General features: G+C 61.2%; 369 protein-coding genes, 2 tRNA genes, 2 pseudogenes and 3 riboswitches (1 of these 376 cut by a window edge). Of the genes and pseudogenes, 165 read left to right on the top strand and 208 right to left on the bottom strand.

Features of this window, described 5'->3' with window-relative positions; all coding sequences use genetic code 11:
- Positions 1 to 1,631, bottom strand: the 5' portion of a protein-coding gene (locus HPQ64_RS18255) for a lysine--tRNA ligase (protein ID WP_172890062.1). It extends 31 nt beyond the left edge of the window; only the first 1,631 of its 1,662 coding nucleotides appear in the window; the start codon lies at positions 1,629 to 1,631; its stop codon lies beyond the left edge, outside the window.
- A gap of 315 nt (positions 1,632 to 1,946) precedes the next feature.
- Here HPQ64_RS18255 and HPQ64_RS18260 point away from each other — a divergent pair, with 315 nt between their 5' ends.
- Positions 1,947 to 2,360 (top strand): tellurite resistance TerB family protein, encoded by a 414-nt coding sequence (locus HPQ64_RS18260; protein WP_172890063.1) that lies wholly within the window; start codon positions 1,947 to 1,949, stop codon positions 2,358 to 2,360.
- A 12-nt stretch (positions 2,361 to 2,372) separates the two neighbouring features.
- Here the strand turns inward: HPQ64_RS18260 and HPQ64_RS18265 are convergent, their stop codons facing one another.
- Positions 2,373 to 4,529 carry an EAL domain-containing protein gene (locus HPQ64_RS18265; RefSeq protein WP_172890064.1) on the bottom strand — a complete coding sequence of 719 codons (2,157 nt, stop codon included), beginning with the start codon at positions 4,527 to 4,529 and terminating at the stop codon, positions 2,373 to 2,375.
- Positions 4,530 to 4,779: 250 nt separating this feature from the next.
- Positions 4,780 to 5,172 carry a Co2+/Mg2+ efflux protein ApaG gene (gene apaG / locus HPQ64_RS18270; protein WP_172890065.1) on the bottom strand — a complete coding sequence of 131 codons (393 nt, stop codon included), beginning with the start codon at positions 5,170 to 5,172 and terminating at the stop codon, positions 4,780 to 4,782.
- A gap of 398 nt (positions 5,173 to 5,570) precedes the next feature.
- On the opposite strand from apaG, the gene HPQ64_RS18275 reads away from it, so the two are divergent.
- The gene (locus HPQ64_RS18275) at positions 5,571 to 6,179 is read left to right on the top strand and encodes a CDP-alcohol phosphatidyltransferase family protein (protein ID WP_172890066.1); all 609 of its coding nucleotides are present in this window, start codon (positions 5,571 to 5,573) and stop codon (positions 6,177 to 6,179) included.
- A 12-nt stretch (positions 6,180 to 6,191) separates the two neighbouring features.
- Here HPQ64_RS18275 and HPQ64_RS18280 read toward each other — a convergent pair whose 3' ends face one another.
- The 3 genes from HPQ64_RS18280 to HPQ64_RS18290 all read right to left on the bottom strand — a co-directional run bounded on the left by HPQ64_RS18280 (position 6,192) and on the right by HPQ64_RS18290 (position 10,907).
- Positions 6,192 to 7,406: an O-succinylhomoserine sulfhydrylase gene (locus HPQ64_RS18280; RefSeq protein ID WP_172890067.1), complete on the bottom strand. Its 1,215-nt coding sequence runs from the start codon at positions 7,404 to 7,406 to the stop codon at positions 6,192 to 6,194.
- 34 nt (positions 7,407 to 7,440) lie between these two features.
- A riboswitch (SAM riboswitch) is annotated at positions 7,441 to 7,520 on the bottom strand.
- Between the two features lie 98 nt (positions 7,521 to 7,618).
- Entirely contained in the window at positions 7,619 to 9,844 is a 2,226-nt protein-coding gene (locus HPQ64_RS18285) for a CHASE2 domain-containing protein (protein WP_172890068.1), read from the bottom strand.
- Positions 9,845 to 9,863: 19 nt separating this feature from the next.
- Positions 9,864 to 10,907 carry a FecR domain-containing protein gene (locus HPQ64_RS18290; RefSeq protein ID WP_172890069.1) on the bottom strand — a complete coding sequence of 348 codons (1,044 nt, stop codon included), beginning with the start codon at positions 10,905 to 10,907 and terminating at the stop codon, positions 9,864 to 9,866.
- Between the two features lie 333 nt (positions 10,908 to 11,240).
- Between HPQ64_RS18290 and HPQ64_RS18295 the strand changes: the two genes are divergently transcribed.
- Both HPQ64_RS18295 and HPQ64_RS18300 read left to right on the top strand, forming a co-directional pair.
- Positions 11,241 to 12,338 carry a 2'-deoxycytidine 5'-triphosphate deaminase gene (locus HPQ64_RS18295; protein WP_172890070.1) on the top strand — a complete coding sequence of 366 codons (1,098 nt, stop codon included), beginning with the start codon at positions 11,241 to 11,243 and terminating at the stop codon, positions 12,336 to 12,338.
- A 54-nt stretch (positions 12,339 to 12,392) separates the two neighbouring features.
- Positions 12,393 to 12,947, top strand: a complete 555-nt coding sequence (locus HPQ64_RS18300; protein ID WP_172890071.1) for a YigZ family protein — start codon at positions 12,393 to 12,395, stop codon at positions 12,945 to 12,947.
- Here the strand turns inward: HPQ64_RS18300 and HPQ64_RS18305 are convergent.
- Positions 12,944 to 13,741: an ion transporter gene (locus HPQ64_RS18305; protein WP_172890072.1), complete on the bottom strand. Its 798-nt coding sequence runs from the start codon at positions 13,739 to 13,741 to the stop codon at positions 12,944 to 12,946. The genes HPQ64_RS18300 and HPQ64_RS18305 overlap by 4 nt on opposite strands.
- 155 nt (positions 13,742 to 13,896) lie before the next feature.
- Between HPQ64_RS18305 and HPQ64_RS18310 the strand changes: the two genes are divergently transcribed.
- A tRNA-Gly gene (locus HPQ64_RS18310) sits at positions 13,897 to 13,970 on the top strand.
- Here the strand turns inward: HPQ64_RS18310 and HPQ64_RS18315 are convergent.
- Positions 13,959 to 15,458 (bottom strand): glycosyltransferase family 2 protein, encoded by a 1,500-nt coding sequence (locus HPQ64_RS18315; protein WP_172890073.1) that lies wholly within the window; start codon positions 15,456 to 15,458, stop codon positions 13,959 to 13,961. The genes HPQ64_RS18310 and HPQ64_RS18315 overlap by 12 nt on opposite strands.
- Positions 15,459 to 16,030: 572 nt before the next feature.
- On the opposite strand from HPQ64_RS18315, the gene HPQ64_RS18320 reads away from it, so the two are divergent.
- Together HPQ64_RS18320 and HPQ64_RS18325 are read left to right on the top strand one after the other, a co-directional pair.
- Entirely contained in the window at positions 16,031 to 16,939 is a 909-nt protein-coding gene (locus HPQ64_RS18320) for a transporter substrate-binding domain-containing protein (RefSeq protein ID WP_210260364.1), read from the top strand.
- Between the two features lie 22 nt (positions 16,940 to 16,961).
- Positions 16,962 to 17,612 carry an alpha/beta family hydrolase gene (locus HPQ64_RS18325; RefSeq protein ID WP_172890074.1) on the top strand — a complete coding sequence of 217 codons (651 nt, stop codon included), beginning with the start codon at positions 16,962 to 16,964 and terminating at the stop codon, positions 17,610 to 17,612.
- A gap of 114 nt (positions 17,613 to 17,726) precedes the next feature.
- Here the strand turns inward: HPQ64_RS18325 and HPQ64_RS18330 are convergent, their stop codons facing one another.
- From HPQ64_RS18330 to HPQ64_RS18350, 5 genes are all read right to left on the bottom strand, one after another.
- A complete protein-coding gene (locus HPQ64_RS18330) occupies positions 17,727 to 21,125 on the bottom strand; it encodes an efflux RND transporter permease subunit (protein ID WP_172890075.1) in 3,399 nt (1,132 codons plus the stop codon).
- Complete coding sequence (locus HPQ64_RS18335) at positions 21,125 to 22,555, bottom strand: efflux RND transporter periplasmic adaptor subunit (protein ID WP_172890076.1); 1,431 nt, start codon at positions 22,553 to 22,555, stop codon at positions 21,125 to 21,127. The genes HPQ64_RS18330 and HPQ64_RS18335 overlap by 1 nt, the downstream gene beginning before the upstream one ends.
- A 305-nt stretch (positions 22,556 to 22,860) precedes the next feature.
- On the bottom strand, positions 22,861 to 23,868 hold the full coding sequence (locus tag HPQ64_RS18340) for an Hsp33 family molecular chaperone (RefSeq protein ID WP_172890077.1): 1,008 nt from the start codon (positions 23,866 to 23,868) through the stop codon (positions 22,861 to 22,863).
- The gene (gene argF, locus HPQ64_RS18345) at positions 23,865 to 24,806 is read right to left on the bottom strand and encodes an ornithine carbamoyltransferase (protein WP_172890078.1); all 942 of its coding nucleotides are present in this window, start codon (positions 24,804 to 24,806) and stop codon (positions 23,865 to 23,867) included. The genes HPQ64_RS18340 and argF overlap by 4 nt, the downstream gene beginning before the upstream one ends.
- A complete protein-coding gene (locus HPQ64_RS18350; protein ID WP_172890079.1) occupies positions 24,803 to 26,002 on the bottom strand; it encodes an aspartate aminotransferase family protein in 1,200 nt (399 codons plus the stop codon). Before HPQ64_RS18350 ends, argF begins: the two co-directional genes overlap by 4 nt.
- 527 nt (positions 26,003 to 26,529) lie before the next feature.
- Here HPQ64_RS18350 and HPQ64_RS18355 point away from each other — a divergent pair.
- Positions 26,530 to 27,060, top strand: coding sequence for a GcrA family cell cycle regulator (locus HPQ64_RS18355; RefSeq protein ID WP_172890080.1), 531 nt, complete (start codon positions 26,530 to 26,532; stop codon positions 27,058 to 27,060).
- A gap of 55 nt (positions 27,061 to 27,115) precedes the next feature.
- On the top strand, positions 27,116 to 27,436 hold the full coding sequence (locus HPQ64_RS18360; RefSeq protein WP_246270787.1) for a VOC family protein: 321 nt from the start codon (positions 27,116 to 27,118) through the stop codon (positions 27,434 to 27,436).
- Positions 27,437 to 27,549: 113 nt separating this feature from the next.
- Here HPQ64_RS18360 and phoB read toward each other — a convergent pair whose 3' ends face one another.
- The 16 genes and pseudogenes from phoB to HPQ64_RS18435 all read right to left on the bottom strand — a co-directional run bounded on the left by phoB (position 27,550) and on the right by HPQ64_RS18435 (position 43,586).
- The gene (gene phoB, locus HPQ64_RS18365) at positions 27,550 to 28,248 is read right to left on the bottom strand and encodes a phosphate regulon transcriptional regulator PhoB (protein WP_172890081.1); all 699 of its coding nucleotides are present in this window, start codon (positions 28,246 to 28,248) and stop codon (positions 27,550 to 27,552) included.
- A gap of 69 nt (positions 28,249 to 28,317) precedes the next feature.
- Positions 28,318 to 29,028, bottom strand: a complete 711-nt coding sequence (gene phoU, locus HPQ64_RS18370) for a phosphate signaling complex protein PhoU (protein ID WP_172890082.1) — start codon at positions 29,026 to 29,028, stop codon at positions 28,318 to 28,320.
- An 81-nt stretch (positions 29,029 to 29,109) separates the two neighbouring features.
- Positions 29,110 to 29,898 (bottom strand): phosphate ABC transporter ATP-binding protein PstB, encoded by a 789-nt coding sequence (pstB, locus tag HPQ64_RS18375; RefSeq protein ID WP_246270822.1) that lies wholly within the window; start codon positions 29,896 to 29,898, stop codon positions 29,110 to 29,112.
- 75 nt (positions 29,899 to 29,973) lie between these two features.
- Positions 29,974 to 30,873, bottom strand: a pseudogene (pstA, locus tag HPQ64_RS20750) (phosphate ABC transporter permease PstA); the annotation flags it as partial.
- A 441-nt stretch (positions 30,874 to 31,314) separates the two neighbouring features.
- Positions 31,315 to 31,794: pseudogene (locus HPQ64_RS20755) on the bottom strand (DUF3333 domain-containing protein); the annotation flags it as partial.
- Complete coding sequence (gene pstC, locus HPQ64_RS18385; RefSeq protein WP_172890084.1) at positions 31,787 to 33,175, bottom strand: phosphate ABC transporter permease subunit PstC; 1,389 nt, start codon at positions 33,173 to 33,175, stop codon at positions 31,787 to 31,789. The gene pstC and the pseudogene HPQ64_RS20755, both read right to left, overlap by 8 nt.
- A 109-nt stretch (positions 33,176 to 33,284) precedes the next feature.
- On the bottom strand, positions 33,285 to 34,304 hold the full coding sequence (locus HPQ64_RS18390; protein WP_172890085.1) for a substrate-binding domain-containing protein: 1,020 nt from the start codon (positions 34,302 to 34,304) through the stop codon (positions 33,285 to 33,287).
- A gap of 135 nt (positions 34,305 to 34,439) precedes the next feature.
- Positions 34,440 to 35,822 (bottom strand): ATP-binding protein, encoded by a 1,383-nt coding sequence (locus HPQ64_RS18395; protein ID WP_172890086.1) that lies wholly within the window; start codon positions 35,820 to 35,822, stop codon positions 34,440 to 34,442.
- Positions 35,823 to 36,072: 250 nt separating this feature from the next.
- Positions 36,073 to 36,549, bottom strand: a complete 477-nt coding sequence (locus HPQ64_RS18400; RefSeq protein WP_172890087.1) for an SRPBCC family protein — start codon at positions 36,547 to 36,549, stop codon at positions 36,073 to 36,075.
- Positions 36,550 to 36,730: 181 nt separating this feature from the next.
- Positions 36,731 to 38,227, bottom strand: coding sequence for a 3-hydroxyacyl-CoA dehydrogenase (locus HPQ64_RS18405; protein ID WP_172890088.1), 1,497 nt, complete (start codon positions 38,225 to 38,227; stop codon positions 36,731 to 36,733).
- 38 nt (positions 38,228 to 38,265) lie between these two features.
- Complete coding sequence (locus tag HPQ64_RS18410) at positions 38,266 to 39,039, bottom strand: enoyl-CoA hydratase-related protein (protein WP_172890089.1); 774 nt, start codon at positions 39,037 to 39,039, stop codon at positions 38,266 to 38,268.
- A gap of 148 nt (positions 39,040 to 39,187) precedes the next feature.
- Positions 39,188 to 39,556, bottom strand: a complete 369-nt coding sequence (locus tag HPQ64_RS18415; RefSeq protein ID WP_172890090.1) for a hypothetical protein — start codon at positions 39,554 to 39,556, stop codon at positions 39,188 to 39,190.
- An 87-nt stretch (positions 39,557 to 39,643) separates the two neighbouring features.
- Entirely contained in the window at positions 39,644 to 40,579 is a 936-nt protein-coding gene (locus HPQ64_RS18420; RefSeq protein ID WP_172890091.1) for a metal ABC transporter permease, read from the bottom strand.
- Positions 40,576 to 41,811: a metal ABC transporter permease gene (locus HPQ64_RS18425; protein WP_172890092.1), complete on the bottom strand. Its 1,236-nt coding sequence runs from the start codon at positions 41,809 to 41,811 to the stop codon at positions 40,576 to 40,578. Before HPQ64_RS18425 ends, HPQ64_RS18420 begins: the two co-directional genes overlap by 4 nt.
- Positions 41,812 to 41,820: 9 nt before the next feature.
- Entirely contained in the window at positions 41,821 to 42,648 is an 828-nt protein-coding gene (locus tag HPQ64_RS18430; RefSeq protein ID WP_172890093.1) for a metal ABC transporter ATP-binding protein, read from the bottom strand.
- Positions 42,648 to 43,586, bottom strand: coding sequence for a metal ABC transporter solute-binding protein, Zn/Mn family (locus HPQ64_RS18435; RefSeq protein WP_246270823.1), 939 nt, complete (start codon positions 43,584 to 43,586; stop codon positions 42,648 to 42,650). The genes HPQ64_RS18430 and HPQ64_RS18435 overlap by 1 nt, the downstream gene beginning before the upstream one ends.
- Before the next feature lie 263 nt (positions 43,587 to 43,849).
- Here HPQ64_RS18435 and HPQ64_RS18440 point away from each other — a divergent pair, with 263 nt between their 5' ends.
- The 7 genes from HPQ64_RS18440 to HPQ64_RS18470 all read left to right on the top strand — a co-directional run bounded on the left by HPQ64_RS18440 (position 43,850) and on the right by HPQ64_RS18470 (position 51,547).
- Positions 43,850 to 44,758, top strand: coding sequence for an MBL fold metallo-hydrolase (locus tag HPQ64_RS18440; protein ID WP_172890095.1), 909 nt, complete (start codon positions 43,850 to 43,852; stop codon positions 44,756 to 44,758).
- Between the two features lie 89 nt (positions 44,759 to 44,847).
- Complete coding sequence (locus HPQ64_RS18445) at positions 44,848 to 45,555, top strand: HAD family hydrolase (protein WP_172890096.1); 708 nt, start codon at positions 44,848 to 44,850, stop codon at positions 45,553 to 45,555.
- Positions 45,556 to 45,668: 113 nt separating this feature from the next.
- A complete protein-coding gene (locus HPQ64_RS18450) occupies positions 45,669 to 47,291 on the top strand; it encodes a long-chain-fatty-acid--CoA ligase (protein ID WP_172890409.1) in 1,623 nt (540 codons plus the stop codon).
- 115 nt (positions 47,292 to 47,406) lie between these two features.
- Positions 47,407 to 48,375 (top strand): DUF1499 domain-containing protein, encoded by a 969-nt coding sequence (locus tag HPQ64_RS18455; RefSeq protein ID WP_172890097.1) that lies wholly within the window; start codon positions 47,407 to 47,409, stop codon positions 48,373 to 48,375.
- Positions 48,376 to 48,401: 26 nt separating this feature from the next.
- On the top strand, positions 48,402 to 49,784 hold the full coding sequence (locus HPQ64_RS18460; RefSeq protein ID WP_172890098.1) for an aspartate aminotransferase family protein: 1,383 nt from the start codon (positions 48,402 to 48,404) through the stop codon (positions 49,782 to 49,784).
- Positions 49,785 to 50,107: 323 nt separating this feature from the next.
- Positions 50,108 to 50,257: a hypothetical protein gene (locus tag HPQ64_RS18465; RefSeq protein WP_172890099.1), complete on the top strand. Its 150-nt coding sequence runs from the start codon at positions 50,108 to 50,110 to the stop codon at positions 50,255 to 50,257.
- A 315-nt stretch (positions 50,258 to 50,572) separates the two neighbouring features.
- Positions 50,573 to 51,547: a magnesium transporter CorA family protein gene (locus HPQ64_RS18470; RefSeq protein ID WP_172890100.1), complete on the top strand. Its 975-nt coding sequence runs from the start codon at positions 50,573 to 50,575 to the stop codon at positions 51,545 to 51,547.
- A 7-nt stretch (positions 51,548 to 51,554) separates the two neighbouring features.
- On the opposite strand, the gene pdxH is transcribed toward HPQ64_RS18470, so the two are convergent.
- Complete coding sequence (pdxH, locus tag HPQ64_RS18475; RefSeq protein ID WP_172890101.1) at positions 51,555 to 52,193, bottom strand: pyridoxamine 5'-phosphate oxidase; 639 nt, start codon at positions 52,191 to 52,193, stop codon at positions 51,555 to 51,557.
- 76 nt (positions 52,194 to 52,269) lie between these two features.
- Between pdxH and HPQ64_RS18480 the strand changes: the two genes are divergently transcribed.
- Positions 52,270 to 52,803, top strand: a complete 534-nt coding sequence (locus HPQ64_RS18480) for an RT0821/Lpp0805 family surface protein (protein ID WP_172890102.1) — start codon at positions 52,270 to 52,272, stop codon at positions 52,801 to 52,803.
- Between the two features lie 165 nt (positions 52,804 to 52,968).
- Complete coding sequence (locus tag HPQ64_RS18485; RefSeq protein ID WP_172890410.1) at positions 52,969 to 53,943, top strand: DnaJ C-terminal domain-containing protein; 975 nt, start codon at positions 52,969 to 52,971, stop codon at positions 53,941 to 53,943.
- Positions 53,944 to 53,966: 23 nt separating this feature from the next.
- Here HPQ64_RS18485 and HPQ64_RS18490 read toward each other — a convergent pair whose 3' ends face one another.
- Complete coding sequence (locus HPQ64_RS18490; RefSeq protein WP_172890103.1) at positions 53,967 to 54,860, bottom strand: LysR substrate-binding domain-containing protein; 894 nt, start codon at positions 54,858 to 54,860, stop codon at positions 53,967 to 53,969.
- Here HPQ64_RS18490 and HPQ64_RS18495 point away from each other — a divergent pair.
- Positions 54,859 to 55,968 carry a glutathione S-transferase C-terminal domain-containing protein gene (locus tag HPQ64_RS18495; RefSeq protein ID WP_172890104.1) on the top strand — a complete coding sequence of 370 codons (1,110 nt, stop codon included), beginning with the start codon at positions 54,859 to 54,861 and terminating at the stop codon, positions 55,966 to 55,968. The two genes, HPQ64_RS18490 and HPQ64_RS18495, sit on opposite strands and share 2 nt — an antisense overlap.
- Before the next feature lie 2 nt (positions 55,969 to 55,970).
- On the top strand, positions 55,971 to 56,573 hold the full coding sequence (locus HPQ64_RS18500) for a LysE family translocator (protein ID WP_172890105.1): 603 nt from the start codon (positions 55,971 to 55,973) through the stop codon (positions 56,571 to 56,573).
- A 96-nt stretch (positions 56,574 to 56,669) separates the two neighbouring features.
- On the opposite strand, the gene HPQ64_RS18505 is transcribed toward HPQ64_RS18500, so the two are convergent.
- From HPQ64_RS18505 to HPQ64_RS18515, 3 genes are read right to left on the bottom strand one after another with little or no spacing between them, the layout of a single operon-like run.
- The gene (locus HPQ64_RS18505; RefSeq protein WP_172890106.1) at positions 56,670 to 57,134 is read right to left on the bottom strand and encodes a CoA-binding protein; all 465 of its coding nucleotides are present in this window, start codon (positions 57,132 to 57,134) and stop codon (positions 56,670 to 56,672) included.
- A gap of 1 nt (position 57,135) precedes the next feature.
- Positions 57,136 to 57,504: a 2Fe-2S iron-sulfur cluster-binding protein gene (locus HPQ64_RS18510; RefSeq protein ID WP_172890107.1), complete on the bottom strand. Its 369-nt coding sequence runs from the start codon at positions 57,502 to 57,504 to the stop codon at positions 57,136 to 57,138.
- Complete coding sequence (locus HPQ64_RS18515) at positions 57,501 to 58,868, bottom strand: selenium-binding family protein (RefSeq protein ID WP_246270788.1); 1,368 nt, start codon at positions 58,866 to 58,868, stop codon at positions 57,501 to 57,503. Before HPQ64_RS18515 ends, HPQ64_RS18510 begins: the two co-directional genes overlap by 4 nt.
- A gap of 257 nt (positions 58,869 to 59,125) precedes the next feature.
- Between HPQ64_RS18515 and HPQ64_RS18520 the strand changes: the two genes are divergently transcribed.
- The gene (locus tag HPQ64_RS18520; RefSeq protein ID WP_172890108.1) at positions 59,126 to 60,286 is read left to right on the top strand and encodes a glycine cleavage T C-terminal barrel domain-containing protein; all 1,161 of its coding nucleotides are present in this window, start codon (positions 59,126 to 59,128) and stop codon (positions 60,284 to 60,286) included.
- A 95-nt stretch (positions 60,287 to 60,381) separates the two neighbouring features.
- Here the strand turns inward: HPQ64_RS18520 and HPQ64_RS18525 are convergent, their stop codons facing one another.
- The 4 genes from HPQ64_RS18525 to HPQ64_RS18540 all read right to left on the bottom strand — a co-directional run bounded on the left by HPQ64_RS18525 (position 60,382) and on the right by HPQ64_RS18540 (position 64,884).
- Entirely contained in the window at positions 60,382 to 61,338 is a 957-nt protein-coding gene (locus tag HPQ64_RS18525; RefSeq protein ID WP_172890109.1) for a bifunctional helix-turn-helix transcriptional regulator/GNAT family N-acetyltransferase, read from the bottom strand.
- 109 nt (positions 61,339 to 61,447) lie between these two features.
- Positions 61,448 to 62,308: an SDR family oxidoreductase gene (locus HPQ64_RS18530; RefSeq protein ID WP_172890110.1), complete on the bottom strand. Its 861-nt coding sequence runs from the start codon at positions 62,306 to 62,308 to the stop codon at positions 61,448 to 61,450.
- A gap of 23 nt (positions 62,309 to 62,331) precedes the next feature.
- Complete coding sequence (locus HPQ64_RS18535; protein WP_172890111.1) at positions 62,332 to 63,078, bottom strand: crotonase/enoyl-CoA hydratase family protein; 747 nt, start codon at positions 63,076 to 63,078, stop codon at positions 62,332 to 62,334.
- Positions 63,079 to 63,105: 27 nt separating this feature from the next.
- A complete protein-coding gene (locus HPQ64_RS18540; RefSeq protein WP_172890112.1) occupies positions 63,106 to 64,884 on the bottom strand; it encodes an acyl-CoA dehydrogenase in 1,779 nt (592 codons plus the stop codon).
- 184 nt (positions 64,885 to 65,068) lie between these two features.
- On the opposite strand from HPQ64_RS18540, the gene HPQ64_RS18545 reads away from it, so the two are divergent.
- The 10 genes from HPQ64_RS18545 to HPQ64_RS18590 all read left to right on the top strand — a co-directional run bounded on the left by HPQ64_RS18545 (position 65,069) and on the right by HPQ64_RS18590 (position 74,817).
- Complete coding sequence (locus tag HPQ64_RS18545; RefSeq protein ID WP_172890113.1) at positions 65,069 to 66,058, top strand: L-threonylcarbamoyladenylate synthase; 990 nt, start codon at positions 65,069 to 65,071, stop codon at positions 66,056 to 66,058.
- Between the two features lie 541 nt (positions 66,059 to 66,599).
- On the top strand, positions 66,600 to 67,529 hold the full coding sequence (locus HPQ64_RS18550) for a histone deacetylase family protein (RefSeq protein ID WP_172890114.1): 930 nt from the start codon (positions 66,600 to 66,602) through the stop codon (positions 67,527 to 67,529).
- A 115-nt stretch (positions 67,530 to 67,644) separates the two neighbouring features.
- Positions 67,645 to 67,899: an exodeoxyribonuclease VII small subunit gene (locus HPQ64_RS18555; RefSeq protein ID WP_172890115.1), complete on the top strand. Its 255-nt coding sequence runs from the start codon at positions 67,645 to 67,647 to the stop codon at positions 67,897 to 67,899.
- Positions 67,900 to 68,571: 672 nt separating this feature from the next.
- On the top strand, positions 68,572 to 70,488 hold the full coding sequence (dxs, locus tag HPQ64_RS18560) for a 1-deoxy-D-xylulose-5-phosphate synthase (RefSeq protein WP_343036063.1): 1,917 nt from the start codon (positions 68,572 to 68,574) through the stop codon (positions 70,486 to 70,488).
- A gap of 253 nt (positions 70,489 to 70,741) precedes the next feature.
- Positions 70,742 to 72,094 (top strand): MFS transporter, encoded by a 1,353-nt coding sequence (locus HPQ64_RS18565; RefSeq protein WP_172890117.1) that lies wholly within the window; start codon positions 70,742 to 70,744, stop codon positions 72,092 to 72,094.
- Between the two features lie 60 nt (positions 72,095 to 72,154).
- Positions 72,155 to 72,553 carry a hypothetical protein gene (locus tag HPQ64_RS18570; RefSeq protein WP_172890118.1) on the top strand — a complete coding sequence of 133 codons (399 nt, stop codon included), beginning with the start codon at positions 72,155 to 72,157 and terminating at the stop codon, positions 72,551 to 72,553.
- 75 nt (positions 72,554 to 72,628) lie between these two features.
- Positions 72,629 to 73,111, top strand: a complete 483-nt coding sequence (locus HPQ64_RS18575) for a copper chaperone PCu(A)C (protein ID WP_172890119.1) — start codon at positions 72,629 to 72,631, stop codon at positions 73,109 to 73,111.
- Between the two features lie 51 nt (positions 73,112 to 73,162).
- A complete protein-coding gene (locus HPQ64_RS18580; protein ID WP_172890120.1) occupies positions 73,163 to 73,711 on the top strand; it encodes a copper chaperone PCu(A)C in 549 nt (182 codons plus the stop codon).
- A gap of 8 nt (positions 73,712 to 73,719) precedes the next feature.
- The gene (locus tag HPQ64_RS18585; RefSeq protein ID WP_172890121.1) at positions 73,720 to 74,340 is read left to right on the top strand and encodes an SCO family protein; all 621 of its coding nucleotides are present in this window, start codon (positions 73,720 to 73,722) and stop codon (positions 74,338 to 74,340) included.
- Positions 74,341 to 74,379: 39 nt separating this feature from the next.
- The gene (locus HPQ64_RS18590; RefSeq protein WP_172890122.1) at positions 74,380 to 74,817 is read left to right on the top strand and encodes an EamA family transporter; all 438 of its coding nucleotides are present in this window, start codon (positions 74,380 to 74,382) and stop codon (positions 74,815 to 74,817) included.
- Positions 74,818 to 74,890: 73 nt separating this feature from the next.
- Here HPQ64_RS18590 and HPQ64_RS18595 read toward each other — a convergent pair whose 3' ends face one another.
- Positions 74,891 to 75,166: a DUF1344 domain-containing protein gene (locus HPQ64_RS18595; protein ID WP_210260365.1), complete on the bottom strand. Its 276-nt coding sequence runs from the start codon at positions 75,164 to 75,166 to the stop codon at positions 74,891 to 74,893.
- A 282-nt stretch (positions 75,167 to 75,448) separates the two neighbouring features.
- Here HPQ64_RS18595 and HPQ64_RS18600 point away from each other — a divergent pair, with 282 nt between their 5' ends.
- The 6 genes from HPQ64_RS18600 (at position 75,449) to HPQ64_RS18625 (ending at position 80,708) form a co-directional block, all read left to right on the top strand.
- On the top strand, positions 75,449 to 76,663 hold the full coding sequence (locus HPQ64_RS18600; protein ID WP_210260366.1) for a DUF3095 domain-containing protein: 1,215 nt from the start codon (positions 75,449 to 75,451) through the stop codon (positions 76,661 to 76,663).
- An 81-nt stretch (positions 76,664 to 76,744) separates the two neighbouring features.
- Positions 76,745 to 77,833, top strand: coding sequence for a chorismate synthase (gene aroC, locus HPQ64_RS18605; RefSeq protein ID WP_172890123.1), 1,089 nt, complete (start codon positions 76,745 to 76,747; stop codon positions 77,831 to 77,833).
- Positions 77,834 to 77,930: 97 nt separating this feature from the next.
- Positions 77,931 to 78,206, top strand: coding sequence for a ribbon-helix-helix protein, CopG family (locus HPQ64_RS18610; RefSeq protein ID WP_172890124.1), 276 nt, complete (start codon positions 77,931 to 77,933; stop codon positions 78,204 to 78,206).
- Positions 78,203 to 78,553 (top strand): type II toxin-antitoxin system RelE/ParE family toxin, encoded by a 351-nt coding sequence (locus HPQ64_RS18615; RefSeq protein WP_210260367.1) that lies wholly within the window; start codon positions 78,203 to 78,205, stop codon positions 78,551 to 78,553. Before HPQ64_RS18610 ends, HPQ64_RS18615 begins: the two co-directional genes overlap by 4 nt.
- A gap of 71 nt (positions 78,554 to 78,624) precedes the next feature.
- On the top strand, positions 78,625 to 79,962 hold the full coding sequence (gene ribB / locus HPQ64_RS18620) for a 3,4-dihydroxy-2-butanone-4-phosphate synthase (RefSeq protein ID WP_172890125.1): 1,338 nt from the start codon (positions 78,625 to 78,627) through the stop codon (positions 79,960 to 79,962).
- 158 nt (positions 79,963 to 80,120) lie between these two features.
- Positions 80,121 to 80,708: a hypothetical protein gene (locus HPQ64_RS18625; RefSeq protein WP_172890126.1), complete on the top strand. Its 588-nt coding sequence runs from the start codon at positions 80,121 to 80,123 to the stop codon at positions 80,706 to 80,708.
- A 10-nt stretch (positions 80,709 to 80,718) separates the two neighbouring features.
- Here HPQ64_RS18625 and HPQ64_RS18630 read toward each other — a convergent pair whose 3' ends face one another.
- The 8 genes from HPQ64_RS18630 to fabI all read right to left on the bottom strand — a co-directional run bounded on the left by HPQ64_RS18630 (position 80,719) and on the right by fabI (position 86,384).
- Positions 80,719 to 81,798, bottom strand: a complete 1,080-nt coding sequence (locus HPQ64_RS18630) for a class I SAM-dependent methyltransferase (RefSeq protein WP_172890127.1) — start codon at positions 81,796 to 81,798, stop codon at positions 80,719 to 80,721.
- 12 nt (positions 81,799 to 81,810) lie between these two features.
- Positions 81,811 to 83,055, bottom strand: coding sequence for a class I SAM-dependent RNA methyltransferase (locus HPQ64_RS18635; protein WP_172890128.1), 1,245 nt, complete (start codon positions 83,053 to 83,055; stop codon positions 81,811 to 81,813).
- 50 nt (positions 83,056 to 83,105) lie between these two features.
- On the bottom strand, positions 83,106 to 83,849 hold the full coding sequence (locus tag HPQ64_RS18640) for a TlyA family RNA methyltransferase (RefSeq protein ID WP_172890129.1): 744 nt from the start codon (positions 83,847 to 83,849) through the stop codon (positions 83,106 to 83,108).
- 9 nt (positions 83,850 to 83,858) lie between these two features.
- On the bottom strand, positions 83,859 to 84,053 hold the full coding sequence (locus tag HPQ64_RS18645) for a hypothetical protein (protein WP_172890130.1): 195 nt from the start codon (positions 84,051 to 84,053) through the stop codon (positions 83,859 to 83,861).
- Positions 84,054 to 84,085: 32 nt separating this feature from the next.
- Positions 84,086 to 84,415 carry a HigA family addiction module antitoxin gene (locus HPQ64_RS18650; protein ID WP_343036065.1) on the bottom strand — a complete coding sequence of 110 codons (330 nt, stop codon included), beginning with the start codon at positions 84,413 to 84,415 and terminating at the stop codon, positions 84,086 to 84,088.
- Entirely contained in the window at positions 84,399 to 84,683 is a 285-nt protein-coding gene (locus tag HPQ64_RS18655; RefSeq protein ID WP_172890132.1) for a type II toxin-antitoxin system RelE/ParE family toxin, read from the bottom strand. The genes HPQ64_RS18650 and HPQ64_RS18655 overlap by 17 nt, the downstream gene beginning before the upstream one ends.
- 120 nt (positions 84,684 to 84,803) lie before the next feature.
- A complete protein-coding gene (locus HPQ64_RS18660; protein WP_210260368.1) occupies positions 84,804 to 85,418 on the bottom strand; it encodes a histidine phosphatase family protein in 615 nt (204 codons plus the stop codon).
- Between the two features lie 147 nt (positions 85,419 to 85,565).
- The gene (gene fabI / locus HPQ64_RS18665) at positions 85,566 to 86,384 is read right to left on the bottom strand and encodes an enoyl-ACP reductase FabI (RefSeq protein ID WP_172890134.1); all 819 of its coding nucleotides are present in this window, start codon (positions 86,382 to 86,384) and stop codon (positions 85,566 to 85,568) included.
- 266 nt (positions 86,385 to 86,650) lie between these two features.
- On the opposite strand from fabI, the gene HPQ64_RS18670 reads away from it, so the two are divergent.
- Positions 86,651 to 88,063 (top strand): FAD-binding oxidoreductase, encoded by a 1,413-nt coding sequence (locus HPQ64_RS18670; RefSeq protein ID WP_172890135.1) that lies wholly within the window; start codon positions 86,651 to 86,653, stop codon positions 88,061 to 88,063.
- 314 nt (positions 88,064 to 88,377) lie between these two features.
- Here HPQ64_RS18670 and HPQ64_RS18675 read toward each other — a convergent pair whose 3' ends face one another.
- Positions 88,378 to 89,136 (bottom strand): SOS response-associated peptidase, encoded by a 759-nt coding sequence (locus HPQ64_RS18675; RefSeq protein ID WP_172890136.1) that lies wholly within the window; start codon positions 89,134 to 89,136, stop codon positions 88,378 to 88,380.
- A gap of 85 nt (positions 89,137 to 89,221) precedes the next feature.
- Here HPQ64_RS18675 and HPQ64_RS18680 point away from each other — a divergent pair, with 85 nt between their 5' ends.
- The 4 genes from HPQ64_RS18680 (at position 89,222) to HPQ64_RS18695 (ending at position 91,187) form a co-directional block, all read left to right on the top strand.
- Positions 89,222 to 89,728, top strand: a complete 507-nt coding sequence (locus HPQ64_RS18680; protein ID WP_172890137.1) for a hypothetical protein — start codon at positions 89,222 to 89,224, stop codon at positions 89,726 to 89,728.
- A 61-nt stretch (positions 89,729 to 89,789) separates the two neighbouring features.
- Positions 89,790 to 90,221: an NUDIX hydrolase gene (locus tag HPQ64_RS18685; protein WP_172890138.1), complete on the top strand. Its 432-nt coding sequence runs from the start codon at positions 89,790 to 89,792 to the stop codon at positions 90,219 to 90,221.
- 47 nt (positions 90,222 to 90,268) lie between these two features.
- Entirely contained in the window at positions 90,269 to 90,697 is a 429-nt protein-coding gene (locus HPQ64_RS18690) for a TIGR02301 family protein (protein ID WP_246270789.1), read from the top strand.
- Between the two features lie 214 nt (positions 90,698 to 90,911).
- The gene (locus tag HPQ64_RS18695) at positions 90,912 to 91,187 is read left to right on the top strand and encodes a hypothetical protein (RefSeq protein ID WP_172890139.1); all 276 of its coding nucleotides are present in this window, start codon (positions 90,912 to 90,914) and stop codon (positions 91,185 to 91,187) included.
- A gap of 34 nt (positions 91,188 to 91,221) precedes the next feature.
- On the opposite strand, the gene HPQ64_RS18700 is transcribed toward HPQ64_RS18695, so the two are convergent.
- Positions 91,222 to 91,869, bottom strand: a complete 648-nt coding sequence (locus HPQ64_RS18700) for a LysE family translocator (protein ID WP_246270790.1) — start codon at positions 91,867 to 91,869, stop codon at positions 91,222 to 91,224.
- 283 nt (positions 91,870 to 92,152) lie between these two features.
- On the opposite strand from HPQ64_RS18700, the gene HPQ64_RS18705 reads away from it, so the two are divergent.
- Both HPQ64_RS18705 and HPQ64_RS18710 read left to right on the top strand, forming a co-directional pair.
- Positions 92,153 to 92,848, top strand: coding sequence for a hypothetical protein (locus tag HPQ64_RS18705; protein WP_210260369.1), 696 nt, complete (start codon positions 92,153 to 92,155; stop codon positions 92,846 to 92,848).
- 25 nt (positions 92,849 to 92,873) lie between these two features.
- Entirely contained in the window at positions 92,874 to 93,257 is a 384-nt protein-coding gene (locus tag HPQ64_RS18710) for a DUF427 domain-containing protein (protein ID WP_172890141.1), read from the top strand.
- 110 nt (positions 93,258 to 93,367) lie between these two features.
- Here the strand turns inward: HPQ64_RS18710 and HPQ64_RS18715 are convergent, their stop codons facing one another.
- Complete coding sequence (locus HPQ64_RS18715) at positions 93,368 to 94,633, bottom strand: L,D-transpeptidase family protein (RefSeq protein WP_172890142.1); 1,266 nt, start codon at positions 94,631 to 94,633, stop codon at positions 93,368 to 93,370.
- Between the two features lie 547 nt (positions 94,634 to 95,180).
- Here HPQ64_RS18715 and HPQ64_RS18720 point away from each other — a divergent pair.
- The gene (locus HPQ64_RS18720; protein ID WP_172890143.1) at positions 95,181 to 95,756 is read left to right on the top strand and encodes a hypothetical protein; all 576 of its coding nucleotides are present in this window, start codon (positions 95,181 to 95,183) and stop codon (positions 95,754 to 95,756) included.
- A gap of 120 nt (positions 95,757 to 95,876) precedes the next feature.
- Here HPQ64_RS18720 and HPQ64_RS18725 read toward each other — a convergent pair whose 3' ends face one another.
- Entirely contained in the window at positions 95,877 to 97,214 is a 1,338-nt protein-coding gene (locus tag HPQ64_RS18725) for a dihydroorotase (RefSeq protein ID WP_172890417.1), read from the bottom strand.
- A gap of 218 nt (positions 97,215 to 97,432) precedes the next feature.
- On the opposite strand from HPQ64_RS18725, the gene ygfZ reads away from it, so the two are divergent.
- The 4 genes from ygfZ to HPQ64_RS18745 all read left to right on the top strand — a co-directional run bounded on the left by ygfZ (position 97,433) and on the right by HPQ64_RS18745 (position 100,574).
- Positions 97,433 to 98,317, top strand: a complete 885-nt coding sequence (gene ygfZ / locus HPQ64_RS18730; RefSeq protein WP_172890144.1) for a CAF17-like 4Fe-4S cluster assembly/insertion protein YgfZ — start codon at positions 97,433 to 97,435, stop codon at positions 98,315 to 98,317.
- A complete protein-coding gene (locus HPQ64_RS18735; protein ID WP_210260411.1) occupies positions 98,314 to 98,970 on the top strand; it encodes an HD domain-containing protein in 657 nt (218 codons plus the stop codon). Before ygfZ ends, HPQ64_RS18735 begins: the two co-directional genes overlap by 4 nt.
- 101 nt (positions 98,971 to 99,071) lie before the next feature.
- Complete coding sequence (locus tag HPQ64_RS18740) at positions 99,072 to 99,578, top strand: tyrosine phosphatase family protein (protein WP_172890146.1); 507 nt, start codon at positions 99,072 to 99,074, stop codon at positions 99,576 to 99,578.
- A gap of 21 nt (positions 99,579 to 99,599) precedes the next feature.
- Positions 99,600 to 100,574, top strand: coding sequence for an NUDIX hydrolase (locus HPQ64_RS18745; RefSeq protein WP_172890147.1), 975 nt, complete (start codon positions 99,600 to 99,602; stop codon positions 100,572 to 100,574).
- A gap of 76 nt (positions 100,575 to 100,650) precedes the next feature.
- Here the strand turns inward: HPQ64_RS18745 and HPQ64_RS18750 are convergent, their stop codons facing one another.
- Positions 100,651 to 101,073: a MarR family winged helix-turn-helix transcriptional regulator gene (locus HPQ64_RS18750; protein WP_172890148.1), complete on the bottom strand. Its 423-nt coding sequence runs from the start codon at positions 101,071 to 101,073 to the stop codon at positions 100,651 to 100,653.
- Between the two features lie 150 nt (positions 101,074 to 101,223).
- On the opposite strand from HPQ64_RS18750, the gene HPQ64_RS18755 reads away from it, so the two are divergent.
- Both HPQ64_RS18755 and HPQ64_RS18760 read left to right on the top strand, forming a co-directional pair.
- Positions 101,224 to 101,718, top strand: a complete 495-nt coding sequence (locus tag HPQ64_RS18755) for a PaaI family thioesterase (protein WP_172890149.1) — start codon at positions 101,224 to 101,226, stop codon at positions 101,716 to 101,718.
- Positions 101,719 to 101,939: 221 nt separating this feature from the next.
- Positions 101,940 to 103,127 (top strand): cell wall hydrolase, encoded by a 1,188-nt coding sequence (locus HPQ64_RS18760; protein WP_172890150.1) that lies wholly within the window; start codon positions 101,940 to 101,942, stop codon positions 103,125 to 103,127.
- Positions 103,128 to 103,146: 19 nt separating this feature from the next.
- Here the strand turns inward: HPQ64_RS18760 and acuI are convergent, their stop codons facing one another.
- The 3 genes from acuI to HPQ64_RS18775 form a co-directional block, all read right to left on the bottom strand.
- Entirely contained in the window at positions 103,147 to 104,142 is a 996-nt protein-coding gene (gene acuI / locus HPQ64_RS18765) for an acrylyl-CoA reductase (NADPH) (RefSeq protein ID WP_172890151.1), read from the bottom strand.
- A 123-nt stretch (positions 104,143 to 104,265) separates the two neighbouring features.
- Positions 104,266 to 105,510, bottom strand: a complete 1,245-nt coding sequence (locus HPQ64_RS18770) for an MFS transporter (protein ID WP_172890152.1) — start codon at positions 105,508 to 105,510, stop codon at positions 104,266 to 104,268.
- A 169-nt stretch (positions 105,511 to 105,679) separates the two neighbouring features.
- Complete coding sequence (locus HPQ64_RS18775; RefSeq protein WP_172890153.1) at positions 105,680 to 106,120, bottom strand: glyoxalase superfamily protein; 441 nt, start codon at positions 106,118 to 106,120, stop codon at positions 105,680 to 105,682.
- 453 nt (positions 106,121 to 106,573) lie between these two features.
- Between HPQ64_RS18775 and nadA the strand changes: the two genes are divergently transcribed.
- From nadA to nadC, 3 genes are all read left to right on the top strand, one after another.
- Positions 106,574 to 107,656, top strand: coding sequence for a quinolinate synthase NadA (nadA, locus tag HPQ64_RS18780; RefSeq protein WP_172890154.1), 1,083 nt, complete (start codon positions 106,574 to 106,576; stop codon positions 107,654 to 107,656).
- A gap of 90 nt (positions 107,657 to 107,746) precedes the next feature.
- Positions 107,747 to 109,372 (top strand): L-aspartate oxidase, encoded by a 1,626-nt coding sequence (locus HPQ64_RS18785; protein ID WP_172890155.1) that lies wholly within the window; start codon positions 107,747 to 107,749, stop codon positions 109,370 to 109,372.
- The gene (gene nadC / locus HPQ64_RS18790; RefSeq protein ID WP_172890156.1) at positions 109,369 to 110,235 is read left to right on the top strand and encodes a carboxylating nicotinate-nucleotide diphosphorylase; all 867 of its coding nucleotides are present in this window, start codon (positions 109,369 to 109,371) and stop codon (positions 110,233 to 110,235) included. The genes HPQ64_RS18785 and nadC overlap by 4 nt, the downstream gene beginning before the upstream one ends.
- A 151-nt stretch (positions 110,236 to 110,386) precedes the next feature.
- Here nadC and glyS read toward each other — a convergent pair whose 3' ends face one another.
- On the bottom strand, positions 110,387 to 112,681 hold the full coding sequence (glyS, locus tag HPQ64_RS18795; protein WP_172890157.1) for a glycine--tRNA ligase subunit beta: 2,295 nt from the start codon (positions 112,679 to 112,681) through the stop codon (positions 110,387 to 110,389).
- 229 nt (positions 112,682 to 112,910) lie between these two features.
- On the opposite strand from glyS, the gene HPQ64_RS18800 reads away from it, so the two are divergent.
- Both HPQ64_RS18800 and HPQ64_RS18805 read left to right on the top strand, forming a co-directional pair.
- Entirely contained in the window at positions 112,911 to 114,038 is a 1,128-nt protein-coding gene (locus HPQ64_RS18800; protein WP_343036066.1) for an efflux RND transporter periplasmic adaptor subunit, read from the top strand.
- The gene (locus HPQ64_RS18805; protein ID WP_172890158.1) at positions 114,035 to 117,157 is read left to right on the top strand and encodes an efflux RND transporter permease subunit; all 3,123 of its coding nucleotides are present in this window, start codon (positions 114,035 to 114,037) and stop codon (positions 117,155 to 117,157) included. The genes HPQ64_RS18800 and HPQ64_RS18805 overlap by 4 nt, the downstream gene beginning before the upstream one ends.
- An 18-nt stretch (positions 117,158 to 117,175) precedes the next feature.
- On the opposite strand, the gene HPQ64_RS18810 is transcribed toward HPQ64_RS18805, so the two are convergent.
- The 5 genes from HPQ64_RS18810 to HPQ64_RS18830 all read right to left on the bottom strand — a co-directional run bounded on the left by HPQ64_RS18810 (position 117,176) and on the right by HPQ64_RS18830 (position 120,738).
- Positions 117,176 to 117,415 carry a CDGSH iron-sulfur domain-containing protein gene (locus HPQ64_RS18810; RefSeq protein WP_172890159.1) on the bottom strand — a complete coding sequence of 80 codons (240 nt, stop codon included), beginning with the start codon at positions 117,413 to 117,415 and terminating at the stop codon, positions 117,176 to 117,178.
- Positions 117,416 to 117,531: 116 nt separating this feature from the next.
- Positions 117,532 to 118,464 (bottom strand): glycine--tRNA ligase subunit alpha, encoded by a 933-nt coding sequence (locus HPQ64_RS18815; protein ID WP_425483846.1) that lies wholly within the window; start codon positions 118,462 to 118,464, stop codon positions 117,532 to 117,534.
- A gap of 180 nt (positions 118,465 to 118,644) precedes the next feature.
- Entirely contained in the window at positions 118,645 to 118,833 is a 189-nt protein-coding gene (locus HPQ64_RS18820; protein ID WP_172890161.1) for a hypothetical protein, read from the bottom strand.
- 35 nt (positions 118,834 to 118,868) lie between these two features.
- Positions 118,869 to 119,726: a S49 family peptidase gene (locus HPQ64_RS18825; RefSeq protein ID WP_343036084.1), complete on the bottom strand. Its 858-nt coding sequence runs from the start codon at positions 119,724 to 119,726 to the stop codon at positions 118,869 to 118,871.
- A 73-nt stretch (positions 119,727 to 119,799) separates the two neighbouring features.
- Entirely contained in the window at positions 119,800 to 120,738 is a 939-nt protein-coding gene (locus HPQ64_RS18830) for a uracil-DNA glycosylase (protein ID WP_425483840.1), read from the bottom strand.
- 326 nt (positions 120,739 to 121,064) lie between these two features.
- On the opposite strand from HPQ64_RS18830, the gene HPQ64_RS18835 reads away from it, so the two are divergent.
- Positions 121,065 to 122,741 carry an electron transfer flavoprotein-ubiquinone oxidoreductase gene (locus tag HPQ64_RS18835; protein WP_172890163.1) on the top strand — a complete coding sequence of 559 codons (1,677 nt, stop codon included), beginning with the start codon at positions 121,065 to 121,067 and terminating at the stop codon, positions 122,739 to 122,741.
- A 51-nt stretch (positions 122,742 to 122,792) separates the two neighbouring features.
- Here HPQ64_RS18835 and HPQ64_RS18840 read toward each other — a convergent pair whose 3' ends face one another.
- From HPQ64_RS18840 to HPQ64_RS18850, 3 genes are all read right to left on the bottom strand, one after another.
- Complete coding sequence (locus tag HPQ64_RS18840; protein ID WP_172890164.1) at positions 122,793 to 123,353, bottom strand: flavodoxin domain-containing protein; 561 nt, start codon at positions 123,351 to 123,353, stop codon at positions 122,793 to 122,795.
- 133 nt (positions 123,354 to 123,486) lie between these two features.
- The gene (locus HPQ64_RS18845) at positions 123,487 to 125,787 is read right to left on the bottom strand and encodes an NADP-dependent malic enzyme (protein ID WP_172890165.1); all 2,301 of its coding nucleotides are present in this window, start codon (positions 125,785 to 125,787) and stop codon (positions 123,487 to 123,489) included.
- A 722-nt stretch (positions 125,788 to 126,509) separates the two neighbouring features.
- Positions 126,510 to 127,157 carry a ceramidase domain-containing protein gene (locus HPQ64_RS18850; RefSeq protein WP_172890166.1) on the bottom strand — a complete coding sequence of 216 codons (648 nt, stop codon included), beginning with the start codon at positions 127,155 to 127,157 and terminating at the stop codon, positions 126,510 to 126,512.
- A gap of 125 nt (positions 127,158 to 127,282) precedes the next feature.
- Between HPQ64_RS18850 and moaB the strand changes: the two genes are divergently transcribed.
- Together moaB and HPQ64_RS18860 are read left to right on the top strand one after the other, a co-directional pair.
- Positions 127,283 to 127,840, top strand: coding sequence for a molybdenum cofactor biosynthesis protein B (gene moaB / locus HPQ64_RS18855; RefSeq protein WP_172890167.1), 558 nt, complete (start codon positions 127,283 to 127,285; stop codon positions 127,838 to 127,840).
- A gap of 146 nt (positions 127,841 to 127,986) precedes the next feature.
- Positions 127,987 to 128,955 (top strand): MBL fold metallo-hydrolase, encoded by a 969-nt coding sequence (locus HPQ64_RS18860; protein WP_172890168.1) that lies wholly within the window; start codon positions 127,987 to 127,989, stop codon positions 128,953 to 128,955.
- Positions 128,956 to 129,034: 79 nt separating this feature from the next.
- Here HPQ64_RS18860 and HPQ64_RS18865 read toward each other — a convergent pair whose 3' ends face one another.
- The gene (locus HPQ64_RS18865) at positions 129,035 to 129,649 is read right to left on the bottom strand and encodes a glycosyltransferase (protein WP_172890169.1); all 615 of its coding nucleotides are present in this window, start codon (positions 129,647 to 129,649) and stop codon (positions 129,035 to 129,037) included.
- A gap of 154 nt (positions 129,650 to 129,803) precedes the next feature.
- Between HPQ64_RS18865 and HPQ64_RS18870 the strand changes: the two genes are divergently transcribed.
- Positions 129,804 to 130,976: a PA0069 family radical SAM protein gene (locus HPQ64_RS18870; RefSeq protein ID WP_172890170.1), complete on the top strand. Its 1,173-nt coding sequence runs from the start codon at positions 129,804 to 129,806 to the stop codon at positions 130,974 to 130,976.
- Positions 130,977 to 131,044: 68 nt separating this feature from the next.
- On the top strand, positions 131,045 to 131,707 hold the full coding sequence (locus HPQ64_RS18875) for a ribonuclease HII (protein ID WP_172890171.1): 663 nt from the start codon (positions 131,045 to 131,047) through the stop codon (positions 131,705 to 131,707).
- 63 nt (positions 131,708 to 131,770) lie between these two features.
- Here HPQ64_RS18875 and HPQ64_RS18880 read toward each other — a convergent pair whose 3' ends face one another.
- The 7 genes from HPQ64_RS18880 to HPQ64_RS18910 all read right to left on the bottom strand — a co-directional run bounded on the left by HPQ64_RS18880 (position 131,771) and on the right by HPQ64_RS18910 (position 138,903).
- A complete protein-coding gene (locus HPQ64_RS18880; protein WP_172890172.1) occupies positions 131,771 to 132,250 on the bottom strand; it encodes a F0F1 ATP synthase subunit B in 480 nt (159 codons plus the stop codon).
- Between the two features lie 9 nt (positions 132,251 to 132,259).
- Entirely contained in the window at positions 132,260 to 132,829 is a 570-nt protein-coding gene (locus HPQ64_RS18885) for a F0F1 ATP synthase subunit B (RefSeq protein WP_172890173.1), read from the bottom strand.
- 173 nt (positions 132,830 to 133,002) lie between these two features.
- Positions 133,003 to 133,230 (bottom strand): F0F1 ATP synthase subunit C, encoded by a 228-nt coding sequence (locus HPQ64_RS18890; RefSeq protein WP_160776302.1) that lies wholly within the window; start codon positions 133,228 to 133,230, stop codon positions 133,003 to 133,005.
- A 71-nt stretch (positions 133,231 to 133,301) separates the two neighbouring features.
- Positions 133,302 to 134,060 (bottom strand): F0F1 ATP synthase subunit A, encoded by a 759-nt coding sequence (locus HPQ64_RS18895; RefSeq protein WP_172890174.1) that lies wholly within the window; start codon positions 134,058 to 134,060, stop codon positions 133,302 to 133,304.
- Positions 134,061 to 134,146: 86 nt separating this feature from the next.
- Positions 134,147 to 134,509, bottom strand: a complete 363-nt coding sequence (locus HPQ64_RS18900) for an AtpZ/AtpI family protein (protein WP_172890175.1) — start codon at positions 134,507 to 134,509, stop codon at positions 134,147 to 134,149.
- A gap of 209 nt (positions 134,510 to 134,718) precedes the next feature.
- Entirely contained in the window at positions 134,719 to 138,177 is a 3,459-nt protein-coding gene (locus HPQ64_RS18905; RefSeq protein WP_172890176.1) for a chromosome segregation SMC family protein, read from the bottom strand.
- A gap of 87 nt (positions 138,178 to 138,264) precedes the next feature.
- The gene (locus HPQ64_RS18910; RefSeq protein WP_343036068.1) at positions 138,265 to 138,903 is read right to left on the bottom strand and encodes a DsbA family protein; all 639 of its coding nucleotides are present in this window, start codon (positions 138,901 to 138,903) and stop codon (positions 138,265 to 138,267) included.
- Between the two features lie 295 nt (positions 138,904 to 139,198).
- Here HPQ64_RS18910 and HPQ64_RS18915 point away from each other — a divergent pair, with 295 nt between their 5' ends.
- Positions 139,199 to 139,732, top strand: coding sequence for a hypothetical protein (locus HPQ64_RS18915; protein WP_172890177.1), 534 nt, complete (start codon positions 139,199 to 139,201; stop codon positions 139,730 to 139,732).
- 3 nt (positions 139,733 to 139,735) lie between these two features.
- On the opposite strand, the gene HPQ64_RS18920 is transcribed toward HPQ64_RS18915, so the two are convergent.
- The gene (locus tag HPQ64_RS18920; RefSeq protein ID WP_210260370.1) at positions 139,736 to 140,269 is read right to left on the bottom strand and encodes a DUF721 domain-containing protein; all 534 of its coding nucleotides are present in this window, start codon (positions 140,267 to 140,269) and stop codon (positions 139,736 to 139,738) included.
- 164 nt (positions 140,270 to 140,433) lie between these two features.
- Here HPQ64_RS18920 and mutY point away from each other — a divergent pair, with 164 nt between their 5' ends.
- Positions 140,434 to 141,501, top strand: coding sequence for an A/G-specific adenine glycosylase (gene mutY, locus HPQ64_RS18925; RefSeq protein ID WP_172890422.1), 1,068 nt, complete (start codon positions 140,434 to 140,436; stop codon positions 141,499 to 141,501).
- Positions 141,502 to 141,515: 14 nt separating this feature from the next.
- Here mutY and HPQ64_RS18930 read toward each other — a convergent pair whose 3' ends face one another.
- Positions 141,516 to 143,057: an AMP nucleosidase gene (locus tag HPQ64_RS18930; protein WP_172890178.1), complete on the bottom strand. Its 1,542-nt coding sequence runs from the start codon at positions 143,055 to 143,057 to the stop codon at positions 141,516 to 141,518.
- Between the two features lie 404 nt (positions 143,058 to 143,461).
- Between HPQ64_RS18930 and HPQ64_RS18935 the strand changes: the two genes are divergently transcribed.
- A complete protein-coding gene (locus HPQ64_RS18935; RefSeq protein WP_172890179.1) occupies positions 143,462 to 144,598 on the top strand; it encodes a site-specific DNA-methyltransferase in 1,137 nt (378 codons plus the stop codon).
- Positions 144,599 to 144,713: 115 nt separating this feature from the next.
- Here HPQ64_RS18935 and HPQ64_RS18940 read toward each other — a convergent pair whose 3' ends face one another.
- A complete protein-coding gene (locus HPQ64_RS18940) occupies positions 144,714 to 145,319 on the bottom strand; it encodes a TetR/AcrR family transcriptional regulator (protein ID WP_172890180.1) in 606 nt (201 codons plus the stop codon).
- A gap of 139 nt (positions 145,320 to 145,458) precedes the next feature.
- The gene (locus HPQ64_RS18945) at positions 145,459 to 145,830 is read right to left on the bottom strand and encodes a MarR family winged helix-turn-helix transcriptional regulator (RefSeq protein ID WP_246270791.1); all 372 of its coding nucleotides are present in this window, start codon (positions 145,828 to 145,830) and stop codon (positions 145,459 to 145,461) included.
- Between the two features lie 194 nt (positions 145,831 to 146,024).
- On the opposite strand from HPQ64_RS18945, the gene HPQ64_RS18950 reads away from it, so the two are divergent.
- Entirely contained in the window at positions 146,025 to 146,687 is a 663-nt protein-coding gene (locus HPQ64_RS18950) for a glutathione S-transferase family protein (protein WP_172890182.1), read from the top strand.
- Positions 146,688 to 146,876: 189 nt separating this feature from the next.
- Here the strand turns inward: HPQ64_RS18950 and gcvPB are convergent, their stop codons facing one another.
- From gcvPB to HPQ64_RS18980, 6 genes are all read right to left on the bottom strand, one after another.
- Positions 146,877 to 148,466, bottom strand: coding sequence for an aminomethyl-transferring glycine dehydrogenase subunit GcvPB (gene gcvPB / locus HPQ64_RS18955; RefSeq protein WP_172890183.1), 1,590 nt, complete (start codon positions 148,464 to 148,466; stop codon positions 146,877 to 146,879).
- Positions 148,463 to 149,809, bottom strand: coding sequence for an aminomethyl-transferring glycine dehydrogenase subunit GcvPA (gene gcvPA / locus HPQ64_RS18960; protein WP_172890184.1), 1,347 nt, complete (start codon positions 149,807 to 149,809; stop codon positions 148,463 to 148,465). Before gcvPA ends, gcvPB begins: the two co-directional genes overlap by 4 nt.
- Entirely contained in the window at positions 149,809 to 150,309 is a 501-nt protein-coding gene (locus HPQ64_RS18965; RefSeq protein ID WP_172890185.1) for an OsmC family protein, read from the bottom strand. The genes gcvPA and HPQ64_RS18965 overlap by 1 nt, the downstream gene beginning before the upstream one ends.
- Before the next feature lie 4 nt (positions 150,310 to 150,313).
- Positions 150,314 to 150,685, bottom strand: coding sequence for a glycine cleavage system protein GcvH (gcvH, locus tag HPQ64_RS18970; RefSeq protein ID WP_172890186.1), 372 nt, complete (start codon positions 150,683 to 150,685; stop codon positions 150,314 to 150,316).
- Between the two features lie 66 nt (positions 150,686 to 150,751).
- Complete coding sequence (gene gcvT, locus HPQ64_RS18975; RefSeq protein ID WP_172890187.1) at positions 150,752 to 151,900, bottom strand: glycine cleavage system aminomethyltransferase GcvT; 1,149 nt, start codon at positions 151,898 to 151,900, stop codon at positions 150,752 to 150,754.
- A 174-nt stretch (positions 151,901 to 152,074) separates the two neighbouring features.
- Positions 152,075 to 152,162: riboswitch (glycine riboswitch) on the bottom strand.
- Positions 152,163 to 152,274: 112 nt separating this feature from the next.
- A complete protein-coding gene (locus tag HPQ64_RS18980) occupies positions 152,275 to 152,853 on the bottom strand; it encodes a hypothetical protein (protein WP_172890188.1) in 579 nt (192 codons plus the stop codon).
- A 205-nt stretch (positions 152,854 to 153,058) separates the two neighbouring features.
- Here HPQ64_RS18980 and ispH point away from each other — a divergent pair, with 205 nt between their 5' ends.
- The 5 genes from ispH to HPQ64_RS19005 all read left to right on the top strand — a co-directional run bounded on the left by ispH (position 153,059) and on the right by HPQ64_RS19005 (position 157,908).
- Positions 153,059 to 154,066, top strand: coding sequence for a 4-hydroxy-3-methylbut-2-enyl diphosphate reductase (gene ispH, locus HPQ64_RS18985; protein ID WP_172890189.1), 1,008 nt, complete (start codon positions 153,059 to 153,061; stop codon positions 154,064 to 154,066).
- 5 nt (positions 154,067 to 154,071) lie between these two features.
- Positions 154,072 to 155,037 (top strand): homoserine kinase, encoded by a 966-nt coding sequence (locus HPQ64_RS18990; protein WP_172890190.1) that lies wholly within the window; start codon positions 154,072 to 154,074, stop codon positions 155,035 to 155,037.
- Positions 155,021 to 155,503 carry a ribonuclease HI gene (rnhA, locus tag HPQ64_RS18995; protein ID WP_172890191.1) on the top strand — a complete coding sequence of 161 codons (483 nt, stop codon included), beginning with the start codon at positions 155,021 to 155,023 and terminating at the stop codon, positions 155,501 to 155,503. The genes HPQ64_RS18990 and rnhA overlap by 17 nt, the downstream gene beginning before the upstream one ends.
- Positions 155,500 to 156,462, top strand: coding sequence for a diacylglycerol/lipid kinase family protein (locus tag HPQ64_RS19000; RefSeq protein ID WP_210260371.1), 963 nt, complete (start codon positions 155,500 to 155,502; stop codon positions 156,460 to 156,462). Before rnhA ends, HPQ64_RS19000 begins: the two co-directional genes overlap by 4 nt.
- Before the next feature lie 327 nt (positions 156,463 to 156,789).
- Complete coding sequence (locus tag HPQ64_RS19005) at positions 156,790 to 157,908, top strand: GGDEF domain-containing protein (RefSeq protein ID WP_172890192.1); 1,119 nt, start codon at positions 156,790 to 156,792, stop codon at positions 157,906 to 157,908.
- 214 nt (positions 157,909 to 158,122) lie between these two features.
- On the opposite strand, the gene HPQ64_RS19010 is transcribed toward HPQ64_RS19005, so the two are convergent.
- From HPQ64_RS19010 to HPQ64_RS19030, 5 genes are all read right to left on the bottom strand, one after another.
- Positions 158,123 to 161,053 carry an EAL domain-containing protein gene (locus HPQ64_RS19010; protein WP_172890193.1) on the bottom strand — a complete coding sequence of 977 codons (2,931 nt, stop codon included), beginning with the start codon at positions 161,051 to 161,053 and terminating at the stop codon, positions 158,123 to 158,125.
- 1 nt (position 161,054) lies between these two features.
- Positions 161,055 to 161,711 (bottom strand): GNAT family N-acetyltransferase, encoded by a 657-nt coding sequence (locus HPQ64_RS19015; protein WP_172890194.1) that lies wholly within the window; start codon positions 161,709 to 161,711, stop codon positions 161,055 to 161,057.
- A gap of 19 nt (positions 161,712 to 161,730) precedes the next feature.
- Complete coding sequence (locus tag HPQ64_RS19020) at positions 161,731 to 163,017, bottom strand: M16 family metallopeptidase (RefSeq protein WP_172890195.1); 1,287 nt, start codon at positions 163,015 to 163,017, stop codon at positions 161,731 to 161,733.
- Between the two features lie 2 nt (positions 163,018 to 163,019).
- On the bottom strand, positions 163,020 to 164,426 hold the full coding sequence (gene thrC, locus HPQ64_RS19025) for a threonine synthase (RefSeq protein WP_172890196.1): 1,407 nt from the start codon (positions 164,424 to 164,426) through the stop codon (positions 163,020 to 163,022).
- A 165-nt stretch (positions 164,427 to 164,591) separates the two neighbouring features.
- Positions 164,592 to 165,188, bottom strand: coding sequence for a YqgE/AlgH family protein (locus tag HPQ64_RS19030; RefSeq protein WP_172890197.1), 597 nt, complete (start codon positions 165,186 to 165,188; stop codon positions 164,592 to 164,594).
- Between the two features lie 265 nt (positions 165,189 to 165,453).
- On the opposite strand from HPQ64_RS19030, the gene HPQ64_RS19035 reads away from it, so the two are divergent.
- Together HPQ64_RS19035 and HPQ64_RS19040 are read left to right on the top strand one after the other, a co-directional pair.
- Positions 165,454 to 166,293, top strand: a complete 840-nt coding sequence (locus tag HPQ64_RS19035) for a protein-disulfide reductase DsbD domain-containing protein (RefSeq protein WP_172890198.1) — start codon at positions 165,454 to 165,456, stop codon at positions 166,291 to 166,293.
- A 129-nt stretch (positions 166,294 to 166,422) separates the two neighbouring features.
- Complete coding sequence (locus HPQ64_RS19040) at positions 166,423 to 166,908, top strand: peroxiredoxin (protein ID WP_172890199.1); 486 nt, start codon at positions 166,423 to 166,425, stop codon at positions 166,906 to 166,908.
- 56 nt (positions 166,909 to 166,964) lie between these two features.
- On the opposite strand, the gene HPQ64_RS19045 is transcribed toward HPQ64_RS19040, so the two are convergent.
- The 8 genes from HPQ64_RS19045 to coxB all read right to left on the bottom strand — a co-directional run bounded on the left by HPQ64_RS19045 (position 166,965) and on the right by coxB (position 173,678).
- Positions 166,965 to 167,756 carry an SURF1 family protein gene (locus HPQ64_RS19045; protein WP_172890200.1) on the bottom strand — a complete coding sequence of 264 codons (792 nt, stop codon included), beginning with the start codon at positions 167,754 to 167,756 and terminating at the stop codon, positions 166,965 to 166,967.
- Positions 167,746 to 168,138, bottom strand: coding sequence for a DUF983 domain-containing protein (locus HPQ64_RS19050; protein ID WP_172890201.1), 393 nt, complete (start codon positions 168,136 to 168,138; stop codon positions 167,746 to 167,748). Before HPQ64_RS19050 ends, HPQ64_RS19045 begins: the two co-directional genes overlap by 11 nt.
- A 150-nt stretch (positions 168,139 to 168,288) precedes the next feature.
- Entirely contained in the window at positions 168,289 to 169,161 is an 873-nt protein-coding gene (locus tag HPQ64_RS19055) for a cytochrome c oxidase subunit 3 (protein ID WP_172890202.1), read from the bottom strand.
- A gap of 50 nt (positions 169,162 to 169,211) precedes the next feature.
- Entirely contained in the window at positions 169,212 to 169,823 is a 612-nt protein-coding gene (locus tag HPQ64_RS19060) for a cytochrome c oxidase assembly protein (RefSeq protein WP_172890424.1), read from the bottom strand.
- A 31-nt stretch (positions 169,824 to 169,854) separates the two neighbouring features.
- Complete coding sequence (locus HPQ64_RS19065; protein ID WP_172890203.1) at positions 169,855 to 170,010, bottom strand: hypothetical protein; 156 nt, start codon at positions 170,008 to 170,010, stop codon at positions 169,855 to 169,857.
- Positions 170,007 to 170,930: a heme o synthase gene (locus tag HPQ64_RS19070; protein ID WP_246270832.1), complete on the bottom strand. Its 924-nt coding sequence runs from the start codon at positions 170,928 to 170,930 to the stop codon at positions 170,007 to 170,009. Before HPQ64_RS19070 ends, HPQ64_RS19065 begins: the two co-directional genes overlap by 4 nt.
- 136 nt (positions 170,931 to 171,066) lie before the next feature.
- Positions 171,067 to 172,665: a cytochrome c oxidase subunit I gene (ctaD, locus tag HPQ64_RS19075; RefSeq protein ID WP_172890205.1), complete on the bottom strand. Its 1,599-nt coding sequence runs from the start codon at positions 172,663 to 172,665 to the stop codon at positions 171,067 to 171,069.
- Between the two features lie 71 nt (positions 172,666 to 172,736).
- Positions 172,737 to 173,678 (bottom strand): cytochrome c oxidase subunit II, encoded by a 942-nt coding sequence (coxB, locus tag HPQ64_RS19080; RefSeq protein ID WP_172890206.1) that lies wholly within the window; start codon positions 173,676 to 173,678, stop codon positions 172,737 to 172,739.
- Between the two features lie 600 nt (positions 173,679 to 174,278).
- Here coxB and HPQ64_RS19085 point away from each other — a divergent pair.
- The 5 genes from HPQ64_RS19085 (at position 174,279) to HPQ64_RS19105 (ending at position 179,787) form a co-directional block, all read left to right on the top strand.
- Entirely contained in the window at positions 174,279 to 174,773 is a 495-nt protein-coding gene (locus HPQ64_RS19085) for an invasion associated locus B family protein (protein WP_343036085.1), read from the top strand.
- Between the two features lie 193 nt (positions 174,774 to 174,966).
- On the top strand, positions 174,967 to 176,391 hold the full coding sequence (tldD, locus tag HPQ64_RS19090) for a metalloprotease TldD (protein WP_172890208.1): 1,425 nt from the start codon (positions 174,967 to 174,969) through the stop codon (positions 176,389 to 176,391).
- Between the two features lie 12 nt (positions 176,392 to 176,403).
- Positions 176,404 to 177,021, top strand: a complete 618-nt coding sequence (locus HPQ64_RS19095; RefSeq protein WP_172890209.1) for an HAD family hydrolase — start codon at positions 176,404 to 176,406, stop codon at positions 177,019 to 177,021.
- Positions 177,022 to 177,130: 109 nt separating this feature from the next.
- Entirely contained in the window at positions 177,131 to 177,847 is a 717-nt protein-coding gene (locus HPQ64_RS19100) for an aldolase (protein WP_172890210.1), read from the top strand.
- 146 nt (positions 177,848 to 177,993) lie between these two features.
- Positions 177,994 to 179,787 (top strand): monovalent cation:proton antiporter-2 (CPA2) family protein, encoded by a 1,794-nt coding sequence (locus tag HPQ64_RS19105; RefSeq protein WP_172890211.1) that lies wholly within the window; start codon positions 177,994 to 177,996, stop codon positions 179,785 to 179,787.
- 9 nt (positions 179,788 to 179,796) lie between these two features.
- On the opposite strand, the gene HPQ64_RS19110 is transcribed toward HPQ64_RS19105, so the two are convergent.
- Positions 179,797 to 180,462 carry a cation efflux transmembrane domain-containing protein gene (locus tag HPQ64_RS19110; RefSeq protein WP_172890212.1) on the bottom strand — a complete coding sequence of 222 codons (666 nt, stop codon included), beginning with the start codon at positions 180,460 to 180,462 and terminating at the stop codon, positions 179,797 to 179,799.
- An 83-nt stretch (positions 180,463 to 180,545) separates the two neighbouring features.
- On the opposite strand from HPQ64_RS19110, the gene HPQ64_RS19115 reads away from it, so the two are divergent.
- Together HPQ64_RS19115 and HPQ64_RS19120 are read left to right on the top strand one after the other, a co-directional pair.
- A complete protein-coding gene (locus tag HPQ64_RS19115) occupies positions 180,546 to 181,031 on the top strand; it encodes a MerR family transcriptional regulator (RefSeq protein WP_343036070.1) in 486 nt (161 codons plus the stop codon).
- A 26-nt stretch (positions 181,032 to 181,057) separates the two neighbouring features.
- Positions 181,058 to 181,279, top strand: a complete 222-nt coding sequence (locus tag HPQ64_RS19120) for a DUF2093 domain-containing protein (RefSeq protein WP_172890213.1) — start codon at positions 181,058 to 181,060, stop codon at positions 181,277 to 181,279.
- On the opposite strand, the gene lpxK is transcribed toward HPQ64_RS19120, so the two are convergent.
- From lpxK to HPQ64_RS19150, 6 genes are all read right to left on the bottom strand, one after another.
- Entirely contained in the window at positions 181,245 to 182,321 is a 1,077-nt protein-coding gene (gene lpxK / locus HPQ64_RS19125; RefSeq protein ID WP_172890214.1) for a tetraacyldisaccharide 4'-kinase, read from the bottom strand. The two genes, HPQ64_RS19120 and lpxK, sit on opposite strands and share 35 nt — an antisense overlap.
- Positions 182,318 to 183,628 carry a 3-deoxy-D-manno-octulosonic acid transferase gene (locus HPQ64_RS19130; protein ID WP_172890215.1) on the bottom strand — a complete coding sequence of 437 codons (1,311 nt, stop codon included), beginning with the start codon at positions 183,626 to 183,628 and terminating at the stop codon, positions 182,318 to 182,320. The genes lpxK and HPQ64_RS19130 overlap by 4 nt, the downstream gene beginning before the upstream one ends.
- A 17-nt stretch (positions 183,629 to 183,645) precedes the next feature.
- Positions 183,646 to 184,335 (bottom strand): lysophospholipid acyltransferase family protein, encoded by a 690-nt coding sequence (locus HPQ64_RS19135; protein ID WP_172890216.1) that lies wholly within the window; start codon positions 184,333 to 184,335, stop codon positions 183,646 to 183,648.
- Positions 184,336 to 184,400: 65 nt separating this feature from the next.
- Positions 184,401 to 184,643 (bottom strand): DUF4170 domain-containing protein, encoded by a 243-nt coding sequence (locus HPQ64_RS19140; RefSeq protein WP_172890217.1) that lies wholly within the window; start codon positions 184,641 to 184,643, stop codon positions 184,401 to 184,403.
- Between the two features lie 30 nt (positions 184,644 to 184,673).
- Positions 184,674 to 185,468, bottom strand: coding sequence for a 3'(2'),5'-bisphosphate nucleotidase CysQ (locus HPQ64_RS19145; protein ID WP_246270793.1), 795 nt, complete (start codon positions 185,466 to 185,468; stop codon positions 184,674 to 184,676).
- Positions 185,455 to 186,798, bottom strand: coding sequence for a TldD/PmbA family protein (locus HPQ64_RS19150; protein WP_172890218.1), 1,344 nt, complete (start codon positions 186,796 to 186,798; stop codon positions 185,455 to 185,457). The genes HPQ64_RS19145 and HPQ64_RS19150 overlap by 14 nt, the downstream gene beginning before the upstream one ends.
- A 275-nt stretch (positions 186,799 to 187,073) precedes the next feature.
- On the opposite strand from HPQ64_RS19150, the gene HPQ64_RS19155 reads away from it, so the two are divergent.
- Entirely contained in the window at positions 187,074 to 187,670 is a 597-nt protein-coding gene (locus HPQ64_RS19155; RefSeq protein ID WP_210260373.1) for a DUF6101 family protein, read from the top strand.
- A gap of 9 nt (positions 187,671 to 187,679) precedes the next feature.
- On the opposite strand, the gene HPQ64_RS19160 is transcribed toward HPQ64_RS19155, so the two are convergent.
- From HPQ64_RS19160 to purD, 3 genes are all read right to left on the bottom strand, one after another.
- The gene (locus HPQ64_RS19160) at positions 187,680 to 188,771 is read right to left on the bottom strand and encodes a phosphotransferase (protein WP_172890219.1); all 1,092 of its coding nucleotides are present in this window, start codon (positions 188,769 to 188,771) and stop codon (positions 187,680 to 187,682) included.
- Positions 188,768 to 189,685, bottom strand: coding sequence for an alpha/beta fold hydrolase (locus HPQ64_RS19165; RefSeq protein WP_172890220.1), 918 nt, complete (start codon positions 189,683 to 189,685; stop codon positions 188,768 to 188,770). The genes HPQ64_RS19160 and HPQ64_RS19165 overlap by 4 nt, the downstream gene beginning before the upstream one ends.
- Positions 189,686 to 189,803: 118 nt before the next feature.
- Positions 189,804 to 191,084: a phosphoribosylamine--glycine ligase gene (purD, locus tag HPQ64_RS19170; protein WP_172890221.1), complete on the bottom strand. Its 1,281-nt coding sequence runs from the start codon at positions 191,082 to 191,084 to the stop codon at positions 189,804 to 189,806.
- 192 nt (positions 191,085 to 191,276) lie between these two features.
- Here purD and HPQ64_RS19175 point away from each other — a divergent pair, with 192 nt between their 5' ends.
- The 5 genes from HPQ64_RS19175 (at position 191,277) to HPQ64_RS19195 (ending at position 196,593) form a co-directional block, all read left to right on the top strand.
- Positions 191,277 to 192,572, top strand: coding sequence for a GGDEF domain-containing protein (locus tag HPQ64_RS19175; RefSeq protein ID WP_172890222.1), 1,296 nt, complete (start codon positions 191,277 to 191,279; stop codon positions 192,570 to 192,572).
- Positions 192,573 to 192,646: 74 nt separating this feature from the next.
- A complete protein-coding gene (ubiA, locus tag HPQ64_RS19180; RefSeq protein ID WP_172890223.1) occupies positions 192,647 to 193,570 on the top strand; it encodes a 4-hydroxybenzoate octaprenyltransferase in 924 nt (307 codons plus the stop codon).
- A gap of 124 nt (positions 193,571 to 193,694) precedes the next feature.
- A complete protein-coding gene (locus tag HPQ64_RS19185; protein WP_172890224.1) occupies positions 193,695 to 194,825 on the top strand; it encodes a fatty acid desaturase in 1,131 nt (376 codons plus the stop codon).
- Positions 194,826 to 194,841: 16 nt separating this feature from the next.
- Positions 194,842 to 195,708 carry a patatin-like phospholipase family protein gene (locus tag HPQ64_RS19190; protein WP_172890225.1) on the top strand — a complete coding sequence of 289 codons (867 nt, stop codon included), beginning with the start codon at positions 194,842 to 194,844 and terminating at the stop codon, positions 195,706 to 195,708.
- An 81-nt stretch (positions 195,709 to 195,789) separates the two neighbouring features.
- A complete protein-coding gene (locus tag HPQ64_RS19195; protein ID WP_172890226.1) occupies positions 195,790 to 196,593 on the top strand; it encodes an MBL fold metallo-hydrolase in 804 nt (267 codons plus the stop codon).
- A gap of 12 nt (positions 196,594 to 196,605) precedes the next feature.
- Here HPQ64_RS19195 and HPQ64_RS19200 read toward each other — a convergent pair whose 3' ends face one another.
- The gene (locus HPQ64_RS19200; RefSeq protein ID WP_172890227.1) at positions 196,606 to 196,950 is read right to left on the bottom strand and encodes an antibiotic biosynthesis monooxygenase family protein; all 345 of its coding nucleotides are present in this window, start codon (positions 196,948 to 196,950) and stop codon (positions 196,606 to 196,608) included.
- A 153-nt stretch (positions 196,951 to 197,103) separates the two neighbouring features.
- On the opposite strand from HPQ64_RS19200, the gene HPQ64_RS19205 reads away from it, so the two are divergent.
- Both HPQ64_RS19205 and HPQ64_RS19210 read left to right on the top strand, forming a co-directional pair.
- Complete coding sequence (locus tag HPQ64_RS19205; RefSeq protein WP_172890228.1) at positions 197,104 to 197,418, top strand: ArsR/SmtB family transcription factor; 315 nt, start codon at positions 197,104 to 197,106, stop codon at positions 197,416 to 197,418.
- Positions 197,419 to 197,574: 156 nt separating this feature from the next.
- Positions 197,575 to 198,621, top strand: a complete 1,047-nt coding sequence (locus HPQ64_RS19210) for a permease (protein WP_172890229.1) — start codon at positions 197,575 to 197,577, stop codon at positions 198,619 to 198,621.
- Positions 198,622 to 198,639: 18 nt separating this feature from the next.
- On the opposite strand, the gene HPQ64_RS19215 is transcribed toward HPQ64_RS19210, so the two are convergent.
- Complete coding sequence (locus HPQ64_RS19215; RefSeq protein WP_210260374.1) at positions 198,640 to 199,122, bottom strand: nucleoside deaminase; 483 nt, start codon at positions 199,120 to 199,122, stop codon at positions 198,640 to 198,642.
- Between the two features lie 146 nt (positions 199,123 to 199,268).
- Here HPQ64_RS19215 and HPQ64_RS19220 point away from each other — a divergent pair, with 146 nt between their 5' ends.
- Together HPQ64_RS19220 and rsmD are read left to right on the top strand one after the other, a co-directional pair.
- Entirely contained in the window at positions 199,269 to 200,882 is a 1,614-nt protein-coding gene (locus tag HPQ64_RS19220) for a pseudouridine synthase (protein WP_172890230.1), read from the top strand.
- Positions 200,879 to 201,442, top strand: coding sequence for a 16S rRNA (guanine(966)-N(2))-methyltransferase RsmD (rsmD, locus tag HPQ64_RS19225; protein ID WP_172890231.1), 564 nt, complete (start codon positions 200,879 to 200,881; stop codon positions 201,440 to 201,442). Before HPQ64_RS19220 ends, rsmD begins: the two co-directional genes overlap by 4 nt.
- Positions 201,443 to 201,445: 3 nt before the next feature.
- Here rsmD and mutL read toward each other — a convergent pair whose 3' ends face one another.
- Positions 201,446 to 203,296, bottom strand: a complete 1,851-nt coding sequence (mutL, locus tag HPQ64_RS19230; RefSeq protein WP_172890232.1) for a DNA mismatch repair endonuclease MutL — start codon at positions 203,294 to 203,296, stop codon at positions 201,446 to 201,448.
- 152 nt (positions 203,297 to 203,448) lie between these two features.
- Between mutL and HPQ64_RS19235 the strand changes: the two genes are divergently transcribed.
- Complete coding sequence (locus HPQ64_RS19235; protein WP_172890233.1) at positions 203,449 to 204,321, top strand: TIGR01459 family HAD-type hydrolase; 873 nt, start codon at positions 203,449 to 203,451, stop codon at positions 204,319 to 204,321.
- 16 nt (positions 204,322 to 204,337) lie between these two features.
- On the opposite strand, the gene HPQ64_RS19240 is transcribed toward HPQ64_RS19235, so the two are convergent.
- Together HPQ64_RS19240 and HPQ64_RS19245 are read right to left on the bottom strand one after the other, a co-directional pair.
- Positions 204,338 to 205,114, bottom strand: coding sequence for a protein phosphatase CheZ (locus HPQ64_RS19240; RefSeq protein WP_210260375.1), 777 nt, complete (start codon positions 205,112 to 205,114; stop codon positions 204,338 to 204,340).
- A gap of 113 nt (positions 205,115 to 205,227) precedes the next feature.
- Positions 205,228 to 205,611 carry a response regulator gene (locus tag HPQ64_RS19245; protein ID WP_172890234.1) on the bottom strand — a complete coding sequence of 128 codons (384 nt, stop codon included), beginning with the start codon at positions 205,609 to 205,611 and terminating at the stop codon, positions 205,228 to 205,230.
- 284 nt (positions 205,612 to 205,895) lie between these two features.
- Here HPQ64_RS19245 and HPQ64_RS19250 point away from each other — a divergent pair, with 284 nt between their 5' ends.
- The 9 genes from HPQ64_RS19250 to HPQ64_RS19290 all read left to right on the top strand — a co-directional run bounded on the left by HPQ64_RS19250 (position 205,896) and on the right by HPQ64_RS19290 (position 216,701).
- A complete protein-coding gene (locus HPQ64_RS19250; RefSeq protein WP_172890235.1) occupies positions 205,896 to 206,351 on the top strand; it encodes a MaoC family dehydratase in 456 nt (151 codons plus the stop codon).
- 130 nt (positions 206,352 to 206,481) lie between these two features.
- Positions 206,482 to 207,495: a bifunctional riboflavin kinase/FAD synthetase gene (locus tag HPQ64_RS19255; RefSeq protein WP_172890236.1), complete on the top strand. Its 1,014-nt coding sequence runs from the start codon at positions 206,482 to 206,484 to the stop codon at positions 207,493 to 207,495.
- Complete coding sequence (locus tag HPQ64_RS19260; RefSeq protein ID WP_172890237.1) at positions 207,495 to 208,478, top strand: DMT family transporter; 984 nt, start codon at positions 207,495 to 207,497, stop codon at positions 208,476 to 208,478. Before HPQ64_RS19255 ends, HPQ64_RS19260 begins: the two co-directional genes overlap by 1 nt.
- 81 nt (positions 208,479 to 208,559) lie before the next feature.
- Complete coding sequence (locus tag HPQ64_RS19265) at positions 208,560 to 209,003, top strand: MaoC family dehydratase (RefSeq protein ID WP_172890238.1); 444 nt, start codon at positions 208,560 to 208,562, stop codon at positions 209,001 to 209,003.
- 332 nt (positions 209,004 to 209,335) lie between these two features.
- Entirely contained in the window at positions 209,336 to 212,323 is a 2,988-nt protein-coding gene (gene ileS, locus HPQ64_RS19270) for an isoleucine--tRNA ligase (RefSeq protein WP_172890239.1), read from the top strand.
- 1 nt (position 212,324) lies between these two features.
- Entirely contained in the window at positions 212,325 to 212,975 is a 651-nt protein-coding gene (gene lspA / locus HPQ64_RS19275; RefSeq protein ID WP_172890240.1) for a signal peptidase II, read from the top strand.
- Positions 212,959 to 213,690: a hypothetical protein gene (locus tag HPQ64_RS19280; RefSeq protein ID WP_172890241.1), complete on the top strand. Its 732-nt coding sequence runs from the start codon at positions 212,959 to 212,961 to the stop codon at positions 213,688 to 213,690. The genes lspA and HPQ64_RS19280 overlap by 17 nt, the downstream gene beginning before the upstream one ends.
- Positions 213,691 to 213,854: 164 nt before the next feature.
- Entirely contained in the window at positions 213,855 to 215,306 is a 1,452-nt protein-coding gene (locus HPQ64_RS19285) for a M16 family metallopeptidase (protein ID WP_343036071.1), read from the top strand.
- Positions 215,307 to 215,336: 30 nt separating this feature from the next.
- Positions 215,337 to 216,701, top strand: coding sequence for a M16 family metallopeptidase (locus tag HPQ64_RS19290; protein ID WP_172890242.1), 1,365 nt, complete (start codon positions 215,337 to 215,339; stop codon positions 216,699 to 216,701).
- Positions 216,702 to 216,844: 143 nt separating this feature from the next.
- Here HPQ64_RS19290 and HPQ64_RS19295 read toward each other — a convergent pair whose 3' ends face one another.
- A complete protein-coding gene (locus tag HPQ64_RS19295; protein WP_172890243.1) occupies positions 216,845 to 218,299 on the bottom strand; it encodes an EAL domain-containing protein in 1,455 nt (484 codons plus the stop codon).
- A 232-nt stretch (positions 218,300 to 218,531) separates the two neighbouring features.
- On the opposite strand from HPQ64_RS19295, the gene HPQ64_RS19300 reads away from it, so the two are divergent.
- Positions 218,532 to 218,738: a heavy-metal-associated domain-containing protein gene (locus HPQ64_RS19300; RefSeq protein WP_172890244.1), complete on the top strand. Its 207-nt coding sequence runs from the start codon at positions 218,532 to 218,534 to the stop codon at positions 218,736 to 218,738.
- 68 nt (positions 218,739 to 218,806) lie between these two features.
- Positions 218,807 to 220,339, top strand: coding sequence for a sigma-54 interaction domain-containing protein (locus tag HPQ64_RS19305; protein ID WP_210260376.1), 1,533 nt, complete (start codon positions 218,807 to 218,809; stop codon positions 220,337 to 220,339).
- Between the two features lie 37 nt (positions 220,340 to 220,376).
- Here HPQ64_RS19305 and HPQ64_RS19310 read toward each other — a convergent pair whose 3' ends face one another.
- Positions 220,377 to 221,096 (bottom strand): dimethylsulfonioproprionate lyase family protein, encoded by a 720-nt coding sequence (locus tag HPQ64_RS19310; RefSeq protein WP_343036072.1) that lies wholly within the window; start codon positions 221,094 to 221,096, stop codon positions 220,377 to 220,379.
- A gap of 237 nt (positions 221,097 to 221,333) precedes the next feature.
- Here HPQ64_RS19310 and HPQ64_RS19315 point away from each other — a divergent pair, with 237 nt between their 5' ends.
- Complete coding sequence (locus tag HPQ64_RS19315; protein WP_172890245.1) at positions 221,334 to 221,912, top strand: hypothetical protein; 579 nt, start codon at positions 221,334 to 221,336, stop codon at positions 221,910 to 221,912.
- A 24-nt stretch (positions 221,913 to 221,936) separates the two neighbouring features.
- Here HPQ64_RS19315 and HPQ64_RS19320 read toward each other — a convergent pair whose 3' ends face one another.
- Positions 221,937 to 223,538, bottom strand: a complete 1,602-nt coding sequence (locus HPQ64_RS19320) for a TadE/TadG family type IV pilus assembly protein (protein WP_246270835.1) — start codon at positions 223,536 to 223,538, stop codon at positions 221,937 to 221,939.
- Positions 223,539 to 224,033: 495 nt separating this feature from the next.
- On the opposite strand from HPQ64_RS19320, the gene groES reads away from it, so the two are divergent.
- The 5 genes from groES (at position 224,034) to HPQ64_RS19345 (ending at position 228,466) form a co-directional block, all read left to right on the top strand.
- Positions 224,034 to 224,321, top strand: a complete 288-nt coding sequence (gene groES / locus HPQ64_RS19325) for a co-chaperone GroES (protein WP_172890247.1) — start codon at positions 224,034 to 224,036, stop codon at positions 224,319 to 224,321.
- A 169-nt stretch (positions 224,322 to 224,490) separates the two neighbouring features.
- On the top strand, positions 224,491 to 226,128 hold the full coding sequence (gene groL / locus HPQ64_RS19330) for a chaperonin GroEL (protein WP_172890248.1): 1,638 nt from the start codon (positions 224,491 to 224,493) through the stop codon (positions 226,126 to 226,128).
- Between the two features lie 162 nt (positions 226,129 to 226,290).
- A complete protein-coding gene (locus tag HPQ64_RS19335; protein WP_172890249.1) occupies positions 226,291 to 226,503 on the top strand; it encodes a SlyX family protein in 213 nt (70 codons plus the stop codon).
- Between the two features lie 155 nt (positions 226,504 to 226,658).
- Positions 226,659 to 227,960 carry an MFS transporter gene (locus HPQ64_RS19340; protein ID WP_172890250.1) on the top strand — a complete coding sequence of 434 codons (1,302 nt, stop codon included), beginning with the start codon at positions 226,659 to 226,661 and terminating at the stop codon, positions 227,958 to 227,960.
- Between the two features lie 14 nt (positions 227,961 to 227,974).
- Positions 227,975 to 228,081: riboswitch (SAM-I-IV-variant riboswitch) on the top strand.
- Between the two features lie 58 nt (positions 228,082 to 228,139).
- Positions 228,140 to 228,466 (top strand): hypothetical protein, encoded by a 327-nt coding sequence (locus HPQ64_RS19345; RefSeq protein WP_172890251.1) that lies wholly within the window; start codon positions 228,140 to 228,142, stop codon positions 228,464 to 228,466.
- 38 nt (positions 228,467 to 228,504) lie between these two features.
- Here HPQ64_RS19345 and HPQ64_RS19350 read toward each other — a convergent pair whose 3' ends face one another.
- From HPQ64_RS19350 to HPQ64_RS19360, 3 genes are all read right to left on the bottom strand, one after another.
- Positions 228,505 to 228,852, bottom strand: coding sequence for an acyl-CoA thioesterase (locus tag HPQ64_RS19350; RefSeq protein ID WP_172890433.1), 348 nt, complete (start codon positions 228,850 to 228,852; stop codon positions 228,505 to 228,507).
- A 289-nt stretch (positions 228,853 to 229,141) separates the two neighbouring features.
- A complete protein-coding gene (locus HPQ64_RS19355) occupies positions 229,142 to 229,360 on the bottom strand; it encodes a hypothetical protein (protein ID WP_172890252.1) in 219 nt (72 codons plus the stop codon).
- Between the two features lie 13 nt (positions 229,361 to 229,373).
- A complete protein-coding gene (locus HPQ64_RS19360; RefSeq protein WP_172890253.1) occupies positions 229,374 to 229,814 on the bottom strand; it encodes a group III truncated hemoglobin in 441 nt (146 codons plus the stop codon).
- 98 nt (positions 229,815 to 229,912) lie between these two features.
- Here HPQ64_RS19360 and HPQ64_RS19365 point away from each other — a divergent pair, with 98 nt between their 5' ends.
- A complete protein-coding gene (locus HPQ64_RS19365; protein ID WP_172890254.1) occupies positions 229,913 to 230,353 on the top strand; it encodes an Rrf2 family transcriptional regulator in 441 nt (146 codons plus the stop codon).
- An 80-nt stretch (positions 230,354 to 230,433) separates the two neighbouring features.
- Positions 230,434 to 230,775: a hypothetical protein gene (locus tag HPQ64_RS19370; protein WP_172890255.1), complete on the top strand. Its 342-nt coding sequence runs from the start codon at positions 230,434 to 230,436 to the stop codon at positions 230,773 to 230,775.
- A 66-nt stretch (positions 230,776 to 230,841) separates the two neighbouring features.
- Here HPQ64_RS19370 and HPQ64_RS19375 read toward each other — a convergent pair whose 3' ends face one another.
- From HPQ64_RS19375 to HPQ64_RS19390, 4 genes are all read right to left on the bottom strand, one after another.
- Entirely contained in the window at positions 230,842 to 231,531 is a 690-nt protein-coding gene (locus HPQ64_RS19375) for a Crp/Fnr family transcriptional regulator (RefSeq protein WP_172890256.1), read from the bottom strand.
- A 240-nt stretch (positions 231,532 to 231,771) separates the two neighbouring features.
- Positions 231,772 to 232,545 carry a ChbG/HpnK family deacetylase gene (locus HPQ64_RS19380; RefSeq protein WP_172890257.1) on the bottom strand — a complete coding sequence of 258 codons (774 nt, stop codon included), beginning with the start codon at positions 232,543 to 232,545 and terminating at the stop codon, positions 231,772 to 231,774.
- A gap of 88 nt (positions 232,546 to 232,633) precedes the next feature.
- Positions 232,634 to 234,151, bottom strand: coding sequence for a glycosyltransferase family 39 protein (locus HPQ64_RS19385; RefSeq protein WP_172890258.1), 1,518 nt, complete (start codon positions 234,149 to 234,151; stop codon positions 232,634 to 232,636).
- Between the two features lie 4 nt (positions 234,152 to 234,155).
- Positions 234,156 to 235,310, bottom strand: a complete 1,155-nt coding sequence (locus HPQ64_RS19390) for a glycosyltransferase (protein ID WP_425483842.1) — start codon at positions 235,308 to 235,310, stop codon at positions 234,156 to 234,158.
- A 211-nt stretch (positions 235,311 to 235,521) separates the two neighbouring features.
- On the opposite strand from HPQ64_RS19390, the gene hisS reads away from it, so the two are divergent.
- The 4 genes from hisS to HPQ64_RS19410 are packed head-to-tail and all read left to right on the top strand — an operon-like array spanning position 235,522 to position 240,612.
- On the top strand, positions 235,522 to 237,057 hold the full coding sequence (gene hisS, locus HPQ64_RS19395) for a histidine--tRNA ligase (RefSeq protein WP_172890260.1): 1,536 nt from the start codon (positions 235,522 to 235,524) through the stop codon (positions 237,055 to 237,057).
- A gap of 1 nt (position 237,058) precedes the next feature.
- Complete coding sequence (locus tag HPQ64_RS19400; RefSeq protein WP_172890261.1) at positions 237,059 to 238,174, top strand: ATP phosphoribosyltransferase regulatory subunit; 1,116 nt, start codon at positions 237,059 to 237,061, stop codon at positions 238,172 to 238,174.
- Positions 238,175 to 238,181: 7 nt separating this feature from the next.
- On the top strand, positions 238,182 to 239,144 hold the full coding sequence (gene hisG, locus HPQ64_RS19405; RefSeq protein ID WP_172890262.1) for an ATP phosphoribosyltransferase: 963 nt from the start codon (positions 238,182 to 238,184) through the stop codon (positions 239,142 to 239,144).
- A 37-nt stretch (positions 239,145 to 239,181) separates the two neighbouring features.
- Positions 239,182 to 240,612, top strand: coding sequence for an amidase (locus HPQ64_RS19410; protein WP_172890263.1), 1,431 nt, complete (start codon positions 239,182 to 239,184; stop codon positions 240,610 to 240,612).
- Positions 240,613 to 240,868: 256 nt separating this feature from the next.
- On the opposite strand, the gene HPQ64_RS19415 is transcribed toward HPQ64_RS19410, so the two are convergent.
- From HPQ64_RS19415 to HPQ64_RS19440, 6 genes are all read right to left on the bottom strand, one after another.
- Positions 240,869 to 241,738 (bottom strand): isocitrate lyase/PEP mutase family protein, encoded by an 870-nt coding sequence (locus HPQ64_RS19415; RefSeq protein ID WP_172890264.1) that lies wholly within the window; start codon positions 241,736 to 241,738, stop codon positions 240,869 to 240,871.
- A 19-nt stretch (positions 241,739 to 241,757) separates the two neighbouring features.
- Positions 241,758 to 243,032: a TRAP transporter large permease gene (locus HPQ64_RS19420; RefSeq protein ID WP_172890265.1), complete on the bottom strand. Its 1,275-nt coding sequence runs from the start codon at positions 243,030 to 243,032 to the stop codon at positions 241,758 to 241,760.
- 15 nt (positions 243,033 to 243,047) lie between these two features.
- Complete coding sequence (locus HPQ64_RS19425; RefSeq protein ID WP_172890266.1) at positions 243,048 to 243,554, bottom strand: TRAP transporter small permease; 507 nt, start codon at positions 243,552 to 243,554, stop codon at positions 243,048 to 243,050.
- A 56-nt stretch (positions 243,555 to 243,610) separates the two neighbouring features.
- The gene (locus HPQ64_RS19430) at positions 243,611 to 244,609 is read right to left on the bottom strand and encodes a TRAP transporter substrate-binding protein (RefSeq protein ID WP_172890267.1); all 999 of its coding nucleotides are present in this window, start codon (positions 244,607 to 244,609) and stop codon (positions 243,611 to 243,613) included.
- Positions 244,610 to 244,718: 109 nt separating this feature from the next.
- A complete protein-coding gene (locus HPQ64_RS19435) occupies positions 244,719 to 245,414 on the bottom strand; it encodes a DNA-3-methyladenine glycosylase I (protein WP_172890268.1) in 696 nt (231 codons plus the stop codon).
- Between the two features lie 161 nt (positions 245,415 to 245,575).
- A complete protein-coding gene (locus HPQ64_RS19440; RefSeq protein WP_172890269.1) occupies positions 245,576 to 246,298 on the bottom strand; it encodes a protein phosphatase CheZ in 723 nt (240 codons plus the stop codon).
- A gap of 294 nt (positions 246,299 to 246,592) precedes the next feature.
- Here HPQ64_RS19440 and HPQ64_RS19445 point away from each other — a divergent pair, with 294 nt between their 5' ends.
- The 3 genes from HPQ64_RS19445 to HPQ64_RS19455 all read left to right on the top strand — a co-directional run bounded on the left by HPQ64_RS19445 (position 246,593) and on the right by HPQ64_RS19455 (position 249,394).
- Positions 246,593 to 247,357 carry a DUF2927 domain-containing protein gene (locus HPQ64_RS19445; RefSeq protein WP_210260377.1) on the top strand — a complete coding sequence of 255 codons (765 nt, stop codon included), beginning with the start codon at positions 246,593 to 246,595 and terminating at the stop codon, positions 247,355 to 247,357.
- Between the two features lie 208 nt (positions 247,358 to 247,565).
- On the top strand, positions 247,566 to 248,273 hold the full coding sequence (locus HPQ64_RS19450) for a L,D-transpeptidase (protein ID WP_172890270.1): 708 nt from the start codon (positions 247,566 to 247,568) through the stop codon (positions 248,271 to 248,273).
- A 299-nt stretch (positions 248,274 to 248,572) separates the two neighbouring features.
- Positions 248,573 to 249,394 carry a hypothetical protein gene (locus tag HPQ64_RS19455; protein ID WP_172890271.1) on the top strand — a complete coding sequence of 274 codons (822 nt, stop codon included), beginning with the start codon at positions 248,573 to 248,575 and terminating at the stop codon, positions 249,392 to 249,394.
- Positions 249,395 to 249,616: 222 nt separating this feature from the next.
- On the opposite strand, the gene glcF is transcribed toward HPQ64_RS19455, so the two are convergent.
- The 4 genes from glcF to HPQ64_RS19475 all read right to left on the bottom strand — a co-directional run bounded on the left by glcF (position 249,617) and on the right by HPQ64_RS19475 (position 254,098).
- Positions 249,617 to 250,939 (bottom strand): glycolate oxidase subunit GlcF, encoded by a 1,323-nt coding sequence (gene glcF, locus HPQ64_RS19460; protein WP_172890272.1) that lies wholly within the window; start codon positions 250,937 to 250,939, stop codon positions 249,617 to 249,619.
- Positions 250,940 to 250,955: 16 nt separating this feature from the next.
- Entirely contained in the window at positions 250,956 to 251,321 is a 366-nt protein-coding gene (locus HPQ64_RS19465; protein ID WP_172890273.1) for a magnetosome magnetite crystal formation protein family, read from the bottom strand.
- Positions 251,322 to 251,384: 63 nt separating this feature from the next.
- Complete coding sequence (glcE, locus tag HPQ64_RS19470; protein ID WP_172890274.1) at positions 251,385 to 252,602, bottom strand: glycolate oxidase subunit GlcE; 1,218 nt, start codon at positions 252,600 to 252,602, stop codon at positions 251,385 to 251,387.
- Positions 252,602 to 254,098 carry an FAD-linked oxidase C-terminal domain-containing protein gene (locus HPQ64_RS19475; protein ID WP_172890275.1) on the bottom strand — a complete coding sequence of 499 codons (1,497 nt, stop codon included), beginning with the start codon at positions 254,096 to 254,098 and terminating at the stop codon, positions 252,602 to 252,604. The genes glcE and HPQ64_RS19475 overlap by 1 nt, the downstream gene beginning before the upstream one ends.
- A 213-nt stretch (positions 254,099 to 254,311) precedes the next feature.
- Between HPQ64_RS19475 and HPQ64_RS19480 the strand changes: the two genes are divergently transcribed.
- Both HPQ64_RS19480 and HPQ64_RS19485 read left to right on the top strand, forming a co-directional pair.
- Positions 254,312 to 255,250: a LysR family transcriptional regulator gene (locus HPQ64_RS19480; RefSeq protein WP_172890276.1), complete on the top strand. Its 939-nt coding sequence runs from the start codon at positions 254,312 to 254,314 to the stop codon at positions 255,248 to 255,250.
- A gap of 171 nt (positions 255,251 to 255,421) precedes the next feature.
- A complete protein-coding gene (locus HPQ64_RS19485; protein WP_172890277.1) occupies positions 255,422 to 255,823 on the top strand; it encodes a c-type cytochrome in 402 nt (133 codons plus the stop codon).
- Positions 255,824 to 255,921: 98 nt separating this feature from the next.
- Here HPQ64_RS19485 and HPQ64_RS19490 read toward each other — a convergent pair whose 3' ends face one another.
- The 4 genes from HPQ64_RS19490 to HPQ64_RS19505 form a co-directional block, all read right to left on the bottom strand.
- Positions 255,922 to 257,253 (bottom strand): DUF3422 family protein, encoded by a 1,332-nt coding sequence (locus tag HPQ64_RS19490; RefSeq protein WP_172890278.1) that lies wholly within the window; start codon positions 257,251 to 257,253, stop codon positions 255,922 to 255,924.
- Positions 257,254 to 257,302: 49 nt separating this feature from the next.
- Positions 257,303 to 258,679: a TRAP transporter large permease gene (locus HPQ64_RS19495; RefSeq protein WP_172890279.1), complete on the bottom strand. Its 1,377-nt coding sequence runs from the start codon at positions 258,677 to 258,679 to the stop codon at positions 257,303 to 257,305.
- A 12-nt stretch (positions 258,680 to 258,691) separates the two neighbouring features.
- Entirely contained in the window at positions 258,692 to 259,657 is a 966-nt protein-coding gene (locus HPQ64_RS19500) for a TRAP transporter small permease subunit (RefSeq protein ID WP_210260378.1), read from the bottom strand.
- A gap of 155 nt (positions 259,658 to 259,812) precedes the next feature.
- The gene (locus HPQ64_RS19505) at positions 259,813 to 260,856 is read right to left on the bottom strand and encodes a TRAP transporter substrate-binding protein (RefSeq protein ID WP_210260379.1); all 1,044 of its coding nucleotides are present in this window, start codon (positions 260,854 to 260,856) and stop codon (positions 259,813 to 259,815) included.
- A gap of 407 nt (positions 260,857 to 261,263) precedes the next feature.
- On the opposite strand from HPQ64_RS19505, the gene HPQ64_RS19510 reads away from it, so the two are divergent.
- From HPQ64_RS19510 to queF, 7 genes are all read left to right on the top strand, one after another.
- A complete protein-coding gene (locus HPQ64_RS19510) occupies positions 261,264 to 262,094 on the top strand; it encodes an FCD domain-containing protein (protein ID WP_172890280.1) in 831 nt (276 codons plus the stop codon).
- Positions 262,091 to 262,870, top strand: a complete 780-nt coding sequence (locus HPQ64_RS19515) for a (Fe-S)-binding protein (RefSeq protein ID WP_172890281.1) — start codon at positions 262,091 to 262,093, stop codon at positions 262,868 to 262,870. The genes HPQ64_RS19510 and HPQ64_RS19515 overlap by 4 nt, the downstream gene beginning before the upstream one ends.
- 4 nt (positions 262,871 to 262,874) lie before the next feature.
- Positions 262,875 to 263,393: an arsinothricin resistance N-acetyltransferase ArsN1 family A gene (locus HPQ64_RS19520; protein WP_172890282.1), complete on the top strand. Its 519-nt coding sequence runs from the start codon at positions 262,875 to 262,877 to the stop codon at positions 263,391 to 263,393.
- A gap of 17 nt (positions 263,394 to 263,410) precedes the next feature.
- Entirely contained in the window at positions 263,411 to 264,847 is a 1,437-nt protein-coding gene (locus HPQ64_RS19525) for a LutB/LldF family L-lactate oxidation iron-sulfur protein (RefSeq protein WP_172890283.1), read from the top strand.
- Positions 264,844 to 265,527: a LutC/YkgG family protein gene (locus HPQ64_RS19530; protein ID WP_172890284.1), complete on the top strand. Its 684-nt coding sequence runs from the start codon at positions 264,844 to 264,846 to the stop codon at positions 265,525 to 265,527. The genes HPQ64_RS19525 and HPQ64_RS19530 overlap by 4 nt, the downstream gene beginning before the upstream one ends.
- A gap of 85 nt (positions 265,528 to 265,612) precedes the next feature.
- Positions 265,613 to 266,167: a hypothetical protein gene (locus HPQ64_RS19535; protein ID WP_246270794.1), complete on the top strand. Its 555-nt coding sequence runs from the start codon at positions 265,613 to 265,615 to the stop codon at positions 266,165 to 266,167.
- Between the two features lie 120 nt (positions 266,168 to 266,287).
- A complete protein-coding gene (gene queF / locus HPQ64_RS19540) occupies positions 266,288 to 266,740 on the top strand; it encodes a preQ(1) synthase (RefSeq protein WP_160776455.1) in 453 nt (150 codons plus the stop codon).
- 2 nt (positions 266,741 to 266,742) lie between these two features.
- Here queF and HPQ64_RS19545 read toward each other — a convergent pair whose 3' ends face one another.
- Positions 266,743 to 268,014, bottom strand: a complete 1,272-nt coding sequence (locus HPQ64_RS19545; protein ID WP_172890285.1) for an adenylate/guanylate cyclase domain-containing protein — start codon at positions 268,012 to 268,014, stop codon at positions 266,743 to 266,745.
- 189 nt (positions 268,015 to 268,203) lie between these two features.
- Between HPQ64_RS19545 and HPQ64_RS19550 the strand changes: the two genes are divergently transcribed.
- Entirely contained in the window at positions 268,204 to 269,145 is a 942-nt protein-coding gene (locus HPQ64_RS19550; RefSeq protein WP_246270795.1) for a DMT family transporter, read from the top strand.
- Between the two features lie 7 nt (positions 269,146 to 269,152).
- Here HPQ64_RS19550 and HPQ64_RS19555 read toward each other — a convergent pair whose 3' ends face one another.
- Entirely contained in the window at positions 269,153 to 270,034 is an 882-nt protein-coding gene (locus tag HPQ64_RS19555; RefSeq protein WP_172890286.1) for a LysR substrate-binding domain-containing protein, read from the bottom strand.
- A 210-nt stretch (positions 270,035 to 270,244) separates the two neighbouring features.
- On the opposite strand from HPQ64_RS19555, the gene HPQ64_RS19560 reads away from it, so the two are divergent.
- Positions 270,245 to 270,553 (top strand): DUF1127 domain-containing protein, encoded by a 309-nt coding sequence (locus HPQ64_RS19560; protein ID WP_172890287.1) that lies wholly within the window; start codon positions 270,245 to 270,247, stop codon positions 270,551 to 270,553.
- A 74-nt stretch (positions 270,554 to 270,627) separates the two neighbouring features.
- Here HPQ64_RS19560 and HPQ64_RS19565 read toward each other — a convergent pair whose 3' ends face one another.
- From HPQ64_RS19565 to HPQ64_RS19575, 3 genes are all read right to left on the bottom strand, one after another.
- Positions 270,628 to 271,377 carry a DUF937 domain-containing protein gene (locus HPQ64_RS19565; RefSeq protein ID WP_172890288.1) on the bottom strand — a complete coding sequence of 250 codons (750 nt, stop codon included), beginning with the start codon at positions 271,375 to 271,377 and terminating at the stop codon, positions 270,628 to 270,630.
- A 109-nt stretch (positions 271,378 to 271,486) separates the two neighbouring features.
- Positions 271,487 to 272,860, bottom strand: coding sequence for a glutamate--cysteine ligase (locus tag HPQ64_RS19570; protein ID WP_172890289.1), 1,374 nt, complete (start codon positions 272,858 to 272,860; stop codon positions 271,487 to 271,489).
- A 97-nt stretch (positions 272,861 to 272,957) separates the two neighbouring features.
- Positions 272,958 to 273,686 carry a 16S rRNA (uracil(1498)-N(3))-methyltransferase gene (locus HPQ64_RS19575; protein ID WP_246270796.1) on the bottom strand — a complete coding sequence of 243 codons (729 nt, stop codon included), beginning with the start codon at positions 273,684 to 273,686 and terminating at the stop codon, positions 272,958 to 272,960.
- 155 nt (positions 273,687 to 273,841) lie between these two features.
- Here HPQ64_RS19575 and xseA point away from each other — a divergent pair, with 155 nt between their 5' ends.
- Together xseA and HPQ64_RS19585 are read left to right on the top strand one after the other, a co-directional pair.
- Complete coding sequence (gene xseA, locus HPQ64_RS19580) at positions 273,842 to 275,407, top strand: exodeoxyribonuclease VII large subunit (RefSeq protein WP_172890291.1); 1,566 nt, start codon at positions 273,842 to 273,844, stop codon at positions 275,405 to 275,407.
- A 129-nt stretch (positions 275,408 to 275,536) separates the two neighbouring features.
- Positions 275,537 to 275,986: a DsrE family protein gene (locus tag HPQ64_RS19585; RefSeq protein WP_172890292.1), complete on the top strand. Its 450-nt coding sequence runs from the start codon at positions 275,537 to 275,539 to the stop codon at positions 275,984 to 275,986.
- Positions 275,987 to 276,056: 70 nt separating this feature from the next.
- Here HPQ64_RS19585 and HPQ64_RS19590 read toward each other — a convergent pair whose 3' ends face one another.
- The 3 genes from HPQ64_RS19590 to HPQ64_RS19600 all read right to left on the bottom strand — a co-directional run bounded on the left by HPQ64_RS19590 (position 276,057) and on the right by HPQ64_RS19600 (position 279,205).
- On the bottom strand, positions 276,057 to 277,424 hold the full coding sequence (locus tag HPQ64_RS19590) for a TRAP transporter large permease (protein WP_172890293.1): 1,368 nt from the start codon (positions 277,422 to 277,424) through the stop codon (positions 276,057 to 276,059).
- Positions 277,424 to 278,065: a TRAP transporter small permease subunit gene (locus HPQ64_RS19595; protein ID WP_172890294.1), complete on the bottom strand. Its 642-nt coding sequence runs from the start codon at positions 278,063 to 278,065 to the stop codon at positions 277,424 to 277,426. The genes HPQ64_RS19590 and HPQ64_RS19595 overlap by 1 nt, the downstream gene beginning before the upstream one ends.
- 123 nt (positions 278,066 to 278,188) lie before the next feature.
- Positions 278,189 to 279,205, bottom strand: coding sequence for a C4-dicarboxylate TRAP transporter substrate-binding protein (locus HPQ64_RS19600; RefSeq protein WP_172890295.1), 1,017 nt, complete (start codon positions 279,203 to 279,205; stop codon positions 278,189 to 278,191).
- 281 nt (positions 279,206 to 279,486) lie between these two features.
- Between HPQ64_RS19600 and HPQ64_RS19605 the strand changes: the two genes are divergently transcribed.
- The 3 genes from HPQ64_RS19605 to HPQ64_RS19615 all read left to right on the top strand — a co-directional run bounded on the left by HPQ64_RS19605 (position 279,487) and on the right by HPQ64_RS19615 (position 284,484).
- Positions 279,487 to 280,641 (top strand): acyl-CoA dehydrogenase family protein, encoded by a 1,155-nt coding sequence (locus tag HPQ64_RS19605; RefSeq protein ID WP_172890296.1) that lies wholly within the window; start codon positions 279,487 to 279,489, stop codon positions 280,639 to 280,641.
- Between the two features lie 152 nt (positions 280,642 to 280,793).
- On the top strand, positions 280,794 to 281,621 hold the full coding sequence (locus HPQ64_RS19610; protein WP_172890297.1) for a universal stress protein: 828 nt from the start codon (positions 280,794 to 280,796) through the stop codon (positions 281,619 to 281,621).
- A gap of 130 nt (positions 281,622 to 281,751) precedes the next feature.
- Positions 281,752 to 284,484 carry a GNAT family N-acetyltransferase gene (locus HPQ64_RS19615; protein WP_172890298.1) on the top strand — a complete coding sequence of 911 codons (2,733 nt, stop codon included), beginning with the start codon at positions 281,752 to 281,754 and terminating at the stop codon, positions 284,482 to 284,484.
- 5 nt (positions 284,485 to 284,489) lie between these two features.
- Here the strand turns inward: HPQ64_RS19615 and HPQ64_RS19620 are convergent, their stop codons facing one another.
- The 3 genes from HPQ64_RS19620 to HPQ64_RS19630 all read right to left on the bottom strand — a co-directional run bounded on the left by HPQ64_RS19620 (position 284,490) and on the right by HPQ64_RS19630 (position 287,291).
- Complete coding sequence (locus tag HPQ64_RS19620; protein ID WP_246270797.1) at positions 284,490 to 286,163, bottom strand: thiamine pyrophosphate-binding protein; 1,674 nt, start codon at positions 286,161 to 286,163, stop codon at positions 284,490 to 284,492.
- A gap of 130 nt (positions 286,164 to 286,293) precedes the next feature.
- Entirely contained in the window at positions 286,294 to 286,758 is a 465-nt protein-coding gene (locus HPQ64_RS19625; protein ID WP_172890299.1) for an Hsp20/alpha crystallin family protein, read from the bottom strand.
- A 152-nt stretch (positions 286,759 to 286,910) separates the two neighbouring features.
- Positions 286,911 to 287,291 carry a hypothetical protein gene (locus HPQ64_RS19630; protein WP_172890300.1) on the bottom strand — a complete coding sequence of 127 codons (381 nt, stop codon included), beginning with the start codon at positions 287,289 to 287,291 and terminating at the stop codon, positions 286,911 to 286,913.
- Positions 287,292 to 287,521: 230 nt separating this feature from the next.
- Here HPQ64_RS19630 and HPQ64_RS19635 point away from each other — a divergent pair, with 230 nt between their 5' ends.
- Complete coding sequence (locus tag HPQ64_RS19635) at positions 287,522 to 289,078, top strand: AAA family ATPase (protein WP_172890301.1); 1,557 nt, start codon at positions 287,522 to 287,524, stop codon at positions 289,076 to 289,078.
- A 139-nt stretch (positions 289,079 to 289,217) separates the two neighbouring features.
- On the opposite strand, the gene HPQ64_RS19640 is transcribed toward HPQ64_RS19635, so the two are convergent.
- From HPQ64_RS19640 to HPQ64_RS19665, 6 genes are all read right to left on the bottom strand, one after another.
- Complete coding sequence (locus HPQ64_RS19640) at positions 289,218 to 289,772, bottom strand: GcrA family cell cycle regulator (RefSeq protein WP_172890302.1); 555 nt, start codon at positions 289,770 to 289,772, stop codon at positions 289,218 to 289,220.
- Between the two features lie 380 nt (positions 289,773 to 290,152).
- The gene (locus HPQ64_RS19645) at positions 290,153 to 290,572 is read right to left on the bottom strand and encodes a hypothetical protein (RefSeq protein WP_172890303.1); all 420 of its coding nucleotides are present in this window, start codon (positions 290,570 to 290,572) and stop codon (positions 290,153 to 290,155) included.
- A 165-nt stretch (positions 290,573 to 290,737) separates the two neighbouring features.
- Complete coding sequence (locus HPQ64_RS19650; protein WP_172890304.1) at positions 290,738 to 291,142, bottom strand: helix-turn-helix domain-containing protein; 405 nt, start codon at positions 291,140 to 291,142, stop codon at positions 290,738 to 290,740.
- Between the two features lie 380 nt (positions 291,143 to 291,522).
- Positions 291,523 to 291,599 (bottom strand) — tRNA-His (locus HPQ64_RS19655).
- Positions 291,600 to 291,786: 187 nt separating this feature from the next.
- On the bottom strand, positions 291,787 to 292,296 hold the full coding sequence (locus HPQ64_RS19660) for a phasin (RefSeq protein ID WP_172890305.1): 510 nt from the start codon (positions 292,294 to 292,296) through the stop codon (positions 291,787 to 291,789).
- Between the two features lie 233 nt (positions 292,297 to 292,529).
- Positions 292,530 to 292,913 (bottom strand): phasin, encoded by a 384-nt coding sequence (locus HPQ64_RS19665; protein WP_172890306.1) that lies wholly within the window; start codon positions 292,911 to 292,913, stop codon positions 292,530 to 292,532.
- 363 nt (positions 292,914 to 293,276) lie between these two features.
- Here HPQ64_RS19665 and HPQ64_RS19670 point away from each other — a divergent pair, with 363 nt between their 5' ends.
- From HPQ64_RS19670 to HPQ64_RS19685, 4 genes are all read left to right on the top strand, one after another.
- Positions 293,277 to 297,122, top strand: coding sequence for an ATP-binding protein (locus tag HPQ64_RS19670; protein ID WP_172890307.1), 3,846 nt, complete (start codon positions 293,277 to 293,279; stop codon positions 297,120 to 297,122).
- 121 nt (positions 297,123 to 297,243) lie between these two features.
- Positions 297,244 to 298,206 (top strand): threonine dehydratase, encoded by a 963-nt coding sequence (locus HPQ64_RS19675; RefSeq protein WP_172890308.1) that lies wholly within the window; start codon positions 297,244 to 297,246, stop codon positions 298,204 to 298,206.
- A gap of 227 nt (positions 298,207 to 298,433) precedes the next feature.
- Complete coding sequence (locus tag HPQ64_RS19680) at positions 298,434 to 299,303, top strand: c-type cytochrome (RefSeq protein ID WP_246270798.1); 870 nt, start codon at positions 298,434 to 298,436, stop codon at positions 299,301 to 299,303.
- Positions 299,304 to 299,411: 108 nt separating this feature from the next.
- Entirely contained in the window at positions 299,412 to 300,017 is a 606-nt protein-coding gene (locus HPQ64_RS19685; RefSeq protein WP_172890309.1) for a class I SAM-dependent methyltransferase, read from the top strand.
- A 300-nt stretch (positions 300,018 to 300,317) separates the two neighbouring features.
- Here the strand turns inward: HPQ64_RS19685 and HPQ64_RS20665 are convergent, their stop codons facing one another.
- Both HPQ64_RS20665 and HPQ64_RS19695 read right to left on the bottom strand, forming a co-directional pair.
- Positions 300,318 to 301,478, bottom strand: coding sequence for a methyl-accepting chemotaxis protein (locus tag HPQ64_RS20665; RefSeq protein WP_172890310.1), 1,161 nt, complete (start codon positions 301,476 to 301,478; stop codon positions 300,318 to 300,320).
- 10 nt (positions 301,479 to 301,488) lie between these two features.
- A complete protein-coding gene (locus HPQ64_RS19695) occupies positions 301,489 to 302,061 on the bottom strand; it encodes a PAS domain-containing protein (RefSeq protein WP_172890311.1) in 573 nt (190 codons plus the stop codon).
- A gap of 599 nt (positions 302,062 to 302,660) precedes the next feature.
- On the opposite strand from HPQ64_RS19695, the gene HPQ64_RS19700 reads away from it, so the two are divergent.
- The 3 genes from HPQ64_RS19700 to ftsH all read left to right on the top strand — a co-directional run bounded on the left by HPQ64_RS19700 (position 302,661) and on the right by ftsH (position 307,450).
- Positions 302,661 to 303,707, top strand: coding sequence for a Fe(3+) ABC transporter substrate-binding protein (locus HPQ64_RS19700; protein ID WP_425483847.1), 1,047 nt, complete (start codon positions 302,661 to 302,663; stop codon positions 303,705 to 303,707).
- Between the two features lie 93 nt (positions 303,708 to 303,800).
- A complete protein-coding gene (locus tag HPQ64_RS19705) occupies positions 303,801 to 305,546 on the top strand; it encodes an ABC transporter permease (RefSeq protein ID WP_246270799.1) in 1,746 nt (581 codons plus the stop codon).
- A gap of 77 nt (positions 305,547 to 305,623) precedes the next feature.
- Positions 305,624 to 307,450: an ATP-dependent zinc metalloprotease FtsH gene (gene ftsH / locus HPQ64_RS19710; protein ID WP_172890313.1), complete on the top strand. Its 1,827-nt coding sequence runs from the start codon at positions 305,624 to 305,626 to the stop codon at positions 307,448 to 307,450.
- Between the two features lie 53 nt (positions 307,451 to 307,503).
- Here ftsH and HPQ64_RS19715 read toward each other — a convergent pair whose 3' ends face one another.
- On the bottom strand, positions 307,504 to 308,139 hold the full coding sequence (locus tag HPQ64_RS19715) for a CoA transferase subunit B (protein WP_172890314.1): 636 nt from the start codon (positions 308,137 to 308,139) through the stop codon (positions 307,504 to 307,506).
- A gap of 19 nt (positions 308,140 to 308,158) precedes the next feature.
- The gene (locus HPQ64_RS19720) at positions 308,159 to 308,857 is read right to left on the bottom strand and encodes a CoA transferase subunit A (protein WP_172890315.1); all 699 of its coding nucleotides are present in this window, start codon (positions 308,855 to 308,857) and stop codon (positions 308,159 to 308,161) included.
- A gap of 435 nt (positions 308,858 to 309,292) precedes the next feature.
- Here HPQ64_RS19720 and HPQ64_RS19725 point away from each other — a divergent pair, with 435 nt between their 5' ends.
- A complete protein-coding gene (locus HPQ64_RS19725; RefSeq protein ID WP_172890316.1) occupies positions 309,293 to 311,095 on the top strand; it encodes an AsmA family protein in 1,803 nt (600 codons plus the stop codon).
- A 53-nt stretch (positions 311,096 to 311,148) separates the two neighbouring features.
- Here HPQ64_RS19725 and HPQ64_RS19730 read toward each other — a convergent pair whose 3' ends face one another.
- The 5 genes from HPQ64_RS19730 to HPQ64_RS19750 all read right to left on the bottom strand — a co-directional run bounded on the left by HPQ64_RS19730 (position 311,149) and on the right by HPQ64_RS19750 (position 316,974).
- Positions 311,149 to 311,970, bottom strand: coding sequence for an ABC transporter permease (locus tag HPQ64_RS19730; protein WP_172890317.1), 822 nt, complete (start codon positions 311,968 to 311,970; stop codon positions 311,149 to 311,151).
- Between the two features lie 36 nt (positions 311,971 to 312,006).
- Positions 312,007 to 312,963 (bottom strand): ABC transporter permease subunit, encoded by a 957-nt coding sequence (locus HPQ64_RS19735; RefSeq protein WP_172890318.1) that lies wholly within the window; start codon positions 312,961 to 312,963, stop codon positions 312,007 to 312,009.
- 20 nt (positions 312,964 to 312,983) lie between these two features.
- Positions 312,984 to 314,135 (bottom strand): ABC transporter ATP-binding protein, encoded by a 1,152-nt coding sequence (locus tag HPQ64_RS19740; protein ID WP_172890319.1) that lies wholly within the window; start codon positions 314,133 to 314,135, stop codon positions 312,984 to 312,986.
- A 51-nt stretch (positions 314,136 to 314,186) separates the two neighbouring features.
- Positions 314,187 to 315,281 carry a polyamine ABC transporter substrate-binding protein gene (locus HPQ64_RS19745; RefSeq protein ID WP_172890320.1) on the bottom strand — a complete coding sequence of 365 codons (1,095 nt, stop codon included), beginning with the start codon at positions 315,279 to 315,281 and terminating at the stop codon, positions 314,187 to 314,189.
- Between the two features lie 253 nt (positions 315,282 to 315,534).
- Positions 315,535 to 316,974 carry a glutamine synthetase family protein gene (locus HPQ64_RS19750; protein ID WP_246270800.1) on the bottom strand — a complete coding sequence of 480 codons (1,440 nt, stop codon included), beginning with the start codon at positions 316,972 to 316,974 and terminating at the stop codon, positions 315,535 to 315,537.
- A 73-nt stretch (positions 316,975 to 317,047) separates the two neighbouring features.
- Here HPQ64_RS19750 and HPQ64_RS19755 point away from each other — a divergent pair, with 73 nt between their 5' ends.
- The 4 genes from HPQ64_RS19755 to HPQ64_RS19770 all read left to right on the top strand — a co-directional run bounded on the left by HPQ64_RS19755 (position 317,048) and on the right by HPQ64_RS19770 (position 322,055).
- A complete protein-coding gene (locus HPQ64_RS19755; RefSeq protein WP_172890321.1) occupies positions 317,048 to 317,770 on the top strand; it encodes a GntR family transcriptional regulator in 723 nt (240 codons plus the stop codon).
- 108 nt (positions 317,771 to 317,878) lie between these two features.
- Positions 317,879 to 319,279, top strand: coding sequence for a glutamine synthetase family protein (locus HPQ64_RS19760; protein ID WP_172890322.1), 1,401 nt, complete (start codon positions 317,879 to 317,881; stop codon positions 319,277 to 319,279).
- Between the two features lie 79 nt (positions 319,280 to 319,358).
- Positions 319,359 to 320,756, top strand: a complete 1,398-nt coding sequence (locus HPQ64_RS19765; protein WP_172890323.1) for an aspartate aminotransferase family protein — start codon at positions 319,359 to 319,361, stop codon at positions 320,754 to 320,756.
- A 9-nt stretch (positions 320,757 to 320,765) separates the two neighbouring features.
- Entirely contained in the window at positions 320,766 to 322,055 is a 1,290-nt protein-coding gene (locus HPQ64_RS19770; RefSeq protein WP_172890324.1) for an NAD(P)/FAD-dependent oxidoreductase, read from the top strand.
- A 4-nt stretch (positions 322,056 to 322,059) separates the two neighbouring features.
- Here HPQ64_RS19770 and HPQ64_RS19775 read toward each other — a convergent pair whose 3' ends face one another.
- A complete protein-coding gene (locus HPQ64_RS19775) occupies positions 322,060 to 322,812 on the bottom strand; it encodes a glucose 1-dehydrogenase (RefSeq protein ID WP_172890325.1) in 753 nt (250 codons plus the stop codon).
- A gap of 36 nt (positions 322,813 to 322,848) precedes the next feature.
- The gene (locus HPQ64_RS19780) at positions 322,849 to 324,321 is read right to left on the bottom strand and encodes an aldehyde dehydrogenase family protein (RefSeq protein WP_172890326.1); all 1,473 of its coding nucleotides are present in this window, start codon (positions 324,319 to 324,321) and stop codon (positions 322,849 to 322,851) included.
- 228 nt (positions 324,322 to 324,549) lie between these two features.
- Here HPQ64_RS19780 and HPQ64_RS19785 point away from each other — a divergent pair, with 228 nt between their 5' ends.
- Positions 324,550 to 324,777 (top strand): hypothetical protein, encoded by a 228-nt coding sequence (locus tag HPQ64_RS19785; RefSeq protein WP_172890327.1) that lies wholly within the window; start codon positions 324,550 to 324,552, stop codon positions 324,775 to 324,777.
- A 9-nt stretch (positions 324,778 to 324,786) separates the two neighbouring features.
- Here HPQ64_RS19785 and HPQ64_RS19790 read toward each other — a convergent pair whose 3' ends face one another.
- The 8 genes from HPQ64_RS19790 to cysG all read right to left on the bottom strand — a co-directional run bounded on the left by HPQ64_RS19790 (position 324,787) and on the right by cysG (position 332,507).
- Positions 324,787 to 325,992, bottom strand: a complete 1,206-nt coding sequence (locus tag HPQ64_RS19790; RefSeq protein WP_172890328.1) for a lytic murein transglycosylase — start codon at positions 325,990 to 325,992, stop codon at positions 324,787 to 324,789.
- 81 nt (positions 325,993 to 326,073) lie between these two features.
- Complete coding sequence (locus tag HPQ64_RS19795) at positions 326,074 to 326,685, bottom strand: NUDIX domain-containing protein (protein ID WP_172890329.1); 612 nt, start codon at positions 326,683 to 326,685, stop codon at positions 326,074 to 326,076.
- A gap of 90 nt (positions 326,686 to 326,775) precedes the next feature.
- Positions 326,776 to 327,588, bottom strand: coding sequence for a ferredoxin--NADP reductase (locus HPQ64_RS19800; protein WP_172890330.1), 813 nt, complete (start codon positions 327,586 to 327,588; stop codon positions 326,776 to 326,778).
- 222 nt (positions 327,589 to 327,810) lie between these two features.
- On the bottom strand, positions 327,811 to 328,323 hold the full coding sequence (locus HPQ64_RS19805; RefSeq protein WP_210260380.1) for a DUF934 domain-containing protein: 513 nt from the start codon (positions 328,321 to 328,323) through the stop codon (positions 327,811 to 327,813).
- A gap of 2 nt (positions 328,324 to 328,325) precedes the next feature.
- Positions 328,326 to 329,084, bottom strand: a complete 759-nt coding sequence (locus HPQ64_RS19810) for a phosphoadenylyl-sulfate reductase (RefSeq protein WP_172890332.1) — start codon at positions 329,082 to 329,084, stop codon at positions 328,326 to 328,328.
- On the bottom strand, positions 329,071 to 330,726 hold the full coding sequence (locus tag HPQ64_RS19815; RefSeq protein WP_172890333.1) for a nitrite/sulfite reductase: 1,656 nt from the start codon (positions 330,724 to 330,726) through the stop codon (positions 329,071 to 329,073). The genes HPQ64_RS19810 and HPQ64_RS19815 overlap by 14 nt, the downstream gene beginning before the upstream one ends.
- Before the next feature lie 21 nt (positions 330,727 to 330,747).
- On the bottom strand, positions 330,748 to 331,056 hold the full coding sequence (locus tag HPQ64_RS19820) for a DUF2849 domain-containing protein (RefSeq protein ID WP_343036075.1): 309 nt from the start codon (positions 331,054 to 331,056) through the stop codon (positions 330,748 to 330,750).
- Between the two features lie 8 nt (positions 331,057 to 331,064).
- Positions 331,065 to 332,507 (bottom strand): siroheme synthase CysG, encoded by a 1,443-nt coding sequence (gene cysG, locus HPQ64_RS19825; protein WP_172890334.1) that lies wholly within the window; start codon positions 332,505 to 332,507, stop codon positions 331,065 to 331,067.
- Positions 332,508 to 332,919: 412 nt separating this feature from the next.
- Here cysG and HPQ64_RS19830 point away from each other — a divergent pair, with 412 nt between their 5' ends.
- A complete protein-coding gene (locus tag HPQ64_RS19830) occupies positions 332,920 to 333,348 on the top strand; it encodes an FKBP-type peptidyl-prolyl cis-trans isomerase (protein ID WP_172890335.1) in 429 nt (142 codons plus the stop codon).
- Between the two features lie 82 nt (positions 333,349 to 333,430).
- Here HPQ64_RS19830 and HPQ64_RS19835 read toward each other — a convergent pair whose 3' ends face one another.
- Both HPQ64_RS19835 and HPQ64_RS19840 read right to left on the bottom strand, forming a co-directional pair.
- Positions 333,431 to 334,597: an acetyl-CoA acetyltransferase gene (locus tag HPQ64_RS19835; protein WP_172890336.1), complete on the bottom strand. Its 1,167-nt coding sequence runs from the start codon at positions 334,595 to 334,597 to the stop codon at positions 333,431 to 333,433.
- Between the two features lie 134 nt (positions 334,598 to 334,731).
- Positions 334,732 to 335,544 (bottom strand): TIM barrel protein, encoded by an 813-nt coding sequence (locus tag HPQ64_RS19840; protein WP_172890337.1) that lies wholly within the window; start codon positions 335,542 to 335,544, stop codon positions 334,732 to 334,734.
- Between the two features lie 109 nt (positions 335,545 to 335,653).
- On the opposite strand from HPQ64_RS19840, the gene HPQ64_RS19845 reads away from it, so the two are divergent.
- Positions 335,654 to 336,433 (top strand): glycosyltransferase family 2 protein, encoded by a 780-nt coding sequence (locus HPQ64_RS19845; RefSeq protein ID WP_172890338.1) that lies wholly within the window; start codon positions 335,654 to 335,656, stop codon positions 336,431 to 336,433.
- On the opposite strand, the gene HPQ64_RS20760 is transcribed toward HPQ64_RS19845, so the two are convergent.
- Both HPQ64_RS20760 and HPQ64_RS19855 read right to left on the bottom strand, forming a co-directional pair.
- Complete coding sequence (locus HPQ64_RS20760) at positions 336,403 to 337,797, bottom strand: ATP-binding protein (protein ID WP_172890339.1); 1,395 nt, start codon at positions 337,795 to 337,797, stop codon at positions 336,403 to 336,405. The genes HPQ64_RS19845 and HPQ64_RS20760 overlap by 31 nt on opposite strands.
- A gap of 462 nt (positions 337,798 to 338,259) precedes the next feature.
- Positions 338,260 to 339,246 carry a DNA-binding response regulator gene (locus HPQ64_RS19855; protein WP_172890340.1) on the bottom strand — a complete coding sequence of 329 codons (987 nt, stop codon included), beginning with the start codon at positions 339,244 to 339,246 and terminating at the stop codon, positions 338,260 to 338,262.
- 230 nt (positions 339,247 to 339,476) lie between these two features.
- Between HPQ64_RS19855 and HPQ64_RS19860 the strand changes: the two genes are divergently transcribed.
- A complete protein-coding gene (locus HPQ64_RS19860) occupies positions 339,477 to 340,694 on the top strand; it encodes a BaiN/RdsA family NAD(P)/FAD-dependent oxidoreductase (RefSeq protein WP_172890341.1) in 1,218 nt (405 codons plus the stop codon).
- Positions 340,695 to 340,749: 55 nt separating this feature from the next.
- Here the strand turns inward: HPQ64_RS19860 and HPQ64_RS19865 are convergent, their stop codons facing one another.
- Positions 340,750 to 341,214 carry a BA14K family protein gene (locus HPQ64_RS19865; protein ID WP_425483843.1) on the bottom strand — a complete coding sequence of 155 codons (465 nt, stop codon included), beginning with the start codon at positions 341,212 to 341,214 and terminating at the stop codon, positions 340,750 to 340,752.
- Between the two features lie 292 nt (positions 341,215 to 341,506).
- On the opposite strand from HPQ64_RS19865, the gene HPQ64_RS19870 reads away from it, so the two are divergent.
- The 3 genes from HPQ64_RS19870 to HPQ64_RS19880 all read left to right on the top strand — a co-directional run bounded on the left by HPQ64_RS19870 (position 341,507) and on the right by HPQ64_RS19880 (position 343,555).
- Complete coding sequence (locus tag HPQ64_RS19870; RefSeq protein WP_160776517.1) at positions 341,507 to 341,719, top strand: cold-shock protein; 213 nt, start codon at positions 341,507 to 341,509, stop codon at positions 341,717 to 341,719.
- Positions 341,720 to 341,968: 249 nt separating this feature from the next.
- Positions 341,969 to 343,012 (top strand): LacI family DNA-binding transcriptional regulator, encoded by a 1,044-nt coding sequence (locus HPQ64_RS19875; protein WP_172890342.1) that lies wholly within the window; start codon positions 341,969 to 341,971, stop codon positions 343,010 to 343,012.
- 87 nt (positions 343,013 to 343,099) lie between these two features.
- Positions 343,100 to 343,555 carry an Rrf2 family transcriptional regulator gene (locus HPQ64_RS19880; RefSeq protein WP_172890343.1) on the top strand — a complete coding sequence of 152 codons (456 nt, stop codon included), beginning with the start codon at positions 343,100 to 343,102 and terminating at the stop codon, positions 343,553 to 343,555.
- Positions 343,556 to 343,654: 99 nt separating this feature from the next.
- Here the strand turns inward: HPQ64_RS19880 and HPQ64_RS19885 are convergent, their stop codons facing one another.
- The 8 genes from HPQ64_RS19885 to kynU form a co-directional block, all read right to left on the bottom strand.
- Positions 343,655 to 344,854, bottom strand: coding sequence for an ABC transporter substrate-binding protein (locus HPQ64_RS19885; protein ID WP_172890344.1), 1,200 nt, complete (start codon positions 344,852 to 344,854; stop codon positions 343,655 to 343,657).
- A 168-nt stretch (positions 344,855 to 345,022) separates the two neighbouring features.
- Complete coding sequence (locus HPQ64_RS19890; protein WP_172890345.1) at positions 345,023 to 345,973, bottom strand: branched-chain amino acid ABC transporter permease; 951 nt, start codon at positions 345,971 to 345,973, stop codon at positions 345,023 to 345,025.
- A 12-nt stretch (positions 345,974 to 345,985) separates the two neighbouring features.
- Positions 345,986 to 346,858: a branched-chain amino acid ABC transporter permease gene (locus tag HPQ64_RS19895; protein ID WP_172890346.1), complete on the bottom strand. Its 873-nt coding sequence runs from the start codon at positions 346,856 to 346,858 to the stop codon at positions 345,986 to 345,988.
- Between the two features lie 11 nt (positions 346,859 to 346,869).
- Positions 346,870 to 347,577, bottom strand: coding sequence for an ABC transporter ATP-binding protein (locus HPQ64_RS19900; protein ID WP_172890347.1), 708 nt, complete (start codon positions 347,575 to 347,577; stop codon positions 346,870 to 346,872).
- On the bottom strand, positions 347,574 to 348,344 hold the full coding sequence (locus HPQ64_RS19905; RefSeq protein ID WP_172890348.1) for an ABC transporter ATP-binding protein: 771 nt from the start codon (positions 348,342 to 348,344) through the stop codon (positions 347,574 to 347,576). Before HPQ64_RS19905 ends, HPQ64_RS19900 begins: the two co-directional genes overlap by 4 nt.
- Before the next feature lie 75 nt (positions 348,345 to 348,419).
- Positions 348,420 to 349,049, bottom strand: coding sequence for an arylformamidase (gene kynB / locus HPQ64_RS19910; protein WP_172890349.1), 630 nt, complete (start codon positions 349,047 to 349,049; stop codon positions 348,420 to 348,422).
- Positions 349,050 to 349,063: 14 nt separating this feature from the next.
- Positions 349,064 to 349,909, bottom strand: a complete 846-nt coding sequence (kynA, locus tag HPQ64_RS19915; protein WP_172890350.1) for a tryptophan 2,3-dioxygenase — start codon at positions 349,907 to 349,909, stop codon at positions 349,064 to 349,066.
- Positions 349,906 to 351,123, bottom strand: coding sequence for a kynureninase (kynU, locus tag HPQ64_RS19920; RefSeq protein WP_210260424.1), 1,218 nt, complete (start codon positions 351,121 to 351,123; stop codon positions 349,906 to 349,908). The genes kynA and kynU overlap by 4 nt, the downstream gene beginning before the upstream one ends.
- Before the next feature lie 337 nt (positions 351,124 to 351,460).
- Here kynU and HPQ64_RS19925 point away from each other — a divergent pair, with 337 nt between their 5' ends.
- Complete coding sequence (locus HPQ64_RS19925) at positions 351,461 to 352,843, top strand: L-serine ammonia-lyase (protein ID WP_172890352.1); 1,383 nt, start codon at positions 351,461 to 351,463, stop codon at positions 352,841 to 352,843.
- Between the two features lie 9 nt (positions 352,844 to 352,852).
- Here the strand turns inward: HPQ64_RS19925 and HPQ64_RS19930 are convergent, their stop codons facing one another.
- The 5 genes from HPQ64_RS19930 to HPQ64_RS19950 form a co-directional block, all read right to left on the bottom strand.
- Positions 352,853 to 354,037 (bottom strand): cation:proton antiporter, encoded by a 1,185-nt coding sequence (locus HPQ64_RS19930; RefSeq protein ID WP_172890353.1) that lies wholly within the window; start codon positions 354,035 to 354,037, stop codon positions 352,853 to 352,855.
- A gap of 45 nt (positions 354,038 to 354,082) precedes the next feature.
- Positions 354,083 to 355,423 carry an SAF domain-containing protein gene (locus HPQ64_RS19935; RefSeq protein WP_172890354.1) on the bottom strand — a complete coding sequence of 447 codons (1,341 nt, stop codon included), beginning with the start codon at positions 355,421 to 355,423 and terminating at the stop codon, positions 354,083 to 354,085.
- Positions 355,424 to 355,459: 36 nt separating this feature from the next.
- Complete coding sequence (locus tag HPQ64_RS19940) at positions 355,460 to 355,885, bottom strand: universal stress protein (RefSeq protein WP_172890355.1); 426 nt, start codon at positions 355,883 to 355,885, stop codon at positions 355,460 to 355,462.
- Positions 355,886 to 355,896: 11 nt separating this feature from the next.
- Positions 355,897 to 358,674 carry a TRAP transporter permease gene (locus HPQ64_RS19945; RefSeq protein WP_172890356.1) on the bottom strand — a complete coding sequence of 926 codons (2,778 nt, stop codon included), beginning with the start codon at positions 358,672 to 358,674 and terminating at the stop codon, positions 355,897 to 355,899.
- 120 nt (positions 358,675 to 358,794) lie between these two features.
- Entirely contained in the window at positions 358,795 to 359,754 is a 960-nt protein-coding gene (locus HPQ64_RS19950) for a TAXI family TRAP transporter solute-binding subunit (RefSeq protein ID WP_172890357.1), read from the bottom strand.
- Between the two features lie 436 nt (positions 359,755 to 360,190).
- Here HPQ64_RS19950 and HPQ64_RS19955 point away from each other — a divergent pair, with 436 nt between their 5' ends.
- Positions 360,191 to 361,525: an MmgE/PrpD family protein gene (locus HPQ64_RS19955; RefSeq protein ID WP_172890358.1), complete on the top strand. Its 1,335-nt coding sequence runs from the start codon at positions 360,191 to 360,193 to the stop codon at positions 361,523 to 361,525.
- 6 nt (positions 361,526 to 361,531) lie between these two features.
- On the opposite strand, the gene tsaA is transcribed toward HPQ64_RS19955, so the two are convergent.
- From tsaA to HPQ64_RS19980, 5 genes are all read right to left on the bottom strand, one after another.
- Positions 361,532 to 362,026 (bottom strand): tRNA (N6-threonylcarbamoyladenosine(37)-N6)-methyltransferase TrmO, encoded by a 495-nt coding sequence (gene tsaA, locus HPQ64_RS19960; RefSeq protein WP_172890359.1) that lies wholly within the window; start codon positions 362,024 to 362,026, stop codon positions 361,532 to 361,534.
- Between the two features lie 217 nt (positions 362,027 to 362,243).
- Entirely contained in the window at positions 362,244 to 363,146 is a 903-nt protein-coding gene (locus HPQ64_RS19965; protein ID WP_172890360.1) for a GGDEF domain-containing response regulator, read from the bottom strand.
- A gap of 141 nt (positions 363,147 to 363,287) precedes the next feature.
- Positions 363,288 to 364,802 carry a SpoVR family protein gene (locus HPQ64_RS19970; RefSeq protein ID WP_172890361.1) on the bottom strand — a complete coding sequence of 505 codons (1,515 nt, stop codon included), beginning with the start codon at positions 364,800 to 364,802 and terminating at the stop codon, positions 363,288 to 363,290.
- A complete protein-coding gene (locus HPQ64_RS19975) occupies positions 364,795 to 366,114 on the bottom strand; it encodes a YeaH/YhbH family protein (protein WP_172890362.1) in 1,320 nt (439 codons plus the stop codon). Before HPQ64_RS19975 ends, HPQ64_RS19970 begins: the two co-directional genes overlap by 8 nt.
- Before the next feature lie 22 nt (positions 366,115 to 366,136).
- Positions 366,137 to 368,071: a PrkA family serine protein kinase gene (locus HPQ64_RS19980; RefSeq protein WP_172890363.1), complete on the bottom strand. Its 1,935-nt coding sequence runs from the start codon at positions 368,069 to 368,071 to the stop codon at positions 366,137 to 366,139.
- Between the two features lie 698 nt (positions 368,072 to 368,769).
- Here HPQ64_RS19980 and HPQ64_RS19985 point away from each other — a divergent pair.
- Positions 368,770 to 370,269 carry a protein adenylyltransferase SelO gene (locus tag HPQ64_RS19985; protein ID WP_172890364.1) on the top strand — a complete coding sequence of 500 codons (1,500 nt, stop codon included), beginning with the start codon at positions 368,770 to 368,772 and terminating at the stop codon, positions 370,267 to 370,269.
- A gap of 14 nt (positions 370,270 to 370,283) precedes the next feature.
- Here HPQ64_RS19985 and HPQ64_RS19990 read toward each other — a convergent pair whose 3' ends face one another.
- From HPQ64_RS19990 to HPQ64_RS20000, 3 genes are all read right to left on the bottom strand, one after another.
- Positions 370,284 to 372,065, bottom strand: coding sequence for a SulP family inorganic anion transporter (locus HPQ64_RS19990; RefSeq protein WP_172890365.1), 1,782 nt, complete (start codon positions 372,063 to 372,065; stop codon positions 370,284 to 370,286).
- Between the two features lie 79 nt (positions 372,066 to 372,144).
- The gene (locus HPQ64_RS19995) at positions 372,145 to 373,833 is read right to left on the bottom strand and encodes a bifunctional protein tyrosine phosphatase family protein/NAD(P)/FAD-dependent oxidoreductase (protein ID WP_172890445.1); all 1,689 of its coding nucleotides are present in this window, start codon (positions 373,831 to 373,833) and stop codon (positions 372,145 to 372,147) included.
- Positions 373,834 to 373,895: 62 nt separating this feature from the next.
- The gene (locus HPQ64_RS20000; protein ID WP_172890366.1) at positions 373,896 to 374,783 is read right to left on the bottom strand and encodes an MBL fold metallo-hydrolase; all 888 of its coding nucleotides are present in this window, start codon (positions 374,781 to 374,783) and stop codon (positions 373,896 to 373,898) included.
- 295 nt (positions 374,784 to 375,078) lie between these two features.
- Here HPQ64_RS20000 and HPQ64_RS20005 point away from each other — a divergent pair, with 295 nt between their 5' ends.
- Positions 375,079 to 375,612, top strand: coding sequence for a universal stress protein (locus HPQ64_RS20005; RefSeq protein WP_172890367.1), 534 nt, complete (start codon positions 375,079 to 375,081; stop codon positions 375,610 to 375,612).
- A gap of 6 nt (positions 375,613 to 375,618) precedes the next feature.
- Here HPQ64_RS20005 and HPQ64_RS20010 read toward each other — a convergent pair whose 3' ends face one another.
- From HPQ64_RS20010 to HPQ64_RS20055, 10 genes are all read right to left on the bottom strand, one after another.
- Entirely contained in the window at positions 375,619 to 376,437 is an 819-nt protein-coding gene (locus tag HPQ64_RS20010; RefSeq protein WP_246270801.1) for a 2-keto-4-pentenoate hydratase, read from the bottom strand.
- A 1-nt stretch (position 376,438) separates the two neighbouring features.
- Positions 376,439 to 377,350, bottom strand: a complete 912-nt coding sequence (locus HPQ64_RS20015; protein WP_172890368.1) for a trypsin-like serine peptidase — start codon at positions 377,348 to 377,350, stop codon at positions 376,439 to 376,441.
- Between the two features lie 224 nt (positions 377,351 to 377,574).
- On the bottom strand, positions 377,575 to 378,285 hold the full coding sequence (locus HPQ64_RS20020) for a hypothetical protein (protein WP_343036078.1): 711 nt from the start codon (positions 378,283 to 378,285) through the stop codon (positions 377,575 to 377,577).
- Between the two features lie 229 nt (positions 378,286 to 378,514).
- Positions 378,515 to 379,687: an ATP-binding protein gene (locus HPQ64_RS20025; protein WP_172890369.1), complete on the bottom strand. Its 1,173-nt coding sequence runs from the start codon at positions 379,685 to 379,687 to the stop codon at positions 378,515 to 378,517.
- A 494-nt stretch (positions 379,688 to 380,181) separates the two neighbouring features.
- Positions 380,182 to 380,877, bottom strand: a complete 696-nt coding sequence (gene urtE, locus HPQ64_RS20030; RefSeq protein WP_172890370.1) for an urea ABC transporter ATP-binding subunit UrtE — start codon at positions 380,875 to 380,877, stop codon at positions 380,182 to 380,184.
- Between the two features lie 3 nt (positions 380,878 to 380,880).
- Positions 380,881 to 381,630 carry an urea ABC transporter ATP-binding protein UrtD gene (gene urtD, locus HPQ64_RS20035; protein ID WP_172890371.1) on the bottom strand — a complete coding sequence of 250 codons (750 nt, stop codon included), beginning with the start codon at positions 381,628 to 381,630 and terminating at the stop codon, positions 380,881 to 380,883.
- Between the two features lie 4 nt (positions 381,631 to 381,634).
- Positions 381,635 to 382,807 (bottom strand): urea ABC transporter permease subunit UrtC, encoded by a 1,173-nt coding sequence (gene urtC / locus HPQ64_RS20040; RefSeq protein ID WP_172890372.1) that lies wholly within the window; start codon positions 382,805 to 382,807, stop codon positions 381,635 to 381,637.
- The gene (gene urtB, locus HPQ64_RS20045) at positions 382,804 to 384,420 is read right to left on the bottom strand and encodes an urea ABC transporter permease subunit UrtB (protein ID WP_172890448.1); all 1,617 of its coding nucleotides are present in this window, start codon (positions 384,418 to 384,420) and stop codon (positions 382,804 to 382,806) included. The genes urtC and urtB overlap by 4 nt, the downstream gene beginning before the upstream one ends.
- An 87-nt stretch (positions 384,421 to 384,507) precedes the next feature.
- A complete protein-coding gene (gene urtA, locus HPQ64_RS20050) occupies positions 384,508 to 385,806 on the bottom strand; it encodes an urea ABC transporter substrate-binding protein (protein ID WP_425483845.1) in 1,299 nt (432 codons plus the stop codon).
- A 354-nt stretch (positions 385,807 to 386,160) separates the two neighbouring features.
- Positions 386,161 to 386,448 carry a hypothetical protein gene (locus HPQ64_RS20055; RefSeq protein WP_246270802.1) on the bottom strand — a complete coding sequence of 96 codons (288 nt, stop codon included), beginning with the start codon at positions 386,446 to 386,448 and terminating at the stop codon, positions 386,161 to 386,163.
- Positions 386,449 to 386,958: 510 nt separating this feature from the next.
- On the opposite strand from HPQ64_RS20055, the gene HPQ64_RS20060 reads away from it, so the two are divergent.
- The 9 genes from HPQ64_RS20060 to HPQ64_RS20095 all read left to right on the top strand — a co-directional run bounded on the left by HPQ64_RS20060 (position 386,959) and on the right by HPQ64_RS20095 (position 399,085).
- A complete protein-coding gene (locus tag HPQ64_RS20060) occupies positions 386,959 to 389,424 on the top strand; it encodes an arylsulfatase (protein WP_172890451.1) in 2,466 nt (821 codons plus the stop codon).
- A 247-nt stretch (positions 389,425 to 389,671) separates the two neighbouring features.
- Entirely contained in the window at positions 389,672 to 390,505 is an 834-nt protein-coding gene (locus HPQ64_RS20065) for a shikimate dehydrogenase family protein (protein WP_172890452.1), read from the top strand.
- Between the two features lie 113 nt (positions 390,506 to 390,618).
- Complete coding sequence (locus HPQ64_RS20070; protein ID WP_172890373.1) at positions 390,619 to 392,622, top strand: CocE/NonD family hydrolase; 2,004 nt, start codon at positions 390,619 to 390,621, stop codon at positions 392,620 to 392,622.
- A 42-nt stretch (positions 392,623 to 392,664) separates the two neighbouring features.
- A complete protein-coding gene (locus HPQ64_RS20075; protein ID WP_172890374.1) occupies positions 392,665 to 393,492 on the top strand; it encodes a helix-turn-helix domain-containing protein in 828 nt (275 codons plus the stop codon).
- A gap of 175 nt (positions 393,493 to 393,667) precedes the next feature.
- Positions 393,668 to 395,242: an ABC transporter substrate-binding protein gene (locus tag HPQ64_RS20080; RefSeq protein ID WP_172890375.1), complete on the top strand. Its 1,575-nt coding sequence runs from the start codon at positions 393,668 to 393,670 to the stop codon at positions 395,240 to 395,242.
- A gap of 66 nt (positions 395,243 to 395,308) precedes the next feature.
- Positions 395,309 to 396,259, top strand: a complete 951-nt coding sequence (locus HPQ64_RS20085; RefSeq protein ID WP_172890376.1) for an ABC transporter permease — start codon at positions 395,309 to 395,311, stop codon at positions 396,257 to 396,259.
- On the top strand, positions 396,256 to 397,119 hold the full coding sequence (locus HPQ64_RS20260; protein ID WP_210260382.1) for an ABC transporter permease: 864 nt from the start codon (positions 396,256 to 396,258) through the stop codon (positions 397,117 to 397,119). The genes HPQ64_RS20085 and HPQ64_RS20260 overlap by 4 nt, the downstream gene beginning before the upstream one ends.
- Positions 397,116 to 398,087 carry an ABC transporter ATP-binding protein gene (locus tag HPQ64_RS20265; protein WP_343036079.1) on the top strand — a complete coding sequence of 324 codons (972 nt, stop codon included), beginning with the start codon at positions 397,116 to 397,118 and terminating at the stop codon, positions 398,085 to 398,087. The genes HPQ64_RS20260 and HPQ64_RS20265 overlap by 4 nt, the downstream gene beginning before the upstream one ends.
- Positions 398,084 to 399,085 (top strand): oligopeptide/dipeptide ABC transporter ATP-binding protein, encoded by a 1,002-nt coding sequence (locus tag HPQ64_RS20095; RefSeq protein WP_172890377.1) that lies wholly within the window; start codon positions 398,084 to 398,086, stop codon positions 399,083 to 399,085. The genes HPQ64_RS20265 and HPQ64_RS20095 overlap by 4 nt, the downstream gene beginning before the upstream one ends.
- Positions 399,086 to 399,207: 122 nt before the next feature.
- Here HPQ64_RS20095 and HPQ64_RS20100 read toward each other — a convergent pair whose 3' ends face one another.
- Positions 399,208 to 400,221 (bottom strand): YeiH family protein, encoded by a 1,014-nt coding sequence (locus HPQ64_RS20100; protein WP_172890378.1) that lies wholly within the window; start codon positions 400,219 to 400,221, stop codon positions 399,208 to 399,210.
- 68 nt (positions 400,222 to 400,289) lie between these two features.
- Positions 400,290 to 400,406, bottom strand: a 117-nt coding sequence (locus tag HPQ64_RS20105) for a UxaA family hydrolase (RefSeq protein WP_172888617.1), incomplete at its 5' end; no start/stop codon positions are given.

Consider the following 400,406-nt stretch of genomic DNA (forward strand, 5'->3'; position numbering starts at 1 on the left):
CGGATCAGCTCGCGCGTCTCGCCGATGCCGTAAAGCGCCACGAAGGAGCCAAAGCGCGGCCCCCTCTCCTGCCCGAGCAGGATCTGGTAAAGCGCGCCGAACCAGGCAACTGACACACCAGGACCGCCATCCGGGTTCTTCTTTTTGTGATCCTGATAACGCTCGATCGCGCGCGCAACATCGAGAACGGCGTTCTGGATCGTCTCGCCATCCGCATCCACCGGCAGGCTTGCAAGTTTCCGGTCAAGCTCCTCGAGTGCGGCACGTTCGACATCATCCGGCGCGCGGAACGTCTTCGTCGGTTTCACGAAATCGTCGAAATAGCGGATCGCATAACCGACGAGTTCATCGAGCTTGGGATGGCTTTGCGGCGTCACGCCCGGCGCATAGCGCGAGATGAAGGCCCAGAGCACGGCTTTGTTCTCCGCATTCGATGCCGAGACGAGATTGAGAAGCATGGCGAAGGAAACAGGCACATCCACCTTCGGCGGATTGCCGGAATGAATATGCCAGACGGGATTGGACAGCTTCTGCTCCGGCGCCATCGCGTCGACCTTCGACAGGAAGGTGAAATACTCATCCACCGCCTTCGGGATGACGTCGAAGTAAAGCTTCTTCGCCGCTTTAGGTTTGTTGTACATGTAAAGCGACAGGCTTTCCGGCGAGGCATAGGTCAGCCATTCGTCGATCGTCAGCCCATTTCCCTTGGACTTGGAGATCTTGCGGCCCTGGTCGTCGAGAAAAAGCTCGTAATTGAAGCCGTCCGGCGGCGTTCCGCCCAGAGCCTTGCAGATCTTCGAGGAAAGCGTCACGCTGTCTATCAGGTCCTTGCCTGCCATCTCATAGTCGACGCCAAGCGCGAACCAGCGCATCGCCCAGTCGGCCTTCCACTGGCATTTGACCGCACCGCCCGTAACCTTCGTCTCGACCCTCTCGCCGGTTTCCGGGTCGATATAGACGATCGTGCCCTTTTTCACGTCACGCTCGACCATCGGCACCTGAAGGACGATGCCGGTGCGTGGGCATATCGGAAGGAAGGGGGAGTAAGTCGCCCGCCTCTCTTCGCCCAATGTCGGCAGGATGATGTCCATCACCTTGTCGTAGACCGCAAGCATCCGCAGAAGCGCCTCGTCGAAACGGCCGGAGGTGTAATAGTCGGTCGCGCTTGCGAAGTCGTATTCGAAGCCGAAGCGGTCGAGAAAGGCACGAAGACGCGCATTGTTCGCCGCACCGAATGAACGATGCTCGGACCCGAAAGGATCGGGGACCCGCGTCAGTGGCTTGCCGAGATGGGCCTCCATCATCTCGCGGTTCGGGACATTTTCCGGCACCTTGCGCAGACCATCCATATCGTCCGAAAAACAAAGCAGCTTCGTCGGCACCTGATCCCCGGTCAGAAGGCGAAAAGCGGTGCGCACCATCGTCGTGCGCGCAACCTCGCCGAAGGTGCCTATATGCGGCAGGCCGGAAGGGCCGTAGCCCGTTTCAAACAGGATCGGCCGGTCGGACGAGCGCTTTTCCACCCGTTTGACCAGTTTGCGCGCCTCTTCGAACGGCCAGGCTTTGGAAGCCTGCGCCGCCTCGACAAAAGAGGGCGACAGGTCGAGTTCGGGCAGGGATTGAACGCTCATATCCGGTTGGTTCCGCTAAAGGGGGTGTGTTGCATTTTTTCGTGGAAACACGACACGGAAGATGGCTTGACACTTTCCGGTCGCGCGGAAACTAGAAAAGCCGGAACCTTCCGTCAATCTCGACCGCACCTCATTTCGTATATTGCCCGACGAGGCTTTGTTCGCCAGCATCGGGGCGAGGCCGAAATTCGAAGCTTGCGGACACCCGCCCTCCCGCTTACTTGTCGTAAGCTAGCCGGCTTCTACGGAAAATCCGGAAGTGGAGTGTCTAATGGAACCAGCTTCTCATATGCCAGGAAAGGCACGGATAACCTGATGACTTCGACCATTTCGCTGCATGACGCGCTCATTTACGTGATGGTGATCACCTCGGCAGCAGACAGCGCGATGACCGACCGGGAGCTTTCCTCCATGGGCCAGGTCGTGCGCACGCTGCCCGTCTTCAACGGTTTCGACGAAAACCGCATTATCCCGGTTGCCCAGGAATGCGGGGATCGGCTGCAGGCGGCAAACGGCATGAATGACGTGCTCGACCTCATCGTCGCAAGCCTGCCGGAGCGCATGCGCGATACCGCTTACGCGGTTGCAGTGGAAATCGCGGCGGCCGATCTCAACGTCCAGCAGGAGGAATTGCGCCTCCTCCAGATCCTGCGGGACAGGCTCGGCCTCGACAAGCTTACCGTCGCCGCGATTGAGCGTAGCGCACAGGCAAGATTTCGCACGGCCTGAGGTTTTTCAGCATCACGTTATCCCCGGGACGATCCATTCGACCGGTTTTCCGACGAAATAGCCCTGCGCGAAGGTCACGTCCAGTTCGCGCAGGATGTCCATCGTCTCCCGATCTTCCACGAACTCCGCCGTAACCTCGATACCGAGCTTGTTGGCCACGGCTACGATGCCCGCGACTATCGTACGCTGGACCTCGTCGCTCGCGACGTCACCAATGATCGAGCCGTCGATCTTCAGGCAGTCGATCTCGAACTGGCGAAGATAGGCGAATGAGGAAAGCCCCGCGCCGAAATCGTCAAGAATGACGCCGCAGCCGCGGTTTCGAAGCGCCCGGATGAGCGCCTGCGCGGTTGCCATGCTGCGCACCGTTGCCGTTTCCGTAATTTCGAAGGACAGGCGCGAGGCAAGGTTCGGATATTGGCCAAGCTTTTCGAGCAAGAGATCCTTGAATGCCGGATCGCCAACCGACTGCCCAGACAGGTTGACCGAAAGGCGCAAGTCCTCAGGCGCTGCGCGAAGCCGCTGCAGGACGTTGCAAATGACCCAGCGATCGATCTTCGGCATCAGGCCATGACGCTCCGCCGCCACGATCAGCGGGGCCGGCGGCAACATCTGCCCGTCCTGACCTGCCACCCTCAGTAGAACCTCATGATAGACGCGTGCGCTGCCGTCGATGGCCTCGATCGGCATCGTAAAAAGGCAGAACGCGTTTTCATCCAGCGCCTGCTGAAGAACTTTCAGATTGCCGACATGCGCCTGGCGTGCAGCCATTTCCCGGTTGCCCGGCTCGAAAACAAGCGTCCGCCCCCCACCTGTTTCCTTGGCAAGCAGGCAGGCCTGATCGGCCCATTTCATGAGATCGCCCGGGGCAACGGGATTTGCTCCGATATTCTTGCCGTCAAGAAAAGCGATCCCGACACTTGCATCGACCGTGAAGACGCTTCCGCCCCAATCAAAACGCATCGTCTGAATGTTGGAGACGATCTGACGCCCTATTTCCTTTGCACCGCATTCACCGAGGCAGGACACCACAAGCGCAAACTCATCCCCGCCAAGGCGCGCCACCATTGCGCCGTGGCTGACCTTGAAAGCCTTCAGCATCTCGCCGATCTGACATAGCAGCGCATCGCCCGCCGCATGGCCCGCAAGGTCGTTCACAACCTTGAAATTGTCGAGATCGATCGTCAGCAGCGCCGCACATTCGCCCTTTTGCGAAGCATTGGCGAGAAGCTCTTCAAGCCGCTCTTGCAGCGCGTATCGGTTGTAAACGCCGGTAAGCGCGTCCTCCCGCGCCCTGCGGCGCATCTCCTTGGCCATCAGGGCGCTGCCGGTAATATCGCGGATGGTCACCACCGCTCCGGTGATCTCGTCCTCGCCTTCCCGGTAGGGATACATGCGAACATTTACGATCTCAGGTGCCTGGCCCTCCTTCGTCAGATCCAGATCGAACTCGAGCGACTCTCCGGCGAAGCACCTGTCGTATTTTTCCTGGCCGTGCTTTTCGAACAAATCCCAGCCGATCATGTCGCCAAGGTGACAGCCAATGATGTCTTCGGGCCGGCGCTGATGATAGGCGGCATTTGCATCATTGCAGAAGCGATAGCGATAATCCGTGCCAATCACCCCCACCCTGTCCGTCGTCTGGCGCAGAACCTCACGGTACATCGACAGGCGTTGCTTGAGTTCCTGCTGCTCGCTCGCCTTGATCGCGGAAATGATCGTGCCGACAATCTCACCATTACGATCACGCAACGGAACATGAGAGATGTCGAGAATAAACCGTGCACCCGAACGATCCGTCTGCCATTCCAGCAAACGCGTGGATTCACCTGACAAGGCCTGATCGATCGACGGTTTTCGTCGTTCGAAAATCTTCTTCCCGATCGCCGCTGCGATCGGGTGTCCGATAACGTCATCTTTCGTCAGGCAGAAATCGTCCAGAAACTTCGCATTCGCTTCCCAGACGATGTAATCGCGGTCGCAAAGCAGCGTCGACGCAGGTGAGGCGTCAATGATCGCATCGCGCCTTGTGTTCGCATCTAACGGTGGAACGAGCGGGTCGGCGACGGAGGCGGCATTGGTATGAGCGCTCTCCTCGAAAGCTGCACAGCCATCGTGATCGGACTTCGCCTCCGATTCATCCTGCTTCAACCCCGAAGCATTCGACAAGGAGTGCAGATCCGCTACCGCGCCCATCACTTTACGCTGCGAAAGTATTTCGCGCTTATGTTTGTTCCCGGCACGAGCCATCGCAACAATTGACGCCTTCGATTTTTATCGTTGAAGGCGATTGAACATGAAACAAATGAATACTTTATTTCCTGGACACCCTTACCGGCAAAAAATCGGCTAATCAGAATAGCCTCTTCAACCCCAGTATACAGAAGGTTTCTACCCTTGGTTTATAACATGCGCCAGTTCAATTTATGACACGCCGCGCATCCGGCTTGTCGAGAGAAAAGGCGGGAACGGTAACATTGAAGAACTCGCCCGAATCCGATTGCATCTGGTAGGAGCCAGACATGATGCCGGAGGCCGTCGTCAAAGGACAGCCGGAGGTATATTCGTAGCGTTCACCCGGACGGATGATCGGCTGTTCCCCCACAACACCAGCCCCACTAACCTCGTTGACCTGCCCGTTCGCGTCCGTAATCTTCCAATAACGCCTCCTGAGTTGGACAGTCTCCTCACCCAGATTCACGATCTCGACGGAATAGGCCCAGAAAAAATGCTTGTCGTCCGGATCGGACTCTTCCGCGATATAATACGGCTCGACAGTCACCTGAATATTGCGTGTAACAGACTTATACATCGATCGATTCTGCCCACTTGACTACTATTCCATTCAGAAATGCCGTTATATGTACCGCACGACCCTCTTGCTGTTAATGCAAATTTTCGCGGAAAATGAGAATTGTGAACGCAAAAAATAAGTTACAAATTCACCTAGATTGTATTCTTCCCCAAAGTTGCATGTATATAAATCACACCAAATACAAACGTCATTTTCTTCGACAAAGTAACGTCTTTAAATGGCATATTTTAAGTATGCAATTTTTAGAGGAACTGCTCAACCCTCGTAAAAACAGCGAATACTCAGTACGTTCTCACCCAATCTCGCCGCACTTGACGGGGAACTCGATAGCCGGTGAGTTGCGCCCGGCGACGGAATAGGCCAAGAGCATGCAGCCAGACGATGAAAGGCCATGAATGTTCGACGCCAGGCTTCGCCGCATCATCGACCCGCCACTGAATGCTGTGGGCATTCGCCTTGCCAGATCGGGCGTCGGCGCGAACTCTGTCACGATTGCGGGCTTTGTCAGTGGGCTTGCGGCGGCGGTTTCAATTGCAACCGGATATTGGTTCGCCGCACTCCCGCTGATCGGACTGAACAGGCTCGCAGACGGGCTGGACGGCGCAGTCGCCCGGGCAACCCAAAAGACCGACCTCGGCGGCTATCTGGATATCGTGCTGGATTTTTTCTTTTACGGCGCGGTGCCCTTCGCCTTCGCGGTTCATAACCCACTCACGAACGCCTATGCGGCGGCGGCCTTGCTGCTCGCCTTTTACATGAACGGCGCAACGTTCCTCGGTTTCGCGATCATGGCCGAAAAGCGCGGCATGAGCACGGACATCCAGGGCGCTAAATCGCTCTATTATTTTGGTGGGCTTGCCGAAGGCGCGGAGACGATCGCCGTCTTCACCGCAATGTGCCTGTTTCCGGATTGGTTCCCGGTAATCGCATGGGGATTTGCCGGGATATGCGTCATCTCCGCCCTATCCCGGCTGATACTCGTATCGCAAATGCTGCGAGGTTGAAAGAAGCCGCTTTCAGCCCGCGCGGTCGAGCGCCCGCGTCAGATCCTCCAGCAGGTCTCCGGCATCCTCCAAGCCTACGGACAAACGCAACAGGCCATCCGAAATATCGAGCTCCGCACGCGCATCTTCGCCGATCGACTGATGCGTGGTCGTCGCCGGATGGGTGATCAGGCTCTTGGCATCGCCCAGGTTGTTGGACAGCTTCACAAGCCGCAGGGCGTTCAGCATGGAAAACGCCCCTTCCTTGCCGCCCTTGACCTCGAAGGCGATCATGGTGGAGCCGGCCTTCATCTGACGCTTCACTACCTCGGCCTGCGGATGATCCTCGCGCCCGGGATAGATCATGCGCGTGACCGCGGAATGGCCGGCCAGCTCATCGGCCAGATATTTCGCCGTAGCCGTCTGGCGTTCCACGCGCAGCGGCAGCGTTTCAAGCCCCTTAAGCATGACCCAGGCGTTGAACGGGCTCATATGCGGTCCGGAATGTTTAACGAAGGGCATCACCTCGTCGGCGATCCATTCCTCGTCGGACAGGACGACACCGCCAAGGCATCGCCCCTGCCCGTCAATATGTTTTGTCGCGGAATAGACGACGACATCGGCGCCGAACTTGAGAGGCGATTGCCAAAGCGGCGTTGCGAATACATTGTCCACGATCAGCCTTGCGCCAGCCGAGTGGGCAATATCGGCGACCGCCTGAATGTCGATCACCTCAAGGGTCGGATTGGTCGGGCTTTCGAGGAAAAAAGCGGCGGTGTTGGGCCGGACCGCCTGCTTCCACTGTTCGATGTCGGTTCCGTCGACAAGGGTCGATTCCACGCCGAATCGCGGCAAAAGAGTTTCCACAATGAACCGGCAGGAGCCGAAAAGCGCCTTGGACGCAACGACATGATCGCCCGCCCTGCAGCAGGCCATGAGCGCCAAGTTGACGGCGGCCATGCCGCTTGCCGTACCGCGCGCGGCTTCCGCGCCCTCAAGCGCTGCGATGCGCTTTTCGAACATGGCGACCGTAGGGTTCGCGTATCGCGAATAGACGAAGCCGGGCTCCTCGCCATTGAAGCGGCCTTCCGCAAGCTCGGCGGTCTCGTAGACGAAGCCTTGCGTCAGAAACATGGCCTCCGACGTTTCCCCGAACATCGAACGTGTCGTCCCGCCGTGTACCAGCATTGTGGCCGGTTTCCAGTCTTGGGCGTCGGTCGGGTCGAGATCCTGTGTCATAAGCTTCATCTCCAGAAATGCAAAAACCCCGGCCGTGAGCCGGGGTTGTGCACACCCGGCCTTTTTAGCGACTTGTTTAACGTGGCTGCAAGCCGGCCGGCTCAAATCACCACGGGACGGAAAGCGTCATACGCCAAGCCCGCTTCCCCGTCAACGCTCCGCCTGCGGCGATCGCGAGAGTGTGTAGCCTTGCGGACGGATTTTACTTGATATCGAGACGATTAACCCGAAACGCGATCCGCGCGTTCAACCATTGTCGTCGGCGTTACCGGCTGAACGAAATCCTGCCGCCGGCCGGGGATACGTTCATAGAAGGCTTCGAGTGGAACGGGGATTTCCGCGGCAGCGTCCTTGCAAATGCGCAGTTGCTCGCGCATATCGGCCGCACCCGTCCGAAGAGCGTCCATCAGCGCTGAGTGCGCTTGCGCCAGCTGACGGAAACACGCCGATTCCGCCAGTTGTTCATCGCCTAGAAGGATATGGGTCGAAACAAGGTCGTGCCGCCCCTTGACCGCGATACGACCGGCCTCAAGAAACGCCAAACCCTTTGCACCCGCCGCGGTAGAAGCAGCAAGAACGATGTCAAAGCCGATGAGCTTCGAAGCGGTCTCGACGCGAGAGGCGACATTCACCGTATCCCCCACGACCGAATAATCGAACCGCGACTGCGATCCCATGTTACCGACGCAAGCCAGGCCGGTCGCCATACCGATGCCGATGCGGACATCGGGCAGCCCCTTGCGCCAGCGCTGTGGCTGCTCTTGCCCGTCAGTTCTGTTGAAGCGGACCAGCGCACTGCGCATTTTCAGCGCTGCCCGGCAGGCATGAAGCTCATGCTCGGGATCGGCGACTGGGGCATTCCAGAACGCCATGACGGAATCGCCAAGATACTTGTCTATCGTTCCGCGCTCAGACGTGATTTCCCCGCTTAGAGCTCCCAGAAGGGTATTCAGGAACTGGATGATATCGTCCGGCGCGAGCATTTCTCCAAGGGTCGTGAAATCCCGAATATCAGCGAACATCACCGTTACTTCACGTGTTTCTCCACCGAGCACCAATGTTTCCGGCTGTCTTTCGATCTGATCGAGGATGGCAGGCGCGACATACTGCGAGAATGCGCGCCTGATCTGCCTCTTCTGCCGGTCGGCCACGAGAAAACGGAATGACGTCGCGGCCAGAAAGATAATGAACCCCCCGGTCATCGGAAATGTGGGGTCCAGCAGCACGCCGTAATTCTGAAAGGCGATCCAGGAAGCAATGGCAATCGCGCCCGCGGCCAAGCCACCGGACAGGAAGGCGACCACGGGGCCTGCGGCCATCGTCATGACCAGCACGAAAAACGCCACTAAAACGAAGCCGGCAAGCTCGACGCCGCCGACCCAGTCCGAGCGGATCAGATAGTCGCTTGCCATGACCTGTTCGAGGAATTGCGCGTGCACGGAAACGCCCGGTACGTTTTCGCCTATGGGCGTTGCGCGAATATCGTAAAGTCCGATCGCCGAAGTACCCACCAGGACGATATTGCCCGCAATCCTGTCGACAATCGCCTGGTCCACCTCATCGGCCAGAACGTCGGCAGCCGATACATACCGACCCGGGTCGTCGATGCCAAAGCGCACCCATACGGTTCCGTCCGGTGCCGTCGGGATCTCGAAATCCCCGATCCGCAAGGACTGGACGATCGTTCCTTCGCTCTCCACCGCATTGACAAGAAGGGTGGAAACCCCACTTGCGACGCGCAAAGCCTCAACGGCAAGGCTGGGGAAGAGATCCGTTCCATCCGTCCAAAGAAGAGGAACTTTGCGCACGACGGAGACGGATTCCGTTGGCGACAGGCTGATGCTGCCGATACCGGCCGCCGCCTGATCCAATATCCAAAGGTTGGTGGCCACGGACGGCAGTTTCGGCAAGGCGGGCGCCGGGTCCACGCCGGTATATGCAAACCCCGTCTTGACTGGCGGTTTGCCTCCTTCCTCGGCATCGACACGCGCAAAGCCGAGGACCGAAGGCGTCATCGAAAGCATTTCTGAAAAAGCGCGATCGTTATCATCGATCTCGCTCATGAGACGCTGGATTTCGCGTGGCGGCATCAGCCTTGTGAAAGCGGGATCGCGAAGCATTGTCGCGGGCGAAAGGCGGTCGGGCTCGGCGAACAGCATGTCGAAGGCGATCGCCGCCGCCCCCATCTGCCCCAACCGCTCCGTCAGCTCCGCCAGACGCGAGCGTGGCCAGGGCCATTGGCCGTATGCACGAAGCGAGGCCTCATCGATGTCAACCACGCGCACCGGGGCGTCGCCGGTTGGCCGCGGCGAGAGGCGCTGGAACTGATCGAACGCCGTCTCCCGGACCGCCCTCACGAAGAAGGGATCGGCGATGCGAACGAGCGCCAGCACCGCGATGCAGATCAGTCCGAAGAAAAGTGCCAGAATTGTAAACCGCTGCAGCATTCGTCCGGCTCATCGCCGTTCAGTTGCCGGACGCGGAACCGGCTGCACCATCTGCGTCGCCTGTTCCCCCCGAAGCGGTGCTTTCTCCTGTGTTGCCCGCGCCTGCGCTATCGCCCCCGGAAACTCCTCCCCCTCCTTGCGAGGATTCCCGCGCGTTGCCCGTAGAGTCCCCGGCTTCGGCGTTTGTGCCGCCTCCCCCGCCGGGATCGCGCGTTTCTGAGGAAATAGGATCCAGTACCGGGGCAGGACCCGGGTCAAGCACTGGGGCGGGGCCAGGGTCAAGCACCGGAGCGGGGCCCGGGTCAAGCACCGGGGCGGGGCGATCGAGCACTTCGGCAGGCACTTCGACAAAGCCGGGTTCAGGCACCTCGGCCGGAGGAACGACGATGACGCGGTCGTTGATCTGACGCAGACGTGGCGCCGGGTCGTGTTTTTCCGGAGCGGTTCTTTGATCCGGGCAGCCGCGCAGGGAAACACGAAAACCGCGCTGCAGGGGCCGCTGCGAAACGATAAAGGGAAAATCACGCCTGACCCGGGCGACCTTCGTCCGCTCATCTTCCAGCAGGCGCACGTTCCGTCGCGGCGACGCTTCCGCCATTGCACATGGCCGGTTCAGCACCTCGCAGCGGCCGTTATTGCCGCACACTGTAGCCGCACCGTCGAAGAGCACGACCCGCGTTGCACCATTTCGTTGGACGGAAAGGTCGAAAGTCGTCCCACGCACGCCAATTGTGGCAGTCGGCGTTTTGATTTTATAGGCTTTTTTGCTGCTCTTTCCCGTAAACATACGGAACGAGCCGCCGAGTGCGCGAATAGTGAAATTGTTCGCCCGGCTTTTGGAGCGCAGAAGATAGGATTCAATCAAGAGCGATGAACGCGGCCCGACGACCAGCTTCGTCTCGTCGCTGAATACGAGATGCACAAGCCCGGCCGCATCCGTCGTTATTCGGTCCCCTGTCGTAACGGCCGTTCCGGTGACGATGACCACCGAAACTTCCGAATTGATCTTGCGGGCCGCCGGTTTGCTGTCGACGGCCTTGCCGGCTACAGGTTGCGCTGACACCGCGCCGCCTGTCCATGCAACAAGCAGCAGGGCGCACAATATGCCGCCGACTTTTTGGAAGATACTACCGGGCAGATACACGCCCTTACCCTTCCCTGTGAAGATGGGACCAGAATTTTTCTTGATTGAGATATTATTTTTTCAAATTTTACATAATGCATCTCAAATTAAAAGTAATATTTTCTTAGCGATATCATTTGCGATTGTTGAGCGGCGGAATGACGACCTGCAACCTGCGAAAATACGAATGTCCGAACCGCTTCCCCTTCCGCCCGGCATGCGCTAATGACGGAGCTGAAACCTGTAGACGCACGACGGGCGGGCAAATAGAAAATGATTGCCGCGAAGAACGGAATACTACCGGCACAAAGCCTTAGAGAGCTTTTCGCGGATGGCGCGGTCGCGGCAGGGCGGGAGCCGGATTCCGATCAGATACAGCCCGCCAGCCTCGACCTGAGGCTCGGCCCGCTCGCCTATAGGGTGCGCGCGTCTTTCCTGCCGGGCCGAACGTCGGTGGAAGAAAAGCTCGACGCCCTCAAACTGCATGAATTCGACCTGTCGCATGGCGCCGTACTCGAAACCGGCTGTGTCTACATCGTGCCGCTGCAGGAGAGCCTCGCGCTGCCGCAGGATATCTCCGCCACGACCAATCCGAAAAGCTCGACCGGCCGGCTCGATGTTTTCACACGCGTGATCACGGATGAGGGCCGTGCGTTCGATACAATACCCGCCGGCTACAAGGGCAGGCTTTACGCCGAAATCAGCCCGAGAACCTTTCCGGTTCTGGTGCGCGAAGGCTCCCGGCTGTCGCAGATCCGCTTTCGCCGCGGCGACCCGATGGTAAGCGATGCGGAGCTTGCGACGGTCCACGACGAACACACGCTCGTCACCGGCGGCGACGAGCTGATCGGCGGCGGCGTGCAACTGACGATCGACCTGAAGGGGGAAGCGACAGGCAGCCTCATCGGCTACCGGGCGAAACGGCACACCAGCGTCATCAACATCGATGCCAAGGCCGCGCAGCACCCGCTCGATTTTTGGGAACCGATCGTAAACCGCGACAAGCCCTGGCTCGTGCTCGATCCAAATGAGTTTTACATCCTGGTATCGAGGGAGGCGGTTCACGTTCCGCCGATGTTTGCAGCCGAGATGGTGCCGTTTGACCCGTTGGTCGGCGAATTCCGCGTGCATTACGCCGGCTTCTTCGACCCCGGATTCGGGCACACGGGTGCAGGCGGTACAGGATCCCGCGCGGTGCTGGAGGTAAGGTCGCGCGAGGTGCCCTTTATCGTCGAACACGGCCAGACGGTCGGCCGTCTCGTTTACGAACGTATGACCGAGCGTCCGGAAACGCTTTATGGCGAGGGTATCGGCTCGAACTACCAGGGTCAGGCGCTGAAACTTTCCAAGCACTTCAAGGCCAACGTCTGAACATCGAAGAATGTCACACATTAGCGGGCCACCGCTTCCGGGGAGAAAAGCTCCATGAAGCTGTTGGTGCCTGAAGGCGAAAGTACCGGCGAGTTGGAAGACCGGCGCTCGCGCTTCATCGCCCACTTCGTTCCGATCGGCATATTCGAAGCACGCCTTGCTGACCTGCGGGCGGAACACCGTAAGGCAAACCATTTCGTTACCGCCTTTCGCCATTTCGACGAGTCCGGGCACATCGCGGAAAGTGCGAAGGACGACGGCGAACCGGCGGGCACCTCCGGCATGCCGTGCCTGAAGGTTCTGACCGGAGCGAACATCATAGAGGCGGGCGTAATTGTCGTGCGGTATTTCGGCGGTACGAAACTTGGTGGCGGCGGCCTTTCGAGAGCCTATTCAGGCGCTACCACGCTGGCGATTGACGCAGCTAACCTCAGGCCCTTCGTCAGGCAGGCGAAAAAGGTCGTGCACGCCACCTTCGAGGAGATGGGCGAACTTGAAAAGCGACTTGCCGTGGCAGGGGTTGCCATCGAAGACCGCCGTTTCACCGAAACAGGTGTAAGCCTGGCTGTGTCAGGCGAGGAAGGCGTTCTGGAAAGTCTCGGCGATTAGTATCTCGCCTGCTGCTCCTTGCGAAGCTCTTCGAGTTCACGGCGCAGAGCCCTTACTTCCTCAAGCACGATCCCTGTTTCGTCGTGAATTGCCTGGCGGTCGGCCTCGGCCAGTTCGTCATGCTCCTTTTGCATCGCGGACACGATAACACCGATGAACAGGTTCAGGACGGTGAACGCGGTGGAAAGGATGAAGGGCACGAAGAAGGCCCAGGCCATCGGATGCTTTTCCATCACTGGCCGCACAATGCCCATCGACCAGCTCTCAAGCGTCATGATTTGGAAGAGCGTGTAGACCGATCCGCCGAGAGTACCGAACCATTCCGGGAAACTGGCACCGTAAAGCTTCGTCGCCATGACGCCGAAAACATAGAAGACAAGGGTCAGCAGCAGGATGATAGACCCCATGCCCGGCAGGGCGGCGACAAGGCCTCCGATGACGCGTCGCAGTGACGGCACAACCGATATCAGACGCAGGACACGCAATATCCTGAGTGCCCGCAACACGGTTAGCGGACCTGAGGCCGGCAGCAGCGCAAGTCCGACGATCACGAAGTCGAAAATATTCCACGCGCCGCGAAAGAACGACAGGCGGAAGGCATAAATCCGCAAGGCAATTTCAACCACGAATACGGCAAGTGCCAGCCTGTCTATGAACACGAGAATGCCGCCCGCGTAACGCATGGCCGTCTCACTGGTCTCAAGCCCGAGCGTGATGGCGTTTATGACGATCACCGTGACGATCGTCATCTCCCATTTTTTCGACCGAATGAGTTCCTGGAGCCTACCGCGCATGATCCGCCTTTCCTTTCGCGTGAGCGAGACGCGTGAAAGGTGGCATCGGGGGGCACAAATTCAAGCGAAGTTTATGTTCTTCCGATCTGCTTTAGGTCGACGGTGCGATCCGGCTTGACAGAAGCTGCGAAGCACCGCGATATAAGCACTGCTTCGCGGGTGTAGCTCAATGGTAGAGCAGAAGCTTCCCAAGCTTACGACGAGGGTTCGATTCCCTTCACCCGCTCCAAACCCCTCTCCATATTTTTCTCGGCATCCAATGCTTCGCTTGCCGTCTTGTTCGTGCGGTCATTGCTTCACTGAGAGGCGGTTCTCCGTTTTTCACACCGTTCATTCCCGGCCGTTTGGCAAGGCCATGCGGCGTTTTCTGCCAATGGTGAGGGCGACGGATGAATTCGAACACCGCGTGATAGAAAGCGAAGCTCTGCAAAAGCCAATAGACGGGGATTCCCATCACATCGCGAGGCCGAAGCCTGATGCCACGCCTGGCGCCCCCCGAAATCATCCCCAGAAGAGAACCTGCATAACTCATCGAAAGCCCGCCGGCGGCAAGAGCTACGATGCAATCTCCCGCCAGACTTCCCCGTAGCGGATAGGCGGCGAGGCCGGACAGGTGCAACCCGACGATCAATACGAAGATCGGATGAAGCGCCAGCGTCATGATGATCGAGGCGAAATAGACCAGTATGACGATCAGCCCCGGCTGGTCCAGGTCTCCCGCCAGCCTCGGCGGATCGCGAAAGGAAACCATAAGGGTTTGCAGCCATCCCTTCAGCCAGCGCGTCCTCTGTCCGTGCCAGACACGCCAGGTCAGCGGCGCTTCCTCGAACGTGGTGCTGTCCAGAACCTCCAGGCGGTAGCCATGCCGGCAAAGCCGGATGCCGAGGTCCGCATCCTCTGTCATGTTGAAGGGATCCCACCCTCCAACCCGCTCCAGCGCTTCGCGGCGAAAATGATTTGACGTACCTCCAAGTGGAATTGGCCAGCCTCGCGCGGCCAGCCACGGCAGAAAGCGATCGAAGAGCGCCGCATATTCAAGCGCGAACTGACGGACCAGAAACCGGTTGTCGACATGATCGACGGCAAGTTGAGCCTGAAGGGCCGCCACTTCCGCTGGAAGTTCGGCAAAGGCGCTGGCGGCCATCCGCAGTTGTTCTGGCCCAGGTCGGTCTTCGCCGTCGAATATGGTGACGAGTTCGCCTCTTGCTTGCGCAAGCCCATGTGTCAATGCGCGGGGCTTGGAGCGCGGAATACCGTCGGGCACGACGATGAGACGCATCCCGGCGCCAAGCTGTCGTTGAACCGCGCGACGGGTTTTTACATCATCCTCTTCCAGAAGAAATAGGATTTCCCTACGGGCAACCGGATAGTCGAGCCGCGAAAGAGCGTCGACGAGTGAACCCGCCACGGCCTCCTCGCGGTGCAGCGGGACCAGTACCGAGTAGAACGGCAGCAGTTCATCCGGCAAGCGCGAGGACGGTTTTAGCGGTGGTCTTGCGGATAGTGCGGATGCGGTGCGCGCGGTGGCGAGCGCGATACTGCTTCCCGTAGTCACGACCGAGGTGAAAAGAGCCAATATCTCCGGCGGAACGGTCATCCCGGCGGCTGTGAACGCTGCTGCGACACCGTAAAACCAGCTCTGTTCGGGCGACAGCCTGATGCTGGCGGAGAATTCAGGATGCCGAACTTTGAGCCGGAGCGCCGGATCGGACTCCATTACTGCAGATTCGATTCCATCCCGGCTGGCGAAACAAACCTGATGGCGAAGGGGTTCGTATTTATTGAAAAACTTCAAAAGGGCCGGCAAGCATTCCGGCGATGGAACGACGACCAGCTTTTCCGCTCCGTCAATCCGCTTGCCAAGCGCCAAAGGACCGGTCAGCCTATCGATTTTTCCTCGAACCGGGTCCCCTATTCCACGCACGCTGAACGTGCCCGCGGGGAGAAAAGGCACCCCGCACAATTCCGCTGCCACGCTGCACCAGGCTTCTTGAGAAATATAACCGCCATCAAGAAGAATACGGGCCGGTGCGAGCTTCGATCGCACGGATGCCGCATACGCGTGTGATGCGAGAACGCCGCTGAAGCCACGTCTGACAAGGCAGGCCAGATCCGGGTGAATGCGCTGCTCTCGCGCCGTATGCCTTTCGGCGTGAACCCTCCCGGTGCCATCTTCGATTCCGGTACCGGAATTTCGTGATAATGTGCGCTCGCTAGTGAACAGGTCCGGATCAAATCGCAATGCTTCTTAAACTCCCGACCGGTCGGGCTTCCACCCGAAACGATCGGATGGAATCCGCAGGTTATCTTGGGCGATCTGGAAAAACGCGCATTTCTCCCGTGGTATCGGCAATCCTTACGCTGTCACTCTATGCGTGCATTTGCACGCTTTCAATACTCATGGTCGCGAACCGGAGTCTCGCTCAAACTTCGGGAGACTTTCCCGTTCCGCCGAATTTCTGGGATCCCAGGGCCACGACGGAAGAAACGGGCGTCCCGCCGGAGACAATCCAATTTCTGGCGACCGACGATTATCCGCCCTTTTCCTTTCGCGACTCGACGGGCCGTCTGACCGGCTTCAATATCGACCTTGCGCGCGCGATATGCGAGGAGTTGAACAGCGCATGCTCCATGCGCATCAAATCTTTCGACGCACTGATTCCCGCGCTTATGCGCGAAGAAGGCGACGCTATAATCGCGGGCCTCGCACCGACCGAGGCCAACCTCAAGACCATGCGCTTTTCGGATACTTACGTCGGACTGCCCGCTCGTTTCGTCGCACGGCGCGGTGAAGAGGTGCTTGCAATCCCCGAAGAGCTCGACGGAGAAACGATCGCTGTGGTCGCGGGCACCGTGCACGAAAGGTTTCTCCAGCGCTTCTTCACACTGTCGGATATCACCACATATGAAACGCGCGAGGAAGCGCGCGCAGCACTTATGGAAGGCAAGGCAAAGGTCTATTTCGGCGACGGGCTGTCACTGTCGTTCTGGCTGAATGGAGCCGCCTCGCGGGACTGTTGCGAGTTTGCCGGCGGACCATGGCTGGAACCGGGCTATTTCGACCGGGGCCTCGCTATCGCCTTTCGGGCTGACGACGTATTGCGCCAGCGTGCCATCGACGATGCCTTGCGCCGCCTTCAGGCCAAGGGAACCTATTCCGAGCTTTACCTGCGCTATTTCCCCATCAGCTTCTATTGACCAAAAATCAGGACCGGTCCGGATGACAGACTTTCTATGGACGCGCCCTCAAAGTGCGCCCGTTTCCACGCTTTTGCTTGCCCACGGGGCCGGCGCGGCCATGGACAGCGCCTTCATGAACCGCTTTTGCGAGGCCGCGGCCGAGAAGGGCATTCTGACAGCCCGCTTCGAATTCGCTTACATGGCCGCCCGGCGAAGCGGCGGCAAGGAAGCCCCTCCCCCACGCGCCGAAAAGCTCGTGCCGGAATATCAGCGTGCGGTCCAGGACCTGTTGGCGGATACCGAGGGGCAGATCCTGATCGGTGGTAAATCGATGGGCGGGAGAGTTGCCGCGATGCTTTGCGGCAGCACTTCCTGTCCGAAACGGGTCAGCGGGCTTATATGCCTCGGCTATCCGTTCCACCCGACGGGAAAACCGGATCAATGGCGCCTTGAACCCTTGCAGGAAAACCGGAGGCCGGCGCTCATCCTGCAAGGAGAGCGCGATCCGTTCGGCAGCAAGGAAGAAATCAGGGCGATTGCCCTGCCCGATCTGATCGGCATCGATTGGCTTGAGGACGGCAACCACGATTTCGGGCCGCGCGGCAAATCGCCGGCCACATGGGAAGGCAACATCGAACTCGCAGCCCGAAAGGCAGGCGAGTTCGCACAAGGGATCATCCGCAAGGGTTAGAGCGCTTTCCAAGAAAGCGGGGGCGCTTTCGTGATCGGAATTCGCTCCACGATCAATATCTTGAGCATATCCTTGTCGCGAAGTCCGACTCAGATTTGGCGGGATATGCTCTGGTTATTCGGCGGGTGTGATGTCGCGCGCCGACGACACGTCTTGCACGCGTTGCGGTTTCAGCGTGAAAAGACCGGCAATGTCGGCGCCGATACCCATCAGCACCGGCACGAGAATGAGGACCAAAACGGTCGCCGAGGCAAGGCCGAACACAATCGTAATCGCCATCGGCATCAGGAATTGCGCCTGCAGGCTCCTCTCGAAAAGAAGCGGCATCAACCCGCCGATTGTCGTCAACGACGTCAGAAGAACCGCCCGTAACCTGTCTTGCGACGCGCCGATGGCAGCCTGGGCAATATTCTCGCCTTCGGCCAGCCGCTCGTCGGTTCGCGCGACCAGGATGATGGAATCATTGACGAGAATGCCGGCCAGGCCGAGAAGCCCGATCATGCTCAGGATCGTCAGATCGAAACCCATGAGGTAATGCCCGCCGATCGCGCCGACGACGCCGAACGGAATGATCGCCATGACGGCGAGCGGGCGCGAATAGCTTGCGAAGATCGCGGCAAGGATCAGGTAAATGGCGACGAGGGCCGCAATCGTACCGAGTTGCAAATCCGCGAAAGCATCCTCCCGCTCTTCTTCGCGGCCCGAAAACTTGTAGCCAATGCCGTATTTGTCCGCGACAGCCTGGATCTTGCCTGACGAAAGGTCGCGCACGATTTCGATGTTCGAAGTCACCTCGCGATCGACATCCGCGGTCACGCTTACCGTCGTTTTGCCATCGCGGCGCTGAATGACGGAAAATCCCTGCCGGTCGGAAAGCGTTACGACCTCGCTCAACGGCACGAATTCGCCGTTCGGCGCCTTCAATGAGAGGTCTCGCAGCATGCTTGCGCCGGCCTTCTCCTGCATCTGCTGAACGCGGATCGTGATCTCTTCCTCACCTCGCGCAAAACGACGGGGAACAGCTCCTTCGAATGCATTGCGTATCTGGCGCGCCGCGCTTTCGACCGTGAAGCCCAACGCCCGCCCACGTTGCGTCAGTTCCATGACGAGTTCGGGTTTGCCGTGGGCAAGATCATCCGACACGCCTGAAACGCCCGGGTATTCGCTCAGAAGTTCCTGCACTTCCAGCGCCGCCGCTTTCAGAACCTCAGGCGCTGCGTCCAGCAGGCGGATATCGAGATCGCGTCCGGGCGGGCCGCCGCGCCGCTCGTAGATCGAAAGGCGGCTGACGCCGGCGATAGGCGGCACCTTTCTGCGCCACGCCTTGACGATTTCCGGCGTACGCACCGTCCTGTATTCCGACGCCGTGAGTTGAACATCGATCCCGGCGACGTTATCGCCACGGTTGAACCCGGCCTGGCCCAGCGTTGCGAAGGAAGCGACCACCAGCGGCTCGTCGCGTCCTTCCGTCAGTGCGCTTTCGGCGTCGCGCAGGGCACCTTCGATCGCCTTGAGCGCATCGATGGAATCCTGCTCGTCGATACCGGGATTGAAGTAGATCGTGGCTGTGATGTTCTCCGCTTCCGGCGAGGGAAAGAACACAAAGCCGACGCGCCCGCCGCGAACGAGCCCAGCGCAGATGATCAGCGAACCGATGACCAGCGCCACCGTGACATAACGCCAGTTGAAGGCAAGCGTGACGACGCCCTTGAACGGACGATCCCGGAACCAGCCGAAAGCTGCATCGAAATTGCGACGGAAGAGGCCTGGATGATCGACAACACCCCGGCCTGCTTCGGCACGCCGCCGCAAGGACAGGGCTGCTTCGAGGGCCAGGGCCATGAGAAAGAACGCGCCAATCACGCCGGCATCAAAGGCAATTTCGCCGAGCGCCTCGCGCCAGGAGCGGGCGGGCACGGCCAACCAGTCGAGATAGGGCGGGACGGCGATATCCGGTCGGCCGGCAAGCGCGATGATGAAAAGGGAAGGCGCGCCGGCGATCATGATCACCCGCCACCAGTTCCACGAAGGACGCCCGGCAAGCGAACTGGCGAGATGACCCGGCAGGACAAAGAAACATTCGACGAGACTTGCGATCACCACGGCGACAACGACGAGCGGCAGCACCCCCATGATCTGGCCGATGGCATCTCCGATCAACAGGATCGGCAGAAAGGCGGCGACCGTGGTCAGGCTTGCCGCAGTGACGGGCATGATCATCCGCCCCGCCCCGTTTTCCGCGGCCGTGACCGGCGTGTCGCCCATTGCGCTTCGCGTCGCCGTATGTTCGCCGACGACGATGGCATCGTCCACGATGATGCCAAGCGTCATGATGAGTGCGAAGAGCGAGATCATGTTGATCGTCTCGCCCATGACCCAGAGGATGCCGATTGTCGCCAAGACGGCCACAGGTATGCCGGCCGCCACCCAGAACGCGATACGCGCGTTCAAGAAGGCGAAAAGTATCAGCACGACGAGGATCAGCCCGCTCAGACCGTTTTCAACGAGCAGCATGATCCTGTCGTTGAGCAGGTCGGCGCGGACCTCGTATTTCACCAGTTCCAGGCTCTGCGGCAGTTGCGGCGCTATCTCCGTCAGATATTCGTCGAGGATCTGGTTCGTCTTCAACGTATCGGCGCTGGCCGAGCGCTGAACGGTCAACTCGACCGCACGCAGGCCGTCGGAAAACCCTTGCGCCTGAGCCTCGTCGAACTGCTTTTCCACCTTGCCGATATCGCCGATACGGATTTTTTCGCCGGTTGGAAAGGTCTTGATGTCGATCTTCGCGATCGCCTGCGGCGAGGTGGTATCGGCAACGGCCCTGATCTGCCGCTCGACACCGCCTTTTATATCACCGGAGGGCAGATCGCGCGTGTTCTGGGCGATCTTTTCGGCGACATCGGCGATCGTCAGGTCAAGGCGCCTCAGTTCGCGTTCCGGCAAGAGCGCAACATATTCCGTGTCGCGAAAGCCCGAAAACTCCACCTTGTCGATGCCCCGGTCGATCAACCCGTCGCGTATCTGGCGGGCAAAGGCTTTCAGCGCATCCTCCGAAAACGGCCCGCGCAGGGCCACCCTTGCCACGCTGTCGAACCAGTTGGAGACCGAAACGACGGGAACTTCGGAATCTTCGGGCAGCGTCGTGATGCCGGAAATCGCCTGATCGACATCCGATAGCGCCTTTTGCATATCCGCGCCGTCAATGAACTCAAGACGGACCGAGGCCACTCCCTCGCGCGCATAGGAAGTGATCTCCTTGACGTTGTCGATGAAGCGCAACTCCGGTTCAACCGCCTGGAGAATGTTGTTTTCAACGTCTTCCGCGCTGGCACCCGGCCAACTGACCGAGACGTTGATACGGTCGGTCACGATCTGTGGAAAGAATTCAGTGTTGAGCTTGGCGATCGCAAATGCTCCGAAGAGGATCATCATCGCCATGACGAGGTTGGCGGCGTTCGGGTGCCGGATGAAACGGCCGATGAGACCAACAGGGCGCAGCCCGCGCGTTGCCATCACTCAGCTCCTTCGCCCTGCTCAGGCGAACGGGCGGCAGTCTCCCCGCCGACCCGGCGGTCTTCGCGGCCACGCGCAGCATTGTTCTGGTCGACGACCTTCAGCCCTTCCCCCGCCTCGGCAATGCGCGTGGCGACGATCACATCACCATCCCGAAGGTCGCCTTTGACGATTAGATGGGATTCGTCGAAGGCAAGCACCTCGACGTCCCGGCGCTCTGTCCTGCCGTCCACGACGACAAAGACATGGTCCGCACCGTAAAGGGCGGCTTCGGGAATGCGGGCGGTGTCATGATAGGTCTGATCCGCGAGCCTGGCCTCCACGAAAGCGCCGGGTCTTAGCGGCGTCTTGCCATCTTCCATCGTTACTTTCGCGTAGGCATCCACGCCGCCGCGCGCGAGCGCGACATCGGCACCAACACGATCGATGGTCGCCCGATAGACGACAGGCTCGCGGCCGATATACCAGACGACCTTTACCGGGCGCCCGATCACCGTGCCGGCGTCGGCGACAATACGGCCATATTGATTGTCCGACAGCGTCAGCCGAACTTCCAGGTCGTCCCGATCGTAGAGCGTGGCCACGACGTCGTTGACGCCGACGAGCCGGCCGACGCCCGCAGCTTCGGTGCGCACGATCCCGCCGAATGGCGCTTTCAACACCGTATCGGCAAGGTTTCGCTCAGCTTCCCGCACGCGCCATTCAAGCCGATCTAAGGCGGCAGCCTGCTGTTCCACCTTGGCCTCGGCTACCGCCACCGCGTTGCGCCTCTGTTCCACGGCCTGCCTGCGCTGTGAGAGCAGAAGTTCGCGCTCTTCGACGGTACGTTGCGTCAACGCGCCACTTTCAAGAAGTTGTTTCGCCCTGTCGAAATCCTTGCGGGCGAACTCCAGCTGTTCCTGTGCCCGCTCCAGGTTGTCCCGTTCCGTTGCGATGAGGCCCTGGTTTTCGACCTGACGCGCACGCGCTTCGGCAAGATTGGCCTTCGCTTCGACCAGCGCACCCTCATAATCGAACCGGTCTATGCGTACGAGTTCCTCCCCCTTGGCGACAAAGCCGCCCGCCTTGAGGTTTTCGGAGTTGTAGACGATCTCGCCTGCCACGAGCGCCCTCAGATCAACAGTACGCGCGGCCACGATTTCCCCGTAGAGGTTTAGCACCGGGGCATGGTCGGCGATCTGGACCGGGGCCATATCGACGACGTATTCCGTCTCCCGCCGTTCCCGCTGGGGCACATCCGGTTTCGTCAGGATGAAATAACGCATTCCCTGATAGGCGCCGAAAAGGATTGCGGCGACGAGCAGCGTCTGGAGCAGCGCCTTGAAGACGAGCACAAGTCGGCCCGTACGGCGAGGGGCTTCAGCCTCGTGCCGCTCGAGAGAAACCGCCCGCCCTTCTTCAGTCCGTTCGTCCTGCAACTGCTTCAACATTCACGTCACTGTCCGCTCGGCCGCATTGATCCGGAGCCCATTCCACGAAAGCCGAGGCGTTTTCACGACCGGAAACCGCTCCAGATTCAATATGCTCTTAAGTTATAGGGCATTTCCCGCCGAACGGATTGACGAGCCGCAATTTCGGGAAGGAACGGGAATTCCCTCGAGGATTAGAAGACGTAAGCCGCGTTGCAGCGCAACAATATTCCTGTATCAAAATGTCGCCAAAGAAAAACCGCCGCCGCCCCGGAGGGACGGCGGCTCTTTCTTGCAATCATGCGAAGGGGCGTTTCATCGGTCGATCAGTTGACGTCCGCAAGGATATTCCCGGCATCGAAGTCATATTGCGAGCTGCAGAATTCGCAGGTCACCTCGATCCGGTTTTCCTCTTTCGTCATGTCGCGGATTTCCTCTTCGGTGAAACTGCGCAGCATGCCCTCTACGCGTTCTCGCGAGCAGCGGCACCGGTCCTCGACAGCCTGTGGCGTGAAAATCCGTACCCCACGTTCATGAAACAGGCGAAACAGGATCTGCTCGACGGTAAGCTCAGGGTCGGTCAGTTCCTCATCCTTGAGCGTTTCCACCAAAGTGCGCGCTTCCACCCAGGCATCATCCTCATCGACCTCATGTATGTCGGCCCCATCCGGAGCGTCGCCCGGATGGAGGTCCGGCACGCGCATGCGCTCGGGTGCTTCGGGCAGGAACTGTGCGAGTACGCCGCCCGCACGCCAACGGTGTTTCGGCGCGCTACCTTCCTGCCGGTCCAAGATTTCGGCGACAGCAAGGCGAACCACGGTCGGGATCTGTTCCGACTGCAGGAAATAGCGGTGCGCCACCTCCTCAAGGCCGATCCCGTTCAACTCGACGATGCCCTGATAGAGCTGCATGTTCGCGCCCTGGTCGACCGTCATCGCCAGATGTCCCTTGCCCAGCAACGACGGCGCGTCGCTGCGCCCTTCCCTTTCGGCTGCGGCAACAGCATCGGCATCGAACTTCGCGCAGGCACGGAGCCCGTCCGGCGTTTCGAAGTCGACCACAAGCATGGACACCGGACCGTCGGTCTGGGTCTGCAGCGTGAACCTGCCATCAAACTTGAGCGACGTGCCAAGCAGAGTGACGAGCGTCACCGCCTCGGCAAGGAGGCGCGATACGGACACGGGGTAGTCGTGCCGGTCGAGCATCCTGTCGAGAGAGGGGCCAAGGAACACCGCGCGGCCGCGTACGTCGAGCGGCTCCACGGCATAGGGCAGAACGGCATCGTTGCCGGCCGGGGCAATGCCCCGGTCTTTCAATTCCTGTACGATCTTCATGATGTGGGCAGAGCGTCAAAACACCAGGCTAGGATGCCCTTTTGGGCATGCAATCTGTTTTCGGCTTCATCGAAGACGACCGACTGGGGGCCGTCCATGACTTCGGATGTCACTTCCTCACCGCGATGGGCGGGCAGGCAATGCATGAATATAGCGTCCTTGTCGGCTTCCGCCATCAACTGCTCGTTGACCTGATAGGCCTTCAGCAAATTGTGACGGCGTCCTTCGTCCCCGTCTCCCATGGATACCCAGCAGTCGGTGACGACGCAGTCCACGCCCTTCACCGCAGCGAAGGGGTCGTCGGTAAGGCTGATTTCCGCGCCCATGGAGCGAGCGGTATCAACCAGTTCCGCGTTCGGCTTGAGTTCTGGCGGGGTCGCGATATTGATCGCAAACCCGAGCTTGGCCGAAGCATGGATCCATGAAGTCAGCACATTGTTGCTGTCTCCCGTCCAGGCAACCGTGCGGCCCTTGATCGAGCCTTTTTTCTCCTCGAAAGTCATGACGTCGGCCATGATCTGGCAGGGATGCGAGCGCTTGGTCAGCCCGTTGATGACAGGCACCGTCGCAGCTTCGGCCAGTTCCTCCAGATCGTCGCTGCCGAGAATGCGGATCATGATCGCATCCACATATCGCGAAAGCACTCGCGCCGTATCGGCAAGGGTTTCACCCCGCCCAAGCTGCATTTCGGCGCCGGTCAGCATCACCGTTTCTCCGCCCAGCTCACGCATGCCGATATCGAACGAAATACGCGTGCGGGTGGACGGCTGCTCGAACACCATGGCAAGCACCTTGCCGGCAAGCAGACCTTCGCCCCGAATAATTCGGATATCGCCCCGCGCGTCCTTGATGCGGCGGCTACCGTCCAGTATCGCGCGAAGCTCGTCCGCTTCCATTTCGGTAAGGTCGAGGAAATGCCGAAGCCTTGTCGAACTCATTCGGCAGCCCCCTTCCCCGCTTTTTCCTGAACAGCTCTCGCTGCCTTGCCAATGCGCGACACTGCTTCCTCAATCTCGTCGTCGGTGATTGTAAGCGGCGGCATGATACGCAGCACATTCTCGCCGGCACCGACGGAAAGAAGTCCGTTGGCCCTCATTTCCGCCAGGACTTCAGCGTTCGCCACCTTGCATTTGATGCCGATGTGAAGCCCCTTTCCGCGAACCTCCTCGAACACCGCCGGATGCGTATCGACAAGCGCGGCAAGTTTCTGCTTCATCAACAGCCCCTTACGCTGCACTTCTTCGAGGAAACCATCGGCGAGAAGAACGTCCAGGACGGCATTGCCAACGGCCATCGCCAGCGGATTGCCGCCATATGTGGTTCCATGTGTGCCGACGACCATCCCGGAAGCGGCCTCCTCCGTCGCAAGGCACGCGCCGAAAGGAAAGCCGCCGCCGATACCTTTCGCGACCGACATGATGTCGGGCTCGATACCCGCCCATTCATGGGCGAAGAACTTGCCCGTGCGCCCGACGCCCGACTGGATTTCATCAAGCACCAGAAGCAGGCCGTTTTCGTCGCAGATCTCACGCAGCGCACGCAAGGTTTCCGTCGGCAGGACATTGATCCCGCCCTCGCCTTGAATAGGTTCGACAAAAATGCCCGCCGTCTCCGGCCCGATTGCAGCCTTCACCGCATCCAGGTCGCCGAACGGGACCTGAACGAAGCCGGGCGTTTTCGGCCCGAACCCTTCCAGATATTTTTCCTGGCCGCCGGCGGCAATCGTCGCGAGCGTGCGCCCGTGGAAGGCCCCTTCGAAAGTGATGAGCTGATAGCGCCCGCTCTCGCCCCTGGCGTGGAAATACTTGCGCGCGGTCTTAATGGCGGCTTCGTTCGCCTCGGCGCCCGAATTCGTGAAGAAAACCCGGTCGGCGAACGTCGCATCAATCAGCCGCTGGCCAAGCCTTTCCTGGCCCGGGATCGTATAGACGTTCGAGACATGCCAGAGCTTCTCCGCCTGCTCTTTGAGCGCCTCGACAAGATGGGGATGCGAATGGCCAAGCGAATTCACGGCAATGCCGGCCGCGCAATCGAGAAATCGTCGTCCGTCGACGGTAGTGAGCCAGACACCATCCCCCCGCTCGAACGCCAGTTCGGAGCGTGCATAGGTCTGATAGAGCGGCGACGCGGACATTCCTCTTCCTCGCAGGTTCGATCGCCATATCGCGTCCGGACACTGACGGACGCAGATCATGGATATATTTCAAGAAGCTGGCAGAAATTGACACCATCGCCCCCAATTTGGGACGGTGAGGGGCCAGTTCATTCGCGATCTTCGAAACGCATCGCAAACGCCTGCCCCAAACGACACGTGCCGCCTCGTAAAGGCGGCACGGCGTCTGGAACGTCTATATACACCGTCAGGGGGCTGTCCTGTCAAATCAAACGGCCAGTTTCCGCCAGTATCGCGAGATTCGTCAATTTTGCCATTTCTGGGGAAAACCGCAGTCATCCCCAAGGTATTGCTGTGCTCGCCTTGCGGGCAAAATGCCTCATATTGTAGATTACCAATTGTTAAATACGATATCTCGTATGGCTTGCTGACCAGCCTGCCGAAAAACAGCCTCTCCACAGCAATGGAGATGCAGGGGTGTGCTTTGCGCGCCCGAGCTGGAAGCATGCCTGAACGTTGCGGTCAAAGCGAGACGGAGAGCCTCAACAATGACCTGGACAACCGAACGCGTCGATCTGCTCAAGAAGCTTTGGAGCGACGGCCTGAGTGCAAGCCAGATCGCCGGAGAGCTCGGCGGCGTCACGCGTAACGCCGTGATCGGAAAGGTGCACCGCCTAGGACTGTCCGGCCGCGCGAAGGCTCCCGCCCCGCAACAGAAGGCACGCAGAACCGTTTCCAAGCCAGCATCCGGGACAGGCGCCGGATCAGCGCCGTCCTACAGCCGCGGTGGCGGCGGCGCGCCTCACACCCATGGTGCGACGGCGTTGAAGATGGAAACCACTCCCGCACCCGCGCCCGTATCGAAGGAGCAGCCGGTCGCCGAGCTGGTGCCGATGGCGAAGAAGGCGACGATCCTTCAGCTCACCGAGCGGACCTGCAAGTGGCCAATCGGCGACCCGAGCACCGAGGACTTTTATTTCTGCGGCAATCCGTCGGATCCGAGCGTGCCCTATTGCGCCTATCACTGCAGGATGGCCTATCAGCCCGCGACCGACCGCAAGCGCAGGGCCGCGGGCTAGGTTCTACAACCGGGCCCCTCACATCAGCCGCGACAGTCGGCGGGGAAGTGCTTTTTTGCAGGAACGTGAACCGAAGCTTATCCCCGAATTGCTCGTCAGGGATATCCAGTCAAGCCTCTCCTTCTGGCGCGGCTTGATCGGTTTCAAGGTGATCTATGAACGTCCGGAAGAGCGGTTTGCCTGCATAAACCTTGATGGAGCACGCCTCCTGCTCGAAGAAAGGCAGGAAAATGTGCGCCAATGGGTGCCGACCGAACTGGTTCCGCCGCTGGGTCGGGGCATCAATTTGCAGATCGAGGTTCGCACTCTGGAGCCGATCATCCAAAAACTGTCGGAAGCCGCATGGCCTCTCTTCATGGCGCCGGAAGTAAAATAGTATCGGGTGGGCGAAGTCGAGGCCGGGCAAAGGCAGTTCCTCGTTCAAGATCCCGATGGCTATCTTCTTCGGCTTGCAGAAGACCTGGGTGAACGGCCTGCGCTCGCCGCTGGTTAATCCTCCGCCGCAAACTGATCGTTGAAGGCATAGCCCGCTCCACGCACGGTGCGGATCGGATCCTTCGTGCGGCCACGGTTGATCGACTTCCTGAGGCGGCCGACATGAACGTCCACCGTGCGCTCATCCACATAGACGTCATGCCCCCAGACACCGTCGAGCAGTTGCTCGCGCGAGAAAACGCGGCCCGGCGACGTCATCAGGAATTCCAGGAGACGAAACTCGGTCGGCCCAAGATGGATTTCCCGTCCTTTGCGGCGGACGCGATGGGTTTCCCGATCGAGCTCGATATCGCCGGAGCGAAGGATGGTGGAAACGACCTCGGGCTTTGCTCGGCGAAGGATCGCGCGCACGCGTGCCATGAGCTCGGGCACGGAAAAGGGTTTTACCACGTAATCATCCGCACCTGTGGCGAGGCCGCGAATGCGCTCCGATTCCTCGCCACGCGCCGTGAGCATGATCACCGGAAGGCGCTCCGTCTCGGAACGGGCGCGCAGGCGCCGGCAAAGCTCTATGCCGGAAATCCCCGGAAGCATCCAATCCAGAAGCAGAAGGTCCGGCTGATCCTCGCGCAGCCGTAATTCGGCGTCATCGCCACGTGCGCAAACCTCGACCGAATACCCCTCGGCTTCAAGATTGTATCGCAGAAGAAGGCTTAGCGGCTCCTCGTCCTCGACAACTAGAACCTTCGGCATTCCACCCCTCTCTGTTCAAAAAGGCGAGGACCGGTATCCCGGCGCATTCCCAAAAGGCTACTCGCTATCTCAGGTCTTCTCGCTGTCGACGAAACCTGTTTCGTCGACCTTCGGGCGCTCATCCTGCGGCTGCGAGCCAGTCACCATATAAGTGACATTCTCCGCGATATTCGTCGCATGATCCCCGATGCGCTCTATGTTCTTTGCGCAGAACAGAAGATGAGCGCAGATCGAAATCTGGCGCGGGTCTTCCATCATGTATGTCAGCAACTCGCGAAAGATCGATGTGTAGATCGCGTCGATCTCATCGTCACGTTCACGCACCGCGTCGGCCGCTTCTGCGTCGCGTTCGGCATATGCGTCAAGCACGGCCTTGAGCTGCTGTTGCGCAAGTTCGGCCATATGCTCCACGCCGAGAGCGAAGCGCTTGGAATTGAAGCTGTCATCGATGGCGACCACGCGCTTGGCGATATTCTTGGCAAGATCGCCAACGCGTTCCAGATCGCTTGAGATGCGCATGGCGGCAACAATGTCACGCAGGTCCTGCGCCATCGGCTGGCGACGCGCGATCGTCAAAACGGCCGCCTCCTCGAGCTCATGCTGAAGCTGATCGAGCCGCTTGTCGGTCTGCACGATCCTCTGCGCCTGTTCGCTGTCCTTGCGCACAAGCGCGCTCACCGCGTCATTCACCATGGTTTCGGCGAGCCCGCCCATCTCGGCAACCCGGCTGGCCAGGCTTTTCAGCTCGTCGTCGTAAGATGTGACCGTGTGTTGTGGCATGGTTTGCTCCCTCCAAAAGAGCGAGATTTCTCTGGTCGGCGCCAATCGTTCGCGGCTGTCGCGCTGCTGCGGCGATAGCGACTATCCGAAGCGGCCGGTGATATAGTCCTGCGTGCGTCTGTCCCTTGGATTGGTGAACATATCCTGCGTCGGTCCTTCCTCCACCAGAACGCCAAGGTGGAAGAACGCCGTGCGCTGGGAAACGCGGGCTGCCTGCTGCATGGAGTGCGTCACGATGACGATCGTGTAGTTTTCACGCAACTCGTCGATCAGTTCCTCGACCTTCGCCGTTGCAATCGGATCGAGTGCCGAGCACGGCTCGTCCATCAGGATCACTTCGGGGCTCACCGCTATCGCGCGCGCAATGCAAAGGCGCTGCTGCTGGCCGCCGGAAAGGCCGGTACCCGGCGCATCAAGGCGATCCTTCACCTCTTCGTACAGGCCTGCCTTTTGAAGGCTTGCGGCGACGATATCGTCGAGCTCCGGCTTGGAGCGCGCAAGCCCGTGTATACGCGGACCGTAGGCGACGTTCTCGTAAATCGACTTCGGGAACGGGTTCGGCTTCTGGAACACCATTCCGACGCGGGCGCGAAGTTCCACGACGTCGATCGACGGATCGTAGATGTTCATCCCGTCAAGGGTGATATCGCCAGCCACGCGGCAGATGTCGATCGTATCGTTCATGCGGTTCAGGCAACGCAAAAACGTTGACTTTCCGCAGCCCGAAGGGCCGATCAGCGCCGTGACCTGACGCTTGCGAATGTCGAGGTCGACGTCGAACAGCGCCTGCTTGTCTCCGTAGTGAACGCAGACCTTTTCGCCGCGCATCTTGATCGGATCGCCGTCGGCGGTGACGGCACTTGCTCCCATATCGGCAATCTCCGCTGCGGCGGCGGCCATCGGGTTCATGGTTGCATCCATGGACATGTCGTCACCTCTTAAAATTCACCAACGCCGCTCGAAGCGTTTGCGCAGGATAATCGCGATCGCATTCATCAGGATCAGGAAAGCCAGCAGCACCATGATCGCTGCAGAGGTCTTCTGCTGGAACGCGGGCTCGGGAAAATCGGCCCACATATAGATCTGGACAGGCAGAACGGTCGAAGGGTCGAGCGGGCCACCCGGAATATCCACGATGAAGGCCACCATGCCGATCATCAGAAGCGGCGCGGTTTCACCCAGGGCCTGCGCCATGCCGATGATCGTGCCGGTGAAGATGCCCGGCATCGCAAGCGGCAGCACGTGGTGGAATACGGTCTGGATTTTCGATGCGCCGATGCCAAGTGCCGCCTCGCGGATCGATGGTGGTACGGCCTTCAGGGCTGCGCGCGCGGCGATGATGATAGTCGGCAGCGTCATCAGCGCAAGCACCATGCCGCCGACCAGCGGCGCGGATCGCGGTAAGCCGAATATATTCAGGAACACCGCAAGACCCAGCAGGCCGAAGACGATCGACGGAACGGCCGCGAGATTGTTGATGTTCACCTCGATAAGATGCGTGATCCGGTTCTTCGGCGCGAATTCCTCAAGATAGATGGCAGCCGCCACGCCGATGGGGAACGACAGGGCAAGCGTGACCAGCATCGTATAGAACGATCCGACCACCGCGCCCCATATTCCGGCCATTTCCGGCTCACGGCTGGCGCCCGAGGTGAAGAAGATCGTATTGAGCTTGCTTTCGACGAGGCCTCTGCCTGCCAGATAGTCGGTATAGGCGATTTCCTGGTCGGAGAACTTGCGCGAAGACTCCGGCGTGTCGATACGCTTGATACGCCAGTCGCCGGCCGCCGCTTCTACTTCCGACTGGAGCGGGATATAGGCGGTGCCTTCGATCATGGTCGCATCGACCGTTTCGACCTTGACGACACCGCCATTGATCTCGACGAGATAGGAGGCATTATCGGCGGTGAGCTGCTCGGAACCGTTATCGCCGGTTGCCCGCTGTTCCAGGCTTTCAGCCTGGGAGTCCAGGCTTTCGATTTGATCCTGGACAGACGCAAGCGTGCTCTTGTCGCGCTCAAGCTGCGTCTCCAGTCGGCGCTTCGCAGGCCCTTCGGCTTCCGCAACCCGGCGCTCTATCTCCGGTATCGAAGCTTCGAGGCTGCGCACGCTGCGCTGCTTGGCTTCGATCTCGCCTCGCAGTCGCTGCGCCTCTTTACCAAGGCCGGCCTTCACTTCGGCCAAGATGTCGCGAAAATCATCGGAGGTGGAGAGAATCCGCACCGTGCCTTCAGTGCCCACGGGGCTTGCGATCCCCTGCCCGGCCCCAACTGAAGAGGTGGTGATCATGCCTTTCACATAAAGGTCGGCGAAGTCGGATAGCGGGATTGGCCGTGGCTGTTCGGTGCCGAGCATCGAGACATCGTCGAGGACCTCGTTTCTCAGCACGATGTTTGCGCCACTGGAGACAAGCGAATAAAGCACCCGTCGGTTCCGACGGTCCGAGGCGAAGGGAAGCTCGGCCTTCAGCGCGTCGCGGATAATCGCGTTGTAGTCGGCAGCCTGCGGATCGGAAGGGTCGACATTTTCGACGGAGAGATCAATCGGCAAGGTCACGTAGTTGAACGTGAATGCCGGGAAGCCCTTTGAGACGATTGTTGAAAGCAACAGTATAAGGAAGAAGGCCGCAAGGCTTACGGCACCGATTCCATAGGCCTTGAAGCGGGCTTCGGCGCTGTAGCGCTTTGCGAGGCGCTTCTTCGCTTCTGCGCTGGTGTGAAGGTCTCCCGCCGAAGAAGCGGTCGCCTTGTGTGCGATTTCAGTCATACTGTTCCCTGTATTTCTGAACCACGCGCAGCGCGATGATGTTGAGCAGAAGCGTTATGCAGAAGAGCAGCAGGCCGAGCGCGAAGGCTGCCAGGGTCTTGGCGCTGTCGAACTCCTGGTCACCGATGAGAAGAGTGACGATCTGAACAGTGACCGTCGTAACCGCCTCCAGCGGATTGACAGTCAGGTTCGCGGCGAGACCCGCTGCCATGACGACGATCATCGTTTCGCCGATCGCCCGCGAGATCGCCAGGATCAACGCCGAGACAATGCCGGGAAGTGCCGCCGGAAGCACGACTTTGCGGATCGTTTCGGATTTTGTGGCGCCAAGCCCAGCAGACCCGTCGCGCAGCGACTGCGGTACGGCGTTGATCACGTCGTCCGATAGCGAGGAGACGAAGGGTATGATCATGATGCCCATGACCACACCAGCGGCCAAGGCCGATTCCGAGGAAACCGACAAGCCCAGGCTTTCGCCAAAACCTCTGAAGGCTGGCGCTACAGTCAGGGCGGCGAAGAAGCCGTAGACCACCGTCGGGATGCCGGCCAGAATTTCGAGGACGGGCTTCGCCACCGCCCGGACCGGCCGCGAGGCGTAGTCGGAAAGATAGATCGCCGAAAGAAGCCCGATGGGTGCGGCCACCAGGATGGCGATCATAGTGATCAGCATGGTGCCGACGAGAAGCGGGATCGCGCCGAATATCTCGGAGTTTACATCGCCCGCTTCCGCGCCCGCACCCTCGAACGCGCTCTGCGGGCTCCAGTGGGTGCCGAAAATGAAATCGAAGACTGGAACCTGACGGAAGAACAGGAGCGATTCGAAGATCAGCGACAGGACGATGCCGATCGTCGTGAAGATGGCGACCGCAGAGCAAGCGGCGAGAAACACCATCGTCGTGCGCTCGACCACGTGGCGAGCGCGCATACGCGGCGCGATCTTCCTGAACCCGTAGATGAAGCCGAGCGCGACCAGCGCCGCCATGACGACGGTCATACCGACCTCGCTATAGCTGCGATACGTCTTGAAAAGTTCCGCAGCCTGCTCCTTTGCATCATCGGTAAAGCCGACGATGCCGCCGAATGCGATGGCGCGGGCGTCGCGTAGAAACACGTCGAGTTCTGGCTTGCCGAGACCGGAAACTACCGAAGCGCTTTGCGAAATCACCGCACTGTCGATCAACCTCGGAGCGGCAATCGACCAAACGACCAGCACGAAGGACGCCGGAAGAACAGTGACGATCACAAGAAAACCGCCGTGAAACGATGGTCTGGAATGCAGTTTCGAATAATCCCCATCGACAATCTGGCCCGACCGCGAACGGCCGGCGAAATATGCCATGACGGCGAGCCCGGCGAGGATCAGCAAAATTGTCCAGAACATGACACGTCCCGATGGGTTGGGGGAAATTGCTTCAGGGCGGCATCGAGGGCGGCCCGTAAAGTGCCGCGACCGGCCGCAGCTTCGTGCGGCCGGCTGCGCAGATCGTGTCTTAGAGGCTGAGCGGCGTCAGGTTTCTGGCCGTCTCGCCAACCTCTTCACGTTTGTCCTCCGGCAGCGGGATCAGGCCTTTGTCGGTCAGGTAGCCTTCGTCGCCCCAGGTGCCTTCGTCGGTAAACTCGGCAACATATTCCTCGATGCCCGGGATCACGCCGACATGCTCTTTCTTGACGTAGAAGAAGAGCGAGCGGGAAACCGGATACTCACCGTCGGCGATCGCCTCGAACGTCGGCGAAATGCCGTTGATCTTTGCACCCTTGATCTTGTCGGCATTCTGATCGAGGAACGAGAAGCCGAAGATACCGAATGCCTTCGGGTTCGCTTCCAGCTTCTGGACGATCAGGTTGTCGTTTTCGCCAGCTTCGATATAGGCGCCGTCCTCACGGATAGCCGTGCACTTGTTACCCTCAAGCCCGGCATCGGCACCACCTGGAACCTGCTCGCAGCCATACTCCATGACGAGTTCTTCAAACGCGTCACGCGTACCGGAAGTCGGTGGGGGCCCCAGAACCTCGATCTTCTCCGTCGGCAGCGAAGCGTCGATGTCCGACCAGTTCTGATAAGGATTGGCAACGAGCTTGCCGTCGACCGGAACTTCCTTGGCAAGGGCAAGGAATATCTGCTCGCGCGAGACGTCGAGGTCGGCGCCCGACTTTGCGTCGGCAAGCACGATGCCGTCGAAGCCGACGGTAACCTCGATCGGTGTCACGCCGTTGGCCTGGCAGGTCTCCAGCTCTGACTTCTTCATGCGGCGCGAAGCGTTGGTGATGTCCGGCGTACCCTCGCCGACACCTTCGCAGAACAGCTTGATGCCACCGCCGGAGCCCGTGGATTCAACAACCGGCGTCTTGTAGGTCGTCTTCTGGCCGAACTGCTCCGCAACCGCGGTCGCGAACGGAAAGACAGTGGAGGAACCGACGATCTGGATCTGATCGCGCGCTTCGGCGGCCCCGGCAACGATGGTGCTTGCGGTCGCAAGCGCTACCGCACTCGCAAAAGTCTTGATTTTCACCTGGCCTCTCCCTTCGAGTGTTCAGGATTTCTTAACGTTTGCGCTTCGCAGGCAAGTTCCCTTGCGAAACCGAGCGGACCGTAGCGGCCTCGGATGTGACTTCTATGACGATTCAATCTCAGTTTTATGACGATATTAGCTATTGATTTGATGAGGCTTTTCGGTCTCCGCGTCAGCCTTGTAACGATCGGCCTTGCTTATTTTGACCGTGAAACAGGCGCCTTGCCCGCCAGTGCTTTCGATTTCCAGCCTTGCGCGATGTCGCGTGAGAATGTGCTTGACGATCGCAAGCCCCAGGCCCGTTCCCTTCATTTCCCGGCTTGTCGCCACGTCAACCCGGTAGAAGCGCTCCGTCAGCCGGGGAAGATGCTCCGCCTCGATGCCGGGTCCGTAATCGCGAATCGATATCGCCCACCATTCGGTGCCACGCATTTCGGCATCAGCCCTTGCCGCTATGTCCAGGCGTTTGCCGGACGCACCGTATTTGAGCGCATTTTCAGTCAGGTTTTCAAAGACTTCCGTCAGTTCATCCTTGTCGCCGCGCACCAGGATTTCGCCGGGGGGCAGATCAAGGGCAAGTTCAACCCCAAGTTCATCCGCAAGAGGTTTCAGCGACTCCGCATTGTGTTCGATGACATCCCTCAGATCGACAAGAGTGTCCGGTTGGACATGTGCCTTGAGTTCGATACGCGACAGCGAAAGCAGATCGTCGATCAGGCGCTTCATCCTGCCTGCCTGCTCCAGCATGATGGAAAGAAACCTTTCACGCGCCTGCGGGTCTTCCCGTGCCGGCCCCAGCAAGGTTTCGATGAAGCCGGTGAGCGAGGCAAGCGGCGTTCTGAGTTCATGACTGGCGTTCGCGACGAAGTCGGCCCGCATTCGTTCCAGCCGGCGCTGCTCCGTCAGATCGCGCACGGTCACGATAATGAAGCCGGAGCCATTGCGCGGCTTGTCGGGCGCGAAAGCCTGGACGGGCGCGATATGAGCCTCCATCCAAAGCTCGGTTGGAACCTTCTCGCTCCATTCGATGCGCTCCGACCCGCCGCCGGAACTTACCCGGTCGAGCGCTTCAAGAAGCGCGGGCGGGCGAAGCTTGAAAGAAAGAGGATCACCCGGCCGCACCTTACCGAAGCGGTCACGCGCGGCCGGGTTGGCATAACGCGTGATCCCGCGCCGGTCGACGAGGAAGCACGGATCGGGCAGCGCATCGACGACCATTTTCATGCCAGTGTCGGGCCAGTGGCTCGGTGCGCCTGCAACCCGTGCGGCGCTCCTGGCAAGGCTCAGGTTGCGTCGGCCGCTCAAGCCCGTTGCCAGAAGAACGACACAGAAACCCGCGACACCAACCCATGCCGGGATGTCGTAAGTCGCCACCGCGGCAATACACAATGCCGCGGCACTGAGAAGGATCCACCGCACCCGGGCGAACTTCTGCCGGATGCTTTTGCCGAATTTCAGGCTGGAGCTTCTACTTGCCGTAGTCTCGCGGGTTTCCTGTTTCACTGCATTTTCGTTCATCGGTTGGCGGCCGGCCGCCCTCTGGAGATTGCACCTTTAGGGAGCGGGCCGCGTACGGTCCGCAATCCCTTGCAGCAATGTGACAAATCCACATAGCATGGGGCTTGTGACGTTCCCAAGACGCAAGGAGCGGCAGTTTACCTTCGTTTATGGGCGCCATACACACCGAATTGCCGTCACGCGCAAGAAGAACGCACCATCGCCGGCTATACCGCTTAGGGCCATTCTGGCCGGCGGCGACAGGCAATTCTCATGACTTCGCTGCCGCGCAATCGCTGAGCGCCTTGAGGCAATAGGGCCAGCCTTCGGGCGAAGACATCGCCGCCCGATAGCTCTCTCCATCGACGCCGTGACGCAGGAACTCCGAATGGGAGAGTTCCACAAGCGTTGCGTCATTCGCAGAACGGAAAGCGACCATCACACGGCTCGCGGCGGCCGGATCGGCCACAAGTTCACGGCCCGGACCAATCTGCCAGGCAATGCGGATGTAAAGCGGGCGTTCAATCGAAAGAACCGTTCCCCAGACAATACGTTGGCCGGAATTGGAAAGCTCATAGCATGCGCCGCCGAGGAAAGGCTCGACGCCGATCTCCTGCAGGTCATTGCCGGAAAACGTGTATTCGCGCGGCCACCAGCGGCCGAAACCATCGACGAAAAGATCGAACGCCGCTTCGCGCGAGCAAGGAAGCCGCGCTTGGAAGACAGAGGCGCTGTCAGGTGCGGACATTGAAAATTCCTATTCTTCGTGGCCTCCGGCCAGCGGCTTTGGGCGGGGCTGTCTCCCTTGGGCTATCATCCCGGGCGTCACCGCCACAACAGTTGTCACCGCAAAGAATACACCGATCGCTTCGGCGACGGGAGGAAGGTCGATAGCAACATTGTATCGTGCGCCGACGGGTTGGCGGCGGTCATTCAAGCAGCGACAGGCGCAGGTCCGCCCGCCTCCTCAGCCAGGGGCTGGGCCGGTAGCGGGGGTCGCCGGAAAGCGCCACGATGCCTTCCAGGATCTCCAGAACCACATCGGCGCCTAATTCATCTCCCCAGGAAAGCGGGCCGTGCGGATAACCAAGGCCGAGCGTTACCGCCTTGTCGATATCCGCAGGCGTCGCGATGCCGGCCTGTGCAATATCGCAGGCGATGTTGACGATTGTCGCGATCACACGTTGCGCCACGAAGCCCGTTGAATCCGCGATTATCGTCACGAGGCTTCCATCGGTGGAAAATGCCGCGGCGGCGCGCGAGATTGTTTTCCTCGTCGTCGCCGGTGTGCGCATGAGCGTGCGCCGCCGGTCGAGCGGAAAGAGCGTGTCGACCGCGATCACCCGCCTGGCGTCCAGGTCTTCTGCGATGGCGGCGGCCGAAGCATCTGTTCCTATCGGTGTGACAACCACCACCGCATTTTCGGACGGGCGCTCGCCCGTTTCGACCGTAACGCCGGCGGACATCAGCGCTTCATGCACGAGAGCGGCCCGTTCGGGCCTCGCATTGCTGATCCAGACCGCCCCCGGATCGACGTTTTCGCGACTGGCCTCTTCAGGCTCCGCCTTCTTTCCTTCCTGATAGGCATAGAAGCCCTCGCCCGTCTTGCGGCCAAGCAGACCTGCGGAAAGCCGCTGGTCGATCAAGGGTGAAGGGCGGAAACGCGGCTCCTGATAGAACTGGTTGTAGACCTGTGTCATCACCGGGCCGGAGACGTCGAGCCCGGTGAGATCCAGAAGCTCGAAGGGCCCCATGCGAAACCCTGCCGTGTCCCTCAGGATGCGGTCGATATCGGCAGGCTCCGCCACCTGCTCGCGTAAAAGCTGAAGCGCCTCGGTCACATACCCGCGTCCTGCGTGATTGACGAGAAAACCCGGCGTATCGGACGCGCGCACGGCCTCGTGACGCGCTTCAAATGCGAGTTTGGTCAGGGTATCGGCCACGTCCGGCTTCGTTCTCGCACCGGGGATTACCTCCACAACCTTCATCAACGGCACGGGATTGAAGAAGTGGTATCCGGCCACCCGTTCCGGCTTTTCGCATCCCGCTGCGATGGCGGTTACGGAAAGCGAGCTTGTGTTCGTCGCCAGGATTGCATCCGCGCTCAGGATTTTTTCAAGTTTTGAAAAAAGCTCCCGTTTCGCCTCCAGCTTTTCGACGATCGCCTCGATCACGAGGTCGCAAGGGGCAAGCGCCTCAAGCTTTCCTGCAACCTCTATACGGTTTGTGGCGGCTTTCGCCTCTTCCGCGCTCATACGCCCCTTTTCGGCGAGCCTTGCAAGCATGCCGGCGACGAAGTCCCGCGCTTCGGCTGCCGCACCCTCGCGCGCGTCATGCAGCAGGATGCGGTTTCCGCTTGCGGCGAAAATCTGCGCAATGCCGCGCCCCATCGTCCCGGTTCCGACGATGCCGATAGTCAGGCTCATGATTTTATCCTCTGGAATCCAGCCCCCCGCAGCGAATGTCACTCGCCGCGGAAATGCGGCTTGCGCTTGTCGAGGAAGGCGGACATGCCTTCCTTCTGGTCCGCCGTGTCGAACAGCATGTGATAGGACTTTCGCTCCAGCGCGATCGCGGATTGAAGCGGCAGATCGGCACCGAGAAGCACTGTTTCCTTGATATGCTCCAACGCGATCGGCGGCAGGCGTGCGATCTTCACCGCCATTTTCACCGCCGTTTCGAGCACTTCATCGTCGGCGGCAAGCTCCGAAACGAGCCCCCAGTCCGCGGCGGTTTCAGCGTCGATAATATCGCCTGTCATGAGAAGACGGAAAGCGCGGTATTTGCCGACGGCCCGCACGAGCCGCTGTGTGCCGCCCGCGCCGGGCATGATCCCGAGCTTCACTTCGGGCAGGCCGAATTGCGCACCCTCGCCCGCGATAATGATGTCCGCGTGAAGCGCCAGCTCGCAGCCGCCGCCGAGTGCATATCCGTTGACCGCGGCAAGAACCGGCTTCGGAAAATCCGCAACCACCTGCCAGAGCTTGTGAAACGCGAGCCGGTGCATGCCCATGGGCGTTTCTTCCGCAACCACCGTGATGTCGGCTCCAGCCGCAAAGGACGTGGTATCGCCCGCGATCACCACGGCGCGGACGTCATGGTCGGCCTCGGCACGCCTCAAGGCCTCGGCAAGCGCGATCCGCACTTCCGTGTTCAACGCGTTTCGCGCTTCGGGGCGGTTGATCTTAAGGAGCAGAACTCCCGGTTCCGGCCTTTCCTCGATCAGACAGTCCGTCATCGCCCGCTCCTCCAGATAGTCGCTCACCGGACAACGGAGTGCAGGAGGCTTACGCCTCCTGTCAAGAAATTCGTTTCAGTTGCGACAGTTTAAATATAAAACATTTACGCGGATGATACTCGGAAATCCTTCTGCGCTTACATGTCGATTACACCGGAACGACGTTCAAAACGTCCACTTCGCGCGGGTCGAGGCCCGCCTTGTCGGCGCAATGAAGGACCGCAAGACCTTCCGCGCAATCCGCGTCGCGCGCCTTCAGGCGAAAGGTCTGCGGCTCGCCGCCTTCGGGACGCACCGAGACCTCGAACATATGGATGTGCCCGTGTTCCAGCCTGCCCTCCGGGTCGGGCTCGAAGGAGACGATTTTCACATCGGCAGGGTTCCAGCCGAATTCGAAGCCTGCCATGATCCTCGCATGATCGGCGACTTCATGCTCGCTCATCGCTTGCACGGGAATGGTCTCGATCTTGCCGTCATAGCTCACTGTCGCGCGATAGTTCACCCAGATGTCCGACACGCCAAGCTCCTCCCGGCACCGACTTCGAAAATAACGCCACGGTACTATTGAACAGTTCCCGGGTGCCGTCCAGTCGCCGCGGCGGGATCAGGCGCGTTGCATGCGCCGCCTTGCGATCACCCCGTAGCGCGGGGCGAAAACCATCGCCACGACCTGTATAAGCCCTGCCACCACCGCGATCATGCCCGCCGCCGACACGCTCATGTCATGGCCAAGCCAGACCGGACCGAATGCCGCGAACACATAGCCGATGATGCCGCTCGAAAAGGCGACGACGCCGGAAAGTACAAGCTGCGTCGACAGTCTGTCGGTCAGAAGGCGCGCCGTCGCCGCCGGGCAAATGAACATCGCGATCACCAGGATCGACCCGACCGCGTCGAAGGCCGCAACCGCCGCGACCGCCACCATCACGATCAGCAGCGTGCCTACCAGCTTTGAGGATATGCCAAGCGTATCGGCGAAAAGCGGATCGAAGCTGACCAGCTTCAATTCCTTGTAGAACGCGAGAATGAATGCGATCACCGCCATGTTCACGACGACGAGCCGCAAGACCGAAACAGGCAGCGTGGCCAGGATTTCAGGCCGCAGCAGGTCGCCCCAAGCCGCCGCCTCCAGCCAGATCGCGCTTTCAAGGTTGCCGTAAAGCGCGTGCTCCACGTCGATATGAACGCCGGACGCTCCCGTCTGCTCCAAAAGCAGGACGCCGGCTGCGAACATGGACGTAAAGACGACGCCCATCGCCGCTCCCGGTTCCACCTTGCCGAGCCGCCGCACAAGTTCGATCAGACCGACGGAGACCAGAGCCGCGAAGCCCGCCCCCAGCATCATCGGCAGGGAATCGAGCGTGCCCGTGATGAGAAAGCCGAGAACGATTCCGGGAAGCACGACGTGGCTGATGGCATCTCCCATCAGGCTTTGCCGCCTGAGCACCAGGAAATTGCCGAGAAGGCCGCAGCAAAGTGCCGCAAGACTGCCGAGCAGGATCGAGGGAAAATCGAACTGCAGGAAAATTTCGGCGCTCATGCGGCACCTCCCGCGGCATTTGCCGCGTCATGCGGTGCAAGCCGCGTTTCGAGATCGGCCACCATGTCGGGCGAAAGTACCTCATCGATAGGCTTGAGGGACCAGTCGGCAAGTGCATGCGCCTCGTCCGGATATTCCTCGCGCCAAAGATTCCAGAGCGCCTGGTCCCGGTCTATGCGGCGCGCGGCGGACCAGCCGGCTTCTGTGGGACGCAGATCTCCCGTCAGGTATCTTTGCTTGATCAGGAGCTTGCGCGTGATCGGCTCCAGGATGGGCTCGTCATGGGCAACCGCAAGAAGCCCCTGGCGCAGATGCACGATCTTCTGAAAGCGGCGGTGACGCAGCAGGGACGACATAAGCCCGCGCACAGGAGAGACCAGCATGGAGACGGCGAATAGCGCAAAGAGAATAAGAACGATCAGCGCACCCGTGGGCAAGTCCGGCGCGCTTGCGGAAAGACACGCGCCAACGTAGCTGCCGGTCGCGCCGATCGCCGCCGAAATCGGCACGAAGCGCGACACGCGCTCGGTCCAGAAGCGGGCCGCGACCGGTGGGATGATGGTGAGCGCGATCACCAGCACGAGCCCGACGGTCTTCAGCCCGATCACCACGACGGCGAGAAGCAGCGTAAGCAGCGCGATATCCAGCCTGCGCACGCCGAGGCCCGTGCTGCCGGCAAAATCCTCGTCGAAACATAGAAGCGCGAATTCCTTGAAGAGCGCCAGTACGATCAACGCGACAATTCCGGCGGCGGCAGCGATCGTCATCGCCTCGGACGAAAGCATGCCTGACGTCGAGCCCAGCAGGAACCCGCTGAGGCCTGCCTGACCGGATATGGCAAGCGACTGCAGCACCGTCAAAAGCACCATGCCTAGCGCAAAAAAAGTGGAAAGAACCGTGCCAATCGCCGTATCTTCGGTCAGGCGTGTGTTGGCCTTGATCCAGTCTACGCAGATCATGCCGATGCCGGCGGTAAGTGCCGCGCCAGCAAGCAGAAGCGGCAGCGAACGTCCATCCCCGAAAAGCCAGACTCCCGTAAGAAAGCCGAGAACGACGCCCGGCAGCGTTGCATGACTCATGGCGTCGGAGACGAGGGAGCGCTTGCGCAGGAGGACGAAGGCGCCAACGGCCCCGCTCCCGGCACCAAGGAGGGCGGAGCCGATGGCGACGACCGCCGTATTGTAGCCGGCGGAAAGCATCAATGCGTTCAGAAAACTTTCGAGGAACGTCATATCCTGGCATCAGCCCTTCATGGCGGCAGCTTCGTCGAGCGCGGCGAGCTGCGTCGCCGCCAGGCGCCCGCCATATGTCTTCTGCAGGTTTTCCGCCGTAAAGGCATCTGCAACCGGGCCGGCGGCGACAGTGCCGCCGTTCAGGAACAGGACGTGCGAGAAATAGACAGGCACCGTTTCCAGATCATGATGGACGACAAGCACTGTCTTGCCCTCTGAAAGAAGCTTCTTGAGCACGTCGACAATCGCCCGCTCCGTCGCGGCGTCAACTCCGGCAAAGGGCTCATCCATCAGGTAGACCCTGGCATCCTGCGCAAGCGCGCGGGCCAGGAACACCCGTTGCTGCTGGCCTCCGGAAAGCTGCCCTATCTGTCGGTCGGCGAAGGCCTCCATGCCGACAAGCGCCAGCATTTCGTGCGCCCGCTCTTTGTCGCGCCGTCCTGGCCAGCGCAGCCAGCCAATCCGCCGGTAAAGCCCCATCGTCACGACGTCGAGCGCGGTTGCGGGAAAATCCCAGTCGACGGATGAGCGTTGCGGCACATAGGCGATATCGCGGCGCGCCTCGTCGATCGGCCGCCCGAAGACGCCAACCTCGCCAGAAAGCTTCGGAATGAGACCGAGGGAGCCTTTGAGGAACGTGGATTTTCCCGCACCGTTGGGCCCGACAATCGCCGTCAGTTCGCCTTCAGGGGCCGTAAAGCTCGCGTTCCAGAGCACGGGCTTGCGGTCGTAGGCAACCGTCAGGCCCGATACGGAAAAAGGGCTCTTCGGGTCGAGCGTTGCGCTCTGACCGGCTTCTTTCAGGCCCCTTCCGCCGGTATTTGCCGCCTGATCCATCACAGCCCCGCCCCCAGCTTGGCATCCATGCCGCGTTCGGGCGCGTCGCCGCCAAGCGCCAGCGCAATGCGTGTCACGTTGTGATCGATCATTCCGATATAGGTTCCTTCGTAGGTCCCGGGCGCGCCCATGGCGTCGGAGAAGAGTTCACCGCCGATCTTAACATCATGGCCTTGCGCCGCAGCGCCCTCGACGAGTGCCTTCACATTGCGCTCGGACACCGAGGATTCCACAAACACAGCCCCGACGTCGCGGCTGACGATGAGGTTCACAAGTTCCTCAACTCGCTGCAGTCCGGCTTCGCTTTGGGTGGAGATGCCTTGCACGCCGAGCACCTCGATACCGTAGTCGCGCCCGAGGTAGCCGAAGGCGTCATGCGCGGTCACCAGAATGCGCTGTTCTTCGGGTATGCTTGCTATGACGTCGCTGGCATAGGCATGGAGACGATCCATCTCCGCCAGATAGACCTTGGCATTTTTCTCGAAGGTCGCCTTGCCGTCGGGGTCGAGTTCGCCGAGCGACGCCTGGATTCCGGCAACCACCTGGCGCCAGAGTTTCGGGCTCATCCACACGTGCGGGTCGAAACGGTCCTCGTAGGTTTCGCTCGCGCGCCTTTCCTCGACCGGGATCACTTCGGCGGCGAAAATGACGGGCTTGCGTTCTTTCAGCTTCAGGAGAAGCTCCTCAAGCTGCGCCTCCAGGTAAAGGCCGTTTGCGAATATGGCGTCGGCCCTGCCCATCTTCACCACGTCGGATCGCGTCTGCCAGTAGGAGTGTGGATCGACCCCCTCCCCGATCAGGTTCGTAACCTCGACACGGTCTCCGCCGATGCGCTGGACGGCATCCCCGATCATACCCACCGTTGTGACGATGTTCAGCTTTTCCACGGCCTTAACCGGCGAAACCGCAAGGATTGCCGCACCGGCGACCGCCAACATCGCTGTCAAAAAAGCCCGTCGAACCAACACCATCCACATTCCTCCACATGAAATCGTGGTCGTCCATCAAACACTGCGGTCATCGTAATTGCAAATAGTTCGCAAAAGCAATGGCAACTTTTGAAATGCCCGCACACTCATAAACGCTGCGGAAACAAGCGAATCGGGTTGCTTTCGCCACCTTGATGGTTCAATTCACGATGAAGTTATTTACGCGGATCGCCGGTTATAAGATTTACGGGCCCACCAAACGAAAGGCTGTCATGAGCGATCTGGTCCACGAGCGGCACTTCGACCCCCGGCACGGTGAGGCGGTCGGCTTGAGCGACGCGGTGCGCCGCATCACCGCGCGCAACCCGAGTCCGTTCACCTTTCATGGCACGAACACCTATCTGGTCGGCCGCTCCGAGATCGCCGTCATCGATCCGGGCCCCGAAGATGAAACCCATGTCGCGAACATTCTCGCAGCCGCCGGGCGCGCGCCCATTGCCGCCATCCTGGTTTCACATACTCACCGCGACCATTCGCCCGCGGCGCGCATGCTGAAAGCATTGACCGGCGCCCCTGTCATCGGCTGTGCGCCCCATCTCGCCGCTCGCCCCCTTCTCAAAGGCGAAATCAACCCGCTGGACGCGAGTTCGGACTCCGAGCATTCACCGGACCGAGTGATGAAAGAGGGCGACGCGATCATGGTGGACGGGCTAAAGCTAACGGCCCTTGAAACGCCCGGTCATACCGCCAACCACCTTTGTTTCGCACTCGATGAAGGGGACATTCTCTTCTCCGCCGATCACGTCATGGCCTGGTCGACATCCATCATCGCCCCGCCCGACGGCTCCATGCGCGCCTATATGGCTTCCCTCGACAAGCTCATGAAGCGTGACAACCGCATCTACTTCCCCGGCCATGGCGGTCCGGTGAACGAACCGCAAAGATACCTGCGCGGGCTGAAGGCACATCGCCACCAGCGCGCGGCGGCGATCCTGCGCCGGCTTGCCGCCGGTGACCGCTTCATTCCGGAGATGGTCGAGAAAATCTACGCTTCCACGGACAAACGCCTGCATAAGGCCGCCGCCCTGTCGGTTCTGGCGCAGATGGAGGCGCTGGTTGAGGAAGGAAAGGTCATGGCAAATGGTCCCGTAACCCTCGGCACCGCATACCGCCTCGCCTGAACTCCGGCCGAATTTGCTTGTCATCGGAAGCTTTTCGGGAATTTGTAATCGATCGGCAATTTGCCGCGATCGAGAAGGATTTTGCCAGCATGTCCATTCGCGCGGTTCTTTTCGACAAGGACGGAACGCTCGTCGATTTTCACAAGACATGGGCACCGACTTTTCATGCCTTGATCGAAGAGGTTACAGGAAAGGACTGGACGCAGATGCTGCGCCTGAGCGAGGCTTGCGAATACGACCTTGAAAATCGCACCTTCCTTCCGGGTTCACGCGCCATCGCGGGAACGAACGACGATTTCATCGATGCCTGGGTTGAAATTCTCGGGCTGTCCGACAGTCAGGCCTTTTTGAGGGAGATGGACGAGGCGCTTGGCCGCTTCAGCCTCGACCATGTCTCGCCGTTCGACGATCTCATCCATGTGCTTGACCGCCTTGCCGGCCAAGATATCGTGCTCGGCATCGCCACGAACGATGCAGAGGTGTCAGCCAGGGCCCAGTTGCAGGCGATGGGCATCGCCGAAAGGTTTCCCCATCTCTATGGCTATGACAGCGGCCACGGGGCGAAGCCGGATCCCGGCATGGTCCACGCGTTCTGCGAAGCCGCACGCGTCTTGCCGGGCGAAGTGGTGATGGTCGGCGACAGCTTGCACGACATGCACGCCGGCCGGGCGGCCGGTACCCGGACGTTGGCGGTTACGACCGGGCCCACCGGCCGCGATGTCCTCCTTCCTCACGCGGATCACGTGGCCGATAGCCTTACCGATGGCTGCTTCTGGATCGAGAGTTTGAGGACATAAGGCGAGGGATTCACTGGACAGGCTTCTCCTTCGGCACATAGATTTCGAAAAACGACGGCCCCACCGAACCGAGGCCGGCCTTCCCGAGGAGACTGCCCATGCCTTCACCCGCCATGCCGGGCCTGATGCAGGACTGGCCGCTCACCTGCAACCGCATTCTCGACCATGCGGCGATCCAGCATCCGAACCGGGACATCGTCTCCCGCAGCGTCGAAGGTGAAATTCACCGCACGACCTATCGTGAATTGCGCGCCCGCGCCTTGCGGCTTGCCAAGCGGCTGGAAAAATGGGGCCTGAAGGAAGGCGAGCGGGCGGCGACCCTTGCCTGGAACACATGGCGTCATATGGAAGCCTGGTACGGTGTCATGGGCGTCGGCGGCATTTATCATACCGTCAATCCGCGCCTGTTCCCCGATCAGATTGCCTGGATCGTCAACCACGCCGAAGACCGGCTGATCTTGGTCGACTCGACCTTCGTTCCCCTCCTGGAGAACATCTGGCCGCAGTTGAAGACGATCGAACTCGTCGTGGTGCTGACAAACGCTGCCCACATGCCGGGCACCTCGCTCCCCGCCGTCCCTTACGAAGAGTGGCTGGCGGAAGTCGATGGCGATTTCGCGTGGAAAGCGCTTGACGAGCGCGCCGCCGCCGGCATGTGCTACACCTCCGGCACGACGGGAAATCCGAAGGGTGTCGTCTATTCGCACCGCTCCAACGTGCTCCATGCGATGTCGGCCAGCGTGCCCGATATGCTGGGCCTTTCCTCCCGTGACCGGGTCATGCCGGTTGTTCCACTTTTTCACGCCAACGGTTGGTCGCTCGCATTCAGCGCGCCGATGGCCGGGTCCGCCCTCGTCCTTCCGGGCCCGCGGATGGACGGCGAGGCGATCTGGGAACTGCTTGATAGAGAACACGTAACGCTCACCGCAGCCGTCCCCACCGTCTGGCTGATGCTGCTGCAATACCTGGAAACGACCGGAATGACGCTTCCCTGGCTCGAACGCGTGGTGATCGGCGGCTCCGCCTGCCCGCGCGCGATGACGGAGAAATTCGAGAACGTCTACAATGTCCGCGTCATGCATGCCTGGGGCATGACGGAGATGAGCCCGATCGGTTCCGTCTGCACGTTGAAGCCGGAAGTTGCTGATGTCGATGGTTCCGCACTTCTCGACATTCAGGAAAAACAGGGGCACGCCCCCTTCGGCGTGGAAATGAAGATCACTGACGACGATGGCAATCCCAGGCCCTGGGACGGCAGGACGTTCGGCAGGTTGAAGGTTCGCGGGCCAGCCGTCGCAAGCTCCTATTTCAAGGGCGACGGCGGCGAAATCCTCGACGACGAGGGATATTTCGACACCGGCGACGTCGCTCACATCGACGAGTTCGGCTACATGCAGATCACCGACCGCGCCAAGGACGTGATCAAGTCGGGCGGGGAGTGGATTTCCACGATCGATCTCGAAAACATCGCCGTCGGCCATCCCGATGTCGCCGAAGCCGCGGTGATCGGCGTGGCGCATCCCAAGTGGGACGAGCGGCCTCTGCTCGTCATCGTTCCGCGTGAGGGAAAATCGCCGGACAAGGCGGATGTGCTTGCCTTCATGGACGGCAAGATCGCCAAATGGTGGATGCCCAACGACGTCGTAATAGTTGATGAAATCCCGCATACGGCGACGGGCAAGATTAAGAAGACAAAGCTCCGCGAGCAGTTCTCGGATTATTCCTTCCCGGATTAGGCCGAAGGCTTCCAGCGTGCTTCGCAAACGTGCTAAACGGTCGTGATGCCACGATGTTTCCTCGCGGTTTGCCTGTACGAAGGGACGCCGGGGCGGTTGTTTGCACGGGCGGAGCATGCATAAGCACATTCCCATTCGCCGGCCCAGGACGGCGCGGATCGGCTATCGGGCCGGCCTCTTCGCCGTGCCCGTGCTGGTGGTTGGCGCCCTGGCTCATCGTGCCGGCATGATTTCGGAAATCGAGCTCCTGCCAATCATGGCATTCGGCTTCGCGCTCGGTGCCGTCGCCGTCGTCGCGAGCCTAATCGCGCTTGTCTCGCTTTGGGAAAAGGGCGGCGTCGGCTGGAGTGCCGCGGTACGCGGCGTGATTTACGGTGGAATTGCGCTCGTGCCACTCAGCTTCGGGCTTTACGGCCTTCTCGCCTACCCCAGGCTTGCCGACATCAGCACCGACATCGAAAATCCGCCGATGCTTGTGGATTATGACCGGCCCGAACCGAGCGAAGCCGACAGGCAGTTGCAGCGGGAGGCCTATTCCGACCTCGTCCCCCGTCGTTTCCGGGTATTGCCGGAGGAACTTCACAACGCCGCCCGGCAGGTGGTGGAGCGAAACGGCTGGACGGTCACCTCCCAAACCCCGCCGGACTTGCGGGGCGTGCCAAGCCGGATCCAGGCGGAAGTGCGAACGCTGCTTTTTGGCTTTACGGATTATATCGCAATCCGCGTCGAACCGGATCCCTTCGGCGCCCGCCTTGATGTACGTTCCGCGTCCCTTGTCGGCGAGCACGATCTCGGCGCCAATGCCGAGCGCATCCGGATCTTCCAGGAAGATCTCGATGCCGTACTGCTCGAAGCTTTCGGAGCGCTTGAGCCCATCTCCGAAGACGAGGAGGCACCTCCCCCACCGCCCGAATTGCCCCTGCTCTCCGAAGTTCCCTATGAGGAGCGCCTCGGCCCGCCGCCCTTGCCGGTCGTAAAGCCTGCACCGGGCGAGCAGGAGACAGACGGCGAGTTGATCGACCCTCTGGAGGAATTTCCGGAGGATCTTCGCGAGATTTACGTTGACGAGCCAGCCGAGGGCTAAACCTTTTTCCCGAAAGGATGACGAGAATGCCGCTGACCAATGTTCAGACGCGCGACGTGGAAGCTCTTCTTCACCCCTATACCCCCCTTCACAAGCTGCGTGAAACGGGTCCATTGGTGCTTGACCATGGCGAGGGCGTGTATGTCTACGATACGCAGGGAAAGCGTTATATCGAGGGCATGTCTGGGCTGTGGTGCGCCGGCCTCGGCTTCGGCGACAAGGAGTTGATCGAAGCTGCGAAGGAGCAGCTCGACCGCCTCCCCTATTACCACCTTTTTGGCGGTAAGAGCGTGGAGCCGGCGATCGAGCTTGCCGAAAAACTGAAGGAAATAGCCCCTTTCGAGGCTTCCAAGGTGTTCTTCACCTCATCTGGCTCGGAAGCCAACGATACCCAGGTGAAGCTTGCTTGGTACTACAATAATGCCCGAGGCCGGCCGGAGAAGAAAAAGATCATCTCGCGCCAGAAGGCCTATCACGGGGTGACGATCGTATCGGCCTCGCTCACGGGCCTGCCCAACAACCACTGCGATTTCGACCTTCCGGTCGACCGGATCCTGCATACCGATTGCCCGCATCACTATCGCTTCGGCGAACCCGGCGAAACGGAGCAGGAATTCACTGCCCGTATCGTGCGAAACCTCGAAGATCTCATCGCACGTGAGGGGCCGGACACGATCGCGGCTTTCATTGCCGAGCCTATCATGGGTGCCGGCGGCGTCATCGTACCGCCGGCGGGATATTTCGAGGCGGTGCAGGCGGTGCTTACCGAGCACGATATCCTTTTCATCGCGGATGAGGTGATCACCGGTTTCGGGCGCACCGGCAACTGGTGGGGAAGCGAGACCTTCGGCATCGCGCCGGACACCGTTTCGGTCGCAAAGCAGCTCACCTCCGCTTACGCCCCGCTCGGCGCGGTCATGATCTCCGATGACCTTTACCAGGCCTTCGTCGAGGAATCGGCGAAAATCGGCGTCTTCGGCCACGGCTTCACATACGGCGGGCATCCGCTTGGCTGCGCGCTCGGCGTCAAGGCCATCGAGATTTATCAGAGCCGCGACATCCTCGCCCGCGTCCGTGCCCTTGCGCCATATTTCCAGGAGCGTCTGGAGCGTCTGCGCGATCATCCGGTCGTAGGCGAAGTACGTTTCAAAGGGCTCGTCGGCGGCGTGGAGCTTGTTGCGGACAAGGCGACGAAACGTCCCTTCGCCGCGAATCACGCTGTCGGTGGCATTTGCGCCAAGCATCTGGAAAACCACGGCGCGATCCTGCGCGCCATCGGCGACACGATCGCCCTTTGCCCTCCGATGGTCATCACAAGTGAAGAGCTTTCGGAGTTGTTCGACAGCCTGGAAAAGGCGCTCGACGATACCGAGGCGACGGTGAAGCGAAACAACCTGCGCCAGGTATAAGAATCTGTTTTTTCTCAAATCTCGTCATTCAGGCGTCGAACTACGGCGCGCCCGTAATGTGGCCGGTCTTTTGCTTCGTTAACCGTCAGGAAATACCGAATTGTAACAATACGATAAAGATTGTGACTGGCATCGCGGCAAAGGTAGGCGTCATCCTTACATTTGCCAAGATTGCACACGATGTGTGCAGCCGCACCGTCAAGAGACGGATTCGTCGGCGAAGGAACGGCAGCGGAAGACTGGAATGGAGGCTCCGGCCCGCACCGCGAAAGCCCGGCGGCAATACCAACGCCGTATGAAGCGGCAAGAAACGGACTGTAGTTATGAGTGCGCAAGTCAAGAAATCGGATGAGCAGGGCCCGCGACCGGAGCTGCAAAAGCTCTACAAGCCAGTCGGCATCCAGGCAATTACCGCAGCGACGCTCTGCCGCAAGAGTGTGGCTCCCGTGAAGGCGAAGTCGTCGAAGCACTGAAGCCTGTTTCGTACGGGCATGACGGTTCGCACGACAGGCCACGGCCCCGGAGCGCTTTCTGACCGGCCGGGTTCGACCGTTCGACAGGAAATCGCTCCAGGAACATTACCTTGAGCAGGCCTCCGGGCGTCTCGCGCCCGCTCAGAAGATGACCCTACGCCCTGGCCTGGGATAGGCCGCATTCGCGGCCAACTTGAAACCGGCCGATCCCGGACCGGTCTGCGGGGCGATGCGTATTTTTCCCTCCCCCTTTTCCGCCGCCGCTTTTGCCCTGAAACTGTGGTGAATGCCGAATCGCAGCCGGGGACAATCGCGATGATAACGGCCTACCTCCCATCGACCTCCGGAATGGAGCGCGTGCAGGTCGCCGAGGGAAGCCCGGTGCCGACCACCGCCCTTTGGATAGACCTTTACAAACCCACCAACGAAGAGCGCGAGAAAGCGGAAAAGCTGATCGGCGCTCACATTCCCACCGCCCAGGAAATGTCGCAGATCGAGACGTCCGAGCGGCTCTACGAGGAAGCGGGGGCGCTTGTCATGACGATGGTCATGCCCATGGCCGTGCGGGAGCCGGATTTGAAAATTTCCTCGCTCACCTTCGTTCTCAACGCGCGCCGCCTGGTCACCGTGCGCCATGGAGAATCCACCTCCGTTGCCATGAGCACCAAACGCGCCCAGGTCGACACCACCGTTCCCCACACCGGCCCGGGCGCAATGTTCCTGCTGCTCGACGCGATAATCGATCGCGCGGCCGACGAGGTGGAGAAGGCGTCAGCGGAATTCGACGCCATGTCGCTGAATGTGTTTGAAGGCCGCATAAGCGCACGAAAAAGCCAGGACTACAAGGATGCTATCCGGGCGATCGGCCAGATCGGGTTAAAGGTGGCCAGGATGCATGACGTCTGCGCCACCATGTCCCGCCTGCTCCTGTTTCTGTCGCTCCACCGCAAGACGGTGGCGATGACGCCGGATCAGCAGGCTGCCTGCAAGTCGCTCGGTCGAGACATTCACTCGATCCGCGAGCATGCGGATTCGCTCGACAACAAGCTGAATTTCCTGCTCGATGCCACCGTTGGCCTCGTCACGCTGGAGCAAAACCAGATCATCAAGATCTTCTCGGTGCTCGCCGTCATCTTCCTGCCGCCAACCTTGATCGCCTCCATCTACGGCATGAATTTCGAGAGGATGCCGGAACTGCACTGGGCCTACGGCTATCCCTTCTCGATCGGCGTCATGGTGCTGTCGGTCTTTCTGACCTTCCTGTTCTTCCGCTGGCGAAAGTTACTGTAGCTGCGCCTCAGGGGTAGAGACGCAGCTTCTCCCACTTGCCCTCTGGCGTATCCCGCCTGAAGACGATCCTGTCGTGCAGGCGGAAAGGGCGGTCGTGCCAGAATTCGATCTGGAGGGGAAGGATGCGAAAGCCGGACCAGTGCTCAGGCCGGGGAATGTCGCCAAATCCGAATTTCGCCGTATAGCGCGCCACTTCCTTTTCCAGTGCGAAGCGGCTTTCAAGCGGGCGCGACTGTTTGGAGGCCCAGGCGCCGATGCGGCTGCCGCGCGGGCGCGAGCGGTAGTATTCGTCAGCCTCTTCGTCGGGCACGGCTTCCACAACCCCGCGTACGCGAATTTGCCGTCGAAGCGATTTCCAGTGGAAACATAGCGCGGCTTTCTTCTGGCCTAGGATTTCCTGTCCCTTCGCGCTTTCCAGGTTCGTATAAAAGACGAAACCTGCATCGTCGAAGCCCTTCAGGAGAACCATGCGCACATTCGGCAGTCCCGTCTCGTCCACCGTGGCCAGCGCCATGGCGTTCGGGTCGTTCGGCTCGGACTTGCCGGCGTCCTCAAACCATTCTGCGAACAGCCGGAATGGATTCACAGCTTCCGCAAAGTTACTGTTTGTTAAGAGTTCTGCCGGAATCTCGGAATTGTCCGTCATTGTGGCTCCCATGAATGCACGGCGCCAGAAAAAGGCTGGAAAAGCGGCCTTGCGGACCCGGAGGTCCCACTAGCCGATGCTCATACCGACTTATACCGCGAAGAACATGATGCGCCAGTTCCGTTTCGCCCAAATTCGTCGGGGCCGGTTTCGGTGCGGCCTGCGTGTCGGCGCGTTGATCGCCTCTGCCGGCATGCTTGCCGCCTGCGGCTCGATGCCCGCCCACATCGGCAGCGACGATGTGACCTCCCCGCTCGATCTTACCGGCTCCATCGACGGTGCGCACAATACCGCCGATGCGGATATCGGCATCGACGACCGGAAAGCCATCGCCTTTGCGCTTGCAGTCGGTCCAACTTCCGTCTCCAGGCCTGCCGCCTTCACCTGGTCCAATCCGGTCAGCGGAAATTCGGGGACGATCATCTCGCTCAAGGAAGAAAGCGTTCCCTTCGGTACGGAGTGCTCGCGGTTCGAGACGACGGCGAACACCATCGGCGGCGTGCGCGCCTATACCGGCCTCGCCTGCCGGGATGCCAACACGAACTGGACGATCGTCGATCTTCGGGCAAAGGACGCCACGCTGGAAGAAGCCGAGACGGCGAAATCCTGACGAGGCTTGCTTTTCCGGCGGCATTCGGCCGATATGCAGCGTGGTTTATCGCCACGGCCTTGAACAATTTCCTGTCTGGAATTAATTCCTATCAACCCCCATATGGATCATCGGTAGCGGACCGGTGTATATGCAGGGGTAAGGAATAGTATGGCAGTAACCGAGATGAGAGATCCCTACACCGTGCTCGGCGTGCCGAAGTCGGCAAGCGAGGCGGATATCAAGAAAGCCTACCGGAAGCTTGCGAAGAAGTATCACCCCGACCAGAACAAGGGCGATCCGAAGGCGCAGGAGCGGTTTTCCGAGGCGACCCAGGCCTATGACATTCTCGCCGACAGGGAAAAGCGGGCACAGTTCGACCGTGGCGAGATCGACGCCGAGGGCAAGCCTCGCTTCCAGCAGGCGCACGGCTTTGAAGGGTTTTCCGATTTCGACGCATTTCGCAAGGCGGGCGCGCAGCGCGGCTACCGCTTCGAGCAATCGGGCGGCGGCGCTTTCGACGATATCCTGGGCGACATTCTGGGCGGCTTCGGCAGCAGGCGGCGGACGGGGGCGGGCCCCGGCGCCGGCGCGCGTTCGGGCTTTGCCCAGCAGCCTCGCGCGAAGCGCGGACAGGATGCGAACGCCACAGTGAAGGTGCCGCTTGAAAAGCTGGCTCACGGCGGCTCCATGCGCGTTGCCTTGCCGACAGGCAAGACGCTCGACGTGAAGCTGCCGGCGGGCACGATGGACGGCGAGAAGATCCGCCTCAAGGGTCAGGGCTTTGCCGGCGAGAACGGCGGCAGCGCGGGCGATGCGATCATCGAGGTCCGCCTCATCCCGCATCCGCTCTTCAAGGTCGATGGAGATGATCTGCGCCTCGACCTTCCGATAACGCTCTATGAGGCGGTGCTTGGCGAAAAGGTTCGCGTGCCGACGCTTGATGGCGCAGTCAACCTGAAGGTGCCGGAAAATTCCAATGGCGGACGCACCATGCGCCTCAAGGGCAAGGGTCTGCCCAACAAGTCCGGCGGGCGTGGCGATCTGCTGGTAACGCTGCGCGTCACTCTGCCCGAAAACGCGGATGAGGAACTGCGAAAGCTCATGCTCTCCTGGAGGGAGGTGAAGCCCTACCGCGCGCGCGGGCCGGAGTTCGACTGAGCGGATTTAAGAAGCCCGCATCTTTATCCCTCAGCGGCTTGCGCACGCAGCCAACCGATTGTTTTTCCCACCGCCAGCCGATCCCTTCGTTCTTGGGCGAATACCATGCGGATCCCGGCCGGCAAATTCAAAGCCAGGTCCCTGAATGGGCGGATCAATGCGCCTGTGGCCAGCGCATCGCCGACCAATCGATGGCGCGCCAGAGCGATCCCGAGCCCCTGCTCCGCCGCGCGGAGCACAAGGTCGGAAGAGGAAAAGCGCGGGCCGGCGCGAACGTCGAGTTGGTCCGGCCCGAAGCGTTCTTTCCACATTGCCCAAGATGCGCTGGGATCGCGGTCGTGCAGGAGTTTGCCCCTGGCAAGCGTTGAGATATCCGACGGCATTCCAAGCGCGCGCCAGCATGACGGGCTCATGACCGGGTAAAGCGCATCGTCCATCAACGGTTCGCCCGCCGGGTTCGCCGATCGGCCTCCTCCCATCCGGATTGCCAGGTCGGCCCCTCGCTCGCCTGGATCGCCGATCCGTTGATCGACGATGATCGAGAGTTCTATCCACGGATACTCGGCCTCGAAATCACCGAGGCGCGGCAACAGCCATCGCGCGGCAAAAGACGGCGTCGTTTCGATGGTAACGGCGTTGGGCGGATGGATTTCCCGTATCGACCGGATTGCCTCTTCTATGCCGGAAAACGACTTCACGAGATCCCGTCCCAGGGCTTCGCCCGCGGCGGTAAAGCGTATCAATCGCTGTCCTTTATTGCGTTCGATGATCGGCGTGTCGATCCATGCCTCAAGATCCCTCACGAGCCGGCTCACCGCGGAATGCGTGACGCCCAGCATTCGCGCCGCCGAGCGGACGCCCCCCGTTTCGTAAACGGCTGCGAAGGCACGCAGCATGTTGAGCGGCAGAGTCTGCATGGTCGCAAAAATAGACCAAAATGGGCGAACTATGAACCGTTGCCGCGTGAAATTATCGCTAACCTCCACCCAAATGAATGAGGTCGGCAATATGGGGTTTTTGATCGATGGACGCTGGGTCGATGACGACGACTGGTCATCCGGCTCTGGCGAATTCACCCGCTCCGGCAGCACGGCGGACAATACCCTTTCGCATGACATCGGATCGGAGATTGCCGGCGGTACGGGTCGCTTTGTGCTCGTCGCATCGCTCAGTTGCCCATGGTCGCACAGCGTGCTTATTGCTCGCACGCTAAAGGGACTTGAGGAAAATCTCCCTCTCCAGATCGCCGGAGGTCCCCGAGTCCAGGGGTATGCCCTGGATCGCTCCGGCCCTTTGGCTCACTCAGAAATCGGCAAGAGGCAACATATCCACGAACTCTATGTCGAGAGCGATCCTTCCTATTCGGGCCGTGCGACCGTTCCCATTATTTGGGACAGGCAGGACAAACAAATCGTAAGCAACGATTCCGCCAAGATCATGCGCGGTCTCGACGATGTGCCCAAGGCCGGGGCCGTAGTGCTGGCCCCTGAGTTCCTGCGCCATGAAATCGATAAACTGAACGCGCTCATCTACACCCGGCTTTCGAACGGCGTCTATCGCGCCGGGCTCGCGCGCAGCCAGGCCGCTTACAATGAAGCCGTTGCTTGCGTGTTCGATACTCTGGAAAATCTGGACAAACGGTTGGAGACCCGCCGCTACCTCTTCGGATCGGCGGTCACGGAAACCGACTGGCGCCTGTTCACGACACTTGTCCGGTTTGACGCCGTCTATGCGACGCACTTCAGGTGCACGCGCTATCGATTGACCGATTTTCCCAATCTCTGGGCTTATGCGCGGGATCTGTATCAGTGGGAAGGCATTGCGGACACCATCGATTTTTCTGAAATCCTGGCGGGCTACTACCTCAACGATGGCGACAGAAATCCCCACCGCATTATCGCCGAAAGGCCCGATGCCGATTGGCTGGCTCCTCCCGTGCGAGACCATCTCGGCTCGCGCACGGTTTTTGCCCGGCACGAAACTTTGGACGTTATGGAACGTTCCTTGCCCGAGAAAGCCGACTGACGATGGACATGACCTTATATGCCGTCATCGGCCTGATGGCCGTCTCGTTCATCACGCCGGGGCCCAACAACTTCATTATCCTCAATGTTGCCGCAAAATCCGGCCCGGTCGCGGCCCTTCCTCTTGTCCTCGTCATCATTTTGGGCTGGTTGTCGTTGTTCGGCTCCGCCTGGTTCGGCGTATCCCGGGTTCTGCTGGAAACGCCTTTTCTAAATCGTGCTCTTTTGTTGGCCGGATCGGCATATCTCGGCTTCCACAGCATCAATCTGCTTTTTCGGGACAACGGTCGATATGACCAGCGCCCGGAAAAAAGCCCATTCGTAGAAACCGCGGCGGGATTGGCCCTTTTCCAGTTCCTCAACCCGAAGGGCTGGGTTCTCGCGGTGACCGTTGCCGCTTCGGTACCCAACGATGGGGCACTTGCGCTCCTGCTGGCTTTGACGGCGGCATGGATTTCGGCCGCAAGCCTGCTTGCATGGTCCGTTGCCGGGGCTTCGCTGAAAGTCTGGCTGAAAGGACGCCGCAGCCGTCGAGCCTTCGACGTCGTCATGGGTCTAAGTCTTGCGGGATTTTGCGTCTCTATCGTTGTCCATCAATGGCCTTGATCCCTCTTCGCCAGATGGCCCAAGGCAAGGATCATTCGGGCCGCTGTCTTCCCGTTGCGGGGAACGGCGAGTTTGTGCAGATCAGCACTGAGCGAGTCAAATCGGCAAGTCGAGCCGTGGCTTCCAGAAGGGGCGGAAAAGCTCGATCTTGGGGCAGCGGTTCATCACCACTTTCAGCCCGGCATCCTCGGCCAGCCTGGCGGCGCGTTCGTCATAAACGCCGATTTGACCCCAGAGCACCTTGGCCCCGATCGCGATGGCCTTTTCTGCGATGCCGTACAATTCTTCCTTGGGTCTGAACACCTCGACCATGTCCACCGGACGGTCAATTTCTTCCAGGGAATGATAAACCGGGATGCCGCGGATCTCCGTCACCTGCGGATTCGGGTTGACCGGCAGCATCTCGTATCCCGTTTCATGCAGCACGCGCAGCACGCCGTAGCTGAACTTGGTCTTGTCGGCACTCGCGCCGACCATTGCGATGGTTTTGACCGAACGCAGGATATCCGCCAGATACTCCGGAGCGTAATCATAAAGACGATCGATATCGGCTTCGGGCATATTACGCCTCCCTCGGTGTGGCGATGTCCGCTTTCAATTCATGCGGCTCAAGCGGATCGAGAAACGGATTGCGATAGAGTTTGTCATGGCTTTCCACGCCGATCTCGAGCGTGCAATCCGACAGCGGACGCGCGACGCAGAGCACCACGTAGCCATAATTGATCTGACGGTTGTTCAGCGCCACCTGCCGACGCTGATCGACTTCACCAGAAGTCAGCTTGGCCGCACAGGTGATGCAACCGCCATATTTGCAGCCATAGGGGAGATCGACCCCTTGCTCGCGCAACGTATCGAGCAGGGGGCGGCGGGCGTCGACCTTGTAAGCCGCGCCGCCGCGATTGGAGATCGTTATTGTCCAGGTGTCGGTCACAGCCAGATATCGCTCGTGCAATCGCCGCCTGGATAGCGGGTTTCGTGGCAGCGGCTTGGGCCGTTGGGTTCCTTGCCGAAATCGACGATAAAGTCTTCATTGATCTTCATGCCGCCGTTTTCGACATCGCAGTCGATCATGACCATCACCCCGCCTTGCTTGCGAATTTCAGGATAGAACTGATTGTCCCAGGTCGAGAAGAGCGACGTGGTGACATAGAGCCGCCTGCCATCGAGCGACAGTTGGAACATCTGCGGACCGCCCGCGACCCTTACGCCATTGACCTCGGGCGCCTTGCCAAGAAGCCCGCCCATCCAGACCTGACCGGTCAGTTTCGGGTTGTGCGGGTCGGTTATATCGTACTGGCGCATATCGCCATGCAGCCAGTTGTTCAGGTAAAGATACTTGTCGTCCATCGACACCAGGATCGCCGACATCACGCCCGGAACCGGGATCGGCCATTCGGGATGCGGCTCATTGCCGACATCGATGATCTTTTCCCACTCCCACTTTCCTGAGCCGTTCTTCCAGAAATGGATCACATTGGTACTAAGCGCCGCACCGCAGAACCCATGGGTGCTGTCCGGGTTGTGATGGAACTTGACTTCAAGCGGAATCAGCCCGTCTTCACCCAGATACATGGTCTCGACGGGAACGCGCTTTTCGAAATCCCAGAGATGGAGGCGGCGGCCGTATTTCAGGTGTCCGACCTCTTCCAGATCGAAGCCCGGCATGAAGGTGTTGGGAGCGGCCCATTCCGAGCTGACCATCACGTTGTGGCGCGGCTGATACCAGAAATCATAGCCGAACGGGATGTCGCCCATTGAGTTTTCCCAGCGGCCCACGATCTCGAGATCCTTGTTGAGATGCAGATAGCCGCCCGGCGCCTCGCCCATCGCATCGCCCAGGAACGAGATGATGATCTCTGATCCGAGACAGTGAACGGTGTGCGGGCCCGAAAGGTTGGTCTTCGCCTTGATCTCGCTGCCGTCGATAACCTTGTGCAGGCGCGGCGCGCGAGGATCCGTGGCGGTGTCGACGATATGGATGTTGTTCGAGCGAACACCCGGCACCAGCAGATATTTGCGCGACATCGACCCGTCGTGATGACAAGACGAACAGGCGTTCCATCCCATATGGTGCAGCTCATCCCCGATCCCGGGCATTTCCAGCCGGTGGATCACCTGGGAATAGGTCGGGCTGTCCGGATCCGCATCCACCGTCGCCAGATAGTCCGGTTTCTGGATTCCCGTGCCGGTATAAATCGCGATTGTATAGAGCAGCTTTTCGCGGGGCGCCCTGATCGCCTCTTCCGGGCTGGCATATCCCGGGCCGCAACATGTCATCCCGCCATTCTCACCCATGCCGCTTCCTCCGTCCGGCGCGATTTTCAAGCCTGCCGCTCATTTTCTTTGACCCTATTTTATGCGATTAATAGCCGTAAAGTAAAAGAAGCGCCCGGACCGGCTTATTACTGCCCTGAAGTGCGCGGCCTTCGCGCAAAGATCGATGCCGGGTTGATTGAGGCTGCCGGCCGGATCGCGGCGAAGATGCAGCTGGCCCGTTCGGGCACGTCGGACTGATGCAGTTCGGAGGAAATGCATATCCGGGATCGGCTACCATGGTCTCAAACTACATCGAAACGTTCCGGCAATTCAGCTTCGGAACCCAGATCCGAAAATCCCCCTATTCGGACGCCGCGTTGCGATGGGCGGCAAAGGGATTTTCGGTCTACAACCATATGTACATCCCCCGCGACTTCGGCGACCCGGAGCGGAATTTCTGGAACCTCGTGAACGAGGCCATTTTGTGTGACGTCGCCGTCGAGCGTCAGGTAGAGATCACTGGCCCGGACGCCGCAAGATTTACGCAGTACCTGTGCTGCCGGGATCTTTCGAAGTGCCAGGTCGGTCAGTGCAAATACGTTCTGTTGACCGATCAGGATGGCGGCATCATCAACGATCCCGTTTTGCTGAAACTCGCGGAAAACCGCTACTGGCTGTCGATCGCGGACAGCGACGTGCTGTTATGGGCCAAGGGGATTGCCGTAAACGCCGGCATGGATGTTCGTATCGATGAGCCGGATGTTTCCCCCCTTCAACTGCAAGGGCCGCAATCCCGTGAAATCCTCAGGGCCGCTTTTGGCGATAGCCCTGCGGAGCTGAAATATTTCCGGTTTACGGAATACGACTGGGACGGAGTGCCTCTCATTATCTCGCGCACCGGCTGGTCGAGCGAGTTGGGATATGAAATCTTCCTGCGGGATGGCTCGGCCGGCGATCGGCTTTGGGAATATCTCATGGAGGTCGGACGCCCGCTGGGGCTCCATCCCGGGCACACCAGCAGCATCCGCCGCATCGAAGGTGCGATGTTGTCCTATCACGCCGACATGACGTTGAAAAACAACCCATTCGAACTCGGGCTGGATCGCCTTGTCGATCTGGATATGGAGGCCGATTTCATCGGAAAATCCGCCCTGAAGCGCATCAGGGAAAAGGGTGTGTCTCAGTTGCTTGTCGGTTTGGAAATCGACGGGCCGCCGCTTGCCGGTGCGAACGACGAGCACTGGCCTGTCACCAGGGATGGGCAGATTATCGGCCGGGTAACATCCGCTATCTACTCGCCGCGCCTGAAAAAGAACATCGCGCTGGCGATGGTGGCCCGCCGGCACACCGGGATCGGCACGCGCGCGGTCGTCGATATGTTCGCTGAACTGCGAACTTGCGAAGTCGTCCCCAAACCGTTCTACGACCCCGGGAAATCCATCGCGGCCAAAAGCTGAAGCGCCTGCCCCGAGAGCAAAGCTGCCTTTAGGGCAGGAGTTCGCTTCAAAATCAATACCTTAAGCATATCCCGCCAATTCGCGCAGATTGCGGATCACTTGGGCCGCGGCCTGACGAATTTCTGCTCGATCGCCTCCTTGCCCCACTGGTCGCCGCGATATTCCTCCGCCAGCGTAAAACCGAACGCTTCGTAGAGCGCGCGCGCGGTGTCGAGCCCCTTCAGCGTCCAAAGGTGCGTCTCGGCAAATCCTTGCGCGTCGCAATGCTCCATGGCGCGGCGCATGAGGTCCTTGCCGAGGCCCCTTCCGCGCAATCGCGGGTCCAGGAAGAACCAGCGCAAGTGCCCCCGGTTCTCGCCGAGGTCCTCCCCGTCGATGGCGATCGTGCCGCGCAGTTCGCCGCCCTCTTCCACATACCAGATTTCGTTGGCCGGGCTCTCCAGTCGGGGTGCGAATTCCGCGACCCCGCGCGCCACGATCGCCTCGAACATGACGCCGAAACCCCTTTCGCGCGCATAGTAGCTGCCGTGCATTTGCGCGATCCAGCCGACGATGCCGGGCCGGTATCCCGCCTTGATCACGGTGCCTTGCCTGTTCGCTGCATCCGTTTCGGCGCGCCCGTCGTCAAGCGCCTGGGAATAAAGCTCCAGCCCTTCCACCACGCATTGCCTCTGGGCGGTTTCCAGCGTCTCCAGCGCCCTTGCAACGCGCGTTTGCGCCCAGTTGGTGATCCCGGCGAATAATCGTTCGCCCTCCGCCGTGAGCTTCAGGTCCTTGCTGCGCGCGTCCGCTTCGCAGCGCGTTTCCTCAATGATCCCCCGCTCCACCAGCATCTTTAGAAGCCGGCTGACGGTCGATTTTTCCAGAAGAAGCCTTTCGCAAAGCTGCTTTGCGCTCATCCCTCCGCACTCGCCCAGCTCGATGATCGCGTGAACGGCGGAGGCCGAATATTCGGTGCCCGCGAGCGTCTTCTGCATGAAACCCAGTTCACGCACCAGCTTGCGCGAGGCGGCTCTTATTCTGGAGACATCGGGGTCTGCTCGAAGGTTCATGGCCTCACCCATATAGTTGTATGATACAACTATATGGGTTCATCGCACTTGCAGCAAGCCGTCGCTTGCCACTTCCTGCAATGCGATGGCCAAGACTTCGAGCCTGTCCCTACTTCACCGGATCGAGGCTCGCCGGCGCCGGGATATCCTCGGGCACGAAGAAGTCGAGCGTCAGCTTCTTTGCGGGGTCGACGCGATACTTGTCGAAGTCGCTCACGCCGCGCGAGGCGAGGAACGTGTCGTCGATCAGGAAATTGCCTGTAAATTCCTTCGCAGGCGAGGTGAATATCTCGTAAGCCGCATCGGCAAGGATCGCCGGCTGACGGCTCGTGCGGATCATCTCGTCGCCGCCGATGATATTCTTGATCGCGGCAGTCGCGATCGTCGTGCGCGGCCAAAGCGCGTTGACGGCAATCCCCTTTTTGCGCAATTCGCCGGCCATTCCGAGCACGACAAGGCTCATGCCGAATTTGGCGATGGCATAAGGAGTAAAGGGCGCAAACCATTTTTCCTGCATGTCGAGCGGAGGCGACAGCATCAGGATATGCGGGTTTTCCGCCTTGGCGAGATGAGACGCGGCGTATTTGGAGCACATCAACGTGCCGCGCGTGTTGATCTGGTGCATGAGGTCGAAACGCTTCATGTCGGTCTGCGCAACCGGCGTAAGCTGGATGGCCGAGGCATTGTTGACCAGGATATCGAGCCCGCCGAATTCCTCCGCTGTGCGGTCGATCGCCGCCTTCACGTTTTCCTCGTCGCGTACATCGACGACGAGCGGCAGCGCCTTGCCGCCCGCGGCCTCGATTTCCTCGGCTGCCGTGTAGATCGTGCCTTCAAGCTTGGGATGCGGTTCCGCCGTCTTCGCTGCCACGGCGACATTCGCGCCATCGCGCGCGGCTTTCAGCGCGATTTCCTTGCCGATTCCGCGCGATGCGCCGGTGATGAAAAGTGTTTTGCCCTTGAGCGACATTTTGTTTTCTCCGTTCGACGGCATCAGCGCTTGGATTTGGCCATGAAGGCCGAAAAGGCGGCGAAGGCTTCCTTCGAGGTAAGACGTTCGGCGAAAGTCCGGATTTCGGCTTCGATCCGCTCTTTCAGCTCCGCCCGGTCGCCGATCAGGAGATCGCGCGAAAGGCGCATGGCCTCAGTTGGCTTTTCCGCAATCGCCTGTGCGATCTCAAGCGTGCGGGCCTTCAGTTCATCCTCGCCGACGATGTGGTTGACAATGCCGGCTTCCCTCGCCCGCTCGGCATCGAAGCCCTGCCCAAGGCAAAGCAGCTCGAATGCTCTTGCATGTCCCATCAGCCGGGGTCCGAGCAGGCTGGAGCCGGCCTCCGGCACGAGGCCAAGATCGATGAACGGCGTCTTGAAAAGCGAGCGCGCACTCGCCAACACCATGTCGCAGTGGAAGAGCACGGTCGTGCCAACACCGATCGCCAGCCCGTCGACACCCGCCACAAGCGGCTTCTCATTGCTGCCGAGCGCCCGCAGGAACCGCACCACAGGCGCGCCTTCGATATTGCCGCCGGCTGACGACTTCAGGAAATCGCCGATATCGTTTCCGGCGGTGAAAACCTCCGGCTGGCCGAGGATGACGTTGACGCGCAGATCGTCGTTCTCGTTTGCCGCTTCAAGCGCCTCGGCCATTGCCGCATACATCTCGCCGGTCAGCGCGTTCTTCTTTTCCGGCCGGTCGATGGTGAGGATCTGGACCGCGTCTTTTCGTTCAATACGGATCATTCAAAAAACCTTTTCGGATTTCATGCCTCAGGAAGCGAGTGCTTCGGCGTCGTATCCAAGCACCGCATCGGCAGCCGAAAGGATGTCCGCCTTGAGCCCGCTTGTCTGGCCGAGCTGGCTTCCCGCGAAATAGCGCGCCAGCTGCACGCGCCTTTTCTCCGCCGGCGCATCACCTGTCGATGCGACCGCCCCCTTGATCAGCAGCGCACCGCCCAGCGTCACACCGGCAAGCCTCAGGAAAGGTGTCGCGCCTGAAAGCGCCTCGCCCATGCGCCCCTCCGCCATTGCGGCAAGCAGCCAGTCGCTTGCTTCTTCGAGATCGGCAACCGCCATATCCAGCTTGTCGGCCATCTCCGTGAAGCCCTCACGATTTGAGCCGCGCGCGCTGCCCGAGATTTCACGAAGTTCGCCGATGAAACCGCGAATGTGCTCACCGCCCGAAAGCGGCAGCTTGCGGGTGACGAGGTCGATCGCCTGGATGCCGTTGGTGCCTTCGTAGATCGGCGCGATGCGCGCATCGCGCAGCAGGCGTGCTGCACCCGTTTCCTCGATATAGCCCATCCCGCCGTGCACCTGTACGCCGAGCGAGGCGACCTCGACGCCGATGTCGGTCGAAAGCGCCTTGGCGATCGGCGTCAGCAGACCCGCGCGTTCGCTCCAGTGCTTTTTCGCCGCATCGCCTTCCGCCAGTTCGGCCATGTCGATGGCATGGGCGTTCAGATAGCAGATCGCACGCGCCACTTGCGTATAGGCCTGCATGGAAAGCAATGTGCGTTTAATGTCCGGATGATGCGCGATCGCGCTCATGCCCTGCGATGTGTCGCCCGCGGCCCGGCCCTGCTTGCGCTCCAGCGCATAGGCGATCGCTTCCTGGCTTGCGCGTTCCCCCACACCCACGCCCTGGATACCGACGGCAAGGCGCGCGTTGTTCATCATCGTGAACATGCAGGCCAAACCCCGGTTTTCCTCGCCGATCAGCCAGCCGATAGCACCTTCATTATCGCCATATGCCATAGTGCAGGTGGGTGAGCCGTGAATGCCGAGCTTGTGCTCCACGCCCGCGCAGCGCACGTCGTTTCGCTCGCCGAGGCTCCCGTCGTCGTTGACGAGGAACTTCGGCACGAGGAACAGCGATATCCCCTTGGTGCCCTGAGGCGCGTCCGGCAGGCGCGCGAGCACCAGATGCACGATGTTGTCTGTGAAATCATGCTCGCCGTAGGTGATGAATATCTTCTGGCCGAAGATGCGATAGGTGCCGTCGCCCGCCCGTTCGGCGCGCGCGCGAAGGGCGTTGAGATCGGAACCTGCCTGCGGCTCGGTCAGGTTCATCGTGCCCATCCACTCGCCGGAAACGAGCTTTGGTAGGAATTTCTCCTGCAACTCCGGGCTTGCGTGTTTTTGCAGCGCCTCTATAGCGCCGATCGTCAGCGTCGGGCCGATGGCAAACGCCATGGAACCTGAATTCCAAAGCTCCATTGCAGCCGCATGCAGCATGGTCGGCAGGCCCTGCCCGCCGAACTCCGGATCTCCGGTCAGCGAATTCCAACCTCCCTCGCACCAGCGGGCGTAGGTCTCCTTCCAGCCGGGAGGCGTCATCACCTCTCCGTCTTTCAGCGGCGTGCCATGCCTGTCGCCGATCTCGTTCAGCGGGGCGATTTCCTCCGCGGCGAAGCGGCCGGCTTCAGCGATGATCGCATCGACGAGGTCTTCGGAAAGCTCCGCGTGGCGCGGTGCTGCCAGGACATCGGAAAGTCCGGCTACGGATTTCAGCGTGAACAGGATGTCGCCCACCGGTGCGCGATACATGTTGCGTTTTCTCCCTATAGCCCCAAGCGCTGTTTTTCTTGACGAAACGCCTTGCCGCCCGCATTACCCGATACACACTCGGCCCTCGGGCCGGACGGACATTACCGCAGTTGACGTTAACGTCAACCATAAACGCATCCCCCTCTCCCTCTGTTGAGCGGAGGCGGAACCTCCGGGTAAGGCAATGCTACGCTGGATCATAAGCCCCGAAACACGGGATTTGCGCGACGCGCCGGAATTTACCGCCGCCGTCTCCGCGCTCCGTTCGGGCCAGCTTGTCGCCATCCCCACGGAAACGGTCTACGGGCTCGGGGCGGATGCCACGAACCCGCAAGCCTGCGCGGGTATCTACGCCGCGAAAGGCCGGCCGAGTTTCAACCCCCTCATCGCCCATGTTCCCTCGCTTGAGGAGGCCGAAAAGCATGGGCGGTTCGACGCGCGCGCCAGAAGGCTGGCCGAAGCTTTCTGGCCCGGCCCGCTGACCCTCGTCGTGCCACGGCGCGCGGAAAGCCCTGTTTGCGACCTGGCAACCGCAGGCCTCGACACGATTGCGTTACGCGTGCCCGCGGCACGGATCATGCGCGATCTTTCTTGCGCGGCGGGCTGCCCTATCGCGGCGCCCAGCGCCAACCGCTCAGGGCGCATCAGCGCCACCACGGCGGATGATGTTATCGAAGATCTTGGTCAGCATATCGCCGTCGTTATCGATACCGGGCCCACGCCCGTCGGCGTGGAATCGACCATTGTCGCGCTGACCGATGATGTCCCGCGCCTCCTGCGTCCAGGCGGCCTGTCGCGCGGGGATATCGAAGCCATCCTCGGCGAACCGCTAAAGCGGACGGGCGCGGATGACGAAGCGCCCGCCGCCCCCGGTATGCTGTCCTCGCACTACGCGCCGAATGCACGGCTCAGGCTCGACGCGCAGAACGTCAGGCCGGGAGAAGCGCTTCTGGCATTCGGCCTTCCGCTGCCGCCCGGAGCCGAACGGGCGGTGGCGGTCGAAAGCCTGAGCGAGACGGGCAACCTCGTGGAAGCGGCCGCGCGCCTTTTCACCGCGCTGCGGAAACTGGATGCAAGCGGCGCGTCCGCAATCTGCGTCATGCCCGTTCCTTGCGAGGGGCTGGGCGAAGCAATCAACGACCGCCTTGCCCGCGCTTCCGCTCCCCGCCCCTGAAGGAGTGCTTGCGTACGTTCGAACCGCAGCCGTCAGCGGCAAATACGCTTGGCTGCGAAAGAATAACTGTGGCCATTATGCCGCAGACGATACCTATCCACAGCATTGCAATCCAACGTTTGAACAGCTTGACATATCGAGGCCGAAAAGTTGCCGCTCCAATAACTTCAAGATTCTCAATATCTTTTTCCGCGCTGCGCTGCGGAACATGTCCAGTTGAGGCGAGATTTTTCTGGCAAATATTACAGTTCGCAACGATGCTTGTCTTAAGTCTACATGATATTGGCTTCGCATCCGCGAACGAATCATCTAGTATTTAACTTGTAAACCTTGGTGATGCAGCGGACCTCCCCACGAGCCTGGTGGCTCGCAACTCTTCCCGGAGCAGGCTCCTCCAGTCTGCTCCGTTTCTTCTTTCCGGCCCATCGCCTTCCACGAAATTCTACCAACGTCGAAACGCCGATTGAGGTGCCGCATTGACTTGGGCACTCACCCCCGGTCACATGGGTGCAACACTCATGCGGGCAAATGGACAACACCCTTGGCGACGCTGCTGCTTCATCACACGGCCTATCTCGACCATCTGACGCCTGTCGGCCATCCCGAACGGCCGGACCGTATCCGCGCCATCGACAGGATCCTGGAGCATGAGCGGTTTCAGTCGCTGGAGCGCGAGCCGGCGCCGCTCGGCAATGTGGACGATGTGCTGCGGGCCCATCCGGCGGAATATGTCGACATGATCCGCAATGCGGTGCCCTCGGAAGGGCTCTTCAGGCTGGATATGGACACCACCGTTTCGCCGGGAAGCTGGGAGGCCGCGATGCGGGGCGTCGGCGGGGCCTGCCTCGCGGTGGACGAGGTCGTGACGGGCAAGGTATCCAATGCGTTTTCCGCCTCGCGCCCGCCCGGCCATCATGCCGAACGCATTCGCGCCATGGGCTTTTGCCTGTTCAACAACGCGGCGGTCGCCGCGCGCCACGCTCAGGCAAAACATGGCGCGGAGCGCGTGGCCGTTGTCGATTTCGACGTGCACCACGGCAACGGCACACAGGACATTTTCTGGTCCGATCCCTCGCTCATGTATTGCTCCACCCATCAGGCGCCCTTCTACCCGGGTTCTGGCGCCGCGAATGAGACCGGAGACCACGACAATATCGTCAACGCTCCCTTGAGCGCCGGCGACGGCAGCGCGGAGTTCCGGGAGGCGATGGAGATCGTGGTCCTGCCCCGGCTTGAAGCGTTCGCGCCCGATCTTGTCATCATTTCCGCAGGCTTCGATGCCCATGTACGCGATCCGCTCGGCGGGCTGAACCTTGTGGAGACGGATTTCGCCTGGGCGACGGAACGGCTCATGGACGTGGCGACCCGCCATGCGCAAGGCCGCGTCGTCTCGCTGCTGGAGGGTGGTTATGATCTGGAGGGTCTTGCGCGTTCCGCCGCCGCCCATGTCATGACGCTGATGACGGCTTGAGCCTGCCCCGGCGTGCCGAACCATCCACAGCCGCGGAAAACGCCGGCCTTGACCTCTTTCGTCGCGCGTCCGATCTTCGGCGCGAGAAGATACCGACCGCCGGGAGATAATACGGATGACCAGCGAAACGAAAGGCAGCGACGTTTCGGCCATGTCCTTCGAGGATGCGTTGAAGGAACTGGAGGTCATCGTCTCCCGCCTTGAGCGTGGCGACGTGCCGCTTGAAGAAAGCATCACCCTTTATGAAAAGGGCGATGCGCTGCGCCGGCACTGCGACAAGCTCCTGAAAGCGGCGGAGGCGAAAGTGGAAAAAATCCAGCTTTCCAAGGACGGTACAGCCTCCGGCGCGGAACCTCTCGACGTCGAATAACGTCCTTGGCTCCTCCTCGCACGACCTCTTGAAGCGGCGAACAAGCGGATCACGCACTGTCTGACGCGAATATTGTCGTGCACCGCAAAATACAATTTATGCGTGCAGCGACGCCGGCGTGTTTGCTCCATCTGACTTGGCCCTGTTTCGCCCAGCGACGCCGGCACTTTCGCATAATGCAGGAAAAACGGCCCCAAGCCATGGCGCAAGCGTGTGCGAAAAGGCTCATGGATACGGTATGCTTCAATCCGGCATCCATAATTTACGTTACGGAAATTTCATAGCTTTCGCCCGAGCGCACCTATTCGCCCGCAGCTATCGACTTCCCGCACCCGCGGCTTTGCACATGAAGGCGGAATATCCCCGCGTGGAAACAAAAAAAGGGCCGCGCGAAGGCGGCCCTAAGTCGATCACTGTGCACGTGGCCCCATCGACCACAACCTATGTTTAGTAGAATTCTCGCCGGAATGCACCCCCCAAATGGATGAATCGCGCATTACGGGAGATTGATTCACTTCACAATCATGTTTGTAGCGCAGTGTTGACAAGACGCGCGATTCACTCTCGTCCATCATGATTTGCACCACATATACGCTTGGTGTAAGCCAAGGCCCTTGTGCAATCAGACCAGGTCATGAACCTGGCGTTTCAACGACAGATGCGACGCAAATCGTGACAGACCGCCCAATCACGCCGCTGCTCGATACGATCGACACTCCCGCCGATCTCAGGACGCTGCCCGAGTCCGACCTCAAGCAGGTCGCCGAAGAACTGCGCACCGAACTCATCGATGCGGTTTCGCGCACGGGCGGGCATCTGGGGGCCGGGCTGGGTGTCGTCGAGCTGACTGTTGCGCTTCACTATATTTTCGATACGCCGGACGACCGCCTCATCTGGGACGTCGGCCACCAGTGCTACCCGCACAAGATTCTGACGGGGCGGCGAAACCGCATTCGCACGCTGCGCCAGGGCGGCGGACTTTCCGGTTTCACCAAGCGCGCGGAAAGCGAGTATGACCCGTTCGGCGCGGCGCATTCCTCCACGTCGATTTCCGCCGGGCTCGGCATGGCGGTCGCGCGCGATCTCGACAATCGAAAGAACAACATCATCGCGGTGATCGGCGACGGCGCGATGTCGGCTGGCATGGCCTATGAGGCGATGAACAATGCCGGCGCCCAGCATTCGCGGCTCATCGTGATCCTGAACGACAACGACATGTCGATCGCCCCGCCCGTCGGCGCCATGTCCGCCTATCTGGCGCGCCTCGTTTCAGGCCGCGCCTATACATCCATTCGCGATGCTGCGAAGCATCTCGTCCAGTCGCTGCCCAAGCCCTTGAAGGAAAAGGCCGCTCGGGCGGAGGAATACGCGCGTGGCTTCTGGACCGGCGGCACGATGTTCGAGGAGCTCGGCTTTTTTTACGTCGGGCCGATCGACGGTCACAACCTCGATCACCTGCTGCCCGTGCTCAGGAACGTTCGCGACACCCATCACGGCCCGGTGCTGATCCATGCGGTTACGCAGAAGGGCAAGGGATACCCGCCCGCCGAAACGTCTTCGGACAAATATCACGGCGTCGCCAAGTTCGATGTCGTTACCGGCAAGCAGGCGAAACCGGTCGCAAATGCACCGAGTTATACGCGCGTTTTCGCCGACAGCCTCATTCGGGAAGCGCGAGACGATGAGCATGTCGTCGCCGTAACCGCGGCCATGCCGGATGGTACGGGCCTTGACCTCTTCGGCAAGTCCTTTCCGGACCGTACGTTTGACGTCGGCATTGCGGAGCAGCACGCAGTCACCTTTTCCGCCGGCCTTGCCACGGAAGGTTACAAGCCGTTTTGCGCGATATACTCGACCTTCCTGCAGCGCGGCTACGATCAGGTCGTCCATGACGTGGCGATCCAGGGCCTGCCGGTTCGCTTCGCGATCGACCGGGCGGGCCTTGTTGGCGCGGACGGGCCAACCCATGCGGGCGCATTCGACACGGCCTATCTCTCGTGCCTTCCCGGTTTCGTCGTCATGGCGCCGGGCGATGAGGCGGAGTTGCGCCATATGGTTGCCACTGCCGCGCGTTACGATGAAGGTCCGATCGCCTTCCGGTATCCGCGCGGCGAAGGGCGCGGCGTCGAGTTGCCCGATCGCGGCGAGGTGCTGGAGATCGGCAGGGGCCGTATCCTGCGCGAGGGTACGGCGGTCGCGCTCGTCTCCTTCGGCGGGCGTTTGGGCGAGTGTCTCAAGGCCGCCGAGGAACTGGAGGCCGCGGGCCTTTCCGCCACGGTGGCGGACGCCCGCTTCGCAAAGCCCCTGGATGAGGAGTTGATCGCCCGACTTGCGCGCGAGCATGAGGTTCTCATCACCATAGAGGAAGGCTCGGTCGGCGGTTTCGGCAGCCATGTGCTGCAGATGCTCGCCATGAATGGCCTGCTCGACAACGGCTTGAAGGTGCGGCCGATGGTGCTGCCGGACCGTTTCATCGATCAGGACAAGCCGGACGCCATGTATGCGCAGGCCGGCCTGGATGCCGCATCCATCGTCGCACAGGTCTTCGCCACGCTCGGCCGTGACGCCGTTCCCGTCCGCCGCGCCTGAACCCATCACTCCTGAATCCGGCGCGCGGGTACAAGCCCTGCGATAAACGCATGCCGCCATGCGGTACTGCGCATTGACAATCGCCCGCACTTCTTCCAAGCCTTGTACAAGTAGAACGTCGGCCTTTCCGCCGGCGTTCTTTCGTTTTTCCTGATTTTTTCCAATAATTGCCCTGCTCGTCTGCGCGTGAACGGGGCTGAACGAAGCCACAAGCCGGGTTGTTGCGCCCTGCTTTAAAAAAGCCGGACCTCCCATGGCGCAGACACTCGCTCCCATAGCCGCCCTTCTGCTTTCCGTCGGCCTCGTCCTCTTCGGGCATGGCTTGCAGACGACGCTGCTTCCGCTCGCCGCCAATCTGGCGGATTTCACGGATATCGCCATTGGCGTGCTTTCGTCGGGTTATTACATCGGCTTCGTCGTCGGTTGCCTTGTATCGCCCTATGTCATCATGCGCGCGGGCCACATTCGCGCATTCGCGGCCATCGTCTCGCTGATGTCGGCCGCAGCCATCATCCACCCGATTGTCATAGAGCCGTTTTCCTGGACGTTGATCCGCTTCGTCTCCGGCCTGTGCCTTTCCGGATTTTATCTCATCGTCGAAAGCTGGCTGAACGAGCACGCCTCGAACGCGAACCGAGGCGCGGTCATGTCGGTCTATATCGTCATTCTCTATTCGGCGATGACATTGGGCCAGCTTTCGCTGACCGGTTTCGACATCTCAACCTTCGTGCCCTTCGCGATCGCCTCGGTGGCGGTTTCCGTTGCCGTCATCCCCATTTCCATGACGCGCTCGGCCCAGCCCGCACCGATCACGCTCGTGCGCTTTCGTCCGATTGCGCTCTACCGGAATTCGCCGGCGGCCATGGTCGGCGGTTTCGTGATCGGCATGGGCAACGCCGCAATCTGGACGCTCTCGCCCCTTTACGCCTCGGATATCGGCCTCGATACGAAGAACGCGGCCTATTTCGCCTCCGCCGTCGTTTTCGGCGGTGCTGTCGCACAATGGCCGATCGGCCGCTTGTCGGACCGGATGGACCGCCGCTACGTCCTTGTCGCAATGGGCACGCTTTCGGCTCTCGCGGCCCTTTTCGTCGTTCTGATTTCGCCGACGGATCCGCTCGTCGCAATTGCGCTTGCCGGCTTGATGGGCATCCTGACCCAGCCGACCTATGCTGTCGCAGTCGCGCATGGTTTCGACCACGCCGAGACGGATGCGTTTGTCGAAACCTCCTCCGGCCTGCTGCTTGCCAATGGCATCGGCTCGGTGATCGGCCCTTTCGCCGCCGCTTTCCTGATGGACCGCACCGGCGCGAACGGTTTGTTCTACTGGATGATCGGCGTCGAGTCGCTTCTTGCGATTTACGTCCTCTGGCGTCTTGCCCGGCGCAGCGCCGTCACCGCCGGCGACAGAACGGATTACGAATATGCGACGACCGCGCAACTCGGCGCGATCATCACCCCCGACCCGCTCGACGTTGAGGACCCGAACGTCATCCCGCCCGAGGAGTTTCCAGCCTATGAGATACCCTCGGAGGACGAGAACGCCGAAGCGGAATTACGCGCTCCGACGGAGGAGCGGGTGATCGAGCGCGCCGGCGCTTCCTGAGCGCGGCCTGCGGCAAATGATCCCTCGACGGCGGATGCGGTTCGCATCATATTGCCGCCGATGATGGGCAGAACGGGCATACTCCAGGGGTTGAGGAGCGAGCGCACGCCGCTTGCGCTGCTCGCAGCCCTTGCGCTCGTCTTCAATATCCTCGCCTCCTTCGCTCCCGCCGCCGCAAACGCCTCCGGCACGCCGGCGGGTCTCGTCATTTGTTCGGCTGCGGGCGCCGAGGCGCTTCCCGGTTCCGGCAATGCCTCCCCGCATGGTGGCGACTTCTGCCCCTGCGGCGCGGCTTGCGCGCATCTTGCGTGCTGTGCGGCCCTGCTTGATCCTTCAGCCGAAGAGACGGCTGTTTACACCCCTTCTTCGAAGCAGAGAGGTCTGCCTCGGTGCGCCGGCAAGGTCATCGCGGGTGCTTCCTTCTTGACACGGGGCATAAGGGCGCCTCCCTTTAGCTGATTTTCTCGTCACCGAATGCGTAGGCCGGCGCCCGGCGCGCCGGAAGCTTCAATCACATCACTGGAAAATCAGCTCATGAAATTGTTCAAGACGCTCGCGGTTGCCGCCGCGCTCACCTTTGCTTCCCTTTCCGTCCACGCCGAAGAAATCAGGATCGGCGATCTTGCCGTCTCCAACGGCTGGACGCGGGCAACTCCGCCGCGGGCGGTTGCCGGCGGCGGTTTCGTCACGATCACGAACAACGGGTCGGAAGACGATCTTCTGGTTTCCGCCTCCGCCGCCGTTTCCGGCAAGGCGGAACTGCATCAAATGTCCGTCGTCGACAACATCATGAAGATGCGCCACTTGCCTGACGGTGTCCCGATTCCCGCCGGCGAAACGGTGGAGCTTAAACCCGGTGGCTTTCATGTGATGTTTCTTGATTTGAAGGAGCCTTTGAAGAAGGGCGATACCCTGAAAGTATCGCTTACGTTCGAAAAGGCCGGCACCGTGGAAGTGCCGTTCACGATCGAGAAAATCGGTGCGAAAGCGCCCGCGCATGGCGCTCACGGCGGCTGAGCGGTCCGGGCAGGGTTTCATCCGGGCGCGACGGTTGAGGGGCAAACAATCTTGAGATTCACGATCGAACCGCTGAAAAGCAAGACCCGTGCCGGGGCGCGCCGCGCCGTCCCGGCGTTTGCGGCCGTTTGCCTTTCTCTCCTGCCGGTTTTCGCTTTGCCGGCCGCTGCCGGCGAGGCGGAACTCGGCGCCATTTCCATCAAGGACGCCTGGGCGCGCGCAACCCCGCCATGGCCGGTGGCGACGCTTGCCTTCGTCAGGCTGGAAAACGAAGGGGTCGGCGACAGGCTCTTGTCCGCTTCCTCCGATGTCGCGGGACAAACGCTGATCCACCGCTTCGTGGCAACCGGCGATCGTCCGGCGATGGAAGTGCAGCGTGAAGGAATTCCGCTGCCGGCCGGAAAGACGCTCGACATGCGCGCCGAAAGCTACCATCTCATGCTCTTGAACCTGAAGAGCACGCTTGAGGCGGGCAGCACGGTGCCCGTCACCCTCACCTTTCAAAAGGCCGGCGCGGTGGAAGTCGCATTCGATATCAAAAGCCTCCTGCCGCCGGGGCTTACGGGCGGGAAGAACGCTGTCTCCGCCCCAACCAACTGAGGTTTGAAATGTCCGGACTGAAAATCGTTCGCTACGGCGCCTGGGCGGCGGTTGCGCTCGTCGCCTTTGCCGGAGCGACGCTGATGATCAACCAGTTCCGCACCATAGATAAGGACGAACTGGTCGCCCCCATTGCCGAAATCGGCGGCCCGTTCGAACTTGTCGACGGCGCGGCGGGCAAAACGGTCACCGAGGCTGATTTCAAGGGCAAGCCCTCGGCCTTTTTCTTCGGCTATACCTTTTGCCCGGATGTCTGCCCGACGACGATTGCCGAAATGCAAGGCTGGATCGAGGAACTGGGTGACGACGCCGAAAAAATGAATTTCGCCTTTGTCTCGGTCGACCCGGAACGCGACACGCCGGAAATCGTCGGCGAATATGTTTCCGCGTTCGACGATCACATCCGCCCGCTTTCGGGCAGTCAGGAGCAGATCGACCGGATGGTCAAGAACTACCGCGTCTATGTGAAGAAGGTGACGCGCACAAACGGCGAATATCTGGTCGATCATTCCGCCGGCGTCTATCTCATGGATGCCAACAACGAATTCCGCGGCACGATCTCCTATGGCGAAGCCCATGAAAACGCGGTGGCCAAACTGCGCCGTCTGATCGACAATTCGGGAGCCTAAGCGCAATAGCCCGATAACAACGTTCAACGGAGGTCTGCCATGAAAACGCTTCTCCTTTCATGGCAGTTCTGGGCGGTGCTTGCCGCCCTCTTCGCCGCGATGACGGCGATTTTCGCCAAGGTCGGCGTCGAAGGGGTGGGGGCGGATTTCGCGACCTTCATCCGCACATGGGTCGTTATCTTCGCGCTCGCGGTCATCCTGACACTGACGGGCGAATGGCAGGGCTTTTCCGAAATCTCGGCCCGCTCGGCCGTCTTCCTTGTGCTTTCCGGCCTTGCGACCGGCGCGTCCTGGGTCTGCTATTTCCGGGCGTTGAAGCTTGGCGATGCGGCGAGGGTCGCCCCGATCGACAAATTAAGCGTCGTGCTCGTCGCCGTATTCGGTGTCGTTTTCCTGGGTGAGAGGCTGTCGCTGCCGAACTGGCTCGGCATTTGCCTCATCGCGGCAGGTGCGGTTCTCGTCGCCTGGCGAGCGTGAACCGCCCGTTCAAAAAGGCATTCATCAAACAGGCGCCGGCATAAATTCTGCCGACGCAGGCATTTGCCGTTTCTTATTGCCCCTCCACTTGAAGGTCGGCCAGCACTTTCTCTCCGCCTTCCTCGTCGTAGATCACGAACACCTTCATGCCGGGTTCGAGGTCGTCGACATAGAAGTCGACCGGGATCGAATAGGTTTCCCCGTCGCTGAGCATGATGACGCCCTTGTCGGTGTCGATCTGGACGATTTCCGCTTCCGTTTCGCCGGCCAGGGCCGATGTCGCGATCAGGGCCGATGTCGCGATCAGGGCCGAAAGCATCAGGCCTGCTGCATGCGCGATGAATTTCATTTTGGTCATCTCCGAAAAATTGGCAATGCCCTGGATCACAGTAAGGGTCTGGCGTGCCGTCGAATGGTGCGATCATCGCCGCCGGGCGTCTGCCGTCAATCATTATCTTGCATCGAATCGCGCAAAGCAGATGGCCGAAGCGCGGCAAATTTGCGGCCTCTCGCCATGCCTGATTCGTTCAACATTTTATGCCGTAACGTTATGTTGAACTCTCTTCACCATCGGCGATGAAACCGGGCCTGCTCCTGGAGCGTAAAAAGGTCGTTTGCTGGATGAGCGCCCATGCTGATGATGACCGACACTGCCTCGGACCGATATTATGCCGACCTTCCGGTATTCGACGATTTCGCGCGAATCGGCGAAGGCGACATGTATTCGCCCGTGCCGGGCGATTGGCACCTCATGGCGTCCGACATTGTTCGCTCCGGCGACGCCATAGCGCAGGGCCGCTACAAGGATGTGAACCTCGTTGGCGCGGCCTGCATTACCGCGATCCTCAACGCCGCGGATGGCTTGGAGTTGCCTTTTGTATTCGGCGGCGACGGGGCGATCGTCGCCGTCCCGGCAAGCCGGCTGGAAGAGGCGTCGAAGGCTCTTGCCGGGGTAAGAAAGATGGCGCGGGACACGATGGGTTTTTCGCTTCGCATCGCCGCCATTCCCGTCTCGGCGCTCAGGAAACGCGGGGTGGATCTTCGCATACGCAAGTTCGAGCTTTCGCCAGGGAACCACCTCGCCATGTTCACCGGCGGCGGTCTGGAAATGGCGGAAAAACTCCTCAAGGATGATGATGATTGCCGCCCCTTCCGCTTGCCCGATGACTTTGAAACACAGGCCATACTCGATGGTCTTTCCTGCCGGTGGGAGCCGCTTCCGGCAAAAAACGGCCAGATCGCAAGCCTCATGGTCAGGCCGAAAACGGCGGCCGAAGGCGGTGCCGGGGTCGATATCGTCACCCTCCTCGGCGAACTTGGGGGAATTCTCGGCACATCGCTTGTCGAGACCGGTTGCCATAGCCGTCCGGTGCGCGAGGAAACTCTGAACTTCCGCTTTCCCCCGACCGGGCTTGAGCGTGAGGTTCAACTCGCCGGAAAATCGGGGCGTTTCAAGGCCTATGCGCGCATTCTGTTCGAATGCGTGGCCTTTCTCTTCGCTTATCGCACAGGCTGGCGCGTCGGTCCGCTTCGGCCGAAGCGCTATGTCGGCGAATTGCAGACGAATACGGACTTCCGCAAGTTCGACGATACGCTTCGCCTTGTGCTTGACCTTACGCCCGAGCAGGTAAGCGCCCTTTCGGCCTATCTCAACCGCGCCCATCTGGCGGGCCGTCTCGTCTACGGCCTGCACATTACAGACAGCGCATTGATGACCTGCCTCATCTTCGATCTGGAGCAAAGTCGTCACGTGCATTTCGTCGACGGCGGCGACGGCGGTCTGACGCAGGCCGCGCGCGACTTCAAAACGCGCCTTCACCCAGGCGAAGCGGCGGCAATCGCCTGATCGGATCACGCGCCCTTTCAATTTTCCGGTCGAGAGCCTAAAAAGCCGGGCAACGATCTTCTTCGCTCCGGATTAAACCCCATGTCGCACAACACTTTCGGCCATCTTTTCCGTGTCACCACATGGGGTGAAAGCCATGGGCCGGCGATCGGCTGCGTCATTGACGGCTGCCCGCCCCTCATCCCGCTCACCGAGGCCGATATCCAGGGCTACCTCGACAAGCGCAAGCCCGGCCAGTCGAAATTCACCACACAGCGGCGCGAACCCGATCAGGTGAAGATCCTCTCCGGCGTCATGGTGGATGACGACGGCATTCAAAAGACCACCGGCACGCCGATCTCGCTGATGATCGAAAACACCGATCAGCGCTCGAAGGATTATTCAGAGATCAAGGAGCGTTATCGTCCAGGCCACGCCGATTTCACCTATGACGCGAAATACGGCATCCGCGATTATCGTGGCGGCGGTCGTTCGTCGGCCCGTGAAACGGCGATGCGCGTTGCCGCGGGCGCAGTCGCGCGAAAGATCGTGCCGGGAGTGCAGGTGCGTGGCGCTTTGGTGCAGATCGGCCCGCACAGGATCAACCGCGACAACTGGGATTGGGCGGAGATCGACAACAATCCCTTCTTCTGCCCGGATAAGGAGACGGCCGCGCTCTGGGCGGATTATCTCGACGGCATCCGCAAGAAGGGATCATCCATCGGCGCGGTGATTGAGGTCGTGGCCGAAGGCGTTCCGGCCGGTTTAGGCGCGCCGATCTACGCCAAGCTCGATCAGGACATCGCCTCGCTTCTCATGTCGATCAACGCGGTGAAGGGTGTCGAGATCGGCAACGGTTTCGCGGCGGCCGAACTCACCGGCGAGGAAAATGCCGATGAAATGCGCTTAGGCGCGAACAACCAGCCCGTTTTCCTGTCAAACAACGCTGGCGGCGTGCTTGGCGGCATTTCATCCGGAGAACCGGTCGTCGCCCGCTTCGCGGTCAAACCCACTTCGTCGATCCTCACGCCCCGCCAGTCGATCACCAAAAGCGGAGAGGAAGTCGACGTCATGACCAAGGGCCGCCACGACCCGTGCGTCGGCATCCGCGCCGTTCCCGTTGGCGAGGCCATGGTCGCCTGCGCGGTTGCGGATCATTATCTCAGGCACAGAGGGCAGGTGGGCGACTAACCGGGCGCTCAAATCCCGGCGCCTTCGAATATCATGCCATTGCCACACCTGAAACTGCGGGATACACTGTATCCCAACACATTTCGGGAGCCAGGCCGTGAGTGACGACAAAACGCAAATCTCGATCCGCATCCAGCGGTCGATGCTTTCGGAATTGGACCGGATCGCCGAGGCTCTCGATCGGGATCGCACCTGGGTTATCTTGAACGCGCTGCGTAGTTATCTCGATGATGAAGGAGCAGATGTCCTGAGCGAGCTTGAAGCGGTTGGTTCGCTCGACCGCGGCGAGGGAGTGGATTTCGACGAAGTCTTGCGGGAGGCGGAAACGATTATTGCCGCATCTGACCGCAAATATGCGGGAAGGCGGGCTTGATACGAAGTAAAGCCGCGTCTTTCTCGCCCGAAGCGCGAAAATGGTTTCTCACGGAAATTCAATATCTTGCCGAGCGCAATGTGGCGGCGGCAGAGGCATTGGTCACCCGAATGCGGCGGCTGCGCGAAGAGCTTGCCAAATACCCGAAGCTGGGTGCGCGCGGTGCGATACCGGGAACCAGGCGGATCGTACTCGCTCCTTATGTGGTCACCATACGAAGCAATCGTGGAAATGTTGAAATCGTCGCTATCCGCCACGGGCGCCAGCGCGATGCGCATGCACCGGATGACCTTTGGCATGAGCCGACAGAGAGAACCGGGCGGCCGGATCCAGAGGTCGATCGATAGAAAAATTCAGTCACACTGAATTTTTCTAATTTTTCATTGCCACTGAAATTCACTGGCACTAAATTCCCGCCATGCGTCTCGATGAATGGCTTGTCCAAAATCAGGAATCCCGCTCCGGCTTTGCCCGCCGCACAGGTCTCTCGCCTGCGGCGGTCACGGCACTGTGCAACGACCCGCGTGTGTGGGTGTCCCGCGAAACGGCGGAGAAAATCGCAACCGCCACGGGTGGCACTGTCACGCCAAATGACCTTCTCGGCCTTGCCCCATCCAGGCAAACAGCCCCGATCAAGGAACTAGCAATGTCCCAGACCCGTGTCGCCGAAGCGATCCGCGCTTTCGAGCGCGGCGAGATGGTTGTCGTCACCGACGATGACGACCGCGAGAACGAGGGCGATCTGATCGTCGCCGCCAACGCGATCACGCCCGAGCAGATGGCCTTCATGATCCGCCATACCTCCGGCATCGTCTGTGCGCCGATGACGCGCGAAGCCGCCCGCCGCCTCAGGCTGGACCCGATGGTCGCCGACAATGACGCGCCGCTGTCGACCGCCTTCACCATCTCCGTCGATTACCGCCACGGGCTGACGACCGGCATTTCGGCGGAGGAGCGCTGCACCACCGTTCGCGCGCTCGCCAATCCGAACGCGAGCGCCGTCGATTTCGCCCGCCCGGGCCACGTCTTCCCGCTCGTCGCCAAGGATGGCGGCGTGCTCATGCGCTCCGGCCACACGGAAGCCGCCGTCGATCTTTGCCGGCTCGCCGGCCTTCCCGAGGTTGGCGTCATCAGCGAGCTCGTCAACGACGACGGCACGGTCAAGCGCGGTCAGGCAGTCGCCGAATTCGCCACCGAGCATAACCTCAAGATGGTTTCCGTCGCCGATCTCATCGCCTGGCGGCAGCGCACCGAGCGGCTGGTGGAGCGCGTCAGCGAACAGCCGATCGACACCATCGCCGGCCCGGCCTATGCGATCACCTACGCCACGCCTTACGACCCGATGCACCATGTCGCTGTGGTTTTCGGCGATATCCTCGACGGTCGCAACGTGCCCGTGCGGCTCCAGCTTGAATCCGTTCTCGACGACGTTTTCGGCGAAACCCGGCTTCTTGATGACGTCATGCGCAGCTTCGCCGAGCGCGGGCGGGGCGTGATCGTCATGTTGCGCGAGGGTTCCGTCGGCGTCGCCCGCCACGCGCGGCGCCCGCGCAACGATCTCGAAGCGGCGGAGACGGAAAAGCACGGCAGCGCCCAGGCGCGCGAGGAAAGCTGGCGCGAGGTCGGCCTCGGCGCACAGATCCTCAAGGATCTCGGCGTAAACTCCATCCAGCTCCTGTCCTCCCGCCAGCGCCATTACGTCGGCCTCGAAGGCTTCGGCATCGAAATCGCGGAAACGGAAATCCTGGAGGGATAGCAAAGGCCGGCTGCCTCTTTTTTGGCCGTTGCATCAATTGCGTGCGAACGGCATTTAAAATTCTTGAACAGTGGGATTCCCGCGCCAACTCGTCTCTAATGGTCTGGAGATGGCCTTCGCCGGCGTCATGTGCGGCGGGGCCCACCGGGGTGGTAATGATGGCTCGTGTATCCCCGCCTATAAAATCGCAGCTTGAGGAGCATGGCCTTGCCTCGCCAGGCTTTTCTCGGCGCGATCCTCGCCCCTTCGCGGTCGGCTATCGGCGCGGGGCGGGAGAGCCGCTCGTCTATGGTGCCGTCGTGGTGGCGGGGATCTTCGTTGCCGCTGCCATGATCCAGCACGAGCCGCTCCTCCTGCTCGGCATCGGGCCGGCGCTATGGTGCGCCTATCGATATTACCCGATGATCGAGGCAAGGATGCCGCGCCTCGGCGCGAATGCCGATGGCCTTTTCGTCGATGGCATCGGCTTTCTCGACTGGTCGGCGATAGACGGCATCGAACTTTACGAGACTTCCGTGCGCAACATCCATTTGTCGAGCTTGCGGATCACGCTCAACCGCCCGTTCGGCGAAGCGGTTTCCCGTCCGCAGGCGCTTGCGCCCTGGCGCCGGTTCATGACCCGCTCCTGGTCGCTCCGCCATGGAGAGGCAGCCGACGGGCTGGAGGTTGAGCTTCATCCGCTCGCCGCCAATCCGCATGAGGTTCGCGACCGGATCATGGATTACCTGCCCCGGCGGGGCGCCTGAGGTAAATCGATTACGCCTTCTCGTATGCCGCCACGCGGGAGAAGAAAGCCGTCTCGAAGCTCTGCAGCCGCAGCCCTTCGCCCTCGAACATCCCGTCGAGATCCTCTTCCAGATAAGAGGTGAAATAAGGCTCGTGGAAAAGCTGTGGAAACAGCTCCAGAAGCCCGTCGAACGCGGGCGTTTCGCCGGTTTTCAAGCTGTCGACGAAGATCAGCCTGCCGCCCGGTTTCAGCACGCGGGCGAATTCCTTCGCCGCCTGACGGCGCACCTTCGGCGGTAGTTCGTGGAAGAGGTAGACGGTCGAGAGTACGTCAAGGCTTTCATCGGCGAAGGGAAGCTGTTCGGCGGGTGCTGCGGCGAAGCTCGCGCGCCGTTTCACGCTCGCCGTTGCCCGGTCGCGCGCCTCGCTCATATAGGCGGCGGAAAGGTCGACGCCGGTCCCTTTCAGCCGCGGGAAGGCTTCAAGGGCCGGCAGCAGCAGCCCTCCCGTCCCGCAGGCGATATCGGCGTAGGCGAGCCTGCGCTGGTCCTTCGCGCGCACCATTTCGGAAAACGGCACCAGCGCCTGCCGGCGCATGGCAGCCGTTGCGCCCGTGAAAAGAACCTCGACCTGGAAATCGTAGAGCCTGGCGCTTTCCTCCGTCAGCCAGCCGCCCGACTGGAAGTGGAAGTTCTGCCGGTAGTAGCGCGGCAGTCCGCTCGGGCTCTCCCGCGTTTCCTCGAAAATCTCCTGATGTCCGCCGGCATAGCGCCTGCGCGCAACCTTCGGCGCATCCTGGAAGAACTTGCGGCTGAGTGCGAGAAATTCCGCCGGCGAGCCGAATTCCCCGCGCGGCAGCGGGTAGATACCGGCTTCCACATTGGCAAGATCGCGGCGGAACAGCTCGATGATATGGCCGATCAGCTCGCGCTGGCTCGGAACGGGTTTCGACGGCGTGATATTCGGCGGCGGCGACGGTTGCTCCTGGCGGATGCGCTTTTGCAGCCGGCGCAACGCCTCGCCGTGGGCCGCGAACCAGGCGACCCTTGCGCCCTGGCGCGCGACGAAGCGCGTTCTCCTTGAAAGCGTGCCAAGCGCCGTTTCCGCCATATGCCTCTCCGATCATCTCTCCAGTGCCGCAACCACCTCGATATGGGGCGAGAACAGGAACTGGTCCACAGGCGTCACCGATTTGAGATGATAGCCGCCGTCGATGAGGATGCGAAGGTCGCGGGCGAGCGTCGCCGGATTGCACGACACGGCGACAACGCGGGCGGCCTTCGAGCGGGCGATTTCGCGCGCCTGCGCCTCTGCGCCAGCGCGCGGCGGATCGAAGACGACGGCGTCATATCCTTTCCCATAATCGTCGATCTCCGTCGCCGTTACGGGATTGCGGAAAAGGTCGCGCCGTTCATGGCTGATCGTCTTGCGCCCCTGCGCCCGGCGCAGGCCTCCATCCAGCGCCTTTAGCGCCGCTGCGTCCCCCTCCACGGCATGGACGGTAGCCCGCTTCGCAAGCGGAAAGGTGAAAGTGCCGATGCCGGAGAAAAGGTCGATCACCTTTTTCGCCTTGCCCGCACCATCCAGCACGAGACGGCTCAGCCTTTCCTCCGCCTCTTTCGTCGCCTGCAGAAAGCCCGCCGGCGGAACGATTACAGGCACATGATCGATCAGGATTTCGGCCGGGCGCGCCTCCACCAGCACTTCGCCGTTGACCGAGAGCCTGGTTAGCCCCGCCTCCATCGCCTCGCCGACAAGGTCCGGAATGCGTTTCGGATCGAGCTTTTCCTTCCGCTCGAATGCGGCATCCAGCCCGTTCCGCGTCGCCGTCACGGTAAGCCGCAGTTCTCCTTTGCGTGGCAGCAGCCCTGAGGAAAGCTTGCGCAGCCGCTCCAGCGCCTCGACGATCTCCAGCACCAGCACCGGGCATTCCTGCACATCCACAAGCCTGTGGCTCGCCCGTTCGTGGAAGCCGAGCAGTACCTTGTGGCCCGCGCGGAGCGCCGTCAGCACCGCGCGGCGGCGGCCCCTGCCTTCAGCCGCGATAACCGGCGCCACCTCCGTTTCGATCCCCCGGTCGGCAAGGGCGGCGATAACCTGTTGCCGCTTCCAGGCGAGATAGGCATTACGCTCCATATGCTGCAGCGCGCAGCCGCCGCAGGTGCCGAAATGGCGGCAAACGGGGGTCACCCTTTCTGGCGAGGGAACGTCGACGGACCGGAGTTCGGCTCGCACGCCCTTCCGCTCCACCGTCACTGTTTCGCCTGCAAGCGCAAAAGGCACGAACACCGGGCCGTCAGGGGTTTCGGCAACACCGTCGCCCTTGTGGGCAAGGCCCTCGATCTGAAGCTTGATTGTCTCTGACATGAGTAACGCGGTACTTGGGTAGCGGCGGATGGGCAAGCGCTATATTGGCATTACCCCTCTTTCCGCGCGCCGAGCAGCCATTCGCGGTTGCCGTCGCCGCCCGTTATCGGCGAAGGCTCAAGCCCCAGCACGTGCCAACCCGCTTGTTCTCCAAGCCACCGGGCAATGCCTTGCGCGACCTCTTCGGCGATTTTCGGGTCGACGAGCCCGCCCTTGCCGATCGCCTCGCGCCCCGCCTCGAACTGCGGCTTGACGAGGAAAACCGCGACAGCGCCGGGCGCAGCCAGTTCCAATGCGGGCGGCAGGGCGAGCTTCAGGGATATGAAGCTCACGTCGGAGACGAGAACTTGCGGTCGATATCCATCAAGATCGGCAAGTGTCAGTTCTCGCGCGTTCAGCCCGTCGCGCCGTGCGACGCGCCGATCGTTCGCAATCCTTTCATGAAGCTGGCCGTGGCCGACATCGATGGCATGGACCTTTTTCGCCCCTCGCTCCAGCAGAACCTGCGTGAAGCCGCCCGTCGACGCGCCGATATCAAGCGCCGCCTTGCCCACAACATCGAAGCCGAACCGGTCGAGCCCGGCGACCAGCTTCAGTGCGGCGCGCGAAACATAGGATGCCGCCGGATCGTCGATCTCAAGCTTCGCATCGCGGGCGACGAGTTGCCCGGCCTTCGCTGCCCGCTTTCCGTCCACCGTCACGGTCCCGCGCTTCACCGCATCGCGGGCACGAGCGCGGCTTTCGCACAGTCCCCGCGCGACAAGAACAGTGTCGAGACGTTCCCGCTCAGCCATCTTGGGATTTCAGAAACAGCCGGCGATGCCGGCGATCAGCCGCTCGATGAAGATGCGCTCTCCGTATTTCCACCAAAGGAAACCGGTCGCGACGATGGCGCCCGCGCTCACAAGCGCGAAGGGAAGGATCAAGCCGTGCTCGTCGTTGAAGCTGCGCATGCCGGTTTCATCAAGGGTCGTTGGTGCGGTCGGAATATAGGGCACGATTGCATGATCTTTCCAGAGCCGAGGACAGATCAGGCCGCATGGGTCGCGATCGGGTCGATCTCCTCGACGCGCTCGCCAAGCGCGTCCCGCGCCTTTTCCAGGTCGTAGTGCATCTGGAGATTGAGCCAGAATTCCGGGCTTTGCCCGAACAGCCGTCCCAGCCTGATCGAGGTATCGGCGGTGATCGCACGCTGGCCCCGCACAATACTTTCGATCCGGTCGCGCGGCACATGCAGCCGCTTAGCAAGGCCATAGGCCGTCAGTCCCAGTTCCGCCATATAGTCTTCTTTCAGGATTTCGCCCGGATGTATCGGCGCAAAAGGCTCCTCTGCGTCAGGAGTTTCATTTGTGGTAGTCACAGATTTCGACATCATAGACCTTGCCATCTTCGAACCTGAAACAAATCCGCCACTGATCGTTGACCCTGATCGAATGCTGGCCGGACCGGCTTCCCTTTAGTGCCTCCAATCGATTCCCGGGCGGCATGCGAAGATCGTCGACGACGACCGCTGCATGGATCTGCAGCAATTTCCGTCTCGCCCGTCTCACGATGTCCGGCTGAAAGCGCCTGACCGCTCGCTTGAAAAAGAGGTTTTCCGTTTCCCTGTCGGCAAAAGATACTATCACTGACTTTTCGTACTGTATAGAAGTACGTCCAAATCCATACTCGAAGCAATAACCGCAAAAACTCCGCGATTTATACCTGCCAACGTAATCACCCTCAAAATACAGGGCCGAAAGTTACCCTCAAACCCAGCCGTCCTTGCCGTCCCGCCAGAGGAAGACCCTGTCCTGCGGCACGTCGAGGCGCGGGATTTCCGCGTTAGGGATCGGCACCAGAAGGCCTCTCAAAACACGCATCACGCCGCCATGCGCAACGATCACCGATGGGCGATCGAGCCCGACAAGCCAGCCTTCGACACGGGCGGAAAGCATTTCATAGCTTTCGCCGCCCGGCGGCACGAAACCCCATTTGTCGGCGCGGCGCATTTCAGCCAGTTCCGGGGCGCGCTCGGCGATTTCGGGTATCGTTAGCCCCTCCCAGTCGCCGAAGGTGATTTCGCGCAAGCGCTCGTCGAGGCGGTATCCCTCGCGCGGCAGATCGAGGCCCTCGCGCAAAAGCTCCATCGTCTCCCGCGCGCGGGAGAGCGGCGAGGCTACGAAGTCGAGGTTCCGCACATCCACCGAAAGCTTTTCCAGATGCACCTTCAGCTTTTCGCCGTTGCCGCGCGCCTGTCCCCTGCCCTTGTCGTTCAGCGGAATGTCCTGATTGCCCTGCATGCGGCCTTCGGCGTTCCAGTCGGTCTCGCCGTGGCGGATGAAAGCGAAAAACGGAAGTTTCGCGGGCGCGGGCTCGCTCATTGGCATGTATTTTCGTCCAGGGGTCTTGGTAAAAGCAAAGATAAAGATATAGCGGAAGGCGCAGCATGCCAGAGCGGCATTTCAATTGCGCATAACATCGCCGCGAGAACGAAAAAGGCGGGAGATTTTCCCGCCTTTCGTGAAATCTCAGTCCTTGACGACCGAAATATCCGGCGCGTCCACCGCCTTCATGCCGACGACATGGTAGCCGCTGTCGACATGCTGGATTTCGCCGGTCACGCCGCGTCCGAGGTCGGACAGGAGAAAAAGCGCTGCATCGCCCACTTCCTCGATGGTGACAGTGCGCCTCAGCGGCGTGTTGTATTCGTTCCACTTCAGGATGTAGCGGAAATCGCCGATTCCGGAAGCCGCAAGCGTCTTGATCGGCCCTGCCGAAATCGCGTTGACGCGGATCTTCTCCTTGCCGAGGTCGGCTGCGAGGTAGCGCACACTTGCCTCGAGTGCCGCCTTCGCCACGCCCATGACGTTATAATGCGGCATCACCTTTTCCGCGCCATAGTAGGTCAGCGTCAGCATCGAGCCGCCGTCGCTCATCAGCTTTTCTGCGCGCTGCGCCACCGCCGTGAAGGAATAGCAGGAGATCAGCATCGTGCGGTTGAAGTTGCCGGCGGAGGTGTCGACATAGCGCCCGGTCAGTTCGTCCTTGTCGGAAAAGGCGATGGCATGGACCAGGAAGTCGATCTTGCCCCATCTTTCTTCCAAGGTCTTGAATACAGCGTCGATCGTCGCCTCGTCGGTAACGTCGCAATGGCCGGCGACGATGGCATCGAGCTCCGCCGCCAGAGGTTCGACGCGTTTGCGCAGGGCGTCGCCCTGATAGGTCAGGGCCAGTTCGGCGCCTGCGTCCCGCAGCGCCTTGGCGATCCCCCAGGCGATCGAACGATTGTTCGCGACACCCATTATGAGACCGCGTTTGCCCTCCATCAGCCCGCGCGCATTGCCCATTCTTGTCTCCTGCCGTCCTCTTCCGGGGTTTGCGGAAACCGCCCCGGATCAACCGCTTGGCCCGCCCGCGACCCGGGATCGCGTGACCGCTTCAAGCAATATTCTAAAGCGCGCTTCCTATGGCACAGCCCCCTTGCCGCCGCAAGCCATGGCGGGATGCTGGCAAGGCGCCAGGGCCATGTTGCAATGCATCGACAGGCCGCCGCGATGTGATATGTCTAGCCCCGCCCAACCCGAAAACAGGAAAGAAAGAGCCTGCGGCCACCATGCTCGATCCCGACCACCTGAAGCGTCTCGCGGCCATCGTCGGTGAGGCGAATGCTTTGACCGAAGATGCCGACAAGGCTCCTTACCTGCGCGAGTGGCGCGACCTCTATCACGGCAGGACGCCCGTCGTGCTGCGTCCAGGCTCCGTCGAAGAGGTGTCGCAGGTCCTGAAAACGGCGAATGAGCTTGGCCTCAAGGTCGTGCCTCAGGGCGGCAACACCGGGCTTGTCGGCGGCCAGGTTCCCGATGATTCCGCTGGGGAAATCGTCCTTTCGCTCAGCCGGCTCAACAGAATTCGCCAGATCGACGCGGACGGCTACACCATGACGGTGGAGGCCGGCTGCATTCTCGAAGCCATCCATCAGGCAGCCGACGAGGCAGACCGCATTTTCCCGCTCACGCTCGGCGCGCAAGGCTCCTGCCAGATCGGCGGCAACATTTCCACCAACGCCGGCGGCACCGCGGTACTCGCCTACGGCAACACGCGCGAGCTTGTTCTGGGCCTCGAAGTGGTGCTGGCGAGCGGCGAAATCTGGAACGGCCTGAGGTCGCTCAGGAAGGACAATACCGGTTACGATCTGAAACAATTATTTATCGGCGCGGAAGGCACTTTGGGCGTCATCACGGCCGCTGTTCTCAAGCTGTTCCCCAAACCGCGCGACCGTCAGGTGGCATTTGTGGGGTTAAGTGATTCTCATGCCGCCCTCACGCTCTTCTCCCAGGCCCGCGCCAAGGCGGGGCCAATGCTGACCGGGTTTGAGCTCATGCCTCGCGTCGGCATCGAGTTCTGCCTGAAGCATCTGGAGGGTGCGCGCGATCCCTTGTCCGAGCCCCACCCCTGGTATGTGCTGGTGGAGCTTTCGTCCGGAACGGAAAACGCGAGCCTTCGCGATCTGATGGAAGAGCTTCTGGGCGAAGCTTTCGAGGCCGGCCTCGTTCAGGATGCGGCACTGGCCGAAAGCATCGCCCAAGCCGACGCCTTCTGGCACCTGCGCCACGGCATGTCTGAGGTCCAGCGCGAGGAAGGCGGCTCGATCAAGCATGACGTTTCCGTGCCGGTCGCCTCCGTGCCGGCCTTCCTCGACAAGGCAATCGCGGCGGTGGAAGAGATGGTTCCAGGCTGCCGTCCCGTCCCCTTCGGCCACATGGGCGACGGCAACATCCACTTCAACATCTCCCAGCCCGTCGGGGCCGACAAGGCGGGTTTCATCGCCCGTTGGAACGAGATGAACGCCCTGGTTCACGGCATCGTCGCGGAATTCGGCGGCTCGATCTCGGCCGAACACGGCATCGGGCGTTTGAAGCGCGATCTCTTGAAAGAGGTGAAGAGCGAGCTCGAGCTCGACATGATGCAGCGGATCAAGGCCGCGTTCGACCCGAACGGAATCCTCAATCCGGGCCGCGTTCTCTGAATTTTTGGAACGCCGCGAGGCGGGTCACGATCCGCCTCGCTTTGCGGCTCGTTGCTTCGGCCTGAGGCATCTTTCACCCCGTGAATAAGTCGGGCCTCGCGCAGCCCATCATGCGCAACGATTCAAACCCGTCACCCCCTTTGGCGTCGAACTTATCCCCGCTGCATTGCACTTTCCGATGAAACTCTGTTGATCTGTTTCACGACCGGCGAATTTGCACTGAAGGAACCTTATGGATTTCAATTCGGCCTTGTTCGGAAGTTTTTGACCCCTTCCGGATTTCTCTTCATCGCCTTCGCCGGCGGCGTGGCGCCTCAAAACAGGTCGAGTTGGCCGCCGCCCTTCCTTGCCGGTTTCTTTTCCTTTTTCGGCGCGAGCTTCGGCATTTCGGTCTCGACGACAGCGACATCCACCGGTTCTTGCAAACCCGGATCATCATCTCGCGCGGAATTTACCCGGGTCGACACCGGGATCGCCTCGAACAGGTCTTCCGGCGCGGGTTTCAGGATTTTCGCCGCTTCCTTCGCCGTGACATTGGTGACATCGAGCCAGTCGTCGAAATTTTCCGGTGCGATCACCACCGGCATGCGGTTGTGGATCTCGCCAACCGTTCGGTTCGCCTCGATCGTCAGGATCGCACCGGTTTCGATCTCTCCGCCGTCGGGGTCGGCCCATTCCTCCCAAAGCCCTGCGAACGCGACGAGACCTCCGTCTTTCGGGCGGATCCAGTAGGGCTGCTTTGGCCCGCCGTCCGGCCGTTTCCATTCGTAAAAGCCGCTTGCCGGGATCAGGCAGCGGCGGTGGCGCATGGCCGTGCGGAACGAGGGTTTTTCGGCAGCCGTCTCCGAGCGCGCGTTGATCAGCAGCGTGAAGCTTGCCGGATCCTTCACCCACCCCGGCACCAGCCCCCAGCGCACCAGCGCGAAGCGGCGCTTGCCATGGTCCTGGCGCACGATGGCGATCGGCTGCGTCGGCGCGATGTTGAAGCGCGGCGGAAAATTCGGCTGATCGAGGTATTGAAGCAGCGCCCGCACCTCTTCTGGAGAAGCCGTCAGGGCAAATCGTCCGCACATTTTTCACTTATCCCGTCGGGAGTTAGGCAAATCGAAACCGGCATCGGGGTAGCTTCGGGACAAGAAAGTAACAAGGGAAAAGACAATGGTCGACGCTGAACCCGCACTTGGTCGCGGGGACCTGGCGCCGGAGCGGCTCAAGCAGGCCAACATCAACCCGGATACCGGGCTGGCGACGGACTATCTCAACCACTTCAACGAGGTTGTGATGCTGCTTGAGATGCTGCCGGCCATGCCGGAGTGCGCCGACGAGGTGCTGGAATGGGCGCCGATGGGCTACGAAGCGCACTTCGAAAAGTCCCGTTTCTCCGAAAAACAGCTAGCCATTGCCGCCTACCGGGCAAGCCCTTGCGAATTGCGCGACGCGCTTCAAAACGTTGTCGCCCAGATCGACGATACCGTTTGCGACGCCCAGCGCGCTTTACGCAATGCCGATGATGTCGCCACGGTCGCGCCGCTGGTTTCCGAAGCCGCCACGGCACGCATCAAGCCCCTGGTCTCCATCGCAGGCGCCGTCATCCACGGTCATGTCGACAGCGCGGAAGACCTCGAAGCCGAATCGCAGGCGTCCATCGACGCGCTGTTTGCGTGAGGCCTGTTCGGCAGGTTTCTGTTAGGTTGCGGCGAATATTCCGTTCAGGCAGACCTTCGCGATGTCAGAATTCCCGCGCCTTGGCGTCTCCGTTTTGTGTCTTCGCAACCGCGAGGTTCTTCTCGTCAAACGCGGAAAAGAACCGTATTTGGGCCATTGGAGCCTTCCCGGCGGACTTGTCGAATTCGGCGAAGCCCTCGTGGATGCCGCCCGCCGAGAGCTCTTCGAGGAAACATCGGTCACCGCCCGGCTGGAACCTGAACCTTTTGAAATATTTGACATAATTCAGAAGCGGGAGGACGGCGCGGCTGCCGCGCATTTCGTATTGGCCGTCTTTTGCGGCACATATGAGAAGGGCGAGGCCCGGGCTGGCGACGACGCGGCGGATGCCGCGTGGGTAAGGACTTGCGATCTTGAAACTCTCATGATGACCCCCGGCACGGCTGCGCGAATATTGCGTCATGTTACGAGCAAGACGGACGGACGCGGATAAGTTTCGCCAACGCCTGCTTTTTCTTGCGAATTTCGGCGGATAACCCCATGTTCGGCCTCATGCCGAAACCGCATTTCATCTCTTCCGTGCCGATCGGGCCTGCCCTCGTTGCCCTGGCCATTGTCGCAGCGTCAGCGCTTTCCGCGCCCGGCCACGCCCAGACCCGGCCCGACGATCCGCCGTACGAACAGGACCTCATGCGCCTGTCGGAAATATTGGGCGCCTTGCACTATCTCCGCCCCCTTTGCGGGCATGAGGACGGCTCGCTCTGGCGGGACGAAATGAAGGCGCTGATCGACGCGGAAGTACAGGACGACAGCCGCAGACGACGTTTCATCGAGCGCTTCAACCAGGGTTTCCGGGGCTTTTCTTCCGTTTACCGAGACTGTACGCCCGCCGCCGAACTCACCTTGTCGCGCTATGTGGAAGAAGCAGGCGCGATCGTGCGCGACGTCACCACGCGCTACAATCGCTGACTTTTCCACGAGTTCTTCCGCCCTCAAGCAATTGAGAAGCATAAGTGAACGGCGCAGGCCGTGACGTCGTTAACCATAATCGATACAAATGCGCGCGACTCATTAGGTTTTCGTTTACCAATGAGGGTGAGGCGACTTTGTGATTCGCCGTTCCAGGACCCTCGCAGCCGCGCTTTCGCCGGTCAACCGGCATCAGCCGGCAAAGGAAGTTTTAATGCGCGACCTTGATCTGACCGACGACGCCGAATTCGACGACGCCCCCCTCACCGACGAAGAGGTGCGCCAGGCGGCCTTCGGTTACATCAGCGAAGCCTGGGCGGACGCACGCGCGGACGGGGTCGATACGGATGCCGTCGCCCACGCGGCTCTCTTCACAGCCCTCATCGACCTTGTCCAGACCTATGGCGAGGATGCCGTGGCCAAGCTTGCCGAAGGCCTTCCCGACCGTATCCGCCGTGGCGATTACACGACCGACCGGACGCTGCAGTAGGCGGATTTCCGGGATTTACGGGCGTGAAGCCCGCTTAAGCGCCCTGCTGCCAAAGCTGCCAGGCCAGATGCCCGTAGATGCCGAGGCCGAAGGCGATCAGCAGGCCGCCGGCGATGTGGTTGATCATCTCCAGCCAATGGTCGTCGAGCCGGTCTCGCAACTTTGAAACGCTGCCGGCGAGAAACATCCACCAAAGCGTCGCCCCGCTGGCGACGCCCGCGACCATCAGGGCAGCGCTCGCGTAGTCCTTGTGGTCGGGCGCCCATTTGCCGAGACTGCCGAAAATCGCCAGGAATCCCAGGATCACGCCCGGGTTCGTCAACGTCATGAAGAAGCCGGCCGCAAGACCGCGAAGGATGTTCGGCGTCTCTCCCGCCCCATTCTTCTCGATGTGCGGGTGGCTCGTGAACACCTTCAGGCCGAATATGATCACGAGCATTCCGCCGCCGGTCTGGATCAGGTCGGAATGGAACTCGATGAAGTCCGAAACCGTCGTAATGCCGAATGCGGCCAGCGAAGCATAAATGGAATCGGCGACCACCGCCCCAAGGCCGGCAAAAAGCCCTGCGGGAAACCCGAAACGGAACGTTCGCTGGATCGCGGTGAGATTGACCGGTCCTGCAGGTGCGCTCGTCGCCAGCCCGATGGCGACGCCGATCAGATAGTAGGCGATATCCGGCAAGCCCTGCTTTCTCCGGCGTTTCGGATCCCATTCGCGAGAGGAGATGCCCCCGCGCCAGCCCCCGAATCCGTCGCTTTTTCTGCATCTCATCCTCAGGTAAGCGCGGATGTAATGCAGGGCACTCCGGTTTCGGCGTTATCCATCCAATACGGTAAGGCGCGCCCGGCATCAACAGAGCGCGAGCGAATCTCACGCCGCGAACTGGTCGGGCTTCACGAACTCTTTATTCCGTCACAAGGCGGCTATATCAGTCAATAAACCGCCGTTCACGGAGCCATCTTCAATGCTCGCCGCCCGTCCTGCCGTTCTCACCTGTCTGGCCGCCATTTCGATTGCCCTTGCGCCTTTTGGCGCAGGCGCCCTCTCCGCCGCTCAGGTGAAAACCGAGTGGATAGAGCTTGACGCGCCGGAGGCAAAGCGCGGCGGCGGTACGGCGATCCCGACTGCGGAGATCGAAAGGGAGTTGCGGTCCATAACGCAAGAGCCGGCACCGGAAGCCACGGCCGCCAGCCCGTTGCCTGAGGTCCGCTATGGCGAGAACGGCCTGCCCAAGCCCGTCGCGCGGATGCGCGCGCAGATACTCGAAGCCGCCTATTCCGGCGATATCGAGCGCATGCGAATGGTCCTTGAGGCCAATGAAGTGATGCCCACACTCACCTTCGGCGAAATGGACGATCCGATCGAGTTTCTCAAGGATAGTTCGGGCGACGGTGAGGGCCACGAGATCCTGGCGATCCTGACGGAAATCCTCGAAGCGGGGTGGATCAAGGTTGACGAGGGCACGGCGCAGGAGATGTATGTCTGGCCCTATTTCGCGCGCTATCCGCTATCCATGCTCACACCGCAACAGAAGGTCGAGATGTACCGCATTGTAACCTCTGGCGATGTCGTCGACATGGAAGCCTTCGGCGCCTGGAACTTTTACCGGGTGGGTATTGGCCCGGACGGAACATTGCACTACTTCGTGGCTGGAGATTGAATTCGGATTTGATGGAGAGATTTGTATGAGTGGCAATTCCGGCCCCGGCTTCGCAAGGCGTCCCGAGCACACCATCACGATTTCGCCAGCCGGTGAGACCGTCACCATCCGCTTTGACGGCAAGGAAATCGCGCGTTCAAGCCGTGCGCGGAAACTGGCGGAAGCAGGCTACCCGCCCGTCTACTACCTGCCGATCGAAGACGTTTCCACGGACGTTCTGGAGAAGACGGAACACAGCACCTATTGCCCGTTCAAAGGGGCGGCGAGCTATTGGTCTCTGGTCGCAAGCGACGGGACACGCAGGGAAAATGCGGTCTGGGGTTATGAGACGCCTTATGACGAGGTGCTGGAAATCAGGGACCACGTCGCCTTTTACGCCTCGGCGGTCGAGGCGATCGAGACCCGCTGAAGGCGTGCCTCCAGCGCCCCGGCATGTCGCCGGCAAAGCGGCGTAAACGCAACGCCGGCGCCAACCCTGGGGCCGGCGTTTTCACAATCCAGGCTCTGCCGCCTCCGGACTTACCGCGTTGTGACGATGAAATCCGTGCCGAGGCCGGAATGCCGCTGAAAGCCGCGGTCCGTGACGATGAGGGACGACCCCGGCGTCAGCCTCTCTTCAAGATAGGCACGCACTTTCTCCGGCCATTCGACACGATCGAGTGCCTCTTCGGGCAATATATCGGAGCGTTCATCGGCGCTTACCACCATCCAGCGCGTTTCGCGATCGCCATCCTCAAAATTCAGGGCGGTGAAGATATGCGTGCCGATCGCCTCGTCCGGGGCTTTCAACCGCACGGGAGCGCTATGGATTTCACGAAAATTCTGGCGCACATAGACGCGGCCGTTCGCAGGCCCATCCTCACCCGCGGCCGCGTAAAGGCGCTTGAGCACGAGATCGCTCGCGACACCGGTAACCGGCAAGCGCGCCCCTTCCTGGAAGGTCTCGAGCGCTGCGCGCGTCTTTCGCCCGAATACGCCGTCGACAGGACCCGAAGCGTATCCGAGGCGATGAAGAATCCGCTGCATGTCGCGAATGCGGGCGCGTTCGCTCGCTCGGGTAACAAGGATACGCAAGGGCTTGCCGGAATATTTGACGGTTTTCCTGGGCAGCGCCGATGTTTCCACCGCGTCGCTTTCGATCGCGCCGCGCAACGCGGGATCGTTGCCGATCGTATTTGCATCCAGGCTTGCAACTGTCGCCTCCGGGACGAACGATTGCAGCAGCGAACCGTGAACGATCTCCTTCGGGGCGGCGCCGTCGCGCATCACCAGCACATGCGCGCCACGTTCGGTCATGCCGAAAAGCCTGGGGGCGAAATCTCCCGGCAGCCGGATACATCCGTGCGAGGCCGGGTAGTTCGGCACGTAACCCTGATGGAGCGCGACGCCCGACCAGGTGATCCGCTGCATATAGGGCATCGGCGCATCGTCGTAGAGATTGGAGAAATGGCGCCTGCGCTTTTCCAGAATGGAGAAGATGCCTGTCGGCGTGCTGTAACCGCTCTTTCCGGAAGAAATTTTCGAACTCTCGACCAGCGTCGTGCCGCGATAGACGTCGATACGCTGTTCGCCGAGCGATACCACCAGTTGAAGCGGATCTTCCAGGGGTGCCGCATCTTCCAAAACTTCCGCGCTTTCGCCGGCAACCGGCTGAAGCTTGCCGTTTTCGCTGGCCTTGGCCGGTGTGACCAGGACACCGAGGGCCGCAGCAGCCGCCAAAGCGCCAATCAGGAACCAGCCAGCATCCCCGTTGAGGTGGCCGCCCATTTTCCTTGCACGTACCATCTTGCTTTCCTGCCTTTACGCAATACCCGACGACAGTTGGAGGTATCGTGAGGTAAACTTCTGAATCTCCCGTTAGTTGCACATCGAAACTGTCATAATCAGGATCACGACACAGTGACCCCCATCACGAAATGACGATTGAAGTGATCCGAAGCCAATTGTGACGCAAAACCTGCCATCTGATCCACAAAAAACCCACGCTGACGGCAGGGCCATACTTGCAATTGCGTTTTTCATTAAGCGTTGCGACTCAAATCGCGATTCGGAATCCTTGGGTTGCGAACGGGCTTTCCTCCGCCCGAAACCAGACAAACACAGTCGAAGACAGTAATTGCACGGTCAATGGGCTTGGCCGCGCCGGGACAGTTCATGTCTTCATGAAAAATACCAAGGATCTTGAATGTTTACGGACATCAATGAAATCTCGATGATGGATTGTCCTGTTGAAGTCGATGCCCTTCCTCTTGTAAACAAGCTCTTTCAGCAACACGAATGCTTTCAAAATGTAACAGAGTCTTTCGAGGTTGGGCTTTTCGACATTTTCGAAATGAACTTCGTGGAGTGCAATCAGGAGCAGGAAGCCGCATTGCGCGAAGTCGTGCATATTTTATCCAGGCGAATCCTCGATATCTTCGAAGCATCGCTTCTCATGAAGCAACTTTCCCTTGAAGACGGCACGACCGGACTGACCGGAAAGCAGATCGAAGTTTTCATCGAGGCGATCCGGGAAGAAGCACAGATCCAGTGCCTGGACATCCATGAGCTAGACCCGGCTTCCGCTGGCGACGCCTATGTCCGGCTTCAGGAAACGATCGAAAAGGAAGTTCGCAGCTATCTCGGTCTGCCCTCGCTCGACCTTTCATTTCTGGCCGCCGACATTCGAGAATGCATGGATATCGTCATCCAGCGTCATGTCTGGCGGCGCATCCGCATCGAAACCGAGACGCACAGGCGCATCGGCGAACAGATAGAGGCGCTCATGGCGCTGGCAAACGATGCCGCTGACGCACGCATACCGCGCCTCTTCACGATCAAACCGATCCCGGCCGCGGCCAGGATCTCCAGCTTTGCAAGCCGCTTTTCCCGCAAGCCTCCACACTCGCCGCACACTGCAGGAGCCTGAGATACCGAAAAGCTGAAATGTCCTGATGCGTGACGGCGCGGTCTCCCCCTTCGCCCGGCCGTTACGAAATGGGCCGCTACGGAAACTCCGTTGCGGCCCTTTTTTATCCAGTGGTCGGTTTTACCCAGTGGTCGGCAGGGCTTCGCCGAAAAGCACCGGCTCGCCCTTCGAAGGTGTCGCCAGATCGCCGTCCCACATCACCCGCTCTCCCCGCACGATCGTCCCGACGGGCCACCCGGTGACGGAAACCCCGTCATAGGGCGTCCATCCGCACTTCGACGCGATCCAGCCGTTTCGGATCGTCTCGCGCCGTTTCATGTCGACGACCGTGAAATCGGCGTCAAACCCGAGCGCGATACGTCCCTTTCGGGCGACCCCGAAAAGCCGTGCCGGCCCGGCGGACGTCAGGTCAATGAAGCGCAGCAGGCTAAGCCTTCCGGCATTCACGTGATCGAGCATCACCGGCACCAGAGTCTGCACGCCCGTCATACCCGAAGGTGAGTCCGGATAGGGTTTGCGCTTTTCTTCAAGAAGATGCGGAGCGTGATCGGAACCCAGCACATCGGCGATGCCCTGCTCGATACCCCACCAGAGGCGGTCGCGATGGTGCGCGGCGCGCACCGGCGGGTTCATCTGCACAAGCGTGCCGAGCCGGTCATAGGCATCGTCGGCAAGCGTCAGGTGGTGCGGCGTGATCTCACAGCTTGCAACGTCCTTGTGCGCACCGAGATATTCGATTTCCTCCGCGGTGGAGATATGCAGCACGTGGATGCGCGCGCCCTCGCGCCGGGCGATCGAGACAAGCCGCTTCGTGCAGGAAAGGGCGGCCTCCTCGTCGCGCCAGACAGGGTGTGAGCGCGGATCGTCCGGAACCCTTTCCCCGAGACGCTCGCGCAGGCGAAATTCGTCTTCGGAGTGAAACGCCGCGCGCCGCCGCGTTCTGGAGAGGATTTTCGCAACGCCCTCATCGTCCTCCACCAGCAGATCGCCCGTTGAAGAGCCCATGAAGACCTTGATGCCGGCAGCACCGGGCAGCCGCTCCAGCTCTGGGATTTCGGCGGCATTGTCGCGCGTACCGCCGACCCAGAAGGCGAAATCGCAATGCATGCGGGCGGTTGCGCGCGAAATCTTGTCGGCAAGTGCCTCCGCGCTTGTCGTCAGCGGTTTGGTGTTCGGCATTTCGAAAACGGCCGTGACACCGCCCATCACGGCCGCGCGCGATCCGGATTCCAGGTCTTCCTTGTGCTCAAGACCCGGTTCGCGGAAATGCACCTGCGTGTCCATGACGCCGGGCAGCACATGCAGGCCGGTACAATCAACCGTTTCGCCAGCGTCCGAAGAGCTGAAGCTGCCGATCCCGGCGATCCGCCCGCCGCGCACGGCAACATCACGGACGATTGCGCCATCCTGGTTGACCACCGTGCCGCCCTTGAGGATGAGGTCGTAGGTTTTGGCCATGGCGATCTCCGTATTCGCGTTTGAATTTCCTGCAAGCGCCTGGATACGCATCGGCAGGCGGGGGAACTGCGTGGCGCTTATACGCCCGAGCCGCGCCATGCGCCACCGCCTCTTCGGGATAACGTTCCATCCGGCCTTGTTGCGTTTTCGCCAAGGCTCCATAAATGGATCAAAGAATTGACTGCCGGTATATGCCGCCCCTGTCGAGAAGGATCAACATGCAGACCGCTCAGATCGCCGAACTGACGAGCCGGGGCGTGGTTCATGTCACAGGCCCCGAAGCGCATGGCTTCCTGCACAACCTCGTCACCTGCGATATGAACGACGTTGAAAAGGACGGCGCCGCCTATGGCGCGCTTTTGACGCCGCAGGGCAAGGTACTCTTCGATTTCATCATGGTGAATATCGACGATGGTTATCTTGCCGACGTGCGCCGCGACGCCGCTGGCGAACTCGCCAAACGCCTTACGTTCTACAAGCTCCGCGCCAAGGTTGAGGTGAAGGACGTGAGCGACGATCTTGCGGTGCTCGCGGCCTGGGGCACAGATGAAACGCCCGAAATGCCCGCGACGGTCGTTCGCGACCCGCGTCTTGCGGCCCTCGGCTTTCGGGCCATCGGCGCGCGCATCGGCCTTGGTGCCGACCTTGCAAGCCCGGGCCTGGAAACTTCGGACGAAGACGCCTATCACGCCCACCGGATTTCGCTGGGCGTGCCGGAGGGCGGCATCGACTTTCCCTTCGCCGACGCCTTTCCCCATGACGCGGATATGGACGATCTTGACGGCGTCGCCTTCGACAAGGGCTGCTACGTCGGCCAGGAGGTCGTCAGCCGCATGAAGCATCGCGGCACGGCCCGCAAGCGCGTCATCATCGTGCATGGCGACGGTGACCTGCCGGAGCCGGGTACCGGGATCGAGGCCGGCGGCAAACCGGCCGGAACGCTGGGTTCTTCCTCGGGCGCTGCCGGGCTCGCTCTCGTCAGGCTCGACCGGATCAAGGATGCGCTCGACGCGGGCGAAAGCATTACGGCGGCCGGCGTTACGCTGCGCCCGGCCATTCCCGCCTGGGCGTCGTTCGACTGGCCAAAGGCACAGGCGGACTGATGGCAGCGGATCGCAGCAGCCAGCCTCCGCGCGCCTGGCAGCGCATGCTGTCTGGCAGGCGTCTCAATCTGCTGGACCCTTCTCCTCTTGACGTGGAGATCGAGGATATCGCCCACGGCCTTGCCCGCGTCGCGCGCTGGAACGGGCAGACGAAGGGGGATCACGCCTTTTCCGTCGCCGAACATTCGCTTCTGGTGGAAGACCTCGCCTTGCGGCTCAAACCCGATCTTTCGGCGAAATGGCGAATGGCCATCCTGCTGCACGACGCGCCGGAATATGTCATCGGCGACATGATCTCGCCGTTCAAGACGGTCATGGGCGGAAACTACAAGGAGATCGAGGCGCGCCTTCAGAGTGCGATAAACCTTCGTTTCTCGCTTCCCGCCAGCTTGCCTCAGGCGATCAGGAAACTCGCCAAGCGCGCCGACATGATCTCCGCTTATTTCGAGGCGGTGGAGCTTGCGGGGTTCGACGAAGCGGAAGCCGCGCGCCTGTTCGGCAGGCCGCGCGGGTTCGCTGACGGGCGGGATGGCCGTTTGCGGCTCGGATTAAGGCCGCTTCCCGTCGCCAAAGCGCAGGCCGAATTCCTGTCGAGGTTCAGGGAAATAGCGCTGGCGCGAACACGAGACCCGCAAGACAGGGACTTTTGCTGATAATTTCGGTGCGGCTTGCGAGACGGCCGATGCGGAGCGCACTACAAACTATGTATTCGGAGCCTCGCGCTCCATATCCTGATCGACCGAGCGGAGGCACAATGCTTTATGTCTGTTCCCTGTCCCGACTGGCCGAAACCGTCAGCCGGACGGGGGCGAGCCATATGGTGACCCTCATCAATGCCGGCACGCCGGTCGAACGCCCGGCGCAAATAGCGGCCGAACGGCACCTCTTCCTCGGCTTCAACGACATTACGGCGCCGGCCGAAGGCCTCGTCCCGCCTGGCGAGGAACATGTGCGCCATCTTATCGATTTCACCGGCAGATGGGACCGCGGAGCACCGATGGTGATCCACTGCTGGGCAGGCATCAGCCGGTCGACGGCGGGCGCCTTCATCACCGCCTGTTCTCTCATGCCGGAGCGCGACGAGATGGAGATCGCGCTCGCCCTTCGCGAAGCTTCGCCTTCGGCCACGCCCAATGCCCGCCTTGTCGCGCTGGCCGACAATGTGCTTGAGCGTAACGGACGGATGGTTGACGCTGTAACCGCGATCGGGCGTGGTGCGGATGCCTTCGAAGGCGAGCCATTTTCGATCGAAATCGGTTGAAGGAGGCGCGGCAGAAACCGGATGACCACGCGTATCGAAATCGGCCTGAACGCGGTGATCGTCGCGGTTGCCGACCCAAAGCCGCAGGTGCTGGTCATTGGTCCGGATACGCCGGGCAATCCGGATTCGCTGCCCTTCGGCCCGTTCGACCCGGTAAACCATCGTACGTTCGAGATCGGCCTGCGGGCCTGGGTGGAAGAGCAGACGGCGCTGAAGCTGGGCTACATCGAGCAGCTCTATACCTTCGGCGACCGGGGCCGCCTTTACACGCGCTCCGACAATCGCCCGCACGAAGTTTCCGTCGGTTATCTGGCGCTGACCCGTCCGAGCGAGGAATCAACCGAGATACTCGGCCAGATGAACGCCCGCTGGCGTTCCTGGTATGATTATTTCCCCTGGGAGGACTGGCGCAGCGGGCCGCCGGCGGTGCTGGAAAAGCATATTGCTCCGGCGCTTGAGGCATGGGCGAACACACTTCCCGCCGCCGGAGCGCCGCCACGCGCCCTTTCCAGGAAAGAGCGGGTGCGCCTCGCCTTCGGCATGGAAAAGGATGTCTGGGACGAGGAAAAAGTGCTCGATCGCTACGAACTGCTCTATGAGGCAGGCCTTGTCGAGGAAGCCTTGCGTGACGAACGCCCCGCCGCCCGTCAGCGCGAAAGCCTGCCGCCTTTGGGCCGTTTCATGCAGCAGGACCATAGGCGCATTCTCGCGACCGCCATTTCGCGGCTGCGCGCCAAGCTGAAATACCGTCCCGTCGTCTTTGAATTGATGCCGCCGACCTTCACGCTGACGGAGCTGCAGCGCACCGTCGAGGCGATATCCGGGCGCCACCTGCACAAGCAGAATTTCCGCCGTCTCGTGGAAAACAACGACCTTGTCGAGCCGACCGGCGACACCTCCACAACGACAGGCGGGCGCCCCGCCGCCCTGTTCCGGTTTCGCCGAGCGGTTCTAAAAGAACGTCCGGCGCTCGGCCTTCGGCTCGGCAGCAGGTAAAAATCGGGCGCGGTGGCGCACGGAAAGCCCTTATCCTGAATGGATACCGGTAAAAAAAACCGGCCCGGACGAATGATCAGATTGCGGCCGCCGTTTCCGCCTCGCTAAGCAACCTCCACAATTCGCCGACACGATCCGGCCCCAGCGCGCGGTTCAGCGTGCCTTCCGCCCTGCGCCAGCCCTTGACGGCCCGCGTCATCGCCTCTTCTCCTGCGGGAGCCAGCAGCACGGGGTGTTCGCGCCCGTCTTCGGCTGTCGTCTCGCGGATGAGCTTGGCCTTTATCATGCGATCGAGCGTGCGCGTCATCGTCGTGCGGTCCGCGCCGATGGACCTCGCGATCTCCGTTGCGGTGCTTGGGCCCCGCCGCGCCAGTATCGAAAGGACGGAATATTGCGTAATGGTAATTCCGCTCCCGTCCAGCGCCTGTTCATAAAGACGGGTGACGGCTCTTGAGGTGCGGCGCAAGCGGTGGCAAGAACAAAGTAATTCATCGGCCATAATTGAAACACTCCGATTCTTACGTTGTGTAACAACACATATTCCCTTACGGCAATGAAATGTCAATAGCATCTTGAAAATAGCCTGTTTTCATGTTTTCGTGCATCAGCACTTATCGCCTTGCAAATATTCCCAGTGGAGTGATTCCCGATGGATTTCAACGACGTGAGTTTCGGCCTTGCCGACAAGGCCGACCTCGCGCCCCTGTCCGGGCGCGAGGTTCTGGAGCGACTTATCGCCGGAGATTTGCCGGCCCCGCCCATATGCGAAACCATGAATTTCATGCTGACATCCGTCAGTGGTGGCGAAGCCCGTTTCGAGGGTATTCCGGAGTTTCGCCACTATAATCCGCTTGGCACCGTTCACGGCGGGTGGGCGGGCGCGATCCTCGATTCCGCTCTCGGCTGCGCGGTGCATACAACTCTGGCGCCGGGCGAGGGATATACGACGGTGGAATTCAAGGTGAATATCGTCAGGCCCATACTGGAGACAAGCGGCCGTCTCGTCTGCGATGGCCGCGTCGTCCACCGCGGCAGGCGTATCGCAACCAGCGAAGCGACCTTGAAGGATGGCGAAGGGCGGCTCCTCGCACACGGCACCGAGACCTGCATGATATTTTCCGCCCCCGGACAATCATCCGCATAAGGGACTTTCTTAAGCATTTCTTAAAGCAACAAAGGTGTTTCGGCGTGCCGCGTTAACGATAATTCTTATTTGGCAGTGGCTGCGGCGAAGGAAAATCCTGCCTTTGCGTTCGCATTAACTCTCTTTCAAGGTTAAGGGGGCACGATTCCCGCCGGTTCAACGGTGGTGTTCCGGCCAAGCGCAGGGAAACCACATTAGTATCGAGTGTGGAGTTGCCGCGTATGCCTGGCAGGACTAAGAGAAATCCGTCGTCGAGAAGGGCGCGTTCGCGCCGTTCGATCGCAGCGGTTCTCGCCTGGACGCCCATCGTCTTCGCCGCCACCACCGCCGAGATCGCCCAGCAGGACATTACCGCGCTCATCGAGGCGAGCCGCGACAATGTTCCGCGCTGGATGACGGCCGTTGTGGCCGCGGAACACGGCTCCGCCCATGCTCCGAGCCTGGTGCTGGCCGACGCTTCCAATGACAGTCGGAACGCCCCCGATTTTGCGGTGACCAACGCGGCCCAGGGCGACGACGGCACCGTCGTTCGCGGGCTTGAGAAGTTCGCAATCGAAGCCCAGCCCGACAAACTGCCGGAAAAGATAGAGATCAACCGGTCCTCGAAGGGCGACAGATATCTTTCCATGGCTCCGGACCGCGAAATGCTCGATCTCGCGGCCGGCTCGGTCTATTCGGTGCCGAATATGATCGCCGCTGGCCCCTCGCATGACTTGCCGAGGGTCGCCTTCGTAGCCCCTCTTCCCGACACCGTATTGGGTCCTGGCCCTGCGATTGCCAGCGCGAAGAAGTCGGGCGACCCGCTCGACCTCACCCGCCTGGCGATCGCGCGCAATGTGGCCGCGACGAGCGTTTCGCTTGCCTCCGCCTATGCCGCGAACCCGATGAACGACACCGCCGCCCCGTTCCGCGCGCTGCTTGGCACGCCCGATCTCGACGCGCAGGCCGAAACCGACCCGCACTGGTGGACACAGCGCGCCCTGCCCGCAAGCGTCCTCAGCGCCAAGGAACAGCGTTGTCTTGCGGAAGCCGTCTACTTCGAGGCGCGCGGCGAGCCGGAGGACGGTCAGGTTGCCGTTGCCCAGGTGGTCTTGAACCGCGTCAAGAACCCGACGTATCCCGATACGATCTGCAAGGTGGTCTACCAGAACCGGCACAAGCGTAACCGCTGCCAGTTTTCCTTCGCCTGCGACGGCAAACGCGACCGGATTTCGTCAAAGGATTCATGGGAAACCGCGCAGCGCATCGCCAGGGAGACGGTGGAAGGCGAGCAATACCTGAAGGAAGTCGGCGCTTCGACGCATTATCATGCGACCTACGTGCACCCCGGCTGGGCTCGCACCATGGACCGGCTGGAAAAGATAGGCCGGCACATCTTCTATCGCACGAAAGGCGGCGGCTGGAGCTGACCGCCGCCTGCCGGGCCGGTTATCCCATTTCTACGACGAGACGCCCGCGCACCTTGCCCTCAAGGATTGCCGAGGCATGCGGGATGATGTCGTCGAAGCCGATTGTCGTCGTGATTGCGTCCAGCTTTGCCATGTCGAGATCCCGCACCAGCCGCTCGTAAGCCTCGGTCCGCCGGGAAATCGGCGCCATGACGCTGTCTATCCCGGCAAGCGTCACCCCGCGCAGGATGAACGGCGCGACGGACGTCGGCAGATCCATTCCCTGAGCCAGCCCGCAAGCCGCGACCGTACCGCCGTAGCGGGTCATCGACAGCGCGTTGGCGAGCGTGTTGGAGCCTGCGACATCGATGGCGCCCGCCCAACGCTCCTTGTTGAGCGGCTTCGCCGGGCCCGACAGCTCGCCGCGGTCGATAATCTCCGAAGCGCCCAGGCCTTTGAGGTAATCGGCCTCTCCGGCACGCCCCGTCGAAGCGATAACCTCGAAACCGAGCTTGGCGAGAACGGCAACAGCGACCGAGCCGACACCGCCCGCGGCACCTGTCACCAGTATCGGCCCCTTGTCAGGCGTGACTCCATGATCTTCAAGCGCAAGCACGCATAGCATGGCCGTGTAACCGGCGGTACCGATCGACATTGCCTGATGGCCGCTCAAACCCTTCGGCAGCGGGATCAGCCAGTCGCTGTTGAGCCGCGCATATCCGGCATAAGCGCCCATATGCGTCTCGCCGACGCCGAAACCGTTCAAAAGCACCTTGTTGCCTTTGGAATAGGCGTTTGAGGAACATTCAGTTACCTCGCCGACGAGATCGATGCCGGGTATCATCGGAAAGCGGCGCACCACCGGACCTTTTCCCGTAACAGCAAGCCCATCCTTGTAGTTTACCGTCGTCTGCTCGACGCGGATGGTGACGTCGCCCTCCATGAGGTCGTCGACACCGATTTCCCGTACTTCCGCCGGGTTTTGCGCCTTCGCGCCCTCGTCACGGGTGATCCATACGGCCTTGAATGCGCTCATTTCGGCTCTCCCAAGCTGATTGTCGACCTTGGTTCGAACGCTGCCAGACCCTGCGCGTCCGCGCAAGGTCGCCAATGGGCCCCCTGCCAGAGCGTTCCACGCAACCGGTCTTGCGTCGGCCGTTTATTCGGCAGGCACGCTTGCAAGCCGCCCGACCGGGGCTTCCCTGATCGGCCAGTGGACGATTGCCGCGAAAAGGCCAAGCGCGATACCGAGCCACCAGATCGTGTCGTAGGAGCCAGTTTCGTCGTAGAGCCTGCCGCCCAGCCAGATGCCGAGGAACGAACCGAGTTGGTGGGAGAAGAAGACGAAGCCGAAAAGCGTTCCCATGTAGCGCGGGCCGAACATGACGGCGACGAGGCCCGAGGTTGGCGGCACGGTGGAAAGCCACAGGAGCCCCATGACAGCCGCAAATGCCATGACGGTAAAGGGTGTGGCCGGCACCATGAGGAAGATTAAGATGGCAGCCGCGCGTGAAAGGTAGATCAGCGACAGGAGATACGGCTTGGAAAAGCGCCCGCCGATATAGCCGGACGCCAGCGAGCCGAAAATATTGAAGAGCCCGATCAGCGCGATTGATAGCCCGCCCCAGAAAGGCGCAAGGCCCAGATCCACGATATAGGGCGGAAGATGGACGGTGATGAAGGCGACATGGAAGCCGCAGACGAAGAAGCCGAAGCTAAGAAGGACATAGCCGCGCGTGCCGAAGGCTTCCGCCACAGCCTGCTTCAGGCTCTGGTCCTTTTCGCCCGCATGCGAGGGCGTATATTCGGACTTTCCACGTAACGCGAATGCCAAAGGCACCACGGCAAGCATCAGCCCGCCCATGGCAATCAGCGCCATCTGCCAGCCGAGCCCGTCGATCAGCGGCGGGGCGAGAAAGCCGAAAACGAACTGCCCCATGGAGCCTGAAGCCGTGCCGATGCCAAAGGCCATTGACCGCCGCTCCGGCGTCACCACCCTTCCGAAAGCCGCGATCACGAGCGCGAAGGAAGACGAGGCGATGCCGATGCCGATCATCACACCCGCGGAGACATGCAGCCAGACGGGCGTCTCGGCATAGGCCATCGCGACAAGCCCGAGGGAATAGATCACCACACCTGCAATGAACACGCGTGCCGTGCCGTAGCGGTCCGCCAGCATTCCGGCGAAGGGCTGCGCGGCGCCCCAGGTCAGGTTCTGGATGGCGAGGGCCAGCGCAAAGACCTCGCGCGACCAGCCGCGTGCCTCCGTCATCGGCAGCAGGAACATGCCGAGCGCGGAGCGCGGGCCGAAAGACAAAAGCGCGATCAGACAACCACAGACGATGATGAGGGGGACGTTGGGGCGGGCAGCGGAAAGCGAAGAAGCAGAAGACGATCGAGACATTCAGTATTTCCCAACGAATCATGCGACCGGGAAGCCGCGCTGCGAAGAGACGAATGAAACGGATCATACGTCAGCAAGGCTGACCGAAATATCAAATATTATTAATTGAAACCATTCACGCCGCATATGAAACGCCCGCCGGAAAACCTCCCGGCGGGCGTATTATTCATTAAAGGTCGATCACGATATGCGGCTGTCCGTTCGACGTGGCTTCGGCAGACCGTCCCGTCTCGTAAACGGTCGCCGTCACCCGTTGGCGAAAGGCCGAGAAGCTCTTGAACGTGACGACGTCGACAGGCTCGTCGAACTTCAGCGTAAGCCGGAACCGGCCGGAGGATGCGAGGTCCTGCATGCCGACAAGCCGACCGGTGAACGGCTGTCCAAGATAGCGGCCCTTCACAGTGTCGCCGATCCTGAGATCGGCCACCGACCTGCGGTTTCCGGCGCTTGCGAAAAGGGTGTTCCAGTCGCGAAAGCCGTATTGCTGGGCGAGGAGTTCAAGCGCCCGCCCGTGGCTGATTTCATTTCCATTCGCGGCAAGCCCGCCGCGCAGGCGCTTCGCCTGAGCCTTCAGGCTGTCAATCGTGGGAAGAGGAGCATGTCCGCCCATCTGAACCTCCTTCTCGGTTCGACGCGGATAGTCCGTAAGGGTGCTCGCATTACCGCTGGTCCGCGTGACGAAAGGTCGGTCGGATTGGCAGAAAATCGGGGCTTCACCATCAGCTTTCGCTTGCGAGCGGCAGGGGCCCGAACCCGAGGCGCTTAGATAAGCGCGAGGACCGGAAATTTCAACAGGCAGCCTCGGCGGCCAAGTTTCACATAAAAAATATTATGATTTTCAATATCTTCGCCTCGAGTCCGACAAAATATACCCATCCCCCATTGGCAAAGCGGCACGAGGGCGATTATATATGCTGCAAGTGAGCATAAGTAACGGCTTAGGCCGCGTTTTTTAAACTCCGACTTATGCTCAAATTGAGTATAAAGCCGCAATCGGCGGCTGACCGGCCGAAAAACTGGCAAAATACCCGCCAGGACGGACGGTTCACCAGGGGAGGTCTCCATGGCCACCACGATCATTTCCGCCGATCTCGATCGGCCGAAGAGCAATGCCACCACCGCGCTCGACCGCTATGGCATAGTAGCGCGGCCGGAGCTTGCCTATACGCCCGAGGTAGCGGAGGCTACCGCGCCCGTCTACGAGAAGGTGAAACACCTGATCCCCGAGTTCGAATGGCCCGCACTTGCGCCGACGGTGCATGCCATCAACGAACTGAAGAAAGAGCGCAACGCGGTGATCCTGGCGCATAACTACATGACGCCGGAGATCTACCACGGCATTGCCGATATCGTCGGCGACAGCCTGCAGCTTGCCAAGGAAGCCACGCGCGCGGATGCCGATGTGATCGTCCAGTGCGGCGTGCATTTCATGGCCGAAACGTCGAAGATCCTGAACCCGGACAAGACGGTGCTGATCCCGGACATGAATGCCGGTTGCTCGCTCGCCGAATCGATCACGGCCGCGGATGTACGTGGTCTTCGCGAGAAATATCCGGGCGTGCCGATCGTCACCTATGTGAACACCTCCGCCAAGGTGAAGGCGGAATGCGACATCTGCTGCACGTCGTCCAACGCCGTCCAGGTCGTGGAAAGCCTTGGCGCGCCGCGCGTCCTGCTCATCCCCGACCAGTTCCTGGCCGCCAACGTCGCGCGGCAGACGGATGTCGAAGTGCTGACCTGGGCGGGTGCCTGCGAGGTGCATGAGCGCTTCACGGCCGAGGAACTTCGCGAATACCGGGAAATCGAACCAGGCGTGAAGATCATCGCCCACCCCGAGTGCCCGCCGGAGGTTGTCGAGGAAGCCGATTTCGCGGGCTCCACCGCCGGCATGATCGACTGGGTGAAGGTCAATCGGCCCGAGAAGGTGATGCTCGTCACCGAATGTTCCATGGCGGACAATATCGCCAGCGAAACGCCGGGCGTCGATTATGTGCGCCCCTGCAACCTCTGCCCGCATATGAAGCGGATTACCCTTTCCAAGGTGCTCGACGCGCTGGTGGAGATGAAGGACGAGGTGATTGTCGATCCGGATATTTCCGCGCGTGCCCGCGTCGCGGTGGAGCGGATGATCAATCTCAAGAGCTGAGGCTATAATAGGCTTTACCGAACAACCGGTCGGCACGGCAAATGGCGTGCCGACCGCCCCTTTCTTGCGCAACGTGCGCGGGGTGTTCTCATGTCTGCCATTTCTTCCACCTCGCCCGCCCCTCACATCGACGATGTGGTGATCCTGGGCGGCGGACTTGCCGGGCTCTTTTGCGCGCTCAAGCTTGCGCCCCGTCCCGTCACGGTGCTTACCGCCTCGCCCATCGGCGAGGGCGCATCTTCCGCGTGGGCGCAAGGGGGCATCGCGGCGGCCGTGTCCGAACGGGATTCGGCAGACGCCCATGCCCGCGACACGATGGAGGTCGGCGGCGGCATCTGCGAGGAAAAAATCGTCCGCCTGATGACGCAGGAAGCGGGCGAAAGGGTGCGCGATCTTCTGGGTTACGGCGTCCCCTTCGATCAGGACCTTGAGGGCAGGCTGCAGCTTTCGCGCGAGGCCGCGCATTCGGAAAACCGTGTGGTGCGTGTGCGCGGTGACATGGCCGGCCGCGCGATCATGGACGCGCTCGTCGCCGCCGTGCGCAAGACGCCGTCGATCCGCGTCGTGGAAGGTTATCTCGGCGAAAGCCTGATTTGCGAAGGAAAGCGCGTCACCGGCATTCTCGCCCGCCGCCGGGGAGGGATGGAACGTCTTGCCTTTCCCGCGAAAGCCATCGTGCTCGCTTCCGGCGGCATTGGCCATCTTTACGGCGTCACCACCAATCCTTCCGAGGCAAACGGCCACGGCCTTGCCATGGCCGCACGTGCGGGCGCGATCCTGGCGGATCCAGAGTTCGTCCAGTTTCACCCGACAGCACTTGACGTCGGGCGCGACCCCGCCCCGCTCGCCACCGAAGCGCTGCGCGGCGAAGGCGCGATCCTCGTCGACAAGGCGGGAAACCGCTTCATGGAGGCGATCGACCCACTGAAGGAGCTTGCCCCGCGTGACGTGGTGGCGCGCGCGATCTTCGCCGAAGTTGCCGCCGGACGCGGCGCTTTTCTCGACTGCCGCGATGCCGTTGGCGCGGAGTTCCCCACCCGCTTTCCAACCGTTTACGCCGCCTGCCAGGCAGCCGGCATCGACCCTGTGAAAGAGCCCATCCCCGTCGTGCCGGCGGAGCATTACCACATGGGCGGCATCCTGACGGACGCGAACGGCCGCACGTCGCTCGACAACCTGTGGGCCGCCGGCGAAGTCGCCTCCACGGGAGCTCACGGCGCGAACCGGCTCGCCTCCAACTCGCTTCTGGAAACGGTTGTCTTCGCGGCCAGGATCGCGGAAGACATCCAGGGCCTCATGCCGACACCGCGCACCGCGCACTGGCCGAAGATCGATCACACGATCCAGGACGCGAGCCAGCGCAACGAGGTGGAGCGCGCGGCGATCACGACGCTCCGCAAGACGATGAGCGCCCATGTCGGCGTCGTCCGCAACGCCGAAGGTCTGCGCGGTGCGCTTGCCGTCTTCCAGGCACTCGAACGGCGCTGCGAACGCATTTCCATCATCAACATGATCGTAGCCGCGAAGGTCGTGGCGGCTGCCGCCCTTGCGCGTACCGAAAGCCGCGGCGGGCACTACCGCGACGACTATCCGGATGCCGACCCGGCGCAAGCGCGCCGCTCGTTCATGACGCTCGCGGAGGTGGAAATGATCGCTCAGGCAGCGGTGGAAAGCGAAGCCGGCCAACGCGCGCTCGCAGCGGGAGAACTGGCATGACGGGGGAGATGCGTTTGCCCACCCTGCCCCGCCTCATGGTGGAGGACGCCGTGAAAGCCGCCCTGCTTGAGGATTGGGGGCGTGCGGGCGACATCACCAGCGAAGCGACGATCCCGGCGAAAGCGAACGCAAATGCGGTTATCGCCGCACGTCAGCCGGGCCGCCTTGCCGGGCTCGACCTTGCCGCCGCCGCCTTCCGCCTGACGGATGCCGATGTGCAATTCTCACCGGAATTGAGTGACGGCACGAAGCTTGCCCCCGGCGACGTTGTCGCGCGGATCGAGGGGCCTGCCCGCGCGGTGTTATCGGCGGAGCGTGTGGCGCTCAATTTCATGGGGCACCTTTCGGGCATCGCCACCGCCACGGCTGCCTTCGCCGACCTGATTTCCCACACGAAGGCCAGCATCGTTTGCACCCGCAAGACGACACCGGGCCTGCGCGCTTTCGAGAAATACGCCGTGCGCTGCGGCGGCGGCGCGAACCACCGTTTCGGCCTCGACGACGCGATCCTGATAAAGGACAACCATATCGCCGTGGCGGGCGGCGTCAGCCAGGCTATCGAAGGCGCGAAGGCCTTCGCCGGGCATCTGGTGAAGATCGAGGTGGAAGTCGATACGCTCGACCAGCTTGAAGAAGCCCTTCGCGCGAAACCCGATGTCGTCATGCTCGACAACATGCCGCCGGAAGTCCTGCGTCAGGCGGTGGAGATCGCGGGCGGCAAGGTGCTTCTGGAAGCGTCGGGCGGGGTCAACCTCGACACGGTGAAGGCGATTGCGGAAACGGGCGTCGACCTTATCTCCATCGGCGCGATCACGCATTCCGCGCCGGTTCTGGATCTGGGGCTCGATATCGAGATCGGGTGATAGAGCCCGGCCCAACCGCATCGCTTGCGGACCAAGCCGAAATCCATCCATTCGTCATGCCCGGACTTGATCCGGGCATCCATTCATCTGCTGCACATCGGAGATGGGTTGCCGGGTCAAGCCCGGCAATGACGAATCAAAACGCCCGGGCTCATCCCGCGATCTTCGAGAAATCCGCAACCTCCCGCGTCGCTTCGCGGATTTCGGCGAGCAATTTCAGCCGGTTTTCACGAAGTTTCGGGTCCTCGGCGTTGACGAGAATTTCGTCGAAGAACCGGTCGACCGGGGCGCGAAGGGCGGCAAGGGCCGTCATCGCGCTTTCGAAATCCTCATTGGAAATCGCTTCGGAAGCGGCGGAACGCGCGCTGTCGATGGCCGCCGCAAGCTGGATTTCGGCAGGCTCCATCAAAAGCTCGCGGTGAATGTCGCCCTCAACCTTCTTGCCGTCCTTCTTTTCCTCGATGCGCAGGATGTTGGCCGCGCGCTTCGTCCCGGCCAGCAGGTTCGCGCCATCCTCGGTTTCAAGGAACCGGCCAAGAGCCTCGACGCGCTTGACGATCATCAGAAGATCGTCCTGCCCGCCCAGCGCGAACACGGCGTCGATCAGGTCGTGCCTTGCGCCTTCGTCGCGCAGATGAACTTTGAGACGGTCGGCGAAGAAGGAAAGGAGGTCATTTCGACCAATCCCTTCTTGTTGACCAAACTCCAAGTTCAGCAATCCGACGGTCGCATCGAACACGTTTCTATCAAACGTACTAAACGGAAAAGAATACGGTCCAAATACGATACCATCGGGAACATGGCTTCCAGACAGACGCCTAATTAAATGAGGAATATTGTTCTCAGTCGCAACCTCGATACTTTCTAAAAGACTTACGTCCGATATTCTTTTTGCAACTTCATATTCAGTTTCAGCCTGTCGCTGAACGGAAGAAGAAATAATCTTAGAGAGACTAACGCGAATCCCATTCTCCAGCACGATCCGAATAACACCCAGCGCCGCTCTTCTCAGCGCATAAGGGTCCTTCGAGCCGGTCGGCTTTTCGTCGATGGCCCAGAAGCCGGTGAGAAGATCGAGCTTGTCGGCAAGCGCAACGGCAATCGACACCGGATCGGTGGGCACGCTGTCGCCCGGCCCCTGCGGCTTGTAGTGCTCCTCGATGGCGGCTGCGACGCTTGCGTCCTCGCCCTGGATCTCCGCGTAAGCCCGGCCCATCTGGCCCTGCAGTTCGGGAAACTCATAGACCATCAGCGAGACGAGATCGGCCTTGGCAAGCTCCGCAGCGCGTTTCGCCTTCTCCGTGTCCGCGCCGACGATTGGCGCAAGTTCGCTCGCAAGCGCCTTCAGCCGTTCCACGCGCTCGGCCTGCGTGCCGAGCTTTTCATGAAAGACGACCGCTTCAAGCTTCGGCAGATTGTCTTCCAGTTTCGTCTGAAGGTCGGTTTCCCAGAAGAAGCGGGCGTCCGACAGCCTTGCGCGGATCACCTTCTCGTTGCCGTGGATGATCTCCTTGCCGCCATCAGCGGCCTCGATATTGGAAATCAGCACGAACTTGTTGGAAAGCTTGCCCGTGCTGGAATCGCGCAGCACGAAGCACTTCTGGTTCGCGCGGATCGTGAGGCGAATCACCTCGTCGGGAAGTTCAAGGAACGCCTCGTCAAAGGAACCGACGAGTACCACCGGCCATTCGACCAGACCGGCGACTTCCTCCAGAAGGCCCGGATCCTCGACAAGCTCAAGGCCGAGCGCCAGCGCCCGGTCGCGCGCGTCGTGGTGGATGATGTCCTTGCGCCGGTCGGCATCGAGCACGACCCTCGCCTGCTCCAGCTTTTCCATATAGTCTTCAAGCCGGCGCACGTGGATTTCGCCCGGCCCCATGAAGCGGTGGCCGCGCGTGACGTCGCCCGAAGAAATTCCGTCCACCTCGAAGGGGATAATCTCCGGCTCTTCCGTTTCCGGGCCGAACATGCAGACGATGGAGTGCAGCGGCCTCACCCAGCGCAGCGAGCCCGTACCCCACTTCATGGACTTCGGCCAGGGAAATCCGCGGATGATGCCCGGCATCGCCTCGGCGATGATATCTTCCGCCGTACGCCCCGGCTTTTCGATCACCGCGACGTAGTAATCGCCCTTCTTCGGGTCGGAGACGATTTCCGCCTCTTCGATGGAGGAAAGCCCCGCACCGCGCAGGAAGCCTTCCACAGCCTTTTCCGGCGCGCCCACGCGCGGGCCTTTTCGCTCCTCGCGCGTCGCCCTGGAGGAAGCGGGAACGCCCGCCACCTGCAGCGCCAGCCGGCGCGGCGTCACGAAAGCCTTGGCACCCTCGTAGTGCAGACCGGCATCGACGAGTGCGTTTGTCACCAGCGACTTCAGGTCGTCGGCGGCGCGCCGCTGCATGCGGGCGGGAATTTCCTCGCTGAAAAGCTCCAGGAGAAGATCGGGCATGTCACTCGTCTCGAATTGTTGGCTGGTGTGGCGGCTGCCGGAATTTCGCGATGTGCCTACCAAGAAGCCCCGGCTTTGTCACCCCTCACCCGCGATCTGAACCGCCGGCTTGGCATTGAACGCGCTTGTTCCATCTATTTATTAGGGTAAGGGTCTGGAAGCTCGTATTATCTATCTTTCAACAATCGGCGCGAACAACCATCGATTTGCGCCCTGTCGGAGTGCTTGCGTGAACTTCCTGCGGCAAATCCTGATCATCGCGGTTCTCGCGGGCGCCGGCTGGGGCGGCTATACCTTCTACCAGCAGGAATTCGCCAATGGCGCGGCGAACGACCGTCCCGAACGCGGGCGTGGAGGCTCGCGCGCCGCCAGCGTCGAGACGGATACGGCCGTCATGCGCAACCTGTCACGGGTCGTCGAGGCGGTCGGCACGACGCGGGCAAGGCGTTCGGTGGAAATCGTTCCGCTGGCCGACGGGCGGGTTGTCGAACTCAACATCACGCCCGGCGGGGAAGTTGACGAAGGCGGCGTCATCGCCCGCCTCGACGACGATATCGAGCGGGCCAATCTCTCAGCCGCCGAAGGCACGCTCTTGCAGAAGCAGCAGGCGGCGGAACGCGCAGCCCGCCTTCGCGAAAGCCAGACGGTCAGCCTTGCGGCGCTCGAGACCCTGCGCGCGGAGGAAATCGTCGCCCGCGCCGCCGTCGACAGGGCGCGCCGCCAGCTTGAGGACCGCACGATTCGTGCGCCGTTTTCCGGCGTTCTGGGCCTGACGTCGATTGACGTTGGCGCACGCGTGGAAGCCGGCGACCGGCTGACGACGCTTGACGACCTCAGCAAGGTCGAAGTGGAATTCCAGCTTCCCGAAACGCTGTTTGCGCGCGTGAAGCCCGGCCTCGAGGTCGTCGCGCGCGGTTCCGCCTTTCCCGGCCGCACCTTCGAAGGGCGCATCATCGCGGTCGACAGCCGGGTCGACCGCAATTCCCGCTCATTCCTGACCCGCGCCGAACTGCCCAACCCGGACCGCGCCTTGCCTTCGGGCATGTTCGTGCTGATGTCGATCACGCTTGACGATTACGAGGCCGTCACCGTGCCTGACGCGGCGATCGTCTCGGAAGGCTCGAACACTTTCGTCTACCGCATTGCCGCGGGCAAGGCGGAGAAGACGCAAGTGGCGACCGGCCTGCGCGAGGGTGGCCTTGTCGAGATCCGCGAAGGCATCGCGGCGGGAGACATGGTCGCCATTACAGGCCTTCAGCGCCTGCGTGATGGCGCCGAAGTGAACGTCCTCAACAGCGAGCCCGCGACGAGCGATGCCGGCGGCACGGCGGGCGCGCACGAAAGTTCACGCTCGTGACGCTCTCCGATCTTTCCGTCCGCCGCCCGGTGCTGGCCGCCGTCGCCAGCATTCTGATCGTCGTCTTCGGTCTTGCCGGTCTCACGCAACTCCCGATCCGCGAACTGCCGGATGTGGACCGGTCCGTCGTTTCCGTCACGACCTATTATCCGGGCGCAGCTCCCGAAGTTGTCGATACCGACATCACGGAAATGATCGAGGGCGCCGTCGCCGGCATTTCGGGTGTGCGCACGATTTCCTCGCAAAGCCGGCGCGGGCGCAGCCGCACCACCATCGAGTTCGAGACGGGCCGCGATATCGACGAGGCGTCGAATGATGTGCGCGATGCCGTCGGGCGCGTGCGCTCCAACCTGCCGGACGATGTCGACGAGCCGCAGGTGGTCAAGAGCGATTCCGACGCCGATCCAGTCATGCGCCTCGCGGTTACCAGCGACAACATGACGACGGCGGAAATCACCGATTACGTCGACCGTTTCATCCACGACAGGCTCGCCACCGTCGACGGAGTGGCCAGCATCAATATCTACGGCGAGCGGCCGCTCGCTATCCGCATCTGGCTGAACCGGCGCGAAATGGCGGCGCGCAATCTGACCGTCGCCGATGTCGAGGCGGCGCTCAGGCGCAACAACGTCGAGCTTCCCGCAGGCGAGATCGAAAGCCGCGACCGCCAGCTCGGCATCCGCCTCGACAGCCGGCTCTCCTCCGTCGAACAGTTCCGCAATGTCGTGGTCGACAGGATCGCCGGCTATCCGGTCAAGCTCGGCGACATCGCCCGCATCGAGGAAGGCGTTTCCAGCGACACCACCATTGCCCGCAGCAACGGGCGCGACGCGGTAGGCCTCGCCATCATCCGCCAGAGCCAAAGCAACACCATCGCGATCTCCAATGCTGTGCGCGAAGAAATCAAGGCGATCGAGCCGACCCTTCCCGAAGGCATGGCGATCGAAATCGGCTCGGACGATGCGATCTTCGTCGGCGCATCGATCCGCGAGGTTTTGCAGGCGCTAGGAATATCGCTGGCGCTTGTCGTGCTCGTCATACTGCTATTCCTGATGAGCTTGCGCGCGACGCTCGTGCCCGCCATCACCATTCCCGTAGCCCTCATCGGCTGCTTCCTGCTGATCCAGCTCCTCGGCTTTTCCATCAATGTGCTGACGCTGCTTGCGCTGCTTCTGGCCATAGGCCTGGTGGTGGATGACGCCATCGTCGTGCTGGAAAATATCCAGCGCCGGATCGACCACGGCGAAAGCCCGCTTGCGGCGAGCGTGCTGGGTTCCCGGCAGGTCACCTTCGCGGTGCTTGCGACATCGGCCACACTGATTGCGGTCTTCGTGCCGCTTTCCTTCCTGCCTGGTCAGGTCGGCGGACTTTTCATCGAGTTCGGCTTCGTCATGGCAAGTGCGGTGGCGATCTCCACCTTCGTCGCGCTCACCGCCTGTCCGGCACTCGCCTCCAAGGTTCTGTCGCGGTCCAAAAACGCAAGCGCCGACGGCGAACGGCGCGAACCGCTGTTGCTGCGCGCCTACCGACGCAGCCTCGAAGCGCTTGTCAGAATGCCGCTGGTGGCGATCGCGGTGGTCGTCGCGATCGCGGCCTTCAGCTGGCCGCTCTTCCAGTCGCTGCCGCGCGAGCTTACGCCCAACGAGGATCGCGGCGTCGTCTTCGTTCCCCTCACCGCGCCGCAGGGAAGTACGCTCGAACATACCGACCGGGCCGCGCGACAGGTCGAAGAGATCGCAAGCCCCTATCGCGATAGCGGCGAGATCGACACGATCTTTACATTCTCCGGCTTCGGCAACCGCGCCTACCGCTCCTTCGTGGTCTTTCGCCTTGCACCGTGGGAGGAACGCACGCTCGACAATCGCGGCCTCGCCCGCGCGCTTGCCCCGCGCATGAGCGAGGTCACCATCGCGCGCGGCTTTCCCGTATCGCCCGCCGGTCTCGGGCTTCGCGGCTCCTCCAGCCCGCTTCGCGTCGTCGTTGGCGGGCCGGATTTCGAAAGCGTGAAGATCTGGGCGCAGCAGTTGCTGCAAAAAGCCCAGGAAAACCCTAATCTCGTCAATCCGGAAATGGATTTCGAGGAGAACGAGCCGCAGCTCTCGCTCACCGTCGACAGGGCGCGGGCGGACGATCTCGGCATCAGCGTGCAGACCATCGCCTCGACGCTGCAGACCATGCTCGCCTCGCGCGAGGTGACGCAATTCGTCAGCCGCGGGCGCGAATATCCGGTCATTCTTCAGGCGGAAATAGAGGACAGGCGCTCTCCGTCGGACATCAGCAACATCTTCATCCGTTCAGGCGACGGCACATCGCTGATCCCTCTCGGTGCGCTCGTTTCCATGAACGAGAGTGCCGCCGCCGCCTCGCTCCGCCGCTACGACCGGTTGCCGTCCATCGTGATTTCGGCCGCCCTTGCGGATGGTTACGACCTCGGCTCGGCCATCCAGTTCATGCGCGAGGCAGCGTCCGAAGTTCTCCCGCCGGAGGCAAAGCTCGGGCTCGACGGCCAGTCGCAGCAGTTCCAGGAAACCGCAAGCGGCGCCAATCTCGTCTTCGCCATGGCGCTTCTGATCGTCTTTCTGGTGCTTGCCGCACAATTCGAAAGCTTCATTCACCCGCTGGTGATCCTGCTCACCGTCCCGCTCGGCATAGCCGGCGCCATCTACGCCATGACAGTCGGAGGGCTGTCGCTCAACGTCTACAGCCAGATCGGCATCGTGCTGCTGATCGGTCTCATGGCCAAGAACGGCATTCTCATCGTCGAATTCGCCAACCAGCTACGCGACGAAGGCCAGCCGGTACGAGAGGCGGTGATCAACGCTTCGGTGCTGCGTCTGCGCCCCATCGTCATGACGGTCGTTTCCACAGTGCTCGGCGCGTTGCCGCTCGTGCTTGCAAGTGGTGCTGGCGCGGAAAGCCGGATCGCCATCGGCAGCGTCATCATCGGCGGGCTCACGCTTTCCTCCGCGCTGACGCTGTTCCTGACACCGGTCCTCTATGACCTTCTAGCCCGCTTTACGCGCCCGCGCGGCACTGTCGAGAAGATGCTGGAGCGCGAATTGAGCGCTGCGACCCAAAAGCGCGCCGATGCCGGCGCGCAGCCCGAAGCGGGCGAGTAGGAACAGGCCCGGCGTCGTTCAAAGCGACTTGTGGGAGCCATCGCAGAACGGCTGGTTGCCCGTCGCCTTGCAGCCGCAGAAGAACTTCCTGCCACTTTTCTCCGCGGTCCACTTGAGCGGCTGAAAATCGGTGGCCTTGTGCGAACCGTCACAAAAGGGCTGCTTCGCGGAGCGCCCGCACACACACCAGAAATACGTCTTACCCGCTTCCACTTCGACGGCGTAAGAGCCTTTTTGGGCAACGACCGCTTCGCTCATAAATGCCTCCCCCACTTTTCGAGTTCTGACGCAAGGCTGCCCGAGCAAAATGGGAAAGCGCAATTCACGCGTCGCCCGCCGCCGCTCAATCCGACGTGATGGCGCTCACGCGAACGTTAGGCCGCGACATATCCCTTGCCCCCGGCATCGGTTTCAAGGAAGGCCGCCCCACACGCCTTGGCAAGCTCGCGCACACGCAGGATATAGCTCTGGCGTTCTGTAACGGATATGACGCCGCGCGCATCCAGAAGGTTGAAGCAGTGAGACGCCTTGATGCACTGGTCATAGGCCGGCAGCACCACCTTGTGGATACCATCCTCGCCCTCATCGCGCGCTTTGGCCCCCGCGTCCAGCAGCCGCCGGCATTCGTCTTCGGCGTCCTTGAAGTGGCGGAACAGCATGTCCGTGTCGGCATATTCGAAGTTATGGCGGGAATATTCCTGTTCGGCTTGCAGGAAAACGTCGCCGTAGGTGACCTTGTCGTCACCTTCCAGCCCGTTGTAATTCAGGTCGTAGACGTTATCGACGCCCTGGATATACATCGCCAAACGTTCAAGTCCGTAGGTCAGTTCGCCGGAAACGGGCGAACACTCGAAGCCCGCCACCTGCTGGAAATAGGTGAACTGCGAAACTTCCATGCCGTCGCACCAGCATTCCCAACCAAGGCCCCATGCGCCCAGCGTCGGGCTTTCCCAGTCATCCTCGACGAAGCGGATATCATGCACCTTCGGATCGAGGCCGATGGCATAGAGGCTTTCGAGATAAAGATCCTGCAGGTTGGAAGGCGACGGCTTCAGGAGCACCTGGAACTGGTAATAGTGCTGCAGCCTGTTCGGGTTTTCGCCGTAGCGCCCGTCGGTCGGGCGGCGCGAAGGCTGCACATAGGCCGCTTTCCACGGGCGCGGCCCGAGCGAGCGCAGCGTCGTCGCCGGGTGGAACGTGCCCGCACCCACTTCCATATCATAGGGCTGGAGCACCACGCAGCCCCGGTCCGCCCAGTAGCGCTGCAGGGTAAGTATCAGGCCCTGGAAGGAGTTTTGCGGCCGCATGTGCAGCGGAAGGCTTTCGCTCGGCATATTGCTTTTCCCGGCGGTGGGCGATGAGGCGAGAGAGGCGTCGGCGGTTGGAATCCCACCCGTTCGACGGGGCAGACACGTGCCACCATCGCCCGCATTCGTCAAGGAATTCGGCAAACAGCGCGCCGCGGTAACGTAAATTCGAGCGGCGGTTCAGCCTTCGCGCGGGCGGTAGCGGCCGGTTTCCGGATCGCGTTCCAGCGTCGCAACGCGCTCGCGCTTGGCCTTGTCGTTGGCGCTCTTGGATACGCGCGCCTCGACACGGTTCATCTCGCGGCGAACGGCCCTGGCGAGCACATATCCCCCCACGGCAAGCGCAGCCAATGCGAATAATTGCGGCATCTTCCTATCTCCCGCCATTTATTTTCCTACGCCGCTCAAAGCCCGTAACGCGCCCAGAGTGCACGCGTCTCGAGCGAAGATATGATGTCATCGCCGACGCCTTGCAGGTTGATCCCGCCCGGCGCATCAACGCCAATTCCTCCCCGTTTGGGGAAAATCGAGCGCGGCGCGCCGTAAAGGGTCGGTTCCGCGTCCTTGCCGAAGCGCTCCTTGATCACCGAGCGCAAATCGCCAAGCTGGTCGATCAGCCCCAGGTCCCGCGCTTTCTGGCCCGTCCAGAAAAGACCGGAGAAGACGTCTTCCGCCTCGTTCAGCACATCGCCGCGCCGCTCCTTCACCATTCCGGTGAAAGTCTCATGGATTTCCTGCTGCAGGGACTTCAAGTGCTCCACATCCTCCGCCCTCTCGGGCCTGAAGGGATCGAGCAACACTTTCTTTTCCCCCGCCGTATAGACGCGGCGCTCCACGCCGATTTTCGAAATGAGGTCATTGAAGCCGAAACCTGCCGAAACGACGCCGATGGAGCCCACGATCGAGGACGGATCGGCGATGATCTCGTCACCCGCAATCGCGATCATGTAGCCACCGGATGCCGCCACATCCTCAACGAAGACGAGAACGTCCTTCTTGTGCTCCTCGGCCAGCGCCCGGATACGGGTGTAGATCAGGCGCGACTGGACGGGCGATCCGCCCGGCGAATTGACCAGAAGCGCCACTGCGGGCGCTTCCTTCACCTTGAAGGCGCGCTCCAGCGTCTGCGCGCAGGAAGAAAGCGTCAACCCCGGGCGAAGCGGGGTCGACATGCCGATGGCGCCATGCAGGCGAACCACCGGCACTCTCGGTTTCGTTTTGCCGAGTTTTCCGGGCAGATACTTGCGCAGTTTGTTGAGCACGTCGGTTTCCCGCAGCGGAGTTGAGAGGTTTACGAGTTCGATATAGGCCTTCTTGCGCCCTGTGAAAATGCGTCTATGACGCAACGCCCTCTTCAAGGGCGGCCTTAATCGCCAGGAAATCGCGCCAGGCAAGGCGTTTTTGCGCCGGATTGCGCAGGAGGTAGGCCGGGTGAAGCGTCGCGATCGCCCGGATTTGCCGCTTGCCGGTGTCGTACGTCATCCAGTGCCCGCGCAGGCGCAAAATGCCATCGGTAACGCCAAGCAGAGCCTTGGCCGAAGCCCCGCCCAGGAACACCAGCACATCCGGGTCCACTAGCTCGATCTGCCGCTTGATGAAAGGCTTGCAGATTTCCGTTTCCTGCGGGCTCGGTGTGCGGTTGCCTGGCGGGCGCCACGGCACGACGTTGGCGATGTAGACCACCTGGCGCTCAAGCCCGATCGCGGCAAGGATCCGGTCGAGAAGCTGGCCCGACCGGCCCACGAAGGGCAGGCCCTGGACATCCTCTTCCCGTCCCGGCGCCTCGCCGACGAACATCACCCGCGCATTCGGACTGCCATCCGCGAACACAAGGTTCTTGGCTGTGCGTTTGAGGTTGCAGCCCTCGAACCTGGAAAGGATCCGGTGCAGTTCATCCAGCGTTTTCGCGCTCGCCGCAGCCTCTCGCGCCGCGACGATGGATTCATCGCCCGGAACACTCGGCTGAACACTTGGCTGAACGTTTACCGACGCGCCCGTCTGCGCCGAAGGTTTTGGAGGCGCAGACGGGGCGTTTCCTTGTACTGGCCTGGCAGGCGCGGCAGGCCGCATCGGCGCGGTTTCTTGTGCCCGTACCGGCGCCGGACGCCTTGCCTGCGTCTCGACATAGGCGAAGGCGTCGACGGCGTCTTCATCCACCATGCCGTTGACGCCGGCACCGACATAAAAATCCATCAAGGCTTCATAGGCGCGCGCAAGCTCCGCAGCACCTTTGGGCGCTTCGCCGTTATCGCCAGTATCCGGGCCGGACGTCATCATGCTTTCTTGTCGCAAATGCCGGGGATGATCGCAATCGTCATTGCGTGCAAGGGTCGGCACCTCAAGGCACCCGGAGGTGGCTCAACACCACTTGCGCCAGACGTACATTCCGTTTACGTAAACGTCATTATCCTTTAGGTTTCCCGCTCGGTGATTGCGGGCAGTTGCGCCCTGCACTAAACAGGAAACTGCGGGATATGTCGCCTGGCATCCACGCATGCGCCTCGTCCGGGCTTCGGATACGCGCGGATCGATGCTAGCGATGAAAAGACAAACATACAGGCGGGCGGATGCGCCGCATCCGCCTGAGGCGGGAGAAAGACATGGCCGAGACCGAGGCACTTCCTGAACGCGAGAGCATGGAATTCGACGTCGTGATCGTCGGCGCAGGCCCGGCCGGCCTTGCCGCTGCGATCCGCCTCAAGCAGATCGCGAACGAAAAGGGCGAGGAACTTTCCCTGGTCGTCCTGGAAAAAGGGTCTGAGGTCGGCGCACATATCCTTTCCGGCGCGGTGATCGATCCCGTCGCCATCGACAAGCTCCTGCCCGAGTGGCGCGAGGAAGACACGCCGATCAAGACCGCGGTCACCGCCGATCATTTCCTGGTGCTTGGGCCTGCCGGGTCGATGCGCCTGCCGAATTTCATGATGCCGAAGCTCATGAACAACCACGGCAACTATGTGGTCTCGCTCGGCAACGTCTGCCGCTGGCTCGCCGAAAAGGCGGAAGCCCTCGGCGTCGAGGTCTATCCGGGCTTTGCCGCCGCCGAAGTGCTTTACGACGAGCGCGGCACGGTCGTCGGTGTGGCGACCGGCGATATGGGCATCGGGCGTGACGGCAAGCCCAACGCCAATTACACGCCCGGTGTCGAGCTTCGCGGCAAATACGTGCTGATCGGCGAAGGCGCGCGCGGTTCGCTCGCAAAGCAGCTCATCGCGAAATTCGACCTCGACAAGGACAGCGATTTTCCGAAGTTCGGCATCGGCATCAAGGAACTTTGGGAGATCGACCCTGAAAAGCACCGCCCCGGTCTCGTCCAGCACACCTTCGGCTGGCCGCTCGACAACAAGACCGGAGGCGGCTCCTTCCTTTATCATCTGGAAGACAATCAGGTCGCCGTCGGCTTCGTCGTGCACCTGAACTACGAGAACCCGCATCTTTCGCCGTTCGACGAGTTCCAGCGCTTCAAGACGCATCCGGCGATCCGCGACACCTTCGAGGGCGGCAAGCGCATCTCCTATGGCGCACGCGCCATCACCGAAGGCGGCTATCAGTCCGTACCGAAGCTCTCCTTCCCCGGCGGCCTCATCATCGGCTGTTCGGCTGGCTTCGTGAACGTGCCGCGCATCAAGGGCTCTCACAACGCCATGCTGTCGGGCATGATCGCCGCCGAACATGTCTTCGACGCGCTGGCCGAGGGCAAGACCAATGCGGAGCTAACCGCCTTCGATACCGCATGGCGCGAGAGCGAGATCGGCGAAGACCTGCGGAAAGTGCGCAACGCCAAGCCGCTCTGGTCGAAGTTCGGAACGGTTATCGGCATCGCGCTTGGCGGGCTCGACATGTGGACGAACGAGCTTTTCGGCATTTCCTTCTTCGGCACGATGAAGCACGGCAAGCCGGATTCAAAGACGCTAAAGCCCGCTTCAGAATGCAAGCCGATCGCTTACCCGAAGCCGGACGGCGTCGTCTCCTTCGACAAGCTATCCTCCGTCTTCCTGTCCAACACCAATCACGAGGAGGATCAGCCGGTCCACCTCAAGGTGAAGGATATGGACCTGCAGAAGAAGTCGGAGCATGACGTCTTCGACGGCCCGTCGAACCGCTATTGCCCCGCGGGCGTTTACGAATGGGTGGAGGAAGGCGAGGACGCGCCGAAGTTCCAGATCAACGCGCAGAACTGCGTGCACTGCAAGACCTGCGATATCAAGGACCCGAACCAGAACATCACCTGGACGGTGCCAGAAGGCGCCGGCGGCCCGAACTACCCGAATATGTGATTCCAATGTTGCAAGGGCGGCTCTCCAGCCGCCCTTCTCGTATCGGCCCCGTCATGCGCTACGCACGCCCCGCGGCGCTATTTCCTCCTTCAGGAACTGATCGACAAAGGCATCCACCGCTTTCCAGTCGGTGAATTCCAGCACGCCGGAAGCGGGCATCTCCACGCCCTTTGTTCGAAGAATCCGGTGCAGGATCCAGCGCTTTAGGAAACCCAGCCTGGTATCTCGCACGGCGCCCGCAGCCAGATGCGTGCAGTCTGCCTTCCAGCCCGCCATTTCGAAGAAATCGGCAACGCATCCATGCGCCGCCGCGACATCTTCGTTAAGCGTTCCATGCGCCGACAGGCTGACGGAGACAAACCCGGTCGGCACGCCGCACAGCGCCTCGCGATGCGATTTCACGAAGCGGACGAGTTCTTCCTGGTGATGGCCGACATGCAGCGATCCCGCCAGCAGCGCCGCGTTAAACGGCTCCAGTGCGGGATCGTCATTCTTCATCACGTCGACGAGTTGCACGCCGGCCCCGCGATCCCTCAGCCGCGACGCGATGCGTTCGGAAATCTTCCGCGTCTGGCCTTCGCTCGAGGCGAAGGCGACGAGAACCTGCACCATGGTCCGTGCTCCCCGAATGGAACTTCGGACGTCAACTTGCCCCGCCCCCGCCCTTCACGCCATGACGTGGCTCAAGCGCATGATCCCCGAAAACGGACACCGGTTATCGGCGTATGCGACATCAGATATCCGATCACGCGCTCGCCTGCCCGCGCATCTGCGCCTCGACCGCCGCAAAGGCCGACATGTTCACCACCCCGCGCGAGGTGACGGAAGGTGTGAGGATATGCGCAGGCTTCGCGGTGCCCAGAAGAATCGGCCCGACGTGGAGCGAATCCGTCATCACCTTGACGAGGTTCAGCGCGATATTGGCGGCATCGAGCGTCGGGAAAACCAGAAGGTTCGCCTCTCCTTCAAGCTTCGAATTCGGCATGACGCGCTTGCGCATGGCCTCCGACAAAGCCGCATCGCCGTGCATTTCGCCATCCACCTCAAGCCCCGGCGCCCGCTTCCAGATGAGCTTCAGCGCGTCGCGCATCTTCGATGCCTGCACGCTGTCGCGCGAGCCGAAGTTGGAGGAAGAAAGAAGCGCGGCCTTCGGCGTGATGCCGAAACGGCGGATTTCCTTCGCCGCCAGGCAGGTCATCTCGGCGATCTCCTCCGCCGTCGGGTCGATCGTCACATAAGTGTCGGTAAAGAATGTCGCCCCGGTGGAATTGATCAGCAGCGAAAGTGCCGAAAAATCCTTCACCCCTTCGGCGCAGCCGATGATGTTGCGCACATCGCGCAGGTGCTTTGAAAACCGGCCTTCCAGCCCGCAGATCAGGGCATCCGCCTCCCCGCGGTGCACGGCGAGCGCACCGATTACCGTGTTGTTGGAACGCACCATCGTGCGTGCGGCTTCCGGCGTCACGCCCTTGCGGCCGACAAGTTCGCTTAGCGTATCCACATAATCCCGGTAGCGCGGATCGTCCTCCGGGTTGATGACCTCGAAGTTCTTGTTTGGCCGCACCTTGAGGCCGAAACGTTCGCACCGCGCCTCGATCACCGCCGGCCGGCCGATCAGGATCGGCGTCGCCAGCCCGTCTTCCAGCAGCACCTGCGTCGCGCGGAGCACGCGCTCGTCCTCGCCGTCGGAATAGACGATTGTCTGCTTCATGTCCCGCGCGGCGGCAAAGATCGGCTTCATGATCAGGCCGGAGCGGAAGACGAAACGGTTCAGCCGGTCGTGATAGGCCTCGAAATCCTCAATCGGGCGTTCGGCAACGCCTGTGTCCATGGCCGCGCGTGCAACCGCCGGCGCGATCCTCAGGATCAGCCGCTGGTCGAAGGGGGACGGGATCAGATATTTCGGACCGAAGGTCTCCGAAACGCCGCCATAGGCGCGCGCGGCAACGTCGGACGGTTCCTCGCGCGCAAGCTGGGCGATTGCTTCCACGGCGGCAAGCTTCATCTCCTCGTTGATGGTCGTCGCGCCCACGTCGAGCGCGCCCCGGAAGATGTATGGAAAGCAGAGAACGTTGTTCACCTGGTTCGGGTAGTCCGAACGCCCGGTGCAGATGACGGCATCCTGGCGCACTGCAAGCGCTTCTTCCGGCATGATCTCCGGTTTCGGGTTGGCGAGCGCCAGGATCAGCGGACGGTCTGCCATCTTGGCGACCATTTCCGGCTTGAGGACGCCCGCTGCCGATAGCCCCAAAAAGACGTCGGCACCCGGTATGACATCGCCAAGCGTGCGATGCTCCGTCTTTTGCGCGAACACCGCCTTCCATTCGTCCATCAGTGTCTCGCGGCCTTCGTAGACGACGCCCTCGATATCCGTCACCCAGATGTTTTCGCGTTTCGCGCCAAGCGAGACCAGAAGATTGAGGCAGGCAAGCGCCGCGGCACCCGCACCCGAGGCCACGATCTTCGCTTCCTCTATGGGTTTACCGCCAAGCTCCAGCCCGTTGCGAACCGCCGCCGCCACGATGATCGCCGTGCCGTGCTGGTCGTCGTGAAAGACGGGAATGTTCATCCGCTCGCGCAGGCACCGCTCGATGACGAAACATTCCGGCGCCTTGATGTCTTCCAGGTTGATGCCGCCGAAGGTCGGCTCCAGTGCGCCCACCGCATCACAGAAACGGTCGACGTCGAATTCGTTCACCTCGATGTCGAAGACGTCGATCCCGGCGAACTTCTTGAAGAGGACCGCCTTTCCCTCCATCACCGGTTTGGAGGCGAGCGGGCCGATGGAGCCGAGGCCCAGAACCGCCGTACCGTTGGAGATCACGCCGACGAGATTGCCGCGCGCGGTGTATTCGGCAGCCGTTCCCGGATCCCTTGCGATCTCGAGACAAGGAGCCGCCACGCCCGGCGAATAGGCAAGTGCCAGGTCACGCTGGTTGCCGAGCGGCTTGATCGGCTGGATCTCCAGCTTTCCCGGCCTTGGGTAGCGATGGTAAAAAAGGGCGGCTTCGTCGAGGTCTGCGGAGGTCGGCTTGTTATCGCTCATGGGATCGGCTTCTTGTTGGACGACTAAAATTGGCGAACTGAATCAACCTATCAGCTTTGCCGGGAAAGGCCATTCGTGCGAACAGCTCGAAACGGCGAAAGTCTGTTTCCCCTACTCGGCTTAAATGTCTCAACCGCCTTCAGATCATGGGCATGTCTTGGAGAGATATCAGTGGAGGCGTTGTGAACAGGCGTATTCGTTGCGATGCGCCAACAGGCTGGAAATCCTACAACGATAATGATTGATTTTTTGCGTCGCTAGCCGGTTATGATGCGATAATCAAGTGTCCGCAGGCTATGGGAGATGGAATTATAAATTTGCCTACAGATTGTGTTAGATAGAATTTTCGGAAATTCGGAACCTCTTTGATGATTTTTTATTAGAAGCAATTGTTATTTTTCTACCTACTTTATTGTATAGATTTCATTTATATAACGAATTCTATTACTCGGATAGCATGAAAGAATATAGAGAAAAACATTAAAAATATTGGAAATTCTGGATTTCTTCTGGAGCGTATTTCGGCTTTCAAGCCGGACCAACCTGGCTTTGGGCAGTGCAGGTATCGTGGGCACTTTTTTGCTTCTGGTTTTTCCGGGCAATAGGGGGCGAGTAACTGGGCGTTTAGTCAGTATTTCAGATGACTTTTGAAAGATTTCCACTCGAGGCGTGCGATGCGAACATTGGCCATTGCACCCTAACTGCAATTCGGCGCGCGCCCCTCACGCCTGCGTCCGCGCTCCGACAAAAACCCTCAGCAGAATGAAGAGCGTCGTCGCGTTCAGGATGTGCCACACGAAATGCGTGCCTTGGGGAAATTCCGCGCAGACGGGCGCATCCAGCATCCTGAACGACATGGACACGGCGAAGACGGTGGCTGCCGCGAAAAGACCGAGCGCGATCCCCGCCTTTTTCCCGAGCATCGCGAAGCCCGTAACGACCATCGCAAGGAAAGCCGGCACATAGCTGCCGGTGGAGCCGAAGGCCGCATTCAAAGGCTCGCCCCACCAGTACGAGACCAGGCCGAAGCCGATTACGACGGCGATGGCGGAAACGATCCGGAACCCCAAAAATCGGCGCAGGCTCAGAAAAAGATAGACGTAGATGAAGATCGAGATCGGCAACACGTCCGCCAGAAGCGCCCAGCGGGTGGCAAGCGTGTGAAACAGGAACGAGCCGATGCCGATTACCGCGACAAGCGCCGTCAGGATCCATGCCGGAATATCGACAGGCTTCGCCTTTGAAAGCGACAGGGCGATCAGGCCGGCCGCGATCAGGAAAGCCGCGTTGGTGACCGCGTTCAGCGGCTCGGCCCAGAAGCTTGCATCCATGCGTTCGCAATAGATGTCGATCTGCCTGAACCAGTCCATTCGCCTCCTCCCATGGTCAAATCAAATTCGAAAACGACAATGCGCCGATACGAGGCTGTGACGATCGCCCCACTTCAATCTCTCCGAAATAACGAATACATCTTTTTCATCCAGCGGAGAGAACCATGAACCGTATCGATGAAAGCCGCCCCTTCATACCCATGCGCATCGCCGTGTTGACGGTTTCCGACACGCGCTCGCTTGACGAGGACAAGAGCGGGGCCACCCTGGCCGCGCGCATAGAAGAGGCGGGCCACAAGCTCGCGGGCCGCGAGATCGTCAAGGACGATGTCGAAGAAATTCGAAAGGCCGTGCGCGAATGGATCGACTCGCCGCAGGTCGACGTCGTCATCACCACCGGCGGCACGGGCTTCACCGGGCGCGATGTAACGCCGGAAGCTGTCGAGCCGCTGTTCGAAAAGCGCATGGACGGCTTTTCCTACGCCTTCCACCGCATTTCCTACGACAAGATCGGCACCTCCACGATCCAGTCCCGCGCGACAGGCGGCGTCGCGAAGGCGACCTATATTTTCGTGCTGCCGGGCTCCACCGGCGCCTGTAAGGACGCTTGGGACGGTATCCTGAAATACCAGCTCGACTACCGTCACATGCCCTGCAATTTCGTGGAAATCATGCCGCGCCTCGACGAGCACCTGAAACGCGGCAAGCTTCGCGAAGCCTAAAACTGATCCGAAAACGCCGGATACCTGTATCTACCGGAAGGGATGGGGTGTCGCTCACTCTATCGTGAGTCGCGCTTTACGTACCGTGCGGCAACCCTACCCTCGAACGGGTTGCACACCCTTCAAAACCGGGAGATCCATGAATTATGACCGATTTCAAGCTTAGCCGCCGCGCGGCCCTTTCTTCGGTAGCCGGCGCCGCGGTTGCTGCGCCATTCGTTCTCAAGGGCGCAACGCCGGCGAAGGCGGAAGCCCCGCTTCTCGGCGTGGCGCAACCGCGTTTCCGCCGTATCAAGCTCGGCGCCTTCGAGGTGACGACGATGCTGGACGCCGAGCGCGGCGTTGACGGCCCGCACCCGATCTTCGGTCAGGATCAGAGTGCGGAAGCCGTCGCGGAGCTAGCGAAGGAAAACTACCTTCCGACTGACAAGATGGTGATCGGATTCGCGCCGGTTCTCGTCAACGCGGGCAGCCAACTCGTCCTGTTCGATACGGGGCTTGGCGGCGACGCGGGCACCCTGCCTCAGCAGATCGAGGCAGCCGGCTACTCGACCGACCAGATCGACATCGTGGTGATTACCCACATGCACCCCGATCACATCGGCGGCCTGATGACGAACGGCAGCCCGACTTTCGCCAACGCCCGTTATGTCACCGGCCAGGCCGAATATGATTTCTGGTCTGCGGACGAGCGGCTTTCCGGCGGCACGGAAGGTGTTGCCAAGCTCGTGCGCTCGAATGTCGTTCCGCTCGCCGAAAGAATGACCTTCCTCGGCGAGGAAGGTGAGGTCGTCTCCGGCATCCACGGTATCGACACATCCGGCCACACGCCGGGGCACATGTCTTTCCATATCGAAAGCGAAGGTCAACGCCTTCTGATCTGGGGCGATGTCGCCAATCACTTCGTCGCCTCCATCCAGCGGCCGGACTGGCATGTGCGCTTCGACATGGACAAGGAAAAGGCGGCGGCAACCCGCAAGCGCGTGTTCGACATGGCAGCCGCCGAGCGGCTCGCCATCACGGGATATCATATGCCCTTCCCGGCCATCGGTTACATCTCGACCAATGGCGGCGGCTACCGCTGGGTGCCGGCGAGTTACCAGTTCTCGGTCTGACCGTTCAGGCTCGTTACAAACCGAAAACCCCGGAGCTGCCCGCTCCGGGGTTTTTCTTTTGAGAAACCGCTTTGGAAGGTCAGGCGGCTTGCGCCTCGGCCTCATCCGGCCTGGAAGGCGTCGCCACCGCCGCGCGCAGGAGAACGAGCCGCCTGCGGCCGATCCGCTTCGCGAATTCCCTTTGCGGGGCCGTCGCGCTGTCACTATGCCCGCCGAGCGTGTGGTAGAATTCCCTCGAGATGACGAGCGGCTGTTCGCAAAAGGGCGCTGCTAGCAAGCGGCTGTTCACCGCAGCCCGCCACTCCTTGAAGCGCGCACGCCATCCGTAGTCGTCGAGTGTCAGGCTCAGCACCGCCGCCATGTCGTTCCGCCCGTTACGCCTTGCCCGCTCGGTGAAGATTCGCAATTCCTCGCCCCAGCCCGGTTGCGGCACGCTTCCCGGGTTCAGGAACAAAAGCCAGTCGCCGCGCGTCGCCTCATTCGCACCGGCAGCAAGGCAGGCGCCAAGGCTCCCATCCGCCCGGACATAATCCGCGCCCGCCACATCGGCGACCTTTTCCGTGTCGTCCCGCGATCCCCGATCCACCACGACAACCTGCCTGACGAAGCCTTCCGTCGCCGCCGGAACAAGAGCCGCGAGCGAACGCACCAGCACGCGTTCATTGTTCAGTGTCGGAATGATGACGCTCAGCATGGGCCCTTTTTACCGGCATTCTCCCGGCTTGGCGAGTTTGCTCGATGTTGCCTCGAACTCGGGGGGTGTTTCCGTCGTTACTTCCATCATTCGCTTGCGGGGGGCTAGTCGCCTGGTATATGTTCCCTTTATGTTCTTTTGTTGAGTCCCGATCATGCGACACGCATCGACCAGCACCGTAGCCCGCGTCTTGCACGAGGATCCGGCGTTCGACCCGGACACCTGCATCGATTTCGAAGTGGCGGACCAACAACCGCCGGCAATCCATGCCGACCGTCGACGCGGGCGCGGCGCCGGGCTCAATATGCCGGGCCGGTTCGAGCGCGAATCGCGGGAGATTTTCGACGACGGATGGGAATCGATCGAGGATCTGCCGCCCTTCAAGACGGAAGTGCAGGAAGAGCGTGCGCGCACGATCATCACCCGCAACGAATCGCCGGACATCTCCTTCGACCGGTCGATAAACCCGTATCGCGGTTGCGAGCACGGCTGCGTTTATTGTTTCGCCCGCCCGACCCACGCCTACATGGGCCTGTCTCCTGGCCTTGACTTCGAATCGCGCCTCTTCGCCAAGCCGAACGCGGCCGAACTTCTGGAGCGCGAGCTTTCCAAACCCGGCTACAGCCCCCGCACCATCGCGATCGGCACCAATACCGACCCCTATCAGCCGATAGAGCGGCAGTGGAAGATCATGCGGGAAATCCTCGATGTTCTCGACCGCTGCAATCACCCGGTCGGCATCGTCACGAAATCGGCGCTCGTCACCCGCGATATCGACATTCTCTCAAGGATGGCCGAGCGCGGGCTGGTCAAGGTCGCGCTATCGGTCACCACGCTCGACCGCAAGCTCGCCAGGACGATGGAGCCGCGCGCCTCCACGCCCGAAAAGCGCCTTTCGGCAATCAAGGCGCTGTCGGAAGCCGGCATCCCCACATCCGTGATGGTCGCACCTGTCGTACCCGCGCTCACCGACAGCGAGATGGAGGCGATCCTGACGGCCGCCCAGGAGGCCGGTGCGAGCGAAGCCGGTTATATCCTTCTGCGCCTGCCGCAAGAGGTAAGCCCCCTTTTTCGCGACTGGCTCCTGAGGAACCGGCCCGACCGCTACAGGCATGTGATGAACCTGTTACGCTCCATGCGCGGCGGCAAGGATTACGACGCCGAATGGGGCAAGCGCTTCCGGGGACAAGGACCATACGCGCAGCATCTCGGCCGGCGCTTCACGCTTGCGGCCAAGCGCCTTGGGCTGAACCGACGCCGGCTCAAGCTCAATGCCGAAGCCTTCATCGCCCCGCAAAAGGGAGGCGTCCAGCTCGCCCTGTTCTGATCGATTAGCGGGGGAAGATCCGTTTCCGCGGCTTGAGATGCGGTGCAAGTTCGCGCCAGAATTCCATCATGCTGGATTTTGCGCTCGTCGCCCCCCTGTCTCTCGATCTGCCGGAAGCGCTTTCTCCCGAGTGGGAAGCGGAGATCGCGGCCCGTTTTGCGAATCGCCTGGCGGGTATCGACGAGGCCGGACGCGGTCCCTGGGCGGGCCCTGTCGTCACTGCCGCCGTAATCCTGGATTACACGCGCCTTCCGGAAGGGCTTGACGATTCAAAGAAATTGACCGAGGCCCGCCGCGAAGCCTTGTTTGAAGAGATCTGCGCCACGGCGGATGTTTCCATTGCCTATGCCTCGCCGTCGCGGATCGACGCCATGAACATCCGGGCGGCAACGCTCTGGGCGATGACACGAGCCGCCGCCGGCCTCCAGCGCGCACCTCAAGCCTGCCTCATCGACGGCAAGGACACACCGCCGGCGCTCACCGCGCCTTCCCAGGCCGTCATCAAGGGCGATGGCAGGTTGCTTGCCGTTGCCGCTGCCTCCATCGTCGCCAAGGTCGCGCGCGATAGGCTCATGGTGCGCCTCGATGCGCTTGCGCCCGGTTACGGCTTTGCAGCCCACAAGGGGTATGGAACCGCTGAACACGCGGCCGCGCTTTCCCGCCTCGGCCCCTGCGCCCATCACCGCAAAAGCTTTCGCCCGGTTCGCGAGACCCTGGAAGCCACGGATTGAAGCGCAAATGAAAACGGCCCCGAAACCGGGGCCGCTCATCTGTTTCGAAAGTCTCCGTGCCGGTTAGTTCAGCCGGCCCTTGACTTCCTCGATGCTCTTTTTCATCAGGTCGTCGGCGATCTTGCCGGAAACCTTGCCTTCCAGGATCTTGCGGGCGGCTGCGACGGCGATATCGGCCGCGCGTGCGCGCACTTCCGCCACCGCCTGGCCCTCCGCCTGCTCGATCTTGCGCTCGGCCGCCTTGGTCCGCCGCTCGATCATTTCCTGCAGCGCCTCATTGGCCTCGCTCGTCATGCGTTCGGCCTCGAGTTTCGCTTCGGCGACGATCGCCTCGGCTTCCTCTTCCGCCTCGCGGCGCTTACGCTGGTACTCTGCCAGAAGCCCCTGGGCTTCCTCGCGCAGCTTGCGCGCCTCTTCAAGTTCGTTGGAAATCGTCTCCGCACGCTTGTCGAGCGAAGCGCCGACCTTGCCCGGCACCTTCAGGTAATAAAGCAGAGCGATAAACAGGATCAGCGCGATCAGCGCCCAGAATGTCGCGTCCATCGTGCTCTCCTATTTCATCGCGCCGTCGACGGCCTTGGAAAGCTCTGTCTTCGTCGGCGCCTTGCCGATGAGCGATTCCACGAGCGCCGTTGCGGTGTCGGTCGCGATTTCGCTGACGTGCGAAAGGGCCTCGGTCTTGATCTCGCCGATCCTTGCCTCGGCTTCGGCGAGCTTTTTGGAAAGCCCTTCCTCGGCTTCGTTGCGGCGGGCCTCGGTTTCGGCCTTCAGCTTTTCGCGCGTGTCGTGTGCAATACCATGCGCCCGGTTGCGCGCCTCGGCCAGCGCCTGCTCGTAGGCGGCCACGGCTGCATCGCCTTCCTGCTTGAGGCGGTTCGCCTCCGCAAGATCGCCCGCGATACGGTCGCGCCGGTCCTCAAGGATGCCCGCGATGCGCGGCAGGGCAACCTTGTTCATGATCCAGTAGAGAAGCCCGAAAGTGATCGCGAGCCACAAGATCTGCGAAGCGAAGGTCTCGCTGTTGAACGGCGGGAACCCTCCGGTCGCATGGGCGTCGCTGGGCACCTCGGTGCCGGCGGCGTGTTCGCCGGTCGTTTCTGATGCGGCCTGTGTCGTCGCCATACCCTTCATCCTTGCCCTGTTTCAGTGACGCCGCCGGACATTGCATCCTGAGGATCGGACAATGCGTCCTGGCAATTCATCCCCGGTCTATCGCCGGATGGCGCGGGAACCGGGCGTCGGGGTCTCGCCCCGCCGCCCGGCCCGATCTGCGTCGCTGTCGTCCGTCTGGAAAATCAGACGGCGAAGAGGAGGAGGAGAGCCACCAGCAGCGAGAAGATGCCGAGAGCTTCGGTAACGGCGAAGCCGAAGATCAGGCGGCCGAACTGGCCATCAGCGGCGGACGGATTGCGCAGGGCGCCCGAGAGGTAGTTGCCGAAAATGCTGCCGAGGCCGATGGCTGCGCCACCCATGCCGAGGCAGGCGATGCCGGCACCGATCAACTTTGCTGCTTCAGCTTCCATGACGTTTGCTCCTTGTAAGATTGCAGCGACGTGATATCGGCCCCACGGCTTGCGGGGCCGTCAGTTTGTCCTCAGTGGCTCGGATGAAGAGCGTCGTTGAGGTACATGCAGGTCAGCACCGTGAAGACGTAGGCCTGCAGGAAAGCGACCAGGAATTCCAGACCCGTGAGCGCCACACCCATGATGAGCGGCAGGATCGAGGTCACCGGGCCGAAAAGACCGAGGCTCTCGCTCGCCAGAAGCGAGACGACGAAGCCCGTAAAGACTTTCAGCGTGATATGTCCGGCAAGCATGTTGGCGAACAGACGCACCGAAAGGCTGATCGGACGCGAAAGGAAGGAGATCACCTCGATCAGCGTCACGAGGGGAATGAGCGCGCCGGGTACGCCGTGCGGTACGAACAGGCCGAGGAACTTGGTCCCGTGCTTGGCGAAGCCGTAGACCACCACCGTGCTGATCACGAGCATGGCCAGCGCGAAGGTCACGATGATGTGGCTCGTCACCGTAAAGAAATACGGGAACATGCCAAGCAGGTTGGCGATCAGCACGAACATGAAAAGGGAGAAAACGAAGGGGAAGAACCGCATTCCCTCGTTTCCCGCAGAACTTCGCAAGGTACTTGCCACGAACTCGTAGCTCATCTCCACCATCGACTGCCAGCGGGAGGGCACAAGGCCGCGACCGCTGGTGCCCATGATCAGAAAGAGCGAGGTAACGGCGACGGTCGCCACCATGAAGAGCGCCGAATTGGTGAAGGAAAGATCGAGGCTACCCACCTCGATCGGGATGATCTTGCTGATCTGGAACTGATGGATCGGATCTTGCGCCACCGGCTCAGCCCCTCTTCTTTGTCTCGATCATGTCAGGCTTCGCGCCCCGAATGGTTCATAATGCACGTCGATTTCGCCCAAAACGGCTAGTCGCGCCGGCTCCGGTCGTGAGGGTCGGCCACGAGCCCGGCCGATCTCAGGACGTTCACCACGCCCGCGACGAACCCCAGCAGAAGGAACACGATCAACCCCCAGGGCGACGTTCCCAGACCGCTGTCGATCAACCAGCCGATTCCGCCTCCCACCAATACGCCGGCGACGAATTCCGTCGACAGCCTCAGGGCCTGCGCAATCCCTTTGGCGTCACCCTCGCGCTTGCGGCCGTGGCGTTTTTCTTCCGCCTGGCGCTTCGCATCGAGCGATCGGCTAAGCCGGTCCATCCGTTCGGACAGGTCTGCTTCCCGAGGTTTTCCCTCGCCGTTTTCCTTGCCCGCGTTCCCTGGAGACATGATCTGGATCCCCGTCGTTTCCGGCTGGAAATCGGCGTTGGGTGAAGCCCCTGAAAGCCGGGCGCACCATAGTCGGCACCCTATAGCCTGTCAAGGCGGCACAAGCATCGGTTAACATACTGAAATTATTGAAAATTCAACTTTAGGCAAAGGCTGTTGCCAGGGCGCTTCGAAAGCATCCACCGAAAACTTCCGACGAGGAATCGTTGTCAAACGGCCTCAAGGAAGCTTTCGGCTGTCTCAAGGTCGACGGAAACGAGCTGCGATACGCCGCGTTCTGCCATCGTTACTCCGAACAGGCGGTTCATTCGCGCCATCGTTATCGGATTGTGGGTAATCACCACGAACCGCGTGTCGGTGTTGCGCGTCATTTCGTCCAGCAGGTCGCAGTAACGCTCTACATTGGCGTCGTCGAGCGGGGCGTCCACCTCGTCGAGCACGCAAATCGGCGCGGGGTTCGTCAGGAAGACCGCGAAGATCAGCGCCATGGCGGTCAGCGCCTGCTCTCCGCCGGAAAGAAGCGTCATCGTCTGCGGCTTCTTGCCCGGCGGCCGGGCGATGATCTCAAGTCCCGCCTCCAGCGGGTCGTCTGCGTCGACAAGCTGAAGTTCGGCCGTGCCGCCGCCGAAAAGGTGGGCAAAAAGGCGTTGGAAATGATCGTTCACCTGTGCGAACGCCTTCAGAAGGCGCTCTCGCGCTTCCCGGTTCAGGTTCGAAATGCCGTTGCGCAGCCGTTTGATGGCTTCGATCAGGTCGTCACGCTCGCGGCCAAGCGTCGTGCGCTGCTCGTCGATCTCGCGCATTTCCTCCTCAGCACGCAGGTTCACCCCGCCAAGGCGCTCGCGTTCGCCCTTCAGCCGCTCCAGCTTGCGCTCCATCGCCTCATGCTGCGGCAGCGGCGCGCCTTCCTTCAGCCCGGCAAGTTCGGGCAGCGCCGACACCGGAACCTCCAGTGCCTCGTCGATCCGCTCCTCGATCTCCGCCTTGCGGGCGCGGGCCGCCTCCAGCCGTTCCTCGGTCCGGATCTTGCGCTCACGCGCACCCGACAGCGCCTCAAGCGTCGCTTTCGCGCCGCGATCGAGTTCGGCAAGCTGCGCTTCCGCCGAAACAAGCGTATCGTCGGCCTTCTTGCGCTCTTCTTCGGCTGTCGAAATCCGGTTCAAGAGTTCGCGGCGCTTCAGGTCGATATCCTCCGGAGCCTCGGCAAGTGTCTGCCGCTCCTCCTCCGCCTCTTCGCGCCGCCCGCGCAGCACCTCGATCTGGGATTGCGCGTTGGCGACGCGGTTCGCCCAGTTGGCCCGTTCACGGGCAATGGCCTCAAGCCTGCGATCGCGCATCTGCCGTTCGCGGGCAAGGCCTTCGGCGCCAGCGCGCGCCTCAGCCAGTTGCGCACGCGCGTCGGCAAGCGTGGTGCGAAGGTCGGTTATCGCCTCGGCAAGACCGCTTACTTCAGGCAGATCGGCGGCATCCGATTCCGCATCGAGCATCCGCTCGCGCGCTTCGGCGATTTCCCCCTCCAGCCGCTGCACCGTATCGCGCAGGGTTTCCTGGCGTGACGAAAGCTGCGTCAGCGCACGCTCGGCTTCCGCCAGCGCCTCGCGGGCAAACATCGCCTTTCGCTGGCTTTCCTTCAGCCGCCCGCGCGAAGCCTGCTCGTAATCGCCGGCCCGGCGCACAGCGTCGAAAGCGGCCTGAAGCGCTTCCTGCCGCGCCTCCACCTCGCTGCGCGCGGTTTCGATTTCGTCCTCCAGCGCCGCAAGCCGGTTTTTCTGCTGCAGGCGTTGTGCGGCCGGCGTGGGCGCATCGGCAGCGATCGTGAAGCCGTCCCAGCGCCAGAGATCGCCGTCGCGGCTGACGAGCCGCTGACCGGGCTTCAGAAGCTTTTGCAGAACGCGCCCGCGGTCCGCGTCGACAATGCCGATCTGCGCAAGCCGCCTGTGCAGCGCCGCCGGCGCGTCGACTTCATGCGACAGCGGCACGGCCCCTTCGGGCAATGCTGGGTCGCCCGCCATGTCGCCGAAACCGGCCCAATGTACCGACGCCCGGTCATCGACCGGCGCATCCAGGTCCTCGCCAAGGGCCGCACCAAGCGCGGCCTCGAAACCGGGCGCGACCTTGATTGCCTCGACAACAGGCTCCCAGTCGCCCGGCGCCTCCACGTTAAGGACTTTCGCAAGCGTGGCCGCTTCCGTCTCCAGCCGCGACAGCTTGCCTTCAGCGTCGGAAAGCGGAGCCCGCGCCGCCTCAAGCGCCTCGCGAGCGTTGCGCGTCGTCTCTTCGGCCTCGGCCACAGCTTCCTCACCTGCGACGAGTTCGGCTTCGGCCAGTTCCAGCTCCTCGCGGCGCATCGCCGGGCCTTCTTCGTCCGCGATCTTCTGCGTGACGGTCGTCAGTTCCTCTTCCGTCTCCGCCATCTGTCGCGACAGTCGGTCGGCCCGCGCCTTCGCGTCCTGGACGAGGCGCTCAAGCTCCCGGCGGCGGGCGTCGACGCGCGCCTGCTCTTGCGTCAATTCGCCAAGCTTCGTCTCAAGAGCGCTGACCCTTTCCGTCGCGGCTTCAACGCGCGTCCGCGCCTCTTCCGCACGTTCGGCTTCCGCTTCGTTTTCAAGGCGGAGTTCTTCTTCCTCCTGGGTGAGCAGCTCCAGGTGTTCGCCGTTTTCGGCGATCATGCGCTCCTCGCGCTCGATATCGCCGGCAAGCTGCTGCAGGCGTGCGGAGAGATCCGACAGCTTTTCGCGCACGCGTCGTTCTTCGGAATCAAGCTCGTTGCGCGCGATGATGAGGCGCTGCAACACCGCCCCCGCCTTCGCGGCGGCATCGCGCAGTTCCGGCATCTTGTGCTGGGCTATCGCCTGGTGTTTGGCGGCTTCGGCCTGCGTCGCCGTCGCCGTCGCCATCTCTTGCGCGGCGCTTTGCGCTTCCGCCTCGGCTGCTTCCAGTTGCGCCTTGCCTTCGAGCCAGCGCAGGTAAAGCAGCGTCGCTTCCGTCTGGCGGATTTCGGAGGAAAGATTGCGGTAGCGGCTTGCCTGGCGCGCCTGCCGCTTCAGCCCGTCGAGCTGCTGGTCGATCTGGACGAGAACATCCTCCAGCCGCTCAAGGTTCTGTTCGGCGGCTTTCAGGCGCAGTTCCGCCTCGTGACGGCGCGAATGCAGGCCGGATATGCCCGCCGCCTCTTCCAGGATCATGCGTCGCGAGGTCGGCTTCGCCGCGATCAGTTCGCCAATCTGGCCCTGGCGCACAAGCGCCGGCGAGCGTGCACCCGTCGAAGCGTCGGCGAAGAGAAGCTGTACGTCGCGGGCGCGCACGTCTTTGCCGTTGATCTTGTATGCCGATCCCGATTCGCGCTCGATCCGGCGCGTGACCTCCAGAAGGTCGGCGTCGTTGAAGCCCGAAGGCGCTGTCCGCCCGCCGTTATCGAGGAAGAGGGTTACCTCGGCCGTGTTTCGCGCAGGCCGGTTCAGGCTTCCGGAAAAGATCACGTCGTCCATGCCGGACGCGCGCATGTTCTTGTAGGAATTCTCGCCCATGACCCAGCGCAGGGCCTCGACGAGGTTGGACTTGCCGCAGCCGTTCGGGCCGACGACTCCGGTCAGCCCTGCGCCGATGACGAATTCCATCGGTTCGACGAAGGACTTGAAACCGAGAACGCGCAGCTTGTTGAACTTCATGACCGGAGTCTCCCGCCGGTCATCTCGCCCTTCGCGGGCCGGAGTAAAGGCGCGGGCGCACCGCCGCCCGCCCGCACCGCGCGCCGGTCACAGATGCTTTGCCAGCTCTTCGTCCAGCTGCTCAACCGTGATCGCTCCATTCACCTTCTCGCCGTTGACGAAGAAGGTCGGCGTAGAACTCACCCCGAACTCGCTTGAGGCGCGATTCTTTATCTTGTTTATTGCGTCGAGAAGTTCCTGATTCTGCAAGCAGCCATCGAAGTTTTCCTGTGTAAATCCGATTTGCTTGGCGAAATTCAACAGTGAATTGTAAGGATCGTTGGTGAAAGCCCATTTGCGTTGTTCGGCGAACATGGTGTCCACCACGTCGAAATACTTATCCTCCGACGCGCAGCGCGCAATCATGAAGGCGGCCGTGGCAACCGGATCGAGCGGGAATTCGCGGAACAGGAAGCGCACCTTGCCCTGCTCGATATATTCGCTTTTCAGATGCGGATAAGTGTTCTTGTGGAAGTTCGCGCAGTGCCCGCAGGTCATCGAGGCATATTCCACCATCGTCACCGGCGCGTTCTCATCGCCCAGCGTCATCTCGGGCAGCGGGCCCGCCTCCATCAGCTTTTCCACGTCGACGCTTTGCGCGAGTGCCGGAACGGCGCCGAGCGTAAGTCCCGTGGCCAGCATCACGCGGGCGGAACGGTCCAGGAATTGTCGTCTGTTCAAAGTCACCTTGCGTCTTCCTATGCGCTGCGCGGCTACTGCCGCCGGATTTCGTTTCAGCACTCTGTTCGTGCGGGCTGAGCGAATGTGTAGGCCCAATTGCTCTCGCGTCAACGGGAGAGGCGAATTGTGGCATCAATGAGAGGTGAGCTGCGGTGCCGGATCACGCTGCAGTGAATAAAGCAGTCACGCAACTTTTGGTGCAAAACGAATCTTTTCCGCGGGGAACGACCGGTCCGGTCCTTTCAAAACTCTTAACACGGCGCTACTCACGTGGCGCTGTAATCCTGCAACCGGAGGAATGATGGTCCGCACCCACGTTCTCGTCGTTTCATGTCTGGCTCTCGCCGCCTGCCAGTCGGGCTCCGGAAGCCGGCCGCCGGCTTATCTCGCCTCCGCACCGCAGGCAGAGCCCGCCGTTGCCGCGCATCAGGACGGGAGCCAGTTGCCTGCTTCGGGCCCTTTCTCGCTCGTGCCGGAAACGACCGCGACTTTGGCCCCATCCCTCGCCACCTCGGCTCAGCCTGTAACCGAGGCCTCTTATCGGCCTGCCCTCGCAGGTGTCGACCTCGGCGAACTTACTAGAGGGTACTGGCGCGTGGTGTCGTTTTCCGGCTGCGGTCTTCGGTTCGGACATCCAGGTGCCGCCGGCGCGCCCGTCTCGGCTTCGGGCTGCGGCGCGTCTTCGGTGGCCAACGCAAGTGCCTGGACGGCAAGTGGCGATACCTTGCGCCTCCTGGACGCGAGCGGCGTCGAGGTCGCAACCCTTTTCGTCGACAGGCCGGACCTTCTGACGGGCTACACGCCGTCAGGCGCGGATATCGTGCTCAGCAGATAAGGATCAGCGGTTTTTCGCGATCACGGCGCGTCCCAGCCGCTCCAGCGCACGGCGCAGATGCGGCGCGGTCACCTCGGACACTTTTTTCGAAAGCTCGTTTTCCTCATCGCGCGTCAACTCCCGCAGTGGCGCGGGGCCCGCTTTCTTTTTCGCGACGACCGGGCGCTGGACGATCTTGATGCGCCCCACCGCCGACCAGCCGAAATAGGCGTTGATGCGGTCGATAAGTGTAGGAAGCTCATGACTGAGGAAAAGGGCCGTCGCACCGTCGGTGTGCACGGTGAGCGTCGCGGGATCCGGCGCATTTTCGCCGTCTGCGCCCGTCGCTCGCGGCCAGTTGAGCCGTGCCGGCTGGACGCGGGCCGCATAGCGCTCGCCGACGATATCCGGCCAGTCGGACAGAAGATCGGCGGTCGCGAATCCGCGTTTCTTCACCGCATTTGAGATCGGGCGCGAGATCAGCTCGCCAAGCGGGCGCGCACTCGTCAGGCGCCTTGCATTGGCTGCGCTGTTCGGATTGGAAACGCCCATAGCCATCGCCGTTCTTTCTTCGACCGGTCTTCGGACCCGTTGAATTGTAACCCGAAGCAGTATTGTCCACAAAATTTCAGCCCGATTCGCACGAGTTTTTCTGCGAAACAAGAACAACCTGTGTGAAACCTCTTGAAATCTTCGTTTCCCGGCCAATTCTCGTTGCCGTCATGGTGATTACCGCAGTTCCTTCCGCCCTCCTCGCCTGGTACGACCGTCACGCCCGCGCACTTCCCTGGCGCGTCCCGCCGCAAGATCGCGCGCTCGGCGTCGCGCCGGATCCCTATCACGTGTGGCTGTCGGAGGTGATGCTGCAGCAGACAACGGTCGCCGCCGTCAAATCCTATTACGCGGCCTTCCTCGAGCGATGGCCGAAGGTGGTAGATCTCGCTGGCGCGCATGAAGAGGACGTCATGAAGGCCTGGGCCGGCCTTGGTTATTATTCGCGTGCACGAAACCTCAAGAAATGCGCCGAAACCGTTGCCCGCGACCATGGCGGGCGCTTTCCCGAAACGGAGGAAGGGCTGAGGGCGCTTCCCGGCATCGGGCCTTACACGGCGGCCGCGATCGCGGCGATCGCTTTCGACCGTCCGGCCGCCGTCGTCGATGGCAATATCGAGCGCGTGATCACGCGCCTTGAGGCGATGGAAACGCCGTTACCCGACGCCAAGCCGCAGATCCGCGACCGTATGGCGGGCTTGATGCCGCAGGACAGGCCCGGCGATTTCGCGCAAGCCATGATGGACCTCGGCGCAACCATCTGCACCCCGCGAAGGCCCGCTTGCGCGCTCTGTCCGTGGATGGACGCTTGCGCCGGGCGCAGCAAGGGCATTGCCGAAACGCTGCCCCGCAAGGCGGCAAAGGCTGAAAAGCCCACCCGGCGCGGCATGGCCTTCGTCGCCGTTCGCGAGGATGGCGCAGTGCTTTTGCGCCGCCGTCCGCCGCGCGGGCTGCTGGGCGGGATGAGCGAGCCGCCGACGAGCGAATGGACGGTCGATGCCGTCACCGACCGTCCGCTCGATCCTCCGCTGGCTCTTGAGTGGCGGAAATCGGGCGCTCCCGTGCGCCATACCTTCACGCATTTCCACCTTGAGATGACGGTCTGGCGCGCGGACGCCCCGGCCGGCATGCCGCCACCCGATGGCCACTGGTGGTCGCCCTCGAATCAGGTTTCCGGCGAAGCCCTGCCCACCGTCATGAAGAAGGCCGTCGCCGCAGGCCTCGGCAAGACGATCTGATCGCCGCTGCAGCTCTACTGGAACGCCGTTTCCGCAAAGCTTCTGAGTTTGCGCGAATGCAGGCGCTCGCGCGGCATGGCGCGCAGCTTCTCCATCGCGCAAATGCCGATTTCCAGATGCTGGGCAACCTGCTTCTTGTAGAAGTCGCTCGCCATGCCGGGCAGCTTCAGTTCGCCGTGCAGCGGCTTGTCGGAAACACAGAGCAGCGTTCCGTAAGGCACCCGGAAGCGGAAGCCGTTCGCTGCTATCGTTGCCGATTCCATGTCGAGCGCGATGGCGCGCGACTGCGAAAACCGCTGCACCGGTTCGCGGTGGTCGCGCAGTTCCCAGTTCCGGTTGTCGATGGAGGCCACCGTTCCCGTGCGCATCACGCGCTTCAGTTCGTAGCCCTGGTAGCCGGTAACCTCCGTCACCGCCTGTTCCAGCGCCACCTGCACTTCGGCGAGAGGCGGGATCGGCACCCACTTGGGCAAATCCGCATCCAGCACGTGGTCCTCGCGCACATATCCATGCGCAAGCACATAGTCGCCAAGCGTCTGGCTGTTGCGCAGGCCCGCGCAATGGCCGAGCATCAGCCAGGCGTGCGGGCGCAGCACCGCGATATGATCGGTTATCGTCTTGGCGTTCGACGGGCCGACGCCGATGTTGACCATGGTGATGCCCGAATGGTCGTCCCGCTTCAGGTGGTAGGCGGGCATCTGCGGCATGCGTGAAAGCCCCTCGCCTTCCCCCCCTTCTCCGCCCCCCTGCTCGCCGGGATGGGTAATCAGGTCTCCAGGTTCCACGAACGCCGTGTAGCCGCTTTCCGGATCGGCCAGGAGTTCGCGCGCCAGCCGGCAGAATTCATCCATATAAAACTGATAGTTCGTGAAGATCACGAAGTTCTGGAAATGCTCCGCCGCCGTCGCCGTGTAATGCTGCAGGCGGTGCAGCGAATAGTCGACGCGCGGCGCGGTGAAGGGGGCCAGCGGATGCGCCTGCCCCGGCGCCGTCTCGAAGGTACCGTTGACGATCGCATCGTCCATGACGGAAAGGTCCGGCAGATCGAACAGATCGGCAAGCGGGCGGTCGAGGCGGCCCATCACGGCGCTTTCCACGTGGCGGCCGTCATAAAAGGCGAAATGCAGCGGGATCGGCGTCCGGCTTTCGCCGATTTCAACGGCAATGTCGTGGTTCTTGATCAGGAGCGATATCTGCTCTTCAAGATAGTCGGCAAAAAGATCGGGCCTTGTGATCGTTGTCGAAAAAACGCCCGGGCCGGACACGAACCCGTAGGAAAGCCGGCTGTCGAGCCGCCCATGCGTGCTCGTTGAAAGTCTGACCTCCGGATAGGTGGCCCGCACCCTGCCCGGCGGAAGCTCGTTCCTTGAAAGCGCATCGAAGCAATCGCGCAGGAAGGCCGTATTACGCTCGAAAAGCCCGGTAAGCCTGCGGACCGCACTTCGCGCATCGCGAAAACCCTCATGTGCGGCGTGCTCGGGCGTATGGACGGCAGGCTTGTCGGTTGTCGTCCTGGTGGAATCGGTTTTTGTCACGTAATGCGCATCCTTTTTCATTCCTGTCAGGCTTCCCGCCATTCGTGAAATCGTCAAGGCCCGTGCAGGCGGTCTAAAATTATTTTCGTAACGTGAGAATTTTTTTATCGCAGAAAATTTCGACGGAACCAAGGAACCCTTTATTTTTCTTAAGATTAACGGCTTGCCCGCCCGCGTGTTGCGAAATGCAAGAGCGCGAATTCCGGAAAGCGGGAAAACGCGAGTCGGGCCAAGGCGTTGAGGGCCCGAAGCCGGCCCGGCAAGGACAGCACCCCCGTTAACGAAGCGAAGCAGACGCGACGGCGCGTCTTATCTTGGTAAACAAACCATTGATTTAGAACGAATAATTAGATTCGACGCTTAACCTGCGATTTACCAACTCCGGTAACCATGGCCTTCGTAATTGCGTGAGGTTATGCGTCGCAATGAATGTACAGCGTAAAGGGGTGCCGGTTGCGGCACCCCATTCATCCGACAGGCCGGACTGGCTCGACACGATCATCAAGGGCGATTGCGTGGCAGCGCTCGAGAAGCTGCCGAAGCATTCCGTCGATGCGGTCTTCGCCGATCCTCCCTACAATCTGCAGCTCGGCGGAAATCTTCTCCGCCCTGATCATTCGCAGGTCGACGCCTGCGACGATCACTGGGACCAATTCGCAAGCTTCGAGGCCTATGACGCTTTCACAAGGGCGTGGCTTCTTGCGGTAAAGCGGGTTCTCAAGCCGGATGGCTCGCTTTGGGTCATCGGCTCCTATCACAATATTTTCCGCGTCGGCGCGATCCTTCAGGATCTCGGCTTCTGGATCCTGAACGACGTTGTCTGGCTGAAGTCGAACCCGATGCCGAACTTTCGCGGCAAACGGTTCACCAACGCACATGAAACGTTGATCTGGGCCGTGCCGAAAAAGGATGCGAAATATACCTTCAACTACGAGGCTCTGAAGACCTTCAACGATGATCTTCAGATGCGTTCGGACTGGAACCTGCCGCTTTGCACCGGTTCCGAACGGCTGAAGGACGACGCGGGCCAGAAAGTGCATCCGACGCAAAAGCCGGAATCGCTGCTTTACCGCGTGCTGCTTTCCTCCACGAACCCGGGCGATGTGGTGCTCGATCCTTTCTTCGGAACGGGCACGACAGGGGCTGTCGCGCGCAAGCTCGGGCGCCATTTCGTCGGCGTGGAGCGCGAGCAGGACTATATCGATGCGGCCGAAAAGCGCATCGACGGCCTGACGCCAGCCAATGACGACGTGCTGGAGGTTTCCCGCGGCAAGCGAGCCGAACCGCGCGTTCCCTTTGGAAACCTTCTTGAAGCGGGCCTCATCAGGCCGGGCGACAGGCTCACCTGCGCGCGCGGGCGCCACAGGGCGACGGTGCGTGCGGACGGCTCGCTCGTCTCCGGTGAGCACAATGGTTCCATTCACAAGGTAGGCGCCCTCGTCCAGGGGCAGAGCGCCTGCAACGGCTGGACTTTCTGGCACATCGAGCAGGACGGCATCCTTGCGCCTGTCGACGGTCTTCGCCAGATCATCCGCTCCGGACTGCGCCAAGGCAGCCGGTGAACTCGCGCTCCCCGCGGTTCAACAGCTTCGCGCCTCAGGCCGAAGCAAAACCCCGGACGGTTCGCCGCCCGGGGTTTTTCTTGGTCTGGCGCAGCCATGGACCTGGCTCGCGGCCTTACGCTCCCCGCATGGCCGGTGCTCTCCCCAGCGGCCGGCTAGCACTCAGCAATGCGTCGAGAAGCGCGTAAAGCGGCATGGCGACATCGGCGAGCCCGCTTTCGGACAGGGGATCGAGGCCGATTCCGGCAGCATAGAATATCGATGCGTTTTCATAAGGATTATCCGTGTTTCCGGCCTGCGCGAACAGTTGGCTCAGATATCTCAGCCGCTTTTCGTCGACGCCCCTCAGCATATCCGCGACTGCATGGTCGTAGCGTGCCCATTCGCGGACCGCGGGTTCCAGCTTGAGGCCGTGGAAATCCCCAACGATCGCCGCGTTGCCGGCAAGCCCAGCCCAGGTCTGCAGCCGCTCGTAGGCGGAGCCGCTTGCCTCCTCCACACGCCTGATGACGCCTTCGCCCGCGTCGATGCGCCAGACTTCGCGCATCATGAACTTGAGTTCTGCCGCATCCTTGAAATGCCAGTAGAAAGATCCCTTGGAGACCCTGATGCCGCGCGCGATCGCCTCCACTCGGACCGCATTCGGCCCCCCTCTCGCCAGCGCCTGTAATCCGGCGAGAACCCAGTCGGCGCGGCTCAACGGCCCCCGGTCTGCCAGCATGACGCTCCCTCACTTGGTGCTTAGGCGTCATTTTGCTTGGGGCTTGGGGTCTGGACCATTTCCCGGACCGGATTGTATCTCATTTTTCCGTGGCGCAGGAGGCTTAACGCCGGTTACCGGTTTATAATGACGTACGCAATTAATCGCCTCCGCCTACCCGTCTCGCAGGCAGCAGCTTGGCCAGGGTGGCCGCCAGCGCTTCGGCTTCCTTGTCCGTCAGTTTTTCGCCGATTTCGCGCTGCATCGCCTCGGCATATACGGGCCACATCTTTTCCCGGATTTTCCGGCCCCGCCCCGTCAGGCGGACGACGATGCCGCGTCCGTCCTGGGCGCAGATGTCGCGCTTCACATATCCCGCCTTTTCCATCCGGTCTATCAGGCGCGACATATTGTACTGCGCCATGAGAATGCGTTTCTCGATTTCCAGGGGCCTCAGTTGCCCGCTCTCCTCCCGGTCCAGCTCCAACAGCACATCGTACCAGGCAAGCGGAGGAAAATCGTGTTCTTTCAATGACTTTTCAATATTCGCCCGGACAAGTTCCGCCGCCCGAACAAGGTTGACCCAGGCGAGTTCGGTATTTTTTGACGTTAAGGCATCTTCGCGCATGTGTCGTCGCTATCAAATCATTCCTACCGCATCAATCTTGATTTTTCGATGCAGATGCATGATATTTGGTGTAATTGCAACAAACTGGGAAAATCATGATGTCTGAGGTTCCTGTCCTGGTCAGCCACACGCTTTGCCCTTACGTCCAGCGAGCGGCGATTGCGCTTACCGAAAAAGGCGTTCCTTTCGAACGCATCTATATCGACCTTTCCAACAAGCCGGAATGGTTCCAGAAAATCTCGCCGCTTGGCAAGGTGCCTGTGCTGAAAGTCGGCGATGAATCCTTGTTCGAGTCCGCCGCAATCGTCGAATACCTTGAAGATGTTTACCAGAACCCGCTGCATCCGGTCGATCCGGTGAAGCGCGCGCAGCACCGCGCCTATATGGAAATGGGCTCCAACATCCTGAACGGTATCGGCGGGCTTTACAACGCGCCGGACGAAGCCGCTTTCGGGGCGAAGGCGAAGGAATTGCGCCAGCGTTTCGAGCGTCTGGAGGCCGACCTTGGCGAAGGGCCGTTTTTCGCCGGCGAGACCTTCACGCTGGTCGATGCGGTCTTCGGCCCGATCTTCCGCTATTTCGACGTTTTCGACCAGATCGGCGACTTCGGCGTGCTGACCGGACTTGAGAAGGTCGCCCGCTGGCGCAAGGCCCTCTCCGAGCGCCAGTCGGTCAAGGAGGCTGTCAGCACGGAGTATCCTGCATTGCTGCGCACCTTCCTGCAAAAGCGCAACAGCCATATCGCGAAGCTCGCAGCCTGACCGCCGCCGAAAGCACGTGAGACCTTAAATCGGAATGCCCGGCCGGGGATAAGTCCTCGAGCCGGGTTTTTCGTCTGCCGGTTATCCCCGTCGCGCACCGGACAAGAAAAAAGCCCCGGTGGCGACACCGAGACTTTCTCAGGCTACGAAATAACCCTTGTTTGAACCTTTTTGGTCTCTTTTTTCACCTTATTGGGCGGCGGCTGGCTGCACCTCGGTGGCCGAAGGCCGCTCCCATTTGAGAACCGGCTTTCTTGCGGCCTGCGTCTCGTCCAGCCTGCGGCGCGGCGCAAGGTAAGGCGCGCCGGAAAACCGCTCGGTTTCGCCCTTTTTCGCGCTCATGACGAGATCGCGGAGCGTCGCCACAAACAGGTCGAGCGAGGCCCGGCTTTCCGATTCCGTCGGCTCGATCAGCATCGCGCCATGGACCACCAGCGGGAAATACATGGTCATCGGGTGATATCCCTCGTCGATCATCGCCTTGGCGAAGTCGAGCGTGGAAACACCCGTGTCCTTCAGGAAGCTGTCGTCGAACAAGACTTCATGCATGCACCAGCGCGACCCGAAAGGAAGGCTCATCAGGTCTTCCAGGCCGACACGAACATAGTTCGCATTCAAGACGGCATCTTCGGAAGCCTGCTTCAACCCGTCCGAACCATGGCTCTTCATATAGGCAAGCGCACGCACGAACATGCCCATCTGGCCGTGGAACGCCGTCATCCGGCCGAAAGGCATCTCGCCTTCCGCAACGCCTTCAGTGGTTTCCACCAGTTCCACGCCATCCTTGCCCTTCCGCAAGAACGGCAGTGGCGCGTAGGGCGCAAGCCGGTCGGACAGCACGACGGGGCCGGAGCCCGGTCCGCCGCCGCCATGCGGCGTCGAAAAGGTCTTGTGCAGGTTGATGTGCATGGCATCGACGCCAAGGTCTCCCGGCTTTGCCTTGCCGACGATGGCGTTGAAATTCGCGCCGTCGCAATAAAAGTATGCGTCCGCAGCGTGAATCGCCTCGGCGATCTCGATGATGTCGCGCTCGAAAATGCCGCAGGTGTTCGGGTTCGTCAGCATGATGCCGGCGACATTGCCTTCGTTCTCGGCAATTTTCGCCTTCACCTCGTCGGTGTCCACCGTACCGTCATCGCGCGCCTTCACCGCCACGACCTTGTAGCCGAGAAGGGCCGCGGTCGCCGGGTTCGTGCCATGGGCGGATTCCGGCACCAGCACCACCTTGGGGTCGCGGCCGTTGGCGCGATGCGCCGCCTTGATCGCCATCATCCCGCAAAGCTCGCCATGGGCGCCGGCCTTGGGGCTCAGCGCCACCGCGCTCATGCCGGTCATGGTCATCAGCCAGTGGCTGAGCTCGTCCATCAGATCGACCGCGCCGGACACGGTTGAAAGCGGCTGCAGCGGATGGATATCGGCGAAACCCGGCATCCGCGCGGCCTTTTCATTAAGGCGCGGATTGTGCTTCATGGTGCAGGAGCCGAGCGGATATAGTCCTGAATCGATTGCATAATTCTTTGTCGACAGACGCACGTAGTGGCGCATCGCCTCTGGCTCAGTCAGCGCCGGCAGGTCGATCCGCTCTTGCCGCGCGTGACCGCCAAGCTCGGCCTCGAAGTCTTCCGGCTCGTCAAGGTCGACACCGGTGATGTTCTGATGGCCGATCTCGAAGATCAGCGGCTCTTCCATCGCCAGTCCCTTGTTGCCCGTAAAGGTCTTGTGCGCCGCCTCGCCCGCGTCTCCGGCGGAGGTCGGACGGCCTTGCGTGTTCATGCTCATGCCAGCACCTCCTTGAGGGCTTTCGCGAATTCGGCGCGGTCCTCATCCGTGTTGACCTCGGTGGAGGCGACGACGAGGAGGTTTTCGAGATCCTTCTTGCCCGGCTCCAGGCGCGAAACCGGCACACCGCCCAGCACGCCCCTGGCGACCAGCGCTTCCGTGACCTCCGCCGCAGGTTTGGGCAGCTTCACGGTGAACTCGTTGAAGAATGCCTTGTTGATCACCTCCACGCCCGGTACGGCGGAAAGCGCTTTCTTCAGCTTCACCGCGTTGGTGTGGTTGATCCGGGCAAGCTGGCTGAGCCCCTTGCCGCCCAGAAGCGTCATGTGGATCGTGAACGCCAGGCAGCAAAGGCCCGAGTTGGTGCAGATGTTGGAGGTCGCCTTGTCGCGGCGGATGTGCTGCTCGCGCGTTGAAAGCGTCAGCACGAAGCCTCGCTTTCCTTCCGCATCGACCGTCTCGCCGCAAAGCCTGCCCGGCATCTGGCGGATGTACTTCTGCTTCGTTGCGAAAAGCCCGACGTAAGGTCCGCCGAAGGTCAGCGGATTGCCGATCGACTGACCCTCGCCCACCACGATATCGGCCCCTTGCGCGCCCGGCGGCTCGATCAGGCCAAGAGAGACGACCTCGGTGAAAACGGCGATCAGCAGCGCGCCGTTCTCATGCGCCTTTTCGGCGATGGGTTTCAGGTCGATCAACTGGCCATAGAAAGACGGCGACTGCACGACGACGCAGGAGGTTTCCTTGTCGATCCGGGCCAGAATGTCTTCGGTGCCGTTCGGGTCGGCGGGAAGGCTGACGACCTCGTCGTTTGCCATGTCCGACAAACCCTCGACGACGGCGCGGTACTGCGGATGAAGGCCGCCGGAAAGCACCGCCTTCTTGCGCCTTGTCACCCGGTGGGCCATCAGCACGGCTTCCGCGGTTCCCGTCGAGCCGTCGTACATGGAGGCGTTCGCCACATCCATGCCCGTCAGTTCCGCGACCTGGGTCTGGAACTCGAAGAGATATTGCAGCGTGCCTTGCGTGATTTCCGGCTGATACGGCGTGTAGGAGGTCAGGAATTCCGAGCGCTGGATCAGGTGATCGACCGTTGCCGGCACATGGTGCTTGTAGGCACCCGCCCCAACGAAGAACGGCACGGAGGATGCGCTCACGTTCTTCGCCGAAAGCCTGGAAAGATCGCGCTCCACCGCCATTTCGCCCGAGCGGCGGGGCAGGTCCAGAAGGCCCTCGATACGGGCCTTTTCCGGAATATCGGAAAATATCTCGTCGACCGATTTGACGCCGACGCGCTCGAGCATGCTGGCGCGATCGTTATCTGAAAGCGGAAGATACCGCATTACGGGCTCCCTGTCGGAGTTCTGGCGAGTTGAGGCGCCACTTCGGCGACCACGATCTCGCTCGTCACTGAATTGGCGATGAAACAGGCTTCATGCGCCTTGTGATGCAATTCTTTTAGCCGGTCGGCACCAGGCAGTTCCGGCCCCGCGAAGGTGATCAAAGGCTTGAGCGTGACCCTGGTGACCGCCAGTTTCCCGCGCGCCACCCGCTCCATCACGCCTTCGGCCTTGTCTTCGTAAGCCTCGACGATCAACCCGTCCCGGCGCGCAAAATCGAGGAACCACAGCATGTGGCAACTGGATATCGCCGCCACGAAGGCCTCTTCCGGGTCGACCGCCGCCTCGACGGACGCCGGAAGGGGCACCACGCTCGGGCTTGCCGAGGCCGGCACCTCGATGCCGCCGTCAAAACTCCAGGCATGGCCGCGCGAATAGCTGTTTTCCGCGAAATCGCCCTGCCTGCGCCATGTCACGGTCGCGCTGTAGAGGTGCCCGGCCATCGCATCAAAGCCCGTCGACGTAGGCCTTGTAGCCGGCTTCGTCCATCAGGTCGTCAAGCTGCGAGGCGTTTGAAAGCTTGATCTTGATGAACCACGCCGCGCCTTGCGGATCCTCGTTCACCTTGGCCGGTTCGTCGACCAGCGCCGCGTTCGCCTCCACGACCTCGCCATCAACCGGCGCATAGACTTCCGAAGCCGCCTTGACGGATTCCACGACCGCCGCTTCGTCGCCCTTGGAAAGCGTCTTTCCGGTCTCCGGCAGTTCCACATAGACAACGTCGCCAAGCTGGCTTTGCGCATAGTCGGTGATGCCGACTGTCGCTACATCGCCGTCGACGCTGATCCATTCATGATCTTCGCTGTAATAGGTGCTCATCGTCATTCCCTTCAATGGTAAGGCGCGATCGGGCCATTGCCAGTCCGCGGTATTTGAAACTGAAAGTCAGGATTTCGGCTTGCGGTGGTAGCGCTGCTCGACGAACGGCATATCGACCACCTTTGCCGGCAGTTCGCGCCCGCGAACGACCAGCACAAGATCGGTGCCGATGCCTGCCGCTTCCGGCGTCACGTAGCCCATGGCGATCGGCGCACCGACCGTCGGCGCGAAGCCGCCGGAGGTAACGGTGCCCACCGTCTCGCCCTTCGCATTCCGGATTTCAGCTCCTTCGCGGGCCGGCGCGCGGCCTTCAAGCTTCAACCCGACGCGGATGCGCTTCGTCCCGCCCGCAAGTTCGGAAAGGATACGGTTTGCGCCTGGAAAATCACCCGCTTCGCGGCGCCGCTTCTGCAGGACGAAGGTAATCGCCCCCTCGACCGGCGACGTCGTCTCGTCCAGATCGTGACCATAAAGGCAAAGGCCCGCCTCGAGCCTCAGGGAATCGCGCGCGCCAAGCCCGATAGGCTTGACCCGATCGTCGGCGAGAAGCGCCCTGGCGATTGCTTCCGCCGCACCCGCCTTCACCGAAATCTCGTAACCATCCTCGCCGGTGTAGCCGGAGCGCGAGACGTGACAGTCGATGCCGTCGAATTCCATGGACGATGCGCCCATGAAGGCAAGATCGCCCGCCTTCGGCGCATGCGCCGCCATGACCTCGGCGGCTTTCGGGCCCTGAAGGGCGATCAGCGCCCGGTCCTCGACCACATCAAGGCGCACGTTTTCGGGAAGGCTCCTTGCAATAACCTCATAATCGACGTCCTTTCGCGCGGCGTTGACGACCAGAAACAGGCGGCCGTCGTCGTCCGGCGAAACCGAGCGCGAGACCATCAGGTCGTCGATTATACCGCCCTCCTCGTTGAGGAGGACCGTATAGCGCTGGCGCCCGTGCTTGAGGCCCTGGATTTCCGAAGGCACCAGTTTTTCCAACGCCTTGGCGGTCGTCTCGTGATCCGGGCCGACGAGGAAAGCCTGCCCCATGTGCGAGACGTCGAAGAGCCCGGCCGAATTACGCGTCTGATTGTGTTCGGCAAGAATACCGCTCGGGTATTGCACCGGCATGGAATAGCCCGCGAAAGGCACCATGCGCGCGCCGAGTTCCCTGTGTAAATCGGCAAGCGGCGTTTCAAGAAGATTGTCGTTATCGGAGGATGCCATCCGTCAGGTGTCCAGGTTCGAGGCGCGCCACGGAACGGACATCCCTGCCCTTCCGTGCCCCCTCTGTCCCGGTAACCTGAGAGATTTCCCGCCTTAAAGGATTGAAATCCCGGCGGTTACTCCTTCGGCGAGCCGCCGGATGCTACGTCCCTGACGGCTTCTTTCCAGAGCGTTGCTCGTCCTGCGGTCCTTTTGCCTGAGAGTTTCCGGGGCGGTTGCTCCTTCGGCGCCGGTGTGAGCCGGCCTCTCCCGCGGGACGTTTTGGCGGAACATTCCGTTCCTCCGTCAGGCAGCGCACAACGGGAACGCTGCTTCGGTGCGCATATTCGGCTTAGAGCGCGCCTGAGTCAATCGGCACCGGCACGCCGGAAACATCAGCGCCGGCCTTCATCCTCCAGGGAAACGAGAACCCTCGGCCGGGCCTCGGGCGGCAGCGTGATGCTGGTTTCGACAAGGCTCCAGATCTCCGACGGGGAACCGGCGCCAAGCGTCACCGGCACCATCATGATATCGCTCCGGTCCTTTTCGTCCTCCGAGCCGGATTCGCGCAAGGTAACCTTCAGCGGAAGCAGGATTTCGCCGCCTTCCCAGGCCGGGCCCGGCGTCACGCGGCCCGATACGCCGATTTTCACCTGCGTCTGGCCGTCCACCTTCTTGCAGCCGGTCGCCCATTTTTCGATAGAGGCCTGATATTCGAGCGCTCTTGCGTCGTTTTCCTTGCCGCGCTGGAACTTCATCAGAAGGTATCGGTTGCGCTCCACGCTGATCGGCGGACACCAGGGCGGCGCGACGAAGGCACTGGCATCGACATCGACAACACTGTCGCCGGACCCACCGCCGCTCACGATCTTCGATCCGATGTCGCCAACGCTTTCACAAGCGGCAAGCCCGAAGCCTGCCATGGCGAAGAGGACAGTCATTCGGAAGGAGAAACCGGCGATTTTGCGCTTCATGGGCGGATTGAACCACGCTCTTCGTTGAACTCGACGGATCCCGTCTATAACAGGACATTTCCGCCTTGGCGAGCGCATAGCCCCTTGGAACGGCCGGACGTTCGCCCGCTTGCCCTTGACAGCGCACGGCACGTTACTTCTATTGCCGGCTGAGACCGTATTTCCCGTTCAGCACCATCCTTCGGGATGCGAACCGAGGCACGTGATGACGTCAGCCGGAACCGGCGCCAAAGCATCGGCTTCCCCCGCCCAAAAGCCGAAGCTTGAGATCAAGCTATGCGCGCCGCGCGGCTTCTGCGCCGGTGTCGACCGCGCGATCCAGATCGTCGAGCTTGCGCTGAAGCGTTTCGGCGCGCCGGTCTATGTGCGCCACGAGATCGTCCACAACAAATATGTGGTGGAGGATCTGAAGGCCAAAGGTGCTGTTTTCGTTGAAGAACTCGACGAAATTCCGGATGAAGAGCGCGAACGGCCGGTAATCTTCTCCGCCCATGGGGTGCCGAAGTCCGTGCCGGCGGAGGCCGTCTCGCGTAACATGTTCTTCCTCGACGCCACCTGCCCTCTGGTTTCCAAGGTCCACAAGGAAGCCGAGTTGCACCACCGGCGCGGGCGCGAAATCGTCCTGATCGGCCATGCGGGCCATCCGGAAGTGATCGGCACCATGGGCCAGTTGCCGGAAGGTGCCGTCAGCCTTGTGGAAACGGTCGAGGACGCCGCCACATTTGAGCCCAAGGGCCACGGCCCGCTCGCCTGGATCACACAGACCACGCTTTCCGTCGACGATACGAAGGCGATTGTGGAAAAGCTGAGCGAGCGTTTTCCGCAGATCATTCCGCCGCACAAGGACGACATCTGCTACGCGACCACCAACCGCCAGGATGCGGTCAAGGTCGTGGCGCCGCAGGTCGATGCGATGATCGTCGTCGGCGCGCCGAATTCCTCCAACTCCCAGCGGCTGAGGGAGGTGGCAGAACGCGCCGGTTGCGCCCGTGCGGTGCTGGTCCAGCGCGCAAGCGACATCCCGTGGAACCTGGTCGGTAAGCCGAACAGCCTCGGGATCACGGCCGGAGCATCCGCCCCCGAAATCCTCGTGGAAGAGATCATCGGCGCTTTCGCAGACCGCTTCGAGGTGCATGTCGAAACCGTACGCACCGCCGATGAGGATATCGCCTTCAACCTGCCGCGCGCCTTGCGCGAGGCCGCGGCGGAGTAACGCCTTTGGCCGTTTACACAGACGTCACAGACGAGGAGCTTTCCGCCTTCGTCGCCCGCTACGATATCGGCCGGCTTCTTTCCTTCAAGGGGATCGCCGAGGGTGTCGAAAATTCGAACTTCCTGGTGCACACGCAAGCCGGATATTTCATCCTCACGCTCTATGAAAAGCGCGTCGATCCAGCCGACCTGCCGTTTTTCCTGAACCTCATGCGCCATCTCGCCGGCAAGGGCATCACCTGCCCGACGCCGCTTGTCGCGCGAAACGGCGAAATGCTGGGCGAACTTGCCGGACGCCCGGCGGCGATGGTGACGTTTCTCGACGGCATGTGGATCAGGCGCCCCCGCACCGTGCATTGCGCGGGCCTCGGCGAGGGGCTGGCGAAGTTCCATCTTGCGGGTTCGGACTTCGAAATGACCCGCAGGAACAGCCTTTCGGTCGGCAACTGGCGCGGCTTGCTCGAGCTTTCCATCGACAGGGCGGATGAGGTCGTTCCCGGCCTTGGCGGCGAACTTTCACAAGAGCTTTCGCATCTGGAAGCCGTCTGGCCTTCCGACCTGCCTTCCGGCGTCATCCACGCCGACCTTTTCCCCGACAACGTCTTCTTCCTCGGAGAAACGCTATCGGGTTTCATCGACTTTTATTTCGCCTGTACGGACGCTTTCGCCTATGACGTGGCGATCTGCCTGAATGCCTGGTGCTTCGAAGCCGATCTTTCCTTCAACGTCACCAAGGCGCGGGCGATGCTGAACGGATATCGCTCCGTGCGCGATTTTACGCCTGAAGAATTCGCCATGCTGCCCACGCTTGCGCGCGGCGCGGCCTTGCGTTTCCTGCTGACGCGCCTGCACGACTGGCTGAACGTTCCCGAAGGCGCGCTCGTCACGCCCAAGGATCCGACGGAATACCTCAAGAAACTGCGCTTCCACCGCGACGCGCGATCGGTAAGTGCTTATGGCCTCGACGAATAACAGCAAAGGCAGCGTCACCATTTTCACCGACGGAGCGTGCTCTGGAAATCCCGGACCCGGCGGTTGGGGTGTGATTTTGCGATACGGCGAGCACGAGAAGGAGCTTTTCGGCGGCGAGGCGGAAACCACCAACAACCGGATGGAACTGACCGCGGCCATTCAGGCCCTGGAAGCGCTGAAACGCCCGTGCACCGTCGAGCTTTATACGGACAGCAATTACGTGCGCAACGGCATCACCCAGTGGCTGCACAACTGGAAGCGCAACAACTGGCGCACCGCCGACAAGAAGCCGGTCAAGAATGCTGATCTTTGGACCGCACTTGACGAGGCGCGCAACCGCCACGACGTGAACTGGCACTGGGTCAAGGGCCATGCCGGCCACCCCGAGAACGAACGTGCCGACGAGCTTGCCCGGCAAGGCATGAAACCTTTCCGGAAAAAGGAAAACGCCGGAGACAAACCGTGAGACCGGCCGGCCCCGAGCTTGTTCGCGGGGCGGCGAACCTTGGCGCGGGCGCTGGAATTGCGCGGGGCGCCGGCAACTCGCGCGATGCCAGGCGGATCCTGATGATCGCAAATCCGACCGCCGGCGGCTTCAACGCCGGCACGCTTGAGGAGGTCGCCGCAAGACTGCGCACCGGCTTGCACGAAGTTCACGTTCAACTGACGCAGCGTGCCGGTGAGATCGACGCGATCTGCGCCGACCCCGCCCTCAAGGCCGATGTGGTGGTGATTGCCGGTGGAGACGGATCGATCAACGAAGCGATTACGGGCTTTGGCGACCGTCCCGATCCGCCGGCCCTTGCCGTCATCCCCTTCGGCACGGCGAATGTGCTGGCGCAGGAACTGAAACTGCCGTTCAAGCCGCAGAAGATCGCGGAAATGATCATGGCCGACCGCAGGAAACCGCTTCATTACGGCCTTGCGAACGGCCATCCCTTCGTCCTTATGGCTTCAGCGGGCGCCGATGCGGAGGCGGTGCATGCGATCCCGCTCGATCTCAAGCGCCGCTTCGGCAAACTCGCCTACGTTCTCACCGCATTGAAGATAGCCTTTTCCGGTCGTAGGGGAGCCGATATCGATATAACGACGGAAGGCGAGACGATTCGCTGCCGCCTCGCCGTCATCACCAATGGCAAATGCTATGGCGGGCCTTTCGTCATCTGTCCCCAAGCCTCGGTAACCGAGCCCGGCCTTCACCTGGTTGCTCTCAGGCGTGACGATATCGCGGCATGCCTCTGGGCGGGATTATCCTTGGCGCTCGGCCGGCTCCATAAGACAAGGAACGTCATTACGCGGCCGCTGGTTCACGCGGAAATCCGCAGTTCCGCGCCAGTCGCCGCGCAAATCGACGGCGACCCGTTCGGCATGACGCCGCTCATCGTGGAAGCGGCTGACCACGCAATTCCTTTCATCGCGCCTTAGCCGCATGATACCAACATTCGAATACCTCCTCAGCAAGCTAGGTTGCAAATGTTGCAATCTTCAAAACAACTATCTAATTATATGTTTCTAAAGGTCTTTTTATTTTGGCATTTGATTGAGAGTCCGTGCGCGAACGGATATCAAATGTCAAGATCAATCCACTAGTGGAAGCTGCCGATGGGACTTTCGGGGAAACCTCGTAGATATACGTGCATGCGCACGTTTCTTGCCCACCCGCCAAAAAATCAGACATACTATTTTTGGTTGTAATCGTTATTTCAGACTCCGCGCGTAAGAACCCGGGCACGAAGGGGAACGCAAGAATCCATGACCGAAATCCAGCCCGCAGTCTTCGCCCAGTTGATCGCAAGCCTTGGGCTTGCCGCCCTTGTCGCCCTTGCCTACAGCGCGATTCTGCGTAGCCCGCTTCGCGAAGCTTACAGATCGCCTTTGGCCGGACTTCTATTCGGAATGGCCGCGATTGCTTCCATGATGAACCCTATCGTTTTCGCGCCTGGACTTCTGATTGACTCCCGTGGCGTCATGGTAGCACTGTCGGCTCCTTTCGGCGGCTGGATTGCAGGCGTCGTGACGACTGTGACCGCCAGCGCCTTCCGCTACCTCGAAGGCGGCATGGGCGCGGTCGCGGGTTCCTTTGGAATCCTTGGTTGCGGTTTGAGCGGGATCGTCTTCGCCCGACTGTCGTCGGGCCGCCGGCGCACGGGTCATTTCGTCGTGCTCGGGATCTTCGCCGCCACGTTCCAGATTCTCGGCTTCTTCGTCCTGCCGCTCGATATCGCCACCACGCTCGTGGAAGCCTTCGCCTTTCCCCTGAGCGCAATAAACATCGCCGGCGTAATCATTGTCGGCTCGTTTCTCAGGTGGGAGGAAACGCGCGTCACGGCGATGCGCCAGATGCAGAATGCAGCCCGAACCGACTGGCTCACGCAGCTATCGAACCGTCGCCGCCTAGAAGAAATCGCCCGTGCCCTGCAGGATCGGCGCGCCAAAGGCAGCAGGCTCGCCGCCGTCCTTTTCGATATCGACCGCTTCAAGCAGGTCAATGACAGCTACGGGCATCCTGCCGGCGATGCGATCCTTTCCTCATTCGCCAGCCGGCTGAGGGAAAACACCCGGAAGGTAGACGACGTCCTTCGCTATGGCGGCGAGGAGTTCGTGGTGCTGATGAGGGATTCCGATCTGGATCAGGCAACGCGCTTTGCGGAGCGCGTGCGCGCCGAGATCGAGGCGATGACGACCGTCTATGGCACCGACCGGATCCGGATAACCGTGAGCGCGGGCGTCGCCTGCACCCCGGCCGCGACCTCGCCCTCCGCGCTGGAAAAATTGCTCAAGGATGCGGATCAGGCCCTTTACAGGGCCAAGAAGGAGGGCCGCAACCGCGTCGTAGCGACAAAGAATTCGGCAGCCGCCCCAGCCGCCTGACCGGAGTAGGTATCCACCAGCACCGAAATGCTTGCCCGGTCGGACAGGAACACTCCAGAGTCAAAAAGATTAAACAATCTCAGTATTTTAAATACATTCTCATTGCTCGGATTGATTAAATTCAGCCGGAATTCACTCCGGATCTTGCACTGGAACGGAGGGTTCGGATCACCGCACAATCCGCTACCGGGCCAGGACCCGCGCAGTATCGAAATCAGGCGTTTTCCAGTGCCGCCTCGGCCTGCAGCAGTTGCGTTGCCTCCTCGGGAAGCATCGGTTGTCCGAACAAGAACCCTTGCGCGTACTCGCATCCGAGCTGGAAAAGCTCAAGCGCATCCGACTCGCTTTCCGCCCCTTCGGCGATCACCTGCATGCCGAGATCGTGCCCCAGCGCCACGATGGAGCGCAGGATAACAGGCCGCGCGCTGCGCCCGTTCGGCCGAACGAACGATTGATCGACCTTGATCGTGTCAAAACGAAACCGCTGCAGATAACTCAGGCTCGAATAACCCGTCCCGAAGTCGTCGAGCGCCAATCCCGCACCCAGTTCCCGCAGACGTTCCAGTACCTTTGCCGAATATTCCGGATTGCTCATCACGACGGATTCCGTGAGCTCCAACTTGAGCGTACCCGGCATCAACTGGGCTCTGGAGAGCACGGCCTTCACGTCGTTGATCAGGTCCTGGCGCAGCAACTGCCGTGAGGAGATATTGACAGACACAAACAGCGGCGCGGGCATGCGGAACCTGCGTTGCCATTCGGCAAGCTGGCGCGCCCCACGCTCGAGAACGAAAAGGCCAAGGTCGTTGATCAGCCCGCTTTGTTCTGCGACTGGAATGAATTCCGACGGTGAGATCGCTCCGCGCGTCGGGTGGTTCCAGCGTGCCAGGATCTCGAAGCCGGCGATACTGCGATCCTCCAGCCTGATGATCGGCTGGTAGGAAACAGTGATGCCGTCGGTCTCCAGGGCCTTCTTCAGGTCGGTCTCAAGCTCGGAAACGCCGACGCTTGCAGTGCGCAGGGTCGGCCGGAAAATCTCCACTCGGTCCCCGCCCAGCCGCTTGGCGTGGTTCATGGCAATCTCGGCGTCGCTTACAAGGTCTTCCGGCTTTGCCTGCCCTTGTTCATAGATGGCAACCCCCACCGAAACGGTCAGGAACACTTCGCGGTCGCCGAAACTTACCGGAGAGCGCAGGGCTTTGCGCACGTTGTCAGCGAAAGTGGCGATCCGGTCCGCCGCCTGTTCGGACAAAAGAAGGATCGCGAAGGCATCTCCGCCGAGCCGCGCAACACTGTCTTGCGGCTTCAATTGCCGCCCTATCCTGCGGGCGACTGTCAGAAGAATGCTGTCCCCCGCTGAAAGACCTATGGAATCGTTGACCTGCCTGAACCGGTCGAGGTCGATGATGATGATCGATGGACGGCCCGCACCCTCCGCCCGCGCTCGGGAGATCGCGCCATCCACGCGGTCCATGTAAAGCTCGCGGTTCGGCAGGCCCGTCAGATTGTCGTGGACGGCGTCATGCAGGAGCCGCTCCTCCGCCACCTTTTGATCCGTGATGTCGAGCAATGTGCCTACGCAACGGATCACTTCGCCGTCCGAGCCGATGATCGGCCTTGCCCGCAGGTGGAACCAACGAAAGTGCCCATCGTCGGATCTGAGCCGGAAGGACTGCGACACGCGCCCGCGGCGCTGATCGACGACAGCGTCGAGCGTTGCGCGAAACCGGTCCCGGTCCTGCGGATGCAGGACATCCAGCCAGTCGCGCGCCGGACCTTCGAGAAGGCCCCGCTTGACGCCGAGAAGGTCTTCCACCTCGTGCCCCGTGGAAATACGGTCGCGGTCGACGTCCCAGTCCCAGATGATATCGCCGGCCCCCGTAAGCGCCAGTGCCCGCCGCTCCACGTCGGAAATGAGCCCCTGCGCGATCGCGCCGCCGGCAAAGGCATGCTGCATCACCGTGAAGCCAATCAGAAGAACGATGAGCACGAGGCCGCCTGCAAGGGCAGGCTGCACGATATCGTTGGTAAGCGACCCGTTGACCGCCATTCCTGCCCCGACCATCCAGCAAAGCAGGAGAACCCAGGTCGGCACCAGCATGATCGCGCGCTCGTAGCCCTGCAAGGCGAGCACGGCGATGACGATGAAGCCGAAAAGGCCGATAACCCCGAGCGAGATGCGCGAGATGCCGGCGGCGACCGACGGATCCCAAACCGCAACACCGAGAAGGCCGAGCACCATGATCAGCGTGCTCAAGGCCAAATGGCTGTAGCGAATGTGCCAGCGATTGAGATTGAGATAGGCGTAGAGGAAGACGATGAGACTTGCCGTCAGCGCAACTTCCGCAGAGGCGCGATAAAGCTGGTCTTCTCCCGGCACGAGGCGGAGTACGCGCGTGAAGAAGCCGAAATCGATGCACAGGTACGCAAGCACCGACCAGGCGAGCGTGGCGGTCGCCGGAAACATGACCGTACCCTTGACCACAAATAGGATGGTCAAAAAGAGCGCCAGCAAGCCTGATATGCCCAGCACGATACCGCGGTAAAGCGTATAGGCATTGATCGTTTCCTTGTAGATATCGGGCTGCCAGAGCCTGATCTGCGACAGTTCCGGCGTGCGCAGTTCCGCGACATAGGTCACGACCGCACCCGGGTCGAGCGTGATCAGGAAGACGTCCGCCTCCCGGCTCGCCTGCCTCTCCGGTGCGATACCCTGGCTCGGCGTGATCGAGGCAATCCGCGAGGCGCCCAGGTCCGGCCATATGAACTGCGATTCCGCCATCCGGAAGAAGGGGGACACGATCAGCCGGTCGATCTGCTCGTCGCTCGGGTTGGAAAGCGCGAACACCGCCCAGCTTGTGTTCTCGTCATTGCGGGAGTTCACCTCGATCCTGCGCACGATGCCATCCGCACCGGGTGCCGTCGAAACCTGAAGGCCCGGCCCAAAATCGGGGTAGCGGTCGACGACGTCGGTAAGGTCGATCGCCTCCGCTTCGAGCGGAACGGGTATGGCTTCGAGAGCCCGTGCCGGCAAGGTCGCCACCAAGGCGAGCAGAAAGACGATCAGAACGGATGCGAGCGCGCGCAAGACGGATTCCAAACGAGAGAACAGGCTGTTGGGCAGAAGTATCGGCTTGTCCGGCATGTCACAAGGTTTCTTTTTCTGGAAGCCCCGTGCCCGTGTCGAACACCGACTGCATGCCGGCCTTGTACGTTGGCGGTTCCGGATCATCCGCAAGCCGGGCGTAAAGGATATGATCTTCCCATTGCCCGTCGATGCAAAGATACCGGCGCGCGTAGCCCTCGCGCCTGAATCCGACTTTTTCAAGGAGGGTGATCGACGCCCTGTTCCGCGGCAGGCACGCCGCTTCCACCCTGTGGAGACGCAGGCGCACGAAGGCGAACGGCATCAGCAGGCGCACCGCCTCGCTCATGTAGCCCTTGCCGGCATGAGGCGCGCCCATCCAGTAGCCGAGCGTGGCGCATTGGGAGACCCCGCGCCTCAGATTCGACAACGTCGCACCACCGAGCAATTCGCCGTCGCCACGGCGGAATACGAAGAAAGGGTAACTTCGGTCTTCGCGCATCTCGCGGGAATATCGGCGCAGGCGGCGGCGGTAGGAGGCCTTGCTCAGATCATCCGCCGGCCATTTCGGTTCCCAGGGTTTCAGGAAACCGCGGCTTTCCTCGCGAAGGCTGGACCAGGCGGCAAAATCCTGCGGCGCGGGAGCGCGCAAGGTAACGTGTTCGCCCGTAAGGACGGATTCCGTGGCAGGATAGCTTACCGAGCGAAAGAAAGCCATAGATGCTCCCCCGCTCCCGTCATGCGCTGGCTACGCGTTTCATCGACACGTCAAGGCGCTCAGACAGCGTTTCGAGATAGGGTATCTTGTCCAACGGGCCAATGGCGGAAAGGGTCGGCGCATCGCCTGTGAAGGTCTCGTCGGCGACGCGGCGGATCTGGTTGAGGCTCACGGCATCGATCTTCGCGTTGATCTCGTCAAGCGTCATGACCCGGCCGTGGATCATCATCTGCCGCGCAATTTGCGCCGCCCGGGCGGACGGGCTTTCAAGCGACATCATGAGGCCGGCGCGGATCTGCGCCTTGGACCTGTCGAGCTCCTCGGCCGTGATATCGGACTTGGCCCTGTAAAGTTCATCGACCAGCACGGGAACGAGTTCTTCGATATCTTCTTCACCGGTCGCCGCGTGAATGGCGAAAAGCCCCGTATCGCGAAACGCCCAATGGAAAGCGTAGACCGCGTAGCAGAGCCCCCGCTCTTCCCGGATTTCCTGGAACAGCCGCGAAGACATGCCACCGCCCATGATGGAGGCAAGCACCTGGGCCGCATAATAGTCATCCGCGCGGTAAGGCCTTCCCTCGAAGCCGAGAAGCATCTGGATTTCCATGAGATCGCGCTGCACGCGGCTCGACCCGCCCGTGTAGCTGGCCGACGCGTCGGCCGCTGCAGGCTCGGCTGAAAGGCCGCCGAACTTTTCTTCGGCGATTGCCACGATCTCGCGATGGTCGACCTTGCCGGCAGCCGAAAGAAACATCTGCGGTCCGCGATACCGGTCCGAGAGGTAGGCCCGCAAATCTTCCGGCGAAAAGCCCATCACCGTTTCCTTGGTGCCGAGAATGGGCCGGCCGATGGCCTGATTGGACCATGCGGTCTCCTGGAAAAGATCGAACGCCATGTCGTCCGGCGTGTCGTGCGCGGCACCGATCTCTTGCAGGATGACATGTTTTTCACGCATCAACTCATCTTCGTCGAAGGTGGAGTTGAGCAGAATGTCGGAAAGAATATCGACGGCGAGAGGCACATCCTCCGCCAGCACGCGAGCATGATAGTTGGTATGTTCGACGCTCGTCGCGGCGTTGAGCTCGCCGCCAACCGCCTCGATTTCCTCCGCGATACGACGGGCGCTGCGGGTTTTCGTACCCTTGAACGCCATATGCTCCAGAAGATGCGTGATCCCGTTCTGCGACAGGCTTTCAGACCGCGATCCGCCCTGCACCCAAACGCCGAGCGCCGTGGTGGCAAGATGCGGCATGTTGTCGGTAACGACGGTCAGCCCGTTCGCAAGCCTGGTGACCTCCACATCCATCGTCAAACTCCCTCCCTCACCGCGCGCGCCTTTTTTTCCACGCAAGCTTCGACGCTCGCCTGCTCGGCAGGCAGAAGCTCCATGCGTTCCTCGTCGTTCATGATGTGGGCGAGTTCCGCCGGCAGTTCGGGGCGTATACCGCACGCCTTCTCCACCGCGTCGGGGAACTTTGCCGGATGCGCCGTGGCAAGCACCACCATCGGCACTTTGCCATCGGCCTTTTCCGCCGCCACCTTGACGCCTGTCGCTGTATGAGGATCAAGCAGATAGCCGCTCTTCTCAAGCGTTTTTGCAATCGTTTCGCCCGTTTCGTCCTCCAGGCACCGCCCGGCGTCGAACTCCCGGCGCATCGCCTGCATGGGGCCGTCGTCGATGGTGAAGCCTCCGGATTGGTGCAAACGCTCCATCAGGCCGCGGACAGCCGCGCCGTCGCGCCCGTAAGCCTCGAAAAGCAAACGTTCGAAATTGGACGATATCTGGATATCCATCGACGGCGAACTCGTCGCCACGACGCCACGCATCTCGTAGGCAGATGTCTCGAAGGTGCGTGCCAGGATATCGTTGGTGTTTGTCGCGATCACCAGACGGTCTATCGGCAAACCCATTCGCTTGGCGACGAAGCCTGCAAATATATCGCCGAAATTGCCGCTCGGCACCGTGAAGGACACCTTGCGATACGGAGCGCCGAGTGCGGTAGCCGCCACGAAATAATAGACAACCTGCGCAACGATCCTCGCCCAATTGATCGAATTGACACCAGCAAGGTGCACCCGATCGCGAAAATCGAAATGGTTGAACATCGCCTTCAGGATCGACTGGCAATCGTCGAAAGTGCCGGCAAGCGCCAGCGAATGCACATTCTTGTCTTGCGGCGTCGTCATCTGCCGGCGCTGCACCGGAGAAACGCGGCCTTCGGGAAAAAGCACGAAGACATCCGTTCGCTCACGGCCACGAAAAGCCTCTATCGCCGCCCCACCCGTATCGCCCGAAGTCGCGGTCACGATCGTCGCTCGTTCGCCGCGTTCGGCCAGCACGTGGTCCATCATCCGCCCGAGAAGCTGCATGGCGACATCCTTGAAGGCAAGCGTAGGCCCATGAAAGAGTTCCAGCACGAAGCGGTTCGGCGCAATCTGCACAAGTGGCGTCACCGCTTCGTGGCGGAAACCGGCATAGGCCTCCCCTATCATCTTCCTCAGGGCATCCGGAGAGATCGCGTCGCCAACGAATGGCGAGATTACCTCGAATGCGACATCCGCATAGGGCCGGCCGGCCAATTCGGAGATTTTCGCGTCGTCCAGCCGCGGCCAGGCTTCGGGAACATATAGACCGCCATCTCGGGCAAGACCGGTCAAAAGCACATCTGCGAAATCGAGAACGGGCGCTTCGCCTCGGGTACTTACGTATTTCACCGGGCCATATTCCTCCTGCGGCAGTGGGTTTCAGCCGTTGTCATGGCTGGTTGACGCGATCGCGCACCCTATCGCCCCCCGCGCGCTCCGGCAAGGTCGGGACAGCTCCAACATACTGCTGAACGAGTTCTTGATTCACGTAATCGCCGCCACCGGCGGCAGCCTTCAGGCGTGGCCTGCCTCGCTTGACAACATGCCCGCGTCAATGCCCATGAGGGCGAGCGCACGCTGCCATTTCGTTTCGTTGTCCTGATCGAAAATGATCGAAGGATCGGCCGGGCCGATGATCCAGCCATTCGCCTGGATTTCCGTTTCAAGCTGACCGGCACCCCAGCCCGCGTAGCCAAGCGCCAGCATGGCCTGATCGGGGCCGCGCCCTTCCGCGATCGCCTTGAGGATTTCCAGCGTCGCCGTCAGGCAGATGCCGTCGCCGATCGGCAAGGTAGAGCTGTCGATGAAGAAATCGTCGGAGTGCAGCACGAAACCGCGGCCGCTCTCCACGGGGCCACCACGATGGACCAGCATCTTATCGGCGGGCGAGGGAAGGCGGATCGCATCCACATCGTCGATTATCTCAAGCTGTGTGAGCAGATCGGCGAAGGTAATGTTCGATGCAGACTGGTTGAGGACGATGCCCATGGCGCCTTCTTCGGAATGTGCACAGACATAGACCACGGCATGAGCGAAGCGTCCGTCCTCCATGCCGGGCATGGCGACGAGAAACCGGCCGTCCAGAAACTCCTCATCCAAGCTTTGGTTCATTAAATCGCCCGCTCCCAAGCAGTGATTCGACGCGATTTCCTTATCTATAAATTTAACACTTAGGGCATCAAAGTGTTAACGAAAAGAAGCTCGATCCGTGGATCGTTTTTAACCAGCGGGCGGCCGACCTTCGGCTCACGAAATTCTGAAATAGCCGCGAGCCGGGTTATGGCAGCGGGCCGGCTTGCGATAATGTAACCTCATATGGGTGGATCAGTTGCTGACGCCGCATCAAATCACTTCCTGCAAAGGCGAATTCCGAACGATGAAATACCTGCTTACGCCGTTCCTTTCCGTTTCGATGTTCGCCACGCCTGGCCACGCCGCATCAACCGACTGGGTCGAGGTTATGGGCGGTGAAGTGCGCCTGATTGCGGGCGGCCCGCTCGAAGAACCCGGCCGTTACGATGCAGCCCTTGAATTCAGGATGGAACCGGGCTGGCATATCTACTGGCGCTTTCCGGGGGAAACGGGGGTGCCGACGCAAGCCGATTTCTCGGCCTCCTCCAACCTGGAAAAGGCAAGACTGCGGTTCCCGGCACCCGTTCGCTACCATGATGGCTACGCGACATCGCTCGTTTACATGGACCATGTGATCCTGCCTATAGAAGTCATGGCGAAGGACGGGGCCGCACCGTTGGAGCTTTCGGCCAACCTTTTCTTCGGGATCTGCCGCGAGATCTGCGTTCCGGCGCAGATGGACCTCGGTCTCACACTTGCCTCCGGCGAGGCGGTGGATTTGCCGATGCGCGTTGCGATCTCGCAAGCGACGCTTTCTCTTCCGCGGCCACAGGGCGACGGCGCTCCGCGCATCGTTTCCGTCGAGCGGGCGGACGCCTCAGATGCCGGCAAGCCCGGCGCGCTGAAGATCACCGTCGAGATCACAGAAGAGGACGGCGAATTCGATCTTTTCGCCGAAGGCGCGCCGGGATCCTTCATTGAGGTTCCGCGCCTCGTGGGCCGGAACGGGAACCGGGCGGAATTCGAACTTTCGGCCAACGGCCTCACAGCCGAAAACGGCATCGCTCCGCTTACTTTTGTCCTGCGCGACGTCGGGCAGGTGGTGGAATATTCGACCGAAATCCGATTGCCCGGCGGCGACTGAATTCTCGCCGCCTGAAGCCGTTTCCCACGGTCGGGCAGTATTTCACCCTCGACGGCCTGCCCTTGCGGCCCTATCACCATCATAGGTCGGCGGAAGTCGGCGTCCTGTTAACATGATGGAGGTATCGCCATGAGCATAAAGGCGGGAGATCGGCTGCCGGATGTAAAATTAAAAACCATGACGGCCGATGGACCATCGGAGATTTCGACAGAAGAAATCTTCGCGGGCAAAACGGTTGTTTTATTCGCCGTTCCTGGCGCATTCACACCAACCTGCCATAACAACCACCTTCCCGGCTTCCTGGAAAACCACGATCAATTAACCTCCAAGGGCGTCGATACGATCGCCGTCGTCGGCGTGAACGATGTCTTCGTCATGGATGCCTGGTCAAAGGCCAGCGGTGGCGAAGGCAAGATCCTCTATCTCGCCGATGGCAGCGCCGATTTTACAAAAGCCGTAGGAATGGAACTGGATGCCACGGCGGCGGGGCTCGGAATTCGCTCGAAACGCTACGCGATGATCGTCAAGGATGGCGTCGTTCAAACGCTCAAGGTCGAGGATGCACCGGGCAGCGCCAGTGCTTCCGGGGCGGCCTCGGTCCTCGAAGAGCTTTGATGGCAAGTTGAGCAAGTGGATTCAGGCAGGAAGCCCGCCATCGCAGCGGGCTTTCATCAATCCTCCGCGCCCTTCTGCGACCGGCGAAGCCTGCTTGCGATGAAAACGATGTAGACCGCAGCCAGAACCGCCGCGAGGCCAAACCATGTGCCTGCGTATTGCAGGTGGTTGTTGCGAAAGGAAACGATCGTCTCTCCGCCGCGCGGCAGTGCGTTGGGCTCGCCGCTGTCGGCGAAAAGATCGACGGCGTAAGGCGCAACGTTGGGAGCTTCCACGTCAAGCGAGCGCGCCATGCGTTCCGGCTCCCGAACGAACCAGACATGTTTTTCAAGGTCCGGTTCATAGGACAGGAAATTCGGGTGCTCGGGTCTTCGCAGCAGCCCTGCTATCTCAACCGTTCCCTTCGGAGGGGCCGTATCGGGCCGATCCGCCGGCAACCGCCTGTCCTGAGGCACGAAGCCGCGGTTGACCATGACCACCCAGCCCTCAGCGGAAAGAAACGGATTAAAGACCAAATATCCCGGTCCGGCGTAGGGACCATTCGGTTGGGACAGCGAAATAAAATAATATAGCTCGCCGGGCAGATACCGACCGGTGAGCCTGACCGGCGTATAGTCCCAGCGTTCTTCGTCGAAGGAATGCCAACGGTCCGGCCCCGGCGCCGCCACCGGATCCCGCCCGCGGCGTGCGTTCACGTTTTCAATCAGGCTCTCTTTCCAGGCAAGCCTTTCGACCTGCCAGGCCCCGAGCGAAACCAGGACGGCGAACGCAATAGCCGCCGCAACGCTTGGCCATAGAACTTGCAGCCAGACGGGCCTCTTCCGCTGCAGGACGGTGTCACTCGTCAATGCGCCCCTCCCGGGCACTGTGCTTGTACTGCTGGGCTATCATCAGGCCCTTGAGCGGTCGCAAAAGCCCGATCGCCAGAATGATTGTCAGTGGAAGCCAGATGATCATATGCACCCATATCGGCGGTGTAAGCGTGAATTCAACGGCAAGCGCGGCACCAACGATCAGAAAACCGACGATCATGATTATGAATACGGCCGGACCGTCGCCTGCGTCCGAAAAGCGCATGTCGAGCCCGCAGTTCGAACAACGTTCAACGGGGGTGATGAACCCCTTGAAAAGTTTTCCCTGCCCGCATCGCGGACAACGCCCCTTCCAGCCCGTCCTCAACGGATTAAGCGGCGGATAAAGAGCCTGATCTTCATGACTCTCTTCGGACATCGCACACCTCGCTTTCGTGAATCGCGTGTCCCCTTGAACAAAAGGGGCCGCCCTTGGCGGCCCCTCTGCCTGTTTCTTAACTCTTGCGAGTAATCGTCCGCATGGCATTCACGCTCATATCGGATTGCCGGCGACCGACCGCCGCCGCAATCAGTGCGTGGCGGGAACCGCGCCTGCGCTGCCCCAGATGTAGATGGCGGCAAAAAGGAACAGCCAGACGACATCGACGAAATGCCAGTACCAGGCCGCTGCCTCGAAGCCGAAGTGTTTTTCAGGCGTGAACTGCCCGATCGCAGCCCGAATCAAGCAGACGATCAGGAATATGGTGCCGACGATGACGTGGAAACCGTGAAAGCCCGTCGCCATGAAGAACGTGGCACCGTAAATGTTGCCGGAAAACGAGAATGCGGCATGGGCATATTCGTAAGCCTGGACCACAGTGAAGAGCAAGCCGAGAAGGACGGTGAATGTAAGACCCCACTTCAAGCCCTGCCGGTCATTGTGCAGAAGAGCGTGGTGAGCCCAGGTCACCGTCGTGCCCGACGTAAGAAGGATAAGCGTATTGAGAAGCGGAAGGTGCCAAGGGTCGAACACCTCTATACCTTCCGGCGGCCAGATGCCCCCTGTTGCCTCAAGCCGACCGACCTGCGCTGCCTCGCCCACGAAAAGCGACGCATCGAAGAACGCCCAGAACCAGGCCACGAAAAACATCACTTCCGACGCGATGAAAAGCAGCATTCCGTAACGCAGGTGAAGCTGCACAACCGGGGTGTGGTCGCCCGAATGGGATTCGCGGATCGTGTCGCGCCACCAACCGAACATCGTGTAGAGTACGATCAGGAGGCCGACAAAAAACAGACCCCAACCCGAAAGATCCATGCCGAAAAGTTCGAAGGTTTTTTCCTGGGCAGCCTTCATCCAGCCGATCGCGCCGATGGCCATGAGGAAAGCCCCGACGGCGCCGATGAACGGCCATGGGCTGGGATCGACGAGATGGTAGTCGTGGTTCTTGGTATGGGCCATGGGTCAGTTTCCCCCGATTGTCCGTTTGGTGGCCGGACGGCCAGCCGAAGTCAAAGCTTGTTGTTGGATGGGTCCTCGTCCGGTCGCGAAGCGACCGTATCGTCGGGCTCTTCCGCCGGATAAAACGTGTAGGAAAGAGTGATCTCCTTCACGTGACTCAGGTTTTCGTCCTCGTCCATCGCAGGATCGATGAAAAAGACGACAGGCATTTCCACCGATTCACCAGGTTTCAGCGGCTGTTCGGTAAAGCAGAAGCAGTCGATCTTGTTGAAGTAGGAACCGGCTTCGAATGGCGTGACGTTGAAGACCGAGGTTCCGACGTTGCCGATCTCGCCCACGTTTTCCGCAATATAGGCGATCTGGGTCGTTTCCCCCATCTTCAGCTTGACGGTCCGCTGAAGCGGCTTGAAGTTCCAAGTCAGCTTCGGGTTTACGTTGGCGTCGAAGCGAACGGTGATTTCGCGGTCGATCACGTTTTCCGCGCCACCTTCGGCCCGCTGCGTGGTGCCACCGTATCCCGTGACTTGGCAGAATAGCTGATAAAGCGGTACGGCGGCGAAGGCTGCACCAACCATCGACACGAAGACGCCGCCCATGACGACGGCGACCGTCAGGTTGCGTCGCCGCAAATCATTGCCACCCAACGGCGGTCCGGCGGTCATGTGGTTTTGAAGTTTGTTATGTTCGCTCATATCAAAGCGGCCTGTTCACGACGCCCGGCCCGAGCTTGACGATCGTCACCAGGTAAAAAAGTACGACCAACGCCCCGATCGCGAGCCCGATAGCGATATTACGCGCGCGGCGGCGCCTTTTCTGCTCTTCGGTCAGCCTGATTCCGTCCTCCGTCATCGTGCCGGCCCCGAAATGAGGGCTATCAGGAGATGTTCTCCAAGCAGCATGGCAAACAAAAGGAACAGATAGAGTATGGAAAAGGAAAAAAGCCGGACCGCAGCCTTGCGCGCCGCATCACCCTTGCGCATCGCCCAGACGCGGTAGGCGAAGATCACGAAGGCAACACCGAGCGCGGCCGACACCAGCCCATACGCCAACCCGGCAAAACCCATTATCCACGGCAGCACCCCGATCGGCGCCAGCACAAGCGAGTAGGCAAGAATCTGGGTGCGTGTCGATCTTTCGCCCGCTACCACGGGCATCATCGGCACGTTTGCCGCTTCATAATCACCGGACTTGAAAAGCGCCAGCGCCCAGAAGTGCGGCGGTGTCCACATGAAGATGATGAGGAAGAGAACGAGCGGTTCCAGGCTGACGGAACCGGTAACCGCCGCCCACCCCACAACCGGAGGAAAAGCGCCGGCCGCTCCGCCGATGACGATGTTCTGTGGCGTCGAACGCTTCAGCCACATCGTGTAGATGACGACATAAAAGAAGATCGTGAAGGCAAGGAACGCAGCCGCAAACCAGTTTACGAGCAGGCCGAGGACCAGCACCGAAAACCCCGATAGCGTCAGCCCGAAGGCAAGCGCCTCGTCTCCCGTCACACGACCGGCCGGGATGGGTCGATTACGGGTGCGCGACATCACGCGGTCGATATCCGCGTCGTACCACATGTTGAGCGCGCCGGAAGCGCCCGCACCGATGGCGATGCAAAGAAGCGCGGTTGCTGCCAGAACCGGGTGGATGCCGCCCGGCGCGAGCACGATACCCACGAGTGCCGTGAAGATGACGAGTGACATCACCCGCGGCTTCAAAAGCGCGAAATAGTCGCCAACGCCGCCGTGTCCTCCGGACCACGCGGTATCGTCGATCATCTGCCCTTGTGCGTCAGCAAGCGACATGCCGTCAAATTTCCCAGTCGTTCATGTTTCCGGTATCGATCGGAGAGCGGCGCCGGCATGCAAGCAGCAGCAATGCAATACCGGCGCCGTTCTGGTTGAAGCGCGCCGCTTACTTGATGCGCGGCAGCGTCTCGTACTGGTGGAACGGCGGCGGCGAGGACAGCGTCCACTCAAGCGTCGTTGCACCTTCGCCCCACGGATTGTCGCCCGCGGCCCTCTTCTTGGAGAAAGCCTCGACAATCCCGTAAAGGAAGATGAGGACGCCAAGAGCAGAGATATAGGACCCGTAGGACGACACCGCATTCCAGCCCGCAAACGCATCCGGATAATCGGCATAGCGGCGCGGCATGCCGGCGAGACCCAGGAAGTGCTGCGGGAAGAAGATCAGGTTCACGCCCACGAAGGTGACCCAGAAGTGGATGCGGGCGATCAGCGGATTGTACATATATCCGGACATCTTCGGGAACCAGTAATACCAGCCGGCGAAGATGCCGAACACCGCACCCAGAGACAGGACGTAGTGGAAGTGCGCGACCACGTAGTAGGTGTCGTGCAGGGCTCGGTCCAGGCCGGCATTGGCAAGCTGCACGCCCGTCACGCCGCCGACGGTGAACAGGAAGATGAAGCCAATCGCCCAGAGCATCGGCGTGCGGAACTCGATCGAGCCGCCCCACATCGTCGCAATCCAGGAGAAAATCTTCACACCCGTCGGCACCGCGATGACCATCGTGGCGGCAACGAAATAGGCCTGCGTCTTCACGTCGAGGCCGACGGTGAACATGTGATGCGCCCACACGATGAACCCGACGACGCCGATGGCGACCATGGCATAGGCCATGCCGAGATAACCGAAGATCGGCTTCTTGGAAAAGGTGGAGATGATGTGGCTGACGATGCCGAAGGCCGGCAGAATCAGGATGTACACTTCCGGATGACCGAAGAACCAGAACAGGTGCTGGAACAGGATCGGATCGCCGCCGCCAGCCGGATCGAAGAACGTCGTGCCGAAGTTACGATCGGTCAGCAGCATTGTGATGCCGCCAGCAAGCACGGGCAGCGAAAGCACCAGCAGGAACGCCGTTACCAGCACGGACCAAGCGAAAAGCGGCATCTTGTGCAGCGTCATGCCGGGTGCGCGCATGTTGAAGATCGTGGTGATGAAGTTGATCGCGCCCAGGATCGACGATGCACCGGCGATATGCAGCGAAAGAATTGCCAGATCCATCGCCGGACCGGGCTGGCCGGAGGTGGAAAGCGGCGGATAGACCGTCCAGCCGCCGCCCACGCCGTTACCGCCCGGAGGCCCTTCGACGAAGAGAGACAGCAGCAGCAGCAGGAAGGCCGGCGGAAGCAGCCAGAAGGAAATGTTGTTCATGCGCGGGAACGCCATGTCCGGCGCGCCGATCATAAGCGGCACGAAGAAATTGGCAAATCCGCCGATGAGCGCCGGCATCACCATGAAGAAGATCATGATCAGGCCGTGAGCCGTCGTGAAAACGTTGAAGACATGCGGATCGGAGAAGATCTGCATTCCCGGCTCTTGCAGCTCCATGCGGATACCCACGGAGAGCGATCCGCCGATAATGCCCGCGCAGATCGCGAAGCACAGGTAAAGGATGCCAATGTCCTTATGGTTGGTCGAATAGACCCAGCGCACCCATCCCGTCGGATGGTCGTGCGCGCCATGCGTGTCGGTCGCAGTGGCCATGAATGAACTCCCTGGTTCGATTCCCCGATCGGGTGGCGGGCCCAGCCGCCGCCCTCACATCCGAAATTGCGTCAGCGTTTAGCGACCGTGAGGTTACCGGCGTCCTTCGCTTCCGCGGTCTTGGCCGCCTTGGCGTCCGCGATCGTCGCGTAAAGCTCTTTGTTCGCCTCTTCGATGTCGTCCTGGGCAGCTTCTGCCCAGGCGGCGAACTGCTCCTCCGTCACGACACGAATGGCAATCGGCATGAAGGCGTGGCGGATACCGCAAAGCTCCGAGCACTGGCCGTAGTAAATGCCGGTTTCCTCTGCGCGGAACCAGGTTTCGTTGAGGCGGCCCGGCACGGCGTCCACCTTCACGCCAAAGGCCGGCATAGCAAAGGAATGCAGCACATCCGCCGCTGTAACCTGAACGCGAATGGTCTTGTTCACCGGAACGACGACCTCATTGTCGGTCGCCAGCAGACGCGGCATGGCAGATACCGGCACACCGCGTTGGTCCGCCCAGTCCTGACGATCGCCGTCTTCGATCAAGTAAGCGTCGAAGGCCAGCCCGTTCATGCTCTCGTCGGTATACTCATAACCCCAATACCACTGGTAGCCAGTCGCCTTCACCGTCATGTCGTACTCGGGGATTTCAAGCTGCTTGAAAAGCAGCCGGAAGGAAGGCACCGCGATCACGACGAGGATAAGGATCGGCACAACCGTCCACACGACCTCGATCAGCGTGTTGTGGGACGTACGCGACGGGGTTGGATTGGCCTTGTGGTTGAACCGCATGATGCACGTGATCAGAAGACCCAGCACCAGAAGCGTGATCAACGTGATGATCACGAGTGTGAAGTCGTTGAACCAGCGGATATCCGCCATGACGCCCGTTGCAGCGGGCTGAAGCCCGGTCTGCCAAGGCACAGGCTCCGATGCGACCGCCTGGCCGCCGAAGCCCGCGACACCGGCAACCCCTGCAATGAGACGCTTGACCAGTTTCGTCACGTCTACGCTCCCTTCCTGACCCATCGGCCCGACCGGCCTGGTCTGTCGTTCAAGTTTGCCACGCCGGGGATCGGCTTCCGCCCTACCCGGATATGCCCGATCGGCTTGGCCGGCATGGCCGCAATTTCGCCGCAGTATATTAACCGCTATGGCTGATACCGCACGACCTTCAGCTTGCCCAGCGGCGAAACGCCGCATCCAAGGCTTGACCAAGATCAATTTCGCGCCTGAAAAACCACAAGCAACGAAGAACCGCAACGGTCTATTCGACGCACAAACCGAAAATCGCGTTCATTGCGCCCTGTGGATGAAATTCTTGCAAGAAACAAAGATAGGCAAGAGGAGGAGCCGTGACCAGCTTGCGTTTCCGCGGCGGGAAGGCCCTGTTACCTTCCGGTAAGCGTTTGAAAGGGCGGATTCTCCTTGAAATGGGCATTGCGAGGGTCGAAAAAGGCACATCGACAGTGCACGCTGCCGAATCACTGGTTGATCAGAGAGGCTGATGGCCGTTTCGCGAACCTGCCTGTTTGCGCGCCCGGACGCTACCACAATGGAGAAGAGCCTGTGCCCTCCAGAAATTCAAGCCCGGTCACAGCACCGAAAGGCCGTATCCCGTTTTACCGCATTGCTGCCGTCGGCCTTGTTGCGCTCTTCACCCTGGCGGGTGCGGCCCAGCCCCCCGCCCATGCGCAAGGTGAGATTCGCGCCGTTCATGGCGATTGGCAGATGCGCTGCGACACGCCTCCCGGTTCGCAGGGCGAGCAATGTGCCCTGATCCAGAACGTCACCGCGGAGGACAGGGAAAACGTCGGCCTGTCCGTTATCGTCCTGAGAACGGCGGACCAGGAAACCCATATCCTGCGCGTCCTTGCGCCGCTTGGCGTTCTGCTGCCATCCGGCCTCGGGCTTCGCGTCGACGATGCCGACATCGGCCGGGCCGGCTTCGTACGCTGCCTGCCTACGGGCTGCATCGCCGAGGTGATCCTTCAAAAAGACCTGATTTCAAAGCTCGAAGGCGGCGACCTGGCCACCTTCATCATCTTCCAGACACCGGAAGAAGGGATCGGCATTCCAATATCGCTGAACGGATTCAAGGAGGGTTTCGCCGCCCTGCCCTGAAGCTTCGACGCATGAGGGTGTTTCAACAGGCCGTCGGCGCCACGCGCCAGACGGCCTTTTCCTTGCCTGAAGCCGTCTTCCGTGCTCCCCGGGTGGGCAACGCCGCCCAACGCCCCTATCTTGAAAACACATCCTTTTTGTTGAAACGCGCCGAGAGAATGCAGCAGCGGCGCCTCCTTGCGAGAGAACCGAAATGAGTGATTCCGTCCTCGACCTCCTTGAAAAAAGCGGCCTCAAGGAAGAAACCGCGCGAACGATCACCGCCGAAGCACTTGAGGGCGCGGACGATGGTGAGCTTTTCCTTGAGTACAAACAGTCCGAAAGCCTTGTCTTCGACAATGGCCGGCTCAAGGCCGCCAATTTCGACACGAGCCAGGGCTTCGGCCTTCGCGCGGTCAAGGGCGAAGCGGCCGGCTACGCCCATTCCGGCGAAATCTCGGAAGCCGCGCTCAAGCGCGCGGCGGATGCCGTTTCCGCCGTCTCTTCCGGCCACAGCGGCAGCTACGCCGCCCCCCCGCAGGGGACGAACGCCCGCCTTTACAGCGACGAAAACCCGCTTGGCGCCCCGGCGTTCGAAGAAAAACTGCGCCTGCTCCAGGAAGTCGACGCCTATGCCCGGGCGCGCGACCCCAGGGTTCGCCAGGTCAGCGTTTCGCTTGCCGGAAGTTGGCAGGTCGTCGACATCCTGCGCGCCGACGGACACCGCGTGCGCGACATCCGTCCTCTCGTCAGGTTCAACGTCTCCGTAATCGCCGGCGATGGAGACCGTCAGGAATCGGGTTCCTACGGGTTCGGCGGGCGTGCCGGCTATGGCGAATTCATCGCCATCGAACGATGGCAATCCGCTGTGGACGAAGCGCTTCGCCAGGCGCTCGTCAACCTTGAGGCGGTCCCCGCGCCCGCCGGCGCATTCGACGTCGTCCTAGGGGCCGGTTGGCCCGGCATCCTGCTGCATGAGGCGGTGGGCCATGGGCTTGAAGGCGATTTCAACCGCAAGAAAACCTCGGCTTTCGCCGGACTGATGGGCGAACGCGTTGCTTCGAAGGGTGTCACCATTGTCGATGACGGCACCATAATGGACCGGCGCGGTTCGCTAACCATCGACGACGAGGGAACACCGACAAACCGCACCGTGCTGATCGAAGACGGCACTCTCACCGGGTACATGCAGGACAGACAGAACGCACGCCTGATGGGCATGAAACCCACCGGAAACGGACGCCGGCAATCCTTCGCCCATATTCCGATGCCGCGCATGACGAACACCATCATGCTGGGCGGCGAGCATGAACCCGGCGAAATTCTGGCCAGCGTGAAGGACGGCATCTATGCCGTCTCCTTCGGTGGCGGTCAGGTCGACATCACATCCGGCAAGTTCGTCTTCTCCTGCACGGAAGCCTACAGGATTGAAAACGGCAGGATCGGGGCGCCGATCAAGGGCGCCATGCTTATAGGCAACGGGCCGGACGCACTTACCCGCGTGGAAATGATCGGCAACGACATGAAACTCGATCCCGGCATCGGTACTTGCGGCAAGCAGGGACAAGGCGTGCCCGTCGGCGTTGGCCAGCCGACACTGCGCATCAACGCCATGACGGTCGGCGGCACGGCGCTTTGAGGATATTTGCCAATGGCATCGCAGATCGCCTTCGTTATCTTCGACATGGCCGGCGTCCTCTATGACTGGGACACGGACGTGAGGCTCGAAGCGCTCTCTCGTCTGACAGGCCGTAAGGCAAGCGAAATTGACAAGGCCGTGTTTCAATCGGATTTCGAAGAGAGGGCGGAGGCCGGCGATCCGGACAACGGAGAAGCTTATCTTGGCGAGATGAGCCGCCTTCTCGGCCATGAAATCGACCGCGGCACATGGACCGGCATCCTGAAGGCCATGATGCGCCCGAAACCGCAGATCCTTGCGATCGCCAGCGAAGTTGTCGAACTGGTCGACACGATCCTGCTGACCAACAACGGAATGCTGCTGAAGGAAGTCTTCCCGGACTGTGCGCCGGAAGCCTTCGATATCTTCGGCGAAAACGCGTATGTTTCAGCGGAATTCGGCGCTCGAAAGCCTGCGCGTGAGCTCTATGCCCGCGTCTGCGAGCGATACGATCACGATCCGGCTCAGACGCTGTTTATCGATGACAGCGAGAAGAACGTGAAAGGAGCGGAGGACGCGGGAATGCACGCCCACCTCTTCACGGATGCGGGTTCACTAAGGGCGGCGCTCAAGGGCTACGGGGTCCTATAGCGCTATAGCGCGCCCTTTCAGGTGCACCGGGAGGAGGCGCTCTTTCCCTCGCCCCGGCCATCGGCTAGATCGTTGTGACGAATTCATATGACAAAAACGGAGGTACCTGATGGCGATTGTCGCCGAATACCGGCGCGAGCTTGCTGCGGTTCTGCGGCTTGCCGCCCACTTCGACCTCAACGAAGGCATCTGCAATCATTTCTCCGTCGCGATACCGGGCGACGACGAACGCTATCTGATCAACCCGTATGGCATTCATTGGTCGCAGATGCAGCCTGAGGACCTCATGCTCATCGACGGCGAGGGAACGGTGCTTGAGGGCGAAGGCGAAGTGGAGGCGACGGCCAGGAACATCCATATCGCCAGTCACCGCGCCAACCCGCGCCACCTCTGCATCCTGCATACGCATATGCCTTATGCCACGGCCCTCACCATGCTGGAAAACGGCCGCCTGGAGATGGCGCATCAGACGGCTTGCCGGTATTTCGGGCGCATTGCCTATGACGACCAGTTCGGCGGCATCGCGCTTGACGAGGAAGAGGGCCGGCGCATTGCCGAACAGGCGAAGCAGGATCCGAACGCGGATATCATTTTTCTCGCCAACCATGGCGTGGTCGTCGGGGGCCCGAGCGTCCCCCATGCGTTCGACGATCTCTACTATTTGGAGCGCGCGGCCCGCCAGCAGGTTCTGGCCCAGTCAACGGGCAGGCCTTTGAAGATCATTCCAGATGATGTCGCGCGAGAAACCTCGCGCCAGTTCATGCAGGTCTTCGAGGTACAGGCGATCGCTCATTTCAACGCCATGCGGCGCGTCATAGGCCTTTGACGGATCAGGAACACTTGAAGGCCCGGTCGCCGCTCAAGGCGGTTCGCCCCGCCTTTCCGGCCAATCATCCGGAGACGGCCTGTGGAGAGACCGCTTGGTTCGGGATAAGCTTGCAGTGAAAACAGCAAATACCCTCAGAGGATGAATTGGCCACGGAATCGGCACCTCCCTTCTTCGGCGAAGCGATTCTCATCCTGACTGCCGCCGTCGTTGCCGTGCCGCTCGCAAAGCGCCTCGGCCTCGGCTCCGTCGTGGGTTTTCTTGCAGCCGGAATCGCGATCGGCCCCTTCGTGCTCGATCTTGTAAGCGATCCGCAGGAGATCCTGCACGTTGCCGAACTCGGTGTCGTACTCCTGCTTTTCGTCATAGGGCTTGAGCTTGAGCCTGCGCGCCTGTGGCGCATGAAAGGCGACATTTTCGGGCTCGGAACGTGCCAGGTGCTACTGAGCGGGACGGTGCTGACCGGCGCTCTTCTTCTGGCTGGCTATTCCCGCAGCCCGGCGATCATAGCCGGCTTCGGCCTTGCGCTTTCGTCCACCGCCTTCGCGCTTCAGATCCTGCAGGAGCGCGGCCAATTGTCGACCAGTTATGGCCAGCGTTCCTTCGGCATCCTTCTCCTGCAGGATATGGCGATCGTGCCGCTTCTGGCGTTGATCCCGATACTTGCGCCGTCCGCCGGACCTTCGACGACAAGCGAGGTCGTGCAGGAAGTCGGCGTTACGATTGCCGCCGTGGCCGGGGTCATCGTTTCGGGGCGCTATCTTTTGACGCCCTTCTTTTCATTTCTCGCCGCATCCCGCGCCCGGGAAGTCATGCTGACGGCCGCCCTCCTCGTTGCCCTCGGCAGTGCCGGCATCATGCATGCCGTTGGTCTCTCGATGGCGCTTGGCGCATTCCTTGCCGGCGTGATGCTGGCGGAATCGAGTTTCCGGCATACGCTTGAGGCGGATATCGAGCCTTTCCGCTCGCTGCTTATGGGCCTTTTCTTCATTGCCATCGGCATGGCGCTCGACCTGCGGTTGGTTGCGGAAAACTGGCTGTTGATCGCTCTTGGCGTCGTCCTGGTCATGGCCGTAAAGGGCATGCTGCTGTGGGTGCTTGCGCGCGTTTTCGGCTCCTCCAACTCCGATGCCCTTAAAATCGCCGTCACCCTGCCTCAGGGCGGCGAATTCGCTTTCGTACTCTTCACCGCGGCGATCTCGGCGCAAGTGCTTGCCCAATCGGCGGCAATGCTGCTGATTTCGGTCGTGATTCTGACAATGCTGCTCACTCCGCTTGCCTGCGCCGGCCATGACATGATCGCCGCCCGACTGCAGAAGCGCGGCGTGGAAACGGATTTCATCGAAGAATTTAGTGCAGCGGTTCCCACGGTGCTCGTGATCGGCTTCGGGCGTTTCGGCATGGTCGTCGCGCAGATGTTGACGTCCGAGGACATCGCGATCACGGCGATCGACATGAAGCCGGAGCGTATCGCCTACGCCCGGAAGCTTGGTTACAAAGTGTTTTACGGCGATGCGACGCGCCCCGACGTTCTGGCGGCGGCCGGTGGCGAGGATGCGGTCCTGATCGCGCTATGCATCGAAAACGATCAGGTCATGGCAAAGGCTATCGAACTCATCCGTGCGCGTTTCCCCGGCGCCAAGCTTTTTTGCCGCGCGACGGATCGTGCCCATGCGCTCGACCTCAAGCGTTTGGGGGTCGATTATCAGATTCGCGAGACCTTTGAATCCGGTGTTGCCTTCAGCCGCGCGGCCCTTGAAGAACTCGGGATAGACCATGACCGCATCGTGGAAATCGAAGCGGACGTGCGCCGGCGCGACGAGGAACGGCTGGAATTGCAGATGCGCGAAGGCATGTTCGCCGGCTCCGACAAGCTGCACCAGGTCACCCCGCGCTCTCGCGGCAGGGCGTCCGACGATCATAGGGAAGCCGGCGAGTAGTTCTCAGTTTCAGCGGCCGTGCCCCGCCCCTTGCTCAGGCAAGGCAGGTTCCAGCGCGACGTCGGCCGATTTCCACTCCTCGATTGCCTGGCGCAGGATCGAGACGGAAGACCAGAGGAAAAGCCCCGCCATCAGGCCCGCAACCATCACGTCCGGCCAACCCGTCCGGGTTGCGAAGACGCCGCCCGCCGCCGCGACGACGACGAGGTTGCCGATCGCGTCATTGCGGCTGCACAGCCAGACGGAGCGAACATTCGCATCTCCATCCCTGTACTTGAGAAGGATCAGCACGCTTGCGAGATTGGCGGCCAGCGCCAGCGTTCCGATGCCGCCCATGATGGAGGCGCTTGGTACGCCGAGATAGAGGACCCGCCATAGGGTCGCCCCGAAAACGAACGCGGCCATCAGGCTCAGGGATATCCCCTTGGCGATCGCCGCCAAAGAGCGAACCCTGATCGACTTCCCGATAACGGCAAGGCTGATCGCATAGGTCATCGTATCGCCCAGGAAATCGAGCGAATCGGCTTGCAACGCCTGCGATCCCGCCGCCGCGCTGCCGGCCAGTTCGGTCACGAACATCGCGCCATTGATGGCGATGACCGCAAGGAGCGCGCGTCTGTAGGCGGGGCTCAAACCTTCGAAACGAACGTTGGACGAGCAGCAATGACCGGACATCGTGGCGGTTAACTCCGCTTTCCTTGAATTTCCATTTCACAACCCTAATCCCTATAGTGGTTGTAGGTTCAAGGGTGAAATTCGTGATCGACGACCTTGTCAGTATCGGCATTCTCGCTCGGGAAACGGGAACGAGTGTGCAGACCGTGCGCTATTATGAAAACCGTGGGCTGCTTCCCCTCCCGCCGCGAACCGAGGGCGGGCAGCGTCGCTATGGAAGAGTTCACCGGGACCGCCTTGCCTTTATCCGCCATGCACGTGAAATGGGCTTTTCCCTCGATGCGATCGGCGAGCTCCTGCGACTTTCGAGTGAGGAGAACGCCTCCTGCGGCCCTGTCGACAGGATTGCCCGCGAGCAGCTTGCGCTTGTCGACCGGCGGATCGAACAGCTTTGTGCCTTGCGCGAAACCCTTTCGCGGATGGTCGAGCATTGCGACGGCGAAAGCGTGACCTCCTGCCGCATTCTGGAGGCGCTTGGGCCGGCATCGGATACATCGGCATCGGGAAAAGACGGCGAGACGGGCGCGCATACTGGCAAATCGCGCGGCAAGGCGTTATCTACCGGGTAGTTGTTTCAAATTGGCTGACGAAGAAAATGAACCGTTTCGAAAAGCCCAGACTGCCAAGCGAAGCGCGCATTCGCTATCTTGACGGCGATTTCCAGATCGAATCTCCCGGCACCTTCGTTCGCTGTGCAGTGACCGGTCAGGCCATTCCCATCGACGAGCTCAAATATTGGAGCGTGTCACGTCAGGAAGCCTACGTGGACGCGGCCTCGGCCCTCAAGCGTTATCAGGAGTGCCATCGAAACGCCTGACCCCTGCCCCCGCGACTTTCAGGGCCTTCGAACGAGCGGCTTCCCCTATCCGTTCACAGAGCCTCTCGGCTTCCTCGATCCGCATATTCACGTCGACGACCCGCGCCCTGCCCGCAAGCCAGCGCGGAAATTCGCCGGTTAGCGATTGGATACGCACCATGTCCTTGGCGGTCGTCACGAGCAGCAATCCCTTGTCGTCCGCCTCTGTCAGCAAGGCTTCCGCCTCGCTGTACGAATAGGGGTGATGATCGGGGAACGGTTTTTCGATGGCGATTTCGGCGCCGAGTTCGCGAAGGCTCGCGAAAAATTTCTCAGGCCGCCCAATTCCCGCGAATGCGAGCACTCGCGCCCCCGCCAATTCCGGATCGGGCGTTGTTTCCAGCCGAGCATGAAAAAGCGGCAATCCCTTGCGTGACGCCAGGCGAACTGCCGGTTTCGCCGCCTCTCCCTCGCCGATGACCGCCAGCGCGGAGGCAGCCACGATCTGCCGCCGCAAGGGTGCGCGCAGCGGGCCCGCCGGCAGGCAAAAGCCATTGCCCGTGCCTGTTTGCGCATCGACGAGGACAATCGAAAAATCCTTTTGAAGACGCGGATTCTGGAATCCGTCGTCCATGATGACGATATCTCCGTGGCTTGCGGCGAACTGCCCACCGGCAAGCCGATCGCGGGAAACGACGGTTGGCCAATCCTTGGCCAGAAGAAGAGCTTCATCACCAACGTCCAGGGCGGAGTGGCTCTTCCTGTCGACCAGAACCGGCCCCTTGGCTTTGCCGCCGTATCCACGCAGCAGAAAAACGGGAGAATATCCCCGACCGGCCAGTTCCGCCGCCAATGCCAGGCTGAAGGGCGTCTTTCCGACACCGCCAGCCACGAAATTGCCGATGCAGACAACAGGTACGGACACCGAACCGTCAGGACGCCTCTGCATGCGCCGCGCCGTAACCGCCCCGTAGATTGCACCAAGAGGCCAAAGCAGCAGGGCTCTCCAGTCCGGACGAGGCCGCCACCAGAAAAAGGGCGCCTTGCCGAAGCCCCAAATCATTTTCTACCGGCCCCGGTTTTCGCGAGGAAAGGACGAAGGGCGTGAAGCGTGCGCTCCACTGCCCCCTTCCCTTCGAGGGCGAAAAGCTTTGCAACCTTGCCCCTGTTGCGGGTGTCTTCAGGTTTGCTGAGCAAATGCGAAACCTCGCGCGCAAGTTCGTCTGGTCCATTCACGACCACAGCTCCCCCATCGGCAATCAGCCGATCATACACATCCTTCTGATTGGGGAAACTTGGACCCGTGAGGATCGCCGCACCGCATTGCGCGGGTTCCAGCGGGTTATGGCCGCCAAGCGGCATCAGCGAGGCGCCCATGAAGACCACGGGCGCAAGGCGGAAGAAGAGCCCCATCTCGCCGATGGTGTCAGCCAGGTAGACGTCCGTATCGCCCGACAAGGGCTCGTTTCGGCTGCGCTGTGCTACGGCGAGGCCGGCCTTTTCGATAATCGCACGAACCGCATCGCCACGCGCGGGATGACGTGGAGCGATCAAGGTAAGAAGCCTCCGGTGAGCGCTGGAAATCTGGCCGTGCGCCGCGATCACCTGCTCTTCTTCGCCTGGATGCGTGCTCGCCGCAAACCAGACCGGCCGCTCGCCAATCGCTGCCCTGAAGTCTTCCAGCGCCTGTGGATCGGCCTCGGGCAGCGTTCCATCGAACTTCAGGTCGCCCACCATATCGACATCGCGCACGCCAATGCGCCGGTAATTCTCCGCATCCTCCCCGGAGCGCGCCAGGCAAAGATCGATACCGGCGAAAAGACGCCGCGCGAGACGCGGGACCTTGAGCCAGCCCGCGGCCGATTTCGGCGACATCCGCCCATTTGCGATTACGAGAGGGATGTGCCTTCTTTCGAGGCTGCGAATGGTCGTCGGCCAGATTTCGGATTCGACGACAACCGCTAGATACGGACGCCAATGATCCAGGAAACGGTCGATGCCGGGCTGCGCATCATAGGGTACGAACTGATGGACAGCCCCTGGCGGAAGTCGATCCTTTACCGCTTCGGCGGAAGTGATGGTGCCCGTGGTCAGCACCACCGCGTGGCCCTGTTCCGAAAGACCGCGCACAACAGGCAGAACGGCGTTCATTTCGCCAACGCTCGCCGCATGTACCCAGACAAGGCTGCCCTCCGGGCGAGGGTGGCTGGCAATGCCGAAGCGTTCACCACGCCGTGCGGGATCTTCCTTGCCCTGCGCGGCCCTGCGGCGATGCAGGAAGGAAAGCAAGGGGCCGGCCACGCGGCCGATCCGTTCGTAGATCGCGAATGGAATGTCCTCGGCCGCGAATTTTCGCTCGGTACCAGGCAATCGGCGAGCGCCCGCCATCACCTTTTCACCAGCTCGTATGCCCTTGCGGTCGCGCGGTTTAAGCCTTCTTCGACTTCGCGCCGGCCGCGTTCAAGCGCCTCATCATCGTCTTCGCGCCCGATATGGATCATATCCCCCCCGGCAACTGCCGCCCGGCTGAACGGCAAGTTGACGGAAGCCTTGTCCCAGGAGTTCAGGTCGATATGCCGGCTCGTGGCGATCGCCACGGGAACAATTGGCCGGCCGGAATGTTTCGCTAGCTGGACAATGCCTAGGCCCGCCACACGGGCCGGCCCCTTTGGCACATCCGCAGTCAAGGCAACGGAGTTGCCCTCCTTCAGCGTACGCATAGCCTCTATGAAGCCACGCATCCCGCCGCGTTTTTTAACTTGATGAGCCTTTTGCGCGCCCGATGCCCTGATAAGACCAAGACCGAGGCGACGGGCCGCGATCGCGTTGATCTCCCCGTCGGCGGATCGTGAGATCATCACGCTTACATTCCAACCTTCCGGCCTTGCGAAAGGCATCATGAAATGCTGGCCGTGCCACATGGCGACGATTACCGGCAGGTTTGGCAGCACCTTTTCATAAAAATCCGGCGGATCGACCTCGAAACTGCTCGTATTACGGACCGCGCGAAGATAGTGGGCAAAGGCTGTGCCCACGAATTTCTGCACGCGCGGAGACGAGCCGAGTTTTTTCAGCATGCCGACGGATCCCGATGCCCGGCCAGGCGAAGTTCAAAGGATACAGCGTTCAACCCGCCAGCACCTCAGTCGTTTTCCGTTCCCGGATCGAGAAGACGGTGCATGTGGACGATGAAATAGCGCATGTGAGCGTTGTCGACGGATGCCTGCGCCTTGGCTTTCCAGGCAGTATAGGCCGTGGCGTAGTTCGGATAGATGCCGACGATATCGAGATCTTCCAGATCCCGGAACCTGACTTCGTCGACCTTCTCCAGTTCCCCGCCAAAGACAAGATGCAACAACTGCTTGGGTTTTTCCGTTTCGCTCATTCGTTCACTCCACCGCACGTTTCGGCGCGCTTATCGGATGACGCTTTTCAGGATCGGCCGCAGCGGATCGACCAGCGCCGAAGGTCCTGCCACCAGCGCCTTGTGGCGCACATCGGGCTTGTTGTAGACAGCGGCCGCACCTTCCAGATCCGTCAGGCGGCCGCCTGCTTCCTGCACCAAAAGATCGGCAGCCGCAAGATCCCAATCGCAAGCGCGCCCGCGCGCCGAAGCGATATCGATACGCCCGTCCGAGACCATCGCAAGCCGATAGGCAAGGGAGGGAATGTAGCCCGCGTAGACGATGCCGCGATCCACGATTTCCGCTTTGCTGGATACAGACTTTGGCCCCGCGAAACGGGCGCCGGAAAGGCCCTGCCTCGCCGATACGCTGATACGTTGCCCGTTGAGCGTCGCGCCCTTGCCGAGTTCGCCAAGAAACATTTCATCGCCCGCAGGCCGATAAACCGCCGCGGAAACAGGCCTTCCCCTTTCCACAACGGCTATAGCCACGGTCCATTCGTCCGTGCCGGCCAGAAAGGCGCGCGTGCCGTCGATCGGATCGACAATGAAAACGCGCGCTCGCGAAAGCCGCTCTTCGCTGTCGCGTGTTTCCTCCGACAGCCAGCCGTAGTCCGCGCGGCTCGAGGTGAGGATGTCATGCAAGTGCCGGTCGACCGCAATGTCGGCCTCCGATACCGGGGAATCGCCTTCCTTCGTCCAGCGCCTCGGATCGCGGCGGAAAAACCTTAGCGCGATTTCACCGGCCTCTCGCGCAGCCCTTTCCAGAAGCTCAAGGTCGCTCGTCATCGCGTCACTGGCCGGCAAGGGTCATCCCCGCAATCAGGATACTGGGCGCGGCCACGGAATAGCGGTCGTCGAGGTCGCTGGCAGGCTCAAGGCGCGCGAACATGTCCTTCAGGTTTCCGGCAATCGTGATCTCGCTCACGGGATAGGCAATCTCGCCATTTTCGATCCAGAAGCCGGATGCTCCGCGCGAATAATCCCCGGTCACCCCGTTCACGCCATGTCCGATCAGGTCGGTGACCAGAAGGCCTTCGCCAAAGTCCTTCATCATTTCCTCCGGCGTTCTGGCGCCTGGCTGAAGCGTGAGATTTGTCGCGCCGGGCGAAGGGCCGGCCCCGCCTCTTAGTGCCCGCCCGTTGGATTTGAGCCCCAGTTCACGCGCCGTCGCATGATCGAGGAACCAGTGCCTGAGGATACCATCCTCCACCATGGTCAGAGGCTCCGCCGCGCAACCTTCTCCGTCAAATGGTCTCGTCGCAGGCGAGCGCGGCTTTCGCGGATCGTCGGTAATGCGGATATTCCCGGCGAAGACCTGGCTATCCATTGCGTCCTTCAGGAAGCTGGTCTTGCGGGCGATTGCCGCGCCGTTCACGGCACCGGAAAAATGCCCAACCAGCGAGCGCGCAACCCGCGGCTCGTAAAGAACATCGCACGTGCGGCTCGAAAGCTTTTGCGGATTAAGCCTGCGCACGGCCCGCTCGCCCGCGCGCCTGCCGATATCTTCCGCCTTTTCCAGATCCTCATGAAATGTGCGGAAGTCATAGTCGTAATCGCGCTCCATCGTCGTTCCGTCTCCCGCAACGGCGGTCATGGAGAGGCCGTGGCGCGAAGTGAGATAGGAGCCGATAAACCCGTGGCTCGTCGCAAGTACGAGGCCGGCAAGCTGCCAGGATGCGCTCGCCCCGCCGGATTTCGAAACGCCCTTGACACCAAGCCCTGCGCTCTCGGCCACCAGTGCGCGTCTCGTCAGCTCCTCGACGGACATCTGCGTCTCGTCCAGCAACTCGAGGACAGGGAAGTCACGGACAAGGTCGCCCTCTGGCGCAAGCCCGGCGTAAGGATCTTCCGGCGCGACCCTTGCCATGGCAACTGCGCGTTCGGCAAGCTCTCGCGGATCGCTCAATGTATTGGCGGAGACGCTCGCCACCCGCTTGCCAACGAAAACGCGCAGGGTGAAATCGTCGCCTTCCGCGCGTTCGCTTTCCTCCACCTTGCCCTCACGCACATCGACGGACAGCGAAACCGCCGAGACTGCGACTGCGTCCGCGGCATCCGCGCCCGCGGCCCGGGCAGCGTCCACCAGCTTTTCCGCGCGGCCTTCCAAAGTCGATTGATCGACCAGTTCGCTCATGCGCCGTTCCTTTCAATTCGTCTTGCTGTCGTCTTTAGGTAGCCGAAGCCCGACAGGCAAGGTGTCTGCGATATCCATCAACGGTCCCACGCCGCAGTCCCAAACGGTTAACGGCTGGAAATGACGTTTAGTCATATTTCCCTAACCCTCTTTGAAATCAGAGAAATTTAACCTCGTTTGTTAAGCCGATCCGCACCGCCGGCCCATATAGTCGTTTTCATCAGAGGCCCGATAAAAACCCCCGATAAGGACCAAGGGCCCGATGGAGAGGCGAATTGAGACGTCAAGCAGCTCTGCAGGACGCCACCGATCCGGGATCGAGCCTTGTAGAAGGGCTCGATCCCCATCGGTTGCCCCACCGGTTCATCGCGAGAAACGAACCCTTATCGCGGTCGTCTGAGAAGTTTCCCTTCGAGGTTTATATCGACCACGAGACGGTGGTGATGAAACACCGGCTCGCCGGTCTTCCACTAACCGTCGTCCTCCCGATGACCGCCTTCAACGGTGTTTATGCGCGTGTAATGCCGGGTAAATCGGGCGAAACGCTCACCGTCAGCATCGGTCTTCACCACCGCGATCCCGCGCTTTGCATCGAGCTTTTGTCCAGCGAAAGCCTGGAGGCCGCGGCCCTTTGCTGGCGCGACTGGGCCGACGTTCTCTCCCTTCCGCTCGTTGCCGTCGAGCCGGATGGCTCCGTCGAAACCGTCGAGGAAGCAGGCGTTTCGAAAAACACTCAACGGCCGGTCATCCGCCGCCGTGTCGCGGCGCTTACGAACCGCCGCCCGCGCTTTCTCGTGCGCCGCAAACCCGGCAACCGAATGCATCGTCCGGCGGTGTTCGCCGGGGAGCGGGAGATCATCGCGCGCAACTGAGCGCAGGGTTCAGCCCCTCGCCCCAGCCTGCCGGGCAAAGCGCCATGCCGTCCGGGCCAGGGGACGGATCTGACGGATCATGGCGACCGCATTTTCGTTTGCCGCCGTTCCGTCGCGCACACGCCCCGCGATGCCTTGCAGGATCGCAGCGATACGAAAGAAATTATAGGCGAAATAGAATTCAAGCCGGTCGCGCACGGAAAAACCCGTCGCCGTTTCATACCAGCCGATGTAGGTTTCGAGCCCCGGTATCCCAAGTGCCGCCAGATCGAGCCCTTCGAGCGACCCTATGCCCGATCCGTCCGGCATTGCGGGCATTTCCCACTGCATGCAATGATAGGTGAAATCGGCGACAGGATCGCCGAGCGTGGAAAGCTCCCAGTCGAGCACGGCAAGCACGCGTGGTTCCTTAGCGTGCAGAATAAGATTGTCGAGGCGGAAATCGCCATGGACGACGCGGGCCGGATTTTCAGGCGGAAGATTTTCCGGCAGCCAGGCGATTAGCCTGTCCATCTCATCGACCTTTTCGGTCTCGGACGCCCGATATTGTTTCGACCATCGCGCTATCTGCCGCGCGACGTAGCCTTCCGGCTTGCCGAAATCGCCGAGACCGATCGCATCCGGCTCAAGCCGATGAAGGCTCGCGAGCGTCTCGTTCATCGCGCGGTAGATCGCCAGGCGCTCCGTCGGGTCCACGTGCGGCATGGAAGGCTCCCAGACGATCCGGCCATCCACCTTTTCCATGATGTAGAACGCGGTGCCAATGACGGTTTCGTCTTCGCACAAAAGGAAGGTTTTCGGCACGGGGAACCCCGCCGTGCCCAGCGCCGACATCACCCGGTATTCCCGGTCGACCGCGTGGGCGGATGGCAGAAGCTTGCCGGGCGGCTTGCGGCGCAGCACATAATCGCGCTCAGGCGTGGACACCAGATACGTCGGGTTGGACTGGCCTCCCTTGAACTGGCGAATGCCGAGCGGCCCGACAAAGCCCGGAATTTCTCTCGCCAGAAAGGATTTCAGCTTTTCCCGGTCGAACGAAAGCGCAGCAGGCACTTCCTTGGTCCCGGAAAAAGCTTCCTGCCGGTCGAGCGGCCCGTTCACGCAAGATCCTCCATCAGGAAAGGGTGCAAGGCGTCGTAAGTGCCGTCCGGGTTTTCTTCGACGAGGAAATGCCCGGCGTCCACAGCGGCCTCCCGCACATCCGTCGCCCAGTCACGCCAGACATCGCCCGGCGTGCGGGCCCCGCCAGCGAAACCCGTCTCTCCATAAAGCGCAAGAAGCGGAAGAGATATCTTGTTTCCACGCTCTCTGTCGGCCGTGTCCTGGTCCATATCAACTGTCGCGCCTGCACGATAATCCTCGCACAGGGCGTGGATTCGCGCCGGCTCGATGAAGAACGCGCGATAGTGGTCGAGAGCCGCTTCGCCGAAAGCGTCGAGCGTCCCCTTCTTTGTCCAGTTCGCAAGCGTGTGCTCGAGGTAATTGCGCGCATCGCACGCAATCAGGCGTTCCGGCAGCGGATGCGGCTGCGCGAGGAACATCCAGTGGTACACCCGCAAGGCCCGTTTCCAGTCAATCCGTTGCCAATAGTCGTAGGTCGTCAGGATATCGAGCACGGCGATACGGGTGAGCTTCTCCGGATGGTCGAAGGCCATGCGGTAGGCGACCCGCCCGCCCCGGTCGTGGCCTGCGATAGCGAACCTGGCAAAGCCCAGATGTGCCATGACTGCGATCATGTCGCCCGCCATCGTACGTTTGGAATAAGCCTCGTGACCGCTGTCGCCGGGTGGCGCGGATGATGCGCCGTAACCGCGCAGATCCGCCGCCACGACCGTGAAGTCGCGCGCCAGCCTCGGCGCAATCGTGTGCCACATGACATGGGACTGGGGAAAGCCGTGAAGCAACAACAGCGGCGGGCCATCGCCGCCGACGCGGCAAAAGATTTCAGCCCCCTCGGTGTGCACGGTTTCTTCCCGAAATCCGGGAAAAAGGTCCTTCAGCGCATCGCCATGCATATCCGTGCGCGCTCCCTCGCAGGCACCCGCCCATCAAACGCTAATCTTCTCCCGAAGGATGGAACGGCGCCGAAGAGCGCGCAAGCCCGGCTATGGATCTTGAACATCGCAAGCCAGGTCAGCCTTGCCTTTCACGCTCGATGGCCCGCCAGCCTATATCGGAACGGCAGAATCCTTCCGGCCAGTCTATCTTGCCGATCGCCGCATAGGCCCTGTCCCGCGCTTCGCTCACCGTCTTCCCGATCGCCGTAACGTTGAGAACACGGCCTCCGTTTGCCAGGATCCGGTCGCCGTCGCGTTTCGTTCCCGCATGGAAAATTTCCACGTCGTCGTCAAGACCGGCTTCATCGAGACCTTTGATCTCACTGCCTTTTTCATACGTGCCGGGATAGCCTTTGGCAGCCATCACCACCGTCAGGGCGGCATCGGAATGCCAACGGGCGCTCATCTTGTCGAGCGTTCCGTCAATCGCGCCCAGCATCAGCGCGACGATGTCGTCCTTCAGCCGCATCATGAGAACCTGGCACTCCGGGTCCCCGAAGCGGATGTTGTACTCGATAAGCTTCGGCCCCTCGTCGGTGATCATCAACCCGGCGTAAAGAATGCCCTTGAAGGGTGCTCCGTCCGCCGCCATGGTCCGCACCGTCGGCTCGATGATTTCGCGCATGGTTTGCTCAACCAATGCATCGCTCATGACCGGGGCAGGCGAATATGCGCCCATGCCGCCTGTGTTGGGTCCCTCGTCGCCATCGAAGGCCCGCTTGTGGTCCTGTGCGGTGGTAAGCGCAAGCGCCGTCCTGCCGTCGCATATAGCAAAGAAACTCGCCTCCTCCCCGCTCAGGCACTCTTCCACGACGACCTCGGCGCCGGCTGCGCCGAACTCGCCGCTGAAGCAATCGTCGATCGCCTGAAGCGCTTCTTCCAGCGTGGATGCCACCGTCACACCCTTGCCGGCGGCCAGCCCGTCCGCCTTGACGACGATTGGCGCACCCTTTGCCTTTGCATAATCGCGCGCGGAAGCCGCGTCGCTGAAGCGCCTGTAAGCCGCCGTCGGGATATTCGCCCGCGCGCAAAGGTCCTTCGTGAAGCCCTTGGAACCTTCCAGCCTGCTCGCCGCCTTTCCAGGGCCGAACGCCTTGATACCTGCAGCCGCCAGATCGTCCGCGAGCCCTTCGACAAGCGGCGCTTCCGGGCCGATGACGACAAGGTCGATTTCCATGTTTCGGCAAAAGTCGACCACCGCGCCATGGTCCGTCGGGTCAAGCCGTACCACTTCCGCTTCCTCGGCGATTCCGGGGTTTCCCGGCGCGGCGAACAGGTTGTCCGTAAGCGGCGAATTGGCGATCGCCCAGGCCAGCGCGTGCTCCCGGCCACCGGACCCGATCAGCAGGATGTTCATGGAATTCGACCCTCGGATTGCCGGCCGCCGGAGCGACCGGGCACAAAGCCCACGGGGGCTCTATCATTTATCGTCCAGCCCGTAAACGCGACTTGCGACGTGACGCAGCGCCAGCGTGTTACCGCTTCGGTTTCGTTAACGAGTTTGTCTTACGAATTGCGAGATATTGAAACTTTACTCAACGGCGGATTTATGGAACTCACCAACGTCATTCTCTTGTTCGGCGAAGCATCACTCTATTTTTTTGTAATGGTGTCGCTGCTGGAGGCCAGACACAAGATAGGCCTCGGAGTGTTTTTTTGCGCACTCGGCGTCATGCACTTTCTCGAAACCTATCTCGCCAGCGTTTTTTACGTGGCACTGCCGTTCGGTGTGATATCGCCCGGTTCTTCCGTGTTGTTTTCCGGCAAGCTGCTGATGATCCTGCTGCTTTACATCAAGGAAGATGCGGCGGTCGTCCGCCAGCCCATTTATGGCCTTTTGATCGGCAATTTCCTGATCGTCGGCCTCGTCATGATCCTTCGGAACCACGATACGCTGGCGTTGATCGAAGGCCGCTCGCCGAACATCTCCTTCATCGACGAGATGGGCTGGCTGATGGTTTGGGGCACCACGCTTCTTTTCTTCGATTCCGTCGGGATAATCCTGCTCTACGAACGGCTCGGCGGCTTGTTCCGTGAGCATCCTGCCTTGCGCTTTCTGCTTTGCGGTTTGGTGATGCTGACGTTCGATCAACTGGGGTTCTACCTGGCGCTTCGCTATGTGTCGGGCGCGCCGGTCGAGGTTCTTTTCGGTGGCTGGATCGCGAAAATGGCCGCAGCCGTCGTCTATTCGGTTTTCTTCCTCATCTACATGCATGCAAGCCGGACGGTTCCGCCAAAGAACGAAGCCCTGGGCGTTTCCGACATCTTTCATGTCCTCACTTACCGGGAGCGTTACGAGCAGCTTCTGGAATCCGCCGCCCGCGACCATCTGACAGGCGTTTACGACCGTGGGCGATACGATATCGAAGCACCGCGCATAATCGAGACGAACATCCGCAGAAGCCATCCTGTCAGCCTCATGGTGATAGACATCGACCGCTTCAAGGATATCAACGACACGTTTGGCCATACGGCGGGCGATATCGTCTTGAAAGACGTCGCGGGCATCCTGTCGACCGCCTTGCGTAGTGGAGATCATCTGTTCCGTTTCGGCGGGGAAGAGTTCGTGGTGGTCTGCGAGCGCCTGCCGTTGGACGGCGCCATGTCGATGGCCAATCGTCTGTGCCGCACGATCGCCGAGACCGTGCGCACCGAAAGCGGATCAAGCGTGACCGTGAGCATCGGTGTCGCCGCCGGACCGGACGACGGCCAGGCGCTGGCGCCCCTGTTCAAGTCCGCCGATGCGCGGCTCTACCGGGCCAAGCAGGAGGGCCGGAACCGCGTTTGCGGCCGTGACGGCCCGTACGAGCGGGAGATGACCTTCGCGACACACCCCGTTGCCTGACGAGATATCCTTCCCCCTTCCGTTCGCGGCTCAACGCGCATATCACTGGCACAAAGCCCTGGAAGGTGGAAAGCATGAACGGACGTGTCGCGGATGCGGTGAAGGGTCATTGGGTCGATACCCATGCGCCTGAGTGGCTTCGCCCCTACGCAAGGTTGGCGCGATGGGAAAGGCCGATTGGCTGGTGGCTGCTTCTCTGGCCCTGCTGGTGGTCGGCCGGTCTTGCCGCGATCGCAAAGGGCAGCGCCTTTCCCGATCCCGTGCATCTGGCGTTGTTCCTGATCGGCGCGATCGCGATGCGCGGGGCCGGCTGCACCTACAACGACCTTGTGGATCAGGATATCGACGCCAAGGTGGCGCGCACCCGCTCCCGCCCCATCCCCTCCGGTCAGGTGACGCCGCTGCAGGCGAAAGTGTTTCTGGTGCTTCAGGCGCTTGTCGGCCTTGCCGTCCTGCTCAGCTTCAATCGCTTCACGATCGTGCTCGGGATCGCTTCCCTCCTGCCTGTTGCCATCTACCCGTTCATGAAGAGGGTAACGAACTGGCCGCAACTGTTTTTGGGTTTCGCGTTCTCTTGGGGCGCGCTGATGGGCTGGGCGGCAGCCTTCGGCAGCCTCGGCTGGACGCCGATCCTGCTTTACCTCGGCGGGATATTGTGGACCATCGGCTACGACACGATCTACGCGCACCAGGACAAGGAAGACGATGCGCTCGTCGGCGTTAAATCCACGGCGCGCCTTTTCGGCGAGCGGACAAAACCCGCGCTTGTGCTTCTTTACGCCGGCGCAACGGCACTTTTCGCGGCAGCCGCGGCGATGGCCGATGCCGGCCCCGCCGCATTTGCAGGGATCGCGGCGGGCGCTATACATCTGTTATGGCAGATTGCGCGGCTCGACATCAACGATCCGGATCAGTGCCTGAAACTTTTCCGCTCGAATACCCGCTACGGCTGGATCGTATTTGCCGGATTTCTAGTGGAAGCAATGATTTCGGCTTAGGAATCAGACCCAAAACATTCTCCTGCAGCGAAATCCTTCCTTACGCCTTTTTCGAATTTCCTCTTCGGAAGCTTTACGTTATTACGCAAGATCCAAAGGAATTGTCGGGGACAGGCGAAGACCAATGAGTGAAGCGACTTCGGCGCAACTTTCGCACGGCGCGTCTTCCGGTGAATCAGAAGTTGCGGCCAAAGCCGGCATCTCTGCGCAATCGCGTCGCCACCTGCAAATGCGCAAGGAAGCGTTGCGTGAGCATCCCGCGCTGCGCGAACTTGCCGGCACCGACCGCCGAACCGCCATGGCCTTGCCCATCCTTCTCGCCCTTCATTGGGGGCTGGCATGGGCCATATCGGACACGAATCTCCTGATCGTCTTTCTGGCAGCCTTCATCCCCGGACAGATAATCATCCATGCGGCCGGAGCATTGGTGCATGAAACCGCGCACAAGCTCATCTTCCGCGAACCGAAGGCAAAACTCGCCTTCGACCTCGGGCTGGAGACGATCCTTGTGTCCTTCGGCAAGCAGCTCACCTACCAGTACGAGCATATATCGAGCCACCATCCCTACATCGGCGACTACGAACGCGATTACGAGCACGAAGACATTTGCGCCTTCAAGGCGCGCACGATGTTGATCGACGGAAAACCGCGCCTTGCCAGGGTCATGACGATCGCAACCCTAATCGTCCATCTGCTTCCCTTCGGCTTCATCATCAGCGACGAGATATTTCCGCGCCTTTACCAGCGGGTGACTGGGCGCGTCGCGAAAGACCGCGAGCGCCACATCCCGTCCACGAAAGCCCCAGTCTGGCAACAACGGCTGTTTATCGCTTGGTCACTTAGCGTGAACGTTATCCTGCTCGTTCTGTTCGGCTTTTGGGGCTGGCTCTATCACAACTGGGCGTTGTCTTTGTTCCTCGGCAAGTTCGGGATCACGAACCTCGGCCAGTCGCTCAGCGAACACGCCGGTAACGACAATGAAACCCCTACGCGTTCAACCTACGGCCCGATCAACTGGATCCTGTTCAACACCGGCTATCACAACGAACATCACACGTTCCCCAATGTCGCGTGGACAAAGCTGCCGGCCCTGCACGATGCCGCACCGGAAATTTTTCACTCCCGCGCGGAGAAAACCTACTTCGGTTATTGGTGGGATCACGTAACGGGCGACTTCAAGACATCGAGGGTCAATGCGTTGCAAGGGATAGACCAGAGCAGAAGATGCCCTGAAGCAACGCGAGGTCGAACCTGAAAAAAGGCTTTCGAAAATGGCTTCACCCAGAATCGGTCTTGCGCTTGGCGGCGGCGGCGCGCGAGGGCTTGCCCATGTTCCGGTTCTTGAAGCCTTCGACGATCTCGGCATAACGCCCCACGCGATCGCGGGAACTTCCATCGGTGCGCTGATCGGCGCGGGCTATGCCGGTGGTATGTCGGGCGACCAAATCCGAGCCTACATCGAAATGGCGCTTAGCGACCGCAACGCGGTGCTTGCAAGGCTGTGGCAACTGAGGCCGAAGCGGTTCGCCGATATTTTCAGCGGCGGCGGAGGCGGGGTAATGCAATTCGACCCCTTAAGGGTCCTTGAGGTTTTTGCCGGCGATGCGATACCAAAGACATTCGAGGAGCTGAAGATCCCGCTTACGGTACTTGCCACCGACTTCTACGGCTGCCGGGAAGTCGATTTACGCAGCGGCCCGCTGCATTCCGCCGTCGCTGCGTCAATCGCAATCCCCGCGCTGTTCAAACCGGTTACGATTCAGGACCGCATCATGATCGACGGCGGCGTGGTCAATCCGCTTCCCTTCGACGCGCTGCCGCAGGCCTGCGACATCGTCGTGGCGGTGGATGTCGTCGGATCGCCGGTGCCTCGGCGTAAAACGCCGCATCCGAGCGCAAGCGACTCGCTTTTCGGGGCAACACAGATCCTGATGCAAAGCGTCGTTTCGGAGAAACTGAAAAGCCGGCGCCCGGATATCCTGGTCAGGCCGGATATCGAGGCTTTCCGGGTGCTGGACTTTCTGAAAGCCCGGAAAATCATGGATGCCGCGCAACCGACCCGTGAAACGGTGAAAAGGGAAATAGAGAAATCCATCCGGGCGATCGAGAAATCCGGAAATGGCGAAAAGATAGCCTGAGAATTCCTTCAAGGCGCGTTCTGACGCTTGAAGCCTTCACGCCGGACCCTACCCTCAAACGGGTCCATGGGAGGTTCCCGCATGCTACGTCTCCTTGCGTTATTTTTCCGACGTGCGATCGCCGCGTTTGTCCTCTTGCCGGCGCTGGTTATCCCCGCCTCGGCGGTATGTCAGCTTGTCGCGGAAACTCCTTGGAACCGATTGCCGGTGGTAAAGGCCGCGCTGGCGCCCGACGAGGTGCGGATAACCTATCTCGGTCATTCGACCTTCGAGATCGAAACGCCGAAGGGCATAAGGATCGCGACCGACTACAGCGGAGCCTACAAGCCGGTGCGGTTTCCGCATGTGGTGACGATGAACGGCGCGCACGGGACGCATTTCACCTTTAATCCGGATCCTGAAATCGAGCACGTGCTGCTTGGCTGGAACCCGGAAGGCGGGCCGATGGACCACGACAAGACGATCGAAGACGTGCGTATCCGCAATATTCAGACCAACACCCGCGGCTGGGACGGCGAGACCAACCTTCTTGGAAATTCGATCTTCGTCTTCGAGGTGGCGGACCTTTGCATCGCCCATCTCGGCCATTTGCACCAGCGGCTTACGGAAAACGATCTCACCCGCCTCGGCCAGATCGATATCGTCTTCGTGCCTGTCGACGGATCGGCGACGCTTTCCCACCAGAGCATGATCGAGGTTCTGAAATCGATCGGCCCGCGCATGGTGATCCCGATGCACGTCTTCCGCTACGGCTCGCTGCAATCCTTCGCCGCGCGCATGACGGAAGCAGGCTACATCGTCAACATGTCGGACAATGCGACCTATATCGCAAGCCGCGCCGGCCTGCCGGCGGCACCAACTTTCCTGGTGCTGCCGGGCTATTGACCCGCTGCGACGTCAGCCGTGAACCGCGAGGCTGTCTTCCGGGGTCGCCTCGCGCTCCTCAAGCCCGTAGTCGCGTAGAACGTGAGCAACCCTGAGCCGGTAGTCGGAAAAGATCTTGTTGCGGCCCATGGCCTGCGCCTTTCGGTGCTCCATGGTGTTGCGCCACGCCTTGACCGCTTCCTCGTCGCGCCAGATCGAAAGCGACAGGATCTTGCCGGGCGTCATCAGGCTCTCGAAGCGCTCGACCGAAATGAAACCGTCCATCGTCTGCAAAACCGGCTTCAGGTCGGCTGCGATGTCGAAATATTCCGCGCGGTGCTCGGGCTTCGGCACGACTTCGAATATCACGGCGATCATGGGGCAGCCTTTCTATCGATGAGATTCTGTGAATCAGAGCGCGACAATATCCCTCCTATGGGGCATTTACAGTCACATTCACTCAAATGCTATATTCCGATATTTTTCGAAATACCGTTGAAATTGCATTCCGGATGAGTTATCTCATGCAGCATGACCCTTGATGATGCAGCAGCGCGGCTTGAAGCCCTCGGCAACCCGACAAGATTGAGCATCTACCGCACGCTCGTGCGGGCGGGCGAAGGCGGCCTTTCCGTCTCGGCCCTGCGCGAGCGTCTAGGCGGCGCGCTTTCCACGCTTTCGCATCATCTGCAAAAGCTGATCCTCATCGGCCTCGTCATCCAGGAGCGGCAGGGCACGACGCTGATCTGCAGGGCGAACTACGACCAGATGCACGGCCTTGTGGACTATCTGACGAAGGAATGTTGCGCGGACGAAACGGACGCCCGCCAGGGCGATGCCGCCTGATTTTTTTTGAGCCTCAGCGCTTTCTCAACGGGAAATCGCTTCAGATTCAATAGTGAAGCATATTCTCGTCGTCGAAACGGCGGCGTTTCGACGACGAGAATATGCTCTTAAATTCCGATATTCCTAGAAATATCGGAAGATGGAGACGTACCGAGCATGAGCGAACAAACGGCAATTCAAACGAGCGCACCTCGTTTCCGCCTGCCGAAAGCGGATGCGGCGCTGCTGATCGGCGGAACAGCACTCCTCTTGCTGGGCATCTTCGATCTTGCGCAGGTGGCACCGACCACCGTCTTCACCGTCGAGCAATTGATCGACATCGCCCCCTATCTTGCCGCCTCGATCCTGATTGCCGCCTATGCCGCGGCAACCGGCGCGGACAACCTGATCGCGCGCGCTTTCACCGGCAGGAACACGGCTATCATGGTGCTTGTCGCCGCGCTTACCGGCGCCTTGTCGCCTTTCTGCTCCTGCGGCGTCATTCCGCTGATCGCCGCTCTTCTTTCGATGGGTGTGCCGCTTGCCCCGGTAATGGCGTTCTGGCTCGCCTCGCCGATCATGGATCCGACCATGTTCGTGCTGACGGCGGGAACGCTCGGCACCGGCTTCGCCATCGCCAAGACCACGGCGGCAATCAGCGTCGGTCTTCTCGGCGGCTACGGGATATTGCTTTTCCAGCGCGCGGGCGGCTTCGAAAATCCGCTGCGCGCCGAAGTGGGCAACGGCGGCTGCTGCGGTTCGAGCGTGCGCTCGCGCAAGGATGTCGCATGGTCCTTCTGGACGGAGGGCGCAAGGCGCAGGAAGTTTTACGACAACGGGCTGAAGAACACCCTGTTCCTCGGCAAATGGCTGGCGCTCGCTTTCCTGCTGGAAAGCATCATGCTGACCTATGTACCGGCCGACCTGATTGCCCGGCTGCTTGGCGACGGCGGCCTGCTGACGATTGCGGCTGCGACCGTCGTCGGCATTCCCGCCTATCTGAACGGCTACGCGGCCCTGCCGCTGGTCGGCGGGCTGATCGACCAGGGCATGGCGCCCGGCACAGGCATGGCGTTCCTCGTCGCGGGCGGCGTCACATCCGTACCGGCGGCAATCGCCGTCTTCGCCCTCGCGCGCCTGCCCGTGTTTTTCGCCTATATCGGCTTCGCGCTTATCGGGGCTTTCAGTGCAGGCCTCCTCTATCAAATGAGCCTGGGCTTCTGAACAGCTTCAATCTGAGTCTTAACCCTCAACTTGGCGTCGTTCCCTGAAAAATTTCTTCAGGAGCGACGCCGCTTTTCTTTCGCCGATGCCCGAATAGACGTCCGGCGCGTGATGGCAGGTGGGATTTGCGTAGAAGCGCACACCATGCTCCACCGCACCGCCCTTTTCATCGCCCGCGCCGAAATAAAGCCGCCTGATGCGGGCAAAGGAAATTGCCGCCGCGCACATCGGGCAAGGCTCCAGCGTCACGTAAAGATCGCATCCCGTCAGGCGTTGCGAGCCAAGCTTCGCGCCGCCCGCGCGGATCACCAGCATTTCCGCATGTGCCGTCGGATCGTCAAGCTCAAGCGTACGGTTTCCGTCGGCGGCGATCACCTCGCCATCCTTCACCAGCACGGCGCCGATCGGCACTTCGCCACGCGCTTGAGCGGCTCTCGCCTCTTCAAGTGCGAGATCCATGAAGCCGGAAAGTTCCGGGCGGGGTTTAAGGGGCTTCGTCATGCTGCGGGAAGATACCGGTGGCAACCGGATCTGTCACCGGCCGGAGCGTCTGCTAGAAATATTCGCATGGCTGGAATGCGCGGAACAAGCGTCCGCCGTGCAAATCTCGCGTTCCGTTTCGCTCCGCGCTCTGCTATGACGCCGCCATGACAGACAAGAGAAAATCAGACAGGCCAGCGCCGCGAGGCAAGCCGGCCCGACGCCCGCATTCCGGCCCCGCCGGGAAGCCGCGTGGCAAGTCGAATTCAGGCCCGGCGCCGAAGCCCTCGCTTGCGCCGGAGAAGACCTCGACGTTTGAAGGCGAGCGCATTGCCAAGGTCATGGCACGCGCGGGGCTTTGCTCGCGCCGCGACGCCGAGGACTGGATCAAGGAAGGGCGCGTGTCCGTCAACGGCAATGTGCTGACAACGCCCGCGACGACGATCACCGAACGCGACAAGGTTCTGGTGGACGGGCAGCCGCTTCCCGTGCGCGAACGAACGCGCCTGTGGCTCTTCCACAAGCCGCGCGGCGTGGTGACGACGACGCACGACCCGGAGGGGCGCGAAACCGTGTTCGACCGGCTGCCCGACGACATGCCGCGCGTGATGGCGGTCGGGCGCCTCGACATCAACACCGAAGGCCTGCTGCTTTTCACAAACGACGGCGGGCTTTCCCGCGTCCTGGAACTGCCGGCGACCGGGTGGCTGCGCCGCTACCGCGTGCGCGCCTACGGCAAGATCAACCAGGAGCAGCTTGACGCCCTTTCCGACGGCATCGCCATCGACGGCGTTCTTTACGGCGCGATCGAAGCGACGCTGGAACGCGTGCAAGGCGACAACGTGTGGCTTTCGATCGGCCTGCGCGAAGGCAAGAACCGCGAGATCAAGAAAGTGCTGGAGCACCTTGGCCTTTCGGTGAACAGGCTGATCCGCGTTTCCTTCGGCCCGTTCCACCTGATGGACCTGGCGGAAGGCGAGATCCGTGAAATTCGCGGCCGGGTGCTTCGCGACCAGCTCGGACCCCGGCTCACCGATGAATCGGGAGCGGATTTCGACGCGCCGATCCTGAACCAGCCTGAGCAGAAAACCGAGACGCAGGGCCACAAGGGCAAGACGGACAGCAAGCGCGGTGAGAGGAAGGGCAAACCTTCCGGCGGCGGCTGGATGAGCGCCAAGGAAGGCCGCAGCGCCGTTTCCGGGCGCGGTGCGAAAGACAAGGGCGGACGGCTCGGGCGCGACAGGCCGAGCCGCGACAGGAACGACCGCGACAGGCAGGACAGCGCCCGCCCCAATCGGGAGCGTTCCGGCCCAGATCGTCCGAGCCGCGACCGCCCCAATCGTGACCGCCCCGACCGCGAGCGTTCCGGCAACAACCGCCCGGGGCGGCGCGAGCGCCAAGACGGCGAAAGGCGCTTCGACCGGGGCGAAAGGCGCTTCGACCGGGGCGAAAGGCGCGAGGGAGCCGAAAACAGGGACAGGGATAGAGACAGGGGCGAGGCAAGACCGAAGCGCCCGCGTGCCGCCGCCACCGAGGAACGGCCGAGAAAAGTTTCGCCGCGAAGCCGCTTCCGCTTCACCAAGGACGTGGTGGAAAAGCCACGCCCCAAGCAGGGCGAGGCGCGACGCCCGCAACGCCGCATCTGGGGCGAGGAAGGCGAAATCCTGCCCGACAAGAACCAGGAGAAACGCAACGAAGGCGGCAAACGCCCCGGCTTCAAGCGTGACGAAGGTGGCGCGGGCAAGGGCCCGCAGCGCCCCCACCGCGGCCCGCGCAAATGAGGATCGTTTCAGGCCGCTTCAAGGGAGCCGCCCTTGCCGCGCCCAAGGGGCAGGCGACGCGGCCCACCAGCGACCGGCTGCGCGAGACGATCTTCAACATTCTGGCGCATGGGCTTTCCGAAGAGGGCGATCCGGTCGGGGATGCGCGCGTGCTCGACCTTTTCGCCGGCTCCGGCGCGCTCGGCTTCGAGGCGCTGAGCCGTGGCGCGAAATCCTGCCTCTTCGTAGAAGAGGCCGTGGAGCCGCGCGGCGTGATCCGCCGGAACATGGAAACGCTGGGTCTCAACGGCGTTTCGAAAATCTTCCGCCGCGATGCGACGAAACTCGGCGCTGCCGGCACGATCGAGCCGTTTAATCTCGTTTTCGCCGATCCGCCCTACCGCAAGGGCCTGGGCGAAAATGCGCTTGCATCCGCCCGCGACGGCGGCTGGCTGAAGCCGCACGCCATTTGCGTGCTGGAAGAAGACGCGAAGGCCGATATCGACATTCCGGCGGGCTTTCGGGAAATCGACCGGCGCACCGTCGGCGACAGCCAGGTTATCTTTCTGAAAGCCGATTGAGGCTCACTTCCGCCCGAACAGGCGCTCGATATCGCCGAGCTTGAGCTCGATCCACGTCGGGCGGCCATGGTTGCACTGGCCCGACAGGGGCGTTGCCTCCATCTCGCGCAAAAGCGCGTTCATTTCCTCAGGCCGCATGCGCCTGCCCGCGCGCACCGAGCCGTGGCAGGCCATGGTGGCGGCCACATGATCGAGCCGCCCGCGCAAGCCGTTTGCGCTGTCCCATTCGGCGATCTCGTCGACAAGATCATGGATCAGGCCACGGATATCGAGATCCCCCAGAAGCGCCGGCGTTTCACGCACCGCCACCGCGCCCGGGCCGAAAGCCTCCACCACGAGGCCGACGGCCTCAAGATCCTCCGCCCGCTCGACAAGCCGCGCGGCATCATCCTCCGAAAGCTCCACAACCTCCGGGATCAGCAGGATCTGGCGGGCCACGCCCTTCTCGGCAAGGGCCGCCTTGAGGCGTTCATAGACGAGACGCTCATGCGCGGCGTGCTGGTCGACGATGACGATGCCGCTTTCCGTCTGGGCGATGATGTAGGTTTCATGCACCTGGGCACGCGCGGCGCCCAGCGGCAGGTCCTGCGTTTCCTCCGGCGAGGCGGCGTCGTTCGCCCGAGCATCCGCCGATGGGGTGGCGAACCCGCCGAAGCCCGATTGCTCTTCCTCGAAAGCGGGAGCCGGCGCGCCATTGACCTGGGTTCGACCGTCGAAGGGGCGAAAAGATGAGGATTGCCAGTCAAAGGACGCCGCCGGGGCGGGACGCTGCGGTGTTATGCCCGAAAAGGCGGGCCTTCCTTGCGCGGAGCGGGCGAGAATATCGACGGCCGCGGTGGCGTTGCTGGTGGAAGCGCGGTGGCCGGCATCGACCAGCGCCTGCTTGATCGCGCCGACGACGAGGCCGCGCACGAGCTGGCCGTCCCGGAAACGCACATCCGCCTTGGCGGGGTGCACGTTGACGTCGACCAGCTTCGGCTCGATATCGACGAAAAGCACGACGACCGGATGCCTGTCGCGGGCGAGCACATCCGCATAAGCCCCGCGCAGCGCCGACAGCAACATCTTGTCGCGCACAGGCCGGCCATTGACGAAGAAGAATTGCGACAGCGAATTCGCCCGGTGGAACGTGGGAAGCCCGGCAAGCCCTTCAAGGCGCACGCCCTCGCGCTCTGCCGAAATGCGCATGGCGTTTTCGACGAAATCCCTTCCCAGCACCTGGGCGATGCGCGCTTCCTGCGCGCCTTCCCCGCGCGCGGCCGCATAATCCGCCGTCTGGCGCTCAGGGCCCGCCATCTGGAAGCGGATTTCGGGGTGGGCCAGCGCCAGCCGCCTGACCACCTCCGTGATCGCCGCCGTTTCCGCCCGGTCGGACTTCAGGAACTTCAGCCGCGCGGGCGTGGAAAAGAAAAGATCGCGGATTTCAACCCGCGTGCCTTTCGTCTGCGCAGCCGGAACGGGGCCGGACTTCGCGCCACCCTCTACCGTGACCTGCCAGCCGTGCTCGTCCGCGGCATGGCGGGTCTGGATGGAAAGGCGGGAGACCGAGCCGATCGACGGCAGCGCCTCGCCGCGAAAGCCGAGCGTGCGGATGTCGAAAAGATCATCCTCCGCAAGCTTCGACGTGCAGTGACGTTCGACGGCGAGCGAAAGATCTTCAGCTCCCATGCCCTCGCCGTCGTCGGTGACGCGAATGAGAGACTTGCCGCCGGCCGCCGTCACCACCTCGATGCGCGAAGCCCCCGCGTCTATGGCGTTTTCGACCAGTTCCTTGACCGCGCTTGCCGGGCGCTCGATAACCTCGCCCGCCGCAATGCGGTTGATCGCGCCTTCGCTCAACTGGCGGATCTTCATGGAATAGTCACCGTTTCCCGAAACATGAGCCGTTTTTCGTGTGCGATTTCCCATTGCGGGAACGATCGGATATGGTCCGCCGCGGCGGGCGAATCTCCCGCGAAACAACCACACCTTACCAGACAATCACCGCCCGAAAGAGACCCCTGCCGATGAATGCGCAAAGCCCCCTTCTCATCCCCGGCCTTTCGGCGATCGCCGGCGAATACAAGGGGCTTTTATGCGACGTGTGGGGCGTGCTCCACAACGGGGTGACGGGTTTCATGCAAGCGAGGGACGCGCTTGCGAGCTTCCGCGAGAAGCGCGGCGGGACGGTGGTGCTGATTACCAACGCGCCGCGCCCGTCAGCCCCGATATTCGACCAACTGGCGACGCTCGGCATCACCCATGACGCCTATGACGCGATCGTCACCTCGGGCGATGTGACGCGTCAGCGGCTCCGCGCCCTGGGCGATGCAAACGTCCTGCACCTGGGGCCGGAGCGGGACCTGTCGCTTTACGAGGAAACGGACGTACGCCTGGGCGAAGAGGCAGCGGCGGCGGCAGTCGTGTGCACCGGCCTTTTCGACGATACGAGCGAGACGCCCGACGATTACCGCGACATGCTGACGAGGCTCGCCAAACGCGGCCTGCCGATGATCTGCGCCAACCCGGATATCGTTGTCGAAAGGGGCAACAAGCTGATCTGGTGCGCGGGCGCGCTGGCGCGCCTTTACGAAGACCTCGGCGGCGAGGTGAAGATCCTCGGCAAGCCGCATGCGCCGATCTATGACGCCGCGCTCGATGCGCTGTCGGACAAGGCGGGCGCAAGGATCGACAAGCGCCAGGTGCTGGCGATCGGCGACGGGCTGCCGACCGACATTCGCGGCGCCGTTTCGCAGGATATCGACGTGCTGTTCATTTCGGGCGGCATTCACGCCGCCGACTTCGGCCCGACTGAAGACCCCGACGAAGCGCTCATCCGCCGCAGGCTGGCCGAAGAAGGCCTGACCGCCCGCGCCGCGGTGCCGAAACTCGTCTGGTAACGGGGAAGCGAAGCGCTCAACCGAAAAGCTTGTCGATATCGTCCTGGGCAAAGACCTCCAGCATGGCGTCGACATCTTCCTGGGAGACGCCCTCGCCCTTGTGCTGGGGTCCGTGCAGAATAAGCTCGCGGCGGCGCTTTTCCTCCGCCGTTTCCTCGGCCGGAACGTCGTCGATTTCATTCACGCGCAAGCGCCTGACGAAGGAATTCACCCGCTCTTCGATATAGTTGAGCGTGCCCACGACCTTGGAAATCCGCTGTCCTGTGATGTCCTGGAAGGCGCAGGCCTCGAAAATTTCCATGATCTTGTGCTGGACGACCGCCTGATAGGCGTCGGCGTCCTGCGGATCGGCGGACATGATGGTCTCCGCCGCTTCCATGATCGTGTGCGTGGCGCTCTCCGTCGCCTCCACGATCGCGTCAAGCTCGCGCCCGGCCTCCGGGATGCGATTTTCCTTGATATCGGTCGCGCGAAGCTGCGTGATTTCCTGCTTCATGCGGCAGATTTCGTCGGAAATCTCCACCAGTTCCTGGGTTACCGCCGGCTGCACGGCGTTGACGTAGTCCTTCATAGACCGCGCCATGACCTCCGCAAGGCCCATGACGTCGTTCAACGTCACATCGTCCTTGCGGGCACGGCTTTCTTCCAGAAATTCGATGAGGCGCGCGACGTTTTCTTTTTGTATTGCCGCCATCCGTCCCCCTCCTTCAGGCTCCACATACACAGTATCCGCCGCGGCGACCCCGCGCGCCGCCGCGCGGACGATAACCTGCGCCAGCCAGAACCGGGACACTGGAGCGTCTTCCACGAAAGCGGGGCCGCTTCCGTGGCAAGAAATAACCGCGGGATCATTGTCTTGCGCATACCCTTCTCGCCCGATCCGATACAGATCGGGCCGGATACAGGCTAGTCGTTGAAGACCGCATCGATCTTGCCTTTCAACGTCTGGGCGTTGAACGGCTTCACGATATAGTTGTTCACGCCGGCCTTCTTGGCGGCGATCACGTTTTCGGTCTTGGATTCCGCCGTCACCATGATGAAAGGCGTTTTACACAGGCCCGCGTCGGCACGAACCTGCTTGAGAAGTTCGTAGCCGGTCATCGGCTCCATGTTCCAGTCGGAGATCACCAGACCGTATCTGCGCTGCTTCATCTTTTCCAGCGCTTCGGTCCCATCCGCCGCGTCGTCCACATCCTCGAAGCCAAGCTGCTTCAAGAGGTTCCGGATAATGCGGATCATCGTCTTGTAATCGTCCACAACGAGGACCGGCATCTGAAGATCAAGGGCCATCGTCTACTCCATACAGCCATTATGCCCGCCCCTTTACCGGGGCTTTGAGCGTCATCTTGCCGAATTTAGGAGGAAGACACTCGCTGTGTCCCCGCCTCCCCACACGAAAGGCACTCTAGGACAAGCCCCTGAAAACTCCGTTAATGCCGCCTCGCGAAGTCGTTTTCCCCGCCGCGAGGCGTTCAGCAAAACCGCGCCCACCCTCATCCATTCGCCGAATTGCCGCGGTTTTACGGGCGCTGTAGCCTTGATTTTGCAAGAACATGCGAGCCAGGGGCGGTTAAATGCTGGAACTGCGGACACTCTTTTTCGAGGACCTGAGCGTGGGGATGCGTGAAAGCGTCACGAAAACCGTGAGTTCCTCCGACGTGGTGGGCTTCGCCGAGGTTTCGGGCGACCGCAATCCGATCCATTTGTCGGAGCATTTCGCCGCCAAGACTCCGTTTCGCACACGCATCGCGCACGGCCTTTACACAGCGAGCCTGATTTCCGCCGTGCTCGGCACCAGACTGCCGGGCCCGGGCGCGATCTATCTGTCCCAGACCCTGAACTTCAAGGCGCCGGTCAAGATCGGCGACGAGGTCATTGTCACGGTCGAGGTCATGGAGTTGATCGAAAAAGGCAACCGGGCACGCCTTTCCTGCATATGCGCCGTCGGCGAGACGGTGGTGCTGGAAGGCGAGGCAATGGTGAAGGTGCCCACGCGCGCGTCTGCCGAGGAAAAGTTTTCGCGCGGCTGAGGACCGGATTTATTGTAATGCGGGCAGCTTGACCTTTGGCGCGGGAATGGGCAGGGTCCGCGCGCTTTCGCTGCGATGAGCGATCGAACGCAAATGACCCGACAGACTTGATCCCAAGGCCCCAGCCCCGATGACAGCCGCGCCGTCAAACGACTTCAAGACAGTCACAGATCTTTCGGCCTTTCCGCAAGCGATGCGCGGCGGCGTAGTCGCGATCGGCAATTTCGACGGCGTGCATCGAGGTCATCAGGCCGTGCTGGAAACGGCGATGCGCGAGGCGGAAAGCCGAGGCGCACCGGCATTCGCCATGACGTTCGAGCCGCATCCGCGCACGTTCTTCAACCCGTCCAAACCCGTTTTCCGGCTGACGCCGCAAGCCGCCAAGGCGCGCGTGATGCGCGCGCTCGGTCTTGACGGCATGGTAGTGCTGCCGTTCACCCGCGAATTTGCAAGCCTTGAAGCGCAGGCTTTCGTGGATGACGTGCTGCAGGGGTCGCTTCACATCGTGCACGCCGTGACCGGCTACGACTTCCACTTCGGCAAGGCGCGCAAGGGTACGCCCGATTTCCTGAAGGCGGCGGGCATGGCCGACGGTTTCGGCGTGACGATCGTCGAAGCCGAAACGGATGAAAACGGCGAAACGGTTTCCTCAAGCCGCATTCGCGAAGCGCTTGCAGCCGGCGACGTCGCGCTTGCCAACGCGCTGCTCGGCTATCGCTGGTTCTTCGAAGCGAAAGTGCAACACGGCGACAAGCGCGGGCGCGACCTCGGCTATCCGACCGCCAACCTGACGCTTTCCCCGGAAGCGGAACTTGCCCACGGCATTTACGCGGTTCGGGTGAAACATGACGGCAGCGAGCATGACGGCGTCGCAAGCCATGGCCGCCGCCCGACCTTCGACAACGGCCAGCCGCTTTTCGAAGTGCATTTGTTCGATTTTACGGGCGACCTTTACGGGCATGAACTGGAAGTGGAACTGATCTCATACCTTCGCGAGGAACGAAGGTTCGACAGCGCCGAGGCGCTGATCGCACAGATGGACACAGACAGCGCCGAGGCCCGCGCAGCTATACAGTCTCTACAACCGCTGAGCCCGCTCGATCTTGCCTTGGGCGAAATGAGTTTCGACGGAAACTCCGCCTGATGGAGCGGGAGCCGTCCGGGACGTCCGGCACGCTTCTTCAGCAGGATACCCTGCGCGGGATCTCGCTGATGACCGGCGCGATGCTGCTCATCCCGCTCATGGATATCGTCGCAAAATACCTGACCGCGACACTTCCCCCGCTTGAAATCGCCTTCGGCCGGTTTGCTTTCCAGGCCATCTTCGCGTTTTTGACCGCCGCCATAGGGCCGGGCCTGTCCGCCTTGAAAACCTCCCGCCCGCTGCCGCACCTCTTGCGGGGGCTGTTTCTCGCCGGGGCGACCGTGTTGTTCTTCACCGCGCTGAAATACATGCCGGTGGCGAATGCGATCGCCATATTCTTCGTGGAGCCGATGATCCTGACCGCCCTTTCGGCGATATTCCTGAAAGAACAGGTGGGATTGCGCCGCTGGCTGGCAATTTTCATCGGCCTGGCGGGCGCGATCCTGATCATTCGCCCGGGGATCGCCGAATTCGGGCCGGCGGCGGTCCTCCCGCTTGGAACGGCCTTCCTGTTCGCGCTCTATCTTTTGCTCACGAAGCGGCTTTCGGGCGAAGGCTCAATGATGTCCATCCAGTTCACGACCGGCATCGGCGGGGCGCTGCTTCTCGGATCGATGGCGGCGGCGGCCGTCGTTTTCAACGTCGAAGATGCGATCTTCAAGGCGCCGCCTCTTCCCGCGCTCGGGCTGATGGCCGTCATCGGCGCGATATCCTTTTTCGCGCATGGATTGATCGTAAGGGCATTCGCGATGGCGCCCGCATCCGTGCTCGCCCCATTCAACTACCTCGAGATCGTCAGCGCGACGATCTTCGGCTATCTCGTTTTCGCCGACTTCCCGGATGCTATCACATGGTACGGAATCGCGATTATCGTCGGCTGCGGTCTCTATATCGCCCATCGCGAGCGGGTGAACCGGCAGGAGATCGCCCAGGCGCGCGGAAGCAGAAGCGGCGCAGCAGCCGACGACGATCCTGTCGCATGACTTGTAATTCACTGAGACGCAATGGAAACTGCCGCACCATGCCGGCAAGATTTCCGGATTTCAGCTCATGAAAGACGGGCGATGACCGTTCATCAATCCACCACGCAGGGCTACGCATTCGAGGAACTTGAGGTCGGCATGACCGCCTCGACGAGCGATACCGTGACCGAAGATCTCATCCGCCTTTTCGGCGAGGCGAGCGGCGATCTCAATCCTGTCCACTTCGACGCGGAATACGCCGCGCAAACACGCTTCAAGCGCCCTATCGCGCACGGTCTGCTGACCGCGGCCTTCATCACCCGCGTCATGGGAATGCAGCTTCCGGGGCCAGGCTCGATCTATGTGGGACAGACCTTCAGCTTCAAAAAGCCGGTCTACCCCGGCGACACCGTGGTTTCTTCCGTTACCGTTTCGGAGCTCGACGAGAAAAGGGGCTTTGCGACAATCGCTGTAAAAGCCGAGGTTGGTGGCGAGACCGTTCTCGACGGAGTGGCAACCGTGATGCCGCGCCGGAAACGACCGTGAATGGCCCAAACGGGACAAACGCTTAAAGCAGGGCTTTATTCGGACAAGGCCCGCTGCTAAAACCCCTGCCCGAACGTTTCAGGCAATTCGAACCGTGGACGCAGATCCTTGCGCGAACCAGACGCCAATTCGGCCATAAGGATACCGGGGCCGCGAATTACCGGCCCGGCTTTCGCGTAAGGCGCACCAAACGCCTTCGAAAGACCGGGACGAAACGCATGACGCATCGGCCGCGCCATCTTTTTGAGCCGGCGGCCGTTTCATGAGCGCCAAAGGCGCAGCCAGATTTGCGACCGGCCCGAAACGGCGGTCCACCCAGCGGATTCCGACACATGACCGAGACGACGACGCGCGATTATTCCGAAACGCTTTATCTGCCCAAGACCGACTTCCCGATGCGTGCGGGACTGCCGAAGAAGGAGCCCGAAATCATCGCGCGCTGGAAGCGGCTCGACCTTTACCGTCGCCTGCGCGAAGCTTCGACGACGCGCGACAAATACATCCTCCACGACGGCCCGCCTTACGCGAACGGCAATATCCACATCGGCCACGCGCTCAACAAGACGCTGAAGGATATCGTCACCCGCTCCATGCAGATGCAGGGCTGGGATTCCAACTACGTTCCTGGCTGGGACTGCCACGGGCTGCCGATCGAATGGAAGATCGAGGAGCAATACCGCGCCAAGGGCAAGAACAAGGACGAGGTGCCGATCAACGAGTTCCGCAAGGAATGCCGCGACTTCGCCAACCACTGGATCGGCGTGCAGCGCGAGGAGTTCCAGCGGCTCGGCATCGAGGGCGACTGGGATAACCCCTACCTCACGATGAATTTCGACTCCGAGGCCTTCATCGCCGAAGAGATCATGAAATTCGCCACCTCCGGACAGCTTTACCGCGGCTCCAAACCGGTGATGTGGTCCGTCGTGGAAAAGACGGCGCTCGCCGAGGCGGAGATCGAGTACCATGAGTACACCTCCGACCAGATCTGGGTGAAATTTCCGGTCGTCGAATGCGGCGGCACGGATGCAGGCGCAGCCGAAGAGCTTCTGGATGCTTCCGTCGTCATCTGGACGACGACGCCCTGGACGATCCCCGGCAACCGGGCGATCTCCTATTCCTCCAAGATCCACTACGGGCTCTACAGGGTAACCCAGGACGATCTGCCGGAAGAAAACTGGGTGCAGAAGGGCGACACGCTGATCCTGGCCGATGTGCTGGCGGGCGCCGTTTTCGAACAGTCGCGCGTCGAACGCTACGAGCACGTGCGCCCGGTTCCGGCCGAAGAGCTTGCCAGCATCACTTGCGCCCATCCGCTGCGCGAGATGGACCTTGGCGGCTACGATTTCGACGTGCCGCTGCTCGACGGCGATCACGTGACGGACGACGCGGGCACGGGCTTTGTGCACACCGCACCCAGCCACGGCGCCGACGACTTCGAGATCTGGATGATGAACCGTGCTGACCTGGAAGCGCGCGGCATCTCGCCCGAAATCCCCTTCACCGTCGCCGACGACGGCACCTATACGAACGAGGCGCCCGGCTTCGAAGGGGCGCAGGTCATCACCCACAAGGGCGAGAAGGGCAACGCCAACAAGCGCGTGATCGAAGCGCTGAAGGAAAGCGGCAATCTGATCGGCCTCGGCCGGATGAAGCACCAGTACCCGCATTCCTGGCGCTCGAAAAAGCCGATCATCTTCCGCAACACGCCGCAGTGGTTCGTCCATATGGACAAAGCACTTGAAGGCGGGGAAGGCGACACGCTGCGCGCGCGCGCGCTCAAAGCCATCGACGAGACGCGCTTCGTGCCGGGAAGCGGGCAGAACCGCCTGCGCTCCATGATCGAGAACCGGCCCGACTGGGTGCTTTCGCGCCAGCGCGCCTGGGGCGTTCCGATCGCCGTTTTCCGCAACGAGGAAGACGGCCGGCTTGCACCCGGACCGGACTTTGCCGCAAATGAAGAACTGATCGGCCGCATCAAGGAAGCCTTCACGCAAGAAGGCGCCGACGCCTGGTTTGCCGACGGCGCCAAGGAGCGTTTCCTCGGCGGGCTCGTGAACGATCCGGAAAACTGGACGCAAGTGCGCGACATCCTGGACGTGTGGTTCGATTCAGGCTCCACCCACGCCTTCTGCCTGGAACAGCGCGACGACCTGAAGCCCCATCGCCAGGGTCTCGGCGGCAAGGACTACGTGCTCTACCTCGAAGGCTCCGACCAACACCGGGGCTGGTTCCAGTCCTCGCTTCTAGAAAGCTGCGGCACGCGCGTGCACGCACCTTACGATGCGGTGCTGACCCATGGCTTCACCATGGACGAGCAGGGCCGGAAGATGTCGAAATCACTCGGCAACCAGACGTTCCCGCAGGATGTCATCAAGCAGTATGGCGCGGATATCCTGAGGCTTTGGACAGCATCGGTCGAATATTGGGAAGACCAGCGCATCGGCCAGGAAATCCTCAAGACCACAGTCGATTCCTACCGCAAGATGCGCAACACCATGCGCTGGATGCTGGGGACCCTTACCCACTACGAAGGCGAGGAAGTCGCGCTTGCCGACATGCCGGAGCTGGAGCGGCTGATGCTGCATCGGCTTGCCGAACTGGACGAGATGGTGCGCCGCGCCTATTGGGACTTCGATTTCAAGAAGCTGGTCCACCACCTCTTGACGTTCCTGACGGTGGAGCTTTCCGCCTTCTATTTCGACGTGCGAAAGGACGCGCTTTACTGCGACCCGGCGTCCTCGACCCGGCGCAAGGCCTCGCTCTATGTGATCGACAAGCTCTTCAACTGCGTGACCGTGTGGCTTGCCCCGGTTCTTCCGTTCACCATGGAAGAAGCGTGGCTTGAGCGCCACAGCGACGAAAATTCGTCGGTTCATATGGAGCTCTTTCCCGAACTGTCGGCAAACTGGCGCGACGATGAACTGGGCGCCCGCTGGGCCAAGATCCGCACCGTGCGCCGCGTGGTGACGGGTGCGCTTGAGATCGAGCGGCGGGAAAAGCGCATCGGCGCCTCGCTCGAAGCTCATCCGACCGTACATGTCACGGACCCGGCCCTGATGGCAGCGCTTCAGGGCGTCGACATGGCGGAAATCGCCATCACCAGCCAGGCGACTGTGACGGGCGCGCCCGCACCGGACGACGCCTTCACCCTCCCGGACGTCAAGGGGGTCGCGGTCGTGCCGGGCCGTGCCGAGGGCAGAAAATGCGCGCGCTCCTGGAAGATCCTGCCCGAAGTCGGTTCCGACCCGGAGTATCCGGACGTCACGCCGCGCGACGCGGACGCCCTTCGCGAGTGGGACTCAGCCCACGCTCCGGCCTGACATGGCGCTGAAACCAAAGGGGAAAACGCTTCTCTGGGGGGCAAGAAGCTCCCTCGTCGGAGCGCTTGCCCTTGGTGGTGCGGTTGCGGATCAGGCCGTGAAGCTTTGGATGATCCACGGCTTCGACCTCGCCTCGCAAGGGCGGGTGGAGCTTCTGCCTTTCCTCGACCTCGTCATGGTCTGGAACTATGGCATTTCCTACGGCCTCTTCCAGCAGGGTTCGGCAACGGGGCAGCTTCTGCTGGCCGCCTTCACGGTGGCCGCGACGGCGCTCCTTTGGGTCTGGGGCACGCGGGTGTCGGACAAGGTGGCGGCGGTTTCGCTCGGCCTGATCATCGCCGGCGCCATCGGCAACGGAATTGACCGCATCGCTTACGGAGCGGTCGCCGATCTCTTCCATTTCCACGTCGGCGCATTCTCCTGGTACGTCTTCAACCTCGCGGATGTGTGGATCGTTGCCGGAGTGGCCGGTCTCCTGTATGACAGTTTCGCTGGCGGCCCTAAAGACGCCGCAATGTCGCCTCAAGGAAAGCGTGGGCGAATGGGGGAAGCGATTCCCTCATCTTCAACACGCGCCGAGAGTGACGAAGACGCTTCGAAAGCCGCAGGAACGGCGAGCCGACAAGGACATGACGATGACGAAAACCGTTGATGCCCGCGGTAGAGACGCATACGGCAAGCCGGGCGCCGGGACAATCCGCAGGCTTGCGACGCTTTCCGCAGCCCTTGCGCTTGCCGGAATGCTGGGCGCCTGCTCGACCGGGTCCGACGGCTTCAACGACGGCGAGGAGAAGGTTCTGCCGGACGAAGCGCTGGTGAGAAGCCTGATGGCCGGGCTCGGCGCAGTCGACCCGAAAGAAAAGCCGATCGAATACGCGCCGCGCGCACCGCTGGCCATGCCAAGCAAGACGGACGAAGAAAGCCCGCTCCCGCCACCGGAAGACCCGCAGACCGCGGCCGACTGGCCCACCGACGACCAGACGGACCTGGCGCGCGTTCGCGCCGCCTACGCCTCAAGCCCGCTCGGCGTGCGCCTGACGCCGGAGCAGCAGAAGGGCCTGCCGCAGCTTGCCGGCCTGAAAGAGCGTGACCTGGAGACCGAACGGGAAGAGGCCGCCGAATTCGACGGCGAGCGGCTGACGCCGGAGGAACTGAAGCAGGGCTTTTCCAAGCCCAAGGACGATGTGAACACGACGTCCCTATTCGGCCCGGACGGCAAGCCGGTGCGCCGCTTCCTGATCGATCCGCCGATCGAATATTCCACGCCTGCGGGCGACGGAGCGCTGATCGCACCGGAAGAGAAAAAGCAAGCGCCGCTGACCGCGGACGATTGGGAGAAAGAAGCCCGTCCAATCCCGCTCAATTGATCTGGCGATCGGCCACGCAAGGTTTCAGGAAAGGCCCCGAATTCGGGGCCTTTTTCGTATCCGGTTCTTCAAGCGGCGGAACCTTACGAAAAGTTCACGCGCGTCCGCCCCTTTCCGGCCTATATCTGGGAAAAGAGTGACCGTCTCATTCGTGGAGGATCTTCGTGAAGCGCTATTCCCTCAAGGCATTGCGACGCCTTGTCCGGCCGACGGCCCTTGTCATGGCCGCTACGGTGGCCGCCTCATCTCCCCTGACCGTTTCCGCCTCCGCCGAACCGCAGGCGGCCGCCACCTCTACCGACTTCGCGAAAATTCGCGTGGGCGGCGAGATCGCCACCTTCACCCTTGAAAACGGGATGGAAGCCGTTGTGATCCCGGATCGCCGCGCACCGGTGGTGACCCATATGGTCTGGTACAAGGTGGGCTCGGCCGATGAGGCGCCCGGCAAGTCGGGAATTGCCCATTTCTTCGAACACCTCATGTTCAAAGGCACGAAGAACCATCCTGCAGGCGCGTTCTCCGAAAAAATCGCGGCGATCGGCGGCAGCGAAAACGCTTTCACCAGCAACGACTACACCGCCTACTTCCAGCGCGTCGCCAAGGAACACCTCGGCACGATGATGGAGTTCGAGGCAGACCGCATGGCCAATCTGGTGCTGAGCGAAGAGGTGATCGCGCCCGAGCGCGATGTCGTCCTGGAAGAGCGCCGCCAGCGGGTGGAAAACGATCCGGGATCCAAACTCGGCGAGACGCTGGACGCGATGCTCTACGTAAACCACCCCTATGGCGTGCCGGTGATTGGCTGGAAGAACGAGATCGAGGCGCTTAACAAGGCCGATGCGATTGATTTCTACAACCGCTACTACACGCCGAACAACGCGATCCTGATCGTTGCCGGCGATGTCACGGTGGACGAGGTGAGGAAACTTGCCGAAGAAACTTATGGGAAGCTCGAACGCCGCGCGGAGCCCGGCGAACGCTCCCGCCCCAAGCCGCAGACGGTGCCAGGCGAGCAGACAGTGACGCTGACCGACCCGCAGGTCAACCAGCCCAACCTGCGCCAGGCCTGGCTTGTGCCGAGCTATAACACTGCCGAAGGCACGGATGCGGAGGCGATCGACGTCCTGGCCCAGATCCTCGGCGGCGGCAACACCAGCCGGCTTTATGAAAAGCTGGTCGTGCAAGACGGCGTCGCGGCGGCGGCGGGGAGCTGGTATCAGTCCAGTTCGCTCGACGATACGCGCTTCATGATCTACGCCGTGCCGCGCGATGGCCGGACCCTCGACGAACTGGCCTCCGCCACCCGCGCGGTCGTTCAGGACATAATAGACAATGGCGTGGACGGGGAAGAGCTGGAACGGGCGAAGAAGAGCATTCTTTCCAGCACAATCTACGCTCAGGACAGCCAGTCGACCATGGCGCGAATATTCGGCGTGGCGCTGACCACCGGCGGCACGGTGGAGGAAGTGCAGGAATGGCCTGCCCTCCTTGCCTCCATAACCGCCGAAGACGTGCAGGCGGCCGCCCGCAAGTTCCTTGCCGGATCGCCCGTCACAGCTTTCCTGAAAGGGCCCGAAACGGCATCCGGCGCGGCCGATGTCGGCCAGAAATCCTGATTTCCCAGATTGATCGGAAAGACGCTTGTCATGAACTTTCTTGCCCGTTTCAAGAACGAACAGCCTGCTTCCGGCACGTTCCGGTATGGCCTAAAATATGCGGTCGCCGGCCTTGCCGGCCTGGCGCTTGCCAGCCTGTGGCCGCATCTCGCCCAGGCTACCGACATCCAGGAAATCACCACGGAAGCCGGGATCACCGCCTGGCTGGTGGAAGATCATACGGTCCCGCTTATCGCCGTCGAATTCGCGTTCGAAGGCGGCTCTTCCCAGGACCCCGCCGGCAAGGAGGGGCTTGTGAACCTGCTTTCGGCAACCCTGGACGAAGGTGCGGGAGACCTGAAGGCGCGCGCTTTTCAGGAAAGAATGGAAGATCTTGTCATGCGGCTTTCCTTCGATGAAGGCCGCGACGACTTTTACGGTTCGATGCGCACCATTTCGCTGAATGCCGACGACGCGTTCGAAATGCTGCGCCTTGCCGTGACGGAGCCTCGTTTCGACGAAGAAGCCGTGGAGCGCATGAAAACGCAGCTCGTTGCCAATTTGCGCCGGGAGAAGAACGACCCTGACGCCATCGCCGGACGCGTCTGGTCTGAAACGGTGTTTCCCGACCACCCCTACGGCAGACCTTCCAAGGGTACCGAGGAAACCGTCGCCAAACTGACGCCCGACGACCTGCGCGCCCTGCAAAAACGCTTGTTTGCCCGTGACAACCTCAAGGTCGCCGTCGTTGGCGCCATCGATGCCGAAACGCTGAAACCGCTGCTCGATCGCGTTTTCGCAAGCCTGCCCGAAAAAGCCGATCTTCTGGAGATTCCGGACATCGAGCCCAAGACCGGAATGACGGAAACGGTGGAGCTCAACGTGCCGCAAACCTCGATCCGCGTCGGCTTGCCGGGCCTGAAGCGCAGCGACCCGGAGTTCATTCCCGCCTTTATCATGAACCACATCCTGGGCGGCGGTGCCTTCTCCTCCTGGCTCTATGAGGAAGTGCGCGAAAAGCGCGGCCTGGCTTATTCCGTGGGCTCCTACCTTGTATCGCGCGACCACTCCGGCATGCTGATGGCCGCCACCGGCACACGCGCCGAAAAGGCCGCTGAAACACTGTCCATAATCGAGGAGCAGTTCAGCCGCATGGCCGAGGAAGGCCCGACGCCCGAAGAATTGCGCAAGGCGAAGGACTACCTCACAGGCTCCTATGCGCTTCGCTTCGATTCTTCTTCCAAGATAGCCAACCAGCTGGTCGGCATTCAGATCGAGGATCTCGGGATCGATTACATCAAGAACCGCAACGAGATGATCGAGGAAATCACCCTGGATCAGGTGAAGGCCGTCGCCAGGCGCCTGCTTGCCGGCAAGACGCCGACCATCATTACCGTCGGGCCGAACGGGGCGTAGGCAGAAAGCCCCTATCCGCGCATTCCTTAGAAATGCGGAAGAGAAAAACGCCGCGCAACCGGTTGCGCGGCGTTTTTCATCAGCCTCTTCAAATTTAAATCCATTCCCCCAGACCATGTCCCCAGACCCTGGGGCGACCGTGGCTATTCGGCGGCGCGACGGGTCACGCGATTGGCATTGGACTGCAAGACCTCCGGTCGCACGGGACGCGGCGGTGAGAACAACATGCCCTGCCCGATCCGCACGTGATAGTCGAGAAGATCGAGCACCTGAGCCTCCCCCTCCACATGATCGACGATAAGTTCGATACCGAAACGCTGGAGAAGATCGCCGAAATCGGCCGGGTGAATATCCCCCTGACCAACGCCGGCATGGCCGAGCATGCGGCTGGCGTTGTATTTGGCGAAGCGGAAGCCCCGATCGGCGAGATCGCGGAAATCCATTTTCAAATCGGTGATGTTATCGACCGAAAAACGGAATCCGATATCGGCCAATGCGGCAAGGCTTTCCGTTTCGAGAATTCCCATTTCGGCCACATCGGCCTGGGTGAATTCGAAGATCAGCATGTCCGCGAAGCCTTTCTGGCTGCGAACGAACTCCAGAAAGCCGGGAAAGAACGTCTCGTCGACCAGGGTCGCCGATGAGATATTGACGAAAAGGCCCGCCTCGCGGTTGCGGCTCGAAAGCCGCCTGAGAACCTGGATCGCACGAAACAGCACGAGATTGTCGATCCGGGGAAGAAGCCCGGCTCTCGCCGCCTCGGGCAAAAACTCGCTCGGCGTGACGACCGTGTCATTTTCGTCGCGAATGCGGCTCAGCGCTTCGTAATACTTCACCCGGCGCTGAGGGAGAATGACGATCGGCTGCAAGTAGAGATCGACACGATTGGCTTCCAGCGCCTCTTGGATCGTCTCGCGCATTGCCAGATCCGACTGAGCGCGTTCGCGCGGTATCCGAAAAGGCTCATCCGCCCGGGAGGAGAAATCGTCCGGCCGGGACCTTTCACGCTCCCTGTGCGCGGAAGAATCGTCCCGCCTTGCGTATTCATGCCTACCTTCGCGCCGGGACGAGGCTTCGCCAAGACGGCGCTGCTGGCGTTCGCCCTGCGCTGCGCCGTGATATCCGATCTCGCGCGGCGGCTCCGCGTAATGCGTGACGCGGGCAACCTCCGGCTCGCGCGGAAGGGAAATCCGACGATCCTGATCCTCGATCCGCGTTTCCATGTCCGCCATGGCTTCCGCCATCTGCTTGACAAGGGCGCCCAGCACCTCGACCTCGGCGAATAGCGGATCGATCTCCTCGCGGGTCCTGCGCGGGATCGTGCTTTCAACACCCGTAAGCCGCCCCTCGAGGTTGCCGACATCCTCGTCGATCTCCTGCATCCGCTCCTCCAGCCGTTCCACCGCCTCGCTCGTCTCGCCGCGTTCACGGGCGCGGGCGAAGACCAGATGCACCACCGCCATGGTGCAAAGGATCGTGGCTGAAAGGGATAGGGCCTCCACAAGCGGCCGCCCGAACTGGACCACAAGCACGGCCCCGCCGGACACGGCTATAATCGCCATGCAGAGGAATATGAAACTGTTCGGTACGCGCGCCATGTACTGTCAGTGGCCTCAGCTGAATCTCGAATGGCTTACGGTCATTCCATGCTTACGGTGATTCGCCTCATGCATCACCAGTCTGTTAATGCCCGAACACAATCTTGGACCGGTTTCGGCATTGATTCGCCAGCACAATTTGTTGATCGGCACGCCGGCAGCCCCTTGACCTTCCAGTGACCGGAAGCCTTAGGGACAAGTCTAGCACGTTTGTAAAAGGAGCATGATCCCCATGAAGACAATCGCCCTCAAAGTGGACGGAATGAGCTGCGAAGGCTGCGTACGATCGGTTGAAAAGGCCGTCGCCGGGATAGATCCGAACGCCAAGCCTGCCGTCGACCTCGCTGCCGGCAGCGTTACCCTCACCTCCGATCGGGATATCGCTGAATTCGTTACGGCAATCGAGGATACCGGCTATGACGTAACGAGCCGGGCCTGAAGGCTCGAAACGCCCAATCTCCCCCCCGGTATCAACACTTTGTTTACCATGCTGGCAGCAAATAGGGGTTGAACATCAAATCAGTACGGCTCGCGATAGCCGTGCGGGAAAAAGGGGGAATCGCGGGCATGGAGGCTATCCATGGCGCGGATCGGGCCATAAACGTGGCGGTCCTTGACTTTGACGGAGCGGCAACCGGCCTTTGCCGCGCCGTCACGGATGCGATGAAACGCCCCTGCGCCGAGCCTGTCGCGTTCGACGACCGCAGACGTTTTTTCGCAGCCTGCGGCGATGACAGGCCCGATGTGTTTTTCGTCGACGTGAGCGGCCTTGAAAGCGAGGAGCAGCTTGGCCGGCTTGCCTCTCAGTGCCCGCACTCGGTCATGATCGCCGTCGGGAAGGAAGGCTCGCTCACGCGCATGCTGACCGTGCTCGAAGCCGGAGCGCATGATTTCGTGACGCCGCCTTTCGATCCGGAGGGCCTTGCCGGCAGGATCGACATGCTCCTTTGCCGGACCGTGCCCGCGTCGGCGCAAAGACAGTCTGATATACGCCACGCGGCAAGCCCCGCGACAGCGGAAACCGGCGGCGCCATGATGAGTACGGAGCCCGAATTCGAAGGTTTCGTTGGAACATCCGACCGAATGCGGGCGATCTACGATCAGATCGAGCGCATCGCGCCCTCGCATGCGCCGGTCTTCATCACCGGGGAATCGGGGACCGGCAAGGAGCTTTGCGCGCGCGCGGTCCACAACCGTTCGCCGCGCTCAGCCAAACCTTTCATCGCGATCAATTGCGCCGCGATACCGGCCGAACTGATGGAAAGCGAAATATTCGGCCACGTGCGCGGCGCGTTCACCGGCGCCAATGAAGCCCGGGCGGGCGCAGCCGAGCTCGCCGACGGGGGTACTCTCTTTCTCGACGAGATCGGGGAAATGAGCCTCGCCCTTCAATCCAAACTTCTGCGTTTCATCCAGACAGGGGACGTCCAGCGCGTCGGCGAGACGCACGGCCGGACCGTCAATGTGCGGATCGTCTGCGCGACGAACCGGGACCCGCACAAGGAGGTGTCCGAAGGGCGTTTCCGCGAGGACCTGTTCTACCGCTTGCATGTGCTGCCCGTTCACCTTCCGCCATTGCGCGAGCGCCGGCAGGACATTCTGGTGCTTGCGAGGAATTTCCTCCGCCTAGCCTGCGAGGAGGAACACCGCACGTTCACCCGCTTCGAACCGGCAGCGGAAGAGCGGCTGACCGCCTATTCGTGGCCCGGAAACGTGCGCCAGCTGGAAAACGCCATTCGACAGATCGTCGTGCTGAACGACGGCGTCACGGTGCGCCTCGGCATGCTGCCAGGCTATCTCGTGACCGACGGCATCCAGAGCGATGCGGGCCGCGCGCTTGCGCCGCGAAGAACCGTAGAGCGCCATTTCATCCATCCGGACATCCGGATCGAACCGCTGTGGGCTCAGGAACGGCGCATTATCGAACAGGCGCTTGACGCCTTCGACGGGAACATTTCCCAGGCTGCCGCCGCACTCGAAATCAGCCCGTCGACGATTTATCGCAAGAAACAATCGTGGAGCGAACGCCTGGCAAGCTGAAAACCATGCCACAAACGTCATGTGGCATGGCTTTGAACTAAATGCCGTGTGCGACGCGCGCTTTTCGGGTCGATGACAGTTTCATGCCAGGCTCCGTCAGGCGGGCTTCCGGCCCGGTCCAGGCATAGGCCAGCAGGCAAGGCTCCAGGTCGGCCGTCGTGATGCGGTGCTCATCGCCAGGCCGGTTGAGAATCAAGGAGCCGGGTGCATGAACCGCCACGTCATTTTCCGACCAGGCCCCGGCCACCGAAATATAGCTCTCCTCGATTTCCTTGTGACTGTGTTGCGGGTAGGTCGTCTTGGGCGCGAAAAGCACGAAACCGAGAACAAGCCGCTCAGCATAGACGGGTCCGCGAGGCCCAAGGATCTCGCAATAGGCGTATTTCTTCTGAAGGGCCCTGGGCACCCGTTCGTAACCGTATTCCCAGGTCAACTGATCGGAAATGCGTGACAAGGCCCGCGCCAAACCCTGGACGGCGCCGCGCTCACCAAGATCGAGCGCCCGGGGCAAGTGTACGGAGACCGGTTTCGTCTGCGGCGATTTACGCTTCAACTCCGGATTTGCATCAATAACCGTCGCCAGGATTTCACGAACCCGTTTTCGATGACTGCGTATGAGCTTGCTGCCTCCAGCCGATCCGTAGCGGTAGAGCGTCTCGAATTCCCTCAGCAGATACATCCAGTTCGGGCAATCCATCAACCGCACTTGTGCGGCCTGCGTTGCCTGTTCGCCCGAGACCATGAAGTTGTCGGCCACTACGCTTGTCTCCCCAGTTCGTGAAGTGGGCGCCTGCCCGCTGCTTCGAAGACACAATCCGCCATGCGCGAAACACGATCCCGAACGCACCGCGGCCTTCAAGTTCGACGCTCTGGCACGGATCAGGCAAGCATTTACCGCAATGCATCACGGATGTTGTGGTTTTACCGCGACCGGTCTATATGGTGCGCCGCATAACCAACTGAAAATACTACGCGGTCTGCGGGGCGTTAAGAAATGAAAATCAAAAGCCAACCCTGGTGGTGCAGTATCGCCGTCGGCGCGGGAGCGGCAATGCTGATCTGCGCGACCAACCCTGTCGCGCGGGCTGAGGCCTCGGTCGACGTGCCATCAAACGAGCTTGCCGCATCAATGCAAAAACTGGACGCCGCATGGGCCGCATCTCCCCTCGGCTTCACGGACGCGCGCTTCGTCGAAGAACCGGCGGCCGGCTATGGGGCGTTCGAACCGCGCGACGGCGCGACATTCAAGCCCGGCGATGCGATCAATATCTATGCCGAGCCTGTTGGCTATGGCTACCGCGCCCAGGACGGTGTGTACGAGGTGGAGCTTGCCGTCGACTTCGAGATCCTGAACAACACCGGCCAGGTGCTTGCCGAGCAGGCGGATTTCGCAAGGGTAACGGCAGAGGCTCGCAACCCGCTGCGCGAATTCCAGACGAGCCTGAGTTTCCGTTTCGAAGGCCTGACAGATGGCGATTACATTCTGGTCACGCGCTTCCGGGACGAAAACTCCGAAAAGAGCGGCGAAATTCGCCTGCCCTTCACCATCGAATCCGAGGCGGCGGCAGAGTAGTTCTCTTCGCCGCCGGCAGGCCCCTTAGCGGCTCAACCGCAGTTTCGTAATCTGCTCGGCGATACGCTCGAAGACCTGGATGAGGTCGCTGTTGGAATCGGCGGTAAACGCCATGTCCGAGCGTGTCGCGCAGCGCCTCATCATGTCCTTCGTGTTCTGGTCGGTTATCTGGAACGCGACTGTGAATATATCGATCTCACCGTCTTTTTTTGCGTTCTCGCAGGCTTTCTCCGTGCGATCGTCCATTTCCTCGGCAATTTCGTGCGGTTGATCTATCCCGTTGCCAAGACGCTCCTCGGTGCCGAAACCATAGGCCTCGTAGCGGGTAATGTTGTGCGTACCGGACGTGGAGCCATATGTGTTCGCGCCATCTGTCATGACGATGAGAAAGCGCTTGTGCTCCTCATCGCTGTTTTCATCCGGCATTTCACGCCCGCCCGTAAACGGCTCCTGCGGTGACAAGACACGCCAGCCCCAGACGATTCCCTGATGGATGTTCGTATTGCCGTCCGCCTTCATGTCGCGGATCGCATTTTTGATATCGCGCTCCGACGTCGTCAGCGCCGTAATCGGCTCCGATTTGCAATTGTAGTTCGGCCCTTTGGTGTAAGTGTTTCCGTATGCCTTGGGCTGATCGAGATATTTACAAAGCCTTTCCTGGGCATCGACCGCGTCGACCGGATCCGGACCGCCACGGCACGCGCCGTGTTCATCGTTGGTCCACGTATTGTCGTAATGCCTGTATTGGAAACGCCAATTGTCGTCGGGCTCGTCGGGAGCGAACTCCGGCACGTAGAGCGTGGCGGGAACGGAAGACGATGCCGGCGTATCCGTCACGTCATAGGGTACAGGGCGCGCCATGACGCAGCCCAGCCAGTCGGTATGTTTCAGTTGATCGAACAAGGTCAGACGGCTCGGGCGCCCGTTATAGAAGTGCCTAGAATCGAATTCCGCGGGATCAGGCGTTCCATCCCCTTTTGTCGCGAAACCGTTCCAGTGAATGGGCGAGCGCCCTTCACTGTCGATCCAGGCCGCCGAACGTTTGTCGGGGCCAACGTTCACCCATGCGGTGAAGGGTACGAGGCCGATTTTCACCCGGTCCTTCTTTTCGCTCTTTTCATTTATTTCGAAGAGCGTTTCGCTGAGGTCCTCCGCGGCTTTCTTGAGCGTGTGCAACTTGCTTCCACGCATCGAGCCGGAGTTGTCGAGCACCATGACAACGTCGAAAGAGGTCTTGCCGACCACGGTTTCGCTTTCGATACCGATGTCCAGATGGTTGACGCCCGCAAGCTTGCCGAAATATGTGGGCATGTTGACGTCGGCATGAACGATCACCTTGCCGTCGACGAGGGTGACGTCGCTTTTCATGCTGTAGCTGTCCGGCAGCTCAACGATACTGTCCAGGTATCTTTTCGTCGCGGCGATGATCTCGGCATCGGACTTTCCGTCCGCATCGTAGTTTGCGGCAAGTGCTGCTGAATCGACCGCGGACTGCATTTTGGCCTTGGTCTGCACCGCACGCACCATGTCGATGGCGAAACCCGCTGCCATGAAGATAACGACGGCCGTCAGGCCAAAAAGGATAGCCACGCTCCCGCGGCGGTCATCCAGCAGCTTCGCAAACATGGTGATCAAGCCCCCTGTCTCGCCGGCATACTATGGGGGCCCGGTTTCCAATCTGTTTAATTCCGGCAAACCGGAAGTATTGGTAAAAATTCCTTAAACTTATTGTGGGCCAGCAGGTTAAACTCCGTTAAGCTCGTGCCGGCGTCCTTCGAAAAGGCTGCCTCCGGCAACTTCGACAAGCTTCTTCGCTTCGATAACAAGAGAAATGCCCGCGCCCATCGATCCCGGATCGCCCGGCAATCGCGAAATCGACCCGCGTATTGCAAAAAACTTCCGGAAATTCCTTTGCCATCCGGGAAACGCATATGCGATTAGGACCCTCATCCCGCCTCTTCGGCATTGACACTCGATGCTGCACATCCTAAATCCGGCGCATCGTTGGCACTCACCCAGAGGGAGTGCTAACGCCGTGCAGATCGAACTGCGTACCACCAAGAATGAATTTTCACCATCGTGCCGCCGTCAGGGGCACGTGTGTCGAAGGAAGGGCTAGTCATGAAGTTTCGTCCGTTGCACGACCGCGTTGTCGTCCGCCGCGTCGAATCCGAGGAGAAGACGGCCGGCGGAATCATCATTCCGGACACCGCCAAGGAAAAGCCGCAGGAAGGCGAAGTTGTCGCGGTGGGCCCCGGCGCGCGCAACGACAAGGGTGAACTCGTTGCACTTGACGTGAAGTCCGGCGACCGGGTGCTGTTCGGCAAATGGTCGGGCACCGAGGTCAAGATCGACGGCGAAGACCTTCTGATCATGAAGGAAGCCGACATCATGGGCATCGTCGGTTAAGGCGCAGCGCTTCCCATGCCTGGCTCTCCCGGATCGCCGATCGTCACAGAACCCTGGCACTTCCTGCTGCTTATGGCGGCCGGGATCGCTGCCGTCTGGTTCCTGACCCGGCTGGCCCGCAAGAGAGCCCAACAAAAGCGCGAAAAAGACAAATCAGGAGACCCAAACAATGGCAGCCAAGGAAGTTAAGTTTTCCACCGACGCGCGCGATCGCATGCTGCGCGGCGTCGACATCCTCGCGGATGCCGTGAAAGTCACGCTCGGCCCGAAAGGCCGCAACGTCGTCATCGACAAGGCCTTCGGCGCACCGCGCATCACCAAGGACGGCGTTTCGGTGGCCAAGGAAATCGAGCTTGAGGACAAGTTCGAGAACATGGGCGCGCAGATGGTGCGCGAAGTCGCCTCCAAGACGAACGACGTCGCCGGCGACGGCACCACCACAGCGACCGTCCTTGCCCAGTCGATCGTCAAGGAAGGCACCAAGGCGGTTGCCGCCGGCATGAACCCGATGGACCTCAAGCGCGGAATCGACCTTGCCGTCCAGGCCGTCGTGAAGGACCTTGAAGGCCGTTCCAAGACCATCAACACGTCCGAGGAAGTGGCCCAGGTCGGCACGATTTCCGCCAATGGCGAAAAGGAAATCGGCGACATGATCGCCGAAGCCATGCAGAAGGTCGGCAATGAGGGTGTGATCACCGTCGAGGAAGCCAAGTCTCTCGAGACCGAGCTTGAAGTCGTCGAGGGCATGCAGTTCGACCGCGGCTACCTGTCGCCCTACTTCGTCACCAACGCCGAAAAGATGGTGGCGGATCTGGAAAAGCCCTACATCCTTCTGCACGAGAAGAAGCTTTCCAACCTGCAGGCCATGCTGCCGGTGCTTGAATCCGTGGTGCAAAGCAGCCGCCCGCTCCTCATCATCGCCGAGGACGTGGAAGGCGAGGCTCTTGCCACCCTCGTGGTCAACAAGCTGCGCGGCGGCCTGAAGATCGCCGCCGTCAAGGCGCCGGGCTTCGGCGACCGCCGCAAGGCCATGCTGGAAGACATCGCCGTTCTCACGGGCGGCACCGTCATTTCCGAAGACCTCGGCATCAAGCTCGAAAACGTGACGCTCGACATGCTCGGCACCGCCGAGAAGGTCAACATCACCAAGGAAGAGACCACCATCGTCGACGGTGCGGGCTCCAAGGATGCGATCGAGGCTCGTGTTGCGCAGATCAAGGCGCAGATCGAGGAAACCACCTCCGACTACGACCGCGAAAAGCTGCAGGAGCGTCTTGCCAAGCTCGCCGGCGGCGTCGCGGTGATCCGCGTCGGCGGTGCGACCGAGGTCGAGGTGAAGGAGAAGAAGGACCGCGTGGACGATGCGCTGAACGCAACGCGCGCGGCTGTCGAGGAAGGCATCGTTCCCGGCGGCGGCACCGCACTTCTGCGCGCCAAGAAGGCCGCCGAGGGCCTTTCCTCCGCCAATTCCGACATCGCGGCCGGCATCAAGATCGTGCTTCGCGCGCTTGAGGCTCCGATCCGCCAGATCGCGGAAAACGCCGGTGTCGAAGGCTCGATCGTTGTCGGCAAGGTGCAGGAAAACGACGACCCGTCCTTCGGCTTCAACGCCCAGACGGAAGAGTTCGTCAACCTCGTCGAGGCCGGCATCATCGACCCGACCAAGGTCGTGCGCACGGCCGTGCAGGACGCGGCGTCCATCGCCGGCCTCCTGATCACCACCGAAGCCATGGTCGCCGAGATCCCCAAGAAGGAATCCGCGGCTCCGGCCATGCCTGATCCGGGCATGGGCGGCATGGGCTTCTAAGAAGCCCATAAAGCCGCCCATCATCCAAAGTGGCGAAGTGCGGCAACAGCCGACTTCGCGTAGCGGCATGGGCTTCTAATCAGCCCGGAACGCGATACTCTCGAAAGGGCGGCTTCGTGCCGCCCTTTCTTGTTTCATTCGCTCGACACTGGACGTACGAAGATGCCGGAAGACCTGGAAGCCCGCCTGACCGATCTGGAAGCGCAACTGGCCCATAACGCGCGAACGGTAGACGACCTGAACGAAGTGGTAACCGCGCAGGCGGATCTGATCGACCGCCTGACGCGCAAGGTGCAGGCGCTTACGGAAAAACTGGAAGACATCGCGGAAATGGTGGAGCCGGGCCATGTAATCGGCAAGCCGCCGCACTACTGATACGGATGCGGCCCGGCAACGCGATTGCGCCGTCAAACCCGACGTCAACACGCATGTGCGTCAGCCCCTCTTAATCCCGGGTCGAATTGCCGTTATGGTCTGCGGAGAATCGATCCGCGTTTTCTACACTTGGCCGAATAGAATTCATTGACCGCATGACTCATATATTGCCGATCGCCTCCCTACTCTTCGGCTCCGCGCTCTTGCTGCTTGCCGGAGGGTTGCAGGGCCTGCTGCTTCCCCTCAGAGGTTCCATCGAGGGGTTTTCCGATACCTCGCTCGGCCTGCTCGGCACGGGATGGGCGATCGGCTATATCGCCGGCTGCGTGCTGACCCCGACAATCGTCAGCCGGGTTGGCCACATCCGCACCTTCGGCGTTTATTGCTCGCTGGCCGCGATCGCCGTGCTCCTGAATCTCCTGATCATCGATCCGTTGATCTGGATTCCCTTGCGCTCCATTTCCGGCTTCTGCTTCGCGGGCGCCGCGATGGTCGTGGAAAGCTGGCTCAGCGAGCGCGCGACGCCCGAAACCCGTGGCCGCGTATTCGGCCTCTACACGATGATCAATCTAGGTGCCACGACAGCCGGCCAGATGCTTCTGACCCTCGGCGATCCGGCAGGGTTCTTGTTCTTCGCCATCGGCTCGATCATCTATTCCATGGCATTGCTGCCGACTGCCCTTTCCACGGCGGCAGCCCCGGTCCCGCTCGCCCAGGCACGCCTCGACCCGCGTGCATTGTGGCGCAACTCTCCGGTGGCCGTCGTCAGCGTCTTTCTTGCCGGCATGTCCAACAGCGCGTTCGGCACGCTCGGCGCTGTCTACGGGCGCCAGATCGGGCTTTCCGTAACCGAAATCGCCACGATGATGTCGCTGGCGCTTCTGGTCGGCGCGCTGGTGCAGATACCCGTCGGAATGCTTTCCGACCGCATGGACCGGCGCATCGTGCTGACCGGGCTTACCGGCGTCGCATGCCTTATCGGCTCCGCGCTCAGCTTCGCGGGTTCCCTGCCGGCAGCCGCCACCATCGCGCTGGTCTCCGCTTTCGGCGGCATGATCTATTCCATGTATCCGGTAATCGTGGCGCATGCGAACGACCATTCGCCGCCGGGAGAATTCCTCAAGACATCCGGCGGCCTGCTGATGCTCTTCGGCGCAGGCTCCATCGTCGGCCCGTTGTCCGCCGCACTCCTCATGAGTCTCACGAAACCGGGCGGCCTATTCAACGTCACCTCACTTGCCCATCTTGCGATCGTCGGCTTCACCATCTGGCGTATGACGCAGCGCGCTGCCGTAGCACCCGAAAACAAGGAGGATTTCATCTCCATGCCGTCAGGCGTGCGCTTCTCGACGCCGGAAACGCTCGCCATGGACCCGCGCGCGGAGGAGGAGCGTGAAGAACTCATGAGCGAAATGGGTACCGAAAGCCGGGATAAGGGGATTGCCTCCGACGATTGAGTATGGCATCAGGACGCCATCATCAGGAGAAGGGCTGGCGCCCTCGCCAACCTGCCCCGGCCGGGCAAGGTGGTTTCCGCAAAGGGATGTGGCCGGAACATCGGCAACCAAGCGGTCGAACGGGTCCATATGACCTTATCTGCGCCAGTCCTCCTCGGTTTACCGATGGAGGATTTTTAATGTCGCTTCAGGATCACGCCGGCTTCGGCGCATTTTCAGAACCGGATGTCACGGACGCTCTTAAGGCGGAATTTGGCTGTTTGGACGCAGCAAATCCCGCCTTTGAACGCTTCGTCCTCGAGCGCCTGCTGACGATCAAGGTCTTCGGCGGCCTGCCGCTTCACCTGCCCCCGCTTGCGCCCAATGAAAGACTGGAGCGCATCCGCGCGCTCCTAGAGCTATGGGAAAGCGGATGTCGATATGCTGTGGACGAAAGGCTCTTCGCGGATCTTCTCAGCCGGTACCGGACCGGAAACAACCGACCGCACCCGGATAACAGGCGCTGAAACCTGAAAACGGCCGAAGGATACAGCGTCACAAAGCTTCAGGCTTTTTCGAGGGAGACGGCCTTTGGCCTGCCTTCCTCATCGACCGCGACGAACGTGAAGATCGCTTCCGTCACCTTTTCGCGCCTGTCATAGCGGTGCCGGCGGGCCCAGGCCTCGATCCGGATCTTCATGGAAGAGCGCCCGATCTCGCCGATCTCGCTGTAGACGCAAAGCACATCGCCCACATGCACCGGGCGGATGAACTTCATCGCATCGACGGCGATGGTCACGACCCGGCAGCGCGCTCGTTCGCCGGCGGCAATGCCCCCGGCAAGGTCCATCTGCGACAGCACCCAGCCACCGAAGATATCTCCGGCGGCGTTGGTGTCGGCTGGCATCGCCATCGTGCGCAGCGTCAGGTCGCCACGCGGTTCTTCTTCATCGATCAAAGCCTCGCTCACGCCGCCCTCCGTCTATTTCGCATCATATCCAAACGATACCGGCATGCACGGAAGTGCGAAAGGCTCGGAGAGACGCCGCATCAGCTGCGCCCAAAGTTTTCACCGCATAAAAAAGGAGAGCGCGATCATCAGCCAGAGCGGCATGGGCGCCGCGACCCAGATGAGGAACACCGGCAGGATGCGGGCGGCAAGGCTTGTCTTGTTCATGTCCGTTGCTCCATCGATACCGGCCTCAGACGAGGCCGAACTCCCATACTGCAAGGCCGCAGAGAACCACCATGCCAGTGGCAAGCGCCGCCCTCGCATTTCCGATAAGCGCCCTACCCACGACATCCAGCCGTGGCTTGGGCATCGACATGGATTCCCTGGCCATGGATGCCAGCATCAGCGTGAAAACCGAAAACCAGGCGAACACTCCCGCTTCCGCGGTCAGGACAATTGCTTCAAGCATGGTCCACCTTCCTTTACTTGCCGGACGTCTTCATCCAGTTCGGTGTCATGGCACCCGGCGTACCGAAGCTCGCAAGCCACAGGCTTTCGGCGATCCGCTCCGCCGCATCGATGACCGCGCGCGCGGCTTCAGGCTCGAAAATCTCCCGCGCGACCGGGCGAAACAGGGCGAGCCACTGGCGATAATCCTCCGGCAGAACGCTGTCGAGCGCCCTGTGGCTTTCCACCGGCTTGCCCTTATATGCCCCGCTTCTCAAAAGCACCGAATGCCAGAAGAGCTTCATCTTCATGAGGTGCTCCGGCCAGCGCCCCTCGAGCCTTGTCTCGAATATCGGGCCAAGCCGGACATCCTCCCTGATGCGCGCGTAGAAGCATTCGACCAGGCGTGAGATGCCTTCGGCGTCGATCGCCGGATGAACCGGTTCGCGTTTCGGCGCGGGGCGAATGTCGATCATGCTGGCACTCTTTAATATTCATTTCTTATGCATCTTTTAATTGCCACCTTTTGCCGTTAAAAGCAATATGTACGGTGAATATTTTGCGGGACCCTGCCATGCGTCTCAATCAATCCAGCGACTTTTCGCTGAGGATCCTCATGCATCTGGGGCAATGCGACACGCCCCAGACAGTGGAGATGGTGAGCGAGCATCTGGGGCTTGCCCGTTCGCATGTCATGAAGATCGTCGCCAAGCTTGGGCGGCTTGGTCTTATCGAGACGAGCCGCGGGCGGGGCGGCGGCATTCGCCTCGGCAAGCCGGCGGATGAAATACGCATCGGCGACGTGGTGCGCGAGATGGAGCCGGACCAGGCGATCGTCGACTGCCTGAAAGCCGGGCCTACAGTTTGCGCCTTTCTCCCGCGCTGCGCCCTGAAGCCTGCCATGAGGCAAGCGGCAGAGGCCTTTCTGGATTCCCTGAACCGGCACACTCTGGCCAGCCTTCTTGTCGGAACGCAGGAAGCTCAGGCACTAAATCGCGAAAAAGCCAAAGCGTGACCCCGATCACGCATGGTATTCGAAAACTCTCCTAGGTTCTTCCTCGGGCACAACGCCCATGGAAACCAAGGAGAGATGAGATGAACAAGACGATTACCCGGATTGCTTTTGCAACTCTACTGATCACCGGTGTCACCGGTTCTTCCCTGAGCGCTTCTGCCATGAGCCCGGCCGGCGTTCCTCTTGCTCCGGCCAAGGCCGCGGCCTCCGAAACGGCGGAAGTGATCAAGGTCGGCGGCCGGCACGGGCACCGCCATCACAGGCGCCACCGCGGTCACCGTCATTGGCATTACGGCGGTTGGGGTTGGGGCGGCCACGGCTACTACGGCGGGCATTGCCGCTACTACAAGGTGAAGCGCTGGTCCAGCTACCACGGCCACCACATCTGGCGCACGGTCAAGCGCTGCGGCCGTTACTATTAAGAGCCGACAGGCCACGGTTCTCGGAAAGCCCCCATGACGGGGGCTTTTTCGATTCCGCCGGGCCTATCAAAGTGTTGCCGCCTGCTCCAGGAATTTCGGTTGCTCCAGGCAATAATATCCCGAAATACGGCTGATGGTTCCCGCCCGCTTCCAGTCGTTGAGGACGCGACTGACGTTTTCGCGCGCTGCCCCCGCCATATTCGCGATATCGGCCTGCGAAAGCTTGTAGTGGATGAGCACGCGGCCATCGTCCAGCGGCTTGCCGAAGCTTTCCGCCAGTTGCAAAAGCGTCTGCGCCACCCGGCCGGGCAGCGGCAGGAAGGAACGTGCCGCCAGCACATCGTTTGCCTGACGCAGACGTTTACCGACGATTGAGAGCATATGGCGGTAAACGGCCGGGTTTTCGTCGGCGAACCGCTCGAACGCATGTTTTTCGATAAATGCGAGCCTGGTGGGCTTTAACGCGGCAACGGTTGCCGATCGGGCTCGCCCGTCGAGCAGCGCAAGCTCGCCGACAATTTCGCCGGGCCCCATGACCGCGAGCAGTTGCTCATCGCCCTCCACGCTCATCATCGAAACTTTCAGCGATCCCTCCAGGATGGCATAGCACCCGTTGCCCGGGTCGCCCGCCTCGAAAAGGGTTGCCCCCGCCTTCACTGGTATCGGGCGTGCGAGACTTGCCAGTTTATCCGCAAGATCGTGCGGTAACCCTTCAAGCGAGAAGCTGTTTTCCAGAAACTGCCTGAGTTCGACCATCGATCCTGCCCCTCCCGGCGGTTTGCCTGCATCGTGCCTGCCTTTTGCGCACTACCCTACGTCATCTTAAGGCGAATTTATCGAAGCCAAAGCCAATATTGTGACGTCCGTCACTGGTGAAGGGCAAATCATCGCTTACCTTTGGAGACATAGACACCGTTCCTCCCGACCACCCGGTGTCCTGTCCTCCCCTCCTGAAAGGTCCCGTCCCCGCGGGGCCTTTCTTTTTGCCGGAACTGCTCAGAACAGAAAGATATCCTTTTCGATGAGCAGTATGTTGAACCGCTCGCTTTCCAGAAACCCCTTCTGAACCTCGCGGGACGCGATCCTGGCCGGCGGCTCCATGCGGCGCAGCCGATCGTCGGCGATCGCCGGCGTGCATAGCACCACCGCCTGATCGTAAAGCCCGTTGAAGCCGCTCCAGACATGCCGGCCCAGCTCCTCCGGCCCGGCGGCAAACGGCAGGTCGCGCCCGCGCGGCAGCGTCTGCAACCCGCGTTTTTCCAGTTTTTTGCGAAACCTGAGGGCCGGGCGATCTTCCACGAAAGGAGAGACGATGGCCGGGCGAACCTTCCTGGCTTCCACGGCATCCATGACGATGCGGGCGATGCCCGCATGGCGCAGCAAACCGTCCTGAACGAATATGAAATCCGGCGGGCGCTGATAATATTCCTGGAAACGGTCGATCTGGCCTGAAACTTCCGCGTAAAGCGTATCGTCCGGCAACAGCCGCAGACGGCTGCGCCAGCCATACCAGCGCGGTTTCGGAAACCCCTTGTCGAAATACCGCAAGGCTTCCACGGAAACCGGCTCCCAGCCGCTCGTCAGCGAAATCGTTACGCCGACGAGCGTCTTGTGGCCCGCGTCATCCAGTTCGTCGCGAAGCGGCAGATACTCGCGCGACCAGAGGTCGGACACGGTCAGGCAGCCGATCGCCGTCAGATGACCGGCCGCCGCCAGTTCCCGGATCGCCCGGTCGACGCCGAAGGAAAGGCCGTATTCGACTGAGGTCAAGGTAATGCGCTTCATCGGGCCGACTTTAGGGAAAGTCGGATGAAGCGCAATCCGGGAATGGCGTCAGGTCCGAAATTTCTTCGCGATATCAGAGCGGAAGCGGATAGACGGGGTCCCGGGGATCCTTTTGCGGGCTCGCGATACGGTAGACGACGATATCCTCAAGCGTAACGCCCTTGACCATGCGCGGGATGGCCGCCACCCGCTCAGCTTGCGAAAACCGTTGCGAAAGCCGATCAAGGCCCGGGTCTCGCTTCGCGGGCGCGACGAAAAGCGCCGGTTTTCTCACCAGGCTTTCAGGCTCCGGCTCCTGCATGACGTAGCGAATGCGGTCGTTCACCTGAATGACGGGCAGGCTTCCACGCAGCGAAAAAGCAAGCTCGGCATTGAGATAGTAACGGTCAGTCGCGATCCACGCAGCCCCTTCGCGCTCGGCGATCCTGGCAAGTTTGCTTGCCACCATGTCCCACCCACGCGTTTGCTGCGTCGGGTCCTTGCGCCCGAATGCGCCCGTCAGCGGATAAACCGCATGAAGGAGGACGAGAAGCGATACGACGACACCGAGCGGAGCGGCGGTCGCCCGCCATTTCCGCCAGAAACCGGTACGGGTTTGCGGCAATTCCGCCGCCACAAGAGCCGCCATCATGACGAACGCGGGGAAGATCGGCGCTGGCCAGTTGCCCTGAACGCGCGCGTGAAGGGCATGGAAAACGAGATAGGCGAGAAACGGCAAGGTCGTCATCAGAACGAGACCGGCCTTCTGGTCCCTTTCCCATGTCCTTGAAATCACACGCCCCGCGCCGACAGCAGCGAGAACTGCGATAAGCGGGTTGAGCAGCCCGGCGAGCGCGCCGACAAGCTCTCCCAGATATTTCAGCGTCCAGCCTTCAGGCACCGCCCGGCCGAACTGCTTGTGAAACGACGCCCATTCGTGGCCGGCGTTCCAGACAAGCACCGGCGCGAAGAGGGCGATTGCAAGAATTCCTCCGGCCCATAACTGCCAGCTTTTCAGCCAGCGCCGCGCCTCAGGCATCAACAAGAGCCACAGCACGATCCCTGCACCCAGGAACAGGACCGAGTATTTGGAAACGAGGCCGAGACCTGCGAAAAGCCCAACGGCAAGCCACCAGTTCGCGCTTTCCGAGCGGATCAACTCCGCAAGCGCCCAAAGCGACAGGCCCCAGAAGAAGACGGACGGCGCATCCGGCGTGGCGATGACGCTGCCAACCCCGATCAGGATCGTGGCGTTGAAGAAAAGCACCGACCAGCCGGCGGCTTTTCTCCCGAACAGGATATCGGCCGTGCGCCAGAGGACGAGCGAACCGACGCCCGCCGACAGCACGCAGACCACTCGGATCGCAAAGGCGGTATCGCCGAAGACTGCCTGTCCGGCGGCGATCCACCACGCAATCATCGGCGGATGGTCGTAATAGCCGAACGCGGGCGAAAGACCCCAGAGGCGATAATAGGCCTCATCTTCCGCCAGCCCGGCATTGGCGGCGACGAAAAGGCGAAGACACGTCAGCACCAGCACGAAAAGAGCCAGGAAACCCGGCCTCAGCCACACCGGCAGATCGGCCTCCGCCTTGCGTGAACCATCCGCCATAGGGTCAAACCTTGCGCCAGGTCAGCACCGAGCTTGCCACATAGTTCCACACCGCGCCCATGGCCGCACCGGCCGCACCGGCGACGAACCACACGCCCTGATTTTCAAAAATCAGGTTGGCGACGCCGACATTGGCCAGAACGCCGACGCTGCAGACGGCATAGAACGTGAGCAACCCGCGAAGGATCGATAGCCCCCGCAGCCTGCGGTCACGATAGGTCAGGCGGTTGTTGAGGAAGAAATTCCAGGTCATCGCCACGAAGGTCGCGATCGTCTGGGCGGAGATGAACGCAATGCCCAGCCCGTCCAACACCAGTTTCAGCGCGGCCAGATGCACCAGCACGCCGGACGCGCCCACCATGCCGAACATGAGGAAACGCACGGACACGATATCACCGAAGAGCTTGGCGACGAGCAGGCCCAGATAGTCGAAAGCAACCAGCGTATCGAGCTTGCTTTCGCCATGCAGGCGCTTGCGGAAGGTGAACGGAAGTTCCTTGATGCGTAAGCTCCCCTTGGCGCTCGCCACGAGATCGAGAAGGATCTTGAACCCTTGCGAGGAAAGTTTCGGCGCGAGCCTTTCCACCTCTTCGCGGCGGATCATGAAAAAGCCGCTCATCGGGTCGGACAGGCGAACGTGGAGAAAGACGCGGGCCAGCGAATTGGCGAAATCCGAGCCCCAGCCACGAATTTTCGACAGGCCGGAGCCGACGTCGCCACCTTCTGTGTGGCGGCTGGCGACGACGAGATCGGCCTCATCGCCGTTCAGGAGGTTGTACATGCGCGGCAGCAGGCTTTCGTCGTGCTGCAGGTCGGCATCCATCACCGCGACGAATTTCGCCGAAGACGCCAGCATCCCTTCCACGCATGCGCCGGAAAGCCCGCGCCGGCCGATGCGGCGGATCACGCGCACGCGCGGATCATGAGCCGCGATATCGCGCGCAAGCGCCGCCGTTCCGTCTGGCGAATTGTCGTCGACGACGATCACTTCCCAGGCGATATCGCCAAGTGTTTCGTCCAGCCGGCGGATCAGCTCCGAAATGTTCTCGCGCTCGTTATAGGTCGGCAGCACGATGCTGAGGTCGGCAACGCGGGTTTCGGCAGCGCGGGGTGCCTCGCCCGACCGCTCGTCCGCTCCGGCGGATGTTTTCGCACTCACCAGCATCGGTTTCCGTTTTCCAGCTTGCCGGGTCTCAGGCCGCTTTTGCCGCAAGATATGCCCGGGAATATGGCGGCTGATAGAATTCCGCGCGGAACATAGACGGATAGCGCGCCAATGCAAGCCTTCTCGCCGCCTTGCCCGTTTATCGCGTTTCGTCTAGGACTTCGCGCAACTATTCAATTCCTGCCGGAACGGACCATTCAAGCCGATGGCAAAAGTGAAGAACAACAAGCTGAAAGCCCGCCTGCCGCGCGGCTTCACCGACCGTGCGGCCGCGGACATCCGCGCGACCGACGAGATGCTGGCGAAAATCAGGACGGTTTTCGAGCGTTACGGCTTCGACCCCGTCGAAACGCCCGCGTTCGAATATACTGACTGCCTCGGCAAGTTCCTGCCCGATACCGACCGGCCGAACGCCGGCGTCTTTTCCGTGCAGGACGACGACGAGCAGTGGATGAGCCTGCGCTACGACCTCACGGCCCCGCTTGCCCGCCACGTCGCTGAAAACATAAACGAAATCCAGCTTCCCTACCGCACCTACCGGGCGGGTTACGTTTACCGGAACGAAAAGCCGGGGCCGGGCCGCTTCCGCCAGTTCATGCAGTTCGACGCCGACACGGTGGGCGCTGCCGGTGTGCAGGCGGATGCGGAAATGTGCATGATGATGGCCGACACGATGGAGGCTCTTGGCCTCAAGGGCCAATACATCGTGCGCGTGAACAACCGCAAGATCCTTGATGGCGTGATGGAGGCGATCGGCCTCGGCGGCGAGGAAGACGGCGAGCGCAGGCTGACGGTTCTGCGCGCCATGGACAAATACGACAAGTTCGGCTCGGAAGGCGTGGCACTTCTGCTTGGCGAAGGGCGCAAGGACGAAAGCGGCGATTTCACCGCTGGCGCTCAACTCTCGCAGGCAGCGATCGAAGCGATCGTGGAAATCCTCGATGCCACCGCTATCGACGATCTCATCGACGATACGAATAATCTAACGTTCAAGACTGCTGCACTTTCGAAGTTCGCCGTCAACAAGCATTTCGAGGACGGCTTTCGCGAACTCAAGCTCATCAACGATCTGGTGGAAGGCGCGGGATATATGTCCGACCGCATCAAGATCGACCCCTCTGTCGTGCGAGGGCTGGAATATTACACCGGCCCCGTTTACGAGGCGGAGCTTCTGTTCGACGTGACGAACGAGAAGGGCGAGGTCGTGCAGTTCGGTTCCGTCGGAGGCGGCGGGCGCTATGACGGGCTGGTGAAGCGCTTCACCGGGCGCGACGTGCCGGCGACCGGCTTTTCAATCGGCGTCTCGCGCCTTGCCACGGCGCTGAAAAACCTCGGCAAGCTGGGGACCGACGATGTGGTGCCGCCGGTGCTCGTCACCGTCATGGATGGCGACACCGAAGCCCTTGGCCGTTACCAGAAGATGACGCAGGCGCTGCGCGAAGCCGGAATTCGCGCCGAGATGTACCAGGGCAACTGGAAGAAATTCGGCAACCAGCTCAAATACGCCGACCGGCGCGGCTGCCCGCTGGCGATCATCCAGGGCTCTGACGAGCGCGAGGCCGGCGAAATCCAGATCAAGGACCTGATCGAGGGCAAGCGGCTTTCCGGCGAGATCACCGACAATGTCACATGGCGCGAAAGCCGCCCGGCGCAGATCACCGTGAAGGAGACCGAGCTTGTCGAGCGGGTGAAGGCCATGCTTGCCGAACAGGCTGAAGACCGGGCAAAAGCGGGAAACTGACATGAGTGCTGCGGAAGACCGTCTCGCCAAGCTGATTTCGCTGTTCGAAGCGCGCGGACATGCGCGCATCGATCCGCCGATCCTGCAGCCGGCCGACGTCTTCCTGGATCTTACCGGCGAGGATATCCGCCGCCGGCTTTACCTCAGCGCTGATCAGGACGGGCGGGACCTTTGCCTGCGGCCCGATTTCACGATTCCCGTCTGCCGTGCGCATATTGCGGAAAACAAGGCCGGAGCCGTGTCGCGATATTGCTACGGCGGCCCGGTGTTCCGCCAGCGCCCGGGCGGAACCGGCGAGTTTCTGCAAGCAGGTGTGGAGGATATCGGCCGCACCGACCGCGCGAACGCCGATGCCGAGGTTCTGGCCCTCGCGCTCGACGGTCTAGCGGACCTTGGTGCCGGCGACCTTTCGGTACGCATCGGCGACGAGGCGCTGTTTTCCGCTGTTATCGACGGCCTGGGCCTTCCAACTGTGTGGAAGCGGCGGCTGCGCGATCTCTTCGGCGAGCGCGACCAGCTCGACCAGGCGATTGCGCGCATGGAGGGGCAGGCCCGCGACGGAGACAACGAAGACGGCGCACGCGCGGGCGTTCTCGCCGCGCTTGAAGGCTCCGACCCGGAAGCGGCGCAGGCAATCGTCGAGGATCTACTTTCAATCGCCGGTATCGCCACCGTCGGCGGGCGCACGGCGGGTGAAATCGCCGAGCGTTTCCTGGAGCAGGCCGCCCTTTCAAGCCGCAAGGGAATTGCCGATGAAGCGGCGAGCACGCTGAAACGCTTCCTCGATACTTCCGGCGCGCCGGAAGCCGCCATCGAAAGCCTGAAGGCCTTTTCGGCGGATACGGGCATCGATCTCGCGGCCCCTTTAAGCAACTTCGAAGCACGGCTGAAGGCGCTGGAAGGCACGAAGGCCGCCTCCGTTCCATTGAGCTTTTCCGCCGATTTCGGCCGCCGGCTCGACTATTACACCGGCTTCGTGTTCGAGGTTCACGACGCGAAAAGCCGGGATAAGGGCCAGATTGTCGGCGGCGGCCGTTACGACAAGCTGCTTGAGCTTCTGGGAGCTTCAATAAGCATCCCGGCGGTCGGTTTTTCCATCTGGCTCGATCGGATCTGAGGGCGTCATGACGAAACTCACCATCGCCATACCCTCCAAGGGCCGCCTGCAGGACAATACCCACGCCTTTTTCGCCCGTGCCGGCCTGACGATCGAGCGCCCGGGCGGCGACCGCAACTATCGCGGCACGCTGAAAGGCTTTCCCGACGTCGAGATCGCCTTCCTTTCAGCCTCCGAAATCGCGCGGGAAATAGCCGACGGCTCGGTGCACATGGGTGTCACCGGTATCGATCTCGTGGAAGAGAACATCTCCGCTCCCTACGAGAAGACGCATCTGGTGACCGCGCTCGGTTTCGGCCATGCCGATGTGGTGATCGCCCTGCCGACCGCGTGGATCGACGTTTCGACGATGGCCGATCTTTCCGATGTCGCCTCGGATTTCCGCGGGCGCCACGGCAGACGGCTTCGGGTCGCCACGAAATACGTGAACCTGACGCGGGCGTTTTTCGCGAAAAACGGCATCGCCGACTATCGGATCGTCGAAAGTGCCGGCGCGACCGAGGGCGCTCCGGCGGCGGGGACGGCGGAGCTCATTGTCGACATCACTTCGACCGGTTCGACGCTGAAGGCCAACAACCTGAAGATCCCCGATGACGGGGTGATGCTGCGCTCGCAGGCGCATCTCGTTGCCTCGCTGACAGCGACCTGGTGCGAGGAAGCGCTGGCGGCGGCGCGTGCGATCCTGGATCAGGTCGCGGCAGAAGAAATCGCCCGGAATACCAAGGAAATCCGCGCCGTTCTGCCCGATCCGAAAGCCGCTGCAAAGCGCGCCGCTTCCGAATTCGGCTGCACGACACCCTTCGGCGATGATGGCTCGCCGCTGGTCCTGCATTGCCCGGCGCGCGATGTGCCGGCATGCGCCGCCATGCTGAAGGCGCTGGGTGCCGCGCATGTGAATGTGGTGACCCTCGACTATGTGTTCGAAACGGAAAATCCCCTTTACGATCCCTTGCACGAAAAGGTGTCGTGACGCACGTCCGACCGTCGGGAACGCATAGGGAATTCGCATGAATATCACCGACCTTTCAGCCGTTTCTCTGTCGGAAGGCATCCGCTCGCGCCTGTTTTCCTGCCGGGAAGTGATGACTGCGTTTCTGGACCGGATCGAAAAGATCAACCCCGGGATCAACGCGATCGTGAACATTCGCGAGCGCGAGGGCCTGCTGGCTGAAGCGGACGAATACGACCGGGAACTGGTGCAAGGCATATGCCGGGGCTGGCTGCACGGCGTACCGATGGCGGTGAAGGACCTTGCGGCCACGAGGAAAATTCCAACGACGCTCGGCTCGCCGATTTTCAGGGATTTCAGGCCGACTGAGAATTCCATCATGGTCGATCGGCTGGTCGAGGCGGGTGCCATCCTGATCGGCAAGACGAACACGCCGGAATTCGGCCTCGGCTCCCACACCTATAATCCGGTGTTCGGTCCGACGCGAAATCCATACGATCCGACGAAGACCGCAGGCGGGTCGAGCGGAGGTGCGGCGGCCGCCCTTGCGGCGAGACTTATCCCCGTTGCCGACGGCAGCGACATGATGGGATCGCTGCGCAATCCGGCGGGCTATAACAATGTGATCGGCTTCCGCCCGAGCTACGGGCGCGTGCCGTCAGGACCGGCGCCGGAAATCTTCTTCGACGGCATGGCGACCGACGGCCCGATGGGCAGGAGCGTGCGCGACGTCGCCATGCTCTTGTCGGTACAAGCCGGATACGATGCCCGGGCGCCGCAATCGCTCGACGGGGACGGATCGGAATTCTCAGGCGCACTCGATGCAACCGTAAAGGGCAAGCGGATCGGCTGGCTCGGCGATCTGGACGGGCACCTGCCCTTCGAAGAGGGCGTGCTGGAGCTTTGCCACGGCGCACTCTCCACCTTCGAGACGATTGGCGCGACTGTGGAGCCCGCCTCGACGGGCCTCGATCTGGAGAGCGTGTGGCAGGCGTGGGTGACGCTTCGCCACTGGCGCGTCGCCGGACGGATGGGATCGCTTTACGACGATCCGGACAAGCGCAAGCACCTGAAGCCGGAAGCGATCTGGGAAGTCGAAAGCGCCAAGGCCCTTACCCTTGACGACATTCAGGCCGCTTCCACGATACGCAGCGCGTTCCACCGGGCGATACTTCGGCTTTTCGAAAAACACGACTTCCTGATCCTGCCGTCGGCGCAGGTGTTCCCCTTCGATGTCAACCTCGACTGGCCGAAGGAGATCGCCGGGCGGACGATGGACACCTACCACCGCTGGATGGAAGTGGTGGTGCCGGTCAGCCTTCTCGGGCTACCCACGATCGCCATGCCGGCAGGCTTTTCGCAAAGCGGCCTGCCGATGGGCATTCAGATCATCGGCCGCCCGCACGCGGACCTCAAGGTACTGGAGATTGCCCACGCGTACGAGCGGGCGACGCACTGGCTACCGCAGAAACCCGGGCTTGCCGAATAAAAAAAGACCGCCTCGAAATGAGGCGGTCTATAGCGTGAGCCGCGCCATGTCCGACATGGCCGACACCGCCCTGAGTTGCGTTTTCGGTAGCCGGTCACGCGACAGGGAAGAAGGCCATCACGACGCAACCGACTGGAAAACCCTGCGGGCAGGCCCGGAAAGGCAACGAGGATTGCGGCCCCGGGCCTTGGGTTTTCAAACGATACTTACGAGGCCGTTTCGACATCGGATTACCGGGAAGCGATCCAGATACCTTTCAATCGCGTCGGTCGGCGTAGCGCTGCTCTTCCTCATAGTAGGCATCGAAGCCGACGCGGCGGCGAAGCTCCGCGAAATCGAGCAGCATTTCCTCCGGATGCCGCCCGGCCTTCATGGCTTCCAGCGCGTCGCGCATCGCCTTCATGGCAGCGGAAAGGATGGTCAGCGGAAAGGCGGCCAGCCGATAGCCGATCTCCTGCAATTCGGCGGAAGGCAGGATCGGCGTTTCGCCGCCTTCCACCAGATTGGCCATGTGCCAGCCCGGCACCTCGCGGCAGATCGTCTCCATCTCCCCGCGCGATTTCGGCGCTTCGACGAAGAGGATATCGGCACCGGCCTCCTTGAAGGCGCGGGCGCGTTCCAACGCCTCGTCGAGACCGTGCCCGTGGCGGGCGTCGGTGCGGGCGAGGATAAGGATGTCTTCTCCCTCCTCGCGCGCATCGACCGCCGCCTTGATGCGGTCGACCGCCTGTATCCGGTCGACGACGAGCTTGCCCTTCGTATGGCCGCAGCGCTTGGGCGCCACCTGATCCTCGATCATGATGGCCGCGAAGCCCGCGCGCGCATACCCCTGAACGGTGCGCCTGACGTTGAGAGCGTTGCCATAACCCGTATCGCCATCGCCGATGATAAGCGCCGATGTGGCGGCGCAGACGTTGCGCCCCTGATCGACGATCTCTCCATAGGAAATCAGCCCGGTATCGGGCATACCGAGCCTTGCGGCGGAAACCGCGAAGCCGGACATGAATGTGACCGGGAACCCGGCATCGCCGATCATTTTCGCCGAAAGCCCATCGTAACAGCAGGGCATGACCGTGAGGCCGGGCTTTTCGAGATGGGCGCGCAGGCGCTCAGCAGGGCTTTGCATGGCAAATTATCCAAGGATTTCAGAGTTTGAACGGAACATAGAGCGCGATATCCGGCAGAAGATAGATCAGGAGGACGCTTGCGAGCATGAGGGCGAGAAACGGCCACACACCTGAGGAAACCTCGCCCATCGTCGCGCGGCCCACCGCCTGTATGACGTAAAGGTTCAGCCCGACCGGCGGCGTGATGAGCGCGCATTCCACCATGATGACGAAGAAGACGCCAAACCATATGGGATCGATGCCGAGCGCGAAAAGCGCGCCCGAGAGGACCGGCACCATGATGAGCATCATCGACAGGGCTTCCAGCACGAGGCCCATGACGAGAAGGACGAGGCCGACGAGCAGCACGAAGAAGGCCGGGCTGGAGACATGCTCGGTCAGGAAGACGGAGATATCCTGCGGAATCCGGTAAAGCGTGATCGCCTTGCCGAAAACCTTGGCGCCAGCGACGATGAGCAGGATGGCGACCGTGGTCGTCATGGCTTCCATGACGGCGTCGCGCAGCTTCGGCCAGTCAAGCGTCCTCAGCACGACACCCACGACGACAAGCGCGCCGAGAAAACCGACAGCCGCGGCCTCCGTCGGCGTGAAGACGCCTGCGTAAATGCCCGCGATCACCAGCACCGCCAGAAGGATCGTCGGCGAGGCGCGCCGAAGCGTGGTCCAGCGCTCTTCCCATGTTGCCCTGGCGCTTGGTTCGTAATCGGCGGCGAAACGGGCAAAAACCATCGAGTAGAGGACGAAAAGCACGATCAGGATGAGGCCGGGGCCGATGCCGGCAAGAAAGAGCGAAATGATCGATTCCTCGGTGATCACGCCGAAGACGATCATGGGGATCGACGGCGGAATGAGGATACCGAGCGTGCCGCCCGCGGCGAGCAGGCCTAGAACGAAGCGGCGCGGATAACCGCGCGCCGTCATCTCCGGGATTGCCACCGTGCCGATGGTGGCCGCCGTTGCAACGGAAGACCCGGAAATCGCCGCGAAGATGCCGCAGGACAGGATGGTGGCGACCGCAAGCCCGCCGGGCCAATGACCGACCCAGGACTGGACGGCGGCGAAAAGATCCCGCCCGACGCCGCCCTTCAAGAGAACGTTCGACATCAGGAGAAAGAGCGGAACGGCGATCAGCACGAAACTATCTGCGGCGGAAAGCAAACCCTGCGGCAGCATGAGCGGGGAAAAACCACCGACGACAAGCAACCCGAAGCCGAGGCCGGCAAGCGCGAAAGCGACCGGAATGCCGATCAGGAGCAGGCCGAAGAGCGCGAGAAGGATGAAAACCGTGGTCAAGCGTGGCTCCCGCGATCAGTGGCCAATGGGTTCTTCAGGAACATCCGAAGGGCCTTCGAGCGCGACGCGAACCGCCTCCACAAGCGCCTGAAGGCCCAAAAGCGAAAAACAGACAGGAAGTGCCGCCTCGTTCCACCAGGCCGGAACGTCGAGCATCGACCCGGTGGTGCGGCCGCGCGAGAAGGAATCTTCCGCGATACCGAAGGCGTACCAGACGGTGACACCGGCAACGAAGGCGATAAAGAGCAGCACGGCAACCTGCTGCAGATGCTTCAGGCGCGGCGGCAAGGCATCCGTCAGCACGGTGATGGCGATGTGCTGGCGACGGTGAACGAGAACCGCGGCGCCCGCGAACGTTCCCCACACGAGGAAGAGGCGCGAAAGCTCTTCTGCCCAGATGGTGGGCGCGATGAAGACGTAACGCATGAAGACCTCGTAGCCGAGCATGAGCGCGGTTGCGAAATAGGCCCACGCCGCGAAAGCCCCAAGGGCAGCGGAAAGCCGGTCGATAATGCGGAACATGAGAGCTCTCAATGAGAAGGCGGGCCCGGAAGGGCCCGCCCGATACGGGTGGAAGATCAGTTCTGGAGGCCGCGCGCAGCTTCCAGAACCTTCTGGCCAAGCTCGCCCGACGCTTGGAGATACTGGTCGTAAACCGGCTGCGCCGCCGCCTTCCAGGCCGCGATTTCTTCGTCCGTCGGCTCATAGACGGTCATGCCGTTTTCCTTCGCGGCGTCGAAAGCGGCAGCCTCGATGCTGCTCATTTCGTCGCGAACCGTGTTTTCCGCCTTAAGCGCCGCCGCCTGGATGATTTCCTTGTGCTCTTCCGGCAGACCTTCCCAGAAGTCCTTGTTGACGACGACGATGAACTCGATATCGGCGTTGTTGGTGACGGTAATCGTGTCCATCACCTCCCAGAGATTACGGCTTTTCACGCCCGAAACGCCGGTCATGCCGACGTCGACGGTGCCGCGCTGGTAGGCGATATATTGCTCTGACCCGGAAATGAGCGTCGGCGCGCCGCCGGCTGCCTCGATCCACGTGCCGAGCGTCTTGCCGAACACGCGCACCTTCTTGCCCTTGACGTCATCCGGCGTCTTGATCGGACCGCCGTTGGACAGAAGGATTACCCCGCCATAAGCCTGCCACCACAAAACCTTCGAGCCCGTTTCCTCGATCGCGGCATCTATCGGCCCGCGCACCGGGCTGCCGGGCGCGACAGCCTTGCGCACCAGGTCCTCCGAATTGAGCAGGAACGGCATATAGAAGACGTCGACGGCGGGAATGTCCCCCACGTAACGGGTGAGCGAGGCGACGCCCATTTCGATCGCCCCGGAGCCGACCGCCTGGGGAACCTCGTTATCCTTGTAAAGCTGGGCGGAATCGTAAATCTCGACGGCGATGTTGCCGTTGGAGTTCTTTTCCACCTCCTCCTTGAAAAGCTGCAGGTTCTGCCCGAGGTGGCTTTTCATCGGGAGCTGCAGCGAGATGCGCAAGGTGGTTTTTTCTGCAAGTGCAGCCGTGACGGACAAGGCAAGGCCGGCGGCAACGCCGACGAAGAGACGGCCAAGTTTCATCGTTTCCTCCCGTTTTCGCGCCCTTGAAGAACCCGTGGCGCCTGCGTGAACGGAGCGGGTGGGGATGCGACATCCGCACTCACCTCGCGGGAAGACGATTAAATACGACTTATCGAGCGGTCCGCAACCGTTTGCGGCGGTCGGCAGCGCTTTCTCGCAAACGGCGCCAGGAAGGGCGCTTCAAGGCCTGCCTTTCGGCCTCCACCTCATCGCGCACGCAACATCCCTCGAGATGATCGTTGACGAGGCCCATGGCCTGCATGAAGGCGTAGGCCGTCGTCGGGCCGACGAAGCTCCAGCCGCGTTTCTTCAGATCCTTCGAAAGGGCGGTGGATGTCGGCGTCTTTGCGAGAGTTCGAAGCGTTGCGCGGTCCAGTTTCGCCGGACGCTCGGAGGGGGCGGGCTCGAAACTCCAGAAATAGCCCGCGAGCGAGCCGCGCTCGTCCGCCAGCTCGCGGGCGCGCCGCGCGTTGTTGATGGTGGAAACGATCTTGCCCCGGTGCCGAATGATGCCGGTGTCCTTCAAAAGCCGCTCCACGTCCGCATCGCCGAACTCTGCCACTTCACGAAAATCGAACCCGGCGAAGGCGGCGCGGAAATTCTCCCGCTTTCTCAGGATGGTCAGCCACGAAAGACCCGACTGGAACCCTTCCAGGCAGATCTTCTCGAACAACCTGACATCGTCGGTGACGGGGCGGCCCCATTCCTCGTCGTGGTAGCGCAGATAATCCGGCAGATTGCCGTGCCAGAAGCACCGCCCCTTGCCGTCCTCACCGATCATCACCCCGTTTTCGCCGTCCGCCATGCATTTCTCCAGCGTGTTCTTGAAGGAAACCTTCGCCGAAGTTTGCACAACCGAACGGGGCCTCCATTGTGTTTCCGGTTTGTTCTATATATCCGCGACAGAGGTTGCAAGACGGGAGATCGACGCTCGCGCCGGGCGCCGACGGGAGAAGGGACGCGCCGTCAGGCGAACAGCGCGTCGATATCGTCCTGGGAAGCCACGCCTTCGTCGGTATCAAGCGCTGGACCGTTGAGCAACGCCGCGTCCCCTTCGCGGGCCGGCATCGTCTCTCCATCGATCTCCTTGAAGCTTTCTATGCCGCCCCAGATCTCCATCATCTTGACGATACGCTCCTCGATGAAGCGCATGGCGGCGACGACCTTCGTAATGCGCTGGCCGGTCAGATCTTGAAAATTGCAGTTTTCGAAAATCTGGATGACGCGTTCCTGAATGTCGTTGACGAGCTGCTGGTCCTGGCCCTTGAGTCGCGCGCTCAAAACATTCGCGGTCTCGTCGATGTATTCCGCGGACGCGAGGATATTTTCCGTAGCACCTTCCGTGCCGAGGACAACCGCGTCAAGCTCGTCCGTGACGCGGCACATTTCCTGCTGATCGCTGCCGGTCGTACGGTGAAGCGTCGCGATCTCGCGCTTGGTTTCGCCGATAGCGTCATAAATGGCGTCAAGTTCGGCCTTGAGCTTGACCGCCTCGCCGAGCTCGGACTTGAACTTCTCGATCATATGCTCGCCAAGCTCGTCGACGGGCCTGATCAACTGCTTGATCTCAGCGATCTCCGTCATGAGCTCGCGAAAACTCTCGGCGTTGGCCGGATCGCCCGGTTCGCCTGTCCGGTCGCGAGCGGATAAAAGAGCTTCGGCCCGATAGGCCCTCCTGATCGCCGTCATGTCCCGAAATTTCCCCACCTACCCATTGGTATTCGGCCTTGACCCGGCCGTGTTCCTTCTCGGATTGGGAAGCTTTATAGCGGACAGGGTTTAAAGAATTGTTTTTCGCCGCAAAATTCCATTTGCGTGCCGCAATCACCCGATTGCTATCCACGTAACAGGCGTTTCGTATAAGATCGACAGGTCAATTTTTTCGATCGTCCGGCTCCGGTTCGTGCTAAGAGGCGAAACGGACGGTAGATGGTACCGTGAGCCACAGCAAAATGGCCCGGACGGGCCTCCAGGATCTTGAACGTGCCGACCGGTAAGACGCCTCTTCTTCGTCTTCTGCTCCTGCTCCCGCTCCTTCTCCCAGTCGCCAGCCTGCCGGCCACGCCGGCCGTCGCCGCGCCGGCCGCCGCCGCGCAAGCGAACTATTCCTTCTCGACCGAGGAACTGATCGACGGCTTCATGAAGACCGTGTTCGGGCTGGAATACAGGACCTGGAGCTGGCAACCCTATCTGGTGAAGAAATACACAGGCACGGTCAGCTTCTACGTACACAACGAAGCGCGAAAAAACCGGAAGCCCGTCATCCACCAATTCATCAACCAGCTCGACTCCCAGATCCACGGCCTTTCGACGCGCGTCGTCCGCGATCCGGAGGCGGCGAATTTCCACGTCCATGTCGTCGATCGCGACCAGTACGAGGAAGTCGTGCGCCGCGACGTCTATGGCGACCAACGCGCCGACGTGCCCGGACGGTGCCTGGTGCGGGTCGTCTCCGACAGCAAGGGCATATCGCGCTCCGCGGCCGTGATCGTTTCCGACGAAGGCGACTTTCTGTTCCGCCGCTGCCTGGTGGAAGAGCTGCTGCAGGGCCTTGGCCCTATGAACGACGACGAGGAGCTTGCCCATTCCGTCTTCAACGACCGCTCGAGGCACAGCCGCTTCACCACGTTCGACAAGTTCCTCCTGAATATGCTCTACCACCCGCGCATCAAGCCGGGAATGTCGCAGGACCAGGTCGCAATCCTTCTGCCGTCGATCGTGCGCGAGGTGCGCCGCTACGTGCGCTGACGCGCCAAAACGCGAAAGCCCGTTAGCAAAACGTCAACCACGTCCGGAAACCGCGCGCTAACCAAAAAACCAATTCCTTCCCGAGTTTGGTTACCGATTCACTTTTAAAACGCAGCGAATGCATAGAGTCCGGATTAACGATGCCAGCCTGGCGCGACAGGCCCGGGCAGGCCGTTATCCGTTTTGACGACATGTAGCGAGTACGTCCATGCAGCGCACAGTGACTATCGCCCTCGCGGGTCTTTTCGCCGCAGTAACCTGGGCCGCGCCGGCAAACGCGGACTACCGGCGCGCAAGCCCGCCGCCGCTGATCCTGAGCCCGGACCTGACCGAACCCTGGGTTCTTCAGCTCCAACCGGAACGCGGCCAGGTGCGCCCGCAAATCGCCCCGCGCCCGATCCAACGCACGCGCTACCAGGCAAACCTCCGCCCGGCGAAACAAGCCCGCCCGCCCGCGATCGACCCCCGCTTCCTGCCGACGACAGTCGCCTACGACGGGCCACACAAGCCGGGCACGCTGGTTATCGATACCAATTCGCGCTACCTCTACCACGTTCAGCCCGGCGGCTTCGCCCGCCGATACGGCGTGGGCGTGGGCCGGCCCGGCTTCGAGTGGGCGGGAACCCACAAGGTGACGCGCAAGGCCGAATGGCCGGACTGGCGCCCGCCGAAGGAGATGCGCGAGCGTGCACGCAAGCAGGGGCAGTTCCTGCCCGTCCACATGGAAGGGGGACCGGCAAACCCGCTTGGCGCGCGCGCGCTCTACCTCGGGTCGACGCTTTACCGCATCCACGGCTCGAACGAGCCCTGGACCATCGGAAAGGCCGTTTCCTCCGGCTGCATTCGCATGCGTAACGAAGACGTTATCGAACTTTACGAGCGGGTAGGCGTGGGAACCAAAGTGATTGTGATTTAACGGAAGTTTCCTTCCCCAACGTCTGATTTCACAACCTGACGATGCCGCGTCCGCCCCCGACAGGCGGGCGCGGCAATTGAATATTCCCCGTGAATCGATATTATTCCTTATCGTAACGTCGCCGAGTGTTTGCGGTGGGAAACCACGGCAGGAAACGTGGTGGCAAAGGTTTCGCAGAAAGCGCCTTTAGGGATACGTGCAGCTACACGCATCAGCAAGGAACCGTAGCTCTGCGTTACCGGAGCGGGAACTGGATCAGCATCGATTTTGCCGGCTGCTCGCCGGTGTGGAGAACGCGAATGGCAAACGAACTCGATCACTGGGGATCCCCGTCCGAATCGGAGGTTCGCGACGCTCTTCAGCGGTTGCTGGCATCGCCCACGTTCGCCCGCTCGCGCAAGATAAGCCGCCTCATCACCTATCTGGTGGAAGAAACGCTTCAGGGCCGCGCAGGCGGCCTCAAGGAAATGACAATCGCGCTTGAGGTATTCGACCAGACGGGTGACTTCAACCCGCGTGCCAATCCGATCGTCCGGGTGAATGCCTCGAGACTGCGCAGCCTTCTTCGTCAGCACTATTCAGCGCAACCGGAAGCGGTGGAGATCCGCCTCCCGTCGGTCGGCTACGTGCCGAATTTCACCCGGACACGGCCTGCCGAAAGCCACAGCGCGCCGATGCGCCGGGCAAGCGATATCCGCGCACGCGCGGCATTCGACCTCGACATGTCCGCAGATTACAACATCCCTGCAAGTTCCGGTCTCTACAACGGCTCCCCGGACATGGACAGAGGCGACAATGACCCGAGCCTTTGGGCCCGCGTGCGGGGAACGCTCGCCTCGCCACTCTCCATCGCCATGCTCAGCCTCAACATAGTCATTGCCGTGCTCTTCTCCGTCTTCCAAAGCGATGCGACGGCACGCGACGGACGCACGGACGCCCGAAGCGCCTTCTTGCAGGCCCCCTATCCCCAGAAGGATGAATCGGTCCTTCTGCTGTGCCACCCCGGAGAACAGGCGCGTGCAACCCACGCCGATGGCCGCATGCCGGTGACGATAAACGGCCGGACCGTGAGTTGCAGGGCAGTGATACAGGCCGCCGGCATGTTCATGGCGAAATACTGACAGGAGCCCAGGCGGCGCCTGCCACCCACTCCGGCACCTGCGCGAGAGCGGCCGTCTTCACGGTGAAGTCCGGTGAACGTCCGATTTGCGAAATCCCGCCCGGGCGCGCGATCGAAAGTGCCGGTGACGTTCAGCGGAGAAAAGCGGAAAGGACGCCGACCGTAACGGGGGTCGACGATCCGCCGAAACAGCGAAATAGCCTCTATTCATGCCAATCCCGATTCAGGCCAGTCCCGCCTTTTCCAGTGCCTTCGGCGCCGGGCCGCCATAGATCCAGTCAAGCAGTTCCGCGGTGTGGACGATCGGTATATCCGTGCCGCCGCCGATCTGCGTCATGCAGCCGATGTTGCCGGTGGCGATCAAATGCGGTTTCGTCTTCTCGATATTGGCGACCTTCCGGTCACGCAGGCGGCGCGCGATATCGGGCTGCAGGATGTTGTATGTGCCTGCCGAGCCGCAGCACAAATGACCTTCGCCGATATCCTTCACTTCGAGCCCGGCCGCCTTCAGCAACGCCTTCGGCTCGCGCGTGATCTTCTGGCCGTGCTGCATGGAGCAGGCGGAATGATAGGCAACCGTCAACTTTCCATCGCGTTGGGGTGCGCCGAGCTCAAGGCCCGACAGGAACTCGGTGATATCCTTCGTCAACCCGGAGACCCTGGCGGCCTTTTCGGCATAGGCCGGATCCTCGCGCAGCATGAAGCCGTAATCCTTCACCGTCGTGCCGCAGCCCGAAGCGGTGATCAGGATGGCGTCCAGCCCCTCGCCCTCGATCTCGCGCGTCCAGGCATCGACGTTGCGCCTGGCATCATCGAGCGCCTGATCCTCCTTGCCCATGTGATGAACGAGCGCGCCGCAGCACCCCTCGCCCTCCGGCAGCACCACTTCGTAGCCGGCGCGAGTGAGAAGGCGGATCGTGGCTTCATTGATGGAAGGCTGGAGCACCGTCTGCGCGCAGCCGGAAAGGATCGTCACCCGGCCCTTTCGCTCATGCCCTTTCGGCTTGAAAACGCCGGGAGCTTCCATCGTCGAGCGGCCTGGAATGCGCGAAGGCGCAAGCTCCAGCATCGCGCCCAAACGCTTCATCGGCCCGCCCAGCGCCTTAAAGACACCGGCAAAGGGGCGCGCAAGGAATGCGCCGAAAAGCGCGAGTCGGAAGCGGCCCGGATAAGGCAGGACGAAACCGAGGACCTCACGCACAAGACGGTCCGACAGCGGGCGCTTGTAGGTCTTTTCGATATGGGCGCGGGCATGGTCCACCAGGTGCATGTAGTGCACGCCCGAAGGGCAGGTGGTCATGCAGGAAAGGCAAGAAAGACAGCGGTCTATATGCTTGACCGTCTTTTCATCCGCCGGCCTGTCGTTTTCCAGCATGTCCTTGATAAGGTAGATGCGGCCGCGCGGGGAATCGAGCTCATCGCCGAGAAGGGCAAAGGTCGGGCAGGTTGCCGTGCAGAAGCCGCAATGCACGCATTTGCGCAGGATCTTTTCCGATTCCGCCACATCCGGGTCGGCAAGTTGCGCGAGCGAGAAGTTTGTCTGCATCGAAAACCGTCCGATCTTAGAAAAGCCAGGTCCGCGGGTCGGGCACCGGCTCACCGCGGCTTGCCATCTGCAAGCCCTTCACGCAGCGCACGATGACCCAGATGGCGACCACCACCATGAGGACGAAGCCGATCCCGACGAACATGAGCAGGAACGACAGGAGCCCGAAGAGAAGACCCAGCCAGAAGGTGCGTATCTGGAAGGTGTAATGACTGTTGATCCAGCCTTCCACCTTGTCCCGATTCAGATAGGCGAAGACGACGCCGATGAGCGTTGTCAAGCCGATCACAAAACCGACGAGATACAGGATATAGACGAGCGTTACGTTTTTTCCGCCGGGTTCCACATAGCCTGCGGATACGTTTTCTTCCTGCATGCTCATGTCATTCCCTCCGTTTGAACGCCCCATCTTTACGCATGGTGAAGCATCAGGGAACATCCAGCCTCAAACCCCGGACGCCATGCGCCCCGGATTGAGGATGCCGGAGGGGTCGAACTGCGCCTTGAGGCGGCGCGAAAGCTCGCCAAGCGGTTTCGGCTGCGGCTCGAACACCGGCACGCCCGCACGCACCGCCTGGCTTGCGCGAACGAGCGTGGCATGACCGCCGCCGGCACGCCTGACCGCCTCGCGCACCGCTTCCGCCTGCGGCTCGCCGTCCTTCAGCCGGAGCCAGACGAGCCCGCCCGACCAGTCGTAAAACGCATCAAGCGCGACGACGCGCGAAAGATCGGCTACGAAGGCCGGTCCGGCCGTGGGCGCGAGCGACACGCGCCACACAGGCGTGTCGCCGCCAGCAAAAGGAAGACAGTCCCGCACCGCGCGCCAGAGCGCCCTTGAAACGCCGGCATCCAACCGCTCCGTTGCAATGCCGCCGCCGAAAAGCTTTCCGAGCGTATCGAACCGATAGTCTACCGACGGGCCGAAACCTTCCAGCCTGAGGATCGTCGCGTCTTTCGAGCCATCGAACCCTTCTATCTCGAGCCTTTCCGCAACCGCGCGCGGCAGATGCGCGGCCGCCGACACCTCCGCCGAGGAGCCCATGGCCCGCGTCAGGGACCGCACAGCTTCGGCATCCGAAAGACCCGGCAGGAGAACGGTCGCTTCCGTTTCGGCGCGCGGCAAGACCTTGAAGGTGACTTCAGTGGCAAGCGCGAGCGTGCCCCAGGAGCCGCAAAGGGCGCGGGGAAGATCGTAACCCGTCACGTTCTTCACAACCTTGCCGCCGGCCTTGAACATCTCGCCACGCCCGGAAACGGCCTGAAGGCCCAGAATATGATCGCGCGCGGCGCCGTGCTTCAGCCTCTTGGGACCGGAAAGATTGGCCCCGACCACGCCGCCGATCGTGCCACGGCCCGGCTCATGACCCAGAAGCGGGCCGTAGTCCATCGGCTCGAAGGCGAGTTCCTGCCCGCTATCTTCCACGAGACTCTCGACTTCGGCGATCGGGGTTCCGGCCCTGACGGTCAGCACAAGTTCCGCCGGTTCGTATGATACCACGCCCGAAAGTCCCGAAAGGTCGAGCACATGGCCCGCCTGAACCGGGCGCCCGAGGTCGCGCTTCGAGCCCTGGCCGACCACCTCCAGCGGATGATCTTCCGAAATCGCCCAGCGCACGGCCTCGACAAGGTCCTTTTCGTCGCGCGGTTTGAAGGTATCCGTCATCAGAACCTCGGAATGTCGGGGAATGGCAGCTTGCCCTTGTGAACATGCATGCGGCCAAGCTCCGCGCAGCGGTGAAGGGTCGGGAAAACCTTGCCAGGGTTGAGCAGGTGCTTTTCGTCGAACGCGCATTTGACGCGCTGCTGCTGCTTCAGATCGTCCTCGGAGAACATTTCACCCATAAGGTCGCGCTTTTCGATGCCAACCCCGTGTTCGCCCGTCAGCACACCGCCGACCTCCACGCAAAGCTTGAGGATATCCGCGCCGAAGGCTTCCGCCGCCTCAAGCTCGCCCGGCTTGTTTGCATCATAGAGAATAAGCGGGTGGAGATTGCCGTCTCCGGCGTGGAAAACATTGGCGACGCGAAGGCCGTGCTTTTCGCTTAAAGCCCTCATGCCGGCAAGCACCTTCGGCAGTTCCTTGCGCGGGATCGTGCCGTCCATGCAAAGATAATCCGGCGAAATGCGCCCGACCGCCGGGAACGCCGCCTTGCGGCCCGCCCAGAACGTCATCCGCTCTTCTTCGGAACTCGAGACGCGGATCGTGTCGGCCCTGTTGGCCCTCGCGATTTCCTCGATGCGCGAAAGAAGATGGTCGACCTCAGCCTCCGGCCCGTCGAGTTCCACGATGAGAAGGGCCTCCGCCTCGCGCGGGTAGCCCGCGTGCACGAAATCCTCCGCCGCGTGAATGGCGGGCTTGTCCATCATTTCCATGCCGCCCGGAATAATTCCCGCGCCGATGATGTCGGCGACGCATTTGCCGCTGTCCTCGCTGGAGGGAAAGCCGATAAGGACGGCGCGCGCCGTTTCCGGCGACTGGAGGATGCGCACAGTGACTTCCGTGACGACGCCGAGAAGACCCTCCGACCCGGTCATGAGGGCGAGCATGTCATAACCTTCGCTGTCGAGGTGCTTGCCGCCGATGCGGATCACCTCGCCGGTCATCAGAACCATCTGGAGGCCGAGAACGTTGTTGGTCGTCAGCCCGTATTTCAGGCAATGCACGCCACCGGAATTTTCCGCGATGTTACCGCCAATGGAACAGGCGATCTGCGAGGAGGGATCCGGCGCGTAGTAAAACCCCTCCTCCTCCACCGCGCGGGTGATGCCGAGATTGGTCACGCCAGGCTGGACGACAACGGCGCGATTGTCATAGTCGATCTCAAGCACCTGGTTGAACTTCATCATCGAGAGCAGCACGCCGTCGGCAAGCGGCAACGCGCCGCCGGAAAGCGATGTGCCCGCGCCGCGCGGCACCACCTTCACATCGTTCTCATAACAGTAGCGCAGAATACGCGCGACCTGATCGACCGTTTCGGGAAGGACGACGACGAGCGGAAGCTGGCGATAGGCCGTCAGCCCGTCCGTTTCATAGGCGCGCATTTCCGTATCCGCGTCGATCACGCCCTCGCCCGGCACGATCTCCTGCAGCGCTGCGACGATGTCGCGCCGCCGCGCCAATACGGCGTCCGACGGCTTGGGCATGGCAATGCCGGTCATGGCCGCTCCCTTCCGAAATGAACCGTTTTCATTGTTACCACGTATTTAAAGTCGGTGACGCTCGTGGACAATCTGGAGGCTGAATTTGTGCGCACGGGGACCAACGAAGATTCTCCGGAATCATTTCATCGAATTCGTATGATGATCTTGACAAATCTGCGAAGCTCTCAAAATCCTCCAAGATGACCATTCACTCTTTCCGCGTGGTTGAAAATGAATGCGTTTTCGGACATGGAAATATTCGCCCGGGTCGTTTCGGCAGGCAGCATGTCGGCCGCCGGCCGGGAAATGGGCCTTTCCCCCGCCGTCGTCTCCAAGCGGCTGAGGCGGCTCGAAGAGCGGCTCGGCACGCGGCTTCTGCAACGCACGACCCGGCAGATTGCCTTGACCGAAGCGGGCCAGGGCTTCTACGAGCGCGTGATCGCGATCCTCGCTTCGATCGAGGAAGCGGAATCCTTCGTTACCAGAAAGTCGGCCCTGGCGCGCGGAACCTTGCGCGTGACCGCACCAACCTCCTTCGGGCGCCTTCACATAGCCCCGCACCTTCCGGCCTTCCTTGCCGAAAACCCCTCGCTTTCCATCAACCTCGACCTTGAGGACGATTTCGTCGACATTGTCGGAGATGGGTACGACCTCGCGATCCGGATAGCCGAACTGGCCGATTCCAGCCTTGTCGCCAGACGCCTCGCTCCCGTCCACCGGGTCTTGTGCGCGAGCCCCGACTATATCGCCCGCCACGGCGAACCGCGCACGATTGACGAGCTTTGCGAAAAGCACATTTCCCTTGCCGCTCAGAACCAGGATCCGTGGCGCCTGCAGGGGCCGGAGGGCACGCAGGTCGTGCGCACCAACGGCCCGATCCGCACCAACTCCAGCGAAGTGGTGCGCGAAGCCCTGATTTCAGGCGCCGGAATCGCGCTGCGCTCCACCTGGGACATCGGCCCGGAACTGAGCGCGGGCAAGCTGCGCATCGTGCTGCCGGCCTATCGTGCGTCGAAGGATGTGGGCCTTTATGCCGTTTACGCCAGCCGCCGGTTCCTGCCGGCGAAGGTGCGCGTCTTCATCGATTTTCTGGCAGGTCTGTACGGACCTTCGCCTTATTGGGACGAAGGCCTGAGCGAATGGCTCAGCATGGCTGAAGCCGCCGAATAACGCTCTTGTGTTGTAGCGTGCGACAAATTGACAGGGCTTGCCCTTCACTCGGGGCGGTGTGTTAGTGATGTTGACCGCCGGTGTGCTAGCTTGCTGCCGCAATTCGAGGGATAAATTGTTGGGGTCCGATCCCGGCAATCGCGAACCACCCGAGGAATGGGAGAAAACGTAATGAAGAAACTGATGCTGATCGCGGGCGCCGCCATCGTCGCAATGGTCTCCGGCGCGCAGGCCGAAGGCGATGCGGATGCCGGCGAAAAGGTTTTCCGCAAGTGCAAGGCCTGCCACATGGTCGGCGACAAGGCCAAGAACCGCGTCGGCCCCGTCCTCAACGGTGTTGTTGGCCGTGAGATAGCCGCCAATGGCGACTACAAGTATTCCAAGGGCATGATGGAATTCGCCGAGGAAAAGGGCACCTGGGAAGAAGAGACCCTGATGGTCTACCTCATGGACCCGCGCGGTACCGTGAAGGGCACGAAGATGGCCTTCGCCGGACTGAAGAAGGAAGAGGACGTCAACGACGTCATCGCCTACCTCAAGCAGTTCGACGAAAACGGCGCGGCTTCCAACTGACCGCCCGATCGCCGATCTGACGTACGAAAGGAGCCGGGCCCGCGCCCGGCTCTTTTTCTTCGCGCATTGCCCGCGCAGGAAGCGCGAAAGCCGAACGCTTACGGGGCCTCGTCCTTCTCCGGATCGGCATGACGCTTGCGAATGCGCCTGACGGTCATCCAGATCGCGATGACGACCAGGGGAACCGAAAGCCCGGTCACGACCTCGCTCGCCGGGAGCGGAAGGCCGCCCGCCTTCGACGCCTTGGCGAGATAGGAAATCAGGCCGACGACATAGTAGCTGACGGCGGCGACCGAAAGCCCCTCGACCGTTTGCTGCAGGCGCAACTGCAGGCGGGCGCGGCGGTTCATGGCGACGAGCAGATCCCTGTTCTGACGCTCCAGCTCGACATCCACGCGGGTTCGCAGAAGCGTCGCTGCGCGAGCGAGCTTTCGCGACAGATTTACCTGGCGCTCCTCCAGCGTGCGGCAGGTGCGCATGGCCGGCGCCATGCGCCGGTTCAGGAACTGGTTGAAGGTGAAATACCCCTCCACCGGCCCCTCCTCGATGGCAAGAAGGCGTTCGCGCACGATCGCCTCATACGCCCGGCTTGCGCCGAAACGATAGGCGCTTGCCGCCGCACCCGCCTCGAGATCCGCTGCAAGGCGGGTCAGATCGTCGAGAAGCACGCGGTTCGTCTCCACACCTTCGCTTGAACGCATCTTTTCCGCGATATCGGCAAGACCGGCCTCGATGCGCGCCACGTTCGGCGCCTGACGGTTCGCCTCCGCAAGGCCCAGCAGCGCCAGCGTGCGATAGGTTTCCACCTCCAGCAGCCGCTGTGCCAGCGCGCCCGCCTGATGAGGCCGCAGACGATGATCCACGACGAGAATGCGCGTCATGCCATCCTTGTCCTGGCGGAAATCGCTCACGATGCGCGCCGCATTCCCATGGATGCCTGACACGGCGAGGCTTGCCCTGTCGAAGCGATCGATCAAGGGTTCGAACTCGGTATCCTCTACCCGAACGAGATCGAGCCTTGCGGCGACGATCAGCGGCCCCGGCGCGCGAAACCCCGCGCCGAAAGGATGACCGGGCGGCGGCTCGAACACGCCTTTCGCCCCCTGGCCCGGACCGTCCCATGTGTAGGTTGTGAATTCGCCGTGCCGCTCCCACCGGAGCGTCCCCGTCTGGAGGTCGATGACATGGTAGCGCGCGGAAACATCCGGAACCGGTGCCCCGTTCGACCGGCAGAAGCCGGAGAACCACTCCCTGTCGCGCGCCGTCGCCTGTTCGTCCGTCGTGAAGCCGTAGCGCAGGAAGACGCGCGGGGTCTCGGCAAGGCGGAACGGCCGGGCATGCACCTCGCCCAGCACGAGGTCGCGAAAGGGGTGCGCCTCGAATGCGGGTAGACCGCCGGATCTGGCTTCTTCCTTGTCCTTCTCCGTCACGACCTACGCCCTCTCCGCAATGGCTGCCGGCGGTGTGCCCTTCCCGCGGTTAAAGCAGCACTTGCGGCAGCCAAAGCACGATACCGGGGAAGATCATGCACAAGGCTAGCCCGATCAGCTGGAGGAGCACAAAGGGCACAATGCCGCGGTAGATATGCTGGATCTGCACCTCAGGCGGGGCAACGCCCTTCATGTAGAAAAGCGCGAAGCCGAAAGGCGGCGTCAGGAAGGACGTCTGCAGGTTGGTGGAAACCAGGATCGTAAACCATATGAGCGCGACTTCGCCGACGTTTTCGAACCCGGCGAGATGGGTGCCGAAATCAAGCCTGGAAACGATCGGCCCGAAAACGGGAAGCACGATCAGCGTGATCTCGATCCAGTCGAAGAAGAAGCCCAGGAAAAAGATCATCCCCATCAGCACGAAGAGGATGCCCCACGGCCCCACCCCCGCCCATGCGATGAACTCGTCGATCATGTGATCGCCGCCGAGGGTACGAAAGACGAGGGAAAAGCAGGTGGCTCCGAGGAAGATGCCGAAGAGCATGGCTGTGGTCAGCGCCGAACGGTGGCTGACGTCAATCAGCACGGCTCTCGAGAGCTTGCGGTTGAACAGCGCGAGGACAGTAGCGCCAACCGCGCCGACGCCGGCGGCTTCTGTGGGCGTTGCGAAGCCGAGAAAGATGGAACCGAGCACAAGCACGATCAGGATCACCGGCGGTACGAAACTGCGGATGATCATGAACCAGAATTCGCCACGCGACTTCGGCCCGATATCTTCCGGCAGCGGCGGGGCGAGGCGCGGCTTCCAGGTGCAAAGCCCGAGAATGTAAACGCAGTAAAGCGCGGACAGGAGCAGGCCCGGAACAATCGCGGCGATGAAGACCGTTCCAACCGGGATCGACATCAGGTCGGACATGATCACGAGCATGATGGACGGCGGGATGAGAATGCCGAGCGTTCCTGACGCCGCGATGGTACCTGTCGCGAGCGGGAGGTGATAATTGCGCTCCAGCATGACGGGCAGGGCCAGCAGGGTCATCATGACCACCGAGGCGCCGATGATGCCGGTCGTCGCGGCCATGATGGTGCCCATGAGCGTGACGGAAAGCGCGAGGCCGCCGGGCACGCGGCGCGTGAGCACCTGAAGGCAGTTCAGAAGATCCTTCGCCACGCCCGATTTTTCCAGCATCGTGCCCATGAAGATGAACATAGGGATGGCGACCAAGACCGGATTTTCCATGGTCTGGCCGAAAATGCGGTTCGGCAGGACATTTAGCCGCGCCCAGTTCAGGACGCCCGCCATGTCACCGACGACCGCGAAGGCAAGCCCGATGCCGCCGAGCGTGAAGGCGACCGGAAAGCCGGTGAAAAGCAAAAGCCCCAGCGCAACGAACATGAAGAGCGGGAGAAGTTCCACAGCACTCATCGAAGTCCCCCGTCAGTCCGTTATCGGCCCTTTGGACACCACGTCTTCCGGCAGGTCCGCATGATGGGTGCCGGCATATTCGCCCGATCTTTCCTGAAGTTCGGGCGGCCCGAACAGATAGACCCAGCACTTGAGAAGCGCCGCTATGCCGGCCGCGCCAAGAATGACGAAGCCGAACGGGAGAACCGCCTTGATGATCCAGCGATGGGAAAGGCCGGTCTGGGCCGCCGAAATCTCGTTCGTGTTCCATGCCCGTTCGGCGAATGTGTAGCCGAGCTTGCCGATGATGATGCAATAGGGGAGCAGGAAGAGGACGATGCCCAGAAGCTCTAGCCAGACGCGCTTTCGGGGTGAAAGGCGGTCGCGCACCAGTTCGATGCGCACATGCGCATCCTTCACGTATGCGAAGCCGAGGCAAAGCATGAAGAGCACGGCATGCAGATGCCACTCCATCTCCTGCAGCTTGGTGGATGAGAGATAGAAGCCGGAATCGATAAAATCGCTGTCGTACTCGATGATCTTCCGCTGGGTGACGTCGTAAAAGATGATCACCATCATCGGGATGAACAGGAAGGCGGCGATCTTGCCGATCCCGCTCACCACCCGGTCGATATCTTCCGCCGCCTCCATGGCTGCGTGATGACCGCTCGGCCCGCGGCGTTTCGCGGCCAGGACGAAGAAAACGATCATGAGCGCGATCGCCGAAATCTCCACCCACAGCCCATAGGAGCGGAAGAAGCGAAGCGGGTTGCCGCCCGCTGCCTTGATGATCGCCGGCATGCCGTCCGGAGCCACGATGATGGCGATGAAACACGCCAGCAGCACGATCAGAACCCCGGCGGGCCGTGCGCCGAGGAAAGCGCCGGCCGCAATCAGAACCACGGCGAGCAAAATGAGCGCCAGCACCGGAATCCCGGGAACCCCGAGAAAGGCGATCGCCGAAGCCGCAAGGCTTGCCAGAAGCAGAAGCTGTCCCATTCAAGATCCCCTGCCCCGCCGTCACGGGGCTTTCCTTCTGGTTACTCAAGGGGAAACCAAATCCGGCCCTCTGCCTGGATAATCTTCAAAAAGGCGATGGACCGGCGAAGGCGGCAGGCGCACCCGCCGCCCGAACCGTTAAAGAGCGGCGGCGCTTACTTCAGGTAGCCCACATCGCTCCAGGTCTTGTAGTTTTCCCGGAAGGTGGAGAGTGAATCCCAGGCTTTCTTGAAGTTCGGGTTGGAAGCGCTTTCCTCCTCAACGACTTCGGCCCAGGCGGCGCGCAGCGTATCGAGGATTTCCGGCGGCCAGGTGTGGATCGTCACGCCATTGTCCTGAAGCTCCTTGAGAGCCGTGAACTGGATCGCCTCGCCCTCCGCCAGGCCGTAGGCGATGTTCGCTTCGCAAACCGTTTCGAAAAGGGCTTTCGTGTCGTCGGCCAGGGCGTCCCATTCATCCTTGTTGATCATCAGTTCGAACAGCGTCGACTGCTGATGCCAGCCGGGGAAGTAGTAGTGCTTTGCGACCTGATAGAAGCCGAGCTTCAGATCGATCGCGGGCATGGAGAATTCGGTCGCGTCGATGGTGCCGAGCTCAAGTGCCGGGAAGATATCGCCGCCAGCAAGAAGCTGGGTCGAAACGCCGACCTTTTCCATCACCTTCGCGCCGAGGCCGAAGAAGCGCATCTTCTTGCCCTTGAGGTCGTCGACCGATTTGATTTCCTCACGGAACCAGCCGGAAGCCTCCGGCGCGATGACGCCGCAGATGAGCGACTTGATGTTGTAGTTGGCGTAAATCTCGTCGAGCAGTTCCTGACCGCCGCCGAAACGGATCCAGGCATAGTATTCGCCCGCCTGCGGGCCGAAGGGCACGGCGGCAAAAAGCGCAAGCGCCGAATCCTTGCCCGTCCAGTAGCCGGGCGTCGACCAGGCGGCCTGCACGGCGCCGGAGGAAACGGCGTCGAAGGCCTCAAGTGCCGGGACGATGGCGCCAGGCTCCTGGAAGGTGACGTTGATCTGTCCGCCGGAGGCGGTGGCAAGCCTGTCCTGGATGACCTTGCCGAGCGTACCGAGCTGAGTGAGCGAGCTCGGATACGTCGACTGCATGTCCCAGCTTATATCGTCGAATGCGCTTGCAGGCATGCTCGCGCCAAGCGCAAGCGAAGTGGACAAGGCAAAGGCGGTAAGAAGTTTCTTCACGGTTCATTCCTCCCAAATTGCAGCACCCGGCGATGCCGGACACTTTCAAACCGGAAGGATGCGAACTGGCGCGCCCCCCGGCCCCCCCGCCGGCCGGCCGGCGCGAGGCGTCTCCCCCCTTTTTCCGAAGTGCCGGGCAGCGCCATTTGCGCAGGCCCGATGCGCCGGAGTTCCATGCCGCAGGCGGTTCTTGCTTGTTGCCGGCGGCCGTGCGGCCCCATTACGGCCCATTCGCCCCTCTTCGAAAAGGTCGTAATTTCCGCAGCGTTAGAACAATAACTGGATAACAATATTGACCACTGAACGCAATACGGAATAAATTGCGGGGCGGATAGCGGTCCCGTCGATCCATGCTGCTACGCACAGTTTTCGTGACTGCATCGCACAATAAAAATGCTGGCGTCGCAATGGTATTTCAGAAGATCAGTCACAATCGCACGGCCGATGCCGTGATCGATCAGATCGAGCAGCTGATCCTGCAGGGCGTGGTGCGCCCGGGCGACCGCCTGCCCTCCGAACGCGAGTTGGCCAAGAAAGTTGACGTCTCGCGCCCGATCCTTCGCGAGGCCATCAAGACACTGGAGGAGCGCGGGCTGATCGTCACACGCCATGGCGAGGGAACCTTCGTCGCCGACGTTATCGGCACGGTTTTCTCCGACGCGATCATAGAGCTTATCCGCCGCCATCCTCCGGCAATCGCCGACTACATGGAATACAGGCGCGAGATGGAAAGCATCGCCGCCGGCTATGCGGCGGTGCGGGCAACCGAAGCCGACAAGGAAATCATCACGCGCATTTTCGACGCCATGCAGGAAGCGCATGAGAAGGAGGATTTCGCGCGCGAGGCCGAGCTTGACGTTGAATTTCACCAGGCGATCGGCGAGAGCGCGCACAATATCGTGCTTCTTCACACGCTGCGCTCCTGCTACCGGCTGCTCAACGACGGCGTATTTTACAACCGCATGCAGCTCTACCGCTATCCGGGCTCGCGCGATAGGCTGCTGACGCAGCACAGCGAAATCTACCGGGCGGTCATGCGCGGCGACCGGCAAGGCGCCCAGGCCGCCGTCATCGCCCATATCGACTATGTCGAGAACGTAATCCGCGATGTCATGCGCAACGGACTGTGGCAGGAGGTTTCGAGCTTGCGCCTGCAGCAGCGCCTTGCCACGACCAGAGAAGACCCCAAACGCCGCCGCGCCCAGCGCAAAGCGACAGAGGAAATTACGACTTCATGAGTTCTTCGCCCTCCGCAAGCCCCCGCGTCGGGCTTTTCGTCACCTGTCTCGTCGACCTCTTTCGCCCAAGCGTCGGTTTCGCCGCAGTGAAACTGATGGAAGACGCGGGCTGCACCGTGGAAGTGCCGGCGGCGCAGACCTGCTGCGGCCAGCCGGCCTTCAACTCCGGCGACCGCAAGGATGCGCGCGAAATCGCCGAGCAGGTGATCCGCGCTTTCGAGCCTTACGACTATGTGGTCGCGCCGTCCGGTTCCTGCGCGGGCATGCTGAAGAAGCACTATCCGGAGCTTTTCGAGGACGACCCGCAGGCGCATGAACGCGCGGAGAATTTCGCCGAAAAGGTCCATGAACTCGTAAGCTTCCTGACCGACGTCCTGGGCGTCAAATCCGTCGATGCCGCGTTCAGGGGATCCGTCACCTATCACGACAGCTGTTCGGGCCTGCGCGAGCTTGGGGTGAAGGACCAGCCGCGCAAACTGCTGAAAACAGTGGCGGGTCTTGAAATCAAGGAAATGCGGGATCCGGACGTCTGCTGCGGCTTTGGCGGCACATTCTGCGTGAAATACCCCGACATATCCAACAAGATCGTTTCGCAGAAGACGGACACGGTCCGCGAGACGGGCGCGGGCACGCTGCTTGCCGGGGACCTCGGCTGCCTCATGAACATGGCCGGCAAGCTGAAACGCGAAGGTTCGGCTATCGAAGTGCGCCATGTCGCCGAAGTGCTGGCCGGCATGGCTGACGGACCGGCGATCGGCGAAAAGGCGAAAGGCTGAGAAGATGGTGGACGCCGCGACGCCCGGAGCGAAAGCCCGTCTTGCCGTGCGAAGGGGAAAGCGCGGGGACGCGGGCCGGATCGCCGAAATCTACAATCAGGGGATCGACGACCGGCTTGCCACCTTCGAGACAGAGCACAGGACGGCGGGGGACATCGAAGCCTGGTTCGATGCGAACCTGCCGCTTGCCGCCGTCGAGCGGGAGGGAGAAGTGATCGCCTATGCGGTTGCCCACCCCTACCGCTCGCGCCCCTGCTACGCGGGCGTGCGGGAATTTTCCGTCTATGTGGCGCGCGAAGCGCGGGGGACAGGCGCCGGCAAAGCCGCGCTCGAAGGGCTGATCGAGCTTTCGAAGGCCGACGGCGCGTGGAAGCTGCTCTCAAGGATATTTCCCGAGAATACGGCAAGCCTGGCGCTCTGCCGCAAGCTCGGCTTTCGCGTGGTCGGCACCTATGAGCGCCACGGCAAGCTCGACGGAAAATGGCGCGACTGCGTCATCGTCGAGAAACTGATCGACGATTGAGCGAAAAGGCGAGGCACATGGAAATCAAATCGCCCACCTTCAAGGATAATTCCGCAGAGGCGCTCAAGGACGTCAACCTGCAAAAGGCGCTCGGCAAGGTGCGCACGGGCTTCATCGACAAGCGTGCGAAAGCGGCCGAGGCCCTGCCGGAATTTGAGGATCTGCGCGACCGCGCGCGCGACATCAAGGACCACGTGCTCGACCATCTCGACCTCTACCTGGAAAGATACACCGAGAAAGTAGAAGCGGCCGGCGGCCACGTGCACTGGGCGGAAACGGCGGAGGACGCGCGCAACCAGATCATGGAAATCTGCCGGCGGCTCAATGCGCGCACGGTGACCAAGGGCAAATCCATGATCACCGAGGAGATCGGCCTCAACGAGTTCTTCGAGGAAAATGGCGTGACGCCCGTGGAAACGGACCTCGGCGAATATATCATCCAGCTTCGCGGCGAACACCCGAGCCATATCATCGCCCCCGCCGTGCATGTGACGAAGGACCAGGTGGAGGAGGAATTCCGCGCCAAGCACACGCATCTGGATCCAAATCGCAATCTCGAAGAGCCGACGACGCTGCTGGGCGAAGCGCGCGCCGTGCTCAGGCAGAAATATTTCGACGCGGACGTCGGCATCACAGGCGCGAACTTCCTGATCGCGGAGACGGGCACTTCGATCATCGTCACCAACGAGGGCAACGGCGACCTGACGCAGACGCTGCCGAAGGCGCATATCGTGGTGGCATCCATCGAGAAAATCGTGCCCACGCTGGAAGACGTGAGCCAGATCCTGCGCGTGCTCGCCCGTTCCGCCACCGGGCAGGATATGTCGGTCTATACGACCTTCTCCACCGGGCCGAAGCGCGACGACGACCCTGACGGGCCCGGCGAATACCACGTCATCCTGCTCGACAACGGGCGCTCGTCTATGCTCGGCTCCGACTATCAGGAGATGCTTCGCTGCATCCGCTGCGGGGCCTGCATGAACCACTGTCCGGTCTATCACGCTGTCGGCGGACATGCCTACGGCTGGGTCTACCCCGGCCCGATGGGTGCTGTGCTCACCCCTTCGCTGATCGGCGTCGACAAATCCGGCCACCTGCCGAACGCCTCCACCTTCTGCGGACGCTGCGAGGCGGTCTGTCCGATGCGTATCCCGCTGCCGAAGATGATGCGCCATTGGCGCGAGCGCGAGTTCGAGCGGAACCTCAATTCCGCGACAGTGCGCTACGGCCTGGGCGTGTGGGCCTATTTCGCCAAGCGGCCCTCGCTTTACCAGTTCATGACGGGCTTGAGCATGCGCGCACTCGGCCTTCTCGGGCGAACGAAAGGACGCTTCGGCAGCCTGCCGCTTGCAGGCGGATGGACGAAATACCGTGATTTGCCGGCGCCGGAGGGCAAGACCTTCCAGCAGCAATGGGCCGAACGGCAAAAAACCAAGCAGAGGGAAGCGGCATGACGGCGACCTCCCGCGAACGCATTCTCGCGAAAATCAGAACCTCACTCGGCCGAAAAGGCGAGGACGAGACGCGCCGGGACACCGTCGCCGAGCGCCTTTCCGCCCACCACAAGGGCATTATCCCAAAACGCGGCCAGCTTTCAGGCAAGGCCCTGACGGACTTGTTCTGCAAGATGGCCGATAGCGTGCAGGCATCTGTTGCCCGCGTTTCCTCATCCGATGATGTGCCGGCGGCCGTCAGTGAATACTTGCGCTCGAAAAATCTTTCACAGCAGGTACGCATGGGTGCCGACCCGCGTCTGGGCGCCATGCCCTGGAAAGACCAGCCGAACCTGGAAGTTATGCAGGGCCGGGCGGAGGGAAGCGAGGAGGCCGGCGTTTCGCATGCATTCGCAGGCGTTGCCGAAACAGGCACGCTGGTGCTGACGTCCGGCAACGACAACCCGACGACCATAAACTTCCTGCCCGAGCACCACATTGCGGTGGTGAACGCCGCCGACATAAAGGGCGACATGGAAGCCGTGTGGGCGAAAGTGCGCGAGACATACGGCGAAGGCACGATGCCGCGCACGGTCAACATGGTGACCGGACCGTCCCGCTCCGCCGATATCGAGCAAACGCTGCTTCTCGGCGCACACGGGCCGAGGGCGCTACATGTGATCGTGGTGGAAGAGGGTTAGGCAGATTTCCAGGCCAGAGAACTCCCCTCTCCAAAACCGCGTTTCGCCCGACGGTTCGATCATCGCGACGCCTGCGCGCGGGGACATGTTCGGCAATCGCGGCGGACGCATTCACGACCCGGCCACGAAGACATTGCTGCCGAGACGCTGGGCGTCGAAACAGTGGATCTGCTGCGTGCTCTCCTTCGAGGGGCGCAGGCGCAAGGTGATGGGCGAAGGCTATACGGAGCTTTTCTTCCTTGATGAAGTGACGGCGCTTGCCGCCGGACAACGCCCCTGCTTCGAGTGCAGGCGTCAGGATGCCTTGCGTTTTGCCGCTGCCTGGGCGCGCGCATTCGACCTCGCCGTGCCGCCCAAAGCGCTCGAAATGGACAAGGTGCTGCATGAAGAGCGGCTGGAGAACCGGCAGAAGCGCTTGCATCAGCGCGACATATCCGGCCTGCCGGAGGGCGCCGTCCTGCGGCTCGACGATGTTATATACGCGGTAAAGGGCGGAAAGCTTTTGCCCTGGTCCTTTGAGGGATACGGAGCGCCGGAGCCCCTTCCCTCATCAGGTTTGGCCGAGATCCTGACACCGCCCGCAACCCTTGGCGCGCTGAAGAGTGGCTATAATCCCCAGTGGCATGAAAGCGCCGGTTGATCTTCACCGAAGCGTGTCGAACTTTGGCCTCCGTTTGTGCTAGTCAGTCTCCGCCACCGGCAATCGGCCGGAGGGCAGGAACGCGCGCCGGACTATCCTTCCGGTGGCAAGGAGAATGAGATGAACGAGAACGAACTCGCGCTCGGCCGCGCCGTCGAGACGCCGAACGACCCCGAGACCGCACCTCTCGACCGCGTGCCGAACCCGAACCCGGAAGTCGACTACGTCACGCGCTTCGTGGTGCCGGAATTCACCTCCATGTGCCCGGTGACAGGCCAGCCGGACTTTGCCCATATCGTCATCGATTACGTGCCGGACGAATGGCTGATCGAATCGAAGTCGCTGAAGCTGTTCATGCATTCCTTCCGCAACCATGGCGCCTTTCACGAAGGCTGCACCGTGATGATCGGCAAGCGGTTGGTGGAGCGGCTTTCGCCGCGCTGGCTGAGGATCGGCGGCTATTGGTATCCGCGCGGCGGAATTCCGATCGACGTGTTCTGGCAGACCGGAAACCCGCCTGAAGGCATCTGGCTGCCCGACCAGGGCGTGCCGCCCTATCGCGGGCGAGGCTGAGATCATGCGGTAAGGGGCAACCGGCAAACGAGAAACGCCGTTTCCATTTCGCCGATGCCCTTGACCGTCATCACCCCGCGCTCCTCGAAGGCAAAACAGCCGCCCGCAACGTCGCAAAAGGCGCGCGTGACGTGGATGCGGCCCGGAAGGCCGTGCGATTCCATACGCGCGGCGATATTGACCGCATCGCCCCAGATATCGAAGGAATATCGGCGCTGGCCGATCACCCCGGCGATCGCCGGACCGATGTGAAGCCCACAGCGCAGCGCAAGATCGGAGGGCCCGAGCGGCGGCTGATTGTCGATTTCCTCCATCATGGCGATCGCGAAGGAGGCGATGCGGTGCGCCGCCTCCTCGCCCGTCTCGCCGTAAAGTCCGGCAGCGGCCATATAGGCATCGCCGATCGTCTTGATTTTCTCCACCCCATGCTCGACGGCGAGCCTGTCGAACGCGCGCACCAGCCGGTCGAGCGCTTCCACCACGTCTTCCGGTGGAAGCGCGCGTGCGACCGGCGTGAAGCCGACGATATCGCTGAAAAGCACCGCCACCGTCTCGCGCCGGTCGGCGATTGTGCGGTCGGGCTCACGCTTCAGCCGTTCGGCAACACGCTCCGGCATGATGGTGGTGAGCAGCGTTTCGGCACGCTCATGCTCGGCCTCAAGCGCCTTTTCCGCCTTCCTGAGCGCAGACAGTGCATAGGTCATCAACAGGCAGTAGACGATGGTGATGTTGACCGCGATCTGGCCCGACAGGAGTTCGTGAAACTCGGAATCATCGGCCATCACCGGTCCGTAGTGCGGCGCGAAGTTCATGGAGGCGACCAACAGGACGAAAACCATTACGAAAAGAGTGACAACCCAACGCCAGCGGTGAACGCCGAGAAGCAGAACCCCACCGCCCGCGAGCGCATAATAGAAATGCGCTCCACCCTCGATCCCTATCGACCAGATGACGAAGAGATTGCCTATCGCCGCCACGCAAGCAAACCAGAACGCCCCGACATTCTCGCCTAACCGGTAAAGCGCAGGCGTGAGCGCAAAGAGGCCCATCATCACGAAGCCGTAGATGACGATCGGCATCAGCCCTTGCGCGTCGTAGTAATAGTTCTGAACGCTGTGGGCGAAATTCGCCACAAACATCATCGCCACGCCGATGTTCGTGAAGCGCTCGCGCTGGCGCACTTCGGCATCCCGCGAGACGATGCCCAATTCGAGCGCGCTGTCGATCCATGCGGGCAGCCGCAAACGCACGCTGGGTATATTACGGGCCAACATTTTTCGTATCCCGGATCATGAGCATGAATGGATCGTAACACGCAGGCCGGAAATCACGTTACGGTATGAACCACCTGCGTTTTATCAGGGATATCGATGCTTTAAACGACAATGATTGATTGGATACGCCGTCGCGAACGTGGCAATCAAGGCGCGCTCCACCTCGATCAACCGACCGGAACAGCTTCAATGTCGATCTCACGCAGCGCGGCGGGAAAAATCGCCAGCGACGACTTTTCCATGTCGCCGGCGGATTTCGGGCTCTATGGCGCAACGGTACTGGTGTGGGGCGTTTCCTGGTATGCGGTGAAGCTTCAGGCGGGGCCGGTTTCGCCGGAAGTTTCCGTGTTCTGGCGCTTCGTGCTTGCCGCATTCATTATGATGAGCTGGGCAAGGATAAAGGGCGCAAGGCTCGCCTTTCCGCGCTTTGACCATGTCCGCTTCGCGGCCCTTGGCGGGTTTATCTTCTCCACGAACTTCGTGCTCTTTTACTACGGCTCGCACTACGTCCCGTCGGGCTTGCTTTCCGTCGTTTTCTCGCTCACGTCGATCTTCAACATGCTGCTTGGCTTCGCGATCTTCGGCCAGAAGATCAGCAGGCGTGTGCTCATCGGCGCCCTGCTGGGCTTTACCGGTATCGCGCTCATGTTCCGGCCGCAGATTTTCGCTCAAGGTGCGACCGGTTTCGACACAGGCGCGCTGACCGGGCTCGCATTCTGCATCGGCGGAACGCTTTCCTTCTGTTTCGGCAACATGGTTTCCGCCGCCAACCAGCGCGCGGGCATATCCGTACTGTCCGCCAACGCCTGGGGCATGGTCTACGGCGCAACGCTGCTGGGCATTTTCGCATTTTTGAAGGGCGAGAGCTTCGTTATCGATTGGACGCCGACCTATGTCGGCACGCTCGTCTACCTTGCGGTCTTCGCCACCATCGTCGCCTTCGCCTGCTATCTGACGCTTTTGGGCCGCATCGGCTCGGCGCGCGCCGGCTACGCCACGGTCATGTTCCCGGTCGTGGCGCTTCTGGTTTCCACCGCATTGGAGGATTTCCACTGGAGCGCGGATGTTCTAGCCGGGCTCGCCGCCGTGCTTGCCGGCAATATCTTCGTCCTCAGGTCGAGCCGGCGCTAACGGCAGCTCATTCGGCAGCGATCTGATAGGCTACGTTGCCGATCGATGCGTGGATATGATCGCAAAGCGCGTCATGCACCGGATCGGTCGCGTGGGCGGCGCGCAGGATGGTGATCTCGCAGGGCGGCAACTGCGGCAGGCCGTCCGCCTCGCCCAGAATGCGAAGGCCCGGACGAATAGCGCTTTCCGGCAGAACGGCCACGGCGAGACCGGCCTGAACCGCACTCGTCAACGCGGAGGCGCTGGAGGACGTATAGGCAATGCAATAGGGCCTGTTCGCCCGGTCGAGCGCTGCAATGGCCTGCGCCCGCCAGCAACAATCCGAAGGACCGAGCGCAAGGCGCAGCACATCCTCGCAATGCAGGCATCGGTCGGACGCGGTTACCCAATGCAGCGGCTCGCGGCGAAACACCTCGCCCTGCAAGGGAACGCAGTCGCCCGATGTGACGATCGCGATATCAAGTTCGCCCTGCCCCACGAGTTGAGCCGTGAGCGACGAAGCCTGACACTGAACGGCGATCTCGATCGACGGGTTCAACCGCGCGAAGGCGGCAAGGACCTGAGGCAGAAGCCGCTCCGCGTAATCGTCCGGCAAGCCGAATTTCACGCGGCCAACCATTTCCGTCTCCGCAAACGCCTTAAAGGTATCGTCATTGAGCCGGATCATGCGCTGCGCGAATTCGACCAACCGATGACCGTCCTCCGTCAAACGCGACTGGCGCCCGTCCTTCACGAATATCGGGCGATCTATCCGCTCTTCCAGGCGCCGCATCTGCATGGAAACGGCGGACTGTGTCTTGTGAACCGCATCGGCCGCCTTGGTGAAACTGCCGAGTTCGGCGATCGCCAGGAAGGTTCTCAACTGGTCGATATCAAGCGCATGCGCCATCGCTTCTCTCCGATCAATTCATATCCTTAATCGATAGCTGCTCTGAATTTATCATCATTATCGATGGGTTTCCATTCAAATCATTCGTTTGATGAATTGATAGCGAGGTGACATATTCCTCTCAACACCTGAAGCGAAGCCGGATCAAACTTCCCGGCAGAGGCAACGGACAGGCGAAACGCCTGTTTATCCGAACAGGAGAGCCGTGCCATGACAATGATGCATTACCCCGTCAGACGGTCCGTCAGATCGTCAATCCCGATGCTTGCCGCCGATGGCGCTGCAGCACTCGCCAGGTTTGCCGCGCACATGTGGAACGCGCACCGCAACCGCCGGCAAATCGCCAAGCTGCTTGAGATGGATGACTATATGCTCGCCGATATCGGCGTGTCGCGCGGCGACATCCAAAGCGCGCTCATGGGCGACGTCTTCGAAGATCCCTCGAGCCGGCTTGCGGCCATGCGCGGCGGACGCCGCTTCAACGCGCTTGCCCGCCGGAAAAGCGTGAAGACTTCCTGAATTTACCTGACCGCAGCCCTGTCGGCCCCTCGCCGACGCAACTTGCCCGCCCCGGTTTCCGAGGCGGGCTTTTTTTATTTGCCGGGCTGGCGGGACGATTGTTCGAACAGTTTTTCGAAAGCCCGGATCTGCGTTTCCTGGATGTTGCGGCCAATATCGAGCCACGCCTCCGAGATGTTTTCATCCGAAGGTGTTTCGGCTACGGGTTCCTGTGGGGAGGCATCTTCCGTGTCGGGAATCTCCGCAGCCGTTTCAGCCTCGGCCTCTTCTTGCGGCTGTTCAGGCGTGAAAGCACGCATGTAACCATCCCAGAAGGACTGCATCGCTTCGGCATAAGGCGCCAGATAATCCTCAGGTTTGGGCGTCGGCTTTGGCCGTCCACGGGCGTAACCCGCAAGGAAGGCATCCAGCATGTCGCGCGCCGGCCCCGCCGTGAACTGCCGCGCCAGATTGCCGAGCGTGAGGGTGGCGACAACAGGCATCATGGTCTCCACGCCTTGCCGCCCAAGCCCGGTCGCGTTCGTTACCTGCTCGATGATGCGGGCCTGGACATCCGCCGGGCCGAAGAAGAGCGCCAGAGGCTCTCCGAAGAACCCCTCAGGCCGCGGCGCGGACCATGCCGCACCCGGCCCCGGCATCATCGCTATGAGACTTTGCAACCCGGCCGGCGACGATGCATTGTGGCGCAAACCGGCGAGGGCCGCTGACATCAGATTTTCCGACGCCTTGAGGAAGTCCTGATCCGACCAGCCGAATTGCTTGCGCATATGCGCGGCAAGCGTCTGCGGGTCGTAGCTTTGAGGAAATCCGAACGCGTCAGACATGAATGCCCGTCCTTTATGAGTGGACGTCAATCATCGCCCTTGCCGCGCCGCCGGTCAAACGGCAAGCCCCGAGCGGGAAGGAAAACTCCGTGCCCGGTAGCGCGCTCAGTCAGTAGGCAAATTCACGGAAGACCTGCGTGACGTCACCGCCCCAGGCACCGTGATAGCGCTCCAGCATCTGGTCCGCGGGCGACATCCCGGTCGCCACGGTTTCTTCAACGGCAGCAAGATGAGTGCGCTCATCCTCGCCGGCATCGTTGAGCCGCGCGCGACGTTTGAGGCCCTCCGCGGCGAGCGCCACCATCTCACGCGCGACATCGCGAACCGTTCCGGACCGGAAAGGCGTGTGCAGGGCATGGCGAGGCACGCCATTGCGCAAGGATTCGCGTTCTTCCGGCGTCCAGTCCTTGACGAGCTGCCAGGCCTGATCGAGCACGCCCTCATCATATAGAAGGCCGACCCAAAGCGCGGGAAGCGCGCAAATGCGCCGCCAGGGCCCGCCGTCGGCCCCGCGCATTTCGATGTAACGCTTCAAACGGACATCGGGAAATACGGTCGACAGATGGTTGTCCCAGTCGCCCAGCGTCGGATTGGGATCCGGTATCCGCCCTTGCAGCGCGCCGTTCATAAACTGGCGGAAGGTAACATCCGTCGCATCGAAATAGGTATCGCCGCGCTTGACGAAATACATCGGCACATCGACCGCCCATTCGACATAGGCTTCGAAGCCGAACCCCTCGTCGAAAGCGAACGGCAGCATGCCAGTGCGATTATTATCCGTATCGCGCCAGATTTCCGCCCGGAACGACTTGAAGCCGTTCGGTTTTCCCTCGGTGAAGGGAGAATTGGCAAAGATGGCGGTGGCGACCGGCTGGAGTGCCAGGCCCACGCGCATCTTGCGCGCCATATCCGCTTCCGAGGCAAAATCGAGATTTACCTGGATCGTCGACGTGCGGTACATCATGTCAAGCCCGAGGCTGCCTACCTTCGGCATGTAGCGCGTCATGATCTGGTAGCGCGATTTCGGCATCATCGGCACATCTTCACGCTTCCACGTCGGCGTCATGCCGAGGCCGAGGAAGCCGACGCCGAGCGGTTCCGCCACTTCGCGGACCTGGGCAAGGTGGCTGTTGGTTTCGCGGCAGGTCTGGTGGAGGTTGTCGAGCGGCGCGCCCGAAAGCTCGAACTGGCCGCCGGGCTCGATGGAAATCGCACCGCCACCGACGGGATCGGCAAGGCCGATGATCAGCCCGTTGTCGGAAATACGCTCCCAGCCGAGAAGCGCCTCCATGCCTTCGAGAACGGCCTTGACGCCATTTTTGCCCTCATAGGGAATGGGGCTCAGGTCGGAGAGGTTGAAGCCGAATTTCTCATGTTCCGTTCCGATACGGAAACGGTCCGCCGGCTTGCAGCCGGCCTCCAGCGTCGCGGCGAGCGCTTGTATCCCCTCGATCGGGGTGGAATCGACAGTATCGCGGGCCATCCGGACATCCCTAACGTATATTGGCCGGCAACATACTCACCACATCCGCGAGGCACAAACCTCAATTTGCGTGCTTGTGGTTCGTTTAAGCGACTTTTCAGTACCAGTCGCCAAGCGCCGCCTGAACGACCGCAAGCGCGGCGACACCCGCCGTATCCGCGCGAAGCACCCGGGGCCCCAGGGGAAGCGGCGTGACGAAGCCGAGCGCCCGCAGCCTCGTCCGCTCTTCCTCCGAGAAACCGCCCTCCGGCCCCACCAATACACCGAGAGGCCCACGCTCGACCGTGCTTAGCGCTGCGAGCGGGTTCTGGCTTTCCTCGCCTTCGTCGCAGAAGAGAAGCCGCCTGCCCGGCTCCGCCTGCGGCCAGCTTTCAAGGAGCGAGGGAAGCGAAACGGGCTCCAGAATTTCCGGCACCGAGATGACGCCGCATTGCTCGCAAGCCTCGATCACGTTGGCTCCCATCCGCTCCAGATTGATGCGCGAGGCTTGCGTATGCTGTGTGAGCACCGGGCGAAGGCGCCCCGCCCCCATTTCCACCGCCTTTTGCACCATATAATCGAGGCGGGCATGCTTCAGCGGGGCAAAGAGATAATCGATATCGGATGCCGGCGCCTGCTCGCGCGTCTGCTCGACAAGCGCGATCCGGCAGGACTTGCGGCTTTCCACCTCGAGTTCGGCCAACCATTCGCCATCCCGTCCGTTGAAGACGAGGATCCGGTCGCCCGAGGCCATGCGCATGACATTGACGAGATAGTTCGTCTGCGCCTTGTCCGTCTCGATCCTGGCGCCATGCGCAAGGATATGCCGGAGGAAAAGGCGCTGCATTCTGAAGTTCGATCTTGGCATGGCCCAACCTTAACGAATTCGATTCCGTATTCCCACCTGTCGATATCCAAAGGTGTGGACCTTGACCTTGGGCGCCGGCTCATGTCCCTTGATCGGACAAAAAGCGACCCGTCACATCCACTTCGAGCAGGCCATTGTCCGACACGACCAACGTCGCCGAATTCTCCGTTTCCGAAATCTCCTTCGCGATCAAGCGCACGATGGAGGACACCTTCGGCTATGTGCGGGTGCGCGGGGAACTGGGCCGGATATCGAGGCCCGGTTCCGGACATATCTATCTCGACCTCAAGGACGACAAGGCGGTGCTGGCCGGCGTGATCTGGCGCGGCGTGGCAAGCAGGCTGAAAATTCAACCCGAACAAGGCCTTGAAGTGATCGCGACCGGCAAGATCACCACCTTTCCCGGTCAGTCGAAATATCAGCTCGTGATCGAATCGCTGGAGCCTGCCGGCGTCGGCGCGCTGATGGCGCTTCTGGAAGAGCGGAAAAAGAAGCTTGCCGCCGAAGGGCTCTTCGAGGAGGCGCGCAAGCAGCTTTTGCCGCGCCTGCCGCGCGTGATCGGCGTCGTCACCTCGCCGACGGGCGCCGTCATCCGCGATATCCTTCACCGGATCACCGACCGCTACCCGCTGCATGTGCTGGTCTGGCCCGTCCGTGTGCAGGGCGAGACCTGCGGAGCGGAAGTGGCGAACGGAATTCGCGGGTTCAATGCGCTTTCGCCCGGCGGGCCGATCCCTCGGCCGGATGTCCTGATCGTCGCGCGCGGTGGCGGTAGCATCGAAGATCTCTGGGGCTTCAACGAAGAGGAGGTCGTGCGTGCAGCGGCCGCCTCCGACATCCCGCTGATTTCAGCGGTCGGCCATGAAACCGACTGGACGCTGATCGACCTGGCAGCAGACGTGCGTGCGCCAACCCCGACGGGGGCAGCCGAAATCGCCGTGCCGGTGAAGGCGGAGCTCCTCAACACGATCGACGATCTCTCCCGCCGGCTCGGTTCCGGCCTGATCAGGCTGCTGAACAGCCGGCGAACAGAGCTGCGCGCGGCGAGCGCGGCGCTGCCGGCCCCGCGCGACCTGCTGGCCCTTCCCCGCCAGCGCCTCGACACATATTCCGAGCGGCTTCGGCCGGCGCTTCGGGCAACGCTACGCGACAGGCGTGCACGGCTCGACACGGCCAACGCCCGCCTTTCGCCGGCCACGCTTCAACGGACGATGCGCTATTCAGCGGAGAGGATCGACGCACTTTCCGCAAGAAGCCTGCGGGCGCTCGCCGTCATCTCCGGCAATCGCAGGCAGCGATTCGAGGCAATCGCCCAGCGTTTGTCACCGCAACGCCTCAACGAAAGAGCCGGACTTTCGCGTGAGAAACTCGACGGTCTCTCGTCGCGCTTTGACAGGGCGTTCGCCGAACGCGTCAAGGCGGAGCGCGCAAGGCTCGATGCCGTCGACAAGCTATTGGAATCGCTTTCCTACCGAAATGTGCTGCAGCGCGGCTTCGCTCTCGTACGGGACGATGCGGGCACGCCGATCAGATCCGCCAGGGATGTTGCGGCAGGCACGATGATCGACATCGAGTTCGGCGACGAAAGCCATCTGACCGCGTTGACCGGGAGCGCGCCGGCAGGCGGCGGGCATCCTCCCAAAAAATCCCGCGCGGCAAAGGCGACCGGCGAGCCGAAAAAACAAGGCACACTTTTTTAGACGTCGCCCGAGGGCGCGGTAGCACGTTGCGGCGCGAGGCCGTGGTGCGCAATATCATATTCTAGAATATAGATGTTATTATGTTATAGTCCCGCACTGCCCGCATGGGTGGCGAACGGGAGGAAATCCATGAAAACAGTGACCGTATATTTCGCAGTCTTGCTGGCCGGCCTTGCACTTTTTGCGCCCGGGGCCGCGACTGCCGGGGACGGGGTCCACCGTCTTGCACTTCAGATCAGCGACAACGACCCGCAAAAGATGAACACCGTTCTCAATGTGGCTGCGAATGTGGCACGACATTACTCGGGCAACGGCGAGGAGGTGGAAATAAGGATCGTCGCCTTCAACCAGGGCCTTCACATGCTCAGGTCCGATACATCGCCGGTTAAGGAACGGCTTGCCGGTTTTGCCAAGAGCATGCCCAACGTCACGTTCAATGCGTGTGGAAATACGATTGCGGGAATGACGAAGAAGGAAGGAAAAGAGCCACCGCTGGTGGATAACGCCGAGACCGTTCCTGCAGGCGTCGTGACCCTCATGGAGCTGGACGAGGCGGGCTGGACAATCGTGCGCCCCTGAACATGAAACACTTGCGGCGAGCCATTAATAAACGGCTCGCCGCATCGTTTTTTTACACCGTTTGCCGGAGCTACATTACCGATGGCAGCCAGGTTACGATCGCCGGGAAGGCGACAAGACCGGCGATGGTCAGCCCGTCCGCCACGAAGAACGGCAAGCAGCCGCGGAAAACCTCCTGCACCGGAATATCCGGCCTGACACCGGCGACCACGAAGCAGTTCAGGCCTATCGGTGGGGTGATCAGACAAAGCTCCGCCATCTTGACCACCAGGATTCCGAACCAGATCGCGCAAAGCTCGCCCGACATGCCGAACGCGCTGTCCGCCGCCGATACGGATTCGCCACCATTGAGCGCCATGACCGCCGGATAGACCACGGGCAAGGTCAGCACCAGCATGCCGATGGCATCTATGAACATACCGAGCACGGCATAGGCGCACAGGATGATCACAAGCGTCATCCACGGGCTGAATTCGAGCGCTACGATAAACTCCCTGAAGGCTTCCGGCAGGCCGGCGAAACCCAAAAAGCGGACGTAAACCAGCACACCCCAGATGAGCGTGAAGATCATCACCGTCAGCTTCGCCGTCTCGTGCAGGGCCTGGCCAAGCTGGCGCCCACGCATGCCGTTGACGATTGCCGTCACGAGCACCACGAAAGCACCGAGCGCACCTGCTTCCGTCGGCGTCGCGATACCGTAATAAAGCGAGCCGAAGATGATGACGACGACGCTGACGATCGGCAACGTTCCGGGCACCGCGGCGAAACGCTGACCCCAGGTAAATCCACGCACCGGCGGGGCATCGCCGCGCCAGGCCGACATGCCGATGATGATGATCACGTAGATGAACGCGGAGAAGATGCCCGGCAGGAAGCCGGCGATCAGGAGCTTTGCCACCGACTGTTCAACCAGAATGGCATAAATCACCAGGATCGCCGAAGGCGGAATGAGCGAGGCAAGCGTGCCACCCGCCGCGACAACCGCCGAAGACAGGCGCTTGGAATAACCGACGGCGAGCATTTCCGGGATCGCGACCCGGGAGAATACGGCTGCCGTCGCGACACTTGCGCCGGAAACGGCGGCGAAGCCCGCGGTCGCAAAAACCGTACCCACCGCCATGCCACCCGGCAACCAGCCGAGCCAGCGTTTTGCCGCTTCGAAGAGTTGGCGCGTGAAGCCGGCGTAAAAGGCGAGAAAGCCGATCAGGATGAATGTCGGCAGGACCGACAGCGAATAGGTGACCGACTTCGAATGAGGAACCGTGCCCGCCATCTTGAGCGCGGTTATCACCCCCTTTTCAAAGCCGAGGCGCAGCGAAAAGATGGCGATAAGGCCGACCATGCCGACCAGCGCGGCGGCAAAGGCAACCCGCATGCCGACGACTACAAGGACGAGCAGGACGCCCGTCATGATCAGACCGATGTCAAAAGGCGTCATCAGGCTTTCTCCCCTCGCCCGAATTCCGCCGGGTCTTCTCCGAAAGCTTCTTCTATTTCATGTTTTGCCGTTTCCGCAGCATCGTGAATCACGGGTACGGCAATGGCTTCGGCATCGGGATAGCGCACCAGGCGCCAGTAGCCGTAGATCTGTAGCACCAGCCGCAGCCACAAGAGCGAAAGCGCGACCGGAACGACAAGCTTCGACGGCCATGTCGGCAGGCCGATGTCGATCGTGCTGTCCCCCAGCAGCCACGAGCGCTGGAAGTGGTACCAGGAACCGTAGACGAGGCCGGTGACGACGAGCCAGATGAGGACGACGCCGACCAATTCCGCGACCCAGAGGGTCCGCCCCTTAAGCTGGCCGAGCACGATTTCCATGCGGATGTGGTCGCCCACGCGCTGGCAATAGGCGATGCCACCGAAAGCGAATACCGCCATCGCCTGTTCCGTGATGTCGATAAAGCCCGGGACGGGCCAGTTGAACACCGTTCGTCCGACGACCTGCACGACGGCAAGCAGCATCAGCACGAGGATGCTGGCGGCGGCGATAAGATTGAATATATTTTCGATAACGCCGAGAGCGCCATCGAACCGGATATAGGTTCGCGGCTGCTCGCTCGAGGCGGGCCCAGCGTTCATGACATGCTCCTGTCTGTATCACCGCATGGCGGTCCGCAGGAAAGAATGACCGATCCCATGTTGGCAAACCGCCCCGGTCGAGGACATCGGCCGGGGCGGGGCGTCACACGGATCGACGGATCGTCAGTTGAGCTTGGACTGCACCATGTCGAGCAGTTCCTGGGCGGGAATGCCCTTGGCGCTCATTTCCTTGACCCATTCGTCCCAAAGCGGCTTGCCGGCCTTTGCCCTGAAAGCGTCGATTTCCGACTTTTCGAAGGTGACCTGCTCGATCTTCATTTCGTCAAGCGTCGGATACCACTTGTCGTAGACCTTCTTGTAGGTCGCGAGGTAATGGTCGATCGCCTCGTCGATCGAGGAGTCGAGCGCTTCCTTGTAGTTGTCGGGCAGGGCATCGTAGGCATCCTGATTGACGACGACCGGGCAGTTGACCGTGCCGGGATTGAGATTCGTCGTCCACCAGCTGCCTGCTTCCACCGTCTTGAAGGCCAGATGCGCATGCGGAGCGAAGGATGCCGCGCGCACGGTACCGGAATCGATCGCCTGGAACGTTTCGGAAGCCGTCACCGTCGTCGGAACGGCACCGATCGTCTCCATCGCCTTGCCGACGCCGCCAAGGGCGCGAACGCGCATGCCTTCGAAATCGGAAACGGATTTCGGCGCGTCGCCCTTGCCCACGAAATTGTACTGCGGCATGGGCGAAGACATCAAAAGCTTCGCGTTCCAGCGCGCCAGATCCTCCTGGACGGCGGGATGGGAATAGACTTCCTTGTCGAGCGCGACCTGGGTTTCAAGGTCCGGCACGCCGAGGAAGGGAAGCTCGAGCACCGTCAACGTCGGGTTCTTGTCGGCGTGGTAGGACGCGCAGAACTGCGCCATCTCGAAAGCGCCGATGGAAATACCGTCAAGGTTCTCGCGCGACTTGGACAGCGCTTCGCCGTAGGCAAGGTTCAGCTTGAAGCCCCCGTCCGTCTTCTGGTCGACGAGTTCGGCCAGCTTTTCGATGTGTTCGGTGAAGGCGCGGCGCTTGCCCCACAGCGAAACGTTCCAGGTAACGTCCTGCGCGAAGGTTTCCGCCGCAAAGCCGAACGTCAGCGCAAGCGCTGTCGCCGACGTGATAAGTGCGCGGTTGAGTTTCATTCGGTCCTCCCGATTCTTGTTCAGATGCGATCTTGTTACGATGGCCGCCACGCCCGAATGATTATTGGTTCCGCGCGGCGATCCGAGGTCGCACATTTACATGGTAAAAACGACATATCCAGAGGCTGAACGCAAACTCTGGCGAATTCCTCAAGCTTTTCAGGCCACGACTGGCCGCGAGGAGAAATGGACAAAACCTGGCAATCTCCGTTAATTGCCGGCCAAGGGTTGGAATTCGTTGGGTCATGAAAACCGGCGAACGATTTTATGGGAGGACGGTCATGCAATTTTTGCTGAACGAGGAACAAATCCTCATTCAGAATACCGCAAGACGGCTTGCAGGCGACCGTATCGCCCCGCTCGCCGAACGTCTGGACCGGGGCGAGGGCCGCGAGGAGTTTCTGGCCAACCTGAAATTCCTTGCAGAAAACGGCTTCATGGCGCTCAACGTCGCCGCCGATTACGGTGGAGCGGAAGCAGGTGCCGTTGCCTTCGCGCTCGCGATCGAGGAAGTCGGCCGCGCCTGCGCCTCCACGGGGGTTACCATGTCGGTCACAAATATGGTGGCCGAGGTCATCCAGGCTGTGGGATCGGAAGAGCAACGAGCCGCCTATCTTCCGAAGATCGCCGGCGGGATCTATCCCGCCGCGGCCTTCTGCCTGACAGAGTCGGGAGCCGGCTCCGACCCCTCCTCCATGCGCACGAAGGCCGTGCGAGACGGCAATCACTATGTCCTGAACGGCTCCAAGCTCTATATCACTTCCGCCGAATACGCCGGCATCTTCGTCGTCTGGGCGGTGACCGACCCGGACGCCCCCAGGGGCAAGGGCATTTCCTGCTTCCTCGTGGAGCGCGACACGCCGGGGCTCGTCATAGGCAAGGCCGAAAAGAAGATGGGCCAGACGGGCTCCGTCACCAACGAAGTGCACTTCGAGGATTGCCGCATCCCCGCGACGCAAATGATGGGCGAAGAAAACGACGGCTTCCGCATCGCCGTCGGCGAGCTTGCCGGGGGGCGTATCGGCATCGCGGCACTGGCGCTCGGCATTTCGCGAGCGGCGATGGACGCCGCGAAGTCCTACGTGAAGGAACGCAAGCAGTTCGGCAAGGCGATCGCCGACATGCAAGGCATTCAGTGGATGATCGCCGACCGGGAAACCGAACTGGAAGCCGCCCGCCTGCTGATCCTGCAAGCTGCGCATTTGAAGGATGCCGGCAAACCCTTCGCCCGCGAAGCCTCCATGGCCAAGCTTTTTTCAAGCGAAGCCGCCCAGCGCGCCACATACACCGCGCTCCAGCTTCACGGCGGCGCGGGCTACATCCGCGAATATCCTCTCGAGAGATATGCGCGCGACGCCCGCATCACGACGATCTACGAAGGAACATCGGAAATCCAGCGGCTGATCATCGCCCGGGAGGTGCTCAAAGAGATCTGACCTTCGGCATATGCCTATTTTCGCTGAGAAAATTCGATTCTTCCCTTGCGTCTGATTGACGAGGGTCAAAGAATGATCGCACTCGGACGGGTAGTCTCGCGACGATACTACGGGCCCGTCAGGCCCGGCCCCATCAAAGGAGGGACGTTGTTATGGCGATCAAGGATATTTTGACGGTTGTCGACCTCAACGGAAAACAGGCTGCGCCACGGCTCGCGCTCGACCTTGCAAGCCGCACGGGCGCCCATGTGACAGGTCTTTCGATCGCGTTCGAGCCGGTGGTGCCGGGCTTCATCGCCGCCCCCATGCCGGCCGATTATATCGAGATCGCCCGCGATTCCGCGCTGAAAGCCGCTGCGAAGGCAGGCGAGGCGTTTTCCGACATGGCGCGCAAGAGCGGCGTATCTTCGGAAGTGCGCACCGCCGAGATGATTACCGGTGGGACAGCGGAGCCGGTGGTCTCGCATTGCCGCTTCACCGACCTTGTCGTCATCGGCCAGGATAACCCGGACGAGCCGGAACCGATGCGGGAAACGCTGATCGAAGCGGCACTTTTCGAATCCGGCGTGCCCGTTCTCATCGTTCCTTACATCGGCGCCAAACTGAAGATGAAGAACGTTCTCGTTGCCTGGGACGGCAGCCCGACGGCAAGCCGTGCGGTCCACGCGGCACTTCCGATTCTTGCGATGGCCGAGAAGGTGACCGTGATGATGGTGGAAACCGGAAAAACGTCCCACGGGCAGCCCGGCGCGGATATCGCAACCTACCTCGCTCGCCACAATCTCAATGTCACCGTCGACGTGGTGCCGCGCCCGCAGACGGGCATTGCCGACGCCATTCTCAATTACGTATCCGACCAGGGCGTCGACATGGTTGCCATGGGCGGTTACGGACATTCGCGCATGCGTGAATTCCTGTTCGGCGGCGCGACGCGTGAAATCCTGGCCGCCATGACCGTGCCGGTTCTGATGGCGCATTGAACAGGCGAGACAAACCGGCGGCGGGCATGCCTCGCCGCCGGCGACCGGAACAAGAAACAACAAAAAACAATCATCGACGGTTTTGCGGGAGAAATGATCCAGGGTCCGTATTCAAACCGGAGATTCCCGCGTGACGATCCGCAATCTAGAAGGCCTGTTCGCCCCGTCTTCCATCGCCGTCGTCGGGCCGAATAAACTTCCGCGAGCGGCGTATGATCTTCTGCTTTCAAGGCTTGGTGCCGTTCTTTCCACGACATCTGTGACAATCATCGGCTGCGGTAAGGACGTGCCGGACGGCTTTCGCGCCAAGCGAAGGCTCGCGGACCTGGACAGGGCGCCCGATCTGCTGATCCTCGCCGGCGACCCGCAAGACGCGCCACGGCTTGTGCTGGAGGCGGGCGCAGGAGGAACGCGCGCCGTCATCGCGCTCTCGCCGGGCTTCGACACCTGGCCGGACAATCTGGTGATACGCACCCTTCAAGCCGCCGGAAAGCATACCGTGAGGGTGCTCGGCCCCGGCAGCCTTGGCGTCGCCGCGCCCCGGCAAGGTTTTTTTGCACATCTGGCGGGCGCGGACATCGAAGCGGGCGACCTTGCGCTGATCGCGCGCTCCGGCACAGTGCTCAATGCGACATTGTCTCATGCCGCTTCGAACCGGATCGGTTTTTCCGCCGTCGGGTCCCTCGGCCAGCGCACCGATATCGACGTGAGCGACCTGCTCGACTGGTTCGCCCTCGACTATCGCACTCGCGCAATCCTCGTTCACATGGAAGGCATCGGCAACCCGCGGAAGTTCCTTTCCGCCGCGCGGGTCGCTGCATATTCCAAGCCCGTCATCGCCATCCGGTCGGGCAAAAGCCGGGACCGCAAGGGACAAGGCACCACGCATGCCGGAAGGCTTGCCGCACCCGATCTCGTTTTCGAGGCGGCACTTCAACGCGCCGGCATTCTGCGGGTCGACGATCTGGGGGAATTGTTCGATGCCGCGGAAACGGTGGAACGCCTGCGCCCCGTCGCCGGACGCCGGCTCGCAATCGTCTCGGCAGGGCGCAGCCTCGCGACGATCGCGGCGGATCAACTGGAAACCCGTGGCGGCGAACTGGTCACATTGAGCGAGGAAACGATAAAGGCCGCAGGCTCCAAGGCCCGTACGGGATTGCCCGCCGAAAACCCGCTGATCCTGCCCGAGACCGCACCACCCGAAACCTTTCGCGATACGATTTCCACATTGATGGCGGACCGGCAATGCGACGGCGTTCTCGTTCTTGCCGCCCCTTCCGCATTTTCCTCTCTGGAAGAGACCGCTGCGGCAATTGCGGCGGCTTACAGGGCCGACAAACGTCCTCCAAGCAGGAAAAAGGCGCTGATCGCAACGCTTGCCGCCGGCACTCCCCTGCCGCGAGCAGCACTCGATGAGGCTGGCGTTCCCTGTTACGCAAGCGCGGCCGATGCCGTCAGAAGCTTCATGCACCTCGTGCAGTATACCGAAGCGAAAACCCATCTGATGGCAGCCCCGCCCAGCCTGCCGAGCGACTTCGAACCGGAAACGGAAAAAGCACGCGCAATAGCCAAAAACGCCCTGCAAGAGGGGCGTCTGTGGCTCGACCCTGGAGAAGTCTCGGCAATTCTCCGGGCCTATGAAATTCCGCAGATCGAAACGCTGTTCGCGAGCGACCTCGACACGGTCTTCAAGAACGCCGAAAGCCTGCTTGAGAAAACCGACCGAATCGCGCTCAAGATCGTCTCACCTCAATTGCCCTTCAAATCCGATTTCGGCGGCGTCATCCTCGATATCGCGACACCGGAGCAGGCATGTTCCACCGCGAAAAGCCTGATCGGGCAGATCGGCGAGAGCCATCCGCAAGCCGATATTTCCGGCATCGTCCTGCAGCCGATGCGGTCTCACCCCCATGCGGCGGAAATCTTTGCCGGGATTGCGGACGATCCGACCTTCGGCCCGACGATCGTCTTCGGCCACGGCGGCACGGCGATTGAAATCGTTTCGGATATCGCGCTGGAACTTCCCCCGCTCGACCTCAACCTCGCCGAAGGCCTTATGAGGCGGACGCGCATATGCAAGCTCCTGCAAGGCTTTCGCAACCGCCCGAAGGCGGATTTTCATGCCGTCGCGCTCACCCTCGTCAAGCTTTCCCAGATTGCCGCCGACATTCCGGAAATTCGGGAAATGGACGTCAATCCGCTTCTCGTCGATGCCGATGGCGTGCTGGCGCTGGACGCACGCATATCCGTCGCCGAACCGGCCGCGCATAAAGGCAGGCAGGGCAAGTCCCGCCTTGCGATCGCACCCTACCCGAAGGAACTCGAAAGCTCGGTCGAGCTCAAGGACGGATCAACCGTCTTCATCAGACCCGTGCGCCCGGAGGACGAAGAGCGCTATCGCAGGTTCTTCGAGACGGTGTCGCCGGAAGATCTGCGCCTTCGTTTCTTCGCGCCCGTCAGGGAATTCACCCACGCGTTCCTCGCTCGTCTCGTGCAATTGGACTATTCGCGCGCCATGGCATTCGCGGCGATCGATCCGGCCAGCGGAGAGGTTCTGGGCGCCGTGCGCCTGCACGCAGACCCCGACCACCTGACCGGCGAATACGCGATCATCGTCAAATCCAGCCTGAAGGGGCGAGGGCTCGGCTGGGTGCTGATGAAGCGAATTATCGATTACGCCAGAGTGGATGGCATCGAAACGATCAAAGGCGAGGTCCTGAAGGAAAACACGACGATGCTCGACATGTGCCAGGCTCTCGGCTTCACGATCCGCACATCGCCGGACGACGACACCATCGCCGTCGTGTCGCTGACGGTCAGCGAAGCGGCGCGCCGGCTGTCGGCGGAAAATGGGCCGGCCTGACGGCTTCAGCCGGCGCGTATCTGGCTCAACGTCCTGACCGGCGTGATCGCCTCCGGGTCGAGCTTCAGATGCAGGAGCGCCGGCTTGCCGCTTGCCCTGGCTCTCTCGAAGGCCGGGCCAAATTCCTCCGCCGTTTCCACCGTTTCGGCATGAGCGGAATAAGCGCGCGCAAAGCTCGCGAAATCCGGATTGACGAGCGTCGTCGCCGACACCCGGCCCGGATAGTCACGCTCCTGGTGCATGCGGATCGTGCCATAAATCCCGTTGTCGACGACAACCACGATAATGGCCGCGCCTTCCTGTACGGCTGTGCCGAATTCCTGCATTGTCATCTGCAGGCAGCCGTCACCGGCGAAGGCTATGACGGTGCGATCCGGAAACTTGAGCTTCGCGGCAACCGCTGCAGGCAAGCCATAGCCCATGGAGCCACTGGTGGGCGCAAGCTGCGTCATGAAGCGGCGGAAACGGTGAAACCGATGGATCCAGGTCGCATAATTGCCGGCCCCGTTCGTCAGGATGGCATCTTCGGGCAGATTGGCCTCAAGCCATTCCACGACATCCGACATTTGCAGGTTTCCCGGAACCCTGGGCCGTGCGCCTGACCATTGGAGATAGGCTTCGTGTGCCGCTTGCGATGCCCCTTCCCAGGCGACTTCGCCCGGCGCATCCAGCGCGCCAAGGGCGCCCGCGAAGGCGGAAGGCGAAGCATGGATCGCAAGGCCCGGGCGATAGACGCGGCCAAGCTCCTCAGCCCCGGGGTGAACGTGAACGAGCTTCTGGCGCGGTTCCGGAATATCCAGAAGCGTGTAGGACTGGCTCGGCATTTCCGACAAGCGTCCGCCGACAAGGAGCAAGAGATCGGCCTCTTCGATCCTCGCTTTCAGCGCCGGGCTGATGCCGATACCGACATCGCCGGCGTAATTCGGGTGAAGATGATCGAACAGCATCTGCCTGCGGAAGGAACAAGCGACCGGAAGGCGGAAACGCTCGGCAAAACGCGTGAATTCTTCACGTGCGGCCTCCGTCCAGCGGCTCCCGCCGAGGATGGCGAGCGGGCTTTTGGAAGCCTTGAGCAGCCTTTCCAGTTCGCCGATCTGATCAGGCGCCGGAAAAGTCTCCACCGGCTCGAAGGGAGCCGGATGCGCAACGGAAGCTTCCTCGACCAGAACGTCCTCCGGCAGCGCCAGCACGACCGGACCGGGCCGTCCGGATGTCGCGGTATAGAATGCGCGCTGCACCATTTCCGGGATACGGGCGGCATCCTCGATCTCCGCCACCCACTTGGCGATGCCGCCGAACATCTGGCGATAGTCGACCTCCTGAAAGGCGTCGCGCCCGCGCATGCCGGTCTCGATCTGCCCGATGAAAAGGATCATCGGCGTGGAATCCTGCTGGGCGATGTGGAGCCCGGCGGCCGCGTTCGTAGCACCGGGGCCGCGCGTGACCATGCAAATGCCCGGACGGCCCGTCATCTTGCCCCAGGCCTCGGCCATGATCGCCGCCCCGCCTTCCTGCCGGCAGACGGTCACAGGCAGGTCGGCATCATAGAGCGCATCCAGCACCGCAAGATAGCTTTCGCCGGGAACGCAAAACACGCGTTCCGCCCCCTGCCGCTCAAGCGCTTCCACCAGAAGCCTGCCGCCCGTCTTCATCTCGCCCGTCATTGTCCGTTCTTTCATGCGGTTCGGCGGGCATATCCGCCCGCCGCAATTCGTTTCATCAATCGCATCATATAGGCACAACGAAGACGGCCGCGCAAAAGCGCGGCCGTTGCCAACTCATTCCACAACGGAATGACTATGCGGGCTTTCAGCCCTTGCGCTTGACCTCGATCCTGGAAGTCTTTTCCTTCGTTTGCCTGGGCTTGGGAAGGCTTATCGTCAACACTCCATTGTCGACATGCGCGGCAATGCTGTCGTGCTCCGGCTCGAATGGCAACGTCATGGCCCGCCTGAACGCGCCGTAGGAACGCTCGGAAACGAACCGGTTCTGTTCGCTGACATCCTTTGAAGCGCGCTTTTCGCCCTTGATCGTCAACATGCGCCCCTCAAGCGACACGTCGATATCCTTTTCCGAAATTCCCGGTACTTCCGCGGTGATTTCCAGGCCTTCGTCAGTTTCCTGCACATCGATGGCTGGAAATCCGCTTCCGAATGCGGAGGACAATGCCGGCAGGGCCTTCGAATAATCCGAGAATACGCGGTTCAAGTCGCGGCCGAATGCCGCGAACGGATCGTTCTTCTCATCCCAGAAAGACGGCAACAGCGATTTCATCGGTGATGCTCCATTCCTGTTTCGCGCAGGCTTTGATGTTGTCGAACGCATTAGCGCCGCCTGCTGCCCGGAATTTTAGCGTTTTCGCCCTCACAAACCTTGATCCTCGTCAACCCGGAGAAAGACGCCCAGGGCCTGGCCCCTATAAGCCTTCAAACGTCGTCGACTGTAACGACGACGAATGTATGCAAATCGCCATCCTCGTCGCGTATCGACACATATTCGCCGGGGCGAAACGCATGACTTCCAAAGCGGTAGCCCGCCTCGTCGTCCTCATCTCCATCGATATCGTAGTGAAAGGCCCAGGACCCGCCGGGACGATGCATCAGGTGGCCGATGTCCTCTTCCTCATCACCCCAGAAACGGCGGACGCGGCAGTTCTTGCGATGCATCTTCCATTGTGTGGCGTCGATATGATCGTCGGCATCGAGCGGAGCGAGGAATTCATACCCGTGATGCGCCGATCCGTTGGGATATTCCTTCGTTCTCGCCAGGTTGAGGCGTATCTTCTTCAAGCCAAGATGCGTTGCCATATCAGGCCTTCCTCCGGATTTAAGTGGTTGTCATTACCTGGGGTCCAGACCCTAATTGCTCAACCGCCCCCGCCGCGACAATGACAAATGTCAAACGCCTGCAACCATTTGTCATTTTACCTTGGGCAGTGATTCGAGCGTGATATTCCGTAGCGGTCCGAATCTTTCTCTTTGATCCTGCCTAAGACATATTGTTCCAAACAGCGCCAATTCAAAGGGTTGCATTTGCGGTGACGGTATCCGGGGAACAATCACGCCAGAAAAGCATCATCGCCTATCTCGGTGATGGAAGAAACCATGGCGGTACGACGGTCAAACGGATCGACACCCACGCGGCGATCGTCTTCCTTGTGGGGCGAAAGGCCTACAAGCTGAAGCGGGCGGTGCGCTTCCCCTTCCTGGATTTCTCAACCCTTGAAAAGCGCAAGGCGGCTTGCGACCGCGAAATCGAGCGCAACCGCCTCTTCGCGCCTGATATCTACCTGGGCACGGAACCCGTGACGCGTGACGACGACGGCAACCTCGCCATTTGCGGCGACGGAGAAACGGTCGACTGGCTGGTCGTCATGCATCGTTTCGACGAAACGAAAACGCTTGATCGGATTGCCGATCAACACGGCATCGACGACGCTCTGGCCGATGGACTGGCCGAGATCATGGTCGAAGCCCACTCGAAAGCGGAAGTGCGGGACGCCGCGGCCTGGATCGCCGATCTCGGCCGTTATCTCGACCAGAATGACGAGGCGTTTCGCGCCGACCCGGATCTTTTTCCGCCGCATCGCGCCGAGGCGCTCTCATTAAAAGCGCGCGAGGCATATCTCCGGCTTGCCGACCTGCTTTACGCGCGCGACCGCCAGGGCAAGGTGCGGCTTGGCCACGGCGATGCGCATCTTGGCAACATCGTCCTGATCGAAGGCAAGCCAGCGCTGTTCGATGCGGTGGAATTCGACGATACGATCGCGACCGGCGATATCCTTTACGATCTTGCTTTCCTGCTGATGGATCTTTGGGAGCGCGGAGAACATACAGCCGCCAACCGCGTCTTCAACCGCTATCTCGTGCTTGGAGGCGATGCGGCGGATTATGACGCACTGGCCGCTCTGCCGTTCTTCCTGATGGTCCGCGCGGCCATCCGCGCCAAGGTAACCGCCGTAGCAATTCCCCATCAACCTCAGGATATGCGGCCCGCGGCGGTCGACGCGGCAAAGCGTTACTTTGAATGTGCGGAACAATTCATGGAGCCGCACACGCCGCGGCTCCTTGCACTCGGCGGACTTTCCGGCACCGGCAAGACGACGCAGGCCCGGCTTCTCGCGCCTTTCGCCGGCCATCCTCCGGGTGCGGTTCTTTTAAGGAGCGACGTTTTCCGCAAACACCGTTTAGGGTTGTCTGAAACGGCCCCCGCACCGCCGGAAGCCTACACCGCGCAAGCGCAAGCGGAGATTTACGGTCTCATGCTGAACGCCGCCGACCGCTGTCTTGCGAACGGCCACAGCGTGATACTCGACGCCGTGTTCGCACGTCCGGAAGAACGCGGCGCGGCAGAGCGGCTTGCGGGCGCTCTTGAGGTTCCATTTACCGGGATATGGCTCGATGCCCCGCGCGAAATCAAGTTATCGCGCGTCGAGACCCGCAAGGGCGACGCGTCGGACGCGGGAGCCAAGGTCGTCGTTTTACAGGAAAACTACGACCTTGGCCGGATCGACTGGCAATGCATCGATGCCTCGCCGGGAATTGACGAGATTCAAGCGAAAATTCGCGAGAACCTTGGCATTGGTCCGCAGTGAATCTGGCCCTGATGCGCTCCGTGAGGGCGGGGCCACCTTCGTGACAGGAAATCGGCCCGATACCAATATATTGGAGCAAATTTCAGGGCGATATCCTGCCGGCGCCCAATCTCAGGAGAGCACATGCGCCGGCAACGGGCTAACTCGCCATGGCTTTCACGAATTCCTGCTCTTCCAGCCGGCTTTCCCTCCTCTCCTTGCGGCCGCGCAGCGGACGGTAGGCGAGGCGATGGTGAAATTCGCAATAGGATTTGCCGCTGTCCACGTTCAGGCTGCAAAAATGGAATTCCGGATCGCCCGGGTCGCCGATAGGCCATTTGCAGGTGTTATGCTTCAGTTCCATCAAGATCGTATGCGTTTCCGTCAGAGCAATGCCGCCACCGCTTTGCGGCATGAAAGCTTCGCAATCCAGCGCGCGCCCTGCACTCAAACCGACCTCGCGATGCTGCGCAGGCAAACGTGGGCCCGCTTTTGTCATGCTGCCTATACGGGCAAGCGTTGGTTTTGCGCGAAGGCGGCGCGGCTTTGGGCTCGACCGCGTCACCGGGGATCGTTTGGGAAGATTCAACCTGTGCGCCTTGCCGATGATCGCATTTCGGGTAAAGCAATCCATGGTCCGAGCGATCTGACTGGCGCTCAAACCTTGCAGCCACAGTTTTTTCAAGAGATCTTCACGTTCCGGCGTCCAGACCATCTGTCATATCCCATTCGCGCAAGACGCGTATTGGAAGACCCCGCAGTGCCGCCCCGCTTCGGCGCAAGCCAACCGCGATGGCAGACAACGCTCCATCCCGCCCGATCCAAAACGCGCCATCTCGCGACAGGCTTCGCACCGGGCAAGGGCCTCCCGTTCCCGGACGAAGGCCTTCCGGCTCCATACGGGCATACGCGACGATCCATGTTCAGGTTGCAGGCGCCAGGCTACGGCGGGTAACACGCCACCGATTGTCGAATTACGCCATGAACTAAAATTCCGACAGTTGCCTTATTTAACTGTAGTCCCCAACCACATGTAAATCATAATGAACAAATTCTTAATCGGTCAATGAATAACGATTTTCAATTTGGAATCTACTATTTATTCTCAAGGATCATGTTCTTTATTTCACGAATAACGATGTCAGAGACTTCTCTCTTAAAGTTCTTGTTCACTTTATCAATCACTTGATTCGGATGCGCAATCGGAATTTCCTTCGACAATTCATAAGTCAATCGGCTTTTTGATTTTTTAACAGACAAGATTCCTTCTTCGCACATTCTCTCCACTTTCCGGCGCACTGTGGAATAAGGTATGTCCGTTTCCTCCGAGATTAAATCCAGATCCGCTTCAAGTTCGTTGGAGTTGGCAATCGCTATTGTCGTAATTATCATAAGCATACTAAATTCATTTACTTTGTATTCCTCCATAAAACGGAATGTAAGGCTAAAAAACATCTCATATATTCGGAGAATGCTATGCGCTTCAGAAGATAACTTATGGTGATGGATGTTCATTCCGCATTAGTCCCATTGCGATCGTTCGTCATTTTGAAGAAACACAAAAAATATGCCGCATTCTTCAATCGGGAAAATCGCAATGTCTTGAACGTACCATCCGGCTTGCGGATATGCATTTGCTGCGGAAAACGTGGACTTGCCGTCGCGCTGCATACCGAGCCGTTATTCTTCATTGAGCAGTTCGAAAATCAGGTCCATCAGCGTATGGACCATTTCTTCCGTTAAATCCACGGCCATCCCCTGCGGCGGCGTCGGGTTCCACAGGATATCCGCACCAAGCCTGAAGACCGTGGCCTTGCCCTCCCGCTCCTTCACGACCACACCTTCATCCAGAAACGGTCGCAGCCGGCGATCCACCGTCGAACGGGAGGAAGCAAGCTTTTCCGCGAGCAGTTCCGCATCCATCGGCACTGAACCGAGATCACCGAGCGCGATCAAAACGAGCATGGTGAGATCCACGGGGTCCTGCGCGCCGAAACGCTCCCGCAGTTGCAGCGTCAGTTCGTAGTACGCACTCAACAGCCGAAGCGCACGAAACCGTGCGCTCCGGGTTTCTTCCGGATTCACTATTCCCGACGACAAATCCGCCCCCTGTTCGGGTATTCCGACGCCGCCGATTCACATTCGTTAAGCGTACGTCACCACCGATTCATGGGCGCAGTATTTTGTTAGCGTTTATGTCTTCGCAACAAACGAGGCTATTAATGGTAAATATCACCAAGCAAAAACATAAGTTTTTACATTAATTTGATTGGTAAATATTACTACTGACGAAACGTCATTAGACACATAAGAGAACCCGCGCGCATTTACCAAGATTGCAAACATTCCGACGACATTTTCTGAGGCAATATTTCAACAGCGGGTGCGAACAAAAATAGCCTGAATGCCGCCACGGCCAGCGACCAGCACGCTCTGGATTTGAAAAGCGGAAATTTTTGAGAGGATGGTACAGACGGGTGGATTCGAACCACCGACCTTCGGAGCCACAATCCGACGCTCTAACCAACTGAGCTACGTCTGCATGCGCGAATGGCGCGGAAACTAAGCGCTAATCCCGAGGAATGCAAGAGGCTTGAAGCCGCCTTTCACGCCGTTCTCCACAAGGCTTGCAACACCTACCGCGCTGCTCGTCGCAAACAAAAACCCGGGCCGAAAGACCCGGGTTCTCGATATTCAGGCTCGAATTGCCTCAAACGGCGTCAGCCCGTTCAGGCCGCCTTGAAAGACTTTACGGACTTTTCAACCGCGTCCTTCACCGGAGCGGAAAGCTCGGTAGCGAATTTAGTCGAAAATTCCTGCATGTCCTTGGCCTGGGCCGTAAACGTTTCGAACTGGGTGCGCGCGAAGCTCGACTGCAGTTCGATGGCCTCAGCAACCGACTTCGCGCCCATCAGGTCCTTCAGGAGCTGGAAGGTCGCGTCGGTGTTCGCCTTGGCGACGTCCAGCGCCTTCGCGTTGAAGTCGATCGTGCCCTGACGTGTCGTCTGGAACGTGTCTTCCAGAAGGTCGGTCGCCTCTTCGGCGGCAGTCTTCACCTTGGCATAGGCGTCACGCGCCTGCTCGATGGACTTTTCGGCGAATTCACGGGCAGCACCCGGAATTTCCACGTTCGGCATGGCGAACGCCTCAAAGTTCGGAAGCGCGGTCTTGGCCGCAGCGGACTTGGTGGATTTGGTGCGCGCCGTCTTGGAGGCAGTGGTCTGGGTGTTCTCGGTCATGATGTGATCTCCTGTCATGTCTCGTCGGATGCGGTCCTGGCTGATTGGAGCCTTGAAAAGACCGCCGGCCGAACCCGACAAATCCAAGGGTCGCCGTCATCCGCACTCGGAATATAGGGGAGGTTATTGTGCATTGCAACATTTTTTTGCAATGCACCATTCAAGACCGGAAATTGCCCCGCCGATGCGCAGTTTACACCCCGCGCAAACCATCACTCACGGGACTGCCACATTCAGGGCTTGGAAGCTTTCGAGGCGTCCTGGGCCGTCTTGCTGGCCTTGTCGCTCAATTCCCGCGCCTGCTCGCCAAGTGTTTCCATCTGCTTGCGCATATATTCTTTATGCAGCTCGAGCATTTCGTTCGCGTCGCCCGCCCGTACGAGCTTCTGTGCGAAATCGAAGGCGGAATTCATATGCTCTTCGGCATATTCCATTGCCTTCTTGTTGATGTCGCTGGCACCGCTTTGCATGGCGGAAGTCGACCCTTCCACCTTGGTGACCGCCTGTTGCGTGGCGGACATGAAATCGTCGAACGCCTTGCGGGCCTGGTCCATGCTCTTGTCGGCGAACTCGCGCATCTGCTCGGGAATTTCGAAACCGGGCTGGTTGTCTGCCATGATCCTGGCACCTCCTGCTGGCTTGCGGGCCGGCGGCTACGCCGGCCGCCTGGAGTCGACCTGCCGCCGATCGATGTGACAATGACATGCTGATCGGCAATTCAGGCAATTCCGACCCAGTGTCCAACAGATGCGCATGTGCGCGCAAGCACCCATATTCAATCTTGTTGCGCGCACTCCCCCGTTAACCACGTAGCAACAAGAGACGGTCACACAGGAATGCCATGCGTGGACGACTCGACACGGACACGATATTAACTTCCTGTTTACCGGTCTTATGAGTGTCCGACACGTAGTGCACCCTTGCTCTCCCAAAGAGAGCATCGCGAACCGGACGACAGGAAAGAGGCGGAGCTGGCTTAGATGGACGGTCTCACTCGCAGCTATCTGGCTTTGAGCGGACTTGCCGCGGCGAGCGCCTATCTGACCGACGAACGCCCGGCCTGGCTATGGACGGAAGACGGACGGTCGATCGTCTGGGCCAATGCAGCGGGAGCCGCTTTTTTCGGCGCACGGTCGCTGCGCGATCTTTCGCAATTATCCGGTCTGTCACGCTCGCCCGCCCGCCCGCACATCGCGCGTATCGCCGCATCCGGCTCGACCGAACGCGACAGCATCGAGCGTTTGAGATTCTATCGCGGCTTACGGGTGATGATCCTTACCTGCTTTTGCCGCCGCATGACGCTGCCCGGCGGCGGCAATGCCGCACTCATCGTCGCGGCAGAAGCGACCGATATCCAGCAAAACTCCAAGGCAGATCCCGCCTTGGGTCTTTGCAGGCTGCTGGCCGGAGAACGGGATACGACATTCCTTGTGGACCGGAGCGGCCATACGACAGGCGCTTGCGGGGACCTGGAGCCTCCGCACCCCGAAGCCGTGCTCTCGCTTATCGCATCCGGCAAACGCTCACCCGTCTTCGGAACAATCACCTGTGGCGACAACAATCATGAAGCCGCCCTCGTCGCCCTTGACGACGGGAGCGCCATCCTCGTCGTCTGTTCGCAAATCGATACGGCGAAGCCCGCGGCCGACCGGAATAACAATCCCGACAAGGTGACCGGGATCGTTTCAGTTGAAGCTGCAGAAGCGGCCGTGGACAAACCCGACAGTACCGTTACACCGGCAGAAGCCTCCGACGAAGCGGGCGGCGAGGAAGGCGGGGAATCGGCCGGACCAACCGATACGGCGGCCCAAACCTTTGCGAGCGACAACGAATACGAAGACCTCGATCACCCCGCAGACGATGCGCCATCCGCAACGGATCAAGGATCTGAAGACGGCGGCGACACCGCATGGAAAACCGAATACTTTGCGGATGAAACAAACAGCGGAGCGGAGGTCGAGGTCTCTCCGGAAACCAACAATGGCGACGAACCGGACATTGTCGAGACAACCTCGCCGTCCAAGGCAGATGATGAAAGCGGGCCCTTGACAGGCCTTGCACACGCCTACACGTCGGACGAAGATACGCCGGATGACGGCTTTGCCTTCTCCCGTCACGGACGACCGGTCCGCTTCGCCTGGAAGATGGATATAGACCGGCGCTTTACTTTCATTTCGCCCGAGTTCGAGACTGTTCTGGGCCCGCAGGCCGCCGATGTGGTCGGCAGGACATGGGAAGAGGTCGCAGAACAATTCGGCATCGATCGCGACAAGGATATCGCCAGAGCGTTGGCACGGCGCGATACTTGGAGCGGGCGAACTGTGTTCTGGCCCGTTAGCGGAGAGGCCCTTCGCGTTCCGGTGGATATGGCTGCGTTGCCCGCTTTCGACCGAAGACGCGTATTCGAAGGATTTCGCGGGTTCGGCGTCTGCCGGGGAGCGGATGCGATCGACGATCCCGAAGGAAGGGGATTGAACCTCGGCTGGAACAAGTTGCCCGAGGAAAACCAGTTTTCCGAGGAAAGCGCGGACAACGCAGGCGAAGCTTTTACGGCAGCATCTTCCGCCTTCGACATGAGCGGCCTTTCGGCAGTGGAAGCAGACCCGTTACCGGTTGAGAAGCCCGAAGGCCCGGAGCAATCCGGGGAAGAGGCCCGCCCGGCGGCGTTCGATCCTCGGGAATTCCCGTTCGACGACGAGGCCCGTGAAGAGCCCGAAAGCGAAGATAGCGCCGCAACGGAAAACGTTTCCGATGCTGAAGCCTGGCCGCCGATGCCCGCAGCCGATGGCGAAGATCTGACCGGCGAAGATGAAACGCAAACGTCCGATGTCAGCGAAGGCGCCGCCTCGCGGCAGTCGACGCATGGTGAAGCAGGAGAAAACGACGACGAAGGGGATGAAGGCCTGAAGGCCCAAGCCCTCAGGGCCGAACGAGCGGCCCGGGCAATCTACAAGGAAGAAGCCTCCCGGCTTACAAAACCCGAGCGCGAGGCATTCGCCAAGATCGCGGAGACCCTTGGCGCGGCGAGCGAGAGTGCCGAAGAAGGCATTTTGGGCGCACGCGACGAAGGACACGAGGAAACAGACGACACCGAGGATGACAACGGCAAATCCCCGGAGGGAAGCGGCCGTGAATTTTCCGGGATCGAACTGGCGGAGCAGCCGGATGAAGGCGGCACGCCGGAGCCTTGGCCGGATAGAAGAGACGAAACGGAAAACCTGGAATCTCAGGCCGGAAAAGACCTGGAAGGCGGAGCGGAACTGACGGCCTACCAGGAAGCGGAGACGGCGGCGGAGAACGGCGTGAACGCATTTGCGGAGCCGGGCGCGATCGACAGAAAGCTTCTCGACCGGCTTCCGATTGGCGTCGCGATCATTCGCGAGCCCGACGTCCTCTATGTGAACCGTGCGCTTCTTGAGCTGCTGGGCCATCGGGACCTTGGCGCGCTTAATCGCGCAGGCGGCCTGGAGGCTCTCTTTGCGGAGCCCGAAGACTGGCCCGCAACGGACAGCGAGGAAAAAACCTTTGAACGGACAATGCGGGTAAAACTTGCCGACGGCGGCACAAAACCCGTGAAAGCGCGGCTTCACGCCGTACCCTGGGGCGAAGGTCATGCGCTCATGATGTCGCTGCTCGACCGTCATGACCCGCTGCAGGAAGCCGCTTTCGACCAGTTGCACATGGTGCAGACCGCGCTCGGTGAAGCGGAACAACAGGTTGCCGAGCTTGACACCGTGCTGGAAACGGCGACCGACGGCGTGCTCGTTCTCGACGATCAGGCGACGATCCTGAAGGTCAACCGCTCGGCGGAAGCGCTGTTCGACGCAGCCCGCGAGCAGATGGTAGGCACATCGCTCATGGAGTATCTGGCGCCGGAAAGCCACCGGGATGCCAGGGATTATATCGAGGGTCTTGCGAAAAACGGCGTCGCGTCGGTGTTGAACGACGGACGTGAGGTGATCGGACGCGTGCGCGGCGGAGGGCTTATCCCGCTTTTCATGACCCTGGGCAGGATCGGGACAGACCCGAGCTCGCCGCGTTTTTGCGCCGTCCTGCGCGATATCACCCAATGGAAAACCGCGGAAGAGGAACTGACCGACGCCAAGCGGCAGGCGGAAAACGCAAGTTCGCAGAAATCGGATTTCCTCGCCAAGATCAGCCACGAAATCCGCACCCCGCTCAATGCCATCATCGGCTTTTCCGAGGTGATGATGGAAGAGCGCTTCGGCCCGATCGGCAACGACCGCTATAAGGAATACCTGCGCGACATCCATACCTCAGGCTCTCATTTAATGAGCCTTATCAATGACCTGCTTGATCTTTCCAAGATCGAGGCGGGCAAGCTCGATCTGAGCTTCGAATCTGTGTCGGCAAACGACATCATCCGCGAGTGCGTCGCACTGATGCAGCCGCAGGCCAACCGCGAGCGTGTGATTATCCGCGCAAGCCTCCCCGGTTCCGTACCGAATATCGTCGCGGACGGCCGCTCGGTCAGGCAGGTGATCCTGAACCTCCTCTCCAACGCCATAAAGTTCAACCAGCCCGGCGGCCAGGTGATCGTCTCAAGCGCGCTGGAAGACACAGGCGAAGTCGTGCTCAGGGTGCGCGATACGGGAATTGGCATGAGCCCCAAGGACTTGCAGATGGCGCTGGAGCCGTTCCGACAGCTCCACACCGCCCGCCACGGCGGGGGAACCGGCCTCGGCCTGCCGCTGACGAAAGCGCTTGTGGAGGCGAACCGGGCGGCATTCCGCATCGATTCCGAGCCAAGTCACGGCACGCTTGTCGAAATTACCTTTCCGCCGCAAAGGGTGCTCGCCGAATAGCGATAAGGCATTGACCTGAAAGCGAAAACGCTTCAACCTCGTGTATTCGGAAATCCGGTTGGCGCGGCAAATCAAGTCCGTTGGCCGACCCCGCCGGAGAGAATTTTCTAGCAGGTTCAGCATGCTAACCCTGGCCGCCATGGAAGACGCCGCGAAGATCATCTACGGCGCGATATCCCCGACCCCGCAATACGCATGGCCCCTGCTTGGGGAGGCCGTTGGCAAGCCGGTCTGGGTCAAGCACGAAAACCATACGCCGATTGGCGCTTTCAAGGTGCGTGGCGGCCTCGTCTACCTCAAGACGCTTGCCAACCACAGCACGACGGGCCAGGGAATTATCTCCGCTACGCGCGGCAACCACGGCCAGAGCCTGGCCTTTGCCGCGAGGCGCTTCGGCCTGCCTTGCACCATCGTCGTACCGTACGGCAACTCAGCGGAAAAAAACGCGGCTATGCGCGCTTTCGGGGCCACGCTGGTGGAGCACGGGCGGGATTTCGACGAGGCAAAGGCGCACGCTTTCGAGCTTGCCGAAGCAAACCATCTGCACTTCGTGCCGAGTTTCCACGCCGATCTTGTCCGCGGGGTTGCGACCTACGGGCTGGAATTCCTGCGCGCCGTTCCAGAGCTTGACGTCGTCTATGTGCCGATCGGCTTGGGCTCCGGCATTTGCGGGATGATATCCGCGCGCGACGCCCTGGGCCTCAAGACGAAAATCATTGGCGTCGTTTCCACGAAGGCGGATGCTTATGCCCGCTCCTTCGAGACGGGAGATTACAGGGAAACGGATAGCGCCAGCACCTTCGCCGACGGAATGGCGGTGCGTTGCCCTTCGGAGGAAGCGCTGGCGGTTATCCGCGCGGGCGCGGAAGACGTTATCCGCGTGAGCGAGGACGATGTCGCGGAAGCGATGCGCCTTTACTACCGCGCGACGCACAATATCGCCGAGGGAGCCGGCGCCGCAGCACTTGCGGCTTTGCTCGCCGATGCAAACCGGGGCTCCGTGCCCGGCATTGTGCTGAGCGGCCAGAACGTCGACCGCGAGGTTTTCGCGAAGGTGCTCGAGGGCGAAACGCCGGAGATATGAACCTGCGCCGGCGCACCTATCCCCTGTCGCCGGCAGGTGTTTATTCCCTCATGGCGGAAAAAGGCGAAAAAGTTCCAAATCAGGCACTTCAGGGTGAAAAAAAGGGAACTCAAGTTCTTTTTTAATTCCACCGCACCGGAACCCCTCATTTGTATGTTTTTTTAGGCGGCCCGCAATTATCATCCACGCGGACGGCCATGTGTGCCGCCGTGCGGAGGAAATTTTTCATGACCAGCTGCCCTCGAATGCTCTTGCCGGCCGCCGTCGCAAGTCTTTTATTCGTCATCGATCCTGCCGCTGCGTCATCCGACGACACCCTGATCAAGCGGGGCGAGTATCTGATAAACGGGCCGGTCGCCTGCGGCAATTGCCACACGCTGGCAGGACCGGACGGACCGGATTTTTCACGCGAACTGGCCGGCGGCCTCGTTTTCGACGTCGAGCCCTTCAAGGCCTATGCCGCGAATATAACACCGGATAACGGGACGGGGATCGGAGCGTGGAGCGATGCGGAGTTGGCGAAAGCCATCCGCGAGGGACTGAGACCCGACGGGACGCTGATCGGACCGCCGATGCCGATACCCTTCTACCGCGCCCTGTCCGACCAGGATCTCGCGGCGATCGTGGCCTATATCCGAAGCGTGGCGCCGGTAAAGAACGAGGTTCCCACCTCCAGCTACAATATTCCGCTTCCACCTGCCTATGGCCCGCCGATCGATAGCGTGAGCGCACCTTCGCCCGACGACCACCTTGCCTACGGCGAATACCTCGTGACGATTTCTCATTGCATGGAATGCCATACGCCGCTGAAGGAAGATGGCCATCCGGATTTCGAAAGGCTGGGTGCAGGCGGCAATGAGTTTCCCGGCCCATGGGGCGTTTCCGTCTCGCGTAACATTACGCCTGACAAGGAAACGGGCCTTGGCGAATGGAGCGACGAGGAAATCAAGACGGCGATCGCCAAGGGCGTCAGCCGGGACGGGTCCCATCTGCTGCCGCCGATGGGCTTCGGCTATTACGCCAATATCACCGAGCCGGACCTCAATGCCATGGTCGCCTATCTGCGAAGCATCCCCCCTCAAACGTCGGAGCATTAGGTCTGTTTCGCGAAAGATGTCTGACGGCGATCATGCATGAGGGGGAGGATGGGAGGCGGCTCTGGCGAAGGACGGCATCGGGCCTGGAATGACCACAAGCAACGCGGCATGACCCACACCATCGTCCGCGGCTACGCCGCTGCGGCTGAAGCGTTGATCGGCCCTTATGAGGCAGTGGCAACGGCGGAAGTGCTGGCACCCGTGATTGATCTTCTGCCTGTCGAGCCCTCCCGCATCGCCGATATCGGCGCCGGGACAGGTCGGGATGCGGCCTGGCTCGCGGAAGAAGGCCACCGCGTCACGGCGGTGGAGCCTGTCGCGCCCTTTCGCCTTGCAGGACAGAAGCTGCACCGAAGGCTTTCCATCGACTGGCTCGACGACCGCCTGCCCGACCTTGGCACGCTTCGAACCAGAGGGCCGTTTGACATGGCTCTGCTGAACGGCGTGTGGCAGCACCTTGACAGTGACGCTCAAGAAGACGCCATGCGCTCGCTCGTCGGGATATTGCGGCCGGGCGGGCTCGCCGTCCTCTCTCTCCGCCACGGGCCGGGCGCGGCGGACCGGCCGGTCTTCCCCATCGACACGCACGAAACGCTGAAAAATGCAGAGGCCGAAGGCTTTGCCGTTCTGCGAGCAGAAGAGAGAGGCTCTATCCAGTCCGTTAACCGTGCAGCCGGCGTCACCTGGACGTGGGTGGCCTTGCTGCGCGGATGAGGATTTGCACGACGAAAGGACACAGCGTGTAAGGGAGGTTCCCGTTTTCACGGGGATGACAGGAGTGTCGCGGTAAAACCTTTCGGTTCTTCATCGCTGGGCGAAGACCCGGCGACCCATTTTTAACACCATGCCATGCGGGAGCGCTTCCTGGGTGCGCGCGTCAAGCCCGCGCATGACGATAGAAGGGACACCGCGTGCGGCGTCACGAGAGGGCTCGACCTCTGGCGTGACAAAAGGAGAGATACAGCAAGCCGGTTCCTTCTTCCCGCCCGGCACCACCCGACCTATCTGCCTGGCTCAGCCGACCCTAGTGGCTTGCGCCACGAAATCGCTCAATTCCGTGCGCATGCCAAGCAGGCGGCGTTCCTGATCCGACAAGACGGCTGCCGCCGTTTGCACGCTTGCGGCGACCTGCCTCGTCTCATCGGTGGCCTGCTTGAGCTTTTCCATCCCCGATGCGACGTCCCGCGTGCCCGCGGCCCCCTGCTCGACGTTGCGCGCGATTTCCCCCGTCGCCACGCTTTGCTCTTCAACGGCGGAAGCTATGGCGGTCGCGATATCGCTTAGCTGCCGGATCGTGTCGCTGATGTCGCCATTCGCGGCGACGGCACGGTTCGTCGCCTCCTGAAGATCCGCGATCTGGCGACTGATATCCTCCGTCGCGCCAGCGGTCTGGCCGGAAAGCGCCTTGACCTCCTGCGCGACGATGGCAAACCCCCTGCCCGCCTCGCCGGCACGAGCGGCCTCGATCGTGGCATTTAGCGCCAGGAGGTTGGTCTGCTCGGCGATATCGCTGATAAGCCGCACAATCTCCCCGATCTTGGCGGATGCCGCGGACAACCCCTCGATTTCCGCATTCATGCGGCGCGACCGCTCGACCGCGCGCGATGCGGTTTCCGCAGAACCCGACATCTGCCGGTTGATCTCACCGATCGCTCCGGTGAGTTCTTCCGCCGAGGCCGAAACATTTTGCATGTTGGCGGAAGCCTGCTCCGCGCCAGCAGAAGCAATCATCGACTGAGTGCTTGCCGTTTCAGACGCTTTCGCCACGTTTTCAGAAGCACCGTTCAAATCGCGGATGGCGGATGACACCGTATCGACCACGGCCTGCATCTCGGTGTCGAAGCGCTTGCCGATCCGGCTAAAACCATCGTGCTTTTTCTTGATCGCCCGGGTCGCCTCGTTGATGGTTCTCGATGCTTCCAGGAAGCTGCCGACCATCCCCTTTTCCGAGATCAGCCGGAAATGCTGGTTGCGGCTGACATATTCGAGGCAGGCCTTGGATTCGCGCAAGTAGGCATCCGTCCGGTCGATCATCTGATTGACGGCATGCATAAGCTCCGCCATCTCGCCTTTTTCGGAAATACCGACGATGCGCGCCTCAAGGTCACCGGCGGCAACACGCTTGCAAACATCGATAACCTTACGGATCGAGGACTTTCTGGTCCTGAAGAACATGGGATTACCTTCAAGCAGCGGTAGAGTGGGCCCGCTCGTGTCCGAGTGTGGCAATGAATTCATCGTAGGCAAGACCAATATCGGCGAGGACGCTTTCAAGCAGTTTCGCGGAAGCGGCCAACCCTTCCTTGCCGTTTTTGTGACTGCGCTCCGCCTCCAGCAACTTCGCGTAAAGCGGAATGATCTTTTCCGTCACCACCTGCCTGTCCGGAACGCGGCGGTTCGAGTGATAAGACAGGATATTACCGTGCACATCGAAGCTTGGAGTCACATGGGCATAGACCCAGTAGTGGTCTCCGAACTTGGTGCGGTTCACCACATAGGCGAAGATTTCACGCCCGCTGGAAATCCTGTCCCAGAGAAGCTTGAAAATGCAGCGCGGCATGTCCGGATGCCGGATAATACTATGCGGCTGGCCAAGGACTTCCCTTTCGGAATAATCGGCGATATCCAAGAATATTCTGTTGGCGTAGGTAATCCGTCCCTTAAGATCCGTTTTACTGACGATGATCTCATCATCCTTAAAAAACTTTTCATGGCCTTTCGAATTATCGAATACTTTTGTCGCATGCGTATTTGTCATATTTTACTTTACCCAACACCGTAATTTTTCCTACTCACATAATCGCGCCGGCGTAAAACACTTCTTAACGACGACCTACGTGAAAATACATATTGTCATAATCGCCGAAATACTTGGGGATAAACCACACCGGGGACCCGCCCGAAGCCTGCGTCCGCATCGCTGAAAGGCCGAATTCTTGCGCCCATGAAAGCCGCCGAAGGCGACCTGACGGCCCTACGGCACGCAACCGCGGAACCAGAGCCCGACAACGAATGAGGGGGGGAGCGCAGCCTGAAAGGAAGCTCGACCTATCTACGCCATTGCGCAATGACACTCACAAGAGAGAAACGCTCGGCGTGCGACTGCTGCGTCCCGCAAAAATGGTTTTGCCGGTCAAAGCCTTACCGGCAGCGACAGGCGCGCGGGGGTGATCAAAAAACTGGAAGGTAATGCTCAGGTTAGTTTAGAATAATTCCAACCTATTGAATTCATTCTACTTTTTATTGACAGCGCAGCGGCTGTCGATATGATTGCCGCCGCCTGATGGAGAATGACAATCATTCTCAAAAACCAACAACAGGGCCTTGTCCCCTGATTGAGTGGAGAAAGAAATGACGATGTCCACCCTGGCGGGCCGCCTAGCGACCGCAGCCGCCGGTTTGCTGACCGCCACCGCCTTTGCGCTTCCCGCATCCGCCGCGGGCGAGGTGAATATCTACTCCTATCGCCAGCCGGAGCTTATTCAGCCGCTTCTTGACGGCTTTACCGAGAAGACCGGTATCAAGACCAACGTCATTTTCGCCGACAAGGGCCTTGCCCAGCGCATGCAGGCGGAAGGCGAAAACTCGCCGGCGGATGTCCTGATGACGGTCGACGTCGGCCGGCTGGACGGCGCAAAAGCTCTCGGCGTAACGCAGCCCGTAAATTCCGAAATCATCAACGGGAACATTCCCGCCGAATTTCGCGATCCGGAAGGCCACTGGTTCGGCCTGACGACCCGCGCGCGCGTCGTCTACGCCTCCAGAGAGCGCGTGGAACAGAACGCAATCACCTACGAAGAACTGGCCGACCCGAAGTGGAAGGGCCGCATTTGCACGCGCTCCGGCCAGCACCCTTATAACATTGGCTTGTTCGCCTCCGTAGTCGCTCACAAGGGCGAGAAGGCGGCGGAGGAATGGCTTGCCGGACTGCGCGACAACCTTGCCCGCAAGCCCGCCGGCAACGACCGTGGCCAGGTGCAGGGCATCTATTCCGGCGAATGCGACATCGGCCTCGGCAACAACTATTACATGGGCAAGATGCTGACGAACGAGAAGGAGCCGGAGCAGAAGGAATGGGCGAATTCGGCCAAGATCCTTTTCCCGACCAGCGCCGAAGGCGGCACGCATGTGAACATCTCCGGAGTGGTGATGGCGAAATACGCCCCCAACCGCGAAGAAGCGCTCAAGCTGATGGAATATCTGTCGTCTGCGGAAGCGCAGCAGATCTACGCGGAAGCGAATTTCGAATACCCGGTGAAGCCGGGGGTGGAGGCCTCCGAACTCGTGCGCTCCTGGGGCTCCTTTACACCGGACGACCTGCCGCTTACCGAGATTTTCGCGCACCGCAAGACCGCGAGCGAACTGGTCGACAGGGTCGGGTATGACGATGGCCCGGCAAGCTGACCGTTCGACCTGAACCTGCAACTTCGACGATGCCGGGGCTGACCCCGGCATCACTCGTTTCAGAGGAAACCGCCGCAGGACCCCCCGCGCCAGATGACCAACGCCACCCGCATGCAGCCTGACAAGACGGGCTCCTTTCGAGTGCCTGTCGCCGAAGCCGCGAAAGGCGGCGCGCTGACGGCCATATCGCGCTCCGACCTTGTCTGGCTCGTGTTCGCGGGCGTCGTGGCGGGTTTCATGCTGCTGCCTGTGGCGAGCCTTCTGGTGATGGCGCTGGAGCCCGCGGGCGACGTGTGGGGGCACCTCATCGGCACCGTGCTGCCGCGTTCCCTTGTGACGACCGCGCTTCTCATGCTCGGCGTCGGCGCGATCACGCTGACGGTGGGCGTGGGCACGGCCTGGCTCGTTACCATGTGCCGCTTTCCGGGGCGAAGCATATTCGACTGGGCGCTTTTGATCCCGCTCGCCGTCCCGACCTATATCGTCGCCTATTCCTACGTCGAGGTTTTGAACTATACCGGGCCCGTGCAGGCGGCGATCCGCGCCGTCTTCGGCTTCAAGACCTCGCGCGAATACTGGTTTCCCGAAATCCGGTCGCTGGGCGGCGCGATCTTCGTGATGGGTTTCGTGCTCTACCCTTACGTTTACCTGACGACGCGGGCGACATTCCTGCTGCAGTCGGCCTGCACGCTCGACGTGTCGCGCACGCTTGGCGCAGGTCCGTTGCGGCTTTTCTTCCAGGTGGCGCTGCCGCTTGCAAGGCCGGCGATCGTCGTCGGCCTGTCGCTGGCGATGATGGAGTGCCTGAACGACATCGGCGCCGTTACCTTTTTCGGCGTCAAGACGATGACCTTTTCCGTCTATGACACCTGGGTGAACCGATCCTCGCTTGCCGGTGCCGCCCAACTTGCCTGCGCAATGCTCGTCATCGTCTTCGCGCTCCTGTGGCTGGAACGGCACGCGCGGCGCAGGCAGCGCTTCCACGTGACGACGACGCGCTACATCGGCCTGCCGAGCTACCGGCTGACGGGAGCGCGCGCCGGCTTCGCCTGGGCAGCCTGTGCCACGCCGATCGCGCTCGGTTTCGCCGTCCCTGCCTGGCCGCTCGTCGATTACATCTCACGCCGTTTCGAAGCGCTTGCCGACCCCGCCTTGTTGCAGGCGACATGGAACAGCCTGACGCTATCGCTTTCCGCCGCCGTGATGACCATTGTCGTGGCGACGGTGCTGACCTATGCCCAGCGCGTAAACCGCAACGGCGGCATCCGCCTTCTCGGGCGCACGGCCTCAATCGGCTATGCCATACCCGGCACGGTGCTGGCCGTCGGCCTGCTGGTGCCGCTCGCCTCCTTCGACAATGCGCTCGACGATGTCACGGAGCGGCTCTTCGGCTTCGGCACCGGGCTCCTGATCGTGGGATCTGGAGCGGCGCTGGTCTATGCCTATGTGGTGCGTTTCCTGGCCGTCGCCTACGGCCAGGTGGAAGGCGGGCTCGGCAAGGTGACGCCGCACCTCGACATGGCGGCACGCACGCTTGGCCGCAACTCACTGACAACGCTGCGTGAAGTCCATCTGCCCCTGATCCGCCCCGTTCTGCTTTCCGCCATGCTGCTTGCCTTCGTCGACTGCATGAAGGAGTTGCCGGCGACAATCCTGCTCAGGCCCTTCAACTTCGAGACGCTGGCGACGACGGTCTATAATGCGGCTTCGCGCGGCGCTTTCGAGGACGGGGCCCTGCCCGCGCTTCTCATCGTGCTTGTCGGCCTTGTTCCTGTGATCCTGCTCGCGCGCACCTCCGCCGCCACCTTCCGCAACCGCCGAGGCAGCCGGGTGAGCTAGGCTGCGCACACGCCGAAAAGCTTTTATATTCCACCTGCTTCTGGCAGATTCCTTCGCATCATCAGGGGGAATGCTTCATGGAAAAGAAGAACCAGATCAATTTCTGGTACGCAGCCGGAGCGATATTTCTCGTCTTCCTGTTCCAAAGCTGGTGGATCACCCACACCACCTACGAAAGCATACCCTTTTCGGAGTTCGAGCAGCTTCTGAAGGACGGCAAGATCGCCGAAATAACGGTTCGTCAGGAGACGATCGAGGGCAGGTTCAAGGACCCCAGGGACGGCGGAAAAGAGTATTTCACGACAAACCGCGTCGACCTGCCGCTTGCCGAACTCCTGAACAAATACGGCGTGCAATATAACGGGACGGTTCAGGACACGTTCCTGACGAATATTCTCTCCTGGGTGCTGCCGGTCCTCTTCTTCTTCGGGCTCTGGATGTTTTTCATCCGCAAAATCGCCGAAAAGCAGGGCATGGGCGGTTTCATGACCGTCGGCAAGTCCAAGGCGAAAATCTATGTGGAATCCGATACCAAGGTAACCTTCGCCGACGTCGCGGGGGTCGATGAAGCCAAGGAAGAGCTGAAGGAAATCGTCGATTTCCTGAAAGACCCGCAAAGCTACGGCAGGCTCGGGGCACATGCGCCGAAGGGCATCCTGCTCGTCGGCCCGCCGGGCACCGGCAAGACGCTGCTCGCACGCGCTGTCGCCGGCGAAGCGGGCGTGACCTTCTTTTCCATTTCCGGTTCGGAGTTTGTGGAAATGTTCGTCGGCGTTGGGGCGGCGCGCGTAAGAGACCTCTTCGAGCAGGCCCGCAAGCAGGCGCCGGCGATCATCTTCATCGACGAATTGGACGCGCTGGGGCGCGCGCGCGGCCTGAACGTGATGCAGTCCAACGACGAGAAGGAACAGACACTCAACCAGCTGCTTGCCGAACTGGACGGCTTCGACCCCTCTTCCGGCATCATCCTGCTGGCGGCGACGAACCGGCCGGAGGTGCTCGACCCCGCGCTCCTGCGCGCCGGACGCTTCGACCGGCAGGTGCTGGTCGACCGGCCCGACCGAAAAGGGCGGCGTGCGATCCTTGATGTCCATATCGAGAATATCAAGCTTGACCCCGATCTCGACCTCGACCGGGTGGCGCAGATCACGGCCGGCTTCAGCGGCGCGGACCTTGCCAATCTCGTCAATGAAGCGGCACTTCTGGCCACCCGCCGCAAGGGAGACTTCGTTACCCAGGACGATTTCACCAATGCGGTGGAGCGCATCGTGGCCGGTCTGGAACGGCATTCACGCGTTTTGTCGGACATCGAGCGGCGCACCGTCGCCTATCACGAGATGGGCCATGCGCTCGTCGCGGCGAACCTTTCCGGCGTCGATCCGGTGCACAAGATTTCCATTATCCCGCGCGGTGTTGGCGCGCTCGGCTACACCATGCAGCGGCCGACCGAGGACCGCTTCCTGCTGGCAACGGAAGACCTTGAAAACCGCATGGCGGTGCTGATGGGCGGGCGTGCGGCGGAAAGAATAGTCTTCGGCAGGATTTCGACCGGGGCTTCCGACGACCTGCAGCGGGTGACGGAAATCGCCCGCGAAATGGTGATGCGCTATGGCATGGACGAAACGCTGGGCAACCGCGTCTACGCCGCGCAGCGCCAGTCGTTCCTGGGGCAGCCGGGCACGGACGGGCCCGAAGTTTCGGAAGAAACATTGCGCGAGATCGACCTTGCCGTGCGCGAACGGGTGGAAACGGCGTTCGAGCGGGCAACCGCCCTCCTGACCGAGCACCGGGCTGAGCTCGACGAAGGCGCGGAGCTTCTTCTGGAAAAGGAAACGCTTACGGACGAGGATTTTCCGCCGCTGAAATCCGGAACGGCGAAAGTAAAAGAGTCGGCGGAAACATGAAACCGGCCGCGGGTGATCCGCGGCCGGCTTTTTTCAGGAAGACCGATGCACCGTCAAACGGCGACGGTGAGCTTTGCCTTCGTCTTTTCCTTCACCTCGTCGACCGTGACATCGGACGCAAGCTCGATGAGCTTCAAGCCGTCCTCCGTGACGTCGAAGACGCCGAGGTTGGTGATGATGCGGTTGACGCAGTGAACGCCGGTAAGAGGCAGCGTGCACTCCGGCAGGAGCTTGGGATCGCCAGCCTTCGAGGTGTGGTCCATGATGACGACCACGCGCTTCACGCCGGCGACGAGGTCCATCGCCCCACCCATGCCCTTGACCATCTTGCCCGGGATCATCCAGTTGGCGAGATCGCCCTTTTCGGAAACTTCCATGGCGCCGAGGATCGACAGGTCGATATGGCCGCCGCGGATCATCCCGAAGCTGTCGGCGGACGAGAAATAACTCGTCTGCGGCAGTTCGGTGATGGTCTGCTTGCCGGCATTGATGAGATCGGCGTCGATCTCGTCTTCGGTCGGGAACGGGCCCATGCCGAGCATGCCGTTTTCCGACTGGAGCGTCACGTGAACGCCTTCGGGAATGTAGTTCGAGACGAGCGTCGGGATGCCGATGCCGAGGTTGACGTAGAAACCATCTTCCAGTTCCTGCGCGGCGCGTTTCGCCATGTCTTCGCGGGTCCAGGCCATATTGCTTTTCTCCGTGATCTCAAGCGGCGGAACGCACGGTGCGCTTCTCGATGCGCTTCTCGTGGCTTCCGACAATGATGCGGTCGACAAAGATGCCGGGGGTGTGGATGTAGTCGGAATCGAGCTCGCCGACCTCCACAAGTTCCTCCACCTCGACCACGCAGGCCTTGCCGGCGGTCGCCATCATCGGATTGAAGTTGCGCGCCGTCTTGCGGTAGATGAGATTGCCTTCCTTGTCGGCCTTCCAGGCCTTGACGAGGGAAAGATCGGCAAGGAGCCCGGTTTCGAGAATATAGGTCTCGCCGTTGAAATCCTTGTGCTCCTTGCCTTCCGCGATCAGCGTGCCCACGCCGGTCTTGGTATAGAAGCCGGGAATGCCCGCACCGCCGGCGCGGATACGCTCGGCAAGCGTGCCTTGCGGATTGAACTCAAGCTCAAGCTCGCCATTCAGGTACTGGCGCTCGAACGTGGCGTTCTCGCCCACGTAGGAGGACACCATCTTCTTGATCTGGCGCGTCTGCAACAGAAGGCCGAGGCCGAAATCGTCGACGCCGGCATTGTTGGAGATCGCCGTGATCCCCTTGGTGCCGCTGTCACGCAGCGCCTCGATCAGGTTTTCGGGAATGCCGCAAAGGCCGAAGCCTCCGGCCATGATGGTCATACCGTCGAAAAGATAGCCTTCCAGCGCGGACGCCGCGTCCGGATAAACTTTATTCATAGGGGTCTCCCTGGCGTTGGTCCGGAACGCCGCACCGACGGGATGCCCGCAAGCCATGCTTCGCGAACACTTGCAAACCCAGCCGGCAACATAACCGCTCCGCTACAGCTCACCCTGCCTTTGTCCGGTCCGGTGGACCTGATGGCGACATGTGATAACGCCCGCGCCGCACAATCACAAGCGAGTAGCCGAATCTGAAGTTCGTCTCATTTCCCAGCACACTCTGAACGAACTTCAGATTCAAAAGGGTGACGAGCGAATATGTGTTTCCAGTGCGGTTTCCGGATTTGAAATACGCTCCGGAGGCTGCGGCTTCGATGAGGCGTATTTCAAATCCACCAAACTAGGGTCGCCCTTGCAGAACGGTGAAACTCAGGTGCATGGCGACGCCTTTACGCTTGATACAACGGCTGTGAAGGCCTATCCCGCTTAAACATGGCACCGGAAAAATCCCGATCGGCACGACACAAGGGCGCACGTTACGCCAAGCCCGTTTTGGTGGTATTCGTCGCCATTGCCGCGCTCGTCTTCGTGGCAAGCCTCGCGCTGCCGCTGCTCGTGTCGACCGATGCCGCGAAGGACCGCCTGGAGGAGGCGGTATCAAGCTGGCTCGGCGCGCGCGTCGCCATAGACGGCGCATCGGAACTCAGCCTCCTCCCCGATTTGCGCCTGACGCTTACCAATGTCCGCCTGGAAGGCCGCGACGGGCAGTGGAGCATGGACAGCCCGCACCTCTCCGCAAGCCTCGACCCGGCCTCGATAATCGGCGGCGACTTCGCGCCCGAACATTTCTCGATCGTCAACCCGGATATCCGCCTCTTCACCCCTGCCGGAGAAGAAAGCGGAAGCGAACCGCCTTTTCAGCGGGCCAAGCGCGAGCTGGCGAGGCTGTTCAGCCGGCAACTTTCGATCCGCGGCGGCACGATAACACTGGGCGAGGCAGCATCCACGCCCCAGATCATGGCGCTGAACGCGACGCTGAATACCGATGACGACGGGAAAAACGCCCGTTTGAGCGGTCGGTTCGACTACGCCGGCGAACGCATCGACCTTAACCTTCTGGTCAGCGATACGCGTGCGCTGAGCGGAAACGAGCCGGGAACGCTGGCGCTAAAGGCCGTATCGCCGTCTTTCGAGATCGATCTCAATGGCCGCATCATGGGCCGGAACGCGGATCGTATCGATGGCAGCCTTTCCGTCTCTTCAGGGGAAATCGCAAGGCTGTTCGGGGGAGAGGCGGCTTCAGACGGCGAAAATCCCGCGCCCATCAAGACGGTTCGCCTGTCGGGTGAGGGTATTTTCAGCCTTGATGCGCTGGACTTCGACCAGGCGACACTCGATATCGACGGCAACATCGCCGATGGCAGGCTTTCCTTACGGGCATTTTCCGACCGCCCGAGCGCGGAAGGCACACTTGCCTTCGACAGTCTCGATCTTTCCGCTTTCGAGCCCACGATTTCGAATCTCCTTGAAGACAGCAGACAGGCAAACCGGCCTCTTTCGAGCCTTCTTGGCGCCTTCGATCTCGACCTTCGGCTTTCGGCAGCAAACGTGACGACGCAACGCGCGGTGCTGAACCGAAGCGCGCTGGCCCTGCTCCTGAAGGAAGGCGATTTGACCATAGACGTGAGCGAAGCCGGCATTGCGGGCGGTGCGGGACGGGCCCACCTGCGCCTGTCGCCAACGTCGGTTTCCCGCGACCTCTATGCCCTGGAAGCAAGTGCGGAACTCATGAACGCAACGCCGGTCGTCAATTTCGACATACCGCTTCTGCCCCGAGGCGGACGCGCCTCACTGTCGATCCAGGCGAGGTCGAAAGGAGAGACGGCTGCCTTGCTCAGAAGGAAACTGACAGCCTCCCTCCGCTTCGAGTTCACAGGCAACGGGGTTGAGGCTTTCGACCTCGACAACAAGATCGGGTCGCTTGCCGAGCCGACAGTTGCGGATGCGCCTTTGAGCGGAAGCACCCCGCTGACCCGCTTCGAAATCTCCGGCAGAAAGAATGGCGAGACCCTGGAAATCGACGCTATCGACGCCGAGACGGGGCAATATTCTGTCTCCGCGCATGGCACGATACGCCTTTCCGACGGCGCCTTGTCGTTGAAAGGCATCGCGCGCCCGCTGCCGCTTGAACCGGCAACGGAAAGCGCAGGCTCGGCTGCCACGCCTGCCTCGACGCCGAAAACCACCTTCAAGGTGCATGGCACCATCGCCGAGCCGGCTTTCCTGCCCGACTGAGCCCGAACATCGGCGCAGAAAGCCGCCCTTTTCGCGCAGCGGCCCTTGTGTTTTCAGCCTTGCGCCTCGGCCCGGCGAATGTCGCGCTGCCTGCGTGCTTCCTGCTGCTTGGTTACCAGCGAGGCCGCGATGACGCCGAGCGTCACGACACCGACCAGAACCGTGCAAACCGCGTTGATCTCCGGCGTGACGCCAAGGCGAACCTGACTGTAGATCTTCATCGGCAGCGTCGTCGCGCCCGGCCCCGTCGTGAAGCTGGCGATCACCAGATCGTCGAGCGAAAGCGTAAACGCCAGCATCCAGCCGGCGATGACACCGGGCAGAATGATCGGCAGGGTAATAGCGAAGAACGTCTTGAACGGAGGGCAGCCGAGGTCCATCGCCGCCTCTTCCACCGAACGGTCGAAACCGGCAAGGCGCGATTGCACGACAACGGCCACATAGCACATGGAAAAGGTGGTGTGGGCGATCATCACCGTCCAGAATCCGCGCGCCTGATCGACCGCCACGAACAAAAGCAGAAGCGAAAGGCCGAGGATCACCTCCGGCATGACAAGCGGCGCATAGATCATGCCCGAAAAGAGAGTGCGGCCGAGGAACCGACCGGAACGCACAAGAACGAGGGCTGCGATGGTGCCGAGCACTGTGGCGATCGTGGCGGAGGTGAAGGCGACCCGCGCCGTAACCCATGCGGCATCGAGAAGCTGCTGGTTGCGCAGCATCTCGCCGTACCACTTCGTCGAAAACCCGGCCCAGACCGTGACGAGGCGCGACTCGTTGAACGAATAGATGACGAGAAGCACGATCGGCAAATAGAGAAAGGCGAAGCCGAACACCAGCGAGGTAAGATTGAACCAGCTTGGCCCCTTACGCATGAGCCCCCTCCCCCGCAATTGTTTTGGCCAGCGACGTCAACTGTTTTTCTCCGAAGCGCGCTGCTGCTGGTTCTGGAAGAGCACGATCGGCACGACCAGGATGAGCAGAAGGATGACGGCGACCGCCGATGAAACAGGCCAGTCGCGGTTTGCGAAGAACTCGTTCCACAGCGTCTTGCCGATCATCAGCGTTTCCGACCCGCCGAGCAGGTCCGGGATTACGAATTCGCCGACGGCGGGAATGAAGACCAGGAAACAGCCGGCAATGACGCCAGGAAGCGAAAGCGGCATGGTGATCGTCCAGAACGCCTTCCACGGCGGGCAGCCGAGATCGGAAGCCGCTTCAAGCAGGCTTTCGTCAAGCTTCTCCAGCGTCGCATAGAGCGGCAGCACGAGGAACGGCAGGTAGGAATAGACGATGCCGATATAGACGGCGACGTTCGTGTTCAGGATCGTCAGCGGATCATCTATCACGCCGATCGCAAGCAGCGCCTGATTGAGAAGCCCTTCGTTCTTCAAAATGCCGATCCAGGCGTAGACGCGGATCAGGAAGCTCGTCCAGAACGGCAGGATGACGAGCATGAGCAGCGTGGGGCGCCAGGCGGCGGGCGCGCGTGCCATCCCATAAGCCAGCGGATAGCCGATCACGAGCGTGATAGCCGTGGAGGTCGCCGCGATCCATACGCTCGACAGATAGGACTTCCAGTAAAGGGCGTCCTCCGTCAGCCAGAGGTAGTTATCCAGGCTGAAGGCCGCGAAATTTTCCCTTATCCCCTGCCAGCCTTCGGAAAGGTCGAACGTGGGAAGATAGGGCGGAATGGCGACCGCGATTTCCGAAAGGGAGATCTTGAAGACGATAAAAAAGGGCGCAAGGAAGAAGAACAGCAGCCAGGCGTATGGAACCGCGATCAGGACCCAGCCGCCGAGGCTTCGCCTTTTCTTCGGCGCGGGAGCGGCCTCGACTTCCGAGGCTGGCGCTGCGATATCGACCATTGCTCTCCCCCCTCGCCCGCTTATCGCGTCAGGATGACGCCGGCATCCTCGTCCCAGGACAGCCAGACCTTGTCGTCCCAGGAAATCGGGCGTTCGACCGTGCGTGTGATATTGGCGACGGTCGATTTGAGGATGAGATCCTCAGCCACCCTGGCGTGGAAGATCGAGACATCGCCGAGATAGCCGATATCCCAGATTTCGGCCTCGGCCGCATTGGCGGCGCCATTTTGCGGGGCATCGAAGCCAAGGCGCACCTTTTCGGGACGGATGGCGAACCAGACGGTGTCGCCCACACCTGCTTCCGTTGGCTGGGAGACGGCGATCTCGCGATCGAGGTTCGGCGCCTTGAGGCGTGTCGCGGCTTCGTTCTTCGCGGCGACCTTGGCTTCAATCAGGTTTATCGATCCAATGAAATCAGCCACGAAGCGGGAATTGGGCGTCTCGTAGATTTCCGCGGGCGTGGCCACCTGGATGATCCGGCCCTTGTCCATGACGGCGATCCTGTCCGCCACGGTCATCGCCTCTTCCTGGTCGTGTGTTACGATCAGGAAGGTCATGCCGAGCTCGGTTTGCAGGTCCATCAGTTCGAACTGGGTTTCCTCGCGAAGCTTGCGGTCGAGAGCGCCAAGCGGCTCGTCGAGCAAAAGCACCTTCGGCTTCTTGGCGATGGAACGCGCCAAGGCCACGCGCTGTCTCTGCCCGCCCGAAAGCTGATGGGGTTTGCGCCTGGCGAATTCCTCGAGCTTGACGAGTTTCAGCATCTGCTGAACCCGCGCCTCGATCTCGCCCTTCGGCAACTTGTCCTGTCGCAGGCCGAAGGCGATGTTTTTTTCCACGTTCATATGCGGAAAGAGTGCGTAGGACTGGAACATCATGTTGGCGGGCCGGCGATAGGGCGGCACGCCCGCGAGGTTCTGCCCGTCGAGAAAGATTTCGCCGGCGCTCGGCTCCTCGAAGCCGCCGAGCATGCGCATCATCGTCGTCTTGCCGCAGCCCGATCCGCCGAGAAGGGCGAAGAACTCGCGCTCGTAGATCGTGAGTGACAGGTTGTCCACGGCGGTAAAATCGCCAAAGCGCTTGGTCACATTGCGAAACTCGATGAAGGGTTTCGCATTGCCGCTTTCCCACGGCGCAAAATCGCGCCGAACCGGACCGATGGGTTTCTTCGCCAAGGCCCCCTCCAGAAAAAAGGCCCGGGCGGCAACCGCCCGGGCCGGAAGCGATTACTGGCCGCTCTTGATCTTGGTGAAGAGACGCGTGCGGGCTCTAAGCGCCTTCGGCGACTTCGTCGTCGTCGTGAAGAGCTTGTCGACCGTTTCCTGCGGGGGATAGATCGCCGGGTCGGTCAAGACCTCTTCTTCAACCATGTCCTGGCTCGCCTTGTTGCCGTTGGCGTAATAGACGTAGTTGGTTGCCTTGGCGATCACATCCGGGCGCAGAATGTAGTTGATGAACTCATGCGCCTCTTCCACATGCGGCGCGTCCGCCGGGATGGCCATATTGTCGAACCACATCAGCGCGCCTTCCTGCGGGATCGAATATTCGACCGTAACGCCCGCATCGGCTTCCGCCGCCCGGTCGCGCGCCTGAAGCACATCGCCCGACCAGCCCACGGCGACGCAGATATCGCCGTTGGCGAGCGCGTTGATGTATTCGGAGGAATGGAACTTCTGGATGTAGGGCCGTACCTTCATCCAAAGCTCCGCCGCCTTTTCGAAATCCGCCGGATCCGAACTGTCGGGATCGAGGCCGAGATAGTTGAGCGCGGCAGGAAACAGCTCATCCGCCGTGTCGAGCACATGAATGCCGCAAGACGAGAGTTTCTCGGCGTTCGCCGGATCGAAGATCAGCGACCAGCTGCCGACCGGCGCATCCTCGCCCAGTACTTCCTTCACCTTCTCGACGTTATAGCCGATGCCGGTGGTTCCCCACATGTAGTTGATCGCGTGCTCGTTTCCGGGATCGAACTTCTCGATGCGGGTCATGATCTGCGGCCAGAGATTGTCCCAATTGGTGAGCTTCGACTTGTCGAGCTTCTGGAAGACGCCGGCCTGAATCTGGCGACCGAGGAAGGTGCCGGTGGGCACCACGACGTCATAACCGGTGCCGCCGGACAGAAGCTTCGTCTCCAGGATCTCGTTGCTGTCGAAAACGTCGTAGACGATCTTGATGCCGGTTTCCTTGGTGAAATCCTCAAGGATCGACTCGTCGATATAATCCGACCAGTTGTAGACGTTGACGACCCGCTCCTGCGCTCCTGCCGCGCCGGCGGCCGCAAGTCCCAAAATGGCAACGCTTGCAAAAAGCAGTTTCTTCATGATGCGTACCTTCCGCTTTTCCCCTCGTGTCGCGACCGCTGGTTGCAACGGCCGCCTGCCTTGTTTTCGTTACGAACGCCACGGCTGACTGACTTCCGATTTCCTCACCTCAGCGTAGAAGCGTTCCGCCCCACTCTCAACCCGCTCAATGGGCCTGATCCAGGTTTTCTATCAATTTTTCGCAAGCGGGCGAGGCGCTTGATTCCAGTGGTTTATTCCCCCTTCTCCATAATCTTTCGAGACACCAAATGTCTCAAAGGTAGGTTTGCCGCTCGAGCGGCGATATCTCGCGGCCGAATGCGTTAAGCTCCTCGCGTTTGATATCGACAAGCACCTTGTGGAGTTCAGGTCCCACCGCCTGCTTCATGCGAGCCGACGCCTCGAAAGCATCGATCGCCTCATCCATCCACGGCGTCAGGCGGGGAGCGCGCTTCTCATAGGCGTTGCCTTCCACCGGCGGAGGGGGATCGGCCTTCTGCTCCAGCCCTTCCATCATGCCGGCAAGCACACCCGCAAGTACGAGATAGGGGTTGGCGTCCGCGCCGGCGATGCGATGCTCTATCCGCGCGGCTTCCGGCTTGGCTGCAGGCACCCGCAGGGCGACCGAACGGTTGTCGAAGCCCCAGCAGATCGACGTCGGCGCATAGGAACCGGGCTGCATGCGGCGAAATCCGTTGAAAGTCGACACGAAGAGGAGATGCGCCTCCGTCATCGTGTCGAGAAGTCCCTTGATGGCATGTCCCTGCCGCTTCGCTCCTTCGTCACGGTCAGCGAAAATATTGCCGTCTTCATCCTCCATGCTGACATGCACATGCATGCCGTTGCCGGGCCATTCCACGAAGGGCTTGGCCATGAAAGACGCTTTAAGGTCGTGCTTGCGCGCAACCCCGGCCACAAGCCGGCGAAGCATGACCGCGTCGTCGGCCGCGGCCACCGGATTGTTGCGGTGATGGAGATTGAGCTCGAACTGGCCGGGGGCAGCTTCCGAAACGGCGGCATCCGCCGGTATCCCCTGAGCTTCGGCGCTACGGCGGATCTCGTCGACCAGAGGCATCAGCATTTCAAGATCCGACAGCGCGTACATGTTCTGCCGCGCGGGTCCAAGGTGGGTCGCGAACAGCGGCGTGGGCGGACCCGACCAGTCCCTGTCGTCCTGGTCTTCGAAGAGATAGAATTCAAGCTCGAAGGCGCAGGTTGCCGAAAGCCCCTTATCGGCAAGACGATCGACGATGCGCGAGAGCACGTGGCGCGGATCGATCAGAAACGGCGATCCGTCGCGGTTGTACATGGAAAGCAGGACTTGCGCCGTCGAACGCTCCGCCCAGGGCACGAGCTTCAGCGTCTCAAGGCTCGGCCAGCAAACCCCGTCCTTGTCGCCCGTTTCGATGTGAAGGCCCGTTTCCTCCACCTCGCGGCCCCAGACATCCAGGCCGAACAAAGAAAAGGGCAAGGCGACACCATCCTCGAAGACCTTCTTCAGCGCGCTTGCCGGCAGCCATTTGCCGCGCAGGACGCCGTTCGTGTCCGGCAGAATGACTTCCAGCGTGTCGAGATCGGGATTTTCCGTCAGGAAGGCATCAACCGCTTCCCGCCAGCCCTCGCTACCCGAGGGGCGCTCCATGCCGGAGCGCGCAGCTTGCAACATAAGATCCTCCAGATCGCCGGCCCGGCCGCCGCCGAACAGGGCGGCCATATTGCCCGGCGCGGAAAAATGTGATCACGTAGCACGGAAACTGTCAAGCGAGGCCCGCAACAAGGCGCACTCCATGAACATTCCCGTAGCAGAAGCAGAGCGCAGCGACAGCCTTGAAGCCACGCCATCCGGGCGCGGTTCCACGCGCGAGCGGGTGGAGCGCAGCCTGCGCCATGCGCTTCTTACGGGACGCTTCGTGCCGGGCCGCCCCGTAACGCTGCGCGGGCTTGCTCAGGACCTTGGCGTGAGCCCCATGCCGGTTCGCGAGGCGTTGCGTTCGCTGGCCGCCGAAAAGGCGCTCGACATCAAGCCAAACGGGCGCGTGCAGGTGCCGACGATGACCCCGGAGCGGCTAGCGGAGCTCCAGCAGGCCCGGCTGATGCTGGAGCCGGAACTGGCCTTGCGCGCGGCAGCAAAGCTCAACCCCGGAGACGCCCGGGCACTCAAGGAAATCGATGACGCGATCGACAAGAGCATCGACGGCGGCGACGCGGAAACCTATATGCGGCTAAACCACGCCTTTCACTTCCACGTCTACCGGGCAGCCGGATCCGAAGTGCTGCTGCCGCTCGTGGAAAGCCTGTGGCTGCAATTCGCACCTTTCATGCGCATCGTTTACGGACGCGTGGGCACCGCGGCGCTGGAAGACCACCATAAGGAGGCGATCGCCGCCGTGGCGTCGGGCGACGGCCCGGCCTTGCAATCGGCCATTGCATCGGACATTCGCGGTGGCATGAAGCTGCTTCAGGGCGCTGGCTATGAAGCAGTTCCGGATACGAATTCGACCAAAGATTGACACATGAAGTTTTGTGATCACAAATAGACGCCACAATTCCGGACGCTGAATTTGCCAACATTCACGACGCGCCCGGCCCCAACGACAATCCGACCCCGCAAGGTCCTCATGAGCAAGAAGAAGAAATCCCAGGAGCCATCGATCGCAAGCCGCCGTGGCGTGGCTTCGCTGGAAGAGGCGCACACGTGGCTCCTTGAGAGAGGCATTGAGGATATCGAGTGCATCGCCCCGGACATGGCGGGCGTCGTGCGCGGCAAGATGATGCCGACGGAGAAATTCTTCTCCGGCCCGATCATGACGATGCCGTCGTCGATCTTCGCGCAGACGATTTCGGGCGACTATCCGCCGGATGACGACAAGTTCCAGCACAATCCGACCGACGGGGACATCTTCTTCCGGGCCGACTATTCGACGCTGACCGTCGTGCCATGGGAAAGCGACCCGACAGCGCAGCTCATCCACGATGCCTATACCAGGGATGGCATTCCGGTCGAGACCGCGCCGCGCAACGTGCTCAAGCGCGTATTGCAGCTTTACGAAGATCAGGGCTGGGAAGCGGTGATCGCGCCGGAGATCGAGTTTTACCTCGTCAAGCCGAATACCGATCCCGATTACCAGTTGGAGCCGCCGATCGGCCGGTCCGGCCGCCCGGAAGCAGGGCGGCAGTCCTATTCGATCACCGCTCTCAACGAGTTCGACGACCTGATCGACGACATCTATGACCTTTCGGAGGCACAAGGGCTTGAGATCGACACGCTGATCCACGAGGACGGCGCAGCACAGATGGAAATCAACCTGCGGCACGGCCAGCCGCTGGAGCTTGCCGACCAGGTGTTCATGTTCAAGCGCACCATCCGCGAGGCCGCGCTCAGGCACAGCATGTACGCAACCTTCATGGCCAAGCCCATGTCGAACCAGCCCGGCTCCTCGATGCACATCCACCAGTCGGTTCTCGACCGGGATACGGGCGAAAACATCTTCTCCACGAAGGATGGGGAAGCCTCGCCCGCGTTCCTGAACTTCATCGCCGGACACCAGAAATACCTGCCGGCGGTCGCCTGCATCATGGCGCCCTACGTCAACTCCTACAGGCGGTTCACGCGCAACACGACCGCTCCGGTGAACCTGTTCTGGGGCCACGACAACCGGACGGTGGGCCTGCGCGTGCCGAACTCCAAGCCCGCCGCGCGCCGGCTAGAAAACCGGGTGCCGTCATCCGACTGCAATCCGTATCTGGCGATAGCGGCCTCGCTCGCCTGCGGCTACCTGGGCCTGACGCAGAAGCTGCATCCGGACGAGCCGAAGACCGGATATTCCAGCCACGTGATGGACGCGCTGCCGCGCGGCCTTCTGGAAGCGCTGGACCTGTTCAGCGAATGCGAGGAGCTTGGCGAAATTTTCGGCGAAAAATTCGTCAACACCTACCGGGCGGTCAAGCATGAGGAATTCGAGACCTTCATGAGCGTGATCAGCCCCTGGGAGCGAGAATTCCTGCTCCTGAACGTATGAAGCGGCGTCATCACGCCGCTTTCCTAACCCGGACCGATTATCGGCCCTCCATAAAAGCATGATCCAGATGGAGGTCGTCATGCCCGCACATTCCAATGTTTACCCGACCAAGCAATTGCAGGAACGCGACGCGGCCCACCACATACACCCCTTTACCGACACAGGCGCGCTCAACCGCGAAGGCTCGCGGATCATCACCGGCGCCGATGGCGTATGGCTGATCGATTCCGATGGCAACCGCTATCTCGACGGCATGGCGGGCCTCTGGTGCACGCAGGTCGGCCACGGGCGCAAGGAGATCGCCGACGCCGTCTACGATCAGATGCGCGAACTCGACTATTACAACACTTTCTTCAAGACAACCCATCCGCCGGCGGTCGAGCTTGCCGACAAGCTCGCCCAACTGACGCCGCCCCAGTTCAACCGGGTCTTCTTTACCGGCTCCGGATCGGAAGCGAATGACACCGTGTTCCGCATGGTGCGCACCTACTGGGACCTGATGGGCGAGCCGAAGCGCAAGCACATCATCGGCCGGTGGAACGGCTATCACGGTTCGACGCTCGCCGGAACGAGCCTCGGCGGTATGACCGCCATGCACGCCCAGGGCGACCTTCCAATCCCCGGCGTCCATCATATCGCCCAGCCCTACTGGTTCGGCGAAGGCGGCGACATGAGCGAAGAGGAATTCGGTATCCTGACCGCGCGCGAACTGGAACGCGCGATCGAGGAGATCGGGCCGGACAATGTCGCAGCCTTCATCGCCGAGCCGATACAGGGGGCCGGCGGCGTCATCATTCCGCCGGCGTCCTACTGGCCCGAGATTTCGCGGATCGTGAAGAGATTCGGCATCCTTCTCGTCGTGGACGAGGTGATCTGCGGCTTCGGGCGGCTCGGCACCTGGTTCGGATCGGAATATTACGGCATAGAACCCGACCTCATGCCGATCGCCAAGGGGCTTTCCTCAGGCTACCTGCCGATCGGCGGCGTGATGGTCGCCGACAGGGTGGCCAATGCCTTCATCGAAAAAGGCGGCGAATTCTTCCACGGCTACACCTATTCCGGCCACCCCGCCTGCTGTGCCGCCGCACTTGCCAACCTGAAGATCATGGAAGAGGAAAAGCTGGTCGAGCGGGTGGCCGATGATATCGGCCCCTATCTCCAGAAGCGGTGGAAAGAGCTTGGCGATCATCCGCTGGTGGGTGAAGCCCGCATGGTCGGCCTTGTCGGCGCGCTGGAACTCGTGCCGGTGAAGGGCGACAGGATGAGGAAATTCGAGCCCGTCGGCGAGGTCGGCACGTTGTGCCGCGATATTTCCTTCGAAAACGGCCTCGTCATGCGCGCCGTGCGCGACAGCATGATCATTTCGCCGCCTCTGGTGCTTTCGCACGAGGAAGCGGACATGCTGGTGGAACGCGCGACGAGAACGCTCGACCAGACGTTCGACCGGCTGAAGCGCGAGGGGCGGCTTGCGGCATAAGAGTAAGCGATGACCGAGATCGTGAGCGCCTATCCGCATTCCTATTATGCGGCAACCGCACACAGCGCGCCGGAGCGTCCGCCGCTGAACGGCAGCATAAACGCCGATATCTGCGTGATTGGCGGGGGATATACGGGGCTCAACGCCGCGCTCACGCTCGCCGAGGCGGGCCGCAAGGTCGTGCTTGTGGAACAGAACATGGTCGGATGGGGGGCGTCTGGGCGAAACGGCGGCCAGCTCCACTCCGGCCAGAGGCGCGATCAGGACTATCTGGAAGCCGCCTACGGCAAGGAAACCGCCAGACGCCTCTGGGACTTTGCCGAGGAAGCCAAAGCTCTGGTCCTCGGCCGGATCGACAAGCACAGGATCGCCTGCGACTGGCAGCAAGGCCTGATCCACGCGGCCCACAAGCCGCAATTCAACGCCGAGGAGGCGGCCTATGCCGAAAAGCTTTCACGCGATTACGGCTACGACAGGATCGAGACGCTCGACCGGCAGGAACTGGCCCGCGCAATCGGTACGGATGTTTATTTCGGCGGCATCCGCGACAAGGGTGCTGGCCACCTCCACCCGCTTAACCTGGCGCTCGGGCTTGCGAAAGCGTGCGAAGCCGCTGGCGTGACAATCCACGAGGCGACGCCCGCGGTCAAACTTACCCAACGCTCGATCGGTTTCATCGTGGAAACGCCGCACGGCGCGGTGGAGGCCGCCGACGTGCTTCTGGCCGGCAACGGCTATATGGCCGGCCTCGACAGTGAGGTCGACGCCCGCGTCATGCCGATCAACAACTATATCCTGACGACCGCGCCGTTTTCGGAAGCGGAAGCCGACAAGCTCATTGCGGGCCGAGAGGCGGTATCCGACAGCCGCTTCGTCGTCCACTATTGGCGGCTGACGAAGGACCGCCGCATGCTCTTCGGCGGCGGAGAAACCTATTCCCCCTCCTTTCCCAAGGACGTCGCGGGTTTCGTGCGCGCGCATATGCTGAAGATCTACCCTCAGCTCGAAAAGGTGAAAATCGATCATGCCTGGGGCGGCACACTGGCGGTAACGCAGACGCGCCTGCCGCATGTGCGCAGAATAAAACCTGGCCTTTACGCCGCCTCCGGTTTCTCCGGTCATGGCGTGGCGATCGCCGGCTTTTCCGGCCATGTGGCGGCGCAAGCGATGCTTGGCGACAGCGAGCGCCTTGACGTGATGTCACAGCTCAAGACGCCCAAGTTTCCAGGCGGGCGCCTTTTACGCTGGCCGATTTTGGTGCTGGCGATGAGCTGGTTCGCCCTGCGCGACAGGCTTTGAAGCTTCAAATACAGCGCCCGCCATCCACCTCCAGCGCAACGCCCGTTATGAATTCGGCATCGTCGGAGGCGAGCCAGAGCGCCGCACTCGCGATATCCTGTGGCGTCGACAGGCGGCCGAGCGGGATCGTCGCGCGGAACTGCGCCCGCTTTTCGGGCGTATCCTCACCCATGAAAAGGTGCAGCATGCCGGTTTCGCCCGCCACCGGGCAAAGCGCGTTGACGCGAATGCCCTTCGGGGCGAGTTCAACGGCCATGGATTTCGTGGCCGTGATCGCCCAACCCTTGGAAGCGTTATACCAGGTGAGGCCCGGACGCGGACGAAGGCCCGCCGTCGAAGCCGTGTTGATGATGACGCCACCGCCCGCCGCGTCCATGATCGGCACGGCCTTGAGCGCGGCAAGATAGATTGCCTTGGCATTCACATCGATGATCCGGTCGAATGTTTCCTCATCGACATCGAGCATCGATCCGTTTCGATGGGTATAGCCGGCGTTGTTAACGAGAATATCGAGCCGGCCGAAGCCGCTGGTGGCGGCCGCGATCATCGCCTCCACATCGGCAGCGACCGTTACATCCGCCGCAACGGCGACGGCGGCGTCCCCGATCTTGGATGCAACGCGCGAGGCTTCCACGCCGTTCACGTCCGCCACAACGACCCTGGCGCCCTCTTCGGCAAATCGCTTTGCAATCCCCTCACCGAAGCCCGAGCCTCCGCCCGTCACGACCGCGACCTTGCCCGCAAGACGCCCGCTCATGTCTTTCTCCCCTTCTTTTTCTGTCTCGCCGAACGTTCAGCCGTGATTGAATACGACCGTCTTGAGCGTCGAAAACTCGGTTAGCGCCTCGAAACCTTTCTCGCGCCCGTGGCCGGATTTCTTCATGCCGCCGAAGGGAAGCTCGACGCCGCCGCCCGCCCCATAGGCGTTGACGAACACCTGGCCGGAGCGAACTTTCCTCGCAACGCGCATCGCCTTCCCGCCGTCCGCGGTCCAAACGCCGGCAACGAGACCGTAGTCCGTATCGTTAGCAAGGCGAATGGCCTCTGCTTCATCTGCGAAAGGGATGATGGCCAGCACCGGGCCGAAGACTTCCTCTCGCGCAAGCGCGGCATCCGCCGGCACGGGGCCGAAAACACGCGCCTTCGAATAAAACCCGCCTTCGGGTGTGTCCGGGGCAACCGCACCCTCGCCGATCAGCGTAATTCCGGCATCCCGAGCCGCCGTCACATATCTTTCGACGCGCGCCGCCTGCTCGGCGGAGATTAGGGGCCCGAGATCGAGATCCCGGTCGTGCGGACCCGCGACAAGCGCGCGAAACCGGTCCCGCAAACAATCCCGGACCTTCCCGATAATCGCCTCCTCGACGAGAATCCGGCTGCCGGCGGAGCAGGTCTGGCCGCAGTTCTGGACGATCGCATTGACAATAACGGGAAGTGCGGCATCAAGATCGGCATCGGCAAAGAGGATTTGCGGGGATTTGCCGCCAAGTTCAAGCGTGCAGTCGATGCGGTTGCGCGCGGCTGCTTCCTGAACCAGCGTTCCGACCTCCGGCGAACCGGTGAAAGTCAGGAAATCGAGGCCCGGATGATTGGCAAGGGCGGCACCCGCTTCCTCGCCATAGCCGGTCACAACATTCCAGACGCCTGCCGGCAGGCCCGCATCGAGCGCAAGCCCGGCAATCCGGATGACGGACAGGCAGGCCTGTTCAGCCGGCTTCATGACAAGCGTATTGCCCATGGCAAGCGCGGCCCCCGCAACGCGCGCCATGATCTGCGCCGGATAATTCCACGGCACGATGGAGCCCACGACGCCATGGGGTTCTCTGAGGGTCAACGCAAGGAAGCCGTCCTGGACGGGGATCGTGTCGCCATGAACCTTGTCCGCCGCGCCGCCGTAGAATTCGAAATAGCGCGCCGCCGCTGTGATATCCGCCCGACCCTGGCGCAACGGCTTGCCCGTATCGCGGGATTCAAGCGCCGCCAGTTCCTCGAAATTCTCAAGAATGAGCGTGGAAAGCCGCGACAGGATGCGCCCGCGCTCCACCGCCGGCATGGAATTCCACGGCCCTTCCTCACGCGCCTTGCGTGCGGCGACCACGGCGCGCCCGACGTCCGCCGCATCGCAACGCGGAATGCGCGCAAAGGGCAGCCCGTCCGACGGGGCCAGCATCGCGATCGTGGCGCCGGTGGCAGAAGGGCATGAATTTCCGTCTATAATCGCGCCATAATCGACACGGCCATTTTCCGCACCGCCCGAATGGTCCATCCTGTCCTCGCCGATGGCCTGTTGCTCTAGAGCGCGTCTTGTTTAAGCAGAGCCACACGACGCACTCTAACTTTTTGATATTTCGCATATCCTTGTCCCAAAACCGGCATCCACTTTTGGGGGACATGCGCTAAATATTCCGAAACGGTAGTTGATGGCGCATGTCACGGCAATGGGCTCCATCGGTTATGTCATACAAATCGACGAAAACGCCTGGAGATCAGAGTCTTGCCTATAGAGACGATTGCCGATGTGAAGGCGCAAGGAGCGCGCCTTGCCATGCTGTGCCACGCGTGCGGCAGGCGGCGCTACATCCGCAATGCCTTTTCCGACAAGGAAACTCTGAGAGAGATTGCGGCCAGGCTGAAATGCCACCGCTGCGGTTCGGACGATGTTGAACTTCAGGCGCTTGTCCGCGACGCTTCCACCGGCTTCTGGCCGGCAGAACACGGGTAAGGATCAGCCTCAATCAATCCAGCAGCGCGGTGTTTTGCCGTTTGCCTCCTGCCAGGCACCGAGGGAACGGCGCGTCTTGAAGCCGATCAGGCCGTCCGCCCCGCCAACGTCGTGGCCCTGCGCCTCAAGCTGCAACTGGAGCTCTCGGACCGCGCCGCGCGTCGCCGTGGGTATGCGCGACCAGGACTGCACGAAACCGGCGTTTCGCCCGTATCGGTCCGCCAGATGGCCGACGAAAAGGGCATAGACATCGGACTCGTTATATTCCTTGAGAACGTAGAAATTCTCCGTCGCCAGAAATGCCGGCCCATAGCGGCCTGCGGGCATCAGCAGATAGCCCATGCGCCGCTGCTCGGCGGCGGAAAACTCACGGCCCGCAACGCGCTTCACGCCTTCGCGCATCCAATCGGAAATCGGCTGGCCCCGGTCCGGCCCCTCGCGCGTGCAGGAAACCGACGCCGGCACCTCCACCTCATAACCCCAGTCGCGCCCCGATACCCAGCCGTGCTCCCGAAGATAATTGGCGATCGAGGCCATCGTGTCGACATCCGAGCGCCAGATGTCGCGGCGTCCATCGCCATCGAAATCGACGGCATATTTCAGGAAACTCGACGGAAGAAACTGCGGCTGGCCGAGCGCCCCTCCCCATGACGAGCGGAACGCCGAACGAGAGATATCGCCGTTATCCAGGATCTTTAGTGCTGCGATCACCTCGCCACGATAGAAATCCTGCCGCTGGCCCATGAAGGCGCGTGTCGCAATTACCTGCAAGGCATCATGCGGGATGTTCGCGCGGCCATAGCCCGATTCACGCGCCCATATGGCAAGGACGATGCGGCCCGGAACGCCATAGCGCTTCTCGATCGCCGCGATCTGACTAGCATATTTTTGCCTGAGCGAGCGTCCATTGGCGACATGCGCATTGAACTGCTTTTCGCTGAAATAGCGCGACGGTGCGCGAAACTCCGACTGATAGTTGATTTGCGGCGGCACGTTGCTCTGCCCCGGCCTGGCGAGACCCGGCAGAGAGGTGTCGAGCGTCAGCCCTGGCAACTCGCGGGATAACGTCCTGTCGGAAACGCCGGAGCGACGGGCCTCCGGCACTATCTTGGTCTGCAGAAACTGCCTGAATGCCGCATCATAGCCACTTTGGCCGAGTGCTGGGCCGGAGACGAACAACAAGCCAACGAATAATCCGGCCAATAGTCGCACCATGAGCCTCTCCCGATCGACGTTCCGCAACGAAAGATTTCGCGAACCGCCCGAGAGATCAAGGCAAGGAGCGGGATTATTTGCTCAAGAGCCGAAAAGCTCCGGCTTTTTCAGCATCAAAGCCTGAATGAGGATAACGGTCTTCGCGTCCATGATTTCGCCGGAACGCACCGCTTCGGCCATCTTCGCCAGCGGCCATTCCAGCACCTCGATATCCTCCCCTTCGTGAGGAAGACCGCCGCCGTCGGACGTGCGTTCTTCAACGCTGTAACGCCCAAGGAAAAGCAAGAGTTTTTCCGTGATCATGCCGGGAGAGGGAAAGACGTCCGCGATGTGGTCGAGGTCTTTCAAGCTGAGGCCGGCTTCTTCTTCCGCCTCGCGGCGCGCCGTTTCGGCGGCGTCTTCCCCCCGCTCCAGATGTCCGGCGGGAACCTCCACCAGAAACTCGGTCCCATCCTCACGGGCCACCAACGGCACGCGCAGCTGGCGAACAAGGATGCCCGTGCGACGGTCCGGATCGTAAGGCAGAACGGCAACCGCATCACCGCGATGCTGGAATTCACGGTTCACCACCTGCTCGCGCCCGTCCCGCCGCCGTTGGCGCACTTTCACGCGCTCGAACCGTGAAAATCCGTCGTGAACGACCTCGCGTTCGATAATCTGAGCAGTACCGGCTGATTTCGATGCGTCTGACATGCGCTCCATCCCGATATCGCAAGCCCGGAAAACAACGAAGCCCGCACCGATGCGGCGCGGGCTTCATGAAAGCGTAAAAAAGGCAGCCGCTCAGCCGACGAAGGCGCGTTCGACGACGAATTCCGCCGGCTTGTTGTTGGCGCCCTCGGTAAAGCCGCGCTCCTCCAGAAGCGCCTTCGTGTCCTTCAGCATTTCCATGGAGCCGCAGATCATGCCGCGGTCCGTCGCCGGGTCGAGCGGCGGCACACCAAGGCGCGAGAACAATTCGCCGTTTTCAATCAGCTTGGTGATCCGGCCCATGACCGGATAATCCTCGCGCGTGGTCGAGGTGAAAAGCTTGAGCTTGTCCTGGGCAAGCTCGCCGATCAGCGGGTCGTTCTGCGTCGCCTCCACGAGGTCCTGAGCGTATTTCAGCTCCGCCACCTCGCGGCAGGTCTGCGTGAGGATGACCTCTTCGAACTTCTCATAGGTTTCGGGATCGCGAATGATGCTGGCGAAGGGCGCAACCCCCGTTCCCGTGGAGAACATGTAAAGCCGCTTGCCCGGGATCAGCGCGTCGTTGACGAGCGTGCCCGTCGGCTTCTTCTTCATGAGGATCGCATCACCCGGCTGGATCTTCTGAAGGTGCGAGGTCAGCGGGCCGTCCGGCACCTTGATGGAGAAGAACTCAAGCTCTTCGTCCCAGGAGGGGCTTGCGATCGAATAAGCGCGGAAGATCGGCTTGCCGTCGATCATCAGGCCGATCATCACGAACTCGCCGGAGCGGAACCGAAAGCTTGCCGGCCGCGTCACGCGAAACTTAAAAAGCCGGTCCGTGTAATGCTGGACTGACTTGACCGTCTCGACGAATGTGCCGGCGGGCGCAACGGCGACCAACTGATCCGGCTTGCTCAGAACATTCATGAGGCATATCCCATGTTCGGGCGAGACACGCATCTCCCTGCCCGTTGGAAGCGGCAAGAATAGTGTTTCGCCATCAATTCTTCAATTACGGGTCTCTTCGGACAAACGCTAGAGCATATCCCGCAAAATCCGGATCTGGTTTCGCGACAAGGATATGCTCAAGATATTGAACCTGGAGCGATTTCTTATCATGAAAGCGATCCCGCTTTCGCGGAAGCCGCTCTATGCGACACGTCGACGCGCCCAAGGGCGCGTTCCCAGCGGCACTTCGCCCTCGCGTCCTACCGGCTGCAGGTAGATCGGCACCTCGTTGAGGCGGTCTTCCTCCAGCGCACGGCGCGTCGGCGCGTGAGTGATCTCGAAGCTGTCGATCCCGCAGCGGATCATGAAGGGGATCTGGTCGATCAGTACATCACCGATCGCCCTGAGTTCACCCCTGTAGCCGAATTTCTCGCGCAGGAGACGGGCGGAAGAATAGCCCCGCCCGTCGGAGAACTTCGGGAAATCGACGGCGATCACAGGCACCGCGGCAAGGTGGTCCACGAGCCGTTCCGCCTTGTCACCCGCGCGGATCACAACACCGAGTTCCAGGCCCTCAGGCGCCGTTCCTCCAAGCTCGAGAAACCGATCCAGCGATACCATCGCCTTGCCGTCCCCCGGCAGATCGGCCTCATCGTCGAGTATGATCCATTCGTTGGCACTGAAAATGCCGTTCCTGTAGATCGTATCGCTCATCGTCAGATCCCAGCTCCATCCTCGTTCTCGCCGGGAAGGGCGAAGTGAATGCCGCATTCCGTCTTTTCCTGGCCACGCCAACGGCCCGCCCGCGGGTCTTCCCCGTCGGCCACCTTGTCGGTGCAGGGCCTGCAGCCGATGGAGGGATAGCCCTCGGCGACAAGCGGATGGCGCGGCAGGTCGTGTTCCTTCATATGCGCGATGATATCCGCAGCCGACCATGCGGCGAGCGGATTGATTTTCACACGCCCTTCCTCGGGCTCGAATACCGGCAGGACGGAACGCCCCGCGCTCTGGAAGCGCTTGCGCCCGGAAATCCAGGCATCGAAGCCCTTGAGCGCGCGCGCAAGCGGCAGCACCTTGCGGATATGGCAGCAACGGTCGTTGTCGCGCAGCCACAGTGCGCCGTCCGCATCGGCGGCGGCTATATCTTCCGGTTCGGGCGTCACCGAGCGGACGTCGGTCAGTCCCAACCGTTCGGCAAGCTCGTCGCGATAGCCAAGCGTTTCTGCGAAATGCTTGCGCGTGTCCACGAAAATCACCGGCACATTCGGATCGATCTTCGAAACGATGTGCAGCAGAACGGCGGAATCCGCCCCGAAGGAGGAAACCAGCCCGATGCGGTCTCCATAGGTATCGAGCGCGGCGCGCAGGATCTCCTCGGTCGTCGAATTGCCGTACTGCACCTCGAGCGCCCGCGCTTCGGCGGCGACCGCCTCGACAGGGTCGAGGGCCAGCAGGCCTGCTTCATTGCGTCCCATAAAGCGCCTCCTTGAACGGGGCTTCGCCGACACGGCGATAGGCCTGGAGAAAATCCTCCTCCTCCCCGTTCCGGATGTTGAGGTAGGTGTCGACAACGGTCTCGACCGCATCCACCACTTCCTCATACGAAAACCCTCGGCCGACGATCTCGCCTATGGAGCTCTTCTCGTCGGCGGAACCACCGAGCGTTATCTGGTAAAACTCCTTGCCCTTCTTCTCCACGCCCAGAATGCCGATATGGCCGACGTGGTGATGGCCGCAGGCGTTGATGCAGCCGGAGATCTTGATCTTCAGGTCGCCGATTTCCTTCTGGCGCTCGGGCGTGCCGAAACGTTCCGAAATCCGCTGCGCGACGGGGATGGAACGCGCTGTCGCAAGCGCGCAGTAGTCCATGCCCGGGCAGGCGATGATGTCGGTTACAAGGCCGGCGTTGGCTTCCGCCAGGCCGTGTTCCTTCAGCACCTGATAGACCGCCGGCACGTCGGATTTCAGCACATGAGGCAGGACAAGGTTCTGCTCGTGGCTGACGCGAATTTCGTTATGGCCGTATTTTTCGGCCAGATCCGCGACCACTTCCATCTGCTCCGCGCTCGCATCGCCCGGCGCGCCGCCGATCGGCTTCAGCGAGATCGTGAGCGAGGTATAACCTGGCTGACGGTGCGCGTTCAGATTCTGCCGCGCGAAATCGGCAAAGCCCGGCATCGTCTCTATCGCCGCGTCGAACAGGCGCTCGTCGCCCGGCACCTTGAAGGCGGGCGCGGCAAAATAAGCTTCGATCCGGTCGACTTCATCCTTCGGCAGGGTGAGGATACCACCTCGAATCGCCTCGAACTCGCGCTCGATATCGGCCTTCAGCTCCTCAAGCCCGGTTTCGTGAACGAGGATCTTGATACGGGCCTTGTACTTGTTGTCGCGGCGACCGTAGAGGTTGTAGACGCGCAGGATCGCCTCCGTATAGGCGAGGAGATCCGCCTCGGGCAGGAAGTCGCGCACCTTGCGCCCGACCATTGGCGTGCGACCGAGCCCACCGCCGACATAAACGATGAAGCCGGTTTCTCCGTTCTCGTTGCGCGCAAGCTGCAAGCCGATGTCATGCACCTGCACGGCGGCACGGTCATGCGGAGCGCCCGTGATCGCTATCTTGAACTTGCGCGGCAGGAACGAAAACTCCGGATGGAGCGACGACCACTGGCGCAGGATTTCCGCGTAAACGCGCGGATCGGCGATCTCGTCTGCGGCCGCACCGGCGAAATGATCCGCCGTGACGTTGCGGATGCAGTTGCCCGACGTCTGGATGGCGTGCATTTCCACTTCGGCGAGCTCGGAAAGAATCTCCGGCGTCTCGTCGAGACGCGGCCAGTTGAACTGGATATTCTGGCGGGTCGTGAAATGGCCGTAGCCGCGGTCGTATTTGCGCGCGATATGCGCAAGCTTGCGCATCTGCACGGCATTCATCGTGCCGTAGGGCACGGCTACGCGCAGCATATAGGCGTGAAGCTGCAGGTAGAGGCCGTTCATCAGCCGAAGCGGCTTGAACTGCTCTTCCGTCAGATCTCCGGCGAGACGGCGGCGAACCTGGTCGCTGAACTGCGCGACGCGCGCCAGAACGAATTCGCGGTCGAACTCATCGTAGCGATACATTACTGAACTCCTTCAACCGCGTTACGCGGCATTCTCGCGGCGGCGGGCCTGCTTGCCGAGATCGAGGCGCATCGTGGGCCCCGCCGCACGGATTTGTTCACGGAAGCGCACGGGGATGAGCATGCCTTCCTCGACCGTCACATCGATGGAATAAACGTCGACAACTTCCTGGCGGTCGGCGGAAGCCGCACCTTCTTCAAGTGCCGCGGCTTCCGCTTCCTTGGTCTCCAGGACATGGGCCTCGCCCAGGTCCTCGACCCAGCGTCCGCCGGCTCCGAGCCAGACGACTTCGCCATCGAAAAGGCGGTTGGCGGTAACGACTTTCATCATGTCTGTCCTCATGCGGCGTAAGCGGAATTGGAGGATGTGCAAGGCGCGAGCGGAAGCGCACCTTGAAGCGCTCCGTGGCCGACGGCATCTCCGATCAGGATCAGCACCGGACCGTCGACATCCTTGTGGCTTTCCAGGTGACGAAGCTCATCAAGCGTGCCGGCGAAAACCGTCTCGTCCGCGCGGCTTGCGTTTTCGACGACCGCCACCGGTGTGCCGGCGGCAAGCCCGGCGCCGATCAGGCGTGCCGAAACGCGCGCGGCGACGCTGCGGCCCATGTAGACGGCGACCGTCGAGCCTTTCAGCGCAAGATCGATCCACGCAGGCAGCGTTTCCTCGTCGCGGTCGTGCCCCGTGGCGAAAACCAGTTGGGATGCGACGCCGCGAAGTGTAAGCGGAATCTGCGCGGAAGCTGCCGCCGCGACGGCGGCGGTCACGCCCGGCACGACACCGCAGCCGATACCAGCCTTGCGAAGGACAGCAAGCTCCTCGCCAGCCCGGCCGAAAACCAGCGGATCGCCAGCCTTCAGGCGCACCACGCGGCGTCCGGCCGACGCCTCACGAACGAGAAGTGCGTTGATTTCGTCTTGCGAGGCGGAATGGGCGCCCTTGCGTTTGCCAACGGATATACGCGCGGCATCGCGCCGACCCATCGAGACAACCGCCTCCGGCACGAGCGCATCATGCACGATGACATCGGCCTCCTGCAGGACACGCTGGGCACGAAGCGTCAGCAGATCTTCCGCCCCGGGGCCCGCGCCCACGAGCCAGACGAAGCCGCGCCCGTCCTGTTCGCCGTTCAGCAGGCGTTGCGCTTCCGCGCGGGCGGCATCGATGCGGCCCGACTGTACATTGTCGGACACCGGACCGGAAAAGAACTTCGCCCAAAAGCGGCGGCGTGATATTCCATCCTTCAGGACGCGCGACACGGTCTCGCGAAAGCTTTCGGCAAGGCGGGCAAGCTCACCTGTTTCGCGCGGCAGCATCGCCTCGATCCGCGCGCGAATATGACGCGCCAGCACCGGGCCGACGCCGGTCGAAGTTATGGCGACGGCGACAGGCGCACGGTTGACCAGCGCACCGACATAAAAGTCGCAAAGCTCGGGCCGGTCGACCGCATTCGAGGGAATGCCCTCGGCGCGTCCGGCCTCCACGACCGCCCTGTCCCGCGCCTCCTCGCCGCTTGCGGCAAAAACAAGGGCGGCACCCTTTACATGCTCCGCCCGGAAACTCTCGCGAACGATCTCGGCGCCCGCCTTCTCCGCGGCGCGCAACAGCGCGGGGCCGGGCGTTTCGGCAACCACGACGATTTTCGCGGAGGTTTCGGACAAGAGCCTGACCTTGGCCGCCGCCTCTTCCCCGCCGCCCGCGACAACCACGCGCCGGCCCGCGACCTTCTGAAAGGTCGGGAACACCGAAAGCCTGTTATCGCTCACCGTATCGGGCGTCATGGCGCACTCCGGGCGGTTTATCCAAAGACATCACAAGAGATAGCGATCCGGCCTACGGATTGCCGGGCATGGGATTTCAATGCTCGATACGAAAGGAGAAAAGAATTCCAGTTGCAGGGTCTGGCGCGAGATAACGGATTGAATCCGAATTCGAAAGGTTCGTTTGAAAGGAATTTCTAAAAATTCCCGCGAACGAACAATCAGAACGATGCAAACCCTTCAAAGGTTTCATCCGTTGAGTACGTTTTTCCAATAAGTCCAAATCAGGCGCCGCATCCGGGCCTGCCCGTCTTGGACAAGGCGCAGACAGGCGTGCTATGCCTCAGCAATGTAAATGATGATTGTGCGCAATTCTGTCGGCGACCTGTTGGAGCCAGTTTTGCCTCAATGCGCAGCAACGAAGGAACAGCTCATGACGACGGCGAAACAGGGCGACAAGGTTCGCATCCACTACACTGGCAAGCTGACGGACGGGACGGAGTTCGATACTTCGGCGGGACGCGATCCGCTGGAATTCACGGTTGGGGCGGGAGAAATCATCAGCGGCCTCGACCGTGAGGTCGACGGCATGGAAATCGGCGAGAAGAAGAGCGTCACCATCCCTTCCGGCGATGCCTATGGCCCCCATCACGCCGACCGCGTGCAGCAGGTTCCGCGCGACATGATCCCACCGGAAATCGAACCGTCCATCGGCGCGCGCCTTCAGGCGACGACGGGAGACGGGAACATGCTCGTCTTCACCGTTACCGCCGCAGACGATGCGAGCGTTACACTCGACGCCAATCACCCGCTCGCCGGCCGGGACCTCGTCTTCGACGTGGAACTGGTTGAAATCGCCTGATCGGCGCTAGCGCGGATCAAGAAAACATAAAGGCCGCCGGAACGCTTCGGCGGCCTTTTTCATGGAACAGAACTTCGAGCGTTCAGCGGATCGGCTGAAGGATCGACACGTAATTGGCGACGGCGGCTCCGCCCATGTTGAAGACGCCGCCGAGTTCGGCATCCTTCACCTGGATGCCGCCGGCCTTGCCCGTAAGCTGCATTGCCGTCAGCACGTGCATGGAAACGCCGGTAGCGCCGATCGGATGACCCTTGGCCTTGAGCCCGCCCGAAGGATTGACCGGCAGCTTGCCGTCCATCTCGGTCCAGCCTTCCAGAATGGCGCGCTCGCCTTCACCTTCCGGCGCAAGGCCCATGGCCTCGTATTCGATGAGTTCGGCGATGGTGAAGCAGTCATGCGTCTCGACGAAAGAGAGATCGTCGAGCGTAACGCCCGCCTTGTCGAGCGCGCTGCGCCATGCCTCGCCACAGCCTTCGAATTTCAGGATGTCGCGTTTCGACATCGGCAGGAAATCCTGCACATGCGCCTGCGAGCGGAAGGCCACCGCCTTGTCGTGAGACAGGGCGGAGGAAATATCGGTGAGCACAAGCGCGGCCGCCCCATCGGAGACGAGCGAACAGTCGGTCCGCTTCAGCGGGCCGGCGACATAAGGATTCTTCTCGCTTTCAGCGCGGCAGAACTCGAAGCCCAGGTCCTTGCGCATCTGGGCGTAAGGGTTGTTCGCGCCGTTCTTGTGGTTCTTAGCGGCGATCCTTGCGAGCGCGTCCGACTTGTCGCCGTACTTCTGGAAATAACCTTGGGCGATCTTTCCGAAAACGCCTGCAAAACCGGCCGGCGTGTCGCCGTCTTCCGGCAGATAGGACGCCTTCAGGAGATTTTTGCCGATTTCCGGTCCCGGCGTCGTCGTCATCTGCTCAACACCGACGACGAGAACACGGCGGGCGTCGCCCGACCTGATCGCGCGCACCCCCTGATGAACGGCCGCCGATCCGGTCGCGCAGGCGTTTTCCACCCTGGTCGCCCTCTTGAAGCGCAGCGCGGGATCGGCCTGCAGGACAAGCGAGGCTGTGAAATCCTGCGCGGAGAAGCCCGCGTTGAAATGACCGAGAACGATCTCGTCGATATCCTTTGGCTCCAGCCCGGCATCGGCGATCGCATCACGCGCGACCCGCACGATCAGGCTTTCGACGGTTTCTTCGGAATGTTTACCAAACGGCGTATGCGCCCAACCCACGATGGCGGCGGTCATTGCTCGATCTCCCGTGACATGACAGGACTATATACGAATTCGGGCCGGATCGTTTCACCTTCGGCCCGCCAAGGCAAGAGATTTATTTACGAATACGTCAATCTATCGTATTTACGTCCTTTAATATCAATAAGTTATTCTGGATTACCTGTTCGACCCAGGCCATATTGCCATGCCCATGACATGCCGGCTTCCGTCGTATCGCGCGGCTGATATTCCGCGGCGACGAGGCCTCTGTAGTCCTTCATCACGAGACGCTGCATGACATAGGAATAGTTGATCTCCCCCGTATCCGGCTCGCCCCGGTCGGGCACCGCGGCGATCTGGATGTGGCCGATCCGGTTCCAATAGCGCTCCAGCCTGTTGACGATATTCCCCTGCTGAAGCTGCACGTGGTAGATGTCGAAGAGGAGCTTGATCCGCTCGGAACCCACGGCGTCGAGCACCTCTACCGCCTGTTCCACGCTTGTCAGGAAATAAGTTGGCCGGTCGATCGTGTTGAGTGGCTCGATCAGTAGCGTAATCCCGGAGGAACCCACCTTGTCGGCCGCTATCCTCAAGTTCGCGACGAAAGTGTCGAAAGCGCCATCGCGCGCTTCTTCCGAAACGTTTCCGGCCATCACATGGATCATGCGCACACCGAGCGCCTTGGCATAGGAAAGCGCCAGGTCGAAGCCGCGCTGGAATTCTTCCTCCCGCCCCGGAACGGCGGCAAGGCCGAGTTCTCCGGCCTGCGTGTCTCCGGGCGGCGTGTCTCCGGGCGGCGTGTTGATGCCGGTGAGCCTCACAAGGCTCCGTTCCAGCGCCGCGGCGATATCCTCGACAGGGTGCTCGTAGGGCCAATGACATTCCACACAGTCAAAGCCCGCCGCCTTTGCCGCTTCGAAACGCTCCAAAAACGGACGCTCGGCGAACAGGAATGTGATATTTGCCGCGAGTTGAAACACGCCACCCCTCCGCAACTTTGTGGAATCGCAAGGTAACCCAGCAGAATTCTTGAACCAAGGTGCAACGGGTGGTTATTTCAGTGCCATCTCCGCGCAAAGGACATTTCCCATGCCCGACACCCTGCCCGTTTCGGCCTTCATCATCGCCAGGAACGAAGCCGACCGGATCGGGCGAGCGATCGACAGCGTCATCGGTCTGTTCGATGAAGTGATCGTCGTCGACAGCGGGTCGAGCGACGGCACGCCTGCGGTGGCCGAAGCGCGCGGCGCGCGCGTCATGCATAACGACTGGCCAGGATACGGACCGCAAAAGAGATTTGCCGAAGACCGGTGCCGAAACCGCTGGCTCTTCAACCTCGATGCGGATGAGGCCGTGACGCCCGATCTTGCGAATGAGATCCGGAACCTGTTCGAGACCGGACGGATTTCGGAGGCGGATTGCTGGCAGGTATCGATCGACGACGTCTATGCCCACGAAACAGGCCCCGCGCCCTGGGCCTACGGATATATCCAGATCCGGCTTTACGACCGCGAAAAAGGGCGGTTTTCGGAATCGACCGTGCATGACACGGTCCGACCGGTACCAGGTGCGCGCATGGGTCGTCTCAAGGCGGTGATGGAGCACCGTTCGATCCGCTCCATCGGGTTTCAGGTCGAAAAGATGAACCGCTATTCGGCCATGCAGGTGGCAGACCTCGCCGAACACGGCCGCAGGCTGCCGCGCTGGCGCCTCCTGACGGAATTTCCCGTGTCCTTCCTCAAGGCTTATTTCGGCAGGCGTTATGCTCTTTACGGCTGGTGGGGCGTCATCATCTCGATAAATTACGCCTACTCGCGCTTCCTGCGCGTGGCCAAGGCTTACGAAGCGCAGCTCGGCACAAGCCGCTGAACGCAGCTTCTTCCCGCTTCCGCTTTCGTCGGCAGGATGATCGTGAAGCAGGTGCCTTCGCCGGGGCGCGATATCACGTCGATGCGCCCGCCATGTTTCGTAACCACGATATCGTGCACGATCGCCAGCCCCTGCCCTGTGCCTTCGCCCACATCCTTCGTGGTGAAGAAGGGGTCGAAGATACGCTCCAGGTTCTCGGCCGTGATTCCCACGCCGCTGTCTTCGATCTCTATCATGATCTCATGCGGCTGTTCATGACGGGTGCGGATCGCAATGAAACCGCGCTCTCCGCCTCGCACCTGTCTGGAAACCTTCAACGCCTGAACGGCATTCACAACGAGATTGAGCCAGACCTGACCCAATTCGTTGGAATAGGCTTCGATCTCCGGCAGTGCCGGATCCAGATCCAGGATGACATCCGCGACATGCTTTATATCGTTACGGCAGATTATCGTCGTCCCCTCAAGCGCCTCATTGACGTTGCAAGGGGCGGCAACGCCGCTTCCCGGATGGCTTAATCCGCGCATCGAAGCGACAATCCGGCCGATCTGATCGATCCCGGCGATAGCCTCCGAAATCGCGGCGGGAATCTCCTTGCGCAGATAATCGGGATCTTCGCCGCCGCCCCCGGATGCGCCATCGACAGCCTTTTCGTTCAGGAGCGCCGGCAGCGAATTCTCGAGAAACCGAAGGTTGTCTCCGACGAATTGAACGGGCGTATTGATCTCATGCGCTATCCCACTGGCGAGCGTACCGAGCGCCTCCAGCTTCTGGTGCTGACGGGTTCTGACGGCTTGCTGTCGCGCGGCGCGCGCCGCCGCCTGGCGTTGAACCGCTTCGTGGCCCGCATGCGCGATAGTCTCGAACAATTCTTCATCGTCGCGGTCGAACGCGCCGGGCGTGCCCTTGAGGCAAAAAACCATGCTCTCGCCATCAGCGAGCTTTTTCGTCGAGACGAGCGCTGAACGGCCAAGCTCGCGAATTTCCTCGCCGGCGGTCTTCCAGAAGGCGCGTTCGGCGAGATCGTCGATCCGGTTCAGCCCCTTCGAGCCGACAGCGGCAATGAGACCGGAGAGATCCTCCTTGAGGACGTTCTCACTGGCAAGGCGGGCCCCTTCCACCTGGTAACCGGGCGACTTTCGACGGATAAAGAGGACGGAAGCCGGCGCGAATGCGGCCGCGAACTCGCGCGCCGCCCCTTGAGCGAAAGTTTCGGCATCGGTTTCTTCCGTGAAAAGTCGAAGGAGATTGGCAAGCGTCCCGGAAGTGTCGCGCGCCGCCGGCCACAAGGGCCGGATACTGCCGTCGTTCAATGCACTGGCGGGGCGGAACTCGACAACGCCTTTTGATGATCTTCGCGCCACGCCCCGGCCCCTTGCACTGCTGCTTCACCGCAACATTAGGCGATGCCGTTTTCGCAAGAGTTTGCCCTTTTGCTAAAAATCGAACTATCGTGAGAAAAGCCGCCCTTTCGGCGTTGCCGATTGAAAGGATTTCGTTTTTTCGAAAATCCACTCCCGCGTCGATACAAGCGATTAATCTTAACCCGGGCTATCGCACGAAATTATAGCCGATGTCCCAATACGGGGATTTGGACGAAACCATTCAGATGGCATCTATGGTTCAAAGGAACCGGCAGCGGCAGTGACGGGTGCAGCTCCCAGTCGTCATTGGATACCGCACTTCCTTCACCGGGCCCTGTCTTGCTCCTGACAGCGCCCAACAGCACAACGGACTGAAAGGCGCGTTGCAGACCGGCAGCGCGCCTTGTTCGTTCTTGGATTGACCCGGCGGATTATAGCTGAACTCGGTAGGACATTTACCGTTCAGGCGTCGGCAATCGCCCGGCGGTCCCTCAAAAGATGATTTGGAAAGACGCTGTAGACGAGGCGCATGAGATCCGACTGCCTGTTCGTACGTGTCTTCTGGTAAATGCGCTTGAGGTAGGTGCGCGCGGATTGCACGGAGAGCCCGCAAGCCTCGGCCGCCTCCGCGACGCTGAGCCCGAGGGCGAGATTATAGACCAGTGAGGCTTCGCTGCGCGTCAGCTTCAGGACGTCGCCGATAACGGTCGAGCAAGGCGGGTCCACCTCTTCCGGATCGGTTGCGATGAGGACAACATAGCCGCTGTCTTCCTGCGGCCTCAGCGTTGCCGAGAGGGGAAACATCGCATCCTTTCGCGCAAGGCCCAGCTGAACCGCCTCTCCTGTCGCGCGCACCTTTTCCACCAAAAGACCCAGGTCAATCGGGCGGTCGTCGTCGAGGAGCTTCACGCTGCCGTCGGCGGCGGTGCGCAAACTCTGCCCAGCCTGCAGCATGCGTTGCGCGGTCGCGTTGGTATAAAGCGGTTGCTCGCTCTCTCCAAAAACGAAGATCCCGGCGGAAACCAGGTCGAACGCCTTGAACTCGGCAAAGGTATCCATTGCCTGGCGCCGTCTTTCGCGGTCGGCAAGCGCGGCTTCGATGCCGCTCATGAGTTCTTCCGGCGAGCAAGGCTTGGTGAAGAAACGAAAGACCCCTGCCACATTGATCGCCGCCGTGGCGACCTCAAGATCGCTGCTGCCGGTCAGCATGATGGCGCAGGTGTCGACCCCCCGTGCGCGCAGCGTGCTGAGGAGTTGAACCCCGTCCATTCCCGGCATGCGCATATCGCAGACGATGACATCGGGCTGCAGTTCGATCGCGGTATCAAGGGCGTCCCGGGGGTCTGTCTCGAAGCACAGGCTCCAGCGCTTCCCGACCGATGACAATTGCCGCTGAAGCGCGTTCAAAATGCGTATCTCGTCATCTATGAACATTATTGTCGGGCGCATGGCGACCTCGTCCTTCCCCGCTTGGCCCTTCGGCAACTGCCGCCGTTTGCCAGGCTTTTCACCGCAACCAGTAGTGGCAAGCCGACTTAAAGGAGTTTAACGACCTCAGAATAATCCGGCCATGATTAGCGCTCCCTTAAGATCGGGAATTGGCATGCAAGGATGACAAGCCGGGAAGGCGCGGCTATAGCGCTCCCCTGTATTGCCCGTCGCAGCATCGGATCGCCCGCATGGCAGAAGCCCACGCAAATATCGCAATAATCGGCGCCGGTCCCGCAGGGCTCATCGCCGCGGACCGTCTGTCGTCCAGCGGATACCCGGTGACGCTCTACGAGCGCATGCCCTCGATCGCGCGCAAGCTCTTGATGGCCGGGCGTGGCGGACTCAACCTCACCCACAGCGAGGATTTGCTGGATTTCCTGTCCAAATATCGCGAGGCCCGCGGCTTTCTGGCGCCTCTGATCCGCGAATTCGACCAGCGGGGCTTGCGGGACTGGTGCCACGGGCTTGGCCTGGACACCTTCGTGGGATCTAGCGGGCGCGTGTTTCCCTCCTCGCTCAAGGCATCGCCACTGGTTCGCGCTCTTGCAGGAAGGCTTGCCCGGCAAGGCGTCGAGATCAAAACCGGCTGCGAATGGAAAGGCTTCGACAGCGCAGGCAACCTCTTGATCGACGGCCGCGACGGCGAAGAAACCGTAGATCGTCCCGCTGCCGTGCTGCTGGCGCTTGGCGGCGCGAGCTGGCCTCGCCTCGGCTCCACCGGCGGCTGGACGGGCACGCTTGACGACCTGGGAGTGCCTGTCAAAGCGCTCCAGCCTTCGAATTGCGGTTTCAAGGTCGCCTGGAGCCCTTTTTTCGCCGAGCGTTTCGCCGGATTGCCGCTCAAGCGGATCCGCGTCACCTTCGCCGACAGGACGGTGATGGGCGAGGCGATGATCACCAAAAGCGGCATCGAAGGCGGCGCGATTTATGCGCTTTCCGCCGATCTGCGCATGGCGATCGAGGCAAACGGGCCGGCAACGGCGATTCTCGATCTCAGACCCGACATGACGGAGGACACGCTGACCGGACGGCTTTTACGCCCGCGCGGCAAGCAGTCGGCCAGCACATTCTTGAGAAAAGCCGCATCGCTCCCCCCTGTCGCGATCGCACTGCTGCGCGAGGTCGGGCCATTGCCATCTAGCCCGCGGGAAATCGCGCGGCTGATCAAGGCGTATCCCCTGACGCTTTCCGGTACGGAGCCGATAGATCGGGCGATCTCCAGCGCAGGGGGGATATCGCTCGATGCGCTGGATCAAAACATGATGCTGAAATCCCGCCCCGGCGTCTTCGCCGCCGGAGAGATGCTCGATTGGGAAGCGCCGACAGGTGGCTATCTTCTGCAGGCGACCTTCGCGACGGGCCTTGCGGCGGCAAGAGGCATCGAGCGCTGGTTGAAAGGCGTATGACGAAAAAACCTCCGGCAGGGCCTCCGGAGGTTTTCTATGTGGTCGAATTTGCCGATTATCTGCAAAAGCGAGCCCTGCCCGGCCTGTAGAAGTAATACCCGGTTTCCGGATTGAACGTCCGATACTTCGACGAACAATATTCGTACCACGCAGGCGTCCAGGGTTCGGGCGGGCTGTAGTAAACGGGGCCGGGTTCGACATAGGCCGGAGGCGGCGCATAGCGCGGTGCGGCGAGCGCCGAACCGATGACCGCTCCGGCAACGAAGCCGCCGGCGGCTGCCGCGCCCGGGCTCCAGTACCATTTCTTGGCCTGAGCTTCGCCGGCCCCGGTGGAAAGGGCGGCGACGGTGGTGGCGGCCACTGCAAGGCTGGTGATTGCGAGTTTCTTCATCATGGCATTACCCTCTGTCTGGATTTCCCTGCGGTCTGATCCGTGTTCGGTTTCGATCGGGAGGCGGTTGATCCGCCCGCCGATGATCAGAAAGTAGGCCCCTGAGGAATTTTGCGATGTGACAGGCATCACGCGCCTGCGGTTTCCGGTTTGGCACCGAAATCCCGCATGTAAAAGCGGCGTAGCGTCATTGCGCTGTTGCGAGCGGCATGGGACGGGTTTAAAGTGCGCGCGTGCGGTGTAAGCCGCACAACGACGGGTTTGAGAATTCATTCCCCGGTTAAGACTGTGACGTTGGGCGCAAGGCCGATAAGGCCGCCACGCCGGATTGAACTGCCTTTCCCGCAACTGAATGAACTGACCGTCTCCACCTATCGCTTTCGGGCGACGACTTAAACTACCGCGGGACAGGAGTTTCCCCATGCGCCAGACTGGCACCCTCAAGTTCTTCAACCATGATCGCGGCTTCGGCTTCATCACGCCGGCTGACGGCGGCAAGGACATTTTCGTTCACATCACCGCTTTCGAGCGCTCCGGCGTTGCCGTCCCGGCGGAAGGCGCTTCGCTTTCCTACATCGCCGAAGAAGACCGCCGCGGCCGTGGCCTTCAGGCCGCTCAGATCGAGCTTGCCTGATATCCGGCACTGTCGGATCGCCAAGCGTTGGAGAACGCCGCCGGTTTCCGGCGGCGTTTTTGTTATGTGGTTAATGCCTAGGGTCTGGACCCTGAGTCGTTTCCGGTGCCGATTGTTGCCAAAGTGATGGTGATATCTTCTCCCGGGGCGGCTATGATCGGTTTCGGCTCGGCGGTTGCGGAAATATTCTGAAAGCTTCGCCGGGCGCATATCATCGGCTTCCGCGAAAGGATCGGTCACGCGCGATCCATGACGAAAACAACGATACATGACGTCGCCGCCCGAGCCGGCGTAAGCCTTGCCACGGTCGACAGGGTCCTGAATCGCCGCCCCGGCGTCCGTCCTCAGACGATTGCGAAAGTGGAAGCTGCCGCTCAGGAGTTGAACTACCGGCCGGACCCTTATGCGGCAAGCCTTGCAAAGAAGCGCAGCGACCGCTTCCTGTTCCTTCTGCCCGAAGGTCGCAACCCCTTCATGCAGCAGCTTGCGCGTGAAGCGCTTGCAACGGCCGACCGGGTGCTGATGGACCGGGTGACGCTGTCCGTGCGCCATGTGGATACCTTCGACAAGGCGGCTCTCGCCTCGGCGTTGTCGCAGATAGACCCGGCCGAATACGAAGGTGTCGCGGTCGTCGCGCAGGATGCGCCGGTCATTCGCCAGGCCATCGACGCCTTGCGCGAACGCGGCGTCCATGTCGTCACCCTCATCTCCGATGTGGCGACAGCCGGGCGCGATCATTTCGTCGGCGTCGACAACGTCGCCGCAGGCCGGGTCGCGGGGAGGCTGATCGGCCGTTTCCTGCCGCAAGCACCGGGCAAGGTGGCGCTCATTTGCGGCACGCTTGCCTTGAGCGATCATGCCCAGCGCGTCGAAGGTTGCCGCGCCGTGCTGGAGGCGGACTACCCGTATCTGGAGGTGCTGCCGGTTCGCGAAGGCCGCGATGACGACATCCTGACTCGCGAAACGGCGTCGAACCTTCTGAAAAGCGAGCCGGAACTGGTCGGCCTTTACAACGTCGGTTCGGGGACGCGCGGCCTCATCGCGAGCCTTGAGGCCAACGCTTCGCCCGGCAAACCCGTGACGATCGCGCATGAATTGACCCCCCACGCCGCACAGGCGCTCGAAGCCGGCACGCTGGATGCGCTCATCTGCCAGGATCCCGGCCACGAAATCCGCAGTGCAGCACGCGTTCTGAAGGCGCTGGTCGACAACACGGCGATCGTGAAGGGTCAGGAACGCATTCGCATCGAAATCTATATCCGGGAGAACCTGCCCTTCGGCTTTACCGGCTGAAATCCTGAGACCTTACATCCCTCTTTCTTCAAGGATTTATATCTCATCCGCGTTGACGTGGCCCGCCTGTCGCCGCATATCTATTCCATGCGACTTACCCAGCAGACCAACTATGCGGTGCGCACGCTCATGTATTGCGCGGCTAACCCGGGAAAACCGAGCAAGGTTCCCGAAATCGCCGCAAGTTTCGGCATGTCCGAAACGCATCTCTTCAAGATCATGAAGGTGCTGGTCGATGCGGATCTCGTGACCACGATTCGCGGGCGCAATGGCGGCATCGTGCTTTCGCGCCCTGCGGAGCGCATCTCGGTCGGCGAAGTGGTTCGTGCCGCGGAAGAGAGCTTTCAGCTCGCCGAGTGCTTCAACTCGGGCAGGAGGGACTGTCCGTTGATCCCCTCCTGCGGCTTCAATGGCCTCCTGCACGAGGCGCTCGAGGCCTTCATGATGGTGCTCGACAATCATACGATCGCCGAGCTTGCAGCCGACCAGTCCAACATCCGCGTTCTGTTGAAAATGGACGATCAGGTCGCCGCTACGGCGTGAGCCTGTTCAACGCGTCACAACGAAAGCGGCGGCCCCGACGGGCCGCCGTTTAGCGTTGGGAACGGGCGGAAGCACGGCCCCCGCCCTTCTCCGATTTGCTTACTTCATCTCGGTGTCGACGACGAAAGCGCCGTCCTGCACCTTGAAGAGCGCATAGACGCCCGGAACATCGCCCAACTCGTCGAAATCATGGTCGCCGGCGGCACCCTTGTAGTCGATGTCGGTGCCGGCCGCGATCAGCTCTTTTGCCTTTTGCCATTCACCGGGCAGGATCGTCTCGCCTTTGCCGTCGGAGACGGAGCGCAGCGCTTCGGCCACCTTCGCCTTGTCCCCGCCTGCCTTTTCGATGGCAAGCGCGGCAAGGAATGCTGCGTCGTAAGACGTCGTCACGAAGATCGCGTCCGGATCGCCACCCACACCCTTGAAAGCTTCGTTGAAGACTTCAAGTGCTTCTGACTGCGCGCCGACGGGCGACGAAGCCGTGAAGGTCGTCAGGTTTTCCGCGCCGAGTTCCTTGATCGGAGCATCGGACTTCATGCCGTCGCCGCCCACGAAGTTTTCGAAAAAGCCGTTCTCGAGCGCCTGGCGAAGCATGGTCAGACCCGCACCATCACCATAGTCGAAGATGACGAGCGTATCCGCGCCGCCGTCGGCGAGTTCGGCAAGATCCGAACGATAGGAAGCCTTGCCTTCCTCATGGGCGGCAAAGCCCGCGATCTCGCCGCCCTTGTCCTCGAATTCCACCTTGAAGGCTTCGGCGAGGCCCTTGCCGTAATCGTTATTGAGGTAGGCGACGGCAACTTTGTTGGTGCCGCGCTCAAGCAGCGTGCGGGCAAGCGCGCGCCCCTGGAAATCATCCGATGGCACAGTGCGGAAGACGAGGTCCTTGTCGTCGAGCTTGCTGATTTCGGGCGACGTGCCGGACGGCGTGATGATCACGACACCGGCAGGAACGGCGACCGAATTCGCCGCGGCAAGTACCGCGCCCGAGCAGTGCGGGCCGACGATCGCGATAACGCCTTCGATGTTTACCGCTTTTGTTGCGGCGTCGGTTGCGTTCTGCGGGTTGCAGGCGCTGTCGCCAACGACCGGGACCAGCTTTTCGCCGTTCAGGATGCCACCCTGGTCGTTAACCTGCTGGATGGCAAGCTGCGCGGAATCGATCATCGCCGGCGCCATCGCCGCGATCGGACCCGACACACCGCCGAGCAGGCCAATCTTCACATCAGCCTGGGCCGGAGCGGCCAAAGCGGTTGCGCCGAGAAGGGCGCCGGCAAGCGCAAGACGAACGTTTTTCATTGGTTTCCTCCACCATTCATGACAGCGGCTTTGGGCCGCTTTTTTCGCCAGCCGGATTTCCGGACCTGACTGATGCGCTCTCACCGCCTCCCCCTGAAGGTGGTAAGAGGCGCCTCGTGACGCGCAGTCTTCACCGGAAACGCCGGTTTCTCAACCCCTTACTTAACGTTATGAATCCTTTTTTCCCGAAACGCCGCGCTGCGGTTCCGGCAATATGCCTTCCGGCCTGAACCGCAAGACGAGCTGCAGCATCAGGCCGATAAGGAAGATGCGGATATACTTCGCCTTGATCGCGATTTCCGGCGGGAACTGGTCGGTCAGGATCTCCGAGAACGACCAGATCACCCACACGACGGCGACACCCAGGATCGCGCCCCGGTTGTTTCCCGAACCGCCGAGGATGAGCATGATCCAGACGAGGAAGGTGGCGACCATCGGGTCGATCGCCTCCGGCGTGATCGCCCGGTTTAGATGGGCGAACAACGCACCGCCAAGGCCCATCAGTGCCGCGCCGAAAACGAAAGCTTCCAGCCGGCGGAACGGAACGTCCTTGCCCATGGCGCGCGCGGCGAGCTCGTTGTCGCGGATCGCGCGCATCATCCGGCCCCAGGGGGCTGCGATCTGGCGTTCCACCAGCAGGTAGGCGACGAAGAGGACCCCTCCAACCAGCGCGAGGTAGGCAAGTTGCGACTGGGCGTAGGGAAGGTCGCCGAACGGGCGCGGAATGTTCGTCACGCCGCGCGCGGAGTTCGTCAGCCAATCCTCCGACTTGATAACAAGGCGAATGATCTCCGCCACGCCGATCGAGGCGATTGCCAGATAGTCGGAGCGGAACCTGAGGCAGATCTTGCCGATCGGCCAGGCGATCGCGGCAGCAAGCAGCATGGCCCCTGCCCAGCCGACCGGCACCGGCATATCGAAACCGCCGATGCGCCCGTCCGCTTCCGGTGTCGTCAGGATCGCCGATGTATAGGCGCCAACGGCGAAAAAGCCCGCGATACCGGCGTTGAAAAGGCCGCTGAAGCCCCACTGGATGTTAAGGCCGAGCGCAAGCAGGCCGTAAATGCAGATGAAGATCGCCATGAAGACGGCGTAGTTGAGAAGTCCGATCCACTCCATCACACCGTCTCCCTAAAGTACCTTGCCGCGCAAAAGCCCGGTCGGGCGCACGAGCAACATCAGCAGCAGGATGGCGAATGCCGTCGCGGCCTTGTATTCGCTCGGCAGGAATATGACGGAAACCTCCTCCGCCACGCCGACGATAAGCCCGCCGAGAACGGCGCCTTCGATCCGCCCGACACCGCCGAGAATTGCGGCGGCGAACATCGGCAGCAGCATCTGCCAGCCCATCATGGATTTCAGTTCGGTGTTGAGGCCGAGGAAGAAGCCGGAGGCGGCGCAAAGTCCGCCGACGATCAACCACGTCAGGAACACGACCTTGCCGTTGTCGACACCGGACAGAAGCGCAAGGTTCGGGTTGTCAGACATGGCGCGCATGGCCTTGCCCCATTTCGTCTTCATCAGGAAAAGCTGAAGCGCGAGCACGAGCCCGATCATGGAAAGGATCGTCACGATCTCGCGGTCCTTCAGGCGTATGCCCCACCAGTTTTCGGGCCGTGCAATGCCGCGGATATAGGATTCGGCATCAACGCCCCAGATCACCTGCACGACGGAACGCACCATGAGCGCGACGCCGAGCGACGCCATCACCGTGACGATGCGTGGGCGTTCGCGCAGATAATCATAGAATAACCTGTCGATCCCCACCGCTGCGAAGGCCGTGACGACCATGGCCACCGGAAGCGCCGCATAGACCGGCAATCCCAACAGCGTTACGGCGGCGAAGGCGATAAAGGCGCCAAGCGTCGCAATATCCCCGTGGGCGAGATGCGCATAGCGCAGGATCGCGAAGACCAGCGTGATGCCGACCGCGCCAAGTGCATAGATCGAGCCGAGCACGAGGCCCGGGACGATGTAGAAATTCAACAGTTCCATGAAATCCATCGCCCTGGCCCCTATCCGCCGAGGAACATTTCGGCGACCTCGCGGTCGGCCAGGAGTTCGGCGCCCGTCCCCTCATGCCGGTTGGCCCCGGAGGCGAGAACATAGCCGCGGTCGGAAAAGGCAAGCGCCTGCTTGGCGTGCTGTTCGACCAGAAGAAGCGCCACACCTACATCCCGCACATCGCGGCAGATCTGGAAGATCTGTTCCATGTAGCGCGGCGAAAGGCCCGCCGTCGGCTCGTCGAGGAGCAGCACCTTGGGGTCGAGCATCAGCGCGCGACCCATGGCAACCATCTGCCGCTGGCCGCCGGAAAGGTTGCCGGCAAGTGTCTTGCGCCGTTCCTGCAGATCCGGAAAAAGCCCGTAGACCCTGTCATAGGCGCTTGTAAGGTCGCCGGAGCGCAGGAACGCTCCCATCTCCAGGTTTTCGTGAACCGTCATCTCGCGAAAGATGTTGTCGACCTGCGGCACGTAGCACACGCCCGCCTGTACGATCAGGTTCGGCTTCTTGCCCGTAATGTCCTCACCGTCGATGGTGATCTTGCCGCCGCGAACGTGAAGAAGGCCGAAAATGGCTTTCATCGCGGTGGACTTGCCCGCGCCGTTCGGGCCGACGATGGCGACGATCTCGCCGGGAGCCACGTTGAGCGACACGCCTTGAAGAATATCTGCATCGCCATAGCCGCCGCGCACCTCGCGCATATCGAGAAGCGGGCTCATGCGGCGTCTCCGACGGTTTCGCCGAGATAAGCTTCCAGAACGCGCGGGTCGGAGCGCACCGTCTGGAAGTCGCCTTCGATGAGAACCGTACCTTCGGCCATGCAGATCACGGGATGGCAGAGTTTCTCGATCATTTCCATGTCGTGCTCGATGAGGATAAAGGTAAAGCCGCGCTCCTTGTTCAGAATCGCGATCTTCTCCTCAAGCTTGCGCAGGAGCGTGCGGTTCACGCCCGCTGCCGGCTCGTCGAGAAGCACGAGCTTCGCATCCGTCATCATGGTGCGGCCAAGCTCCAGAAGCTTCTTCTGGCCGCCGGACAGGTTTCCGGCGCGCTCGTCCGTGACATGGGTAAGCTCCAGGAACTCCAGTGTTTCCCTTGCGCGCCTTTCCGTTTCGCGCTCATTGCCGGCGACCTTGCCCCAGGCGAACCAGTTGGCAAACAGGCTTTCGCCGGCCTGATGGCCCGGCACCATCATCAGGTTTTCAAGCACCGTCAGGCGGTGAAACTCATGCGGGATCTGGAAGGTGCGCACCAGCCCCTTGTGGAAGCGTTTGTCGGCGGAAAGGTTCGTGATGTCTTCGCCCAGATACCGGATGCGGCCCGATGTGGGCACGATCGCTCCGGCGATCATGTTGAAGAGCGTCGTCTTGCCGGCGCCGTTCGGCCCGATCAGGCCGGTAATGTGCCCTTCCTCCGCCTTCAGGGTGCACCGGTCAACGGCGCGAAAGCCGCCATATTCCATGACGAGATTTTCAACTTCCAGCATATGGACGTCCGCCTCCAGCCCCTCGCCTGAAACGGCGTTTTCGCCGTCTTTGTTATTGGGAAATATGCCCCAAGGTCAGTCAATTGTTCGCAGCACGGCGCGCACCGGTGCCGCGTCCAGCCCTTGTAGCTTCAAAGGCAGCGCGATCAACTCAAAATCCCCGCTTTCCGCAAGGTTTAGTGCGAGATTTTCCAGAATACGCATGTCGTGGCGCAAAAATGCCATATGCGCCGCAAGGTCTTTCGAGCTCGCAGGATCGACGGAAGGAACATCGACACCGACAAGCTTAACGCCTTTTTCGTGAAGAAGGCCGACCGTTTCGGGCGCGAGCGCGCGAAAGTCGTCGCGCCACGTCGTGTAGTCGACTTCCGTCTCGAGACGCAAAAGAACGCGCGGCGGCACATCCAAGAGGTGTTCTTCGATATCTTCCGGCAGGCAGAGCGGACCTTTCCCCCGCGCGTCGATAACGCGGGCCGGGCCTATGAAATCCTCAAGCCCAAGCGCGTCGATCGAAGCGCCCTCGCCGTCATAGTGCAATGGAGCGTCCGCATGCGCGCCGCAATGGGCGGACATGGAAAATTCAGCGACATTGACCGGACACTCCGGCCCGATTGCGAAGGTGTTTTTCGTACGGTATTGCGCATCGCCCGGGAAGACGGCCATGCCGGAGCGAACGGGCGGCGTGATGTCGATGATGCGTGCCAAGGCGGCACTCCTCCTCAAAGATCGGCGCGGAGCGACCAGAGCTCGGGAAAAAGCACGACCTCCAGCATCCGCCGCAGATAGGCCACTCCGGAGGTGCCGCCCGTGCCGCGCTTGAAGCCGATCACCCTCTCCACGGTGGTCACATGGTTGAACCGCCAGCGTCGGAAGTAATCCTCGAAATCGACGAGCTTTTCGGCCAGTTCGTAAAGCGGCCAGTATTTGCGCGGATCCCGATAGATCTCGAGCCAGGCCTGCCGCACGCTTTCGTTCTCCTGGTGCGGGGTTGACGGATCGCGCTCAAGCACGGATTTGTCGATGGCAAAACCTTCCCGCGCAAGCAGGCGGACCGCCTCGTCGTAAAGGCTGGTTTCGCGCAACAGCCGGTCCAGCCAGCCATGAACCTCGGGAATATGCGCATGCGGACGCAGCATCGCGGCGTTCTTGTTGCCGGCCAGATATTCGATCGCGCGATACTGGTAGGACTGGAAGCCGGAGGATTGGCCGAGTTGGTCGCGAAATTCCTCGTATTCCGACGGCGTCATGGTGCGCAGCACCTGCCATGAGGAATTGAGCTGCTCGAAGATGCGCGCCACGCGCGTCAGCATCTTGAAGGCGGGCGAAAGATCTCCCTTGGCGATCTTGCCCTTCGCCGCCACAAGCTCGTGGATCGCAAGTTTCATCCAGAGTTCGGACGTTTGATGCTGGATGATGAACAGCATCTCGTCATGCGCGGCGGAAATCGGCGACTGGGCGCTCAGAACCTTGTCGAGATCGAGATAGTCTCCATAGGACATGCGCCCGTCGAATTCCATCTGCGCCCCGTCGTCTGCCGGGTCGTAAGGCGTGGTCTTCGTGGTCATGTCACTTTCGCCTTTTTCCTGAACTCCTCCCGGTCCCAGGCGCGCGTTGCCACGATTTCCTCCAGGATTTCCGCCGCCTTGAGAACATCCATATGGGATAGATAGAGCGGCGTGAAGCCGAAGCGCACGATATCGGGCGCGCGGAAATCGCCGATAACGCCGCGCGCGATCAGCGCCTGCATCAACGGATAACCGTAGTCGCACCGGAACGAGACCTGAGAGCCGCGTGCGGCCGCATCGCGCGGGGATGCGAGCACGAGATCGGGGCAGCGCGCCTCGACCTCGGCAATGAAAAGCTCGCACAGGCTCACGGATTTTTCCCGAAGCGCTTTCATGTCAACATCCGCAAAGACATCGAGAGCCGTATCGAGGGCCGAAAGCGACAGCACCGGCGGCGTGCCGACACGCATGCGGTCCACGCCTTTCGCCGGGCGATAGTCGAGGTCGAAGGCAAAGGGCGCTTCATGCCCCATCCATCCGGTCAGCGGCGGGGTTATCACATCCTGATGCTTCGGCGCGACGTAAAGGAACGCCGGTGCGCCTGGTCCACCGTTCAGATATTTGTATCCGCAGCCGACTGCGAAATCGGCATCCGCCCCTGCAAGGTCGACAGCGAATGCGCCCGCCGAATGCGCCAGATCCCAAAGGGCGAGCGCGCCTGCCTCATGCGCGCGTTTCGTGATCGCGCCCATGTCGTGGCGGCGGCCGGTCTTGTAGTCGACCTCGGTGATCATGGTGACGGCAACGCTCTTGTCGATCGCGGCTTCAACCTCTTCCGGTGCAACGATCTTCAGCTCATGTCCGGCTTCAAGCAGCGCCGAAAGTCCCTGCGCCATGTAAAGGTCGGTCGGGAAGTTGCCGCTGTCGGAAAGGATGGCCTTGCGGTCAGGCCGCAGCTTCAGCGCGCTCGCAAGTACCTTGAAGAGATTTATGCAAGTGGAATCGGTTGCCACCACCGTGCCGGGCTCAGCGCCGATCAGCCGGGCAATCTTATCGCCGACGCGGGCCGGCAGATCGATCCAGTCGTGGTCGTTCCAGCCGCGGATCAGGCTTTCGCCCCATTCGCGCGAAACCACTTCCGCCATGCGTGCGGGAACGGCGCGCGGCAGGACACCAAGCGAATTGCCGTCGAGATAGATGACACCTCGCGGGATATCGAAGGCTTCGCGCTTGCGCGCAAGCAGGTCTTCGTTGTCGCGCCGCTCGATCTCCATCCTTGTCAGTCGCGTCATTGCCGATTTCCCTTGCGAACGAATCCAGTCTGCCTATGACGCTGGAAACATAAACTTGGCCGTCACCCTTTTGAATCTGAAGTTCGTTCTGAACGTATCCCGAATAGAGGCAAACTTCAGATTAGGTCCAAACCCAGGGGTGGCCGGCGGAGAAAGAATGGAAGCGACATGATCTTTCAGATTTCCGTCATCGGCGAGACGAACGGATGACGAGGGCGTAAACTCAAGGCATAGTCCGCGCAATCGGCGATCAATCGCTGCGTCAGTGTCCTGGAATTCGGGCAACCAACCCGCAACTTCGGGAGGCCGGGAGGGCGCCTTGTTCATCAGCGTATTCGACATCTTCAAGATCGGCATCGGCCCATCATCATCCCACACGATGGGGCCGATGGTTGCCGCAGCGCGCTTTCTTTCAAGCCTGAAGGCAATCGAGGCCGCGCCGAAGAGGATCATGGTATCGCTGCACGGCTCGCTTGCCTTCACCGGCAAGGGCCATGCGACGGACCGCGCGGTGCTGCTGGGCCTTCTCGGGCACGAACCCGCAACGATAGATCTCGACCAGGCCGAACGCGATCTTGAGATGCTGGCGGAAACGGGTCGTCTCTCGGTCCCGGGGCTGGGCTCGCTCTCCTTCGACCGGGAAGCCGACCTCGTGTTCGACTACGGCCCGCCGCTCGAAGGTCATTCGAACGGCATGGTCTGCCGCGCCTATGACGGCCATAGCCGCATCGTTTTCGAGGAAACATATTTTTCCGTCGGCGGCGGCTTCGTGCTGACCTCCGGCGAGCTTGCCGCCCTTGCCGAAGGCGAGCCGGTTCGCGAGGAAATTCCAGTTCCCTATCCTTTCAAGACGGCGAAGCAGATGCTTGCGATGGGAAAGGAACATGGCCTGACCGTTTCGCAGATGAAGCGGGAGAACGAGCTTGTCCGCCATCCGGACAAGGACCTGGACGAGGCTGTCGATGCGATCTGGAACGCCATGAACTCCTGCATCGAGCGTGGGCTTTCGCAGGAAGGCCAGCTTCCGGGCGGGCTGAAGGTGAAGCGCCGCGCCCGCCAGATCCACGAAAAGCTTATCTCCGAGCAGGGCAAGAACCAGCCGTTCGAGCACAAGGTGATGGACTGGCTCGCCGTCTACGCGATGGCCGTCAACGAGGAGAACGCCGCCGGCGGGCGGATCGTCACGGCCCCCACGAACGGGGCGGCCGGCGTCATCCCCTCGACCGTGCGCTACTACATCGATCACTGCCCGGATTGCAGCCGGGAGGGCATTCGCACCTTCCTGCTCGTCGCCGCGGCGATCGGCGGCCTCATCAAGACGAACGCCTCGATTTCCGGTGCCGAGGTCGGCTGCCAGGGCGAGGTGGGCTCCGCTTCTGCCATGGCGGCGGCCGGTCTGTGCGCAGCGCTTGGCGGCACCAACGAGCAGGTGGAGAACGCGGCCGAAATCGCCCTTGAGCATCATCTCGGCATGACGTGCGATCCGGTCGGTGGCCTCGTCCAGGTGCCCTGCATCGAGCGGAACGCGCTTGGCGCGGTGAAGGCCGTGACCGCCGCTTCCCTTGCGCTCAGGGGCGACGGCACCCACTTCGTGCCGCTTGACAGCTGCATCGAGACCATGCGCCAGACCGGCAAGGACATGACGGACAAATACAAGGAAACCTCGCAAGGAGGCCTTGCCGTCAACGTCGTGGAGTGCTGAAGACCGGCCTCATTCTTCCCCGGCACCCGGCTTCGGCGCTTCGCCGGTCCGGTAGAACGCTTCCTGCGTCAGGATCGGGCCGATCAGTTCGAAGACAATCGTGGTGCTCACCGCGACCGTCAACAGCGACAATTCGAGATCAGGGAATTGCTCCTCGGCGACCAGCGCCATGCCGATCGCCACGCCCGCCTGCGGCAAAAGCGCCGGCCCGAGCCATTGTCGTTCAAGCGCTCCGAGACCGGCAAGCTTTGCGCCAAACGCCCCGCCCGCAAGACGGGAAATAATGCGCAGCCCAATATAAGCTGCGCCCGCAACGCCGATATCGGCAAGCCGTTCCGACTCCAGCGTCGCGCCCGCAAGCACGAAAAAGAAAATCATGAACGGCCACTCGATGTGCTCCACCTCATGGAACGGGCGCGAATGATGACGCGCAAGATTTGCGACGACAGCGCCAGCGACGATCCCCGCAAGCAGGAAGGAAACGCCAAGCCAAATCGCAAGGCCGGTCGTCAGAAAGACCACGCCCAGCGCTTCGGCCTGTGTAGGGTCGCCAGGGCTGATCCTGCCCGTCAGCCATGCCGCTGGCAGGCCGACGGCCACGCCGAGCGCCACAGCTCCGAAAATCTCGGTGAAGGCATCTGAAATCACGCTGTCGAGCGTAACTCCGTTCAAGGTTCCCGCCACAATCAGCATCACGGCAAAGATGAGAATGCCCCAAAGATCGTCTACCGCGACGATACCGAGCACACGATCCGTGAAAGGCCCTCTGGCGCCTGTCTGCTGCACCACGTCTTTCACGGCCGCAGGGTCCGTAGCGGTCGCGATCGCGGCGAGAACGAGCGCAACGATCGCGTGAAAGCCAAGCAGCGCAAACCCGCCGGCGACGATCGCGGTCGTGATCGCAACAACCGCGAGCGAGACGACGAGTATGGATGGTCCTCCGGTGAACAGCTTTTCCCGCGTCAGGCGTCCCCCCAGCAGGAAGGCCACCATGCCAAGCGCGACCTTGGCGAGAAAATCCGCCCAGGCCATGATCGGCTCGGGCAGGACATCGAGCCCGGTTTTTCCCGCCACGAAGCCGACGAGCATGAGAAGCGTCACCCTCGGCAGACGCGTCCGGTGGCCGATCTCGTCAGCGGCCATTCCGACCAGAAGCACCGCGCCAAGCGCGATCATGATGAGGCCTGCGTCCAAGCGCTGCTCCTTCGGTTGCTCTTGATTACGGTCGGGATTGCGGCTTTAGTCGGAAAATTCGGTTTCCATCTCGCGGCGGAGCTTCACCGCATGATCGTCACCATCGAATTCGACGTCGGACCATTTCACGATCGCACCATCGGCGACATCCGTTTTGAGCCGTACTCCGCTCGCAAGCCCGAGGGGAAGGGCCTGCATGGCAAGTGAGGCCTTCGCAGGCTGCTGCTTGCCCCAAACGCAGAAACCCCCTTCTCCGTCGAGCGTCTCACCCGCCTTGAGGTCCCGCTTGGCGGTCGCGACGACATCGGCGACGAATTCCTTCGGCGCTCCCGTCGGCTCGCCGCGAAGCGCAACGGAGGCCACCGATATCCCGAGTTCCAGGCCGATCATATGCGTCGGGCGGTAGAGGGACGCGAAGCATCCGCTGTCGTCTTCCAACATGTGGTATTCGCTAAAGCAGCGGCGGGCATATTCCGTCTCGCCCTCGATCACCACATAGGTGCCCATAGCAAGATGATGCGCCACATCCTCGCCATCGCGGGTGAGCGAGGAAACCACCTCCGTCGTACCTGAAAAGGCGAGCGCTCCGCCATCTTCCTTCGGCCTGCAAACGCTCGACAACTCGAACCGGCTTGCCGGCGGGAACGACAGTCCGCCGGGCTGCGGCGCGAGACCTGTCGCATTGCAGACCGCGCTCATCTCGATGCCGGATTTCGTGCCGTCCAGGAACGAATTGAACATCTGCAGGTTCAGGCCCGACTTGTCCTTGAACGTCAGGTACTTGCAAAGCTCGTCCCACACGGTTTCCGGCGTGAGACCGTGGAATTGCGGCAGGTAGCGCGTGCCTTTTCCGGCACAAACCACCTTGAAGCCGCAGGCGCGCGCCCAGTCGACATGCTCGCAGATAAGTGCCGGCTGGTCGCCCCAGGCAAGCGAATAGACAACGCCCGCCCGGTCGGCCCTGCGCTTCAGGAGCGGGCCGGCCAGAACGTCCGCCTCCACATTCACCATGACGATATGCTTGCCGGCCCCGATTGCCGCCAGGCAATGGCGGATGCCGACGGACGGGTGCCCCGTCGCCTCGATCACCACATCCACCGGGCCGGCGGAGATCGCCGCCTGCGCATCGTCGGTGACGAACGTCATGCCGTTCTTTACCGCCTCTGCGAGCGAGGCCGCGCCATATTGCTCCGCCGGCCAGCCCGTTGTCTCAAGGGATGCCCGCGCCCTGGAAACATCGAGATCGACGACCGCGGCAACGTGAATACCTTTCGTCAGCCGCGCCTGGGCAAGATACATGGATCCGAATTTGCCCGCGCCGATCAGCACGACCCGCACCGGCTTGTCCGCCTCCGCCCGCGCGCTCAACATGCTGGACAGGTTCACGCATTCCTCCCCTGGCCAGAGGCCACATGCGCGGCCTCAGTCGCGCACCACCAGAACGGATTTGTCCGTATGGCGCGTTACGTTTTCCGCCGTCGGGCCTATCAGATAATCGGTCATCTCCGGCCTGTGCGACGCCATCACTATGAGATCGCAGCCGTTTTCATCCGCGCATGTCATGATCGCCCGGAACACGCGCCCGACCACGACATGCTCCTTCACTTTCCTGTTCGGGATCTTGTCCCTGACCAGCGCGTTCAAGGTGTCGGCCGCCTTGCGCACGGCCTTTTCCTCGAAGTCGCTCGGGAAATATTGAGAGACTATGGATGTCCTGATGTCCTGCACCACGGTAACGACGTGGAGCTGCGCGCCGAAGGCTTCGGCCATCTTCACCGCGACGGGAAGCGCCTTCACCCAGGAACTTTCGTGGTCGAGATCGACCGGCAAGAGTATGGCCTTGTACATTTCGCCCTCCCTCATGCGGCCTGTTGCCTGGCCTTCGCGGGCTCCGTCCCGTTTTCCGCCCGCCGCCTCTGCAGCCAAACGACCGCACCGAGCAACAGGAGCGCCGGCAGGTAAATCCAGTACTTGGACGGTGTTTCGACCGGCGAAAGGACCCGCACGATCTCCTGGTCCCAGTCGAGGCCGACATCGGCGGCGGGAGAATCGAAGGCGACGTCGTCGATGATCGTCTTGCCGTCCCGCTCGACCAGCGTCAGGCCCGCCGCTTCAAGGCGCTCCGCCCCGCTAGCCGCCTCCGGCAGCTTGAGGAGCACTACCCATTCGCGCATTTCACCGACGTCATCGAGGCCGGCTATGCGCAGTCTCAAGGGCTCTCCGGCGGGCACATCGGCCGCCGCCTCGGCGATCTGGGCCGGCGGCGTATCGACATAGGGAGGATAGATCATATCCATCCAGAAGCCCGGCCGGAAGAACGTGAAGGCGAGCAGCAGGAGCGCTACCGATTCCCAGATCCTGCTTTTCGTCAGGAACCAGCCTTGCGTCGCCGCGGAGAACAGCAGCATCGCCACGGTCGCCACGATGAAGATGAATATCCCGTGGATCCAGTCGACGTTCATGAGCAGAAGGTCGGTGTTGAAGATGAAAAGGAATGGAAGCGCAGCCGTCCTCAGCGAATAGAAAAAGGCGACGAAGCCGGTGCGGATCGGATCGCCGCCCGAAACGGCGGCCGCCGCGAATGAGGCAAGGCCCACGGGCGGCGTCACGTCCGCCATGATGCCGAAGTAGAAGACGAAGAGATGAACCGCGATCAGCGGCACGATCAACCCGTTCTCCTGGCCGAGTGTGACGATCACCGGCGCAAGCAGCGCCGAGACGACGATGTAGTTCGCTGTCGTCGGCAGGCCCATGCCGAGGATAAGCGACAGGATCGCGGTGAGGAAAAGGATCGCAAGCAGGTTGCCGCCGGAAAGCACCTCCACCACGTCGGCGAGTGCGGAGCCGACGCCCGTCTGCGACACCGCCCCGACGATGATGCCGGCGGTTGCCGTTGCGATGCCGATGCCGATCATGTTGCGCGCACCCGCGATCAGCCCGTCGACAAGTTCGCTCAAACCGCGCCGGAATTCCGCGCCCATCTCGCCTTCCTTGCGGAAGATCGCGAAGAGCGGACGCTGCGTGACAAGAATGAACATCATGAAAGCCGTCGCCCAGAAGGCCGAAAGCCCGGGCGAAAGGCGGTCGACCATGAGCGCCCAGATCAGGACGATGACCGGCAGGATGAAGTGCAGGCCCGACTTGATGGTCGGTCCGGGAAGCGGAAGATGCGTCACTGGCTCGTTCGGGTCATCCATCTTGGGCTCCGGATAGCGGGAGCCGAAGATCACGAGGCCGACATAGACGGCAGTGAGCAACGCGAAGACCACATAGGGCGCGGTATCGCCGAAAGCCGGGCGGATCCAGCCCATCCCGTAGTAGACAATCACGGAAAGCACGCAAACCACGAGCACGCCGAAGACGAAACCGACAATGCGGCGCAGCCACGGGCCCGGTTCATAGGCGCGCGGAAGCCCCTCCATCCCCGCCTTGCAGGCTTCGAGATGGACGATGTAGACGAGCGCGATATAGGAGATCAGCGCCGGCAGGAAGGCGTGCTTGACCACGTCGAAATAGGGAATGCCGACATATTCGACCATCAGGAAGGCGGCCGCCCCCATCACCGGCGGCATGATCTGTCCGTTGACGGACGACGCCACCTCGACGGCGCCGGCCTTTTCGGCGCTGAAGCCAACCTTCTTCATGAGCGGAATCGTGAAGGTGCCGGTAGTCACCACGTTGGCGATGGACGAGCCGGAGATCAGCCCGGTCATGGCCGAGGAGACGACGGCCGCTTTCGCCGGCCCGCCGCGCAGGTGCCCCATCAGCGAAAACGCCACCTGGATGAAGTAGTTGCCCGCACCCGCCTTGTCGAGCAGCGCTCCGAAAAGCACGAAGAGAAAGACGAATGACGTGGACACGCCGAGCGCAATGCCGAAGACGCCTTCGGTCGTCAGCCAGTGGTGGTTGATGATCTCGCGCAGGTTGTTTCCCTTGTGCGCGATGATGTCCGGCATGTAGGGGCCGAGCACCGTGTAGACGAGGAAGAAGCCCGCTACCAGCACGAGAGCCGGGCCAAGCGTGCGTCTTGTCGCTTCCAGAAGAAGCAGCAGACCGGCGATGCCGGCGACATAGTCCTGGAAGATCGGTTGCCCGACGCGGTCGGCAAGATCCGTGTAGTAGATGAAGAGATAGGCCGAGCAATAGCCGCCCGCGACAGCCATCAGCCATTCCTGGATCGATACCCTGTCGTTTTGGGCAGGCAAAAGCACCGCAACGGCGACCAGCGCCGCGATCAGCAGGATTATCCAGGTCGGGAAGGCGATATCGTCGGCGGATATCGCAAACAGGAGGCCGATGAAGACCGGCACGAAAATGCCGAGACCGAGCTGGAATTTCGTACGCGCGGCCGGGAACGCCAGAAACGCGAGCACGACGGCAAAGGCGAGGTGGATGGAGCGCGCCTCGGTGTCGTTGAAGATGCCGAAGCCCACCGTGAAGGGAAGCGGCGACGCGAACCAGAGTTGGAAGAGCGACCATAAAAGCGCTATTCCGGCGATCAGCCTGCCGATCAAACCACTGGCGGATCTGGACCCGGTGTCACTGGCGGCGACCAGTTCGTCGATTTCGGCCTGGCTCAGGCCGCTAGTGTCCTGATTCGGCGAAGCCTTGCTCTGCGGTTGTCCCGTCTCGCTCATCGGCATGCCCCCTCCTGCGCCGCCCGACCAGCCGGGCAATGTCAATATTATGAGAAATCAAGGGCCTGGAAAAGAACGAAGCCCCGCTTTGTTCGGGCGGGGCTTCGCGGATGCGGAGTATCAGAGCCAGCCGCGCTCCTTGTAGTAGCGCTCGGCGCCCGGATGAAGCGGTGCGGACAGGCCGTCCTTGATCATCTGCTCTTCGGTCAGATTCTCGAAAGCCGGATGCAGCTTCTTGAAGCGGTCGAAATTGTCGAAGACCGCCTTCACGACCTGGTAGATCACCTCGTCGGGGACATCCGCGGAAGAGACGAAGGTCGCCTTCACGCCGAATGTCTCGACGGCCTCGTCATTGCCCTTGTACATGCCGCCCGGGATGGTCGCCATCGCATAGTAGGGGTTCTCCGAGACGAGCTTGTCGACTTCCGGCCCCGTCACCGACACGAGCTTTGCATCCGTCGTGGTGGTGGCTTCCTGGATCGAGCCTGCCGGATGGCCGACGGTGTAGATCATCGCGTCGATCTTGTTGTCGGCAAGGGCGCTTGCCTGTTCTGCCGCCTTCAGTTCCGAAGCAAGGGCGAAATCGTCGAGCGTCCAGCCCTTTTCGTTCATCAGCACTTCCATGGTGCCACGCTGGCCGGAACCGGGATTGCCGATGTTCACGCGCTTGCCCTTCAGGTCGTCGAAAGTCTCGATGCCGGAATCGGCGCGCGCGACGACGGTGAACGGCTCGCCATGCACGGAAAACACCGCGCGCAGCTTGTCGAACTTCTCGCCCTCGAATTTCGAGGAGCCGTTATAGGCGTGGAACTGCCAGTCGGACTGGGCAACGCCCATCTGGCGGTCGCCGTTCTTGATGGCGTTGATGTTGTCGATCGACCCGCCGGTGGACGGCGCCGTGCACTTGATGTTGTGCTCGGACGAACCGCGGTTCACGAGCTTGCAGATCGACTGTCCGACGACGTAATAGACGCCGGTCTGACCACCCGTGCCGATCGTGACGAAAGTTTCCTGTGCCATGGCCGACTGTGCGCCAAGGGCGACAACGGCTCCGGCAAGAATACGCGTCAGTGCATTCATCACCGACCTCCCTTTTATCGTTGCAAACGAGCTTCAGCTTAGGGGGAAGACGCGGGAGGCGCAACGCATTGCCCATGCCCGGCAAATCCCGGGCCGGCCGACATTTCCGTAACGGGTCTTTGCAAGGCTCGAAATATTCGGAATACCGCTTCCCCGCAACGGGCGCCGAAGCAAAATCAAAAACCCAGTTTCATCTAAATGATTCCGTATTAATTCAAATCTCGAAATTATTTATGGAAATTTTTACATGCCTCCCTTCGCTGTTCAGCCCTTGCGATTCCGCTAAATCGGGAACTCTTTTTTCACTTGCGGCGAAACACTTGTAGCCTTCGATCATGCTCGCGGGGCCGCACGGGTGGCTGGCCGCCGCACTTGCCAACCTTCCCCACACCCACCTATGAACTTGGTAAATTCGGTTGAAAGGCGGACGAAGAAGATGGCGGACGGCATTACGGCGCAACTGGCGGAATTCATCTGCTCCTTCGAAAGCCGCCTCCTTTCGCCGGACCAGATCCTGACCGCCAAATCCTGTATTTTAGACTGGAGTGCCGTCGCGCTCGCCGGGCGCGACGAGCCGGTCAGCCGGATCGTTCGCGAGATGGCATCATCGGAAGGCGGCACGCCGGAGGCTATGGTCATCGGCCTTGCGGACCGGTTGCCCGCCCGCACCGCAGCACTTTCCAACGGCACGACTTCCCACGCGCTCGATTATGACGATACGCATTTCGACCATATCGGCCATTCGTCGGTGGGGATCTTTCCTGCCGTTCTTGCCCTTGGCGAGGCACTGGGGCGCGACGGACGGGAAGTGCTGGACGCTTTCGTCATCGGGCTTGAGGTTGCCTGCCGGGTCGGCAGATACCTGGGAAACGGGCATTACCGCCACGGTTTCCACCAGACGGCGACCGCAGGCGCCTTCGGGGCGGCTGCCGCAAGCGCGCGTCTGCTCCGCCTCGACGAGGAGCGCTGCGGCCATACGCTCGGTCTTGTCTCGACCCGCGCCTCGGGCCTGAAGTCCCAGTTCGGCACCATGGGCAAGCCCTTTCATGCAGGCCTTGCCGCGTCGAACGGCGTCGAGGCGGCGAAACTCGCCTCGCTCGGTTTCATATCCAACCCCCAAGGGCTTGAATGCGTGCAGGGTTTTGCCGACACCCATGCGGGCGAAGGCGATGCGCAAACGCCATTCGATGGGCTGGGTCAAACGTTCCGCTTCGACCGGGTACAGTTCAAGCATCACGCCTGCTGCCACGGCACTCATGCGCCGATCGACGCTCTCAAGGCATTGCGCAGCAAGATCGGCCCCGAGGCGGCGCAGGCACGATCCATCGTTCTTCGCGTTCATCCGCAGTGGCTCAGGGTGTGCAACATTCTCTCACCCGCTACGGGCCTTGAGGCGAAGTTCAGTTTCCGCCTGACCAGTGCCATGGCGCTGGCGGGCCGCGATACTGCCGCCCTTGAAACCTTTTGCGATGCCGCCTGCGCCGACCCCGATCTCGCACAGCTTCGCGACCGGGTTACCGTCGAGACGGACGACGCACTTGGCAGCATCGAGGCGCTCGCAATCGTCGAGTTGCCGGATGGCCGCCATCTCGAACATCACTGCGACCTGGCAGAGCCGGTTGATGCCGCACTCACGCGCACACGGCTGGTGGAAAAGGCTGAAGCCCTGATCGGACATCCAGCAGCCGCAACCCTTCTCGAAACGGTCGATACGCTCGACACATCGGAACGCTTTACGCTGCCGGACGTGCTCGCCTCTCTAGGCGCCTGAAACCGCTTAGGGGCCCTCCGCCTCGTCACACTTCCTTTCGGCCGGCGAAAACTCCGGCTTGATGTCGACGAGCGCCGTGCCGTCCACGCAGTCGAGGCCACGCACCTTCAGGAAACGGCCCTCGACGGCCTCAAGCCTGACGACGGCGGCGGCGATCGGGTTTGGCCGCACCGGTGAGCGCAAGGCGAATGCGCCGGCAAGCCTGTCCTTGCGGCGCGGGCGCTGGAGCACGATGTCACGGCGCGCAAGGCCCATCCAGTAGAGCACCAGCAGGCGCTCCCGGCCCTCAATGCCCTCAAGCGCCGCCTGCCAGCGCGGGTCGACTTCTATGGTGCAGACCGGACCGTCGATCTCGCCCCTGTGCGGACACTCCTTGCGGCTTGCCCAGGGTGTGCGGATACGGCCGATGAAATAAACGCCGGCATCGAATTCCTCCGGCAGGTCCATGGCGATTTCGCCCGGGCGAATGCCTTCCTCATCGGCGGTATTTGTATCGGACATCTGGTTTCACGTCGCTTGGAGCGTTTGTCACGAAAGCGGCTTCGTTTTCGTGATCGCAAATCGCTCGGGTTCAAGGGTTGCTGCATGTTCTCTCCGTCAAGACGAACCCGTTTCGACGGAACATGCTCCGGTATCGCTCGCCGGTGATTGTCGCCAATTCGCACTGTCGCGCGCAATGCGGCATTTCATGCAGGCGCAAGACCACCGCCGCCACATATCAGACCACGGCGAAGATGATGTCGTCCTCGGGCCTGTGAACGCGGTTGCGGCCAGCCTTCTTTGCTTCATAGAGCGCGGCATCTGCGCGTTTCAGGAGGTCCGTAAGAGATATGTCGGAATTCGACGAAATCTCCGCCACTCCGAGGCTCGCCGTAATGTGGATCGTTTCGTCGTCGGCTGAAATCGCCGCGCCCGCGATCTCGAAGCGCAGGCATTCGGCGATCTTGTAGGCGTCCAGTTCCTTGCGTCCGGGAAGAAGGATGGCGAATTCCTCGCCCCCCAGCCGCCCGACGATGTTCGATTGCCTTGCGATAAACTCGCCCACCGCCTTGATGACGGCATCGCCCGCCAAATGGCCGTAGGTGTCGTTGATGCGCTTGAAATGATCGATATCCAGCATGATGGCGCTGATTGGCATTTCCGTCAGCGCATCGCCAATAGACCGTTCCGCCGCCTCGAAGAAGGCTCGGCGGTTCAAAAGCCCGGTGAGTTCATCGCAAGTGGCGAAGCTGACAAGCTCCTTGTGCATGGTGGAAAGCCGCTCGGCCGCCCTCAGGCGTGCGAACAGTTCCTCCGGCACCGGCGGCTTGCGGATGAAGTCGTCCGCACCGCAGTCGAGCGCTTCGATCACCTTCGAGGTTTCGGTGCCCGACGACATGGCGATAATGTAGAGAAGACGGCCCTCCTGGGCGATCAGTCGGCATTCCCAGCAAAGCTCGGTGCCGGAAATCCCGTCCGTCTCGAAGCTGGTAAGCACGACGTCGACGGATGGCGTGTCCTGGATGAAGCGGAGCGCACGCGCGCCATTCTCGAAGGCCTCGACGCGGTGCCCGCGGCCTTCGAGCATACGTGCGATTATTCTGCGGCCGATCGAACTCGGCTCGACGAGGACAATGTGCATCGCGCTGACCAATCCAGAATTGCGACCACGATATGCCAGGATCGTTTAACGGAGAGTAATCAACTTACGTAGCGACAATCGATGATTGCGATTTTGCGTCGCGGCAAATGCCAAACATGTGACCGGCAAGTCGTACCGGCTTCAGGAGGCCAAGCTCGCGCCTTCGCTGATTTCCTCTATTTCCACCTTGTAGCCCCAGAGCCGGCGCAGATGGAGCAAGGTCGCATCCCTGTCGGCCGGTTCCAGCGGCACGCCGTTGCGCTTGACCGAGCGCAGCTTCAGCCAGCGGTCTCCCAGAAGGTCGACATCCACCACCTGGATGTCGGTATCCGCCACCGCCACGTCGTACTCCCGCGCAAGCGAATCCCTGAGTTCGCGGAAGCCCCGTTCGTCATGGATGTGCGAAACGGCGTAAAAAGGCTTGGAGGCGTCGTCGACCAGCGAGAACATCTTGAAGTGGCGCATGACGGTCGGGCTCAGGAATTGCTGGATGAAGCTTTCGTCGCGGTAGTTCGCCCAAGCGTCCTTCAGCACGCGCCGCCAGTCGCCGCAGCCGGCGATATCGGGAAACCACTCGATGTCCTCCTCGCCCGGCTCTTCGCAGATGCGGCGGATGTCCTGCATCATCGCGAAACCGAGCGCATAGGGGTTGATGCCGCCGTAGCGCGGGTCGTCGAAGTCGGGCTGCGTCAGCACGTTGCTGTGGTTGTGAAGAACCTCCAGCATCGCGCCGTCGTTGATACGCCCTGAACGGTGCAACTCGTTCATGATGTAGTAGTGCACGAAGCAGGCGCAGCCTTCGTTCATGAGCTTCGTCTGCTTCTGCGGATAGAAGTACTGGCCGATATTGCGCACGATACGGATGATTTCGCGCTGCCATGGCCGCAGGATCGGGCTGTAATGCTCCAGGAAGTAGAGGATGTTTTCCTCCGGGAGGTGCATTTCGCGTTTCCGTTCCAGGCGTTCCCGGTCGGCCGCGACACTGCCGGCCCCGCGCCGCGGCAGCGTGTCCCACAGGTAGTGGACGGCTTCCTCCTCCGCGCGGATGCGTTCCAGCCGCCGCTCCTCTTCCTCGCGAAGCGAAAGTCGCGGCGGTCGGCGGCGGCGGAACACGCCGTTCGGCATCAGCGCATGGGCGGAATCGAGTATTGCTTCCACTTCGTCCACGCCGTGCCTTTCCTCGCATTGGGCGATGAAGCCGCGCGCATAGCTCAGGTAATCGAGAACCCCGTCGGCATCGGTCCACTGCAGGAAGAGATGGTTGTTCTTGAAGAAATGATTGTGGCCGAAAGCGGCATGGGCGATCACCAGCGCCTGCAGCGCCATGGTGTTTTCTTCCATGCAGTAGCTGATGCAAGGGTTGGAGTTGATGACGATCTCATAGGCAAGACCGCGCATCCCCTTCCGGTAGAGCCGTTCGTGATGCAGGAAATGCTTGCCGAACGACCAGTGCCGGTACATCAGCGGCATGCCGATGGAAGAATAGGCGTCGAGCATCTGCTCGGAAGAGATGATCTCGATCTGGTTGGTATAGACGTTCAGCCCGAGGTCCTGCAGCGCGATTTCCTCGATCGCCTCGGTCGTGCGCTGCAGCATGTCGAAGTCCCAGTCGGAGCCTTCGAAGAGAAGCTCCGGCTTGCGCGGCCGTTTAGCCATTCTCGGCTCCCTCGCTCCTGCGGGCGAACAATTCGCGGAAGACGGGATAAATGTCCGCGGGCCGCGCGATGCGCTTCATGGCGAAATTGCCAAGCTTGGCCGCCACCCCCCGGTAGGCCCGCCAGAGCTCCATGCCGTTGGCTTCGCTGTTGATGAGCCTCGCCTCCTCCTCGTCGACGATCTCGATATAGGCGAAATACTGGCAAAGCGGCATGAGCTGGCTGAGGAGCAGATCCGCGCAACGTGCGGAATCCCCGCTGAAGTTCTCGCCGTCGGAAGCTTGCGCGGCATAGATGTTCCATTCGGATGCCGGATAGCGCTGGTCGACGATCTTCTTCATCTCCACAAGCGCGGTGCTGACCACCGTCCCGCCCGTTTCGCGGGAGTAGAAGAAGGTGTCCTCGTCCACCTCGCTCGCGTCGTGGGTATGGCGGATGAAGACGAGCTCTATCTTGTCGTAGCGGCGGCTGAGGAAGAGATGCAAAAGCACGAAGAAGCGCTTTGCCAGTTCCTTTTCCCGCTCGCCCATGGAGGCGGAAACGTCCATCAGGCAGAACATCACGGCCTTGGCGTTGGGCTCAGGCTTCTGGACGAAGTAGTTGTAGCGCACGTCGAGCGGGTCGATGTAGCCGATCACCCTTTGCCGGCGGAGCATTGTTTCAAGCTCATCGTGCAGCCGCTTCAGCTCCTCGCGCTGCTTTTTCGTCGGCCTGGAGACTTTCTCCAGCGCGAAGATCTGCTCGCGAAGGTCCCTGACTTCCCTTTCGCTCGGCCGGTTGAGCGCGAGCCTGCGGCCCAGCGCGTTGCTCATCGTGCGCTTGACGCTGATGTTCGCGGGCGAGCCCGTCACGGTGAAGCCCGCGCGCTGTGTCCTGGTCGTCTTGATTTCCTTCAGGCTGCGCTTGATGAGATCGGGCAGCTCCAAGTCCTCGAAGAAGATGTCGAGGAACTCGTCACGCGAAAGAACGAACAGGAAATCGTCCTCGCCTTCGCCTTCCGCGGCACCTTGCCGCCCGCGCCCGCCTCCGCCCGAGCGCGGCTTGTCGATCCTGTCGCCGGCGCGATAGTCCTTGTTGCCGGTGAACACGCGCTCGCGCCGCCCGCCTTCGCGCGCATAGTGGAAACTGGGTTCCGATATCCCGTCGGCGGGTATCGAAACGCTTTCTCCACGATCCACGTCGGCGACGCGGCGCTTGTTGACCGTCTCGTTGACGGCCTTCTTCACCTGAGCGCGCACCCTCTTGAGAAACCGCCGCCGGTTGCCGAGGCTTTTGTCCTTCGGGTTCAGACGTCGATCGACGAAGTGGGCCATATCAATTTGCGCCTTTTCCCGTTCACCCCGCCTTGTTCACCCGCATGTACCATTCTACCAGACGCCGCACCTGCCGGCGCGTGTATCCTCTGGCGACCATGCGGTCGACGAACTCGTTGTGCTTGGCGTCGGTTTCCTTGTCGCGCTTGGCCCCGAAGCTGATGACCGGCAAAAGGTCTTCCACCTGGCCGAACATCCGCTTTTCGATCACTCTCTTCAGCTTCTCGTACTGCCGCCAGTCAGGGTTCTTGCCGCCATGCTCGGCCCTTGCCCGCAGCACGAACTTGACCACTTCGTTGCGGAAGTCCTTGGGGTTCGCGATTCCGGCCGGCTTTTCGATCTTCTCAAGCTCGGATTCCAGGATCTCGCGGTCGAACATCTGGCCCGTGTCGGGGTCCTTGTAGTCCTGGTCCTCGATCCAGGCATCGGCGTAGGCGATATACCGGTCGAATAGGTTCTGCCCGTAGTCGGCGTAGGATTCCAGATAGGCCTTCTGGATCTCGTTGCCGATGAACTCGGCGTAACGCGGGGCGAGCTCGGTTTTCAGGAAATCGAGGTATCTGGCCTGCGTCTCCTCATCGTATTGCTCGCGCTTCACCGCCTGTTCGAGCACATACATCAGATGCACCGGATCGGCGGCCACCTCTTCGGTGTCGTGGTTGAAAGTTTCCGACAGCACCTTGAAGGCAAAGCGCGTCGAAATGCCGTTCATGCCCTCATCGACGCCCGCCGCATCGCGGTATTCCTGGATGGACTTCGCCTTGGGGTCGGTGTCCTTCAGCGTTTCGCCGTCATAGACGCGAAGCTTGGAATAGGGCGTGGAGTTTTCATGCTCCTTGAGCCTCGTCAGCACGCTGAAGCGGGACAGGATCGGCAGCGTTTCCGGCGCGCAGGCGGCGTCCGCAAGCGTGCTTTCCTTCAAAAGCTTTTCGTAGATCTGCGTTTCTTCGCTCACGCGCAGGCAGTAGGGCACCTTGACCACGGAGATACGGTCGAGGAAGGCCTCGTTGTTCTTGTTGTTCTTGAACTGCTGCCACTCCGCCTCGTTGGAATGGGCGACGATAATGCCCTGGTACGGGAACGATCCGATGTTTTCCGTGCCGACGTAGGAGCCTTCCTGGGTCGCGGTCAGCAGGGGGTGCAGCACCTTGATCGGCGCCTTGAACATCTCCACGAATTCCATCAGCCCCTGCGTCGTGCGGTTGAGCGCGCCGGAATAGCTGTAGGCGTCCGGATCGTTCTGGCTGAGGTGCTCCAGCTTGCGGATGTCGAGCTTGCCGACCAGCGAAGAGACGTCCTGGTTGTTCTCGTCGCCGGGCTCCGTCTTGGTGACGCCGATCTGGCGCAGTTTCGAGGGATGTAGCTTGACGATGGAGAATTTCGAGATATCGCCGTCGAATTCGTCAAGCCGCTTCACGGCCCAGGGCGACATCAACCCGTTGAGGAGGCGCTTGGGGATATTGTACTTGTCCTCGAGAAGATCGCCGATGCGCTCGCGGTCGAAGAGGCCGAGAGGGGATTCGAAAACGGGGCTGATCTCCTCGCCCGCCTTCAGGACGTAGATCGGCTCCTTTTCCATGAGCTGCTTCAGGATTTCCGCGATCGTCGACTTGCCGCCGCCCACCGGGCCGAGCAAGTAGAGTATCTGCTTGCGTTCTTCCAGGCCCTGGCTTGCATGGCGGAAGAATCCGACGATCCGCTCCACGGTCTCTTCCATGCCGAAGAGATCCTTGAACGCTTCGTAGCGCTTGATCGTCCTGTTGAGGAATATGCGGCCGAGCCGCTGATCCTGGCTGGTGTCGACGAACTCCGGCTCGCCGATAGCCTGCATCATGCGTTCAGCGGCGGTTGCGCGCATCGTCGGGTCGTCGCGGCATGCGAGCAGGTAGTCCTGCACCGACATCTCGTCGATCTTCGACCTTTCGTAGACTTCCGCGAACCGGCTGTACACGTCCATTGTTCGACCCCTCTGCGTTGCGTGATCCGAACTGAGCGACCTTTCTTGTGGACCTCTACTTTGCTAGTTGGCGCGGCTTTGAACTTCGGCAAGTCACGCCTTCATTAACAAACCGTCATCTCGATTCAATATACGCGAAATCAAATCGAAATACTCCGGAAACTTATTAAAAATAACAGGGAGATCAGATACTTAATATGAATTTGCCGCATACTTCCAGTGTCCGCCGTCACAGCACGGCAGGCTCAAGAATACGCGAGCCGATACTCCACCTCCGACGTGCGCCAGGCGCGGGGACGAAATGTCCGCGCCGATGCACGCATTGCCCGTACATTGTGTGAATAAGCCAGTCGCCCGGGCGAAGCGCTTTGACAAAAGCCCTCTTCGCCGACCGCGTTGCGCCGATCCGGCAACCGCCGATAAACTGTCATTCGCGCCGGCATTCGTCACGGTCGGACATCCGGACATTCGTTCCGGCCATGTCCGGCGGAGGTCCGCGTGAACGTGCCGCGCCTTGCGATCCCTGCCACAAGAATGAAGCTTTCTTTCGGCCGCGTCATTCATGCTTTAGAATCATCCAAAGGATACCAGTGCGTTCCTGAACGACATAGCAGTATTACTGCTTAACCATTGTGCAGGTGGAAAAACGTCCTATTTCTTCATTATTGGACGCCAACGAAGGGATTGAAATCTTTCAGATGAATGCACCGCATCCACAGGCTGAAACCATATTCCCCTTCGACCATAGCTACGCGGCCCTCCCCGAGCGATTTTACGCCAGGCTGTCTCCTACGGCTGTCACGGAACCGCGATTGATCCGGCTGAATGATTCGCTCGCGCGCGATCTGGGGCTCGATTCTCGGGCGCTGAAAACTCCGGCGGGTGTGGAGATGCTGGCCGGAAACCGCATCGCCGAAGGCTCCACGCCGATCGCCATGGCCTACGCGGGCCATCAGTTCGGGACCTTCGTCCCGCAGCTTGGCGACGGGCGGGCGATCCTGCTTGGCGAAATCGTCGCTCCCGACGGCACGCGATACGATATCCAGCTCAAGGGTTCGGGCCGCACGCCCTTTTCCAGAGGCGGCGACGGGCGGGCCTGGATCGGCCCTGTCCTGCGCGAATATATCGTGTCCGAAGCCATGCACGCGCTTGGCCTGCCCACGACGCGGGCGCTCTCTGCCGTAAAAACCGGCGACCAAATCATGCGCGAGGCGCCGCTGCCCGGCGCGATCCTCACCCGCGTCGCGAAAAGCCACATCCGCGTCGGCACGTTCGAATATTTCGCGGCAAGACGCGACGAGGAGGCTCTCAAGGCGCTGACCGATTACGCCATCGCGCGCCATTACCCCCAGGCGGAAGATACCGCTAATCCCTATCGCGCGTTCCTCGATGCGGTGGTCGAAGCCCAGGCCCGCCTTGTCGCGCGCTGGATGCATGTCGGCTTCATCCACGGGGTGATGAACACCGACAATACGTCGATTTCCGGCGAGACGATCGACTACGGCCCTTGCGCCTTCATGGATACCTATCACCCGGGCAAGGTCTTCAGCTCCATCGACCATATGGGCCGTTACGCCTACGCCAATCAGCCGCGCATCGCCTATTGGAACCTTTCACGGCTTGCCCAGGCGATGCTGCCGCTCCTGGGCGAGGTTGAAGAAAAGGCCGTCGCGGCCGCACAAGGCGCCATCGACGCGTTCCCCGATCTTTACGAAACGGCCTGGCTTGAGGGCATGCGCGCCAAGCTGGGTCTCGCAACCTCTCGCGAGGAAGACCGTAAGCTCGCCTACGATCTTTTCGCGGCGATAGCCGCCGCCGAAACGGATTTCACGCTCACTTTCCGCACGCTTTCTTCCCTCGGGCGCAAGCAGGGCGACGGCGACGATGCCCTTCGCGGCTTGCTCGGCGAAAAAAACGCGCTCGACGAATGGCTCTCCCGCTGGCGGACGAGGCTCGGGCACGAGAGCGCGAGCGAGGATGAGCGGAAATCGCTCATGCGTTCCGTCAATCCGGCTTTCATCCCCCGCAATCACCGCGTGGAAGAAGCGATCGCCGCCGCCATGTCCGACGACTACACCCCCTTCGAGCGTCTTTTGCAGGTTCTGTCGGATCCTTATTCGGATCAGCCCGAAAACGGGGAATACGCAAGCCCGCCGAAGCCGGAAGAGGTCGTTGAGCGGACCTTCTGCGGAACCTGAAGCCGCACGGGGCGTCAGACGATCCTGTCCGCGGCCAATTTGCTCAGCGTTTTCACCGCCCTGTACTGAGACAGGAAGACGCTCCCAGTCAGATCGTCGAGGAAGTGTGAGCGTTTCAGCCGGTCCATGACGGGGCCTTTCACCTCCGAAAGGTGCAAGGTCACGCCCATGCGGTTCAGCCGGTCGTTGATCGCTTCGAGCGATTCAAGCGCGCTTCCGTCGATCTCGTTGACGGCGGAACACATCAGGATCACGTGCTCGATGGCCTTGTCCTTCGTCACCCGCTCGTAGATGTAATCCTCAAGAAAGCGGGCATTGGCGAAATAGAGGCTTTCGTCAACCCGAAGCGTCACGATCTTGGGATCGGTCTCGACTTCATGGCGCAGGATGTTGCGGAAATGCTCCGTGCCCGGCACGAGGCCGACCTCGGCGATATGCGGGCGCGAGGTCTTCAGGAGGAAAAGCGCGATCGACAGCGCCACGCCGCTTGAAACGCCGATCTCGACGCCGAAGCCGAGCGTGATCAACACCGTCGCGGCAACGGCTGCGAAATCCGCCTTGGAGTAGCCGTAGCTGCGCTTCAGCACCGAAAAATCGACAAGCGATAGCACCGCGACAATGATCGTCGCCGCAAGCGTCGCCTTCGGCAGGAAGAAGAGAAGCGGCGTCAGCGCGAAGGTGGCCAGCGCGATGCCGACGGCCGTATAGGCGCCGGCTGCCGGCGTTTCCGCGCCCGCATCGAAATTCACGACCGAGCGGGCGAAACCGCCCGTCACCGGATAGCCACCGGTCACGGATGAGGCGACATTCGCCGCCCCCAGGCCGATCAGCTCCTGGTCCGGTACGATCCGTTGGCGGCGCTTGGCGGCAAGCGTCTGCGCGACGGAGACGGATTCCACGAAACCGATGATGGAGATCAGTACCGCAGCACCTGCCAGTTCGCTCCACAGGCCGAAGTCGAAAGCGGGCAAGGCAAGCGGCGGCAAGCCCTGCGGCACTTCGCCGACGACGGCCACACCCGCATTCGGCAGGCCAAAGCCCCAGGCGATCAGCGTGGTGACAGCGACAGCAGCAACCGGGCCGGCCTTGGTCAGGATGTCGGCCAGCCGCGGCTTCACGCCCAGCTTCGAAAGGGCCGGTTTCAGCCCGCGCCGAACCCAGAACAGGAAGACGGTCGCCGATGCCCCGATCGCCAGCGTGATCCAGTTCACCGCGCCCATGTTTTCGAAAAGGGAAAGCAGGATCTCATAAAGGTTGTGGCCGCCTGCCGGAATTCCAAGGATATGCTTGAGCTGGCTTGCCGCGATAATGATGCCGGACGCGGTGATGAAGCCCGAGATCACCGGATGGCTCAGGAAATTGGCGACGAAGCCGAGCCTGAGAGCCCCCATCGCGACGAGAAAAACCCCGCTCAACAGCGCGAGCACGGCGGCAGCGGCGGCATATTCGGCGGGGCTTGCAAGGTCGAGTCCGCCGACGGCGGCAGCCGTCATCAACGAGACGACGGCAACCGGTCCCACGGCCAGCGCCCGGCTCGTGCCGAAGACCGCATAGGCGACGAGCGGCGCGATGGAGGCGTAAAGGCCCGCCTCTGGAGGGAGACCTGCGAGCAGCGCATAGGCAAGCGATTGCGGGATCAGCATGATCGTGACGATCACCGCCGCCGTGAGGTCGTTCGCCAGCGTATCGCGGCTGTAGCTCCGTCCCCAGTCGAGGATCGGCAGATATCGGGCCGCGAACCCTGCGCCGTTTTTTCTGCCCGTGCCTTGCGGGCCGTCTTTCAGGGGCTTGTCCATCCCCGCATCCTTGCGTTTTTGCGGCATGTCCGGCAGCCGGGTGCGGCTGCCGGACGCAATTGGAAAACCGCTCGGGCGGTCAGGCGGCGGTCTTGTCGGAAACGGTCACCTTTTCGGGCACCGCCATCCACTCCTTGCCGCGCAGCATCGCCTTCCAGTAGATCGGCGGCAGCGCCCGCTCTTTCAGGAACCATGCCAGGCGGCTCGGCTTCGTGCCGTCGATCAGCCATTCCGGGAAGCTTGGCAGCAGCTTTCCGCCGTAGCCGAATTCCGCCAGCACGATCTTGCCGCGCTCCACGGTCAGCGGGCATGAGCCGTAGCCGTCGTATTGCGCTTGCGAGCCAGTGCCCTTGATATCGGCGATGACGTTTTCGGCGACCACCGGCGCCTGCTTGCGCGCCGCCGCCGCCGTCTTGGCGTTCGGCGCGTTCATCACGTCGCCGAGGCTCCAGACGTTCTGATAGCGCTTGTGCCGCAACGTCGCCTGGTCGACGTCGACCCACCCCGCGCTGTCGGCAAGCGGCGAAACGCGGATGAAGTCGGGTGCGGCCTGCGGCGGCACGACGTGGATCATCTCGAACTCCGTCTCCACGGTCTCGGGTTCCTCGCCGGGTCTCGCAACGTTGAACCACGCCTTTCGCGCATGACCGTCGACGGCCTTGAGGTTGTGGTGGAAGTTCAGCCCCGCGTGGTAGCGCTCGACGTAATTCATGAGTGCCGGAACATAGTCCTGCACCCCGAAGAGCGCTCCGCCCGCGTTGAAGAACTGAACGTCGATGTCATCGAGACAGCCGGTGCGGAGCCAGTGGTCGGCGGAAAGATACATCGCCTTTTGCGGCGCGCCCGCGCATTTGATGGGCATCGGCGGCTGGGTGAAGACCGCCCGCCCGCTCTTCATGCCCTGCACGAGGCGCCACGTGTAGGGAGCGAGATCGTAGCGGTAGTTCGACGTCACTCCGTTCTTGCCGAGCGTTTCGTCGAGGCCCTCGATCGCGTGCCAGTCGAGCTTGAGGCCCGGGCAGACGATCAGGCGCTTGTATTTCACGACCCGGCACCCGTCGAGGATCACGGCATCGTTTTCCGGCTCGAACGCCGCCACCGCCGACTTGATCCAGTGGACGCCGCGCGGAATGAGCGAACCCATGGTGCGCGCCGTGGTATGCGCGTCGAATATCCCGCTGCCCACCATCGTCCAGCCGGGCTGGTAATAGTGCGTGTCGGCCGGGTCGATAATGGCGATGTCCAGCTCGCCGTCGCGGGCGATCAGGCTGGAGGCGACCGATATTCCGGCTGCCCCGCCGCCGATGATGACGATGTCATGTTCGGCGTCCGCCACATCGACGGGCGTCTTGCCGCCGTTCGCGATCCTGCGCGCTACGCCACCCATGTCGTAGCCGGCCGCTTTCGCCGCCGCCAGGATATCGGGCACCGGCATCGAAGCCCCTTGCGAGAGCGCCCAGAGCGTGACGGAGCGTGTGCCGGTCCGGCAATAGGCGAGCGTGGGCTTCGGCAGTTCAGCCATCGCCACCTTGAATTCCGCAGCATCCTCGTCGCGCACCTTGCCGGCGACGACGGGCAGATAGCGCACCTCGAGGCCGAGGCTCCTTGCCTTGTCCTGAATTTCATCGAACGTCGGCTGATCGGCGCCCTCGCCGTCCGGCCGGTTGCAGACGATCGAGCGGAACCCTGCCGCCGCGATCTCGGTGATATCCGCGACCGAGATTTGCGGGCTGACCGACAAGGTGCCCGTGACGCGCTTGATCTCCATGAAAACGTCCTCCGGTTTCAGGGGCCGGGCACGAAGGTTCGGACCCTTGCTCATTCCGTTTTTCAGAGCTTGTTGACAGGCACCTTCAGGAAGCTTTGCCCCTGCTCGTCGGCGGGCGGAAGCCTGCCTGCGCGCATGTTCACCTGCAGCGAGGGGATGATGAGCTTCGGCATGTCGAGGGTTGCGTCGCGCGCTTCGCGCATGGCGACGAATTCCTCGCGGCTCTTGCCGCCGCCGACGTGGATGTTATGCGCCTTTTCCTCGGCAACCGTGGTTTCCCACTGGATGTCGCGGCCGTTCGGCCCGTAGTCGTGGCACATGAACAGGCGCGTTTCGCCGGGAAGCGCCAGCACCTTCTGGATGGAATCGTAGAGCGTGCCCGCATCGCCGCCGGGGAAATCGGCGCGTGCGCTGCCGCCGTCGGGCATGAACAGCGTATCGCCCACGAAGGCGGCATCGCCCACCACATGCGTCATGCAGGCCGGCGTGTGGCCGGGGGTGTGCATGGCGAAGGCTTTCATAGAGCCGATTTCGTAAGCGTCGCCGTCTTCGAACAGCCGGTCGAACTGGCTGCCGTCGCGCTGGAACTCGGTGCCTTCGTTGAAAACCTTGCCGAAGGTATCCTGGACAATGGTGATATTCCTGCCGATGCCGATCTTGCCGCCGAGTTTTTCCTGGATGTAGGGCGCCGCCGAAAGGTGATCGGCATGGACATGCGTCTCGATCAGCCATTCGAGCTTCAGGCCGTTGTCCCTGATGTGGGAGATGATCTCGTCGGCATGCTCGAAGGAAATGCGGCCCGCCGCATAGTCGATGTCCATGACGGAATCGACCACCGCGCAAGATTTCGAATTCGGATCCTTCACGACATAGCTGATCGTGTTGGTGGCCGGGTCGAAGAATGCCTTGACCTCCGGCTTGACCGAGAGATCGACTGGATATGCACTCATCATATGTCCTCCTGCAATTTCGCCCGGTCCGCGGCGACGGCCGGATAATCCTTGCCTTTTGTCGCGTTGTATATCCGCATTTTCCATTAGATGCGAATATTTGAATATATGATGCCCAGATAGTGAGCCCGCACCTCCCGCGCAAGCGGAAATTTGCACCACGGTTTCGCGACGGCGGGAGCGGGAAGCCGTCATCGCTCTTCCAGCCATCGCCCGGAACCGCGATTGAGATTCGTCAATGCGCGATTGAACCAGGCGAACTTTACTTTAGGAAATATTCAAAGGGAGGTCTGCCGTGATCAAGAAGGTTCTTATTGCAACCGATGGGTCCGACCACGCCAAGAAGGCGGTGGCTTTCGGGTCCGATATCGCCTCGAAGTACGGTGCCGACGTCGTGCTCGTCCATGTTCTCCTGCGCGGCGAAGTGTCGGAAGACCTGATGCGCATGGCGGAGGTCGAGCAATTGACGGGCGAAGGCGGCAAGCCGTTGTCGGAAGCCTTCGCTTCCGTTCCGGCGGGGCGCTTTCCTGCCGATCTCACCTTCACGCAGGAAAAGCCGACCGTTCCCTACCGGGTGCTTGAAGCCGTTGGCGAGCAGGTGCTCGACCAGGCGGAAAGGATCGCCAAGGAACACGGCGCGGGCAAGGTCAAGCGGCGCATCGAGGACGGCAAGCCCGTGGATCAGGTTCTCAATGCCGTCGAGGCGGAAGGCGCCGATCTTCTGGTCACCGGCACGCGCGGGCTTTCGAACGTGAAGTCGATGATGGTGGGCAGCGTCTCGCACAAGCTTTCGCACATGTCGCCCGTCACCTGCATTTCCGTTAGGTAACGCCCGTCATTCGAACCGGAGCCTGAGGCCGTCGAGCGGCAGCCCGTCGAACGCCGTCGACCATCTCTCGCCGGGCGCGACGGGCATTGCCCGCGTCAGCGTGCCGGTGGAGATGATCTCGCCGGCTTGCATTGCCGGCGCGGCGGCATCCCCGGCCAGAACGTCCGCCAGATGGCGAAGGGCGGCAAGCGGGCCAGCGTCCAGCACGTTCGACGACACGCCCTCGTCAACGACCTCGCCATTGCGGAAAAGCACTATGCGGAAATTCGCCAGCCGCGCGCGCCATTCGTCGCGGGTTTCCGCCGTGATTTCGGAAAACGGCCCGTGCACCAGCGCGCCATGCAGCGCGAAAGCGGCCACCGTGTCGGCAGCCTGGAAGCGCCAGCCGGCGAAGAGCGACTGCACGATTTCGAAGCTGTGCGCCACATGGGATACGCAGCTCATCAGTTCCGCATCGCTCATGCCCGAAGATGGCGCCTTGCCGAGTTTCAGGAGGATTTCCGGCTCGATCCTTGGCTCCACCAGCTTTTCGAGCGAAAGGCTCTCGGCACCCGGCTTCACGGTCGTCGAATAAACCGGCCCCCAGATCGGCGCATAGACCTTGTATTCGTCCCAGATGGTGCGGTTGGTAAAGCCGATCTTGCGCCCGATGGGCACCTCGCCGCGCTCCCGCCTCAGCCGCGTGATTTCCCTTGAGACCCGATAGGCCGCCGTCTGGTCGAATTCGGCAATCCGTTCGGTGATGCAGGGGATCTGCCGTCTTTCATCGAGAGCGTTCAGGATCTCGCGGGCAAGCGCGGCTTCATCCGTCATCGCGCTATCCATGCTACTTCGCCTCCCCCTTACTTCGCTCTCCCGGCGCCCTGCCCAGCAGGGCCTTGCGCTCGCCCGGCTCGCCGCGAAGCTTGGCTACGGCCTCGATCATCCTGGCGGCGGGCGTGGCCAACCGGATAAAGCTGTCCTGGGTCACGCCGGCGCCACTGTGGACGGCGATGACGGAGACCTTGCCACCCTCCATCAGGAGAATGGGGCCGCCGGAATCTCCCGACATGACGGCGCATTCATGGGCCAGCACCTCGTTGTTCTTCAGATAGTGCGCCATGCCGCAATTCTCTTCCACCGAAAGCACATGCTGGCGAATGCGCGGATAGCCGGCAACCGCGATCCGCCCGCCTTCGGCAAGGGCTGCTTTCAGCTCGCCTTTGCCGGGCGCGAAGACGCCAAGATAGCCGACCTGCCTGCCGATAGGCTCGCTCAGTTCCAAAATCGCCCAGTCCTCGCCGGGGTCGTAGCGCAGAGGCCCGTTCCCGCCGTTACGGTCTTCCGGCAGAAAAACCCTTGTCCCGGTCGAATGGGCGGAATATCCGCCGCGCTGGTATCCGGCCAGGAAATGCAGCGCCTGCGGCCTGACCCAGCCGATCGTGCCGCCGGCATAAAGGCAATGCGCGGCGGTCAGCACAAGGCGCTCGCCGATAAGCGCGCCCGTGCAATAGCGCCTGACGCGGTAGGCGGAAAAATTGATCTGGCCGATTGCGCTCCAGGGGTAGGCGGCGGCATCGACGATCCTTCGCGCCTTCACCTCCTCGCAGCCTGTGGCAAGCTCTTGCCCGCTGCCGCACATGGCGTTGAGTGCCGGAACGAATTGCGCGGTCGGCTTCTGCTCCTGCGCCACCGCGCCTTCGGGAAAGAAGATCGCCAGCACCATGCAGACGACCCAAAACCATCCCGCTTGCCGCATTCGCCTTCCCATCCCGCCGGGCTCCCCGATACCGGGCAGAAGCTTATTCGCATCGAATTGGGTCGGGAACATCTTATGGTGAGATTTTGTGCGCCGGCCGGAAATGCCTTAGCTGACGGCGTTACGCCGCGCTGAAAACTCATGCTTTGCGCTAGGCTTCGCCAGCATCATTCCCGTCGGCACGGACAAATTGCTCACCACCCGCGCGCGGCTATTGCTTGCGTTCACTTACGCCAGAAATCGGTGCTGTAGTTGTTCAGTCCTTTAGTGTACTGGTCTGTTTTAACTTGGAACAATGAGGGAATCTTGCTCCCGTCGCCTCCATCCTTGAAGTAGTCCCTGACCGAACAAAGCGCCGAACTCATTAAGTGCTCCCATGTACGAAATAGCTCGTCTTGCAGAATTTGCTCTTGTTTCGCAGCACTAAACTTCCTCTTGGGACGCGGAAAGCTGCCGGCAAGTTGGGGTTGGACCTCATGATGGAAGGTTATGCTACCGAATGCCCATTCGTCTTCAATGGAATCACGCCATCGATAGGAAACCGTGACCTGCAATTTCTGGCTGAAACGGTGCGGCGGAAAGATGTTGTCATCGACCTGAAATGTTTGCCTTTCCTGCTCCTCAGTCTTCATTCGATTCTTCATAGTATTGAACGCAAACAATAGATCTTTTCCGCTTTGAATTGCATAAGTACGCGTTCGTTCAATCTTTTTTTCTGACTTGGACTCGCGATATTCCCTAAAAGACCTTTCGAAACGATCCAACTGCGTTGCCACATAGGGTCCGCAATTCGAAAGAGGTAACAGACGAAAGTCTCCCGAATGTTCTTTGTGCAAGGCCTGATCTATCAAAATTCTCAACTCAGATTCGTCGATTGATGAGAGAGCGCTCTTCTCACTTTCGGTAAGATTTATAATATTCATGTTTTTGACCACGAATTTCCAAGGAAGTTAAGTGACACAAAGATATTAAACTGGTTGGCATCAGGATGGGTTCAGAGCCATTTAATTCAATGCTACGACAAGATGTTACGGCTGGTCGGCTGAATTCGTCAATCTCGGTGCTAGCCCGCAATTCACCGTCAGGCTCCATATTTGCATTAAATGAAATCGCCTGGGTGCAGTTAAACTAAATTTTGACTTGGCAACTTGAAAGCTTCCGCAGTCAGTCCACAATCCAGTGACGCTCCAGGTACTCATGAAACATTGGAACCGTGAATGCGATATCCCCATGCGCGGGGCTGTAGATCATTCCTTTTGCGATGATCTGCGCGCGCCGGGGGCCTAGCGATGTGAGTTTTTCACCCAATACTTCTGCCACGTCCGAGGATCGATACGGCCCGGGTCCAAGGCGCGCCATGGCGATCACATACTCTTTCTCCTTGGGGGTCAGGCGGTCGATTCGAACTTTGAAGAAGCCTTCATCAAGCCTTCTCAAGGCTTCTTTCTCGGCCACTTCAAAGCAGTCCATTTCGATTGGAGATCGGGTGGATGCATTCCAGACCTGATATCCCCATTCCTGCAGGAAATATGGATACCCCTTCGTCAATGTGACGATTGCATCAAGCAGCTTTCCGTCTATCGATTCTCCTTCTTCTTCGATTGGCTGGCGAATTGCATTCGCGGCATGCTTATTCGGGAGGGCATCTACTTTTGGAAAGATAAAAAGCCTTTCTGCATAGGACTTTGCATCTCCAGACAAAGCCGCAATTGCAGGTAGGCCAGCACCGAATAAAAGCACAGGCAATGCTTTCTGGTTTATTCGATGGATTGCGACAATCAACGCGCCCAGTTCTTCGGGCGAGAGGTATTGTACTTCATCGATCAGCAGAGCCCACCCTCGGCCCGCCGCTTTCGCAGCTTCGCCAACCTTCAAAAACAGCTCGGTGATATCGTATTCGAGGTTACCACTGTCAGCGACCCCCGGCTCCGGGTCGACGGATACGGTGAAATCACGCACACTGATTTTGAATGCCCCAGCGAAGCTGCGAAGTGCTCGCAGTGCGGCATGTGTGGCGACCTTCGCGGCCTCGTTGAACGATAGTTTGCGAAGGACTTGATGGATTTTTGGATAGAGCAGTTCGACAAGTTTCCGGTCCTCGGGCGCTTCTATGAATGAAGTTAGATACCCATGCTTTTCGGCGATTTGCTCGATCTTATTGAGTAGAACGGTCTTTCCGACGCCACGCAAACCAAGAAGCATTTGCGACTGGGTGGGCCGCCCGAGCAGAACGCGCTGCAACGCAGTGTCGGCGGCTGCGATAATTTCCTCTCGACCTGCCAACTCCGGCGGTTGAGAGCCTGCTCCGGGCGCGAACGGATTTCGAACTGGATCCATGTTTATCACTTTAGGGCACAGTATAGCTCTTAATCGATATACTCACTTATAAATTCTTATACGTCAATGCGTCCGCACAAGTGCTTGGCAGTCACCCTTCGGCTCTCGCCTCCAGGATCGATCCTCAAAAATCACTGCCTGAAATTTCGCCTTACCGATCCTTGAGGCACCGTCGAGGAACAGGCGCATGGATTGCGCATCCCTCGGGCGTCTCGTCTTTGGCCCGGTTATCCCCGTTCAGCCCGACGTGGTATGATGGAACCCGGTTTTGGCGCCAGTATTCTTGCTGCTGGGCACTCTCACCCGGATAGAAATCCTCCCGGTCGATCCGCGCCGGACCACCCGGCGATCGGACAGGGGGCCGGCGCGCCCTGTTCGATGGCTTTCGCGGATTTCTGAAGCACCCTGATGGCCCCCAAAAGCGTCCGGATTCGCCCTTCTGGAATTCTCCTCGCCGCTCTAACGCGCCACGTTTTCCGCCTGAGGCACGACCTTCAGACAGTGAGATGGGCTGTGATCTCGGGATCGTCGAGCGTATCGGCTTCGCCCGAATGGACGATCACCCCCCGGTCCATGATGTAGACCTCGTCCGCCAGTTTCCGGCAGAAATCGAGATACTGCTCGACAAGCAGGATCGACATGCCCTGCTCGTCGCGAAGAAAGCGGATGGCGCGGCCGATATCCTTGATGATCGACGGCTGAATGCCTTCCGTCGGCTCGTCCAGCACCAGTAATTTCGGCCTCGAGACAAGCGCGCGACCGATGGCAAGCTGCTGCTGTTGGCCGCCCGAAAGGTCTCCCCCGCGCCGGCGCAGCATATCCTTCAAGACTGGGAAAAGCTCGAAGACGTAGGGCGGCACGTTACGCTCGCGAACGGCAAGACCCGCGTAGCCTGTCATGAGATTTTCCTCGACCGTCAGAAGCGGGAATATCTCGCGTCCCTGCGGCACGAAGCCGATGCCGAGACGTGCCCTGTCGTAGCTGCGCTTCGGGCCGAGTTCCGCGCCCTCGAACACGATGCGGCCACCGGAAAGCGGATGGTGGCCGACAATCGCGCGAAGAAGGCTCGTCTTGCCGACACCGTTGCGGCCGAGCACGCAGGTGATCCTGCCGTTATCGGCCTCGAGCGATACGCCGCGCAGCGCTTTCGCCGCTCCGTATTGGAGGGTGGCATTCTTGACGGCCAGCATTTTCTAACGCCCCAGATAAACTTCGATGACCCGCTGATCGGACGAGACATGGTCGAGGCTTCCTTCCGAAAGGACGGACCCTTCGTGCAGGCAGGTGACCTTCACGTCCAACTCGCGGACGAAATGCATGTCGTGCTCTACGACGACGACGGAGTGCGTTGCCGAAATTTCGCGAAGAAGACGGGCGGTTTCCTCCGTCTCGGCATCCGTCATACCGGCGACCGGTTCGTCGACAAGCAGAAGTTTCGGGTTCTGCGCGAGCAACATGCCGATCTCCAGCCACTGCTTCTGACCGTGGCTAAGATTTGCGGCGAGATGCCATCTGCGATGACCAAGGCGGATGGTCTCCAGGATTTCGTCAATGCGTTTAGCGCGTTTCGCACTTCCCCTGGCGAACAGCACGCTGAACACGTCTCGCGGCGCGGCGAGCGCAAGGCTCAGGTTATCCTCTACCGTCAGGCTTTCGAAAACCGTGGGTTTCTGGAACTTCCGCCCGATGCCGAGTGTCGCGATATCCGCCTCGTCGTGCCTCGTAAGGTCGACCGTGCCATTGAAGAAAACGTCGCCTTCATCCGGCCTCGTCTTGCCGGTGACGATGTCCATCATCGTCGTCTTGCCGGCCCCGTTGGGGCCGATGATCGCCCGCATTTCCCCGCGCTTGAGAACGAAGGAAAGGTTCCGGATCGCCTTGAACCCGTCGAATGCAACGCTCACGCCGTCGAGATAAAGGATCGTGTCTGCCCGCTCCACCATGACGCTACTCCGCTCCCACCGGCGAGACTTCCGCACCAGAAGGCGTTTGGGCATCTTCCGCCCGGTTCGCTTTCCGCTTCTCGCGGCCCCTGCCGATGTGGGCCTGAAACGTTCCCACTATGCCCTTCGGCAGGAAGAGCGTGACGAAGACGAAGAGACCGCCCAGGGCGAATAGCCAGTATTCGGGCAGAACGCCGGTAAACCAGCTTTTGCCGCCGTTGACGAGAAGCGCGCCGATGATCGGACCGATGATGGTCCCGCGCCCGCCAACGGCCGTCCAGACCACCACCTCGATGGAATTCGCCGGCGCGAATTCGCCCGGGTTGATGATGCCGACCTGCGGTACGTAGAGCGCACCCGCCACACCCGCCATGACGGCGGACACCGTAAACGCGAAGAGCTTCACCATCTCCGGCCTGTACCCGAGGAAGCGCGCGCGGCTTTCCCCATCGCGCGAGGCGATCATCAGCTTGCCGAAGTGCGAGCCGGTGATGCGCGCCGTTACGATCACGCCGATTGCAAGCGCGGCGGCACTCGCCGCGAAAAGGCCTGCGCGCGTTGTGTCCGCCTGCACGTCGAAGCCGAGGATATCCTTGAAATCGGTGAGGCCGTTGTTGCCGCCAAAGCCCATGTCGTTTCGGAAGAAGGCGAGCATCAGCGCGTAAGTCATCGCCTGGGTGATGATGGAGAGATAAACCCCCGTCACGCGGCTTCGGAAAGCAAACCAGCCGAACACGAAGGCGATCACGCCAGGCACAAGTGCGACCATAACAATCGCGAACCAGAACTGGTCGAAGCCATACCAATACCAGGGCAGTTCCTTCCAGTTCAGGAACACCATGAAGTCAGGCATCACCGGATCGCCGTAAACGCCGCGCGTGCCGATCTGGCGCATTAGGTACATGCCCATCGCATATCCGCCGAGCGCGAAAAAGGCGCCGTGGCCAAGCGAGAGAATGCCGCAGAACCCCCACACGAGATCGAGAGCAAGCGCCAGGAGTGCATAGGTCAGATATTTGCCGAGAAGCGCCACGATATAGGTCGGTACATGCAGCGGGTGCAAAGGGTCGAGCACAAGGTTGGAGACGGGCACGGCTATGCCGGCGGCGAGGATGAGAACGATCGTCGCAATGATCCGGCTTTCCAGGCCGTTGCGGGCGAGATATCCTGAAATCATGCTTCCGCCGCCCTTCCCTTGAGCGCGAAGAGCCCGCGCGGCCGCTTCTGAATGAAGAGGATGATGAAGACGAGGACGAAGATCTTGCCGAGCACCGCGCCGGCATAAGGTTCCAGGAACTTGTTGGCGATGCCGAGCGTCAGCGCGCCGACGAAGGTGCCCCAGAGATTGCCCACCCCGCCGAAGACCACCACCATGAAGGAATCGATGATGTAGCCCTGTCCGAGGTTCGGCGAGACGTTGTCGATCTGGCTGAGCGCGACGCCGGCAAGCCCGGCAACGCCGGAACCGAGCGCGAATGTCATCGCGTCAACGCGTGGCGTGCGGATGCCCATTGCCGCCGCCATGCGCCGGTTCTGCGTGACCGCACGCATCTGCAGGCCGAAGGACGTACGGTTGAGCACGAAAAGCAGCAAGGCGAAAACGGCAAGCGCGAAGAGAACGATATAAAGCCGGTTCCAGGTAATGGTGAGCTGGCCGATCTCGAAAGCGCCCGACATCCAGGAAGGCGATCCGACCTCCCTGTTGGTCGGGCCGAAGATCGTGCGCACCGCCTGCTGAAGGATCAGCGACACGCCCCATGTGGCGAGAAGCGTTTCGAGCGGGCGCCCGTAGAGAAAGCGGATGACGCCGCGTTCCAAGGCATAGCCGACGGCACCCGCCACCAGAAACGCGAGCGGCAGCGCCATCGCCAGCGACCAGTCGAAAAGCCAGGGCGCGTTTAAACGGATGACCTCCTGAACGACGAAGGTTACATAGGCGCCGATCATCACCATTTCGCCGTGCGCCATGTTGATGACGCCCATCACGCCGAAGGTGATCGCAAGGCCGATGGCGGCAAGGAGAAGAACGGAGCCGAGCGACAGGCCGTACCAGACGTTTTGCGCCATCGACCAATAGGACTGCACCCGCTCCACCCGCGCGATTGCCCGATCGACCTGTTCCCTGAGATCGCCTTCGGCCTGCCCCCTGAAGCCCAGAAGCAGGCTGAGCGCATCCTGTGTGCCGATCTCGGCAACAGCGGTAATCGCTTCCGACTTTTCCGCATCCGGCCGATCGGAGACAAGGATCGCGGCAGCACGCGCGCGCATCATGCCGTCGGCGACGTCAGCGTCGGCTTCCTTCTCCAAAGCCGCCTCGATCGCCGGCAAGGACGATGCATCCGGATTGGCGATCAACGTCCGCGCGGCCCTCAGCCGTGCGGCGGGATCTGGAGAGGCAAGCGCAAGACCGCCGATCGTATCGCGGATCAGCCTGCGCAACCCGTTGTTCACGCGGATTTTCGAAAGCGCGCGCTTCGCCTCCTCGCCGACCATTTCTCCCGAAAGCGGATCCATGATCATCAGTGTCTTGCCGCGTCCGGAAACGATAAAGACCTGATTGTCGGATTTCCTGACGTGGAGATCGCCCTCCGAAAGCGCGCGAAGCACGGGCACCACGGCGGGATCGCCCGTCGCCCCGAGTTCGGCGACGATTTCTTCCGTCTGGGCGAAATCCCGCACGTCGGAAAACGAATTGACGATTTCCAGAAGCGGCTTTTCCTGGGATTGAGCCAGGCTGGCGAGCGACAGGAAAACAGCAATGGCGAATGTGAGCGGTCCGGCAAGGCGCATGGTCTGGTCGCAGCTTTTTGGAGATGACTGGCTTGCGGACGGGCGCATCGAGCGCCCATCCGCACCGCGATTGAACAGGCGTGACCGTCAGTCGACGCCCTTGCCCCCGCATTTGCCCGTTTCGGTATTGAAGTTGCCGCAGGACATCGGCGCGCGCCAGTCGGCTATAAGCGGCCTGGAATCCGGCAGGTAGTCGGACCATTCATCGCCGACGACGAGGCCGGAGGTTTCCCAAACCACCTCGAACTGACCGTCTTCCTGAATCTCGCCGATCAGCACCGGCTTGGTGATGTGGTGGTTCGGCATCATCGCCGAATAGCCGCCGGTCAGGTTCGGCACGGACACGCCAATGATGCTGTCGATCACGGCATCAGGGTCAGTCGTGCCGGCTTTTTCCACCGCCTCGACCCACATGTTGAAGCCGATGTAATGGGCCTCCATCGGGTCGTTCGTCACCCGGGCCTCATCGCCGATGAAAGCATGCCAGGCGTCGATGAATTCCGCATTGGCATCCGTGTCGACCGACTGGAAATAGTTCCAGGCGGCGAGATGGCCGACGAGCGGCGCGGTGTCGAGGCCCGCAAGTTCTTCCTCGCCGACGGAGAAGGCGACGACCGGAATATCTTCCGCCTTGATGCCCTGGTTTGCCAGCTCCTTGTAGAAGGGAACGTTGGCATCGCCGTTAATGGTGGAGACAACTGCGGTCTTCTTGCCGGCTGAGCCGAAGGTCTTGATATCGGCGACGATCGTCTGCCAGTCGGAATGGCCGAAGGGCGTATAGTTGATCATGATGTCCTCGGGCGCGACGCCCTTGGACTGGAGATAGGCCTCGAGGATCTTGTTCGTCGTGCGTGGATAGACATAGTCGGTGCCGGCGAGCACCCAGCGCTCCACGCCTTCGACGTCCATCAGGTAGTCAACCGCCGGGACCGCCTGCTGGTTGGGCGCAGCTCCTGTGTAGAAAACGTTACGCTGGCTCTCCTCGCCCTCATACTGCACGGGATAAAACAGCAGGCCGTTTAGTTCCTCGAAAACCGGAAGAACGGATTTGCGCGAAACGGACGTCCAGCAGCCGAAAACCGCGGCGACCTTGTCCTTTTCGATAAGCTCGCGCGCCTTTTCGGCAAAAAGCGGCCAATCCGACGCAGGGTCGACAACAACTGCCTCCAGCTTCTTGCCGAGAACGCCGCCCTTCTTGTTCTGCTCGTCGATGAGCATGAGCATGGCGTCTTTCAGCGTTGTCTCGGAAATTGCCATGGTTCCGGACAGCGAATGAAGGATGCCGACCTTGATGGTGTCTTCGGCCTTCGCCGCACCGATTGCAAGCGACATCGCAAGCGCTGCAGACAGCGCCGCGATATTTGTTTTCTTGTGATGACCAGTCATTTGACCCTCCGGCTGGATTGTTTGCGTCACAAGACACAGCAAGGAGCGGGCCAAAGGGCGAGAGTGCATCGGGCGGGCAAAGGAATTTCTTTTCAGATCAGATAATTAGGGAAGCAACAAAATCGAACTTCAGTGAATATCAAACAAAAAACCGCTGGTGCGATGCAATACGATAAGGCAGTTGATAAATATTCTGCCTAAAAAACAATCTTTTCTTATATATGCCTAATTAATAAGCAAAACAACCAAACTACTCTTCGAAGCGAAAGAGATGCGGCACGGAGCGACACAATTACGCTCTACCGTAAACAGGCGACAGCCTGTACGAGAACCAATGAACGCATTGAATATCCTTCATTCAATCTTTTCGATCTCAGCCGCCATATCAGGGATCAGTTTGACCCGGAAAGTCGCGTTCTCGCATTCCAGCGTCCAGACCTCTTCATCGGGTTTCGAGAGATCCTCTTCCTGCTCGGCACCTTGCGGCTTGTCGCAGGTATGCCCCTGCTCGCGAACCTGAACGGCAAGCAGGTTTTTTACGTCTTCAACATCGCTCGTCTGGGCAAGGGCGATGCTTCCGCCGCCTAGCGAGCAAACCATCATCAACGATGCCGTCAGACCGAAATTCAGTGACAGGCGCATTAATCAACTCCCCGACCCGAATGCGTTCATGCTGTTAAGTTAGCATACTATTTCAATTTCCTACCCGCCTGCAGATATTGTTTTTGACCTCTAATGCAACAATGAATACAAAAGATATAAAAAGAAATTCTTTATACGAGATTTACTTGAAGACATCAAACTTGAGAATACGTGCAAATACGATCTTTCCATTTACAATTACAAAAGTAACCTTACGATACAAAACGGTGGTTAAAACTCGAATTCATTCAGTCCCGCCACCAAGGGAAGCAATAGCCTGGCAATTTGCAAGAGACTGCTCGTAGCCGTGTCGCGCGCCCACCAGGCATTTATCGTCAAGGCTTTTTGAGGGAAAGGTCGGACAAATCATTGGGCCTTTATTGTGCGAATTTTCGCCGAACGCCTGGTGCAATTTGGATCGACCGGCCTGCGGAGGTTCGAATGTCGATCAAACGCGCTTACTGCCTGCTTCGAAACGCATCCACAGCATTGCTTATGGGTGCCGGAATAATGGCTTTTTCAAATATTGCGCTCGCCGACGAAATCATCGGCACGCCAGGGGCGCCGTCCGCCAAGAGGGTGATCGAGGGTAGTCAGCTTCCTCCACCTGCCTTGCCCTTTGGCGGCAAGATAGAAACCGATGCAGACGAGTCGACGCCCTGGTGGCCACCCGCCGTGGTCCCTCCAGAGGAAGCGCCAAACGTCCTCCTGATTATCACCGACGACTCCGGCTGGGGCATTCCCAGCACCTTCGGCGGCGTCATACCTCATCCGACGATGGATGCTCTCGCCGAAGACGGAATCAGGTTCACGAGCATACACTCGACATCGCTGTGCTCGCCGACCCGCGCAGCGCTGATTACGGGCCGCAACCACCACAACGTGGGCTTCGGTGTGATCTCGGAGCAGGCGACGGGCTTTCCCGGCTACAACAGCATTATCGCCGAGGACAAGGCTACGGTCGGCAGGATCCTGCTTGACAACGGCTACAACACTTCATGGTTCGGCAAGGACCACAATACGCCCGCCTTCCAGGCGAGCCAGTCCGGTCCGTTCGACCAGTGGCCGACGGGAATGGGGTTCGAATACTTCTACGGCTTCGTCGGTGGTGATGCGAACCAGTGGCAGCCCAACCTCTTCCGCAACACCACCCAGATCTACCCCTTCCTGGGTAAAGAGGGAAAATGGAACCTGATGACGGCGATGGCGGATGACGCCATCGACTGGATCACGCGGATGCACCAGATCGACCCGTCCAAGCCCTTCTTCGTCAAGTTCGCGCCCGGCGCCACGCATGCCCCACACCACCCGACCAAGGAGTGGGTCGACAAGATCAGCGCGATGCATCTGTTCGACGACGGCTGGAACAAGCTGCAGGAGACCATCTTCGAAAACCAGAAGAAGATGGGCTACTTCCCGGAAGATGCGAAGATCACTCCCTGGCCCACCGAGTATATAAAGGAGTGGGACAAACTTACCGATGCCGAGAAGAAGCTCTTCATCCGGCAGGTAGAGGTCTTCGCCGCCTATTCGGCCTATATGGATGATGAAATCGGCCGGGTCGTCCAGGCGCTGAAGGACATCGGCGAATACGAAAACACGCTGATCATCTACATCAACGGCGACAACGGAACGAGCGCCGAGGGCGGCGAACTCGGGACCCCGAACGAAGTTGCCTTCTTCAACGGCCTGAACAAGATCCCCGTAGAAGAACAGATGAAATGGTACGACGTCTGGGGCACCGAAGAGACCTACAACCACATGGCCGTGGGCTGGACCTGGGCCTTCGACACGCCGTACCCGTGGATGAAGCAGATCGCCTCGCAGCTCGGCGGAATCAGGCAGAACATGACTGTCTCCTGGCCCGCAAAAATTACTGACAAGGGCGGCAAGCGCGACCAGTTCCTCCACGTTATCGATGTCGTCCCGACGATCCTCGAGGTCGCCGGCATCGACCCGCCACGGACTGTCGACGGGATCACCCAGGCGCCAATGGACGGCAAGAGCTTCGCCTATCTCTTCGACAAGGAAAACGCCGCCGCTCCGCCGCCGCGCGACACCCAGTACTTCGAAATGTTCGGGCAGTGGGGGCTGTGGCACGACGACTGGTTCCTCGCAACAAAGGTGAACCGAGCGCCGTGGGATGCTTTCGGCCCCGGCAATCCGGACCCGCTGAACAACCAGGTGTTCGAGCTCTACAATCTCAAGGACGATCCGACGCAGAGCACGGACATCGCCACCGACCACCCCGACATGGTGGAGAAGTTGAAGGAAACGTTCATCCTGGAAGCAGCGAAATACCAGGTGTTCCCGCTCGACGCATCGGTCGGTCCCCGTGTCGCGGCGCCGCGACCGAACATCACGGCGGGGCGGACGGAGTTCGTCTATACGCGGCCGATGACCGGCCTGCCGCAAGGCGACTCGCCACCGCTTCTCAACAGTTCCTACACGATCACCGCCGAGATAGAAGTTGCCGAAGGCGGGGCCGAGGGAATGATCCTGACTTCCGGCGGCCGCTTTGCCGGTTATGGCTTCTACCTGCTCGAGGGCAAGCCCGTGTTCCTGTGGAACATGGTCGACCTCGAACGCATCAAATGGGAGGGCAAGGAAGCGCTAACGCCCGGCAAGCATACGGTCGAGTTCGACTTCGTCTATGACGGGATCGGCGCCGGTACGCTCGCCTTCAACAACATGAGCGGGGTCGGCAGATCCGGCACGGGCACACTGAAGGTCGATGGCGAGGTGGTCGACACAAAGAAGATGGAAAAAACTATTCCGATCATCCTGCAATGGGATGAGAGCTTCGACATCGGCTCCGATACGCTGACGGGTGTCAACGATGCGGACTACAAGCCGCCCTTCCCACTGACCGCCAAGCTTGACAAGCTGACGATCAAGGTCGACCGGCCGCAGCTTTCGCCGGAGGATATCAAGAAGCTCGAAGCAGCCATGCACAACAAAAAGGCAAGCGAATAGCGGCCTCTCGGGCTTGTCGTAGCGCCAGAAACGAATGAGGCGGCGAACCATGCAGGCAGAAGCCGTGGGTCGCCGCCTCATTTTTCAGTTGTGTCGGGGAACTTCGCCAATGCCGGTTTCACCCTTCTTCACAGACATCTGGCGTTGAGACCACAAGGAGCGAAGGATACGCTCGACAATCGCAGACAGTCGTTCCGAGACAAGATGCTCTGCTTCGCACGATCAGGACACTCTTCGAATGACGCAACTGATTTCAGGGCACACAAGGCTGATCGCACACCTTGGGATCCCGACCGAGAGCTTCAAGGCGCCGATGATCTACAACCCCTATTTCGAGGAAAAGGGCATCGATGTCGTCGTGGTGCCGATGGGCTGCGAGGCCGATGATTATCCGGATTTCCTGCGCCTTCTCTTCCGCTTGCGCAATATCGCAGGTGCCCTCGTCACCATGCCGCACAAGGTCTCTACCGTGGCACTTCTCGACGAGGCGAGCACTGCCGTCAAGGTCTGCGGCGCGTGCAATGCGGTCAGGCGGGACGATGAAGGCCGGTTGATCGGCGACATGTTCGACGGAGAAGGCTTCGTTCGCGGTGCCCGGCGCAAGGGCTGCACCATAGACGGTGCATCGGCAATCGTCGTCGGCTCCGGCGGCGTCGGCTCGGCGATTGCAGCATCGCTCGCGAACGCGGGCGCAGCAAGGCTCGCGCTTTTCGACAAGCATCCTGGAGCCGCCGAAAAACTGGCGGCCAGCCTCAAGACACACTATCCGACGATCGAGATCGAAACAGGTAAGGACGATCCTGCCAGTTTCGACATTGTGGTCAATGCAACGCCGATCGGCATGAATGCCGGCGATCCGCTGCCGATGGACGTGAGCCGGATCTCTCCGGAAGCCTTCGTCGGCGAAGTGGTGATGAAACAGGAAGAAACGCCGTTTCTCGCCGCCGCCCGCGCCAAGGGCTGCAAGACGCAAGTCGGCACGGACATGCTTTTTGAGCAGATACCCGCCTATCTCGAATTCTTTGGCCTGCCGACGACGACGCCCGAAGAGCTCCGGCGCCTTTCCCGCATCCGCTACTGAACGTCGCAGAAGCCAACCTGCGTCAACTCGCGTCATTTTCTATTGCCCTGCGCAATTGAGGCGTCGCAAACGCGGTGCATAAGCTTGCCCGGTTTGATCTTCAGGAGCCGGAAATGTCACAAGCGCCCGCCTCAACCGATATCGAGATACTGGATCCGGTCTGGATCCCGATGCCGGACGGGGTCCGTCTGGCCGCGCGGGCCTGGCTTCCGAAAGGCGCGAGGGAAAACCCCGTTCCCGTGATCCTGGAGTATCTGCCCTATCGCCGGCGCGACGGGACAACCCAGCGTGACGACGTCAACCATCCGTGGTTCGCGGCGAATGGATACGCCGCCATTCGTGTGGACATTCGCGGCAACGGCGATTCCGACGGCTTCATGGACGATGAATACACGGAAGAGGAACTCGATGACGGTGTAGAGATCATCGATTGGCTGACCCGCCAGCCGTGGTGCGATGGCAATGTCGGCATGATCGGTATTTCCTGGGGCGGCTTCAACGGACTTCAGATCGCGGCGAAAAAACCGGAATCCTTGAAAGCCATTGTCACGATCTGCTCCAGCGACGACCGTTATGCCGACGATATCCACTACATGGGCGGCTGCCTTTTGACCGAAAACCTCGGCTGGTCCTCCCAGATGCTGGCCTACTCCTCCCGCGCGCCCGATCCCGAGATCGTCGGAGAGCAGTGGCGGCAGATGTGGCTCGACCGGCTGGAACATCAGCCGCTTCTTCTTGAAAAATGGCTGAAGCACCAGCGCCGTGATGCCTATTGGAAGCGCGGTTCCGTCTGCGAGGACTATGGTTCGATTTCCGCTGCGGTGCTTGCGGTCGGAGGCTGGGCAGACGCCTACACGAACACGATCCCCCGTCTGCTCGCCGAGCTCACCGGTCCGAAGAAAGGGCTCATCGGACCGTGGGTTCACAAGTACCCGCATCAGGCCTATCCGGAGCCCGCGATCGGCTTTTTGCAGGAGTGCAAGCGCTGGTGGGACCGCTGGCTCAAGGGCGAGGATAACGGCATCGAAAATGAGCCGGTGCTCGACTACCACATCATGGACAGCGTCGCGCCGAGCCGGCGTCTGGACGAGCGCCCTGGCACCTGGGCGGCCGAGAAAATCTGGCCCTCGCCACTGATCGAGCCGCTCAGGCTGAATTTCAGCGAGGCAGGGCTTGGGCAAACGATCGGGAACGGCGTGCTGCACCTTGAAGCGGACCAGCGTGTCGGCCAGGCCGCCCAGCGCTTCTGCCCCGGAATGCGCGACCGCAACGAACTGGCCGACGACCAGGCGGGCGACGATGCACTGTCTCTGACCCTTGACGGCGAGATTCTCGACGCCCCGCTCGATATCGTGGGGGCGGCCACCATCAACTTGCGCGTAGTGCCGCGTGGGAAAACCGGCTTCATCGCCGCACGCCTTTGCGATGTGCGGCCCGACGGTTCGGTCGCCTTCATCACCACAGGCATGCTCAACCTCACGCATTCACCCGATCATGAGAAGGTCACGCCGCTCGTGCCCGGCGAGCCGATCGAGCGGACGATCAAGCTGAACGATATCGCCTACCGCCTGCCCGCCGGCCACCGCTTGCGACTTGCACTTTCGACGAGCTACTGGCCGATGATCTGGCCGTCGGCCGTGCCGCTGTCGCTCGATATCGACCCAGCCGGCTGCGAACTCGTCGTGCCGGTTCGCCGGGGCGAAGGCCCCGCACCAACGGAATTCGGCCCACCGGAGAGCGCGCCGCCGCTCGATGACGTGGAAGTCCGCCCGGAAAGTTCCGAGCGGCACGAGGAGGTGCTGGAGGACGGTACGCATGTGCTTACGCTCATCACCGATGGCGGCAAGCAACGCCTGGCGGCAACCGGCATCGAATCCGGGCGTACAATCCGCGAAGTCTGGAGCCTCAATCCGGACGATCCGCTGTCGGCGCGCATGGAAGCGAGCTGGAGCTATGAAGTCGGGCGCGCAGACTGGCGCACGCGCACCGAAACCTCGACCGTGATGACGTGCGATGCCGAACATTTCCATATTCGCGCGCAGCTTGAAGCATTCGAGGGGGACGCCCTGATCTTTGAGAAGAACTGGGACATCACAATTCCCCGCGACGGGGTGTAAACAGGCGGTTGAGCGTCAACGCGCGCAAGGTATTGTAAGCCCATGGCCACCGACCTTGCGCGCAATCTTCGTCTGCTTTGCAGCTATACGCCCTCGATCTCCCAGGTTTGCCGGGACCTCGGTATTAACCGGCAGCAGTTTACCAAGTATCTGAACGCCTCCGCCCGACCTTCGGACCGCAACCTCCGGCGGATATGCGACTATTTCGGCGTCGCGATCGACGAGATCATGATGCCGCACGGCCAGTTCTCCGTCATCGTCGCCGTTGCGCCGAAAACGCAGAACATGCTCCGCGCGCTGGGACCCGCAGCACCCGCACTCAACGCGATGATTGAATCATCGGAGCAAGCCCTCGAGCGCTACCGGGGGTATTACTACTATTATTATTTCACGCCATCGCGGCCGGGGCATATTCGCCGTTCGCTGCTTCGCCTGCATGAACGCAACGGCATATGGTTCTCGCGGCTGACCGAACGCGTCCAGGCAGAGGCAAGCCCCATGGGGCGTTCACATTATTCGCATTACCTGGGCATCGCGTTCTTTCTTGGCGACCGGATCACCATCGTCGACTATAACGCCAGAAATCAGACGTCCCTCTCGCAAACCTTGCTCTATCCCGCGCAAGGAAAGGAGCTGAAGTTTCTTTCCGGCATAACGCTCGGCGTTCAGGGACGATCCGCCAGGGCCCCGTTCGCAGCCCGTCTTTTCCTTGAATATCTCGGCCCGGAGTGCGACCGCCGCACGATCCTCGGCAAGACCGGCGTATTCGCTGCCGATGATCCGGGCCTCCCTCCCTATATCCGGGAGGTCATCTCCGCCCGGGAGCTGGAGCATTCTGACATTCTCAAGGCCTATGAATTGCTTCCCTGACGCTCGATGACGCGACCACCGCGCCAAAGAGCTAAATGAACCATGACGACGCGCCATTGTCGGCAGCAGTTCGCTTCCTGATACTTTCGCCCAGCAAATTTCAATGACACCGCCGCCGGTGAGTCGATGTCACCCTCGCCAGGCAGTGCAAGAAACAAACCGGAGGAAGCAGAAAATGACGGCGACGTTCAATCCCTTTACCGCCGCGCAATTGAGCCGGCGCCAGCTTCTCGCCGGCGCCGCAGGCCTCGGCGCCATGGCCGCCATGCCGATCAAGGTCTGGGCCGCCGGCAATACGCTGAATATCCGCACATATACCGAGGGTGACAATTTCGACCCCGTCGACGCCTCCGGCTTTGGCGAGGAGATGCTTTACGGATGCATTTACCGCAAGCTGATCCAATACACGCCCGGCAACGAATGGGGCTGGCAGCCCGACCTTGTGGAGGTCATCGAGCAGACCTCGCCGACCGAGATCGCCTTCACGCTCAAGAAGGGGCAGATGTGGTCGGACGGTTTCGGCGAGATCACCGCCGAGGACGTCAAGTTTTCGCTGGAACGCATCATCGACCCGAAAATGGAATCGGCGATCAAGCCGGACCTCGGCTCGCTTTCCGGTGTCGAGGTGACGGGCACGCACACCGGCGTCATCAAGCTGAGCTCTCCGTTCGCACCCATCTGGTCGATCGCGCTGCCCTATCTTGCCGGCACCATCGTCTGCAAGAAGGCGATAGGCGAAGGCAAGCGCATAACCGACGCTGTGCCGCCGACGGTCGCCGGGCCATACCGGGTCGCCGAACTCCGCCCGGGCGACCGCTGGGTCCTGGAACGCAACCCCGAGTTCACGGGACCGAAAGCCGACTTCGAAAAAGTTCAGATCATTCTGATCGACGATGAGGCGACCGCGGAAATCGCCTTCGAGGCGGGCGACCTCGACTTCACGCGCATCGGCCTCGGCTCAATCGAGCGGCTGCGCGAAAATCCGCCGGAAAACGCGGTTCTTTCCGAGCATCCCTCCCTTTATTACGTGTGGGTGGGCATGAACATGGAAAATCCGAAGCTCAAGGACATCCGCGTTCGCCAGGCCATCCAGCACGCGATCGATGTGCCGTCGATCCTCGAAGCGGCGTATTTCGGCGTGGCGGACGCATCCACCGGCATTATCGCGCCGGGCCTCATTGGCCATCGTGCCGAAAACCTCGTTCCGCCGCAGGCGGATTTCGCCAAGGCGCGCGCGATGCTGGACGAAGCGGGCGTCGACACGCTCGACCTCAAGCTCGACGTTCTCAACAAGTCGACCTGGACGACCGCCGCGCAGGTAATTCAGGCAACGCTGGCGGAGGTTGGCATCAACCTGTCGATCGGCGTGCATGAGTCCGGATCGTTCTGGTCGCTCGGCAAGGAGGCGGACGGCGACCGCTGGAAGTCTCTGGAACTTGTCCTCAACCGTTTCTCGATGACGCCGGATCCCTATTACGCGACCGCGTGGTTTACCACCGAACAGATCGGCAAGTGGAACTGGGAGCGCTTCTCCAACGAGGAATTCGACAAGCTTCACAAGGCGGCGATGGGCGAAACGGACACCGCCAAGCGCGACCGGATGTACAAGCGCATGCAGGACCTGATGGAAGAGTCCGGCGCATACCGCTTCATCACCCATGAAGCCGCGCCGAACCTTTACAGCAAGGAACTGAAGCCGGCGGTGCGTCCGGATTCCCTGCCGCTGATACAGTATTTCGCCAAGGCGTAAGCCGTTTGCCCGGGCGGCTCCGGCCGTCCGGGCATTATCGCAGCGGTCCGGATCAAGAAAGAGAAAATGGGTCGGTATATCCTGCAAAGAGTGGCGCTCGGCCTGGCGATCCTCGTGGTCGCCATTTCGGCACTCTATGCGTTCATGATCTCGCTGCCGGGCGATCCGACGACCGTGCTGCTCGGCCCGCGGGCCACGGACGAGATGCGCGCAATATTCTCCGAACGCATGGGCCTCAACAAGCCGCTGCCGGTGCAGATCGTCGAATTCTGGGGCCGCGTCCTCACCGGCGACCTCGGTGAGGATGTTCTGCGCAATCGCCCGGTCGCAACACCGGTATTCGAAGCGCTTCCCTTCACGCTCGTCCTGATCCTCACCTCGATCGGCTGGTCGGCGACGCTCGGCATCCTGCTGGGCGCTTTCTCCGCCGCCTATCGCAACTCGCTGATCGATCGTGTGACGGGCGTTCTCTCGGTCGCCATGCTTGCCGCACCCTCCTTCGTCGTGGCGCTTTGGAGCCTCCTGATCTTCGCCGTCATCCTGAACTGGTTTCCGGCCATCGGGGCGGGCGAGCGAGGCAATCTGGCGGACCAGATCCACCATCTTGTTCTACCCTCGTTTGCCATCGGCCTCGCCTGGGTCGGCTATATCGCGCGCATCGTGCGTGCTTCCATGCTCGAGGTCATGGGCGAGAATCATATCCGCACCGCGCGCGCTTTCGGGCTTCCCCCTCACAGGATCATCTACCGATACGCCTTGCGTATCGCCGTTCTGCCGGCGGTTTCGGTGTTGGGCGTGGGTGTCGGCGGCCTGCTGTCGAGCGCCGTTTTCGCCGAAATCGTCTTCGCGCGGCCGGGCATCGGCCGATTGATCTATGATTCCGTGATCACCCGAAATTATCCCGTCGTCATGGGTTCCATGCTGGTCGCCATCAGTTTCTTCGTCCTGTGCACGCTGGTGGCCGATGTGGTGAATGCCATGCTCGATCCACGCCTCAGGACGTCGAAGCAATCATGAGCATAGCCGAACGCAGCCCCTTCAAATATTCGGTTGCCGGTCGGCTCATATCCGATCCCCTCGCGGTGGCCGCCGTGACGATCATCGCGATACTGGTGCTTGGCGCCGTCTTTGCGGATTTCATCGCGCCATACGACTACAAGGCGCTCAACGTACGCGCGCGCTTTGCGCCGCCCTCCTTCGAGCATCTGCTCGGCACAGACAATCTTGGTCGCGACACGTTCTCGCGTCTGCTTTTCGGAGCGCGCATCGCGCTTTTCGTCGGGATGACCTCCGTCGGCCTCGCCGCGCTGATCGGCCTGACGCTCGGCATGATCGCGGGCTTCGGCCCGCGCTGGCTGGACAACACGATCCTCTTTCTTTTCGACACACTGCGCGCCTATCCGACCATCATTCTGGCACTTGCGCTCGGCGCGTTGCTCTCGCCGGGTCTGGGCACGGTGATCTCCGTGGTGGTCCTTACTTCGCTCAGCGAATACGGCCGCGTCGCGCGAACGCAAACGCAGGCGATCAGCGGGCGGGAATTCATCGATGCGGAGCGCGCCATGGGCGCTTCGACAATGCGGATCCTGGTCATGCACATCCTGCCGAACGTGCTTGGCCCCTTTTTCATTCTCGCCGCGATCAATCTGCCCGTCGTCATCACGATCGAGGCCGGCATGAGCTTTCTCGGCGTCGGCGTGGCTCCGGGCACGCCAAGCTGGGGGGCGACGCTGAAGGACGGTTTCGACTACATCCGCAACACGCCCTGGCTGATCGTGTCCGGCGGCATTCCGCTCATCCTGGTCACGCTCGGCTTCACGTTCCTAGGCGAATCTTTGCGCGACGTTCTCGACCCGAAGCTGAGGAAAGAGCGGTGAAGGCAGCTCTCGATATCCGCAATCTGTCGGTCGACTATCATACCCGCGCCGGCAGGCTTCGCGCGCTCCGCAATGTAGATCTTCTCGTGCCGGCGGGCGAAGTCGTCGGCCTCGTCGGGGAATCGGGTTGCGGCAAGTCGACATTGATTTCAGCCGTCCTGCGGCTGCTTGCGGAAAACGCGGAAGTACCGGACGGCGAGATCTTTCTGGATGGAACGGATCTGCTTGCCCTGAGCGATGCGGAAATGCGCCTGCGGCGAGGGCGCGAAGTTTCGGTCGTCTTCCAGGACCCGATGACCGGGCTCAATCCGGTGCTCACCATCGGTCGCCAGATGATCGACATCCAGCATCGCGAGGCGCTGTCGCGCGCAGCCAAGCGCAAGCGGGCGGTCGACATGCTAGCGCGCGTGCGCATTTCCGATCCGGCAAGCCGCATGGACGCCTACCCGCACGAACTGTCCGGCGGAATGCGCCAGCGTGTGGCGATCGCCATGGCGCTGATGATGAACCCGAAGCTCTTGATAGCCGATGAACCTACGACGGCGCTCGATGCGACGCTGGAGGTGCAGATCATCGAGCTTCTGCAGGAACTTCAAGGCGAAATCGGCTGCGCGATCCTTTTCATCTCCCACCATCTCGGCGTGATCGCCGAGCTGTGTCAGCGCGTCGTCGTCATGTATGCTGGCAGCGCTGTCGAGGAAGGCAGGGTTCGGGATATCTTCCACACGCCCGCTCACCCCTATACGAAAGCCTTGCTCGACTGCGATCCCGGCCGGATCAAGGACCGCAGGCAAACGCTACCCTCCATACCGGGAAGCCTGCCGGACCTGACCTCGCCGCCGCCGGGGTGCATATTCGCCGCGCGCTGCGCGAACGCCGAGGCGAAATGCGGCGCGATGCGGCCGCCGCGTGTCGATACCGCGCCCGAGCATTGGGCGACGTGCCATTTCGCGGAGACAGCGCGATGAGCGAACCGCTGCTGAAGGCCGAAGACCTTCACGTCCGCTTTTCCGTTGCGCGGGGGATAAAGGGCCTCTTTGCGGATCGCGAGAGACGAACAATCGATGCGGTTGCCGGCGTGTCGCTTGAGATCAGGGAGGGCGAGTGCCTGGCAATCGTCGGCGAAAGCGGTTCCGGCAAGACAACGCTTGCGCGCGCACTCAACGGCCTGACGCCGATCGCCGGGGGCAAGGCCTGGTTTGCCGGCGGGCCGCTGCACGAGAACGCGAACTGGCCCGCCGTGCGCCGACAAACGGTGATGATATTTCAGGATCCGGTCGGCTCGCTCAGCCCGCGCATGACGGTGCGCAGCCTCATCCTCGAGCCATTCCGCATCCACGGAATCGCCATTGGCGAGCCGGCCCAAAAGGCGCGGGAGCTGCTCGCCGCCGCCGGACTGTCGCAGGAGTTTCTCGACCGCTATCCGCACCAGCTTTCGGGCGGACAGGCGCGGCGTGTCGGCGTCGCCAGGGCGCTCGCGCTTAACCCAGCGCTTCTTCTGGCGGACGAGCCGACCGCGGGCCTCGATGTTTCCGTCCAGGGCGAAATACTGACTCTCCTGAACAAGCTCCGCGGCGAGCTTGGCCTCGCCATGCTGATCATCACGCACAATCTCAATATCATCCGCCACGTGGCGGACCGGATCGGCGTGATGTATCTCGGGCGCCTGGTCGAGACCGGCCCCGTCGAAGAGGTGTTCGCCAGCCCCGCCCACCCCTATACGCGTACGCTGCTTGCCGCCAATCCGGAACCTGATCCAAACGCCAAACTGGAGCGTATCGCCCTGAAAGGGGAAGTGCCGTCGCTGCTTGCCCGGCCGAAGGGGTGCGAGTTTCACCCTCGCTGCCCCTGGAGCCGGGAAGATTGCGCCGCACGAGCGCCGGATCTCGCGCCGGTCGCCGGCAGAGAGCAATGCAAAGCGCGCTGTCTCTATCCGTTTTCCACAGGTGAGACGCCCGGAGAGTAACCCTTCGGGGCGGTGCGCGGAAGCAGAAGTGTTCATCCGCAGTCTCGCCCGCACGCAGTCCAATGCGCTAATCGAAAAGGACGCACCGCGAGCTTCGATCCGCCGTCGCAGTCGGGATTTCCTTAATGCCCGGCCAGGCCGATCTCGACCGCGGCTATAGCGAGCGCCAGCAAAAACAGCGTTTCAACGATTACGACGGCAACATGGCGCCAGCCAAGCTGCAGCATGTCTTTCATGTTGGTGCGAACGCCCAATGCCGAAATGGCGATAATCAGCATCCAGGATGAAAGGCCAACGCCAACGCCTGTGACGGCTTGGGGAATGAAGCCGAGGCTGTTCAAAGTGGTGACCGCGGCGAAACCTACCACGAACAAGGGCAATCTGACCTTGTTCCGGCCTTCCCCTCCCGAACGGGCCAATGTCATGATCACAACGATCAGCACAACCGGCAGCATTGTCACGCGGACCAGCTTGATGATCGTGGAGATATCTCCGGCCTCCGGAGAGATCGAATAGCCCGCGCCGACAACCTGCGCGACATCATGAATTGTGGCGCCGACGAGAAACCCGCTCTGCGTTTCTCCCAAACCCAGAACGGAAAACAAAATGGGATAGAAAATCATCGCAACGGTGGAAAGCGTCGTTACCGACACCACGGTGAACAACGTGTTTCGCTCCGTTTTATCGTTGTGCGGAATAACGGAGGCGATCGCAAGTGCAGCGGAGGCACCGCATATGGCCACCGATCCACCCGTCAGCAGGGAAAACCTCCAGCCTTTGCCGAATAATTTTCCGCACACGAAACCGGAGCCGATCGTCAAAGCAAGCAGCGCCACGACGGTCAAGAATGTCGAAAGCCCGAGCGAAGCGATGTCACCGCCGGTGATGCGCATTCCAAGCAATACGATCCCCGCGCGCAGGAGGGTTTTGGAACTGAACTCGATACCCGGCCGGAAGCGCTCATCGGCGGCCAGAAAGTTAAAGGCCATACCGACCAGCAACGCGAAGAGCATCACGGGAGCGGCATAGTGTTCGCCCAGAAACTTCGCCGCGGTGGCGATCGTAAGGGCGAGGAGAACCCCCGGGAACAAGGGCAGCCATTCGCCCTTCATTCTGGCTGTTGAATAAAGTGACATCGTACCCGCATATCCGCCGCCCGGGTAAAGGTCCGGGCAGCGGCTGATGTGATTGAAGAAATCGTTACTCAGGCGCTTCTGTAGAGCTTGGTCATGGAGAACTCGCGGTGTCCGAGGGCTTCTGCGGCGGTGTTGCGGCCGTTCGAGGTGCGCACGATCATGTCGATGAGCGCGTCGCCCGCCTC

Origin of the sequence: Hongsoonwoonella zoysiae (assembly GCF_013266695.1) — a bacterium.
Taxonomy (GTDB): domain Bacteria; phylum Pseudomonadota; class Alphaproteobacteria; order Rhizobiales; family Stappiaceae; genus Hongsoonwoonella; species Hongsoonwoonella zoysiae.

Excerpts from the sequence above, each read along its gene's own strand:
- HPQ64_RS19865 (WP_425483843.1), bottom strand. The coding sequence starts at position 341,214 with ATGCCTGTCACATCGCAAAATTCCTCAGGGGCCTACTTTCTGATCATC.
- HPQ64_RS19440 (WP_172890269.1), bottom strand. The coding sequence starts at position 246,298 with ATGACGGCGATCAGGAGGGCCTATCGGGCCGAAGCTCTTTTATCCGCT.
- HPQ64_RS19485 (WP_172890277.1), top strand. The coding sequence starts at position 255,422 with ATGAAGAAACTGATGCTGATCGCGGGCGCCGCCATCGTCGCAATGGTC.
- HPQ64_RS19425 (WP_172890266.1), bottom strand. The coding sequence starts at position 243,554 with ATGTTCCGCATTATCGACCGGCTTTCCGCTGCCCTTGGGGCTTTCGCG.
- HPQ64_RS20025 (WP_172890369.1), bottom strand. The coding sequence starts at position 379,687 with ATGGATCCAGTTCGAAATCCGTTCGCGCCCGGAGCAGGCTCTCAACCG.
- HPQ64_RS19720 (WP_172890315.1), bottom strand. The coding sequence starts at position 308,857 with ATGAATAAAGTTTATCCGGACGCGGCGTCCGCGCTGGAAGGCTATCTT.
- HPQ64_RS19760 (WP_172890322.1), top strand. The coding sequence starts at position 317,879 with ATGAGCAAGAAGAAGAAATCCCAGGAGCCATCGATCGCAAGCCGCCGT.
- HPQ64_RS19315 (WP_172890245.1), top strand. The coding sequence starts at position 221,334 with ATGAAAATCAAAAGCCAACCCTGGTGGTGCAGTATCGCCGTCGGCGCG.
- HPQ64_RS20010 (WP_246270801.1), bottom strand. The coding sequence starts at position 376,437 with ATGGATAGCGCGATGACGGATGAAGCCGCGCTTGCCCGCGAGATCCTG.
- HPQ64_RS18520 (WP_172890108.1), top strand. The coding sequence starts at position 59,126 with ATGGTCTCAAACTACATCGAAACGTTCCGGCAATTCAGCTTCGGAACC.
- HPQ64_RS19365 (WP_172890254.1), top strand. The coding sequence starts at position 229,913 with ATGCGTCTCAATCAATCCAGCGACTTTTCGCTGAGGATCCTCATGCAT.
- HPQ64_RS18720 (WP_172890143.1), top strand. The coding sequence starts at position 95,181 with ATGAACTTCGTGGAGTGCAATCAGGAGCAGGAAGCCGCATTGCGCGAA.
- HPQ64_RS18685 (WP_172890138.1), top strand. The coding sequence starts at position 89,790 with ATGTCAGAATTCCCGCGCCTTGGCGTCTCCGTTTTGTGTCTTCGCAAC.
- HPQ64_RS18305 (WP_172890072.1), bottom strand. The coding sequence starts at position 13,741 with ATGCGCGGTAGGCTCCAGGAACTCATTCGGTCGAAAAAATGGGAGATG.
- HPQ64_RS18660 (WP_210260368.1), bottom strand. The coding sequence starts at position 85,418 with ATGAGCGAGCCCGCGCCCGCGAAACTTCCGTTTTTCGCTTTCATCCGC.
- phoB (WP_172890081.1), bottom strand. The coding sequence starts at position 28,248 with ATGCCGAAGGTTCTAGTTGTCGAGGACGAGGAGCCGCTAAGCCTTCTT.
- HPQ64_RS20000 (WP_172890366.1), bottom strand. The coding sequence starts at position 374,783 with ATGAGTGCATATCCAGTCGATCTCTCGGTCAAGCCGGAGGTCAAGGCA.
- HPQ64_RS18335 (WP_172890076.1), bottom strand. The coding sequence starts at position 22,555 with ATGTTGAAGCAGTTGCAGGACGAACGGACTGAAGAAGGGCGGGCGGTT.
- HPQ64_RS18630 (WP_172890127.1), bottom strand. The coding sequence starts at position 81,798 with ATGGCGGAAACGGCGCTTGGCACGCTTTCAAGGAGAACGCGCTTCGTC.
- HPQ64_RS19500 (WP_210260378.1), bottom strand. The coding sequence starts at position 259,657 with ATGGGACAGCTTCTGCTTCTGGCAAGCCTTGCGGCTTCGGCGATCGCC.
- HPQ64_RS19715 (WP_172890314.1), bottom strand. The coding sequence starts at position 308,139 with ATGGCCTGGACCCGCGAAGACATGGCGAAACGCGCCGCGCAGGAACTG.
- kynU (WP_210260424.1), bottom strand. The coding sequence starts at position 351,123 with ATGGAGATCGAGCGGCGCGACAACGAAGACCTGCTTGCGCGCAAGCGC.
- HPQ64_RS18880 (WP_172890172.1), bottom strand. The coding sequence starts at position 132,250 with ATGGACGCGACATTCTGGGCGCTGATCGCGCTGATCCTGTTTATCGCT.
- HPQ64_RS19815 (WP_172890333.1), bottom strand. The coding sequence starts at position 330,726 with ATGTATCGCTACGATGAGTTCGACCGCGAATTCGTTCTGGCGCGCGTC.
- HPQ64_RS19880 (WP_172890343.1), top strand. The coding sequence starts at position 343,100 with ATGCGACTTACCCAGCAGACCAACTATGCGGTGCGCACGCTCATGTAT.
- HPQ64_RS19480 (WP_172890276.1), top strand. The coding sequence starts at position 254,312 with ATGAATGCGTTTTCGGACATGGAAATATTCGCCCGGGTCGTTTCGGCA.
- urtB (WP_172890448.1), bottom strand. The coding sequence starts at position 384,420 with ATGCGCCTTGCCGGACCGCTCACATTCGCCATTGCTGTTTTCCTGTCG.
- HPQ64_RS19290 (WP_172890242.1), top strand. The coding sequence starts at position 215,337 with ATGAACTTTCTTGCCCGTTTCAAGAACGAACAGCCTGCTTCCGGCACG.
- HPQ64_RS19855 (WP_172890340.1), bottom strand. The coding sequence starts at position 339,246 with ATGCGCCCGACAATAATGTTCATAGATGACGAGATACGCATTTTGAAC.
- tldD (WP_172890208.1), top strand. The coding sequence starts at position 174,967 with ATGAGTGATTCCGTCCTCGACCTCCTTGAAAAAAGCGGCCTCAAGGAA.
- HPQ64_RS20060 (WP_172890451.1), top strand. The coding sequence starts at position 386,959 with ATGGCTTTTTCAAATATTGCGCTCGCCGACGAAATCATCGGCACGCCA.
- HPQ64_RS19670 (WP_172890307.1), top strand. The coding sequence starts at position 293,277 with ATGGACGGTCTCACTCGCAGCTATCTGGCTTTGAGCGGACTTGCCGCG.
- HPQ64_RS18480 (WP_172890102.1), top strand. The coding sequence starts at position 52,270 with ATGCTCATACCGACTTATACCGCGAAGAACATGATGCGCCAGTTCCGT.
- HPQ64_RS18275 (WP_172890066.1), top strand. The coding sequence starts at position 5,571 with ATGTTCGACGCCAGGCTTCGCCGCATCATCGACCCGCCACTGAATGCT.
- HPQ64_RS18740 (WP_172890146.1), top strand. The coding sequence starts at position 99,072 with ATGCTTTATGTCTGTTCCCTGTCCCGACTGGCCGAAACCGTCAGCCGG.
- HPQ64_RS19530 (WP_172890284.1), top strand. The coding sequence starts at position 264,844 with ATGACGGCGACCTCCCGCGAACGCATTCTCGCGAAAATCAGAACCTCA.
- HPQ64_RS18285 (WP_172890068.1), bottom strand. The coding sequence starts at position 9,844 with ATGCTGCAGCGGTTTACAATTCTGGCACTTTTCTTCGGACTGATCTGC.
- HPQ64_RS18320 (WP_210260364.1), top strand. The coding sequence starts at position 16,031 with ATGGAATCCGCAGGTTATCTTGGGCGATCTGGAAAAACGCGCATTTCT.
- HPQ64_RS19375 (WP_172890256.1), bottom strand. The coding sequence starts at position 231,531 with ATGGTCGAACTCAGGCAGTTTCTGGAAAACAGCTTCTCGCTTGAAGGG.
- HPQ64_RS18505 (WP_172890106.1), bottom strand. The coding sequence starts at position 57,134 with ATGCCCGAAGCCGATATCGATCGTCTTTATGATTACGCTCCGGAGTAT.
- HPQ64_RS19235 (WP_172890233.1), top strand. The coding sequence starts at position 203,449 with ATGAATGCGCAAAGCCCCCTTCTCATCCCCGGCCTTTCGGCGATCGCC.
- HPQ64_RS19435 (WP_172890268.1), bottom strand. The coding sequence starts at position 245,414 with ATGGCGGACGGCGAAAACGGGGTGATGATCGGTGAGGACGGCAAGGGG.
- HPQ64_RS20015 (WP_172890368.1), bottom strand. The coding sequence starts at position 377,350 with ATGCGGCAAGCGGGATGGTTTTGGGTCGTCTGCATGGTGCTGGCGATC.
- HPQ64_RS20080 (WP_172890375.1), top strand. The coding sequence starts at position 393,668 with ATGACGGCGACGTTCAATCCCTTTACCGCCGCGCAATTGAGCCGGCGC.
- HPQ64_RS18865 (WP_172890169.1), bottom strand. The coding sequence starts at position 129,649 with ATGCTGAGCGTCATCATTCCGACACTGAACAATGAACGCGTGCTGGTG.
- HPQ64_RS19400 (WP_172890261.1), top strand. The coding sequence starts at position 237,059 with ATGAGTGCTGCGGAAGACCGTCTCGCCAAGCTGATTTCGCTGTTCGAA.
- HPQ64_RS19700 (WP_425483847.1), top strand. The coding sequence starts at position 302,661 with ATGTCCACCCTGGCGGGCCGCCTAGCGACCGCAGCCGCCGGTTTGCTG.
- HPQ64_RS19605 (WP_172890296.1), top strand. The coding sequence starts at position 279,487 with ATGCAATTTTTGCTGAACGAGGAACAAATCCTCATTCAGAATACCGCA.
- HPQ64_RS19835 (WP_172890336.1), bottom strand. The coding sequence starts at position 334,597 with ATGACCGCCGCCATCGTGGGTTGGGCGCATACGCCGTTTGGTAAACAT.
- nadA (WP_172890154.1), top strand. The coding sequence starts at position 106,574 with ATGGCCACCACGATCATTTCCGCCGATCTCGATCGGCCGAAGAGCAAT.
- HPQ64_RS19900 (WP_172890347.1), bottom strand. The coding sequence starts at position 347,577 with ATGAGCCCGCTTCTCGATATGCGCGAGGTGCGCGGCGGCTATGGCGAT.
- HPQ64_RS18890 (WP_160776302.1), bottom strand. The coding sequence starts at position 133,230 with ATGGAAGCTGAAGCAGCAAAGTTGATCGGTGCCGGCATCGCCTGCCTC.
- HPQ64_RS18875 (WP_172890171.1), top strand. The coding sequence starts at position 131,045 with ATGCTGGATTTTGCGCTCGTCGCCCCCCTGTCTCTCGATCTGCCGGAA.
- HPQ64_RS19645 (WP_172890303.1), bottom strand. The coding sequence starts at position 290,572 with ATGAACATCCATCACCATAAGTTATCTTCTGAAGCGCATAGCATTCTC.
- HPQ64_RS19970 (WP_172890361.1), bottom strand. The coding sequence starts at position 364,802 with ATGGCTAAACGGCCGCGCAAGCCGGAGCTTCTCTTCGAAGGCTCCGAC.
- HPQ64_RS18775 (WP_172890153.1), bottom strand. The coding sequence starts at position 106,120 with ATGGGCGGACATGCTCCTCTTCCCACGATTGACAGCCTGAAGGCTCAG.
- HPQ64_RS19385 (WP_172890258.1), bottom strand. The coding sequence starts at position 234,151 with ATGGCGGATGGTTCACGCAAGGCGGAGGCCGATCTGCCGGTGTGGCTG.
- HPQ64_RS18530 (WP_172890110.1), bottom strand. The coding sequence starts at position 62,308 with ATGTCGCTCAAGGGCAAAACACTTTTCATCACCGGCGCATCGCGCGGA.
- HPQ64_RS19340 (WP_172890250.1), top strand. The coding sequence starts at position 226,659 with ATGACTCATATATTGCCGATCGCCTCCCTACTCTTCGGCTCCGCGCTC.
- HPQ64_RS19055 (WP_172890202.1), bottom strand. The coding sequence starts at position 169,161 with ATGGCCCATACCAAGAACCACGACTACCATCTCGTCGATCCCAGCCCA.
- HPQ64_RS19980 (WP_172890363.1), bottom strand. The coding sequence starts at position 368,071 with ATGGACGTGTACAGCCGGTTCGCGGAAGTCTACGAAAGGTCGAAGATC.
- HPQ64_RS19410 (WP_172890263.1), top strand. The coding sequence starts at position 239,182 with ATGAATATCACCGACCTTTCAGCCGTTTCTCTGTCGGAAGGCATCCGC.
- rnhA (WP_172890191.1), top strand. The coding sequence starts at position 155,021 with ATGGCCTCGACGAATAACAGCAAAGGCAGCGTCACCATTTTCACCGAC.
- HPQ64_RS18295 (WP_172890070.1), top strand. The coding sequence starts at position 11,241 with ATGATTGCCGCGAAGAACGGAATACTACCGGCACAAAGCCTTAGAGAG.
- HPQ64_RS18860 (WP_172890168.1), top strand. The coding sequence starts at position 127,987 with ATGACCGATTTCAAGCTTAGCCGCCGCGCGGCCCTTTCTTCGGTAGCC.
- HPQ64_RS19220 (WP_172890230.1), top strand. The coding sequence starts at position 199,269 with ATGACAGACAAGAGAAAATCAGACAGGCCAGCGCCGCGAGGCAAGCCG.
- HPQ64_RS19555 (WP_172890286.1), bottom strand. The coding sequence starts at position 270,034 with ATGGCGCATGCGCTTGATATCGACCAGTTGAGAACCTTCCTGGCGATC.
- HPQ64_RS18570 (WP_172890118.1), top strand. The coding sequence starts at position 72,155 with ATGATGGGCAGAACGGGCATACTCCAGGGGTTGAGGAGCGAGCGCACG.
- HPQ64_RS20665 (WP_172890310.1), bottom strand. The coding sequence starts at position 301,478 with ATGTTCTTCAGGACCAGAAAGTCCTCGATCCGTAAGGTTATCGATGTT.
- HPQ64_RS19695 (WP_172890311.1), bottom strand. The coding sequence starts at position 302,061 with ATGACAAATACGCATGCGACAAAAGTATTCGATAATTCGAAAGGCCAT.
- HPQ64_RS19320 (WP_246270835.1), bottom strand. The coding sequence starts at position 223,538 with ATGTTTGCGAAGCTGCTGGATGACCGCCGCGGGAGCGTGGCTATCCTT.
- HPQ64_RS19830 (WP_172890335.1), top strand. The coding sequence starts at position 332,920 with ATGACGACGGCGAAACAGGGCGACAAGGTTCGCATCCACTACACTGGC.
- HPQ64_RS18535 (WP_172890111.1), bottom strand. The coding sequence starts at position 63,078 with ATGATCCGTATTGAACGAAAAGACGCGGTCCAGATCCTCACCATCGAC.
- HPQ64_RS19955 (WP_172890358.1), top strand. The coding sequence starts at position 360,191 with ATGGCGGACGGCATTACGGCGCAACTGGCGGAATTCATCTGCTCCTTC.
- HPQ64_RS19945 (WP_172890356.1), bottom strand. The coding sequence starts at position 358,674 with ATGAGCGAGACGGGACAACCGCAGAGCAAGGCTTCGCCGAATCAGGAC.
- HPQ64_RS18695 (WP_172890139.1), top strand. The coding sequence starts at position 90,912 with ATGCGCGACCTTGATCTGACCGACGACGCCGAATTCGACGACGCCCCC.
- HPQ64_RS18935 (WP_172890179.1), top strand. The coding sequence starts at position 143,462 with ATGAATGTACAGCGTAAAGGGGTGCCGGTTGCGGCACCCCATTCATCC.
- HPQ64_RS18585 (WP_172890121.1), top strand. The coding sequence starts at position 73,720 with ATGTCCGGACTGAAAATCGTTCGCTACGGCGCCTGGGCGGCGGTTGCG.
- HPQ64_RS18575 (WP_172890119.1), top strand. The coding sequence starts at position 72,629 with ATGAAATTGTTCAAGACGCTCGCGGTTGCCGCCGCGCTCACCTTTGCT.
- HPQ64_RS18430 (WP_172890093.1), bottom strand. The coding sequence starts at position 42,648 with ATGGATCAGGCGGCAAATACCGGCGGAAGGGGCCTGAAAGAAGCCGGT.
- HPQ64_RS19065 (WP_172890203.1), bottom strand. The coding sequence starts at position 170,010 with ATGACGGAGGACGGAATCAGGCTGACCGAAGAGCAGAAAAGGCGCCGC.
- HPQ64_RS18635 (WP_172890128.1), bottom strand. The coding sequence starts at position 83,055 with ATGTCAGAGACAATCAAGCTTCAGATCGAGGGCCTTGCCCACAAGGGC.
- HPQ64_RS19600 (WP_172890295.1), bottom strand. The coding sequence starts at position 279,205 with ATGAAACTCAACCGCGCACTTATCACGTCGGCGACAGCGCTTGCGCTG.
- aroC (WP_172890123.1), top strand. The coding sequence starts at position 76,745 with ATGTCGCACAACACTTTCGGCCATCTTTTCCGTGTCACCACATGGGGT.
- cysG (WP_172890334.1), bottom strand. The coding sequence starts at position 332,507 with ATGACGCCCGATACGGTGAGCGATAACAGGCTTTCGGTGTTCCCGACC.
- HPQ64_RS18280 (WP_172890067.1), bottom strand. The coding sequence starts at position 7,406 with ATGAAGCTTATGACACAGGATCTCGACCCGACCGACGCCCAAGACTGG.
- HPQ64_RS18260 (WP_172890063.1), top strand. The coding sequence starts at position 1,947 with ATGACTTCGACCATTTCGCTGCATGACGCGCTCATTTACGTGATGGTG.
- nadC (WP_172890156.1), top strand. The coding sequence starts at position 109,369 with ATGACGGGGGAGATGCGTTTGCCCACCCTGCCCCGCCTCATGGTGGAG.
- HPQ64_RS19770 (WP_172890324.1), top strand. The coding sequence starts at position 320,766 with ATGACCGAGATCGTGAGCGCCTATCCGCATTCCTATTATGCGGCAACC.
- HPQ64_RS19985 (WP_172890364.1), top strand. The coding sequence starts at position 368,770 with ATGAATGCACCGCATCCACAGGCTGAAACCATATTCCCCTTCGACCAT.
- HPQ64_RS18670 (WP_172890135.1), top strand. The coding sequence starts at position 86,651 with ATGCTCGATCCCGACCACCTGAAGCGTCTCGCGGCCATCGTCGGTGAG.
- HPQ64_RS18745 (WP_172890147.1), top strand. The coding sequence starts at position 99,600 with ATGACCACGCGTATCGAAATCGGCCTGAACGCGGTGATCGTCGCGGTT.
- ubiA (WP_172890223.1), top strand. The coding sequence starts at position 192,647 with ATGAACGGACGTGTCGCGGATGCGGTGAAGGGTCATTGGGTCGATACC.
- HPQ64_RS19895 (WP_172890346.1), bottom strand. The coding sequence starts at position 346,858 with ATGGATTTCATGGAACTGTTGAATTTCTACATCGTCCCGGGCCTCGTG.
- HPQ64_RS18940 (WP_172890180.1), bottom strand. The coding sequence starts at position 145,319 with ATGCTGGCAGACCGGGGGCCGTTGAGCCGCGCCGACTGGGTTCTCGCC.
- HPQ64_RS18450 (WP_172890409.1), top strand. The coding sequence starts at position 45,669 with ATGCCGGGCCTGATGCAGGACTGGCCGCTCACCTGCAACCGCATTCTC.
- HPQ64_RS19705 (WP_246270799.1), top strand. The coding sequence starts at position 303,801 with ATGACCAACGCCACCCGCATGCAGCCTGACAAGACGGGCTCCTTTCGA.
- HPQ64_RS19820 (WP_343036075.1), bottom strand. The coding sequence starts at position 331,056 with ATGATGAAAGTCGTTACCGCCAACCGCCTTTTCGATGGCGAAGTCGTC.
- pstC (WP_172890084.1), bottom strand. The coding sequence starts at position 33,175 with ATGTTCTGGACAATTTTGCTGATCCTCGCCGGGCTCGCCGTCATGGCA.
- HPQ64_RS18830 (WP_425483840.1), bottom strand. The coding sequence starts at position 120,738 with ATGACGTCCGGCCCGGATACTGGCGATAACGGCGAAGCGCCCAAAGGT.
- ribB (WP_172890125.1), top strand. The coding sequence starts at position 78,625 with ATGCGTCTCGATGAATGGCTTGTCCAAAATCAGGAATCCCGCTCCGGC.
- HPQ64_RS19905 (WP_172890348.1), bottom strand. The coding sequence starts at position 348,344 with ATGCTGGAAGTTGAAAATCTCGTCATGGAATATGGCGGCTTTCGCGCC.
- HPQ64_RS19255 (WP_172890236.1), top strand. The coding sequence starts at position 206,482 with ATGACAGCCGCGCCGTCAAACGACTTCAAGACAGTCACAGATCTTTCG.
- phoU (WP_172890082.1), bottom strand. The coding sequence starts at position 29,028 with ATGCCACAACACACGGTCACATCTTACGACGACGAGCTGAAAAGCCTG.
- HPQ64_RS19660 (WP_172890305.1), bottom strand. The coding sequence starts at position 292,296 with ATGACCGAGAACACCCAGACCACTGCCTCCAAGACGGCGCGCACCAAA.
- HPQ64_RS19685 (WP_172890309.1), top strand. The coding sequence starts at position 299,412 with ATGACCCACACCATCGTCCGCGGCTACGCCGCTGCGGCTGAAGCGTTG.
- HPQ64_RS19070 (WP_246270832.1), bottom strand. The coding sequence starts at position 170,930 with ATGATCGACGATACCGCGTGGTCCGGAGGACACGGCGGCGTTGGCGAC.
- HPQ64_RS19035 (WP_172890198.1), top strand. The coding sequence starts at position 165,454 with ATGAAATACCTGCTTACGCCGTTCCTTTCCGTTTCGATGTTCGCCACG.
- HPQ64_RS18725 (WP_172890417.1), bottom strand. The coding sequence starts at position 97,214 with ATGGCCAAAACCTACGACCTCATCCTCAAGGGCGGCACGGTGGTCAAC.
- HPQ64_RS19215 (WP_210260374.1), bottom strand. The coding sequence starts at position 199,122 with ATGACGAAGCCCCTTAAACCCCGCCCGGAACTTTCCGGCTTCATGGAT.
- HPQ64_RS19415 (WP_172890264.1), bottom strand. The coding sequence starts at position 241,738 with ATGCAAAGCCCTGCTGAGCGCCTGCGCGCCCATCTCGAAAAGCCCGGC.
- HPQ64_RS19750 (WP_246270800.1), bottom strand. The coding sequence starts at position 316,974 with ATGGCCGCCCTGTTCGGCGGCGGCCGGGCCGGCGATCTGGAGGATCTT.
- HPQ64_RS18355 (WP_172890080.1), top strand. The coding sequence starts at position 26,530 with ATGACCTGGACAACCGAACGCGTCGATCTGCTCAAGAAGCTTTGGAGC.
- HPQ64_RS19745 (WP_172890320.1), bottom strand. The coding sequence starts at position 315,281 with ATGAAGAAACTGCTTTTTGCAAGCGTTGCCATTTTGGGACTTGCGGCC.
- HPQ64_RS19805 (WP_210260380.1), bottom strand. The coding sequence starts at position 328,323 with ATGAGCGATACGATCTACAGGAACGGCATTTTCAGTGCCAACGAATGG.
- HPQ64_RS19245 (WP_172890234.1), bottom strand. The coding sequence starts at position 205,611 with ATGGCCCTTGATCTTCAGATGCCGGTCCTCGTTGTGGACGATTACAAG.
- HPQ64_RS19210 (WP_172890229.1), top strand. The coding sequence starts at position 197,575 with ATGAGCGAACAAACGGCAATTCAAACGAGCGCACCTCGTTTCCGCCTG.
- HPQ64_RS18930 (WP_172890178.1), bottom strand. The coding sequence starts at position 143,057 with ATGAAAAAGGATGCGCATTACGTGACAAAAACCGATTCCACCAGGACG.
- HPQ64_RS18715 (WP_172890142.1), bottom strand. The coding sequence starts at position 94,633 with ATGGTACGTGCAAGGAAAATGGGCGGCCACCTCAACGGGGATGCTGGC.
- HPQ64_RS19510 (WP_172890280.1), top strand. The coding sequence starts at position 261,264 with ATGGTATTTCAGAAGATCAGTCACAATCGCACGGCCGATGCCGTGATC.
- HPQ64_RS18420 (WP_172890091.1), bottom strand. The coding sequence starts at position 40,579 with ATGAGCGCCGAAATTTTCCTGCAGTTCGATTTTCCCTCGATCCTGCTC.
- HPQ64_RS19200 (WP_172890227.1), bottom strand. The coding sequence starts at position 196,950 with ATGATCGCCGTGATATTCGAAGTCGTGCCGAAGCCCGAGCACCGCGCG.
- HPQ64_RS19550 (WP_246270795.1), top strand. The coding sequence starts at position 268,204 with ATGTCGATCTCACGCAGCGCGGCGGGAAAAATCGCCAGCGACGACTTT.
- HPQ64_RS18325 (WP_172890074.1), top strand. The coding sequence starts at position 16,962 with ATGACAGACTTTCTATGGACGCGCCCTCAAAGTGCGCCCGTTTCCACG.
- HPQ64_RS19295 (WP_172890243.1), bottom strand. The coding sequence starts at position 218,299 with ATGGCGCGCGTACCGAACAGTTTCATATTCCTCTGCATGGCGATTATA.
- HPQ64_RS19525 (WP_172890283.1), top strand. The coding sequence starts at position 263,411 with ATGGAAATCAAATCGCCCACCTTCAAGGATAATTCCGCAGAGGCGCTC.
- HPQ64_RS19360 (WP_172890253.1), bottom strand. The coding sequence starts at position 229,814 with ATGATCGACATTCGCCCCGCGCCGAAACGCGAACCGGTTCATCCGGCG.
- HPQ64_RS18495 (WP_172890104.1), top strand. The coding sequence starts at position 54,859 with ATGGTCGCAAAAATAGACCAAAATGGGCGAACTATGAACCGTTGCCGC.
- HPQ64_RS18850 (WP_172890166.1), bottom strand. The coding sequence starts at position 127,157 with ATGGACTGGTTCAGGCAGATCGACATCTATTGCGAACGCATGGATGCA.
- gcvT (WP_172890187.1), bottom strand. The coding sequence starts at position 151,900 with ATGGCATCCTCCGATAACGACAATCTTCTTGAAACGCCGCTTGCCGAT.
- HPQ64_RS19185 (WP_172890224.1), top strand. The coding sequence starts at position 193,695 with ATGAGTGAAGCGACTTCGGCGCAACTTTCGCACGGCGCGTCTTCCGGT.
- HPQ64_RS19725 (WP_172890316.1), top strand. The coding sequence starts at position 309,293 with ATGGCACCGGAAAAATCCCGATCGGCACGACACAAGGGCGCACGTTAC.
- HPQ64_RS18920 (WP_210260370.1), bottom strand. The coding sequence starts at position 140,269 with ATGGCTATGGGCGTTTCCAATCCGAACAGCGCAGCCAATGCAAGGCGC.
- argF (WP_172890078.1), bottom strand. The coding sequence starts at position 24,806 with ATGAGTTCGACAAGGCTTCGGCATTTCCTCGACCTTACCGAAATGGAA.
- HPQ64_RS18340 (WP_172890077.1), bottom strand. The coding sequence starts at position 23,868 with ATGAAGATCGTACAGGAATTGAAAGACCGGGGCATTGCCCCGGCCGGC.
- HPQ64_RS19450 (WP_172890270.1), top strand. The coding sequence starts at position 247,566 with ATGCAGCGCACAGTGACTATCGCCCTCGCGGGTCTTTTCGCCGCAGTA.
- HPQ64_RS19755 (WP_172890321.1), top strand. The coding sequence starts at position 317,048 with ATGAACATTCCCGTAGCAGAAGCAGAGCGCAGCGACAGCCTTGAAGCC.
- urtD (WP_172890371.1), bottom strand. The coding sequence starts at position 381,630 with ATGGTGGAGCGGGCAGACACGATCCTTTATCTCGACGGCGTGAGCGTT.
- ygfZ (WP_172890144.1), top strand. The coding sequence starts at position 97,433 with ATGCAGACCGCTCAGATCGCCGAACTGACGAGCCGGGGCGTGGTTCAT.
- HPQ64_RS19355 (WP_172890252.1), bottom strand. The coding sequence starts at position 229,360 with ATGCTTGAAGCAATTGTCCTGACCGCGGAAGCGGGAGTGTTCGCCTGG.
- HPQ64_RS19735 (WP_172890318.1), bottom strand. The coding sequence starts at position 312,963 with ATGGTCGATATCGCAGCGCCAGCCTCGGAAGTCGAGGCCGCTCCCGCG.
- HPQ64_RS18555 (WP_172890115.1), top strand. The coding sequence starts at position 67,645 with ATGACCAGCGAAACGAAAGGCAGCGACGTTTCGGCCATGTCCTTCGAG.
- HPQ64_RS20055 (WP_246270802.1), bottom strand. The coding sequence starts at position 386,448 with ATGCGCCTGTCACTGAATTTCGGTCTGACGGCATCGTTGATGATGGTT.
- HPQ64_RS19790 (WP_172890328.1), bottom strand. The coding sequence starts at position 325,992 with ATGGTGCGACTATTGGCCGGATTATTCGTTGGCTTGTTGTTCGTCTCC.
- HPQ64_RS18515 (WP_246270788.1), bottom strand. The coding sequence starts at position 58,868 with ATGGGTGAGAATGGCGGGATGACATGTTGCGGCCCGGGATATGCCAGC.
- HPQ64_RS18760 (WP_172890150.1), top strand. The coding sequence starts at position 101,940 with ATGCCTGGCAGGACTAAGAGAAATCCGTCGTCGAGAAGGGCGCGTTCG.
- HPQ64_RS18440 (WP_172890095.1), top strand. The coding sequence starts at position 43,850 with ATGAGCGATCTGGTCCACGAGCGGCACTTCGACCCCCGGCACGGTGAG.
- HPQ64_RS19875 (WP_172890342.1), top strand. The coding sequence starts at position 341,969 with ATGACGAAAACAACGATACATGACGTCGCCGCCCGAGCCGGCGTAAGC.
- HPQ64_RS19020 (WP_172890195.1), bottom strand. The coding sequence starts at position 163,017 with ATGGATGTGGAGGTCACCAGGCTTGCGAACGGGCTGACCGTCGTTACC.
- HPQ64_RS18545 (WP_172890113.1), top strand. The coding sequence starts at position 65,069 with ATGCTACGCTGGATCATAAGCCCCGAAACACGGGATTTGCGCGACGCG.
- HPQ64_RS19630 (WP_172890300.1), bottom strand. The coding sequence starts at position 287,291 with ATGGCAACGCATCTTGGCTTGAAGAAGATACGCCTCAACCTGGCGAGA.
- kynA (WP_172890350.1), bottom strand. The coding sequence starts at position 349,909 with ATGACCACGAAGACCACGCCTTACGACCCGGCAGACGACGGGGCGCAG.
- HPQ64_RS19350 (WP_172890433.1), bottom strand. The coding sequence starts at position 228,852 with ATGGCGATGCCAGCCGACACCAACGCCGCCGGAGATATCTTCGGTGGC.
- glyS (WP_172890157.1), bottom strand. The coding sequence starts at position 112,681 with ATGCCCGATCTTCTCCTGGAGCTTTTCAGCGAGGAAATTCCCGCCCGC.
- glcE (WP_172890274.1), bottom strand. The coding sequence starts at position 252,602 with ATGACGGATACCTTCAAACCGCGCGACGAAAAGGACCTTGTCGAGGCC.
- gcvPA (WP_172890184.1), bottom strand. The coding sequence starts at position 149,809 with ATGCGGTATCTTCCGCTTTCAGATAACGATCGCGCCAGCATGCTCGAG.
- HPQ64_RS18690 (WP_246270789.1), top strand. The coding sequence starts at position 90,269 with ATGTTCGGCCTCATGCCGAAACCGCATTTCATCTCTTCCGTGCCGATC.
- ftsH (WP_172890313.1), top strand. The coding sequence starts at position 305,624 with ATGGAAAAGAAGAACCAGATCAATTTCTGGTACGCAGCCGGAGCGATA.
- HPQ64_RS19120 (WP_172890213.1), top strand. The coding sequence starts at position 181,058 with ATGAACCGTTTCGAAAAGCCCAGACTGCCAAGCGAAGCGCGCATTCGC.
- HPQ64_RS20085 (WP_172890376.1), top strand. The coding sequence starts at position 395,309 with ATGGGTCGGTATATCCTGCAAAGAGTGGCGCTCGGCCTGGCGATCCTC.
- HPQ64_RS18810 (WP_172890159.1), bottom strand. The coding sequence starts at position 117,415 with ATGAGCGAAGCGGTCGTTGCCCAAAAAGGCTCTTACGCCGTCGAAGTG.
- HPQ64_RS19965 (WP_172890360.1), bottom strand. The coding sequence starts at position 363,146 with ATGCACATTGTCCTCGTCGAGCCGAGTTCGATCGGCCGCAGAATAATC.
- mutY (WP_172890422.1), top strand. The coding sequence starts at position 140,434 with ATGGTGATTACCGCAGTTCCTTCCGCCCTCCTCGCCTGGTACGACCGT.
- HPQ64_RS18500 (WP_172890105.1), top strand. The coding sequence starts at position 55,971 with ATGGACATGACCTTATATGCCGTCATCGGCCTGATGGCCGTCTCGTTC.
- HPQ64_RS19465 (WP_172890273.1), bottom strand. The coding sequence starts at position 251,321 with ATGAGCATGCAGGAAGAAAACGTATCCGCAGGCTATGTGGAACCCGGC.
- HPQ64_RS19625 (WP_172890299.1), bottom strand. The coding sequence starts at position 286,758 with ATGAAATCGCTGTTGCCGTCTTTCTGGGATGAGAAGAACGATCCGTTC.
- HPQ64_RS19975 (WP_172890362.1), bottom strand. The coding sequence starts at position 366,114 with ATGGCCCACTTCGTCGATCGACGTCTGAACCCGAAGGACAAAAGCCTC.
- HPQ64_RS19135 (WP_172890216.1), bottom strand. The coding sequence starts at position 184,335 with ATGCTGAAAAAACTCGGCTCGTCTCCGCGCGTGCAGAAATTCGTGGGC.
- gcvPB (WP_172890183.1), bottom strand. The coding sequence starts at position 148,466 with ATGAGCATGAACACGCAAGGCCGTCCGACCTCCGCCGGAGACGCGGGC.
- HPQ64_RS19150 (WP_172890218.1), bottom strand. The coding sequence starts at position 186,798 with ATGAGCGAACTGGTCGATCAATCGACTTTGGAAGGCCGCGCGGAAAAG.
- HPQ64_RS19010 (WP_172890193.1), bottom strand. The coding sequence starts at position 161,053 with ATGCCGGACAAGCCGATACTTCTGCCCAACAGCCTGTTCTCTCGTTTG.
- groES (WP_172890247.1), top strand. The coding sequence starts at position 224,034 with ATGAAGTTTCGTCCGTTGCACGACCGCGTTGTCGTCCGCCGCGTCGAA.
- urtE (WP_172890370.1), bottom strand. The coding sequence starts at position 380,877 with ATGCTGGCCGTCAAGAATGCCACCCTCCAATACGGAGCGGCGAAAGCG.
- hisG (WP_172890262.1), top strand. The coding sequence starts at position 238,182 with ATGACGAAACTCACCATCGCCATACCCTCCAAGGGCCGCCTGCAGGAC.
- HPQ64_RS19100 (WP_172890210.1), top strand. The coding sequence starts at position 177,131 with ATGGCGATTGTCGCCGAATACCGGCGCGAGCTTGCTGCGGTTCTGCGG.
- HPQ64_RS19015 (WP_172890194.1), bottom strand. The coding sequence starts at position 161,711 with ATGGCTTTCTTTCGCTCGGTAAGCTATCCTGCCACGGAATCCGTCCTT.
- queF (WP_160776455.1), top strand. The coding sequence starts at position 266,288 with ATGAACGAGAACGAACTCGCGCTCGGCCGCGCCGTCGAGACGCCGAAC.
- HPQ64_RS19140 (WP_172890217.1), bottom strand. The coding sequence starts at position 184,643 with ATGAGCGAAACGGAAAAACCCAAGCAGTTGTTGCATCTTGTCTTTGGC.
- HPQ64_RS19430 (WP_172890267.1), bottom strand. The coding sequence starts at position 244,609 with ATGAAACTTGGCCGTCTCTTCGTCGGCGTTGCCGCCGGCCTTGCCTTG.
- gcvH (WP_172890186.1), bottom strand. The coding sequence starts at position 150,685 with ATGAGCACCTATTACAGCGAAGATCATGAATGGATCAGCGTCGACGGC.
- HPQ64_RS19730 (WP_172890317.1), bottom strand. The coding sequence starts at position 311,970 with ATGCGTAAGGGGCCAAGCTGGTTCAATCTTACCTCGCTGGTGTTCGGC.
- ispH (WP_172890189.1), top strand. The coding sequence starts at position 153,059 with ATGACGTCAGCCGGAACCGGCGCCAAAGCATCGGCTTCCCCCGCCCAA.
- HPQ64_RS18490 (WP_172890103.1), bottom strand. The coding sequence starts at position 54,860 with ATGCAGACTCTGCCGCTCAACATGCTGCGTGCCTTCGCAGCCGTTTAC.
- HPQ64_RS19845 (WP_172890338.1), top strand. The coding sequence starts at position 335,654 with ATGCCCGACACCCTGCCCGTTTCGGCCTTCATCATCGCCAGGAACGAA.
- ileS (WP_172890239.1), top strand. The coding sequence starts at position 209,336 with ATGACCGAGACGACGACGCGCGATTATTCCGAAACGCTTTATCTGCCC.
- ctaD (WP_172890205.1), bottom strand. The coding sequence starts at position 172,665 with ATGGCCACTGCGACCGACACGCATGGCGCGCACGACCATCCGACGGGA.
- HPQ64_RS19005 (WP_172890192.1), top strand. The coding sequence starts at position 156,790 with ATGACCGAAATCCAGCCCGCAGTCTTCGCCCAGTTGATCGCAAGCCTT.
- HPQ64_RS19060 (WP_172890424.1), bottom strand. The coding sequence starts at position 169,823 with ATGACCGCCGGACCGCCGTTGGGTGGCAATGATTTGCGGCGACGCAAC.
- acuI (WP_172890151.1), bottom strand. The coding sequence starts at position 104,142 with ATGAGCGCATTCAAGGCCGTATGGATCACCCGTGACGAGGGCGCGAAG.
- pstB (WP_246270822.1), bottom strand. The coding sequence starts at position 29,898 with ATGGGAGCAAGTGCCGTCACCGCCGACGGCGATCCGATCAAGATGCGC.
- HPQ64_RS18680 (WP_172890137.1), top strand. The coding sequence starts at position 89,222 with ATGGTCGACGCTGAACCCGCACTTGGTCGCGGGGACCTGGCGCCGGAG.
- HPQ64_RS18395 (WP_172890086.1), bottom strand. The coding sequence starts at position 35,822 with ATGAACGAAAATGCAGTGAAACAGGAAACCCGCGAGACTACGGCAAGT.
- HPQ64_RS18820 (WP_172890161.1), bottom strand. The coding sequence starts at position 118,833 with ATGCCGCAATTATTCGCATTGGCTGCGCTTGCCGTGGGGGGATATGTG.
- HPQ64_RS18750 (WP_172890148.1), bottom strand. The coding sequence starts at position 101,073 with ATGGCCGATGAATTACTTTGTTCTTGCCACCGCTTGCGCCGCACCTCA.
- moaB (WP_172890167.1), top strand. The coding sequence starts at position 127,283 with ATGAACCGTATCGATGAAAGCCGCCCCTTCATACCCATGCGCATCGCC.
- HPQ64_RS19520 (WP_172890282.1), top strand. The coding sequence starts at position 262,875 with ATGGTGGACGCCGCGACGCCCGGAGCGAAAGCCCGTCTTGCCGTGCGA.
- groL (WP_172890248.1), top strand. The coding sequence starts at position 224,491 with ATGGCAGCCAAGGAAGTTAAGTTTTCCACCGACGCGCGCGATCGCATG.
- HPQ64_RS19110 (WP_172890212.1), bottom strand. The coding sequence starts at position 180,462 with ATGTCCGGTCATTGCTGCTCGTCCAACGTTCGTTTCGAAGGTTTGAGC.
- HPQ64_RS19260 (WP_172890237.1), top strand. The coding sequence starts at position 207,495 with ATGGAGCGGGAGCCGTCCGGGACGTCCGGCACGCTTCTTCAGCAGGAT.
- HPQ64_RS19800 (WP_172890330.1), bottom strand. The coding sequence starts at position 327,588 with ATGAATGTTCTGAGCAAGCCGGATCAGTTGGTCGCCGTTGCGCCCGCC.
- HPQ64_RS18565 (WP_172890117.1), top strand. The coding sequence starts at position 70,742 with ATGGCGCAGACACTCGCTCCCATAGCCGCCCTTCTGCTTTCCGTCGGC.
- HPQ64_RS19545 (WP_172890285.1), bottom strand. The coding sequence starts at position 268,014 with ATGTTGGCCCGTAATATACCCAGCGTGCGTTTGCGGCTGCCCGCATGG.
- HPQ64_RS19370 (WP_172890255.1), top strand. The coding sequence starts at position 230,434 with ATGAACAAGACGATTACCCGGATTGCTTTTGCAACTCTACTGATCACC.
- HPQ64_RS19950 (WP_172890357.1), bottom strand. The coding sequence starts at position 359,754 with ATGAATGCACTGACGCGTATTCTTGCCGGAGCCGTTGTCGCCCTTGGC.
- HPQ64_RS19610 (WP_172890297.1), top strand. The coding sequence starts at position 280,794 with ATGGCGATCAAGGATATTTTGACGGTTGTCGACCTCAACGGAAAACAG.
- urtC (WP_172890372.1), bottom strand. The coding sequence starts at position 382,807 with ATGATTTCAGGATATCTCGCCCGCAACGGCCTGGAAAGCCGGATCATT.
- HPQ64_RS19620 (WP_246270797.1), bottom strand. The coding sequence starts at position 286,163 with ATGAAAGAACGGACAATGACGGGCGAGATGAAGACGGGCGGCAGGCTT.
- HPQ64_RS18785 (WP_172890155.1), top strand. The coding sequence starts at position 107,747 with ATGTCTGCCATTTCTTCCACCTCGCCCGCCCCTCACATCGACGATGTG.
- HPQ64_RS19515 (WP_172890281.1), top strand. The coding sequence starts at position 262,091 with ATGAGTTCTTCGCCCTCCGCAAGCCCCCGCGTCGGGCTTTTCGTCACC.
- HPQ64_RS18840 (WP_172890164.1), bottom strand. The coding sequence starts at position 123,353 with ATGGTGCAGGTTCTCGTCGCCTTCGCCTCGAGCGAAGGCCAGACGCGG.
- HPQ64_RS18950 (WP_172890182.1), top strand. The coding sequence starts at position 146,025 with ATGTCTGAGGTTCCTGTCCTGGTCAGCCACACGCTTTGCCCTTACGTC.
- rsmD (WP_172890231.1), top strand. The coding sequence starts at position 200,879 with ATGAGGATCGTTTCAGGCCGCTTCAAGGGAGCCGCCCTTGCCGCGCCC.
- tsaA (WP_172890359.1), bottom strand. The coding sequence starts at position 362,026 with ATGTCCGATACAAATACCGCCGATGAGGAAGGCATTCGCCCGGGCGAA.
- HPQ64_RS18425 (WP_172890092.1), bottom strand. The coding sequence starts at position 41,811 with ATGACGTTCCTCGAAAGTTTTCTGAACGCATTGATGCTTTCCGCCGGC.
- HPQ64_RS18405 (WP_172890088.1), bottom strand. The coding sequence starts at position 38,227 with ATGAGCCTGACTATCGGCATCGTCGGAACCGGGACGATGGGGCGCGGC.
- urtA (WP_425483845.1), bottom strand. The coding sequence starts at position 385,806 with ATGACTGGTCATCACAAGAAAACAAATATCGCGGCGCTGTCTGCAGCG.
- HPQ64_RS19560 (WP_172890287.1), top strand. The coding sequence starts at position 270,245 with ATGACAATGATGCATTACCCCGTCAGACGGTCCGTCAGATCGTCAATC.
- HPQ64_RS19890 (WP_172890345.1), bottom strand. The coding sequence starts at position 345,973 with ATGGAGTGGATCGGACTTCTCAACTACGCCGTCTTCATGGCGATCTTC.
- HPQ64_RS18400 (WP_172890087.1), bottom strand. The coding sequence starts at position 36,549 with ATGTCCGCACCTGACAGCGCCTCTGTCTTCCAAGCGCGGCTTCCTTGC.
- HPQ64_RS18525 (WP_172890109.1), bottom strand. The coding sequence starts at position 61,338 with ATGAACCTTCGAGCAGACCCCGATGTCTCCAGAATAAGAGCCGCCTCG.
- HPQ64_RS19280 (WP_172890241.1), top strand. The coding sequence starts at position 212,959 with ATGACGAAAACCGTTGATGCCCGCGGTAGAGACGCATACGGCAAGCCG.
- lspA (WP_172890240.1), top strand. The coding sequence starts at position 212,325 with ATGGCGCTGAAACCAAAGGGGAAAACGCTTCTCTGGGGGGCAAGAAGC.
- HPQ64_RS18900 (WP_172890175.1), bottom strand. The coding sequence starts at position 134,509 with ATGTCTCCAGGGAACGCGGGCAAGGAAAACGGCGAGGGAAAACCTCGG.
- HPQ64_RS18965 (WP_172890185.1), bottom strand. The coding sequence starts at position 150,309 with ATGGCCGGGCACCTCTACAGCGCGACCGTGACATGGCGCAGGCAGGGC.
- apaG (WP_172890065.1), bottom strand. The coding sequence starts at position 5,172 with ATGTATAAGTCTGTTACACGCAATATTCAGGTGACTGTCGAGCCGTAT.
- HPQ64_RS19175 (WP_172890222.1), top strand. The coding sequence starts at position 191,277 with ATGGAACTCACCAACGTCATTCTCTTGTTCGGCGAAGCATCACTCTAT.
- HPQ64_RS18485 (WP_172890410.1), top strand. The coding sequence starts at position 52,969 with ATGAGAGATCCCTACACCGTGCTCGGCGTGCCGAAGTCGGCAAGCGAG.
- HPQ64_RS20260 (WP_210260382.1), top strand. The coding sequence starts at position 396,256 with ATGAGCATAGCCGAACGCAGCCCCTTCAAATATTCGGTTGCCGGTCGG.
- glcF (WP_172890272.1), bottom strand. The coding sequence starts at position 250,939 with ATGCAGACAAACTTCTCGCTCGCGCAACTTGCCGACCCGGATGTGGCG.
- HPQ64_RS19495 (WP_172890279.1), bottom strand. The coding sequence starts at position 258,679 with ATGAGTGCTGTGGAACTTCTCCCGCTCTTCATGTTCGTTGCGCTGGGG.
- HPQ64_RS18675 (WP_172890136.1), bottom strand. The coding sequence starts at position 89,136 with ATGTGCGGACGATTTGCCCTGACGGCTTCTCCAGAAGAGGTGCGGGCG.
- HPQ64_RS19680 (WP_246270798.1), top strand. The coding sequence starts at position 298,434 with ATGACCAGCTGCCCTCGAATGCTCTTGCCGGCCGCCGTCGCAAGTCTT.
- HPQ64_RS19300 (WP_172890244.1), top strand. The coding sequence starts at position 218,532 with ATGAAGACAATCGCCCTCAAAGTGGACGGAATGAGCTGCGAAGGCTGC.
- HPQ64_RS20095 (WP_172890377.1), top strand. The coding sequence starts at position 398,084 with ATGAGCGAACCGCTGCTGAAGGCCGAAGACCTTCACGTCCGCTTTTCC.
- HPQ64_RS18915 (WP_172890177.1), top strand. The coding sequence starts at position 139,199 with ATGGTCCGCACCCACGTTCTCGTCGTTTCATGTCTGGCTCTCGCCGCC.
- HPQ64_RS18755 (WP_172890149.1), top strand. The coding sequence starts at position 101,224 with ATGGATTTCAACGACGTGAGTTTCGGCCTTGCCGACAAGGCCGACCTC.
- hisS (WP_172890260.1), top strand. The coding sequence starts at position 235,522 with ATGGCAAAAGTGAAGAACAACAAGCTGAAAGCCCGCCTGCCGCGCGGC.
- HPQ64_RS19585 (WP_172890292.1), top strand. The coding sequence starts at position 275,537 with ATGAAAACAGTGACCGTATATTTCGCAGTCTTGCTGGCCGGCCTTGCA.
- HPQ64_RS20070 (WP_172890373.1), top strand. The coding sequence starts at position 390,619 with ATGTCACAAGCGCCCGCCTCAACCGATATCGAGATACTGGATCCGGTC.
- HPQ64_RS18410 (WP_172890089.1), bottom strand. The coding sequence starts at position 39,039 with ATGACGGACTGTCTGATCGAGGAAAGGCCGGAACCGGGAGTTCTGCTC.
- HPQ64_RS18445 (WP_172890096.1), top strand. The coding sequence starts at position 44,848 with ATGTCCATTCGCGCGGTTCTTTTCGACAAGGACGGAACGCTCGTCGAT.
- HPQ64_RS19595 (WP_172890294.1), bottom strand. The coding sequence starts at position 278,065 with ATGAACGCTGGGCCCGCCTCGAGCGAGCAGCCGCGAACCTATATCCGG.
- HPQ64_RS19095 (WP_172890209.1), top strand. The coding sequence starts at position 176,404 with ATGGCATCGCAGATCGCCTTCGTTATCTTCGACATGGCCGGCGTCCTC.
- HPQ64_RS18590 (WP_172890122.1), top strand. The coding sequence starts at position 74,380 with ATGAAAACGCTTCTCCTTTCATGGCAGTTCTGGGCGGTGCTTGCCGCC.
- HPQ64_RS19665 (WP_172890306.1), bottom strand. The coding sequence starts at position 292,913 with ATGGCAGACAACCAGCCCGGTTTCGAAATTCCCGAGCAGATGCGCGAG.
- HPQ64_RS19870 (WP_160776517.1), top strand. The coding sequence starts at position 341,507 with ATGCGCCAGACTGGCACCCTCAAGTTCTTCAACCATGATCGCGGCTTC.
- HPQ64_RS19335 (WP_172890249.1), top strand. The coding sequence starts at position 226,291 with ATGCCGGAAGACCTGGAAGCCCGCCTGACCGATCTGGAAGCGCAACTG.
- HPQ64_RS19765 (WP_172890323.1), top strand. The coding sequence starts at position 319,359 with ATGCCCGCACATTCCAATGTTTACCCGACCAAGCAATTGCAGGAACGC.
- HPQ64_RS18815 (WP_425483846.1), bottom strand. The coding sequence starts at position 118,464 with ATGCGGCCGCAAAACTCCTTCCAGGGCCTGATACTTACCCTGCAGCGC.
- lpxK (WP_172890214.1), bottom strand. The coding sequence starts at position 182,321 with ATGATTTGGGGCTTCGGCAAGGCGCCCTTTTTCTGGTGGCGGCCTCGT.
- HPQ64_RS19475 (WP_172890275.1), bottom strand. The coding sequence starts at position 254,098 with ATGACCGGCATTGCCATGCCCAAGCCGTCGGACGCCGTATTGGCGCGG.
- HPQ64_RS19265 (WP_172890238.1), top strand. The coding sequence starts at position 208,560 with ATGACCGTTCATCAATCCACCACGCAGGGCTACGCATTCGAGGAACTT.
- HPQ64_RS18595 (WP_210260365.1), bottom strand. The coding sequence starts at position 75,166 with ATGAAATTCATCGCGCATGCAGCAGGCCTGATGCTTTCGGCCCTGATC.
- coxB (WP_172890206.1), bottom strand. The coding sequence starts at position 173,678 with ATGGGTCAGGAAGGGAGCGTAGACGTGACGAAACTGGTCAAGCGTCTC.
- HPQ64_RS19190 (WP_172890225.1), top strand. The coding sequence starts at position 194,842 with ATGGCTTCACCCAGAATCGGTCTTGCGCTTGGCGGCGGCGGCGCGCGA.
- HPQ64_RS19455 (WP_172890271.1), top strand. The coding sequence starts at position 248,573 with ATGGCAAACGAACTCGATCACTGGGGATCCCCGTCCGAATCGGAGGTT.
- HPQ64_RS18640 (WP_172890129.1), bottom strand. The coding sequence starts at position 83,849 with ATGGCTGAGCGGGAACGTCTCGACACTGTTCTTGTCGCGCGGGGACTG.
- HPQ64_RS18600 (WP_210260366.1), top strand. The coding sequence starts at position 75,449 with ATGCTGATGATGACCGACACTGCCTCGGACCGATATTATGCCGACCTT.
- HPQ64_RS18540 (WP_172890112.1), bottom strand. The coding sequence starts at position 64,884 with ATGTATCGCGCACCGGTGGGCGACATCCTGTTCACGCTGAAATCCGTA.
- pdxH (WP_172890101.1), bottom strand. The coding sequence starts at position 52,193 with ATGACGGACAATTCCGAGATTCCGGCAGAACTCTTAACAAACAGTAAC.
- HPQ64_RS18330 (WP_172890075.1), bottom strand. The coding sequence starts at position 21,125 with ATGGCAACGCGCGGGCTGCGCCCTGTTGGTCTCATCGGCCGTTTCATC.
- HPQ64_RS18885 (WP_172890173.1), bottom strand. The coding sequence starts at position 132,829 with ATGGCGACGACACAGGCCGCATCAGAAACGACCGGCGAACACGCCGCC.
- HPQ64_RS19250 (WP_172890235.1), top strand. The coding sequence starts at position 205,896 with ATGCTGGAACTGCGGACACTCTTTTTCGAGGACCTGAGCGTGGGGATG.
- HPQ64_RS19345 (WP_172890251.1), top strand. The coding sequence starts at position 228,140 with ATGTCGCTTCAGGATCACGCCGGCTTCGGCGCATTTTCAGAACCGGAT.
- HPQ64_RS19995 (WP_172890445.1), bottom strand. The coding sequence starts at position 373,833 with ATGGAGATCAAGCGCGTCACGGGCACCTTGTCGGTCAGCCCGCAAATC.
- HPQ64_RS19795 (WP_172890329.1), bottom strand. The coding sequence starts at position 326,685 with ATGTCAGACGCATCGAAATCAGCCGGTACTGCTCAGATTATCGAACGC.
- HPQ64_RS18455 (WP_172890097.1), top strand. The coding sequence starts at position 47,407 with ATGCATAAGCACATTCCCATTCGCCGGCCCAGGACGGCGCGGATCGGC.
- HPQ64_RS18905 (WP_172890176.1), bottom strand. The coding sequence starts at position 138,177 with ATGAAGTTCAACAAGCTGCGCGTTCTCGGTTTCAAGTCCTTCGTCGAA.
- HPQ64_RS18300 (WP_172890071.1), top strand. The coding sequence starts at position 12,393 with ATGAAGCTGTTGGTGCCTGAAGGCGAAAGTACCGGCGAGTTGGAAGAC.
- fabI (WP_172890134.1), bottom strand. The coding sequence starts at position 86,384 with ATGGGCAATGCGCGCGGGCTGATGGAGGGCAAACGCGGTCTCATAATG.
- HPQ64_RS18465 (WP_172890099.1), top strand. The coding sequence starts at position 50,108 with ATGAGTGCGCAAGTCAAGAAATCGGATGAGCAGGGCCCGCGACCGGAG.
- HPQ64_RS20075 (WP_172890374.1), top strand. The coding sequence starts at position 392,665 with ATGGCCACCGACCTTGCGCGCAATCTTCGTCTGCTTTGCAGCTATACG.
- HPQ64_RS19775 (WP_172890325.1), bottom strand. The coding sequence starts at position 322,812 with ATGAGCGGGCGTCTTGCGGGCAAGGTCGCGGTCGTGACGGGCGGAGGC.
- HPQ64_RS19195 (WP_172890226.1), top strand. The coding sequence starts at position 195,790 with ATGCTACGTCTCCTTGCGTTATTTTTCCGACGTGCGATCGCCGCGTTT.
- HPQ64_RS18435 (WP_246270823.1), bottom strand. The coding sequence starts at position 43,586 with ATGTTGGCGGTCGCCGGTGCGGCAATCCTTGCGGTTTCGCCGGTTAAG.
- HPQ64_RS19165 (WP_172890220.1), bottom strand. The coding sequence starts at position 189,685 with ATGCATGGCGATGCGCTGAAGGACCTTTTTCCCGGATTTCGGGAAGAA.
- HPQ64_RS19535 (WP_246270794.1), top strand. The coding sequence starts at position 265,613 with ATGTTCGGCAATCGCGGCGGACGCATTCACGACCCGGCCACGAAGACA.
- HPQ64_RS18980 (WP_172890188.1), bottom strand. The coding sequence starts at position 152,853 with ATGAAGCGCAAAATCGCCGGTTTCTCCTTCCGAATGACTGTCCTCTTC.
- HPQ64_RS19885 (WP_172890344.1), bottom strand. The coding sequence starts at position 344,854 with ATGAAAAACGTTCGTCTTGCGCTTGCCGGCGCCCTTCTCGGCGCAACC.
- mutL (WP_172890232.1), bottom strand. The coding sequence starts at position 203,296 with ATGAAGATCCGCCAGTTGAGCGAAGGCGCGATCAACCGCATTGCGGCG.
- HPQ64_RS18835 (WP_172890163.1), top strand. The coding sequence starts at position 121,065 with ATGGCCGAGACCGAGGCACTTCCTGAACGCGAGAGCATGGAATTCGAC.
- HPQ64_RS18770 (WP_172890152.1), bottom strand. The coding sequence starts at position 105,510 with ATGTCTCGATCGTCTTCTGCTTCTTCGCTTTCCGCTGCCCGCCCCAAC.
- HPQ64_RS19940 (WP_172890355.1), bottom strand. The coding sequence starts at position 355,885 with ATGTACAAGGCCATACTCTTGCCGGTCGATCTCGACCACGAAAGTTCC.
- HPQ64_RS18625 (WP_172890126.1), top strand. The coding sequence starts at position 80,121 with ATGGCTCGTGTATCCCCGCCTATAAAATCGCAGCTTGAGGAGCATGGC.
- HPQ64_RS19990 (WP_172890365.1), bottom strand. The coding sequence starts at position 372,065 with ATGGACAAGCCCCTGAAAGACGGCCCGCAAGGCACGGGCAGAAAAAAC.
- HPQ64_RS19205 (WP_172890228.1), top strand. The coding sequence starts at position 197,104 with ATGACCCTTGATGATGCAGCAGCGCGGCTTGAAGCCCTCGGCAACCCG.
- HPQ64_RS19570 (WP_172890289.1), bottom strand. The coding sequence starts at position 272,860 with ATGGCCCGCGATACTGTCGATTCCACCCCGATCGAGGGGATACAAGCG.
- HPQ64_RS19030 (WP_172890197.1), bottom strand. The coding sequence starts at position 165,188 with ATGAACCAAAGCTTGGATGAGGAGTTTCTGGACGGCCGGTTTCTCGTC.
- HPQ64_RS18705 (WP_210260369.1), top strand. The coding sequence starts at position 92,153 with ATGCTCGCCGCCCGTCCTGCCGTTCTCACCTGTCTGGCCGCCATTTCG.
- HPQ64_RS19590 (WP_172890293.1), bottom strand. The coding sequence starts at position 277,424 with ATGACGCCTTTTGACATCGGTCTGATCATGACGGGCGTCCTGCTCGTC.
- HPQ64_RS19810 (WP_172890332.1), bottom strand. The coding sequence starts at position 329,084 with ATGGGACGCAATGAAGCAGGCCTGCTGGCCCTCGACCCTGTCGAGGCG.
- HPQ64_RS18845 (WP_172890165.1), bottom strand. The coding sequence starts at position 125,787 with ATGAGCGATAACAAGCCGACCTCCGCAGACCTCGACGAAGCCGCCCTT.
- HPQ64_RS18710 (WP_172890141.1), top strand. The coding sequence starts at position 92,874 with ATGAGTGGCAATTCCGGCCCCGGCTTCGCAAGGCGTCCCGAGCACACC.
- HPQ64_RS18350 (WP_172890079.1), bottom strand. The coding sequence starts at position 26,002 with ATGTCCGCGTCGCCGCTCTATCAGACCTATGCACGCTCCGAACTGGCG.
- HPQ64_RS20100 (WP_172890378.1), bottom strand. The coding sequence starts at position 400,221 with ATGTCACTTTATTCAACAGCCAGAATGAAGGGCGAATGGCTGCCCTTG.
- HPQ64_RS19565 (WP_172890288.1), bottom strand. The coding sequence starts at position 271,377 with ATGTCTGACGCGTTCGGATTTCCTCAAAGCTACGACCCGCAGACGCTT.
- HPQ64_RS19575 (WP_246270796.1), bottom strand. The coding sequence starts at position 273,686 with ATGCAGCGCCTTTTCCTCCGGCATATCCTTGCGCATGGCGCCAGGATC.
- HPQ64_RS18315 (WP_172890073.1), bottom strand. The coding sequence starts at position 15,458 with ATGGAGTCCGATCCGGCGCTCCGGCTCAAAGTTCGGCATCCTGAATTC.
- HPQ64_RS19050 (WP_172890201.1), bottom strand. The coding sequence starts at position 168,138 with ATGTCCGAAGAGAGTCATGAAGATCAGGCTCTTTATCCGCCGCTTAAT.
- HPQ64_RS18870 (WP_172890170.1), top strand. The coding sequence starts at position 129,804 with ATGCGACACGCATCGACCAGCACCGTAGCCCGCGTCTTGCACGAGGAT.
- HPQ64_RS18460 (WP_172890098.1), top strand. The coding sequence starts at position 48,402 with ATGCCGCTGACCAATGTTCAGACGCGCGACGTGGAAGCTCTTCTTCAC.
- HPQ64_RS19860 (WP_172890341.1), top strand. The coding sequence starts at position 339,477 with ATGGCAGAAGCCCACGCAAATATCGCAATAATCGGCGCCGGTCCCGCA.
- HPQ64_RS19640 (WP_172890302.1), bottom strand. The coding sequence starts at position 289,772 with ATGGTCTGGACGCCGGAACGTGAAGATCTCTTGAAAAAACTGTGGCTG.
- purD (WP_172890221.1), bottom strand. The coding sequence starts at position 191,084 with ATGAACATCCTGCTGATCGGGTCCGGTGGCCGGGAGCACGCGCTGGCC.
- HPQ64_RS19675 (WP_172890308.1), top strand. The coding sequence starts at position 297,244 with ATGCTAACCCTGGCCGCCATGGAAGACGCCGCGAAGATCATCTACGGC.
- HPQ64_RS19040 (WP_172890199.1), top strand. The coding sequence starts at position 166,423 with ATGAGCATAAAGGCGGGAGATCGGCTGCCGGATGTAAAATTAAAAACC.
- HPQ64_RS19780 (WP_172890326.1), bottom strand. The coding sequence starts at position 324,321 with ATGGACCATTCGGGCGGTGCGGAAAATGGCCGTGTCGATTATGGCGCG.
- HPQ64_RS18470 (WP_172890100.1), top strand. The coding sequence starts at position 50,573 with ATGATAACGGCCTACCTCCCATCGACCTCCGGAATGGAGCGCGTGCAG.